Origin of the sequence: Novosphingobium sp. CECT 9465, assembly GCF_920987055.1 — a bacterium.
GTDB lineage: Bacteria > Pseudomonadota > Alphaproteobacteria > Sphingomonadales > Sphingomonadaceae > Novosphingobium.
In genome coordinates, this window is record NZ_CAKLBX010000001.1 from 1,925,586 (window position 1) to 2,386,958 (window position 461,373).

The 461,373-nt window shown below is 61.3% G+C and carries 403 protein-coding genes, 4 tRNA genes and 1 CRISPR repeat array (2 of these 408 running past the window's edge); of the genes, 176 read left to right on the forward strand and 231 right to left on the reverse strand.

The features are described from left to right. From LUA85_RS09375 to LUA85_RS09390, 4 genes are all read right to left on the reverse strand, one after another. On the reverse strand, positions 1–231 hold the beginning of the coding sequence (locus LUA85_RS09375; RefSeq protein ID WP_231469035.1) for a deoxyribodipyrimidine photo-lyase. Its footprint begins 1,131 nt before the window's first position; only the first 231 of its 1,362 coding nucleotides appear in the window; its start codon is at positions 229–231; its stop codon lies off the left edge, out of view. Between the two features lie 76 nt (positions 232–307). Next, a complete protein-coding gene (locus LUA85_RS09380) occupies positions 308–1,300 on the reverse strand; it encodes a metal-dependent hydrolase (RefSeq protein WP_371823717.1) in 993 nt (330 codons plus the stop codon). Between the two features lie 10 nt (positions 1,301–1,310). After that, positions 1,311–2,363, reverse strand: coding sequence for a 2-oxoacid:ferredoxin oxidoreductase subunit beta (locus tag LUA85_RS09385; protein ID WP_231469036.1), 1,053 nt, complete (start codon positions 2,361–2,363; stop codon positions 1,311–1,313). An 11-nt stretch (positions 2,364–2,374) separates the two neighbouring features. After that, positions 2,375–4,273 carry a 2-oxoacid:acceptor oxidoreductase subunit alpha gene (locus tag LUA85_RS09390; protein ID WP_231469037.1) on the reverse strand — a complete coding sequence of 633 codons (1,899 nt, stop codon included), beginning with the start codon at positions 4,271–4,273 and terminating at the stop codon, positions 2,375–2,377. A 204-nt stretch (positions 4,274–4,477) separates the two neighbouring features. On the opposite strand from LUA85_RS09390, the gene LUA85_RS09395 reads away from it, so the two are divergent. Together LUA85_RS09395 and LUA85_RS09400 are read left to right on the forward strand one after the other, a co-directional pair. Further along, on the forward strand, positions 4,478–5,431 hold the full coding sequence (locus LUA85_RS09395; protein ID WP_231469038.1) for an alpha/beta hydrolase: 954 nt from the start codon (positions 4,478–4,480) through the stop codon (positions 5,429–5,431). Further along, entirely contained in the window at positions 5,428–5,913 is a 486-nt protein-coding gene (locus LUA85_RS09400) for an RNA pyrophosphohydrolase (RefSeq protein ID WP_231469039.1), read from the forward strand. The genes LUA85_RS09395 and LUA85_RS09400 overlap by 4 nt, the downstream gene beginning before the upstream one ends. 142 nt (positions 5,914–6,055) lie before the next feature. Here LUA85_RS09400 and LUA85_RS09405 read toward each other — a convergent pair whose 3' ends face one another. The 5 genes from LUA85_RS09405 to LUA85_RS09425 form a co-directional block, all read right to left on the reverse strand. Beyond that, on the reverse strand, positions 6,056–6,562 hold the full coding sequence (locus tag LUA85_RS09405; protein ID WP_231469041.1) for a tetratricopeptide repeat protein: 507 nt from the start codon (positions 6,560–6,562) through the stop codon (positions 6,056–6,058). A gap of 54 nt (positions 6,563–6,616) precedes the next feature. Beyond that, positions 6,617–7,804 (reverse strand): RsmB/NOP family class I SAM-dependent RNA methyltransferase, encoded by a 1,188-nt coding sequence (locus tag LUA85_RS09410; protein ID WP_231469043.1) that lies wholly within the window; start codon positions 7,802–7,804, stop codon positions 6,617–6,619. A 7-nt stretch (positions 7,805–7,811) separates the two neighbouring features. Continuing rightward, on the reverse strand, positions 7,812–9,269 hold the full coding sequence (gene guaB / locus LUA85_RS09415; protein WP_231471820.1) for an IMP dehydrogenase: 1,458 nt from the start codon (positions 9,267–9,269) through the stop codon (positions 7,812–7,814). 68 nt (positions 9,270–9,337) lie between these two features. Next, a complete protein-coding gene (locus tag LUA85_RS09420) occupies positions 9,338–10,867 on the reverse strand; it encodes a M28 family metallopeptidase (protein ID WP_231469045.1) in 1,530 nt (509 codons plus the stop codon). Between the two features lie 117 nt (positions 10,868–10,984). Next, positions 10,985–11,770, reverse strand: a complete 786-nt coding sequence (locus LUA85_RS09425) for a 3-hydroxybutyrate dehydrogenase (RefSeq protein ID WP_231469048.1) — start codon at positions 11,768–11,770, stop codon at positions 10,985–10,987. Positions 11,771–11,864: 94 nt separating this feature from the next. Between LUA85_RS09425 and LUA85_RS09430 the strand changes: the two genes are divergently transcribed. Together LUA85_RS09430 and LUA85_RS09435 are read left to right on the forward strand one after the other, a co-directional pair. Beyond that, positions 11,865–12,728 carry a neutral zinc metallopeptidase gene (locus LUA85_RS09430; protein WP_231469050.1) on the forward strand — a complete coding sequence of 288 codons (864 nt, stop codon included), beginning with the start codon at positions 11,865–11,867 and terminating at the stop codon, positions 12,726–12,728. Positions 12,729–12,958: 230 nt separating this feature from the next. After that, positions 12,959–13,477 carry a hypothetical protein gene (locus LUA85_RS09435; RefSeq protein ID WP_231469052.1) on the forward strand — a complete coding sequence of 173 codons (519 nt, stop codon included), beginning with the start codon at positions 12,959–12,961 and terminating at the stop codon, positions 13,475–13,477. 9 nt (positions 13,478–13,486) lie between these two features. Here LUA85_RS09435 and LUA85_RS09440 read toward each other — a convergent pair whose 3' ends face one another. The 4 genes from LUA85_RS09440 to sdhC form a co-directional block, all read right to left on the reverse strand. Then, positions 13,487–14,164 (reverse strand): hypothetical protein, encoded by a 678-nt coding sequence (locus tag LUA85_RS09440; RefSeq protein ID WP_231469054.1) that lies wholly within the window; start codon positions 14,162–14,164, stop codon positions 13,487–13,489. 124 nt (positions 14,165–14,288) lie between these two features. Then, the gene (gene sdhA, locus LUA85_RS09445) at positions 14,289–16,109 is read right to left on the reverse strand and encodes a succinate dehydrogenase flavoprotein subunit (RefSeq protein ID WP_231469056.1); all 1,821 of its coding nucleotides are present in this window, start codon (positions 16,107–16,109) and stop codon (positions 14,289–14,291) included. Between the two features lie 3 nt (positions 16,110–16,112). Beyond that, complete coding sequence (gene sdhD / locus LUA85_RS09450; RefSeq protein ID WP_231469058.1) at positions 16,113–16,496, reverse strand: succinate dehydrogenase, hydrophobic membrane anchor protein; 384 nt, start codon at positions 16,494–16,496, stop codon at positions 16,113–16,115. 40 nt (positions 16,497–16,536) lie between these two features. Then, on the reverse strand, positions 16,537–16,962 hold the full coding sequence (gene sdhC / locus LUA85_RS09455; RefSeq protein WP_231469060.1) for a succinate dehydrogenase, cytochrome b556 subunit: 426 nt from the start codon (positions 16,960–16,962) through the stop codon (positions 16,537–16,539). A 154-nt stretch (positions 16,963–17,116) separates the two neighbouring features. On the opposite strand from sdhC, the gene bla reads away from it, so the two are divergent. Together bla and LUA85_RS09465 are read left to right on the forward strand one after the other, a co-directional pair. Further along, complete coding sequence (gene bla / locus LUA85_RS09460; protein WP_231469061.1) at positions 17,117–17,998, forward strand: subclass B3 metallo-beta-lactamase; 882 nt, start codon at positions 17,117–17,119, stop codon at positions 17,996–17,998. Beyond that, on the forward strand, positions 17,995–18,897 hold the full coding sequence (locus LUA85_RS09465; protein ID WP_231469063.1) for a 50S ribosomal protein L11 methyltransferase: 903 nt from the start codon (positions 17,995–17,997) through the stop codon (positions 18,895–18,897). Before bla ends, LUA85_RS09465 begins: the two co-directional genes overlap by 4 nt. A 1-nt stretch (position 18,898) precedes the next feature. On the opposite strand, the gene ligA is transcribed toward LUA85_RS09465, so the two are convergent. The 3 genes from ligA to recN all read right to left on the reverse strand — a co-directional run bounded on the left by ligA (position 18,899) and on the right by recN (position 23,237). After that, on the reverse strand, positions 18,899–21,115 hold the full coding sequence (gene ligA, locus LUA85_RS09470) for an NAD-dependent DNA ligase LigA (RefSeq protein WP_231471821.1): 2,217 nt from the start codon (positions 21,113–21,115) through the stop codon (positions 18,899–18,901). A gap of 92 nt (positions 21,116–21,207) precedes the next feature. After that, entirely contained in the window at positions 21,208–21,576 is a 369-nt protein-coding gene (locus tag LUA85_RS09475) for a putative quinol monooxygenase (protein ID WP_231469065.1), read from the reverse strand. Beyond that, positions 21,573–23,237 carry a DNA repair protein RecN gene (gene recN / locus LUA85_RS09480; protein WP_231469067.1) on the reverse strand — a complete coding sequence of 555 codons (1,665 nt, stop codon included), beginning with the start codon at positions 23,235–23,237 and terminating at the stop codon, positions 21,573–21,575. Before recN ends, LUA85_RS09475 begins: the two co-directional genes overlap by 4 nt. Before the next feature lie 145 nt (positions 23,238–23,382). On the opposite strand from recN, the gene LUA85_RS09485 reads away from it, so the two are divergent. Both LUA85_RS09485 and LUA85_RS09490 read left to right on the forward strand, forming a co-directional pair. Then, a complete protein-coding gene (locus LUA85_RS09485) occupies positions 23,383–24,294 on the forward strand; it encodes a UDP-2,3-diacylglucosamine diphosphatase (RefSeq protein WP_371823668.1) in 912 nt (303 codons plus the stop codon). Next, a complete protein-coding gene (locus LUA85_RS09490; RefSeq protein ID WP_231469068.1) occupies positions 24,291–25,355 on the forward strand; it encodes a glycosyltransferase family 1 protein in 1,065 nt (354 codons plus the stop codon). The genes LUA85_RS09485 and LUA85_RS09490 overlap by 4 nt, the downstream gene beginning before the upstream one ends. Positions 25,356–25,414: 59 nt before the next feature. On the opposite strand, the gene LUA85_RS09495 is transcribed toward LUA85_RS09490, so the two are convergent. The 5 genes from LUA85_RS09495 to LUA85_RS09515 form a co-directional block, all read right to left on the reverse strand. Beyond that, positions 25,415–27,577, reverse strand: a complete 2,163-nt coding sequence (locus LUA85_RS09495; protein ID WP_231469070.1) for a catalase — start codon at positions 27,575–27,577, stop codon at positions 25,415–25,417. Between the two features lie 190 nt (positions 27,578–27,767). After that, positions 27,768–28,586: an outer membrane protein assembly factor BamD gene (locus tag LUA85_RS09500; protein WP_256448245.1), complete on the reverse strand. Its 819-nt coding sequence runs from the start codon at positions 28,584–28,586 to the stop codon at positions 27,768–27,770. 88 nt (positions 28,587–28,674) lie between these two features. Then, complete coding sequence (locus tag LUA85_RS09505) at positions 28,675–29,109, reverse strand: Rrf2 family transcriptional regulator (RefSeq protein WP_231469072.1); 435 nt, start codon at positions 29,107–29,109, stop codon at positions 28,675–28,677. Positions 29,110–29,397: 288 nt separating this feature from the next. Further along, the gene (locus tag LUA85_RS09510; RefSeq protein ID WP_231469074.1) at positions 29,398–29,778 is read right to left on the reverse strand and encodes a cytochrome c family protein; all 381 of its coding nucleotides are present in this window, start codon (positions 29,776–29,778) and stop codon (positions 29,398–29,400) included. A gap of 81 nt (positions 29,779–29,859) precedes the next feature. Next, entirely contained in the window at positions 29,860–30,339 is a 480-nt protein-coding gene (locus LUA85_RS09515) for a MarR family winged helix-turn-helix transcriptional regulator (RefSeq protein WP_231469076.1), read from the reverse strand. Positions 30,340–30,540: 201 nt separating this feature from the next. Between LUA85_RS09515 and LUA85_RS09520 the strand changes: the two genes are divergently transcribed. Then, positions 30,541–31,080, forward strand: coding sequence for a DUF3237 domain-containing protein (locus tag LUA85_RS09520; RefSeq protein WP_231469079.1), 540 nt, complete (start codon positions 30,541–30,543; stop codon positions 31,078–31,080). A gap of 7 nt (positions 31,081–31,087) precedes the next feature. Here LUA85_RS09520 and LUA85_RS09525 read toward each other — a convergent pair whose 3' ends face one another. The 4 genes from LUA85_RS09525 to LUA85_RS09540 form a co-directional block, all read right to left on the reverse strand. Next, entirely contained in the window at positions 31,088–32,554 is a 1,467-nt protein-coding gene (locus tag LUA85_RS09525; RefSeq protein WP_231469081.1) for an ATP-binding protein, read from the reverse strand. A 159-nt stretch (positions 32,555–32,713) separates the two neighbouring features. Continuing rightward, entirely contained in the window at positions 32,714–34,273 is a 1,560-nt protein-coding gene (ahpF, locus tag LUA85_RS09530) for an alkyl hydroperoxide reductase subunit F (protein WP_231469083.1), read from the reverse strand. A 171-nt stretch (positions 34,274–34,444) separates the two neighbouring features. Further along, positions 34,445–35,008, reverse strand: a complete 564-nt coding sequence (gene ahpC / locus LUA85_RS09535) for an alkyl hydroperoxide reductase subunit C (RefSeq protein WP_231469085.1) — start codon at positions 35,006–35,008, stop codon at positions 34,445–34,447. A 114-nt stretch (positions 35,009–35,122) separates the two neighbouring features. Then, entirely contained in the window at positions 35,123–35,296 is a 174-nt protein-coding gene (locus LUA85_RS09540) for a hypothetical protein (protein ID WP_231469087.1), read from the reverse strand. Between the two features lie 23 nt (positions 35,297–35,319). Here LUA85_RS09540 and LUA85_RS09545 point away from each other — a divergent pair, with 23 nt between their 5' ends. From LUA85_RS09545 to LUA85_RS09560, 4 genes are all read left to right on the forward strand, one after another. Continuing rightward, positions 35,320–36,462: an HlyD family secretion protein gene (locus LUA85_RS09545; protein WP_231469089.1), complete on the forward strand. Its 1,143-nt coding sequence runs from the start codon at positions 35,320–35,322 to the stop codon at positions 36,460–36,462. Beyond that, on the forward strand, positions 36,459–38,054 hold the full coding sequence (locus LUA85_RS09550; protein WP_231469091.1) for an MDR family MFS transporter: 1,596 nt from the start codon (positions 36,459–36,461) through the stop codon (positions 38,052–38,054). Before LUA85_RS09545 ends, LUA85_RS09550 begins: the two co-directional genes overlap by 4 nt. Next, the gene (locus LUA85_RS09555) at positions 38,054–39,496 is read left to right on the forward strand and encodes an efflux transporter outer membrane subunit (protein WP_231469093.1); all 1,443 of its coding nucleotides are present in this window, start codon (positions 38,054–38,056) and stop codon (positions 39,494–39,496) included. Before LUA85_RS09550 ends, LUA85_RS09555 begins: the two co-directional genes overlap by 1 nt. A 223-nt stretch (positions 39,497–39,719) precedes the next feature. Next, entirely contained in the window at positions 39,720–40,445 is a 726-nt protein-coding gene (locus LUA85_RS09560) for a TetR/AcrR family transcriptional regulator (protein ID WP_231469095.1), read from the forward strand. Here LUA85_RS09560 and LUA85_RS09565 read toward each other — a convergent pair. Then, a complete protein-coding gene (locus LUA85_RS09565) occupies positions 40,373–41,032 on the reverse strand; it encodes a TetR/AcrR family transcriptional regulator (protein WP_231469097.1) in 660 nt (219 codons plus the stop codon). The two genes, LUA85_RS09560 and LUA85_RS09565, sit on opposite strands and share 73 nt — an antisense overlap. Positions 41,033–41,131: 99 nt before the next feature. Here LUA85_RS09565 and LUA85_RS09570 point away from each other — a divergent pair, with 99 nt between their 5' ends. Continuing rightward, a complete protein-coding gene (locus LUA85_RS09570) occupies positions 41,132–41,965 on the forward strand; it encodes a TIGR00266 family protein (RefSeq protein ID WP_231469099.1) in 834 nt (277 codons plus the stop codon). Positions 41,966–42,031: 66 nt separating this feature from the next. Here LUA85_RS09570 and LUA85_RS09575 read toward each other — a convergent pair whose 3' ends face one another. The 9 genes from LUA85_RS09575 to LUA85_RS09615 all read right to left on the reverse strand — a co-directional run bounded on the left by LUA85_RS09575 (position 42,032) and on the right by LUA85_RS09615 (position 50,162). After that, complete coding sequence (locus LUA85_RS09575) at positions 42,032–44,482, reverse strand: TonB-dependent receptor (protein ID WP_231469101.1); 2,451 nt, start codon at positions 44,480–44,482, stop codon at positions 42,032–42,034. A gap of 104 nt (positions 44,483–44,586) precedes the next feature. Beyond that, positions 44,587–44,760: a YezD family protein gene (locus LUA85_RS09580; protein ID WP_231469103.1), complete on the reverse strand. Its 174-nt coding sequence runs from the start codon at positions 44,758–44,760 to the stop codon at positions 44,587–44,589. 422 nt (positions 44,761–45,182) lie between these two features. Continuing rightward, positions 45,183–45,389, reverse strand: coding sequence for a hypothetical protein (locus tag LUA85_RS09585; RefSeq protein WP_231469105.1), 207 nt, complete (start codon positions 45,387–45,389; stop codon positions 45,183–45,185). A gap of 542 nt (positions 45,390–45,931) precedes the next feature. Further along, positions 45,932–46,456 (reverse strand): cytochrome C, encoded by a 525-nt coding sequence (locus tag LUA85_RS09590; RefSeq protein WP_231469107.1) that lies wholly within the window; start codon positions 46,454–46,456, stop codon positions 45,932–45,934. A gap of 11 nt (positions 46,457–46,467) precedes the next feature. Continuing rightward, on the reverse strand, positions 46,468–47,010 hold the full coding sequence (locus tag LUA85_RS09595) for a methylamine dehydrogenase light chain (protein ID WP_231469109.1): 543 nt from the start codon (positions 47,008–47,010) through the stop codon (positions 46,468–46,470). 32 nt (positions 47,011–47,042) lie between these two features. Beyond that, the gene (locus LUA85_RS09600) at positions 47,043–47,645 is read right to left on the reverse strand and encodes a methylamine utilization protein MauD (RefSeq protein ID WP_231469110.1); all 603 of its coding nucleotides are present in this window, start codon (positions 47,643–47,645) and stop codon (positions 47,043–47,045) included. Beyond that, positions 47,642–48,193, reverse strand: a complete 552-nt coding sequence (locus tag LUA85_RS09605; RefSeq protein WP_231469111.1) for a MauE/DoxX family redox-associated membrane protein — start codon at positions 48,191–48,193, stop codon at positions 47,642–47,644. The genes LUA85_RS09600 and LUA85_RS09605 overlap by 4 nt, the downstream gene beginning before the upstream one ends. Then, entirely contained in the window at positions 48,190–49,359 is a 1,170-nt protein-coding gene (locus LUA85_RS09610; RefSeq protein ID WP_231469113.1) for an amine dehydrogenase large subunit, read from the reverse strand. Before LUA85_RS09610 ends, LUA85_RS09605 begins: the two co-directional genes overlap by 4 nt. A gap of 119 nt (positions 49,360–49,478) precedes the next feature. Next, positions 49,479–50,162, reverse strand: coding sequence for a TetR/AcrR family transcriptional regulator (locus LUA85_RS09615; RefSeq protein WP_371823669.1), 684 nt, complete (start codon positions 50,160–50,162; stop codon positions 49,479–49,481). Positions 50,163–50,372: 210 nt separating this feature from the next. Here LUA85_RS09615 and LUA85_RS09620 point away from each other — a divergent pair, with 210 nt between their 5' ends. The 4 genes from LUA85_RS09620 to LUA85_RS09635 are packed head-to-tail and all read left to right on the forward strand — an operon-like array spanning position 50,373 to position 54,595. After that, positions 50,373–50,876 (forward strand): (2Fe-2S)-binding protein, encoded by a 504-nt coding sequence (locus tag LUA85_RS09620; RefSeq protein WP_231469115.1) that lies wholly within the window; start codon positions 50,373–50,375, stop codon positions 50,874–50,876. Then, positions 50,873–53,038: a molybdopterin cofactor-binding domain-containing protein gene (locus tag LUA85_RS09625; RefSeq protein WP_231469117.1), complete on the forward strand. Its 2,166-nt coding sequence runs from the start codon at positions 50,873–50,875 to the stop codon at positions 53,036–53,038. The genes LUA85_RS09620 and LUA85_RS09625 overlap by 4 nt, the downstream gene beginning before the upstream one ends. A gap of 10 nt (positions 53,039–53,048) precedes the next feature. Further along, on the forward strand, positions 53,049–54,026 hold the full coding sequence (locus LUA85_RS09630) for an XdhC family protein (protein ID WP_231469119.1): 978 nt from the start codon (positions 53,049–53,051) through the stop codon (positions 54,024–54,026). Next, positions 54,023–54,595, forward strand: a complete 573-nt coding sequence (locus LUA85_RS09635; RefSeq protein ID WP_231469121.1) for an NTP transferase domain-containing protein — start codon at positions 54,023–54,025, stop codon at positions 54,593–54,595. The genes LUA85_RS09630 and LUA85_RS09635 overlap by 4 nt, the downstream gene beginning before the upstream one ends. A 6-nt stretch (positions 54,596–54,601) precedes the next feature. Here LUA85_RS09635 and LUA85_RS09640 read toward each other — a convergent pair whose 3' ends face one another. Next, on the reverse strand, positions 54,602–55,591 hold the full coding sequence (locus tag LUA85_RS09640) for a sulfotransferase (RefSeq protein WP_231469123.1): 990 nt from the start codon (positions 55,589–55,591) through the stop codon (positions 54,602–54,604). A 246-nt stretch (positions 55,592–55,837) separates the two neighbouring features. Between LUA85_RS09640 and LUA85_RS09645 the strand changes: the two genes are divergently transcribed. The 3 genes from LUA85_RS09645 to fumC are packed head-to-tail and all read left to right on the forward strand — an operon-like array spanning position 55,838 to position 57,839. Beyond that, positions 55,838–56,020: a DUF3008 family protein gene (locus LUA85_RS09645; RefSeq protein WP_231469126.1), complete on the forward strand. Its 183-nt coding sequence runs from the start codon at positions 55,838–55,840 to the stop codon at positions 56,018–56,020. 9 nt (positions 56,021–56,029) lie between these two features. Continuing rightward, positions 56,030–56,440, forward strand: a complete 411-nt coding sequence (locus LUA85_RS09650; protein ID WP_231469127.1) for a low affinity iron permease family protein — start codon at positions 56,030–56,032, stop codon at positions 56,438–56,440. A 22-nt stretch (positions 56,441–56,462) separates the two neighbouring features. Then, on the forward strand, positions 56,463–57,839 hold the full coding sequence (fumC, locus tag LUA85_RS09655) for a class II fumarate hydratase (protein WP_231469129.1): 1,377 nt from the start codon (positions 56,463–56,465) through the stop codon (positions 57,837–57,839). A 7-nt stretch (positions 57,840–57,846) separates the two neighbouring features. Here the strand turns inward: fumC and LUA85_RS09660 are convergent, their stop codons facing one another. Further along, the gene (locus LUA85_RS09660) at positions 57,847–58,302 is read right to left on the reverse strand and encodes an Lrp/AsnC family transcriptional regulator (protein WP_231469131.1); all 456 of its coding nucleotides are present in this window, start codon (positions 58,300–58,302) and stop codon (positions 57,847–57,849) included. A 144-nt stretch (positions 58,303–58,446) separates the two neighbouring features. Here LUA85_RS09660 and ald point away from each other — a divergent pair, with 144 nt between their 5' ends. Next, complete coding sequence (gene ald, locus LUA85_RS09665; protein ID WP_231469133.1) at positions 58,447–59,562, forward strand: alanine dehydrogenase; 1,116 nt, start codon at positions 58,447–58,449, stop codon at positions 59,560–59,562. 7 nt (positions 59,563–59,569) lie between these two features. On the opposite strand, the gene LUA85_RS09670 is transcribed toward ald, so the two are convergent. The 3 genes from LUA85_RS09670 to LUA85_RS09680 all read right to left on the reverse strand — a co-directional run bounded on the left by LUA85_RS09670 (position 59,570) and on the right by LUA85_RS09680 (position 63,602). Further along, complete coding sequence (locus LUA85_RS09670) at positions 59,570–61,183, reverse strand: NAD(P)/FAD-dependent oxidoreductase (protein WP_231469134.1); 1,614 nt, start codon at positions 61,181–61,183, stop codon at positions 59,570–59,572. Positions 61,184–61,319: 136 nt separating this feature from the next. After that, a complete protein-coding gene (locus LUA85_RS09675) occupies positions 61,320–62,171 on the reverse strand; it encodes a p-hydroxycinnamoyl CoA hydratase/lyase (protein WP_231469136.1) in 852 nt (283 codons plus the stop codon). A 30-nt stretch (positions 62,172–62,201) separates the two neighbouring features. Next, positions 62,202–63,602, reverse strand: coding sequence for an aldehyde dehydrogenase (locus tag LUA85_RS09680; protein WP_231469138.1), 1,401 nt, complete (start codon positions 63,600–63,602; stop codon positions 62,202–62,204). Positions 63,603–64,502: 900 nt separating this feature from the next. Here LUA85_RS09680 and LUA85_RS09685 point away from each other — a divergent pair. Continuing rightward, positions 64,503–64,820, forward strand: coding sequence for a UrcA family protein (locus LUA85_RS09685; protein ID WP_231469140.1), 318 nt, complete (start codon positions 64,503–64,505; stop codon positions 64,818–64,820). A 154-nt stretch (positions 64,821–64,974) separates the two neighbouring features. Here LUA85_RS09685 and LUA85_RS09690 read toward each other — a convergent pair whose 3' ends face one another. The 3 genes from LUA85_RS09690 to LUA85_RS09700 all read right to left on the reverse strand — a co-directional run bounded on the left by LUA85_RS09690 (position 64,975) and on the right by LUA85_RS09700 (position 67,943). Then, positions 64,975–65,895, reverse strand: a complete 921-nt coding sequence (locus tag LUA85_RS09690; protein ID WP_231469142.1) for a DNA-binding response regulator — start codon at positions 65,893–65,895, stop codon at positions 64,975–64,977. 1 nt (position 65,896) lies between these two features. Next, positions 65,897–67,558 carry an ATP-binding protein gene (locus LUA85_RS09695; RefSeq protein WP_231469144.1) on the reverse strand — a complete coding sequence of 554 codons (1,662 nt, stop codon included), beginning with the start codon at positions 67,556–67,558 and terminating at the stop codon, positions 65,897–65,899. 181 nt (positions 67,559–67,739) lie between these two features. Further along, positions 67,740–67,943 (reverse strand): hypothetical protein, encoded by a 204-nt coding sequence (locus tag LUA85_RS09700; protein WP_231469146.1) that lies wholly within the window; start codon positions 67,941–67,943, stop codon positions 67,740–67,742. A 262-nt stretch (positions 67,944–68,205) separates the two neighbouring features. Between LUA85_RS09700 and LUA85_RS09705 the strand changes: the two genes are divergently transcribed. The 7 genes from LUA85_RS09705 (at position 68,206) to glgX (ending at position 81,440) form a co-directional block, all read left to right on the forward strand. Then, positions 68,206–70,266: a TonB-dependent siderophore receptor gene (locus LUA85_RS09705; protein ID WP_231469149.1), complete on the forward strand. Its 2,061-nt coding sequence runs from the start codon at positions 68,206–68,208 to the stop codon at positions 70,264–70,266. Between the two features lie 469 nt (positions 70,267–70,735). Further along, entirely contained in the window at positions 70,736–73,147 is a 2,412-nt protein-coding gene (locus LUA85_RS09710) for a glycogen/starch/alpha-glucan phosphorylase (RefSeq protein ID WP_231469151.1), read from the forward strand. Between the two features lie 8 nt (positions 73,148–73,155). Beyond that, positions 73,156–75,321: a 1,4-alpha-glucan branching protein GlgB gene (gene glgB / locus LUA85_RS09715; RefSeq protein ID WP_231469153.1), complete on the forward strand. Its 2,166-nt coding sequence runs from the start codon at positions 73,156–73,158 to the stop codon at positions 75,319–75,321. Positions 75,322–75,338: 17 nt separating this feature from the next. Continuing rightward, the gene (glgC, locus tag LUA85_RS09720; RefSeq protein ID WP_231469155.1) at positions 75,339–76,598 is read left to right on the forward strand and encodes a glucose-1-phosphate adenylyltransferase; all 1,260 of its coding nucleotides are present in this window, start codon (positions 75,339–75,341) and stop codon (positions 76,596–76,598) included. After that, complete coding sequence (gene glgA / locus LUA85_RS09725) at positions 76,595–78,049, forward strand: glycogen synthase GlgA (protein ID WP_231469157.1); 1,455 nt, start codon at positions 76,595–76,597, stop codon at positions 78,047–78,049. The genes glgC and glgA overlap by 4 nt, the downstream gene beginning before the upstream one ends. After that, positions 78,049–79,677, forward strand: a complete 1,629-nt coding sequence (locus LUA85_RS09730) for an alpha-D-glucose phosphate-specific phosphoglucomutase (RefSeq protein ID WP_231469159.1) — start codon at positions 78,049–78,051, stop codon at positions 79,675–79,677. Before glgA ends, LUA85_RS09730 begins: the two co-directional genes overlap by 1 nt. Continuing rightward, positions 79,674–81,440: a glycogen debranching protein GlgX gene (gene glgX / locus LUA85_RS09735; RefSeq protein WP_231469161.1), complete on the forward strand. Its 1,767-nt coding sequence runs from the start codon at positions 79,674–79,676 to the stop codon at positions 81,438–81,440. Before LUA85_RS09730 ends, glgX begins: the two co-directional genes overlap by 4 nt. A 4-nt stretch (positions 81,441–81,444) precedes the next feature. On the opposite strand, the gene LUA85_RS09740 is transcribed toward glgX, so the two are convergent. Then, the gene (locus tag LUA85_RS09740; RefSeq protein WP_231469163.1) at positions 81,445–82,125 is read right to left on the reverse strand and encodes an alpha/beta hydrolase; all 681 of its coding nucleotides are present in this window, start codon (positions 82,123–82,125) and stop codon (positions 81,445–81,447) included. Between the two features lie 135 nt (positions 82,126–82,260). Then, complete coding sequence (locus LUA85_RS09745; protein WP_231469165.1) at positions 82,261–82,914, reverse strand: TetR/AcrR family transcriptional regulator; 654 nt, start codon at positions 82,912–82,914, stop codon at positions 82,261–82,263. Positions 82,915–83,195: 281 nt separating this feature from the next. Between LUA85_RS09745 and LUA85_RS09750 the strand changes: the two genes are divergently transcribed. Then, complete coding sequence (locus LUA85_RS09750) at positions 83,196–83,777, forward strand: murein L,D-transpeptidase catalytic domain family protein (protein WP_231469167.1); 582 nt, start codon at positions 83,196–83,198, stop codon at positions 83,775–83,777. Here the strand turns inward: LUA85_RS09750 and LUA85_RS09755 are convergent, their stop codons facing one another. Beyond that, entirely contained in the window at positions 83,778–84,641 is an 864-nt protein-coding gene (locus LUA85_RS09755) for a LysR family transcriptional regulator (protein WP_231469168.1), read from the reverse strand. Between the two features lie 96 nt (positions 84,642–84,737). Between LUA85_RS09755 and LUA85_RS09760 the strand changes: the two genes are divergently transcribed. The 6 genes from LUA85_RS09760 to LUA85_RS09785 all read left to right on the forward strand — a co-directional run bounded on the left by LUA85_RS09760 (position 84,738) and on the right by LUA85_RS09785 (position 90,837). Further along, complete coding sequence (locus LUA85_RS09760; protein ID WP_305799988.1) at positions 84,738–85,901, forward strand: acyl-CoA dehydrogenase family protein; 1,164 nt, start codon at positions 84,738–84,740, stop codon at positions 85,899–85,901. A gap of 5 nt (positions 85,902–85,906) precedes the next feature. After that, on the forward strand, positions 85,907–86,158 hold the full coding sequence (locus tag LUA85_RS09765) for a hypothetical protein (RefSeq protein ID WP_371823718.1): 252 nt from the start codon (positions 85,907–85,909) through the stop codon (positions 86,156–86,158). Beyond that, a complete protein-coding gene (locus tag LUA85_RS09770; RefSeq protein WP_231469169.1) occupies positions 86,155–87,759 on the forward strand; it encodes a carboxyl transferase domain-containing protein in 1,605 nt (534 codons plus the stop codon). The genes LUA85_RS09765 and LUA85_RS09770 overlap by 4 nt, the downstream gene beginning before the upstream one ends. A gap of 3 nt (positions 87,760–87,762) precedes the next feature. Next, positions 87,763–88,380 (forward strand): hypothetical protein, encoded by a 618-nt coding sequence (locus LUA85_RS09775; RefSeq protein WP_231469171.1) that lies wholly within the window; start codon positions 87,763–87,765, stop codon positions 88,378–88,380. After that, positions 88,377–90,239 (forward strand): acetyl/propionyl/methylcrotonyl-CoA carboxylase subunit alpha, encoded by a 1,863-nt coding sequence (locus LUA85_RS09780; protein ID WP_231469173.1) that lies wholly within the window; start codon positions 88,377–88,379, stop codon positions 90,237–90,239. The genes LUA85_RS09775 and LUA85_RS09780 overlap by 4 nt, the downstream gene beginning before the upstream one ends. 133 nt (positions 90,240–90,372) lie before the next feature. Continuing rightward, complete coding sequence (locus LUA85_RS09785) at positions 90,373–90,837, forward strand: MaoC family dehydratase (protein WP_231469175.1); 465 nt, start codon at positions 90,373–90,375, stop codon at positions 90,835–90,837. On the opposite strand, the gene LUA85_RS09790 is transcribed toward LUA85_RS09785, so the two are convergent. Further along, positions 90,806–91,711 (reverse strand): LysR family transcriptional regulator, encoded by a 906-nt coding sequence (locus LUA85_RS09790; RefSeq protein WP_231469177.1) that lies wholly within the window; start codon positions 91,709–91,711, stop codon positions 90,806–90,808. The genes LUA85_RS09785 and LUA85_RS09790 overlap by 32 nt on opposite strands. A 121-nt stretch (positions 91,712–91,832) precedes the next feature. On the opposite strand from LUA85_RS09790, the gene LUA85_RS09795 reads away from it, so the two are divergent. Genes LUA85_RS09795 through LUA85_RS09810 form a run of 4 tightly spaced genes read left to right on the forward strand, consistent with a single transcriptional unit; the run spans position 91,833 to position 95,992 of the window. Further along, positions 91,833–92,558: a pirin family protein gene (locus LUA85_RS09795; RefSeq protein WP_231469179.1), complete on the forward strand. Its 726-nt coding sequence runs from the start codon at positions 91,833–91,835 to the stop codon at positions 92,556–92,558. Between the two features lie 29 nt (positions 92,559–92,587). After that, positions 92,588–93,154 (forward strand): nitroreductase family protein, encoded by a 567-nt coding sequence (locus LUA85_RS09800; RefSeq protein ID WP_231469181.1) that lies wholly within the window; start codon positions 92,588–92,590, stop codon positions 93,152–93,154. Between the two features lie 43 nt (positions 93,155–93,197). Beyond that, complete coding sequence (locus LUA85_RS09805) at positions 93,198–94,817, forward strand: NAD(P)/FAD-dependent oxidoreductase (RefSeq protein ID WP_231469182.1); 1,620 nt, start codon at positions 93,198–93,200, stop codon at positions 94,815–94,817. Between the two features lie 50 nt (positions 94,818–94,867). Further along, positions 94,868–95,992, forward strand: coding sequence for an NAD(P)/FAD-dependent oxidoreductase (locus tag LUA85_RS09810; RefSeq protein WP_231471827.1), 1,125 nt, complete (start codon positions 94,868–94,870; stop codon positions 95,990–95,992). Here the strand turns inward: LUA85_RS09810 and LUA85_RS09815 are convergent. Further along, on the reverse strand, positions 95,989–96,186 hold the full coding sequence (locus tag LUA85_RS09815; RefSeq protein ID WP_231469184.1) for a hypothetical protein: 198 nt from the start codon (positions 96,184–96,186) through the stop codon (positions 95,989–95,991). The genes LUA85_RS09810 and LUA85_RS09815 overlap by 4 nt on opposite strands. Positions 96,187–96,498: 312 nt before the next feature. Here LUA85_RS09815 and LUA85_RS09820 point away from each other — a divergent pair, with 312 nt between their 5' ends. Both LUA85_RS09820 and LUA85_RS09825 read left to right on the forward strand, forming a co-directional pair. Beyond that, positions 96,499–98,040 carry a HAMP domain-containing sensor histidine kinase gene (locus LUA85_RS09820; protein WP_231469187.1) on the forward strand — a complete coding sequence of 514 codons (1,542 nt, stop codon included), beginning with the start codon at positions 96,499–96,501 and terminating at the stop codon, positions 98,038–98,040. After that, positions 98,037–98,720, forward strand: a complete 684-nt coding sequence (locus tag LUA85_RS09825) for a response regulator transcription factor (RefSeq protein WP_231469189.1) — start codon at positions 98,037–98,039, stop codon at positions 98,718–98,720. The genes LUA85_RS09820 and LUA85_RS09825 overlap by 4 nt, the downstream gene beginning before the upstream one ends. 34 nt (positions 98,721–98,754) lie before the next feature. Here the strand turns inward: LUA85_RS09825 and LUA85_RS09830 are convergent, their stop codons facing one another. From LUA85_RS09830 to LUA85_RS09840, 3 genes are all read right to left on the reverse strand, one after another. Next, positions 98,755–100,128 (reverse strand): PepSY domain-containing protein, encoded by a 1,374-nt coding sequence (locus LUA85_RS09830; protein ID WP_231469191.1) that lies wholly within the window; start codon positions 100,126–100,128, stop codon positions 98,755–98,757. After that, positions 100,125–102,452 carry a TonB-dependent receptor gene (locus LUA85_RS09835; protein ID WP_231469193.1) on the reverse strand — a complete coding sequence of 776 codons (2,328 nt, stop codon included), beginning with the start codon at positions 102,450–102,452 and terminating at the stop codon, positions 100,125–100,127. Before LUA85_RS09835 ends, LUA85_RS09830 begins: the two co-directional genes overlap by 4 nt. An 87-nt stretch (positions 102,453–102,539) precedes the next feature. Next, entirely contained in the window at positions 102,540–102,962 is a 423-nt protein-coding gene (locus LUA85_RS09840) for a DUF2946 family protein (RefSeq protein ID WP_231469195.1), read from the reverse strand. 154 nt (positions 102,963–103,116) lie between these two features. Here LUA85_RS09840 and LUA85_RS09845 point away from each other — a divergent pair. Further along, a tRNA-Met gene (locus LUA85_RS09845) sits at positions 103,117–103,193 on the forward strand. A gap of 117 nt (positions 103,194–103,310) precedes the next feature. On the opposite strand, the gene LUA85_RS09850 is transcribed toward LUA85_RS09845, so the two are convergent. Continuing rightward, complete coding sequence (locus LUA85_RS09850; RefSeq protein ID WP_231469197.1) at positions 103,311–104,171, reverse strand: hypothetical protein; 861 nt, start codon at positions 104,169–104,171, stop codon at positions 103,311–103,313. 56 nt (positions 104,172–104,227) lie between these two features. Between LUA85_RS09850 and LUA85_RS09855 the strand changes: the two genes are divergently transcribed. The 5 genes from LUA85_RS09855 to LUA85_RS09875 all read left to right on the forward strand — a co-directional run bounded on the left by LUA85_RS09855 (position 104,228) and on the right by LUA85_RS09875 (position 110,933). Next, on the forward strand, positions 104,228–105,565 hold the full coding sequence (locus tag LUA85_RS09855; RefSeq protein ID WP_231469198.1) for an SLC13 family permease: 1,338 nt from the start codon (positions 104,228–104,230) through the stop codon (positions 105,563–105,565). A gap of 526 nt (positions 105,566–106,091) precedes the next feature. Continuing rightward, the gene (otsB, locus tag LUA85_RS09860) at positions 106,092–106,775 is read left to right on the forward strand and encodes a trehalose-phosphatase (protein ID WP_371823719.1); all 684 of its coding nucleotides are present in this window, start codon (positions 106,092–106,094) and stop codon (positions 106,773–106,775) included. After that, positions 106,772–108,556 (forward strand): glycoside hydrolase family 15 protein, encoded by a 1,785-nt coding sequence (locus LUA85_RS09865; RefSeq protein WP_231469200.1) that lies wholly within the window; start codon positions 106,772–106,774, stop codon positions 108,554–108,556. The genes otsB and LUA85_RS09865 overlap by 4 nt, the downstream gene beginning before the upstream one ends. Further along, positions 108,553–109,959, forward strand: a complete 1,407-nt coding sequence (locus LUA85_RS09870; RefSeq protein WP_231469202.1) for a trehalose-6-phosphate synthase — start codon at positions 108,553–108,555, stop codon at positions 109,957–109,959. Before LUA85_RS09865 ends, LUA85_RS09870 begins: the two co-directional genes overlap by 4 nt. Before the next feature lie 437 nt (positions 109,960–110,396). Next, positions 110,397–110,933: a MarR family transcriptional regulator gene (locus LUA85_RS09875; RefSeq protein WP_231469204.1), complete on the forward strand. Its 537-nt coding sequence runs from the start codon at positions 110,397–110,399 to the stop codon at positions 110,931–110,933. Positions 110,934–110,998: 65 nt separating this feature from the next. On the opposite strand, the gene eno is transcribed toward LUA85_RS09875, so the two are convergent. Further along, a complete protein-coding gene (gene eno, locus LUA85_RS09880) occupies positions 110,999–112,285 on the reverse strand; it encodes a phosphopyruvate hydratase (RefSeq protein ID WP_231469206.1) in 1,287 nt (428 codons plus the stop codon). A gap of 214 nt (positions 112,286–112,499) precedes the next feature. On the opposite strand from eno, the gene LUA85_RS09885 reads away from it, so the two are divergent. The 5 genes from LUA85_RS09885 (at position 112,500) to LUA85_RS09905 (ending at position 114,539) form a co-directional block, all read left to right on the forward strand. After that, positions 112,500–113,048, forward strand: coding sequence for a hypothetical protein (locus LUA85_RS09885; protein ID WP_231469208.1), 549 nt, complete (start codon positions 112,500–112,502; stop codon positions 113,046–113,048). 31 nt (positions 113,049–113,079) lie between these two features. Then, positions 113,080–113,463 (forward strand): phage holin family protein, encoded by a 384-nt coding sequence (locus LUA85_RS09890; protein WP_231469210.1) that lies wholly within the window; start codon positions 113,080–113,082, stop codon positions 113,461–113,463. After that, positions 113,460–113,744, forward strand: a complete 285-nt coding sequence (locus LUA85_RS09895; RefSeq protein ID WP_231469211.1) for a hypothetical protein — start codon at positions 113,460–113,462, stop codon at positions 113,742–113,744. Before LUA85_RS09890 ends, LUA85_RS09895 begins: the two co-directional genes overlap by 4 nt. 1 nt (position 113,745) lies before the next feature. After that, complete coding sequence (locus LUA85_RS09900) at positions 113,746–114,210, forward strand: hypothetical protein (RefSeq protein WP_231469213.1); 465 nt, start codon at positions 113,746–113,748, stop codon at positions 114,208–114,210. Between the two features lie 107 nt (positions 114,211–114,317). After that, positions 114,318–114,539 carry a DUF4170 domain-containing protein gene (locus LUA85_RS09905; RefSeq protein ID WP_231469215.1) on the forward strand — a complete coding sequence of 74 codons (222 nt, stop codon included), beginning with the start codon at positions 114,318–114,320 and terminating at the stop codon, positions 114,537–114,539. Positions 114,540–114,761: 222 nt separating this feature from the next. On the opposite strand, the gene greA is transcribed toward LUA85_RS09905, so the two are convergent. The 4 genes from greA to carA form a co-directional block, all read right to left on the reverse strand. Next, positions 114,762–115,238, reverse strand: a complete 477-nt coding sequence (gene greA, locus LUA85_RS09910; RefSeq protein WP_231469216.1) for a transcription elongation factor GreA — start codon at positions 115,236–115,238, stop codon at positions 114,762–114,764. A 132-nt stretch (positions 115,239–115,370) separates the two neighbouring features. Then, complete coding sequence (gene carB / locus LUA85_RS09915) at positions 115,371–118,694, reverse strand: carbamoyl-phosphate synthase large subunit (RefSeq protein WP_231469218.1); 3,324 nt, start codon at positions 118,692–118,694, stop codon at positions 115,371–115,373. Next, positions 118,694–119,371 carry a hypothetical protein gene (locus LUA85_RS09920; protein ID WP_231469220.1) on the reverse strand — a complete coding sequence of 226 codons (678 nt, stop codon included), beginning with the start codon at positions 119,369–119,371 and terminating at the stop codon, positions 118,694–118,696. Before LUA85_RS09920 ends, carB begins: the two co-directional genes overlap by 1 nt. Next, a complete protein-coding gene (gene carA, locus LUA85_RS09925) occupies positions 119,368–120,546 on the reverse strand; it encodes a glutamine-hydrolyzing carbamoyl-phosphate synthase small subunit (protein WP_231469222.1) in 1,179 nt (392 codons plus the stop codon). Before carA ends, LUA85_RS09920 begins: the two co-directional genes overlap by 4 nt. Before the next feature lie 162 nt (positions 120,547–120,708). Here carA and LUA85_RS09930 point away from each other — a divergent pair, with 162 nt between their 5' ends. The 9 genes from LUA85_RS09930 (at position 120,709) to LUA85_RS09970 (ending at position 129,025) form a co-directional block, all read left to right on the forward strand. Then, on the forward strand, positions 120,709–121,164 hold the full coding sequence (locus tag LUA85_RS09930; RefSeq protein ID WP_231469224.1) for a GatB/YqeY domain-containing protein: 456 nt from the start codon (positions 120,709–120,711) through the stop codon (positions 121,162–121,164). A gap of 46 nt (positions 121,165–121,210) precedes the next feature. Then, positions 121,211–121,678 (forward strand): endonuclease domain-containing protein, encoded by a 468-nt coding sequence (locus tag LUA85_RS09935; protein WP_231469226.1) that lies wholly within the window; start codon positions 121,211–121,213, stop codon positions 121,676–121,678. A gap of 17 nt (positions 121,679–121,695) precedes the next feature. Then, positions 121,696–123,543, forward strand: coding sequence for a DNA primase (dnaG, locus tag LUA85_RS09940; RefSeq protein ID WP_371823720.1), 1,848 nt, complete (start codon positions 121,696–121,698; stop codon positions 123,541–123,543). A gap of 61 nt (positions 123,544–123,604) precedes the next feature. Continuing rightward, positions 123,605–125,608 (forward strand): RNA polymerase sigma factor RpoD, encoded by a 2,004-nt coding sequence (gene rpoD, locus LUA85_RS09945; RefSeq protein WP_231469230.1) that lies wholly within the window; start codon positions 123,605–123,607, stop codon positions 125,606–125,608. A gap of 204 nt (positions 125,609–125,812) precedes the next feature. Beyond that, the gene (gene rpiB / locus LUA85_RS09950; RefSeq protein WP_231469232.1) at positions 125,813–126,250 is read left to right on the forward strand and encodes a ribose 5-phosphate isomerase B; all 438 of its coding nucleotides are present in this window, start codon (positions 125,813–125,815) and stop codon (positions 126,248–126,250) included. Between the two features lie 14 nt (positions 126,251–126,264). Continuing rightward, on the forward strand, positions 126,265–127,575 hold the full coding sequence (glyA, locus tag LUA85_RS09955; protein WP_231469234.1) for a serine hydroxymethyltransferase: 1,311 nt from the start codon (positions 126,265–126,267) through the stop codon (positions 127,573–127,575). Positions 127,576–127,579: 4 nt separating this feature from the next. After that, positions 127,580–127,786, forward strand: coding sequence for a hypothetical protein (locus LUA85_RS09960; RefSeq protein WP_231469235.1), 207 nt, complete (start codon positions 127,580–127,582; stop codon positions 127,784–127,786). 4 nt (positions 127,787–127,790) lie between these two features. Then, on the forward strand, positions 127,791–128,276 hold the full coding sequence (gene nrdR, locus LUA85_RS09965) for a transcriptional regulator NrdR (RefSeq protein ID WP_231469237.1): 486 nt from the start codon (positions 127,791–127,793) through the stop codon (positions 128,274–128,276). Further along, positions 128,276–129,025 carry an RNA methyltransferase gene (locus LUA85_RS09970; RefSeq protein ID WP_231469240.1) on the forward strand — a complete coding sequence of 250 codons (750 nt, stop codon included), beginning with the start codon at positions 128,276–128,278 and terminating at the stop codon, positions 129,023–129,025. The genes nrdR and LUA85_RS09970 overlap by 1 nt, the downstream gene beginning before the upstream one ends. Before the next feature lie 13 nt (positions 129,026–129,038). Here LUA85_RS09970 and LUA85_RS09975 read toward each other — a convergent pair whose 3' ends face one another. Further along, entirely contained in the window at positions 129,039–129,326 is a 288-nt protein-coding gene (locus LUA85_RS09975; protein WP_231469242.1) for a chorismate mutase, read from the reverse strand. A 207-nt stretch (positions 129,327–129,533) separates the two neighbouring features. Between LUA85_RS09975 and rpsD the strand changes: the two genes are divergently transcribed. Both rpsD and LUA85_RS09985 read left to right on the forward strand, forming a co-directional pair. Further along, positions 129,534–130,145 carry a 30S ribosomal protein S4 gene (gene rpsD / locus LUA85_RS09980; protein ID WP_231469244.1) on the forward strand — a complete coding sequence of 204 codons (612 nt, stop codon included), beginning with the start codon at positions 129,534–129,536 and terminating at the stop codon, positions 130,143–130,145. A 146-nt stretch (positions 130,146–130,291) separates the two neighbouring features. Continuing rightward, positions 130,292–130,489, forward strand: a complete 198-nt coding sequence (locus LUA85_RS09985; RefSeq protein WP_231469245.1) for a hypothetical protein — start codon at positions 130,292–130,294, stop codon at positions 130,487–130,489. On the opposite strand, the gene tgt is transcribed toward LUA85_RS09985, so the two are convergent. Continuing rightward, positions 130,486–131,610 carry a tRNA guanosine(34) transglycosylase Tgt gene (tgt, locus tag LUA85_RS09990; RefSeq protein ID WP_231469247.1) on the reverse strand — a complete coding sequence of 375 codons (1,125 nt, stop codon included), beginning with the start codon at positions 131,608–131,610 and terminating at the stop codon, positions 130,486–130,488. The genes LUA85_RS09985 and tgt overlap by 4 nt on opposite strands. Before the next feature lie 59 nt (positions 131,611–131,669). Between tgt and LUA85_RS09995 the strand changes: the two genes are divergently transcribed. Continuing rightward, positions 131,670–132,440 (forward strand): TSUP family transporter, encoded by a 771-nt coding sequence (locus tag LUA85_RS09995; protein WP_231469249.1) that lies wholly within the window; start codon positions 131,670–131,672, stop codon positions 132,438–132,440. Here the strand turns inward: LUA85_RS09995 and queA are convergent. The 5 genes from queA to LUA85_RS10020 all read right to left on the reverse strand — a co-directional run bounded on the left by queA (position 132,437) and on the right by LUA85_RS10020 (position 135,950). Next, positions 132,437–133,465, reverse strand: a complete 1,029-nt coding sequence (queA, locus tag LUA85_RS10000) for a tRNA preQ1(34) S-adenosylmethionine ribosyltransferase-isomerase QueA (protein WP_231469251.1) — start codon at positions 133,463–133,465, stop codon at positions 132,437–132,439. The two genes, LUA85_RS09995 and queA, sit on opposite strands and share 4 nt — an antisense overlap. Positions 133,466–133,491: 26 nt before the next feature. Beyond that, a complete protein-coding gene (locus LUA85_RS10005) occupies positions 133,492–134,181 on the reverse strand; it encodes a peptidylprolyl isomerase (protein ID WP_231471829.1) in 690 nt (229 codons plus the stop codon). Positions 134,182–134,275: 94 nt separating this feature from the next. Then, positions 134,276–134,788: a pantetheine-phosphate adenylyltransferase gene (gene coaD / locus LUA85_RS10010; protein ID WP_231469253.1), complete on the reverse strand. Its 513-nt coding sequence runs from the start codon at positions 134,786–134,788 to the stop codon at positions 134,276–134,278. Next, entirely contained in the window at positions 134,788–135,687 is a 900-nt protein-coding gene (locus LUA85_RS10015) for a polyprenyl synthetase family protein (protein WP_231469255.1), read from the reverse strand. The genes coaD and LUA85_RS10015 overlap by 1 nt, the downstream gene beginning before the upstream one ends. Positions 135,688–135,698: 11 nt before the next feature. After that, the gene (locus tag LUA85_RS10020; RefSeq protein ID WP_231469257.1) at positions 135,699–135,950 is read right to left on the reverse strand and encodes an exodeoxyribonuclease VII small subunit; all 252 of its coding nucleotides are present in this window, start codon (positions 135,948–135,950) and stop codon (positions 135,699–135,701) included. 73 nt (positions 135,951–136,023) lie between these two features. On the opposite strand from LUA85_RS10020, the gene LUA85_RS10025 reads away from it, so the two are divergent. Continuing rightward, positions 136,024–136,422, forward strand: coding sequence for a DUF2177 family protein (locus LUA85_RS10025; RefSeq protein WP_231469259.1), 399 nt, complete (start codon positions 136,024–136,026; stop codon positions 136,420–136,422). Positions 136,423–136,461: 39 nt separating this feature from the next. Then, positions 136,462–138,621 carry a phosphoribosylformylglycinamidine synthase subunit PurL gene (gene purL, locus LUA85_RS10030; RefSeq protein ID WP_231469261.1) on the forward strand — a complete coding sequence of 720 codons (2,160 nt, stop codon included), beginning with the start codon at positions 136,462–136,464 and terminating at the stop codon, positions 138,619–138,621. A 41-nt stretch (positions 138,622–138,662) separates the two neighbouring features. Here the strand turns inward: purL and LUA85_RS10035 are convergent, their stop codons facing one another. Next, positions 138,663–139,481, reverse strand: coding sequence for a Coq4 family protein (locus tag LUA85_RS10035; protein ID WP_231469263.1), 819 nt, complete (start codon positions 139,479–139,481; stop codon positions 138,663–138,665). A 51-nt stretch (positions 139,482–139,532) separates the two neighbouring features. Continuing rightward, entirely contained in the window at positions 139,533–140,417 is an 885-nt protein-coding gene (gene serB, locus LUA85_RS10040) for a phosphoserine phosphatase SerB (protein ID WP_231469265.1), read from the reverse strand. Between serB and miaA the strand changes: the two genes are divergently transcribed. The 8 genes from miaA to LUA85_RS10080 all read left to right on the forward strand — a co-directional run bounded on the left by miaA (position 140,410) and on the right by LUA85_RS10080 (position 149,315). Beyond that, the gene (gene miaA, locus LUA85_RS10045; protein ID WP_231469267.1) at positions 140,410–141,384 is read left to right on the forward strand and encodes a tRNA (adenosine(37)-N6)-dimethylallyltransferase MiaA; all 975 of its coding nucleotides are present in this window, start codon (positions 140,410–140,412) and stop codon (positions 141,382–141,384) included. The genes serB and miaA overlap by 8 nt on opposite strands. Before the next feature lie 199 nt (positions 141,385–141,583). Further along, complete coding sequence (ilvB, locus tag LUA85_RS10050; protein ID WP_231469269.1) at positions 141,584–143,332, forward strand: biosynthetic-type acetolactate synthase large subunit; 1,749 nt, start codon at positions 141,584–141,586, stop codon at positions 143,330–143,332. A 14-nt stretch (positions 143,333–143,346) separates the two neighbouring features. After that, positions 143,347–143,862: an acetolactate synthase small subunit gene (gene ilvN / locus LUA85_RS10055; protein ID WP_231471830.1), complete on the forward strand. Its 516-nt coding sequence runs from the start codon at positions 143,347–143,349 to the stop codon at positions 143,860–143,862. 190 nt (positions 143,863–144,052) lie between these two features. After that, entirely contained in the window at positions 144,053–145,072 is a 1,020-nt protein-coding gene (ilvC, locus tag LUA85_RS10060) for a ketol-acid reductoisomerase (protein ID WP_231469271.1), read from the forward strand. Between the two features lie 137 nt (positions 145,073–145,209). Beyond that, on the forward strand, positions 145,210–145,542 hold the full coding sequence (locus LUA85_RS10065; protein ID WP_231469273.1) for an I78 family peptidase inhibitor: 333 nt from the start codon (positions 145,210–145,212) through the stop codon (positions 145,540–145,542). Between the two features lie 78 nt (positions 145,543–145,620). Beyond that, positions 145,621–146,280 carry a YceI family protein gene (locus tag LUA85_RS10070; RefSeq protein WP_231469275.1) on the forward strand — a complete coding sequence of 220 codons (660 nt, stop codon included), beginning with the start codon at positions 145,621–145,623 and terminating at the stop codon, positions 146,278–146,280. Between the two features lie 253 nt (positions 146,281–146,533). Beyond that, entirely contained in the window at positions 146,534–148,204 is a 1,671-nt protein-coding gene (gene leuA, locus LUA85_RS10075) for a 2-isopropylmalate synthase (protein WP_231469278.1), read from the forward strand. Positions 148,205–148,334: 130 nt separating this feature from the next. Then, entirely contained in the window at positions 148,335–149,315 is a 981-nt protein-coding gene (locus LUA85_RS10080; RefSeq protein WP_231469279.1) for a nitronate monooxygenase family protein, read from the forward strand. Here the strand turns inward: LUA85_RS10080 and LUA85_RS10085 are convergent. The 5 genes from LUA85_RS10085 to LUA85_RS10105 all read right to left on the reverse strand — a co-directional run bounded on the left by LUA85_RS10085 (position 149,312) and on the right by LUA85_RS10105 (position 152,434). After that, positions 149,312–149,854 (reverse strand): AHH domain-containing protein, encoded by a 543-nt coding sequence (locus LUA85_RS10085; RefSeq protein ID WP_371823670.1) that lies wholly within the window; start codon positions 149,852–149,854, stop codon positions 149,312–149,314. The two genes, LUA85_RS10080 and LUA85_RS10085, sit on opposite strands and share 4 nt — an antisense overlap. Further along, positions 149,845–150,579 (reverse strand): hypothetical protein, encoded by a 735-nt coding sequence (locus LUA85_RS10090; RefSeq protein WP_231469281.1) that lies wholly within the window; start codon positions 150,577–150,579, stop codon positions 149,845–149,847. The genes LUA85_RS10085 and LUA85_RS10090 overlap by 10 nt, the downstream gene beginning before the upstream one ends. 103 nt (positions 150,580–150,682) lie before the next feature. Continuing rightward, positions 150,683–151,162, reverse strand: a complete 480-nt coding sequence (locus LUA85_RS10095) for a flavodoxin family protein (RefSeq protein WP_231469283.1) — start codon at positions 151,160–151,162, stop codon at positions 150,683–150,685. Positions 151,163–151,166: 4 nt separating this feature from the next. Beyond that, on the reverse strand, positions 151,167–152,021 hold the full coding sequence (locus tag LUA85_RS10100) for a hypothetical protein (protein ID WP_231469285.1): 855 nt from the start codon (positions 152,019–152,021) through the stop codon (positions 151,167–151,169). 74 nt (positions 152,022–152,095) lie between these two features. Continuing rightward, the gene (locus LUA85_RS10105; protein WP_231469286.1) at positions 152,096–152,434 is read right to left on the reverse strand and encodes a hypothetical protein; all 339 of its coding nucleotides are present in this window, start codon (positions 152,432–152,434) and stop codon (positions 152,096–152,098) included. A gap of 147 nt (positions 152,435–152,581) precedes the next feature. Here LUA85_RS10105 and recJ point away from each other — a divergent pair, with 147 nt between their 5' ends. The 10 genes from recJ to phoB all read left to right on the forward strand — a co-directional run bounded on the left by recJ (position 152,582) and on the right by phoB (position 162,178). Continuing rightward, positions 152,582–154,357 carry a single-stranded-DNA-specific exonuclease RecJ gene (gene recJ / locus LUA85_RS10110; protein WP_231469288.1) on the forward strand — a complete coding sequence of 592 codons (1,776 nt, stop codon included), beginning with the start codon at positions 152,582–152,584 and terminating at the stop codon, positions 154,355–154,357. Between the two features lie 79 nt (positions 154,358–154,436). Continuing rightward, positions 154,437–154,511, forward strand: a tRNA-Glu gene (locus LUA85_RS10115). A gap of 70 nt (positions 154,512–154,581) precedes the next feature. After that, positions 154,582–154,656: transfer RNA gene (locus LUA85_RS10120), tRNA-Glu, on the forward strand. Between the two features lie 231 nt (positions 154,657–154,887). Then, complete coding sequence (locus LUA85_RS10125) at positions 154,888–156,084, forward strand: cell wall metabolism sensor histidine kinase WalK (RefSeq protein WP_231469291.1); 1,197 nt, start codon at positions 154,888–154,890, stop codon at positions 156,082–156,084. A gap of 74 nt (positions 156,085–156,158) precedes the next feature. Further along, a complete protein-coding gene (locus LUA85_RS10130; RefSeq protein ID WP_231469293.1) occupies positions 156,159–157,199 on the forward strand; it encodes a substrate-binding domain-containing protein in 1,041 nt (346 codons plus the stop codon). A gap of 16 nt (positions 157,200–157,215) precedes the next feature. Next, entirely contained in the window at positions 157,216–158,598 is a 1,383-nt protein-coding gene (gene pstC, locus LUA85_RS10135) for a phosphate ABC transporter permease subunit PstC (protein ID WP_231469295.1), read from the forward strand. Beyond that, on the forward strand, positions 158,591–159,877 hold the full coding sequence (pstA, locus tag LUA85_RS10140; RefSeq protein WP_371823671.1) for a phosphate ABC transporter permease PstA: 1,287 nt from the start codon (positions 158,591–158,593) through the stop codon (positions 159,875–159,877). The genes pstC and pstA overlap by 8 nt, the downstream gene beginning before the upstream one ends. Before the next feature lie 82 nt (positions 159,878–159,959). Beyond that, positions 159,960–160,706: a phosphate ABC transporter ATP-binding protein PstB gene (gene pstB / locus LUA85_RS10145; protein ID WP_231471833.1), complete on the forward strand. Its 747-nt coding sequence runs from the start codon at positions 159,960–159,962 to the stop codon at positions 160,704–160,706. A gap of 23 nt (positions 160,707–160,729) precedes the next feature. Further along, positions 160,730–161,413: a phosphate signaling complex protein PhoU gene (phoU, locus tag LUA85_RS10150; RefSeq protein ID WP_231469297.1), complete on the forward strand. Its 684-nt coding sequence runs from the start codon at positions 160,730–160,732 to the stop codon at positions 161,411–161,413. Positions 161,414–161,488: 75 nt separating this feature from the next. After that, on the forward strand, positions 161,489–162,178 hold the full coding sequence (gene phoB, locus LUA85_RS10155; protein WP_231469299.1) for a phosphate regulon transcriptional regulator PhoB: 690 nt from the start codon (positions 161,489–161,491) through the stop codon (positions 162,176–162,178). Here the strand turns inward: phoB and LUA85_RS10160 are convergent. From LUA85_RS10160 to LUA85_RS10270, 23 genes are all read right to left on the reverse strand, one after another. Then, positions 162,175–163,653: a mannosyltransferase gene (locus LUA85_RS10160; protein WP_231469301.1), complete on the reverse strand. Its 1,479-nt coding sequence runs from the start codon at positions 163,651–163,653 to the stop codon at positions 162,175–162,177. The two genes, phoB and LUA85_RS10160, sit on opposite strands and share 4 nt — an antisense overlap. 13 nt (positions 163,654–163,666) lie before the next feature. Beyond that, positions 163,667–163,939: a DUF1467 family protein gene (locus LUA85_RS10165; protein WP_231469303.1), complete on the reverse strand. Its 273-nt coding sequence runs from the start codon at positions 163,937–163,939 to the stop codon at positions 163,667–163,669. A gap of 5 nt (positions 163,940–163,944) precedes the next feature. Then, a complete protein-coding gene (locus tag LUA85_RS10170) occupies positions 163,945–165,540 on the reverse strand; it encodes a ribonuclease J (protein WP_231469305.1) in 1,596 nt (531 codons plus the stop codon). A 71-nt stretch (positions 165,541–165,611) separates the two neighbouring features. Then, positions 165,612–166,409 (reverse strand): type III pantothenate kinase, encoded by a 798-nt coding sequence (locus LUA85_RS10175; RefSeq protein ID WP_231469307.1) that lies wholly within the window; start codon positions 166,407–166,409, stop codon positions 165,612–165,614. Continuing rightward, positions 166,393–167,124 carry a biotin--[acetyl-CoA-carboxylase] ligase gene (locus tag LUA85_RS10180; protein WP_231469309.1) on the reverse strand — a complete coding sequence of 244 codons (732 nt, stop codon included), beginning with the start codon at positions 167,122–167,124 and terminating at the stop codon, positions 166,393–166,395. The genes LUA85_RS10175 and LUA85_RS10180 overlap by 17 nt, the downstream gene beginning before the upstream one ends. A gap of 6 nt (positions 167,125–167,130) precedes the next feature. After that, a complete protein-coding gene (gene nuoN / locus LUA85_RS10185) occupies positions 167,131–168,594 on the reverse strand; it encodes an NADH-quinone oxidoreductase subunit NuoN (protein WP_231469311.1) in 1,464 nt (487 codons plus the stop codon). After that, entirely contained in the window at positions 168,594–170,129 is a 1,536-nt protein-coding gene (locus LUA85_RS10190) for an NADH-quinone oxidoreductase subunit M (protein WP_231469313.1), read from the reverse strand. Before LUA85_RS10190 ends, nuoN begins: the two co-directional genes overlap by 1 nt. Further along, positions 170,126–172,201: an NADH-quinone oxidoreductase subunit L gene (nuoL, locus tag LUA85_RS10195; protein WP_231469315.1), complete on the reverse strand. Its 2,076-nt coding sequence runs from the start codon at positions 172,199–172,201 to the stop codon at positions 170,126–170,128. Before nuoL ends, LUA85_RS10190 begins: the two co-directional genes overlap by 4 nt. 117 nt (positions 172,202–172,318) lie before the next feature. Further along, entirely contained in the window at positions 172,319–172,624 is a 306-nt protein-coding gene (gene nuoK / locus LUA85_RS10200; protein WP_231469318.1) for an NADH-quinone oxidoreductase subunit NuoK, read from the reverse strand. Then, positions 172,621–173,238, reverse strand: a complete 618-nt coding sequence (locus LUA85_RS10205; RefSeq protein WP_231469320.1) for an NADH-quinone oxidoreductase subunit J — start codon at positions 173,236–173,238, stop codon at positions 172,621–172,623. Before LUA85_RS10205 ends, nuoK begins: the two co-directional genes overlap by 4 nt. Positions 173,239–173,413: 175 nt before the next feature. Further along, positions 173,414–173,899 (reverse strand): NADH-quinone oxidoreductase subunit NuoI, encoded by a 486-nt coding sequence (gene nuoI / locus LUA85_RS10210; RefSeq protein ID WP_231469322.1) that lies wholly within the window; start codon positions 173,897–173,899, stop codon positions 173,414–173,416. Beyond that, a complete protein-coding gene (nuoH, locus tag LUA85_RS10215; protein ID WP_231469325.1) occupies positions 173,896–174,939 on the reverse strand; it encodes an NADH-quinone oxidoreductase subunit NuoH in 1,044 nt (347 codons plus the stop codon). Before nuoH ends, nuoI begins: the two co-directional genes overlap by 4 nt. A gap of 157 nt (positions 174,940–175,096) precedes the next feature. Beyond that, a complete protein-coding gene (gene nuoG, locus LUA85_RS10220) occupies positions 175,097–177,106 on the reverse strand; it encodes an NADH-quinone oxidoreductase subunit NuoG (protein WP_231469327.1) in 2,010 nt (669 codons plus the stop codon). Positions 177,107–177,418: 312 nt separating this feature from the next. Continuing rightward, on the reverse strand, positions 177,419–177,823 hold the full coding sequence (locus LUA85_RS10225) for a clan AA aspartic protease (RefSeq protein WP_231469328.1): 405 nt from the start codon (positions 177,821–177,823) through the stop codon (positions 177,419–177,421). After that, the gene (gene nuoF / locus LUA85_RS10230; protein ID WP_231469331.1) at positions 177,823–179,109 is read right to left on the reverse strand and encodes an NADH-quinone oxidoreductase subunit NuoF; all 1,287 of its coding nucleotides are present in this window, start codon (positions 179,107–179,109) and stop codon (positions 177,823–177,825) included. Before nuoF ends, LUA85_RS10225 begins: the two co-directional genes overlap by 1 nt. A 125-nt stretch (positions 179,110–179,234) precedes the next feature. Beyond that, on the reverse strand, positions 179,235–179,903 hold the full coding sequence (locus tag LUA85_RS10235; RefSeq protein ID WP_231469334.1) for an NAD(P)H-dependent oxidoreductase subunit E: 669 nt from the start codon (positions 179,901–179,903) through the stop codon (positions 179,235–179,237). Next, positions 179,896–180,093, reverse strand: coding sequence for a hypothetical protein (locus LUA85_RS10240; protein ID WP_231469337.1), 198 nt, complete (start codon positions 180,091–180,093; stop codon positions 179,896–179,898). The genes LUA85_RS10235 and LUA85_RS10240 overlap by 8 nt, the downstream gene beginning before the upstream one ends. Beyond that, positions 180,090–180,443, reverse strand: coding sequence for a nuclear transport factor 2 family protein (locus LUA85_RS10245; protein WP_231469340.1), 354 nt, complete (start codon positions 180,441–180,443; stop codon positions 180,090–180,092). Before LUA85_RS10245 ends, LUA85_RS10240 begins: the two co-directional genes overlap by 4 nt. Positions 180,444–180,611: 168 nt before the next feature. After that, positions 180,612–181,823 carry an NADH-quinone oxidoreductase subunit D gene (locus LUA85_RS10250; protein ID WP_231469343.1) on the reverse strand — a complete coding sequence of 404 codons (1,212 nt, stop codon included), beginning with the start codon at positions 181,821–181,823 and terminating at the stop codon, positions 180,612–180,614. Beyond that, positions 181,820–182,650 (reverse strand): NADH-quinone oxidoreductase subunit C, encoded by an 831-nt coding sequence (locus LUA85_RS10255; protein ID WP_231469346.1) that lies wholly within the window; start codon positions 182,648–182,650, stop codon positions 181,820–181,822. Before LUA85_RS10255 ends, LUA85_RS10250 begins: the two co-directional genes overlap by 4 nt. A 112-nt stretch (positions 182,651–182,762) precedes the next feature. Next, entirely contained in the window at positions 182,763–183,320 is a 558-nt protein-coding gene (locus LUA85_RS10260) for an NADH-quinone oxidoreductase subunit B family protein (protein ID WP_231469350.1), read from the reverse strand. Positions 183,321–183,325: 5 nt separating this feature from the next. After that, positions 183,326–183,712 carry an NADH-quinone oxidoreductase subunit A gene (locus LUA85_RS10265; protein WP_231469353.1) on the reverse strand — a complete coding sequence of 129 codons (387 nt, stop codon included), beginning with the start codon at positions 183,710–183,712 and terminating at the stop codon, positions 183,326–183,328. Positions 183,713–184,027: 315 nt separating this feature from the next. Continuing rightward, positions 184,028–184,813, reverse strand: a complete 786-nt coding sequence (locus LUA85_RS10270; RefSeq protein ID WP_231469355.1) for an A24 family peptidase — start codon at positions 184,811–184,813, stop codon at positions 184,028–184,030. Positions 184,814–184,917: 104 nt separating this feature from the next. Here LUA85_RS10270 and LUA85_RS10275 point away from each other — a divergent pair, with 104 nt between their 5' ends. Further along, positions 184,918–186,114 (forward strand): acetyl-CoA C-acyltransferase, encoded by a 1,197-nt coding sequence (locus LUA85_RS10275; protein WP_231469359.1) that lies wholly within the window; start codon positions 184,918–184,920, stop codon positions 186,112–186,114. Between the two features lie 41 nt (positions 186,115–186,155). On the opposite strand, the gene LUA85_RS10280 is transcribed toward LUA85_RS10275, so the two are convergent. Next, positions 186,156–186,647 carry an SH3 domain-containing protein gene (locus LUA85_RS10280; RefSeq protein ID WP_231469362.1) on the reverse strand — a complete coding sequence of 164 codons (492 nt, stop codon included), beginning with the start codon at positions 186,645–186,647 and terminating at the stop codon, positions 186,156–186,158. Between the two features lie 118 nt (positions 186,648–186,765). Between LUA85_RS10280 and LUA85_RS10285 the strand changes: the two genes are divergently transcribed. The 3 genes from LUA85_RS10285 to LUA85_RS10295 all read left to right on the forward strand — a co-directional run bounded on the left by LUA85_RS10285 (position 186,766) and on the right by LUA85_RS10295 (position 190,109). Then, the gene (locus tag LUA85_RS10285) at positions 186,766–187,785 is read left to right on the forward strand and encodes a D-glycerate dehydrogenase (RefSeq protein ID WP_231469364.1); all 1,020 of its coding nucleotides are present in this window, start codon (positions 186,766–186,768) and stop codon (positions 187,783–187,785) included. Between the two features lie 142 nt (positions 187,786–187,927). After that, on the forward strand, positions 187,928–189,241 hold the full coding sequence (locus tag LUA85_RS10290) for an ammonium transporter (protein ID WP_231469367.1): 1,314 nt from the start codon (positions 187,928–187,930) through the stop codon (positions 189,239–189,241). Between the two features lie 145 nt (positions 189,242–189,386). Continuing rightward, entirely contained in the window at positions 189,387–190,109 is a 723-nt protein-coding gene (locus LUA85_RS10295; RefSeq protein ID WP_231469371.1) for a toll/interleukin-1 receptor domain-containing protein, read from the forward strand. A 245-nt stretch (positions 190,110–190,354) separates the two neighbouring features. On the opposite strand, the gene LUA85_RS10300 is transcribed toward LUA85_RS10295, so the two are convergent. The 6 genes from LUA85_RS10300 to LUA85_RS10325 all read right to left on the reverse strand — a co-directional run bounded on the left by LUA85_RS10300 (position 190,355) and on the right by LUA85_RS10325 (position 197,861). Further along, the gene (locus LUA85_RS10300; protein WP_231469374.1) at positions 190,355–191,764 is read right to left on the reverse strand and encodes a nitronate monooxygenase family protein; all 1,410 of its coding nucleotides are present in this window, start codon (positions 191,762–191,764) and stop codon (positions 190,355–190,357) included. A 10-nt stretch (positions 191,765–191,774) separates the two neighbouring features. Continuing rightward, a complete protein-coding gene (locus tag LUA85_RS10305; protein ID WP_231469377.1) occupies positions 191,775–192,533 on the reverse strand; it encodes a class I SAM-dependent methyltransferase in 759 nt (252 codons plus the stop codon). Next, positions 192,530–193,657: a peptide chain release factor 2 gene (prfB, locus tag LUA85_RS10310; protein ID WP_231469379.1), complete on the reverse strand. Its 1,128-nt coding sequence runs from the start codon at positions 193,655–193,657 to the stop codon at positions 192,530–192,532. The genes LUA85_RS10305 and prfB overlap by 4 nt, the downstream gene beginning before the upstream one ends. An 89-nt stretch (positions 193,658–193,746) precedes the next feature. After that, the gene (locus LUA85_RS10315) at positions 193,747–194,289 is read right to left on the reverse strand and encodes a peroxiredoxin (RefSeq protein WP_231471834.1); all 543 of its coding nucleotides are present in this window, start codon (positions 194,287–194,289) and stop codon (positions 193,747–193,749) included. Between the two features lie 60 nt (positions 194,290–194,349). Next, positions 194,350–196,884 (reverse strand): penicillin-binding protein 1A, encoded by a 2,535-nt coding sequence (locus tag LUA85_RS10320; RefSeq protein ID WP_231469381.1) that lies wholly within the window; start codon positions 196,882–196,884, stop codon positions 194,350–194,352. A gap of 53 nt (positions 196,885–196,937) precedes the next feature. Beyond that, positions 196,938–197,861 (reverse strand): N-acetylmuramoyl-L-alanine amidase, encoded by a 924-nt coding sequence (locus tag LUA85_RS10325; protein WP_231469384.1) that lies wholly within the window; start codon positions 197,859–197,861, stop codon positions 196,938–196,940. Between the two features lie 656 nt (positions 197,862–198,517). Here LUA85_RS10325 and LUA85_RS10330 point away from each other — a divergent pair. Beyond that, on the forward strand, positions 198,518–201,328 hold the full coding sequence (locus tag LUA85_RS10330; RefSeq protein WP_231469387.1) for an Rne/Rng family ribonuclease: 2,811 nt from the start codon (positions 198,518–198,520) through the stop codon (positions 201,326–201,328). Positions 201,329–201,775: 447 nt separating this feature from the next. Here LUA85_RS10330 and LUA85_RS10335 read toward each other — a convergent pair whose 3' ends face one another. Then, the gene (locus LUA85_RS10335) at positions 201,776–202,789 is read right to left on the reverse strand and encodes an acyltransferase family protein (protein ID WP_371823721.1); all 1,014 of its coding nucleotides are present in this window, start codon (positions 202,787–202,789) and stop codon (positions 201,776–201,778) included. Between the two features lie 582 nt (positions 202,790–203,371). Between LUA85_RS10335 and LUA85_RS10340 the strand changes: the two genes are divergently transcribed. After that, complete coding sequence (locus LUA85_RS10340) at positions 203,372–204,154, forward strand: succinate dehydrogenase iron-sulfur subunit (protein ID WP_231469392.1); 783 nt, start codon at positions 203,372–203,374, stop codon at positions 204,152–204,154. A gap of 22 nt (positions 204,155–204,176) precedes the next feature. After that, positions 204,177–205,313, forward strand: coding sequence for a cell division protein ZapE (zapE, locus tag LUA85_RS10345; protein ID WP_231469395.1), 1,137 nt, complete (start codon positions 204,177–204,179; stop codon positions 205,311–205,313). A gap of 309 nt (positions 205,314–205,622) precedes the next feature. Here zapE and LUA85_RS10350 read toward each other — a convergent pair whose 3' ends face one another. From LUA85_RS10350 to LUA85_RS10410, 13 genes are all read right to left on the reverse strand, one after another. After that, positions 205,623–207,908 (reverse strand): EAL domain-containing protein, encoded by a 2,286-nt coding sequence (locus tag LUA85_RS10350; RefSeq protein WP_231469398.1) that lies wholly within the window; start codon positions 207,906–207,908, stop codon positions 205,623–205,625. Positions 207,909–207,990: 82 nt separating this feature from the next. Then, entirely contained in the window at positions 207,991–209,880 is a 1,890-nt protein-coding gene (locus LUA85_RS10355; RefSeq protein ID WP_231469401.1) for an XrtA/PEP-CTERM system amidotransferase, read from the reverse strand. Between the two features lie 9 nt (positions 209,881–209,889). Further along, on the reverse strand, positions 209,890–211,377 hold the full coding sequence (gene xrtA, locus LUA85_RS10360; RefSeq protein ID WP_371823722.1) for an exosortase A: 1,488 nt from the start codon (positions 211,375–211,377) through the stop codon (positions 209,890–209,892). A 67-nt stretch (positions 211,378–211,444) separates the two neighbouring features. After that, positions 211,445–212,674, reverse strand: a complete 1,230-nt coding sequence (locus LUA85_RS10365; protein WP_231469405.1) for a TIGR03087 family PEP-CTERM/XrtA system glycosyltransferase — start codon at positions 212,672–212,674, stop codon at positions 211,445–211,447. After that, positions 212,671–213,726 carry a FemAB family XrtA/PEP-CTERM system-associated protein gene (locus LUA85_RS10370; RefSeq protein ID WP_231469407.1) on the reverse strand — a complete coding sequence of 352 codons (1,056 nt, stop codon included), beginning with the start codon at positions 213,724–213,726 and terminating at the stop codon, positions 212,671–212,673. The genes LUA85_RS10365 and LUA85_RS10370 overlap by 4 nt, the downstream gene beginning before the upstream one ends. Then, positions 213,723–214,598, reverse strand: coding sequence for an XrtA system polysaccharide deacetylase (locus LUA85_RS10375; protein ID WP_231469409.1), 876 nt, complete (start codon positions 214,596–214,598; stop codon positions 213,723–213,725). The genes LUA85_RS10370 and LUA85_RS10375 overlap by 4 nt, the downstream gene beginning before the upstream one ends. Positions 214,599–214,624: 26 nt before the next feature. Then, the gene (locus LUA85_RS10380; protein ID WP_231469411.1) at positions 214,625–215,845 is read right to left on the reverse strand and encodes an XrtA/PEP-CTERM system-associated ATPase; all 1,221 of its coding nucleotides are present in this window, start codon (positions 215,843–215,845) and stop codon (positions 214,625–214,627) included. Positions 215,846–215,863: 18 nt separating this feature from the next. Then, positions 215,864–217,576 (reverse strand): preprotein translocase subunit YajC, encoded by a 1,713-nt coding sequence (locus LUA85_RS10385; RefSeq protein ID WP_231469413.1) that lies wholly within the window; start codon positions 217,574–217,576, stop codon positions 215,864–215,866. Then, positions 217,573–218,559, reverse strand: coding sequence for an AAA family ATPase (locus tag LUA85_RS10390; RefSeq protein WP_231469415.1), 987 nt, complete (start codon positions 218,557–218,559; stop codon positions 217,573–217,575). Before LUA85_RS10390 ends, LUA85_RS10385 begins: the two co-directional genes overlap by 4 nt. A gap of 13 nt (positions 218,560–218,572) precedes the next feature. Further along, positions 218,573–220,090: an XrtA system polysaccharide chain length determinant gene (locus LUA85_RS10395; RefSeq protein ID WP_231469417.1), complete on the reverse strand. Its 1,518-nt coding sequence runs from the start codon at positions 220,088–220,090 to the stop codon at positions 218,573–218,575. Positions 220,091–220,115: 25 nt separating this feature from the next. Further along, a complete protein-coding gene (locus LUA85_RS10400) occupies positions 220,116–220,763 on the reverse strand; it encodes an XrtA/PEP-CTERM system exopolysaccharide export protein (protein WP_231469419.1) in 648 nt (215 codons plus the stop codon). 213 nt (positions 220,764–220,976) lie between these two features. Next, entirely contained in the window at positions 220,977–222,203 is a 1,227-nt protein-coding gene (locus LUA85_RS10405; RefSeq protein WP_231469422.1) for a pyridoxal-dependent decarboxylase, exosortase A system-associated, read from the reverse strand. Continuing rightward, on the reverse strand, positions 222,200–223,738 hold the full coding sequence (locus tag LUA85_RS10410; RefSeq protein WP_231469425.1) for an acyl-CoA ligase (AMP-forming), exosortase A system-associated: 1,539 nt from the start codon (positions 223,736–223,738) through the stop codon (positions 222,200–222,202). The genes LUA85_RS10405 and LUA85_RS10410 overlap by 4 nt, the downstream gene beginning before the upstream one ends. A 32-nt stretch (positions 223,739–223,770) precedes the next feature. Between LUA85_RS10410 and LUA85_RS10415 the strand changes: the two genes are divergently transcribed. The 4 genes from LUA85_RS10415 to LUA85_RS10430 are packed head-to-tail and all read left to right on the forward strand — an operon-like array spanning position 223,771 to position 226,543. Continuing rightward, positions 223,771–224,763 carry a GNAT family N-acetyltransferase gene (locus tag LUA85_RS10415; RefSeq protein WP_231469428.1) on the forward strand — a complete coding sequence of 331 codons (993 nt, stop codon included), beginning with the start codon at positions 223,771–223,773 and terminating at the stop codon, positions 224,761–224,763. Between the two features lie 12 nt (positions 224,764–224,775). After that, positions 224,776–225,072 (forward strand): acyl carrier protein, encoded by a 297-nt coding sequence (locus LUA85_RS10420; RefSeq protein ID WP_231469432.1) that lies wholly within the window; start codon positions 224,776–224,778, stop codon positions 225,070–225,072. Then, positions 225,069–225,740, forward strand: a complete 672-nt coding sequence (locus tag LUA85_RS10425; RefSeq protein ID WP_231469435.1) for a hypothetical protein — start codon at positions 225,069–225,071, stop codon at positions 225,738–225,740. Before LUA85_RS10420 ends, LUA85_RS10425 begins: the two co-directional genes overlap by 4 nt. Before the next feature lie 11 nt (positions 225,741–225,751). Then, a complete protein-coding gene (locus LUA85_RS10430) occupies positions 225,752–226,543 on the forward strand; it encodes a hydrolase 1, exosortase A system-associated (RefSeq protein ID WP_371823672.1) in 792 nt (263 codons plus the stop codon). Here the strand turns inward: LUA85_RS10430 and trxB are convergent. Continuing rightward, complete coding sequence (gene trxB / locus LUA85_RS10435; protein ID WP_231469440.1) at positions 226,515–227,483, reverse strand: thioredoxin-disulfide reductase; 969 nt, start codon at positions 227,481–227,483, stop codon at positions 226,515–226,517. The two genes, LUA85_RS10430 and trxB, sit on opposite strands and share 29 nt — an antisense overlap. A 242-nt stretch (positions 227,484–227,725) precedes the next feature. On the opposite strand from trxB, the gene add reads away from it, so the two are divergent. Next, complete coding sequence (gene add, locus LUA85_RS10440; protein ID WP_231469443.1) at positions 227,726–228,802, forward strand: adenosine deaminase; 1,077 nt, start codon at positions 227,726–227,728, stop codon at positions 228,800–228,802. 11 nt (positions 228,803–228,813) lie between these two features. On the opposite strand, the gene LUA85_RS10445 is transcribed toward add, so the two are convergent. From LUA85_RS10445 to LUA85_RS10460, 4 genes are all read right to left on the reverse strand, one after another. Beyond that, the gene (locus LUA85_RS10445; protein ID WP_231469446.1) at positions 228,814–229,203 is read right to left on the reverse strand and encodes a response regulator; all 390 of its coding nucleotides are present in this window, start codon (positions 229,201–229,203) and stop codon (positions 228,814–228,816) included. After that, positions 229,200–230,300, reverse strand: coding sequence for a PAS domain-containing protein (locus LUA85_RS10450; RefSeq protein ID WP_371823673.1), 1,101 nt, complete (start codon positions 230,298–230,300; stop codon positions 229,200–229,202). The genes LUA85_RS10445 and LUA85_RS10450 overlap by 4 nt, the downstream gene beginning before the upstream one ends. Positions 230,301–230,367: 67 nt before the next feature. Beyond that, positions 230,368–230,802, reverse strand: a complete 435-nt coding sequence (locus LUA85_RS10455; protein WP_231469453.1) for a hotdog fold thioesterase — start codon at positions 230,800–230,802, stop codon at positions 230,368–230,370. Continuing rightward, a complete protein-coding gene (locus tag LUA85_RS10460; protein ID WP_231469455.1) occupies positions 230,799–231,998 on the reverse strand; it encodes a M20 family metallopeptidase in 1,200 nt (399 codons plus the stop codon). Before LUA85_RS10460 ends, LUA85_RS10455 begins: the two co-directional genes overlap by 4 nt. Before the next feature lie 236 nt (positions 231,999–232,234). Here LUA85_RS10460 and LUA85_RS10465 point away from each other — a divergent pair, with 236 nt between their 5' ends. After that, positions 232,235–233,263, forward strand: coding sequence for a sensor histidine kinase (locus LUA85_RS10465; RefSeq protein WP_231469458.1), 1,029 nt, complete (start codon positions 232,235–232,237; stop codon positions 233,261–233,263). Positions 233,264–233,279: 16 nt separating this feature from the next. Here the strand turns inward: LUA85_RS10465 and LUA85_RS10470 are convergent, their stop codons facing one another. After that, complete coding sequence (locus LUA85_RS10470) at positions 233,280–234,614, reverse strand: M28 family peptidase (protein WP_231469461.1); 1,335 nt, start codon at positions 234,612–234,614, stop codon at positions 233,280–233,282. A 148-nt stretch (positions 234,615–234,762) separates the two neighbouring features. Here LUA85_RS10470 and ettA point away from each other — a divergent pair, with 148 nt between their 5' ends. Next, a complete protein-coding gene (gene ettA / locus LUA85_RS10475) occupies positions 234,763–236,436 on the forward strand; it encodes an energy-dependent translational throttle protein EttA (protein WP_231469463.1) in 1,674 nt (557 codons plus the stop codon). 25 nt (positions 236,437–236,461) lie between these two features. Here the strand turns inward: ettA and LUA85_RS10480 are convergent, their stop codons facing one another. Then, positions 236,462–236,944: a DUF6265 family protein gene (locus LUA85_RS10480; protein ID WP_231469465.1), complete on the reverse strand. Its 483-nt coding sequence runs from the start codon at positions 236,942–236,944 to the stop codon at positions 236,462–236,464. A 286-nt stretch (positions 236,945–237,230) separates the two neighbouring features. On the opposite strand from LUA85_RS10480, the gene LUA85_RS10485 reads away from it, so the two are divergent. After that, a complete protein-coding gene (locus LUA85_RS10485; protein WP_231469467.1) occupies positions 237,231–238,094 on the forward strand; it encodes an RcnB family protein in 864 nt (287 codons plus the stop codon). Positions 238,095–238,229: 135 nt separating this feature from the next. Here the strand turns inward: LUA85_RS10485 and LUA85_RS10490 are convergent, their stop codons facing one another. After that, the gene (locus LUA85_RS10490; RefSeq protein WP_231469468.1) at positions 238,230–238,604 is read right to left on the reverse strand and encodes a winged helix DNA-binding protein; all 375 of its coding nucleotides are present in this window, start codon (positions 238,602–238,604) and stop codon (positions 238,230–238,232) included. Positions 238,605–238,916: 312 nt separating this feature from the next. Between LUA85_RS10490 and LUA85_RS10495 the strand changes: the two genes are divergently transcribed. Genes LUA85_RS10495 through LUA85_RS10515 form a run of 5 tightly spaced genes read left to right on the forward strand, consistent with a single transcriptional unit; the run spans position 238,917 to position 243,398 of the window. Continuing rightward, a complete protein-coding gene (locus LUA85_RS10495) occupies positions 238,917–239,537 on the forward strand; it encodes a prolyl hydroxylase family protein (protein WP_371823674.1) in 621 nt (206 codons plus the stop codon). Continuing rightward, on the forward strand, positions 239,528–241,390 hold the full coding sequence (locus LUA85_RS10500) for a DUF885 family protein (RefSeq protein WP_231469473.1): 1,863 nt from the start codon (positions 239,528–239,530) through the stop codon (positions 241,388–241,390). Before LUA85_RS10495 ends, LUA85_RS10500 begins: the two co-directional genes overlap by 10 nt. 46 nt (positions 241,391–241,436) lie before the next feature. Then, the gene (locus LUA85_RS10505; protein WP_231469476.1) at positions 241,437–241,844 is read left to right on the forward strand and encodes a DUF350 domain-containing protein; all 408 of its coding nucleotides are present in this window, start codon (positions 241,437–241,439) and stop codon (positions 241,842–241,844) included. 3 nt (positions 241,845–241,847) lie between these two features. After that, the gene (locus LUA85_RS10510) at positions 241,848–242,249 is read left to right on the forward strand and encodes a hypothetical protein (RefSeq protein ID WP_231469479.1); all 402 of its coding nucleotides are present in this window, start codon (positions 241,848–241,850) and stop codon (positions 242,247–242,249) included. A gap of 3 nt (positions 242,250–242,252) precedes the next feature. Beyond that, positions 242,253–243,398: a glutathionylspermidine synthase family protein gene (locus tag LUA85_RS10515; RefSeq protein ID WP_231469482.1), complete on the forward strand. Its 1,146-nt coding sequence runs from the start codon at positions 242,253–242,255 to the stop codon at positions 243,396–243,398. A 6-nt stretch (positions 243,399–243,404) separates the two neighbouring features. Here the strand turns inward: LUA85_RS10515 and LUA85_RS10520 are convergent, their stop codons facing one another. After that, the gene (locus LUA85_RS10520) at positions 243,405–245,009 is read right to left on the reverse strand and encodes a lysine--tRNA ligase (protein ID WP_231469485.1); all 1,605 of its coding nucleotides are present in this window, start codon (positions 245,007–245,009) and stop codon (positions 243,405–243,407) included. 127 nt (positions 245,010–245,136) lie between these two features. After that, positions 245,137–246,030: a flagellin gene (locus tag LUA85_RS10525; protein ID WP_231469487.1), complete on the reverse strand. Its 894-nt coding sequence runs from the start codon at positions 246,028–246,030 to the stop codon at positions 245,137–245,139. Positions 246,031–246,194: 164 nt separating this feature from the next. Here LUA85_RS10525 and LUA85_RS10530 point away from each other — a divergent pair, with 164 nt between their 5' ends. Next, entirely contained in the window at positions 246,195–248,921 is a 2,727-nt protein-coding gene (locus LUA85_RS10530; RefSeq protein WP_371823675.1) for an ATP-dependent DNA helicase, read from the forward strand. Beyond that, on the forward strand, positions 248,918–249,463 hold the full coding sequence (locus tag LUA85_RS10535) for a histidine phosphatase family protein (protein ID WP_231469494.1): 546 nt from the start codon (positions 248,918–248,920) through the stop codon (positions 249,461–249,463). Before LUA85_RS10530 ends, LUA85_RS10535 begins: the two co-directional genes overlap by 4 nt. Here LUA85_RS10535 and LUA85_RS10540 read toward each other — a convergent pair. The 5 genes from LUA85_RS10540 to rpmF all read right to left on the reverse strand — a co-directional run bounded on the left by LUA85_RS10540 (position 249,460) and on the right by rpmF (position 252,628). Beyond that, complete coding sequence (locus LUA85_RS10540) at positions 249,460–249,903, reverse strand: MerR family transcriptional regulator (protein WP_231469496.1); 444 nt, start codon at positions 249,901–249,903, stop codon at positions 249,460–249,462. The two genes, LUA85_RS10535 and LUA85_RS10540, sit on opposite strands and share 4 nt — an antisense overlap. Before the next feature lie 10 nt (positions 249,904–249,913). Then, positions 249,914–250,210 (reverse strand): integration host factor subunit alpha, encoded by a 297-nt coding sequence (locus LUA85_RS10545; protein WP_231469499.1) that lies wholly within the window; start codon positions 250,208–250,210, stop codon positions 249,914–249,916. Between the two features lie 154 nt (positions 250,211–250,364). Then, entirely contained in the window at positions 250,365–251,342 is a 978-nt protein-coding gene (locus tag LUA85_RS10550) for a beta-ketoacyl-ACP synthase III (RefSeq protein WP_231469502.1), read from the reverse strand. Then, the gene (gene plsX / locus LUA85_RS10555; RefSeq protein WP_231469504.1) at positions 251,339–252,421 is read right to left on the reverse strand and encodes a phosphate acyltransferase PlsX; all 1,083 of its coding nucleotides are present in this window, start codon (positions 252,419–252,421) and stop codon (positions 251,339–251,341) included. Before plsX ends, LUA85_RS10550 begins: the two co-directional genes overlap by 4 nt. A 27-nt stretch (positions 252,422–252,448) precedes the next feature. Then, positions 252,449–252,628, reverse strand: coding sequence for a 50S ribosomal protein L32 (gene rpmF / locus LUA85_RS10560; protein ID WP_054106339.1), 180 nt, complete (start codon positions 252,626–252,628; stop codon positions 252,449–252,451). 261 nt (positions 252,629–252,889) lie between these two features. Between rpmF and LUA85_RS10565 the strand changes: the two genes are divergently transcribed. Then, positions 252,890–253,282: an MAPEG family protein gene (locus tag LUA85_RS10565; RefSeq protein WP_231469507.1), complete on the forward strand. Its 393-nt coding sequence runs from the start codon at positions 252,890–252,892 to the stop codon at positions 253,280–253,282. A 42-nt stretch (positions 253,283–253,324) separates the two neighbouring features. Here LUA85_RS10565 and LUA85_RS10570 read toward each other — a convergent pair whose 3' ends face one another. Next, entirely contained in the window at positions 253,325–253,969 is a 645-nt protein-coding gene (locus tag LUA85_RS10570) for an MBL fold metallo-hydrolase (RefSeq protein WP_231471835.1), read from the reverse strand. A 93-nt stretch (positions 253,970–254,062) separates the two neighbouring features. Between LUA85_RS10570 and LUA85_RS10575 the strand changes: the two genes are divergently transcribed. Continuing rightward, positions 254,063–254,509: an acetyltransferase gene (locus LUA85_RS10575; RefSeq protein WP_231469509.1), complete on the forward strand. Its 447-nt coding sequence runs from the start codon at positions 254,063–254,065 to the stop codon at positions 254,507–254,509. Here LUA85_RS10575 and LUA85_RS10580 read toward each other — a convergent pair. After that, positions 254,506–255,198, reverse strand: a complete 693-nt coding sequence (locus LUA85_RS10580; RefSeq protein WP_231469511.1) for a S24 family peptidase — start codon at positions 255,196–255,198, stop codon at positions 254,506–254,508. The two genes, LUA85_RS10575 and LUA85_RS10580, sit on opposite strands and share 4 nt — an antisense overlap. A 123-nt stretch (positions 255,199–255,321) precedes the next feature. Between LUA85_RS10580 and LUA85_RS10585 the strand changes: the two genes are divergently transcribed. Next, positions 255,322–255,510, forward strand: a complete 189-nt coding sequence (locus LUA85_RS10585; RefSeq protein WP_231469513.1) for a hypothetical protein — start codon at positions 255,322–255,324, stop codon at positions 255,508–255,510. Further along, entirely contained in the window at positions 255,500–255,877 is a 378-nt protein-coding gene (locus LUA85_RS10590; protein WP_231469515.1) for a hypothetical protein, read from the forward strand. The genes LUA85_RS10585 and LUA85_RS10590 overlap by 11 nt, the downstream gene beginning before the upstream one ends. Before the next feature lie 62 nt (positions 255,878–255,939). Here LUA85_RS10590 and LUA85_RS10595 read toward each other — a convergent pair whose 3' ends face one another. The 19 genes from LUA85_RS10595 to LUA85_RS10685 all read right to left on the reverse strand — a co-directional run bounded on the left by LUA85_RS10595 (position 255,940) and on the right by LUA85_RS10685 (position 294,142). Further along, the gene (locus LUA85_RS10595; RefSeq protein ID WP_231469517.1) at positions 255,940–260,520 is read right to left on the reverse strand and encodes an LVIVD repeat-containing protein; all 4,581 of its coding nucleotides are present in this window, start codon (positions 260,518–260,520) and stop codon (positions 255,940–255,942) included. Between the two features lie 11 nt (positions 260,521–260,531). Then, positions 260,532–262,406, reverse strand: a complete 1,875-nt coding sequence (locus LUA85_RS10600; protein WP_231471836.1) for a hypothetical protein — start codon at positions 262,404–262,406, stop codon at positions 260,532–260,534. Positions 262,407–262,570: 164 nt separating this feature from the next. Then, positions 262,571–264,559, reverse strand: coding sequence for a heme-binding protein (locus LUA85_RS10605; protein ID WP_231469519.1), 1,989 nt, complete (start codon positions 264,557–264,559; stop codon positions 262,571–262,573). Further along, positions 264,559–265,926, reverse strand: a complete 1,368-nt coding sequence (locus LUA85_RS10610; RefSeq protein WP_231469521.1) for a cytochrome c family protein — start codon at positions 265,924–265,926, stop codon at positions 264,559–264,561. The genes LUA85_RS10605 and LUA85_RS10610 overlap by 1 nt, the downstream gene beginning before the upstream one ends. Before the next feature lie 228 nt (positions 265,927–266,154). Beyond that, positions 266,155–267,588: an aldehyde dehydrogenase family protein gene (locus LUA85_RS10615; RefSeq protein ID WP_231469523.1), complete on the reverse strand. Its 1,434-nt coding sequence runs from the start codon at positions 267,586–267,588 to the stop codon at positions 266,155–266,157. Positions 267,589–267,719: 131 nt separating this feature from the next. Beyond that, positions 267,720–269,381, reverse strand: a complete 1,662-nt coding sequence (locus LUA85_RS10620; protein ID WP_231469525.1) for an acetolactate synthase large subunit — start codon at positions 269,379–269,381, stop codon at positions 267,720–267,722. A 185-nt stretch (positions 269,382–269,566) separates the two neighbouring features. Further along, entirely contained in the window at positions 269,567–269,965 is a 399-nt protein-coding gene (locus tag LUA85_RS10625) for a type II toxin-antitoxin system HicB family antitoxin (protein WP_231469527.1), read from the reverse strand. Beyond that, on the reverse strand, positions 269,962–270,150 hold the full coding sequence (locus LUA85_RS10630; protein ID WP_231469529.1) for a type II toxin-antitoxin system HicA family toxin: 189 nt from the start codon (positions 270,148–270,150) through the stop codon (positions 269,962–269,964). Before LUA85_RS10630 ends, LUA85_RS10625 begins: the two co-directional genes overlap by 4 nt. A 32-nt stretch (positions 270,151–270,182) precedes the next feature. Further along, positions 270,183–271,700: a cysteine--tRNA ligase gene (cysS, locus tag LUA85_RS10635; RefSeq protein WP_231469531.1), complete on the reverse strand. Its 1,518-nt coding sequence runs from the start codon at positions 271,698–271,700 to the stop codon at positions 270,183–270,185. A 54-nt stretch (positions 271,701–271,754) separates the two neighbouring features. After that, entirely contained in the window at positions 271,755–281,270 is a 9,516-nt protein-coding gene (locus LUA85_RS10640; RefSeq protein WP_231469533.1) for a hypothetical protein, read from the reverse strand. Beyond that, positions 281,270–282,979 carry a ShlB/FhaC/HecB family hemolysin secretion/activation protein gene (locus LUA85_RS10645; protein WP_231469535.1) on the reverse strand — a complete coding sequence of 570 codons (1,710 nt, stop codon included), beginning with the start codon at positions 282,977–282,979 and terminating at the stop codon, positions 281,270–281,272. The genes LUA85_RS10640 and LUA85_RS10645 overlap by 1 nt, the downstream gene beginning before the upstream one ends. A 279-nt stretch (positions 282,980–283,258) precedes the next feature. After that, complete coding sequence (locus LUA85_RS10650; protein ID WP_231469537.1) at positions 283,259–284,038, reverse strand: hypothetical protein; 780 nt, start codon at positions 284,036–284,038, stop codon at positions 283,259–283,261. Between the two features lies 1 nt (position 284,039). Continuing rightward, on the reverse strand, positions 284,040–284,822 hold the full coding sequence (locus LUA85_RS10655) for a hypothetical protein (protein WP_231469539.1): 783 nt from the start codon (positions 284,820–284,822) through the stop codon (positions 284,040–284,042). Further along, positions 284,809–286,812 carry an adenylate/guanylate cyclase domain-containing protein gene (locus tag LUA85_RS10660; RefSeq protein WP_231469541.1) on the reverse strand — a complete coding sequence of 668 codons (2,004 nt, stop codon included), beginning with the start codon at positions 286,810–286,812 and terminating at the stop codon, positions 284,809–284,811. Before LUA85_RS10660 ends, LUA85_RS10655 begins: the two co-directional genes overlap by 14 nt. A 45-nt stretch (positions 286,813–286,857) precedes the next feature. Next, positions 286,858–289,977 (reverse strand): CHAT domain-containing protein, encoded by a 3,120-nt coding sequence (locus tag LUA85_RS10665; protein ID WP_231469543.1) that lies wholly within the window; start codon positions 289,975–289,977, stop codon positions 286,858–286,860. Between the two features lie 198 nt (positions 289,978–290,175). After that, on the reverse strand, positions 290,176–290,847 hold the full coding sequence (locus LUA85_RS10670) for a nitroreductase (protein ID WP_371823676.1): 672 nt from the start codon (positions 290,845–290,847) through the stop codon (positions 290,176–290,178). Positions 290,848–290,889: 42 nt separating this feature from the next. Beyond that, complete coding sequence (gene cobT / locus LUA85_RS10675; protein WP_231469545.1) at positions 290,890–292,704, reverse strand: cobaltochelatase subunit CobT; 1,815 nt, start codon at positions 292,702–292,704, stop codon at positions 290,890–290,892. Between the two features lie 30 nt (positions 292,705–292,734). Next, positions 292,735–293,388, reverse strand: coding sequence for a fructose-6-phosphate aldolase (fsa, locus tag LUA85_RS10680; protein WP_231469547.1), 654 nt, complete (start codon positions 293,386–293,388; stop codon positions 292,735–292,737). A 70-nt stretch (positions 293,389–293,458) separates the two neighbouring features. After that, entirely contained in the window at positions 293,459–294,142 is a 684-nt protein-coding gene (locus LUA85_RS10685) for a DUF4197 domain-containing protein (protein ID WP_231469549.1), read from the reverse strand. Positions 294,143–294,212: 70 nt separating this feature from the next. On the opposite strand from LUA85_RS10685, the gene LUA85_RS10690 reads away from it, so the two are divergent. Both LUA85_RS10690 and LUA85_RS10695 read left to right on the forward strand, forming a co-directional pair. Next, positions 294,213–296,378 carry a primosomal protein N' gene (locus LUA85_RS10690; protein WP_231469551.1) on the forward strand — a complete coding sequence of 722 codons (2,166 nt, stop codon included), beginning with the start codon at positions 294,213–294,215 and terminating at the stop codon, positions 296,376–296,378. A gap of 47 nt (positions 296,379–296,425) precedes the next feature. After that, positions 296,426–297,979 carry a cryptochrome/photolyase family protein gene (locus tag LUA85_RS10695; protein WP_231469553.1) on the forward strand — a complete coding sequence of 518 codons (1,554 nt, stop codon included), beginning with the start codon at positions 296,426–296,428 and terminating at the stop codon, positions 297,977–297,979. On the opposite strand, the gene LUA85_RS10700 is transcribed toward LUA85_RS10695, so the two are convergent. Beyond that, on the reverse strand, positions 297,976–298,854 hold the full coding sequence (locus LUA85_RS10700) for a CPBP family intramembrane glutamic endopeptidase (protein WP_231469555.1): 879 nt from the start codon (positions 298,852–298,854) through the stop codon (positions 297,976–297,978). The two genes, LUA85_RS10695 and LUA85_RS10700, sit on opposite strands and share 4 nt — an antisense overlap. Before the next feature lie 3 nt (positions 298,855–298,857). Then, entirely contained in the window at positions 298,858–299,955 is a 1,098-nt protein-coding gene (ada, locus tag LUA85_RS10705; protein ID WP_231469557.1) for a bifunctional DNA-binding transcriptional regulator/O6-methylguanine-DNA methyltransferase Ada, read from the reverse strand. Positions 299,956–300,099: 144 nt separating this feature from the next. Here ada and LUA85_RS10710 point away from each other — a divergent pair, with 144 nt between their 5' ends. The 8 genes from LUA85_RS10710 to LUA85_RS10745 all read left to right on the forward strand — a co-directional run bounded on the left by LUA85_RS10710 (position 300,100) and on the right by LUA85_RS10745 (position 309,538). Further along, the gene (locus tag LUA85_RS10710; RefSeq protein WP_231469559.1) at positions 300,100–301,626 is read left to right on the forward strand and encodes a S1C family serine protease; all 1,527 of its coding nucleotides are present in this window, start codon (positions 300,100–300,102) and stop codon (positions 301,624–301,626) included. Between the two features lie 167 nt (positions 301,627–301,793). Continuing rightward, a complete protein-coding gene (locus LUA85_RS10715) occupies positions 301,794–302,348 on the forward strand; it encodes a F0F1 ATP synthase subunit delta (RefSeq protein ID WP_231471838.1) in 555 nt (184 codons plus the stop codon). Positions 302,349–302,376: 28 nt separating this feature from the next. Continuing rightward, positions 302,377–303,906 (forward strand): F0F1 ATP synthase subunit alpha, encoded by a 1,530-nt coding sequence (gene atpA, locus LUA85_RS10720; RefSeq protein ID WP_231469561.1) that lies wholly within the window; start codon positions 302,377–302,379, stop codon positions 303,904–303,906. Between the two features lie 152 nt (positions 303,907–304,058). After that, positions 304,059–304,931, forward strand: a complete 873-nt coding sequence (locus LUA85_RS10725; protein WP_231469563.1) for a F0F1 ATP synthase subunit gamma — start codon at positions 304,059–304,061, stop codon at positions 304,929–304,931. A gap of 28 nt (positions 304,932–304,959) precedes the next feature. Then, on the forward strand, positions 304,960–306,405 hold the full coding sequence (atpD, locus tag LUA85_RS10730) for a F0F1 ATP synthase subunit beta (protein ID WP_231469565.1): 1,446 nt from the start codon (positions 304,960–304,962) through the stop codon (positions 306,403–306,405). A gap of 110 nt (positions 306,406–306,515) precedes the next feature. Then, on the forward strand, positions 306,516–306,770 hold the full coding sequence (locus LUA85_RS10735) for an ATP synthase F1 subunit epsilon (protein WP_231469567.1): 255 nt from the start codon (positions 306,516–306,518) through the stop codon (positions 306,768–306,770). A gap of 304 nt (positions 306,771–307,074) precedes the next feature. Continuing rightward, a complete protein-coding gene (locus LUA85_RS10740) occupies positions 307,075–308,463 on the forward strand; it encodes an aminomethyl transferase family protein (RefSeq protein WP_231469568.1) in 1,389 nt (462 codons plus the stop codon). Positions 308,464–308,698: 235 nt separating this feature from the next. Beyond that, on the forward strand, positions 308,699–309,538 hold the full coding sequence (locus tag LUA85_RS10745; RefSeq protein WP_231469570.1) for a beta-etherase: 840 nt from the start codon (positions 308,699–308,701) through the stop codon (positions 309,536–309,538). A gap of 31 nt (positions 309,539–309,569) precedes the next feature. On the opposite strand, the gene LUA85_RS10750 is transcribed toward LUA85_RS10745, so the two are convergent. Further along, positions 309,570–310,319, reverse strand: a complete 750-nt coding sequence (locus tag LUA85_RS10750) for an IclR family transcriptional regulator (RefSeq protein WP_231469572.1) — start codon at positions 310,317–310,319, stop codon at positions 309,570–309,572. Continuing rightward, positions 310,316–310,708 carry a nuclear transport factor 2 family protein gene (locus LUA85_RS10755; protein ID WP_231469574.1) on the reverse strand — a complete coding sequence of 131 codons (393 nt, stop codon included), beginning with the start codon at positions 310,706–310,708 and terminating at the stop codon, positions 310,316–310,318. The genes LUA85_RS10750 and LUA85_RS10755 overlap by 4 nt, the downstream gene beginning before the upstream one ends. A gap of 415 nt (positions 310,709–311,123) precedes the next feature. Between LUA85_RS10755 and LUA85_RS10760 the strand changes: the two genes are divergently transcribed. Then, positions 311,124–311,936 carry a DUF6454 family protein gene (locus LUA85_RS10760; protein WP_231469576.1) on the forward strand — a complete coding sequence of 271 codons (813 nt, stop codon included), beginning with the start codon at positions 311,124–311,126 and terminating at the stop codon, positions 311,934–311,936. A gap of 79 nt (positions 311,937–312,015) precedes the next feature. Next, entirely contained in the window at positions 312,016–312,564 is a 549-nt protein-coding gene (locus LUA85_RS10765) for a pseudouridine synthase (RefSeq protein WP_231471839.1), read from the forward strand. A 26-nt stretch (positions 312,565–312,590) separates the two neighbouring features. Here the strand turns inward: LUA85_RS10765 and LUA85_RS10770 are convergent, their stop codons facing one another. Further along, the gene (locus LUA85_RS10770; RefSeq protein WP_231469578.1) at positions 312,591–314,552 is read right to left on the reverse strand and encodes a bifunctional diguanylate cyclase/phosphodiesterase; all 1,962 of its coding nucleotides are present in this window, start codon (positions 314,550–314,552) and stop codon (positions 312,591–312,593) included. An 86-nt stretch (positions 314,553–314,638) separates the two neighbouring features. Next, positions 314,639–315,586: a helix-turn-helix domain-containing protein gene (locus LUA85_RS10775; RefSeq protein ID WP_231469580.1), complete on the reverse strand. Its 948-nt coding sequence runs from the start codon at positions 315,584–315,586 to the stop codon at positions 314,639–314,641. A 70-nt stretch (positions 315,587–315,656) separates the two neighbouring features. Here LUA85_RS10775 and pobA point away from each other — a divergent pair, with 70 nt between their 5' ends. Then, positions 315,657–316,826 (forward strand): 4-hydroxybenzoate 3-monooxygenase, encoded by a 1,170-nt coding sequence (pobA, locus tag LUA85_RS10780; RefSeq protein ID WP_231469582.1) that lies wholly within the window; start codon positions 315,657–315,659, stop codon positions 316,824–316,826. Between the two features lie 116 nt (positions 316,827–316,942). Next, positions 316,943–317,617: a response regulator transcription factor gene (locus LUA85_RS10785; protein ID WP_231469584.1), complete on the forward strand. Its 675-nt coding sequence runs from the start codon at positions 316,943–316,945 to the stop codon at positions 317,615–317,617. Positions 317,618–317,620: 3 nt separating this feature from the next. Here the strand turns inward: LUA85_RS10785 and LUA85_RS10790 are convergent, their stop codons facing one another. The 4 genes from LUA85_RS10790 to LUA85_RS10805 form a co-directional block, all read right to left on the reverse strand. Beyond that, positions 317,621–318,109: an SRPBCC domain-containing protein gene (locus tag LUA85_RS10790; protein WP_231469586.1), complete on the reverse strand. Its 489-nt coding sequence runs from the start codon at positions 318,107–318,109 to the stop codon at positions 317,621–317,623. Then, positions 318,093–318,452: a helix-turn-helix transcriptional regulator gene (locus LUA85_RS10795; protein WP_231469587.1), complete on the reverse strand. Its 360-nt coding sequence runs from the start codon at positions 318,450–318,452 to the stop codon at positions 318,093–318,095. The genes LUA85_RS10790 and LUA85_RS10795 overlap by 17 nt, the downstream gene beginning before the upstream one ends. Positions 318,453–318,579: 127 nt before the next feature. After that, positions 318,580–321,267: a TonB-dependent receptor domain-containing protein gene (locus LUA85_RS10800; protein ID WP_231469590.1), complete on the reverse strand. Its 2,688-nt coding sequence runs from the start codon at positions 321,265–321,267 to the stop codon at positions 318,580–318,582. A gap of 95 nt (positions 321,268–321,362) precedes the next feature. Next, entirely contained in the window at positions 321,363–322,928 is a 1,566-nt protein-coding gene (locus tag LUA85_RS10805) for a hypothetical protein (protein ID WP_231469592.1), read from the reverse strand. Positions 322,929–323,190: 262 nt separating this feature from the next. On the opposite strand from LUA85_RS10805, the gene LUA85_RS10810 reads away from it, so the two are divergent. After that, on the forward strand, positions 323,191–323,565 hold the full coding sequence (locus LUA85_RS10810; RefSeq protein WP_231469594.1) for a hypothetical protein: 375 nt from the start codon (positions 323,191–323,193) through the stop codon (positions 323,563–323,565). A gap of 70 nt (positions 323,566–323,635) precedes the next feature. Here LUA85_RS10810 and LUA85_RS10815 read toward each other — a convergent pair whose 3' ends face one another. Continuing rightward, complete coding sequence (locus LUA85_RS10815; RefSeq protein ID WP_231469595.1) at positions 323,636–323,842, reverse strand: hypothetical protein; 207 nt, start codon at positions 323,840–323,842, stop codon at positions 323,636–323,638. A 254-nt stretch (positions 323,843–324,096) separates the two neighbouring features. On the opposite strand from LUA85_RS10815, the gene LUA85_RS10820 reads away from it, so the two are divergent. Then, entirely contained in the window at positions 324,097–324,429 is a 333-nt protein-coding gene (locus LUA85_RS10820) for a DUF6481 family protein (RefSeq protein WP_231469597.1), read from the forward strand. Positions 324,430–324,515: 86 nt separating this feature from the next. Further along, positions 324,516–325,139, forward strand: coding sequence for a spermidine synthase (locus LUA85_RS10825; protein ID WP_371823677.1), 624 nt, complete (start codon positions 324,516–324,518; stop codon positions 325,137–325,139). Between the two features lie 11 nt (positions 325,140–325,150). On the opposite strand, the gene LUA85_RS10830 is transcribed toward LUA85_RS10825, so the two are convergent. The 6 genes from LUA85_RS10830 to gntA all read right to left on the reverse strand — a co-directional run bounded on the left by LUA85_RS10830 (position 325,151) and on the right by gntA (position 342,123). Beyond that, complete coding sequence (locus LUA85_RS10830; protein ID WP_231471841.1) at positions 325,151–328,222, reverse strand: CHAT domain-containing protein; 3,072 nt, start codon at positions 328,220–328,222, stop codon at positions 325,151–325,153. A gap of 5 nt (positions 328,223–328,227) precedes the next feature. Beyond that, the gene (locus tag LUA85_RS10835) at positions 328,228–338,586 is read right to left on the reverse strand and encodes a hypothetical protein (RefSeq protein WP_231469599.1); all 10,359 of its coding nucleotides are present in this window, start codon (positions 338,584–338,586) and stop codon (positions 328,228–328,230) included. After that, positions 338,586–340,352 carry a ShlB/FhaC/HecB family hemolysin secretion/activation protein gene (locus LUA85_RS10840; RefSeq protein WP_231469601.1) on the reverse strand — a complete coding sequence of 589 codons (1,767 nt, stop codon included), beginning with the start codon at positions 340,350–340,352 and terminating at the stop codon, positions 338,586–338,588. The genes LUA85_RS10835 and LUA85_RS10840 overlap by 1 nt, the downstream gene beginning before the upstream one ends. Before the next feature lie 160 nt (positions 340,353–340,512). Further along, the gene (locus LUA85_RS10845; RefSeq protein ID WP_231469603.1) at positions 340,513–340,764 is read right to left on the reverse strand and encodes a hypothetical protein; all 252 of its coding nucleotides are present in this window, start codon (positions 340,762–340,764) and stop codon (positions 340,513–340,515) included. A 97-nt stretch (positions 340,765–340,861) separates the two neighbouring features. Continuing rightward, positions 340,862–341,440 carry a DUF1989 domain-containing protein gene (locus LUA85_RS10850; protein WP_231469605.1) on the reverse strand — a complete coding sequence of 193 codons (579 nt, stop codon included), beginning with the start codon at positions 341,438–341,440 and terminating at the stop codon, positions 340,862–340,864. 2 nt (positions 341,441–341,442) lie between these two features. After that, a complete protein-coding gene (gntA, locus tag LUA85_RS10855; RefSeq protein ID WP_371823723.1) occupies positions 341,443–342,123 on the reverse strand; it encodes a guanitoxin biosynthesis heme-dependent pre-guanitoxin N-hydroxylase GntA in 681 nt (226 codons plus the stop codon). A gap of 128 nt (positions 342,124–342,251) precedes the next feature. Between gntA and glpK the strand changes: the two genes are divergently transcribed. Next, positions 342,252–343,748 carry a glycerol kinase GlpK gene (gene glpK, locus LUA85_RS10860; RefSeq protein WP_231469607.1) on the forward strand — a complete coding sequence of 499 codons (1,497 nt, stop codon included), beginning with the start codon at positions 342,252–342,254 and terminating at the stop codon, positions 343,746–343,748. Between the two features lie 4 nt (positions 343,749–343,752). Here glpK and LUA85_RS10865 read toward each other — a convergent pair whose 3' ends face one another. The 3 genes from LUA85_RS10865 to LUA85_RS10875 all read right to left on the reverse strand — a co-directional run bounded on the left by LUA85_RS10865 (position 343,753) and on the right by LUA85_RS10875 (position 345,804). Then, on the reverse strand, positions 343,753–344,490 hold the full coding sequence (locus tag LUA85_RS10865; protein WP_231469609.1) for a hypothetical protein: 738 nt from the start codon (positions 344,488–344,490) through the stop codon (positions 343,753–343,755). Next, positions 344,477–345,445, reverse strand: coding sequence for a bile acid:sodium symporter family protein (locus LUA85_RS10870; protein WP_231469611.1), 969 nt, complete (start codon positions 345,443–345,445; stop codon positions 344,477–344,479). The genes LUA85_RS10865 and LUA85_RS10870 overlap by 14 nt, the downstream gene beginning before the upstream one ends. A 122-nt stretch (positions 345,446–345,567) precedes the next feature. Continuing rightward, a complete protein-coding gene (locus tag LUA85_RS10875; RefSeq protein ID WP_231469613.1) occupies positions 345,568–345,804 on the reverse strand; it encodes a hypothetical protein in 237 nt (78 codons plus the stop codon). 14 nt (positions 345,805–345,818) lie between these two features. Here LUA85_RS10875 and LUA85_RS10880 point away from each other — a divergent pair, with 14 nt between their 5' ends. After that, on the forward strand, positions 345,819–346,697 hold the full coding sequence (locus LUA85_RS10880) for a hypothetical protein (protein ID WP_231469615.1): 879 nt from the start codon (positions 345,819–345,821) through the stop codon (positions 346,695–346,697). Positions 346,698–346,774: 77 nt separating this feature from the next. Here the strand turns inward: LUA85_RS10880 and LUA85_RS10885 are convergent, their stop codons facing one another. From LUA85_RS10885 to LUA85_RS10895, 3 genes are read right to left on the reverse strand one after another with little or no spacing between them, the layout of a single operon-like run. After that, complete coding sequence (locus LUA85_RS10885) at positions 346,775–347,671, reverse strand: IS1595 family transposase (RefSeq protein ID WP_231469617.1); 897 nt, start codon at positions 347,669–347,671, stop codon at positions 346,775–346,777. A gap of 57 nt (positions 347,672–347,728) precedes the next feature. Further along, positions 347,729–348,925: an MFS transporter gene (locus LUA85_RS10890; protein WP_231469619.1), complete on the reverse strand. Its 1,197-nt coding sequence runs from the start codon at positions 348,923–348,925 to the stop codon at positions 347,729–347,731. Between the two features lies 1 nt (position 348,926). Further along, positions 348,927–349,583, reverse strand: a complete 657-nt coding sequence (locus LUA85_RS10895; RefSeq protein WP_231469621.1) for a CoA ester lyase — start codon at positions 349,581–349,583, stop codon at positions 348,927–348,929. 18 nt (positions 349,584–349,601) lie between these two features. Here LUA85_RS10895 and LUA85_RS10900 point away from each other — a divergent pair, with 18 nt between their 5' ends. Next, the gene (locus tag LUA85_RS10900; protein WP_231469617.1) at positions 349,602–350,498 is read left to right on the forward strand and encodes an IS1595 family transposase; all 897 of its coding nucleotides are present in this window, start codon (positions 349,602–349,604) and stop codon (positions 350,496–350,498) included. Between the two features lie 77 nt (positions 350,499–350,575). Here LUA85_RS10900 and LUA85_RS10905 read toward each other — a convergent pair whose 3' ends face one another. From LUA85_RS10905 to LUA85_RS10930, 6 genes are all read right to left on the reverse strand, one after another. Continuing rightward, complete coding sequence (locus LUA85_RS10905) at positions 350,576–351,454, reverse strand: hypothetical protein (RefSeq protein ID WP_231469615.1); 879 nt, start codon at positions 351,452–351,454, stop codon at positions 350,576–350,578. An 87-nt stretch (positions 351,455–351,541) separates the two neighbouring features. After that, positions 351,542–353,617: direct repeats of the CRISPR family, unit length 36 nt; unit sequence GTTGCAGCTGGACCGCGATTTCTGAAATGCTATGAC. 72 nt (positions 353,618–353,689) lie between these two features. After that, positions 353,690–354,019 carry a CRISPR-associated endonuclease Cas2 gene (gene cas2, locus LUA85_RS10910; RefSeq protein WP_212742192.1) on the reverse strand — a complete coding sequence of 110 codons (330 nt, stop codon included), beginning with the start codon at positions 354,017–354,019 and terminating at the stop codon, positions 353,690–353,692. After that, positions 354,016–354,948 carry a type II CRISPR-associated endonuclease Cas1 gene (cas1, locus tag LUA85_RS10915; RefSeq protein WP_231469623.1) on the reverse strand — a complete coding sequence of 311 codons (933 nt, stop codon included), beginning with the start codon at positions 354,946–354,948 and terminating at the stop codon, positions 354,016–354,018. Before cas1 ends, cas2 begins: the two co-directional genes overlap by 4 nt. Before the next feature lie 52 nt (positions 354,949–355,000). Then, a complete protein-coding gene (gene cas9 / locus LUA85_RS10920) occupies positions 355,001–358,255 on the reverse strand; it encodes a type II CRISPR RNA-guided endonuclease Cas9 (RefSeq protein ID WP_231469625.1) in 3,255 nt (1,084 codons plus the stop codon). A 510-nt stretch (positions 358,256–358,765) separates the two neighbouring features. Next, on the reverse strand, positions 358,766–360,223 hold the full coding sequence (locus tag LUA85_RS10925; protein WP_231469627.1) for a Ppx/GppA family phosphatase: 1,458 nt from the start codon (positions 360,221–360,223) through the stop codon (positions 358,766–358,768). Next, positions 360,224–362,383 (reverse strand): RNA degradosome polyphosphate kinase, encoded by a 2,160-nt coding sequence (locus LUA85_RS10930; protein ID WP_231469629.1) that lies wholly within the window; start codon positions 362,381–362,383, stop codon positions 360,224–360,226. It abuts the gene before it with no gap. Between the two features lie 176 nt (positions 362,384–362,559). Between LUA85_RS10930 and LUA85_RS10935 the strand changes: the two genes are divergently transcribed. The 3 genes from LUA85_RS10935 to LUA85_RS10945 all read left to right on the forward strand — a co-directional run bounded on the left by LUA85_RS10935 (position 362,560) and on the right by LUA85_RS10945 (position 366,545). Next, on the forward strand, positions 362,560–364,866 hold the full coding sequence (locus LUA85_RS10935) for a TonB-dependent receptor domain-containing protein (protein WP_231469631.1): 2,307 nt from the start codon (positions 362,560–362,562) through the stop codon (positions 364,864–364,866). A 2-nt stretch (positions 364,867–364,868) separates the two neighbouring features. Next, positions 364,869–366,239: an alkaline phosphatase family protein gene (locus LUA85_RS10940; RefSeq protein WP_231469633.1), complete on the forward strand. Its 1,371-nt coding sequence runs from the start codon at positions 364,869–364,871 to the stop codon at positions 366,237–366,239. A gap of 111 nt (positions 366,240–366,350) precedes the next feature. Next, the gene (locus LUA85_RS10945; protein WP_231469635.1) at positions 366,351–366,545 is read left to right on the forward strand and encodes a hypothetical protein; all 195 of its coding nucleotides are present in this window, start codon (positions 366,351–366,353) and stop codon (positions 366,543–366,545) included. 19 nt (positions 366,546–366,564) lie between these two features. Here the strand turns inward: LUA85_RS10945 and LUA85_RS10950 are convergent, their stop codons facing one another. Together LUA85_RS10950 and kdsA are read right to left on the reverse strand one after the other, a co-directional pair. Beyond that, the gene (locus tag LUA85_RS10950) at positions 366,565–367,611 is read right to left on the reverse strand and encodes a phytanoyl-CoA dioxygenase family protein (protein WP_231469637.1); all 1,047 of its coding nucleotides are present in this window, start codon (positions 367,609–367,611) and stop codon (positions 366,565–366,567) included. Positions 367,612–367,643: 32 nt separating this feature from the next. Beyond that, entirely contained in the window at positions 367,644–368,474 is an 831-nt protein-coding gene (kdsA, locus tag LUA85_RS10955; RefSeq protein ID WP_231471843.1) for a 3-deoxy-8-phosphooctulonate synthase, read from the reverse strand. 250 nt (positions 368,475–368,724) lie between these two features. On the opposite strand from kdsA, the gene LUA85_RS10960 reads away from it, so the two are divergent. The 5 genes from LUA85_RS10960 to LUA85_RS10980 all read left to right on the forward strand — a co-directional run bounded on the left by LUA85_RS10960 (position 368,725) and on the right by LUA85_RS10980 (position 373,841). Then, the gene (locus tag LUA85_RS10960; RefSeq protein WP_371823678.1) at positions 368,725–369,660 is read left to right on the forward strand and encodes an SIS domain-containing protein; all 936 of its coding nucleotides are present in this window, start codon (positions 368,725–368,727) and stop codon (positions 369,658–369,660) included. Further along, positions 369,653–370,489, forward strand: coding sequence for a 3-deoxy-manno-octulosonate cytidylyltransferase (locus tag LUA85_RS10965; protein ID WP_231469641.1), 837 nt, complete (start codon positions 369,653–369,655; stop codon positions 370,487–370,489). Before LUA85_RS10960 ends, LUA85_RS10965 begins: the two co-directional genes overlap by 8 nt. A 9-nt stretch (positions 370,490–370,498) precedes the next feature. Beyond that, positions 370,499–371,110 carry a histidine phosphatase family protein gene (locus tag LUA85_RS10970; protein ID WP_231469643.1) on the forward strand — a complete coding sequence of 204 codons (612 nt, stop codon included), beginning with the start codon at positions 370,499–370,501 and terminating at the stop codon, positions 371,108–371,110. 92 nt (positions 371,111–371,202) lie between these two features. Next, a complete protein-coding gene (locus LUA85_RS10975) occupies positions 371,203–372,636 on the forward strand; it encodes a beta-3-deoxy-D-manno-oct-2-ulosonic acid transferase (protein WP_231471844.1) in 1,434 nt (477 codons plus the stop codon). After that, positions 372,633–373,841: a glycosyltransferase family 1 protein gene (locus tag LUA85_RS10980; RefSeq protein ID WP_231469644.1), complete on the forward strand. Its 1,209-nt coding sequence runs from the start codon at positions 372,633–372,635 to the stop codon at positions 373,839–373,841. Before LUA85_RS10975 ends, LUA85_RS10980 begins: the two co-directional genes overlap by 4 nt. A 4-nt stretch (positions 373,842–373,845) precedes the next feature. Here LUA85_RS10980 and LUA85_RS10985 read toward each other — a convergent pair whose 3' ends face one another. After that, the gene (locus tag LUA85_RS10985) at positions 373,846–374,463 is read right to left on the reverse strand and encodes a sterol desaturase family protein (protein WP_231469645.1); all 618 of its coding nucleotides are present in this window, start codon (positions 374,461–374,463) and stop codon (positions 373,846–373,848) included. 210 nt (positions 374,464–374,673) lie between these two features. Between LUA85_RS10985 and LUA85_RS10990 the strand changes: the two genes are divergently transcribed. After that, on the forward strand, positions 374,674–375,441 hold the full coding sequence (locus tag LUA85_RS10990; protein ID WP_231469647.1) for an SDR family oxidoreductase: 768 nt from the start codon (positions 374,674–374,676) through the stop codon (positions 375,439–375,441). On the opposite strand, the gene LUA85_RS10995 is transcribed toward LUA85_RS10990, so the two are convergent. Continuing rightward, entirely contained in the window at positions 375,371–376,876 is a 1,506-nt protein-coding gene (locus LUA85_RS10995) for an LTA synthase family protein (protein WP_231469649.1), read from the reverse strand. The genes LUA85_RS10990 and LUA85_RS10995 overlap by 71 nt on opposite strands. Positions 376,877–377,046: 170 nt before the next feature. Here LUA85_RS10995 and LUA85_RS11000 point away from each other — a divergent pair, with 170 nt between their 5' ends. The 8 genes from LUA85_RS11000 to LUA85_RS11035 all read left to right on the forward strand — a co-directional run bounded on the left by LUA85_RS11000 (position 377,047) and on the right by LUA85_RS11035 (position 386,466). Next, positions 377,047–378,348 (forward strand): capsule biosynthesis protein, encoded by a 1,302-nt coding sequence (locus LUA85_RS11000; protein WP_371823679.1) that lies wholly within the window; start codon positions 377,047–377,049, stop codon positions 378,346–378,348. A 157-nt stretch (positions 378,349–378,505) separates the two neighbouring features. Then, positions 378,506–379,669, forward strand: coding sequence for a Wzz/FepE/Etk N-terminal domain-containing protein (locus LUA85_RS11005; protein ID WP_231469651.1), 1,164 nt, complete (start codon positions 378,506–378,508; stop codon positions 379,667–379,669). A 2-nt stretch (positions 379,670–379,671) separates the two neighbouring features. Beyond that, positions 379,672–380,469 (forward strand): ABC transporter permease, encoded by a 798-nt coding sequence (locus LUA85_RS11010; RefSeq protein ID WP_231471846.1) that lies wholly within the window; start codon positions 379,672–379,674, stop codon positions 380,467–380,469. Then, positions 380,466–381,113: an ABC transporter ATP-binding protein gene (locus tag LUA85_RS11015; RefSeq protein ID WP_231469654.1), complete on the forward strand. Its 648-nt coding sequence runs from the start codon at positions 380,466–380,468 to the stop codon at positions 381,111–381,113. Before LUA85_RS11010 ends, LUA85_RS11015 begins: the two co-directional genes overlap by 4 nt. Before the next feature lie 60 nt (positions 381,114–381,173). Beyond that, positions 381,174–382,820, forward strand: a complete 1,647-nt coding sequence (locus LUA85_RS11020) for a glycosyltransferase family 2 protein (protein ID WP_231469656.1) — start codon at positions 381,174–381,176, stop codon at positions 382,818–382,820. Positions 382,821–382,872: 52 nt separating this feature from the next. Beyond that, positions 382,873–383,646 (forward strand): DUF5672 family protein, encoded by a 774-nt coding sequence (locus LUA85_RS11025; protein ID WP_231469658.1) that lies wholly within the window; start codon positions 382,873–382,875, stop codon positions 383,644–383,646. Between the two features lie 41 nt (positions 383,647–383,687). Beyond that, positions 383,688–384,653: a phytanoyl-CoA dioxygenase family protein gene (locus LUA85_RS11030; protein ID WP_231469660.1), complete on the forward strand. Its 966-nt coding sequence runs from the start codon at positions 383,688–383,690 to the stop codon at positions 384,651–384,653. A gap of 34 nt (positions 384,654–384,687) precedes the next feature. Continuing rightward, positions 384,688–386,466, forward strand: coding sequence for a glycosyltransferase (locus LUA85_RS11035; RefSeq protein ID WP_231469662.1), 1,779 nt, complete (start codon positions 384,688–384,690; stop codon positions 386,464–386,466). 43 nt (positions 386,467–386,509) lie between these two features. Here the strand turns inward: LUA85_RS11035 and LUA85_RS11040 are convergent, their stop codons facing one another. Genes LUA85_RS11040 through LUA85_RS11050 form a run of 3 tightly spaced genes read right to left on the reverse strand, consistent with a single transcriptional unit; the run spans position 386,510 to position 392,699 of the window. After that, positions 386,510–387,082 carry a DapH/DapD/GlmU-related protein gene (locus LUA85_RS11040; protein WP_231469664.1) on the reverse strand — a complete coding sequence of 191 codons (573 nt, stop codon included), beginning with the start codon at positions 387,080–387,082 and terminating at the stop codon, positions 386,510–386,512. Next, positions 387,070–389,223 carry a glycosyltransferase gene (locus LUA85_RS11045; protein WP_231469666.1) on the reverse strand — a complete coding sequence of 718 codons (2,154 nt, stop codon included), beginning with the start codon at positions 389,221–389,223 and terminating at the stop codon, positions 387,070–387,072. Before LUA85_RS11045 ends, LUA85_RS11040 begins: the two co-directional genes overlap by 13 nt. Beyond that, on the reverse strand, positions 389,220–392,699 hold the full coding sequence (locus tag LUA85_RS11050; RefSeq protein ID WP_231469668.1) for a glycosyltransferase: 3,480 nt from the start codon (positions 392,697–392,699) through the stop codon (positions 389,220–389,222). Before LUA85_RS11050 ends, LUA85_RS11045 begins: the two co-directional genes overlap by 4 nt. 145 nt (positions 392,700–392,844) lie before the next feature. Between LUA85_RS11050 and LUA85_RS11055 the strand changes: the two genes are divergently transcribed. From LUA85_RS11055 to LUA85_RS11065, 3 genes are all read left to right on the forward strand, one after another. After that, positions 392,845–393,198: a hypothetical protein gene (locus tag LUA85_RS11055; protein WP_231469670.1), complete on the forward strand. Its 354-nt coding sequence runs from the start codon at positions 392,845–392,847 to the stop codon at positions 393,196–393,198. 75 nt (positions 393,199–393,273) lie between these two features. Then, the gene (locus tag LUA85_RS11060; RefSeq protein WP_231469672.1) at positions 393,274–393,906 is read left to right on the forward strand and encodes a class I SAM-dependent methyltransferase; all 633 of its coding nucleotides are present in this window, start codon (positions 393,274–393,276) and stop codon (positions 393,904–393,906) included. Between the two features lie 144 nt (positions 393,907–394,050). Beyond that, positions 394,051–395,181, forward strand: a complete 1,131-nt coding sequence (locus LUA85_RS11065; protein ID WP_231471847.1) for a polysaccharide biosynthesis/export family protein — start codon at positions 394,051–394,053, stop codon at positions 395,179–395,181. Positions 395,182–395,267: 86 nt separating this feature from the next. Here LUA85_RS11065 and LUA85_RS11070 read toward each other — a convergent pair whose 3' ends face one another. Then, positions 395,268–395,678: a nuclear transport factor 2 family protein gene (locus LUA85_RS11070; RefSeq protein ID WP_231469674.1), complete on the reverse strand. Its 411-nt coding sequence runs from the start codon at positions 395,676–395,678 to the stop codon at positions 395,268–395,270. Between the two features lie 208 nt (positions 395,679–395,886). Here LUA85_RS11070 and LUA85_RS11075 point away from each other — a divergent pair, with 208 nt between their 5' ends. Further along, the gene (locus tag LUA85_RS11075) at positions 395,887–396,633 is read left to right on the forward strand and encodes a glucose 1-dehydrogenase (RefSeq protein ID WP_231469676.1); all 747 of its coding nucleotides are present in this window, start codon (positions 395,887–395,889) and stop codon (positions 396,631–396,633) included. Between the two features lie 134 nt (positions 396,634–396,767). Here the strand turns inward: LUA85_RS11075 and LUA85_RS11080 are convergent, their stop codons facing one another. The 4 genes from LUA85_RS11080 to LUA85_RS11095 all read right to left on the reverse strand — a co-directional run bounded on the left by LUA85_RS11080 (position 396,768) and on the right by LUA85_RS11095 (position 402,880). Further along, entirely contained in the window at positions 396,768–397,454 is a 687-nt protein-coding gene (locus LUA85_RS11080) for a response regulator (protein ID WP_231469677.1), read from the reverse strand. Then, entirely contained in the window at positions 397,451–398,881 is a 1,431-nt protein-coding gene (locus LUA85_RS11085; RefSeq protein ID WP_231469679.1) for a DUF4118 domain-containing protein, read from the reverse strand. Before LUA85_RS11085 ends, LUA85_RS11080 begins: the two co-directional genes overlap by 4 nt. Before the next feature lie 46 nt (positions 398,882–398,927). Then, positions 398,928–400,832, reverse strand: a complete 1,905-nt coding sequence (locus tag LUA85_RS11090) for a potassium transporter Kup (protein WP_231469681.1) — start codon at positions 400,830–400,832, stop codon at positions 398,928–398,930. Positions 400,833–401,516: 684 nt separating this feature from the next. Then, a protein-coding gene (locus tag LUA85_RS11095) for an IS3 family transposase (protein ID WP_371823651.1) occupies positions 401,517–402,880 on the reverse strand; the annotation gives its coding sequence in 2 pieces (ribosomal slippage) (positions 401,517–402,532 and positions 402,532–402,880; 1,365 coding nt in all). Positions 402,881–403,018: 138 nt separating this feature from the next. Between LUA85_RS11095 and LUA85_RS11100 the strand changes: the two genes are divergently transcribed. Further along, positions 403,019–403,785 (forward strand): IS5 family transposase gene (locus LUA85_RS11100; protein ID WP_231466484.1). Its coding sequence is split into 2 segments (ribosomal slippage): positions 403,019–403,331 and positions 403,331–403,785, totalling 768 coding nucleotides; the frame shifts between segments, so codons are not numbered across the junction. Here LUA85_RS11100 and LUA85_RS11105 read toward each other — a convergent pair. The 3 genes from LUA85_RS11105 to LUA85_RS11115 form a co-directional block, all read right to left on the reverse strand. Further along, on the reverse strand, positions 403,744–405,495 hold the full coding sequence (locus tag LUA85_RS11105) for a site-specific DNA-methyltransferase (RefSeq protein WP_231469683.1): 1,752 nt from the start codon (positions 405,493–405,495) through the stop codon (positions 403,744–403,746). The two genes, LUA85_RS11100 and LUA85_RS11105, sit on opposite strands and share 42 nt — an antisense overlap. Before the next feature lie 180 nt (positions 405,496–405,675). Further along, a complete protein-coding gene (locus LUA85_RS11110) occupies positions 405,676–406,257 on the reverse strand; it encodes a recombinase family protein (protein WP_231469685.1) in 582 nt (193 codons plus the stop codon). 130 nt (positions 406,258–406,387) lie between these two features. Beyond that, the gene (locus tag LUA85_RS11115) at positions 406,388–406,927 is read right to left on the reverse strand and encodes a hypothetical protein (RefSeq protein ID WP_231469688.1); all 540 of its coding nucleotides are present in this window, start codon (positions 406,925–406,927) and stop codon (positions 406,388–406,390) included. Between the two features lie 339 nt (positions 406,928–407,266). Between LUA85_RS11115 and LUA85_RS11120 the strand changes: the two genes are divergently transcribed. The 4 genes from LUA85_RS11120 to LUA85_RS11135 all read left to right on the forward strand — a co-directional run bounded on the left by LUA85_RS11120 (position 407,267) and on the right by LUA85_RS11135 (position 410,539). Next, complete coding sequence (locus LUA85_RS11120) at positions 407,267–407,551, forward strand: helix-turn-helix domain-containing protein (protein WP_231469690.1); 285 nt, start codon at positions 407,267–407,269, stop codon at positions 407,549–407,551. Further along, positions 407,551–407,787, forward strand: a complete 237-nt coding sequence (locus LUA85_RS11125) for a hypothetical protein (RefSeq protein WP_231469692.1) — start codon at positions 407,551–407,553, stop codon at positions 407,785–407,787. Before LUA85_RS11120 ends, LUA85_RS11125 begins: the two co-directional genes overlap by 1 nt. Then, on the forward strand, positions 407,784–408,650 hold the full coding sequence (locus tag LUA85_RS11130) for a hypothetical protein (protein WP_231469694.1): 867 nt from the start codon (positions 407,784–407,786) through the stop codon (positions 408,648–408,650). Before LUA85_RS11125 ends, LUA85_RS11130 begins: the two co-directional genes overlap by 4 nt. A 248-nt stretch (positions 408,651–408,898) precedes the next feature. After that, positions 408,899–410,539, forward strand: a complete 1,641-nt coding sequence (locus LUA85_RS11135) for a DUF927 domain-containing protein (protein WP_231469696.1) — start codon at positions 408,899–408,901, stop codon at positions 410,537–410,539. Between the two features lie 68 nt (positions 410,540–410,607). Here LUA85_RS11135 and LUA85_RS11140 read toward each other — a convergent pair whose 3' ends face one another. From LUA85_RS11140 to LUA85_RS11185, 10 genes are all read right to left on the reverse strand, one after another. After that, positions 410,608–411,561 carry a hypothetical protein gene (locus LUA85_RS11140; RefSeq protein WP_231469698.1) on the reverse strand — a complete coding sequence of 318 codons (954 nt, stop codon included), beginning with the start codon at positions 411,559–411,561 and terminating at the stop codon, positions 410,608–410,610. A 5-nt stretch (positions 411,562–411,566) separates the two neighbouring features. Next, positions 411,567–412,682, reverse strand: coding sequence for a DUF3696 domain-containing protein (locus LUA85_RS11145; RefSeq protein WP_231469700.1), 1,116 nt, complete (start codon positions 412,680–412,682; stop codon positions 411,567–411,569). After that, positions 412,675–413,835 (reverse strand): DUF262 domain-containing protein, encoded by a 1,161-nt coding sequence (locus LUA85_RS11150; RefSeq protein ID WP_231471848.1) that lies wholly within the window; start codon positions 413,833–413,835, stop codon positions 412,675–412,677. The genes LUA85_RS11145 and LUA85_RS11150 overlap by 8 nt, the downstream gene beginning before the upstream one ends. A 411-nt stretch (positions 413,836–414,246) precedes the next feature. Continuing rightward, on the reverse strand, positions 414,247–414,858 hold the full coding sequence (locus LUA85_RS11155) for a hypothetical protein (protein ID WP_231469702.1): 612 nt from the start codon (positions 414,856–414,858) through the stop codon (positions 414,247–414,249). 148 nt (positions 414,859–415,006) lie between these two features. After that, positions 415,007–415,420 carry a hypothetical protein gene (locus LUA85_RS11160; protein WP_231469703.1) on the reverse strand — a complete coding sequence of 138 codons (414 nt, stop codon included), beginning with the start codon at positions 415,418–415,420 and terminating at the stop codon, positions 415,007–415,009. A 27-nt stretch (positions 415,421–415,447) separates the two neighbouring features. Beyond that, complete coding sequence (locus tag LUA85_RS11165) at positions 415,448–416,908, reverse strand: hypothetical protein (RefSeq protein WP_231469705.1); 1,461 nt, start codon at positions 416,906–416,908, stop codon at positions 415,448–415,450. An 8-nt stretch (positions 416,909–416,916) separates the two neighbouring features. Further along, entirely contained in the window at positions 416,917–417,267 is a 351-nt protein-coding gene (locus LUA85_RS11170) for a DUF3768 domain-containing protein (RefSeq protein WP_231469707.1), read from the reverse strand. A gap of 144 nt (positions 417,268–417,411) precedes the next feature. Beyond that, positions 417,412–418,050: a hypothetical protein gene (locus LUA85_RS11175; RefSeq protein WP_231469709.1), complete on the reverse strand. Its 639-nt coding sequence runs from the start codon at positions 418,048–418,050 to the stop codon at positions 417,412–417,414. Between the two features lie 366 nt (positions 418,051–418,416). Continuing rightward, complete coding sequence (locus tag LUA85_RS11180) at positions 418,417–419,607, reverse strand: site-specific integrase (protein WP_256448248.1); 1,191 nt, start codon at positions 419,605–419,607, stop codon at positions 418,417–418,419. Positions 419,608–419,790: 183 nt separating this feature from the next. Further along, a tRNA-Ser gene (locus tag LUA85_RS11185) sits at positions 419,791–419,881 on the reverse strand. 130 nt (positions 419,882–420,011) lie between these two features. Here LUA85_RS11185 and LUA85_RS11190 point away from each other — a divergent pair. After that, positions 420,012–421,058, forward strand: a complete 1,047-nt coding sequence (locus tag LUA85_RS11190; protein WP_231469713.1) for a peptidylprolyl isomerase — start codon at positions 420,012–420,014, stop codon at positions 421,056–421,058. After that, positions 421,055–421,375: a DUF1905 domain-containing protein gene (locus LUA85_RS11195; protein ID WP_231469715.1), complete on the forward strand. Its 321-nt coding sequence runs from the start codon at positions 421,055–421,057 to the stop codon at positions 421,373–421,375. The genes LUA85_RS11190 and LUA85_RS11195 overlap by 4 nt, the downstream gene beginning before the upstream one ends. A gap of 3 nt (positions 421,376–421,378) precedes the next feature. On the opposite strand, the gene LUA85_RS11200 is transcribed toward LUA85_RS11195, so the two are convergent. The 4 genes from LUA85_RS11200 to dapA all read right to left on the reverse strand — a co-directional run bounded on the left by LUA85_RS11200 (position 421,379) and on the right by dapA (position 425,934). Next, a complete protein-coding gene (locus tag LUA85_RS11200) occupies positions 421,379–423,823 on the reverse strand; it encodes a response regulator (protein ID WP_231469717.1) in 2,445 nt (814 codons plus the stop codon). Continuing rightward, complete coding sequence (locus LUA85_RS11205) at positions 423,823–424,383, reverse strand: DUF2062 domain-containing protein (protein ID WP_231469719.1); 561 nt, start codon at positions 424,381–424,383, stop codon at positions 423,823–423,825. The genes LUA85_RS11200 and LUA85_RS11205 overlap by 1 nt, the downstream gene beginning before the upstream one ends. Positions 424,384–424,489: 106 nt before the next feature. Next, positions 424,490–424,972, reverse strand: a complete 483-nt coding sequence (gene smpB, locus LUA85_RS11210) for an SsrA-binding protein SmpB (RefSeq protein ID WP_231469721.1) — start codon at positions 424,970–424,972, stop codon at positions 424,490–424,492. Between the two features lie 71 nt (positions 424,973–425,043). Next, complete coding sequence (gene dapA / locus LUA85_RS11215) at positions 425,044–425,934, reverse strand: 4-hydroxy-tetrahydrodipicolinate synthase (RefSeq protein ID WP_231469723.1); 891 nt, start codon at positions 425,932–425,934, stop codon at positions 425,044–425,046. A 100-nt stretch (positions 425,935–426,034) separates the two neighbouring features. On the opposite strand from dapA, the gene LUA85_RS11220 reads away from it, so the two are divergent. The 6 genes from LUA85_RS11220 (at position 426,035) to LUA85_RS11245 (ending at position 430,851) form a co-directional block, all read left to right on the forward strand. Beyond that, a complete protein-coding gene (locus LUA85_RS11220; protein WP_231469725.1) occupies positions 426,035–428,065 on the forward strand; it encodes a lytic transglycosylase domain-containing protein in 2,031 nt (676 codons plus the stop codon). Positions 428,066–428,136: 71 nt separating this feature from the next. Continuing rightward, complete coding sequence (locus LUA85_RS11225) at positions 428,137–429,015, forward strand: DUF1963 domain-containing protein (protein ID WP_231469727.1); 879 nt, start codon at positions 428,137–428,139, stop codon at positions 429,013–429,015. Between the two features lie 46 nt (positions 429,016–429,061). Further along, complete coding sequence (greB, locus tag LUA85_RS11230) at positions 429,062–429,553, forward strand: transcription elongation factor GreB (RefSeq protein WP_231469729.1); 492 nt, start codon at positions 429,062–429,064, stop codon at positions 429,551–429,553. A 10-nt stretch (positions 429,554–429,563) separates the two neighbouring features. Next, complete coding sequence (locus LUA85_RS11235; protein WP_231469730.1) at positions 429,564–430,193, forward strand: histidine phosphatase family protein; 630 nt, start codon at positions 429,564–429,566, stop codon at positions 430,191–430,193. Further along, entirely contained in the window at positions 430,193–430,372 is a 180-nt protein-coding gene (locus tag LUA85_RS11240) for a DUF4169 family protein (protein ID WP_231469732.1), read from the forward strand. The genes LUA85_RS11235 and LUA85_RS11240 overlap by 1 nt, the downstream gene beginning before the upstream one ends. Continuing rightward, complete coding sequence (locus LUA85_RS11245) at positions 430,369–430,851, forward strand: hypothetical protein (protein ID WP_231469734.1); 483 nt, start codon at positions 430,369–430,371, stop codon at positions 430,849–430,851. The genes LUA85_RS11240 and LUA85_RS11245 overlap by 4 nt, the downstream gene beginning before the upstream one ends. Before the next feature lie 323 nt (positions 430,852–431,174). Here the strand turns inward: LUA85_RS11245 and LUA85_RS11250 are convergent, their stop codons facing one another. After that, positions 431,175–431,849: an outer membrane protein gene (locus tag LUA85_RS11250; RefSeq protein ID WP_231469736.1), complete on the reverse strand. Its 675-nt coding sequence runs from the start codon at positions 431,847–431,849 to the stop codon at positions 431,175–431,177. Positions 431,850–432,087: 238 nt separating this feature from the next. On the opposite strand from LUA85_RS11250, the gene rlmN reads away from it, so the two are divergent. Beyond that, positions 432,088–433,398 carry a 23S rRNA (adenine(2503)-C(2))-methyltransferase RlmN gene (gene rlmN / locus LUA85_RS11255; protein WP_231471849.1) on the forward strand — a complete coding sequence of 437 codons (1,311 nt, stop codon included), beginning with the start codon at positions 432,088–432,090 and terminating at the stop codon, positions 433,396–433,398. Between the two features lie 24 nt (positions 433,399–433,422). Here the strand turns inward: rlmN and LUA85_RS11260 are convergent, their stop codons facing one another. Beyond that, entirely contained in the window at positions 433,423–436,107 is a 2,685-nt protein-coding gene (locus LUA85_RS11260) for an EAL domain-containing protein (protein WP_231469738.1), read from the reverse strand. A 113-nt stretch (positions 436,108–436,220) separates the two neighbouring features. On the opposite strand from LUA85_RS11260, the gene LUA85_RS11265 reads away from it, so the two are divergent. Together LUA85_RS11265 and LUA85_RS11270 are read left to right on the forward strand one after the other, a co-directional pair. Further along, positions 436,221–437,018, forward strand: a complete 798-nt coding sequence (locus LUA85_RS11265) for an alpha/beta fold hydrolase (RefSeq protein WP_231469740.1) — start codon at positions 436,221–436,223, stop codon at positions 437,016–437,018. An 89-nt stretch (positions 437,019–437,107) separates the two neighbouring features. Next, positions 437,108–438,412, forward strand: a complete 1,305-nt coding sequence (locus tag LUA85_RS11270; protein WP_231469742.1) for an FAD-dependent oxidoreductase — start codon at positions 437,108–437,110, stop codon at positions 438,410–438,412. 1 nt (position 438,413) lies between these two features. Here the strand turns inward: LUA85_RS11270 and LUA85_RS11275 are convergent, their stop codons facing one another. The 6 genes from LUA85_RS11275 to LUA85_RS11300 all read right to left on the reverse strand — a co-directional run bounded on the left by LUA85_RS11275 (position 438,414) and on the right by LUA85_RS11300 (position 444,391). Beyond that, entirely contained in the window at positions 438,414–439,847 is a 1,434-nt protein-coding gene (locus tag LUA85_RS11275; RefSeq protein WP_231469744.1) for a globin-coupled sensor protein, read from the reverse strand. A gap of 137 nt (positions 439,848–439,984) precedes the next feature. Then, a complete protein-coding gene (dnaN, locus tag LUA85_RS11280) occupies positions 439,985–441,112 on the reverse strand; it encodes a DNA polymerase III subunit beta (RefSeq protein WP_231469746.1) in 1,128 nt (375 codons plus the stop codon). Positions 441,113–441,311: 199 nt separating this feature from the next. Continuing rightward, positions 441,312–442,076, reverse strand: a complete 765-nt coding sequence (gene fabG, locus LUA85_RS11285; RefSeq protein ID WP_231469748.1) for a 3-oxoacyl-[acyl-carrier-protein] reductase — start codon at positions 442,074–442,076, stop codon at positions 441,312–441,314. 59 nt (positions 442,077–442,135) lie between these two features. Then, a complete protein-coding gene (locus tag LUA85_RS11290; protein WP_231469750.1) occupies positions 442,136–442,534 on the reverse strand; it encodes a GxxExxY protein in 399 nt (132 codons plus the stop codon). Positions 442,535–442,576: 42 nt separating this feature from the next. Next, a complete protein-coding gene (gene fabD, locus LUA85_RS11295; RefSeq protein ID WP_231469753.1) occupies positions 442,577–443,512 on the reverse strand; it encodes an ACP S-malonyltransferase in 936 nt (311 codons plus the stop codon). Positions 443,513–443,569: 57 nt separating this feature from the next. After that, positions 443,570–444,391, reverse strand: coding sequence for an LD-carboxypeptidase (locus LUA85_RS11300; protein ID WP_231469754.1), 822 nt, complete (start codon positions 444,389–444,391; stop codon positions 443,570–443,572). Positions 444,392–444,478: 87 nt separating this feature from the next. Here LUA85_RS11300 and LUA85_RS11305 point away from each other — a divergent pair, with 87 nt between their 5' ends. After that, positions 444,479–445,906: a glutamate ligase domain-containing protein gene (locus LUA85_RS11305; RefSeq protein WP_231469756.1), complete on the forward strand. Its 1,428-nt coding sequence runs from the start codon at positions 444,479–444,481 to the stop codon at positions 445,904–445,906. A 61-nt stretch (positions 445,907–445,967) separates the two neighbouring features. Here LUA85_RS11305 and LUA85_RS11310 read toward each other — a convergent pair whose 3' ends face one another. Beyond that, entirely contained in the window at positions 445,968–446,498 is a 531-nt protein-coding gene (locus LUA85_RS11310; RefSeq protein ID WP_231469758.1) for a GNAT family N-acetyltransferase, read from the reverse strand. A 203-nt stretch (positions 446,499–446,701) separates the two neighbouring features. On the opposite strand from LUA85_RS11310, the gene LUA85_RS11315 reads away from it, so the two are divergent. Then, on the forward strand, positions 446,702–447,070 hold the full coding sequence (locus tag LUA85_RS11315; RefSeq protein ID WP_231469760.1) for a PilZ domain-containing protein: 369 nt from the start codon (positions 446,702–446,704) through the stop codon (positions 447,068–447,070). Between the two features lie 12 nt (positions 447,071–447,082). On the opposite strand, the gene LUA85_RS11320 is transcribed toward LUA85_RS11315, so the two are convergent. Continuing rightward, on the reverse strand, positions 447,083–448,024 hold the full coding sequence (locus tag LUA85_RS11320) for a DUF808 domain-containing protein (protein ID WP_231469762.1): 942 nt from the start codon (positions 448,022–448,024) through the stop codon (positions 447,083–447,085). Positions 448,025–448,167: 143 nt separating this feature from the next. On the opposite strand from LUA85_RS11320, the gene LUA85_RS11325 reads away from it, so the two are divergent. From LUA85_RS11325 to LUA85_RS11345, 5 genes are all read left to right on the forward strand, one after another. Continuing rightward, positions 448,168–449,331, forward strand: a complete 1,164-nt coding sequence (locus tag LUA85_RS11325; protein WP_231469764.1) for an acyltransferase family protein — start codon at positions 448,168–448,170, stop codon at positions 449,329–449,331. Between the two features lie 146 nt (positions 449,332–449,477). After that, positions 449,478–449,840, forward strand: a complete 363-nt coding sequence (gene rpsF, locus LUA85_RS11330) for a 30S ribosomal protein S6 (protein WP_231469766.1) — start codon at positions 449,478–449,480, stop codon at positions 449,838–449,840. 4 nt (positions 449,841–449,844) lie between these two features. After that, the gene (rpsR, locus tag LUA85_RS11335) at positions 449,845–450,069 is read left to right on the forward strand and encodes a 30S ribosomal protein S18 (RefSeq protein WP_011445073.1); all 225 of its coding nucleotides are present in this window, start codon (positions 449,845–449,847) and stop codon (positions 450,067–450,069) included. Between the two features lie 13 nt (positions 450,070–450,082). Beyond that, positions 450,083–450,682: a 50S ribosomal protein L9 gene (gene rplI, locus LUA85_RS11340; protein ID WP_231469768.1), complete on the forward strand. Its 600-nt coding sequence runs from the start codon at positions 450,083–450,085 to the stop codon at positions 450,680–450,682. Between the two features lie 104 nt (positions 450,683–450,786). Next, positions 450,787–452,223, forward strand: a complete 1,437-nt coding sequence (locus tag LUA85_RS11345; RefSeq protein WP_231469770.1) for an AMP nucleosidase — start codon at positions 450,787–450,789, stop codon at positions 452,221–452,223. Between the two features lie 117 nt (positions 452,224–452,340). Here LUA85_RS11345 and LUA85_RS11350 read toward each other — a convergent pair whose 3' ends face one another. The 12 genes from LUA85_RS11350 to ffh all read right to left on the reverse strand — a co-directional run. After that, a complete protein-coding gene (locus tag LUA85_RS11350; protein ID WP_231469771.1) occupies positions 452,341–452,814 on the reverse strand; it encodes a YbjN domain-containing protein in 474 nt (157 codons plus the stop codon). Between the two features lie 112 nt (positions 452,815–452,926). Continuing rightward, complete coding sequence (locus LUA85_RS11355; RefSeq protein WP_231469773.1) at positions 452,927–453,679, reverse strand: alpha/beta fold hydrolase; 753 nt, start codon at positions 453,677–453,679, stop codon at positions 452,927–452,929. Positions 453,680–453,687: 8 nt separating this feature from the next. Then, positions 453,688–454,713 carry an aspartate-semialdehyde dehydrogenase gene (locus tag LUA85_RS11360; RefSeq protein ID WP_231469775.1) on the reverse strand — a complete coding sequence of 342 codons (1,026 nt, stop codon included), beginning with the start codon at positions 454,711–454,713 and terminating at the stop codon, positions 453,688–453,690. Positions 454,714–454,943: 230 nt separating this feature from the next. Further along, positions 454,944–457,205 carry a S9 family peptidase gene (locus LUA85_RS11365; RefSeq protein WP_231469777.1) on the reverse strand — a complete coding sequence of 754 codons (2,262 nt, stop codon included), beginning with the start codon at positions 457,203–457,205 and terminating at the stop codon, positions 454,944–454,946. A gap of 172 nt (positions 457,206–457,377) precedes the next feature. Then, positions 457,378–457,755 carry a 50S ribosomal protein L19 gene (rplS, locus tag LUA85_RS11370; protein ID WP_231469780.1) on the reverse strand — a complete coding sequence of 126 codons (378 nt, stop codon included), beginning with the start codon at positions 457,753–457,755 and terminating at the stop codon, positions 457,378–457,380. Further along, entirely contained in the window at positions 457,733–458,599 is an 867-nt protein-coding gene (gene trmD, locus LUA85_RS11375) for a tRNA (guanosine(37)-N1)-methyltransferase TrmD (protein ID WP_231469783.1), read from the reverse strand. The genes rplS and trmD overlap by 23 nt, the downstream gene beginning before the upstream one ends. Then, positions 458,596–458,949 (reverse strand): hypothetical protein, encoded by a 354-nt coding sequence (locus tag LUA85_RS11380; protein WP_231469785.1) that lies wholly within the window; start codon positions 458,947–458,949, stop codon positions 458,596–458,598. The genes trmD and LUA85_RS11380 overlap by 4 nt, the downstream gene beginning before the upstream one ends. Beyond that, complete coding sequence (locus LUA85_RS11385) at positions 458,949–459,326, reverse strand: type II toxin-antitoxin system VapC family toxin (protein WP_231469787.1); 378 nt, start codon at positions 459,324–459,326, stop codon at positions 458,949–458,951. The genes LUA85_RS11380 and LUA85_RS11385 overlap by 1 nt, the downstream gene beginning before the upstream one ends. Then, positions 459,323–459,592, reverse strand: coding sequence for a hypothetical protein (locus LUA85_RS11390; RefSeq protein WP_231469789.1), 270 nt, complete (start codon positions 459,590–459,592; stop codon positions 459,323–459,325). Before LUA85_RS11390 ends, LUA85_RS11385 begins: the two co-directional genes overlap by 4 nt. A 30-nt stretch (positions 459,593–459,622) precedes the next feature. Then, positions 459,623–460,108 (reverse strand): ribosome maturation factor RimM, encoded by a 486-nt coding sequence (gene rimM / locus LUA85_RS11395; protein WP_231469791.1) that lies wholly within the window; start codon positions 460,106–460,108, stop codon positions 459,623–459,625. 117 nt (positions 460,109–460,225) lie between these two features. Beyond that, complete coding sequence (rpsP, locus tag LUA85_RS11400) at positions 460,226–460,639, reverse strand: 30S ribosomal protein S16 (RefSeq protein WP_231469793.1); 414 nt, start codon at positions 460,637–460,639, stop codon at positions 460,226–460,228. A 50-nt stretch (positions 460,640–460,689) separates the two neighbouring features. Then, on the reverse strand, positions 460,690–461,373 hold the final stretch of the coding sequence (ffh, locus tag LUA85_RS11405) for a signal recognition particle protein (protein WP_231469796.1). 807 nt of this gene lie beyond the right edge of the window; 684 of the gene's 1,491 nt are visible here — the last part of the coding sequence; its start codon lies beyond the right edge, outside the window; its stop codon occupies positions 460,690–460,692.

Consider the following 461,373-nt stretch of genomic DNA (forward strand, 5'->3'; position numbering starts at 1 on the left):
GCCACGCCGCAGGATCAGGCGCGAACCCAGCTTGCGCAAGGCCGCGTCAAGACTGGCAAGGCTGTGATGGAGCCACCAGCGCGATGCTGCACCCATGCGGCGGTGCTTTGGCGTATCGTCATCCAGCACGTAGACTGGAATCACCGGGCCATCGGCTGCGGCGCCCAGCAGCGCGGCCTGATCGGCAAGGCGGAGATCGCGACGAAACCAGACGATGACGGGTGCGGACATTGCCTTGTCTTGGCCTCTGCGCGGGCCGCTTTCCACCCTTGCCGACATGCCCCTTGGTACAGGGTGCGGCGGAACGTCAGCGGTTTGCGACGGATTCCGCGCAGTGATTGCGATCAAGTGGAATCAACGCCTTCGCATTGAAACTTTCGCGCATTGCGGGCGCAGCAAAGCGTGCGTCGCCGAATGTGACTTGCGCTGTGCAGCCCTGCCGCGAGACCGATGCAACCGGCATCTGCGACCAGTCGAGAAAGTCTCGGACCTCGGCGTTGGCAACCGCAGCGCGATGGACAACGGGATTGGCCATGTTATCGGGCACCAGGGGCTGCACACCACGCAACATGGCGAGACCGGCCAGTGGATCGTATTGTGCACGGCCGATCATGCCATGTTCGCGCCAGATCACCTCACGCTGCCAGAAGCGGACCGGAGCCGGTGATGCAAAAACACGGTCCGGGTCGGGATACCCCGACGACATGCGCAGTGCATCATCAGCCAGCAGCGAAATCCCGACGTTGAGGAGGATGAAGCCCAGCGCTGCGGCCAGCGCCGCTATCGCGGACCGGCCCATCGCCTGGCGCCGGGCGCTCCAGATACCAAGGCCGAGAAAAGCCAGCAGCCACGGCGATACGATGAACAGGGCGTCGGTGTGATACCAGCGGTCATCGAGCGGAGACATGAGTTGCACCGCATAGACATTCTGAAGATCGAGCAACGGATGCGTCAGCGCGCCGAGGTAGCACAGTGCGACCAGCCAGCCGAAGTGTATCGGAGTTGCGCCTTCGGCAAGGCGACCATTGGCAGCCTGCCAGCGGTCTATCAGCCAGAGCAGCGCCGCCAGTACCGGCGGAAGCAGCAGCACCCCGCCGACCAGCCCGTGCGTGAAGCCCCGGTGCATGGCCAGCGGTGCCCACGGCACCCAGCCGAACAACACATCGATGTCCGGCATGTTGGCCGCCAGCACACAGGCAGCCAATCCCTTGCGGGTGCGGTGCTTGAGGCCGGTTTCGGCCAGCGCCCAGCCGACGAGGCTATGAGTCAGGTTATCCAGACATCGCTCCTCGTCGGTGATTTCTGCCGGATCAGATCGGGTCGGCTGCGGTTCCGCTTACCGTCCACGTCTGGCCCTTGGCGAGCAATTTGGCGAGGTTTGCGTCCTTGCCCTTGCGCGCTTCGGCATCCTGGCCGAGCAACACCGTTTCGTAGGTCGGGCGCGGATCATCGTAGATCACGCCCAACGCCATCGGGAACGGGCCGAACGGCATTTCGACGAGCATGTGCGCAAGCGCGCGGTTCCTGACGTTGTGCACGATGACGCCCGCTGCCTGCCAATCGCCATCCACAACGTCGACGACCTTGAGGCTCAGCGTGTCCATATCGAGCGTGATGCCCTTGATGCCGCCAGACTTGGCCGAGCCAAACAGCATCGGCTCGCCATCGGTAAGCCACAACTGGTTCTGGTCAGCCACGCCCTTGGCGACGAAATCGTCGAAGCGGTCCTTGTTGTAGACGATGCAGTTCTGGAAGATTTCCACGAAGGCCGCGCCCTGGTGTGCATGGGCAGCCTTGAGCACCCCGCCAAGGTTCTTCGACACATCATAGGCACGCGCGATGAAGCGGGCACCTGAACCCAGCGCAAAGGCACAGGGCAGCGCCGGACGATCGACCGAACCGAGCGGCGACGTCGGGCTGTTGGTGCCCTCGCGGCTGGTCGGCGAGAACTGACCCTTGGTCAGGCCGTATATCTCGTTGTTGAACAACAGGATCTGCACGTTCACGTTGCGACGCAGGATGTGCATGGTGTGATTGCCACCGATGGACATGCCATCGCCATCACCGGTCACCAGCCACACGTCGAGATCCGGGTTCGCCAGCTTGATGCCGGTGGCAAAAGCCGGGGCGCGCCCGTGGATCGTGTGAAAGCCGTAGCTCTCGACATAGTAAGGGAAGCGGCTTGAGCAACCGATGCCGCTGACGAACACCGTGTTGGCCGGGTCCGCGCCCAGTTCCGGCAGGGTGCGCTGCACCGCCTTGAGGATCGCGTAGTCACCGCAACCGGGGCACCAGCGCACTTCCTGATCGGTTTCCCAGTCTTTGAGCGTGGTCTGGACGGCGATCTTGGTCATCTCGTTCATGGTCGTAACCTTTATGCGAGCGCAGCTTCGATCGCGGCTTCGATTTCCGCGATGGTGAAGGGCTGGCCGCTGGTCTTGTTGAGCGGCTGGGCGTCGATCAGGAACTGGTCGCGCAGAACGGTCTTGAACTGGCCGGTGTTCATTTCAGGGACGAGCACCTTGTCGTAACTCTTCAGCAAATCGCCGAGGTTCGACGGCATCGGCCAGATGTAGCGGACATGGACGTGGCTGACGTCCAGCCCCTTGCGGCGCGCGCGGCGCACGGCCTGATAGACCGGGCCATAGGTGCTGCCCCAGCCGACGACCACAAGCTTGCCTGAGCTTTCGCCGTGGTTAACTTCCTGCTGCGGGATCGAGTTCGCCACGCCATCAACCTTGGCGCGACGGGCGTCGGTCATCGTCTGGTGGCTGGCGGGCGAATAGTCGATGTTGCCGGTGCCGGGGTTTTTCTCGATGCCGCCGATGCGGTGCATCAGGCCGGGTGTGCCGGGCTTGATCCACGGGCGGGCGCCCTTTTCGTCGCGGGCGAACGGAAGCAGTTCGCCATTCGGGCCATTCTTCTCACCAAGGAATTTGGCCGGGAACGGCGTGAAGCTTGTCGGATCGGGCACCTGCCACGGCTCCGCCGCGTTGGCGATGTAGCCATCGGTCAGAACCATGACCGGGGTCATGTACTGCACCGCGATGCGGCAGGCCTCGATCGCAACTTCAAAGCAGTCCGAAGGGCTGCGCGAAGCGATCACCGGCATCGGCGCATCGCCGTTGCGGCCATAGACGGCCTGATACAGGTCCGACTGTTCGGTCTTGGTCGGCAGCCCCGTGGATGGCCCCCCGCGCTGCGAATTGACGATGACCAGCGGCAATTCGGTCATGATCGCAAGGCCCATCGCCTCACCCTTGAGCGCGATGCCAGGACCGGATGACGACGTCACGCCCAACTGGCCAGCATAGCTTGCGCCGATGGCCGAGGCGATTGCGGCGATCTCGTCTTCCGCCTGGAAGGTGGTGACGCCATATTCCTTGAGCCGGGCAAGGTTGTGCAGGATCGCCGAGGCAGGGGTGATCGGATAGCCACCGAAGAACATCGGCAGATCCGCCAGTTGCGCACCCGCCACAAGGCCAAGGCTGATCGCCTCTGCGCCCGTGACAGTGCGGTACAGTCCCGGCGCGCTTTCAACCGGCGCGATGTGGTATTGCTTGAGCGGCCCTGCGATTTCGGCTGTTTCGCCATAGGCGTGACCAGCATTGAGCGCGGCGATGTTCGCCTCGGCCAGCACCGGGCTTTTCTTGAACTTGGCGTTCAGCCAGTCGATAAGCGGCTGCCGGTCACGGTCGAACATCCACAGCGCAAGACCCAGCGTCCACATGTTCTTGCAGCGCAGCGCTTCCTTGTTGCCAAGACCGAAAGGCTTCACCGCTTCGAGCGTAAGCGCCGAAATATCGAAAGCCAGCAACTGCCACTTTTCAAGGCTGCCATCTTCGAGCGGGCTGACGTCGTACTTGGCCTTTTCAAGGTTGCGCTTGTTGAACTCGCCGGTGTCCGCAATGATCAGGCCACCGACCTTGAGCGCGCCGACATTGGTCTTCAATGCGGCCGGGTTCATCGCGACGAGAACATCGGGCTGGTCGCCCGCAGTGTCGATCTCGGTCGATCCGAAGTTGATCTGGAACGCAGAGACGCCGAACAGGGTTCCTTGCGGCGCACGGATTTCGGCCGGAAAGTCCGGGAACGTTGCCAGATCGTTGCCTGCGAGCGCGGTTGACAAGGTGAACTGGCCACCAGTGAGCTGCATGCCATCGCCTGAGTCCCCGGCGAAGCGCACGACCACGGCTTCCGGGCCGGTGGCATCAAGGGTTTCGTTGTCCTTGCCGCCCGTCAGCGCATCCGGTCCATCAACAAGTGTAGCCATATCATCCTCTGCATTGCGCCGGGGATTTCACCCGTTGCTGAAACGCGCCTATGCCTGTGCCGCTCCGTTCGCAAAGAAGAAAATCTGCGCACGATGAAAAATCCTCGTGCTCTCTTGATTCCGAACGACCATGGCCGTCAAGTTGCAACATCAGGATTGCAGCGATGCTTATACCGATTTCCGCCAGGCGGTTGAGGACAATTCATGACCGATCAAAAGACTCATCAAGTGCGGCCGGATGTGCAGGCCTTTCTGGCATTCCTGAAAGCGGCAGGCACCCCACCCATGAGCCAGGTCGGTCTGGAGGCGGCGCGCGCCGGTTTCATGACAATGACTCGATTAGCCGAAGCAGACCCGCGCCCATTGGGCGTAATCCGGGATCTGACCTGTCCTGGCCCTGCTGGCGAGATCGGATTGCGCCTTTATGATCTGCGAGAAACGCGCGAGTCCGGCCCTGCCGTGGTGTTCTTCCACGGCGGCGGCTTCGTCGTCGGTGATCTCGATAGCCACCACAGTATTTGTACCGAGATCGCAGCGGAACTGGACCTGCCGGTCATCGCTGTCGATTATCGACTGGCCCCGGAGCATCCGTTTCCCGCCGCACCTGATGATGGCGAGGCCGCTGCGCGCTGGATCGCCGGCAATTCCGCGGTGCTCGGCCGCGATATAAACGGCCTGATCCCCATGGGCGATTCGGCAGGCGGCAACCTTGCCATCGTCATCACCCAGGCGCTGACCGAAACACCTGCCGCGGTGCCGGTGGTGATGCAGGTGCCGATCTACCCCCTGACCGACGACAAGCCCGACCACCAATCCTTCCTGGAATTCTCGGAGGGTTTCATGCTCGACAAGGATGCGATGCAATGGTTTGCGCAGGCTTACCGCGCCATCCCGCGGGACATTCGGGCCTTTCCGCTTTATGGTGACCACTCCGCCACGCCGCCAACGGTGCTAGTGACGGCGGGCCTTGATCCGATTCGCGACAGCGGACGGGTCTATGGCGCGGAACTCATCCGTGCGGGAGCCGAGGTCATCTTCCTGGAAATGAAAGGAACGATCCATGGCTTTGCACAAGTGCGCAAGGCGCTCTCAAGCGCCCAGGCAGACATGCACTCCATCTTTGCGGCCATCAGGCTGCTGCTGGAAAGGTTGAAATGAACGATCAACACGCCGCCCTCCCCTATCGCCCCTGCGTCGGGGTAATGCTGGTCAACGACGCGGGCCGGGTTTTCGTGGGCAAGCGCATCGACAACAAGGAGGGCGATGCCTGGCAGATGCCGCAGGGGGGGATTGACGAAGGCGAGGAGCTGCATCCCGCCGCCTTGCGCGAACTGGAAGAAGAAACCGGGGTTTCGGCCCATCTCGTCACGATCATCGCCGAAAGCCAGGAAGAGCATTTCTATGATCTGCCCGACGAACTGGTCGGCAGGTTGTGGGGTGGGAAATATCGCGGACAACGCCAGAAGTGGCTGCTGCTGCGCTTTGCGGGCGAGGATTCCGACATTCGCATCGACGCGCACGAACATCCCGAATTCAATGAATGGCGCTGGGTCGAACCGGAACTCCTGCCCGACCTGATCGTGCCATTCAAGAAGCGCGTCTATCGACAGGTCGTCGAGGAATTTCGCGGACTGATCTGAATCCGAGCGCACGAAATCATGTCTGCGAGGCGGAAGGCTGAAGCAATCCAGAGCCGTTGCGCGCATCGCTCTGGATTGCCGCGTCAGCTTCGCCTCCTCGCAATAACGAAAATGCGGGCGAGAAAGCGATGGTTACAGGCGGTCAGTTGCTCTCGATTTTCGGTTCGGGCTTCACCGCTTCTGCCGAAATGACGCGCGGTGCGGGACCACGGGATATAGCTGCGGCAAGATCGGCCGTTTCGGTGCAGCCCTTGCCGCACAACCCTTCAAGCCGCGACAGATTTCGGCGTGCCTTTTCCAGCGCGCCTTTTTCGACCATGGCGCCGCCCTCGCCCGAAATGGCGACGACGTTGTTCGGATCGCGTTCAAGCGCTTCGCGGTAGTAATGAATTGCCTTGCCCTGCAAGCCATCGCGACGGGCCGCGTCGGCAAGACCGATCAGCGGCGCCGGGTTGGCGGGATCGATCGCCAGCGCGGCCTCGAAACTGTCGGTAGCGGCGCTGACATCACCTTTGACAAGCGAGGCGCGGCCTTCCCTGACGAGCGCTTCGGCACGCGGGTTTTCAGGAGCGGAACTTTTCGCCGCGCCCATGCTGCCGGTAATGCCAACGACGAGAGAAAGGGCAACAGCAACGGGGGCGTAACGCATCAAGAACTCCTTGAGCCGGCGACTACCGCTGAATGAACCCGCCTGCATGAGTGTTCAATTAACACGGCGCACGATTGTTGCGAAGAAAAACCCGTCGGTGCCATCACGAAAGGGCGTGAGCCGCCAGCCTTGGCCATGGGCTTGCCCGGCTGGCAGGTCTGGCAAGGCAACCTCCCAACCCGGATTTTCGGACAGGAACCTGCCGATCCGATCCGCCCCTTCGGCGTCCAGCAGCGAACAGACCACATAAGTCAATCGCCCGCCGGGCCGCACCAGTGCGGCACCGATATCGAGCACGTTGGCCTGCATCGCGTGATAGCGGGCCAGCGCCCTGGCATCTAGCCGCCAGCGCGCCTCCGGGTTGCGCCGCCAGGTGCCGGTGCCGGAACACGGTGCATCGATCATCACCGCGTCGGCCTTCCCCGTCCAGTGACCTAGCATCTCAGCTTCGCGGCCGGGATTGAGCAATTGGATTTCGACCAGCACCCCGGCACGAGCCGCCCGGTCTGGCAGCCGCGAGAGGCGCGCGCGATCGATGTCACAGGCGACCAGCTTCCCGGTGTTGCGCATCGCCGCGCCCAGTGACAGCGTCTTGCCGCCCGCGCCCGCGCACAGATCGATCACGGCCTCCTCCGGCTGAACGGTCAGCGCCATGCTGGCGATCTGGCTGCCGCTGTCCTGAATTTCGAACAGTCCTTCGGCAAATTCCGGCCAGCTTTCTGCGGCTGCACCCGAAGGCAGGCGCAAGGCATTCGGAGCTGCCGTCAGTTCTGCCCCAATCGGCAAACATGTGCGCAATTTATCACGCGATGTTTTCAGCGTGTTGGCGCGCAGGTCCAGCGGTGCACGACCGAGCAACGCAGCCTGCTCATCGTCATTGAGGCCCGATGCAAGCAGCTGATCGACCAGCCACGGCGGCGCGGCGCCACCGGCCGCCACCGGCTCTCCGGGCTGGATCGATGCCGGTCCGTAGTTCGATCCATCGAACAGCGCCGACAAAGCGGCGTCATCGCGGACAAGGCGCAACATCGCCGCGCGTCCGCTTGATGGCACATCACCGCAAGCGCGGATTGCATTCCACGCCAGATCGCGGATCGCGCGGCGGTCCTTTGAACCAACGAAACGCCGCGCCCGGAACCACTCCGCCGCGATCCGGTCTGCCGATGCGCCCTGCCCGCGCGCGGCGGCAATCACCGCATCGAGAATGTCGATCGCCGCCTGAACGCGCGCCGAGGGCGTCACCTGAAGCTCAACCGACCTTGTAGTTTGGTGCTTCGCGCGTGATCGTCACATCGTGGACGTGGCTTTCGCGCAGGCCCGCGTTTGTGATGCGAACGAACTTGGCGCGCTTGCGCAAATCGTCGATCGTGGCGCTGCCGGTATAGCCCATGGCGGCCTTGATCCCGCCAACCAGCTGGTGAACCACGTCCTTTGCCGGGCCTTTGAACGGAACCTGGCCTTCGATGCCTTCGGGCACCAGCTTCATCTGGTCCTTGATGTCCTGCTGGAAATAGCGGTCCGCGCTGCCGCGCGCCATTGCGCCGACCGAACCCATGCCGCGATAGGATTTGTAGGCACGGCCCTGATAGAGGAACGTCTCACCCGGCGCTTCTTCGGTGCCTGCCAGCATCGATCCGATCATCACCGTGCTGGCACCTGCGGCCAGCGCCTTGGCGGCATCGCCCGAAGTGCGCAGACCGCCATCGGCAATCACCGGGACGCCGGATTTTTCGGCTTCTTCGGCGCATTCCATCACGGCGGTCAACTGCGGCACACCGACGCCTGCAACGATACGCGTGGTGCAGATAGACCCCGGCCCGATGCCAACCTTGATGCCATCGGCGCCAGCGTCGATAAGCGATCGCGTCGCCTCGCCAGTCGCAACATTGCCGGCAATCACCTGCACCGAATTCGACAGCTTCTTGGCCGCTTCGACGGCGCGCGCAACATCGCGGTTGTGGCCGTGCGCCGTATCGATAATTACCACGTCGCATTCGGCGTCGATCAGCGCGCGGGTGCGTTCAAGACCCTTTTCGCCAACAGTCGTGGCGGCGGCCACGCGCAGACGACCCGATCCGTCCTTGGTCGCATTGGGAAAGGTGACCGCCTTTTCGATATCCTTGACCGTGATCAGGCCGATGCACTTGAACGCATCGTCCACCACCAGCAGTTTCTCGATCCGGCGCTGGTGAAGCAGACGCCTTGCATCGTCGCCGCTCGTGCCAAGCGGCACCGTGGCAAGGTTCTCATGCGTCATCAGTTCGCGCACGGGCTGGGCGGGATTGTCGGCAAAGCGCACGTCGCGGTTGGTCAGGATGCCGACCAGCTTGCCCGAATGCTCGACCACCGGAATCCCGCTGATCTTGTTGGCGCGCATGATCGCATTGGCTTCGCCCAGCGTGGCATCGGGGGAAATCGTGATCGGGTTGACGACCATGCCGCTTTCGAAGCGCTTGACCGCGCGGACGGCGGCGCACTGCTCCTCGATCGAAAGGTTGCGGTGAAGGACGCCGATCCCCCCAAGCTGCGCCATGACGATGGCCATGTCCGCCTCTGTCACCGTGTCCATCGCCGATGACAGGATCGGGATGTTCAGGCCGATGGTTTTCGTCAGCCGGGTACGCGTATCGGCCTGCGACGGCACCAGATCCGACTCGGCGGGACGCAGCAGCACGTCGTCGAAGGTGAGGCCGAGAGGGATATCCATGATACGTGCCACTTCCAGTGTCCGGGGAGATTCGTGGCGGCCCATGTAAACAGGAAGCGGCAGTTCGGCTAGGGGGTTTGGCGACGACCTGAATCGCGGGCAGGATAGCGCCGTGCATCGGCAAAGGCGCGGACGAGTTCCACCTGCAAGGTGACGTCATCGGCCATGCCGGAATAGTCGATTGCAGCGCCCGCCTGGTCGCCGGGCCGGTGATAGGTATCCTCCATGAAGCGTTCGATCCGCTCCATGTCTCCATAACTGCTGCTTACCATCACGGCGGGCACATCATGCTGCATCAACACCCAGCTGTCCTGCCGTTTGATATAAGCATTGGCCCCATCCCCCGGCGCCAGCTTGCGCTTCATTCGCCGCACCACATCGCCGATCAGCGGATCGAGCGGGGTCATCCCCTTGCCCACGATGCCCACCGGCCTTCCGGCAGGCACCAGCCCGGTGCTGTCGACATTGAAAGCCGCGACGATACGGTCGAGCGGTATGGGCGGGTTCTCGGCAAAGGCCATCGCGCCAAGCAGCCCCAGTTCCTCACCGGTCGTCGCGACGACATAGACGTCACGCTCCATCGGGCGGCCTTTTGCGAGAAGACGCGCAGCTTCGGTAACCACGGCAAGGCCCGACGCATTGTCGATCGCGCCATTGCAGATGATGTCTTCGGCGGGCGCTTCGGCGCATTGCCCGAAGTGGTCCCAATGGGCCATCAACAGCACCGCCCCGGCGGCAGGGTTGCGGCCAGGAATGCGCCCGATCAGGTTGTGCGTCCTGATCCGGGTTTCGCGGCTGGACGCCTCGAACGTGGCGTTCACACCCAGAAGATAGGGCGCGAACAGCGGCGCGGCGGCATCGGCGCGCAATCTGGCGACTTTCGCGTGGGGGGTGCCCGCCAGCATCAGTTCGGCCGTGACGGGAGACAGGAACGCCTCGATCTCGTTGCCGATGCGCTCGCCCGAAACGGCGTAGCCAGCGCGATTGCGCCGGGCGATCACATCTTCCAGCCCGCGCTCGCCATCAAGCACGGTGACGACGGCCAGTGCGCCTGCATCCAGCAACCGCCCAGCCCGGTCGCCCGCTTTCTGCGGATCGGCCCCAACCGGCATGCTGTCGAGCATCACCGCGACGCGCCCTGCCATTTCCGCACGCGGCATTCCTGGTGAGGCCGCGTGTCCGACGAACAGGAGCGGCGCGTCCTGCACCAGAGTACGCAGCCCTGACGTGACCACAAAAACGCTCTGATCTGGCAGTACCACCCTCTTGCGCCCGCGCGTGAAGCTCGCCCGCGACATGACCGGTTCACGCTCGACCAGATCGACGGGCGCAAACCACCCGCTGCCAGGAATGTTTGTGCCCGCCTCCATGCCGATGTCGAACCACTGCCGCGCCAGATAACGCAGCGTCAGGGTTTCGCCCTCGGTTCCCGGTTCGCGGCCCTGAAACTCATCGCTGGCGAGCGTTTCGACATGGGCCTTGAGCGCGAGTTCAAGCGTGGAAAGCTTTTTCGAAGCCGGTGCCGCGGCTGCAAGCAGGAGCGCGCCAAGAAGCAGCGCACCAACCCCTGCATTCCGCCAGCCCCCTGCACGCTTCATCGCTGCCCTCAAACGCCTCGTCGCAATCCCTTGCTCTCAAAACCCGGAGCGACGCGCAAGTTCCCAATTGAGCCTGTATCGATGAACAGAAGTTTACAGAACCGGCGTCGATGGCACTTATTCGGCGACCCAGCCCCCGTCCATGTTGTAATTCGCGCCGGTGATGTTGCGCGCTTCATGGCGACAAAGGAATAGGGCAAGCGCAGCCAGATCTTCGGCTTGAACGAATTGCTTGGTGGGCTGGCGCACCAGCATCACATCGTTGATCACCTGATCGCGGGTCATTCCGCGGGCCTTCATGGTGTCGGGGATCTGGTTTTCCACCAGCGGCGTCCAGACATATCCGGGGCTGACACAGTTGGCGGTGATGCCGTGAGTCGCCAGTTCCAGCGCAAGCGTCTTGGCCAGGCCTGCAAGGCCGTGCTTGGCCGAAACATAGGCCGCTTTGAACGGCGAGGCGGTGAGCGAGTGGGCCGAGGCAGTGAAGATGATCCGCCCCCAGCTTTTCGCCTTCATCCCCGGAATGGCCAGGCGGCAGGCGTCGAACGCGGACGTCAGGTTGAGCGCGATGATCGCATCCCACTTTTCAACCGGAAATTCCTCCACCGGCGCAACGTGCTGCATTCCGGCATTGGCAATCAGGATATCCACCGCGCCGAATTCGTCCAGCGCGGCCGCCATCATCGCTTCGGTCCCTTCGCGTCGGGTTAGATCGGCAGGGACGTGGATAGCCCGCCCACCGCTGGTCGCAGCCAGTTCCGAACACATCTGCGCAATTTCCGCCGGATCGCCAAAGCCGTTCAGCACCACATCGGCACCTTCTGCTGCCAGCGCCCGCGCATAGGCGAGGCCGATGCCGGAGGTGGAACCAGTGATCAGCGCGCACTTGCCCTTCAGGAACATTCGATTACTCCGGGGATTCAGGATGGGTTGATTGCACTGGCATCGCGGGACGCACCGCGCTTGTCCAGTCGCAAGTGAAAAAAGGGGTGAAGCGATGCGGCTCGATGATTTCGACAATTCCATCAACGTCGAAGATCAGCGTGGCGGAGGCGGTGGTCGCTTTCCGCTGGGGGGTGGCGGAAAGCTCGGCTGCGGGTCGATCGTGATCGCGCTGATTGCCGCAGTCGTGTTCGGAGTCGATCCTTCCCAGATGCTTGGCACCTTGCAGCAAGTACAGACGCAAGGCCCGGCCCAGCAGGAGCAAGCGGGCGGCACGTCCCTGGCAGAAAGCTGCTCTGCCAACGAATTCAGCCGCGAAAGCTGCAACGCGCTGTCCTCACTCAACAAGACCTGGGGACCGCTGTTTCAACAGGCCAACATTCCGTTCGAAACGCCAAAGCTGGTGTTTTATGCCCAGAACGGCAATTCGGGCTGCGGCGCTGCGCAAAGCGCCATGGGACCGTTCTATTGCCCGGCGGACAATGGCATCTACATCGATACCGATTTCTACAAGCAGATGGACCAGCAGATGGGTGCGGGTGGGGATTTTGCGCGAGTCTATGTGATGGCGCACGAATATGGCCATCACATCCAGAATGTCCTGGGAACCTCAACCCAGGTGCGCCAGCTCCAGCAGCGCAGCCCAAGCGAGGCGAACCGGCTCTCGGTGGCGCTGGAACTTCAGGCGGATTGCTACGCCGGGGTGTGGGCGGGCCGCAATCGCGAACGGATCGAGGCAGGCGACATTGAGGAAGGCATGCGCGCCGCGCACCAGATTGGTGACGATACCCTGATGAAAGCCGCAGGCCGTCGCCCGGTCGAAGACGCCTTCACCCACGGCAGTGCGGCGCAGCGCATGCAATGGCTGCGCACGGGGCTTGAGACCGCTGATGAAGACCAGTGCGATACATTCAAGTAACTTTCGTGAAATATCTCCGGAACCGAACATGTTTCTGATGCTTATCTCGTCAAAAGGGGGCATCCATGCATTTAGCCAAGACTCTTCGGTTCGCGCTTTTGTCTTGCGCCTGCTTCATCGCCACACCTGCGATTGCGCAGACGGCGGTGTCGCAGGGTTCGGTTTCGGCAGGCGATGTGGCAACCACACCGCTCAGCGATCTGAATATCAAGAAAGACGAAATCCCGGCGGTGCTCGTCACCGCCAGGGAAAAGCCATACAATCTCGCCGGAATGACACGTTGCGCGGCGATCGGAACCGAAATCGCACAGCTTGATGGCGTGTTGGGCGATGACATCGATATCGCGCGGGATGATGGGAAATCCACCATCAGCATGGGGAGCGTAGGCCAGTCTTTGGTGCGTTCATTGATACCGTTCGGTGGCGTGATCCGCGAATTGAGCGGTGCCGGAGCGCAGGAACGCAAATGGAACGAGGCAATTTATGCCGGTTCGGTCCGCCGGGCGTTTCTCAAAGGCATCGGTCAGCAGCGCGGATGCAAGTATCCTGCCCGCAGCGCCAGTGCCAGCGATGCTTCCGCAGTTTGGGCCAAACGTGATGCCGCGGAAGCTGCTGAGAAGAACGACAAGTCCGACGATGACAAAGCAAAGGATATGAAGGCTAAGGACGCAAAGCCAAAGGCTTCGAAGGATGGCAAAGGCAAGTCGGTCAAATTTGAATCCCGGCCTGTTGTCCAGTCAGTGAAGTGAATTTGCGGCTCAACTGGCGCGTTTGAGCCGTGCCAGTTCCGCATCAAGCTCCTTCAATACCTGTTGGCGCGTTGATTCAGGCAATCCCTTGTCCCGCGCAATCTCGGCACGAGCATTGGCTATGCCCTCGGCAGCCTGCGCCCTGGCCTGCTTGCCAATTTCCCCTGGCGTACCGCACATTCGCACACGGACGCGGGTCAGTTTGCCGTCGGCTTCCGATGACGTATCGACGTTGGAAACGATTTCCTTGCCATCGCAGCGATCCGCTTCTTCCGTGACCACATCGGTGACCTGCTCGCCCCTGTCGTCCACCACGATCACACGCTGCTTCATCACGCGGTGCCCGCCATCGGCCACTGGAGGCACGGGCGGCAAAGGCGGGATGCGTTCTTCAGCCGAAGCGATGCGTTGCTCCACTTCCAGATCGGAAAGCGCCTTGTCGGTCTGGAACACGAATGTCTTGCCATCGCGCGTGATGGTGCGGACATATTCGCGTCCATTGGCATCACCATGCTTTTCGACGATGACGATCTGCTTGCCCACGGCAGGCGGTGCCGGAGGTGTGGGAGGTGCTGGCGGAACCGGCGGAACCGGCGCCTGCGCGGCTCCATAGGCGACTGTTCCGGCAGTCACGGCCAGAACGGCACCAGCCAGCAGCGCAAATTTCGAACGCACGATATTGCTCATCGAACCAAACTCCCCGCCGGGACAACGCACGGCCTCAAATGCATTGCGCCGGGATACATGATCCCGGCGCAAGCTGTTCTGGGGTTCGACTAACCGCTGGCCAGAATGGACCAGCGACGTGGTATCAGTAAACGCGCTTCTTCGGCTTGATGTACTCGACATCATCGGTCAGCGTATATTCGTGGACCGGACGGTAGTCGATCTTGACCTCGCCGCCCTTGCCGCCCCAGCCGTTGAACCAGGCTGCGGTGTGCTTCATCCATTCGGCATCGTTGCGATCGGGGAAATCTTCGTGCGCGTGGGCGCCACGGCTTTCCTTGCGGTTGTATGCCGAATGCATCGTCACCGACGCCTGGCTTATAAGGTTATCGAGTTCGAGTGTTTCGACCAGATCGGAATTCCAGATCAGCGAACGGTCGGACACGTTGATGTCCTGCATGCGTTCATAGGTCGCTGCCAGCTTGACCTTGCCTTCTGCCATCAGTTCATCGGTGCGGAACACCGCTGCATGGGCCGACATCGTGCGCTGCATTTCGATGCGCACTTCTGCCGTGGGCGAGCCGCCCTTGGCATGGCGGAAGTGATCAAGGCGACCGAGCGACATATCCGCGCTGTCCTTGGGCAGCGCGTTGTGCGACGTGCCCGGCTTGATCAGTTCCTTGAGGCGCAGGCCGGTCGCGCGGCCGAAAACGACGAGATCGATCAGCGAGTTCGAGCCGAGGCGGTTGGCACCATGAACCGAAACACACGCCGCTTCACCCACAGCGAACAGGCCCGGAATGATCGTTTCAGGATTGCCGTCCGCGCCGATGGTCACGACTTCGCCGTGATAATTGCAGGGAATGCCGCCCATGTTGTAATGCACGGTCGGAACCACCGGCAGCGGCTGGCGGGTCAGGTCCACACCGGCAAAGATCTTGCCGCTTTCGGTGATGCCCGGCAGGCGTTCGGCAAGAACCTTCTGGTCGATATGATCAAGATGCAGGAAGATGTGGTCCTTGTGGGGACCGACGCCGCGACCTTCGCGGATTTCGAGAGCCATCGACCGCGAAACAACGTCACGCGAGGCCAGATCCTTGGCCGATGGAGCATAGCGCTCCATGAAGCGCTCACCCTCGGAGTTGGTCAGGTAACCGCCCTCGCCGCGCGCGCCTTCGGTGATCAGTACGCCCGCGCCGTAGATCCCTGTCGGATGGAACTGCACGAACTCCATGTCCTGCAGCGGCAGGCCAGCGCGCAGCACCATGCCGCCGCCATCGCCGGTGCACGTGTGGGCCGACGTTGCGGTGAAGTACGAACGCCCATAGCCGCCGGTTGCCAGCACGACCGCGTGGCTGCGGAAGCGGTGGATCGAACCATCGTCCATGCACAGAGCGATCACGCCCCGGCACTGGCCGTTCTCCATGATCAGATCGATCGCGAAGTATTCGATGAAGAAGTCCGCGTCGTACTTCAGGCTCTGCTGATAGAGCGCATGAAGCATCGCGTGGCCGGTACGGTCAGCCGCAGCGCAAGTGCGCTGGACCGGGGGACCTTCGCCCATGTTCTGCATGTGGCCACCGAACGGGCGCTGGTAGATCGTGCCTTCGGCGTTGCGGCTGAAGGGAACCCCTGCGTGTTCCAGTTCGTAAACCGCTGCCGGGGCTTCACGCACCATGTATTCGATCGCATCCTGATCGCCCAGCCAGTCAGACCCCTTGACGGTGTCGTACATGTGCCAGGTCCAGTGATCCGGGCTGTTGTTGCCAAGGCTGGCTGCGATGCCGCCCTGCGCGGCCACCGTGTGCGAGCGGGTTGGGAAAACCTTGGTGATGCAGGCAGTGCGCAGGCCGGCCTGGGCAGAACCCATGGTAGCGCGCAGGCCCGATCCGCCCGCACCGACCACGACCGTGTCATAAGTGTGATCGATGATCTTGTAGGCAGGCTGAGTAGATGTGGAAGCCATGACTTACGCGCCCCCCAGCGCAATGCGCAAAACCGATAGAATGCCGAATGCGGCAGCCGCGAACGGCACGATGTTGACCAGAAGCCAGGCAGCGATCTTTCCGCCTTCTTCGTGTACGTAATCTTCAAGCATCACCTGAACACCCATGCGGGCGTGAGTGAAAGTGTTGATCATGATCAGGATCAGCGCGATCGACGGCAGTGGCCGGGCGACCCAGCCACGCACTGTGGCATAGCCATAGTCGGGCAGCAGCGCGAGGCTGACGATCAGGAACGTGATCAGGACAAGGTTGCCCACCGCCGTCAGGCGCGAGGTAAGCCAGTGATGCGTGCCGTGATGGCTGGAGCCGAGGCCCCGCACGCGGCCGATTGAGGTGCCGTTACCCATTAGGAGATGCCTCTCTTGATATACCAGTTCCCGCCGGCGCTCAGCGCAGCAGCAGGAAGGCCCAGAACAGGACGGTGGCGCTGATCGAGAAGACCAGCGTGATGACCGACCAGCGCGCATTGGCTTCGAGTTCGTACCCGGCCCCGACATCAAGTATCAGGTGGCGGATGCCCGAAGCGGCATGCTGGAAGAATGCCCAGGTCAACCCGACCAGAACGACCTTGCCGAGGAATGCGGTTGCCGCCTGAAGTCCGCCGCCCTCACCCGTCCAGGTGTAGTCGAGGAAAGACTGATAGCTTTCTGCACCGCTTGCCAGTGCACCGATCCACCACAGCAAAAGGCCCAGCCCTGCGAAGGCCAGACCATTGCCGGTGACGCGGTGCAGGATCGAGACCAGCATGGCCGGACCCCAGCGCCAGATCTGGAGATGCGGCGAAATCGGCCGTGCTTTGCGCGCCTGCGCCATGAACAAACCCCCTTGAAGTCAGCGTGGATCGCGAAACAGGCCGCGATCGGGATGCGATTCGTATTAGTCGAAATGACCCGTCGCGCAAGCGTATGCGGGATGTAAAAAAGGACAGCCCGTTGCGCGTACCCGCACGGCCTCCTAGACAGCGCTCATGATCATTCGTCCACTGTTGATTTTCGCTGCTGCTGTTACGGGCGCTTCATCCGCCCTTGCCGCACCCGCTGCTGCCGACCCCGTTGCCGGTCAGCGCTTCATCGAACAGTGCAAGGGCAAGGAGACTTTCGATGATCCCGCCCCGCCTGTACGGATATTCGGCAACGTGTGGTATGTCGGCACCTGCAACGTCACCGTCCTGTTGCTGACATCGCCCAAGGGGCATGTGCTGGTCGATGCCGCAACAGATGCAGCAGTTCCGGGCATCCTTGCGAACATCCGCGCTGCGGGCTTCGATCCCGAAGATGTGCGCTGGATCGTTTCGAGCCATGAGCACTTCGATCATGTCGGCGGACTGGCGGCGCTCAAGAAGGCGACCGGCGCCACGGTGATTGCGCGTGACGTGGCGGCACCGATCCTGCGCAGCGGAACGGTCCGTGCCAGCGACCCCCAGTTCGAGGAAATCCACGGCTTTGCCCCGGTAAAGCCTGACCGTGTGATGAAGGCGGGAGATATCCTGCGCGCCGGTTCGCTGCGCCTGACCATGCTGGCAACGCCGGGCCATACCGAAGGATCGACCAGCTGGGCATGGACGAGTTGCGAAGGCGCCGAGTGCGCCAGGTTCACCTATCTCGACAGCATCTCCGCACTCCCGTTGGGCACATACCGCTTTTCCGATCATCCAGAGCGCGTAGCGATGTTCCGCCGGACATTCGACATGATCGACGCGATGGACTGCGGCGTGGTGCTGACCCCGCACCCGTCAGTCAGCGCGATGGCCGAGCGCATGGCGGGGACCGAGCCGCTACAGGAAGCCGAGGACTGCCGCGTGATCGTGAAATCCGCGCGCGCCCGGCTGGATACGGCACTGCTGCCATGAGCTGGAAAGTGACGGCATTCGCCCCGCGCGACGTGGTTCAGGCAGCGCTTGTGGCGCATGAGGATGCCTGGGACTGGGATCACGATATCGTCATCGCCGGAAGCGAAATTGCCGAGGACAAGCCGGACGAATGGCAGCTTGAAGCGTGGATGGACCACAAGCCGTCCCGTCAGGACAAGGCAGCAATAGCCGCGCTGTTTGCCCATGGCGCACCGAATCTGGCGATCGAGCAACTGCCCGACGAGGACTGGGTGACGCTGAGCCAGCAGGGTGTCGAGCCGATCCGCGAAGGCGTCTTTTATGTTCACACTCCCGAATATCCGGCGCTGGAGGCAAGCGGCGTACGCGATTTCGTGATTCCCGCAAGCCAGGCCTTTGGCACCGGACAGCATGCGACGACCGCCGGTTGCCTGGCGATGCTGAGCCACATGAAAGCCAGCGGCGTGGTCGTGCGCAATCTGGCCGATATCGGCACGGGCACCGGCCTGCTGGCTTTTGCAGGCTTGCACTTGTGGCCCCGCACCCGCGCCATCGCCAGTGATATCGACCGTGTGTGCGGGCCGGTGGTAGCCGAAAACGCCGACAGCAACGGCGTGGCACTGGGCGATGGTCCCGGCCGGTTGGCCATGGTGATCGCCGCCGGGATGGACCATCCGCTTCTGGAGACAGCCGGTCCTTATGACCTGCTGATCGCCAATATCCTTGCCGGCCCGCTGGTGGAACTTGCGCCACATTTTGCCGAGGCGGTGGAGCCGGGCGGCAGCGTGCTGCTGGCAGGACTGCTCGAAACGCAGGAGACGACCGTGCGCGCGGCCTATCGCCGTGCAGGGTTCAGGTTAGCCGCGCGGATGGTACGCGGAGACTGGTCGATCCTGTGGCTGCGGCGTCGGCGGGACTGACTTACCCTGCGTTCCTGACGATTTCGGCCCAAGCGGCCTCGTCGATCACTTCGATACCGAGGGCTGCGGCCTGTTTTAGCTTGCTGCCCGCGCCCGGCCCGGCGACCACCAGCCCGGTCTTGGCCGAGACGGAACCCGCCGCCCGCGCACCAAGAGCTTCGGCCTGCGCCTTGGCTTCATCGCGGCTCATCGTTTCGAGCTTGCCGGTGAATACGACGATCTTTCCGGCGACGGCGCTGGCCCGTGTTTCAACGATGTAGGGCGGCGGCGAGACTTCGCAGAGCAGGTCTTCCCATACAGCCACATTGTGGGGTTCGTGGAAGAAATCGGCGAGCGCTTCGACGACGACCGGGCCGACGCCGTCGATGGAGAGCAGTTCGGCGTGTGCATCCTCCCCGCTCCGGGGAGGAGGAGCATCCGCAGGATGGTTGAGGGGGCCGGTGTATGGGTTCGAGTTATCGGGTGTCGCGCGCGAGGGTGAGTCCCCTCCACCGGCTGATGCCGGTCCCCCTCCCCGTACCGGGGAGGACTCGTGGTGCGCTGCCTCCGCCACTTCGCGCAGCGCGGGCAGTGTGACAAAACGCTTCATCAGATCGCGCGCCGTCACTGCCCCCACATGGCGGATGCCGAGGCCGAACAGCAGGCGCGCCGCGTCCGGCTCGCGCTTGGCTTCGATGGCTGCCAACAGGTTGTCCACAGACTTGTCCTTCCAGCCTTCGCGCCCCACTATGTCGGAACGGCGCTTGCGCAGGCGGAAGATGTCGGCAGGGCTTTCAAGCCAGCCCAGCTGGTAGAATTCGACAATGGTCTTTTCGCCCAGCCCTTCGATGTCGAGGGCAGCGCGGCTGACGAAGTGCTTGAGGCGTTCGACGCGTTGCGCAGGGCAGATCAGGCCCGCGGTGCAGCGCACATCGACTTCCCCCTCCTCCGCCACCGCTTCGGACTGGCATTCCGGGCAATGGTCGGGGAAATGATAGGGTTCGCGCGGTTCGTCGCGCGTGAGGTTTTCGACAATCTGCGGGATCACGTCGCCCGCGCGCTGGATCACGATGCGATCGCCGATGCGGACGCCGAGACGGCCGATCTCGTCGCGGTTGTGAAGCGTGACGTTGGTCACGGTGACGCCGCCGACCAGCACAGGCTTCAGCCGACCGACCGGGGTCAGCTTGCCGGTGCGGCCCACCTGTATGTCGATGGCTTCCAGCGTGGTTTCGGCGCGTTCGGCGGGAAACTTGTGCGCCATGCCCCAGCGCGGCGCCTTGGCGACGAAACCGAGACGTTCCTGCCAGTCGAGCCGATCGACTTTGTAGACCACGCCATCGATATCATAGAGCAAGTCTGCCCGTTGCTGACCGATGCTGCGATAATGCGCCAGCAGGTTTTCGGTCGAAGTGCAGCGCACCAGTAACGGAGAAACCGGCACACCCCAGCGCGCGATCTTCTGCATCATTTCGAACTGGGTCGTGGCAGGCACTTCGCTGGCCGCACCCCAGCCATGCGCAAGGAAGCGCAAGGGGCGACTGGCGGTGACGGTCGCGTCCTTCTGGCGCAGCGATCCGGCGGCGGCATTGCGCGGGTTGGCGAATATCTTGTCGCCTTTTGATTCTTGTGCGGCGTTAAGCGCGAGGAAGTCGGCCTTGGCCATGTAGACCTCGCCGCGAATTTCGAAGACTTCGGGGGGGGTTGACGTTGGGCCACCACCCCCAACCCCCTCCTCTAAAGAGGAGGGGGTTGGGGGGTGGTGCTCGCGCGATTCCAGAACCTGCGGAATATCGGCGATATGCGCGACATTGGCGGTGACATCTTCACCCACCTGCCCATCGCCGCGCGTGGCGGCGCGCACCAGCCTGCCGTTCTCATAGCGCAGTGAACACGACAGCCCGTCGATCTTGTCCTCGGCGGTCATCGCCACTTCGGCGTCATCGGGCAGCGCGAGGAAGCGGCGAACGCGCGCGACGAATTCGGCGACTTCTTCATCCGTGAACGAATTGTCGAGGCTCATCATGCGAACCTCGTGCGCCACCTTGCGCAAGGGCGAGGCCGCGACGTCATGGCCGACCAGCCCGCTGGGGCTGTCGGGCCGGACCAAGTGCGGGAATACGGCTTCGAGTTCCGCATTGCGGCGCACCAGCGCATCGTATTCCGCGTCCGATACTTCGGGCGAATCCTCGGCATGGTAAAGCCGGTTATGCTTGGCGATCTGCTTCGCAAGCCGCATCAACTCATTGGCGGCTTCGGCTTCGCTCGTTGCGGGCGTGGCGTTCAACTCCCCCTCCTCTTCAGAGGAGGGGGTTGGGGGGTGGTGTCTGTTCAACGCTCAACCTCTGCCCGCGCCCCAAACCCTGCGATGATCGGGCGAGCCTTGCGGATGGCGTCCTGCACCTGGGGCAAGCCCAAGCTGGCCTTGTGCGAGGCTTCGTCTTTCCAGACTTCGGTGATCCAGATCGCGTTTTCGTCGCCCTTGTCGCGCCAGATTTCGTAGGACAGGTTGCCCGGCATATTGCCGCTGCCTTCGGAGAGGTAGCCGATCAGTTCATTGCGCTTGCCGGGGGCCGCAAGCATCTGGCCGATGATCGCGTAGACATCCTCAGGGTCGATTTCATCCATGGCGTTGCCCTTTGTGGCGAACAGGAGCGTGGCGGCGGCGCTGCCAACGAAAATGCGGCGGTTCACTATCATGCCTGTTCCAGCAGGCGATCCGCCTGGGCGCGCGCTTCGGCGGTAACTTCGGCACCCGACAGCATCCGGGCGATCTCTTCCTTGCGCGCGGGCGCATCGAGCAGGCCGACCGAGGTGCGCGTGACCGTGCCTTGGGAGGACTTGGCGATCATGTAGTGCCGATCCCCCCGCGCAGCGACTTGCGGACTGTGCGTGACGGCAAGGAGCTGCCCGGCGGATGCAAGCCGCGCGAGGCGTTCGCCAATGGCGCTGGCGACCGCGCCGCCAACACCGCGATCGATCTCGTCGAAAATGATCGTGGCGGCCCCGCCCTCTTCCGCCAGCGCGACTTTCAGCGCGAGGATGAAGCGCGAGAGTTCGCCGCCCGAAGCGATCTTGCCCAGAGGCGCGAAATCGGCGCCGGGGTTGGTCGAAATGAGAAATTCGACCGCGTCCAGTCCGCCTGCGCCCCAGCGATCGTCGGGCAGGCGCAGAACGGCAGTGTGGAACTTGGCCGAGTCCAGCTTCAACGGGGCGAGTTCGGCGGCAACCGCCTTGTCCAGACGGCGCGCGGCTTCGGCGCGGACCACTGAAAGCGTTTCGGCCTTGGCCTGATAATCGAGCGCGGCTTCGCGGGCGGAGCGTTCCAGCGCGCCGATCTGCGCCTCGCCGCCTTCGATGGCGTCCAGAGCGCTGCGCATCTCGACCATCCGGGCGGGGAGTTCGTCCACGGTGCAATTGTGCTTGCGGGCGGCGGCGCGCAGTTCGAACAGGCGGGTTTCGATGCGGTCAAGCATGGCCGGATCGTGCGCCAGCACTTCGGCGGCACGGGCAAGCTTGTCCTCGGCTTCGCCCGCTTCGATCACGGCACGGTCGAGCGATTCCAGCGCTTCGGCCAGCATGGGATGTTCCGATGCGATCCGGTCAAGGCGGCGGGCGGCGCTGCGCAAGCCTGCCAGCGCCGAGTCCGAACCGTCCCACAGGCGTTGCAGTTCAACCAGATCGCCCGAAAGGCGTTCGCCCTTCTGCATATCGGCGCGCTGGCCTGCCAGTTCGTCTTCCTCACCCGGTTCGGGAGCAAGAGCGGTGAGTTCGGCAAGGTGCGCCAGGAGCAGATCCTGTTCCTCTGCCGCCTTGTTCACCGCCGCGCGCGCCTGTGCCAGCGCGTCTTCGGCGCGGCGCCATTTGTGCCACGCCTGTTCGACGGCAGCAACATCGCCCCCGGCATAGCGATCGAGCAAGGCGCGGTGGCCGCGCGCGTTGACGAGGCCACGATCATCGTGCTGGCCGTGAAGCTCGACAAGGTTGCGGGCAATATCGCGCAGCAGGGCGACGCCGACCGGCTGATCGTTGATGAAGGCCTTCGATCCGCCATCGGCCTTGAGGCGGCGCTTGATTATCAAGGGTTCGCCCGGTTCCAGATCGACTTCCGCGTCGGACAGCGAGCTGCGGATCGGGTCTGGCAGGCGGGTGAATTCGAACGTGGCGGTGACACTGGCCTGATCCTCGCCACTGCGGACCAGACCGCTATCCGCGCGATCGCCCAGCACGAGGCCCAGCGCGTCGAGCAGGATCGACTTGCCGGCACCGGTTTCGCCGGTCAACACGCCCAGCCCGCCGCTGAACGACAGGTCCAGCGCTTCGATGAGCACCACATTGCGGATCGACAGGCCGGTGAGCATTGTTCGATTCTCTAGCGGCTTGTTGCCGGTTCGTCACCTGCGCATGTCGCGTTCGTTCCTGTCTTGTTTCATATGCGTGACACCCTGCCACACGCCCGCAATGCGACTCCGTCATAATTGGCGCATCTGAAGAAAGGTGCGCTTCATGGTTACTCGCGCGAAATGGAACGGATCGGCTCCGTTCAAGTCCTCCTCGGAGTTGTTTTCATCCATTCCGGCCTGGCTCGACATGCCGGAGCCGCGCGGTTTCCGACCAAAGCGCAAGCTGCGGACGGTGTTCATTTCCGACATTCACCTGGGTACGCGGGGATGCAACGCCACGCTGCTGCTCGATTTCCTCGCCTCGATCGAATGCGACACGCTTTATCTTGTGGGCGACATCGTTGACGGATGGCGGCTGCGCAAGGGCTGGTACTGGCCGGATTCGCATAACGAGGTGGTACGCCGCATCCTGAAAATGGCGCATCGCGGTACGCGCGTGGTGCTGATCGCGGGCAACCATGACGAGATGCTGCGGCCCTACGCGGGCATGGAATTCGGCGGGGTCGAACTCGCACTGGAAGCCATTCACGAAACCGCAGACGGTCGTCGCCTGCTGGTGACTCATGGTGACGGGTTCGACGGTGTGGTGCTCTATGCCCGCTGGCTCGCGTTCCTGGGCGACAAGGCCTATTCGCTGCTGCTGCGCGCCAATGGCTGGTTCAACGTGATACGCCGGCAATTGAAGATGCCGTACTGGTCGCTGTCTGCCTACCTGAAAAAGCGGGTGAAGAACGCGGTCGAATTCGTGTGCGATTTCGAGGAGGCCGTGGCCCATGCCGCGCGCGACATGGGCGTGGACGGAGTGGTCTGCGGCCACATCCACTGCGCGGAAATCCGCCAGATTGGCGATGTGACCTATTACAACGACGGTGACTGGGTGGAAAGCTGCACCGCGCTGGTCGAAGAACGCGACGGATCGATGGCGATCATCGACTGGGCCGAAGAAACGCGGCGCGCCGCTGCCGTCAAGGCCGTGCTCGCCCCCATTCCCGCGCTTGAGGAAGAACCCGCATGAGGATCGCGATCTGCACCGACGCCTGGCATCCGCAAGTCAACGGCGTGGTCCGCACACTGGCGGCCACGGTCGAGCGACTGGGCGCGCGCGGGCACGAGGTTGAACTGATCACGCCCAGCCAGTTCCGCACCATGCCGCTGCCAGGCTATAGCGAGATCCGGCTGGCGATGGCGCCGCGTTTCGGCACGCGCCGCACTCTGGCGGACTTTGCCCCCGACGTGGTGCATATCGCCACCGAAGGCCCGATCGGGTGGAGCGCGCGCAGTTGGTGCAAGGCCAATGGTGTACCCTTCACCAGCGCGTTTCATACCCGGTTCCCGGAATACGCGGCGGCACGTACGGGCTTGAAGCCCGACCGGTTCTGGCCGCTGATGCGCCGGTTCCACGCGCCAAGCCGCGCGGTGCTGGTATCAACGCCAACGCTGGCGGGGGAACTTGCACGACAGGGGATCGGGCAGACCCGTTTGTGGACGCGCGGGATTGACCGCGAACTGTTCCGCCCTGGCCATGAGCCGTTGCCGGAACTGGCAGGCGTTGCAGGTCCGGTTTTGCTGAGCGTCGGACGCGTTGCCATAGAGAAGAACCTGACCGCGTTTCTGGATGCCGAGATCGAGGGAACCAAGGTGGTCGTCGGCGATGGGCCAGACCTTGCGCGGCTGACCGCGCGTTACCCGCATGTGCGCTTTCTGGGTGCGCTGCATGGTCAGGCGCTGGCGCGGGCCTATTGTTCGGCCGATGTGTTCGTGTTCCCCAGCCGCACCGATACCTTCGGGCTGGTGATGATCGAGGCGCTGGCTTGCGGGGTGCCAGTGGCGGCGTTTCCGGTGCCGGGGCCGCTCGATGTGATCGGTGCGAACGGTTACGGGCCAGGAAGCGACCTGCCGATGAAGATCGGCGCTCTTGACGAAGACCTCGCCCGTGCCATCCAAAAGGCGCTTCGCTGCGACAAACTGGGTGCAGCGGTGCACGGAGCATCATTCAATTGGGATCGGGCAACCGATCAGTTCATCGAAGCGGTGAGCGAAGTGGCGCGGCCAATGCGTGAATTGCAGAGCGCCTGAGGCGGCAGCCTGATACTGAAATGCCCGGCAAGCGCCTGTGGCCTGCCGGGCATTCCTGTTTAAGCCAGATCGCGGACCTTGGGTTCTCGCGCCCAGTGACGGATCGGACCTACGTTGAGCAACTGATCGTTGGGAACGACGCCTTCGTCCGGCTCCACCCCGGCCTTGTCCAGGATAACCTTGGTGCCGGGGCAATGGGCGATCGTCTTGCAATGACCATAGGCGTCCATGAACCACTGAACCGCCGCACCTTGCATGGCAAGCTTGGCCGCAGCATCGGGCATCAGCACCGAGGCCACGGCATCGAACAGCACCGAGGGAGAACCATCGAGCTTGCCGTCAGCCTTGAGCGTACCACCCTTCACCGGAATGCCGCCGACCTTCGGTGCGACCAGAAATACGCTGCCGCCTTCGGCCTCGACGCCCTTTTTCAGCTTGTCGATCATCGCCTTGTCCGAACCTTCGGCAAAGAGGATGCCGACCTTGCGACCTTCGAAGGTCTTGAGCGCCTGCTTCTGAATCGAAAGCGCATCCGACACGGGCATTTCGACCGGCTCGCGCGCTACAGGCGCAGCTTTGGGCAAATCCATGGCCAAGCCTTCCGCAACCCGCGCGGCGAGGTCTTCATCGATATTGCGAAGGCGCGAGAGAATGCGGGTACGGACATGTTCCATCACGCATTTGGACAATTCAAACACCAGCGCTGACGCTATGTGCGCCTGCTCGCTCGGCGTTTGCGAGCGATAGAACAATGTCGCCTGGCTATAGTGATCGGCAAAGAGTTCCGCGCGAACGCGAACCTTCTCCGTCGGATCGTTGCGTTCGGCATTCTCGACGAAACTGGTGAAGCCGACATCGGGTGCTGCGCGCGGACCTGCATCTTCGCCCGCTTCGTCAAGGCTGTTGGGTTCGTAGTTTGCGCGACCCTTCGGCACGAGTGTTTGCATCAGGCCATCGCGCTGCATGTTATGGAACGGGCACTTGGGCGCGTTGATCGGGATCTGGTGAAAGTTCGTCGTGCCCAGACGCGATTTCTGCGTATCGAGATAGGAGAACAGACGACCTTGCAGCAATGGGTCGTTGCTGAAATCGATGCCCGGAATGACATTGCTGGGCAGGAACGCCGCTTGTTCGGTTTCGGCGAAGAAGTTGTCGACATTGCGGTTGAGCGTCATCCTACCGACGATCTCGACCGGGATTTCCTCTTCGGGAATCAGTTTTGTGGCGTCCAGCACATCGAAGGGCTGCTTGGCTGCCCATGCCTCGTCGAACACCTGTATGCCAAGGTCCCATGCCGGAAAATTGCCACTGTCGATGGATTCGAACAGGTCGCGGCGATGGAAATCAGGATCGGCGCCAGCGATCTTGACCGCCTCGTCCCACACCAGCGATTCAAGGCCGAGTACGGGCTTCCAGTGAAATTTGACGAACTTGCCCTCACCCGCTTCGTTGACGAAACGGAAGGTGTGGACGCCGAACCCTTCGATATTGCGAAGCGTACGCGGAATCGCACGGTCCGACATGGCCCACATGATCATGTGCATCGATTCCGGCATCAGGCCGATGAAGTCCCAAAACGTATCGTGGGCGCTGGCCGCCTGTGGATAGCCGCGATCGGCCTCCATCTTCACCGAATGGACAAGATCGGGAAACTTCATCGCATCCTGAATGAAGAACACGGGGATGTTGTTGCCGACAAGGTCCCAGTTTCCAGCATCGGTATAAAACTTGACTGCAAAACCGCGCACGTCACGCGGGGTATCGATCGACCCCGCGCCGCCAGCCACGGTGGAGAAACGCACGAACACTGGACACGTCGCGCCCGCTTCCTGCAGGATCGCCGCCTTGGTGAGTTCGGGAACAGCCTTGGTGCATTCGAACACGCCATGGGCGCCCGATCCGCGCGCGTGAACGATGCGTTCGGGAATGCGTTCATGATCGAAATGAAAGATCTTTTCGCGCAGGACGAAGTCTTCGAGCAGCGTCGGTCCGCGCGCACCGGCTTTCAGGCTGTTCTGGTTGTCGGCGATGCGGTGCCCGAAGTTGTCGGTCAGCACGGCCTGCGGATTTGCCGCGTCAGGCTTTGTATCCTGATGGGCTTCACCGCCAGCCCCTTCTCCGATATGATAGTCGAAAGCGCCCTCGCCCGGCTGATGATCGTGCAGGGCATTGTCCAAAGCGGGCGATGATGCGGCGGCTGGGGGCTGCTTGGGGGGTTTCATGTCTATCTCCGGTAGGCCCGGCGCAAATGCGCCATCCGTGGGGTCGCCCATCAACGGCATGAAGCAGCGGCGGTTCCGCAAAGGCAGACGAATGGGCGCAGACGAATGAACGACGGGGTGGGAGGAGCGACGCAATGAAGGGCGCCTCCTCGCGGAAGCGCCCTTCATGCAATCTGCGAGGCCGAAGGCCCTAGCTGGCCTGCGTGCCCGGCGCGTGCTTGTTCATCAGTTCGAATGACCGTTCATACCACTTGCTGCCGGGATAGTTCGCACCAAGCACGGCGGCAACCTTCTGCGCTTCGACCGGAAGGCCAAGCGAGAGGTAGCTTTCGACCAGGCGGTACAGGGCTTCAGGAGCATGGCTGGTGGTCTGGAACTTGTCGGCCACAGTGCGGAAGCGCATCGTTCCGGCAAGCCATTTGCCGCTGCGCTGGTACATGCGGCCGATTTCCATTTCCTTGCCCGCAAGGTGATCGTTGATCAGATCGATCTTCAGGCGAGCATCGGCGGCGTAATCGGTATTCGGGTAACGGCGGACCAGTTCGTTCATCGCGGTCAACGCCTGCTGCGTGATCTTCTGGTCACGCGTAACGTCGCTGATCTGCTCGTAATAGCACAACGCGATCAGATAATAGGCGTAAGGCGCATCCTTGTTGCCCGGATGAATCGAGAGGAAACGCTGCGCCGACTGCACCGATTTAGAATAATCGCGCGCGGCGTAATAGCTGAACGCGCTCATCAACTGGGCGCGGCGCGCCCATGGCGAATAAGGGTGCTGGCGCTCGACTTCATCGAACAGGGCGGCTGCCTGCTTTGAATCGCCACGATCAAGGCGATCCTTCGCTGCAACATAGAGCGTATCGACATCGCGCGCGACGTAGGCGACGTCCTTCTTGCCCTTCCCCCCCGCGCAGCCAGCGGTCAGCCCCATGGCGAGGCAGGTGGCTGCAAGGACGGCGAAACGCAGCGGGCGGCGCAAGCCGTCATGCGGGAGGGCGGGAAGCATCATGCCGACCCTATAGCCAGCCGGTTCCTGAACGCCAAGTGAAGTTGAGGCCACGGGCAAAGCTTTCGTGGAGTTCTGCGCAAAAGAGTCATCAGGCGTCGGCAAAGGGTGCTTCGACAGCGATCGGGTCAGCCAGCGTGATCCGATCAAGTATCGCCGCGGTTTCATCGCGCAGGAGCAGCATCAAGCCGCGCAAACGGCATTCCGCTTCGGGCAGGCAATTGGTGCAATGTTCGTGCGCATTGCGGCTGGCACAGGGCACCAGCGCGAGGCTGCCGCGCGTCAGACGAATGATATCGCCATACCGGATATCGAGCGGAGGCAGTGCCAGTTCATAGCCGCCATCGCGGCCACGATGCGATATGACGATGCCTTCGCGCGCCATTTCAGAAAGGATCACGGTCAGGAACTTGCGCGGGATATTCTGCGCTTCGGCAATCGCGTCAAGCCGCACCGGCCCCTGGCCCCAAGTGCCTGCCAGATGCTGAAGTGCCCGAATGGTATAACGCGTCTTCTGCGAAAGCATGGCAGAGAAATGAACGCTTGAGCGCGAATGTCAACGCCAATGGTAGAATTAACCTGTCCCGTCTGGCGGAGAGACCAATACCGTTTGCAAATACAAGCCCTGGCTTCGTCGTTGCCAGCCTCCCGCAGCAAGGTGAAGCAATCCAGAGCGACGTGTAATGACACTGGATTGCTTCGTCGGCTTCGCCTCCTCGCAATGACGAAGGGATGTTTGCGAAGGGTATAATCGCCAAAGGAAAAGGCCCCGCATCTTGCGATACGGGGCCTTTCGATGCGACAGGGCGTGGGTTCAGCGCGCGGACTTTTGCAGGAAGGCGATCAGATCGGCGCGGTCCTGTGCATTGGCCATCGGCGGGAACGCCATGCGATTGCCTGGGATATTCTTTGCAGGAGCGGCAAGGTAAGCATCCAGCGTGGCGGCGTTCCACACTACGGCCTTGTTCTTCATCGCTGGCGAATAATTGAAATTGGGCATCGTACCGGACGTGCGGCCGATGACACCCTTCAGCGACGGGCCAAGCCGGGTGGCCCCGGTATTGAGATCGTGACAGGCCGCACAACGGGCAAAAATCGTCTTCCCGCGGGCGGGATCGCCAGCAGGCTGGGCCATCGCGCCGCTAACCCCTGCCAGGGCAACAGTTGCAGATACGATCAGGGCGATACGCTTCATGGCGTGGTTTCCTTCGAACATTTTCCGGGCATTAGGGCGTACTGGCTTTCCGCACCCTGAATGTCGTGCCGCCTGACGGAATCAGTCCTTGGCCGGTGCCAGCAGGTAAAGCTTCATCACGATGCGGAACAACTCCGACTTCTCTCGCGCGGTCAGGCAGGCCGTCAATTCGCGTTCGTGACCGATGATGGTTTCACGCGAGATGGCAAGAACTTCACGGCCGGACTCCGTCAGCCACAGGCCTCCTGCACGGCGATCGAGCTTGGAGGGTTCGTTTATCACGAAGCCGTTCTTCATCAACTGGCGGACGAACTGGTGGACTGTGGGCCGCTCTATCTGGAAAAATCTGGAAAGATCGGTCTGCTTTACGCCGGGATTGGCATTGACCAGCCACAGGATGGCAACCTGCTTCGGCGTGACATTGAGCGGAACGAGACGCTTTTCCAGACGTGTGACGAACAGGGTGTTGACCGTTCCGATGTGCAACCCAAGGACCGAATCGAGTCCATCCAGATCCAGTTCGGGAACAACGGATTGACGGGTAATCTCAGCCGAGGCCACACATGGTCCTTCCAACGCTAGCCAAGCGCGTACCGCGGGTAAAACCCGTGACCGCAACAAACCAAGGAAAACGAATCCTGTTTCATTAGTAAAGCGAACGATTAACTGCAAAGCGTTTGTGATCGTGGCAAAGCCGAAAGTGGCGAAGCACACGGAGTTTCCGGGTAACAGGCATTTCGGGCGACATTTCGGGAGGGCGACATGAACTTGAGAAATCTGGCGGTGTTTATCGCGGCGCTTTGCTGGCAATCCAGCTTCGGCCATGCCGCTGACGGACCTGCCGCACCCGCGCCGGTACTTGTCTATGCCTTTTCGGTAAAAGCCACGCTGGACCCTGTGGTGGAGCAGGGCGAAGTGGATAGCGGGCGGCGGCGCTTCATTCCGATTACCGGCGGTACGGTGACCGGCCCCGCCCTTACCGGCGCAGTGCTGCCGGGTGGCGGCGACTGGCAGGTTATCCTGCCCGGCGGACTGACGAGTATCGAGGCGCGCTATTTCCTGAAGGCCACCGACGGGACGGTGATTGAAGTGACCAACCCCGGTGTCCGAACCGCAGCGCCCGAAGTGATCGAGAAACTGGCAAAGGGCGAGGCCGTCGATCCGTCAGCCTACTATTTCCGCACGACGCCGCGCTTTGTCGTGAAAGACGGCCCCCACGCCTGGCTACGGCGCAAGGCTTTCGTGGCGCGCGGGATTCGCAAGCCTGACAGCGTGGTGATCGACTTCTATACGGTGGAGTGATGCGGCCTCAGGCCTCGACCGGCGCAGTGGTCATGCCAAGCGCGGGGATGCCGACTGAACGCCTGCCACCGTAATCGGTGCGAACGACGATCAGGTTGCTCTTTTCGAGGTGCTCCAGAAGGCGGCGGATGCGGCCTGACGAGCGCGTACCATAGATCGTGGCAAGCGCTTCGTCGTCAGGGCATGGCGCACCCTCCATTGCCGCGCGGGCCAGCGCGAGGAACGGTGCGAGCAGATCGTCGGGTACTTCACGCGCGATGCCGAGCAGGTCCTGCCACCGCGCCTCGCCATCATCCGCGATCCCCGCCACGGCCATGGCAAAGCGACGGCGAAAGGCGTTGAGGTCCATGCCGGGCAGAATGCGCAACATTCTGCAACGCACGGTGAAGTCCTGATAAAGCTGGGCTGCGGGCTGAAACGTGCAATCTGGCTCCAGCGCCATTTCAGCAAGCACGGCGGCGATGCTGGCCGCCGTTTCCTCTGCTGCAAACAGACTGGGTTCAACCGGCGGATCGACCTTTTCGCCCGCCGGCACGAATTCCGCAATCTGTCCCAGCAATTCGTCGCTCTCGACCGGAACGATTTCAGGTTCGGGCCTGCGCGGCATCGGCTCCATTGCCAGCGGTTCGGACAGCAGCAGCGATTCCATTTCGGCGCCGCCCGCATTGGGCAGCGGCATCAGGCCGTGAATGACGTTGCGGGCGCTCGTCTGCACATCAGCGATACGCACGCCAACCGGACGGCGCGCAATGGCCGGGCCAAGCCCCAGAAAATGGCCGCGTTCAAGATCGCGGATCTGCTCGGCCTGTTTGCGCTCCATGCCCAGAAGATCAGCCGCGCGCGCCATGTCGATATCGAGGAACGTACGCCCCATCAGGAAATTCGAGGCTTCTGCCGCCACGTTCTTGGCCAGCTTGGCAAGACGCTGCGTGGCGATGACCCCTGCCAACCCGCGCTTGCGCCCGCGACACATCAGGTTGGTCATGGCTGAAAGGCTGAGGCGGCGCACTTCATCGGAAACATCGCCCGCCGCGGCAGGGGCGAACATCTGTGCCTCGTCAACGACCACCAGCGCGGGATACCATTCATCGCGCGGGGCATCGAACAGGGTATTGAGGAAGACGGCCGCACAACGCATCTGCGCTTCGAGTTCCAGCCCATCGAGCGTGAGGATCACCGACGCGCGATGCTTGCGAATGCGCGCGGCAAGCCTGGCGATTTCGGAAGCGTCATAGGCCGATCCATCGACCACGACATGACCGAAGGCATCGGCAAGCGTGACGAAATCCCCCTCTGGATCGATCACCACTTGCTGAACGATGCTGGCGCTCTGTTCCAGCAGCCGACGCAACAGGTGCGATTTGCCCGACCCGCTATTGCCCTGGACGAGCAGCCGCGTGGCAAGAAGTTCCTCGACGTCGATCCTGACAGGGGCGCCGGACCGGTCGGCACCGATGACGATGGTTGCGCTCACTTGCGCGTCTCTGGCCGAATACCGCAGAATCGGCAAGGCGGGCATGCGCGATTTCCCCGGTCTTTTAAGACCGCCAAGGGCAAACGGCGACGTGGCTGTTGAATGCCACGCCGCCGTCCTGCGACCCGAAAGGCTGCGGGGGACAGCCGCTTCGGAAACTCAACCCAAACGGATCAGGAAATCAAACGCAGAAAGCGCCGCTTTCGATCCTTCGCCCATCGCGATGATGATCTGCTTGTATGGCACCGTCGTCGCATCGCCCGCGCCAAACACGCCCGGCAGGCTGGTGGCGCCGCGCGCATCGACCTCTATTTCACCGCGCGGCGAAAGGTCGATCGCGCCCTTCAGCCATTCGGTATTCGGCACGAGACCGATCTGCACGAAGATGCCTTCCAGTTCGACGGTGTGCAGGACTTCGCTTTCGCGGTCCTTGTAGACAAGCCCGGTGACCTTGGCGCCATCGCCAAGAACCTCGGTGGTCATCGCCGACGTGATGATCGTGACATTCGGCAGCGAACGCAGCTTCGTCTGGAGCACCGCATCGGCCCGCAACTGGCTGCCGAATTCGATCAGCGTGACATGCGCCACGATCCCGGCAAGGTCGATTGCAGCTTCAACGCCCGAATTGCCGCCGCCAATCACTGCCGTACGCTTGCCCTTGAACAGCGGGCCATCGCAGTGCGGGCAGTAGGCCACGCCCTTGTTGCGGTATTCGTCCTCGCCCGGCACACCCATCTGCCGCCAGCGCGCGCCAGTGGACAGGATCAGCGTCTTCGCCTTCAGACTTGCGCCATTCTCCAGGCGGATTTCGTGCAGGCCATCGGCGCCTGCCGGAACCAGCCCGGTCGCCTTCTGCAGGTTCATCACGTCGACTTCGTATTCCCTGACGTGATTTTCCAGTTGCGCCGCCAGCTTGGGTCCTTCGGTGTGCTGCACGGAAATGAAGTTCTCGATACCCATCGTGTCAAGCACCTGACCGCCAAAGCGCTCGGCCACCACCCCGGTACGGATGCCCTTGCGCGCAGCATAGATAGCCGCAGCAGCCCCGGCAGGACCACCGCCGACCACGAGCACGTCGAATGGCTTCTTGGCAGCGATCTTCTCCGCAGCGCGCGCCGATGCGTTGGTATCGAGCTTGGCGACGATCTGCGCGAGGTCCATGCGGCCGGAGCCGAAGGGCTGACCGTTCAAGAAAACCGTGGGCACGGCCATGATCTGGCGGCGCTCGACCTCGTCCTTGAACAGCGCGCCATCGATGGCGACATGGCTGACGTCGGGATTCAGCGCGGCCATGATGTTCAGCGCCTGAACCACGTCGGGACAGTTCTGGCAGGTGAGCGAGAAGAATGTTTCGAAGTGCAGCGGCCCTTCAAGTCCGCGCACCTGTTCGAGCAGGTCGGCTTCTTCCTTGGGCGGGTGACCACCGACATGGAGCAGTGCCAGCACCAGCGAGGTAAACTCGTGCCCCATGGGCAGGCCTGCAAAGACGGCTTGCGCCCTGCCCTCGTTAGCGCGGATCGCGAAGCTGGGCGCCCGCTCGTCCGTACCGTCAAAGCGCGCGGAAACCTTGTCGGACTGAGCCGCGACTTCTTCAATCAGCGCGCGCATTTCTGCCGATTTCGGGCTGTCATCAAGCGTTGCCACCAGCTCGACCGGACGGCGCAGATTGCCGAGATAGGCCTTGAGCTGGGCGGTGGCATTGGCGTCGAGAACGGGCATGGTACAAACCTTTCAGGCAGAGGACCCTGCGCGTCACCGTCTGGTCGGCGCGCGGGGATCGGAAATCAGGGTGATCGGGTGGCGTGGAACCGGCGGGCCGCCCATCAGCGGCACGGCCCGTCCGGGGTGTTGGACGGGCTGGCCCCACGCGGCCACCCCGTCCTGGGGAAATCAGATCTTGCCGACGAGGTCGAACGAAGGAGCTAGCGTTTCGCCACCTTCTTCCCACTTGGCCGGGCAGACCTGGCCGGGGTTCTCGCGCCAGTACTTGGCAGCCTTGATCTTGCGCAGCAGTTCCGCAGCGTTGCGGCCCACGCCCTCAGGCGTGATTTCGACAAGCTGGATCGTGCCGTCGGGATCGGTCACGAAGGTGCCACGGTCAGCAAGGCCGACGCCTTCGCGCAGGATGCCGAAGTTGTTGGAGATCGTGTGGTTCTGGTCGCCGAGCATGTAATAGTTGATCTTGCCGACAGCCGGCGAGCTGTCATGCCAGGCCTTGTGGCTGAAGTGCGTGTCGGTCGACACCGAGTACACTTCAACGCCGAGGCTCTGAAGTTCGCCATAGATGTTGGCGAGGTCTTCGAGTTCGGTCGGGCAAACGAACGTGAAATCGGCGGGGTAGAAGAAGAACACGCCCCACTTGCCGACAACGTCAGCATCGCTGACATCGACGAAAGTGCCCTGATGGTAGGCAGTGGCCTGGAATGGCTTAAGCTTGGTTCCGACGATCGACATAGACTCAAATCCTTCTGATTGGTCGGTTGGGAAACTCGTTGCGATTGCCGAGGTAGTGCATCACCCCCGGTTTTTCCAACGAGCAATTCCGCCCTCTTTGATTGATTGCCTCGATCAATAAACAGATTTTGCATCGCGTTTTGATGTGATCAGATCGCCCGGCGGGATGCATTTTCGGGCAGTTTCGCTGGCAAATGCAATTTTCACAGCGGGTTTCGCACTTTCTGCACTTGTCGAATCATTCAAGACAAACCAAGTGGCGAATTGCAATGGAACGATTTCGTTCAATTTAAGTCGCGACTGGATCCCTCATGGCTGCCTCCTCAGAAACCCTTTCTTCCTCCGACGCCCCTCGCGAGACCAATGGCGAACGCAAGAAGGTTGTCGGCCGTATCGCATTGGGCGCCCTGCTGCTTGGCGCCGCCTATGGCGCATGGGCATTGTACGGCTACCAGACCGAAGGCCGGTACATGCAGGAAACCAATGACGCCTACGTGAAAGCCGATGGCGTGACGGTCAGTTCGAAACTCGCAGGCTATGTCCGTGAAGTTGCGGTGGCCGATAACCAGCAGATCGCAGCAGGCGCATTGCTGCTGCAGATCGATCCGACCGATTTTTCCACACGGCTTGCTCAGGCCAGCGCGCAGGTTGACGTCGCGCGGGCCACCGAAGCCGCCACGCTGGCCGCGATTGACGAGGCGCGATCCGCCGTGGCGCAGGCCCGCGCCTCGCTTCAGGCAAGCCAGCGCGATCTGGCCTATCTGAATGGTGAAGTGGCGCGCTTCCGGCCGCTGGTGGCAAGCGGCGCGGAACCCCGCCAGATGCTCGACCAGTTGATCGCCAATCGCGACAAGGCCGCCGCTGACGTCAATGCCAAGCAGGCTATGGTCGAAGCCGCGAGCGACCGGGTGGTGAGCGCCCGTGCGCAAGCCGGCCAGTCTGCCGCGCAGATCAAGGCTGCACAGACCCAGCGCGATGCCGCCAACAATGACCTTGGCACGACCCGCATCATTGCGCCCGCCGCGGGCCGTGTCGGCAATTCGACCGTGCGTGTCGGCCAGTTCGTGCAGCCAGGCCAGCGCCTGATGACGATTGTTCCGACCCAGGCGCTTTATGTAGAGGCCAATTTCAAGGAAACCCAGATCGGACTGATGCGTCCGGGCCAGCCCGTGACTATCAGTGTCGATGCCCTGCCCGACGTGGATTTTCACGGCACGGTCGAAAGCATCACGCCGGGCACCGGCGCGAACTTTTCTCTGATCCCGCCCCAGAATGCCACCGGCAACTTCACCAAGATCGTCCAGCGTGTACCCGTACGCATCCGTCTCAACGCAGGGCCTGAATCGCGCAAGGTGCTCGTTCCCGGCCTTTCGCTGACGGTCGAAGTGGATACGCGGTCGGCCAAGTCTGCGGTCGATGCCATCCGCAAGGAACAGGAACAGGTGACGAAGTGAGCGCCGCCATCACTATCGATGACGGCGACCGAGAGACGATTCCTCCACCCGCCGTCCCGCAAAAGGCCGACCTGACGGCTTGGCTGGGGGTTGCCGCCGGAGCGATCGGTTCGCTCATGGCGACGCTCGACATCTCCATCGTGAATTCATCGCTGCCAACAATTCAGGGCGAGATCGGCGCGTCTGCCAGCGAAGGCACCTGGATCGCGACGTCATACCTTGTCGCCGAAATCATCATCATCCCTTTGACCGGCTGGCTTGAGCGCGTTTTCGGGCTGCGCCGCTTTCTCCTGATGGCGGCGATACTGTTTACGGCGTTTTCGATCGCCTGCGGTCTTTCGACATCGCTGACGATGATGATCCTGGGGCGCGTTGGCCAAGGCTTTACCGGCGGCGCCATGATCCCCACCGCTTTGACAATCATCGCCATGCGCCTCCCGCCATCGCAGCAACCCATCGGTACGGCGCTGTTCGGGGCGACAGTCATCATGGGACCGGTCATGGGACCGCTCATCGGTGGCTGGCTGACGGAAAACTTCAGCTGGCACTATGCCTTCTTCGTCAATGTGCCTATCGGGATTCTGCTGGTCATCCTGCTGCTCGTCGGCATTCCGAAGGGCAAGATGAAGCTCGATGAACTGGTCAACGCCGATTGGCTTGGCGTGGTGGGCATGGTGCTGGGGCTTGGTGCGCTTACCGTCGTGCTGGAAGAAGGCCACCGCGAACAGTGGTTCGAATCGACAGTCATCTGGCAGTTGACCGGCGTCAGCCTCCTGGGCTTCATCATGATCGGCGTCGGGCAGGTTTATGCAAAGCGCCCGGTCGTCAAGCTTGCCTTGTTGCGCAACCGCGCCTTTGCGGCGGTCTTCGGGCTTTCGCTCATCCTCGGCGGGGTGATGTTCGGGACAGCCTATGTGATCCCGCAGTTTTTGGCGAGCGTTGCCGATTACAACGCGATGCAGGCAGGCAGGATCGTATTCCTTTCCGGCGTGCCCGCCTTGATGATGATGCCGTTCTTCCCCCTCCTGGTGTCGCGTGTCGATCTGCGCCTGATCGTGGGCACCGGCATGGTGTTTCTGGCGCTTTCATGCTATCTTGACGTAACGCTGACTGCTCAATCGCGCGGGGGCGACTTTGTCGTTACCCAATTGCTGCGCGGCCTTGGCCAGGTTTTCTGCATGATGTTCCTCAATCAGGCAGCAATCAGTTCCGTCGCCCCCGAAGACGCGGGCGATGGTGCGGGTCTGTTCAATGCCGGGCGCAACCTTGGCGGTTCAATCGGGCTGGCATTGCTTGCGACATTGCAGGATGAGCGATGGGAGTTCCATCGCTGGACGATCCACAGCACCTTGTTTTCCAACGACATCAGAATGCAGGACTGGTTGGGCCAACAAGTGATGACCTATGGCGGAGGGCCGGACGGACTGGCCGCGACGATACGTTCGCTTGACGCAATGGTCATGCGCGATGCGCTCGTGATGGCTTTCAACGATGATTTCATGGCTCTGACGATCGTGATCCTGATCGTGTCTCCGCTGGTCCTGTTTCTGCGCCCGCTTCCCAAGGGCTATCATGCGAAGGCTGCGCACTGATGACTACAAATCGCCCAATCCGATCCGCTGCCGCTGCGGCGCTGCTGGCCACGCTGCTATCGGCCTGTACCACGGTCGGTCCCGACTATACCGGAGCGCCGGTGGTTGCCCCGGCTGCCGCCGAACGGGCGGGCTTCGTCCGCGCGCCCGATGCCCTGACCGAGGCGCCGGCCGTGCGCTGGTGGGAAAGCCTGGGCGATCCGGTGTTGAACCAGCTGGTGGCCGATGGTCTGGCGGGTTCACCTTCCCTGGCTGCTGCAAACGCCCGCGTGGCACAATCACGCGCATCGTTGGCGGCCAGCAAGACTGCTGTCCTGCCATCGATCAACACATCGTTTGCAGCACCATACATCAATGTGCCCGGCAACCTCGTTGGCGATGGTGGCGGGCGTGATGAAATCAATGCGTACAACCTAGGCTTCGACTCAGCCTGGGAAATCGACCTGTTCGGCGGCACCCGGCGCAAGATCGAAGCTGCGGGCGCACGAGCGGAAGCCGAAGCGGCCACCGCCGCGGATGCGCGGGTCACTTTGTCTGCGGAAATTGCGCGTGCCTACGTCGGGCTTCGGGCACGCCAGTCGATACAGGCCATGCAACAACGGCAGCTTGAAATCGATCGTGCATTGACCGGACTTGCGCGCAATCGCTTTGCAGCAGGCAGTGCGCCGGCACAGCCGGTCAACACGGCCGAGGCACAAACTTTTGCGACCGAAGCGGATCTGGTCAGGACCGGCGCGGAAATTGCGATACTGATGGATCAGATCGCGGTGCTGACCGGCAAGGAGCCGGGATCGCTCGATGCCTTGCTCACGGCGCCAGCACCGGTCCCGCTGCCGCCTGCACAGGTTGCAGTGGGCAATCCTGCACTGATGCTGCGCAGCCGCCCTGATGTTCGCGCAGCAGAGCGCCAGCTGGCCGCTGCCAATGCGGACATCGGTGTGCAGGTTGCGGCAAAGTTCCCCAAGATCAGCTTCCTGGGCATACTCGGCCTTGGTGGCCAGAATATCGGCGACGTGATCGATCCCGGCAACATCGTCGGCATTGCGCTGCCCCAGATCCGGTGGTCGCTGTTCGACGGCGGTCGGGCAGAACGACAGGTGGAAGTGGCGAGGAGCGCGGCAGCGGAAGCTGAAGCCCGCTATCGGCAGTCCGTGCTTGGCGCGCTGCAGGACGCCGAAGGATCGCTGGCGCGGTTCGGCGCGCATCGGTTGGCGTTCGCGCGCACGCTGGATGCGGAACAACGCGCGAAGGCAACTGTCCGATTGCAGGACCAGCGCCTTTCAGCAGGGACCGTCAGCCAGACCGACGTACTGAACGCCGAACGGCAGGCACTCCAGCTTTCGATGGCTGCGGCCAGCGCACGGGCCGAAGTGACGACTGCATTCGTTGCCGTGGAAAAGGCTCTGGGGTTGGGATGGCAGGCCGACGAGGCTGAAAAATGAGCCAGATTCGTCCATTTTATACTATATTGACTCCGCATGTGACTGAGGCAATCTATTCCCATGAAACGCCACAAAGGCGAGGAAGTGGGAAAGATGCGCTGGATTTCAGATGCAAGCCGCCGGTTCTGGCAGGCTTATTGCCAAGGTCTCGAAATGTCATGCCCGGTGCAGCGCCTCGATCAATGGCAGGCCTGCGCCCGCGACGGCAGGCAGGATTCTGCACGTGATATCGCACGAGCCATCGGAGCAACCCAGCGCACAGTGCACTGATATCGACGAAGGTTCGGGCGACTTCAGGCCGACTGCTCGGCGCGGACGTCCTTCACTGGAAGAAGCCCAGCGCCTGCCAGCCCGCATACTCGAAGCGGGATGGGAAGTTCTTGCCGAACAGGGGTTCGAAAAATTCACATTCGACCGGATCGCGCGCCATGCCCGGATCGGGAAGGTAACGATCTACAATCGGTTTCCCGGCAAGCCTGAATTCCTTGCGGCACTGCTGAAATACAAGGTCGAGCAGCGCCGGATGTCGATCATTGCAATCGGCGATACGCTCCCCTTGGTCGAGCGCTTCTGCCAGCGTGCAGCAGCAGTCGTCAAAACCCTGCTTTCCCCCGACGGTGTTTTGATGGAACGTCTGGTGGACTGGTGCGACCAGGAATTCAGCAACGATGATTTCAATTATCGCCTCGCTATGTATCAGGACGCACTCGTGCATATTCAGAACGATCTGCATCGGGCAGTTTCGGAAGAAGGTATCGTGATCCGCGATCCCGGTCTGGCGGCGCGGTTCTGGGTGGAAGGGCTGCTGGGCCATGTCCGCTTTGTCGGCAGTCTCAGTCCTTACGATCGTGACGAGACAGAGCGCTGGGCGCGCAATTATTCCGAATTCTTCTTTGCCGCATTGTGTGGCTGGGGTGCATCCATCCGCAGCGCATCGGCCGCAAACTGACGAAAGCGCACCAGCCGCTCCTCTTCCGTATCGTCGCCATAAATTGCACGTGCGCCGGTTTGATGATCGGGCAGTCCGCGTGGCGGAATATCCAGCGCTGCGGCGGTGACAAAGCGAATGCGCCAGGCAAGTTCGGTGGGATCAGCATCAGGCAGGCACACCTCGAACGCGGCCTGCACTTGGGCTACACCATCGGCAAATACGGCCCATATCCGCGCGTTCATATCCTTTCCAGAACGCGAAAACACTTCATCCAGCACCACGATTGCGCGAAACACCGGATTCATTGCGGCTTTCGCCCATAATGGCTTGACCAGCGCATCGACCGCGCCGGCAAAATCGCCGGATCGCAGGGTTCCGAGCAGCGCCATGCGCGCGTCGGCCAGTTGTGTCGCATTGCGCAGGGCGAGTTCGCCGAGCAGGCCATCCGTATCGCCGAAATGATATCGTACCAGCGCCGAATTGACGCCGGCTTCTTCGGCGATCCTGCGCACAGTGAGCATGCGGACGCCTTCGCGCACTACCAGCCGTTCGGCACCGGCAAGCAGTCGGTCGGGGGTGGTAAGGGTATCGTGCAAGGTTGCCATGACGAGCGTCATACCAGTGTCGACGAAAGGTGGGTATCCCTCTCGCATCGCCGCGCACAACGCCTATGTTGGGCGCATTACTTCAAGGAGACCTTTTCCATGTCCAGCAGCCCGTGGGCGCATCACCGCAGCGCCAGCATTGCCGACGATATCGATTTCGAGATCAAGGGGCAGGAACTGCAGTTCCTGGAAATTGAACTGGATCCGGGCGAAAGCGCGGTGGCAGAGGCCGGAGCGCTGGTGTGGAAGGACGCCTCGATCGGCATGACCACCGTGTTCGGCGATGGAAGCGGCGATAATGGCGGCGGTTTCATGGGCAAGCTGCTGGGCGCAGGCAAGCGGCTGGTCACGGGGGAAAGCCTGTTCACCACGGTCTTCACCCATAACGGAAGTGGCAAGGCGCGCGTCGCATTTGCCTCCCCCACGCCCGGTGCGATCCTGCCGATCAAGCTGACCGATGTGGGCGGTACGCTGATCTGCCAGAAGGACAGCTTCCTTGCTGCCGCCAAGGGCGTTTCCATCGGTGTTGCGTTTCAGCGCCGCGTGATGACCGGGCTGTTCGGCGGCGAAGGCTTCATCATGCAGAAGCTTGATGGCGATGGCTGGGTGTTCGTACAGATGGGCGGCACCGTGGTTGAACGGGAACTGCGCGCGGGCGAGGAATTGCACGTGGATACAGGCTGCCTTGCCGCCTACACGTCTTCGGTGGACTTCGATCTGGTGACGGCGGGCGGTGTGCGCTCAGTGCTGTTTGGCGGCGAAGGTCTGTTCTTCGCGCGGCTGCGCGGACCGGGCAAGGTCTGGATACAGTCCCTGCCCTTCTCTCGTCTTGCCGGACGCATGCTGGCTGCGGCCGGATCGCGTGGCGGCCAGAACCGTGGCGAAGGCTCGGTGCTGGGCGGACTGGGTGACTTCATCGGCGGAAACAACTGACAAAAAAGGGGCCGGTGGTGTGCACCACCGGCCCTTGAGGACCGCATGCGCTGCGGGGTGGAGCGATCAGAAGGCCTTGCGCAGGGTGAAACCCCATGTGCGGGGATCGCCGGGCAAGCCTGCAATCAGGCCGGTGTTGCCCGGACCGACGAAAAGCTGCTCGAAGTAGTTTTCGTCAAACGCATTGCGGACCCAGCCATAGATGTCGAAGCCATCGTCTGTGCGGAAGCCGACCCGGACGTTGGACAACGAATAGCCATCCACCCAAGTATAGACAGAAGGTGACGGATTGGACGAGAAGTTCGAGCGGTAGCTGCCATCGTAACCGAGGTAGACATGCCCTTCCTGCGCGAACAATTCGACCGGCGCGTTGGCTTCAAGGCCCCATGACACCGACCATTCGGACACGCCGGGCAGCCGCTGGCCGGAGATGTCGCAATTGGCAGGGCTGAGCGCGCCCGGTGTTCCGGCAGCACCCGGAACCTGCGATCCGCTGGCGACGGTGCCGCCCGAAAGTTCGGGCGGGCAAGGCGCATCGGTGAACTTGCGATACGTGGCATCGGTATAGGCACCGTTGACATAGGCATTGAAGCGTTCCGAGGGGCGGATCGAGAAATCGGCTTCGACGCCCTGCGATCGCACCGCGCCGGCATTGGCGAGATAACCGCGCAGCACACCGAACTGGCCATTGTTGACGTTGGCCTGATAGTCCTTGATGTCCGTTCGAAAGATCGAGAGGTTGAGAATCGCGCCAAGATCGCGAAACTCGGTCTTGATACCCGCTTCGTAATGACGGACGGATTCCGGCTTGACCGTGGCAGAGGCCAGGATGGGGTTGTTGGCGGCGTCGGTAGGTACGCCGTTCTGATTGATGCCGCCCGATTTGAAGGTCTTGGCATATGTCGCGTAGAGCAAAACGCGCTCGGCCACCTTGTAGCTGGCGGTGAAATCGTAGCTGAAGTTCCAGTCGCTGAACTTTGGCGCGATTTCCTGCGGCGTGAAAATGCCCAGTTGCGCTGTCTTGGTGGCGCTGTTCGGGGTGCTAAGCAGGATTTCGGTGCCAGCAGCATTAAATACGCGGCGCTGGTAGAACCCGTCCTTCTTGTCATAGTTGACACGCAGGCCGGGTTGCAAGGTCAGCTCAGGCGTGATCTTCCAGCTGGCCTGCCCGTAAACGGCAACGCTCGTATTCTTGAGATACTGCGTATTGAGCGCAGTCAGTCCGTCAAGCACGTTGGAATTGTACAGCGCGTTGCTGGGCGCAAGGTTCCATCTGGTCGAGGCGCTGCCATGCGCTTCGGTGCCTTGCGTGTCGATGCGCTGGTAGAAGCCGAACGCACCCAGCACGAAATCAAAACGGTCGCCACTGTAATTGTAGCGCAATTCCTGCGTGTACTGATCCTGCTGCGAAGGATTCTGCGATTTGCTGACAATCGGCAATCCGGTGAAATCACGGTCATTCTGCGGCTGCCAGTCCCAGAAGCGCCATGCCGTGACCGATGTCAGTGTGCCCGGCCCGACATCCCACTTCACCTTGATCGAAGCGCCACCGATCTTGTTTCCGGCCTGCAACGGCGAATCCAGATCTGTCACGCGGTCGAACGGATTGGTGCTGGGCACGGCATAGCCCTGCGCTGCTGAAAGCGCGGCAAACTGCCTGTTCAGCGCGCGCTGGGTGGTGGCTGTGCGGACATAAACCGAACCGCAGCACACCGCGTCCTGCTCGCTGTAATCGCCGGCCAACGTGATGCTCAGCGCCTCGCTCGGCTTGAACAGCAATTGCCCGCGCAACCCAAGGTTGTCCTGGCTCTGTATCCACTGGTTGGTCGTCGCATTGTAGATCGTGCCGCGACGGCTGGTCGACGAGACGGCAAGGCGCGCGGCCAGAGTATCGGAGATCGGGCCTGAAACAGCGGCCTTGGCCTGCACGAAATTGAGGTTGCCGACGCTCACTTCGGCCTTGCCTTCAAAATCGAAGGTCGGCTGGTTGGTGGTGATATTGATCGCGCCGGCGGTGGTGTTCTTGCCATAGAGTGTGCCCTGCGGACCGCGCAGGACTTCGATCTGCTTCACGTCGAGGAAATCGAACGTGGCCGAGGCGACGCGGGCATTGTAGACATCGTCGATATAGATGCCGACGCCCTGTTCGATCCCGTCGTTGGTCAGGCCAAACGGCACACCAAGGCCGCGAATGTTGACGGCGGTGTTGCGCGGGTTCGAGGAATAGAATTGCAGCGTCGGCGTAAGCTGCTGCAGGCGCCCGACATTGAAACTGCCGGTGCTGTCGATGTGTTCGCCACCGACGACCGAAATGGCCAGTGGTACGTCCTGCGCGGTTTCCGCGCGGCGCCGGGCAGTGACGACGATCGTGCCGCTATCGCTGGCGCCGGTGCCGACAGACGTGGTTTGCGGATCGGCTGGCGCCGTTTCGTTTGCAGGTGTCTCGGCAGCGGAGACGCTTTGCGAGAACAGGGCGAGAGGCGCAGCCCCCGCCGCGAGAAGGACACGGAAGTTCATCGTAGGACCTCATGGGTTTTCCCGAACGATGCCTCCGGTGGTCCGGTCAGCGGTGCGGTTGTTTTTGTGTTGGAGTTGGAGCGTTGAAGTGTGGACGGGTTCGATCAGTTCGGCTTGAGCCGTCGCTTCTCGGTCACGTCGATCTGGACAACCCGCCCTTCATGGACGGTGAGCGAAACATTGCCGTAGCGCAGACCCGTCAGGGCCTCACGCACACTGGCGATGCTCTCTTCAAGATGATTCTCGCTATCTCCGCGAGCGTTCGAAGATTCGGTCATTGCAGCAACGGGTCCTGTGGAGCGGAATGGCGTGTGCAGTCCGGGGACGACGAATCATCCCCGTTGCTGGATAGACCATATACTCAACTGCAATGATAGACATTAAATTTTTTGTTTTGCCCTGACAAGTTGTACCCACCTGATCACCCCAGTCGGCACACTTGCATGAGCGATGTTACGGATTTCCGCGAAGCTTATCGAGCGAACTACACGGGATGTTGGCGGATGTAGGCTGGTCGGCGGAGGTTTGTCGCGAAACGCCGCCTATTCCGTTCGAGAGATACGTCCGATGCCCGTGAGGTACAATTCCATGCGAACGGTTGTGCGTTTCCGTTTTCCGCAACGCAGGCATTCAGGTGACGGGCAAAGCCGTAAGCGATCCCTTAATCGTCTTGCCATTCCCGCATCGATGGTCCGCTTGATCAGGAAGAAGCGACCAATCGCAACCTTGGCTGCAACCGGGTGGCCCATTCGTCAGCCTCGCCGGCCGTATCGATCCCGGTCTTCAGACAATCCACAGCCATGGCCAGATGGAGCGCTGCCATGGCATGCCCATGATCATCGAGGTCCTGAAGTGCTTCGGTCAAGGTGTCGTAAACTTGATCGAGCGTTCTTGCTGATGCTTGCATGACGACGGCCTCATTTTGGGGGTCCGGGTTGGACAATCTAGCCGCCGGTGGCAGCCGGTTGCGTTAGCGATGCGTTTGTTCGTAACGACAGCCATCCCAACCCAAAGCAGAATTTGCACCGCTTAAGATCAATCCTGAGCGCTGCCCTGCGTGTGCATTAAGCATTTTCAGGCAAAATACTTACAGACCTGATAGTTAGATGCCGCGCCTGTGCCGCATTGCAACATGGCGCGTTTTCCCCAGCAGTACGAAAACTGGTTTCATTTCGGTTAGACACCCGCGATCCCCGAAGATCGCCAATTTGTCCCGATTAGCGAGCCGCATTCGCAATCATCAGCAAAAACGTTACGATTCGGTCACAAAATGTGAATTACGTCACCGGTGCAGGCTTGCCGAGGCATCTTTTGGCCACCGCAGGACGCGGAATGATTGGCGCGTTAATGTTCCAATCCCGAACAGTATTTCATGCCGTTGGGTGCGATGCGAAAGATTACCCGACATGAAATCCCCGGTTACCCTCCCGCTCGTCCATGAAAGGAGCGTCAGCGAGGCTGGTAGAAGTCCCGGAAGGTCGCCGGCGCGCCGCATTCACGGATCGCCGTTTCGACGTGGCGCTTGCGTTCCGTGACAAGCGACGCGGAGGTCAGCGCGAACTTTCGTTCATGGGCCACTTCGCTGGCGGTAAATGGCCGGGTCCCCGGCAGCACGCTTTGGCCGCCGATGCCGAATATCATGAAATTGAGCATATCCGCCAGTTGCTGGTTATCGCTCAACCGGCTCTTGGCGATGTTGGGAAGGCGCAGCAGATAGGCGCGCGTTGCAGGTGTGCACATCATGTAGCCCACGCGCCCGCGCAGTTCAGGAAGCTTCGCCGGGGCGGAAATGCCCTGCACCCCATGGCAACCGGCGCAATGTTCGACGTAATCGGCGCGCGCCAGTTCCGGGTCGGAAATCGCCGCAAGACCGTTCGCGACGGTGGTGGCGCGCGGATCGTCCCTGGCCGCCAGTCCCGGCCCGATCAATGCCGCACACGCCGCGGCAAATGCTGCAAGGCCGATCCGGCGCACGCCCCTTTCCCTTATGCCGCGCCGATCATGATCGCGGTGGAGCAATGGTATTCCATGCTGCTTGTCCCGAAGCACCAGATCACGTTGTTGTTGAGCTGCGGCAGATAGACCTGCGTTTCGCGGTCGGTGTTGTCGCATCCGCATTGACCGCAAGCAGGCTTTCCGCAGCAATCGCGATACGCGATCATATAGGCCTTGCCGTCATCGGGATTGATGCACGACCCGACCCACGAAACCGGCGAGGGTTCTGCCCCGGCGGGGCATGTGTGGATGCCGCCGCCGCAGCAGGTGCATAATGCGCCATCGATCGCGCAATAACGCCAGTAATCGCACTTCGTATCGTCCTTGGTCTGGGCGTTGCGCGCAAACGCCGTCTTGGCCTCAGGCGTACGGTCGGGCTTGGCGGCCTCGGCGCGGCTCACTGGCAGAACAGGAAAGACCGGTGCGGCAACCAGTGCGATGCCAATGCGCGAGATGATGCTCCGGCGCGATGTGCGGCCCGCGAACCGGCGCAGCAGCTTTTCGCCAATCGCGTCGGGATTGAAAGTCTTCATGCAAATGCCCCCTATTCACGATTTTCCGGCGCTCAGGCGGCCTGTACCTTGAGCTGCGAAATGTAGTCCTGCACCGTTGCGATGCCCATTTCATGGGCGATCACCAGGCTTTCGAGATGTTCACGGCTGTTGACGAGCCCCTTCGAAAGGATCGTTCCTTCGCTATCGAGCAAAACCGCATAAGGCAGCTTGCCCACTTCATAAGCCTGGCCAACTTCCGGGCCATTGATGAAACGATAGGCTTCCAGCCCGTGCTGCGCGATCATTGTGCGCTGCACTGACGCATCGTCATCGCCGACGAATGTCAGTTCAAGACGTTCGTCATGGGCGAACGAGCGCGCGGCGGGGATAAGGCCCTTGCACAACGGGCATGTGGCAGAGACGAACATCAGCAGGCGCAGCGGCACGGTTTTGGACGGGCCGCCCACGATCACGTCCTTGCCTTCCAGGGTGTGTGCCGGAACCGCGGGTGCCTTGTCCCCAACCGCCGGCCCCCCGCTGGTGGTTAGCGCGCCGGCAGGTGCTACGCGCATGTGGAGCACACCCACCTGCCGTGCGAGCGCGAGCAGCATCACCACAAGCCCAAGAATGACCAGCCATGAGATCACCTGACTGACGATAAGAGCGGTGATCATCGGGAATTCCTTTCCATGGCGGCGAGCGGACCAGTGGCCAGCGCCGCAAGCGCGTTTACGAGGTGCGTGAGGAGATAGAGTGCTACCCCTCCGGCCAGCGCGATGAGCCATCCGGCAGAAGCGAAAGCGGGCATCGCCGCCAGCGCGGGAACGAGCAGCACGGCAAGCGCAACGTTGCGCAGCACGAGCGTCCGGCTCAATGGCTGGCGCAGTTCGGAGCGCCCGCAACCGCAATCGATATGCGCCCGGCCGCGTCCGATGTTGATCGCCATGGCGGCAGCGAATGCGAGCAGTAGCGCTATGGCCGGAACGGCAGCGCTGCGAAATCCGGCGAGAAGGCCTGATCCGACAGCCAGTTCCACGAAAGGCAGGGCCATCGCAACCGGACCGACCATTCTGTCAGGCAACAGCCGGTAATTGGCAACGACACCGGGAAACATGCGACGGCTGCGCAGCTTGGCTGCGCCTGCCGTCAGGAATACCAGTCCCACACCGATTGCCGCCGCCCCGCCGCCGATGGCAAGCGCCGATGCGCCGAGCGTGCTCACATCGGCTCCACGACGGTGATGTGGCCGCCGCCGGCGTTTTCGATGGTGTGCTTGATCTCGCCGGTCTTCGCATCGATCATCCGGCCATTGTTCATGCGATCGGTGACCATGATCATCGCGGCATCGTCCTGCGTGATTTCGATATTGTTCACAGGATCCTTCAGCGGGATGCGCCTGGTAACCTTCTTCGTTGCCAGATCGACCGCCCAGATTTCTTCGGCGCCTTCCTTGTGCGTCCAGTATTCCCCCTTGTGCATCAGCACATAAAGCGTCGAACTGGGACGGTGGAGCGCCATGACCTGCGATCCGCCGGGGAACCACGCGATGTCGAGCGGTGCGGTATCGGCAGCGCGCAATCCGGCCGCCTGCTGAATCGAAAACGGTTCGCTGACAGTGGGTTTCGCACCGATCACAGCAACCCGGATCAGCCCGGCATAGCTGAGCAACACAGCCTGCTTCTTTTTGCGATCATACGTGAAATTCGCAAAGATCGGGTCGGCGGCAGCATCGAAGAAGGGTTCGGTCCGGGTGATGTCCTGCGTCCCACCCTTTACCGTAACGGTAGCCAGCGTTCCATCGGCGCAGAGCGACGAAAAGCCGACTCCGGGATTAGGAATGATGTTCGCGCAGCCGGGCAGTTCGATAGCGCGGACGAACTTGCGCTTGACCAGATCGATCACATTGACCGACGAAGCCGGATCGAAATTGTAGTCGTAAGCGGTTTTACCGTCATCGGTGACGACGAAATTGGTCTTCAGCCCGCCTATGATCAGGCGACCGGGCGTGGGAATTTCCGTCAGCAGCTTGAGCGTTCTGGCATCATAGACCGCAACCAGATCCTGCCGGGTTCCGCGATTGCCCTTGGTCCAGATCGTTTCGGCAACGTAATAGGCCTTGCCTGCCGGATCGATCGCCATATCGGAATCGCGCCCCGTGGCGACCATCCCGACCATCTTGCCGGTGGCGGAATCGAAGATGCTCGATCCTGCCGATCCCCAGCCCCCTCGCACAAAGAACCAGCCGGTGTTTGGCGGCTCCATCGTATTGACCGTGGCCTCCTCAGCCTCTGGCACCACCGTTTCCGCGTGTGCCGGAACGGCGAGCGATCCTGCGACCACGCCTGCGAAAAGCAATCCCGCCAACCTGCTGCTAACCAGCGTCATCATGGCCCCCTAGCTTGAATGTCCGAAGTTTTGACGTACGTCCAGATTCGGTCAAGTTCCTTTTCGCAATTGCGAACACTAAAAGCGTCAAGAGATCGCCGCCCAAACAACCCGCCCCGGACTCAAGGGCAATCGGCAAGCCCGGCAATCTCTCGCGACGTGATCGTTCTTGCAAGATGAACCAGCGAATGGGCGGCAATCGCGGTAAATGCCCCCAACTGGTGCGACCACGGCTTTTCGTAGCCGCAAAACGGTGTCGCGCCTTCCATCGATGCGCTGATGAATAGCGCGACAAGGCGCACTTCCTGCTCGCTCAAGGCCGGGTTGAGTTCAGCGACATATTCCGCGATGGTATCGTGTACGCTTTGATAGAACACCCGCACCCGGTCGGCTACGAACTCGTTGTGGTTCGCCAGCGCCCAGAGTTCAGTGAACAGCCGCGTCGTGCGCTTTCCGCCGATGTCATCAAGGCACAGCACGATGATCAGGCGCAGCCTTTCGGCGGCATCGAGACCGGGTTGTCTGACGGTGCGTTCAAGCACTTTCTTGTAACTGTTGATAATCTCGTCCAGCAGGGTCTGGATCAGCAGTTCCTTTTTCGGGAAATGATAGCTGACATTGCCGACTTTCATTCCGCATTCAGACGCAATGCGGCGGATGGTGAAAGCCCCTGCCCCTTCGTCGATCAGGACGCGCAAGGCAGCCTTGATGATCGCGTCGACCGTTTCGGCGCCGCGCACGTAAGTTCCCGGTCGCGGAGCGGAGGGCAGTTCGGTATCACGATGATCGAGGCGGGCAGTAGCCATTACTTGCGCATAACACCAGAATTTGGCCCGCGCCAACCGCAATGACTATCGGTTGGCTGATAAGGGCAACTAAGGTTTCACAAGCCATTCAACAAGGTGCTTGACCCGGCACGTCGCACTCTCCAGTTTCGCCAACGGCCAGTGCCGGTACTGCCCATGCGGCAGCCCGCTGCACCGGCGATCTTCCGGGCATACCAGGGATATTCGTTGATGAGCGTTACTTTGACCGTAAACGGCACCAAACGCGTGGTCGATGCCGAAGCGGACAAGCCGCTGCTGTGGGTTCTGCGCGAAGACCTTGACATGCCGGGCACCAAATTCGGTTGCGGCGCGGGGCTATGCGGGGCCTGCACGGTCCATCTCGATGGGGATGCCGTGCGATCGTGCCAGACGCCGATTGCCGATGCGGCGGGCAAGGCGATCACCACGATCGAAGGGGTGGCCACCAATGCTGTCGGCAAACGCGTGACCGAAGCATGGCAGGCGCTTGACGTGCCGCAGTGCGGATATTGCCAGGCCGGACAGATCATGTCGGCCACAGCATTGCTCAAGCAGAATCCAAAGCCGACGGCGGACGATATCGACGGTTGGATGAGCGGCAACATCTGTCGCTGTGCCACATACTTGCGTATCCGCGCGGCGATCAGGCAGGCGGCAGGCCTGCCCCCGGAGATGGCAAACTCAGGCGCTTCGGATGGGGAGAAACCGGCATGACCAAGGCTCCCGCGCTCGACCGCCGCTCGTTCATGGTCGCCTCGCTTGCTGGTGGCGCGGTGCTGACGCTGGACGCCACGATAGTCATCGCGGCCGGTCCAACCGCCCCCGCATCGTCCAACACGCTCAACGCATTCGTGCGGATCAATCCCGACAATACAGTGACCATCGGGGCGAAGAACCCGGAAATCGGCCAGGGCGTGAAGGTAATGCTGCCGATGCTCATTGCCGAGGAACTCGATCTGGCATGGGAGCAGGTCAGGATCGAGCAGACCGACGCGAATGAGAAAATCTATGGTGTGCAGTCAGCGGGGGGCAGCACTTCCACGCCGCGCAACTGGCTGCCCATGCGGCAAGCAGGGGCGGCGGCGCGCGCCATGCTGGTGGCTGCTGCGGCAAAGACGTGGGGCGTCGATGCAGCAACCCTTTCCACCGCACGGGGCGCTGTATTGCACAAGGCCAGCGGAAAAAGCCTGACGTATGCTTCGCTCGCCAAAGGCGCAGCGGAACAAACGCCGCCCGACCTGGCAAAAGTGCCGCTCAAGGATGCTTCGGCATTCACGATCATCGGAAAATCCAAGCCCGGTGTGGACGTGCCCGGTATCGTCAAGGGCGCGCCCTTGTTCGGCATCGATACGCGCCTGCCGGGCATGGTTCACGCAGCCGTGGTCAAATGTCCGGCGCATGGCGGAACCATCGCATCGATCGACGATGCTGCGGTGAAGGCCATTCCCGGCGTGATCGCGGTGATCCCGGTCAACAGCGGCTATGTGGCAGACGGCAAGACCGACACGGTGCTGATCGTGGCGGACAGCTGGTGGAAAGCCAGCAAGGCGCGCGAAAAGCTGGTGGTCAAGTGGGACGATGTTGCGGTCAGCGGCTTTTCGAGTGTCGGATATGAAAGGGACGCCGCAGCACTTGTGGGCGCGGTGCCGCAGATCAGCCTGTTCAAGGCGGGCGATGCCGATGGTGCGCTGGCCAGTTCATCCAGGGTCGTGAAGGCGGATTATGAATACCCGTTCCTTGCCCACGCCACGCTTGAACCACAGAATTGCACGGCCCTGTTCAAGGACGGCAAGCTGGAGATCTGGGCGCCGAGCCAGGCACCGGCAGGAGGCCGCGCGGAAACGGCGCGGCTATGCGGGTTGACGCCGGATGACCTGACGATCCACCTGACGCGGATCGGCGGCGGGTTTGGCAGGCGGTTGCTGAACGATTACATGGTCATTGCCGGGCAGGTGGCAAAAGCACTGCCCGGCAAGCCGGTAAAAGTGCTCTATGATCGCACCGATGATTTTCGCCATGATTTCTACCGCCCCGCAGGCTGGCATCGATTCAGTGCCGGAATTGATGAGACCGGGGCGATCGTTGCGTTCAAGGATCACTTCGTAAGCTTCGGCAAGGACGGCAAGGGACTGCGCGCAGCGGAAATGCAGGCTACGGAATTCCCCGGCCCGGTCGTGCCCAACGTCGATCTTGGCGTCAGCTACATGGCGACCAACCTTGCCACCGGCTGGCTGCGCGCGCCGACTTCCAATGCGATGGCGTTCGTGTTCCAGAGCTTTCTTGACGAAGTGGCCGAAGCCGCAGGGCTGGACCTGCCCGAACTGATGCGCCGCACACTGGGTGCCCCGCGCGAAATTCCGGGCGGTCGCGTGGCGCTCAACACTGGCCGCGCCCGTGGCGTAATCGATGCCGTGTGCAAGGCGGCGGGCTGGACAGGTCGCCAGAAGGGGCGCGGCTTCGGCTTCTATTTTTCTCACCTGGGCTATTTCGCCGAAGTGGTCGATGTAACCCTTTCCGAAGGCACGGTGAGGGTGGACAAGGTGTGGGTGGCAGGCGATGTCGGATCGCACATCATCAACCCCCTGAACGCCATGAATCAGGTGCAGGGATCGGTGATCGAAGGCCTGGGCCAAGCCATGCTCGGCCAGAAGATCGTGCAGGAAAACGGTAAGGTCACTGCCGAGAACTTTGGCGATTTCGCCCTGATGCGGATCGATGGGGTGCCGGGTGAGATTGCGGTGGAGTTCGTCAAGACCGAATTCCCGCCCACCGGACTCGGCGAGCCGGCACTGCCCCCGGTAATCCCGGCCCTCGCCAACGCGATCTATTCGGTCACCGGAAAACGGCATCGCCGCCTTCCGCTGGAGCTGATATAGCGCAGTTCCAATGATAGCGACCACGCCCCTCGACATCCTGCGCTTCATCGTGGATCGCCATGCCGAAGCCATCGATACGGTACTTGTCACGCTGATCGGCATTGAAGGCGCTTCGTCCCGCGCCATTGGCGCACAGATGGCGGTTGCGGCCGACGGGCGCAGGATCGGATCATTTTCCGGCGGCTGCGTGGAAGATGCCGTGGCTGCCGAAGCGCTTGAAGCGCTCGACGACGGCTGGGGCCGCGTGGTGCGCTATGGTATCGGTTCTGCCTATATCGACATCCGCCTGCCCTGTGGCGGCGGCATCGACCTGCTGTTCACGCCGCGTCCCGATGCGGCAACCATGATCTCGGCGCTTGGGCAACTGGATCAGCGGCGCGCTACAGGCCTTGCCCTGGGCTGCGACAGCGTTGCACTCCTGCCTGACGCTGTGTCCCGTTCCTGGGACGGAAACAGTCTCCATCATGCCTATCAGCCCGCGTTGCGCATCGTCGCGCTGGGACAGGGCGAGGACCTCACCGCATTTGCCCGCCTTGGCGCGGCATTCGGCGCGCAAGTGCAGGCCCTGACGCCGGACCTTCCAACGCGGGACCTGCTGGGTGACGAGGGCATCGAGGCTACGTTTCTGCCCACACGCAACACCCTGCCCATCGCCCATGGCGATCCCTGGACCGCCATCGTGTTCCTGTTCCATGGGCGCGACTGGGAGGAATTCCTGCTTCCGCAAGCCCTTGCCCTGCGATCGTTCTACATCGGCGCGATAGGGAGCCGAAAGACACATGCCGCGCGGCGGGCGATGCTTTCCCATTCGGGCGTATCCATGGAACAGATCGAGACGCTCCGCGGCCATATCGGGCTGATTCCGGCAACGCGGGACCCGGCGACTTTGGCAGTTTCGATCCTGGGCGAGATTGTTGCGGATTATAATGCTCTGGCGCTCTGGTCGCACTGGATGGGGCAGCCGCTCGAAACGACGGCGTCCGCGTGACAGCCCTTGTCCTGCTGGCGGCAGGGCGCGGGGCGCGGTTCGGCGGGGACAAGCTGGGCGCGTTGCTGGCGGGTGTGCCGCTGGCGCACCACGCCGCCGAGCGGCTGGCCGCCCTGCCCTTTACACGACGCCTGGCTATTTGTTCGCCCTCCACGCCCTTTTTGAAGGGATTCGAGCGCGTGATGCTCGATCCACCGGGCGGGCCGCTATCGCGCTCGATTGCCATCGGCATCGCTGCACTTGGCGATCAAACCGCCGCAATGATCGCGCTGGCCGACATGCCGCTTGTTCCACTCGCCCACTTCACGGCGCTTATCGATACGTTCGATGGCAATGTGATCGCATCGAGGGTTGGTGACATCGGGATGCCCCCCGCCGTATTTGGTGCCAGCCACTTTCCCGCGATGCGCTGTCTGACCGGCGATCGCGGCGCAGGCGCGCTGCTGCGCAATGCCCGGTCAATCGCACTCGATCCGGCGTTGGCGCTCGATGTCGATACCGTCGATGATCTTGCCCAGGCAGAGAGCTTTCTGGCTTCAGGCTTCGGGATCGGCCAGCAGACCCGCTGACACGGTTCAATCCAGCGGAATGCCATTCGCCAGAAAGAATTCCATGACATCTGCCAGCGCGGTTTCGTGGGCATGCCACCGGCCAATCGATCGCGGGCGAGATGGCTGTCGCGCCCCGGATACCACCTTCGTTTCGCGGTCGCATATATCATGGCAGGCAGGGTCCCACGGCAATCCGCAATGGGCCAGCATACGCCGGGTCTGCACTTCCTGATCGATAACGAGATGTTCAAAGCTGATCTCATGGATCCGGCCCGGAAAACGCTGCCGCCAGAAGGCCATCAACCGCTGAAACATCAGCACGTAACGCGCCGCATCAAGCAGATCGTGCGACCAGGGATAATCCGTCGATCCGGCGGCGAAAGGCGTACGAAAATTGCTCCACACGCTGTCCATCGCGCCGCGTCGCAAGCAGACGATGCTGGCGTTGGGCAGCGCTTCGACGATCCAGCCAATGTAAAGGAAATTGGCGGCAAACCTGTCAACCGGCCGCAGGCCTTGCGCCTTCGATTGCTGTCGCATGTGGGTGATGTACAATTCGCCCAAGGCCTGGGCTGAACGCCCTGCAAGACCGGCGATAGTCTGAGTATCCAGTACCGGACGGGCCATGTCGCCCGTTATCTGACGGACCGCTGCGGGCATCGCCGGAAGATCGCCAGCCGACCATAACTGGCTGTGTGCGGAAAGGAGGCGATGAACGAGGGAAATCCCCGTGCGCGGCAGCCCGACCACGAACACCGGAGCCTCGGTAATTGTGCTGTCCGGCAGCAGCGGCAAGTCGCGGGCGAAGGTTCGCCTCAGCGCCTCGAACAATGCTTCGTCAGCCTTGCCGTCGTAAGGAAAACGAGCGCGACAGAGTGCATTGGCCCGGACAAACTGCGCAAAAGCCTCGGCATGGTCGCCTGAATCCTCCAGAGCGGTGGCGGCAGAGAACGCGGCTTCGGTGCCTTCGGCCGGAGAGCGCTCTATGGCCGGTGACAATGCTGTACCGCTCATCGCAGATCGCGTTGCAAGAGCAATGCCGTGGCAGAAAGTTTGCAATGCGCCAGTCTTGGCTGCACGTTGGTTCACCCTGAAAACGCAAAGGCGCGTTTCTTATTGTTGATGCCGCAAATGTAGCGCGACCTTGCTGCATCGTGCCTACGCCAAATGACGCATCCCCAGATGTCGATGCCAATCCCGGAGCGCATGGAACGGAACGCCCCGCGCCCGGCGGTGTTGTGTGCACGAAGGAGATCGACCATGCCCGCAAAGTCCGCAGCCCAGCAGAAAGCCGCCGGTGCCGCTCTGTCAGCGAAAAGGGGCGATACAGCCATGTCCGATCTGGCGGAGCCATCCAGGAAAATGGCGCAATCGATGACCGAAACGGAATTGGAGGAACTGGCCTCTACCAAACGCAAAAAGCTTCCTGAGCACAAGAACTAGGCGCACACTGTGGAACAGGTTTTCACAATGATCGCCAACCGTGTGTCGGCGATGGCAGGGCGTCCTGCGACTTTCATAATCGCCATGGCTATTGTCATAGGCTGGGGCATCAGCGGGCCTGTTTTCCAGTGGAGCGATACCTGGCAACTGGTGATCAACACCGGCACAACCATTGTAACCTTCCTGATGGTCTTCCTGATCCAGAACAGTCAGAACCGCGATGCTGCGGCCATGCAGGCCAAACTGGATGAACTTCTGCGCGCGGTGGACAAGGCCCGTGAAGGGTTTGTCGGGATCGAACACCTGACTGACGAGCAGATCGAAAAGTTGCGCAGCGCACTGGAACAGGAAGTCAGCGGGATGAAAAACAAGCAGGCAACAGCCGATGACACCGTCGAAAACCTGCTAAAGCGCACCTGACGGGCTTGCGGAAGAAACGGTGATGCAGAGAATCGAAACAGACAGCCTCGGCGAAGTCCGTGTGCCTGGCGATGCCTACTGGGGTGCGCAAACCCAGCGCAGCATTGAAAATTTCCCGTTCGGCGCGACGGAAACGATGCCGGTCGGCATCATCCGCGCGCTGGCGCTGATCAAGCAGGCCGCCGCCCGCGTCAATCGCCGCCACGGGCTGGACACGCAATTGGCGGACGCCATCGAGCAGGCGGCAGCCGAAGTGGTGGAGAGCAAGCTGGACAGCCAGTTTCCGCTGGTGATCTGGCAAACCGGTAGCGGTACGCAGTCCAACATGAACGCGAACGAGGTTATCGCCGGCCGCGCCAACGAAATCCTGACCGGAACGCGCGGCGGCAAGGTGCCGGTTCATCCCAACGATCACGTCAATCAAGGGCAGTCGTCAAACGACACCTTCCCCACGGCGCTGCATATTGCGGCAGTGGAAGCGCTGAACCGCGACCTCTTGCCCGCACTGGGGCGCCTGCGTGGGGCCTTGAGCGGTGCGGCGCTCGCGTGGAGCGGCATAATCAAGATCGGGCGTACTCATCTGCAGGATGCAACGCCGCTGACGCTGGGACAGGAATTTTCCGCCTATGCCCAGCAATTGACGGACACCACCGACCGGTTGAGGCAGGCGGAGGTCCACCTGTTGCGGCTGGCGCAAGGCGGCACGGCAGTTGGCACCGGGCTGAATGCGCCGGAAGGCTTTGCCAATGACGTCGCTGCCGAACTGGCCGCGCTGACGGGGCGTCCCTATATTACAGCGCCGAACAAGTTCGAGGCGCTGGCATCCAACGATGCGCTTGTCCAGTTCTCGGCCACGCTGGCAACGCTGGCGGTGACGCTGACCAAGATTGCGAACGACATCCGCCTGCTCAGTTCGGGTCCACGATCCGGTCTGGGCGAACTGGAACTGCCCGCCAATGAACCGGGCAGTTCTATCATGCCCGGCAAGGTCAACCCGACGCAGGCCGAAATGCTCACGATGGTCGGCGCGCAAGTGATCGGCAATCATCAGGCAGTCACCATCGGCGGCATGCAGGGGCATCTGCAACTCAACGTGTTCAAGCCCATGATCGGGGCTGCCGTGTTGCGTTCGGTCCATCTGCTTTCGGTGGGCATGATGAGTTTTGCCACACGCTGCGTCGAAGGCATCGAACCCGACCGCCGCCGTATTGCCGATCTGCTCGAACGATCGCTGATGCTGGTAACCGCGCTTGCCCCCCACATCGGCTATGATGCTGCGGCGAAAATCGCCAAACAGGCGCACGAACAGGATTTGTCCTTGCGGGAGGCGGCGCTTGCTTCGGGGCTGGTGGACGAGGCCATGTTCGACCGGATCGTGCGCCCGCAGGATATGGTATGAGGCGGCGCTACCGGACCGGATAACCGCGCATCTGCTTGATCCGTCGCAGCGAGAAACTGGACCGCATCGAGGAAACACCGGGAAGCCGGGCGAGGCAATCGCGGTGGATGGCATCGAAATGCGCAAGATCGGCTGCGGCCACGCGCAAAATGTAGTCCGCGCTGCCCGACATCAGATGACATTCGAGAATATCGTCAAGGTCAGCGACAACCTGCTCGAAGCGGTCCATTGCTTCCCTGCTGTGACTGTTGAGTGTTATCTCGACGAACACCTCTATCGTGAGGCCCAGTTTGCGGGGATCGAGGCGCGCGCCGTACCCTGCTATGATCCCCACTTGCTCCAGCGCCTTGATCCGCCGATGACACGCTGAAGGCGACAACGCGACCTTTTCGGCAAGCTCGGCAATTGAAAGAGCCGAATCGGCCTGCAACGCTTCCAGTACAGCGGTATCTGCACGATCCATGAAATATTTTCCCGAATAATTCGCCTATTCCGAATAATATCACCACGCCAACGAACTGCCTAGCCAACAATAGGCAATTTCTGCCGGGAACGATGGGATATGCTGGCGTTAACATGCTAACCCGCCAATCCGAGGAACAGTACCATGCGCGTAGGCACCGTCCGTGAGATCAAGAACCACGAATATCGCGTCGGGCTGACCCCGGAGAGCGCGCGCGAACTCGTCGCCCATGGCCACGAGGTATGGGTTGAAGCCGGTGCGGGCAACGGCATCGGTGCCAGCGATGGAGATTATGAAACGGCAGGTGCCACAATCCAGCCCGACGCACGAAGCGTGTTTGATGGCTGCGAAATGATCGTGAAAGTCAAGGAGCCGCAGGCGGGGGAGCGCGCGATGCTGCGCAAGGGCCAGATCCTTTACACCTACCTGCATCTCGCGCCTGACCCGGAGCAGACTGCTGACCTTGTGAAGTCGGGCGTGACCGCCATTGCGTATGAAACCGTAACCGGCGCGGGCAACGCCCTCCCCCTGCTCAAGCCAATGAGCCAGGTGGCAGGGCGAATGGCAATCCAGGCCGGTGCAACCGCGCTTGAGAAAGCGCACGGCGGCCGCGGCGTGCTGCTGGGCGGCGTTGCGGGCGTGTTGCCGGGCAAGGTCGTGGTCATCGGTGGGGGCGTGGTCGGCATCAATGCTGCACAGATGGCGGTCGGCCTCGGTGCGGACGTGACCATCCTCGATCGCGATCCTGACGTGCTCGAACGGCTCGACAATCACTTCGAGGGGCGCGCCCGCACCCTCTATTCCGGCAAGGCCGCGCTTGCCGCGCTGGTCGCCGATGCAGACCTGGTGATCGGGGCGGTATTGATCCCCGGCGCCGCAGCACCGAAGCTGGTAACGCGCGACATGCTGAAGACAATGAAACCCGGCGCCGTGCTGGTAGACGTTGCCATCGATCAGGGCGGGTGCTTCGAAACCAGCCACGCCACCACGCATGCCGATCCCACTTATATCGTCGATGGCGTGGTGCATTATTGCGTGGCCAACATGCCCGGCGCGGTCGCGCGGACCAGCACATATGCGCTGAACAACGTCACGCTGCCCCACGCCCTGCGCATCGCCGACATGGGCTGGAAGGAGGCGTTGCGTACAGACAGCAATCTTGCAGCGGGCCTTAACGTGCACGAAGGCAAGCTGACCTACGCCGCTGTCGCGCGCGAACTGGGTTACGCTTATACACCAGTGGCGGACGTGCTCGGCTGAGAGCAATTCAATTGCGGTGCAGCAATTTCCACATCACGGATCGGTCGCGGATGATTTCGGCCGCGGCGTTGTGTCCCGGCGCTCCTGTCACGCCGCCGCCGGGATGCGTACCCGATCCGCACATGTACAGGCCGCTGATGGGCGAGCGGTAATCGCCGTGGCCCAGCACCGGACGCGCTGCCCACAATTGATCAACACCCATGGCCCCATGGAAGATGTCACCCCCGATCAATCCGAACTTGCGCTCAAGGTCGAGCGGGGAATGTATCTGCCGGGCAATCACGCTGTTTTTGAAATTGGGCGCATGGGCGGTGACCGTATCGATGATCAGGTCGGCCACCTCCTCGCGCGCATCGTCCCATGATCTGCCGTCGGGCAATTGCGGCGCAAATTGCTGGCAGAACAGGCTGGCGACATGGTACCCCGGAGGCGCAAGGCTGTCATCCACCGTGGATGGAATCTTGATCTCCACGATCGGCTGCTTCGACCACCCATGCTGCTGTGCATCGCTGAATGCCTGATCCATGTAGTCCATGCCCGGCGCGATGATGATGCCGGCGGTGTGATGCTCGGCCAGGGCCTTGCCGGGCAGAACCGTGAAATCCGGCAGTTCGGACAGCGCCACATTCATGCGGAACGTGCCCGATCCGGTCTTGTAGCCCTTGATCCGGCGGTTGAAGTCATCGTCAAGATCGCTGGAATCGACCAGTTGCCGGTAGAGCAGCGCGGGGCCGACATTGGCGGCAACGATCGGCGCGTAAAGTTCTTCGCCGCCTTCCAGCTTCACGCCTTCGGCCTTGCTGTTGTTCACCAGCACTCTGGCCACCGGCGCTTCCAGCGTGATTTCAACGCCCGCATCCTCGCACGCCCGCGCCATGGCCTGCGTGATCGCACCCATGCCGCCCACGGCATGGCCCCATGCACCCAGCTTGCCGTTCACTTCACCGAACACATGATGCAGCAAAACGTACGCGCTGCCGGGGGTGGATACGCCCGCATAATTGCCGACCACCGCATCGAAGGCAAAAGCGGATTTGACATGATCGTCCTCGAACCAGCCATTGAGGAAATCGCGGGCGGACTTCGTGAAGATGTCCAGCAGATCGCGCTGTGTCGAAATATCCATGCGCGATAGCGGCCAACCCTGCTGCGCGGCGGCGAACAGCGAGCGCAAGCCGCCACCGGCGTTCGGCGGGCACTGCAACGCGATATCGCGCAACACGTTCGCGACCTTTTCAAGCGCCGCATCATATTTCGGGTATGTCCCGGCATCGGCTCTGGAGAACCGCGCGAACTCGGCCTCGGTGCGGCCCGGCCCACCACCAAGCTTCAGATAGGTATCTGGAAACGGGAAGAAGTTGCTGATCGTCCGCTCGATCACGCGATAGCCGTAGTCATGCAGCTTCATGTCCGCGATAACCTTGGGACGTAGCAGGCTGACGGTGTAGCTCGCGGTCGAATTGCGGAAACCGGGGTGGAATTCCTCGGTCACCGCCGCCCCGCCGACAACATGGCGGCGTTCCAGCACACGCACTTTCATCCCAGCCTTTGCAAGGTAGAAAGCGCAAGTCAGGCCGTTGTGTCCCCCACCGATGATCAATGCATCGTAACGGTTGGTCATGCAACTCGGCTCCTTTGCCCAAAGGGTGGCCGCATGTCCCCGGACTGGCAACTGCCTTTATCGCGCAGCCCCCAAGCAAAAGCCCCGGCCACTTGCGCGACCGGGGCTTTTCAACATGAGCAAAGTTGTTGTAAAATCAGCGCTTTACTTTGGTTGCATCGAAGGTTCCAAGCCCAGGCTTGAAGCTCTTTTCGTCAAGGAACTGGCGCGTTGCTTCCTTGCGCGCTTCAACGCCTCCGAAGCTGTGCAGCGCTTCCTGGGTGCGGATAAGGTAATCCTCGGCATTGTCGTAAGTCATTTCGGCAACGCGGCGAACCGCCCACTTCGTCGCGCGCAACGCGTGGCCGTCCTTCTTGCACAGCGCCTGCGCGATTTCGAGCACACGCGCCTTGAGCTTGTCGGCGGGGACCGCTTCGGTCACCAAACCTTGCTGCTCGGCCTGCTTGCCGCTGAGATTTTCGCCCATCATCGCATGGTAGACCGCCTTGCGCAGCGGCATCAGGTCTGCCGCCACCTTGGAAGCGCCACCGCCGGGCAGAATGCCCCAGTTGATCTCGGAAAGTCCGAACTGGGCATCTTCGGCCGCGACAGCAATGTCGCAAGCGAACAAAGGACCATAGCCGCCGCCAAAGCACCAACCGTTGATCATCGCGATGGTCGGCTTTTCGTACCAGCGCAGGCGTTCCCACCACGAATAGGCTTCGCGCTGCGCCTTGCGGATCGCCCACTGGCCTTCGGCCTCGGTTTCGCGGAAATACTCCCGAAGGTCCATGCCCGCTGACCATGCATCGCCTTCACCCGTCAGCACCAGAACCTTCACGTCTTCGCGAAATTCAAGGTCGGTGATGACCTTGCCCATCTGGCGGTTGAGCTTGGGACTCATGCAATTGCGCTTTTCCGGGCGGTTGAACTTAACCCAGGCGATGCCGTCTTCCACGACGAAGGCAACGGTATCTTCTTCCGCGCGCTCGATTTTCTGTTCAGTCATGGTGTGTCCTCTCGGAATGATCTTGCAGGTTCAGATCGGGAAATGGCCGGGCTGGGTTTCGATCGTGATCCAGCGCAGTTCGGTGAAACTGTCGATGCCCGCCTTGCCTCCAAAGCGGCCGTAGCCCGAAGCGCCGACGCCGCCGAAGGGCATCTGCGCCTCGTCATGCACGGTCGGGCCGTTGACGTGGCAAATGCCCGAATGGATCTGGCGGGCCACGCGCAAGCCGCGCGCGGTGTCACGCGTGAACACGGCGGCGGAAAGGCCATATTCGGTGTCGTTGGCCAGTTCGATGGCATGGGCCTCGTCGCGCGCGTGGATGATGCCCACAACCGGACCGAAGCTTTCATCGCGAAACAGCTTCATTTCCTGCGTCACGCCATCGACGACATGAGCAGGCATCAACACGTTGTGAGTCGTTTCCCCGCAAGTGAGCAACTGCGCACCATGGGCCACGGCGTCGTCGATCAGCGCAAGGCAATGCGCGACGGTCTTCGCATCGACTACCGCGCCGAGCGGCGTCTTGCCCTCGCGCGGGTCGCCCACCGCCATGGTCGAGACCTTGGCCTTGAACCGCGATGCAAACTCGTCGGCAATGGCGTCGACCACGATGATCCGTTCGGTCGACATGCAAATCTGGCCCTGGTTCATGAATGCCCCGAACGCTGCCGCCTTGACCGCTTCGTCCAGATCGGCGTCATCGAGCACGATCAGCGGGGCCTTGCCCCCCAGTTCGAGCAGGCACGGCTTGAGGTGTTGCGCAGCGCGGGTGGCGATGATCCTGCCGACCGCCGTTGAACCGGTGAAGTTGATGCGCCTGACCTCCTTCGCATCGATCAGCGCACCAACCACCTCCGGCGCATCGGCGGGCGCGTTGGTAACAACATTGACGACTCCATCGGGGAAACCGGCATCGGCAAAAGCTTCAATGATCAGCGCGTGTGTGCGCGGACACTGTTCGGAAGCCTTGAGGATCACGGCATTCCCGCAAGCCAGCGGAACGGCGATGGCGCGGACGCCAAGGATGATCGGTGCATTCCACGGCGCAATGCCGAGAATGACGCCCACGGGTTCGCGCAGCGCCATGGCGACGCATCCCGGCTTGTCGGATGGAATGACTTCTCCGGCAATCTGGGTGGTGAGCGCTGCGGCTTCACGAACCATCGATGCGGCCAGCCCCAGGTTGAACAGCGCCCAGCCCCTGGTCGCGCCAATTTCGCCCATCATCGCCTCGACGAAAGCTTCGGCGCGCGCTTCAAGTGCGCTGGCAGCTTTCATCAGGACAGCGCGGCGGGCATTCGGCCCCATCGCAGCCCAGGCGGGAAAGGCTGCCGCGGCACGGGCGGCAATCGCTGGAATATCGATCGCCGTCATCGCCTCAGCCTGCGAGGCCACTTCGCCGGTCATCGGGTTAATGCGTTCAAACAGCATGACGTCTCTCCCTTTATGTTATGTTTTATAGCAATCTGTCATCTGCGGCGCAACCGCATAATCCGTTTGGCAAGATGCCCAAGGCAATCATGCAAGACCTGCATTCGCAAGCGCGAGCGTTCCTACTTCTGCGTCCAGGCTATACCATTGAATAAATGCACGGAAATCGGCCAGTTCCGGCCCATGCGCTTCATTGGAGCACGAACAGTGCCAATCAAAGTTGCAAATCTCGCAACTGAAATCCCGCTATTCGCACTTGCACGATAAGGCCTCCACAGCCATTTGAAACAGGCCTTTCAGGCATCCTCTCCCAAACTTTCAAGGGCCGCCCGGCAACGGTGCGGCCCATTTTTTTGCCTGGGTGGCAACGAACAGTCGAAGCGGCGGATGGCGGGCGAAGGTCTACCGGCCCAATGCTCTGCCAACGCAATCGATACTGGTGTGCAAACCGAATCGCTCGGCCCGCCCGCCAGCACGGCTGGGACGACATTTCCGCGCCGTTTCGATCATCGATGGCAAACAATCACCGCAAAAAAAACGCTTTTTTCTCTCGTCGCAGGTACTTTGGTGCCGCCCGATTGCTGCAACGCGTTGGCAGGGCTGACGATCACCCGGTGCGCGACGGTGTGCACACGTTGGACGTAACAACAGCAGTTTGCTGCATCAGCGCCAAGGTCCAAAAGTGCTCCAAGGGTGGGATTCGTGCTGCATGGCACAATCAGGAATGGCGGAATTCCAACGATTTCGGCCCCGCCCGCCCCTTGTGCCGGATGGCACTACGGCATATTTTCAATCACGGTCGGGTAGAGACGGGAATACCCGCTCGATCGGCTCAATCCGGGACACAGCAGCGAAAACGTGCGCGTTCCGCAAAAGAATAGCAGTTGCAGGAGAATTGCCATGAAAACACTACTCGTCGCATCAGCGGCGATCGGCTTGCTGTCAGCGCCACAACTGGCAAATGCCGGCGAACGCCCGCAAACGGTTCAAATATCCGTGTCGTCAGATGGTCTGGACCTTGCCAACCCCGCAGACATGCGCCGCCTGCGCGTTCGCATTTCCGAAGCCGCAGCGGAAGCTTGCGACCCATCGGACCGCTTCATCGTAACGCCGCTGCCAGACTATTCGTGCCGCCGGGCAGCCGCCGCAAGCGTCGAACCGGCCGTTCAGCAGATGGCGGAAGCTGCCCGGCGCAGCACCACCAACCGGAGCCGCTGAAACATCCCGCGCGGCGTGGTACGGGCGACCCTGGACCGTCACGCGACATGCGGGAATGCGCAACGCCGGATGTGGAGTATCCCCCTCTTCGCATCCGGCGTTGTCGGCATTCAGCCAACGTTTGCGCCAACAGCGGCACCAACAGCGGCAGGCCTCAGCCGCCGAGCACCTTGATTGCCATCGCAGCAGCGGCGGCGCGGGTTTCGACGCCCAGCTTCTCGTAAATTCTCTCAAGGTGCTTCTGCACCGTGCGAGGGCTGATCAGCAGGACTTCCGAAATCATCCCGTTGGATTTGCCGTAGCTGATCCACAAGAGGACTTCCGCTTCGCGATCTGTCAGCGAAAGGCGTTGCTGGAGCTTCGTAACATCGGCCTTCGGGTTCAGTTCGTTCAGCCGGATGAGGATTTCGTTTTCGCGGTATTGTGCGATGATCACAAGCTCCAGCGTGTTCTCGCCCTGATCCACCTTGGCCGATGCGCCCTGCGTTGAGCTTCGCCCCAGCAGTCGCTCCAACGGGCCGCGCAGCGCCATCGGCAAAGTGCCACCCTCACGGCTCCATTCAGGACTGACACGGCTTATCGCCTGTTCGGCAAGCGGTGTACACCACAACAGCAATCCGCGATTGTCGGTGGCCATCATCAGCCGCCCGGTGGCGTCCAGCCCGGCAGCGCCGGCATGCATGGCGCGGGCGTGGCCAATGTGGACGCGAACGCGCGCCAGCAGTTCGTGGACATTGACCGGCTTGCGCAGGTAATCGACCCCACCCACTTCGAAACCTTCGATCACGTGTTCGCTCTCGGTCAGGCCGGTCATGAACATCACGGGCACATGCGCCAGATCGGGACGGGCCTTTATCCGGGCGGTGGTTTCAAAACCATCGAAGCCGGGCATCACCGCATCCATCAGGATCAGATCAGGCACGACATGTTGCAGCAGATCGAGCGCTGCGTTCCCGGAAATCGCGACAAGCACGGTAATGCCTGCGCCCTCCAGCGTATCGGTCAGAAACCGCAGCGAATCCGGTTCATCGTCCACAACGAGCACCGTATCGCGCCTTGCGCTGCCGCCACTCATTTCACAATTCCTCCACCGTCCGCCCAAGCGCGGCGAGATCGAACCTGTCGAGGCAATCATATAGCTTGGCAACAAGCGGGGCCGCTTCGGGCGCTGCCCGCTCAAGTTCGCGAATCTCGCCCTCCAATGCGCGAACATGACCGATCCGCACAAGCGATTTCAGCTTTTCGGTATGTACCCGTGCCGTGTCTGACAGAACAATTCGCTGTCGTTGCCGCGGCGGTGCCGCGCCCGCAGGCAAGCCCGCAGGCCATGTCCATTCCAACGCCAGAAGGCTGCCCAGCGCATCGATCAGTACAGACAGGTCAATCGGCTTAAGCAGGAAGCGATCGTGGTCAGCCACCCGGCCATCGACACCATGCCGCTCATCCGCGTTCGCCGAGAGCATCACGATTGCCACGTGGCGGCCATGCACGGCGCGCATGTGTGCGGCGGTTTCCCAACCGGACATGCCCGGCATGCTGACGTCGAGGATCACCGCATCGAACCGTCCCCGTTCGGCGATGGCCAGTGCGGTATGCCCGTCGCTGGCTTGTGAAATGTCGAAACCGAGTTCGTCCAGCGTTATGCGCAGCAGCGCCAGGTGATCGGGGTTGTCATCGACCAGCAACACCGTTCGGCGGTTCCCGACATAGCCTGTCGGCCTGATCGATCCGGCATCGCGCTCGACGAAACCGGAAACTTGGGGCATCAACAGGCGCAGACGAAAACAGGCCCCCTGTTCCTCTGCATTGTCCAGTTGCAGGTCACCCCCCAGCATCTGCACGATGGCGCGGGATATCGCCAGCCCCAGCCCCGCACCCGAATTGCCGCCATTAGCCTCACCGCCACTGCGTTCGAAAGGCGCGAACACCTGTTCACGCAGCGCCTCTGATATTCCCGGCCCGGTATCGCGCACTTCGAAAGTGGCAGTCTGTCCAGCCCATCGAAAGGCGAGCACGACTTCCCCTTCGTTCGTGAATTTGACCGCGTTGGAGACCAGGTTGATCAGGACCTGCCTGACGCGGCGCACGTCCATACGCACGAATTCTGGAAAACGGTCAGGCAGTTCGCAGCGGAACGCGAGACCCTTTTGCTCGGCCATCGGCCGGAACATGTCGGCGATCTGCTCTACCATGGGAACCAGCCGCGCGACGACGTTATCGATACGCACCACGCCCTGCTCCACCGATGCGATGTCCAGCAGGCCTTCGACAAGGTTGGTCAGATGTTCGGCGCTGCGTCGAATCACACGTGCGGCATCCTTGGGATCAACCGATGTCTCGCGCTCGATCAACTGTGCGTAACCGTAGATTGCATTGAGCGGGGAACGGATTTCGTGACTTACATTGGCCAGATAGCGGCTCTTCGCGGCGCTTGCCGATTGCGCTGCCTCAAGGTCATCCATCAACCGCAGGTTGATCGGCGGTTCGGCGGGCTTCCTGAGCAGGCCGATGGCGCCAGTCGCCATGACAAGACACACTCCGACCACCGCCGCCAGATGAATGCTCAGATGAACGGCCAGGCTTTCACCCGTCATCATCGCCGCCAGCACGATGGCTGCAACGGTGGCCGATCCAATCACATACAGCGCATAGCCTGCTGCTCTGCGGCTGATACCCGCTACGAAGCGGTCAATCCGTCGGCGTGAAAAAACTGCATGGGTGCGGTGGCCAATGCTCATGCGTTGACCCGATTATCCCGGTTGACCAGCCCTGACCGGTCATTAGCGCTTGTGCCCATCTTACCGACCCCGCGCGCCCATTGTTTTTATGTAGCGCATACGGATTGTGCACCGCAAACGGGCACAACTCAACCCCTATCAAAGTAGGGGGTCAGCGTTGGCAGGCAGGGGCGAACCCGTTTCAGATAACCTGATCACGCTGCAGGCGTTGCAACAGCCGCACCGCAACCGAATGCCGGATCGCCTTTCCCTCGCGCAGCTTCACCCATGTATTCAGCCCGATCCCGAAATGAGTCTGGATAACCTCTGGCTTCTGGCTCTTCAGGACCGATGCCATCTTGTGGACCACAGTGGGCTCAACCTGCGTAAGACGTTGCACAGTCATATTCCCTCACAATGTCGGTTTCTGCCGACACCATATTTTGCAGCGCAGCACATGGGATACGCCATTTGCCCCATTTCATTCCCGGACAGATGTCATATTTTGGCCAGCCGCGCTTCCGGTTCGGATTGCAGGCTCTGGCCACGCGCGATGAGCCGCGCCATGCCCGACTGCGTTTTCCCGTCGTTTTTCCCGCTGGCAAATCTCGCCCGCCTGATTACTGACGCCGTTCACTGCCCGGTGGCGGCTTGATGGAACCAGAAAAATGCGGCGAATCGCCTCAATCGCAACGCGTACCCTCCTCCTTCCGTCGCTTGCTTTTCCAACGGCGCTGGTTGCGCAGGAACAGGAACGGTCGGAAATCGTGGTGATCGGCGCGGGGCTGGAAACCGCGCCTGCATCGCAGGCCTACAATGTCCAGCAGATCGATCGTGAACGCCTGCTTGAAACCGGATCGGGTCGGCTTGAAGATGCCTTGTCTTCGGCCGCAGGTTTCCAGCAATTCCGCCGATCCGATAGCCGTTCCTCCAATCCTTCGGCGCAAGGCGCCACCTTGCGGGCGCTCGGAGGCAATGCAACCAGCCGCACCCTGGTCCTGCTTGATGGCATCCCGATGGCCGATCCCTTTTTTGGTTATATCCCGTTCAGCGCCATCGCGCCGGAACGCCTTGGTTCGGCACGGATCACGCGCGGCGGCGGGGCTGGCGCATTTGGCGCAGGCGCAGTTGCCGGAACCGTCGAACTCGAAAGCGGCAACGCCGATCAGCTCGGACTGGTTCAGGCGGGCCTGATCGCCAACGACCGGGGTGAGACCGAACTATCCGGTTCGCTTGCACCCAAGGTCGGTGATGGCTTTGCGGTCGTCACGGCCCGGTGGGACCGGGGCAAAGGCTTCTGGACCACGCCGGCAAGCCAGCGCGTTCCGGCCAGCACCCGTGCCCGGTTCGATGCCTGGTCGACAGGGCTGCGCGCGGTCGCGCCAATCGCGGCGGACATCGAATTGCAGATGCGCGGATTGCTGTTCGCGGATCGCCGCACCCTGCGTTTTTCCGGTGCTGACACTTCGTCGTCCGGGCAGGATGCATCGCTGCGGCTTGTTGGCCGGGGCAATTGGGCTTTCGACGTGCTGGGCTATGTGCAGGCTCGCGATTTCTCGAATATCGTGATCAGCTCGACAAGCTTCCGCAAAACGCTCGATCAGCGCGCGACACCATCGACCGGCGTTGGCGGAAAGGCCGAATTGCGCCCGCCGGTGGGCGATAACATGGTCCTTCGGCTTGGCGCGGACGTGCGCCGCAGCGATGGCGACATGGCCGAGGATGCCTATTCCGCAGCGACCGGCCTTGTCACCGCCCGCCGTCGTGCCGGGGGCAGCACCAGTGATCTGGGATTGTTCGCCGAAAACGACTGGCAGCTTGGCCCGGTCATTCTGACCGCAGGCGCGCGGGCAGACCGATGGACAATCCGCGAAGGCTACTTCGTCGAAACCACGGCGGGAGGTACGCCGACCACCGATCTTGCCTTTGCCGACCGGAGCGGATGGCAAGGCAGCTTCCGCGGCGGCGCAGTCATAACCGCCAGCAGCGCGCTATCCTTGCGTGGATCGGCCTATACCGGGCTGCGGTTGCCGACGCTCAACGAACTCTACCGCTCGTTCAACGTGGTTGCACCGCGCAGCGGCGGCGGCGTGACGATCACCACGACGCAGCGCAATGCGGACTTGCGCATCGAGGAACTCGAAGGCTTCGAAGCCGGCATTGATCTCGCACCGGCGCCGGGCGTATCTTTCAGCGCCACCGCTTTTGACAATCGCATCAGGCATGCCATCGCCAATGTCACGCTGGGCGCGAGCGGCAACACGATCACCCGGCAGCGCCAGAACGTGGACGCCGTTCATGCGCGCGGCATCGAACTGGCTGCACGGCTGCGCGCAGGCCAGTTTTCATTCGATGGATCGCTCGCCCATACCGACGCCGAAATGGAAGCCTCCGGTGTATCATCTTCGCTTGACGGCAAGCGCCCCGCGCAAACGCCACGCTGGGCCGGAACGGCGACGGTATCGTTTAGGCCTGCGCCGCGTTGGTCACTGGGCGCAACCGTGCGGCACGTCGGCGCACAGTTCGAGGATGATCTCGAAACCGACCGGCTACCCCCTGCCACGACAATCGATGCATTCGCCCAGTTGCCGCTTCATCCGGCAATCAGCCTTGTACTGCGCGGCGAGAACCTTGGTGGCGAGACGATCGTGACCCGGTTACAGGACGGATCGATGGACATAGGTACGCCGCGCACGTTCTGGGCCGGCATACGCCTGGAAATCCGCTGATCTGCCGACGATGTCCCATCAGGCCTGCTGAAACGCATATATCGCAGTACCTTGCGCCTTAGGCTGAATCACGCAGACGTATTCGCCCCGACATTTTGGGCGCCTGCCCGTAAAGCTGCGACAATCAGGCACGATGGCGCGGGGCAGCAATGATGCAACGACATAGACGGCAGCAGTGGCAGATCGCGCCAGGCCCCTGCATGCATGCCCCTGCACTGCGGTTGCAGCATTATTGTTTCATCGCACACATTCGATGCTTGCCGTTGGCGCGGGCACTGTCATACCAAATGTCTTGGGAGTACGATGAAACGTCGCCAGGCATCGCAGGAAACGGCCATCGGCCAGGTCCGGGCAAATGCGAGCAGGCGGCACTGAAAGGCCGGTGCAATGGGTTCCGGCGCGCACGTGGCTTGATCGCAATTGGTCCGGCACACGCCCGCGCCGGGAGCAACAGGGTGGGACGTGTGCCATGAGCCTCGAAATCAATTCCAAAGCGGCGGAAATCGACGCGCAGATCATTGATGTGCTGCGTCATCGCGTGGGCAAGGATGAACGCGCAGCCAAACCACATGACTGGTACACGGCAACGGTGCTCACCCTGCGCGACGCGATCATCGACCGCTGGATGGAATCCACCCGCAAGACTTATGCCGAGGGCGGCAAGCGGGTCTATTACCTCAGCCTCGAATTCCTGATTGGCCGCCTGCTGCGCGATGCCCTGTCGAACATGGGCCTGACGCGTGACATGGAAAAGGCCTTGCGCGAACACGGGCTTGATCTGTCGGCGCTTGAAGACATCGAACCTGATGCAGCGTTGGGGAACGGCGGCCTTGGGCGTCTTGCGGCCTGCTTCATGGAAAGCCTCGCCAGTCTCGACATCCCGGCCTACGGCTATGGCATCCGTTATGTGAACGGCATGTTCCGCCAGCGTATCGACGATGGTTGGCAGGTCGAACTGCCCGAAACATGGCTGAGCCATGGCAACCCATGGGAATTCGACCGCCGCGAAAGCGCCTATATCATCGGGTTCGGTGGCGAAGTGGTGGACATCGGCGATGGCGTGGAATGGCGCCCTGCCGAAAAGGTCGAAGCCAGCGCAGTCGATACGCCCGTCGTCGGGTGGCGCGGCAAGCGCGTCAACACGCTCCGCCTGTGGACCGCGCACGCATTCGATCCGCTGAAGCTCGACGCCTTCAACGCGGGCGATCACCTTGGCGCACTTGCCGAACAGATGCGCGCAGACAGCCTCGTGCGCGTACTCTATCCGGCAGACTCCACGCCTGCCGGGCAGGAACTGCGGCTGCGGCAGGAGTATTTCTTCACCTCCGCCTCGATCCAGGACATCGTTCGCCGCCACGTCCAGTATCATGGCGACATCCGCACTTTGCCCGACAAGGCTGCGATCCAGCTTAACGACACCCATCCCGCCGTGGCCGTGGCAGAGCTGATGCGGCTTATGGTGGATGTCTACGGGCTGGAATTCAGCGAAGCGTGGGAAGTGACCAAGGCGACGGTCGGCTACACCAATCACACCCTGCTGCCTGAAGCGCTCGAATCCTGGCCGCTGCCGCTGTTCGAACGCCTGCTCCCGCGCCACATGCAGATCGTCTATGCGATCAACAGCCGTGTCCTGCGTGAAGCGCGACGTGCAGGACTGGACGACAATGCGATCGCCGCGATCAGCCTGATCGACGAAGGGGGTGAACGCCGGGTCCGCATGGCGAACCTCGCGTTCACCGGCGCGCACAGCGTCAACGGCGTGGCCGCGCTCCACACCGATTTGATGAAGTCCACCGTGTTTTCGGATCTGCACAAGCTGTACCCGACGCGGATCAACAACAAGACCAACGGCGTCACTCCGCGCCGCTGGCTGCAACAGTGCAATCCCGGCCTTACCTCGGTGCTCAAGGATGCGATCGGCGATGGGTTCCTGGATGACACCGCAAAGCTGGCCGATCTCAACGCGCTGGCAAACGATGCATCGCTGGGTGAACGCATTGCCGAGGTCAAGCGGTCGAACAAGCTGGCGCTCGCCAAGCATCTCAAGGGCTTGACCGGCATCCGGCTCGATCCCGATGCCCTGTTCGACGTCCAGATCAAGCGCATCCACGAATACAAGCGCCAGTTGCTCAACCTGATCGAGACGGTCGCGCTTTACGACCAGATCCGCAGCCACCCGGAACGCGACTGGGTGCCGCGCGTCAAGATTTTCGGCGGCAAGGCGGCTTCAAGCTATCACAACGCCAAGCTGATCATCAAACTGGCCAACGATATCGTCCGCCGCGTCAATTCCGATCCCTCGGTCGGCGGGTTGCTAAAGGTCGTGTTCGTGCCCAATTACAACGTCAGCCTGGCCGAGCGGATCATTCCGGCGGCCGACCTGTCCGAGCAGATTTCGACCGCAGGCATGGAAGCGTCGGGCACCGGCAACATGAAGTTTGCGCTCAACGGCGCGCTCACCATCGGCACGCTCGATGGCGCAAACGTCGAGATCAAGGACCATGTAGGCGACGATCACATCGAAATTTTCGGCCTTACCGCCGATGAGGTGGAGGAGCAGCGCGCCAATGGCTACAACCCGCGCGCCGTGATCGAAAAATCGCGCGAACTGCAACAAGCCCTTGCCGCCATCGCCACCGGCGTATTTTCGCCCGACGATCCCGATCGTTACAAGGGCCTGATGGGTGGCATCTACGATCACGACTGGTTCATGGTCGCCGCCGATTTCGACAGCTATCATTCGGCGCAGCGCAAGATCGACAAGCGCTGGGAAGATCAGGCGGGCTGGCGCGCGTCGGCAATTCGCAACATCGCCAATGTAGGCTGGTTCTCGTCCGATCGCACCATCGGCGAATATGCCCGCGATATCTGGGGGGTCTGAAGGACAGGATGAAACCATCGGCGAGCGCCATCGAATCCCTTCTGGACGGAACGCACGCCGATCCTTTTTCCTTGCTTGGTATTCATGAAGGCCCCGACGGCGCGTTTGCGCGCGCCGTCCTGCCCGGAGCGGACACGGCTATCGCCTGGTCGCTGGCGGGCGAGAAGCTGGGCGAACTGGTCCGCGTAGACGGACGCGGACTGTTCGAGGGAAAAGTCAAAGGACCGCGCCAGCCCGTCCGCTATGCCTGCAAAAATGGGGGCAACGAATGGCTGGTGACCGATGCCTTCAGCTTCGGCCCTGTGCTCGGCCCGATGGACGATTTCCTGATTGCCGAGGGCACACACCTCCGGCTCTTCGACAAGATGGGCGCGCACCTGATCGAACATGAAGGCGCGTCCGGGGTTCACTTCGCAGTCTGGGCGCCCAATGCGCGTATCGTCAGCGTTGTCGGCGATTTCAACGATTGGGACCACCGCCGCCATCCGATGCGCCGCCGCGCCGATATCGGCGTGTGGGAAGTTTTCGTGCCCGGCACCGGAGAACACCGCACCTACAAATACCGCATTATCGGGGCGGATGGCACTCTGCTGCCGCTGAAAGCCGACCCTTACGCTCAAGCAGCGGAATTTCGCCCCAGCACCGCTTCCATCACCGCCCATCCGGTCAAAATGGACTGGGGCGATGAAGGCCATCGCGCCCATTGGGCCAGTGTCGATGCCCGCCGCCAGCCCATGTCGATCTACGAAGTCCACCCCGGATCGTGGCAAAAGCCGCATGAGGACGGCTTCTATTCGTGGGACGAACTGGCCGACCGCCTGATCCCCTACGTTACCGAGATGGGCTTTACGCACATCGAATTCCTGCCCGTATCCGAACACCCCTATGATCCAAGCTGGGGTTACCAGACGACGGGGCTTTACGCCCCCAGCGCCCGCTTCGGCCCGCCTGAGGGCTTTGCCCGGTTCGTCGATGGCGCGCATCGCGCAGGCGTTTCCGTGCTGATCGACTGGGTGCCCGCGCATTTTCCCACAGATGAACACGGTCTCGTTCATTTCGATGGCACCGCACTGTACGAACACGAAGATCCGCGCCTTGGGTTCCATCCTGATTGGAACACGCTGATCTATAACTTTGGACGCAACGAGGTCGTCAGTTTCCTCGTCAACAACGCGCTGTTCTGGGCAGAGCGCTATCATGTCGATGGTCTTCGCGTCGATGCCGTCGCCTCGATGCTTTACCGCGATTATTCGCGAAAAGCGGGCGAATGGATCGCCAATGACGAAGGCGGCCGCGAAAACTGGGAAGCGGTCGCCTTTCTCCAGAAGATGAACCGCGCTGTCTATGCCAGCCACCCCGGCTTCCTCACCATTGCCGAGGAATCCACGTCATGGCCCGGCGTCAGCAAGCCCGCGTTTGATGAAGCCCCGCGCGAACACCTTGGCTTCGGCTTCAAGTGGAACATGGGCTTCATGCACGATACGCTGCAATACATGGTGCGCGAGCCGGTGCATCGCCAGTATCACCACAATGAAATCACCTTCGGCCTGACCTACGCGTTTTCGGAAAACTTCGTCCTGCCCATCAGCCATGACGAAGTCGTCCACGGCAAGGGCAGCCTGCTGACGAAGATGAGCGGCGATGATTGGCAGAAGTTCGCCAACTTGCGCGCCTATTACGGGTTGATGTGGGGCTATCCCGGCAAGAAGCTGCTGTTCATGGGCCAGGAATTTGCACAGCGCCGCGAATGGAGCGAGGCCCGTTCGCTCGACTGGGATCTGCTTCAGGCTCCGGCGCATGAAGGCATCCGCCGATGGGTTCGCGATCTCAACCGTATTTACGCATCCCGCCCTGCCCTGCACGCCCGCGATTGCGAACCCGAAGGGTTCGAATGGCTGGTCGTGGACGATGCGCAGGCTTCCGTCTTTGCATGGCTGCGCAAGGCTCCGGGTGCAAAGCCCGTCGCGGTGATCTGCAACATGACTCCGCAGGTCCATGATCACTATCGCCTGCCCCTGCCGCATGATGGCGCATGGCGCGAAGTGCTCAACAGCGATGCACAGGACTACGGCGGCAGCGGGATCGGCAATCTGGGACAAGTGGTCGCACGCGATGGCGCCGCCTTCGTCGTCCTGCCGCCGCTGGCCACGTTAATGCTTGAATTCGAAGAATAAGGGACGGAGAACAGGGGATGCGCGATTCTTACTCACAGCCGCTCGCGCGCGATGCGATGGCCTATGTCCTTGCGGGCGGGCGCGGCAGCCGGTTGAAGGAACTGACCGACAACCGCGCCAAGCCGGCAGTCTATTTCGGCGGCAAATCGCGCATCATCGATTTTGCCCTGTCGAACGCCCTCAATTCCGGCATTCGCCGCATCGGCGTTGCCACGCAATACAAAGCGCATTCGCTGATCCGCCACATGCAGCGCGCGTGGAACTTCATGCGCCCCGAACGCAATGAAAGTTTCGATATCCTGCCAGCCTCGCAGCGCGTCTCGGAAAACCAGTGGTACGAAGGCACCGCCGACGCTGTCTATCAGAACATCGACATCATCGCGGCCTATGCGCCAAAATACATGGTGATCCTGGCAGGCGATCACATCTACAAGATGGACTACGAGCTGATGCTGCGCCAGCACGTGGACAGTGGCGCGCACGTGACCGTCGGCTGCCTTGTGGTGCCCCGCACCGAGGCAACCGGCTTCGGTGTCATGGCGGTCGATACGCAGGACACGATTACCGCCTTCGTCGAAAAGCCCGCCGACCCGCCCGGCATTCCCGGCAATGAAGGCATGGCGCTGGCATCGATGGGCATCTATGTGTTCGATACCGCGTTCCTGTTCGATATCCTGCGCAAGGATGCCGAAGACCCCAATTCCAGCCGCGATTTCGGCAACGACATCATCCCCTATATCGTCCAGAACGGAAAGGCGGTGGCTCACCGCTTTACCGCTTCGTGCATCCGCGCTGCCGAGGAAATCGAGGAATACTGGCGCGATGTCGGCACGCTTGATGCCTATTTCGACGCCAACCTCGACCTGACCGACATCGTCCCCAAGCTTGACATGTACGATCGCGAATGGCCGATCTGGACGGACCAGATCATCGCGGCACCGGCCAAGTTCGTGCACGATGAAGACGGGCGGCGCGGCATGGCCATATCGTCGCTGATCAGCCAGGATTGCATCGTTTCGGGGGCCATCGCGCGGCGCAGCCTGCTGTTCACCGGCGTAAAAATGGGTTCGTTCTCTTCGTGTGAAGAAGCCGTGATCCTGCCCTATTGCAACATCGGTCGAAACGCGCGGCTCAGCCGGGTGATTCTCGATTCCGGTGTGCGTATTCCCGAAGGCCTTGTCGTCGGCGAGGACCCGGAGCTTGACGCCCAGCGCTTCCAGCGCACCGAAAGCGGGGTATGCCTGATCACGAAACGGATGATCGACCAGCTCGCATGACGATCAAGGTCCTGTCCGTCGCGTCCGAAGTAGTGCCGCTGGTCAAGACCGGCGGCCTTGCCGATGTGGCGGGCGCACTGCCTGCGGCAGTGGCGCCGCACGATGTGGAGATGACGACCTTCCTGCCCGGTTACCCTGCGGTGATCAAAGCGCTCGCCCGCCCCCGCGCGCTCCACACCTGGGATTCGCTGCTTGGCGAAAAGGCGCGGTTGTTGGGTGGCAAGATCGACGGGCACCCGCTTCTGGTGCTTGACGCCCCCGCCTATTTCCAGCGCGACGGTGGCCCCTATTCCGATAGCGAAGGTCGCGATTGGGATGATAACTGGCGACGCTTCGCCGCCTTCGGGCGCGCGGCGGCCGATATTGCGGGCGGCGCGGTCAAGAGCCGCAAGTTCGATCTGGTCCACGCGCACGATTGGCAGGCGGCCATGGCGCTGGCCTACCTCCGCTTTGCCTCGCCAGATGGTGCGCGGCCCGTGCCTTCCGTCATGACCATCCACAACATGGCATTCCAGGGCTTCTGCGGGGCTGACAAATTCGCCGCACTTGGCCTGCCGCCCCACGCGTGGTCGCTCGACGGCGTCGAATACCACGGAGGCGTCGGCTTCCTCAAAGCCGGTCTCGAAGCGGCCAGCGCCATCACCACGGTCAGCCCAACTTACGCGCGCGAAATCCGCACCCCGGAATTCGGCATGGGCCTCGAAGGCCTGATCGTGAGCCGGGGTGAACGCGTATCCGGCATCGTCAACGGCATCGACACAGGCCAGTGGAACCCGGAAAGGGACTCGGCCCTGCCTGCGCACTTCAGCCTGAAAAGCCTCCCAAAACGCCAGGCCAACAAGCGCGCGCTGGAAAGCGAATTCGGCCTCGAACCGGGCGACGGGCCGCTGTTCGTGGTGATCTCGCGGCTGACCTGGCAGAAGGGCATCGACGTCCTTCTCGAATGTATCGATCACCTTGTCGGATTGGGTGGGCGTCTCGCCCTGCTCGGATCAGGCGACAAGGCGATGGAGAACGCCTTTCACGCCGCCGCCATGCGCCACCCCGGCAGGATCGGTGTACGCATCGGCTATGACGAGGCGCTTTCGCATCGCATGCAGGGCGGCGGGGACGCGATCCTTGTGCCGAGCCGGTTCGAACCTTGCGGTCTCACCCAGCTATACGGCCTCGCCTACGGCTGCGTGCCTGTCGTCGCGCGCACCGGCGGCCTTGCCGATACGGTGATCGATGCAAACCTTGCCGCCGTGATGGGCGGCGTTGCTACCGGCGTACAATTCAACCGTGTCACATATCCGTCGCTCGTCGATGCGATCAGCCGGACGTTTACGCTCTATTGGCAACAGGACATCTGGCGTGGCATCCAGCGCGCTGGAATGAAGACAGATTTTTCGTGGGGTCGCTCAGGCAAAGCCTATGCCGATCTCTATGCCAGACTTATTGCGGAGGTATGATGACCCGGACTGTTCAGACGACGCCCTATTCCGGCCAGAAGCCGGGCACATCGGGATTGCGCAAGAAGGTCAAGGTCTTCCAGCAAGCCAACTACGCCGAAAACTTCGTCCAGTCGGTATTCGATGTAGTGGAACGACCTGCCGGATCAACGCTCGTTCTGGGCGGCGACGGGCGTTATCACAACCGCACGGTGATCCAGCAGACGATCCGCATCGCTGCCGCAAACGGCTATGGCAAAGTGCTGGTGGGGCAAGGCGGCATTCTGTCAACGCCCGCCGCCAGCCATGTGATCCGCAAATATGGCGCGTCGGGCGGACTGATCCTTTCGGCCAGCCACAATCCCGGCGGGCCGGATGAAGATTTCGGCATAAAATACAACATCGCCAACGGCGGCCCCGCACCCGAAAGCGTGACCGACGCAATTTACGCGCGCACCCAGACGATCGACCGCTGGCTGACCGTGGACGCGCCGGATGTCGATCTCGACACGATCGGCTCCAGCACGGTCGCAGGCATGGTGGTCGAGGTGATAGACTGCGTTGCCGACTATGCCGAACTGATGGAAACCTTGTTCGATTTCAATGCGATCCGTGCCAATGTTCAGGCGGGTTTCAGCATGTCGTTCGATGCGATGAGCGCGGTCACCGGCCCTTATGCCACCGAAATCCTCGAAGGCCGCCTCGGCTTTCCCAAAGGCACCGTGCGCAATGGCGAGCCGTTGGAGGACTTCGGCGGCCATCACCCGGACCCCAACATGGTCCACGCGCACGAACTGTTCGATACGATGTTCAGCGCCCAAGCCCCCGATTTCGGTGCCGCTTCCGATGGTGACGGCGACCGCAACCTGATCGTGGGCAAACACCGCTTTGTCACCCCCTCCGACAGCCTTGCCATGCTTGCCGCAAACGCAAATCTCGCACCCGGCTATGCTAAAGGCCTGAAAGGCATAGCCCGGTCCATGCCAACCAGTGCGGCGGCCGATCGCGTGGCCGAAGCGCTGGGCCTGCCCTGCTTCGAGACGCCGACCGGCTGGAAATTCTTCGGCAACCTGCTCGACGCCGGGATGGCAACCATCTGCGGCGAAGAAAGCGCTGGCACGGGCAGCGACCACGTGCGCGAGAAGGACGGGCTTTGGGCGGTTCTGCTCTGGCTCAATATCCTTGCGGTCCGCAAGATCAGCGTCGACACTCTTGCGCGGGAGCACTGGGCGAAGTTCGGTCGCAATTACTACGCCCGCCACGATTATGAGGCACTGCCCACTGACAAGGCCGATACGTTGATGGCGGAACTCAATGAAAGTCTCGCAAGTTTGCCGGGCAAGGCATTCGGATCATTGACAGTTTCCACAGCAGACAATTTTTCGTATCTTGATCCGGTAGCTGGTTCAACCAGCAGAAACCAAGGCGTCCGCGTACTGTTCGAAGGCGGTTCGCGTGTCGTGTTCCGGTTGTCCGGCACCGGCACAGAGGGCGCAACCTTGCGCGTCTATCTTGAACGGTACGAACCGGTCGGCGGCGATCTTGACCGCGAAACCCCTGAAATGCTGGCCGATCTCATTGTTGCGGCGGATGCCATCGCCGGCATCGTTCGCCACACCGGCCGCACTGCGCCCGATGTGGTGACATGACGCCCGGCGTCGTGGTGGCGGACGGGAAGACCCGCTTTACCGTCCGTTCCCCGCGTGCCGAAGCGCTGACCCTGTGCCTGTTTGAAAATGATGGAGAACAACAGGTTGTGATGGCCCGTTGGGGCGATTTCTGGACAGTCGAACTGCCTGCCGACCTCACGGGCAGCCGTTATGGCTATCGCGCGTCGGGTGAATGGAACCCTGCGTCGGGGTTGTGGTTCGATTTCGAGAAGCTGCTGGTCGATCCCCACGCGATGGAGCTTGATGGATCATTCAGATTCGATCAGAGCTTATCGACATATGGTGTTGATACAGCGTCGAATATTCCGAAAGGAATCGTGGCAAATCCTGAACCGCTCGCAAAGGAAACACCGCGCTTTCAGCAAGGGGGGCTGATATATGAGGTCAGCGTGCGCGGCCTCACCATGCTGCACCCCGATGTGCCTGATGCCCTGCGCGGCACCGTAGCGGCCTTGGCTCACCCTGCGATCGTCAATCATCTCAAGCGCCTGAATGTCTCCGCCATCGAACTGATGCCGATTGTCGCGTGGATCGACGAACGCCACCTCCCCCCGCTCGGCCTCAACAATGCGTGGGGGTACAATCCTGTCGCGCCGATGGCGCTTGATCCGCGGTTGTGCCCCGGCGGCGTTGCGGAACTACGCAAGACCGTGGCAGCACTCCATGCAGCAGGCATCGGTGTAATACTCGACATCGTATTGAATCATACCGGCGAATCCGATGTTCTCGGCCCGGTTTTGTGCCTGCGCGGGCTGGATGACGCGACATATGCCAAGGCGCCCGACGGTTCACTGATCAACGACACAGGATGCGGCAATACGCTGGACTTCGCCAATCCGGCGGTGCGCGCTCTGGCGCTCGACACGCTCCGCCATTTCGTAAAGCATTGTGGAATCGATGGTTTTCGTTTCGATCTGGCCACGATCCTGGCGCGCAGTCCCGGATTTTTCGCTGATGCTCCAATCTTTGCCGAGATCGCAGCCGATCCATGGCTGAGTGATCGTGTGCTGATTGCCGAGCCTTGGGACATTGGTCCTGGCGGATATCAGTTGGGAGCTTTTCCTTCCAACTGGCTGGAATGGAACGATAGATTTCGTGACGATGTGCGGCGGTTCTGGCGCGGAGACGCCGGTGTGGGCGTGATGGCGACACGGATCGCCGGTTCGGCCGATGTGTTCGGCAAACGGTCGCGGTCGGTGAATTTTCTGGCCGCCCATGACGGGTTCACACTGGCCGACGGCCTTGCTTATGAACATCGCCACAACTGGGCCAATGGTGAGGAAAATCGCGACGGGCATGGCGAAAATTTCAGTTGGAACAATGGTGTGGAAGGTGAAACCCGGAACCCGGACGTTCTGGCCGCGCGCACTGCCTATGCCCGCGCCATGCTGGGCACGCTGTTTGTTTCCACGGGCACGATCCTGTTGACTGCCGGTGATGAATTCGGGCGAAGCCAGCGCGGCAACAACAATGCCTATGCACAGGACAACGCGATTACATGGGTTGATTGGGAAACCCGCGACCGCGCGCTGGAGGACTACACGTGTCAGCTATCAACCTGGCGCAATGAGAGAATATCGCATTTCGTCGAATTTCCGGAAAACGGGCATTGGCAGAGGCTGGATGGGGATTGCATGGCGGTTGAAGACTGGCAAAGCCCGGAAACCGCTGGATTGCGATGGTCCAACGATGACTATGCGTTCGTGATCGACCGGACCAGCCCTTTCGCCGGTCCGGCCTGATCCATCACGCGCCGATCCGGCGCAATGCTCGGTCGGGCTGGAAATGTCCCGCCGAAGCGGCCGACCAGCCTTCGCGCGGCGAAAGTGGCTGCGGCAGCAACTGGTTTAGCAGGAGTTGCCCGAACGCCCACTCGCCAAGATCGGATTCGGCATTGATATGCCCGACGTCTCCCGCATCGGCAAAGCGACTCCCCCATGCGCGGGCCAGTTGCCGCGCCTGTCCGAAACCCATGTAGGGATCGTTGCGGCTGGCGACGACAAAGCTGGGAAAAGGAAATTCGCCGTGGGGAAACGGGGCGAACCGCGTCAGGCGGCGGTCGATCGGACGCACTTCGACGTCGGGCGGCGCCACGAGCAGCGCGCCAATGACCTTGCCGCCATTTTCGGGGCGCGACGGCTGTTCGAACTCCGCCCACCATGCCACCGCAAGGCAGCCAAGGCTGTGCGCCACAAGCACGACCGGACGATCAGCGCGCTGAATCGCAAGGTTGATCTTGTTGACCCACGTGTTGCGGTGAGGATCGTCCCACAGGCCAAGATCGACGCGGTGGCAGTTCGGCAGGCTGTCTTCCCACAGCGTCTGCCAGTGGCCGGGGCCACTGCTGTTGAGGCCGGGCACGGTGAGTATGAGCGGGCCCTTCTCCGCACCGGAAATGCGTTCCCGGGGCAAGCGATCGTGAGCCATGTTGCTATCTCCATAGTTGGAAAGCCGGTCGACTCGGATTACGTCCCGACAGACCATGAAGATAACTCAACTTTATAAGTAGACAATTTCTTGGCGACAAAATGCGCGGATTCTGCGGCTGTCAGAAATCAACCATCAAAGAGGCGGTAACGGCGCCGTGGCAAAGCGCTCAGCAACAAGAGCAGAGCATCCCAAGCCCTTGAGCACCGCAGCTGCAACCTGGGCTGGGTAATCGTCGGGTGTGTCTTGCCGCAACTGGGTGAACAACGCTGAAAGCGTGGTGCCCATCAGGATATCGCGGCCGATGAGGTGGCTGGAGACGGAAAATTCACCGTCGTCGATGCCTTCCTCGACCGTGCGCATCGACTGCGCGAAAGTTTCAGCCCCGAACACAACTCCGCCAGCGGAAAGGTTGACGATCGACCACGCCCAGCGCGGGTCTGTACGCCCGCGCTCGATATAATAGCGGATGGCGGATGCGGCGCGCTGCGCGGCGTTCGGCATGGTATTGATCGAAGCGATAACGGCCATCAGGAAATCGTGACTGACTTCCCATGTCAGTGCCTCGCGCAAGTCTTCCATGCCGGCAAAATGATTGTAAAACGTCTTACGGGTTATTCCCGCACCCTCGCAAACCTCTTCCACCCGGCAGTAAAGCCCGTTTTCACGACCGTAGATTTCAAACATGACCGCCAGAATCCGGGCGCGAGTGCGTGCGCGACGTTGTCTACCGATCTCGGCACGGCGTTCGCCGTCCACATTTCGTTTGCGCGGTGTTTCCGTGGGCATTCTTCCGGCCTATCGAGACGGTCGCCGGGCGTCCAGAACCGCATTGGCCGATTTTGACTCATGGTGAAACTTGCCCAGGATTGCGCGATTGCAACCGCCGCCATTCGAAAGGTTCGACAGGTGGCGGGTTATGCACAGTTCGTCGCAAGGGCGGAGCGTCGGCCTTGCGCATGCCGACCACCACTCACATTTTAAGCATGAACGAAATATAATCAGGGTTTCGCGTAATGGTTCCTGACCGGCGCCAATTTTTAGGTGCCCTTGCTGCAACTTTCGGAAGCATGGCGGTTTCGGGCCAGCCCGCGCTGGCGGTGACGCCGCCTGTGGACATCGAACCGACGCCTTTCGCAATGCCGACGCTTCCCTTGATGGTGCGGCGCGCAGTGGCTGCGCTCGATGCACATGGCGGGCATATCCGGCATCGCGATCTGGTGGGCTTCGTCGATTTCGCGCAAGCATCGCGCGAGGCGCGGTTCCACCTGATCGACATTGAGGGCGGCAAGGTCATCTCTTCGCATCTGGTATCCCACGGCAGCGGATCGGATCCTGCGAACAGCGGTTGGGTGCAGAGATTTTCCAACCAGATGGGTTCAAATGCCTCAAGTCCCGGCGCTTTCCTGACCGGGGCTGGCTATAGCGGTAAGCATGGGCGTTCACGTCGGCTGATCGGACTTGAAGACCGCAACAGCGCTGCGATGGAGCGGGGAATCGTGATCCATGCCGCGGCCTATGTCGATCCTGACATGGCCAGGACGCAGGGGCGGATCGGCCGGAGCCAGGGTTGTTTTGCCTTTTCGAACAGTGATATTGGCGGCATTCTTGAGCGATTGGGCGAAGGCCGGCTGCTGTTCGCCGCGAAGTAATCACACCTCGCCCAGCCCTGCACATGCAGCGATCAGGGGGTGGTCGGGGCCAACAAGATCGGGCCTTTCGCGCGCGGCGATCACCCCCAGTGTCCGTCGGAAATCATAATCGACCAACGGTACGGCAACGATCCCGGTGCGCGCCAGTGATTGCGGTGCCGTGGTTACGCCCATGCCCGCGGCGACCATCTCCATGCAACGATCATCGTTCGACGAACGCAGGAAGAATGACGGTCGGACGCCACGCTGGGTGAACCAGCGGCTGGTCTCGCCCAGAATCTCGCACGAACGCCGCGCGATCATGGTTTCGGCCGCCACATCACGCACGTCGACCATGACCGCACCCGCAAAGGCATGACGTTCGGGCAGGAACAGACGGTATTGCTCTTCCAGCAGCATCAGCGATGGACGGCTTGCGTCTTCGGGCCGCAGGAGGGTCAGCGCCGCGTCGACCTGCCCTTCCCCCAACTTGCGTCGCAGTTCGGCGTCACTGCCTTCTACCAGTACGAGCGGTTGCGGCCCTTTCCAACGACGAACCACGCCAGAAAGCATGGCCGTGGCAATCGATGGGATGATGCCGATGCGCAGGGGAACCAGCGGCGCTGTCACGCCGGCAAGGACCAATTCAGCGGCGCGAAATTCGCGTTCGATTGCGCGGGCATGCGTCACCAGGCGCGCGCCCGCCTCAGTCAGCCGCACCTGCCGCTTGTCTCGCAGGAAAAGACGCGCTCCGGCCAGGCGTTCAAGCTCGGCAATTGCAGCGGAAAGGGTTGGTTGGGCCACGCCTATACGCTCGGCTGCACGCGTGAAGTTTCCCGTTTCGACAAGCGCGAGAAATTGCCGGAGGTGGACACGTTTCATCATAGGTAAAATCTATCGCAGAGTGTGCGATAAATCAATTTTGTGCGCTGATTTGGAAATGATAGAATTCACTCCGACAAGAGTTGAGAGGATGCTCCGATGCGCGCCACGCCCGATTTCGACTTCGGCCTGACCGAAAGCGCCATGATGATCCGCGAGGCGGCGGGCCGCTTTGCCGATGAGCAGATCGCACCGCTGGCCGCCGAAATTGACCGCAACGACCGTTTTCCGCGCGAATTGTGGGAGCCGATGGGCGCACTGGGCCTGCACGGGATTACCGTGGAAGAGGAATTCGGCGGGCTTGGGCTGGGTTACCTCGATCATGTGATTGCAGTGGAGGAAGTCAGCCGTGCGAGCGGATCGGTCGGCTTGTCTTACGGGGCGCATTCCAACTTGTGCGTCAACCAGATCCGCCGATGGGGCAATGCCGAACAGAAGGCAAAGTACTTGCCCAAGCTGATCTCCGGCGAGCATGTGGGATCGCTGGCGATGTCTGAAGCGGGCGCTGGATCGGACGTGGTTTCGATGAAGCTGCGGGCCGAGCCGGTGGTCGGCGGGTTCCGGCTGAACGGCACCAAGTTCTGGATCACCAATGGCACTTATGCCGATACGCTGGTGGTCTATGCCCGCACCGTGGCCGATGCAGGCAGCAAGGGCATCACCGCGTTCCTGATCGAAAAGAACATGGCGGGTTTTTCCATCGGCCAGAAGATCGACAAGATGGGGCTTCGCGGGTCTCCTACCTGCGAACTGGTGTTCGACGATTGCCTTGTCCCAGATGAGAACGTGATGGGACCGTTGAACGGCGGCGTCGGTGTGCTGATGAGCGGGCTGGATTACGAGCGCGTCGTGCTGGCAGGCATGCAGATCGGGATCATGCAGGCCTGTCTCGACACGGTCATCCCCTATGTTCGCGAGCGCAGGCAGTTCGGCAAGCCGATCGGCGCGTTTCAGCTGATGCAGGCCAAGATTGCCGACATGTACGTGAGCCTGCAAGCAGCGCGGGCCTATGTCTATGCGGTGGCCAAAGCATGCGATGCCGGGCAGACTACGCGGTTCGACGCGGCAGGCGCGATCCTGCTGGCAAGCGAGAATGCCTTTCGCGTTTCGGGCGAAGCGGTGCAGGCGCTGGGTGGTGCCGGTTACACGAAGGACTGGCCCGTGGAACGCTATCTGCGTGATGCCAAGCTGCTGGATATCGGTGCGGGAACGAACGAGATACGCCGCATGTTGATCGGGCGCGAACTGATCGGGGCAAGCTGATGGATATGATGTTGACGGTGCTGCAATGGTACGGTGCCATTGCGGGTGTGGTGGCCGCGGCGATGGTATCGCTCGACCTTGGCCGCAGGGCGACCGGATGGGCGTTCGTGATCTTCGTCAGTTCATCTATTGCACTGATCGCATGGGGATTTCTCAACAAGGATTCCGCCGGGATCGGGGCGCAGAACATTGTTCTGCTGCTGATCAACTGCATCGGCGTTTACCGCTACCTTATCCGCAAGAAGGCACCGCAATGAGCGCGCCGGTTCTGACGAGCAGTCTCGACCCGTCCAGCCCGGAGGCGCAGGCGCGGGCGAAGCACAATCGGGCTTTGGCGCAGGAATTGCGGGCGCGGGTGGCGCAGGCGACGCTCGGTGGCGATGCGCGCAGCCGGGAACGCCATGTGGCGCGGGGCAAGCTGCTGCCGCGTGATCGGGTGGAGCGGCTGCTTGATCCGGGATCGCCGTTTCTGGAAGTGGGCCAGCTTGCCGCGAACGGCATGTATGACGATGAAGTGCCGGGCGCGGGGATCATCGCGGGGATCGGCCGCGTTTCGGGCAGGCAGTGCATGATCTTTGCCAACGATGCGACGGTCAAGGGCGGCACATACTTCCCGATGACTGTGAAGAAGCACTTGCGTGCGCAGGAAATCGCTCAGGAAAATCGCCTGCCCTGCATCTATCTGGTGGACAGCGGCGGGGCCAACCTGCCCAATCAGGCCGAAGTGTTCCCGGACCGCGATCACTTCGGGCGGTTCTTCTACAATCAGGCGAACATGAGTGCCCTTGGCATTCCGCAGATTGCCAGCGTGATGGGATCGTGCACCGCCGGTGGTGCTTATGTGCCCGCGATGTCAGACGAATCCGTGATCGTGAAGGACCAGGGCACGATCTTTCTGGCCGGGCCGCCGCTGGTAAAGGCTGCAACGGGCGAGGAAATTACCGCCGAGGCGCTGGGCGGGGGCGATCTGCATGCGCGCAAGAGCGGCGTGGTGGATCATCTGGCCGACAATGACGAACATGCGCTGACCATCGTGCGGGATATTGTGAGTCATCTTGGCACCCCCGCGAAGGCGGGGGCGCACGGTCTAACAGCAGTGCGGGAACCGCTTTATCCAGCGGACGATCTCTACTCCATCATCCCCGATGACGTGCGCGCGCCTTACGATGTGCGCGAGGTGATTGCGCGGATCGTGGACGGGAGCGAGTTTCACGAGTTCAAGGCGCTCTATGGCACCACGCTGGTCTGCGGCTTTGCGCATATCTGGGGCAAGCCGGTGGCGATTCTGGCCAACACTGGCGTACTGTTTTCCGAAGGCGCGCAGAAGGGGGCACACTTCATTGAACTGGCCTGCCAGCGTCGAATCCCGCTGCTGTTCCTGCAGAACATTTCAGGCTTCATGGTTGGTGGCAAGTATGAAGCCGAAGGCATTGCCAAACATGGCGCAAAGCTGGTGACGGCGGTGGCGACGGCGCAAGTACCCAGGATCACCGTGCTGATCGGTGGCAGCTTCGGCGCGGGCAATTATGGCATGTGCGGGCGCGCCTATTCCCCGCGCTTCCTGTTCACCTGGCCCAATGCGAGGATCAGCGTGATGGGCGGGGAGCAGGCAGCGAGTGTGCTGGCGACGGTGCATCGTGATGCCGACAAGTGGACGCCGGAGGAGGCCGAGGCGTTCAAGGCTCCCGTCCGGCAGAAGTATGAGGACGAGGGCAATCCCTATTACGCCACGGCGCGGCTGTGGGATGATGGGGTGATTGATCCGGTGCAGACGCGCGATGTGCTGGGGTTGGCGCTGGAGGTTTGCCTTGAAGCGCCGATTGCGGAGGCGCCCCGGTTTGGGGTGTTTCGGATGTGAGCAATGGCTAAAGTATCAGTTTCAACTCTTGAGAAGTGGGGGCGAGAACGTCTGTCCAAGTCGTTCTTTCTACGAGACTTCCTTTTCTCTGACATCGCAGCTGCACACGGCTTCTGCAACTTTCCTGATGACTTGGATCTGGCAATAAAAGCCGGCAAAGCACTTTGTGAGAACCTGCTTGAGCCGTTGCAAGACAGTTTCGGTCGCATCGCAATCCGGTCGGCTTACCGATCAGCGGAAGTGAATGGCTTCGGCAACGAGAAGGGGCTTGGCTGCGCATCGAATGAGGCGAATGCTGCTGGTCACATCTGGGATAGTCTGGACAACAATGGTCATGTGGGGGCAACCGCCTGCATTGTCGTCCCATCATTTTGGGATCGCTTTCAACAGCCAGCCGACTGGAAGCGCCTTGCGTGGTGGATTCACGATCATCTGCCTTACAGCGAAATGGAATTCTTCAAAAGCTATTGGGCGTTCAATCTGACTTGGAATGAAGTTCCGGTTCGACGCATCACATCCTGGATGGAAAGCCCACGATTGCTGACCAAGCCCGGAATGGAAAACAACACTTCGAACCACGAGCTGAACTGGAAAGGTCTAGTGGAGGCCTGCCGAAAATGATCGAATCCCTCCTCATCGCCAATCGTGGAGAGATCGCCTGCCGCGTGATCCGCACGGCGCGGGCCATGGGTATCCGCACCGTTGCGGTTTATTCCGACACTGATCGCAATGCGCTGCATGTGCGCTCTGCCGATAAGGCCGTGCATATTGGCCCCTCGCCTGCGCGGGAGAGTTATCTTTGCGGCGGCAGGATCATTGCGGCGGCGCTCGCCACGGGCGCTGAGGCGATCCATCCGGGGTATGGGTTTCTTTCGGAGAACGCCGAATTTGCGCAGGCCGTGATCGATGCGGGGCTGGTGTGGGTGGGGCCGAAGCCTGCCTCGATCACCGCGATGGGTCTGAAGGATGCGGCCAAGGCGCGGATGATTGCGGCGGGTGTGCCGGTGACGCCGGGCTATCTGGGCGAGGATCAATCGCCGGAGCGCTTGCAGGCGGAGGCCGATGCGATTGGCTATCCGGTGCTGATCAAGGCCGTGGCAGGTGGCGGCGGCAAGGGTATGCGGCGGGTGGAAAGCTCTGCCGATTTTGCGGAAAGCTTGGCGTCATGCCGTCGTGAGGCGGCGTCCTCGTTCGGCGAGACCCGTGTGCTGATCGAGAAGTACATCCTCTCGCCCCGGCACATCGAGGTGCAGGTGTTCGGCGATGCCTACGGCAACGTCGTCCACCTGTTCGAGCGCGACTGTTCGCTGCAGCGGCGGCACCAGAAGGTGATCGAGGAGGCCCCTGCCCCCGGCATGGACGCGGCCACGCGCGAGGCGGTGTGCAGCGCGGCGGTGCGCGCGGCCAAGGCGGTGGACTATGAGGGCGCAGGCACCATCGAATTCATCGCGGATGGCTCGGAAGGCCTGCGCGCCGACCGGATCTGGTTCATGGAAATGAATACCCGCCTGCAGGTGGAGCATCCGGTGACGGAGCAGATCACCGGGGTCGATCTGGTGGAATGGCAATTGCGCGTGGCATCGGGCGAGGCATTGCCGAAGCGGCAGGATGAACTGAGCATCAACGGCTGGGCGATGGAAGCGCGGCTTTATGCGGAGGACCCGGCGAAGGGATTTTTGCCGAGTGTGGGGCGGCTGGAATTGCTGAATTTCGGTTATGAGCCGGATTGGCTGCGCATCGAAACCGGGGTTAGGCAAGGCGACGAGATTTCAACTTTCTATGACCCGATGATCGCTAAACTCGTCACACACGGTCAAACACGAAATGAAGCGAGAGAGCGTCTTCGCGCGGCATTAGACGAACTGGGCGTTTGGCCAGTCAAGACCAACGCGGCGTTCCTTTACAAACTCGCAGACTTTGCCAATTTTGCTTTCGGTCAGGTCGATACTGGTGTGATTGAACGGAATGTGGACGAACTCTGTTCGCCGCCTACTCCCCCTAGAGACACTCTTTCTTGGTGGGCTGAAGCGATCACGCCAAGCTTGCCTGACAAGGAACTGCGCGGCTTCCGTCTCAACGCTCCTCCGAAACAGAGAGGGTGGTTTTTGCATGACAATGAGCCAGTGGAAATTCCACTGCCATTTCCATCCATCGATCGGATAAAGCACCATGATGGCAGTGTGTTCGTCACTAGCGAAGGCAGAACGTCCTGCCTGTCGAAATGGCGCGTTGATGGTTTCGGTCTCCTCTCCGCATCGGACGGCGCCATCCTCTCGCCCATGCCGGGCAAGGTCATTTCCGTCGATGTTGCGGCGGGGCAGTCTGTGGCCAAGGGGCAGAAGTTGCTGGTGCTTGAGGCGATGAAGATGGAGCATGCCTTGATCGCGCCGTTCGATGGTGTGGTGGCCGAGTTGAATGCGGTTGCGGGCGCGCAGGTGCAGGTTGAAGCGCTGTTGGTGCGCATCACCAAGGCGGATTGATCCTCCCCGTTCCGGGGAGGGGGACCATGCAACGCATGGTGGAAGGGGCGCTCCCCAAGCGGTTCGTGGGTGGGGATAGCCCCCTCCACCACCGCTGCGCGGCGGTCCCCCTCCCCTTGCAGGAGAGGATTTTATGGCAGGGCGTTTCTTCGATCAGTGGCAGGTGGGCGATACCATCGCGCATGAGATCCGGCGAACGGTGACCGAGACCGACAACCTGCTGTTTTCGGTCATGACGCACAATCCGCAGCCGCTGCATATCGATGTCGAAGCGGCCAAGGCGAGCGAGTTCGGGCAGATTCTGGTCAACGGCACTTTCACGTTTGCGCTGATGGTGGGGCTTTCGGTGGGGGACACCACGCTGGGGACGCTGGTGGCGAACCTTGGCTATGACAAGCTGGTGATGCCCGCGCCCGTGTTCATCGGCGATACCATGCGCGCGACGAGCGAGGTGGTGGAACTGCGCGCCAGCAGATCGCGGCCCGATGCGGGGATCGTGACGTTCCGGCACGAACTGATCAACCAGCGTGGCGAAGTGGTGTGCCGGTGTTTGCGATCGGCGTTGGTCAGGAAGGGCACTGCTGCAACCGCGCCTTGAACGCATCGAGCAGCCATTGGCGCGCCGGGCCGGTGGGGCAATCGCGCCGCCACAGCGCGTTGAAGGTGTAGGCCATGCCCGGCGCTTCGGGCAGGGAGAGGCGGACAAGGCGGCCCGCGGCGATATCGGCCTGAACCGCATGTTCGGGCATGCTGCCCCAGCCGATGCCTTCACGCATCAGGGCATGGCGCGCGCCGAGATCACCCAAACGCCAGGTGTTGGCGGAGAACACCGAGAAATCCTTGCCTTCGGTGAGGCGGGAGCGGTCTGTCAGGACAAGCTGGCGGTGCTTGCGCACTTCGCCGGGCGGGACAGTTTCCATCAGCGCGAGCGGGTGGCCGGGCGCGGCAACGGGGATCATGCGAACTTCGCCGATGACAATACGTTCGAGTTCCGAAACGGCCACAAGCTCCGGCCCGCCGATGCCGAGATCGGCCGCGCGATCGACCACCAGCGCGGCGATGGCGCCCAGCGCCTCGACATGGAGGCGCAGAAGGACAGTGGGAAACGCATGCTGAAATTCGCGCAGGATTTCGGCCATCAGGCTGGTCGGGAACATGACATCGACCGCGAGACCGAGTTCGGCTTCGAGACCCTGATTGAAGTTGAGTACGCCCGCCATCAGGGCATCGACATCATCGGCCACGGCGCGAGCCTGCGCCAGCATTGCCTTGCCGGCATCAGTGAGGACGGGCTTGCGCGAACCTTCGCGTTCGAACAGGGCAACGCCCAACTGCGCTTCGAGCGTGGTGATACCGTAACTGACAACCGAAATGGCGCGACCAAGCTTGCGGGCGGCCGCGTTGAAGCTGCCTTCATCGACCACGGCGAGGAACAGCCTCAACTGGTCGAGAGTTGGTTGGCCGACGTCCACTTACTCACCTTTCAACTTATTCGAACATTGCGGTGGATTTTATCGGGATATTCCGATTGAAGCGCAATGCCTATCTGGGGTGCAACAGGGCGTCGAAAGCGCCCGGATTGGAGAAATCGCCATGACCCAGACTGTTGCTGCAAAAGCCCACATCGAACTGCGCCCCTTTGCCTCCCTTGGTGCGGCCAATCACGGCTGGCTGGACGCGCATCACCACTTCTCGTTTGCGGAATATCGCGATCCGGCGCGCGACAACTGGGGCGCGCTGCGGGTGTGGAACGATGACCGGATCGCGGCGAACACCGGCTTTCCCCCGCATGGCCATCGCGACATGGAAATCGTGACTTATGTGACCAAGGGCGCGATCAGCCACAAGGACAGCCTGGGCAATATGGGTCGCACCGAAGCGGGCGACGTTCAGGTGATGTCTGCGGGCACCGGCATCCAGCATTCGGAATACAATCTGGAGAACGAGGAAACCCGCCTGTTCCAGATCTGGATCGTGCCGGACAGGCGTGGCCATGCGCCAAGCTGGGGTGCGCGCCCCTTCCCCAAGGACAGCCGGGAGGGCCAGTTCGTACCGCTTGCTTCCGGGATTGCAGGCGACACAGACGTGCTGGCGATCAACGCCAATGCCCGCGTACTCGGCGCAACCATCAAGGCCGGCGAAACGATCCGCTATGCGTTGTCCACAGATCGCCACGCCTATCTGGTTCCGGCAAAAGGCCGGGTGCGGATTGGCGATGTGGAAGCCAAGGCTCGCGATGGCGTGGCGATGACCGGGCTGACCGAGATCGTCGTGACGGCACTTGAGGATTCCGAACTTGTCCTTGTCGACGCTGCCTGACAAACCCGTTTCATCCCAAGGAGTATCCCATGACCCGTACCGCTTCTCCCGAAGTCCTGCCGCTGATCGTAGCCCGCTGGAGCCCACGCGCATTCGATGGTTCGGCCGTGCCGCAGCATGACCTCGATATCATCTTCGAGGCGGCAGGCCTTGCCGCCAGCGCATCCAACTATCAGCCTTGGCGCTTTGCCTATGCCCATCACGGCGATGCCAACTTCGATACGTTCGTTTCCGCGCTGATCCCCTTCAACCAGGCCTGGGCCAAGGAAGCTGCGGTGCTGGTATATGCCGTGTCGGACGAATCCATGCGGGGTTCCCCCAATCACAGCCACAGCTTCGATACCGGCGCTGCCTGGGCAAATGCCGCCTTGCAGGCCCTGTCGATGGGATATCACACCCATGGCATGACCGGCGTGGAATTTGACAAGGCCGCCGAAATCCTGAACCTGCCCGAAGGCTTCCGCGTGGAAATGGCATTCGTTATCGGGCGCAAGGGCGATCCGGCGCAGTTGTCCGATGCCTTGCGCGAACGCGAAGCACCAAGCGGACGCAAGCCGGTGAGCGAGATCGCCTTTGCGGGACCGTTCAAGGCATAAGTGACAAGTGGCGCCGCCCGCGCGTTTTCGCTAGGGCGGCGCCATGCTTCGCATCAATGAACTGAAACTGCCGCTGAATCACGCCACCGAAGACCTTTCGGCGGCAATCTGTGCGCGTCTGGACATCGAGCCTGCGGCGCTTCAGCGCTTCCAGATATTCCGGCGCGGCAACGATGCGCGCAAGAAGCACGCCATCCTGCTGACCTACGTGGTCGATTGCGTGGTGGCGAACGAGGCCGAAGTGCTGGCGCGGTTTGCCGATGACCGGAACGTGCGGGCGACGCCCGATACGTCTTACAAATTCCCGGTGATGGCACCCGAAGGCTGGAGCGGCGAGCGCCCGGTGGTGATCGGCGCGGGACCATGCGGACTGCTGGCAGCGCTCATCCTGGCGCAGATGGGCCTGAAGCCGATCATCATCGAGCGCGGCAAGGCGGTGCGCGAGCGGACCAAGGACACCTGGGGGCTGTGGCGCAAATCGGTGTTGCAACCGGAATCGAACGTGCAGTTTGGCGAAGGCGGGGCGGGCACGTTTTCCGATGGCAAGCTGTATAGCCGGATCAAGGACCCGCGCCATCTGGGGCGCAAGGTGCTGGTCGAGTTCGTGAAAGCGGGCGCGCCTGATGACATCCTGACAGAGGCCCATCCCCATATCGGCACGTTCCGGCTGGTGACGATGGTGATGTCGATCCGCGAGACGATCGAAAAACTGGGCGGGGAATATCGCTTCAGCACACGGGTAGAGGATTTCGAGATCGAGACGTCCGTCGATGGTACGCGGCGGATGGCAGGGCTGCACTTGTCGGACGGCACGTTTCTGCCCGCGCGGCATGTCATCATGGCGGTTGGCCATTCGGCGCGCGATACGTTCCAGATGCTGTTTGATCGCGGTGTGCATATCGAGGCCAAGCCCTTTGCCATCGGTGTGCGCATCGAACATCCGCAGGGCTGGATCGACACGGCCCGTTATGGGCCAAGCGCGGGCAACAGGATTCTGGGACCGGCGGCCTATTCGATCGCGCACAAGTGCAAGAACGGGCGGACGGTCTATTCGTTCTGCATGTGCCCCGGCGGGCGCGTGGTGGCGGCCACGAGCGAGGAAGGCCGGGTGGTGACCAACGGCATGAGCCAGTATTCGCGCGCGGAGTTCAACGCCAATTCAGGGCTGGTCGTCGATATCGACCCTGCCCGCGATTATCCCGGCGGGCCGATGGCGGGCATGGCGTTCCAGCGGCACTGGGAAAGTCTGGCGTTTGCGGCGGGTGGCAGCAATTACAACGCGCCGGGCCAGAAACTGGGCGATTTTCTGGCAGACCGGCCCTCGACCGAATTTGGCGCGGTGACGCCGAGCTATCAGCCGGGCGTTCACCTGACCGAGTTGAAAAAGTGCCTGCCCGATTATGTAATCGAGTGCCTGCGCGAGGCCTTGCCCGTTTTCGGACGGATGGTGCCGGGGTACGATCATCCCGATGTGGTGATGACCGGGGTGGAAACGCGCACCTCTTCGCCGGTGAAGATCAGGCGCGGGGCTGATTGCCAGAGCCTCAACACGGCAGGGCTTTATCCTGCTGGCGAAGGTGCGGGCTATGCGGGCGGAATCCTGTCGGCGGCGGTGGACGGGATCAAGGTGGCCGAGGCGCTGGCTGTGCAGTTGCTCAAGTGAGCGGATCGAAATTCGACGCCATCGTGCTGGGCGCGGGCGCAGCGGGGCTGATGGCCGCGCTGACGGCGGGGCAGCGCGGGCGGCGGGTGCTGCTGGTGGATCATGCCGACGAGCCGGGCAAGAAAATCCTGATTTCCGGCGGCGGGCGGTGCAACTTCACGAACATGCATACGGCGGCTGACCGCTACATCTCGGAGAACGCGCACTTCGCACGGTCCGCGCTGGCGCGGTACACGCCTGCGGAGTTCATCGCGCTGGTGGGGCGGCACGGCATTGCATGGCACGAAAAGACGCTGGGGCAATTGTTCTGCGATGGATCGGCGCGCGCGATAGTCGACATGCTGATGTGGGAGTGCCGCGAAGGCGGGGTGACCTTTGCATTCGGAAAGCCGGTTTCGGCGGTGGACCTGACCGATGGGGTGTACCGGGTGACGGTGGACGGCGTGGAGCATCGCACACCCTCGCTTGTGCTGGCGACCGGGGGCTTGTCGATCCCGAAGATGGGTGCGACCGGGTTTTCGCTGGATCTGGCGCGCAAGTTCGGTCTGCCGGTGGTGCAGACGCGCCCTGCCCTTGTGCCGTTCACGCTTGGCGAAGACGAGGCGCTGTTCCGTTCGCTTTCGGGGGTTTCCGCAGACGTGATCGCGCGGGCGGGCAAAGTGGCGTTTCGCGAAGCGGCGCTTTTTACCCATCGCGGGCTTTCAGGCCCCGCAATGTTGCAGGTTTCATCGTACTGGCAGCACCGCACCGCCATTCAGGTGGATTTTCTGCCCGATGCGGCTGACGGCTGGCTGCTGGAGGAAAAGCGTTTGCGGCCCAAGGCCACCTTGCGCTCAACGCTGGCGCGACGCTTGCCCGAACGGCTGGCCGAGGCGCTGAGCGAACGGTTGGCGCTGGACGGCGAATTGGGCAATGCCCGTGACGCCGGGTTGCGCATGGCGCAAGAGCGGCTGGCGCGCTGGGCGTTCGAACCGAACGGGACCGAAGGCTATGCCAAGGCCGAAGTGATGGCGGGTGGGATTTCCACGCGGGCGCTTTCGCAAAAGACAATGGAAGCGGCCAAAGTGCCAGGACTTTTCGCGATTGGTGAGGCGGTGGACGTAACCGGGTGGCTGGGCGGCTACAACTTCCAGTGGGCCTGGGCGAGCGGACGCGCGGCCGGCGAAGCGCTCTAGAGCAGATCGAGGTAGGCGACAACATCGTTGTCGGTGGCAATGAACAAGCCTGCCTGCACCTCTTCTGGCTGCGCGGCGGCCATTTGCAGCGCCTGCCACAGCGGGCCATAGCACAGCGTTTCCGCCGATCCGCCATCCGGGCCGTCGCCCAGATAATACAGCCGGACGGAGGAATCTTCGTGAGTAGTGCGCATGGCTGCGTATTGGCAGTTCCAGACGCGCTTGTCATCCGGCACAGGCCGGACGCGCGCCATCGCCGCATTTCAGTTTTTCAACCTCTGGTTTAGGCAATTTTAATGCGATGTGTTTGCCTTGGCAGGGAACATCGCAGCAGAAAACATGCCTTCCATTGAAATTTATGCGTTATCGGGGCTAGGTTCAGGCAGGGGGAACATTACGAAAATGCCAGCTTCGCGTCACGGCCCGACCGTTGCCACAGGTGCACCGGTAACAATCTGCTACCTGGGTCTCTTGCCGGTTCGCCTCCGTTCCATGGCGGCGGCGCGATGACTGCACTTCGCATCAAGTTGTGGCTGGCGCTGGGCTTCATCCTGCTGATCGTGGCCGTTCCGGGCATTATCGCGGGCCATGCCTTCAAGGTGGCAAACGCTCAATATGCCCGTGCAGAAGCATCGGGCCAGACCCTGAGTTCCTATCAGCGCCTCGCCGTGTTGGGCTATTCGCTTCAACAGGAACGGCTGGCCGATCCCGCCGGGTTCGCGCAGGACATAGACAGAAACATCGACGGTGTGCGAGCGCATGTGGCCAATGTGGAACGCTATCTCGATGCAGAAATCCGCCTCATCGGCGAAGCATCGTTGCAGCGTTCAAAGCGTGCCGAAAGCATTGTCGGCGAAATGCGCCAGCGCGAACAACTGAAGACAGTAGGCGCAAGCCTGGAAAAGGTGTTGCGGGGAACGCCGGACACGGCGTGGGAAGACCTCGTTTTCGCGGCAATGAAAGCGGAAGAGCTGGAAACACGCTCGTTCCGGCGAGCGTCGATGGAAAGTTTCGAGAGCGTGACCGACACGCTGGCCATGACGCTGGCGATTGCCGGCGTGGTGGGCCTGCTTGGCGTATTGTGGGGCCAGCGCCAGGTCATCAGGCCTCTGGGCAACCTGTGGGTGGGCACACGGGCCATGGCCGAAGGCCGCTACAGCGAGCGGGTGCCGGTTGTCGGCACGACCGAATTTCAGACCATCGCCGAAAGTTTCAACACCATGGCGGCCCGCGTTGAAGAAGCATCGCGGACAATGCAGCAAACCAACGAGGAACTGGAACGCGCGGTTTCACGGCGAACAACCGAACTGGCAGCGACCAACCGTTCACTGGAACGCGCGAACCGGTTGCGCCAGCAGTTCCTTGCCGATGCGAGCCACGAATTGCGTACACCACTGTCCATCATGCGCAGCGAGGCCGAGATTACACTGCGCAAGCAGGATTCGGACACGGATGACTTGCGGGCCGGACTGGACCGCGTGGTCCGCCTTTCGGCATTGATGACCGAAATGATCGACGACATGCTGCACGTAGCGCGGGCCGAAGAGCCGATGCTTCAGACCACGATTGCGCCGCTGGACGTGGTTGCCGCAGTGCGCTGTTCGATTGACGATTTCCAGCGGGTGATCGAAGCCGACGAGGGCACGATCGCCATTGTGGAAGCGCCCGAAGCGCTGATGATCGAAGGAGACCGGCAAAGGTTGCAACAGGTCATAAGGATCGTGGTGGACAATGCGGTGTGCTATTCGACATTGGCCCCTCATGTTGAAATATCGATCCACGATGATGAAGGCACTGCGCTGGTGATCATTGCCGACAAGGGTGATGGCATTGCGCCTGAAGACATTCCGCACCTTTTCCAGCGGTTCCGCAGAGGGAGCCGACGCGTTGGCAAGGGCCAGGGATTGGGCCTTTCGATCGCGCGTTCGATCACCGAGGCGCTTGGCGGAACGATCCGGCTGGAAAGCAAGCTGCATGAAGGCACCACGGTATCGATCCGTCTCCCGCTGGTCGCCGGGATAGGACGGGTTGAGGAGACCCTGCCATGAAACTGCTGATTATCGAGGACGAGGTCGAACTGGCCGGCGCGCTGCATCGCGGCCTGACGCAGGAACAATGCAAGGTCACGCTGGCGACGGACGGCGCAACCGGCCTTGAACTGGCGACATCGCTGGCGTTCGATTTCATCCTGCTGGACGTCAACCTGCCAGACATGAGCGGATTCGAGGTTTGCGCAAAGCTGCGTGAGGCCGGACTGACCACGCCGATCATCATGGTGACGGCGCGCGATGAAGTGGCCGACCGCATCCGTGGCCTGAAAGGCGGCGCGGACGATTACCTGCCCAAGCCGTTCGCGTTCGAGGAATTGCTGGCGCGGATGGACGCGGTACGACGGCGGATCGATCGCCCGGCGGGCAGTTCGCTCCAGCCCGATGGCAGCATGTCCGTGGGCGACCTGCATTTCGATCCGCGCACGATGACGCTGAGTCGAGGCGGTGTGCCGGTGCAATTGACGGTCAAGGAAATGGGCGTGCTGCGCCTGCTGATGGAATCACCGGGCAAGGTGATTTCCCGAACCGAAATCCTGCATTCGGTATGGGGTATCGATGATGATCCGCTGACCAATATCGTCGAAGTGTACCTCAGCCGCCTGCGTCGCAAGCTGCACGCGCTGGGGCCACCGGTGGTCGAGAATTTGCGCGGCTTCGGCTATCGCCTCATCGCGTGACAGGGCGCGCGACATATCGCGCGCCCGTTCTGCATCACATTCCAAGCCACTTGCGCAATCCTGGCAAGCGCTGGATAACCAGCCCTTCAAACACCAGAACGGCGACCAGCGACAGCGCGAGCAGCGGCAGGACCGCCGCGAGCAGGACCAGCACGACCCATACGCCCTTCCCCGCTTCACCCGATCGCATGACCGGCGGAGCGCCCAGCTTTTCCTGAGGCTTGCGCCGCCGCCACATGACGAAGCCGGTCACGCTCATCCCCACCAGCATCACCGCGGTAAGCACCCCGATCAGTTGGTTCGCCAGCCCGAACAGTTGGCCTTCGTGCCAGGCGACGCCATAACCGACGACCTGGTCTATCGGATGCTTGTCCGCGAAGGTCTCACGAGATGTTTCGCGGGCCGTGCGCGCATCGTAGGTGATGGTAACGCGCAAGGGACGGTTCTGCGCATCGGAACGGACGGTCCACGCGGGCACGGCCTTCTTGCCGAACCGTCCCGGAGCGCCCGGAGGTGTTACGACCACCGGGAACGCGAGGTCCTCGCCCTTTGCCTTTGCTACGACCTCGCTCAGGAAAACGCCTGCCGGGCCGTGGCCAGCATGAGCGGCGCTATCATGCCCGGCATGCCCCCCGGCATCCGCCATCGCGGCATGATCGTGTTCGGCATGTTCGTCTTCGACCGGCGCCTTGCCGCCGATCGTCCAGTCCTGCGCTCCCTTTTGCCAGCCCATCTCTGCACGGACGGCCTTGAACGCACTGCCCCAGACATCTGCCCAGGGCAGGCCGCTGACCAGCAGGACCAGCGCGAGGCCGGAAACCCAGAAGCCCGTTACCGCGTGGGCATCGCGCCATGCCGCGCGCGAGCCAAGATGGAGGCGCGGCCAGAGCACACCTGCTGCCGCCCTGCCCCTTGGCCACCACAGATAAAGGCCGCTGAGGATCATCACGATGGCCCAGCTCGCCGCAAGTTCGACGATCCAGCTGCCGCGCGGGCCGAGCAGCAACTGGCCGTGAATATCGTGAACCACCTGCATGATCCGCCATTCGGGATCGAGCACACCAACGACATCGCCCTGCGGCGATACAAAGACATCGCGCATGCCCTTGCCTTCGGGCAGGCCGACATGAATCATCGCAGCATCGCCTTCGGTGCGCGGCAGGCGATAGGAATGGAAGCTGGCACCGGGGAATTTCCCCAGTGCCGCTTCGACTTGCGCATCAGGCGATACCCCGCCGGTAATGGGCAGAGCGGCAAACGACCGCTCCTCCCATGCCTCTACCTGCGGCTTGAACAGGTAGATCGCACCAGTGATCGATAGGATCACGATCATCGGCATCACGAACAGCGCGGCATAGAAGTGCCAGCGCCAGATCGTGCGATAGCGGGCGGCCCGATTGGCGGTCACAGCTTCCACCCGGCTTCTACCAGGAACGTGCGCTGCGGATAGGGATGGAACACCCAGGCGCGATCGTTGGTGATGTTATCGACGCCGGCAGAGACGCGGAATTGATCGGTCACGTTCCAGTTCACCTTTGCATCCAGTGCAAACAGTTCGGAGGTAAAGCCGAAAGTATCGCCGCGTTGCAACCCGAACAGATCGGTGTTAGGGCGGCTGGCATAACGCATACCGATCGATGCTTGCACGGTTTGGGTCAGCGCATAGCGCAGGTTGCCGTTGATCCGCCAACGCGGGATGCGCGGGAACTGTACGCCTTCAGCCAGCGTGTTCGACGGATTGCTCAGCGTTTTTGAATCGATCCATGCCCCATTGAGATCGATGTCCATGCCCTCGACCGGCCAATCGCGGGTTTCGGCGATCAGTTCGAAGCCGTACTGGCGCGTGAGGTCTATGTTCTTGAAATTGCTGGTGGTGATGCCGTTCTGGTTGAAACCGGTGAACGAGAAGATGGTGTTGCGTACGCGCTGGTAGAACGCCGACCCGGTCAGCTTCAGCCAGCCGAAATCGTGCCCGATCAGGAAATTGGCGTCCTTGCTCTTTTCCGGCTTCAAGTTCGGATCGAAGCTGTTGACGTTGAACGTACCATCGCCGTTGAGGCTGCCCTGGAACAGTTCACCCACGGTGGGATAGCGCGTCGCCATGGCAAGGCTGAGTTGGAGCGATGTATTGTCCGCCAACCGGTACTCGAACGACAGGCTGGGATCGACCGAGTCATCGGTGCGCGCAGCATAGCGGTTGGATACCTGCTGGCCGACCAGCGCGCCGGTGCCCAGCCGCGTGAGGCCACCGTCGTAGGCCCGCCAGTTGTCATAGCGTACGCCTGCGGTGACTGTCAGCGCATCAAGGAACATGCGACCTTCGGCCCATGCCGAAAGCTGCCGGGTCTTGCCGAATGTCTGCGTGGTGAAGGCCTTGCCCGTCACGCTGGTCCAGTTGGCCAGCGTATAGCGCGTCTGGTCGGTGCGATAGGCATTGGCGGTGAAGCCAATAGCCAGTTCGCGCCTGTCGGTCTTGTTTTCGATCGTCAGATCGCCAGTCCACCAGCCGGTTGGCCCCTGCTCCGCCAGCGTGCCCGCACCATTGTTCTGCCCGGTGACATAGCCGTTGGAGGTGAACCCATCGGAACGCAGCACCTGATAGGTTGAGACGGCGAGACGGGCGGTAGTGTTTTCGGCAAGCGGGGCCGCGAGTTTCAGTCCGGTGAGGAATTCATCGCGCAGCGTCCTGGAGAAGTTCGCGCCCGATGCGGTGTAACTTTGCGCGCCGATCCGCACCCGGCCTTCGCAAACCACATTGCCCGCCGCATCGCGAAGATAGCAATCGGGCGCGGTCTGGCTGTCTTCATTGTGCCAGAATGCGAACAGGAACTGGCCGGTAAGGTCGCCATTGTCATAGCCAACCTTGAGCTTGGCCTGCTGCTGCGTGATCTTCGCGGGCGACTGTGCGGCGAAATAGGGGTTTGAGGCATTGCCCGGAGCGCCCGGAATGCCGGTGCCCGCAGCCGTAGCGCGGACGTGTTCGGGATCGACCACCGCGCCGGTAACTTCGGTGCCGCCAGTGCCGGTGACCGGAGTTAATCCGAGGAAGGTCATCGGGTGGCCGGTGTTGCGGAAGAATCGCCCGGTCAGCCGGACCGACCACGGGCCGTCCTTCTGCTTCAACCCGATACCCGCCTCTGCCGAACCGCCCCAATAATCGTTCTGCGTGGAGAACTGGTCATAGGGCTGAACCATGCCCTGCACCGTGGCGAAACCTTCGGTTTCCTTGGGATCGCGCGTGGTAATGTTGATGATGCCACCCATCGAATTGCCGACATAGCGCGAACTGTACGGGCCATAGACGATATCGAACTGCTCGACTTCACCGGGGCCGACAATGCCCCACTTCGGCGCGAAACCGAAGCTGTTGCCAAGGAAGTTCGATACCGCAAAACCATCGACCATGACCAGCGTACGCGCGCTTTGCGTGGAATGGGTGCCGCGAAAGCCGGGAACGCCGTTGCTGTCACCGGAGTAGCGTTTGCGCACGAAGAAGTTGGGCGCATACTTCATCAGGTCTTCGGTGTTGAACGCGTTGATCGCGGCGAACTGCTCCTGCCCCAGGCTGACAGCAAGCCCACGCGGTTCGATCTCGATCGGGGCTTCGCGCTGCCCTACGACAAGGATCGAGGCGGGTGCACCGCTGTCAGTGGCAGGCGCGTCTGTTTCTTCGGCAAAAGCAGGCGCGGCAAAAGTGAGCGCTGTGGCCAGCGCAAAAAACGAGGTCTTCATGGAATAGCGTATCCGGTATTGTCGCCGCGCGCGCAGGCGCTGGCGATTTCTTTCAGCTGTGGCTCATGGCAAGCCGGTGTTCGGCTGTCAGATAAGGACCGGAGGCGCGCGCAATGGCGGCCGGATGCGCCGCGCCGACGTGACGCGAGGGGCAACAAGCGGCAGGAATCCCTGCAGGAGAATGAAAGCGAGCGCAGCGACGAGAAGCGCAGGATCGACCCCCGATGCGCCAACCATCGAAAGCGCCGAGAACGGACACGCTTCACCCGATTTGCCCGCTGCCGACTGGCCCCCTGCCGACTTTCCGGGAATCACGATCTGCTTCGCAACCACATGACCGCTGCTGGCATCGGCGCAGATCGCGATAGTCAGGACATGATCGCGTGTTTCGATCATGAAGCCGGCGGGCACGAGCGCCTTCATGGCGAGCGCCATCGCGATCACCGCAAAGGTGATTCGGTGCCGGATCAGCAGGAAGTGCCGCATTGCCCCCATGACGGCCGGCCGCATAGCCGTTTGAGACTAGCTTGTCACCGCCCGATATTGCCCCGCCACGTACGATGCCCGATCATGCAAAAATTCCCTGCTTACCCGGTTGACCCCACCGGCAGGCGCGGTTAGGAGCGCGCCCTGTCTTGCAGAGATTAACCCATCTGCACAGTGTGGCGGAGTAGCTCAGCTGGTTAGAGCAGCGGAATCATAATCCGCGTGTCGGGGGTTCGAGTCCCTCCTCCGCTACCACGACCGTTTCCAGCACGGTCCGCACCCTTCAACAAAAGCCTGCTGAAGTCCTGAATGCCTCCTTGGCGTCTGCCATATCGCATTCGATGTGCGATTGGCTGGTTGTTGCCAGTGCGTTCATGCATCCCATTCGGCGAGACTTTCGCCGCTCAGCGCATCTTCGAGCACGACCTTGCTGAATTCTACCGAAGCAGCACAAGTTGGCGGATGCGAGGGTTGGCTGACGACACAGTGGATTGGCTGACCGTCGGCAAATCCCGAAATCCGTCCGACCAGCTTCACCCTAAAGCTGTGTGGCGGGATTCCGCCATCAGCCGACAATCTTTCGGTGTGGGTGTATGGACGGTTGCCACGTCTCAGCGTGCGCGGTGAATCGGGCGAGAAAAATTGTACGAGAGCGAAGCGCGCTCCCGGATTGGTGTCCATCGCACTGCCTGCGGGCGTTGTGGCGGCCAAGTTCGACTGCTCTGCCTGCTTCGGACAATCTTCGGACCGCGTCCACGGACGTTCCATCCAGAAGCCTTCGGCAGCATCATGGGATGTTGCAGCGGCCAGTGCATCAAACAGCGGATCGGCAGTCCATACCTGCCGTGCAAAGCTGATGCGCAGCACGTTTGACCCGGCTTCCAGCTTCCAGTTGCCCCATCTGCCGAGATTTGCCCCTGGGCATGCAAATGGCAGCCGCAATTCAAAGGTACGGTTGACAAGCTCAAGGTTTGACTCAGGCAAGGGTTTGCCTGCGGCAACTTCGTCGGCGGCGGCCGCAGCCGCGGCAATCAGGTCGGCCCGGTCCAGCGCCGATAACGGAGTGACAGCCCCCATCGGTTCTGGCGGAGCTGCCGGTGCGATGGGCGAAGCGCTCCCTTCGGGCGGAACTTGCTCACGCTGTTCCTTGCATCCCGCCAGAAGCAGAAGCACTGCCAGGGCGCCAACGCATTGTTGATGCAAGGTGCCGCGCAATCCATGTGCCTGTTTCATACAGAAAACCTAGCACCGATTGTCGAGGGCGTCATCCACCTGTAAGCCTTTGAAGAATGACGTTTGAACAGATCATAACCCTGGCAGTGCTCATCGGTGTGGTGGGGGCGCTGATTGCCGACCGGCTGCGCGCCGATGTGGTCGCCTTGAGCGGTGCCGCGATCCTGCTCGTAACGGGTGCCGTCAGGCCAAGCGAAGTGCAAGGGGCGTTCGCAAGCCCTGCGATCCTCACCCTGGCCTCACTGTTCGTGATTGCTCATGCGCTCGAACTGTCGGGCCTGCTCGACAAAGCCATCGATCAGGCAGTGCTGCTCTGTCGTCGCACCGGCGCCGCAGGATTGTGGGGCATCATCGCCATGTCCGGCCTGGGATCGGCGTTTCTCAACAACACGCCCATCGTGGTCGTGGCCGCTCCGGTTGTACGCGACGTTGCCAAATCCATTGGCCTCGATCCACGACGATTCCTGATGCCGCTGTCCTATGTCGCGGTTCTCGGCGGATCGTGCACACTCATCGGCAGTTCGACAAACCTCCTGGTAGACGACATGGCCCGCTCATCCGGGCAGGCGCCGTTCGGCATATTCGAGATCACACCCGTAGGCCTTGCCATGGCAATTGCAGGTGGCATCTATCTCATGCTTTTCACCGGCCGCCTTGTCGCAAGCGGCGCAGGAGCCAGTGGATCGCGAAGCGACGATACCGTGGATGCGCCCGATGTGGCGCGCCGTCCTGTAAGCCACGTTGATCTGACCGGGGACTCGCTCGAAGATACACGGGTCTTTGCCCAGGTTCATCCGTTCCGTCCGGCCATGGCCGTGATCTCGATCGCCGTATTCATCACCGTCATTGCGGTTGCGGCGATAGACCTAGTGCCGATCGCCGCGGCGGCCTTCGCCGGTGCGGTGCTGTTGATCGTGTTGCGGGTGATCTCGCCCGATCAGGCTTATGGCGGGCTGAGACCCGAAATACTGCTGCTGATCGCAGGGATGGTGGTGATCGGCATCGCGATGGAACAGACCGGGCTTGCCGCCGAAGCGACACAGTGGATGATCTCCTCCGTCAACGGAGTGGGACCGCTGTCCGCGATGATCATGCTATACGGGGCCACGCTGCTGCTCACCGAGCTTCTGTCGAATGCAACGGTGGCTGTGCTGCTGACGCCTGTGGCCGTGGCACTGGCAGAAAGTCTTGGGGTCAGCCCCCGCCCCTTCCTGGTAACAATCATGATGGCTGCCAGTGCTGCTTTCGCAACGCCATTCGGCTATCAGACCAACGTGCTGGTCTATCAAATGGGCGGATATCGTTACACCGACTTTGTCAAGCTGGGGCTGCCGCTCAACCTTCTGACGTGGGCCGTCGCGGTGCTGACCATCCACCAGTTGTTCCCCTTCTGAACGTGCGGCTTGCCGCGTCCCGGAAATGGTGATTACCGCCTGACAAAGTTATGGCCGGCGTCTTTTTTACCGCGGTCATCCAACGACGCTGCTGGATAGCATGTCAGGGAGTTGATGCAGCGTTCGCCCTTAACGTATGGCGATTATATCGTTTGCAAACATTCCTTCGTCGTTGCGAGGAGGCGAAGCCGACGAAGCAATCCAGTGTCATTACACGTCGCTCTGGATTGCTTCACCTCGCTGCGCGAGGCTCGCAACGACGAGGTCAGAGTTTGCATTTGCAAACGATATAATCGCCTGACGTATCGCTACCGTCTTTGCGCGGACATTCGCTGATCGAAGCGCATTGGCCAAAACGGCCCACCTTTTGACGATGGCGGGAACCAAACACGCGGCACCAAGGTTCCCGAAAGGTCCGGGCGCGACATTATGCGCAGAAATAGCTCGCAGGAGACGAAAGATCGGGAATTCTGAAACCCTTTTACCCTCTCCTCCCCCGACGCTGCTCGATAACGCCACGCTCTTTCTGGATCTTGACGGCACCCTGTTCGATCTCGTCGATCGGCCCGACGATGTGTCTGCCGATTCTGATATGCAATCGCTGCTGACACAGCTTGCAAACCGTCTTGATGGCCGAATGGCGGTGGTCAGCGGTCGTTCTCTTGAACAGATCGATGGAATACTGGGTGTTTCGGCAAAAAACCTTGCAATTTCAGGTAGCCATGGCTGCGAACACCGCTGGCAGGGTGTAACCGTAACGCCCGACAGGCCAAGTGCGCTTGATGACGTAGCCACGCGATTCCACGCTTTCGCACACAACCGTTCCGGCGTTCTGGTTGAGGAAAAGAGCCTTGGCGTTGCGCTGCATTATCGCTTGTTTCCACAAGCCGAGACGGCCGCGGTGGCGCTGGCAAGGCAACTGGCCGGACAACGTGGCCTGTACTTGCAGCACGGCAAGATGATGGTGGAACTGCGCGTCGGCATTGGCGACAAGGGCAGCGCGATCCGCGCGATGATGTCCCGCGCGCCCATGGCAAACACGATCCCGGTTTTCGCGGGCGACGATCTGACGGATGAGCCCGGTTTCGAGGCCGTGGATGCCCTTGGCGGTCATGCCATCCTCGTTGGAGACCCTCGTCCCACTGCCGCACACTTCGGCCTGCCATCGCCAGGCGGGCTTCGCCAATGGCTTTGGAGCACTTTGCAATGACAGTTTCGCTCGACTTGTGGCCGATCGGCAATTGTCAGGTCTCGGCGCTCATCGATACTGCCGGGCAACTGGTGTGGGGCTGTGTGCCGCGGGTCGATGGTGACCCGTTCTTTTCGGCATTGCTGGGGGGAGACGATCCTGCCGGCGGCTTTTGGGCGATCGATATCGAAGATGGTGTCGAAACGACACAGGCCTATCTGCGCAACACGCCGATCCTGGTGACACGTCATCGCGATGCTGCGGGAGGCGAGATCGAGATCGTCGACTTCTGCCCCTATTTCAGACGCAATGGCCGCACGTATCGCCCCATGGCGTTCGCGCGGATCGTACGCCCGATTGCCGGATCGCCGCGCATCCGGGTGCGATTGCGACCGACCTGCGGCTGGGGCAGCACATGCACCATAAGCGCAGGCGGATCCAACCACATCCGTTACCTGTCAGGCACGATGACGATGCGGTTGACCACATCCGCGCCGGTCGGGCTGGTCGCCGAAGAACGAGTGTTTCGCGTCGAACAGGCGCACCACTTCTTTCTTGGACCGGACGAAAGCTTTGCCGGGGACCTTGCCGAAACGCTTGACCAGATGCTCGACGCAACGACCGCCGAATGGCGCGAATGGGTGCGCGGGCTGGCCACCCCGGTCGAATGGCAGGACGTGGTGATCCGCTCGGCGATCACGCTCAAACTGTGCCAGCATGAGGAAACCGGCGCGATCGTGGCGGCACTGACCACCTCTATCCCCGAACACGCCGGTTCGCAGCGCAACTGGGACTACCGCTACTGCTGGATCCGCGATGCCTATTACACCGTGCAGGCGCTGAACCGACTGGGTGCGCTCGATGTGCTCGAAGGCTATCTCGGCTATTTGCGCAACATTGTCGACGATGCCCGCGGCGGGCATATCCAGCCACTTTACGGCGTTCTTGGCGAAGCAACGCTGGATGAGCGGATTGCCGAAAACCTGCCCGGCTATCGCGGCATGGGGCCTGTGCGGGTGGGCAATGCCGCCTATTCCCAGGTCCAGCACGACGCCTACGGCCAGATCGTGCTGTCAAACACCCAAGGGTTCCTTGACCAGCGCCTGCTGCGCATGTCGGGCCTTGCCGATTTCGAAGCGCTGGAAAAGGTCGGTGAACGGGCGTGGGCGCTGTTCGACAAGCCCGACGCCGGACTATGGGAACTGCGTACGCGCCAGTCGGTCCACACCTATTCGGCAGCAATGTGCTGGGCCGCTTGCGACCGGCTGGGCAACGCCGCACAGGCGCTTGGCCTGGACGAGCGTGCAGCCTTCTGGGGCGAGCGCGCCGCCGCGATCCGAACGCGTATCGAAGAGGAGGCATGGCGCCCGGAAACCCAGCGCATGTCGGCTACCTTCTCCGGCGACGATCTCGATGCCAGCGTCATCCAGTTGCTCGACTTGCGCTTCCTTGCGCCCGATGATCCGCGCTTCATCTCGTCGCTGGAGGCAATCGAAAGTGGCTTGCGCCGCGGATCGCACATGCTGCGCTATGCCACCGAGGACGACTTCGGTCTGCCGGAAACCGCGTTCAACGTGTGCACCTTCTGGTTGATCGAAGCCCTGCACCTTACCGGCCGCAGTGCAGAAGCCCGGACGCTTTACGAAGAAATGCTGAGCCGACGCACACAGGCAGGCCTGCTGTCCGAAGACATCGACCCCCTGAGCGGCGAACTCTGGGGCAATTATCCGCAAACCTACTCACTTGTCGGCCTGATCAATTGTGCCGGTCTGCTGAGCAAGCCCTGGAACAGCGTACGATGAGCAGGCTCATAGTCATATCCAACCGCGTAAGTACGGGCGGCGGCGCGCAGGGAGGCCTCGCTGTCGCGCTTTCGGCCGCGCTGCGCGAACATGGCGGCATATGGTTCGGATGGTCGGGCAACGAGACCAGCGAATTTACCGGACACATCAACCTTGAGCGCATCGATGGCGTCACCACCGCCACAGTTGACCTTGAGGAACAGGACATCGATGAATACTACAACGGCTACGCCAACCTCACACTGTGGCCGCTGTTCCATTATCGTATCGATCTTGCCGAATACGAACGCAGCTTTGCCGATGGTTACCAGCGCGCGAACGAACGATTTGCCGATACCGTGCTTCCGCTGATCGAATCCGACGATCTTGTCTGGGTGCAGGATTACCACATGTTTCCGCTGGGCAGGGAACTGCGCAAGCGCGGTCTACAGAACCGCATCGGCTTTTTCCTGCATATCCCGTGGCCGCCGCGTCGGCTTCTGGCAACCCTGCCAGAGGCGCGAGCGCTGACCGAGGGCCTGCTTGCCTATGACCTGATCGGCTTTCATACCGATGAGTGGCTGCAATCGTTCTGCGATTACGTGACCCATGAACTGGGCGGAACGATCGACGACGATGGCCTACTTGCAGTTGGAGGGCGCCGTGTGCGGCTGATCGCATGCCCGGCCGGCATAGATGCCAAGGAATTCGCAGCCCTGGCCGCCAGTGACAAAGCCAGGGAAACCTACGAACGCGTAAGGCACAGCGCGGTCGGCCGCACGATGATCGTCGGGGTGGACCGGCTTGACTATTCCAAGGGGCTGGAGGAGCGCTTTCTGGGCTATGAAAGGTTCCTGACCGAGCATCCCGAAGAGCGCAAGGAAGTCACGCTTCTCCAGATTGCGCCGCCATCGCGCGGCACGGTCGACAGCTACCAGCGCATTCGCAGCGCGCTCGAAGGGCTGGCCGGACGGATCAACGGCGCTCATGCCGGTCTCGACTGGGTGCCGATCCGTTATGTCAACCAGGGCTACACGCGCGACATGCTCGCCGGGGTTTATCGGGCGAGCAAGGTCGGTCTGGTGACTCCGTTGCGCGATGGCATGAACCTTGTCGCCAAGGAATATGTGGCCGCGCAGGATCCCGAAGATCCCGGCGTCCTGATACTTTCGCGTTTTGCCGGTGCGGCCGAACAGATGACCGAAGCGCTGCTGGTCAATCCCCACAGCGCCGAGGAGATTTCCGACGCGCTCGTCCGCGCAATCACGATGCCGCGCGACGAACGTATCCGGCGCTGGCGCGCGCTCATGCAGGGCGTTGAAGAGAACGACGTGATGTGGTGGTCGAAGCGATTTACAGATACGTTGCAGGAATGCGATGTTCGCAAATGTACCCTGAACGATGCGATGCATGGTTATTCCTGATCATCGCGGTTCCTTCTGACATGGGGAATGCCTTTCATATCCCAACGCAGCTGATCGCGCGCCACATCGACCCCTGCCAGCAAAGCTTTTGGCGGCAAAGCGCTTTATCTCGAAGCCTAGGTCGCGCTGGCGCGATCTTGAAGTGCGGTTGTTCGATCCAGCGCCTGTGCCTGAAGGTGTCCTCGCCCGAACTGGAACAGGCCGCAGCACTCGCCAGAACTGAGACAATCCCGTCCAGTTTGGCAGTTTTCGCTATCCGAAGAAGGCGGCCTTTCAATATAATATTGATTTATAATAATATTTATTGAGCCGTCCACCTGGATAGGGGCATCTACTTAGCAATTAACCGAATAGTTAAGCACCGTAGGTTGGCAGATGAACACTTGCAGAACGCCGGAGGGGAACGGCGTTTGTAAAGCTAACGGGGGTGCCGACGGATGAGCAAGGATCAGCTAAAGGCCAAAGCACGCAGATTGATCGCCGCTGCAAACGAACTGCTTGCGATCGCCCATGAACTTGAACTTGGCATCGGCGATGATCGCGCGCCGGACGAATTGACGGTTCCGCACAACGCAAAGGACAGCCCGGCGTGGGCGGAAGTGGCCCGCTCGGTCTATCGGGAACGCAGGCATCGTTCCGACGTGTTCGGCGATCCCACCTTGTTCGGAGAGCCTGCGTGGGACATTCTGCTCGACCTGTTCATCGCCGCGAAGGAACGCAAGCGTCTGCCGGTGACCAGCGCCTGCATCGGCGCGGCCGTACCTGCCACGACTGCGCTGCGCTGGTTGACCGTGCTGGAAGAAAAGGGCCTGATCCTGCGCGAAAATGACACCGCTGACGCGCGTCGCGTATTTGTGCGGCTTTCGGCGGACGGTTATGAAAAGATGGTGGCCTATTTCACCCATGTCGCCAGCGACATGCGTCAGGACGAGCGGATCGAAGCGCCCGCGTTGCGCATGGCTTCGGGTGCCTGACGCGCTGCTGAATCAGAAAGGGCGGCCACTCTTCACCGCCCTCCTCCCATCCAGTCCGAAATGCGTCAGAAGCTGAGGCGACCGAAGGCCGCCTTGCCGGCATAACGCGCCGAATTGCCCAGTTCTTCTTCGATGCGGATGAGCTGGTTGTACTTTGCAAGCCGGTCAGATCGTGCGAGCGATCCGGTCTTGATCTGGCCGCAGTTGGTGGCAACCGCCAGGTCGGCGATGGTCGCATCCTCGGTTTCGCCGGAGCGGTGCGACATCACGGCCGTATAGCCGTTGCGCTGCGCGATGCTGACCGCTTCCAGCGTTTCCGTCAGGGTGCCAATCTGGTTGACCTTGACCAGAAGGGAGTTGGCCAGCCCCTTGCCGATACCCATTTCAAGGCGCTTGGGATTCGTGACGAACAGATCGTCGCCGACCAGCTGTACGCGCTTGCCAACCTTGGCGGTCAGTGCGGCCCAGCCTTCGAAATCGTCCTCACCCATGCCGTCCTCAATGGAGATGATCGGATAAGCGTCGCACAGTGCGGCAAGGTAATCGGCCATGGCATCAGGCGAGAGCGAGAGGCCTTCGCCGCTGATTTCGTACTTGCCGCCCTTGAAGAATTCGGTGGCGGCGCAATCGAGCGCCAGCATCATGTCCACGCCCGGCTTGAACCCTGCCTTTTCGATCGAGGCCATCACGAAATCGAGTGCATCGCGCGTGCTGGCAAGATTGGGCGCAAACCCGCCTTCATCGCCAACGGCAGTGGCGAGGCCCTTTTCATGCAGGCCCTTCTTGAGCGTGTGGAAAACTTCTGCGCCCCAGCGCACGGCCTCTGCCAAGGTCGGCGCGCCGACTGGCATGATCATGAATTCCTGGAAGTCGATCGGGTTGTCGGCATGTTCGCCACCGTTGATGATGTTCATCATCGGCACCGGCAGAACGTGGGCGGAAACGCCACCGACATAGCTGTAAAGCGGCAGGCCACGCGCATCGGCTGCGGCCTTGGCGATCGCAAGGCTGGTGCCAAGGATGGCGTTTGCGCCAAGACGGCTCTTGTTCTCGGTGCCGTCAAGCTCGATCATCGCAAGATCGATGTCGCGCTGGTCTTCGGCGTCCATTCCGACAATGGCTTCGGCAATGTCGGAATTGACTGCGGTTACCGCCTTGGTCACACCCTTGCCAAGATATCGGGCCTTGTCGCCATCGCGCAGTTCGACCGCCTCATGCGCGCCCGTCGATGCGCCCGATGGTACGGCGGCACGGCCGAAGCTTCCGTCTTCCAGCAAGATGTCGACTTCGACGGTGGGATTTCCACGACTGTCTAGGATTTCACGTGCATGGATGTCGATGATCGCGGTCATGGTCTGCTCCCTGCGGGGCGGCGGGGGTTCCCGGCGCCAAGGTTTGCCCGCGCTCCTATCGGCTGGAACCCCGGCAGGCAAGCCGCGTTGATGCACGAATTGGACGAACCGCAACCATACCCCTTGCCTTTGTGGTAAAGGGTCTAGCAAGATGGCGCGAACTGCCCATATCGTGTTGGCAACAGCCGCGCGACATGCCGAAGGGAACTCTACAATGGCCAACAAGACTTTGACCCCCGCAGACGCAACCGACATTACCGCTGCTGCCGCAGTATCCGACACAGACGACGTGAGCGCCAAGGGCCGCTTCACCAAGGCGATCGAAGAAGCCAAGGCCGGTGCCGAAGCCCTGAAGGGCGAAGCGATTGACAAGGGCGCGGCCTACAAGGCGAAAGTCAGCGACACGGCGACCGACTGGATGGGCGAGGCGAAGTCCTACGCTGGCCAGGCGAAGGAAAAGGGTGCCGCCCTTGCAGTTGAAGGCAAGGCGAAGGCCAGCGACGCGCTGAGTACGCTGGGCAAGACCATTTCCGACAATGCCGCGACGATCGACGAAAAGCTCGGCGTGCAATATGGCGACTATGCCCGGACCGCAGCACGTTCGATCCAGGAAACAGCGGCGAAGCTCGAAGCCAAGGATCTGGGCGAACTCGGCGATGATGTGAAGCAATTTGTCCAGAAAAGCCCCGGCGTTGCCATTGGCATTGCAGCCGTGGCGGGATTTGCGATTGCAAAGTTGCTTTCGGGTGGATCGGACGACTGAACCGGCCGAACGCAGCAGCGATTGCAGTGTGATGGCTGACATCGACGACCCCACCTTGGTCGCGGAAGAACCGAAACCTTCCTCGATCGGTGACGCGATTGGCGCGTTGATCGAGGACGGGCAGACGCTGGTCGAGGCGGAAATTGCCTATCGCAAAGCTCAGGCGGCTTTTGGCCTGGGTGAGGCAAAGGCAATTGCCGTGCTTCTCATCCTGGGACTGGCTTTCGGGTTCTTCACCCTGCTAGCAATTGTCGTTGGTCTTTTGCTGGCGCTGGCCTTTTACGTCGGGGTCTGGGGCGCACTTGCGTTGGTTGGCGGAGGATTGCTCATTCTGGCCGGGCTTTGCCTGCTGCTTGCCTTGCGCAGGCTGAGCCGGGCAAAGGCAGGCCTGCTTGGCACGGAGAAGGCAGCATGAGCGAAGCGCTGACCATCGCCACCGCACGGGCATTGCGCGACGAGGCGCTGGCGATTTTCCGAGCCGACCTGCAACTTGCCAAAACTGAATCTTCGCCCGCGCGGATCAAGGAACGCGCGGTGGATGAAGCCGTTGAGATGATCGATACCGTTCGCGACGTTGCGATCGAAAACAAGGCCGTAGTCGGCGCGATTCTGGCGATGTTGACCGGGTGGCTCTTCCGTGGCCAATTGATCGACCTTGGCACCCGGATGCGTGATACGGTCCGACCCGGAGATTGAAATGAAGAACAAGTCCCCCGCCGAAAAGCCGGAATTGCGCGACAAGGTAACCGCGGCAAAAGCGCGCCTTGATGAACGCACGGCCAATGCGCGTCCGGTTGATTCGGTGAAGTCCCTGATCGCTGATCATCCGGTGGCCTCTCTTGCTGCGGGCATCCTGCTGGGCGCCCTGATTGCAAAGGCCCTTCCCTCCTCCGGCCGGTGGCGCAAGGGTGCGGCGGGTCTCGCCACCGTCGCAGGGCAGTTTGCCGCAGACTATGCGTCCAAAGCTGCGAACGCCGGTCGCGAAGGGCTACACAAAGTTGAGGAAGCGGGCAGCACGGTTGGTGACAAAATCGCGGAAGGCAGCAGCGATGCAAGGCGCAAAGCGGTCGATCTGGCCGAAGTGGCTCGTTCTGCCGCCATCGAAGCCAGTGAGATCGCCGTTCGCAAGGTCACCGAACTTGCCTCGCGATTGAAGCATTGATCAGAAACGCTCGTTGACCGGAGCGAAATACGCCTTTGGTCGACTTGCGCTGACGCCGACTTTTTGTCAGGGGCAGGCAGTCAATCCTCCCCAATGGAAAGTCGCCAATGCAAAAGCTGCACCTCGTGATGGGCGGGCGGGTCAAAGATCCGCAGGGCCTGGAATTCGTCGATCTCAAGGCAATCGATATCGTGGGCGTTTTCCCCGATTATGCGACGGCTGAAGATGCCTGGCGCAGCGCGGCGCAGCGCACGGTCGATGATGCCGAAATGCGCTATGTGATTGTCCACATGCACAAATTGCTTGAGCCTGACTTGCCTGTCGCGTGAGCTTGAAAATGAAAAGGCCCCGGATCGCTCCGGGGCCTTTTCATTTGGCGATTATGGCGTTTGCAAACATCCCTTCCTCGTTGCGAGGAGGCGAAGCCGACGAAGCAATCCAGAGTTGCTCTGGATTGCTTCGTCTCGCTGCGCAACCCTCGCAACGACGAAGCCAGAGCTTGCATTTGGAAACGGTATAGTCGCCTTTTCCGTTGCTGCCTCAAACAGAAATCAGATGAACTCGATCTTCTGCACGAGGTAGAACTTGTCACCCGACGGCACGGTCACTTCGATTTCTTCGTCCACCTTTCGCCCGATCAGCGCCTTGCCCAAGGGTGAGTTGTAGCTGATCATGCCATTCTTGGCGTCAGCTTCATAAGGTCCGACGATCTGGTATTTTACCGGCTTGTCATCTTCGTCGAGCAAGGTCACCGTGGCGCCGAAGATGATCTTGTCGCCCGAAAGGGTCGTCGGATCAATGATCTGCGCGCGGCTTACGCGGTCTTCCAGATCGCCGATTGCGGCTTCGACCTGCCCCTGGCGTTCCTTGGCCGCGTGATATTCCGCGTTTTCGGAAAGATCACCATGGGCGCGGGCTTCTTCGATGGCATCAACGATCAGGGGGCGCTCTTCACGCAGCGCTTTCAGCTCTGCGGTCAGGCGTTCATAGCCCGCAGCAAGCATCGGCAGCTTTTCCACACTCGCCATCCGTCAGTCTCTTTCCTGTCCTGCGCCCTGCCTGCCACGCCGGCATTCAGGGAAAACCTACCCCCGCCGACCGACGCCGCATGCGCCAGGCCGGATCTTCCGTGTAGTGATGCCGGGGAGCTTTCACTTCATTCAGCTATAATAGTCCTGCAATGATCGCACTTCAAGTTCGGCAGAGCGCAAGGCTTCGATTGCCTCGACCACTGCGACCGAAGCAGCCGCCGTCGTGAACGAAGGAACCCGCGCGGCCAGCGCCGAAGCGCGGATCGATTGCGAATCCTTGTGGCTCTGCCAGCCTTCGGTCGTGTTGAAGATCAGCGCGATATCGCCATCGATGATCCGGTCCACGATGTGCGGGCGCCCTTCGGCAACCTTGTTCACCCGCTCGACGATCACGCCCGCATCGGCAAGATAACGCGCGGTGCCGCCGGTGGCCACGATCCTGAAGCCCAGTTCGGTAAGCTTGGCGACCGCTGGCAGGACCATCGCCTTGTCCGAATCCTTGACCGAGACGAACACCGTGCCGCCCTGCGGCAGCTTTACCCCTGCCCCCAGTTGGGACTTGGCAAAGGCCACTGCAAAGGTGCTGTCGATGCCCATCACTTCGCCGGTCGATTTCATCTCTGGCGAAAGCACCGGATCGATGCCGGGGAAGCGCGCGAACGGGAACACGGCTTCCTTGACCGCCATGTAATCGATCTCGCGCTTTATCGGCGGCAGATTGGCCAGCTTTTCGCCCGCCATGATCCGCGCGGCAAACTTGGCAATCGGCTGACCGATAGCCTTGGCTACAAACGGCACCGTCCGGCTGGCGCGCGGGTTCACTTCGATCAGGTAAACCTCGCCATCCTTGATCGCGAATTGAATGTTCATCAGCCCGCGCACGTTGAGGCCCCGCGCCAGCAGGATAGCCTGACGTTCCATTTCCGCGATGATGTCCGCAGGCAGACTGTAAGGCGGCAGAGTGCAGGCGCTGTCGCCCGAATGGATGCCCGCCTCTTCGATATGTTGCATCACGCCTGCGACGGTCACGTCATCACCATCAGCCAGGGCATCGACATCGCATTCGATGGCATCGCGCAGATACTGGTCGATCAGCACCGGGCTGTCGCCCGAAACCTGCACGGCAGTAGCTATATAGTCGTCAAGCTGCGCCTGGCTGTCGACGATCTCCATCGCGCGCCCGCCCAGAACGTAGCTGGGGCGGATCAGCACGGGGTATCCGATGCGCGCGGCAACGGCCACGGCTTCGTCACGGCTGCGCGCCATGCCGTTCATCGGCTGCTTGAGGCCGAGCTTGTTGACCAGCGCGGCGAAGCGTTCACGGTCTTCGGCAAGGTCGATGGAGTCAGGCGAGGTGCCAAGGATCGGAATGCCCGCATCCTGCAGCGCTTGCGCCAGCTTCAGCGGTGTTTGACCGCCGAACTGCACGATCACGCCGACCAGTTCGCCGTTCGACTGTTCCAGTTCCAGGATTTCGAGCACGTCTTCGGCAGTCAGCGGCTCGAAATAGAGGCGATCGGACGTGTCGTAGTCCGTCGAGACGGTTTCGGGGTTGCAGTTGACCATGATGGTCTCGAACCCCGCTTCGTCCAGCGCATAACAGGCGTGGCAGCAGCAGTAATCGAACTCGATGCCCTGCCCGATGCGGTTCGGACCGCCGCCCAGGATCACGATCTTCTTCCGGTCAGTCGGCGCGGATTCGTTCTCCGGTTCGCCGAACAGGCCGCTCTCATAAGTCGAGTACATATAGGGCGTCACCGCCTCGAACTCGGCCGCGCAGCTATCGATGCGCTTGAACACCGGGCGCACGCCCAGCTTGTGGCGCAGCGCGCGGACTTCTTCCTCGCTGGTGGCCCCGGCCATGGCGTTCAGCACATCGTGCAGCAGGCCGGAGCGCTTGGCCTGGGTCTCCCCCAGTCCGCCCGCAACACCGACCGAGCGCACAGCCAGCGTGGCAAGGCGCTTGTCGGAAAAGCCCATCGCCTTCAACCGGCGCAGGCCAGCGGCATCGTTGGGCAGGCCATCGCGCTGGATCGCGGTTTCTTCCGCGATGATCTCGCAGATATGGCGCAGGAACCACGGTTCGTACTTCGTCACCGCGTGAACTTCATCGACGGTGAAGCCTTCGCGGAAGGCCTGCGCAATCGCCAGGATGCGCTCCGGCGTGGCCTTGCTTAGCGCTGCTTTGATCTGATCCCGGCTCGCACCTTCCAGTTCGACCACGCGGTTGAAGCCGTCAAGCCCGGTCTCCAGCCCACGCAGGGCCTTCTGCATGGATTCCTTGAAGTTGCGGCCAATCGCCATCACTTCGCCGACAGACTTCATCGCCGTGCCAAGGTTGCTCTCCGCGCCCTTGAACTTTTCAAAAGCGAAGCGCGGGATCTTGGTCACGACATAATCGATGGTCGGTTCGAACGCGGCAGGCGTTGCCCCGGTGATGTCGTTCATGATCTCGTCGAGCGTGTAGCCAACCGCCAGCTTGGCTGCGACCTTGGCAATCGGGAAGCCGGTGGCCTTCGATGCCAGCGCGGATGAGCGCGACACGCGCGGGTTCATCTCGATCACGATCAGGCGGCCGTCGGCGGGGTTGACCGCGAACTGCACGTTCGATCCGCCGGTCTCAACGCCGATCTCGCGCAGCACCGCGATGCTGGCGTTGCGCATGATCTGGTATTCCTTGTCGGTCAGCGTCAGCGCCGGAGCGACGGTGATGGAATCCCCGGTATGGACGCCCATCGGATCGACGTTCTCGATCGAGCAGATGATGATGCAGTTGTCGTTCTTATCGCGGACAACCTCCATCTCGTACTCTTTCCAGCCGAGCAGCGATTCCTCGATCAGGACTTCGGTGGTCGGGCTGGCTTCGAGGCCGCCCTTCACGATCTTGACGAATTCGTCCTTGTTATAGGCAATGCCGCCGCCGGTACCGCCCATGGTGAAGCTGGGGCGGATGATCGAAGGAAGGCCCGTGCGCTCCAGAATGACAAGCGCTTCCTCGACCGAATGCGCCACGCCCGAACGCGCCGATTCCAGCCCGATCTTGTCCATCGCCTCGCGGAAGCGCTGGCGATCTTCGGCCTTGTCGATCGCATCGGCATCGGCACCGATCATCTGCACGCCGTACTTTTCCAGCGTGCCATCATTGAACAGCGCAAGCGCGGTGTTCAGCGCGGTCTGCCCGCCCATCGTCGGCAACAGCGCGTCCGGGCGCTCCTTCTCGATGATCCGGGCGACAATCTCAGGCGTGATCGGCTCGACATAAGTCGCGTGCGCCATGTCCGGGTCGGTCATGATCGTCGCGGGGTTCGAGTTCACCAGGATGATGCGATAGCCCTCTTCCTTGAGAGCCTTCACCGCCTGCGTGCCCGAATAATCGAACTCGCAAGCCTGGCCGATGATGATCGGCCCGGCGCCGATGATCAGGATCGAGGAGATGTCAGTGCGTTTGGGCATTATTGAATCCCGAGAAATGTCTTTAAAGCTTCCAATGCAGCACGAACCGCTGCTCGCAAATTCTCTTCACTTGTCTCTTTCAAAGCAGCTTTTAGCGGCTCAAAAATTAAAGAGCGAAGTGCGCTACGCAACGCAGTCCCACCTCGTCGGAGAAGTTCTAGGCCAAGATCTATGTGGACTCGAAGCCAAGACCGTTCTTCAGCCGCCAAAGAGTTAGATGCTCTGATTGTTTCGGAGGCGCTTTCAACGGTCGCCAGAATTTCTTGATATCCTGGAAGATTGTCACCAATCGAAACGAAGCGATCTGAAGCAGGAACTGCGTTCTGAGTGGACTGATCGTTGTCATTTTCGTCAAAATCTGAACTGAGAAATGCTTCAAAATCTGTGTCTACAAAGTGTCGAATCTGAGATTGATTTGTAAGATACATTTCCTCAATTACCGCATACCCCGCTGCAGTAATTTGATACACGGAGTCACCATCTTCATCGGTGTAGACCGACAAATAATCACTCTCTGCCGACGAGTTTAGAGCCATCAATATGCGTTGTCTGCCGATTTTCTTGGCAAAAAAATCGACAACTCCGCCGTCCCACATTGCAGCACGATCAGTTTGGGCAATCTGAAAATATTTTGCTAAAACCAACGTATTGATTTTGCTTTGCCGAATATAGGTCATACGCCACCCGCCAACATCCCCACGAACTTCTCGAACAGGTAGAAACTGTCCTGCGGCCCCGGCGATGCCTCAGGGTGATACTGCACCCCGAACGCGCGCTTGCCCTTCACCGCGATGCCGCAGTTCGAGCCGTCGAACAGCGAGACGTGGGTTTCCTCCACGCTGTCTGGCAGCGCCGTGTTGTCCACCGCAAAGCCGTGGTTCATCGAGGTGATCTCGACCACGCCGTCTACCATCCGCTTGACCGGGTGGTTCGCGCCGCGATGGCCCTGGTGCATCTTGGTGGTGCGCGCGCCAGCAGCGAGACCAAGCATCTGGTGGCCGAGGCAAATGCCGAACACCGGCAGGTCCATCTCCAGCAGCTTCTGGATCACCGGCACCGCATAAGCGCCGGTCGCTGCCGGATCGCCCGGACCGTTCGACAGGAACACGCCATCGGGCTTCAGTTCGAGGATCGTCTCCAGCGAGGTCTGCGCGGGGACCACTGTCACCGCCGCGCCTGCTTTTACGAGGTTGCGGAAGATGTTGTCCTTCGCGCCGAAGTCCATCGCCACCACATGCGGGCGCGCATCGCGGGGTGAGCGACCGAAGCCCCTGCCCAGATGCCAGACCGAGCCTTCCCACGCTTCCTGCCCGTCACGCGTGACCACGCGGGCGAGGTCCATACCTTCAAGGCCCGGCCATTCACGCGCGCGTTCGATCAGCGCGGGGATGTCGAACTGCCCCTTGGGGTCGTGCGCGATTACTGCGTTGGGTGCGCCGCTCATGCGGATGCGGCGGGTCAGGGCGCGGGTATCGAGGCCTGCAATGCCGATCTTACCCTGCTTTTCCATCCACTTCTGGAAGGTGCCTGCGCTGCGGAAGTTAGCGGGATCGGTCACGTCCTCACGCACCACGCAGCCGACCGCCCCCGGAACGTCATGGCTTTCCATGTCTTCATCGTTGGTGCCGACATTGCCGATGTGCGGGAACGTGAAGGTCACCACCTGGCCTGCGTAGGACGGGTCGGTCATCACTTCCTGATAGCCGGTGATCGCGGTGTTGAAGCACACTTCGCCCACGGCCGAGCCGGTGGCTCCGAAACCACGCCCCCATGCCACAGACCCATCCGCAAGCACTAGGACTCCCGTTGCGCCGTCTGGTTTAGGCGCATGCGAAAGTGCGGGGTCGGCCATGATATGGGGCGCTCCGTTGGCAGGGTTTATGACGATGTTGCTAAGGGGCGGCTGCTAGACCTCTGTCCCCCATGCGTCAACCTAGCGATTTCCGAAACTTTGGCCTACATGAGGCCTTTCCCGCATTTGCGGGCGGATAAACCTCACAGGAATTACGTCATCATGATCCGCGACACCATCAAGGCCGCGCAGATTTCTGCCATGAAATCGGGCGACAAGCCCCGCCTCGCCGCCGTCCGCCTGATCCTCGCCAAGCTGAAGGACAAGGACATCGAACTGCGAACGGCCGCCGCGCTGCCCGACGATGACGTGCTGGTAACGGACGTGCTGCAGAAAATGGCCAAGCAGCGCCGCGAATCGATCACGATGTATGAAGCGGGCGGTCGTCAGGAACTGGCCGATGTGGAACAGGCTGAACTGGCCGTGATCGAGGAATTCCTGCCCCAGCAGATGAGCGAAGACGATACCCGTGCTGCAATTGCCGCCCTGATCGCCGATCTGGGCGCGGCGGGCATGAAGGACATGGGGCGCGTGGTGGCGGCGCTGAAGGCGAAGCACGGCACACAACTGGACATGAGCAAGGCGAGCGGTCTGGTGAAGGCGGCGCTGGCGGGGTAAACGCCAAAAACTCCCCTCCCGCCTGCGGGAGGGGTTGGGGGAGGGCATGTTGGACAACACTGGCGAGTTTGATCGCGCTTGGTCCCGCGAGAACGACAAAGGCTACAGCCGCCCCACGGCTCGCTCCCGCGAACTGCGCCAGAATGCCACCGAGGCGGAACGCAAGCTCTGGCCTTACATTAGCGCACGCAAACTGAACGGCGTTCGCTTCAACCGGCAATTCCCTGTCGGTCAGTTCATTTGCGATTTCGTCTCACGCGAAATGCGCCTCGTTATCGAACTTGACGGCGGACAGCACGCGACCGCAACAGAATATGATACAAGGCGCACCCGCTTCCTGGAATCGCAGGGCTACCGCGTGCTGCGGTTCTGGAACAATGAAGTGATGAAAAATATTGAGGGCGTTTTGAGGGTTATTCGGGATACGTTGGATAACATGCCCTCCCCCCGCCCCTCCCGCAGGCGGGAGGGGCGTTTGTGGTCCCGTGCGCTTCGCGACGGGGAGGTTAAGTGAGCCTGACCCCGCAATGGATGGACGAACTGCGCACGCGGATCTCGCTTTCGGGCGTGATCGGGCGGAGCATTCGCGTGACCAAGGCGGGGCGGGAGTTCAAGGCGTGTTGCCCGTTCCATAACGAGAAGACGCCCAGCTTCACGATCAACGATGAAAAGGGCTTCTACCACTGCTTCGGCTGCGGGGCGCATGGCGATGTGATCCGCTGGATGACCGACCATCAGGGCCTGCCGTTCATGGAAGCGGTGAAGGAACTGGCCTTGCAGGCGGGGATGGACGTGCCCGCCCCCGATCCCCGCGCCGCCAAGGTGGCCGAGCAGCAGAAATCGCTGCATGATGTGATGGCGGCGGCGCAGGACTTCTTCGTCCGCTCTCTGGCCGATGAGCGCGGCGAGCAAGCCCGTCGCTACCTGGCCTCGCGCGGGTTCCCGCCGGGCGTGGTCCGCGAATTCGGCTTCGGGTTCGCGCCGGACAGCCGCACTGCGCTGAAAGAGGCGCTGTCCGCCTTCCCCGATGCCATGCTGATCGAAGCGGGGTTGCGCATAGTGGTTGAGGGAAAGGAGCCTTACGACAGGTTTCGCGGGCGGCTGATGCTGCCGATCCTTGATCCGCGTGGTCGGGTGATCGCATTCGGCGGTCGCATCCTGAGCGCCGAAAAGACCGATGCGCCCAAGTACCTGAACTCGCCCGACACGCCGCTGTTCGACAAGGGCCGCACGGTTTATAACCTCCACCGCGCCGCGCCCGCCTCTCGCGCAAACGGGCGCGTGGTCGTGGTAGAAGGCTATATGGATGTGGTTGCGCTGGCGGCGGCGGGCATTGGCGAAGCGGTCGCCCCGCTCGGCACCGCGCTTACCGAACACCAGATCGAACGGTTGTGGCGGCTGGTGGAAACGCCGACGCTCTGTTTCGACGGCGATGCAGCGGGCCAGCGCGCGGCGATGCGCGCCATTACCCGCGCCCTGCCCATGCTGCGCCCCGGTCACTCGCTGCGCATCGCGACCCTGCCCAAGGGCATGGATCCCGACGATGTTCTGAAACGCGACGGCCCGCCCGCCATGGAAGCACTGCTGAATGAGGCGCGCAGCCTTGTCGATGTGCTGTGGCAGGTGGAGCGCGACGCCCTGCCCCTCGCCACGCCAGAGGACAAGGCCGGCCTGAAGGCGCGGCTGCTTGCCCATTGCGAAACGATCCAGCACCCGGATATCAAATCGCTCTATCGCCGTGAATTGACCGAGCGATTCGGCGAACTCGCCTTTGCCCGCAAGGAGCGCGCGCCATTCCAGCCGCGCACGGGGGGGCAGTCCCGCGGCAATCAGGGCAAAGGACCGTGGAAGCCCGCTCCGCCGCCGCTGGGAGCCGATGACAAGGCGCGGATGCTGAAGGTCGGCAATGGGCCAAGCACCATCCTGCTCAGTGCGGTCCTGGCCGGACTGGTCCGTCACCCCGGCCAGATTTCGCGCCATGTCGAATCGCTCGCCCGGCTTCAGCCGGAAGATAGCAGGACGGCGGCGCTGCTCGATGCGCTTCTGGCGATGGCCGATGATGCGCAAACGCTTGAATCCGCCAGCCTCGAACCCATATTGATCGAACGTGGGCTTCGGCCCCCGTCGGCACAGGACTACGCCGGGATGCGATTCGGCTTTTCGGCTGGCGAAAGCGGGCAGGCATCGGACGAACTGGCCGAAGCCGTATCGCTGCTGGTGGAATTGCCGGCCGTCGAAGAAGCGCTTGCAGCAGCAACGCAAGCCCACGAAACGGCGTTTTCCGACGATAGTTTTGCCGAACAGCAACGATTGTTGCAGCGAAGGCTGGCATTGCTTGCCCGTTTGGGGCAGATGGGCCGTGCTCGCGCTGCGTTATAATTATAGTCACACGCACTTCGGGTCAGTCAGGCCCGGCTCTAGATGGTGGTACCGGGGTTAAATGGCTTCAAACGACAAGACCGACGGCGACGCTCCGCTGATTGATCTCAACGATGCTTCGGTGAAAAAGCTGATCGCCCGCGCCAAGCGGCGCGGCATCATCACCTATGACGAATTGAACGAGGCCCTGCCTCAGGACCAGATGTCTTCCGAACAGATCGAGGACATCATGGCCGCGATTTCGGAAATGGGCGTCAACATCGTCGAAACCGATGAAGACAATACCGATCCCGAAGACAAGGAACCCGACGATCAGGATGAGCCTGAAACCGGGATGGACGACCGCCCGGTCGTCGAAAAGCGCAAGGAAACCATCGAGCGTACCGACGATCCGGTGCGGATGTACTTGCGCGAAATGGGCGCGGTCGAGCTTTTGAGCCGCGAGGGCGAAATCGCCATCGCCAAGCGCATCGAAGCCGGGCGCGACACCATGATCATGGGCCTGTGCGAAAGCCCGATCACCTTCCACGCGATCATCCAGTGGTCAGACGCGCTCAATGCCGGTGAAATGCAACTGCGCGAGATTCTCGATCTCGACGCGATGCTTTCGAAGGAACCCGCGCCCGAAGCCCTGTCCGAAGACGGTGAGGAAACCGGCGAGCCGGAAATCAGCGAGGCTACCGCCGGTCCTACCTTCAAGGAAGAAGAGGACGTCGAGGAAGAAGTCGCGGCCGATGACGAGGACGACGAGTTGCGCGAACGCCGCGCCCGTCCTGCCGAAGAAGAGGAAGAGGACAACACCCTCAGCCTCGCGCAGATGGAAGCGCAGCTGAAACCGGCCGCGCTTGAACGCTTTGCCGAAATCACCGCGCTGTTTCGTGCCTTTGAAAAGATTCAGGGCGAACGGCTTGACGCGCTTGGCCTCGGCAACGATTTTCCGGGCACACGCGAAACGCAGTACCAGAAGCTGCGCGAAGACCTGACCGCGCAAGTGGAATCGGTTCAGTTCCACGCGTCGAAGATCGAATACCTGGTCGACAATCTCTATGCCTTCAATCGTCGCCTGACCACGCTGGGCGGCCAGATGCTGCGCCTGGCTGAACGTCACAAGGTGCCGCGCAAGGACTTTCTCGACATGTATGTCGGGCGCGAGCTTGACGATGGCTGGCTGCAAAGCCTTGCCACGCGCGACAAGAAGTGGGCAGCCTTTGCCACCAACGAGGCCGAACCGGTTGAGCGCATTCGTGCCGAGATTGCTGATATTGCGGCTGCCACCGGCATGTCACTCGGTGAATTCCGCCGTATCGTCAACATGGTCCAGAAGGGTGAGCGCGAGGCGCGCATCGCCAAGAAGGAAATGGTCGAAGCGAACCTGCGTCTGGTGATATCGATCGCCAAGAAGTACACCAACCGTGGCCTGCAATTCCTTGATCTTATTCAGGAAGGCAACATCGGGTTGATGAAGGCGGTCGACAAGTTCGAGTACCGCCGAGGTTACAAGTTCAGCACTTATGCCACATGGTGGATCAGGCAGGCCATCACGCGGTCCATCGCGGATCAGGCGCGCACGATCCGCATTCCGGTGCACATGATCGAGACGATCAACAAGCTGGTCCGCACCAGCCGCCAGTTCCTGCACGAGCAGGGCCGCGAACCGACGCCGGAAGAAATGGCCGAGCGCCTGTCGATGCCGCTCGAAAAAGTGCGCAAGGTGATGAAAATCGCCAAGGAGCCAATCTCTCTCGAAACGCCGATTGGCGACGAGGAAGATTCGCACCTGGGCGATTTCATCGAGGACAAGAACGCGATCATCCCGGTGGATGCGGCAATTCAGGCGAACCTCAAGGAAACGGTCACCCGCGTCCTTGCCAGCCTGACGCCACGCGAAGAACGTGTGCTGCGCATGCGCTTCGGCATCGGCATGAACACCGATCATACGCTCGAAGAAGTCGGCCAGCAGTTCTCGGTTACCCGCGAACGCATCCGCCAGATCGAAGCCAAGGCGCTGCGCAAGCTCAAGCACCCAAGCCGCAGCCGCAAGATGCGCTCGTTCCTGGATCAGTAAGCACAGCACCGAAGCATATTCGAAAGGGCGGTGGAACGCGTTTCCGCCGCCCTTTTCCATGGCTCACGCAAAACAGACCGTCACACCTGTTACCATGCGCCCGATCGGGCACTGTCGCAGCGGCGATTTGCGGTGGCGTGTTGGGCTGTGACAGCTTATGGGGCCGCCAACGATTCCCGATAAACCGCTATCGAAACGGAACTCATGCGCATTGCCATCGCCTCGGATCATGCCGCCGTCGAACTCAAGGCGGCGCTGCGCGAATATTTGATCGAGCAGGGCCACGAGGTTGCCGACCTTGGTCCCGAAACTGCTGATCGGGTCGATTACCCGGACTACGGTTACAAACTCGCGTCAGTCGTCGCCGATGGCACGGCTGAATTCGGCGTGGCTTTGTGCGGATCGGGCATCGGCATTTCCATCGCCGTGAACCGCGATCCGGCCTGCCGTTGCGCACTGGTGTCCGAACCGCTTTCCGCCGCGCTTGCCCGCGAACACAACGATGCCAACGTGATCGCGATGGGCGCGCGGCTGACGGGCGAGGACATGGCCAAGGCCTGCCTCAATGCTTTCCTTTCGACTGACTTTGGCGGTGGTCGCCATGCCGGTCGCGTTGCAAAACTTTCCAATCCCGCATTATGAAGGAGCCACATACGATGACCACTGCAACCGCAGCGCCGGAAATCCGTAAGGCCGGCTTCTTTACCGAACACCTCGAAAGCGCCGACGCCGAAGTCTTCGCCGCGATCCGTGGCGAATTGCACCGCCAGCAGACCAAGATCGAACTGATCGCCAGCGAGAACATCACCAGCCTTGCCGTGCTGGAGGCGACCGGATCGGTCTTCACCAACAAGTACGCAGAGGGCTATCCGGGCAAGCGCTATTACGGCGGCTGCGAATATGCCGACGTGGTGGAAACGCTCGCTATCGAGCGGGCGAAAAAGCTGTTCGGCTGCGATTTCGCCAATGTGCAGCCCAATTCGGGCAGCCAGATGAATCAGGCCGTGTTCCTCGCCCTGCTGCAACCGGGCGACAGCTTCATGGGTCTCGACCTCAATTCGGGCGGGCACCTGACCCACGGCAGCCCCGTGAACATGAGCGGGAAGTGGTTCAAGCCGATCCCCTATGGCGTTCGCGAAGACGATCACCTGATCGACATGGACGAAGTTGCGCGCCTTGCCCGCGAAAACAAGCCCAAGCTGATCATCGCGGGCGGCACCGCCTATTCGCGAATCTGGGACTTCCAGCGCTTCCGCGAAATTGCCGATGAAGTGGGCGCGTGGTTGCTGGTCGATATGTCGCACTTTTCCGGCCTCGTTGCCGGTGGCGCACATCCTTCGCCGTTCCCGCATGCCCATGTGGTCACCACCACCACGCACAAGAGCTTGCGCGGCCCCCGTTCGGGCGTGATCCTCACCAACGATGAAGCGCTGGCAAAGAAGTTCAACATGGCGGTATTCCCCGGCATGCAGGGCGGCCCGCTGGTCCATGTGATTGCCGCCAAAGCCGTTGCTTTCGGCGAAGCGCTCCGCCCTGAATTCAAGGCTTATGCCGCACAGATCGTCGCCAACGCCCGCGCGCTGGCCGAAGCTGTCAAGGATGCCGGGCTTTCGGTCGTATCGGGCGGCACCGAAAATCATCTGATGCTGGTCGACCTTTCGGCCAAGGATGTGACCGGCAAGGCTGCCGAGAAGGGCCTCGACCGGGCCTGGCTGACCTGCAACAAGAACGGCGTTCCGTTCGACAAGCGCTCGCCCTTCGTAACATCGGGCATTCGCCTCGGTACGCCAGCGGGCACGACGCGCGGTTTCCGTGAGGAGGAATTCCGCGCCATCGGCAAGCTGATCGGCGAAGTGGTCGATGGCCTTGCGCGCAATGGCGAAGAAGGCGATGGTCAGGTGGAACAGCGAGTGCGCGACCGCGTTGCGGACCTGTGTGCCCGTTTCCCCATCTACCCGGAGCTTTGAAGCCATGAACGACCGTGACGATCTTGCCACCCGTGCGAAAGATGAAATTTCCGGCATGGCCAAGCAGGGCCTTGCCCATCCTTCGACCAAACCGGTGTTGACCGGCATGGCAATCGGCGCGGTCGCTGGCGCAGTTCTCCCGGTCGTTTCCTTGCCGCTGGGCCTGGCGGTCGGGGCGGGTATCGCCTTCTGGAAACGGATCAACCGATAAACTGATGCGATGCCCGTTCTGTGCCCATGACAACAGCCAGGTAAAGGACAGCCGGCCGAGCGAGGATAACACCTCGATCCGCAGGCGTCGGCAGTGCGAAGGCTGCGGCGCGCGTTTCACCACGTTCGAACGCGTACAGCTACGCGAGGTTCTCGTGGTGAAGAGCGGCCCGAACAATGACGGGCGGCGCGAACCTTTCGACCGTTCGAAGATCGAACAATCCGTTGCGCTTGCCTGTCGCAAGCGTCCGGTAGCGCAGGAGCGGCTCGATCAGCTGGTATCGGGCATCCAGCGTCAGATCGAAACGATGGGCGATGCCGAAGTGCCATCCAAGGCCATCGGTGAAATGGTCATGGAAGGCCTGCGCCAGCTCGATAGCGTCGCCTACATCCGCTTCGCCAGCGTCTATCGCGATTTCACCGAAGCGCGCGATTTCGAGGAATTTGCCAGCAGCGTTCAGGAAATGAGCGGGCTTGGGGCGGCGGACTAGTGAGCATCCCGGAAAACCGCCAGCCGGTGATCGTGCTGGTGCGCCCGCAACTGGGCGAGAACATCGGCAAGGCTGCCCGCGCCATGCTCAACTTCGGCCTGATCGAACTGCGGCTGGTAACGCCGCGCGATGGCTGGCCCAATCCATCGGCAGGCCCGGCAGCGGCCGGCGCGGACATCGTGCTGGAAAAGGCACAAGTGTTCGAATCCCTGGCAGAAGCCGTGGCAGACTGCGCGCACGTCTATGCCACCACGGTGCGCAAACGGGGCGTGACCAAGCCGGTACTCACGCCTGAGCTGGCCGCAAAGGACACGATCACCGCTCCCGGCCGCAGCGCCTTCGTGTTCGGACCGGAGCGTTCGGGTCTTGAAACCGAAGATGTCGCGCTGGCTCGTGCGATTGTCACAGTGCCGATCAACCCGGAATTCGGATCACTCAACCTTGCGCAGGCAGTCATCCTGTGCGCCTACGAGTGGTCGAAGCATGCCGATCTGGTGCAACCGACGGTCGAGGAGATCCTCCCCCCTGCCCCGCAGGAAGACTTTGAGGGCATGTTCGAGCAGTTGTGCGGAATGCTGGAGCCACGCGGCTACTTCGAGCCTGAAAGCCGTGCTGCCCATAACCGGCGGACGTTGCGTTCGGTGCTGACCAAGGCGGGCTGGAACCATCTTGAAGTGCGCACCCTGCGCGGCGTGTTGAGCGTACTGCGGCGCAGGCCTGGGTCAAAGCCGGGCGATCCGCGCGATTGATCGATTCGGCCGCCTATTTTCGCGAGGCCTGATCCCGTACCGCAATGGACGCATCCGAAAGCCGGTCCCAGAAATCGGACACGAGACTTACCGGTACGCCAAGCTCGAACGCCTTGCGCCGAATCACCGCCATCGCCTGACGCCGCTCGTCATCATCGTCCCAAGCCCCTTCGCCTATGGCCCGCACGAGAGCAAAGCGTTGAGAAAGCAGGAAGAGTATTTGCCGGTCGATGGACGTGACATCGCCCGCGGCCATTTCGGGCAACGCAGTGAATTCCGGCTGGGGCGACCTGTCGAGCATCAGGGATGACTGCACTCTCTTTTCGGAGTGCTGTCTATGGCAGGTGCCCTTGACATCTCGTTAAATCTCTGTTCTTGGCCGCCCTTCGCAATTGGCCTCGCACTCCCGGTGAAGCGGTGGCCGCATTCTGCAAATGGCAGAATGGTGCGGTTCCGGGACTAGAAACTTCGGCACGTTGCCGAAGCATTGCAAATTGAAGGATAGCGCATGTCCAAGCGCAAGGCATCCAAGTACAAGATCGACCGTCGCCTCGGCGAGAATATCTGGGGTCGTCCCAAATCATCGGTAAACCGTCGTTCGTACGGTCCCGGCCAGCACGGCCAGCGCCGCAAGAGCAAGGTTTCCGACTTCGGCATCCAGCTGCGCGCCAAGCAGAAGCTCAAGGGCTACTATGGCGACGTGACCGAAAAGCAGTTCAAGCGCACCTATCAGGAAGCGTCGAAGATGAAGGGCGATACCGGTCAGAACCTGATCGGCCTGCTCGAACAGCGCCTCGACATGGTCGTGTACCGCGCCAAGTTCGCGCCTACCGTATTTTCGGCTCGCCAGGTGGTTTCGCACGGACACATCTACGTCAATGGCGTGAAGTGCAACATCGCTTCGCGTCGCGTTCGCCCCGGCGACGTGATCAGCCTTGGCAAGAAGGCCAAGGAAATGGCCCTCATCGCCGAAGCGCAGACCCTGCCGGAACGCGACGTTCCCGATTACGTCTCGACCGAAGCTGACAAGGCCACCTTCACCCGCGTTCCCACGCTGGACGAAGTGCCTTATCCGGTGAAGATGGAACCGAATCTGGTCGTCGAGTTCTACTCGCGCTAAGATTTCCGGTCCTTCGAAAGACACGAGGAGGCGGGGCGAAAGCTCCGCCTTTTTCGCGTTTGCAGCAGCTGCGTTAGTTTTTGTTTTTGCAGCGTAAATGAGGGGATTTTTCGGGAACCGCGATGCGCCCGAACCATTGCACAGGCATGTCGCACTATCGCTTTGTCACCCCGCACCGCGCCGGAAAATGGTATCCCGATCTTCTAACCGCACAGCGTCAGGCTTTCGCCATCGGCGCCGGCTTTCTCGATCAGCGAACGGGCATGTTCTACCCCTACAAAGGCACCAGCCTCGAAGTCGGCCAGCCGGGCTTCGGAGATGATCCGCAGGGAATGGCAGCCTAACGCGCGAAGTAATCACGCCGGAAATCGGCAGCAAACGCTGCAAGCCGCGCTTCGGCTATTGCGGTACGCATCCCCGCCATCAACTGCTGATAGAACCACAGATTGTGCTCGGTCAGCAGCATCGCGCCGAGCATTTCACCGGACTTTATAAGGTGATGCAGATAGGCGCGGCTGTACTTCGTACACGTGGGGCATGGGCAGCTTTCATCAAGTGGCCCTGTATCCTCGGCATGGCGCGCGTTGCGCATGTTCAGCGGACCGTTCCAGGTGAAGGCCTGTCCATTGCGGCCAGAGCGTGTTGGCAGCACACAATCGAACATATCGACGCCGCGCTCCACCGCCCCGACCAGATCATCGGGCTTGCCCACGCCCATCAGGTAGCGCGGACGGTCGGCGGGCAGCTGGCCGGGCGCAAAGTCCAGCGTGGCGAACATCGCCTCCTGACCTTCGCCCACGGCAAGCCCGCCAATAGCATAGCCATCAAAGCCAACGTCGATCAGTGCCTCAGCGCTGGCCTTGCGCAAACCCTCGTCCAGCGCGCCCTGCTGGATACCGAACAAGGCTGAGCTTTCGGCATGTTCGCCGCCTGCATCAAAAGCATCGCGACTGCGCCGCGCCCAGCGCATCGACATTTCCATCGATTTTGCGATGACATCGCGCGGTTGGTCGGCGCGGGGGCATTCGTCGAAGCACATCACGATGTCGGAATCCAGCAGCCGCTGGATTTCCATGGACCGCTCAGGACTGAGCATGTGGCGTGAACCATCCAGATGGCTGGCAAACGTCACGCCCTCTTCGGTGATCTTGCGCAAGTCCGACAGGCTCATCACCTGATAGCCGCCGCTGTCGGTCAGGATCGGGCGATCCCAGCCCATGAACTTGTGCAAGCCGCCCAGCCGGGCAACGCGCTCTGCCCCCGGACGCAGCATCAGGTGATAGGTGTTGCCAAGAATGATGTCGGCCCCTGCCGCGCGAACGTCCTCGACCTTCATCGCCTTCACGGTCGCGGCCGTACCCACCGGCATGAAGGCGGGTGTGCGGATCTCGCCGCGCTTCATGCGGATCGTGCCAGTGCGGGCCTTGCCATCGGTGGCGTGGATATCAAAGGCAAAACGGGTCATGGGCGAATGCTCGGCAAAAAGAGATTGCGGCCCTTAGGCCTATTCGCCAAGGCGCGCAAATGCTTGACCCGATACAACTGGACCTGTGGCTATATCCCGCGTTGACGCTGGTTGCGGTACTTTCGGGATTCATTGATGCCGTCGCTGGCGGTGGCGGTCTGGTCACCATGCCCATCCTTCTGTCGACCAGCCTGCCCCCGCACATGGTGCTGGGCACCAACAAGGTCCAGTCGATGTGCGGCACATCGATATCGACATGGCGCTATCACAAGGCAGGGTTGTTCAGCTTTCGACAAAACGCACCGCTTGCCGCTGCCGTCTTCGCGGGCGCTCTGCTTGGCACACTGGCGATCCAGCGGCTCAGCGCCGATGTGCTCAAGCTGGTCGTGCCCGCACTGCTGATCAGTGTGGCGCTTTATACGCTGCTTTCGCGCGGCATGAACGATGATGACCGCAAGGCCGTGATCAGTGAGCGGACATACATGCCGCTTGCCGGGAGCATCGGGTTCTATGACGGCTTTTTCGGTCCGGGCACGGGCCAGTTCTTTGCCACGACACTTGTCGGGCTTCGCGGTCTGGGTCTTACGCGGGCTACCGGGCTGACGAAATTCCTGAACCTCACCAGCAATTTGGCAAGCCTGATCGTATTTGCCATCGGTGGGCAGGCGTTGTGGATTCTGGGGCTGTGCATGGGCGCCGGCGCCATGACCGGCGCCTGGATCGGCTCGCACTTTGCCACCAGATTCGGCGCGCGGATGATCCGGCCCTTGCTGGTGGTGGTCAGCATCGGTTTGACCGGGCGCCTCGTGTGGGGCTGGTTCTCCGCCTAAGGCAGAAGCAGGCTGGAATCGCCGTAGGAATAAAAGCGATAGCCCTCCGCAATCGCGTGAGCGTAGGCTGCCTGCATGCGTTCCAGCCCCATCAGCGCGCTGACCAGCATGAACAGTGTCGACTTGGGCAAGTGGAAGTTGGTCATCAGCCCATCGATGGCGCGAAAACGGTAACCGGGCGTGATGAAGATGGCGGTATCGCCTTCGAACGGGCGGATTAGCCTGTCATCCCCGGTCGCGCTTTCGAGAAGCCGCAGCGACGTGGTGCCTACCGCGATGACCCGGTTGCCGCGGGCGCGGACAGTATTGAGCCGATCCGCTGTCGCTGGGTCAATCGTGCCCCATTCGGAATGCATTGCGTGGTCGTCGGTATCGTCAGCCTTGACTGGAAGGAACGTGCCCGCACCCACATGCAGGGTAAGCGTCTCGGTCTTTACCCCCCGCACTGCCAGTGCTTCCAGCAATTCCGGCGTGAAATGCAGTGCGGCGGTAGGCGCAGCTACCGCCCCGTCCTTTGCGGCGAACATCGTCTGATAATCGCTCCGGTCCTGCTCGTCGGTCGGGCGCTTGCCCGCGATGTAGGGCGGCAATGGCATTCGCCCTGCCCGCTCCAGCAGGACTTCAACCGGTTCGTCTCCGGGAAAGAACAAGGTCCAGCTGCCATCGGGATGGCGCGCTTCGGCCATCGCCGAAACCCCTGCCCCGAACTCGATCAAATCGCCATCTCGCAACCGCTTGGCGTTGCGCACGAAGGCCTGCCAGCGCCGCAAATCCACGCGCTTGTGCAGCGTTGCGCCAATGCGCGCATCGCCACGCCGCCCTTCGAGCTGTGCCGGGATGACGCGCGTGTCGTTGAATACCAGCACGTCACCGGGGTTCAACAGTGCGGGCAGATCGCGCACGTTCAGATCACGGAACGGCCCTTCTCCGGCCACACCCAGCAGTCGCGCAGAATCGCGCGGACGTGCTGGCCGCAAGGCAATGTTCTCAGGTGGCAGATCGAAATCGAACAGGTCAACGCGCATGGCCGCGCCCTAACCGCAAACGGCGATCAGTTCGACCGCGAATTACTCAGCATATCCGCGGTGATGGCAGGCGCCGCAGACGGGCCAGTCATCGCTGGCGCAGGCTTGTTGTCCGCAGCGATGGATGCCTGCACGACCTTGGTCGGGTTCGCGGGCGGTTCGCCGCGCACGATCGCGTCGACATTGTCCATGCCCGCAATGACGCGACCGAAGTTGGTATATTTGTGATCAAGCGCGAATCGCGGATAGAACACGATGAAGAACTGGCTGTTCGCCGAGTTCGGCTCGTTCGTGCGCGCCATCGAAACCGATCCGCGCACGTGCGGAATGGCATTGAACTCCGCCGTCAGATCAGGAAGCGTCGAACCGTTTTGTCCGGTGCCGGTCGGATCGCCGGTTTGCGCCATGAAGCCGTCGATCACGCGGTGAAAGATCACCCCGTTGTAAAAACCCTGCCGTGCCAGTGTCTTGATCCGCTCGACATGATTTGGCGCCCATTCCGGCATCAGACGGATCACAACACGGCCGCCGTTCGAAAGGTCAAGCAGCAGAATGTTTTCACGATCAACGCTCTGGTCGGCGTTCACCGCATAAGTCAAAGGCTTGGTTTCTGCGGCCGGTGCGGCAGTCTTGTCTCCGTCCTTGTCTTGCGCCAGCACAGGCGATGCAATCAGGGCAGCGCCAAGCGCGAGACCGGTAATAAAGCGCGAAACCATGAGACAGTCGAACTCCAGATAATCCGTAGCGCGGATAGTCGTGTCGCGCTGTCGCTGCAATGAACGAATGCGCAAAGGGCGGCGTTCGCGCTTTTCAGTAATCGCCCAGGCGGCCGATCCTGTCGACACGCGCGATCACTTCCTGGCAAATCGTCGGTGTCACGAATCCTGAAATGTCGCCGCCGAACAGGGCGATCTCCTTGACCAGCTTGGATGCAATCGGTTGCAGGCCGACGTCGGCCATCAGGAACACCGTCTCTATTTCGGCATCGAGCTGCTGGTTCATGCCGGCCATCTGGTATTCATATTCGAAATCGGCAACGGCGCGCAGACCTCGCACGATCATGCTGGCGCCCTGTGCGCGCGCAAACTTCATCAGCAAGGCATTGAAACCAACCACCTCGACATTGTCGATGCCCTGATCCGCCACTTCCCGTCGTACGCTTTCCATGCGCTCGTCCGGCGTAAACATCGGATTCTTGGATGGATTCGTCGTCACCCCGATGATCAGCCGATCAACCAGCTTGGCCCCGCGCCGGATAATGTCGAGATGCCCTAGCGTGATCGGGTCGAATGTGCCGGGATAAACGCCGATACGTTCAGCCATCAGTGGTTCCTCTCCACGATGAAGCGCGCAAGTTCGCGCAGCAGGTCCGCTTCGGGACCATAACTTTGCAGCAGGTCTACCGCCTGCTCCACAAGGCGCCGGGCCTGTTCGCGCGCCCGATCCGGGCCGAGCAGCGACAGGAACGTCTGTTTGCCCTGCGCGTCATCCTTGCGCAGCGCCTTGCCGGCAGCGGCCTCGTCGCCTTCAAGGTCGAGCAGATCATCGGCGATCTGGAAAGCGAGGCCAATATCGCGGGCATAGCCGCGCAGATGGGTCCGGCCCTCGATCGGGACATGGCCGAGAATCGCTCCCATCTCGACCGATGCTCCCAGCAGCGCTCCGGTCTTGAGTTGCTGCAACCGGGTCACCGTGGGCAGATCGAAGCTGTTGGTTTCGGCCACGATGTCCATCATCTGGCCACCGCACATCCCGTTCATCCCGCTTGCCGTCGCCAGCGTACGGATCAGTTCGATCCGCACGAAGGGATCGCCACTCGTCGCCGGATCGGACAGCACTTCGAACGCGAAATCGTGCAAGGCGTCACCGGCCAGCACGGCTGCGGCATCATCGAATGCCACGTGAACCGTCGGCTTGCCGTGACGCAGGCCATCGTCGTCCATGCAGGGCAGATCGTCATGGATCAGCGAATAGACGTGGATCGCCTCGATCGCCGTGCCGACACGCACCGCCGCCTCGCGCGATACACCGAACATCGCCGCCGTCGCGGTCACCAGCAACGGACGAATGCGTTTGCCCCCGCCAATGGTGGCATAACGCATCGCTTCGACCAGCCGATCACGCGGGTCGCCCGGCAGCGGCAACAACAGATCGAAGCTGTGGTCGATGTCGTCGGCAATCGCCTTCAGCGCAGGCTTCAGCAAACCGTTTGCCTGTGACATGACCGCCCCGATCAACCCGCTGTTTCGTCAAACGGACGCAGGCCCTGAGGCTTGCCGTCGCGGTCAGCGACAATCGCCTCGATCCGCGATTGCGCCGCATCGAGCCGCGTCTGGCAATGCGCGCGCAAGGCATCGCCACGCGCATAAAGCTCGATCGATTCGTCAAGCGGGGCCTCGCCGCTTTCCAGCCGCCTGACGACGGCTTCCAGTTCCTTGAGTGCTTCTTCGAAGCTGAGGTTCGCGTTTTCCGGTGCCATTCCCATTGGGGCAGCATTGACCGGGCAAAAGGGGCGGGTCAAGCTTCGATCCTAAGTTGTCCCGGAGGGAACGAAGGCCATGCAATACCTGATCGCCTATGTTGCAGCCGCCGTCGTGTTCGGCGCGCTCGATGCCGTCTGGCTCGGCTGGGCAGGGTCGAAGCTTTATCGGCCCGCGTTGGGAGACCTGCTCGCCCCCACATTCCGCATCGCGCCCGCACTGGTATTCTATGTCCTCTACCTGTTCGGCATGCTCTGGTTCGCGGTTCGGCCCGGACTTTCGCACGGCCTTGGCGCCGCGGCGCTCAACGGCGCGATTCTGGGCGCGATGTGTTACATGACCTACGATCTCACAAGCCAGGCCGTGCTGGCGCGCTGGCCGGTTCATGTCACCATTGTCGATGTCATCTGGGGCACTTTTGCCACCGCCGTCGCTGCCACTGCCGCAACCTGGGCAGCGCTCAAGTTTGCAGGTTAAGACTAGCCACTTTCGCGCGCGCTCGCTAAGGCGCGCGCCATGTCCGAGATCACCGCAGAAGTCGTCGCCGCCCATGGGCTGTCCGAGGAAGAGTACGAACGCGTACTGAACGCGCTTGGGCGCGAGCCGAACCTTGTCGAACTCGGCATCTTCTCGGTCATGTGGTCGGAACACTGCTCCTACAAGTCGAGCCGCATCCACCTCAAGAAGCTGCCGACTTCGGCTCCCTGGGTTATCTGCGGTCCCGGCGAGAATGCGGGCGTGATCGATATCGGTGATGGGCAGGCTGCCATCTTCAAGATGGAAAGCCACAACCACCCGTCTTACATCGAACCCTATCAGGGCGCTGCCACCGGCGTTGGCGGCATTCTGCGCGATGTGTTCACCATGGGCGCGCGCCCTGTGGCGAACATGAATGCGCTGCGTTTCGGTCGTCCCGATCACCCCAAGATGAAGCATCTTGTACAGGGCGTTGTCGCGGGCATCGGCGGTTACGGCAACTGCGTCGGCGTACCGACCGTCGGCGGCGAAACGAACTTCCACCCGGCCTATGACGGCAACATCCTTGTCAATGCGATGACCGTGGGCGTGGCCGAACAGGACAAGATCTTCTATTCCGCCGCCACCGGCCTTGGTAACCCCATCGTCTATGTCGGCTCCAAGACCGGGCGTGACGGTATCCACGGCGCCACGATGGCGAGCGCCGATTTCGGCGAGGATTCCGAAGCCAAGCGCCCCACCGTGCAGGTCGGCGATCCGTTCACCGAGAAGCTGCTGATCGAAGCCTGTCTTGAACTGATGGCGACTGACGCCATCGTGGCGATTCAAGACATGGGCGCGGCAGGTCTGACCTCCTCGTCGGTTGAAATGGCGACCAATGGCAAGGCCGGCATCATCCTGAACATGGACATGGTGCCCTGCCGCGAAGAGGGCATGACACCTTACGAAATGATGCTCTCGGAAAGCCAGGAGCGCATGCTCATGGTGCTCAAGCCCGGCAAGGAACCGATGGCCGAAGCAATCTTCAGGAAATGGGAACTGGACTTTGCCGTGATCGGCGAAGTGACCGACACCGGCCACATGGTGCTCACCTTCAAGGGCGAAACCGTGTGCGACATTCCGCTCGGCCCGCTGGCCGAAGACGCACCGCTTTATGATCGGCCCGCCCTCAGCCTTGCCGACTACAAGGCATGGGCCAACGTCGCGCCACTCGGCTCGGTCCCTGAAAGCGCTGATCTTGGCGCGGACCTCGTCAAACTGATCGGTTGCCCCGACCTCGCCAATCGTCGCTGGATTTTCGAACAGTACGATTCACAGGTCGGCGCGGACACGTTGCAGAAGTCTGGTGGAGACGCCGCGGTCGTGCGCCTCCACGGTACGCAAAAGGCGCTGGCGATCAGCACAGACTGCACTCCCCGCTATTGCTATGCCGACCCATACGAAGGCGGCAAGCAGGCTGTGGCCGAAACCTACCGCAATATCTGCGCGGTTGGGGCGCGACCGTTGGCAATCACCAACTGCCTGAACTTCGCCAATCCGCAGCGACCCGAAATCATGGCGCAGATCGTCCAGGCGCTCGATGGCATGGGCGATGCCTGCCGCGCGCTCGATTACCCCATCGTTTCCGGGAACGTGTCGCTCTACAACGAATCGAAGGCCACCGGCGGCGGCTCGGCCATCCTGCCCACGCCCGCCATCGGCGGCGTCGGCCTGATGCTCGATCATCGGGTAATGACGACCATCGCGTTCAAGAACGATGGCGATGCGATCTGGCTGGTTGGCCCCGAAGGCACCCACCTCGGCCAATCACTCTATTTGCGCGAAATCGCAGGCCGCGAAGCTGGCGATGCGCCCAAGGTCGATCTCGCAACTGAACGCAAGAATGGCGAGCTGGTCCGCGAATGGATCGCGGCCGGCAAGCTGACTTCCGTGCACGACATCTCGGACGGTGGCCTGCTGGTGGCACTGGCGGAAATGGCGCTGGCAAGCGGCAAGGGTTGCGCACTCGACGCGGCACTCGATACCGCCAAGGCGTTCGGTGAAGACCAGTCGCGCTATATCGTGACCACTGCACCCAACGAAATGCTGGAGGGCGCAACCCGCATCGGCACGGTGGGCGGAACGCAAGTCGCGGGCGTCGAACTCGCCACCTTGCGCGAAGCCAACGAGGCCTTCTTCCGCGACTGGATGGAAGCTTAGGACAGCACCCTTTCCGGGATGGTCTCAGATTGGGTTGCTTCTCAGGCGGCGTTTTTCAGGCTCTTGCCGAGCAAATCATAAGGATCGACGCCGATCCGCGCCCATGTTGCATGCGCTTCATGATAGTAAACGGCTGGGGTGATGTTCAGCCGCCGCCGCACATCCTCTAGCGGCAATGGCAGCAGCGCGGTGATCGACTCCTCGCACAACCGGGGGCAAGCCTTGCCCAGCCGCTGCCCTTCCCGCACCGCTTTTAACACGGGGGCGTCGCTGCGCACTTGCCTGCGGATGTTCAGCCCCGCCATATAGCCGATAAACAGATGGGCTGGTGATGGCTGCTGACTGTACGTGAATGCCAATACGCAAGCCTCGCCCAAGGCATCGCGACCATAACCGGTCAGCACATGCAGCATGTCGTGCACATCGCGCATCCGATTCAGATACCAGCGGAACTGGTCGTCGAACTGCTCGCGCGTGACGGCAAACTTGTCGAACTCATCGACCAACCCCTGCGCCGTCAGCTCTTCGCGTTCCATGAAATCGCAATAGGCATGCGCCAGCGATCCGGCAGGCATGCGCCGCAAAGCCGCATGATCGTCGAGAATGGCCGGGAGATGCGGCTCCATGGCGCGGACTGCCTGTCCGTTGGGAGAAGACAGGAAGCGGACGGCGGAATGGCGTAGCCCCCGCCAGGGCAGCGCTTCGAAAATATGGAAAACTTCCTCGGTGTTTTCCTTATCCTGCATCAGGTTCTGGAAATGATGCCACGCCTTCCACAACCGCAGTCGCGGCCTTGGTCTGCGCTCGTCATACAACGGCAAATCAGCGGGTGACGCGCCGAGCACGGGATTCACGGCCATATCTCCAGAACGATCTGCAAGGACAATATCAACATCGTTGTAAATTCCGGGTCAATCCAGCACCCAGTCCTCGCGCCGTACACCTAGCAGCGAAAGTATCGATGTCAGGTCGCCCCGGTCGATCCAGCCATCGGCGGCAGCCCGCGCCTTGGGCTTCGCGCGATAGGCAATGCCGAAGCTGGCCGCCTCGATCATCGGAATGTCGTTTGCACCGTCACCCGTGGCAAGGCTCAGCCCGCCCTTGCCAAGGCGGGCTGCTTCTTCCAGCAGAACCTGCTTCTTTACTGAACTGTCGACGATCCCGCCGACCAGTCCGCCGGTCAACACGCCTTCATGCAGGCCGAGGCGGTTGCCCACCACACGCTCAAAGCCGAGCAGGTCCGCGACCGGATCGGCGAAGGAATGGAAACCGCCGGTTACCAGAACGGTGTAGCAGCCCCGCGCTTTCAGAGTCGAAACAAGCGTGCGCGCGCCCGCCATCGGGCGGATACGTTCATCCAGGCACTGCCGGATTGCAGCTTCGGGCAGGTCCTTCAACAGGGCGACACGCTCGCGCAGCGCCGATTCGAAATCGAGTTCGCCCTGCATGGCGCGTTCGGTAATCGCGGCTATGCGATCCTTCAGCCCTGCAAAGTCAGCCAGTTCATCAATGCATTCCTGCCCGATCATCGTCGAATCCATGTCGGACACGAACAGATGCGGCACATCGATCAGCCCAGCAGACAGCAGCAGATCGCTTTCCGGGAAACACTGGTCGAGTATCTGGCGAATGCCTGCTGCATCGCCATCGACCACTTCGAGTTCCAGCACATCGTCGCAGGTATCGAGCATGCCCGCGCCCGCCACTTCCCAATCGCGCGCCTCGATCATTTCCATGGCGAGCGCAAGATTGTCACCAAGCGTCTCCGGGTCTGCTATCAACCGCGCGATGATCACCGAGAATTCCTTTGAAGACGAAAACGTGGAACGGGCGGCCGGTCGGCCAAGGCTCGCGCTAATCGCAGGGCCGACCGCCAGCGGCAAGAGCGATCTGGCGGTAAAACTTGCCCTGCGGGCAATGGCGCGCGGGCAGGAAGCGGTGATCGTCAACGCCGACAGCGCGCAAGTCTATGCCGATCTGCGCCTATTGAGCGCGCGCCCGTCTGAAGCGGAAATGCAAGGTGTGCCTCACCTGCTGTTCGGCGCATGGGACGGTGCGCAGGCCTGCTCCGCCGCCGATTGGGCCAAAGCCGCAAGGATCGAGATCACGGCCGCCCACGCGCGCGGTGCACTGCCGATCCTTGTCGGCGGCACCGGCCTTTATATACGCACCCTGCTGGACGGCATCGCGCCCGTGCCCGACATCGACCCGGATGTGCGGACGCAAGTGCGGGCAATGCCGCTGGATATTGCCTATGCGCAATTGCAGGCTGAAGACCCCGCGCGTGCCGCGCTGCTTGCCCCTGCGGACGCCCAGCGCATCACCCGCGCGCTCGAAGTCGTGCGATCGACCGGCCGGCCCCTCGCTCACTGGCAGCGGCAATTGCACGGCGGAATTGCGAACACCGTGGACCTTGCGCCCCTGATTCTCCTGCCGGATCGCCAATGGCTCTACGATCGGTGCGACTTGCGCTTCGCATTGATGTGGCAAGGTGGCGCAATAGAGGAAGTGGAGGCGTTGCTCGCGCGCAACCTGCCCGATGACCTGCCGGTCATGCGCGCCATCGGCGTGCCGGAAATTCGGGCATTCCTGCAGGGCGCCATGGCACCCGATGAAGCGATTACCGCGGGTCAGCAGGCCACGCGGCGCTATGCCAAACGGCAGTACACCTGGTCGAGGAACCAGAATCCGGGCGATTGGCCACGCGTGACGTACGAAAATTCCATTGACATCGATCATGCAGCAAGTTTATTGCGCATATAGCCGCTTGACATGGCATTTTGTGTCAAGTAGCAGGTCGTCAATTGTCCTTGCCGTGCCATGCATGATGAGGATGCCCAAGTGGGGAGAGACGGCCCGGCGCAGCAAACCTGCACCGGGCCGATAATTTTTTGTTTTTCACAATCGCAGTCGCGGCTATCGGCCCATCGGCCGGACGTGGCAGGCAGAAGGATTGAGTGACGTGACAAGCGAGCGCAGCGGCGCCGAAATTCTGGTCGAAAGCCTGGTCGCAAAGGGCGTCGAATTCGTATTCGGCTACCCCGGCGGTGCGGTGCTGCCGATTTATGACGCGCTGTTCGGCGAAGAGCGCATTCGCCATATTCTGGTGCGCCATGAAGCTGGTGCAGCCCATGCCGCCGAAGGCTATGCCCGCGCCACCGGCAAGCCCGGCGTCGTGCTCGTCACGTCCGGCCCCGGCGCCACCAATGCGGTTACCGGCATTGCCGATGCCTTCATGGATTCGATTCCGATGGTCGTGATCACCGGCCAGGTTCCCACCGGCCTGATCGGGTCCGATGCGTTTCAGGAAGCCGATACCGTTGGCATCACGCGCCACTGCACCAAGCACAACTATCTGGTCAAAGATCCCTCGCAACTTGCCGCGACAATTGACGAGGCGTTTCGCATTGCCACCGAAGGCCGCCCCGGCCCGGTCGTGATCGATATTCCGAAAGATGTGCAGATCGCACTGGCATCGTGGAGCAGCGCCGCCCCGCAGCAGCGCAACCGCTACAATCCGCAGACCGAAGGTGGTGAGAAGGAAATTGCGCAGGCGATCGAAATAATCGCCAATGCCAAGGCTCCGGTATTCTACACCGGGGGCGGCGTGATCAATGCGGGGCCTCAGGCCGCGCGCCTGTTGCAGGAACTCCAGTCACTGACCGGCGCGCCCGTCACCTCCACCCTGATGGGTCTTGGCGCATTCCCGGCGGATCATCCGGCGTGGCTCGGCATGCTGGGCATGCACGGCACCTATGAAGCCAATCTGACGATGAATCAGGCCGATCTGGTCGTGTGCATCGGCGCGCGTTTTGATGATCGCGTAACCGGGCGGCTCGATGCCTTTTCGCCGCACAGCAAGAAAATCCACATCGACATCGACCGCGCATCTATCAACAAGACGGTGCGGGTCGACCTGCCTGTCGTCGGCGATTGCGGCAAGGTTCTGGCGCAACTGATCGACGCCTGGCACACGCGCGGCTACAAGGCGCAGGACCTGACCGCCTGGAACGCGCGCATCGATGGCTGGCGTGACCGCAAGAGCCTTTCCTATCCGCGCAAGGCCAAGGCGATCATGCCGCAATACGCGGTCGAGCGCCTGTACGAACTGACGCGGCACCGCGAGCCGATCATCTCGACCGAAGTGGGCCAGCATCAGATGTGGGCGGCACAATACTTCCACTTCATGAAGCCGAACAAGTGGCTCACATCGGGCGGACTTGGCACGATGGGTTACGGCCTGCCCGCCGCCATCGGCGCACAGGCGGGTTTCCCCGACGCGTTGGTGATCGATATTGCTGGCGATGCCTCGATCCAGATGAACATCCAGGAACTGGGCACCGCCACGCAGTATCGCCTGCCGGTCAAGGTGTTCGTGCTCAACAACGAATGGATGGGCATGGTCCGCCAGTGGCAGGAACTGACCTACGAAAGCCGCTACTCGAACTCGTACTCGGACAGTCTGCCCGATTTCGTGAAGCTTGCCGAAGCTTATGGCTGGAAGGGCATTCGCATCACGGACGAGAGCGAACTTGATGCCGGCATCCAGGCGATGATGGATCACGATGGCCCGGTCTTCGTCGATTGTCTTGTCGCCAAGGAAGCCAATTGCTTCCCGATGATCCCGTCAGGCGCCGCGCATACCGAAATGATCCTCTATGGTGACGAGGTTGCCGGCACGATGGACGACGAAGCCAAGGCGCTGGTGTGAGGAACCTCGACATGATGCACATTCACGAAGAGGCGCAGGAGCGCCACGTCCTCACCATCACGGTCGATAACGAAGCGGGCATCCTCGCCAAGATCGCAGGGCTGTTCACCGCGCGCGGCTACAATATCGACAGTTTGACCGTGGCGGACATTACCGACGGGCACGATCTCAGCCGTATCACGATCGTCACGCACGGTCCGCCGCCGGTGATCGATCAGATCCGGGCGCAACTGGAGCGGTTGGTGCCGGTCCACAAGGTGACCGATCTCACCGAAATCGGGCCATTCGTCGAACGCGAACTGGCGCTGATCAAGGTTTCGGGCAAGGGCGAGAACCGCGTCGAGGCGCTGCGTCTGGCCGATGTGTTCCGTGCCAAGGTGGTAGACACCACAACGGCGAGTTTCATTTTCGAACTGACCGGCACACCCGAAAAGATCGACAGCTTCGTATCGCTGATGAAGGAACTGGGGCTGGTCGAAGTCGGCCGCACCGGGATTGTCGGCATGGTTCGCGGTGCGACTGCGGCGTAAATTTCACGAAAAACACTCTAACCAACACGCAACCGTAGCCATCCCCCACTCGTCACCCTGAACTTGTTTCAGGGGCCATCATGCCCCAATCACCGCCTTCTCCGGCGAACACAGAACACGCGGCACGATGGATGCTGAAACAAGTTCAGCATGACGATCAGGAACAAAGGCACGAACAGAGGGAAGAACAATGAAGGTTTATTACGACGCCGATTGTGATCTCAACCTGATCACCGACAAGAAGATCGCCATCCTCGGCTATGGTTCGCAGGGCCACGCCCATGCGCAGAACCTGCGCGATTCCGGCGTCAAGGATGTCGCCATCGCGCTGCGTCCGGGCTCGGCCAGCGCCAAGAAGGCCGAAGCTGCGGGCTTCAAGGTCCTCGCCAACGCCGATGCCGCCGCATGGGCAGATGTGCTCATGATCCTCGCGCCCGACGAACATCAGGCCGCGATCTATGCCGACGATCTTCACGCCAATCTGAAGCCCGGCGCAGCCATTGCCTTCGCGCACGGTCTCAACATCCACTTCGGCCTGATCGAACCGCGCGCTGACATCGACGTCATCATGATCGCGCCAAAAGGCCCCGGCCACACCGTGCGCAGCGAATATCAGCGCGGCGGCGGTGTGCCCTGCCTTATCGCGGTCCATCAGGACGTGACCGGCAACGCACACGATATCGGCCTTGCCTATGCTTCGGGCGTTGGCGGTGGCCGCAGCGGCATCATCGAAACCAACTTCCGCGAAGAATGCGAAACCGATCTGTTCGGCGAACAGGCCGTGCTGTGCGGCGGCGCGACCGCACTGGTCCAGGCCGGTTTCGAAACCCTGGTCGAAGCCGGTTACGCACCGGAAATGGCCTATTTCGAATGCCTTCACGAACTGAAGCTGATCGTTGACCTGATGTATGAAGGCGGCATCGCCAACATGCGTTATTCGATCTCGAACACCGCCGAATATGGCGATATCACGATCGGACCGCGCATCATCACCGACGAAACCAAGAAGGAAATGAAGCGCGTTCTGGACGACATCCAGTCGGGCCGTTTCGTCAAGGCTTTCGTGCTCGACAACCGCGCCGGTCAGCCGGAACTCAAGGCAGCGCGTGGCCTTGCCAAGCGTCACCCGATCGAGGAAACCGGCGCAAAGCTGCGCGCGATGATGCCATGGATCGGCGCAAACAAGCTGGTAGACCAGACCAAGAACTGAGCGGAAACAGGTAGCTTGCAGGCGCAGGCTACCTTTTCCGACAAACGGCCGCGCGTGATCGACGAAAGCGGTGGACGGAATTGCTGCCGATGATACTTCTCCATTTTGGAGATAATCGGCGGGAGAGGGTCCACATCGTGTTCAGATCGTCGATCAGCGCGGCCTCGTTGTGCCTGTCTTGCGTTCCTGCGGTTTCCGCAAGTGCCGCCGCCGACATGGCGCAGCGACCCGTCGCGCCAGCGCCGTCCACCGCAGCCAAACACATCGACCTTTGCGGGATGCGTGCCGCTCTCAATTTCGTCGGATCCATCGCCACGGCACCGGTGCGCAAAAACGTCAGCGAAGCCGCCGGTCACGAACGGATTCGCTGGATCAGGCCCGGCGCAGCGGTAACTCAGGATTTCGCGCCGAACCGGCTGAACGTGATCCTTGACGATGCCGACCGGATCAGGACCATGCGCTGCGGTTGACGGTACAATCGGCTGCTTGTGCCAACCGCCGCACTGGGGCATTCCATTGCCACCCTTATGGAATCTGGAGATCCCCCGATGCAGTTCCTCCCCAAGATGCCGCGCGCCCTGAAGGTTGCGCTTCCCCTCGCCCTCGCCGCTGCCGCGGCGCCCATGGTTGCCCAGATGCCGGAAGTTCCGGGCAAGGCTGACAAGACGCGCGTCGTTGCCGGTACTTATACCGCAGACGCCAGCCACTCGCTGGTAGCGTGGACGGTCAACCACTTCGGGTTCAACGATTATTTCGGCTTGTTCGGCGACGTGACCGGCACACTTTCGATCGATCCTGCCAATCCCGCCGCGTCGAAGGTCTCGGTCAAGATTCCGGTTTCGAAGGTAATTACCGCCAGCCCCGGCCTTACCGCCCATCTGCTGAAACCCGGCGCTGAGGGCAAGCCTGCCGACTTCTTCGGGGCCACCCCGGCCGATGCGACGTTCGTTTCGACCAGCGTCGTGCCCGGTGCGGATGGCACGTCCGCCACGATCAACGGCGATCTGACGCTTAACGGCGTAACCAAGCCCGTTGCCGTTGCAGCCACCTTTGCCGGTGCCGGAACCAATCCTTTCAGCAAGGCCGCAACGCTTGGTTTCCACGGCACGGCCATGATCAAGCGTTCGGATTTCAATGTGAAGATGGGCCTTCCCTTCGTTGCAGACGAAGTGAAGCTGAACATCACGGTGGCGTTCGAAAAGAAGTAACACCCTCCACGGCTGAGGATAGCGCCCGGAGCCACCAGTGGCTTCGGGCTTTCCTTTGCCCGGAAATGTGCATTCAATCTGGACAATCGCGCAACGATTCACCATAGGCATGTGCCATGACCGCTCGACTGGACCTTACCCTGCGACTTATCCGCCCTTGGGCGTGAGCTGACGTGTCGCCTTGCGGCGCGCGGCGGCGCCCAGGGGAAGCGAGAACCAGTTCCAGTCAATTTTCCAGTCGAGTAGAATTACCATGACCATGCTGAAAAACCCTTCGGTCAAGTATCGCGCGTTTCCGCAGATAAACCTGCCCGACCGTCAGTGGCCTTCACGCGTGATCGAAAAGGCCCCACGCTGGCTGTCGACGGACATGCGCGATGGCAACCAGTCGCTGATCGATCCGATGGATGCCGAAAAGAAGGCCCGCTTCTTCGATCTTCTGGTGAAAATCGGCCTCAAGGAAATCGAGGTTGGTTTCCCCAGCGCTGGCGCCACGGAATATGACTTTATCCGCAGCCTGGTCGATGAAGGCCGCATCCCTGACGACGTATTCGTTCAGGTGCTGACGCAATCGCGCGAAGACCTGATCCGCACCAGCTTCGAAAGCCTGGCAGGCGCAAAACAGGCCATCGTCCACGTCTACAATGCGGTATCCCCGCTGTGGCGACAGGTCGTGTTCGGCATGGACAAGGCAGACGTTAAAAAGATCGCCAGCGATGGCGCCAAGGTCCTGCGCGATCAGGCCGCCCGCTTCCCGCAGACCGACTGGCATTTCGAATATAGCCCGGAAACCTTTTCCACCGCGGAAGTCGATTTCAGCATCGAATGCTGCGAAGCGGTGATGGACGTGCTGCAACCCACGGTCGATCATCCGATCATCCTCAACCTGCCCGCCACGGTCGAGGCATCGACGCCGAACATCTATGCAGATCAGATCGAATACTTCTGCCGCAACCTGCCGAATCGCGACCGCGCAATCATTTCGCTGCACACGCACAACGACCGGGGCACTGGCGTTGCAGCGGCGGAACTGGGCCTGATGGCTGGCGCGGATCGCGTGGAAGGCTGCCTGTTCGGCAATGGTGAGCGTACCGGGAACTGCTGCCTCGTCACGGTCGGGCTGAACCTCTACACGCAGGGGATCGACCCGGAGCTGGACTTCTCGAACATCGACGAAGTGATCCAGACGGTTGAATACTGCAACCAGTTGCCTGTCCATCCGCGCCACCCCTATGGCGGCGAGCTGGTGTTTACCGCCTTTTCCGGCAGCCATCAGGACGCGATCAAGAAGGGCTTTGCTGCGCAGGAACAGCGCAACGACGATCTGTGGTCGGTGCCCTATCTGCCGATCGACCCCGCCGATCTTGGCCGCAGCTACGAAGCGGTGATCCGCGTCAATTCGCAGTCCGGCAAAGGCGGCTTTGCCTGGGTGCTGGAGCAGGACCAGGGCCTCAAGCTGCCAAAGAAGATGCAGGCCCACTTCTCACGCCATGTCCAGGCACTGGCCGACGAACTGGGCCGCGAACTGCACGCGGCTGACATCTGGGGCGTGTTCCGCAAGGCCTACCGGCTCGACGCGCCGCAGCATTTCCAACTGGTCGACTACGAAGAAGGACGCGGTTCCGATGGCACCCGCATCTTTGCCGGCAAGATCGAGGTCGATGGCAAGGTCCAGTCCGTTTCCGGTCGTGGTAACGGCCTGATCTCGTCAGTCGTCGCCACCGTTCGCGATGGCTTTGGCGTGAACATCGATATCACCGACTACTCGGAACACGCCATGGGATCGGGCAGCAACGCCCGCGCCGCGGCCTATGTCGAATGCGTTCTTCCCGATGGCCGCACGATCTGGGGTGTCGGCATTGACGAGGACGTGGCCACCGCCAGCGTCCGCGCGGTGCTGAGTGCAGCAAACGCAGCATTGTAATCAGTGGCGACGGGCGGCAGGTGCTGCCCGTCTCCGCCCAAATGGCAGGTGTCCCTTGCCTTTGACATGCGCGTAGCCGAGGCTTACACCTTAACCGTACAATTAATAAACTGTGCGAGGATCAAGCCGCATGCCGTTGCCCCCGCTTTTCGCGAACTTGCGACTGCCTGTGATTGCATCGCCGATGTTCATCATATCGTGCCCGGAACTGGTCATCGCCCAATGCAAAGCGGGGATCGTCGGCAGCTTTCCAGCGCTCAATGCCCGCCCCGCCAGCCAGCTCGACGAATGGCTTCATCAGATAACCGAAGAGCTGGCCGCGTACACCCGCAGCAACCCGGCTCGCCCCGCCGCGCCCTTCGCGGTCAACCAGATCGTCCACAAGACCAACAATCGTCTCGATGAAGACATGGCGATGTGCGAAAAGTGGCGAGTGCCGTTGCTCATCACATCGCTTGGCGCACGTGAAGACGTTTACCAGGCGGCTCATGGCTGGAACGGCATCGTCCTGCATGATGTGACCAATGATCGTTTTGCCCGCAAGGCGATCGAGAAAGGCGCTGACGGCCTTGTTCCCGTTGCGGCGGGTGCTGGCGGCCACGCCGGCGCGCAATCACCATTCGCGCTGATGCAGGAAATCCGGCAGTGGTTTGGTGGCCTTGTCGCACTTTCAGGGGCGATCGCCCATGGTCGTTCGATCCTGGCTGCACAGGCGCTGGGGGCTGATTTCGCCTATATCGGGTCGGCATGGATTGCGACGGACGAAGCGCGGGCCGAACAGGCCTACAAGCAGGCCATTGTCGATTCCCGCGCGGACGACATCATTTATTCCAACCTGTTTACCGGCATCCACGGCAACTATCTGCGCGCCTCGATCCTCAGGGCAGGTCTCGACCCCGACAATCTACCGGTCAGCGATCCTGCCAAGATGAATTTCGGGTCTGGTGGCAATAGCGCGGTCAAGGCATGGAAGGATATCTGGGGGTCGGGACAGGGCATCGGCACCATCACTGCGGTGGAGTCCGTAGCCGATCGCGTTTCGCGCTTTGAGCGGGAATATCGCGATGCCGCTGCGGAATTGTGCGCCAATACCGCGGCTTTCCTGCGTTAGGCCGCTTTGGGCGTCCAACTGGTCGCTGACCACAAAAGGTCCGCCATTTCATCAAGGTGGCCGAAGTCCAGCGCCGGATCGTGCGCGTTGAGCGGCTTGCGTGACCAGGAACGCGGATCGAGCAGTTTCCGCCGCAAGGCGCGCTGCAAAAGATCGAAGCGCATCAAGGCCTCGAAATCGGCTTGCGGCGAACCTGCGGACCGCTCGCTTGTCCAACGGGCCTCGATCTGGCCTGCTCGTTCCATGACCAGCTCGTTATAGCTGCGATGTGGACCGCGATGCAGCGGCAGGCCGATCCGCAATGCTGTCACTTCAGATGCCGGCAACAGCAATCCATTCCTGCGAAAATCGTGAAATCCAAGACGGTCGAGTCCGAGGCGGGCAATCATTCGCCCAAGTGCTTGCGATCCCAGCACTTGCCGAGGGATCAGGTGATGCCGCTGCAAACCCGGCGCGTAGCCCGGTTGGCCCGCCACATTGACGCTGCCAAACGGCAACGCCCTTCTTCCTTCACAAGTCGGTTTGCGATTCAGGCACACCTTGCAACGATACTTGTGTTGGTCTGCGCCTCAAGAAAGACTGCTCCCGTTCCGGCAAGAACTACCTCTGTGTCTTCCACCACCGGCCCATGTGCGACCAGCCAGTCGACGAGCCGGACCGCCACACGCGCAAGGTGATCCGGGCCTTTCAGGGTATCGCCAACCAGCGAAAACTCCTGCCCGATCAAAAACTTGAGACCTTCGGAGCCGATTCCCCCGCGGGGCATTCGGTGCAGCGATGCCAAAGCCATGGCGGGAAATGGCCCACCTTCCAGCCAGGGTTTCACCGCCCGATTAAATAGTTCCGGTGCGACGGCATTTCGTGCAGGAATCCAGCAAATGGCGCGGGGCCGTCCGATTTTCGACAGCGACATGGCAAGTGCGGCGCCCACGCGAATCACCGGAAGCAACCGCTGCGCACCGGCAAGATGGGGTCCAGGGCAAATCCGCAGCGATGCCAGATCGTCACCCGGCTGCATGCCCACAGCATGCGCGATCGCTGGCGGGTCAAGCGCGGCGCCACCGGAAAGGCCGCGCAGATCGAACGTCAGGCCATCACGCACGACTTCGGCCCAGCCTTCGCCTGCTGCCGGGACGTGACTCACCGTAAATTCACCGTAGCCCTCTGCCGCACCCATCAACTCGTCGATACCGGGGACCGATCCAGTATCGTAGAGCAGAGCGGCGAGTGGCGCGCAGTCAGGAGACTGATCACTTGCTTCCACGTAAACCCCGCTTCAATTTTGTCCGAATTGGCACAATCGCCCCCTTGCCGTCGAGTCCGCCAGACACACGGGGAAGCTCAAACCGTTCTATAGAGCGAGAAGCCTAGAAAACTCCTAGGCCAATACCTCCAGAAAGGGCCTGTCCCATATCGCAACAGGATTGCAACGTTTCAGCAGGGACGCATTTGGGAGACAGGATTGCGTCGGGCGTTTGTGCGCCATTGCGCACGATCAGTGGCTCGGCCACGCGGCGAAGGCGCCAGCCGGTGGCGATCCGATCGATTTGGCTCTGCGCGCCCGTTCCATCCGTTCCGGCTGCGATGATCGTGGCATAGGGGCGACCTTCGATCCGACCCAGCACCGGATAATAGGTTCGGTCGAAAAATTCCTTCATGGCACCGGTCATCGTGCCCAGGTTTTCCGGGCAGCAGAACAGATAGCCACGCGCATCCAGCAGGTCTGCCACCGCAGCCTCCCCGGCACCCAGCAGACGGCATGGCCCTTCAGCCAGTCCGCCCTTGAAGGCAGCCTGTGCCATGGCCTGTGCCGTCCCTGTGCGACTGTGCCAGACGATCAACAGCATCGCATCAGCAACCGTCTCCTGCACCCGGAACGCCCAAGGCACCGCCGATGGCGCCGCCAAGCAACCCGCCGAAACCCTTCTTCTTTGGCTTGCACTGTGGCGTCTGTGCGGCTTCCGGCTGCGCTGCGCCAAATCCTTCAACCCCCACAAGGAAGCCGGTCGTGGACCGATGCCGGATCCGCGCCGTCCATTCCAGCGCCCACTTCGCCTTGGGATCAGCAGGTTTGGGCGGATAAGCGAACGATTCCTCAGGGCCATAGGCGTGCAACGTGCCGAACATGAAATCGGGCGCGGCCGCCTTCACTTCTGCCGGGACGGTGCATGTGGTGGTTTGCGGTGCCATGACTGTCTTCGCGGCAACCAGGCGAGCCACCGTGGCGGGAGCAAGCCAGTCCGAAAGGCCGCCGCCGAACTCACGCGTTGCGCTGGATGACCACCACACGATGTCTGTCATCTCCTGCCCCTTGGGTGCCTGCTTGCCCCCGATCACCATGGCATAATAGCCGGTGGCATCGGGCACGGCATTCCACCGCACAAGCGTTGCCCCATTCTGCTGCACGGCGTTGGTAGCATTGAGCGGTGCCATGAAATCCTTTGACAATGTGAATGCCATGTCCGGCGAATAATTGCCCGCAACCCGGTGCGCCCCGATCAACGAGGTGTCAGGCCGCGCAGACTTGCCGTCGTCCGAAGGCCAGTGGCCATAGGTCTTGCTTGACGAAGGCGAGACCCAGCGATCCATCGGAACCGCGCTGCTGAACAATCCCGGAGGCACCTGACCTGCCGCCAGCTTGCTGAAGTCAATCACGACGGGCTGGCCCTTGGGCGCGTGTTCGCCGCACCCCCAGAAGATCAGCATGCGACCTTTGGGACGTTGAAAATCCGTTGTGCCCGGCTCTGAGGCAGGCTTGCCCGGTGTATTGACCGGAGTCTTCAAGGCGACCGATTTGCCCAGTTTGGCCCCCGTCGGCATGAAGTGATCGGCCTTAGGGCTGGCGCCGACTGCGCGCGGGTCGATCCCAGATCCAGCCACAGCGCGTGCTGCGCCTTGGGCGCGCCGCCGAACGCCATCGACATCGCCGCCGCCATACCGCCCTGGCCTCCGCCAGCCCCCTGTCCGCCAGTCATGCCGCCGCCGAAACCCGACATCGTCTCGGCCCGCATTTCATAGCGGGCGACCGGCCCCGTGGTCTGCTGGGCCAGGATGCCTGCCGCCCCTGCCCCTGCCAGCACCACGCCGAACGCCGCCCATTTTCCCTTGCTGATACGCATTGCTCCATCCTCCTTGCGAAGTTCGGTCACGACTGACCGCTGGCAAATTCGATGCGACCATATGCCGGGATGACAAGTCATTGATCGTGCGCAACCGCACTCCTGCTTGCTCTTTCCGGCGTTCGCCACATGGTATAGCGCAAGCAGATGATTCCAGTCACTTCCATAACACGATCTCTTTCCGGCCAGGCCTGGCGCTGGCGCGGCGGAAACATGGACATGGGCGGCGCGCACAGTGCGCCCGGCGACGATCTTGTCACGCAATTGCTCCTCTCACGTGGTGTGGCGCGCGATGATCTGGAGCGTCACCGTCGCCCCACCCTGCGCGATTTCCTGCCTGATCCCTCGATTTTCCGCGATATGGACAGCGCCGCGCGTCGTTTGTCCGACGCGATCCTGGCGAACGAACAGATCACCATTTACGGTGATTATGACGTGGATGGAGCGACCAGTGCTGCCTTGCTGATCCTGCTCCTGCGCGATCTTGGCGTTGCCGCCCGCCCCTATATTCCCGACCGCCTGCTGGAAGGCTACGGCCCATCGGGCGAAGCGCTGGTCCGTCTGGCGCGCGAAGGGTCGAGCCTGATCGTGACGGTCGATTGTGGGGCAATGGCGCACGAGGCTTTGGCCGCCGCCCATGCGGTCGGCGTAGACGTTATCGTCGTAGATCACCACAAGTGCTCGTCAGAGCTTCCGGTTACTGCCGCGCTGGTCAACCCCAACCGACTGGACGAATGCGACGAGGCGGCATCGCACGGCCATCTGGCCGCAGTTGGCGTGGCGTTCCTGCTCGCCATCGCCACGGTGCGCGAATTGCGCACCCGTGGCCATTTTGAAAAGCGCAAGGCCCCCGATCTGATGCGCCTGCTCGATCTGGTCGCACTCGGCACCGTTGCCGATGTGGCGCAGCTCAAGGGCCTCAATCGCGCGCTGGTCAGCCAAGGTCTCAAGATCATGGCGCGGCGCGAGAATGTCGGCCTTGCCGCGCTGATCGACGCCAGCCGTCTCAATCGCGCGCCCACCTGCAGCGATCTCGGCTTCGCGCTCGGCCCGCGTATCAATGCAGGCGGACGTGTGGGCGAGGCGACGCTCGGCGTGCGCCTGCTGACCACGCAGGACCCCGACGAGGCGCGCTCCATCGCTGCGCAGCTTTCCCTGCTGAACGAGGAACGGCGCGGGATCGAGCAGGAAGTGCAGGAAGCCGCAGAGGCGCAAGTTGCCGCACAGCACAACCGCGCAGTGCTTGTACTGGCCGGACACGGGTGGCACCCCGGCGTGATCGGCATCGTCGCCGGACGGATCAAGGAAAAGACCGGCAAGCCTGCCCTGGTGATCGCGCTCGATGCTGACGAGGCGGGCAATGGCAAGGGATCGGGCCGTTCCATCGCCGGTGTCGATCTTGGATCGGCGATCATGGCAGCTCGCTCAGCCGGATTGCTGATCGCCGGCGGCGGCCATGCCATGGCCTGCGGCCTCACCATGGATCCGGCGCGGCTGTCCGAACTGGGCGACTGGCTGGATGACAGGCTGGCTCGTGACATATCCGGCGCGCGCGCATCGCAGTCGCTCCTGCTCGATCTTTCCCTCAGCCCCGGCGGACTGACGCCGGACCTGGTCGAGACACTGGAAACAGCAGGTCCCTTTGGCGTGGGCTGGCCCGGTCCTCGCGTGGCAGTGGGTCCGGTCAGACTGGTCAAATCCGATCTTGTCGGCACCGATCATGTCCGCATGGTGGCAAGCGGCGCCGACGGACGTTCGTTCAAGGCAATCGCCTTTCGGGCCGCACAGACCGAACTGGGGCAGGCCCTTCTGCACGGTTCGCGCGGGCGCCACTTCTGGCTGGCGGGCCGCGCGAAGATCGACGATTGGGCAAGCAGGCCTGCCGCAGAACTGCATGTCGAGGACGCTGCCTTTGCGGACTGAACTTTTTCGTAACATGCTGCTTGACGCCCCGCCATCCTCCCCTTAGAGGCGCGGACCTGCCCAGCGGCGCAAGCCCACTGGCCCCTTCGTCTAGCGGTTAGGACGCGGCCCTTTCACGGCTGAAACACGGGTTCGATTCCCGTAGGGGTCACCATCTTCTTCCGGGCAATCCCGGACGGAAATGCCCGGATGGTGACAGCACGCATAGCAAGGCCTGTACAGTCGGCCCCTTCGTCTAGCGGTTAGGACGCGGCCCTCTCACGGCTGAAGCACGGGTTCGATTCCCGTAGGGGTCACCAGCCAGCCATCTGATTTTGCAGGGCCTGTGCTGAACGATAAGCAAAAGCGTCCCGCGAAGGTCCAACAGGCCGCATTTCTTCACACATTATACTGGCAACCAATGCTGCAAAATTTGACGGCGATGCACTGCGCTTGCGCAGGGTTGGCGTGGTCGACTATCCGGGCGTTCCAAAGCTGGCCGAACCGGTTGGCGATTCGCAGATTGCGGGCAGACCAAACGGCGTGATTCGATGACTGGCTTGTCGTTGCCCCTCCCCAGCATATTCGTGGCCCTGTGCACCGCTATCGTGATGTACCTTGGCGGCGCAGGGTTCTGGATGTCCGTTTCGGTCCTGGTGGTTTGGCTTGCCACGCTGTGGCTGGCACGGCCGGAACCGACGGTCGACACGATAACCCGCGACGATGGCAGTGTATCGCGCCAGACCATGATCGAACTGGTCGAACCTTTCGGATTGCCGGTACTGATGCTTGACGGCCAGCGCATTGCTGCCGCCAATGCCGCAGCGCGCGAAGAGCTGGGCACGCATCTGGTCGGTCAGGACGCGCGCGTCGCGCTGCGCCATCCCGAAGCGATCCGCCTGCTCGAAAAGCCCGCAGGCCGTGCGCTTGTGCGCGGTTTGACCGGCGCGCGCAGCATCTGGCAGGTCAGCCGCGTACCGATCGACGAACGCTTTTCTCTGATCGAAATGGTCAACCGCACGGCCGAGGCCGACATCAGCCGCGCGCACACCGATTTCGTGGCCAATGCCAGCCACGAACTGCGTACGCCGCTGGCGTCGATCATCGGCTATATCGAGACGCTCGCCGATCCCGATGCCAAGGTTGACGAAGTGACCGCTGCCAAGTTTCACGCCACGGTCCTGCGCGAAAGTCGTCGGCTGCAAAGCCTGGTCGAAGACCTGATGTCGCTCTCGCGCATTGAGGCCGAAAAACACGAACTTCCGCGCGACCGCATCGATCTTGGCCAGCTGGTCGGCAGCATCGGCAGCGAAGTGGCCATGACAGCAGGCGAAGGGCGGCTGGAGATCGACACGACCGAAGCCATCGTCGGCGGGGATCGTCAGCAGCTTGACCAACTTGTGCGGAACCTGATCGACAATGCCTTCAAGTACGGCGATCCGGTTGCCCCGGTAAAAGTCCGCATCACCGTCGGCGCCGGCGAAGCCCAGCTCACGGTTACGGATCAGGGCGAGGGTATCCACCCCGATCACCTGCCTTATCTGACACGTCGCTTCTATCGCACCGATCCCGGCCGCAGCCGCACGGCAGGGGGCACGGGACTGGGCCTCGCCATCGTCAAGCACATCGTCGAACGGCACCGCGGCAAGCTGGATATCTCCAGCACCATGGGCGTTGGCACGACGGTTTCGGTCCGTATCCCGCTGGCCGCGCCGATTGCGGCTACTCCCGCTTTTCCTGCCGCCTGATCGCTGTCATAAAGCTGTCATGCAACCGTCGCATTGGCCGCCATGCCAATAGGGATAGGGTCCATACCATGTCGATGATTCGTACAATTGCGCTTTCCGCCGCCGCGCTTGGCGCACTTTCGCTCGCAGGCTGCGGTTCGCAGGATGGCGGTACGCGCGATCAGGTTCGCGCGGTTGGCTCATCAACGGTCTATCCTTTTGCCAAGGCTGTGGCTGAATCGCTCGCCAAGTCCGACCCGTCGCTCAAGTCGCCGATCATCGAATCGACCGGCACCGGCGCTGGCATGAAACTGTTCTGCGCCGGTGTCGGCGCGCAGACACCAGACATTGCCAACGCATCGCGCCGCATGAAGATGTCCGAATTTGAAGATTGCCAGAAGAACGGCGTCAAGGACATCGTCGAAATCCAGGTAGGCCTTGATGGCGTCGCCTTTGCCGAAGCCCAGGGCGGCCCCGGTATCGCACTGACCCCGGAAGACGTTTACAAGGCGCTGGCCCGCAATCCTTATGGCAAGCCGCAGACCGCCAAGACCTGGAAGGACGTAAATCCGGCGCTCCCCGCCCTGCCGATCCTCGTCTATGGCCCCCCTTCGACTTCGGGCACCCGCGATGCGCTCAAGGAACTGATCCTCGTCAAGGGTTGTGACGAGAACGCGGAAATGAAGGCGCTGAAAGACAGCGACAAGGATGCCCACGAAAAGACCTGCGGCGAAGTTCGCGATGACGGCGCCTATGTCGATGCGGGCGAGAACGACAACCTGATCGTCCAGAAGATCGAAGCCAATCCCAAGGCCATCGGCATCTTCGGCTTTTCGTACCTTGAAGAAAATGCAGGCCGAATCAAGGGCCTGACGATGAAGGGGATTACGCCGACTTACGCCACCATATCCGACTTCAGCTATCCCGGCGCCCGCCCGCTCTATATCTACGTCAAGAAAGCCCATTTGAAGGCAATTCCCGGACTTCAGGGATTTGTCACGGAATGGTCAAAGCTTTGGGGCAAGGATGGCGCGCTTGCGAAGCTCGGCATGGTCGTCGCACCCGACGATGTGCTTGCCGCCAGCGCCAAGACTGTTAACGACCTTCCGGTTCTTGACGGTTCGCAGTTGAAATAAGGGAATACCGGGGGTCATGTCGTCAGCCATTCTGTTATTGCTAGCCTTCGGGCTGGGCCTGCTCGGCTGGCTGGCGGCACGGTCGCGGGCATGGGCTTTCCGGCGTGCCGCGCCGGAGGTCCGCCTCCACTCCCTGCCCGGTTTCCATGGCTGGTACGTTGCCCTGTGGATTGCGGTGCCCACCCTGCTGTTCGCCGGGCTGTGGAATGTGATCGGCCCGATGCTGATCACGTCGCACGTTCTGGCAGATCCCGCAGCCTCGACGCTGCCTGCCTTCGGGTTTGAGCGCGAAACGCTGCTCGCTGAAGCCCGCGCCGTTGCCGAAGGGCGCGCGTTCGGCGTGTTCAACCAGGAAGCGGAGGCGCTGATCGCCCCCTACCGGACCGCGATCTCGCTCTATGGCTCGATCGGCCTGGCGGTCAGCATTCTGATCGCCTTTGCCGGCGGTGCATTTGCCTTCATGCGCCTGAAGCCCGATTTTACGGCGCGCACCCGCGTCGAACGCTCGGTCATGTCGCTGTTGCTGATTGCGTCGCTGGTTGCGGTACTGACCACCATCGGCATCATCGCCAGCCTCGTGTTCGAAACCGTGCGCTTCTTTGGCATGGTCTCTCCCCTCGATTTCCTGTTCGGCACCCATTGGTCGCCCGATCCGATGAGCAGCGGCGCGCCGGACGGTGGCGATTACGGCGCGATCCCGCTGTTCTGGGGTACGATTTATATTGGCGCGATCATCGCGATGCTGGTAGCCATTCCGCTTGGCCTGATGAGCGCGATCTTCCTGACGCAGTATGCCAGCGGCGGTGTGCGCAAGGTTATCAAGCCGCTTCTCGAAATTCTCGCGGGCGTCCCCACCGTGGTCTACGGCTACTTTGCGGCGCTGACCGTGGCTCCGATGGTACGCGATGCGGCACAGGCCATCGGCATATCCAGCGCGTCGACCGAAAGCGCGGTTGCCGCAGGGCTGGTCATGGGCGTGATGATCATCCCGTTCGTGTCATCCATGGCAGACGACAGCATAGCCGCGGTTCCGCAGGCCATGCGCGACGGCAGCCTTGCCATGGGCGCAACCACTGCCGAAACGATCACCAAGGTCCTCGTTCCCGCCGCTTTGCCGGGCATCGTCGCGGGTGTGATGCTGGCGATCAGCCGCGCCATTGGCGAAACCATGATCGTTGTCATGGCCGCTGGCGCATCGGCCAATCTTACCGCCAACCCGTTCGAAAGCATGACCACGGTCACCTTCCAGATCGTCGCCATGCTTACCGGCGAAGGCAGCTTCGATCACCCCGCCACGCTGTCGGCGTTCGCGCTGGGGATGGTGCTGTTCCTTGTCACGCTGGCCCTTAACTTCATCGCGCTGCGCGTGGTGAAACGCTACCGCGAAGCATATGACTGAGGCCCCCGCGATGAGCACCACTCCCGCAGCCGATGCATCGACCGTGCAGGCGCGTCGCCACGCCATGATGGAGCGCGGCCTGGCGCGCCGCCGCGCCGCAGACAGGCGCTTCCGCTGGATCGGCTTTTCTGCCGTCGCATTTTCCGCGCTGATGCTGCTGTTCCTGCTGGTGAACATGAGTTCAGCAGGCTTCGCCGGTTTCCAGCGCAGCGAATTGCGGATCGAGATCCCGATGGCGGGCGCGATGCAGATCGATGCCGAACGCCTGACCCAGCCCGATCCGCTTGGCGGACTTGAACTGGCGGGGCTGCCCAAGGTGGTCGAAGGCGCGGCCAAGGCTGCACTCGGTCCCGATGCCGACGATCTGCTCGCCCAGGGCGCCTGGCGTGAAGTTGCCGAACATCTGATCGAGGAACCCTCACGGCTGAGCGGCACGATCTCGGTATCGTTGCCCGCAAGCGATGATCTTGCCAAGGCTCAGCGCGGCGAAGGCGATCCGGCCTTGCAGGAGGTTGCCCGAAAACTGGTGAGCGAAGGAAAGCTCGTCCGCGCTTTCGACAAGGGCTTCCTCAGCCGTTCGGATGCAACCAGCCCGCAGTCGGTCGGCATCTGGGGGGCGCTCAAAGGCTCGATGCTGACGATGTTCGTCACGCTGATCCTGGCCTTTCCTGTCGGTGTGCTTTCGGCACTGTACCTCGAAGAATACGCGCCCAAGAACCGCTGGACCGAATGGATCGAAATTTCGATCAACAATCTGGCGGCTGTTCCTTCGATCATCTTCGGCCTGCTGGGACTGGCGGTTTTCCTTGCGATGTTCCCTAACCTGCGCTCGGCCCCGCTGATCGGAGGCATGACGCTGGCCTTGATGACAATGCCGGTCATCGTGATTTCGGGCCGCAACGCGATCAAGGCGGTGCCACCCTCGATCCGGGATGCTGCGCTCGCCATCGGTGCAAGCAAGGTTCAGGTCGTGTTCCATCATGTGCTGCCGCTGGCCCTGCCCGGCATCCTGACCGGCACGATCATCGGCATGGCCCGCGCGCTGGGCGAAACCGCGCCGCTGCTGATGATCGGCATGCGTGCGTTCGTGGCCACCGCCCCGTCCGACTTCACATCGCCGTCAAGCGTGTTGCCGGTCCAGATTTTCCTGTGGTCCGACGAGATCGACCGCGGCTTTGTCGAGCGCACCAGCGCAGCAATTGTCGTCCTTCTCGTCTTCCTGCTTCTTATGAACGGCCTTGCGATCTACTTGCGCAACCGCTTCGAAAAACGGTGGTAAAATGAACGCTGAACCGATCCAGACTGTGGTTCACACCGAAGTAAAGGCCGACACTGCGCCATACTTCGACGCGCCGCTCAAGATGAACGCAAAGAACGTCTCGGTGTTCTATGGCGACAAGCGCGCGATCGACGATGTCTCCATCGAGATTCCGCAGCGCTATGTCACCGCGTTCATCGGCCCGTCGGGCTGTGGCAAATCAACCTTCCTGCGCTCGCTCAACCGCATGAACGACACCATTGCCAATGCGCGTGTCGAAGGCGAAATCCTGCTTGATGGCGATGATATCTACCGTTCCGGCATGGACGTGGTGCAATTGCGCGCGCGGGTGGGCATGGTCTTCCAGAAGCCCAATCCGTTCCCCAAGTCGATCTACGAAAACATCGCCTATGGGCCGCGCATTCACGGCATCACCGGATCGAAGGCCGAGCTTGACGAGATCGTCGAGCAATCGCTGCGCCGCGCCGGATTGTGGGACGAAGTCAAGGATCGCCTGCATGACAGCGGTACCGCACTTTCGGGCGGACAGCAGCAGCGCCTGTGCATCGCGCGCGCCATTGCAGTCGATCCCGAAGTGATCCTGATGGACGAGCCGTGCTCGGCGCTCGACCCCATCGCCACCGCCCGTATCGAGGAACTGATCGACGAGTTGCGCGGACGCTACGCCATCGTCATCGTCACGCATTCGATGCAGCAGGCCGCCCGCGTATCGCAGCGCACGGCATTCTTCCATCTTGGCAAGGTCGTCGAATACGGCAAGACTTCCGATATCTTCACCAATCCGCGTGAAGAACGGACCAAGGATTACATCACCGGGCGCTACGGCTGAGCGGCAGGGGCAAGGATCGAAACGTGGCTGAACATACCGTCAAGGCATTCGACGACGACATCACCCGGCTGCGCGGCCTTGTTGCGGAAATGGGCGGCCTGGCCGAGCTTTCCGTGTCCGAGGCCATGGACGCGCTGATCCGGGCCGATCACGACATGGCCGCGGGCGTTATCGCCCGCGACAAGCGCATCGATCAGCTGGAAGCCGAAGTCGACAAGCTGGCCATCCGGGTGCTCGCCCTGCGCGCACCCATGGCCGACGATCTGCGCGAAGTCGTCGCGGCGCTCAAGATCGCCGGGGTGATCGAGCGGATCGGCGATTACGCCAAGAACATCGCCAAGCGCGTGGGTATCATCGAAGGCCGCCGCCGGTTCGAGCCGCTGACGCTCATCCCGGCGATGAACGATCTCGCCGCCGAAATGGTCCACGATGTGCTCACTGCCTTCGCGGCACGCGATCCCGTGGTCGCAACCGAGATCGTCCAGCGCGATTCCAAGGTCGATGCCTTCTACGATTCGATCTTCCGCAATCTGATATCGTTCATGGTCGAAGACCCCGCCACGATCAGCACAGCTGCCCAGCTCCTGTTCGTTGCGCGCAATATCGAACGCATCGGAGATCATGCCACCAACATCGCGGAAATGGTGTACTACGCAGCGACGGGCGAGAAATTGCCCGAACGCGAAGAGGTCATTCCCCCGGCCTGAGGCGCTTATTTGAACGCCGTCATATCGCGGTAACAATAGTCGTGCTTCAGCAAACTGACTGTCATGGAGGTTTGCGTGCCTGCTCCGAAACTGCTGCTGGTTGAAGACGATACGGCGCTTGCCGAACTGGTCGAATACCGCTTTCGCGGTGAGGGCTACGACGTTCGCACCACCGACGATGGCGACGAAGCCCTGCTGCTCGCCGCCGAAGACGCGCCTGACCTTGTCCTGCTGGATTGGATGATCGGCGGGACCAGCGGCATCGAAGTGTGCCGCCGCCTGCGCCGCAACAAGGAAACGGCGCACGTCCCGATCATCATGCTCACCGCCAGGTCGGATGAAGACGATCGCATTCGCGGGCTGGAAATCGGCGCGGACGATTATGTCACCAAGCCGTTCTCGCCGCGCGAACTGATCGCCCGTGTCGGCGCAGTGCTGCGCCGTGTGCGCCCTGCCCTTGCCGGGGAAACGATCACCGTGGGTGACCTGTCGCTCGATCCCACTGCGCACCGTGTGATGCGGCGTGGCACACCGATGAAGGTTGGCCCTACCGAATTTCGCCTGCTCCGCCACTTCATGGAACACCCCGGCCGCGTATTCTCGCGCGGGCAACTGCTCGATGCGGTGTGGGGCAGCGGCAGCGATATCGAACTGCGCACCGTGGATGTCCACATCCGCCGCTTGCGCCAGGCTGTCGCCATTCCCGGTGCAGCAGACCCGGTACGCACCGTTCGTTCGGCCGGATATGCGCTCGAAGGCGTCTAACGGTCCATGCGTTTTAGCGCGACATTGTAGTCCAGCAGGCCCGGCTTTTCGGTGCATGGTCCCGGCCGCGCAAGCACGCAATACTGCTGTTCGAACAACGGGGTCGTGGGCGACATGCACCCGACAAAGCGGTAATTCTGCGGCAATTCGCCAATATGCTCAATCGGTGCGATCGCCACATTGAAGCGGCCCTGCGCAACCTTGGCGGCTGCTTGGGTATTGATCAGCAACGCAGGGACATCGCGGTTCAAAACCGCGCGCGAAATGAACGGAACGTCGCGTATCCGGTAAGTCGCCACCCCGCATAGCCCACGCTGGTTCCGCACGGTCTGCATCGCGCGCAATGGTGCCTTGCCTACATTCCAATTGATGCGGAACGGCTCGGTGGCGCCAACCTGTAGTGATGCACCGAGCCAGAGCGCCAGCACCCCCGCCAGCATCGTGTTCGACAAAGCCTTGCCGCCCCGCTTTGCCCACCAGCTTGCCAGATCGACCGAGCCGATTGCCGCGATCAGCACCAGTAACGATACCGCCAGAAGGATGAAGCGGTATTCCTTGTGGCCGACGGCCGAATGCACCGCGATCACCGCCAGCGCGGTCAACAGCAGCATGGGATAGCGTCTTGCCCCCAGCACCAGCACCGGTGCCAGGGCGGCGGCGACATATTGCCACTGCCACGCCAGCACCCGCAGATACCAGTCCGGCGGCTCCAGACCGAAAGCGTGACTTCGGTTGTCCACGATGTTCGCCAGCACATTGCGCATGATCCACAGCAGCGGCGCCTGCCCCATCGCTGCGTTGGCCAGAACATCGCACAGCACCGCCAGCGACGCGCCACCCAACAACGCAGGCCAGGCCTTGCGAAAATCGGCCCGTCCTGCCCAAAGAAACGGGATGGCTACTGCCGGCCCCAGTGGAAAGCGCGCAATAACACCCAGCCCCAGCAGAAAGCCCGCAGCCCAGGCCTGCCGGATATTGCCCGTATCGCGAAAGCGATAGAGCAGCGCCAGCCCCGGCAGGATCGCCAGAACCGAAAACGTATCGCTTGAAGTGCGCGAGGCGAAGTAGGCAAAATCGATCCAGACCGCTGCCACGAACCCCGCCGCGATGGCATGGCCCCGGCTAATCCGCCGCCCCAGCGCCCACCCCGCCCAGACGGTGCCCAGTGAGACGAACGCCATCATCAGGCGCGGCAGGACAAGGTGCAGCTCGCCCAACGGATCTATGGTGTAGCCCAGCCAGACCGGGGGCAGCATGAACAAGGGAATCAGCCAGCTGCGTATGCCAAGCCGAATGTCCCACGTCCTGATCCAGTCACCGGTCACCACGCCATAGGCCGGTTCGATATATTGCCAGACCTCGTCCGCGTGGTGATAGACGGTCAGCCACGCAATGGGCACCCGAACTGCCAGCGCCAGCGCCATCAGCGCCAGAAGGGCCGGATCGAACCCTTTGCGGCAGATCGTTTCGCGCACCCCCCGCGCGCCGTCAGTGACCGATGTAGGTCGTCAGATCAAGGTCCGCCACCGTGATCCATTCGTTGAAATAGTTGGCGTAGAAAAAGCCGAACATCAGTGCAGACAGGATCGTGGCGCGGATCACGATCTTGCGCGCCGAAAAGTTGGCAGGCGCGCTTTCCGCCTGCCCCTCGACTTTTTCGGTGCCGGTCTCATCGTTTGTCCGTACGCCGAAAGGCAGCACCAGAAACCCGGCCATGACCCAGAACAGGCCATAGATCGCGATGATCGAGGTCCACTTCATCCCGCTCAGCCTTCCCGCAACAGGACCTGGACAACCGGCTTCTTGCCAGACCAGCGCTGGCCCGTCCGCCGCACGGCAAGCCGCACCGCTTCTGCCACCGCCAGACGATCACGCTTGCGGTCGCCGCGCAGTTTGCGCACCGCTTCGGCTGCCTCGACCTTGGCGTCGGCAACGAAGGCTTCCATGTCCTCGTCCAGCGGAATGCCGATCGAACCGATGTCCACGTCCGACACCAGTTGCCCGTCTGACCGCACCGCCAGCGCAACACTGATCAACCCGCCCTGCGAAAGCTTGCGGCGCGCAATGATCGCCTCGCCATCGGCGGGTGCGATGATATCACCATCAAGGATAAGACGCCCCGCCCGTTCTTCGGACAGCTTCTTCGGGCCGTTGGGCGCAAGCCTTATCAGATCGCCATTCTTCTGGAGGATCGCCTTCGGAATGCCTTCGTCCAGCCCCAGTTGCGCCTGTTCGGCCATGTGGCGAATCTCGCCATGGACCGGAAGCAGGATTTCAGGCCGAATCCAGTCATAGAGCGCGATCAGTTCAGGCCGTCCGGGATGGCCGGAAACATGAATCATCGACTGGCGATCCGTCACGATGCGGATGCCCTTGTCCACCAGCGAATTCTGGATGCGGCCAATCGCCAGTTCGTTGCCGGGAATCTGGCGGCTGGAAAACAGCACGACATCGCCCCGTTCAAGCCTGACGGGATGCTGCTCGCCCGCGATCCGCGCCAGCGCGGCGCGCGGCTCACCCTGCCCGCCTGTTGCCAGCACCAACAGTTCACCGCGCGGCACGTCCATCGCATCGTCTGGATGCACGAGGTCCGGGAAGTTCTTGAGATAGCCGCAGGATTTCGCCACGCGAATGATCCGGTCAAGCGAGCGGCCAGCGACACACAGCCGCCGCCCGGTAGCTTCGGCAACTTCGCCCAGCGTCTGCAAGCGCGCCACGTTCGACGCGAAAGTGGTCACCACCACGCGCCGCCCCTTCTGCGCAGCCACCACGTCCATCAACCCGTCGCGCACTTCGCCTTCGGAACCGGACGCCTTGGGATTGAACACGTTGGTTGAATCGCACACCAGCGCAAGGATGCCCTCGTCGCCGATGGCCGTCAGTTCCTGCTGAGTCGCGGGTGTGCCGATGCGCGGCTCGTCGTCCAGCTTCCAGTCGCCGGTATGGAATATCTTGCCGTGCGGCGTATCGATCAGCAACGCATTGCCTTCGGCGATCGAGTGCGCCAGCGGCACGTAACGGATGCCGAACGGTCCCAGTTCGAACCGGTCGAGATGATCGATGACGTTAAGTTCGACCTCTTTCTCGATCCCTGCCTCAAGCAGCTTTTCGTGGACCAGCCTGGCCGTGAAGGGCGTCGCGTAAAGCGGTACGCCAAGGTCCTGCGCAAAGTAGGGCACGGCGCCGATATGATCTTCATGCGCGTGAGTGAGCACCACGCCGATCAGGTCGTCGAGCCGATCTTCGATGAATTCCAGATCGGCAAACACGAGATCGACGCCGGGATAATGCGGATCGGCAAAGGTCATGCCGAGATCGACCATCAACCATTTGCCGTCACAGCAATAGAGATTGACGTTCATCCCGATTTCGCCCGACCCGCCAAGGGCGATAAACAAAAGTTCCCCAGAATTATTCTTTAAAACTTGTGATTTCACTTGGATTTGCCTTGTGTGAGCGCGACCCGCTCTGCCAGAATGGCAAGGCCATCCAGCGTCAGGTCGGTATCGACGTGGTCGAAAATATCAGTGTGATCGCCAAACAGCACGGCCAAGCCCCCGGTAGCCACAACTTTGGCGGGGCGGCCGATTTCGGCGCGCATACGGGCGATCAGGCCTTCCATCATCGCCACATAGCCCCAGAACACGCCGATGTGCATCTGGTCTTCGGTGTTGCGGCCAATCACGCTTTTGCTTCGCGTAGGCGCTTCGATAGCTATCCGCGGCAGTTTGGCGGCCGCATTGACCAGTGCATCGAGCGAAAGGTTGATACCCGGCGCGATGATGCCGCCCTTGTACGCCCCATTGAAATCGACGACATCGAAGGTGGTCGCCGTGCCGAAATCGACGACGATAAGGTCACCAGGATAGCGCGCATGGGCCGCAATCGCATTGACCGCACGGTCCGCGCCAAGCGAACGCGGTTCGTCCACATCGGCTTCGAATCCCCATTCCACGGGTGGCTGCCCGGCAACGAGTGGATCAAGGCCGAAGTACTTCTGGGATAGCACCGTCAGGTTGTGCAGGGCGCGCGGCACCACTGTCGAAATCAGAATCTGATCGATGGCGGCGCGATCTATGCCTTCAAGCTGCATCAGTTGCAGCAACCATACCGCATATTCGTCTGCCGTCCGGCGCGGATCGGTTGCCACGCGCCAGCGTGCCTTGATCGCACGGCCCTGGAACAGCGCAAACACGATATTGGTATTGCCGACGTCAACCGCCAGAAGCATGGGAACCCACCATTTCTATGTCGCCCGCGTGGATGGCACGGACCGCACCGTCCGCCAAGCGCAGAAGGGCAACGCCATTGTCATCGATGCCTGCAAAGGCACCGATGATCTCGCCATGGTCGCGATCCTTTACCGATACAAGCGTTCCTGAGGGCAAGGCACGCGCGAGCCACTGCGCGCGCAGCACCGGCCATTCGCCCAGATGCCAGCGGATCAGCGCATCGGCAAACCGTTCGGCCAGAACGGCGGCGAATAGATCGCGCGAAACCGGATACCCCAGGCCTGCCAGCGATACGGTTTGCCGCCCCGGCACATCGGGGGCTTGCGCCAGATTAACGCCAATCCCCACGACCACGGCGTCACCATGCCGCTCAAGCAGGATGCCCGCCAGTTTGGCATCGCCTGAAAGCAGGTCGTTCGGCCACTTGAGCACGATCCCGTTTATGCCCGGCGCAACACAAGCCACGGCGTCATGGACTGCCAGCCCCGCTACCAATGCCAGGGTCTGTGGCAAGGGATCGGAAGCGCGCAGGCCCACCATCGTCGATCCCATGAAATTGCCGAAGCCGTCCGACCAAGTGCGTCCGGCACGGCCACGTCCGGCGCTTTGCCGATCGGCTACCAGCCAGTGTCCTTCGGCAACAGCCTCGCCCCGCCCAAGCCGCGCCAAGAGCGCACCATTGGTCGAAGGGATTTCGTCGATGGTTTCGATCAAGTCAGGTCAGTACGCATAGAACAGAGAAGCCGCCGCCGTATCGGCCAGCGATCCGAGACAATTGGTCAGCAGATAGCCCAGCGGCGAAATGACCAGCACCGACAGCGTCAACAGCACGGTATGTGAAAGCTCGCCCGCGCCCTTCACCTTGTCCACCGCTTCGTCGAAGTACATGATCTTGACGACTTTGAGATAATAGAACGCGCCAATCACCGACGCCGCGATGCCGATGGCCGCAAGCGCGATGAGATCGGCCTGAACAGCCGCCTGGAACACCACGAACTTGCCCCAGAACCCGAACAGCGGCGGGATGCCGGCAAGGCTGAACATGACCGACGCCATCGACAGCGCGAGCCACGGGCGCGTTTTGGACAAGCCTGCCAGGTCGGAGATCGCCTCGACCGCATCGCCGTTTTCATCGCGCAGAAGCAGAACCGCCACGAAGCCTGCCACGGACATGGCAACGTAGATCGCCAGATAGACGAGCATCGCCGAAGCACCCGCCTGCGTCGCCGTAGCCAGACCGATCAGGATGAAACCGACGTTGTTGATCGAGGAATAGGCCATCAGGCGCTTGATGTTGTTCTGGCCGATGGCGCCCAGCGCGCCGATCACGATCGACAGCAGCGATGCGAAAATCACGACCTGCTGCCAGGCAAAGACCTGCGCGCCGAATGCTTCGAGGCTGACTCGCATCAGCAGGCCGAGTGCCGCAACTTTGGGTGCAGTGGCAAAGAAGGTGGTCACCGGGGTCGGCGCACCTTCGTAAACGTCAGGCGTCCACATATGGAACGGCGCGGCGCTGATCTTGAAGGCAAGCCCTGCGAGAACGAAGATCACCCCGAACAGCGCGCCTGTTGCCATCTGACCGGCGAGCGCCTCATGGATCGCGGCGAAGCTGGTCGTTCCGGTAAAGCCGTAAAGCAGGCTCATGCCGAACAACAGTATGCCCGAAGCCAGCGACCCCAGGACAAAGTACTTGAGACCCGATTCTGCCGAACGATCGTCCACCCGCAGGAATGCAGCCATCACATAGGCGGCAAGGCTGTTCAATTCGAGGCCGATGTAAAGCGTCAGCAGATCGCCTGCCGAAACCATCATGCCCATGCCAAGGGCCGCGAACATCACCAGCAGCGGGAATTCCGCGCGCATTGCCTTGAAGCGGTCGAAGAACGACGGCGCGACCATCAGCGTGACGCCAGAACCGGCATAGATCAGCAGTTTGCAAAACGCCGCAAAGGCATCTGCGCGATACTGCCCGCCGAATGCTTCGGTGTCCGGCCCCATTGCCCCGCCCCACAAGGCTGGTGCGACAATGATCGCGCAGGCGGTAAGAGCGGCAACCGCGGCCACCGAAATGGCGCGCGAAGCCTTGTCACCGCACCATGCCGCAACAAGCAGCAGGATCAATCCCGCAACCGACAGCAGCGTTTCGGGGGCGACAAGCGCGAGCGAACGGGCGAAATCCATCAGTGCGCCCCCCCATGGGCGGAATGTTCTTCGGCAGCAGGCTTTCCAGTGCCAGCCTTCAGATCGGCATCGCCATGCGGCTTGGCCTGCGAAAGGCGGGCGTCAAGCGCCGCGATATCGGCGCGCATCGGCGCCAGGAAGCTTTCAGGATAGACGCCCATCCACAGCACGACCGCAGCCAGCGGCACCATCATCGCCCACTCGCGCTTGTCGAGATCGAGCATTGCCGCGGCATCGGCGTTCTTCTGCTCGCCATAGGCCACGCGCCAGTAGAGGTAGAGCATGTAGGCAGCGCCAAGGATGATCCCGGTGGTGCAGACCAGCGCGACCCAGCTGGACATTTCATAAATCCCCAGCAGCGACAGGAATTCGCCGACAAAGCCGCTCGTCCCCGGAAGACCGATCGAGGCCATCGTGAACAGCAGCAGGAACATGGCATAGCGCGGCATGTTGATCGAAAGGCCACCGTAACGGGCAATCTCGCGCGTGTGCAGCCGATCGTAGATCACGCCAACGCACAGGAACAATGCGCCCGCCACAAGGCCGTGGCTGAGCATCACGATCATCGAGCCTTCAAGACCCTGCACGTTGAACGCAAACAGCCCGACCGTGACAATCGCCATGTGCGCGACCGAGGAATAGGCGATCAGCTTCTTCATGTCGGTCTGCACCAGCGCGATCAGCGAGGTGATGACCACCGCCGCCATCGACAGACCGAAGATCAGCGGCGCAAACTGCGCCGAGGCTTCGGGGAACATCGGCAGCGAGAAGCGGATGAAGCCATAGCCGCCCATCTTGAGCAACACGCCCGCGAGGATCACCGAACCGCCAGTAGGCGCCTGAACGTGTGCGTCGGGCAGCCAGGTGTGCACCGGCCACATCGGCATCTTCACCGCAAAGCTGGCGAAGAACGCGAGCCAGAGCCACGTCTGCGCATGGGCCGGGAAATTGTAGGCCATCAGCGTCGGGATATCGGTCGTGCCCGCCTCGTTCACCATCCAGAACATCGCGATCAGCATCAGCACCGAGCCGAGCAGCGTGTAGAGGAAGAACTTGTAGCTGGCGTAGATGCGATCCGCCCCGCCCCAGACGCCGATGATCAGGTACATCGGGATCAGACCGGCTTCGAACATGATGTAGAACAGGAACAGGTCCTGCGCCGCAAACACGCCGATCATCAGCGTTTCCATGATGAGGAACGCGGCGTAATATTCACCCTGGCGCTTGTCGATCGACAGCCAGCTTGCACCGATGCACACCGGCATCAGGAAGACGGTGAGCGCGATCAGCATCAGCGCGATGCCATCGATGCCCAGCTTCCATGAAAAGCCGGCGAACAGCGCGGCGCTTTCGGTGAACTGCCACTGCGCGCCGCCGATGTCGTAATTGGCCCAGAGGATCACACCGAGAACGAAATCGATCAGCGTCGCGATCAGTGCAACGCTGCGCGCCTGCTCACGCGGCACGACAAGGCATGCAACCGCTGCCACCAGCGGCACCAGCAGCATCAGCGAAAGGATTGGGAAGCCGTTCATTGTGCGATCACCCAGCTGATCGCGCCGACAAGTCCGACGAGCATGACCAGCGCATAGCTATAGAGATATCCCGACTGGAGCTTTGCGGCGGCGCGGCTGCCCTGCACCACGACCCATGCGGCACCATTGGGACCGAACCTGTCGATCACGCCCTGATCCAGCACCTTCCAGAACACGCGGCCAAGCCACATGGCGGGTACGATGAACACGAAGCGATAAAGCTCGTCGAAATACCACTTGTTGAGCAGGAACTTGTAGAGGAACCCGAACTGATCGACGAAGGCCGCAGGGAACTTGGTGTTCCTGATATAGGCATACCAGGCAATCAGCAGGCCGGTGGCCATCACCGCGAACGGCGCCCACTTCACCCATGTCGGCACATCATGCATCGCATGGATGGTGTGTTCGGCAAAGACCAGCGAACCCTTCCAGAAGTGGCCCGTGCCTTCGCTGACGAAGGAATGGTGGAACACGAAACCGGCGAGCACCGCGCCCAGCGACAGGATGCCCAGCGGCACCAGCATGTTGAGCGGGCTTTCATGCGGGTGATAGCCCGCCGTGCCGTCGCTGTGTTCATCATGGTGTGCGTGTGCGTGTGCGTGTGCGTGTGCGTGTGCGTGTGCGTGGTCATCGTGACCATGGGCATGATCGTCATGACCATGAGCATCGTGAACCGCGTGCTGGATATGCTCGGACTGATCCCAGCGCGGCTTGCCGAAGAACGTCAGGAAGATCAGCCGCCACGAATAGAAGCTGGTCAGAAGCGCCGCAAAGATGCCGAGGAAGAAGGCAAAATAGCCCAGTTCCGTACCCTTGGCATAGGCCGCTTCAAGGATCGCGTCCTTCGAATAGAACCCGGCAAAACCGAACACATCGACAATGCCCACCCCGGTAATCGCCAGCGTTCCCATCATCATCGCCCAATAGGTGAGCGGGATCTGCTTACGAAGACCGCCGTAGTAGCGCATGTCCTGTTCGTGATGCATCGCATGGATCACGCTGCCCGCGCCAAGGAACAGCAACGCCTTGAAGAAGGCATGCGTGAACAGGTGGAACATCGAAGCGCCATAAGCGCCGACGCCCGCCGCGAAGAACATGTAGCCCAATTGCGAACAGGTTGAATAGGCGATCACGCGCTTGATGTCGGTCTGCGTCGTGCCGACAGTGGCGGCAAAGATGCAGGTCATCGCGCCGACGAACGTCACCATGGCAAGCGCCGTCGGGCTGACTTCGAACATCGGCGACAGACGGCACACCATGAACACGCCAGCGGTCACCATCGTAGCAGCATGGATGAGCGCCGAAACCGGGGTCGGGCCTTCCATGGCATCAGGCAACCAGGTGTGCAGGCCAAGCTGTGCGGATTTGCCCATCGCACCGATGAACAGCAGGATGCACAGCACGGTCATCGTATCGAACCGTCCACCAAGGAATCCAATGGTCGATCCGGCCATGCCGGGCGCGGCTGCAAGGATTTCCGGGATCGACACGGTGCCGAACACCAGGAACGTCCCGAAAATGCCCATCATGAAGCCAAGGTCGCCCACGCGGTTGACCACGAAGGCCTTCATCGCAGCGGCGTTCGCGCTTGGCTTGCGGAACCAGAAACCGATCAGCAAGTACGAGGCAAGGCCCACGCCTTCCCATCCGAAGAACATCTGCACGAGGTTGTCGGCGGTCACCAGCATCAGCATCGCGAAGGTGAACAGCGAAAGGTAGGCAAAGAAGCGCGGCTGATCCGGCTCCTCGCTCATGTACCCCCATGAGTACAGGTGCACGAGGGCCGAAACGCTGGTGATCACCACCAGCATGACGGCCGTCAGCGTATCAACCCGAAGCGCCCAGGCGAAATCGAGATCGCCCGACTTCACCCAGCTCAACACCGGCGTCACGCTCGCCTCGGCATGACCGCCAAGGAAGCCGATAAAGATCGGCCAGGACAGCGCACATGATATGAACAGCGCGCCCGTCGTGATGACCTTGGCCGGAACCGCACCCAGCTGCTTGTTGCCAAGCCCTGCGACAATCGCTGCCAGCAGCGGCAGGAAAACTATGATCAGGATGGGGTTCACTGCCCGTGCCCCTCGTCATTGCGAGCGCAGCGAAGCAATCCAGTGCCCCGCGAACCGCTCTGGATTGCCACGCGACCTTCGATCGCTCGCAATGACGAAATCTTGCTAGACACCGGTTTACCCCTTCATCCGGTTGACATCGTCAACGGCAATCGTGCCGCGACCACGGAAGTAGATGACGAGGATCGCAAGCCCGATGGCCGCTTCGCCCGCCGCCACGGTCAGCACGAACATCGCGAAGACCTGCCCCACAAGGTCGTTCAGAAACGCGCTGAACGCCACGAAATTGATGTTCACCGACAGCAGGATCAATTCGATCGCCATGAGGATGATGATCACGTTCTTGCGGTTCAGGAAAATGCCCAGCACACCCAGCACGAACAGGATCGAACTGACGACGAGATAGTGTTCGATGCCGATCACAGCACAACTCCCTTGCCCGTTTCAGGCTGCATGTTGATCGTTGCGTCCTGTGGACGGCGCGCGTTCTGCTTCGACACGTTCTGTCCGCGCGTACCGCCGCGTTCACGGTGCGTCAGCACGATCGCGCCGATCATCGCCACCAGCAGGACGATGCCCGCCGCTTCGAACAGGAACAGATAACGGCTGTAAAGCAGTGCACCGATGGCCTGGATGTTCGACATGTCCGCCGCTTGCGCCGCCGTACCGCTGGCTGTGCCAAGCTGTACCCCGCCCGCGCCATGCACCACAAGACCGACGAACAGTTCGACAAACAGCACCACCGCCAGCGCAAGGCCGAGCGGGAAGTTCTTGACAAACCCTGCCCGAAGTTCGGCAAAATCGATGTCGAGCATCATCACCACGAACAGGAACAGCACCGCCACCGCGCCAACATAGACGATGACCAGCAACATCGCGATGAACTCCGCCCCCGCCAGAACCATCAGCCCGGCAGCGTTGAAGAACGCGAGGATCAGCCAGAGCACCGAATGCACGGGATTGCGCGCAAGGATCGTCACCGCACCGCTGAAGATGCAGAGCGTGGCGAAGAGATAGAAGGCAAACACCTGGATCATGTCAGCATCCTCCCCGGCACGGGGAGGTGGCGCGCGCAAAGCGCGTGACGGAGGGGTCTCTCCGCTGGGCGCAACCTTGCATCAGGACGGGAGTCCCCTCCACCACCCTGCGGGCGGTCCCCCTCCCCGTTCCGGGGAGGATAAATCCGGTTGAAAGCATCATCAGCGCGGCCCCCTAGCGATACGGCGCATCGGCTTCAAGGTTCGCGGCAATCGCACGCTCCCACTTGTCCCCGTTCGCGAGCAGCTTTGCCTTGTCGTAAAGCAGCTCCTCGCGCGTTTCGGTCGCGTATTCGAAGTTCGGTCCCTCGACGATCGCATCGACCGGGCAGGCTTCCTGGCAGAAGCCGCAGAAGATGCACTTGGTCATGTCGATGTCATAGCGCGTGGTGCGGCGGCTGCCGTCCTCACGCGGCTCGGCCTCGATCGTGATCGCCTGCGCCGGACAAACCGCCTCGCACAGCTTGCACGCGATGCAGCGTTCCTCGCCGTTGGGATAACGGCGCAGCACATGCTCACCACGGAAGCGCGGGGAAAGCGGGTTCTTCTCGAACGGATAGTTGATCGTCGCCTTGGTCTTGAAGAAATACTTCAAGGTCAGCCAATGTGCCTTCAGGAATTCCCAAAGCGTGAAGCTCTTGATGATTTGGGCGACGCTCATGCGAAGTGTCCGGTAGCCATAAGGTAGCCGCTGACGAGAACCACGAACAGCAGCGAGACGGGCAGGAAGATCTTCCAACCCAGGCGCATCAGCTGGTCATAGCGATAGCGCGGGACTGTCGCCTTCACCCAGCTGAAGATGAAGAAGAAAAACAGGATCTTGAGCAGCAACCAAACGAAGCCCGGCACCAGATATAGTACCGGAATGTCGAGCGGCGGCAGGTATCCGCCCCAGAACAGCACGGCGTTCAGCGCGCACATCAGCAGCACGTTGGCATATTCGCCCAGCCAGTAGAGCGCGAAGGACATCGAAGAATATTCGGTCTGATACCCGGCAACCAGCTCCGATTCCGCCTCGGTCAGGTCGAACGGCGCGCGCGCGGTTTCGGCCATGCCTGAAATCAGGAACATCACCCACATCGGGAACAGCAGCGGGTTCGCAACGAAACCGTTGATGATCCACACGTGGCTCTGCTGCGCCTTGACGATATCGTTGAGGTTGAACGTGCCCGCCCACAGTACCACGCAGATCAGGATGAACCCGATCGAGACTTCATACGAAATCATCTGCGCCGAAGCGCGCATCGCCGAGAAGAACGGGTACTTCGAGTTGGACGACCAGCCCGCGATGACCACGCCGTAAACGCCCAGCGACGAGATCGCGAGAACATAGAGCAGGCCGACATTGATATCGGCCAGAATAGCGCCCGAATTGAACGGGATTACAGCCCACGCCAGCAGCGCGACGGTGAAGGTCAGGATCGGCGCCAGAACGAACAGGCCCTTGTTCGCCGCCGAAGGAATGATGGTTTCCTGAAGGAACACCTTCAGACCATCGGCAAAAGACTGCAACACACCGAAGGGGCCAACCACGTTGGGACCGCGACGCAAGGCCATCGCCGCCCAGATCTTGCGGTCGGCATAGATGACCATCGCCACGCCGAGCATCAGCGGAAGCGCGATCAGCAGAATACCGCAGACGATGGAGATGCCAAAGGCCCACGCGTACGAAAGGCCAAGACCCATGAAGAACTCGGTCATGCTGCAAATCCTCCCCGTACCGGGGAGGTGGCAGGCGCGAAGCGGCTGACGGAGGGGGCTATCCACATTGCGCCAGCTTGAGCGGCGGGGAGAGTCCCCTCCACCACCCTGCGGGCGGTCCCCCTCCCCGTGCCGGGGAGGATATTGGCTTGCATAATCATTCCGCAGCCTCCGCGAAGCTTTCACCGTGGAGCAGTTCTGCCGAGCAGCGTTGCAGCGTCGGGCTGGACCGCGCGATGGCGTTGGTCAGGTAGCGATCCTTGATCGGATACCCCGCGATCACGCCTTCGGCCTTTGCTCCAGAGGGAGCCGCCGGAAGCGCGCCGTAATCGGCCAAGCCTTCCACGCCCAGCGCCGGAACTTCGGCAATCATCGCCGCGCGAAGCTGCTCGAAGCTGTCGAACCCGACCGAAACGCCAAGCGCATCGGCCATCGCGCGCAGGATCGTCCAGTCCTCGCGGGCATCGCCGGGCGCGAATACGGCCTTTTCGGCATACTGCACGCGGCCTTCGGTGTTGACGTAAGTGCCGTCCTTCTCGCTGAACGCGGCGGCGGGCAGGATCACATCGGCAGCGTGCGCCGCCTTGTCACCATGATGACCGATGTGGACGATCATGCTGTCAGCAAACTTGGTGAAGTCCACCTCGTCAGCACCCAGCGAAATGACCATCTTCGGCTTCGCGGCAACCAGATCGGCGATGCCGCCCTTCTGCGCATAGCCGAGCATCAGCCCGCCCATGCGGCTCGCCGCCATGTGAATCACGTTGAAGCCGTTCCAGCCCTCATGAACGAGATTGAACTTCTCAGCGAAGGCCAGACCAACTTCCAGCCCGCCCTTGGCAAGCCCTGCACCGCCGACGATGATCGCAGGCCGTTCCGCCTTGCCGAACGCCTCGGTCACCGCCTCAGGCAGGTTCGACATCACACCAGCATCATCGCCGATGAAAGTCGCTGCGTAAGTAGGGTCCCACTGCGGGCCGACGATGAACACTTTCGCGCCCTTCTTCACCGCCTTGCGCAGGCGGGTGTTGAGCAGAGGCGCTTCATCGCGCACCATCGAGCCGACGATCAGGATCGCGTCTGCATCCTCAATCCCTGCCAGCGTCGAATTGAAGTTCACCGCAGCAAGGTTGGAAGCGTCATAAGACATGCCGGTCTGGCGACCTTCGAGCAGCGTCGAACCCAGCGCTCCAGCCAGCTTCTTCGCGGCAAACATCGTCTCGCAATCGACCAGATCGCCCGCGACAACCGCAACCGACGCACCGGGATTGATCTTCGCGACAGCCGCGAATGCCTCGGCCCAGGTCACCGCCACCAGCTTGCCATCACGGCGCAGCCACGGTTTGTCCAGGCGGCGGCGGGTCAAGCCATCGACCATGTAACGCGCACGGTCAGACAGCCATTCCTCGTTCACGTCATCGTTCACACGCGGCAGAGCGCGCAGCACTTCGCGACCCCGGCTGTCCAGCCGGATGTTCGATCCGATGGCGTCCGAAACGTCGATCGACAGCGTCTTCTTCAGTTCCCACGGCCGCGCTTCGAACGCATAAGGGCGAGAAGTCAGCGCGCCGACCGGGCAAAGATCGATCACATTGGCCGACAATTCGTGCGCCGCAGCCTTTTCCAGATAAGTGGAAATCTGCATCGTCTCGCCGCGATAGAACGCGCCGATCTCGTCAACCCCCGCCACTTCCTCGCTGAACCGCACGCAGCGGGTGCAGTGGATGCAGCGCGTCATCGTCGTCTTGATCAGCGGGCCCATGTACTTCTCGGTCACCGCGCGCTTGTGCTCGTGATAACGCGAGGCACCGCGCCCATAGGCGACCGACTGGTCCTGCAGATCGCACTCGCCGCCCTGATCGCAGATCGGGCAATCGAGCGGGTGGTTGATCAGGAGAAACTCCATCACCCCCTCGCGCGCCTTCTTGACCATCTCGGAATCCGTTCGGATCTCCTGCCCCTCGGTGGCAGGCAGCGCACAGCTTGCCTGAGGCTTCGGCGGCCCCGGCTTCACCTCGACCAGACACATCCGGCAATTGCCCGCAATGCTCAGCCGCTCATGATAGCAGAACCGCGGAATTTCCTTACCGGCCAGCTCGCAAGCCTGCAGGACAGTAGCGCCTGCCGGGACTTCGAGCTCTACGCCATCGACTTTGACTTTAGGCATTGTCATCTAGCCCATTAGTTGTGTGCTTTGCTTGATGCACGTTTGTAGCCTGCCCAGCCGAGAAGTGCTTCGAGATCAGCCTGAGAGCGGTAGGGGGACCGATTGCGGCCAATGCAAGCACCGCCAATCGCCCGTAAAACTCGGGTGCACTAAGTAGCGCTCCGCCGAACACCCACCACGCAAGAGCAAACAAAAACGGGACGCTCAGGATATAGCCAATCCAAGCCAAGGTAATAGAAAATCGCACTGCGGTTGCAACTGCTGCATTCAGCGAACGCGGAACGTCGGATCGGTCTGATCCTAGCATAGCTATCACTCCCCCCGCACATGGCGCACACCCATGGCCATCGCACCAGGAATGTTCGGATTTTCAGGATTGGGGATCAGCACCTGCCTACGCGGATCGATCAGCAGGTCCATCGATTCCATCGGGATTGCTCCCAGCAGCACCGTGTCACCCATGACCATCGCGCCCGTATAGGCTTTGCGGCCAAACACTTCGACGAGGATCGGACCAACGTAATCAACGACCTGCTTGTTGCCGTCCGCCGTCGTCACTTCACGCTGCTCCAGCACTTGAAGCTTGAGCTGATTGACGACGTGCTTGGGGATGCACAGATCGATAGCGCCGGAATCGACGAGCGCCTTGGCGTCCACTTCCTCAAGCTCTGGCCTTGCCGCATTGGCAATCCTGATGCGCTGATAGACGAGGCCCATTATTCCGCCGCCTCCCGCACGTTCTCGGCAATCCGGCGCTCAATCTCCGGGCGGAAGTGCTTGATCAGGCCCTGGATCGGCCACGCAGCCGCGTCACCCAAAGCGCAGATCGTGTGGCCTTCGACTTGCTTGGTCACGTTGTGGAGCATGTCGATTTCGCTGACGTCGGCATCGCCCCGCGCCAAGCGTTCCATCACTCGCCACATCCAGCCGGTGCCTTCGCGGCACGGTGTGCACTGGCCGCAGCTTTCATGTTTGTAGAAGTACGACAGGCGGGCAATCGCGCGGACGATGTCGGTGGACTTGTCCATGACGATCACCGCAGCGGTGCCGAGACCCGATCCGACCGCCTTGAGGCCGTCGAAGTCCATCGGCGCGTCCCAGATTTCGGACGCGGGCACCAGCGGCACCGACGATCCGCCGGGGATCACCGCCAGCAGGTTGTCACGCCCGCCGCGAATGCCGCCGCAGTGCTTTTCGATCAGTTCGCTGAACGGGATGCTCATCTCTTCTTCGACCACGCAGGGGCGGTTCACGTGCCCAGAGATCTGGAAGAGCTTGGTGCCCTTGTTGTTGTCGCGCCCGAACGAGGAGAACCACGAAGCGCCGCGACGCAGGATCGTCGGCGCAACCGCGATGCTTTCGACGTTGTTGACCGTGGTCGGGCAACCATAGAGACCCGCGCCGGCCGGGAACGGCGGCTTGAGGCGGGGCTGGCCCTTCTTGCCTTCGAGGCTTTCGATCATCGCGGTTTCTTCGCCGCAGATGTAAGCGCCCGCGCCGCGATGGACGAAGACGTCGAAATCGTAGCCCGAACCGCAGGCGTTCTTGCCGATCAGGCCAGCGTCATAAGCCTCCTGCACGGCGGCAAACAGCGTCTCGGCCTCGCGGATATATTCGCCGCGAATGTAGATGTAGGCCGCGCGCGCGCGCATCGCATAGCCCGCCACCAGCGCGCCCTCGATCAGCTTGTGCGGATCGTGGCGGATGATTTCGCGGTCCTTGCACGAACCCGGCTCGGATTCGTCGGCGTTGATGACCAGAAAGCTGGGACGGCCGTCCTTGCTTTCCTTGGGCATGAACGACCACTTCATGCCGGTGGGGAAGCCTGCACCGCCACGCCCGCGCAGGCCAGACGCCTTGATTTCCTCGATGATCGCGTCCTGCCCGCGCTCCATCAGGGCCTTGGTGTTGTCCCAATCGCCACGCGCTTGCGCAGCCTTCAGGTTCCACGGCTGGAAGCCGTAGACGTTGGTGAAGATGCGGTCCTTGTCAGCGAGACTCACAGGGCACCTCTAAATGCAAAAGTCCGCTCATCCTGAGCCTGTCGAAGGACGCGCGCCAAGACCTGCCGTTGCGCGCGTGCTTCGACAGGCTCAGCATGAGCGGGTGTGGGAAAGCGGTTCATGGCTTACCACTCCCCCCGATAATCATGGTTGGCATCGACCATCGCGGTCAGGTTGCTCAAGGCCCCCGCCGGTTCCACTGTATGACGCCCCGGCAACTGTGTGCCCGTCTTCGGCTGCTTGCCCGCCGCCAGCTCGTCAAGGATGCGCTCCATGTCGGCGGCGGTCAGGTCTTCGTAGTTGTCATCGTTGATCTGGACCATCGGAGCCGATGCGCAATTGCCCATGCATTCGACCTCGGTCAGCGTGAACAGACCGTCCGCCGTGGTGTGGCCCTTCTTCAGGCCCTTGCCCTTGCAGGCGGCCAGAATGTCGTCAGACCCGCGCAGCATGCACGGCGTGGTTCCGCAGACCTGCACGTGAAAGCGGCCGATCGGCGCGATGTTGTACATCGTATAGAACGTCGCCACCTCGACCACGCGGATCACCGGCATGTCGAGGTACTTGGCGATGTATTCCATCACCGGGATCGGCAGCCAGCCTTGCGTGTTCAACTCCGCGCCGACCTGACGCTGCGCCAGATCGAGCAACGGCATTACGGCAGAGCGCTGCCGCCCCGCCGGATAGCGTCCGACAATGACCTTGGCCTGTTCGGCATTTTCAGCCGTCCAAGCAAAGCTGCCCCAGCGCGCGCGCAATTCCGGGCTGTCGGGTTCGATATGACGATCAGCCATTGGGCTGTCTCCGCTTGATCCAGAGGTCCTGCACGAACAGGAACAGTTCGAAGCCACCGATGGCCGTAACGAGGTTGGGCAGCATTTCGCTGACTGCGACGCCCGCATAAACACTGGCGAAATAGCCCGCTGCGAGCACGACACCCGTCAGCATCGCCCAGACCCGCATGAGATCGAAAGTGGACTTCACCGGATAAACTCCACGCGGGCGCACTTGTCACCCTCGAAAGAATAGACGGCGATCACGTCGAACGGCTCCACCAGCGCCGAACCATCGGTCGCAGGGCCGCGGGTTACGTGTTCGCGCATCAAAACATAGTTGCCGATGGCCTGTGCCTCGACGACCTCGGCATGGTTCTGCGGCCAGCGCGCAAACGCGGCGGCAAGCCCGGAGCGTGTGCCCTCCTTGCCTGCGCGCACCACATCGCCGCGATAGTTCGCCTCGCAGGCGTCGTCGGTCATGCACGAGACGTAGGCGTCCACGTCCTGCGCGTTGTAGGCGGCGATCATCGCCTTGGCGGTGGCGAGGTTAGTTGCCATTGCCGGTCTCCCGAGTGGACCACAGGAATGCATCAACTGCAGCGGTAAGAGCGGCAGCCCCGAAGAGATAAAAACCCCAAGGGTAGCCTAGAAGATGGGCAAAAAAGCCCGGTAATCCGAAGACGACCAAAGCAGCTTTATTCCACCTAGATGGCTTATATCCCCAGCTCACCGGTCACACTCCCCGAACACCACGTCGATCGCGCCGATGATCGCGGTCACGTCGGGCAGCATGTGGCCGACGCTCATGAAGTCCATCGCCTGAAGGTGCGAGAACGCGGTCGGGCGGATCTTGCAGCGGTAGGGCTTGTTGCTGCCGTCCGACACCAGATAGACGCCGAATTCGCCCTTGGGGCTTTCGGTGGCGACATAGACTTCGCCCGCCGGAACGTGGAAGCCTTCGGTGTAGAGCTTGAAGTGATGGATCAACGCTTCCATCGACTGCTTCATCTCGGCGCGCTTGGGCGGCACGACCTTGCGGTCGGTGCTGGCAACCGGGCCTTCGGGCATCTGTGCGATGCACTGCTGGATGATGCGGGCCGATTGGCGCACTTCTTCGACGCGGACCATGAAGCGATCGTAGCAATCGCCATTGGTGCCCACCGGAACGGCGAAGTCCATGCGGTCGTACACATCGTAAGGCTGGCTCTTGCGCAGATCCCACGCGATGCCCGACCCGCGGATCATCGGGCCGGAAAAGCCCCAGCGCACGGCGTCTTCCTTTGACACCACGCCGATATCGACATTGCGCTGCTTGAAGATGCGGTTGTCGACGACAAGGCTCATCGCGTCGTTGAACAGCGGGTGCAGCCGCGTGTCGATCCAGTCGGCGATGTCGGTCAGCAGCTTGAGCGGCACGTCCTGATGCACGCCGCCGGGGCGGAACCAGGCCGCATGCATGCGCGCGCCCGATGCGCGTTCGAAGAAGTTGAGGCAATCCTCGCGGATTTCGAACATCCACAAGTTCGGCGTCATCGCGCCGACGTCCATCACATGCGATCCAAGGTTGAGCATGTGATTGCAGATGCGCGTCAGTTCGGCGAACAACACGCGCAGGTACTGGGCGCGCAGCGGCACTTCGATGTTCAGCAGCTTTTCAACCGCCAGCACATAGGAATGCTCCATCGCGAGCGGCGAACAGTAGTCCAGCCGGTCGAAATAGGGCAGCGCCTGAAGATAGGTCTTGTGCTCGATCAGCTTCTCGGTGCCACGATGCAGCAGGCCAACGTGCGGATCGACGCGCTCGATGATCTCGCCATCAAGCTCCATGACCATGCGCAACACGCCGTGCGCCGCCGGGTGCTGCGGGCCGAAGTTGATCGTGTAGTTGGTGATGACATCATCGCCCGTGGTCGGCGACTGTTCAAGCGAGAGGCTCATGCGCCGTCTCCATCGGTTTTCTTGTCGCGCGGTGCGCGCGCCGGGCGATCCTCGGTCGGTGCAGGTGCCGCAGGCGCGTCCTTGGCGGAATCGCTGGGGGCAACGGCCTTGGCAGCCTCCGCATTGGCCTTCTCGCCAGCGCCGGTATCGGCCTTGGTTTCCGTCGTCTTGGGCGTGGCAACCGGAGCGGGCGCGGGCGTGGCGGGCGGCGTAACTGCCTTCTCGTCGCCCGGCAGCACATAGTCTGCGCCCTCCCACGGACTCATGAAATCGAACTGCCGCAAGTCCTGCGCAAGCTGCACCGGCTCATAAACCACGCGCTTGTCCTCTTCGGAATAGCGCAGTTCGACATAGCCGGTCAGCGGGAAGTCCTTGCGGAACGGATGGCCCTGAAAGCCATAATCGGTAAGGATGCGGCGCAGATCAGGATTGCCTGCAAACAACACGCCGAACATGTCGTAGACTTCGCGTTCATACCAGCCGGCGTTGGGCCAGAGCGTCGTCACCGTCGGCACCGGCGTCGCTTCGTCGGTCGAAACCTTGACCACGATGCGGTGGTTCTTCGTCAGCGAGAGCAGGCAATAACACACTTCGAAACGCTTGACCCGCTGCGGATAATCGACGCCCGCAATGTCCATCAACTGCTGGTATTCGTGATTGTCGCGAAGCAGGCGCAGCGCGTCTTCGGCGCGGTCGCTCACCACTTCGATCACGATCTCGCCGTGTTCCTCTTTGGAAGCAACGACGAAATCGCCGAGTGCGGCGACGAGCGCGTCATGCACACCCTCGTTCGAGGTCCAGCGCGGGGCGGGGTGGAGAACGGTCATACGCTATACCCCAAGTCGCGTGCGGGCTTCGACAGGCTCAGCCTGAGCGGAGTCTGGTTTGCCACAATACGAAAGGTCCGCTCATCCTGAGCTTGTCGAAGGATCATGGCGATCACCGCTCAAGCGTACCAGCGCGGCGGATCTTCCGCTGCAACTGCATCACGCCATAAAGCAGCGCTTCGGCGGTCGGCGGACAACCGGGGACATAGATATCCACGGGCACGATCCGGTCACACCCACGCACAACCGAATAGCTGTAGTGATAATAGCCGCCGCCGTTCGCACACGACCCCATCGAGATCACGTACTTCGGGTCGGACATCTGGTCATAGACCTTGCGCAGCGCAGGCGCCATCTTGTTGCACAGCGTACCCGCCACGATCATCACGTCCGACTGGCGCGGGGAAGCGCGCGGGGCAACCCCGAAGCGCTCCATATCGTAACGCGGCATGTTCACGTGGATCATCTCGACCGCGCAGCAGGCCAGCCCGAAGGTCATCCACCACAGCGAGCCGGTGCGCGCCCACTGGAACAGCTCCTCGGTCGACGTGACAAGGAAGCCCTTGTCGCTGACTTCAGCGTTGAGACTGTCGAAAAACGACTGGTCGGGCGCGGCAACCGCGCCTTGATTTGCCGTGACGCCCAAGTTGAGAGGCGAAGAAGTGGCCATGTTGCTCATTCCCAGTCCAACGCGCCCTTCTTCCAGGCGTAAATGAAGCCGATCACCAATTCAGCCAGAAACACCATCATCGTGATCCAACCTGCCCAACCCGTTTCACCCAGGCTGACCGCCCAGGGAAACAGAAACGCCGCTTCCAGATCGAAGATGATGAACAGGATTGCGACGAGATAGAACCTTACGTCGAACTGGCTGCGCGGGTCTTCGAACGCGGGAAAGCCGCATTCGTACTCGCTGTTCTTTTCGGCGTTCGGATTGTGTGTCCCGGTCAGACGGGCAACACCCATCGGCAGGAACACGAATGCCGCCGAAAGCGCGAGCGCGATCCCCAGGAAAATGAGGATCGGCAGGTATTGCGCCAAATAGCTGGATTGATCGACCAAGGGGCTGACTCGCCTTGCTAACAGGTTTCGCAGCGCACTAGTCCCGCCGCCGCTTCCGCGCAAGTGGGGTGCACTGCACTATAGGGGGTTTCCACCCACCTTTTCCAGCCCAATCGGAAATCTACCCCGGTCTCTTGCCATTTGCTGATCGTATGCAGTGCCTACCACATGGATAGCGCTGGCGTTTGGGCGATTGTCCTTGCGCAGGACGGCCTCAGCCCGGCAACACGCTCAACGGGAATTCCTGACCGGCTGACCGGCTGACCGGCAGAGCAAGGTCGGCCCCTGCATCATGCACACTGCCCGAAACCGGGGTTATCCCAGCCCTTGCAGCAGGAATAACGGCCATGCCACCACTGCAAGGCAGGTGCCAAGCGGCAGGGCCGTATCGGCGGTGACAGTTCGCCTGGCGGCCAGCATGACGACGGCCACCACAATCCCGACAATGCTAGCCCCCAGCATGACTTCCACCACCCCCAACGGACCGAGCCACAGGCCTATGGCGCCCAACAGGGGCGGATCGCCCGATCCCATGCCCTCGCGCCCGCGCGCCTTAAGATAGAACCGTGCCGTTGCCCACAGCAGCACGAAGCCCAATGCGCCGCCGCTCAGCGATGTCAGCACGGGGTCGAGGCTCCCCTCGCCCAGCGTCCGCGCAATAACCACGGCGGCACCACTCAGCGCCAGCCATCCCAACAGTGGGCGCGGCAACCACAAATGGCGCAGATCAAGCAAGCCGAGCAGCAGCAACTGCCACCCCAGTATCATCGCTGCCAGCACCAGCCCCTCTCGCGCGAAGATCACCGCACCGATGCCCACTGCGGCGCCACCAAGTTCGCAAGCCAGCTGCCAGCCGCCGATTGCCGCACCACATGTCCGGCATTTGCCGCGCTGGGCCAGCCACGAAAACACAGGCAGGAGTTCGGTGACGGTCAAGGCCTTGCCGCAACCATCGCAGGCAGATCTGCCCCGTATCACGGATCGCCCTTCAGGCAGGCGGACCAGCACAGCGCCCAGGAAGCTGCCGATCACTGCGCCCAGCACAGCCGCCCCGGCGACAAGAATTCCCCATGGCGCGGCCACGATCACATCCTGGTTCATGCAGCCCCTCCGGCCGGTGCAATTGATTTCGCTGCACTGCAATACTACATTGGTAGCAACAATCCGGTGCATCCAAGCACGCTTTCAGCAGGGTCCGTCAAGCCATGGCAAAATTCTCACCCGCCGATCCGATCGTCATCCTGTCCTATGCGCGTACGCCGATGGGTTCGATGCAGGGCGCGCTGGCCGATGTTGCTGCCACCGATCTGGGAGCCACCGCGGTCAAGGCTGCGGTCGAACGTGCCGGCATTTCGCCTGAAAGCATCGAACGCATCTATATGGGTTGCGTACTCCCCGCAGGGCTTGGCCAGGCCCCTGCCCGCCAGGCGGCGATCAAGGCGGGCCTGCCCAAATCGGTTCAGGCCACCACGGTCAACAAGGTTTGCGGATCGGGCATGCAGACGATCATCATGGGCGCCGAAGCTCTCGCTTCCGGCAGCGTCGACATGATCGTTGCAGGCGGCATGGAAAGCATGACCAATGCCCCCTACCTGCTGAAGAAGCATCGCTCTGGCGCGCGCATCGGCCATGACACCGCCTACGATCACATGTTTCTCGATGGTCTCGAAGATGCCTACGAAGCGGGCCGTGCGATGGGCACGTTCGCGCAGGATACCGCCAACGCCTATCAACTGACGCGCGAGCAGCAGGACGCTTACACGATCGAATCGCTGCGCCGCGCGCAGACTGCTGTGAGCGACGGCAGCTTCAGCGATGAAATCGCCCCCGTTACGGTCAAGGGCCGCGGCGGCGACACCGTGGTCGATACCGACGGAGCACCGGGCAAGGGCCGACCCGACAAGATTCCTTCGCTGAAACCCGCCTTCGCAAAGGACGGCACGATCACGGCTGCTACTTCGTCTTCAATCTCCGACGGTGCCGCTGCCGTTACCCTTACCCGCAAGAGCGTCGCCGATGCGGCAGGCCTTGTGCCCGTTGCAACGATCGTCGCGCTTTCAGCCCATGCGCAGGAACCGAAGGATTTCACCACCGCGCCGGTCGGCGCGATCAACAAGGTGCTGGACAAGGCCGGCTGGACGATTGCCGATGTCGACCTGTTCGAAGTGAATGAAGCCTTCGCCTGCGTGGCGATGTTCGCGATGCACGATCTTGGCATTCCGCATGAGAAGATCAACATAAATGGCGGCGCCACCGCGCTCGGTCATCCTATCGGTGCTTCAGGTACGCGCATCGTCACCACGCTGATCGCAGCGCTCAGGAAGCACGGGCTCAAGAAAGGCGTCGCCAGCCTGTGCATCGGCGGCGGCGAGGCCACCGCGCTGGCGATCGAACTGGTTTGATTGCAACCGCTTCCCGGCCCGCAAGGCCGGGAAATTGCCGATCAGGGCTTTTGTGCGCCCCATACGCTTGCGGCGCGTATGAAGCCCTTGCGGCCATCCACATCGAAGGCACACCACTGCGCCTCGCATTCGCCAAGCTTGCCGATCACGCCGGGTTCAACCCGCCACAGAATGCGTCCGGTGCCGTCCTTGTTCGATCGAATCCCGGTAATGCTGCCGGTCACGATTCCCGATCGTTCGCGGTTGAGGAACTGCTGTAATATCCAGCCGCGCGACCCATCCTTGTCCTCGACCAGCCGCCAGCCGCCCATCACGCGCAACACTTTGAGCGGAACGCCCTTGCGCACGTATGTCCAGCTGATGCGATAGTCCCGGCCCGGTCCCACCCGCATGTTGGCTTTCGCCTTGCTCGTGGAAACCCAGTAAGGTCCTGTATCTGCCTGGGCCACCGCAGGCGGAGCAATCCCGATCAGCAGCGCCGCCATGACTGCAACAGGGAATGCGGAATTTCGAAAAGCCTGATGTGCTGCCATGTCCGTGCCGTTACAAAATTGGGGGCCAAGAGCAACACTTTTGCCCCACGATGTCCACCATGACAAATCATCCCGCGGCTTGACCGCCTCCCGCCGCTGCGCCTAGCCTTGGCACACGATGACCAGTCCCGCAGAATATCGCCCGGCGCGCCGTGTCGAAGGCAAGCCCAGCGTGATCGTCACGCGCCGCCTGCTACCGGAAACCGAATCCCGGATGCGCGAACTGTTCGACGCCACGCTCAATGCCGACGACCATGTAATGTCGCGCGACGAACTGGTCGCTGCAATGCAGACGGCAGACGTGATCGTGCCGACAGTGACTGACAGGATCGATGCGGAGATGATCGCACTGGCGGGGCCGCAACTGGGCCTGATCGCCAATTTTGGCGCGGGCACCGATCATATCGCGCTGTCCGCCGCCCGCGCGCGCAAGATCATCGTCACCAACACCCCCGGTGTGTTTACCGACGATACGGCCGACATGACCATCGCCCTGATCATCTCGGTCGCGCGCCGCCTCAATTATGGCGGACGGACCTTGCGCGCGGACAAATGGGAAGGCTGGGCGCCATCCACCATGCTCGGCCACCGCCTTTCGGGAAAGACCCTCGGCATTATCGGCATGGGCCGCATCGGACAGGCCGTCGCCTGGCGCGCCCGCGCGTTCGGCCTGAACGTGGTCTATCACACCCGTCATCGCTTGCCGCAGGCGCAGGAAACCATGTTCGGTGCGCGCTTCGAACCGGACCTTGACCGCCTTGTCGCCGAAGCCGACATCCTTACCCTGCACTGCCCGGCCAGCCCGGAAACGCAGCATATCATCGATGCCCGCCGCATCGCCCTGATGAAACCCGACGCCTATCTGGTGAATACCGCGCGCGGCAATCTGGTGGAAGAGGAAGCGCTGATCGCAGCGCTGGTCGAAGGCCGGATCGGCGGCGCAGGTCTTGATGTGTTCGAACACGAACCGCAGGTCGATCCGCGCCTGATCGCACATCACAATGTTGCCATCCTGCCGCGCATGGGCAGCGCTACGTTCGAAGGCCGCATGGCATCGGGTGACAAGGTGATCGCCAACATCCGCTTCTGGGCCGATGGTCACCGCCCCCCCGATCAGGTGCTTGAAGGGCTTGTCTGAATGTACCGCGCCTGAAATTTCGTCCCCCATTCGCACAACAATCGGTCGCAACAGCGCTTGTGCGCAGATGCAATATTGCCCTAGAGCCGCCGCTGAGAGGATCTGACGCGGGCATGCCCTGCGTGAGAGGGGAGACTTGTTCATGCGAAAGATGATCGCGGTCGCAACTGCAGCCGCAGTGATGCTCATGCCGATGCTGGCTCACGGCCAGACAGAAGCGATCAGTGTCGAAGATGTTGCCGATAGTGGCGACACCGCATGGATTCTCGTTTCCTCCGCTTTCGTGCTGATGATGGCCATGCCCGGCCTCACCCTGTTCTATGGCGGCCTCGTGCGCGCCAAGGGTTTCCTTGCCGTGCTGGTGCAGGTCGGCGCGATTGCTGCGGTAGCCTCGATCCTGTGGATCATGGTCGGTTATACGCTCGCTTTCGGTGACGTCAGCGGCGGATGGCTGGGCAGCGGCAATGCGTGGATGCTGCTCAACCTCGGCAACGTCCGCGCCGATACCGCGATCCCCGAAAGCGCCTTTGCGCTTTACCAGATGTGCTTCGCGCTGATCACGCCCGCGCTGATGGTCGGCGCGTGGGTGGATCGCGCCCGCTTCGGCTGGGTCGTCGGCTTCTGCGCGCTGTGGGGCCTGATCGTCTATGCGCCGTCCGCACACTGGATCTGGGGCGGCGGCTGGCTTTCGTCGAAGGTCGGCACGCTCGATTTTGCTGGCGGCATCGTCGTTCACACCACGGCGGGCATTTCCGCGCTGGTCGTGGCCTTGCTGCTGGGCAAGCGCGCAGGCTTCCCCAAGACGCTGATGCTGCCGCACAGCCCTTCGCTCACCATGGCAGGCGCAGCGCTGCTGTGGGTCGGCTGGTTCGGCTTCAACGGCGGCTCGGCGCTCGCGGCCAACGATGATGCGGCCTCGGCCATCATCAACACCCATGTCGCCGCATGCGTCGCCGCGCTGGTCTGGCTGGTGATCGAAAAGATTTCGGTCGGAAAGCCCACCTCGGTCGGCTTCGCCACCGGCGCCATCGCGGGCCTTGCCACGGTGACGCCCGCCGCCGGATTCATCGCGCCGGGCGCGGCCATGCTTCTGGGCGCTCTTGCCGCACTGGTCTGCTACCCGATGATCCAGTTGGTCAAGCAGCGCCTGCACATCGACGATTCCCTCGACGTGTTCGCCGTCCACGGCGTTGGCGGAATGATCGGCTCGATCCTGCTCGCGGTATTCATCTCGCCCTCGTTCGGCGGCACCGGCTATGCCGAAGGCATGGACATGCCGCGCCAGCTGGTCGCCCAGTTCGCAGGCGTCGGCATCGTCGCCCTATGGAGCGCCTTTGCCACCGTCGTCTGCGCCCTGATGGTCTCGATGGTCATCCCGATGCGCGTGACCGAGGACGAGGAACGCGAAGGCCTCGACATCACCAGCCACGGCGAACGCGCCTGGGAAATGGACTGATTGTGGCGCTGGGAGGGGTTTGGACCTCTCCCGGCGTTCAAGCGGCGGCATTCTGACACTGCGTGTCCAAATTGAACTCTCGGATTGAGCCAGTTGCGGACAATTACCGCACTGCTACACTTCGAGCATGAGACCTTCAGATAGAATGAAGCTGCTAGAAGCGCTTGGTAGTGAACTTCAAAGGCAGTTTACTTTCGACGAACTCGACCTCTATTTGAGCGCGGCGAGGTTACTCGAAATCGCTCCGGGTGACCGCACCAATTGCTATGGAAGCAAGCGGGTCTACGCGAAGAACCGCCTTGCCTCAGTGAGCGATGCAGAACTTCTGCGTCTCGCGGACGATCTTGATTTGGGTGGCTTGGGAGCCGTCGAGCGAGCAAGCATTGCAACCGAATCTCTGCCGCCGCGTAATTGGAAGGACACACCTAAATTCAAACTGTTCATTTCTCATATCTCGAAGCACAAGAATGTAGCAACCCGCCTGAGAGACGCTTTGAAACCTTTAGGCGTGGCAGGATTCGTTGCCCACGAAGACATTCACCCTACCGCCCGGTGGCAAGCCGAGATTGAGCGCGGGCTAGCGACTATGGATGCGTTGATCGCGATCTTGACTCCGGGCTTTCGCGATAGCGTGTGGACCAATCAGGAGATCGGCTTCGCCTTGGGACGTGGAGTTAAAATCATTTCTCTCCGTATGGGGGAAGACCCACCTGGCTTCATCTCGACGGAACAAGCAATTCCGCAACAACAGCGAATGGCTGTGGATATTGCTCCCATTATCGTCGGGCTTTTGTCCGACGATGAAAGAACGACAATGCGAATGGTTGAAGCGCAGAGAATGAACAGTTCTAGCGGCGAGACACCCTAAATTTGAACTCTTAGATGTCTTCGTCCTTCGACTTTTTGCCAACTTAAAAATGCCCTCAAAGCCCCAAACTCCCTCGTCATTCCCGCACAGGCGGGAATCCAGCGACAGGCAAGGTCGTCGCTCTGCGACGGCATTTTTGGTTGGTCTGGATTCCCGCCTGTGCGGGAATGACGAAGGGTAGTTAACCACAAAAAGGACGGCCCAGGCCCCCCGGAACCGCCCCTCGCCAACCCCAAAAACCCCACTCAATCCCCGGTCAAAATCCGGTCCACCAACTGCTTCACCGTTGGCGTGAAGTTGTTCGAATAGAACGGGTCCTGCTTGAACCGATAGGCCGCGTGGCCCGCGAACATCAGGTTCTTGTCGATGTCGCCACCATGCGCGATGTCCTGCAGCGTCTTCTGGATGCAGAAGCTGCGCGGGTCGGCCAGACGGCCGGTGGTGTAATCGTCATGGTCCTTCCATGACGAGAAGCCGCAGTGCGAAAGGCAGCCCATGCAGTCCTTCTGGTCCTGCTGGATTTCCGTGCGCTCATCCGGCGTCACGAAAACGACCGTATCGTCCGGGGTGCGCAATGCATTGGTGTATCCGGCACCGAACCACCCGCGCGCCCGGTCGAGGTCCTTGGGCGTCACCCAGAAGTTCTTGCCCTTAACGCCCACGTCGAGTTGCACGGTGTGCTCGCCCGCCTCGACCTTCGAATAGGGAATCTGCCGCTCTGACCGCGATTCCAGCAGCCGCAGGAACGGGTTGCGCACAGCGGAGGAATAGAAGCCCGTGGGCGAAAACTTGTGCAGCAGCACATCGCCCGGCTCCAGCGTGCGCAGATGGTCTTTCCACCCCTGCGGAATCGGGCTTTCCTCGGTCAGCAGCGGGCGTGTGCCGAACTGGAAGGCAATCGAACCCAGTTCCGGGTTATCGATCCAGTTGTCCCATTCGCGCAGGAACCACACACCGCCTGCCATCACGATCGGCACATCGTCCGAAATGCCTTCAGCGCGCATCACATCGCGCAGCGCTTTCACGCGCGGATAGGGGTCTTCCGGCTTGCGCGGGTCTTCGGCGTTGGACAGGCCGTTGTGCCCGCCCGCAAGCCAAGGATCTTCATAAACCACCGCGCCCAGCAGTTCCGGCACCTTGTGATAGGCACGCTTCCACAGCGCACGGAACGCACGGCCTGACGAGACGATCGGCAGATAATGCACGTTGAACCGCGCCGCGATTTCCGAAAGCTTGTAGGGCATGCCGGCACCGCAGGTCACGCCGGTCACCTTCCCGCGCGTCTGGTCCAGCACCGCTTCCAGGATCGGCTGTGCGCCGCCCATTTCCCACAGCACGTTGATGTTGATCGCACCATTGCCGCCTGAAATCTCGTGCGCGCGCTTCACTTGTTCGACGGCCCCGTCGATAGCGTACCGGATCAGTTGTTCGTGCCGTTCGCGGCGAGTCAGCGCATCATAAACCTGTGGAACAATCTTGCCTTCGGCGTCGTAGCTGTCGGCATTGACGGCACTCACAGTGCCGATCCCGCCAGCCGCGGCCCACGCGCCCGAACTCATATGGTTCGTCGCGGCCACACCCTTGCCACCCTCAACCAGCGGCCAGACTTCACGGCCACCATAGAGAATCGGCTTCAACCCCTTGAACGCAGACATTAATTCCCTTTCAGCGCCCCTGCGCGCTCACACTCTTCGCCGGTGCCAATCGGCAAGGCCTGATACCGTTCGGCTCTGGTCGAACCGGCGCAACAACGAACTGGGCATAGTACCCTGCCAATTCGGGCTTACGGTGAAATTGATCCAAGCGAAAGCCCACCGCTTCCATCTCGCAAAACAACAGCGCAGGCGCGATTCCGTGCCGCGCGGTTGGCTTGTCGGCATCCACAACAACCACCTTACCGCCCGCTTTCAACGATGGCCACAGCCGCCACAGGAACGCATAGGGCTCGGCAACCTCGTGGTACATGTGCACCAGAAAAACGCGGTCGAAGCTGCGTTCCGGCAAACGCGGATCGTCCTCGGCGCCGGGCTTGATCGATACGTTATCAAGCCGGTCATGTTCCACGCGCAGCGCCAGCCGACGCAGTGCATCGCCATCGATATCCTGTGCCAGAACACGGCCTTTCGCGCCCACGCGATCGGCCAGCCGCACCGTGTAATAGCCCTCGCCCGCGCCGATATCGGCCACGCTCATGCCCGGCCCTATCCCGGCCAGATCCATGACGGTGCTGGCTTCGTTGCGGTTGTCACGCTCGGCTTCATTCGAAAACTGGGTGCTGACCACGGTTGCGACCGGCCGGTCAGCGCGGGGGAACCCGCGCGCGCTTTCGGGCCGGTCATCCTTCGCGGCAGGCTTGCACGCCGCCACGGCAAGGGTTGCCAGCAGCGCCAGCGCGATGGAAGGAAGGGCCGCAGCCCTGCTCAATCGTCATCCTCCACCGCCACCTTCTCGCCCGTCACCCGCTGCGAAAGCGCTGCCGCCATGAACGGATCGAGCGCGCCGTCGAGCACTTCTCCCGGATTGGTCGAGATTACGCCGGTGCGCAGGTCCTTGATCTGCTGATACGGCTGCAACACATAGGAGCGGATCTGGTGGCCCCAGCCGATTTCGGTCTTGGCCTGATATTCGCCACTTGCCGCCGCTTCGCGCTTGGCCAGTTCCGCCTCATAGATACGCGCTTTCAGCATGCCCATCGCCGTTGCACGGTTCTTGTGCTGGCTGCGGTCGTTCTGGCTGGCAACGACAATCCCGGTCGGCATGTGCGTGATGCGTACCGCCGAATCGGTCGTGTTCACGTGCTGCCCGCCCGCACCTGAAGCGCGGTACGTGTCGATCTTCAGGTCCGACGGATTGATCTCGACCTCGATATTGTCATCGATTTCGGGATAGACCCAGACCGAGCTGAACGAGGTGTGCCGCCGTGCAGAGCTGTCATAAGGGCTGATCCGCACCAGACGGTGCACACCGCTTTCGGTCTTGGCATAGCCATAGGCGTTCTCGCCCTTGATCAGCAGCGTCGCGCTCTTGATCCCGGCTGCTTCGCCCGCGTGATAATCGACCAGTTCCACCTTGTAACCATGGCGTTCGCCCCAGCGCGTGTACATCCGCTGGAGCATTTCGGCCCAGTCCTGGCTTTCGGTGCCGCCAGCGCCTGCGTGAACTTCAAGGAACGCGTTGTTGGCGTCGGCCTCGCCCGCCAGGAGTGCTTGCACCTTGTCGTTGTCGGCCCTTGCCGCCAGCGCGGCCAGCGTTGCCAGACCCTCGTTAACTGTCGCCTCGTCGTCCTCCATCTCACCAAGTTCGATGAATTCGATGGCATCAGCCATTTCCTGACCGATCTCGTTGACGGTGCCGATGGACGCTTCCAGCCGCCGACGCTCGCGCATCACTTCTTCGGCCTTTTTCGGATCATCCCACAGCTTCGGGTCTTCAACGCGCGCATTGAGTTCGTCGAGACGGCGCACCGCGCGGTCCCAGTCGAGAAACTTGCGCACGAGAGCGAGGGCTTTCTCGATGCGATCGATGTGGGCCTGCCCTTCGGCACGCATGGGTACAACTCCGGTCAAACGCAAAACGAACTGCGCCGCTTAGCGAAGCGGGCAGGCATGTAAAGCCCAAGCGTGAAATGCGTTTCCGATCAGCCGCGCGTCTTGATCCTGCGCACGGCCTCCAGCGTCATCTTCACATGATCGCGATAGTCCATGTCGGAATGGACCATTGCCACCCTGCCGTTGGGTGCAATCACATAGCTGGTCCGCTTGGTCAGCCCGGTCGATTTGCCATCGCGCTTCAGATCGACATCGTAGGCCTTGATCACCGCCGGGCTTGCTGCGGCCACCGCAAACTTGTCGCGGCAGGCCTCGGTCGAAAACTTCTGCAGCGTGGCAATGTCATCGTTCGACATGCCGACCACGCTGGCGCCCGCCGCCTTGAACTGGTCGCTTGCCTCGGCAAAGGCGTGGGCTTCCAGCGTACAGCCTTGCGTGAACGCCTTGGGGTAAAAATAAAGCACGACCGGCCCCTTCTTCAGCGCCTGCTTGAGCGAGAAGGAAAACGGCTTGCCAGCCAGCGCGCCCTTGGCCGCAAAATCAGGCGCGCGCGCGCCGTTCGGCAATTCAGCATGTGCCTGGGTTGAAGCCAGAAGGGCGAAAGCTGCACCGGCAGCAGCAATGTTGCGCATGTTCATGAATGCAAAGGTATCAGACGATGGCCCCACCGACCAATGCCTTTCCGGGCAGGATCAGTAAATCCCGCCCTGTTCCTCGACAAAGCTCTGTTCGACCGGCGCCTCTTCCTCGGCGCTGTCGGCGAAGCCGCGCGCCGCCCGCGCCTTGCGCAAGGCTTCAAGCACCGCTTCCTTCGCGCTCACTTCACCCTCGCGCGCGGTACGCCTGGGTTCGGTATCCGGTTTGAACGCCTCCCAGATGATCGAGGCCTTGGCCACATCGTTTTCCGGCGTCCCGGCGAATACGCGCTTGCCCGATACGCGGTCGATCTTGACCATGCGCACACCTTCGGGAACGCGAAACGGAATGTCTTTCCACCGTGCGCGCGTTTCCTGCACCAGTTGCTTGAACACCGGCGCGGCGATCCGCCCGCCCTGCGCATAGCCGCCAAGGCTGCGGGGCTGATCGTACCCCACGTAAACGCCCGCGATGATGTCGGGCGAACCACCGACGAACCACACGTTGGTCGGCCCCGATGTCGTTCCGGTCTTGCCGAACAATGGCAGGCCCAGATCGCGCAGCGTCACCGCTGTACCGCGCACCACCACGCCTTCCAGCATATGCACCACCTGATAAGCGGTGCGCGGGTCGATCACCTGCTTGCCAGACGGGGTGAAGCGCGGCATCGGCTTGCCGTCCCACTGCGCCATGCTGCAACCTTCGCAACGCCGGTTGTCTGCGCGCCACACGACTTTGCCGTTGCGGTCCTGCACGTAATCGATCAGCGTCGGCTCATGCTGTCGGCCCTGATTGGCAAGAGCGGCATAGGCATTGACCATTTTCAGTACGGTCGTATCGCCAGCGCCCAGCGCCATCGACAGGTACGGCTCGTAATCGCCCACGCCCGCCGCCTTGATCGTGCGGACCACCTTGTCCATGCCCACATCGTTGGCCACGCGCACCGTCATCAGGTTGCGTGATTGCTCAAGCCCCCAACGCATCGTGTGGCTGCCCGATCCACCCTCGTTTCCGAAGTTGCGGAAGCACTTCTCGCCCAGCGCAGCGCCCTGATAAACGCAGAACGTGCCGTCCACGACCATCGAGGCCGGCGTCATGCCGTTGTCGAGCGCAGTCGCATAGACGAAAGGCTTGATGGTCGAACCGGGCTGGCGATTGGCCTGCGTGGCGCGGTTGAACGATCCGAGCCGCGCGTCGAATCCGCCCTGCATCGCCAGCACACGTCCACTCTGCGGGTCTTCAACCACCATGCCGCCAGAAACTTCCGGGATTGTGCGTACCGCAAAAGTGCTCGAATTGACCGGCGCAACTGCGGTGATGTCGCCCGGCTTCATGTTTTCGGGCACGCCGATCAGGTCGGCGGTCTTGCCGTCCGAAAAACCGATTTCACCGCTGGTGCCCTTGCGCGAAAGCACAACGCCCACGCGCCAGTTCTGGTAATTCACCGAGATGTTGCTGGTGATCAGCTGTGTCTGCCAATTGCCATCGTCCAGATCGATCCGCGCAATCGGCCCATGCCACGCCCTTCCGCCTCCGTATCGCAACAACGCTGCGCGCAGCGAATTCTGCGCTGCGGTCTGCAATTGCGTGTCGAGCGAGGTGCGCACCCACAGCCCACCAGCGTAGACGCTGTTCGGCCCGTCTTCGGCCTTTTCGCCGAACTTGCCAATCAACTGGCGCCGCACTTCCTCAAGGAAGTATCCGGCATCCGCCGTATAACTTTCGCTTCGGCGCGGCTTCAGACCCAGCGGCATCGCGCCTGCGGCAGAAGCCTGCGCCTGCGTTGCCCAGCCGTTCCTGACCATCTGGTCGAGCACGTAATTGCGGCGCGCAATCGCCATGCTTTCGTGCTTGGCCCGGCCATAGCGTTCCGGCGCCTTTGGCAGGATTGCCAAAAACGCCGTCTCATGCAGCGCAAGATCGCCGACATCCTTGTCGAAGTAGGCGCGCGCTGCTGCCTGCACACCAAAGCTTTGCCGCCCCAGCGGAATTTCGTTGAGATAAAGCTCCAGAATCTGCTGCTTGGTCAGGACGCCCTCGATCCTTCGTGCGAGGATCATTTCCTTGAGCTTGCGCGTGATCGAATATTCGTCACCGATCAGGATGTTCTTGGCCACCTGCTGCGTGATCGTCGATCCGCCCCGCGCGCGTTCACCCGATCCGAACTTGGTGGCATAATCCACGACCGCCCCGGCAAAGCCCAGGTAATCGATGCCGCCATGATCCCAGAACGTCTTGTCCTCCGCCGCCAGAAACGCATTGATCATCGGCTGAGGGAAATCGACATAGCGCAGTTGCACACGACGTTCGCGGGCATAGCTGGAAACGATCTCGCCATCGTTGCCGCGCACCATCGTGGGCAGCGGCGGCTGATACGTGAGCAGCTTGTCCGCCGAAGGCAAAGTGCGCGCGACCGTCAGCCACAGCACGAACCAGCCGAGCAGGAACGCGCCCAGCAGATAGTTCGCGGTGCGGAACCCGCGGCTCTGGTGCCACTTTGCGCGGTGCCATTGCAAAAGGCCGCGCCAGCGGGCCAGAAGCCCGCCACGCAGCGTTGCAAACCGGGATTGCTCAGGTGTTTCATCCGCCATCGTGAAGCGCCTCTAGCATGCCCGCGCCTTCCCTTGCCAGAGGGCAAGCGCCTTTACTCTTGCGCCGCATCGGCTTGCACGGTGGCAGGTGGACCAGCAAACAGCGGCGGCGCCAGCCGCTCCGCCAGGAAAATTTCAATTGCCCGCGCAACGGTTCCGGCAAACCCCTTGCGCCATGCCTTGTCGCGCATGTCGCGCGCATCGTCGGGATTGCTGATATATCCTGCCTCGATCAGCGCCGATGGCAGATCGAGCGATTTGAGCACGATGAACGCCGCCTCGCGCTGCGGCTGCTTGTGAAACGCGATCTGCTGTTCACCCTCGCGCACCACCAGCTCGCCAAAGCGCTGCGAACGACCACGCATTTCGCGCCGGGCAAGATCGATCAGGATCGAAGAGACCACCTCGCCTTTGCCCGCCAGCACCACGCCGTTCACGCTGTCGGCACGATTTTCCCGCGCCGCCAGTGCCTCAGCCACCGAATCGGATGCCTTGTCCGACAGTGTATAGACGGTTGCCCCGCGCGCCGCGTCGGATTGCGCGGCATCGGCGTGGACCGATATGAACAGGTCTGCGCCCAGCCGCCGCGCAATATCCGCGCGCTCTTCCAGCACCAGGAATCTGTCGGTATCGCGGGTCAGCGCCACGCGCACACGCCCTTGCGCCAACAGGGCATCGCGCACCGAACGGGCGAGCAGCAGCGTCAGATCCTTCTCGCGTTCACCGCCCTGTCCACTCGCGCCGGGATCGTGGCCGCCATGCCCGGCATCGATCACCACCAGCGGACGGCTGGCATCGGGCGGCCCTTCGACCGGCGGCAAACCGATCCGGCTTTCGGCGCCCGGCATTGCCAGTCGCACCACGTAATGCGGCTCTGCCGATGCCAGTCCGGCAGAGAGCAAGGCCCATAGCGCGGCCGCCGCCACGAACGGCGCTGCAGCAACTGCAACTAGTGTACCCCGATCTTCCATCCGCATAATGCTATGCCCTGACGCCTTGGCCGCGGTCCAGTGCGAAATGCCGATCATAGTTAACGGTTGGGTAAGGCCGTCCATGCAACATGGGCTGTCCGCGTTCCGACGCGCGATGCCCGTCGCTGGTGCCCGCCATTGTTTTAATTGCCGCTTTGCAATTGGGGTGCTAGCAATGTTTTACCGGGGCAAGCCAGCAACGGTGCGAACCCTGCCAAGCCGCCAGAAAGCGCTGATTTGCGCCATGGCTGGCCGGGGAAAAGCATAGCTGGCAATGATCCCGTTACCGTGGGGATGAAGATGCGTTCGCGCCCATTCCTCACGTCACAAGGTTGATGCCGTGATGATGAGCTGCGTTTCGTTCCTGCCTGCCAGCCCCGAAGGGGCGGTATCGGCGTGGACGGTCTGCGGCACGCGCACTTCGCCGCGAGTTGTCTTCACAGCAGACGCAAACCAACCGCCGCCGGGCGGCGAGCGACAGGGCAGCACAGGCGCAAAGCCTTGTGTCCCGATGCTCCGATCCGGCAAACCCGCATTCGCGCGCCAGCATGATACAGTCACCGTCTCCGCACGGTCCCTGTCGCAAGGCGCGCGCTTATCCCACAAGATCCGCGCCAGACACGCAGGGGTAACCCGGCGGCGGCGCGGCTGGAGAATTTGTAATGACAACGCGCATGCTTATCGATGCGCGCCACCAGGAAGAAACCCGGGTGGCGGTGCTGAAGGGCAACCGGATTGAGGAGTTCGACTTCGAATCTGCTGATCACAAGCAGATCAAGGGCAATATCTATCTGGCCAAGGTTACACGGGTAGAACCTTCGCTTCAGGCGGCTTTCGTCGATTTCGGCGGCAACCGTCACGGGTTTCTGGCGTTCAGCGAAATCCATCCCGATTATTATCAGATCCCCAAGGAGGACCGCGAGGCTCTTCTGGCGGAAGAAGCCGCCCACGCCGAGGAAGAGGCCGCCCTGCGCGCCGCCGAAGATGGCGAGGACGACGAGGACGATTACGGTGACAACGAAGGTTACGATTCCGATGAAGGCGTGACCGAGGTCGACACTTCGGAAAAGGATCAGGTCGCCACGATCGAAGGTGGCGTCGTCGAAAACGGTTTCGACCATGAAGCCGAAGAAGGCGACGAAAACACTTCTGACCGCAGCAACGACGGCGAAGGCGAAGGCGACGAGGACGGCAACGACAGCGGCAACCGTAGCCGCCAGCGTGGCCGTGGCCGCCGTCAGGGCGGACGTTCGCAGGGCAAGGAAGCCGACGAACTGCGCGCCAAGCGCATGGCCCTTCGCCGCCGTTACAAGATCCAGGACGTGATCCAGCGCCGCCAGGTGCTGCTCGTCCAGGTTGTCAAGGAAGAGCGCGGGAACAAGGGCGCGGCCCTCACCACTTATCTCAGCCTGGCAGGCCGTTATTGCGTGCTCATGCCGAATTCCAGCCATGGCGGCGGCATCAGCCGCAAGATCAGCTCGGCTTCGGATCGCAAGCGCCTCAAGTCGATCATCACCGAGATGGAATTGCCGCGTTCGATGTCGTGCATCGTGCGCACTGCCGGTCTCCAGCGCACCAAGCCTGAAATCAAGCGCGACTTCGATTACCTTGCCCGCCTGTGGGACGAGATTCGCGAACGCACGATCCATTCGGTCGCGCCGGCGCTGATCCATTCGGACTCCGATCTGATCAAGCGCGCCATCCGCGACATCTACAACCGCGAAATCGAAGAAGTCGTGGTCGAGGGCGAATACGGCTATCGCGCAGCCAAGGACTTCATGAAGCTGCTGATGCCCAGCCACGCCAAGCGGGTGCGCCAGTATGCCGATCCGGTGCCGCTGTTCCAGCGCTATGGCGCCGAAGACCAGTTGACCGCAATGTACGATCCGGTCGTGCAGTTGAAGTCGGGCGGTTACCTCGTGATCAACCCGACCGAGGCGCTCGTTTCGATCGACATCAACTCAGGCCGTTCCACCAAGGAACACGGGATCGAGGCGACCGCGCTTTCCACCAACATGGAAGCCGCGCGCGAGATTGCCCGCCAGTTGCGCCTGCGCGACATGGCCGGCCTTGTCGTGATCGACTTCATCGACATGGAATACGGATCTAACATCCGCAAGGTCGAAAAGGCGATGAAGGACGCGCTGCGCAACGATCGCGCGCGCATCCAGGTGGGGCGCATTTCCGGCTTCGGTCTTATGGAAATGAGCCGCCAGCGCCTGCGCACCGGCGTTCTGGAAGCCACCACCCGTGGCTGCCCGCACTGCGATGGCTCAGGCCTCGTCCGCACCGCATCGTCCGCCGGTCTTTCCGCCCTGCGCATGATCGAGGACGAAGCCGCCAAGGGCAAGGGCAATGTCGTCACGCTTTATGCCTCGCAGGAAGCGGCGATCTACGTCCTCAACGCCAAGCGCACCGATCTTGCCGAGATCGAGGAGCGTTATGGCGTGACCGTCGAAGTCATTCCCGAAGGAGAGAATGAAGGCGCCAAGATGCGCGTCGCCTCGCGCGGGCCGCGCCCGGAATTCGTGCCCCGGTTCGAACCGATCCTTGAGCCGGAGGAAGACGATATCGTCGAGGACGATTACGAAGACGTCGAGGAAGAACCGGAAGAGCGCGAGGAACGCCCTGCCCGCGCGCCCCGCCCTGAAAGCGAGGACTCCGCGGATCGTGACGGTCGTCGCAAGCGCCGCAAGCGCCGCCGTGGCCGCAGCCGCGATCGCCGCGATGACGATGGCACCCAGGCCGAAGGCACGGACGCCGAAGATGCCGATGACGAGGGCGAAGCTGAATCCACCGCTGAAACCGTCGAAAGTGGCGAAGCGGAACAGGACGCCGAAACCGAAGCCGAGCGTGGCCAGCGCAAGCGTCGCCGTCGCGGTCGTCGCCGTCGTGGCGGACGTGATGGCGCTGAAGGTCAGGGCACCGAAGGCGAGTTCGAACAGGGCGAAGGCGAGGACGGCACGACTGCCGAAACCGCCGAAGCTCAGGCCGAACCTGCGCCTGTGGTTGAAGCTGAAATCGCGGAAACCGAAGCCGCTCCCGCACCCGTGGCGGAAGAAGCTCCGGCAAAGCCAAAGCGCACCCGCCGCAAGAAGGCCGATGTCGCCGCTGAAGTAGCGCCAGATGCAGAAGCGGTAGCGGAAGAAGCACCTGCTACCATCCCGGAAGCCGAACCCGTGGCAGAAGCCGAATCCGGGGCGGAAGCGGCACCGGCAAAGCCCAAGCGCGCCCCTCGCAAGAAGAAGGCAGAGGCCGCACCCGAAGCCGAACCGGTCGCCGAAACGGCGGCAGACGAAGCACCGGCCAAACCGAAGCGCGCGCCCCGCAAGAAGAAGGTCGAGGCTGTCGCGTCCGATGCGGCGCCTGCCGAAACGGTTACGGCCGAAGCCCCGGTTGCCGAAGTCGTCGAAGAAAGCGCCCCTGCCGCTGCGCCACGCCGTGGCTGGTGGCAGCGCACTTTCGGCGAATGATCGCCGCCTGAACCGCTAACCGAAAGGCCCTCGCCGGATGTCCGGCGGGGGCCTTTTCTTTCGCGATTATGTCGCCGCTTGCAAAACGGCGATAGCACACTCCCCGCTCAACTTACGGCTCGACAAGTCTCGCTCACCTCCCCTGAAGGAAGGGCTGAGGTGGGATTACCACCCCAGTAATTGCAAAAAATATTCGCCTGTCTTTGGGGACTATACCTTTTGCAAACATCACGTCGTCCTTGCGAGAAGGCAAAGCCGACTGAGCAATCCAGAATCGGCGCCCATCGCACCGGATTGCGTCACGCCGTTTCGCGGCACTCCCGTGAAGAACTTGGCCCATAATGTATCCCTCCATTCCCCCATGGAGAATGCACCATCGAACATCGGGACCAACACCTGAACCGCTGTTTACAAACTACAAAATCGCCAAGACAATACCACTCTCAATCAGCTGCTGACCGTTTTCACGGTGCGTTTATGCAGTGCCCGGCCCGGTTCGGCTATCCAGCGGCTGATCTGCCGCCCCGCGCGCATTCCAGGGCGTTCGATCAAAAAGTGCGTTGCAGCAGTGACCAGGAGGACGAGAGCCATGGCTGGCACAATTGCCCAAACAATCGTGGTCAACGCCAACTGCGAAATTAAGGTCTCCGCATCAGTGAACAAGACGTCCAGCAAGATACCGTGCAGCAGATAAATGCCGAACGAGCATTCTCCCAAGACGAGCGCACCACGTCCGCGCAACAAACCGCCCAGACTGTTTCCACACGCCACCGACACAAAGAAAAAGGCAAAAAACGGCAATGACGCTGTGTAGGGCACCGGCGTGATCACAGTGCCGAGCAATAGCGATGCAGGTGCCAGCGCCATCATCGCCGGCGTTGTCATTGCAACCCGCCAAGAGAGCCTCGACTGAAGCTCGTGCGTCAGCATCCCGACGGCAAAAAGGGGAAAGTATTTTGGCTCGACCATCACAAAATGACCGAAAATTTCTGACCAGCTCACAGCCAGACTTATGACCAGCAAGGACACGGGCACAATCCACGTAGGAAGTTGCCGCGCTCGCACCACATCCATGAGTCCTGCGCAAACAGGAAGAAGAAAGAGGTAGAAAACCCATTCATAGCGCAGTGACCACAGCACGTAGGAATTTATTCTGCCGCTGTCGGGATAGCCCAGTACATTAGATTCGCTCCACCCGCTGATCCAATGAACTGCCGCGTTGCCGTACTTAAGAATAGTGAATAACCCCGACACAGTCGGTTCGGTCCGTAAGATAATTATTGCCGTCACCAGAAGGAAAGAGGCTGCTGTCAGTGGAATAATACGAAACACTCGCGAGATGTACACTGTCACCCACGAGGTCGCCCTCAGACCGGCCAGAACCCGCGGATAAAACACCAGCCCCGTTATCATAAAGAATAACCCAACACTGCCAGCTCCCAACTGGTTCAGAAAATGGATCGAAGGTTCAGACCACGCCCCCCCCCCCCCTAGTCACTTGCAGCCAGATGAAAAAGTGATGCACCATCACTGCCAAAGCAAGATAGCCGCGCAAACCGTCAACACACCCGATCCGACGATCTTCGGGCGGGACAGGAAAGCGCGCCCTAGCGAATAGACTTGCAAGATACGTCGTGACGACGACTGCCGCGACGGCAGCAAACATTAGAACTGTGAGGAACTGCGTCATGCTGCACTCCGGCCTATCGATCTGATCGTCCTGCTGTGCTGCGAGCGATCCACACCCCGCCAAAACCCATTTTGCCTTTCAAGCTCGGCACTCCGAGAGTTGGTGATAATCCACTACAACGCTTTCCAATGATTCCAACACCCTTTCGCGTGGCAAATCCTCACGTAGCCTATTCCGGTTGGCTGTCCGTCCGGTGGATCCAGTCAATGCCGATCAACAACGCCGCGCTGCAACTCCATTAAAGCACCATGCCCCCCACCAATGTACAGCCTGCGCCCCCTTGCCCCGCGCGCTGCAATTGCTAAGGACGACTCAGAACAGCCGCAAAAGCACGCGCAACACAGGATATGACGATGGCGACCTTCTCGCTTCCGAAGAACTCCAAGATCACCGGCAAGGCTCGCCATCACGCCGCGGCCACGCAAGGCAAGGTCCGCAAGTTCAAGGTCTATCGTTACGATCCCGACAGCGGCGAAAATCCCCGGTACGACACGTTCGAAATCGATCTCGAACAGTGCGGCCCGATGGTGCTCGATGCGCTGATCAAGATGAAGGGCGAACAGGACCCCACCCTCACGTTCCGCCGCTCCTGCCGTGAAGGCATCTGCGGATCGTGCGCGATGAACATGAACGGCCGCAACGGCCTTGCCTGCACCACCGCGATCGAGGATCTTTCGGGCGAAGTGCGCATCACACCGCTGCCGCATATGGAAGTAATCAAGGACCTCGTCCCCGATTTCACCCATTTCTACGCGCAGTATTCATCGATCCGCCCCTGGCTGCAAACCGTTTCGCCGACGCCTTCGGGTAAGGAGCGCCTGCAATCGCCCGAACAGCGCGAAAAGCTCGATGGGCTTTACGAATGCATTCTCTGCGCCTGCTGCAGCACCTCGTGCCCCAGCTACTGGTGGAATTCCGACAAGTTCCTTGGCCCTGCCATCCTGCTTCAGGCCTACCGCTGGCTGGCCGACAGCCGCGATGAAATGACGGGTGAGCGCCTTGACGAGCTGGAAGATCCCTTCCGCCTCTATCGCTGCCACACCATCATGAACTGCGCGAATGTCTGCCCCAAGGGTCTCTCGCCCGCGCGCGCCATCGCCGAGATCAAGAAGATGCAAGCCGAACGGCTGGTCTGATCTGCATCAAGCCCGCCCGTCGATGACCAGCGTTCTGCAACGCTACCGCGAACTGGTCGCGGGCGGCGAACTCAGGCCCGATGCGGAACAGGCGACCGCTGCTGCAAGGCTTGACGCCTTGCAGCAGGAACTGGAAAGACCACCGGTCTCCGCAGGCTTTCTGGGCAAGCTGCTCGGTCGCAAAGCGTCAATCCCGCAGCCGCGCGGCCTCTACATGTGGGGCGGCGTCGGACGCGGCAAATCGATGCTGATGGATCTGTTTCACGACAATCTGGCCATCGCGGCCAAGCGCCGGGCACATTTCCACGAATTCATGCTCGACGTTCACGCCCGCCTGCGCGAGGAACGCAAGAAGGAAAGCGGCGATCCGATACTCCCCGTCGCCTCCGCCATCGCTGCGGAAACCAGGGTTTTGTGCTTTGACGAAATGGTCGTCAACAACAGCGCCGACGCTATGATCATGAGCCGCCTGTTCACCGCGTTGCTGGTGGAAGGCGGCGTCACCATCGTTACCACATCGAACCGCGCGCCGTCTGATCTGTACAAGAACGGCCTGAACCGGGAGCATTTCCTCCCGTTCATTGCACTGGTCGAAAGCAGGCTCGACGTGGTGACGCTCAACGGGCCAACGGACTACCGTCTCCAGCGCATGCAGGGCGTCGGCACGTGGCACACCCCCGTCGGTCCCGCCTCAACCGAAGCGGTGCGCGAAGCGTTCTTCCGGCTCACCGATTACCCGCCCGAAGACAGCGAACACGTGCCAAGCACTGCACTGGACCTGGGCGGTGGCCGCATGCTGCATGTCCCGAAAAGCCTCAAGGGCGTTGGCGTTTTCAGTTTCAAGCGACTGTGCGGCGAAGCACGCGGCGCGGCCGACTATCTTGCCATTGCCCGCCATTTCCACACGGTGATCGTCGTGGCGATTCCGCGTCTCGGCGCGGACATGCGCAATGAAACGGCACGCTTCATCACCCTGATCGATGCGCTTTACGAACACAAGGTGAAGCTGATCGCCACCGCCGATGCGGAACCTGCGGAACTTTACGACTGGAGCGGCAAGGGCGACGATGAAGGCCGCTTCATGTTTGACCGAACGGTAAGCCGCCTGATGGAAATGCAAAGCCAGGATTATCTGGCACTGGGCCACGGCGAAGACTGAATCACCGCCGTTGGTTAACGGCCACTTTAGGGTTAACGACCCTTTTGCCCCGGTAACCCGGCAAAATCCTGTTAAATCCGAATCGGCAGTCGCGCCCTTACGGCGCAAAAACACGAAAGCGCCGCCGATCAGGTGATCGGGCAGCGCTTCGGTTCAATAGCACTGGTTTTCTAGGAAAAACCGTCCGTTTAAATCAACGGAAGAGCCAGTCCCAAACGCTCCAGGCCAGGTTAAGAGCTGCAAACATCAATGCCTCCATCCACGGGTTGACGTGGATTGGTTAACACCGAGTTAAATGGTTAACAACCCTTAAATCTTTCCAGAATGAACCTGTCCCGTTTTGAGAATGGTTTGACGAAAATCGTTAAAGGCCATTGGCCGTCCCAGATGATAGCCCTGCCCTATATCGCAGCCCAATTGCACTAGCTTTCGCCAGGTTGCTTCGTTCTCGATGCCTTCGGCAACGACAGCCTGACCGAGTGCATGAGCAAGATCGATCGTGCTCTGAACGATCGTCAGTTCGCGTTCATGCGTGAGGATTCTCGAAATAAATCGTCGATCGAGCTTCAATTCATCGCTCGGCAGATCCGCCAGGTAGGCGAGGCTGGCCTCCCCCGTCCCGAAATCATCGATGGACAGCCGAAAACCCAACCCGCGCAATTGCGTCAGGTTGTGCACTGCGGCCGGGCGGTTCCTTACACTGGACGTTTCGGTGATCTCGATCGTCAATTGCGCTGGGTCGATGGCACGCCGGGCAACGATTTCTGCAAGGCTGGGAACCAACCCTGGCTTGTCCACCATTTGCGCCGAAAGATTGACGCTCATCTGCAATCGCTGCCCCATCGCGTTCAGCGCGAGTGCTGCCGTGATCGCCTCTTCCATCGTCCAATAGGTGAGGGCATCGATCCGCCCCGCCCGTTCGGCCTGCAAGATGAACGCATCGGGCGGGATTGGCCCGCGCGTCGGATGATTCCAGCGGATCAGCGCTTCGGCGCCACAAGGCAGGCCGGTACGCATGTCCCACTGGCTCTGATATGCCAGCCAGATCTCGCCGTTGCGCAACCCCTCGTCGATCCGGGCGTGCAACGAAAGTTCCCAGCTGGCTTCGGCAAGGCGGTCGGCTTCGAAAAGCTCGATGGCACGACCGCTGCTCAGGGCATCGTTGGCACTGGCCAAAGCCGAATTGACGCGGGTCAGGGCATCCAGCCCTTCGTTGCGATCAAGGCCGAAATGAATATTTGTATCGAATGTAAATGGGCCGATCTCAAGCGGTGCGGAGAAAAGTGCGCGCAGTCCCTCAAGGTGATCGAGTTGCATGTCGAGCGGACGGGCTTCCTCGGTCCACGCGAAATGGCCGCCCTCACCATTGTAGACGGTCGTGGTCCCCGATCCGACACTGAGACGGCGCGCGATCTGGCGCGCGCACTCACCGTGCAATTCCTTGGGCAGCGTCGCCAGAATCTCCTCGTAGCGCGCGATGACGGCAACGATCACATCCTGTCCAACCGTCAACGGTGAAGCGCTGAGCGCAAGCAGATTCGGCAACCCGGAAGCGCTGGTCAGCTGAACGCGGCGGATGCGATATTGCCACATCCGGGCAAAGCCATAAATCATCACGGCCAGCAGGCCGGCACTGATTTCGACCGATATGCCCAGAGGCTGGGTGAATGTCGGGATCAGGATAACCGAAAGCAGAGCCGACCCGTGGTAGACGACCTTCATGCGCTTGCGCACAGCACGCCTACCGCTTTTTAAGAGCAACCACGCGAAGATGAGCAGCGGCAGCGCGCCCAGTGACAGCGAGAGGTTCTTCGACAGCGCCGAAGCGCCCGCCACGTCAAGATCGATCGGATGCCGCCGCCCGCTACCATAAAAGCCGATGGGGGGAACCGTTCCTTCGAACGTCACAATAACCGTTCGGCCAGTCAGCAGTCCGGGGGTAAAATTCCCCGATGTCAGTGCGCTGGCGCGAATTCTGGGAATGCTGGCCGGGTCGAGCAGAAAATCGGGTCGAAAGGTTGCTTGCAGTCCCGAATCGACATTGGCCAGCGCGGCGGCAAACGTCGGGTAGCTCTTTCCACCAACATCCACGGAATAAGGCGAGGAAATCGCGTAATCGAAGAAGTTGCTGTTCCACGATGAAACCACGACAGGAGCAGCCCCGGAAATCGCGGCATCCGGGATCTGCAGGTCCTTGCTCTCGACCTTGTCCGCGGAAGCGACGAATTTCTCATTCCGAACGACAAATGCCGCATCGGGAGCGAGTTCGCGCACTGCCTGGACGAGTTGCCTGTCGCCTGCGCTGTCCTGGCCGAAATTGACGGGAGCGTCGATAAATACACGATAAGGCATTTGACGGCGGACGGCTTCGAGCACTCCCGCCAGATTGTGCGTCGAAGTCGCCGACGCGTCACGTTTGCTGTCGCTGCCGTCGATGGCTACGATAATGAAAGACTGCGAAGCTTCATGCTTGCCAATCTTGGATCGCGCATTGCGAAATGTATGATCGACGGGTGCAAGCCAATCGCCCGCAAGCGTAAGCAATGCTGGGATGAGCAGCGCGAGATACAGCGGTGTGCGCAGTTTCTTCAGCATGGACCATCGGCGGTTGTTTCTACGCCTGATTAGTCCGCAATGGTGAAGATCGTCTTACCGGGGCAAAGTGATTAACGGTCGATCAACCAAGGTGATCGAGCGATTTCCGCAACATCAACAACTGCCAGATGAGCCGACTGTGATCCGCCGTGCCCGCAATATGCGCCTCGGCCAAGGCTTCTATCCGCGCAGAATCGAACCAGCCTGTTCGCGCCAGCGAGCCTCCAGAGGCCAGGCCGCGTGCCGCTTGGGCAAGTGGCCCCCGCAGCCATTGCGCAATCGGCGTCACGAATCCCATTTTTTGCCTGAACAGCACGTCATCGGGCAGGTAACGACGCATCGTTTGCTTCACGAGCCATTTTCCGGTCGTGCCGCGCACCCGCATTTTTTCCGGCAGCCTGGCCCCGAATTCGATCAGGCGGTGATCAAGCAAAGGTTCACGCGCTTCAAGGCTCACCGCCATGCTGGTGCGATCGACCTTCGTCAGGATATCGCCCGGCAGGTAGAACTTGAGATCGGCGTATTGCGCGCGATCGAGACCGCTTCGTCCCGGAGCGTTGCGCATCAATTCGACAAACGGCTGCTCTGCGCGATATTCGCCTCGCAGACGGCGGAAATCCGGGCTGTAGAGCGTATCGCGCAATTCCGGTGCGGTGACCGCCAGAGCGCGGGCATAGCCGTCCTCTCCATTGGCGGCGAGGCTCAGGAAGGTCGTCTTGGCGCGCAAAGGTCGCGGTGCCCAATCGGCCTTGGGCCACACAGCTCCCAGCGCGCCGAAAACCGGCATACGCAACGCGCCGGGCAGAAACGCGCGCACTTGCTCTTCGCGGTGGTGGAACGTCTGGCGGCGATACCCGGCGAAAGCCTCGTCCGCGCCATCGCCAGACAAGGCGACAGTGACGTGTTCGCGGGCAAGTTCGCAAACGCGGAATGTAGGCAACGCCGATGCGTCGGCGAACGGCTCGTCGAACATGCCTCCAAGCCTGTCCACCAGCGAAAAGTCGTCAGGAGAAACCTTGCGTTTCCAATGCTGTGTATGAAACTGCTGTGCAATCCTGTCAGCATAGGCAGTTTCATCGAATGCGGCGACATCGAAGCCGATCGAGCAGGTCTTCACCGGCGAAGCGCTCGCCTCCGCCATCAGTGCGACAACGCTGGAACTGTCCACCCCGCCCGAAAGGAACGCCCCCAGCGGCACGTCGGCCAGCATGCGCGACGTCACTGCATCACGCATATGGTACAGCAGATGTGCGCCAAGATCATCGGCATTGCCCTTTGCCCGGTCGGCAAAGGACACGTCCCACCACTGTACCGGGACGGGCGCAGGCGCATCATGGCGGAGCAACTGGTAGTGCCCTGCGGCAAGCTTCTCGACCCCTTTGAGGATCGAGCGGTGATCGGGGACATAGCCCCATGCAAGGTAGTCTTCGACGGCCAGTGGATCGATTTCACGCCGAAAGGCAGGATGCGCCAGCAAAGCCTTGAGTTCGGAACCAAATATGATCGAACCATCGGTCAGTCGGGCGGTGAACAGCGGCTTCACGCCCAGGCGGTCGCGCGCCAGCAGCAAAGTGCGCTCTCGCAGATCGTAGAGGGCGAAGGCGAACATGCCGTGCAGGCGCGTCAGGCAATCCGCGCCCCAGTGACGCCAGGCCTGAAGGATGACTTCGGTATCGCCATCGGTACGAAACTTCGCGCCCAGTGCCTGAAGTTCGGTACGCAATGCCTTGAAATTGTAGATTTCCCCATTGAAGACGATAACCGCATCCTGCTCAACCGATGCCATCGGCTGCGGCGATCCGGCAAGGTCGATGATCGACAGGCGGCGGTGCCCCAAACCCACGCCGGGCGCTGTCCAGACGCCCTCACCATCGGGTCCGCGATGGGCGATGGCATCGCACATCATGCGGATGCGATCGGGATCGACCGGCTTGAGACCCTCGGTATGGAAAATTCCGGCTATTCCGCACATGGACCTGCCCTAGCGTCCTGATGCCATACGGTCCATCCACGCATCGACCGGGCCGGTGGCGGCAAGGAACGCGCGGAGGGATTCTTCGGCCGAAGCGCGGCCCGGTACACCGTCTTCGGCGGACAGGATCAGCGTGGCAGTGGTATGCTTCCGCAAAAGCAGCCGATCAACAATATTCTTCAGTTTCAAACGTGTATTGCTGCCTGTCAGGAGGGAGTCTGAACGATAGAATGTTTCAGCCAAGCGATGCACCGGCCCCGCGGTCTGCAAGCGGTCAGCATGGCCCCCAGCCAGCGGCGGCGGTGATTTTTCCCACGCCCACCCACTGTCCAGTGGCAAGGCGCCCTGCCCGAAACCACCTGCTTCGCGGCCTTCTCCCTGCATTGCATAAAGCGCGAACGAGACGTCCACGACGTGTCCCGATGCGTCCTGATAGCGCCCCAGCAGCACATGATCAGCGCCGCTGTGCAGGGGCTGCCAGGCGGTCAAAGGCGTATAGTCCACCTGTTGCCATCCGGTGACGGGGACAAGGACGATCTGCGAGGGTACGCTTGCTTCGAGCCTGTTTGCCCATGCGCCCCATCCGGTAAACGTCAGCGCGAGGACGACCATGACGGCAAGCGCCCCGCCCTGTCCAATGCCGAACCGTGCGACGCGGGTGAACAGCGCGTTGGCATTGATCGCATCGGCATCGATCATGCGATCTTCGATGGCGCGATCGAAGAAGCGCCAGGCGATGGCCATGACCAGCGCCATGACCACGGCGAAGAATATCCAGCCGTAGAAAATGTGATCGAAGCCTGCCGCAAATTCGATTCCGCGATGTTCGGCGATAAAGATCGTGCCCCATGCGCGGATGCCATTGGCGATGATCGGCATGGCGATGCTGAGCGCCATGAACGCGATCCGGCGTGGCCAGGCGCGGAAGCAGACATTGGCGACAAGCGCACCGTAGGCGATCATCGCGATCAGGAATTTTACGCCCGAACACGCCTCGGCCACTTCGAAATAGCCTGCGGGGGTGGTGATGAACACGCCTTCGATGTGGGCGGGGACGCCCGACCAATCTAGCAGGATCATGGTAATCGCCGCGGTGATGGTCTGGAGCGTGGGGATCAGTTCGTCACCTGCGGGCACAAGGAACAGCATGTAGGCAAGCGGAAACAGCAACGCGGCCGACGCCTTTGGCCCCAGCAGGGTCAGGATGCTGGCCTGCATCATCAGCACCACGCCAAGCTGGGTGGCAAGCGAGAGGCCGGCAAAGTGGCCGAGGAGCCAGAAGAAGCCTGCGCCGCCAAACAGTACGAGGCCGGGCCACCACCCTTGCGGGGCAGTGCGCAGGACTTCGCGACCTCTTTGCGCGATCAGCCAGCCGAGGATGAACGGAATCAGTAGGATGTGGTTGTAAGTCGAACTATCCCACCATTGCAGCGCCATCGCCCGCCAATCTGCAAGGAACAGCCCGATGTTGCCGATCCATGCGAGCGCGAGCAGCATGACCGGGCGTTGCCACGCCGGGGGCAATGTGGCCCACGCGCGGGCAAGCGGGGCGTTGAGGGTGGCCTCAGGCAGCGGCACTGGCCTGCCCTTTGTCGTCAAGGCCCAGCAATCCGCCAAGCGGCGCCAGGACGTGGTCCCAACCACATTCGCGGATCACGAAAGCGCGGGCCGAATGGCCGATAGCGGCGGCCCGGACCGGATCGTGCAGCAGGGCCAGCGTCTGGCGGGCAAGTGCCTCAGCACCGTTGGCGACGACAATTTCGAAGCCATCGCGCGCAGGGATGCCGGTGGCGGCTGCGGGCGTGGCGAGGACCGGGCGGGCCATCGCCATGGCTTCGAGCACCTTGTTCTGGACACCGCGCGCAATGGTAAGCGGGGCAGCGACGAGATCTGCCCCGGCGATCCACGGGCGCACATCGAGAACAGCCCCGGTGACACGGGTGCCATTCTGATCATTGAGCGCACGAACCGATGGTGTGGGCGCGCGACCGACGATATTGAAGCGGGCGCTGGCAAATACGCTGCGAATGGCGGGCATGACCCGTTGCGCGAACATTTCAACAGCGGCGACGTTGGGCGGATAGTCCATCTGGCCGGTGAAGGTAATCTGCGGCCCCTCACCTGCCATTTCAGGCGCGCATGGCATGTCGGCGGGATCGAAAAATTCGGTGTCGATGCCGTTGCACAGCGATTGGAGCGTCGGCTCCAAACCCGGCGAGAGCCTTGAGCGGAGCAGTTCGGTTTCTTCGGGCGTCACCAGCAGGCTGGTGCTGGCGCGGCGCGCGGTGAGGCTTTCGTAGCAACTGAGCAGGCGGGCTTCACGCTTGTAAAGAAAGTTGGCGGGGAAGCGCGCCTGCGCGGCGTAGGCTTCGAACTTGGCCGAATCGACATCGACGAAATCCATCACCACGCGCCCTGCGAAAGACGCGGGCACGTATTGCGCCATCTGGCCGGAAAAGACGTAAATGGCCGATATCGGGCGTTCGGCAAGGGTGCGGCTGACGAATTGGTGCAGCGCCTTGTCGGCAAAGGCGGTAAGGCTGACGGGCCTTCCCGTTAGTAGCGCATCAATGCCTGCGACCGGCAACTGTCGCGCGCGGCGGACAAGGCAATGGCTGTGCGAGGCGGCTGCAAGGTCCGGCTCGTAAGCCAGATCGGCTTCATCATCGGCAAAGCAGGCAACATGGACCGGGGCCAAGGCGGCGATGTGGCGCAGGATGTGGCACGAGCGGATCTTGTCGCCACGATCCGGGGGAAAGGGAATGCGATGAGCAAGGAACAGGACCTCGCTCACGCAAGACCCTGCGCGATCAGGGGGCCGATGCGGTTGGCGACCGAAAGCGGCAGTTTCTGCCAGGCGGCAATCTTCGCCTTGTAGCGCGGGCTGAGCGGGTTGACGTCACGCGGGGGGGCGCCATCCGCCGTCCAGTTGGCGTAGGACAGCGGCTGGGGCACAAAGCCCCAGTTGCGCTTGAAGTGATAGGCACCGGTCCCGGTTTTCGAACGTCCGAAATCAAAGCGGTCGCAACCGCGCGCGCGCGCGTGATTCATCAGCGCATAATACATCACATCGTTGGCGCGCATGGTGCGGGCCGCGAACACGCCGCCGCCCCAATAGGGCATGACCGCGCCGCGATGATAGACGCTGAGCACCGAGGCGAGCGGGGTGCCTTCGTGCAGGACAGTGAGGATATCGGCATCGTCGCCGAAGCCATCCATCACCGCATCGAACAGCGCCTTGGGGAACACCGGCGTACCCAGATTGCGCACGGATTCTGCATAGACCGCATAGTGCATCGCGCGCGTATCGGCATCGCTGCCAACACGCACTTTCATATCGTGGCCGAGGCCGCGACGCACTTCGGCGCGCTGTTTGCGCGGAATGGCGAGAAGTTGGGCATCGTCATCGGGGCTGAGCGGATTGACGAAGCCTGCGTGGCTCTCCTGCTTGATATGCCAGCCTGTGCCCGACGGCAGCGGACCGCCGCGCAGTTCAAGGCTGGGGCAATTAAGGCGCACGGCCAGTTCCTGCGCCGCTGCGAACAGGGCGGGATCGGGTTCACCCACCACGCCCCCACCCACGGCAAAGCCGGTCGAGACAAGCGCGCGACCAAATAGCGGGCTGTGCGCTTCGTGCAGGGGCAGGACGCTGCGGATCGCGCCATCCTGTTCGGAAAGAAGAATGTGCGTGGCGTGGCCGGTGGAGCGTTCAACCGCGTCAAGCCATTCGAAGCGGTGAAACGCCGTGGTATCGGGATGATCGGCCAGAAAACGCGCGATTGCCGGGCGATCACCGGGATCGGCAAGGCGCACAGCAATGCGCGAAGGTACGAACGGGGCGTTCATGCCGCGATCCTTGCAGGCGTACGCGTCGCCTCGATGGCGGCGACATCATCCATCCGACCCCAGCGAAACTCGTGGACGAGGCGCGACAGCTTTGCCGCCATGACATCAAGATTGGTGTAGTGGCGCAGACGCGACTTGAGCGGAGCGGTTGCGAAACGTGGCTGGTCCGGGTCGATTTCCCACGGGTGAAAGTAGAACACGGCGGGGCGCTGGTCGCGCAAGTTGACCTGGCGGATCGCCCAGCGCGAGACCGAATAGGGAAGCAGGCGGAAGAACCCGCCGCCGCCTGCCGCCATGCGTCGCCCGGCGACTTCGGCTGTCGTCACCGGAATTTCGATGAAATCGGCGCCTGCAACCGGGCGGAAGGCAAAGCGTGGTGCTTCCCGCCAGCCATAGTGATCGTGGACCACGGGCGCGACTGACGATGAATAGGCATAGCCCTGTTCCGCCAGCACTTCATGCGCCCATGGTGTCCGCGCATCTATCGAGAAACTGGGCGCGCGGTAGCCGGTGACCTGCTGGCCGGTGGTATCTTCAAGCACCTTGCGCGCAAGGGCAATGTCTTCCGCAAAGGCTTCACGGCCCAGCGTGAAGACGCGAGCGTGATCCCAGCCGTGGCTGGCTATTTCGTGGCCTGCATCGGCAATACGACGCATCATTGCCGGATAACGCTGCGCCACCCAGCCGAGCGTGAAGAACGTGCCCTTGACCTTGGCCGCATCGAACAGATCGAGGATATGCGCGCAATTGCGCTCTACCCGGCAATCGAGGCTGTCCCAGTCCTTGCGGTCGATCACGGTTTCGAACGCGCCGACCTGGAACCAGTCCTCCACATCGACGGAAAGCCCGTTGAGTACGGACGGCGCGGTCATCGTGATCAATCCCCTTTGGCCGCGCTTCAGGCAGCGGCGCGCTGATAATCTTCGGCTTCGATCCATTCGATCAGCATGGTCAAGGTGTGGCGGATTGCCTGCTCCTGTTCGACCGTGCGGGTTTCAAGCGATGCGATGCGGCGTTCGGCTTCTGCCAGCGCGGCGATGCGGCGGTTGGCCTCTTCAAGCTGCGCGAGGATTTCGGGGTCCGCAACAGGTTCTGCCGCAGCGGGACGCATGTCGGCCAGTTCGATGATCGCCTGCTGAAGTTCGGCGATCTGTTCATCGCGCTGGGCCAGCGCGGCGCGCCAGGCGGCATCGTCAAGAGTCGGCGCGGCGACAGGTTGGGCCACGACTGCCTGAGCCGACGGCAGTTCCACCACCGGGGCTTCACTGGCGGGAACCGGCGTGACCGCAGCCGGGGCGTTGAGGCCGCCATCACCGGCAAGGTCGGTCAGCACCGCCTGAAGCATGGCGGCATCGATGTGCTGGCGCTGTTCGACCGCGCCCATCAGCAAGAGGCGATTGACGATCTGGTTGACCCGGCGCGGCACACCGCCGGTGGCCTTCGCCAGATCGGCATAGACGCGCTGGTCGAACGCCGGATTGCCCGTCCACCCTACGCAGGCGAGACGGTGTTCGATGTAGGCGCCGATTTCCGAAGGCTCCATCGCATCGAGGTGATGCGAGGCGATCACCCGCTGGCGCAGCTGTTCGAGTTCGGGCGAGGTTTGCAGCAGCGTGCGGAATTCGGGCTGGCCGAGCAGCAGGATCTGCAACAGCGGATGCGCACCAAGCTGGAAGTTCGACAGCATGCGCAGCTCTTCGAGCGCGGAAACCGACAGGTTCTGCGATTCGTCCACCACCAGCAGGCAGCGGCGGCCTTCGCGCGCTTCGTGGTGAAGGAAGGCTTCGATCTGGGCGAGCGCAGTGGCCTTGTCATGCCCGGCCACTTCCAGCCCGAAGGCGCGCGCCGAAACGTGGATCAGCTCTTCGCCATCAAGCGCGGATGTGACGATCTGGGCCGCCGTCAGCCGCTGGCGATCGACCGAAGCCATCAGGTGCGCCGCCAGCGTGGACTTGCCCGCGCCGACTTCGCCGGTGATGACGATGAAACCTTCGCCCTGCGCCAGACCATAGCCCAGATAGGACAACGCCTTGCGATGTGTTCCGCTTTCAAAATAGAAGCGCGGGTCGGGGGTCAGCTGGAACGGGCGGCCGGTGAGGCCATAGAATTCATCGTACATCGAGACCGTCTCCGGGCATCAGAAGGAATAGCGCAGGCCGACAAGGCCCGATGCAATTACTTCATCTTCAATCACTTTACGGTTAACAGCATCCAAACCGACCGCTGCGGTTGCTACGAGCCGGTCGGTGAGGTTGCGGAAGTAGGCAGCATTGGCGCCCACCGTGTTCACATCGCCAAGACTGGACGCGCCGCTCTGGAACCAGGCGGCGTAGGCCGAAACACCGAAGCTGGAGCGCCGGTCGATCGGGCCGTTCAGCCCGGCATCGACGTAGAAGCTTTCATCGACCACGCCATTGGCCGCGCCGAGCACCGAATCCTGCCGCGCGATGAACTTGCGGCGGATGTAGCCCGCGCCGATGCCTGCCTGCATGCGTCCGATGCGGCGCGCATATGTGGCGTTGACGCCGCGCGCGCGGAACACCGACGAGGAAACCGACGACAGCGCGTTGTTGACGCAGCCGCCGCTTTCCGAACCGATCGCGCAACCGCTGATCTGGCCGTTGAACGGATCGCGGTTGACCTGGAAATCGGTGGGCAGATCGCGCAGCGCGCGGCTGACCTGCCCGCCAAAACCGGAGACGTTGTCATAGACCGAAACGCTCAGCGAACTGCGCTCGTTCGGGTTGTACGAGAAGCTGCCGTAGTAGGTCGTGCTATCATAGCGGCGACCGACGAAGGCCGAGAGCGCGGTGCGGCGGCTGGGGCGCCACATCACGCCTGCGTCCCATGTCAGCCCATCGGTTTCATACGCAAGCTTGCGGGCCTGCGACTTGTCGGTGACGTAGCGTCCATCCGCGCCGATCACCGGATCGCCATTGGCATCGCGCACCGCATCGCGGGCAGATACGGACACATCCTCGTATCCGACCGCACCGACGAGCGCGAGGTCCATGGTGACAGGATAGGTAACCTGTACGCCCGCGCGCATGTCGCGTACACGCTGATCGAGGTTGGAGATATCTTCCTGATAGAACGCGCCGGTGGCAGTAATGCCCACCGGAAGGACCGTGCCGGGGGCAATACCGGCAGAAACCTGCGCGGACTGGGCAATGGAATCATCGAAAATGTCGGTAAAGGTCTGGCTTGGCGCGATCTGGATCGCGTCCTTCTGCTGTACCTTGGTGTAGCCGAGCATGTAGGAACCGGCGAGCGCCACATCGCCGACGTGGGTGGACAGTGCAGGGCCTGCATAAAGCGAATAGACCTGGCTGACCGCATCGCCATTGGCGAGCGGGTTCAGCGAGGATGCGCCATTGCGTTCAACGCGGGTGCGCGCGGCAAGACCGCCTGCCTCGACCGAAAGCGTGCGCGGGATCAGGTCGTGCTTGACGCGGGCAAGGCCGGACACGGTATCGCCATCGGCCACGCGGTCGCTTTGGGCGATGCGGCGTTCATAGCGGACCGAAACCGCGCCTTGTGTGCGGCGACCGTTGAGCGCCACGTCCACGCCTGCAGCAATCGTGCTGTACGTCAGCACATCGTCGCCGGGGGTGATCTCATAAAGAATGTTCTGCGTGGCTTCGATGTAGGGGCGGATCGTGGTGCGCGCGCCCCCGCCTGCACCGCGCAGCGAAACGCCGCCACGGCTGCCAGACTTTTCAGAGCCGGACTTTTCAGGCGATGCGCCTTCGCCATCGACCGATTCGTAGGACATCGATTGCGCATGGAGCGACGGCGCCCACAAGGCGGCGAGCGCCACGCTTGCGGCGAGGAGTACCGGACGGGTCATTCCTTGTATCCGTAATAAGTGCCGAAGCGGCGGCCCGTGGTGGAAAAACGGGTGCCGTTGAGCAGGAGCTTGATGTCGTCACAGGCGGCCAGCAGGTGCACCGCATCGCGCAGGGCAGCCTCGCCGGTCACGTCTGCGCGCACGATCATCACGGTCTGGCCGACATGGTGGGCAAGGACCGAGGCAGGCGATGCGGCGAGCGCGGGCGGCGAATCGAAGATGACGATGCGATTGGGGGCGTGGGCCGTGAGCCGGGCCAGCACTTCGCCGGTGCGCGACGAGGCGAGGTATTCGGTGTCCGATCCGGTCGCGTTGCCGGCGGGCAGGACATAAAGGCCTGCGATGTCGGTGCCGATGATGCAGTCTTCCACCGCCAGCGACGGATCGGCCAGCGCGTCCATCAGGCCGGGACCACCGGGCAGGCCCAGCGTGGACAGGACCGAGGGCTTGGCGAAATCGGCATCGACGAGCAGGACTTCGTTGTCCTTTTCGGCAGCGATGGAGAGCGCAAGGTTGACCGCGCAGAAGGTCTTGCCTTCACCCGGATGGGCCGAGCAGACAAGGATGCGTTCGCCGTGAGCCGCGCCCTTGCCTTCGCGCGATTCCGCCGCCGTGCGCAGCAACTGGCGCTTTACGATGCGAAATTCTTCAAGCAGGCCGGTGACCGCGCTTTCGGGTTCGATCAGACACTGTTCGCGCAAATGCGCGCGGTCGATCGCGTGACAGGTGCCGGTGAACGGTTGTGGAGCGGGTTGCGGCGCAGGCGCGGTGACGGACCGCGCTGAGACAGGCTGAACCGCGACAGGCTGAATGGCGTCCGGCGCAGCAGGCGGAGCGGCCTTCACGACCGGCGGCTTGACCGTTTCGGGCGGCAGATCCGCGATGGGCGGGCGCGTCATCGTGCGGAAATCGAACGTGCCCGATGCCCGTTCGATCAGTGAGGGACCGGAAGGCGGCAGCGGGATTCTGGTCTGGTCGGTCATCGTCCGTTCTCTCTCATTCCACCATGCCGCGCTTCAGCATTTCGATGCCGAGCAGGACGAACAGGACCACGAACAGGCCGGCAAAGCCGCCTGCGAACAATTTGAGGTTGCGCGCGCGACTGGCGCGGGTGGTGCGGGTGATCGCTTCGGAGATCGAGCCGATCACGGGCAGGCCGGTGGCGCGTTCAAGCTGGCCGGTAGTGGAATAGGCCGACTTCAACTGGCCGAGCGCGAAGGCACCGCCACAGCCTGCGCCGATCCCGACGATCAGGACGAGCATGAGCAGGATCGGGCGATCCGGTGCAGCCGGGCCGGTGGGCATGGTTGGCGGATCGATCACTTCGAACTTCACCGCATCGCGTTCGGTTTCCACCTGCCCGCGCAGGCGCAGGGATTCGCGGTCGCGCAGCAGCTTGTCGTACTGTTCCTTGAGCACATCGTAATCGCGGCCAATGCGCGAGGCTTCGGCGGCGATGGCCGGTTCGCCATACTGCTGCGCGGAAAGACGGGCGATCTCTGCCTGAAGCGAAGCCTTGCGCGATTGCAGCGCGACAAGGCTGGCTTCGCGATCCGCCTTGATCGAGATCAGCGAACTGTAGGCCGGGTTGGGCGTTCCGCCGCCCGGACCTTCGGCATTGGCCGAACGCTGCAGATTGGCGACTTGCGCCCTTGCCGCGATAACATCAGGGTGACTGTCGGTCAGGCCACGCGCGCGCATCGAACCGAGATCGGACAAGGCCTGGGCCAGGGCACCCTTGGCTCCACCTTGCACACCGGGGATGGCGATGGTCTGCGGTGTGCCCGAAAGCTGGCCATTGATCGATGCCAGCGCGCTTTGCGCGGCAAGCAGGTTCGAATCGATATCGCGCATTTCGCCGCGCGCGGCCTCGATCTTGGTGGTGATCGATCCGCTGCCGGGGATCATGTCCGCGTTCCTGGCTTCGAATTCGGTACGTTTCAGTTCGGCAGCTTCGAGCGCTTTCTTGCGTTCGGAAAGCTGCTGGTCGAGGAACGCCAGGGTGTCGGTCATCTCGCCGCGACCGCCCGCAAGGTTTTCCTCGCGGAAGATGTCGATCATCTTCTGGACGACATCCTGCGCCAGTTTGGCATTCTCGCCATCATTACGCCCGCCACCGCCGGCCACGCCGGTGATCTCGAACAGGTTGTCCTGCTGGCTGACGACGGTGACGTTCTTGCCGAGGCCCGCAACGGCGGCCTGCATCTGCTTGTCGTTGGTCACTTCATCACCCAGACGGGTGGCGCGGATGACCTTTTCGAGGTTCACCGAGCTGGTCAGCGTCTGGCGCACACGTTCGATATCGCGTTTGCGATCGCCACCGATGCCGATCTGATCGGCCAGCACATCGTCGATCTGGACAAAGATGCGCGCCTTGGATTCATAGCTGTTGGGCACCATCGCCACCACCAGCCAGCCGAGCATGCACACGCCCCAGGCGATGGCCAGCGCCACCCAGCGGCGGTGCCAGATGCCGTGGAGCGCGATCCGCACTTCTTCATAGATGTTGGTCATGGCCGCGCTGTCCCCCGCCCGCCGCTCAGAACGTGCTTTCGGGGATGATGATCACATCGCCGGGCATGAGCAGGACATTGGCCTTGGTATCGCCCTTGCGCAGCAGATCGCCGATGCGCACGTCGTATTCCTTCTGGTTGCCGGTCTGCTTGTCGAACCGCACCAGCCGCGCCTTGTTGCCCGCCGCATATTCCGACAGACCGCCGACCGCGATCATCGCATCGAGCAGGGTCATGTTGGCGCGAAACGGGATCGAGGCGGGCTTTTCGGTCGCGCCGACGATGCGGACCTGCTGGCTGAACGTGCCGGCAAACTTGTTGACGATGACCGAGACGATCGGCTCCTGAATGTACTGCGACAACTGGAGCTTGATGTCTTCGGACAGCATCGAGGGCGTCTTGCCCACGGCGGGCATGTCTGTAATCAGCGGCGTGGTGATGCGCCCGTCGGGGCGGACCTGTACCGAAGCGCCGAGTTCGGGATTGCGCCACACGAAGATGGTCAGTTCATCGAGCGGCCCGATCACGTATTCCTCGCCCGGACCTTCCTGCAAGGCAACGAACGAGGCGGGTGGCAATTGCTGCCCTGCGCCCACGCCACCGCATCCCGACAAGGCAAGGCTCAAAATGGCCGTGCTGGCGAGCATACGGGTAACGCGCGAATTCAACGGCATGGCCTGTCCTTGTCTTCTGCGGGTTGTGGCGCATCGCCGCAAGCGGGGCGGATGGACACAAGGACCGCAATTCATCACCGGCTATCGCCAAAAAGGGTGAAGATTGCGTTAGCCTTGATTGCAGAACAGGTGGCCGCCAAGCGGGTATTCCGCCCTGTCCCGTAACGGGACTGGCGTCATGGCGTTGGTTAACGCATCAGTGCCATCACTTTGTCAGACAAGGATTTCCCGCGCAGGCCCCTGCCCCAGGAACATGGCGGGACTGGCGCTGGCACCATAGGCTCCGGCACAGAAAATGGCGACGAGATCACCCACCGCGGCACGCGGGAAGCCGCCCTTGTCGGCCAAGCGATCCAGCGGGGTGCACAGGCAACCGACGATGCTGGCCTCCTCTTCCACCGCTGCACCGAAGCGGGTGGCGATGGCGCTGGGATAATTGCGACGGACGACCGTGCCGAAATTGCCGCTGGCGGCCAATTGATGATGCAAACCGCCATCGGTGACAAGGTAGGTCTCGCCGTGGCTTTCCTTGCGGTCCACGATCTGCGCCAGATAAATTCCTGCTTCGCCAACAAGATAGCGGCCAAGTTCGATCACGAACCGGGTGTCTTTCAGCACGTCGGGCAGATCGGCAAAGCGGTCTGCCAGTGCTGCACCGACCTTGGCGATATCAACCGGCTCATCACCGGGGAAATAGGGGATGCCGATGCCGCCGCCCAGATTGCACTTGGGCAGGGCTGCGCCGGATGCTTCGGCAAGACGGGCGGCGAGCGCGAGGGTTTGCGCCTGCGTTTCGACGATGGCGTCCGCCGATAATGCCTGACTTCCGGCAAAGATGTGAAAGCCGCGCCAGTCCGCACCTTCGGCAATCAGGTGGCGAGCCAGCGCCGGGACACGGGCTTCGTCGATACCGAAAGGCTTGGCACCGCCCCCCATCTTCATGCCCGATCCCTTGAGATCGAAATCGGGATTCACGCGGATGGCCAGCTTCGGCCTGACGCCAAGACGGCTGGCGATGGCAAGCGCGCGGGCAGCTTCGCCTTCCGATTCGAGGTTGAGCGTGACGCCAGCAACGATTGCGGCTTCCAGTTCGACGTCACGCTTGCCCGGCCCGGCAAAGCTGACGCGGGCGGGATCAATCCCGACGGATCGCAGAATGGCAAGTTCACCGCCCGATGCGATATCGAAGCCATCGACAAGGCCTGCCATATGTTCAAGCAGCGGACCGAACGGGTTGGCCTTGACCGCGTAATGGATCGCCAGCCGCTTTGGCATCGCGGTGCGCAAGGCGACGACGCGTTGCGTCAGCAGATCGCGCGAATAGACGAACAGCGGGGTGCCGCCTGCCTGCGCGACCAGCGTAGAGGCTTTATGCCCGGAAACCGCTAGTTCGCCGTCAATGGCGGCATAGCCTGAAGGGATCGGCCCAAGTGGCTTCATGGCGTCGGCTCCTGCGAAAGTTGTGCCGAAAGTTCTGCGGCCAGCGCCACCCGGTCGAGTTTGCCGTTGGGGCCGACAGGCATCACGTCTCGCCAATGGACATGGCGCGGGACCATGAAATTGGGGAGCGCGCGGGTGAGCGCGGGGATCAGGTCATCGGGCAGTGCGCCGGGTGTTGCCCGCGCAACAAGGTGGATGGCCGCGCCCAGTTGCGGGTCGGGCAGGCCCAGCGCCACGGCTTCGGCGACAAGACCCGTGGCAATCGCGGCTTCCTCGACTTCCTGCGGGCTGACGCGGTTGCCGCTGGTCTTTATCATCGCATCGCGGCGTCCCACGAAATGGAGCAGCCCTTGCGCATCGCGGCGCACCCGGTCGCCCGACCATACCGCCATCCCGCCAAGTTTCGCGAAAGCGGGCGCGGGCTTGAAGCGTTCCGCCGTCCGGGATTCGTCCTGCCAATAGCCCTGCGCGACCAGCGGGCCGGTGTGAACGAGTTCGCCTTCCTCATCGGGCGCGGCTTCCTGGCCTGCATCGTTGACCACGAGGATCTCGGCGAAAGGGATAGCCGTGCCAATGGATGTCGGATGCGCGTCCACCAGCGCGGGATCGAGGAAGGTCGAACGAAAGGCTTCGGTAAGGCCGTACATCGCGTAGAGATCGGCTTGAGGGAATTTGGTGCGCAGCGCGCGGACCAGCGAGGATGTAAGTGCGCCGCCGCTATTGGTCAGGCGCTTGAGATGGGTGGCAATTTCCAGCGGCCAATCGAGTTCGGCCAGTTGCAGCCACAGCGGCGGGACCGCGGCGATAGTGGTAACAGCGTGGCGATCGACGGCCTTCATCACATCGCGGGGCGTGAGATAATCCAGCGGGACGACCGCGCCGCCTGCATACCATGTGGAAAGCAACTGGTTCTGGCCATAATCGAATGCCAGTGGAAGGACTGCGAGAACGCGGTCTTCGGGGGTGAGCTTGAGGTAATGGGCCACGCTGACCGCGCCGAGCCAGAGGTTGGCCTGGCTAAGCATCACGCCTTTGGGTCGCCCGGTGGAACCGCTGGTGTAGAGAATCGCGGCAAGGCTGTCGGGCGCTGCATTGGAGGGCGGCAGGTCTTTGCCCAGCGCTTCGGCCTCGCCCCATGCGGCGGGTTCGTCGAACGCGGGGCATGCGATGTCCGCCGGTTCCAGCGTATCGAGGCGGCCCTTGTTGGCGATGAGCAGCGATGCGCCGCTATCGGCAAGGATATGCGCCACTTGCGCGCGTTTCAGCAGCGGATTGACCGGGACATGGACCAGCCCTGCCCGCACCGCCGCCAGTGGCATCAGGCAGGAAAGCTCGGTCTTGGGCAGCCATGTGGCGATCCGCGCGCCCGATCCCGGCACTTGCGATTTCAGCCAGCCCGCCAGCAGTCCTACACGCGCGTTTAACGCTTCGTGGCTAAGCGTGGCATGCTTGAGCACCAGCGCGAGGGCCTGCCGTTCTCCGCGAAGGGCAAGATGATCGAGCGGAAATACGGTGGGATCGGGATCGGCGGGCACGCGGGCATCTCAGGGTAAAGGACTATCTGGAATTGGACGTCTATCACGCCAGTCTTAAGGAAGCGCAAGCGGACCCGCGCATTGCGGCGGTGGCAAGCGGTTCTCCGTTCGAGCGCCTGGACTGGCTGGCGCTGCTGGCAGCAGAATGCCTTGACCCCCGGAATGCGCGGGTGAGCGTGGGCGTTGATCGTGATAGGGTCGCTGTTCTGCCCTGGCTTGAAGAACGCGGGCAGATCGAGCCGCTGGCCAACTGGTACAACTTTTTTGTTCGTGCTTCAGGCGATAGCAGTCTCCTTTCAGAGATCACGCGAGCTTTGCCGCAGGGGCGCGCGACGTTTGCACCGATGCCTGAAGCAGATGCCGGGGCGCTGGGTGATGCGATGCGCAAAGCGGGATGGGTTGTGCTGACCGACCCTTGCGATACGAATCATGTGCTTGAGGTCAAGGGTCGCAGCTACGCCGAATATTGGGCAGGGCGTCCCGGTGCCTTGCGCGAAACGGTGCGGCGCAAGGGCAGGAAGGGCGAAGTTTCACTGCGCATCGCCACCGCATTTTCCCAAGCCGATTGGGATGCTTACGAGGCGATCTACAGATTGAGCTGGAAGCCCGGCGAAGGCAGCCCGGATTTCCTGCGCAAATGGGCGCAGATGGACGGCGCTGCCGGGCGGTTGCGGCTGGGGATTGCCGAAATCGATGCGCAACCGGTGGCGGCGCAATTCTGGACCGTGGAAGGCGGCACCGCGTTCATTCACAAGCTGGCGCACGACGAGCGGTTCCGCAAGCAATCGCCCGGAACGCTGCTGACTGCCGCGATGTTTGCGCATGTCATCGATGTGGACGGCGTTGATCTGGTGGACTTCGGAACGGGCGACGATCCCTACAAGCGTGACTGGATGGAAACGGTGCGGACGCGCTGGCGGCTGCGCGCGTGGCGGCGTGGCGCGGTACGGCACTGGCCGTCGCTGGCGCGCGCCATGGGCCGCCAGATGTTCCACCCCCTTGTTTCTGCGAACCGCGATGGTTAAGGGCGCAATGAAATGTCCGTTTCACTACTCAGGGCGAAGATGACCGACACCGACAGCACCCTGCGCGCGATCCTTCAGGACGTGCTTGGCCTTTCGGCAGAGCGCGTGGCCGCGTTCGAAGCCGCGACCGGCCTGTTCGGCGATCTGCCCGAACTGGATTCCATGGCCGTCGCGGGCTTGCTGACCGAAATCGAGGACCGGCTCGACATCGTGATCGAGGATGACGAGGTCGATGGCGAGCTGCTGGAAAGCTATGGTAACCTGTTGACGTTTCTCGAAGGCAAGGTCGCGCAGAGACAACCGGGGTGATCGCGGCATGGCCCTGCCCCGGCCCATCGGGCCAGAGCAAGGAATATGCGCTGGCGTTTGACCGGGCGAGGCCGCGCCGTGTCCTGATCGTCCCTGCCCTGTTCGATGAAGCCAACCGCATGCGGAAAATGCTTGTCGACATGATGCGGCTGCTCGATGCCGAGGGTATCGACACATTTCTTCCCGATCTGCCGGGCTGCAACGAAAGCCCGCAAAGCTTCACTGCGCAGAGCCTGCACGGCTGGCGCGTGGCCATGCAACACGCGGTGCGCCATTTCCGCGCGAGCGACGTCCTCGCCGTGCGCGGTGGCGCGCTGGTCTTTCCGGGCACCTTGCCGGGATGGGTACTGGAACCTGCCAAGGGACCGACAATCCTGCGCCAGATGCTGCGCGCCCGAACCATCGCCGCGCGCGAGGCCGGACGGCAGGAGGACAGCGCGGCGCTGCTGGAACAGGGCCGATCCGAAGGGCTTGAGCTTGCGGGCTATCGCTGCGGAGCCTCTCTGATCGCGGGATTGCAGGATGCCCTGCCGCAGATCGAGGGACAGCGGATCATCGCGCAAACGGAGCTTGGCGGCGGTGGCCTATGGCTGCGCGCCGAGCCAACGGCAGCGCCGGACCAATCCGGGACGCTCGCGCGGATCATCATGACAGATATGGCCGAATGACACGGCGGCATGTGACCTTTTGGTCTGAGGGCGCAACCCTGGTCGGCACACTCGACATTGGGCAGACCAGCGGATCGACTGGGTTGCTGCTGGTTTCAGGCGGCAATGAACTGCGCAGCGGTGCATGGGGCGGACAGGCGCAACTGGCCGCGCGGCTGGCGGACAAGGGCTTTCCCGTGTTCCGCTATGATCGGCGCGGGGTGGGCGATAGCGAAGGCGACAATCCGACATTCCGCCATTCGGGACCGGACATTGCCGCAGCGCTGGCGGCGTTTCGTTCGGCGGCACCGCACGTGGCGCGCGTCGTGGCATTCGGGAATTGCGATGCGGCGGCGGCCCTGATGCTGTTTGCGCACGGACTGCCGATTGATGGACTGGTGCTGGCCAATCCGTGGACGATCGATGGCGAGGAAGCCCCCCAAGCCATACCTGCGGCCGCCATTCGCAGCCGCTATCTGGCGAAGCTTTCCAATCCGCGTGAGGTCTGGCGGTTGCTGACCGGCGGGGTCAATCTGGCCAAGCTTGCCAAGGGCCTGCGCGGCGCGGCTTCAACGCAGAGCGTCCCCACGGGGCTGGTTTGGGAAATGCAGGCAGGCCTCGCCGCGTTCGGACGCCCGACAACCATCGTTCTGGCAAGTGGTGATCGCACGGCGCAGATGTTCGAGGCAGCGTGGGACAGAACAGACCCGCGCATCGCGCGTATCGACAGCGCATCCCACAGCTTTTCGGATGACGCGGCGCGCGAATGGCTGTTCGCGCGCCTGGTGTCAGCGCTTACGCAGGAACCGCCTGCAGCGCCTTGAAATCGAGATCGGCGAGGAAGCGTTCCGCATCGAGCGCGGCCATGCAGCCGGTGCCGGCAGCCGTCACGGCCTGCCGATAGGTGTGATCCATCACGTCGCCACAGGCAAACACGCCGGGGATCGCCGTCTTGGGTGTGCCCGGCTGGACGACGATATAGCCGCTGCTATCGAGTTCCAGCTTGCCTTTGAACAGTTCCGTGGCGGGCGCATGGCCGATGGCGACGAACGCCCCATCGGTTTCGACAACCGATTCCGTCCCGGTGACGGTATCGACCACCTTGACGCCGGTCAGGCCTTTGCCTTCGACGCCCACGAAGCTGTCAACCTTCTGGTTCCACAGCACCTTGACGTTGGGGTGCGCGAACAGGCGGTCTTGCAGGATCTTTTCGGCGCGCAGGCTGTCGCGACGATGGATCAGCGTAACATCGGGCGAATGATTGGTGAGATAGAGCGCTTCTTCGACCGCAGTATTGCCGCCGCCGATGACCACGACCTTCTTGCCACGATAGAAGAACCCGTCGCAGGTGGCACAAGCCGATACGCCCTTGCCCGAAAACTCCTGTTCGCCGGGCGCGCCAAGCCATTTCGCCTGTGCGCCGGTGGCGATGACCAGCACGTCGCCTTCATAAATGTCGCCGCTATCCCCGATCGCGCGGAAGGGCGAGCCATCGAGGCTGACGTCGAGGATCGTGTCCCACATCATGCGGGTGCCGACGTGTTCGGCCTGAGCCTGCATTTCCTGCATCAGCCAGGGGCCTTGAATCACATCACGGAAACCGGGGTAGTTTTCAACATCGGTGGTGATCGTCAACTGCCCGCCGGGCTGAAGCCCCTGCACCACGATCGGCTGCATCCCTGCGCGCGCGCCATAGATCGCCGCGGAAAGGCCTGCGGGGCCGGAACCGATAATGAGCATGCGGGTCTTGTGCGTTGTCGCCATGAGAATTCCTCCAATGGTCTGGCGAGATAAGCCGCAGGCGGTGCAAAAGCGAGTCCGGGCTGCCCGGTTTTTCCGCAAATACCGGACAGATTTTCTTGGGACCACCCTGCGCGCATTTTGCCAACAGGGCGTTGCGCAAAAGGCTTTTGACACCCCGCCCTGTCCCGACCGACACAGACATGCCAGCCGGAAAAACGGGGACAATGATGGATCGCAGACAATTTTTGACGAGCCTTGCCTGCATGACGGGCGCCCTGGCAACCCCCCGATACGCCGGTGCCGCGGCCCCGATCAGCGACCCGGCGCTTGGCCGGTTCATCGCCGGGATGCCGAAATCGGAATACCATGTGCATCTGGAAGGCACGCTGGAGGCGGAGATGAAGTTTGCGCTGGCAAAGCGCAACGGCATGGCCCTGCCCTTTGCCGATGTGGCCGCGATGAAGGCGAGCTACGTCTACCATGATCTGCCAAGTTTCCTTGCGATCTATTATGACGGCATGAAAGTGTTGCAGACCGAGGCGGATTTCCGCGATCTTGCCTATGCCTATCTTGCCAGGGCGGCATCGCAGAACGTGATCTATGCCGAGATGTTCTTCGATCCGCAGGAGCATTTGAAGCGCGGTGTGCCGATAGCGGCAGTGATCGGCGGGATCACCCGCGCCCGCGCAGAGGCGCAGGCGGCATTGGGCATCCGATCCCAACTGATCCTGTGCTTCGTGCGCGATCTTTCAGCCGAAAGCGCGATGGCAGCCCTGGATGCAGCCTTGCCGTTCAAGGCCGATCTGGTCGGCGTAGGGCTGGATTCGGACGAGGCGGGCAATCCGCCTGAAAAATTCCGCGAGCATTTTGCCAAGGCGCGGGCACATGGCCTGAAGGTGACCGCGCATTGCGACATCGACCAGCCCGATACCCTGCGCAACATCCGCACGGTGTTGACCGATTTGAACGTGGACCGGATCGATCATGGCGGCAACATCGTCCAATCGCCCGAACTGGTGGCGATAGCACGCGAACGCGGCATCACTTTCACGGTGTGCCCGACGTTTTCCGGCACTTTGCGCAAAAGAGAAACAGTGCCGGTAGACGTGGTTCGCGCGATGCTGGACGCCGGGCTTAAAGTGACCATTTCATCCGACGATCCGGCCTATATGGGCAGCGAATACATTGATGACGTGCTGATCCGCGCGGTGGAGCGCAGCAAGCTGACGCGCGAGGAACTGGTGTTGATGGCGCGCTATGGCTTTGAAGCGGCGTGGCTGCCGCAAGCGGACAAGGATGTGATGATCGCCCGGCTGGAGGCTTATGTCAAAGCAGGCTGACGCGTAGACTTTCAGTCCGGGTGACGTTCCAGCGGTGCAAGCGCCTTGGCCACGACGACCGCGGCCGGGGTCGGTTTGGGCACCAGCGTACCACCAAGGTCACGGACCGCTTCGTCCATGCGATCAAGATCGCCGGTGTGGAGCACGTAAGGTACGCCCCGTGCCGCCAGTTTGCGCGCGACCTGTTCACAGGTCTGCCCTTTCCCCAGCGAGACATCGAGGATGGCGGCCGAGATCGCGTTGGTTTGCAGGATAGCCAGGGCTTCCACCAGATCGAGCGCGGTCAGCGGTTTGCAGCCGGCATCCTCGACGGCAAATTCGAGATCGAGCAGGATCAACGGCTCATCATCGAGTACCAGGATGCGGTGGGGTTCTTGCGCGCAAGCGTTGTGAAGCGTCACTCGGCAAAATCCCTCAAAGGTATGTTGAGACGGGCGCGAAGTCCTTCGGAATGCCATTCGCGGACGATGCCACCACGGGCCATTTCCAGCATCCGTTCGACGATGCCGCCACCGGCAACCGGCGCGGAAGCGCGCGGGGACGCTCCCTGTTCGAGCCAGTCGATGCGAATGGCGGGCATGTCCGGTTCGCCGCTTTTGCGCCAGCCAACGGTAACGGTGCCTTCTTGCGTACCGAGCGCCCCGTTCCGTATGGCATCCACGGCGAGTTCGTGAAGTGACAGACCAAGCACCGAAACCGATGCGAAATCCGAACGGAGGCCATTGCCTTGAAAAATGATCCGCGTTCCATCGGGATCATAAGGCGCCAGGACCGCGCGGATCGCTTGCCCGACTTCGACCGTGCCGCGGCGGGAATCATCAAGGGTGGTTTCATAAGCGCGCCCAAGCGCCTGAATGCGCTCGTTTATCTCGCGGGCCTCAGCTTCGATTCCCCGCGCCCGCCCGGTGAAATTGACTATACCGCCAATCACCGCAAACATGTTTTTCATGCGATGTGACAGTTCGCGGGCCAGATCGCGCGCATTGGATTCGTCGGCACGGGCGGCGCGGACATCGGACACGTCCCACTGGCTGCCGAACAGATAGACCAGTTTTCCGGTCGCATCATAGACCGGGCCAAGATGAAGCGCATTCCAGAAGGCCGTGCCGTCCTTGCGGTAGTTCAACAATTCGACCACGATCACATCTTCGCGGGCGATTGCGTCCTTTACCCGGTCGAGTGCCGCGCGGTCTGTATCAGGCCCTTGCAGGAAACGGCAGTTGCGCCCCACGATCTCGTGTTCTTCGTAACCCGTCAGGTTGCGGAAGGCACGGTTGGCGAAGACGATAGGCACATCAGGCTGATGTGGATCGCACAGGCATATGGCCATGCGCGTCTGCGCCATCGCCTGTTCGAAAAGCACGCCGGATGCCCCTTCAAAAGTATCTTCAGGGTGCTTTTCGCGAAAATGGGCAACCGACGATTCAAACGCGGTGTGCGCCATGTCGGTATGCCCCCGATAAGGGTTCTTTGGGGGAGGATTATCGTTCATATTCATGGGACCTGAAGCCCCCAATGCAGTTTAGCCGGCTTGGTTCCGCCAAATCGGATTAAAATGCCATAAACTAGCGCTGCTCCGAAGGAATGACTGCGAGCGTCAGGCGCGAGATGCACACCAGTTTGCCCGCCTCGTCTTCAATTCGGATCGACCAGACGTGCGTGGTGCGACCCAGCGCTTCGGGACGCGCTGTGGCATAGACCCAGCCATCGCGCACCGGACGCAAGTGGTTGGCATTGATTTCAAGCCCCACGGTCGCAAACCTGGCCGGATCGACGACCATCATGCCACCCACCGAACCCACTGTTTCGGCAAGCGCCATCGATGCGCCGCCATGAAGACGGCCGAACGGTTGGTGTGTGCGATGATCGACCGGCATCCGCGCGCAGATCCAGTCTTCGCCGCAATCGACGAATTCCATGCCGAGATGGGCCGGCATCGTCGTTGCGCCAATACTGGCCAGACGCTCCGGCGACGGCATTTCATCGTTCCACCAGATCATGAGAACCCTTCTGCGAGAAACCGTTCCGCGCACCCTGCCAGAACCGCCGTGCCGAGCGGCAGGACACTTTCATCGACCATCATCTTCGTGGAATGGATCGAGCAACACGAACGCCAGTCGACGCCCTGATGCGCAACGCCGAGGAAGAACATCGCGCCCGGCACCTTTTCGAGCACGTAGGAAAAGTCTTCCGCCCCCATGATCGGATGATCGAGACGTTGAAACAGGCCATGCCCGATCAGGTCATGAACGACCGTTTCGCCAAGATCGACCGCGCGCCCATCGCAGACCGTGACCGGGAAACCCGGCGTTATGGTCAATTCTGCTGTCATGGCGTGAGCGGCGGCGATATGGGTGGCGACTTGTGCCAAGGCTTCACGCAAACGGGTGCGGTTGCCCGGCGAAAGTGTGCGCAAGGTGCCCTTCAAGGTGGCAAAATCGGCGATGACGTTGTGCGCCGTACCGCCTTCGATCCGGGCGACCGTGGCCACGACCGGGTCCGATACGGGAAACCGGCGGGTGACCATTGCCTGTATCGCCATCACGATCTCGCAAGCGACAGGAACCGGGTCCAGCGCATCATGCGGCATGGAAGCGTGGCCGCCCTTGCCCCGCACGACGATCTCGAACTGGTCGGCCGACGCCATCAAGGTGCCTGCGCGGCCGGCCACCTGCCCATGCGGACTGTTGGGCATCACATGGAGCGCGAAGGCGGCATCGGGCAGCGGATCGATCAGGCCATCATCGAGCATGAACCGCGCGCCGTGGTAGCCTTCCTCGCCGGGCTGGAACATGAACTGGACTTCGCCTGCCAGCATGTCGGCACGGGCACACAGGAGTTCGGCGGCGCCTGCCAGCATGGCGGTGTGCGTATCGTGTCCGCAGGCGTGCATTGCGCCGGGGACGGTCGAGGCAAACGGCAGGCCGGTGTCCTCGGTCATCGGCAGGGCGTCCATGTCTCCCCGCAGAAGCACACGCCGACCTGGGCCTGACCTGCCTTTGAGCGTGGCGACCAGCCCGGTGGTCGATGGACCTTCGCGCCATTCCAGCGGAAGATGAGCGAGCGCCAGCCGCACCTTGTCACGCGTTCGCGGGGTACGCAGGCCGAGTTCCGGTTCGGCGTGAATGGCGCGGCGCAGGGCGATGATTGCATCGGAATACCCGCGCGCCTGTTCAAGCAGTTCGTTATGCAGCATCGGCGCCTCCGGGAAGCATCTGGTTGAAATCGGATGGATCAGGCTGGCACGTCTTGCCAGCAGTGTCGAGCCTGCGGACTCGACGAGGACTCCGCCGTGGCACGGCTGGCGTGGATACAAGAGAACGGCTCCGAAGCCCCGGATTTACTGGGGTTCCGGGAACAATTTCATCGATTATGCGGCCTTATTCTTGAAGATGTTGCACCTGATACGAAATTTGTGCATGGTTAAGCGGCATGACCTTGCTGCCGCGCGCAATTTTCCAGCCGATCCGCGGCAATGTGTCACGTTATGGCGCAGCCTTTCTGTTCGCAGGACTGGGCGCTGGTGTGCGTTTTCTGGTGGATGGTGTGCTCCCGCCGGGCTTCCCGTTCGTGACATTTTTCCCGGCGGTGATCATCTGCACGTTTCTGGCAGGGCGCGGGCCGGGCGTCGTGTGCGCGGTGCTGAGCGGCCTGGCTTCCTGGTACTGGTTCATCCCGCCTTTTCACAGCTTTGGCATGAATGCCTCGGTCGTGGCGGCGATGCTGTTCTACGTGCTGGTGGTGGCGGTTGACGTTGCCCTGATCGATGGACTGTTGCAGCGCCAGCAGCGGCTGGTCGAAAGCCAGCGCCAGCTTGCCGAAATGGCCGAGCACCAGACGCTGCTGTTCAAGGAACTGCAACACCGGGTGGCCAATAACCTTGCCTCGATCGCATCGATGCTGCGGCTTCAGCGCCGCCGGATCGAGCGCGATCCTGCATCGGCGCTGGCGGTAGTGGATAGCGCCGACGCACGGATCGAACTGATGGGACGGGTCCACCGCCAACTCTACGATCCCGCGGCCCGGCAACTTGCCCTGCCCCAGCAGATCGATCACGTCGTACGGCAAGCGCAGGCGGTGGCCGGGGCAGGCCACATCACCATCACGGTGGACGCGATCGACGCGCGGATCACCGTGGACCGGATGATGACGCTGATGCTGCTGATAAGCGAAGTGCTGACCAACAGCATCAAACATGCATTCATCGACGGACGGTCAGGCGAAGTCCGATTGACGCTGGACCGGACCGAAACCGGCCAATTGCGCTTGACGATCAGGGATAACGGCATCGGCTTTCAGGATCAGCTGCCGGAAGCGGCATCCCGGCGGCGTGGTCTTGGCACAACGATCATTCGCGGGTTCGCCGCACAATTGCACGGTACGCTGAAGGTGGATGGCAGCAATGGCATGACCACGATGGTCGAATTTCCCGAAGACGCGCCCGCGCCGCTCCTGCCCTGAGATCACGCGCCGTGATTCACGGGGCCGCTGCGATCGGTCCTGCCTCGTTCGCCACGATTTTCAGCACTTCGGTCCACGCGGCCACATTTTGCGCCAGGTCCGCCGGATCGACCTTGTCCAGCGTATCATCGGGCGTGTGGTGCAGATCGAAATAATGCGTGCCGTCCTGGTCGAGATCGACCACGGCGAGTTTCTGCTTTTCGATCATCGGTTCCACATCGGTGCCGCCATTGGCCTTGCCCGAACCGCGCACGATGCCCATTGGCGAAAGCGCCGTGGCAATGCGGTCTGCCAGCGGCTTGTTGGCATCGCCGATGGTAAAGTTCACGCGCCATACCTGGCCAGCGCCGAAATCGCTTTCCATCGCCAGCGCGTGGGGTTCGGCATGCTTGGCCGCATAAGCCTTGCCACCAAAGCCTCCCAGTTCTTCAGACCCTGCCCAGAGCACCCGGATCGTGCGCAAGGCCTTGCCGCTGGCTTGTGCATTCAATGCCGCAGCCGTGATGATCGCGCAGCCCGCCGCATCGTCAATCGCGCCAGTGCCAAGATCCCAGCTGTCGAGATGGCAGCCGACGAGGATCAGCGGCAGCGATGGATCACGGCCCGGCAAATCGGCAACGACATTGCCCGAAGGAAGACCTTCGGTGGTCTTGCCCGTGAGCGTCAGGTTCAACCGGATCGGTTTGCCGCTACGCGCGATGCGCGCGATCAGATCGGCATCGGGGTTGGACACCGCGCCCGCCGGGATCGGCTTTGCACCGTCGGCAAAGGTCGTGCCGCCGGTATGCGGGTTGCGATGGCTGTCGGTCCCGATGGAGCGGATCACCACGCCGATTGCGCCCTTGCCTGATGCGATGGCGGGACCTGCGCGGCGCACCTGTCCGTAAGGCCCGTAGCCACTGCCATCCTGCGCACGCTTCATCGCATGGTCGATGAAGGCGATCTTGCCGATCAACGATCCGGCAGGAGCGGCCTTCAACGCATCGAGTGTGGCGAAATAGACGACTTCGCCCTCGATGCCCTTTTCCGGCGTGGTGCCGCTGTAGCCCAGCGCAGTCACCGCCAGCTTGAACGGGAACGGCGCGGTCAGGCTCGCCTCATCCCGGCCCCGCACATAGCCGCGAATGGCAAACGGCTCGACGGTTACATTGCTGAATCCCAGCGCCTTGAGCCGCGCCTCTGCCCAGACCCGTGCCCGCGCTTCGGCTTCGCTGCCCGGCATGCGCGGGCCGACCTCGCTGGTGAGACCTGCGAGGATGCTCCACGCTACATCGCCTTCGGGCGCCTGCGCATGGGCGGCGTGGGCGGCGATCAGGGCGGAGAGCGCGACGGCGCGGAGGGTGTTTCGCATGGCGCCATGCCTAACTTTCCGTCTGGCCGCTGCCAAGCCCGGACTGGCATGGCCCAACACCCTTGTTCGCCAACCGCCGCTTGCCCAGCCCCACGCGCTCGGATAGAGGCGGCGCAACCGTTTCACGCCATTCCATCAAGGACCCGTCATGGCTGCCCAATATGCCTACGTCATGAAGAACATGACGAAGACCTTCCCCGGCGCACAGAAGCCTGTGCTCAGCGACATCAGCCTGCAGTTCTACCAGGGTGCCAAGATCGGCATCGTCGGGCCGAACGGCGCGGGTAAATCGACGCTGATCAAGATCATGGCGGGGATCGACAAGGATTACACCGGCGAGGCATGGCCGGGTGAGAACATCACGGTCGGCTATCTTGAACAGGAACCGCAGCTCGACGAGAGCAAGACCGTGCTCGAAAACGTCAAGGACGGTGCGCGCGGGATTGCCGACATGGTCGATCGGTTCAACCAGATCGGCATGGAAATGGGCGAGGAAGACGCCGATTTCGACGCGCTTGGCGCCGAGATGAGCGAGTTGCAGGACAAGATCGACGCCGTCGATGGCTGGACGCTCGACAACCAGCTCGAAATCGCGATGGAAGCGCTGCGCTGCCCGCCGGGCGATTGGCCTGTGACCAGCCTTTCGGGCGGTGAAAAGCGCCGTATCGCGCTCACCCGCCTGCTGATCCAGAAGCCGTCGATCCTGCTGCTCGACGAACCGACGAACCACCTTGACGCAGAATCCGTCGAATGGCTGGAAAATCACCTCAAGGAATATGCCGGCGCGGTGCTGATGATCACCCACGACCGCTACTTCCTTGACAACGTGGTGGGCTGGATCCTCGAACTCGATCGTGGAAAATACTTCCCTTACGAGGGCAATTACTCGACCTATCTGGAAAAGAAGGCCAAGCGCCTGGAACAGGAAGACCGCGAGGAAAGCGGCAAGAAGAAGGCGCTTACCCGCGAACTCGAATGGATCAGGCAGACGCCAGCCGCGCGCCAGACCAAGAGCAAGGCGCGTATCCGCAAGTTCGAGGAACTGCAGAACGCACAGGACAACCGCCCCATCGGCAAGGCGCAGATCGTCATCCAGGTGCCCGAACGCCTTGGCGGCAAGGTCATCGATGTGAAGAACATCTCGAAGGCTTATGGCGACAAGCTGCTGTTCGAAGACCTTTCGTTCATGCTGCCGCCGGGCGGCATCGTGGGCATCATCGGGCCGAACGGCGCGGGTAAATCAACCCTGTTCAAGATCCTGACCGGCAAGGAACAGCCAGACAGCGGCACCGTGGAAATCGGCAGCACCGTTCACCTTGGCTACGTCGACCAGAGCCGCGACGATCTCAATCCCAAGAACAACGTCTGGCAGGAAATCTCCGACGGTCTGGACTACATGACCGTAAACAAGCAGGAGATGAGCACGCGGGCCTATGTCGGCGCGTTCAACTTCAAGGGCGCGGATCAGCAGAAAAACGTCGGCAAGCTTTCAGGCGGTGAACGCAACCGCGTTCACATGGCCAAGATGCTGAAGCTGGGCGGCAACGTCCTCCTGCTCGACGAACCGACCAACGACCTTGACGTGGAAACGCTGAGCGCGCTGGAAGACGCCATCGAAAACTTCGCGGGTTGCGCGGTGGTCATCTCGCACGACCGCTTCTTCCTTGACCGTCTGGCCACGCACATTCTGGCCTTCGAAGGCAACAGTCACGTCGAATGGTTCGAAGGCAACTTTGCGGCTTACGAAGAAGACAAACGCCGCCGTCTGGGCGATGCGGCGGATCGTCCAACCGCGCTGGCGTACAAAAAGCTGACGCGCTGATCTTCAAGCAGATGCGGTGTTCCGCTTACCGCCCCTTGCGGCGGAAGCGGAACACCAGCGTTTCTTCCTTGGCGCCTTCAGTGACCTTGACCATGGCGGTCATCGCGTCCGGGCCGGTCCGTTCATAGACCAGGCCGGAGAAATCCCAGCGATCCTTGCCCGTCGCAGTCAAAGGGAACGCGGTGACCTTGTCCTTTTCCTCCCACCCGGTCAGGTCGGCATTGAAGTGCTTGAGCCGATAGGCCAGCGAGCCGCCCTCCTCGACGATGGTGATGATTTCATAGAACATCACCGAGCCATCCTTGTTCAATTGGCGGAAGTGTCCGACCATTTGCCCGCCTGCCGCCGGTGCATAGGCTTCGAGCGCGGGCGCACCTTCGATCCCTTCGCCTTCCCACGATCCGGCAAGCCAGCCGAGATCGGCCAGGGAAGCCACGGGACCATCCATCGCATTGGCGGACATGGGCGAGCAAAGGCAAAGCGCCAGTATTGTCAGGATCTTTCGCACCAGACGTTCTCCATGCGGCAGCACTGCTGAGTGAGTGAGGATTGATCGTACAGCGCGCTGCGATCCGATCAATGGAAAGCGATAGTGTGGCAGCGCTGCCGTTCATCATAAAACGACCCAACATGAACAGAAAGCCACCAAGGCGGTTCAGGGATGGGACAGTGCGAATCGGTTATCAAGTTGTTAACAGGCCGAAACAGGTGTTGCGGCTGGTACAATCGGGAAAGGGTCGGCCATGATGTCCGGCAGTTCGATATTTGGAAAGGGCGTGCTGGGCGCGCTCGCCATGGCGCTTGTGACAACGGCCATTCCGGCAACCGCGTTCGCGCAGCAGGAACGGCGCGAGGAACGCAGCGGGCGTTCCTGGGGTGGTGGTGAAGGTCGCGCGCGGGGCACAGCCCAGGCGCAAGTGCGCCCACAGCAGGCCCCGGCACAACAGGCGCAGGCTCCAAGGGCGCAGTCGCAGCAGCAGCGGCCGGTCTGGAATGGATCGGCACCGACCCGCGTGGATCGCTCAGGCCCGGCGCAGGCACCTCGCGCCACCACACAGCAGCGTGGTTGGGACGGTACGCGGTGGAACCCGACGAACCCCGCCCGCCAGCCGGATCGCAATGGCGGCCGTGACTGGAACCGTGACCGTGATGGTGACAGGAACAGGGGTGACCGCAACTGGAACGAAAACCGTGACCGTTCGCAATCGTGGAACGGGCGCAACCCCGGCTACACCGACCGCGACCGCAACCGCGACTATCGCCGCGACAATGATCGCAATGGCTGGAGCAACCGCGACAACTGGAACAACCGCAACGGCTGGAACAACGACCGCCGTGACAATGACCGCCGCTGGAGCAACAACTGGCGTAACGACCGGCGTTACGACTGGAACAGCTATCGCAGTTCCAACCGTTACCACTATCGCATGCCGCGCTATTATGCGCCCTATCGCGGTTACAATTACAGCCGCCTCTCGATCGGGATTTTCCTGAACTCAGGCTTTTATGGCAACAACTACTGGATCAATGATCCATGGTCTTACCGTTTGCCACCGGCCTATGGCGGCTATCGTTGGATCAGGTACTACAACGATGTCCTGCTGGTTGATACATACACGGGCGAAGTAGCCGATGTGATCTACAACTTTTTCTGGTGATGCATGACACGCGGTGATTGACCGTACGCTGGATATGACCGCGAACCGGAGAAAGACAAGGCCCCGCCACGATGTGCGCGGGGCCTTCACTGCCATCCGTGTTCTGCAATTGCGGCACCTGTGGTCTCGGAGAGATTACCCTTTCGTCGAGCAGATTGGCGAGATTGCAGCCAACACGGCTTGCATCATGATTCGGCCCTGTTCGGTCAGCCGGACATAGCGGCGACGCGCGTCAGCAGTATCAGCCGTGCGATAGACAAGACCTTCGTCTTCGAGGCGAGCGATCCATCGCAGGATCGTCGTCGATGGCACACCGGAATCCAGACAAACGCTGGATACCTGAAGGTCGGTCTGTCGTTGCTGTGCAATATAGAGATCGAGCAGGATATCCCAGCCCGGTTCGCCGAACAAACCCCTGCGACCGGATGCTGCGTCCCTTTTTCTGCGAAGCTCATAAAGAGAAGCTGCCAATCGCAGGCGCTCTTGCTCCGGGTTGACGAAGGCGTCCAACTAATACTCCCTCAACACTTCGACCCGATTGCTTGCCTGACACCTGAGTCAGACTGCTTGAGCATTTGAACGACGCCCCACACGTCAAATGCCAAACACTACAATCCGATCCTCAGACCCTGGTTAATTTTTCATTCCGCCGATGGTTAACCCAAACTTGACTGAATTGCTTGCGCAAATGGCATCATGCATCCGCTTCGGATCATTCGGCGTCTCTTGCGCAGTCCTCAACGATGAAGCATGTTCAATTCGATCATGATCAAGTTTCAACGTAATTCCGCTTCTTCAATTGAACAGCAGGCGTTAAGGAAAGTGGGCGATGCTGTTCGCAAGCGCCTGTCTGGTGACCCTGGCGTTTACCAGATACCTGTCGATGGCATCGAGATATTCGGAGTGGCCGACTTCTTTACCGCTGCCGAGTGTGCGCGGCTGATCGAGAAGGTGGACAGCGTAGCCCGGCCCTCACCAACCTACAAGGGGACCGACGCTTCGGGCCGGACCAGCTATTCGGGCGATGTCGATCCTTTCGATCCGTTCGTGCTGATGCTTCAGCGCCGGATCGATGATCTGATGGGGATCGACCCGGCCTTTGGTGAGACGATCCAGGGACAGCGCTATGCGCCTGGGCAGGAATTTCGCGGACATTTCGACCACTTCCTGCCATCGCAACCGTTCTGGGATTCGGAACAAAAGCGTGGTGGCCAGCGTAGCTGGACTGCCATGGCCTATCTCAATGCCGTTGAGGAAGGCGGGCATACCGATTTTACGCGCATCGACCTTTCCATTCCGCCGCAGCCCGGTGCCCTGCTGATCTGGAACAACATGAAGCCTGACGGGACACCCAATCCAAATGCCATGCACGCCGGAATGCCGGTAGTGCGCGGCACCAAGTACGTGCTGACCAAGTGGTATCGGGCGCGTCCATGGCAATGATGCGGACCTGGCGGATCGGGGCCGCGCTGCTGGTATTGGCGACAGGATTTCCCGCACGTTCGCCTGCGCAGGACGCCAGTGCAATTGTCCGCATAGATGCTGCTCCGGCAACGCCGGTCCGGCTTTCCGCCAATGCCATGCTGGACCGCCTCTTTGCCGAAGATGTGCGCGAGGCCATGGCGCTCGATCCACTGGGCGCACTTGAGCAGGGGCAGCGCGTTTCGGTGCAACAGTTCGCATTGCTGTTCACCCCCGAACTTGCCCGCAAACGCCACGAAAGCAACGCCCGCACCCTGGCGGCGCTGGCGCAAATCGATCCCGAACAGCTCGACCCCAGCCGCCGCATATCGCACGCGGTGTTCGAGGAGACGAAGCGCAACGAACAGGCGCTGATGGCGCCCGATGTTCAGGCGTTGACTGCGGTCCAGCCGTTCAACCATTTCGGCGGCTTCCACATCGCCTATCCTGAACTTTCTGCAGGGGGGAGCGGCAGCACACTGAATTCGGTGGCGGATTACGATCTGCTGATCGCCCGGCATCGCGCCCTTCGGCAGGTATTCGGACAGGCAATCGCACGGTTTCGCGAAGGCATGGCAAGCGGCATTACCGAACCGCGCCTGACCGTGGACAACATGATCGTGCAGATCGACGGACTGCTGGCACAAAGGATCGACCGATCCCCGTTCATGGCCCCTGCCCGCCAGTTTCCGCAGGACTTTACCCCGGCCGACCGCGCCCGCATCGGGCGGGAACTGACAGAGGTGACGCGCCGGGACATCTATCCGGCCTATCGTGCGCTGCGCCGGTTTCTGGTTGAGGAATATCGCCCGGTCACGCGCGAGCAACCGGGGCTTTCAGCCGTGGCGGGTGGTGACAGGCTTTATCGCCTGCTGGCGCGCCATCACACCACGCTCGATCTTGATCCGGCCGTGGTGCACCAGACAGGGCTGACGGAAGTGGTCCGCATTCAGACCCAGATGGACGGAGTGAAACAGCAACTGGGGTTTGCCGGCCCATTGCGCGCCTTCTTCGACCGCATTCGCAGCGATCCGCGGTTTCATCCACGCAGCGAACATGAACTGGCCGAAGGCTTCCGGTCGGTGGGGCGCAAGGTGGATGCGCTGGCGCCGCAATACTTCCTCCATTTGCCCAAGGCGCCGCTGCATATCCAGTCGTACCCGGCCTATCGCGCCAAGTTCGAGGCGGGGGGCAGCTATGCGCAAGGATCTGCCGACGGGACGCAGCCGGGCGTGTTCTTCTTCAACGCCTATGACCTGAAAAGCCGCTTCCTGACCGGCGTGGCGACACTGTATCTGCACGAAGGCGCGCCGGGGCATCACTTCCAGATCAGCCTTGCGCAGGAAAACACCGCCCTGCCCGATTTCCAACGGTTTGGCGGCAACACCGCCTATATCGAAGGCTGGGCGCTTTATGCCGAAACGCTGGGGTACGAGATGGGCTTTTACGCCGATCCGATGCAGCACTGGGGCACACTGGACGATGAGATGCTTCGCGCAATGCGGCTGGTGGTGGATACCGGCCTGCACACCAAAGGCTGGAGCCGCGAACAGGCGGTCGATTACATGCTGGCCAATTCGGGCATGGGGCGGAGCGATGCCGAAGCCGAAGTGGACCGCTATATCGCCAATCCGGGGCAGGCGCTGGCCTACAAGATCGGCGCGCTGACCATACAGCGGTTGCGCAAGGAAGCGGAAAGTGCACTGGGCAGCCGGTTCGACATCCGCCTGTTCCACGATCAGGTGCTGGGCAGTGGCGCCTTGCCGATGGCGGTACTGGAAGCCAAGGTCCGGCGCTGGATTGCGGCAGGCGGGCGCGCTGGGTACTTGCGCTGATCGGGCAAGCCTGCTGTTATCGCGCGGCCTATTGCTGGGGGACAGGATGCTTGGCTATTTCATCGCGGCATTGCCACATTTCCTTGCCTATTTTGCATCGGCCATGGCGCTGGCTGCGGCATTCCTGTTTCTCTATTCGCGTTTCACCCCGCATCGCGAATTCGAACTGATCCGTCAGGGCAATTCGGCAGCGGCAATCCAGTTGACGGGCACCTTCATCGGCTTTGCCATTCCGGTGGCAGTGGTGATCGGCCATTCGGCGAGCATCCCCGACATGCTGCTGTGGGGCGCAGTGGCGGCGGTCGTCCAACTTGGCGTGTTCGTGATCATTTCCCGGCTGCTGTTCAGGGCGATTTCGGACAAGATCACCGAAGGCTGCGCGGCATCGGGGCAATTCGTGGGCGGCATCGGCATCGGCGTGGGCATTCTGCAAGCCGCCTGCATGGTGCCCTGAGCGATGAACAAGCACCTTGCCCTGACTACGGCGATGGCGGCGACGCTGGCCGGTCTTTCGGGCTGTTCATCACGCAACGACTGGGACGATGACGTGGTGGTGGACCGCGATACGCGCGTCTGCGTTGACCAGAACGGCTATCGCGTGGAAGACGGCCGCTGCGGCCAGAGCGGATACTACGGCGGTGGGTCGCACTTGTGGTATTACGTGAACCGGGGCAATCGTGTGCCCTATTACGGGGATCGGGTGAACGATCCGCGGCTGGGCTTCAAGGGCAGCTATTTCGCCACCAAGGGCGCGCAATATGCCAGCGCTCCCGCGAAATCGAACCTTGTGCGATCCACCCCGGTATCGCGCGGCGGGTTCGGTTCGAAGGGCGGCTTCTTTGGCGGTGGCAAGTCCTGATCGATGCAAAGGCTGACGCTTGCCCCGCGCCATGATTGGCAGGCGGCGGTAGAGGAACTGGGGCTGCTGTGGCACAGCGATGACGATGGTCCCTACTGGGATGAGTCCGCGTGCTACCAGTTCAGCCTTGCCCAGATCGAAACGATCGAAGCCGCCACCGAAGCGCTGCATCAGCTTTACCGTGAGGCAGGCGAACGCATTTCGCGCGACGAACGCATGCTGGCCGCCTGCGGCATACCTGCGGAATATCACGGTGCTGTCCGCGAAGGCTGGCGCGGCAATACCCCCGCGCTCGATTTTGGCAGGTTCGATCTGGCGTGGGACGGCACGGGCGACCCGAAGCTGCTCGAATACAACTGCGATACGCCCACATCGCTGCTGGAAACAGCGATCATCCAGTGGAACTGGAAGGAAGCGGTGTTTCCCCACGCCGACCAGTTCAACAGCTTGCACGAACGCCTGATCGAGCGCTGGCAATTGATCGCCCACGCCCTGCCCGGACGGCGGGTATGGTTCACGCATGTGGGTGACACGGTGCACGAAGACACCATGACCACCACCTACTTGCGCGATCTGGCGCAGCAGGCGGGCCTTGAAACGCGGGGACTGCTGATCGACCAGATCGGCATCGATGGCGACGGTCGCATCGTCGATCAGGACGATTACCTGATTACCGCCTTGTTCAAGCTCTACCCTTGGGAATGGCTGGCGGCCGAAGAGTTCGGAACGCAAATCCTGCCGCACATGAAGGACACAGTGTGGCTGGAGCCGTTGTGGAAGATGATGTGGAGCAACAAGGCTGTCCTGGCTGTGCTGTGGGAGATGTTTCCCGGCCATCCCAACCTGCTGCCCGCCGCGTTCGACGCCAGAGCGGTCGGCGAAGACTACGTGTCAAAGCCGGTGCTGGCGCGTGAAGGCGCCAACATCGAGGTCGTGTCTGCCGGGCAGGTTCTGGCCAGCACCGGTGGCGGGTATGATCGCGGCAAGTTGGTTTACCAGCAACGCTATCCCTTGCGCGATTTCGGAAAGGGCTATCCGGTGCTGGGAAGCTGGATTGTGGGCGGCGAGGCAGCGGGCCTCGGCATCCGCGAAGATGGCCTTATCACCAGCAACCGGGCGCGCTTCGTGCCCCATATCATCGTGGATTGACTGCCGTCAGTCGAGCGCTTCGGCGATCAGCTTGCGCGTGTTGGCCACACCATAGAGTGCGATGAAGCTGCCCATGCGCGGGCCTTGGGCCGATCCCAGCAGCGTTTCGTACAGGCACTTGAACCAGTCACGCAGGGTTTCGAAGCCGTAGTGCGGGTCCTTCCCGATTTCGTAGACGATGTTCTGCAATTCTTCGGCGGTGGCATCGTCGGACGTTGCCGCCAGTTCCTCGTCCAGCGCAGCAAGCGCCAGAGCTTCACCCGCTTCGGGCTTGCGCCGGATCAGCGTGGGCGCAATGAAATCGCGGTTATAGGCCAGCGCGCGCGTGACCAGACCGTCAAGCGCCGGATGGGCCGCAGGGTCTGCGTTTTCAACATAGTTGCCAAGATAGGACCACACCTGATCGCGGCTGGCCCCCGCGCCCAGCACGCCGACAAGGTTCAGCAGCAGGCCATAAGTCACCGGCAGGCTTTCACCGTCGCCGCCCTGATAGCCATTGGCGCGCAACAGGTGCCACACCGGGTTGCCGAGTTGTTGTTCCACCGGCTGCGTCGGCAGCTTTTCGCGGAACTGCCAGTATTCATCGACCGCGCGCGGGATGATGCCGACGTGGAGCGACTTGGCGCTTTTGGGATCGCGGAACAGGTAGAAGCTCAGCGATTCCTCGCTGCCGTATTCCAGCCACTGTTCGATCGTCAGGCCGTTGCCCTTGGACTTGGAGATCTTCTCGCCCTTCTCATCAAGGAAAAGTTCGTAGATCAATCCTTCGGGGCGACGACCGCCGAGCACTTGCGCGATACGGCCCGATTGCGTGACGCTGTCGGTCAAGTCCTTGCCGCACATTTCATAATCGACGCCCAGCGCGACCCAGCGCATGGCCCAATCGACTTTCCATTGGAGCTTGGACCAGCCGCCCAGCACGGTGTGCTCGATCACATCGCCATTGCTGTCGGTGAAGCGAACGATCCCGGCGTCTGCATCGACCACCTCGACCGGCACTTGCAGCACTTGGCCCGTTGTCGGCGAAACCGGCAGGACCGGGGAGTACGTCTTGCGGCGTTCCTCGCGCAATGTCGGCAGCATGATGTCCATGATCGCCTGCCAGTTGCGCAGGACATTCTTCAGGGCATCGTCGAACCCGCCCGCATTGTAGCGGTCAGCCGCCGAGACGAATTCGTAATCGAAGCCGAACTGATCCAGAAACGCGCGCAGCATGGCGTTGTTGTGATGCGCAAAGCTTTCGTGCGTTTCGAACGGATCGGGGATGCGGCTGAGCGGATGGCCGAGGTTGGCTTCGAGCACCGCCTTGTTCTCGATATTGTCGGGAACCTTGCGCAAACCATCCATGTCATCGGAAAACGCGACCAGCCGCGTGGGGTGGCCACCTGTCAGCGTTTCATAGGCGCGGCGGACCAGCGTGGTGCGCAGCACTTCCTGGAACGTGCCGATGTGCGGCAGGCCCGACGGGCCATATCCCGTTTCGAACAGCACGGGCACGAGATTGCCGGACGCATCGCGTTTGCCGCCCGGAAACCGCTTGGCGATCTTGCGGGCTTCCTCGAACGGCCATGCCTTCGAAGTCTGGGCTGCTGTGTGGATTGCGTCTGTCATGATGCCCGCCCTTTTGCGCGGGGGCGCGGCTTTCGCAAGCAAAAGCTGGTGCTGGGGCGCAACGCCGAAAGGCCGGAACCGCGCGTATGCGATCCCGGCCGTCCGTGGAGTGCTTCTGAAGGGAGGCTTACTTCAGAAGCGAAAGTACATTCTGCTGGGCCTGATTGGCCTGCGCGATCATCGCGGTCGATGCCTGCGAAAGGATCTGCGCCTTGGCCATCGCGGTCGTTTCTGCCGAATAATCGGTATCGACGATGCGCGACCGGGCATCAGACAGGTTGGTGACATTGTCGTTGAGGTTGTTCACCACCGATTCGAGGCGGTTCTGGCCTGCACCGAGGCCGGCGCGGGTAGCGCTGACGGCGGCGAGTGCGGCATCGACGTTGTCGATCGTGTCACTGGCATTGGTTGCGCCGCTGCCGTCTCCGGCCACGGTATCGTTCACCTTGAGCGACTGCGTACCGCCAGCGGTGTAGGCGACGGCGCCGGTGCCGAACAGCACATCGCCATCGAAGGCCTTGCTGGAAAGCGTCACCGTATCATTGGTTTCGCCGCCGGTCTGGATGATGAATTCGAGATCGTCGGCCGCGACCGGCGCGGTGGCCACGGCAAACAGTTCATTGCCGTTGAACTTGGTCTTGGTCAGGACTTCGCTGACCTGGCTGGTCAGGTTCTCGACTTCGGACTGCATCGCGTTGCGATCCGATTCCTGATAGGTGCCCGATTTGGCCTGAACCGCCAGTTCGCGAATACGCTGGAGCATCGCGGTCACTTCATTCAGCGCGCCATCGGCGGTCTGGGCAAGGCTGATGCCGTCGTTGGCATTGCGTACGCCCTGATTCATGCCCTTGATCTGCGCGGTCATGGTCGTGGTGATCGCAAGGCCCGCCGCATCGTCCTTCGCGCTGTTGATGCGCTTGCCGGTCGAAAGGCGTTCCATGGCCATGCCAAGCATCTTGGCGGCCGAATTCGAAGCATTGGTAGCGCGGATGGCGCTGATATTGGTATTGATGACTGCCATGTCCCATTCTCCACTATGGGGCGAAGCCGGGTTGCGCTCCGCGATTGGTCCCGCAGAGAAGGACGACAGGCGCGCGGACGTTTTAAGGGCCTTGGTGAATCGCGTGGCAATATCTTGCCGTGGCCGGTTGACGCTTGCCCCGTGTTCCATTCCTGTTCTAACGCATGCCGGTGACGGACACGCCCGCCCTTTCGCTTCCGGCGATTCACGCCAGCCATGGCGGGTGCTGGCTGCGCGATGGCTTTGCCACGCGCGGTGTGGGCAAGGGCGATGCCATCGTGGCGGCAGCAGACACGCCGCTGCTGATGCTGAACGCGCCGCTGGTGGCCAGTCGGCTGGGCTATCCCGATCTTTCCGGGCTGGACCTGCTCGAACTCTATGCGTTCATCCACCCTGCCCGCTTCGTGGTGCCAACGCCCAAGGGGCTTGCCCACGCATTGGGGCTGGATGAGCCACGCGGGGATGACGCGGTGCCGCTGTTGCTGCAACAGGCCGCAGCAGCTTTGCTTGCGGTGTGCGAGCGCGACGACTGGGCAGAACGCGAGGGTGCGTGGACGGCGTTGCAATCGCTGGTGCGGATGCGCTGGCCCTGGGCGACGCTGCTGACCCCGCGCATCCGGCGACCCGAAAAGGCCGAGCGCTGGCTGTTCGCGCGATTGCCGGAATGGGAGGAGACCGCCGACCGCGCCCAACCCGCGCAAGTGGTGCTGGGCGCAGAAGCCATCGCCGCGCGTCTGGCCGAACTGACCGGCAAGGATGCCGAAATGCGCCCGGCGCAACGCGAATATGCGCGCGAAGCCGGGCAGGCGTTCGCGCCGCGCACAACCCAGCGCCAGCCTCATATGATACTGGCGCAGGCGGGCACCGGCACCGGCAAGACCTTCGGTTACCTTGCCCCCGCCTCGCTATGGGCTGAACAATCGGGCGGAACGGTGTGGGTCTCGACTTACACCAAGGCCCTGCAACGCCAATTGCGCCGCGAAAGCCGCCGGGCGTTTCCGGCGGAGAGGAATGGCAAGCCGCCGGTGGTAGTGCGCAAGGGACGCGAAAATTACCTGTGCCTGCTCAATCTGGAAGATGCGTTGCAGGGCGGCTTCGGCGGGCGGGCGGCAATCCTGGCGCAACTGGTGGCGCGCTGGGCCGCCTATTCGCAGGACGGAGACATGATCGGCGGCGATCTGCCGGGCTGGCTGGGTACGCTGTTCCGCAAGCGCGGGATCGCGGCCCTGACCGACCAGCGCGGCGAATGCGTCTATGCCGGATGCCCGCACTATCGCAAATGCTTCATCGAACGGGCAGCTCGCGCATCGGCCGATGCCGAACTGGTGATTGCCAATCATGCGCTGGTCATGGTCAACGCCGCGCGGGGCCGCGATACCGCACAGCGCCCGACGCGGATCGTGTTTGACGAAGGCCATCATGTGTTCGAAGCGGCGGATTCCACGTTCGCCGCCGCCCTGACCGGGGCAGAAACCATCGAACTGCGCCGCTGGGTGATCGGCCCGGAAGGCAAATCGCGCGGGCGCCGGCGCGGGCTTGCCGCGCGCCTTGCCGATGTTGCCAGCTATGACGAGGAGGGCGCGCGCGCGATCACGCAGGCGCGCGAAGCTGTCGAAGCCCTGCCCGGCGATGGCTGGCTGGCGCGGATCGTGGAAAGCACTCCGTCCGGCCCGCTGGAGGACCTTCTGTCAGCCGCTCGCGCGCTGACTTATGCGCGTGACGAAAGTGGCGGGCAGGACGCAGGTTACGGGCTTGAAACCGAAATCGCGCAATTGGACGGTCCATTCATCGAAGTGGCTGGCCGTTCGCAGGAAGCGCTTGAGGCCTTGCGCAAGCCGCTGGTCCGGCTTGGCTTGCGGCTGGAAGCGCTGATCGAGGATGGGCCGGACTGGCTGGACGGCCCTGCCCGTGCGCGGATCGAAGGCGCGCGCGGGGCGATAGGCTGGCGCACAGACCTGCTGGCCGGGTGGATCGCGCTGCTGGCACGGCTGGGTGGTCCCGGCGATCCCGATTTTGTCGACTGGATCGCGGTCGAACGCTCTGACGGGCGCGAATGGGATGTGGGACTGCACCGCCATTACCTCGATCCGATGAAGCCTTTTGCCAATACCGTGCTGGCGCCCGCGCACGGCGTGATGATGACATCGGCCACGTTGCGCGACGGCGAGGACTGGGACAGCGCCATCGTCCGCAGCGGCGCTCCGCATATCGAGGTAGCCCCGCGCCTGTTCGCGGCGGAAAGCCCGTTCGATTATGCGGCGCAGGCCGAAGTCCTGATCGTGACCGACGTGGCGAAAGGAGATATTCCCGCGCTGGCAGCGGCATACGGGCGGCTGATCGAGGCATCGGGCGGCGGGGCGCTGGGCCTGTTCACGGCAATCCGGCGTTTGCGCGCGGTCTATGGCCGGATTGCCGATCGGCTTGCGCGCGGCGGACTGCCGCTGTTCGCCCAGCATGTCGATCCGATCGATACCGGTACGCTGGTGGATATTTTCCGCGACGATCCGCGCGCCTCGCTGCTCGGCACCGATGCCCTGCGCGATGGCGTGGATGTGCCGGGCGATTCGCTGCGGTTGGTCATCATGGAGCAAGTGCCCTGGCCCAAGCCTTCGATCCTCCATCGCGCGCGGCGGTTCGCGGGCGGCGGGCAGGCGCATGATGACCGGATCATTCGCGCCCGGCTGGCGCAGGCGTTCGGGCGGCTGATCCGTTCGGTGGGCGACAAAGGCCATTTCGTGGTGCTTTCGTCCGCATTTCCTTCACGCCTCCTGACGGCATTCCCGCCGGGCACCCCGATCCGTCGGGTTACGCTCGATGTGGCTTTACAAAGCGTGATGGGCAGTGTTTCTGAGACGGCAGCCGCGCATGACCGACCAGAGGGAATTTCGTGAAGACACTCGCCCTGTTCCGCCATGCCAAGTCGGACTGGAGCGATGCGCGTGCGCGGGATTTCGACCGTCCGCTGAACGAACGCGGCCAGCGCGGTGCCCGCGCGATGGGAGGCTGGATCAAAGCCACCGGGCGGCAGTTCGACCGCATGATAGCATCGCCAGCCGTACGCGCCGCCGAAACCGTGGAAGAAGCGAGCAAGGCCTGGGGCTGCACGTTCAAGGTCGAATGGGACCGCCGGATTTACCTCGCCAGTTCGGCAACGCTGATCGACGTGCTGAAGGAACTTGAAGGCGAGCCTGACAGCGTACTCATGGTGGGGCATAACCCCGGCCTTGAAGACCTGATCTTCGACCTTGTGCCGGATGACGGTTCATCGCCGTTGCGCGATGTTGTCGAACAGAAATTCCCGACCGCGACCTTTGCCGTCATCGAACTGGATGCCAGCCGATGGGCAGATGTAACAGAAGGCTGTGGCCGGTTGGTCGAACTCAAGCGACCGCGCGACCTCGATCCCGCGCTTGGCCCTCAATTGATAGACTAACCGGGCTGATCGCCCAGAGCAGTTGCCAGACGATCGCGGATCGCCTGAATCTGCGCAGCGAGCCAAAGATCACTGCCTTCGCCACCGGCTGCAATCGCTGATGCAGGGTAGGGCGCTGGCGCAGGACCGAGCACTGGCGCAGGACCGGGTTTGGTCCCGCGCAGGGCCTGCCGGGCGCCTTTGATCGTATAGCCTTCGCGATTGAGCAGCCGATCGATTTCACCGATCAGCGCGACATCTTCAGGCCGGTAATAGCGCCGCCCGCCCGCCCGCGTAAGCGGGCGCAGCGTCGGGAACTGTTCTTCCCAGTACCGCAGGACATGCTGGCGAATGCCCAAGGCGCTTGCCACTTCGCCAATCGTGCGAAATGCGGCAGGATCCTTGCCATCGCCGTTGCTGGAAATGCCCGAAGATTCACCGGGAAGACTGGGATCGTTCATGCCGGGAAACTCAGCCCTGGCCGATGCGGTCCTTCAGCATCTGACTGGCGCGGAAGCTCAGGACGCGGCGCGGGGTGATAGGCACCTCGATACCGGTCTTGGGATTGCGCCCGACCCGCTCCGCCTTGTCGCGCAGCAGAAAAGTGCCGAAGCCCGAAATCTTGACGTTCTCGCCGTCAGCGAGCGCGCCACACATGTGCTGCAGAATGGATTCTACCATCACCAGCGAATCCGCCCGCGACAGCCCCACCCGGCGATTGATGCTTTCCGCGAGATCCGCCCGCGTAAGTGTGCCAATGGAACGCATCCCCCTCGTTCTCCCAAACCGTCCTGACCAAAGAAGGCGGCAGAATAACGCCGTTTCTCAGGAACGCAATGCAATGGCTTGGGGATAAACGATAAGGCCCAAAACGAAACGCAGAATGCGATCACGCCCGCACGGGAACAGACCCCCGCGAGGATCAGACCCGCGCGAGGCAGGCCCCCCAGGTAAAGCCGCCGCCCATCGCCTCGAACATCACAAGGTCGCCCGGCTTGATCCGGCCATCCTGCACAGCCGTATCATAGGCCAGAGGCACGGATGCCGCGCTGGTATTGGCATGGCGATCGACCGTGACGATCACCTTTTCCGATGGCAGGCCCAGCTTGCGCGCCGTGGCATCGAGAATGCGCAGATTTGCCTGATGCGGCACCACCCAGTCGATATCGCCCGATGCCTGGCCCGATGCTTCGAGCACTTCGGTCAGCACATTGGCAAGGTTGGTGACGGCGTGGCGGAACACTTCGCGCCCGCGCATGCGCAGCTTGCCGACAGTGCCGGTGGTGGATGGACCGCCATCGACATAGAGCAGTTCATTGTGTGCGCCATCGGCGTGGAGCCGCGTTGCGATGATGCCCGGCGCGGACGGATCGCTATCGTCAACGTCCTGCGCTTCGAGCACGATGGCCCCTGCCCCATCACCGAACAGGACGCAGGTTGTGCGGTCTTCCCAATCGAGAATGCGGCTGAAGGTTTCGGCCCCGATCACCAGCGCACACTTGGCCATGCCGGTGCGGATCATCGAATCGGCGGTAGCCATGGCATAGAGAAAGCCGGAACAGACCGCCGCTACATCGAACGCGATCCCGCCATTGCAACCAAGGTTGTGCTGAACGATGGTGGCGGTTGCGGGGAACGTCTGGTCAGGGGTTGCGGTCGCCAGAACGATCAGGTCGACGCGCGATGCGTCAACCCCGGCTGCGGCCAGCGCCTTGCGGGCGGCCTCGGTTGCCAGCGTCGCTGTGGTTTCCCCCTCGCCCGCTATGTGGCGATTGCGGATGCCGGTCCGCTCGACGATCCATTCGTCGGTGGTATCGACCATCGTCGCCATTTCGGCATTCGATACGGCACGTTTCGGCAGGGCGGAGCCGCTTCCCTTCAGAACGCTGCGCAAGGTCATGCCGCGTTCTCGCCATTCATGGCGGCCGATTTGCCACGCCCGTTTGAACGAATGGCCTCGGCGCCCAGGCGGGCAAGATCGGCCTGGATCCGTTCTGTCAGGTTTTCCTCCAGCAGACGCGCCGTGACCGCAACCGCGTTCGCCACGCCAACTGCCGAAGCGCTGCCATGGCTCTTCACGACGATGCCGTTAAGTCCCAGAAAAACCGCGCCGTTGTGATTGTTCGGGTCAAGGTGATGCTTGAGCAATTCGGTGGCCGGACGCGAGATCAGGAAACCGAACTTGGAGCGCAGCGAGGAGGAAAAGCTGCGACGAAGGAGATCGGCCACAAAACGGGCCGCGCCTTCCATGGATTTCAACGCGATGTTGCCCGAAAACCCATCGGTGACAACCACATCGAAATCGCCGCGCGACAGCTTGTCAGCCTCGGTGAAGCCGTCAAATGACATCGCAAGATCGTCAGCCAGCGCCTTGAGCTGGTTCGCGGCATCGCGCAGGGTATCGGTGCCCTTGGATTCTTCGGTGCCGATGTTCAGCAGGCGCACACGCGGCGCCTGAAGATTGCTGACGATACGGGCATAGGCCGCGCCCATGATCGCAAATTGAACGAGGTTGCGGGCATCGCAATCGGTGTTGGCGCCAAGATCGAGCATGACGAGATCGTTATCGCCAAGAGTCGGCAGCAGACCCGACAATGCAGGCCGGTCAATCCCCGGCATCGTTCGCAGCGCCAGCTTGGCCATGGCCATGAGCGCACCGGTATTGCCCGCGCTGACAGCAGCGCCGGCATGACCCTGCTTCACCGCATTGATGGCCATGCCCATCGATGTGGTCTTGGCGCGTCGCAGGGCCTGCGTGGGCTTTTCTTCACCGCTGACGGTATCGGGGGCGTGGAGGATCTCCGACGCCCCGCGAAGGTTCGGGTGATTTTCGAGCGCTTGCTTGATGCGCGCTTCATCCCCGACCAGCAGGAACTTGAAACGATCATGGCGACGGCGGGCAAGAGCCGCGCCTTCCACCATAACGCGCACACCCTCATCACCGCCCATCGCATCGACGGCGATACGCGGCAGGCTCATATTCCCGAATCCCCCCCGTTGATGGGCTTAAAGCCCGACAGCGATGACTTCGCGACCGTTGTAGTGACCGCAAGCGTTGCACAGGTTGTGCGGACGCTTGAGTTCACCGCAGTTCGAGCATTCGTGGAATGCATCGACGCTGAGCGCGTCATGGCTGCGGCGCATGCCCCGGCGTGAGGGCGAAGTCTTTCTTTTGGGGACGGCCATTTCGGCACCTGTTCCTGAAATTGCTTACGTTTGATGCGGGCGCGATAGGGAATACCGATCCATCGCACAAGCCCAATCCCGACCACGATAGCCGGACGCTGGACCCGCACGCAGCGACGAGCGCAGCAGGAACGGGATTCGCCGAAACACGGGCGAAGGCGCGCCTATACGGAATTTCTGGTGCTTTGCAAGCTTGCGCGCGCTAGGCTGGTGCAAGATCGTCAGGGACTGGCGAATTTCATCGGGGGAGCATTTGAAGGCATGACCATTTTACCGATCACGCTGTGCGCAGCCGCAGCCGCAGCCGCAATCAACATATGGCTTTCAATCCGCATCGGCATGATCCGAAGCAGCCGTAAAATCAGCATCGGTGATGGCGGCGACATGACCCTGATCGCGCGGATGCGCGCGCAGGCCAATTTTATCGAAAACACCCCAATCGTGCTGGTGCTGGTTGCGACGATCGAACTGGCCCGCAGCGGCAACCCGTTCCTGCTCGGCACGGCGGCCATCTACTTGCTGGGCCGCGTCGCCCATGGCATCGGGATGGACGGGGGGCCGCTGGGCTTCCTGCGCGGCCTCGGCACACTCACGACCATGGCGGCACAACTGGGCCTTGGCGTTTGGGCGGTGTCGATCGCGCTCGATATGTAACGCCCTTGGCGCGGACCTGCCGACGGCTATCCCTGCGCGCACTTATTGCTTGAGCGCGAAATCGCTGACGAAAGAGTTGGTCTGGCGTTCGCGGCCAAAGGTGCTGTGAGGCCCATGGCCGGGGACGAACATGGTATCGTCCCCCAAGGGCCAGAGCTTCTGCGTGATCGAATCGAGCAGGTCCTGATGATTGCCCATCGGAAAATCGGTGCGCCCGATCGATCCCTGGAACAGGACATCGCCGACAATTGCAAAGCGGGACGGCGCGTGATGAAACACCACGTGGCCCGGTGTATGGCCGGGACAGTGGACCACATCGAGTTCAAGTTCACCGATGGTTACCTTGTCGCCGTCTGACAGCCAGCGGTCCGGCTCGAACACTTCGCCGGTAATGCCCCAGCGGCGGCCATCATCGTCGAGCCGCGAAATCCAGAAGCGGTCGGCCTCATGCGGGCCTTCGATCGGCACACCCAGATCCTTCGCCAGAATTCCGGTGACGCCGCAGTGATCGACATGACCGTGCGTGACGAGCAGTTTCTCGACCGTCACCCCGGACCGCTCGACCGCCAGCTTCAGCTTTTCGATGTCACCGCCGGCATCGATGAAGGCGCCTTTCATCGTTCTGGTGCACCACACCAGCGTACAGTTCTGTTCAAGCGGGGTCACGGGAATGATCGCCACTTTCATGGGTGGCTGGGCTTCGTGCTGGTTCATGGCCATGAAATTGGCCTCAACCCTGGCCAATTGCAATGCCGTTGGCGGGCGAATAGTTTGCATGCCATGATTTCCCTGCGCCTTTCCCGGCCGGACGATGCAGCGCGCACCCTTGCCGTCTGGGCCGCTGCCGTCGATGCCACGCACCCGTTCCTGACGCCCGCCGATCGCGTTGCCATCGGTGATGAAGTGGCCGCCTTCCTGCCCCATGTTCCCCTGCTGCTGGCCGTTGATGAAAATGACTGCGCAATCGCGTTCATGCTTGTAGCGGACGGAATGCTGGAAGCCCTGTTCGTTGATCCTGCACACCATGGCACCGGCATCGGCAAAGCCCTGGTTTCGCGCGCCCTGGCAGACAATCCCGGAATGTCCATCGATGTGAACGCACAAAACGGCGGCGCTGTGCAGTTCTATCGGCGGCTGGGCTTTGTCGAGACCGGGCGTTCAGACCGCGACGGACAAGGGCGAGCTTATCCGTTGGTCCACATGCGCCACGCGGGCTGCAATTCCTAAAGTCGCCCGCCTTTCCAGACGACCCGGCCGATGATCTCGACGTCCTGCGCAGGCCGCTCCATGCGCGGATAGGCAGCGTTATCGGAAATAATGCGCAACGCCCCGCCCGCTCCCGATTCGAGCCGTTTGACCAGCAGGACATCGTCCAGCCGGATCACGTGAATCCCGGCGCGCAAGGGCCGCGGAGTGCGGTCGACAAGGATTTCGTCCCCATCGCGCAGGGTCGGCTCCATCGAATCACCCTCGACCTCGATGACCGAGAGCATCACAGGTTCAAGCCCCTGCGCCTTCAGCCAACGATTGGAAAAACGCAGACGGCCGGAGGGAATTTCCTCTGATGTGTGTGCGCCCGGCCCTGCCGAAGCGCCCAACGGCAGGCGCGGAACATCTGCCCATTCGGCCAGTGCCGCCCGCTGTCCAACGGGTGCCACAACACCGCCACCCTGCCCGATCGCCGCCACCGCGCCGCGCGCCCCAGCGCCCAGTTCCTGTTCAGGAACGCCGAAGAACTGGGCCAGAGTCCGCCGGTCATTCTCCTCAAGCTTACGGGGGCTGCCCTTGCGCACGAACTGCTGGAGATAAGTCGTGTTCCGACCGATCAGCCCGGACAGCGCGGCAAGGCTGACGCCCCGCGCCGCCGCCAGCGCGACAAGACGCGAACGCGCTCCGGCATCGTTTTCGGCTTCCATCGGACCTTACTCCACTTTCGAAGGACTTTTCCTAGCCATGTAGGATTTGAACGTCAACATAGGATTTATCCTATTTCGAGTCGCTTCTCATTTTTGCTTATGTCCGGGAGGGTCAAACCGAAGATGCTCATCCGTAAGATCGAAAAATTCATCGAGAACACGGGGATGCCCGTGACCAAGTTCGGCCGCCTTGCCGCGCATGATCCCCGGCTGGTCGGTGATCTGCGCAACGGCCGCGAGCCGCGTTCTGCGATGGTACAGCGCGTGGAACATTTCATGAACACTTTTGGAGCAAATGTCCATGCTGCTTGATCTGCGCGCTTTTGAGACAAAAGCTGAAGCCACCACGATGCCGCCACCACGACGCCTTTCAGTGGCAGAGCGGCTTCTGCGTGAACTGCGCGAAATTGCCGGACCGCTGGCGCAAGTGATTGCCCATCGCGAAACGCCATGGGCAAGCATCACGTTCACCGGCACCCGTCACACCATGGTCCTGCGCTTTGCAGGCAGCGATGCGGTGAGCGACGGCGAACGCTTTGTCCTGATGCTGCCGGACCATGAGTTCCGCCTGCGCAGCAAGTTGGTGGCCGATGCAAGCATTGCGCGGGTGGACCATGAACTGCTGCCCGCGCCACTGATGGAAGTGGAATGTGAACTGCTGCTGCTTGATCAGGACTGATCCGGTGAGGAATGCCGGGCGCCTGCGTGGGCGCCCGGTCTCCTCTCCAACTGGCAGATAGCTTAGCGGTCCATCCGGGACAGCAGCGGAGCCGCCTTCGCGCCGACCCACAGGCTCATGTCCACCGCATTCGACACACGGAACACATCACCCTTGGCGTTGAGGAACAGTTCCTCCATCTCGCTGCGATTGAACGGACGCGAGCCGAGGCGACCGAACACCGCCATCTGTCCCCCGGTCTCGTCCACACCACGATCACGGTCCAGCCCCTTCGACAGGGCAATGGCCGGGGTTGGCGTACGCGCCCATGCGATCAGTTCGGGCTTGGGTTCGGGCGAGAAGCCATAGAAATTGGGCTGGCTGGAGGGCGAGGTCAATTGCAGCACCTTCATCCCGTTCCGGCCATCGGCGACATAGGCAAACAGCGAGGCGTTGGTTGACGCGACGATCACGTCCTCAGCATCGTTGAGCTGCCCGCCGGCTGTGTAGCTGGCGTAGATCGAGGGCCGCACAGGCGCGGTGATGTCAACAATCACCAGGCCTTGCGACTTGGCCGCAACATAGGCGTAAGTACGCGCAAGATAGACCCGCCGTGCATCGGTGAGCGGCACCACGGCGCCCGCAACTGCCTTGGGCTGGGCCAGATTGGTCACGTCCATCAGTTCAAGACCGTTCGCCGTCGTTACCCAAAGATAGCGGAATTGCACGGCGGTTGCGCGGGGATCCCGCAAGGGCACGACCGAGGTGATGCGCGGCGCAAGGCAGGTCTCGCCACCCTTGGCATTGCTCACTTCGCAAGGCTTGTCCGGGCTCCATGGCTTGGTCAGGTGAACCGTGACCAGCGCCTTGTCCGTAACGACATAGGCGTAGTCACCGGCCAATGTGATATGCCTTGCGCCCGTCAGCACACCATCGGGATTGAACGTCATCGCACGGGTGAAGAAATTGTTGCGGAATTCGCCATCGGCCAGGGTATCGACATTGACCGCGATCAGGCCTTCGACCGCATCGGTGACGAAGGCATAGCTGTAGATCGGCGAGAACGGCTGCTCCTGATTGACCGCCCGCAGTTCTGGCGAATTGCGCGTGGGTGCAATGGCCTGATTGGTGGGCAAGGCCATGCAGGTGGCATTTGCGGTCTTCACATGAGTATCGTGGCCCAGCGCCGAGAACGGCGCGGTGACGATACGCTCGGAGAAGCCCTTGTTCCCGATCGCCGCGATATCATAGGCGCGGAAACCGCCCTTGCCTTCGGCCACGAACATGTATTCGCCGCGCATCTGGAGGCAGCGGACTGCATCCTTGGTGCCTTCCACCACGTTGGCAAACTGTTCCTGCCCGGTGGTTTCGCCCGAAAGCTTGCTATCCATGATCTTGCCGCGCGTCCAGTTCTTCAGTTCGCGGTCGTTGGTCTCGACGTGCTGCTTCCAGTAATCGGGATAGGCATAGCGATGGAGATACGATCCGATGACAGCTTGCGGCTCGTCCCATTCGGTCACGCGCACGGCTTCAAAGCCGCCATCAAGACCGAACCAGGCGTTGAGACCCACGAAGTTCACGTAATTGGTGCCCAGCAGCAGCAATTGCGCCATCGTGGCGTTATTGTCTTCATCCTGGCTGATGTGACAATCGGTGCACTGCTTGGTCTCGTTCTTGCGGACGGTGTGCGGGAAGTGCGGCGCGAAGGCTTGCGATGAATAGCCGATCGACGAAATCGGAGGCTGCTGCACATAGATGCGTTCGCGGTTGATGTTCGTGGATGACAGGATCAGTGCCGAGGTCGAGCGGATCGGCGCGGTGATCGCCTTGCCCGACACCGGATTGCCCGCCGCATCGAACTGCACCGGATCACTGCCCGACGACTTGTTGCGCTGATGCTTGCCCAGCTGGAACATGTCATCGCGCGCAACCTGCGGGTTATACGTCGCGTAATTGCGGGTGTAGTCTTCCTCGTACTTTTGCGTAGCCGTTTTCCAGTTTGCCTCGATTGGCAAATGGCAGCCTGCGCACGATGTCGTCCACGAAAGATGGCAGGTGAAGCAGGCCATGTCGTCGTCACGATGAGCGCGCGCTTCCTTGGCAACGCCGGTGCCGAACTTGTAGGCGCCGTCATCAGAGGCAGACTTCGCCATCAGCTTCGCGCGCGCGGCCTTGGGATTGAAGATCGGCTTGCCAGCGGCATCCATCTGCCCCTGATAGCGCGCATCAACCGAATCCTTCACCAGGCTGACTTGCCACGACAGGTTGGGATCGATGATCGAGCGCTGGACCAGAACGCGACGACCGTCAGGCTGGTTGAACCATTCGAAGCGGCGCTGTCCATCGGCGTTGCGCAGCAGCGAAAGGTTGTTGCCCTTTTCTGGCGCGGCGAGATTGGAGGTCAGCAGCGTCGGGTACGCATCGGGCGTACCGTGGCAATCCTTGCAGCCGATCTCGACCGCGTTGGCGACTTCGCCATAGATCATGCCATTGCCGTGGCTGTCCTGCGAGAAGTGGCAATCGGCGCATTGCATGCCGATCTGCGCATGGATGTCCATCATGTGGACCGCCTTGCCCGGATTGTCCGGCCCGGCTTCCACGAACTTGGCTTCGCCTGCCTTGCGGAACTTTTCCGGGTCAGCCGGATCGATGATGTGCGCCTTGTCGGTGCCATAGGACGACATGTCGCCTTCGTCATCGAGCAGGTTACCGCGGCGATCGCGCTTCAGGATCGCGCGGAAATTCCAGCCGTGGCCGTGATAATCGGCGAACTGGGTGTCCTTCAACTGCGGGTTGAGATCATAGACGTTACGCAGGAATTCGACGTCGCGCCACAACCCGCGCGTGGATGCGCCTTCGGGGTTGCGGTCCAGCACTTCGCGCTGTTCGTCGATGTTTGGCTGGAACTGCTTCTTGAAATACTTCGAATAGTCCTCGTCGGTCATGCCCGCAGGGCGCGGCGCACGGTTTTCCGGCCCCGGCCACATCGAATCCGCATCGGATTCGTAATCCCACATGGTGTAGCCAAGGTAGGTGTTCAGGAAGATATTGGGCTGATGCATGTGGCAGTTCATGCACTGCGCGGTCGGGATCGCGCGGGTAAAGGCATGCACCAGCGGATGGCCCCTCTCGCGGTCCTGCATGGCGACGGGACCGGTTCCGGCATGTTCGTCGCCATGGACGCCTGCCTTCCTGGCGTGGCCCTTTTCATCAAGACCAGCCGCAGCATGGGCCGATGCCTGATCCATCTTTTCATGGTCCATCGTGCCATGCGGGGCGACACCCTTTGCCGGGGCATAGACCAGTTGCTGGGCCGAAGAGATTGCGCGCGCGCAATCGCCTTCCATATCGGCAGATTGTTCAGGAACAGACTTGTCGCCGGTAACGTATGCGCCCTTCCCGCGGAGCACAGTGCCACGCACCTTGTCGTGATGCTCTTCCTTTTCAGCGTCGTAGCTGCCGTATGCCCCCTTGCGGTGCTGGCCTTCGCGCAAGCCGTTGATCGTGGGATCGGCGGTGACCGTCTGCCCATCACGCCCGCACTTGCCATAGTTCAGGCTGTGGCGCGGTTCGCGGTCGTTGGCATAGATTACGTGGCAAGCAGCGCAGCCCGATGAGCGATAATCGCCCGGCTGGTCATTGGTGCCCATCTGGAACAGGAATGGATCGTTAAGGCGCGTCTTGTGGATGTTCAGCACCGGAATGGCCACGCGCAAGCCAGTGGCGGGGCCACGGTTCGACTGCTTGAGATCGGGGCGACCCGGTTCGTCAAGCCGCTGGATCAGGCCGGTCGAGTTGGGCAGGCCGATTTCGGGGAACTGCGGATTGATGGTGCGGCCACCATCCTCGAACACCCGGAACACGTCGCCCGGCGGGATCGTGTGCCACCGCGGCAAGGGATACATGACCGGCAGCGCGCCGCGGGCCTTTTCCTTTGGTGTGACCGTACCCCACATCGGCTTGCCGTCCGGCCCGATTTCCTTCGAGCCGGATTTGAGCAGCGCCGGTTCGCCGGTACGGGTAAAGCTTTCGCCAAAAAGGTAATTCTTGAACGGTACGATGCCGTTGTTATAGGCCGCCCCGCCCCACAGCATCGCGCCCGTGCTCATCAGCGAGCGTTCGGACGCCTCGATGATCGACATGTGGCAAGCGCCGCACGAATCGCGCGCGACGCGGTAGTCCGACGGGTTGACGAAGCGGACGAATTCCGGGCTTTCCTTGGCGAGCAGTGCATAGGAGCGCTTCGGATTGGCCGAAGCTGGCCAGCCCCAAGCGGCGGGATACCTGGGCAGGACGTGCGCGTCCTTCAGTGCGCCCATATACTCCATCGAATTGCTGTTCCACGAACGGTCCGCGACGACTTTGGTATTGCCGCCATGACAATCGACGCACGACAGCACCACGGCGGGGCTGGCATGCATCGTGCGGTGATCGCTCTTGGTGTGGCAACTGACGCAGCCGACGTTCTGCTTGTCGACGAAAGCCCATTGTTCTTCAGCCGTTTCGCCCGGTTGGCCGCGCGGCGCGGCAGGGGCGCGGCTGTGCGCCACCTTCTGTGCCGCTTCTTCGCCCGAAGCGTAAAGCGCGCTTGGCACCAGCAGCACGGTGAGTGCAGCGATCAGCCATGCCAAGGGAAGTTTGCGAGTGCGGCGCGGTTTGGTCATGGGATGATTCATCAGAAGGCCAGGGTCGCGTTGGCGAGGACGGAATAGAAGCGGCTTGCCTTGCCCTGCTGGGCGAACAGGTCATCGAACCCGCCGCCCGGCTCAAGCACCGCGCCCGAAAGGCGGAACACGAGATTCTGCGAGGCATTGGGACGCCAGATGGCAGAGACCGACGCATCGAAGCCAATATCGCGCGGTATCGAGCCTTCGTTGCGCAGAACCTGAAGGACTTTGGTGTTTTCAAACCAAAGGTGATTGAGATTGGTCGAAACCCGCAAGGTAGGCGTCAAATCGAAATCGGTGCCAAGCCCCACCAGCATCGTGCCGGGATTGGTGAAATTCGACTGGCCTTGCTCCTTGGACGAACGCAGCGAATTGAGGATGCCGTTGCGGCCGTTGACCGAAATTGCGCGACCACCGCCCGCAAACGGGATCGTCTGGCGGATCCAGTAGCTGGTATCGGCGCCTGCAAACTGCGGATTCTCGAAGATCGCATCGAAGCCGCCTTCGATCCTGTCGTAAGGATCACTGTCGCCGCTGGCCCAAAGGCCGGACAGGCGGATACGCGTCCAATCGATGTCGTAACTGACTTCGGCGGCAGCCATGAAAGCCCTGATTTCTGCCGCGCGGCTGGTGAGGAAATTGTTGCGGTCCTCACCCAGTGCGGCATAGAACTGCCCTGTCAGGTTGATCCGACCGATCCGGCCATCGGCAGCGTAGCCGAGATAGACCACATCGTATTCGCGCCCGCGCAAATCGCCCAGCAATGCCGGACGAACCGGAAAGCCGTTGGTGTCGACGGTAACTTCATTGCGCTCGCGGTTCATGTTGTATGTGACCGAAACCTGGCTGGTCAGGCCGACCACCGGGAAATCCTGGCGATAGAGGTTTGCCATGAACACCCAGTCGTTGCGCGGTGCGCGGCTGACATCGTTGAGGCCGGAATTGGTTTCCTTTTCAAGCCGCCAGAATGCAGCAAGATTGAACTGGAAGCGGTTGTTGTCCCGATTGCCGAACAGGCGCACGCCCAGTTGGTTGTCGTTGAACAGGAAACCGCGAAAGTCAGACTGCATCGGCTGGATACCGGCGCGCATGCTGATGAAATCGTAGCGTTTGTTATCAAAACGACCAATGTGGTAGTCGATGAAGGCTTCCTGTAAGCCGATGAAGGCATCGGTGCGGCGCGTCCCCTTGGACGGTTCGACGAACAGAATACGGCGTTCCGGCACCTGAACGTGGTTCAGGTTTGCCGCCACCGCGATCCGGTATTCCACCACTGGCGGCTTGTATGCGGTCATGCCCTTGAGCAGCGAAATGCCCGCAATGAAGGTCTGCGACAAAACAAGGCTGTGGCTGCGCCCGAACGTATCGATGGCGTTCGGGTTGGTCGTCGTCTGGTTGCCCACGGGGATCGGGAAACTGCGCGGCTCGACCACGGTATCGGACACGGCGCTGGCGATCAGGAACCAGTCATCACCCTTCAGAAAACCGGGGCGCTTGCCCCTGGCCAGCGGAAGATCGCCCTTGATCAGGTTATGATGGAATGGATCGAGCTTGGAATGGCAGACATATTCGAGCCTGGGAAACAAAGTGTAAAGCGAACGATCCTTCTTGCCCGTGGCCGCGTCCCTTTGCGGGCAGAGCGAAGACATGATGCGCCAGCGATCGGGCAGGCCGACTTCGAGTCCAAGATCGCCGATCGGGCCATCGCCATCATATTTATCATAGAAGGCTTCGGGTGGCGGGGCGTTTACCGCGCCCGGATTGTCCTGTTCGACGCGTTCGGGAAGCTGTTTGTTGAAGCCCGGACGGCGACGACCATCGATCAGGGCCTGGTCAGCCTCGGTTTCGCCACCGGGCAAGGCCGGGGTCTCTGCCTGGGGCATCTGCGAAGCACTGTCCGACTGAGCCGAAGCGGCTTCCGGTGCAGCCATCGTACCCGGCGTGGCCGCCTGTACGGCCGCAAGGACGTGGAACGGCAAGGCCATGGGCGGTGCCGCCGGTGTGGCGAGACCTAGCGCGGGCGCGATTAGGGCGATGACCTGCTGCATCACTTGCCCTCGCAAGCGTTCTGTTCGGAGGTATCGAGGAACGGCGCGAACGGGCAGTTCACATAGCGCAGCCTGACCCCCGATCCGACCGGAACCACGATGGTATCGGCACGGATCGCCTTGGGCGCATTGCCGATTCCGCCCGCTTTCACCCCGCCATTATGCGCACCAAGGAAGGCGATCATGTCATCCTGATCGATCCCGTCACCTGAAATACCGATAGCGCCGACAAGCTGGTTCCCGCGGTAGATCGGCACCGAGCCGGGGAAAATCTGGATACCGTTGGCCAGACGCTTCTTGCCGGTGGGCGTATCGGGCACGGCGGTGCAGGTCTGCACCACATCGCGCGCGTTCAGCCGGTTTTCGACGAAGACCGCGTGCTGAAGGAGATTGGCCTTGACCAGCGCGATCTGCAGGCCGGTCGCGAATGGACTGAAATCGGTGATTGGGCGCGACAGCGGACCATTGGGACGACCAACTTCGCCATCGGGGAAGAACGGCCGGGAAAGATTGCCGCCGGCCCGATCGGCAAAGGCGATCTTGCCGGTCAACGCGGTCTGATCCCCCAGGAAATCGCGTGTCCGCTGCACGAATGCCGGCACTTCGGCGTCAGTGTTCTCGTTCAACTGCTGCGCAGCAACGCTGCTGGAGAAGAACGCGGCAGTACGCGCCTTCTGCAGCGAAACGTCGATGCCAAAGATTGGCGCGTCAGGCCCGCGAACAAGGCCGAGCACTTCGCCGAAGGTATCGACCACGGAAATCGAAACCTGCGCGCGGCTGTCCAGTGGACGGCGAATCTGCGCGCGGGCGCGGGTCATGATCGTGAACGCCTCTTCCAGCACGGCGCGCACTTCGGCGGCCGTGAGCGGCTGGCTGACCACGCCCGCATCGGTAGCCGCCTTGATCGGATAGCGCGGAGTGCCCGACCCGTTGGTCAGCACATAAGCGTCGGCCAGCGAAAACTCCGAAGACGTGGCGCGGCGTATCCCGCTTTTTTCCGTGCCATACGGCGTGCCGGGGATAACCGCTGTGCCATCGTAATAGCCGCGCACAGGAACCAGTGCGCCGACCACGTTGTTGATAGCGGCAAAGCTGGTTTCCAGCGGATGCAGGCCCTCGATACGCGCATCGGCAAAGCGGAGTGTCGTTCCGTCAACGGTTATGCGATCGGCGCGAATGTCGGCGGCGGGGGCAAACCCCTGAATCCCGGCAAGCGCCATGAATTCTTCGGGATCGCCGTCGACATTGCTTACGTCGGGATCGTAGCCATAATCACCATCGGCCATCACGCCGATGCCGCCGACGACCACGCCATTCTTGTAAAGCGGCAGACCGCCAGGATCAGCGGCGAGACCGAGCGGCGCGCGTTTCGGACCGATGAAGGCTGCCGAGCCTGCGTTACCGGTGAGAAACCGCGCCGAGAGATCGGAACAGGGCAGTGAACTGAACTGCACCCCGAACAACGGCCCTGCTTCAAGGCCCGGCGCATTGGGTGCTGGCGGAAAATGTTCCTGCACAATCATGCTGGCAGTGCGGGTGGAAAAGGCATTGCCGCTGGACGAAAGGTAGGCCGCAGTCACCGCTTTGGAGATTGCGCCCATCGTCGCCTCGACATCGAGACCTTGCGCATCCACTTCACGTGGGGAAATCTCGCCCGTCGCGGTGCGCTGACTCGTGATCATGCGGGTGACCGCACCGTTCATGCGGAACACGGCGAGGACATTGCCGACCCGGTCCACCACGGCGATGATCGCGGGGTAATTGAGCGCCCTTGCCTCACCCACGGCCTGCGCGATGATCTGCTGCACTTCGGCAGTGGTCAGCGCTTCCTGCGCCGGATCGGCAAAGAAGCGCGCACTGGCCGTTGGTGTCGGCGTTGGTGTGAACGTGCCGCCAGAGCCAGAATCACCGCCGCCGCATCCGGCAAGGGTGAGCGAGAGCGACGCCACCATCGCCGTCGTCTGGCGCAGGAACAGCCCGGACTGCATCAGCGCAGGCTCCGTATCGAACGCACCGCACTGCCCAGCGCCCGCCGGAACGCGAGCGGCTGGAAGCCATTGGGATCGCGCACCGCGGCGTAGGCCTGATTGATCTGGATGCGCAGGGCACCGGCCGAAGCGGTCGAGACCATGCCCTGATTGACCAGCCCGTTCAGCAGGGTATCAACGGCCATGACCGATTGAACCGCGCCTTCATAATCGGTGAAGCGTTCGCCAATTGCTTCGCTGGCAATCGAGTCCATGATCGCGAAAGTCTGTTCGCGGGTGAAAGCTGCCGACGAGAACCGGGCAGAAAGCTGATCTGCCGATTGGCGTAGCTCCTGTGCGGCGGCAACGGTTTCCGCGCGATTTGCGCCCATGGCACGATGGAACGCCTTGCTCTTGGCATCGAAGTTCACCGCGGCATCTGGCGCAACGGCGCGCGCTGCTGCGAGCAGCATGATCATGTTCTCATCATTATACGGAGGCGCACCAAGCTGGATCGGACGACCCGGATTGGGGATGGCGGTTACCTTGCCCTCTTCCCCGTCATAGATGCGGCGATGGCAGGAATGGCAATCGTAGAAGGTAAATTCGGGAAAAATGCCGTTCATTGCGCGCGCGGGCTGGCTGAACAGTTCAAGGCTGCGCTTGACGGCTTCGGCTTGCCCCACCGCCCACATCCGCATCGAGTTGGACTTGCCACCCTTGCGCTGGACATAGTCGGCGTCTTCATCGTGATGCTGCTGAAGCGTGGTGAACAGATCGAGTTCGAACGAGATGCGCGGATGGCCGGCCGCCATGATGCGGTGCGCGATGAACTGGCCCTTGGCGTCGCCAGAGAAGTGGCAGTCGAGGCAGACCTGCGCCTTCACCTGCGGCCGGGTGAGATCGGTCATCCCTTGCGCGACATTGCGCGAATGGCTGGCACCGACCGCGTAATGAGTCGAGAGCCACGCGCCCGATGCGCCGTGGCAAGCTTCGCAATCGACGCCATCTGAGGCACGTGCGGCACCGGGCGACGAATGGCAGCCTGCGCATTCGCGCTGCACACCTGCCGAATCAAGGCCCATGCGCCGGACGATGGCCTGCCCGCGCGGCTCCTGAATCACTTTCCAGGCACGACTATGCGCGCCCGAAGGCGACGAATCTTCCTGCCAGCGCATGACTTCGTCCTGGCGGACGACCGCGCCATCGGCAGCGCTGCGGCCATGGCAGGTCGATCCTGCACATGATGCAACGCCCTGATGACCACGCAGGGTTGCCCCTGCGCTTTGCGCCTGAACCGCAGCCGGAGAAACAAGCGACGAGGCGCCCAGTGCGGCCCCGGCCATAGCCAGACACGCAACCAGTGCCATCGCGCCTGAACGCGGCATAGCCCGACACACTGCGATCAGTCGCCGGAAAGACAAGAAATTGTCGAGCATTGCCCCTCGTCCCCACTGGTCCACCCGCAGCCCGGCTTTTGCCTGGTGCTGCGCGCTTGCCAGAAGTGCTGCAATGCGACCCCGATGAATACAGACTAGGCTACAGTGGCCCTGCGGTTCAAGTGGCTATTCATGTTTCCGGCAGATTTCCGAAGAAAACCGATCAGCCTGCCCGCATTATTGCCGACGAATGACAAGATTGCGAATTTCCGACATGTCTTCCATCGCAAATCGTATACCTTCACGGCCCAGCCCCGAATCCTTGACCCCGCCATAAGGCATGTTGTCGACGCGATAGCTCGACACGTCATTGACCACGATTCCGCCAACATCGAGCCGGTCCCATGCGTCCATGACCTTGTGCAGGTCTGATGTGAACAAGCCCGCCTGAAGCCCGAACTTGCTGTCGTTCACCTCGTCAAGCGCGGCGTTCCAATCGGTGAACTGCGACAGGATCACCACCGGGCCAAACGCCTCCTCGGTATAGACGTCCATTTCGCGCGAGCAGCCTTCGAGAAGCGTTGCTTCGAGCATGTTGCCCGCGCACCCGCCACCTGCCAGCAAGGTTGCGCCGCCAGCAACCGCAGCATCGATCCAAGATTTCAGGCGCTGCGCTTCCTTGGCCGAGATCATCGGCCCGATGAAAGTATCGCGATTCTTCGGGTCACCCGATTTCAGCGCCTTGACCTTCGCCGCCAGCATATCCCGGAACCGGTCGTAGATGTCGGCGTGAATGATCACGCGCTGCACGTGAATGCACGACTGGCCCGATTGATAATAGCCGCCGAACACGATCCGGGCGAGCGCATGTTCCAGATCGGCGTCCTTGTCGACCACCACGGCAGCATTGCCACCGAGTTCGAGCACGACCTTCTTCTTGCCAGCCTTGGCCTTCAGGTCCCAGCCCACGCCGGGCGATCCGGTGAAAGACAGCAGCTTCAGCCGCTCGTCCGTGGTGAACAGGTCCGCCCCGGCGCGCGCGGCCGGCAGGATCGAAAACGCGCCTTCGGGCAGAACGTCGCATTCTGCCAGCACTTCGCCCATGATGATTGCGCCAAGCGGCGTCATTGAGGCCGGCTTCATCACGAACGGACAGCCCATGGCGATGGCAGGCGCAATCTTGTGCGCGGCCAGATTCAGCGGGAAGTTGAACGGCGAAATGAAGCTGCATGGGCCGATCGGCACACGCTTCCACATGCCCATGTAGCCCTTGGCGCGCGGGCTGATATCGAGCGGCTGGATCTCGCCGTAATTGCGCGTGGATTCCTCGGCGGCAATACGGAAGGTGTCGATCAGGCGCCCGACTTCGCCTTCCGAATCGGCAATCGGCTTTCCAGCCTCGACGCAGAGCGCATAGGCCAGTTCATCCTTGCGCTCGGCAAAGCGCTTCACGCAGTGATCGAGCACGTCGCGCTTTTCATAGCTGGCCAGCCGCGCCATCGGCTCCGTCGCGCGGACCGCCCCGGCAATCGCCGCGTCGATCACATCGGGCGTCGCGAGCGCGGTGCGGAACGCGACCTCGCCGGTGAACTTGTCCGTCACCTCAAGATCGGCGTTGGGCTGCACCGCCTTGTTGTTGAGATAGAGCGGATAGACGTCTTTGAGCTTCATCGTTCGACCTCTGTTGGAGCGTCCTGCCCCAGGTTCGTCATTGCGAGCGGAGCGCAGCAATCCAGTGCGGATGCGCGCGGCCACTCTGGATTGCTTCGTCGCTACGCTCCTCGCAATGACGAAGTTTGCAATTACAGCGCCTTCGACAGATCCTTGATGTCCTTGTTCAGAATCTGGTCGTTCTCCGAATAGTCCACCGGGCAATCGATCAGGTGAACACCCGGCGTCGAATTGCAGTGGGCGAGCAGTTCCTTGAGGTGCGCAGCACTTTCCACGCGGTAGCCACTGGCGCCATAAGCCTCGGCGTATTTGACGAAATCGGGGTTGCCATACGTCAGCCCGAAATCCTCGAACCCCATGTTCGCCTGCTTCCAGCGAATCATGCCATAGGAATTGTCGTTGAGGATCAGCACCGTGAGGTTCAAACCCAAACGGACGGCAGTTTCCATCTCCTGGCTGTTCATCATGAACCCGCCATCGCCGCAGATCGCCATCACCTTGCGTTCAGGATAAAGCATAGCGCTCATCATCGCGGACGGCAGCCCTGCGCCCATTGTGGCCAGCGCATTGTCGAGCAGCACGGTGTTCGGCTGGTAAGCCGCATAGCCGCGCGCGAACCAGATCTTGTAGACGCCGTTATCAAGGCAGATGATCGCATCTTCGGGCAAGGCATCGCGGATCGCCTGCACCAGATGCGGCGGGAAGATCGGGAAGCGCGTGTCTGCGGCCAGCGGCGCGGTGTGCGCCACTTCGGCGGCGCGATAGGCCAGCATATGATCGAAATTCCACGTCGGATTGGGCGTGATCGCTTCCTTCATCTGCCAGATCGCGTTGGCGATATCGCCGATCACCTCGATACTGGGGAAGTATACCGGATCGACTTCGGCGGTCTTGGTCGAAACGTGAATCACCGGGGTTCCGCCTTCACGCATGAAGAACGGCGGCTTTTCGATCACATCGTGCCCGACGTTGACGATCAGGTCGGCATCTTCGACGGCACGATGAACGAAATCGCCTGCCGAAAGCGCCGCACAGCCGAGGAACTTGGGGTGCCGTTCATCGATCACGCCCTTGCCGAGCTGGGTCGTCAGGAACGGAATCCCGGTCTTCTCGACGAATTCGGCCAGCATCTTGCCGGTCAGTTTGCGGTTTGCGCCCGCGCCGATGACCAGCACCGGGGCTTTGGCGTTCTGCAGTGCATGCACCGCCTGCATCACCGACTTGGCATCGGCATTGGGGCGGCGGACAAGGCTGCGCTTGAGCGGCGTCGAATCAGTGTGCTCGTCGGCAATGTCTTCCGGCAGTTCGATATGCGTTGCGCCGGGCTTTTCCTCTTCGGCAAGGCGATAGGCCTCACGCACACGGCTGGGGATGTTGTCCGATGATTGCATCTGGTGCGTGAACTTGGTGATCGGCGCCATCATCGAGACGACATCGAGAATCTGGAAGCGGCCCTGCTTGGATTTCTTGATCGGCTTCTGGCCGGTGATCATCAGGATCGGCATGCCGCCCAGCGTGGCATAGGCCGCCGCGGTGACGAAGTTGGTCGCGCCCGGTCCCAGCGTTGCGATGCATACGCCGGTTTTGCCCGTGTGGCGGCCATATGTTGCGGCCATAAAGCCCGCGCCCTGTTCATGGCGGGTGAGGATCAGCTTGATCTTGGTGGAACGGGACAGCGAATCGAGGAAATCGAGGTTTTCTTCGCCCGGAACGCCGAAGATATATTCGCAGCCCTCTTCCTCAAGGCATTCGATGAACAGGTCTGATGCTTTCTTGCCAATACCGTCGGCCATTGTCGCGTCGCTCCATCTGCCAAGAGAACCGCAAAGCTGCGGCGTCTCTCTCCCCAATGTGGATGCGACCCTCAGGACGTTTCACCGATGCCAGCCGTTATCGACCCCGCACCTGCCCCTTGGAACAAGGACTAGCAAGGCAGGCGGACAGAGTCACGCTGTGCCTGCAATTCCAGAAATCGTTTTCAAAGGTGGCGGTGTTCGATTTCTTTGCGCGCAGCATCGGCCAGAAAAGCACTGCGCGTGAGATTGCGTTCAGACGCAGCGCGATCAATCGCCTCAAGCATCCCGCGATCAAGCGAGATGTTCGCCCGAACCTGCCGCCCGGTGCGGCGAATGTGCGGCACGGCAACCAGAAATGCACCCTCGGCAAGGTCGGCAGCGGCGGCTTGACGAATGTCCTCAAGGCTACTGGGCGCGATGGTTTGATCTGCGTCCTCGAACCAGAGCTCCAGCGCTTCGCAAGCGTTTGGCACCAGCTGCTCAACCTCATCCGACGCGGAAAAGCAGCCGGGAAGATCGGGAAAGTGGACGCCAAATGCGCTGTCTGCCTGCTTGTGAACGACTGCGTAAAAATATGTCATAGCCAACCTGCCATCATTGCGATGCTGCGCGCAGTGCCAAGCGGCATGTCCTTTTTCGGATGAGGGACGATCACGGTTACACCATCACGGCGGAACTTGTGATGCGATCCTTTGACCGATATCTCGACAAAGCCTTCGGCGAGCAACCGTTTGACAATCTTGCGGCTATCGCGCTCCATGTGCATTTATATACACACAAATGCGCGAAGTAACAAGGTCAACCAAGCTTCCATTCCCAGCCAAGCGGATCGCCGTCCATTGCCTCGACGCCGTGGGCAGCAAGTTCATCGCGTAGCGCGTCAGAGCGAGCGAAGTCTTTGGCGGCGCGGGCTTCCTTGCGGGCGAGGAGCGCGGCTTCGATTTCGGCTTCGTCGAGTTCGACGCCTTTTGGACGGATGCGCAAATCTGCACGATCCAGTTTCAAAAGATCCAAGCCGAGGACCTGATCCATTGTAGCGATAAGGTGCCAACGCTTCTTATGGCTTATCATTTTATCGCCAAGGACTTCCTCAATAAGAGGTAGGCATTTTGGTGTATTGAGATCGTCAGAGATGGCCTCCAAGAACTCAGTAAGAACACCGGTCTCGTCAGCCACCTCCCACTCTTCAGTTGGGATCGGAAGGTATGCACGTGTGGAATCAACCGGTTGGCCAGCCGACTCAAACTCCTTCGAAAGTTGAACCGCCACAGCCTTGTACATCCGCTTCAACCGCGTCAGCGCCGCGCCCAGCCCTTCCCAGCTGAACTCCAGTTCGCTGCGGTAGTGCGCCTGCAGGCACATCATGCGGTAGGCGAGCGGGTGGTAGCCCTTGTCGATCAGCAGTTGCAGGCGCAGGAATTCGCCCGACGATTTGCTCATCTTGCCAGACCGCTCGACCAGAAAGTTGTTGTGCATCCAGATCTTCGCGCCCGAATTGGCGGGAAGGTCAAGGCCGTTGGTGCAGCAGAACGCCTGATTCTGCGCGATCTCGTTAGGGTGGTGAATCTCGCGGTGATCGATGCCGCCGGTGTGAATGTCGAACGGGAAGCCCAGCACTTGTCCCGACATGACCGAGCATTCGAGATGCCAGCCCGGTGCACCCCGTCCCCACGGCGAATCCCATTCCATCTGGCGCTTTTCGCCCGCAGGCGTCTTGCGCCAGATCGCGAAGTCCGCCGCATTGCGCTTGCCCTTGACCGCCTCGATCCGGCCCTCACCGTCATCAGTCTGCGCCCGCGCCAATCGGCCATAATCGGCCACCGTCGAAACATCGAAATACAGCCCGCTATCCAGTTCATAGCAGTGCTGCGGCGCGATCTTTTCGGCAAACTGGATCATCTGCGGGACGTATTCGGTCGCCACGGTCCACTGCGCGGGCTGGCGGATGTTCAGCGCGCGAATGTCAGCCCAGTAGGCCTGCTTGTAGTGTTCGGCGATGTCCCAGATCGAACGCGATTCAGCGCGCGCCATCTTCTCCATCTTGTCTTCGCCCGCATCGGCATCGTCGGTGAGGTGACCGACATCGGTGATGTTGATGACATGCGTCAGCTTGTAGCCCTTGAACGACAGCGTCCGCCCCAGCACATCGGCAAACACATAAGCGCGCATGTTGCCGATGTGCGGGTAGTTGTAGACGGTCGGCCCGCAGGAATAGACACGCGCTTCACCTGCATGGACCGGCTGGAACGGCTCCAACTGGCGGGTTAGGCTGTTGAACAGCTTCAGCGGGGCGGCATTGGTGGACGCATCGGACATGCCCTGCCCTTGCCCCGCACCCGCCCGTCCGGTCAAGCCTTCAGCAGTCCCGGCTCACTCATCCTCTTCATCGTCACCCAGCAGATCGTCATTGCCGGTGCCGGTCACCGGCTCATCGATCAGCGGTTCGAACCCGGCGGGCGCGATCTGGTTTATCTGGATCAGCGTGCTGCGGGTGAAACTGTCGGCCACTTGCAGCGCGGTATCTTCAGGATTGTCGTCCAGCACTTCGGCGATCACATCGCGGACGATGACCTGATCGAACACCGGCGGCTCCTCCACCGGCTCGACCCCGCAGGACGCGACATTTGCGATCACGCAGCCGTTGACCGACGACAGCGGGGTGAACTCCTCCTCAAGGTCGATAAGATCGATGGCATCGATGCCGGTTGCCCCATCGACCGTGCCGTTGATCACGATGTCGAGCGTGCCGCCATCGCGGCTGTCTATCGACAGGCTGCCCGCAACAAAGCCACGCCGCTCGGCAAAGCCGGTGCCGACCGCGGTGTTCTGGACATAGACTTCGCGGTCCGATTGCAGGTCGATCACTTCGGCTTCGATCAGCGTACGATCAGCCGTGACACCGTCATTCGCTGACAGGCGCTCGGTGATCGCAGCCGTGTCGGTCAAGGCAGAGATGTCCTCCAGCGCATCGCGCGTGACCATGGCGATGCCGCTGCCCGATATGCGAAGCGTACCCCCGCGCGCCTGCCCTTCGGTGAGCCGGATAGACCCTGTGGTGGCATCAAGGAACACGCCGTCCGATCCATCGACCGAGAGCGTGTTGCCCGCCGCATTGGCAAGCGAGACTGCGCCAAGGAAAGAGACCAGCCCGCTGGACTGAAGCGAAAGCCGCCCCGTCTGGCCAATCTGGCCTGCTGTGGTTCCCGATTGCGCCGTGGCCGCAAGATCACCCACCAGCATTGCGCTGCCGCCGCCGATGGACAGGTTGCCGCGTGACTGGATACGGGCAAATTCGGCCTGACCCAGAGCGTATACGCTGGTTTGCGACGCAATGGCATCGCCCAGCCGGGTGACGCTTTGCCCAGCGTTCGACAGGACAATGTCATCGGTGTGCGAGGATTCGCCGAGTTGCCCCGTGCTGGCGATGGCTATGTCTGCCGATGACAGAGCCATGGTCTTTCCGGTGGCGAGCCCATTGAGGCGGATGGTGCCGCCTGCGTTGGCGACAAAGGCGTTGGCCGCATCGGCAGTCGTATCGATCTGGATATCGCGCAAGGCATCGATCACAATATCGCCCTGCCCGATCACCCCCGGAACGACATTGGCCTGGGGGCGCACGGCATCGCTGAACACATCGGCGTAGCCTGCCGAAAGACGCCGGATCGAAACATCTGCTCCGGTGGAGCGCAGCGCGATATCGCCCCGCGCATTGATCGTGTCACCGTTGATGGTGCCTGCTGCGGTAACATCGACATTGCCGTTGGTCGCGTCGATCAGGCGGATGCGCAAGGCGCCGGGCGAGGTCAGGCTGACCGCATCGGCCTGTGCCGTCACCTCGCCAGTGGCCGTGATCGAGGCAAGGTTGATCGCACCATTGGACGAAAGATCGAAATCAGCGCCGGAGATCGAGGCCAGCGAAAGGTCATCGTTGGTGTTGATCGAGACGTCGCCTTTGGCCGTGATGGCATTGCCGGTCATCGAACGGTTGTTCGTCGCGAAGCCTGCACCAGCCTTGATCGTGTCAAAGGCCAGCGAACCCGCATCGATCCCGACGGAACCCGTGGCATCCAGTTGTGCGACGGTCAGCGCGCCGGTCGTTCCGATATTGATCTCACCGCTTCTGCCCGATCCGCCGCGCGCGCGGATGTTGCCGCCCGCGATGCTGGCACCGCGCAGGAAGATGTCGCCGCCATCGAGCGTGGCATAGCGCAGTTGCCCGCCGACATTGAAGCGCACCAGACCCGGTGCATTCACCGTGCCGCCGATAACGCTGCCATCGGCCACGACATCGGCGTTGCCGCCGGCGCGGATCGAATCGAACGTGAACGAACCGGCATCGACCAGCACGCTGCCTCCAGCCACCGTTTCGGCAATGTCGATTGCGCCGCCGCTATAACTGATCGCTCCTCCGGCGCGTACGCTGCCAAGATCCAGCGTTGCCCCCGAAAGTTCTGCCGATGTCCCCGCGACCACCGTCCCGCCGGAGACAGCGCCGCCTGCGACCCGCGCAAGGCCAGCCGAGTTGACGCTTTCAAAAGTCACGTCGCCGCCGGTCGTCGACCGGATCGAAACCATGCTGCCGGTGATGGTTTGCCCCAGCACGTCAGCCCCGGTGATGTTCACACCAGTCCCGGAAAGCGCATCGAAAGTGATGTCGCCTGCGGTGATGGTCAACGCCTGCCCTGCCGTGGCGGTGCCCAGCGTGGCCGGTCCGCCGATGGTCAACGCAATGTTGCCCACTGCCGAAAGCGACGGCGCGGTGAGGCTGGCAGCAGCGATGGCCAATGACGACCCGGCACTTGCCGAGATCAGGGAAAGCGGGCCGGTTCCCACGATATCAAGCGTCGTCCCGGCATCAACCGTGCCGCCGGTGATCGTGCCGCCCGCAAGGCTGATCGCCCCCGCAGCCGAAATGGCATCGAACGTCAACAGCGCCGGATCGATGAAGACCGAACCACTGTGCGATTCTACCGTGCCGAGCGCGGCGGTGTTCACCACTGTCAGTGTAAGGTTGCCGAGCGAGCGAAGGAACCCAACCGTCAGATCATCGGCTGTAACGTCCAATGTACCAACTGCTTCGGCTGCAAATCCGGTAACCGTCGAGCCATTGAGCGAGAGATCGCCCAAAACAGTCAGCGCGCCAAAATCGATAGTTTCGGCTGAAAGCGAGAGATCGTCCACATCGGCCAGGAAAGTTGAACCCAGCGCGATAGTCCCAACGGCATCGAGGGCGCCGCTGTTGCCACCCAGTTTGAGCGTACCGACCATGATGTCACCACCGGCATTGATCCGCGCATTGGTTGCCGCGCTGCCAGTGCCAAGGCTGAGCGCATCCACGCGCAGCGATCCGGGGGTGGTGAACGAAGCTTCCGGTGCACCGCCAATGGCGGCGGCGGTGGTCAATTGCCGGGCAGCCGTGATCGAGCCGGCATCGATATCGCCGCCAAAGGTCAGGCCGACATCGTCCGTGAAACTTTCGACATGGCCGGTCCCGGTCAATGATCCTGCGCCCGAAAGCGCGACGCTGCCGCCGTTGACTGTCGAACCGCCAAGCAGCGCGATATCGCCTTGCGTGGATGCGATGGTCGCATTGGCGGTGCCGGAAACGAAAACCTGCGATTCAAGATCACCGGCGGTGATGTCACCCAGCGCGCGAATGCGGACGGTCGAACCCGATATCGCACCGGCGAGACGGACATCGCGGGGACTGGCGCTGCCCTGCCCGATGGCAACATTACCATCCATGAAGATTTCACCGATGCAGATCGCGCCGTCGAGACAATCGGGATCGAGACGACCTCCGTCGTCGCGGCGTTCATCGCCAAGAGCGATCAGCGAAGTGACGTCTGCCTGCAAGCCGTTGCCGAAGAATGTCGCCTGCCTTGCGTCGATTGCGGCGCCCGACAGGGTAATCGTGCCATTGTTGGAATCGACGCTTGTTCCGCCGCCGAAAGACAGTGCCGCGATGTCACTGGGTTCAAGCGTGTGGTTCACGGCAAGCCCACCGGCGCGGAAGCGCATGCCCCCTGGGTTGGCTGGCTGGCTGGCATTCGCCGCAATCAGATTATTCCCGTCCACGACGATATCGTTGCCGCTGGCGAAATCCATCGCGGTTGCCGATTCGATGACATTGCCTTCCGTCACGAAGATGCCACCGCCGCTGGCGAAGCTGGCCGTGCCATCGGCACGAATTTCGCCACCGCCTTCAACTTCGCCCAGGGTGAGCGTGGCCGGGTAATAGAATGTCTGCCCATCGACGACTGCGCCCGCAGCGATCGCGATGTTGTTGCCGTAAGCGTTGCGCACGGTCACATCGTTGCCGCCGCGCACCAGCACGTTGCCGTTGGAGAAATAGCCGCTGCGCGAATCGCCGGTAATATCGTTCCCGGCATAGACATCGACACTGCCCAGACCAGCGGCGTTGGCGGGGCCATAGAGGTTGAAGTTGAAGTTGGCGTCCACCCTGAGGCTGCCGCTGGCGTGGACAGGCGCGCAGGTGGCATCGGGGCAATTCACGCTGGCGATATCGATGGAGCCGAAGCTGCCGAGGTCGATGTCAGTGGCATTGAACTGGCCACCGTCAAAACCGGTGATGAAGATGCCGCTATCGCTGCGCAAAACGGCCGTGCCACCCACCGTGAGGCCCGCGGAACCGAACATATCGACGGTGATGATGCCGGAAGCCTCAAGCGTCAGTGCCCCATCGATGGTGATCGGCGAAAGAAATGCATCAATCACGATGCCGGGTTGCGCGCCGCCTGTTCCCGTTGCGTTGCCGGTGAAGCTGGCAAAGCGCATGGTATCGCCCGCCGGGTGACTGAAGTTCCGCAGGATGATGGAGCCTGCATCGTTGGCGAACAGGAAATCCCCATTGCCGGTGATGTAGTTCGTAGCGCTGGTTACATCGACATCCGTGCTGCCTGCGACAAGGTTGCCGATGTTGCCATCAAGATCATCGAACGAGGCGAAGGTGACGGTGCCACCCGCAGCATTGTCTACCGTGGCGGAACCGCCCTGCCCCGATCCACCGGGGCCGAAGCCCCCTGAGGAAAAGGCGAAATTGAAATAGGTAGTGCCGATCGCGTCGATTTCCAGTGCGCCAGCGACGAGTTCGCCGCCGTCTGCACTGAAGGAAACCACGCCGCCGCGACCGCCGAGGCTGCGTCCGGCGTTGCCGCCGTTGCCGCCGATCGCATCGGGATCGCTGGTATTGACCCCGCTGCCATCCCCGCCGATGCCTGCCAGACCGCTATCGCCATTGGCGAAAATGAGGGTTGTGTCCGTCGGTGCAAGGTTGACCGTTCCGGTCGAATTGGCGGCAATCGAAATCGATCCACCAAGTCCCGTGCCGCTGTTACCGCCCGTACCTCCGTTTCCGCCATTGCCATTGGCATTGAAGATGGCGGAAACGCCTGTGCCGCCGTCACCACCGAAGGCATTGGCGTTCAGTTCCGCACCACCACCAGGTTCGGCCACATCGAGCCGCCCGCTGTATTCGGCGAGAAGCTGGATCGACCCCCCGGTGGCCGCGCCACCTGCGCCACCCGAAGCACCAAGGCCGGTGACAAGATCGTTGCCCGCCCCACTTGCCGCGTTGCCGCCATAGCCGTTAGCATTGGCCAGAAGGCTGCCGATGCTGAGCGTTGCCTGCGGGCCAGAGGTGATCAGGCTGATCGTGCCGCCGGTGCCACTGCCGCCTGATGCGCCGGCCGATGCCTTCAAGGGCGAATCAACGTCTGCATCCGACAGATCACCACCTGCACCGCCCACACCGCTGGCGTCGAACGCCGCAATCCCGAAGGCCAGTGCGCCGCCATCTTCGGCGCGGCCCGCGATAGAACCGCCCGTGCCCGAACCGCCAGCCCCGCCTTGCCCCGTGGAGGTCCAGCCGTTGGCGGAGGCATTGCCACCCAGCCCGCCATCGCCGCCCAGACCTTCAACCGCCAGGTTGCGCGAATCGACAAAAGCGGAAACGTCCAGCTGACCAAAATTGGCAGCGATGAAGGAAACGCTGCCGCCCGTGCCTGAACCGCCTGCACCGCCGCTGCCCGCGCCATCGACCAGATCGGACCCGTTGCCACCATCGCCGCCCGAACCGCCGCGCCCCCACGCCGCAATGGCATTGCCGCTGAGTGTCAGATTGGCTTCGAACCCGTCGGAAAGGATTTCAATGCTGCCGCCCTGCGCATTGCCGCCCGCGCCGCCATGCTGATCGAGTGTGGAATTGCCGCCATTGCCAGCGCTGCCCACTGCCGAAAGTGCAGGCGTGTTCAGCGTGACGAACCCGCCAATCGCATTCACGATGGCACTGCCGCCCGTGCCGTTGCCCCCTGCGCCGCCGGTCTGCCCGGCTTCACCCGCCCGGCCGATACCGTCAGCGTTGAGGCTTATCAGGCGCAAATCATCGGACGACGTGAGATCCGAAAAGTCGGTGCCGATCGCGAACGTGGCCGTGCCGCCTGTGCCGCTGCCACCCGATCCGGCCAGAACCGCGCTTTCACCACCGCCATAGGCCTGGTTGCCTGAAAAGCCGCCAAGCCCGGTTGCAACGATCGCGACGGACGCAGCATCCAGATCGCCGGAAAGATAGCTGACGCCAGCCGAACCGCCAATTCCGGCTCCGCCGGAACCGGAATTGGCAAGATAGGGGCTGAAGGTGGAATCAGAGTAGGTTTCACCGCCTGCTCCACCTTCGCCGATGGCCTGGACCAATACCGACAGGTTTGTGACGTTGGGATCGGCCGCATCCTGCAAGCCGCCACCGTCGATTGTCAGCAGCGCCGTGCCGCCCTGCCCGATGCCGCCCGCGCCAGCTGTTCCGTCCGCATAATAGACACCGCCGCCGTTGCCGTAATAGCGGGTATAGCCATAGCCGTAATCGATGGACTGATTGCCATTGGCCGAAATGGTCACCTCGTCGCTGACCAGCAGCCCGCCGGTCAGGGTGGCCGACGCATTGCCGCCGGTGCCGTTGCCGCCATTGCCTGCGCCAACGCCGGTATAGTCATCGTGATCGGCGCCGTCGCCACCGAGACCCGCTGCCGAAATTTCGAGCGAATTGGCCGTTACGATACCACCGCTCACCACCAGCGATGCGGTTCCGCCCGTACCGTTGCCGCCGTTGCCCGGATCGAACCCGGCAAAGTTGGCGCCGTTGCCGCCTTCGCCATTGGCCATGATCTGCAGGTCGTTGACGGTGAACAATCCGTTTTCGACGGTGAATGATGCCGTGCCGCCAAAGCCGTCCGCGCCATCGCCGCTACCTGTGCCGAGCGCAAGCGAGCTGAATGCCAGAAGCCCCCCTTCACCGGAATTTGCGGTGCCCATGGCATCCATCTGGAAACTGCCAACCTCGAAGCTGGAGGTACTGCCAGTCTGGCGGAAGCTGGTTGTTCCCCCGCGCCCCGCGCCAGAGGCTCCGCCATCGCCATTGCTGTAACCCGCCGTGCCGATGGAGCGCTGATCGAAATTGCTGGCGGCAAAGGTGCTGGCATCAAGCACAAAGCTGACATCGCCGCCGATGCCGTCGCCACCATCAACGCCATCGTCCCCATTGGCGCCATAGCCATAAGAGTACAGCCCGACAGAGTAGAGCGCATCCAGCGTTGCCCCGTTGCGCAGCGCCAGAGCAATATCGCCGCCAGTGGCGTCCGATCCATCATTCGCGGCAGAAGCCGTGGTGTAGGCCTGGAAACTGCCGAGCGACAGCGAACTGCCGTCAATCGTGATCGCAATGGTTCCGCTGGTCTGCTCGCCGATCTCACCGTAGGCATAAGCGTTGAGAGCAAGGTAGCCCTGCCCCAGATCGAGCGCCGCGCCGTTGACGAGCGACAATCCCACCGTGTTGGGCGTGGCAAGCGCGCCGTAGGCATTTGATGAAATGCCAAGATAACCATATAAACCATCGGTGATCGTCACATCGGCATTATCGAGCGAAAGCGCGACATCGCCGAGGGCGACGCCACCGCCTTCCGATGCACTTGCTGAGTTGCTGAGGCCGAGCGACGAAATCAGGAACGTATCGACACTGTTGGCGAACGATGCCTCTACCCAGCCCGCGCTTGCCTGCTGCGGGGCAAGATCGCTACCGAAACTCGCATTGGCTGAAGAGTCCAGTGTCATGCGGTCGGCAAAATGCAGACCGCCATCGACTGCGAAAGTAACATCGCCGGCAATCGAGGACGCTCCGGCAAGCGGGATCTGCGACTGGGAAAAATAGGCGGCGGACGCAACGGATGTCAATTGCACACTTGCGAGCGAAACCTGCCGCGCCGGTGAATTGGGATTGTCTTGCAGTGCCGCGAATCCGACGTTGCCCGCCTGCGCGGTTCCCACCGACAATTGGCCGATACCGCCGGTTGCCTCGGACATAAGGACTGTGTCGCCATCGACGAAAAAGTCCGCATCGCGCACGACGATGCTGACATTGCCCGAACGGACGTCATCGCCCACCGATCCCGCTTCAAGGACATCGCCGTTGTTCGGGTCGCGCTTTACCAGGCCGATTGCCGTGGAAACCGCGTTCAGGTCACCCGTGACCGCAAGACTGGCTCCGCTTGCAAGATCGACGGAAATGTCCCCGCTTGCCGTTGTGGAGGTGGAGCGAAGGTCCAAGGTTCGGCCCACCGTCAGGGCACGGCCCGTACCGATATCGACATTCAGATCGCCAGCCGCCCAGAGATAGGCATTGCCCGCGAACGCTACGTCAGCCGTCGTGGCGTCCACCGCGATCGTGCCGCTGGCGTAACCGCTGATGTCGTTGGTGGCGGTCAGGCCTTCGATCGACAGCGAGGCATTCGCGCCCACCGGCGTATCGGTCGGCACCGATTGACCGGCGACATTGTACCCTGCCGAAAGGATGATCGAACCATCGATATCGAACTGGGCATTGGTGGCTGCCGCATAGCCGAGCGAGCCGGAAACCACGGCGGTCATCGCCTGGTTCTTCGGCACGGCAACCAGATAGATGCGGTGGTTCGGATCGGAGAAGTTCGCAGCCGGGCCGGTGGTCGTACCAGTGTGCGAAACGCCGGTGGAATCGTCGCTTCCGCTATCGACGACGATGTCGAACAGGCCGTTGTTGATCGTGATCGTCGCAGCTTCTGCGCCGACATAGGCCACCGAACCATCGACCCGGACCGTGCCGCCTTGCGACACGCGCGGGGCGACCATGGCGACATAACTGCCACTGGCAGAATTGGCGTTGATCTGCGCGCCGCCCGCAATCGTCACCGACGATGCGGGATCGGGCGCCGCGCCGAAACGGATCTCGCCATTATCGCCGAACAGCCGCGAAACCGTGTCCGTAGCGGGGTCTACCGTGATCGGCGAAGACGTCAGCACAAGGCTGCCGACATCGAACACACCGGTCGAACCGACGACCCAGCCGCCGGGGTTGTAGAACCAGACCTTGCCATTGCTTTCGGATTCGACCCGGCCGGCAATCGACAGCGGGCCACCGAATTGCGACGATGTGACCCGGTTGAGGACGGTATAATCCTCGCCGCCGCCATCGAACCGCAACGTATTGCCTTCGGGCAGGAACACGCCGGTCGAACTCGTCGCGTTCCAATCGAGCAGGGCTTCCGAAGCGATGACCACCACGGTATCGGTCTTCGTGCCGGAATCGCGCAGCACGGTCTCTATGCCGAACTGGATATCGGGCGTGCCAACCACGCCCTGGGCGCGAACGGGTGCAGGCGTGGCCATGAAAGCCAGCACCGCAGCGCCCGTCGAGATACCCGCCATGAGCCCGGCCAGCGCCGATGTGCGACGCCGCTTCGGCGCGCGAACGCCCGCGCGTTCCGGCATCCGCAACCACGCCTGCGTGGCGATGACGTGACCGTTGTTCAACACCGCTTGCCTGCGCACGATCGCCTCCGCCATCACAGCCTCCACGGAAGGAGCTGGGCCGAAAGATTAAGCATGAAACGCGCCTTGCCCTTGACGTTGAGGCCCAGCGGATCGTGCAGTGGCACCGCCACGCCTGCATCCACGCGCACCGTATCCAGCAACGAAACGCGCATGCCGCCGCCAAGCGAAACAACCTTCTGCGGGTTCAGCCCCCGATAGGCTACATCATGATTCCACACCCATGCAGCATCGACGAAGGCATAGGGTTGTGCGGCGTTGCTGCCCGCCACCTTGGGAATCAGCGAACCGACGCGCACTTCGCCGCGCGCACCCACGCCGCTGTCACTGATGATCGAACCTGGATCATAGCCGCGCCCGATGGTGTAGTTGCCGCCGGAGAATTCTTCATAGGAAAGCAGCTTGTCGGGCGAATACTGCGCGCGCGGTTGCAGACTGAACGTCAGCCGCCTGATCGGACGATATTCGAACACGCCGCTGGCGCGCACGACAAAGCCCTTGGCCGTGCCCTCGATCCGGCTGGGCGTGACGGCGCCCGCGCCGATGCAGGTGACGGCAAGCGTCCCGCGACAGCCGCGAGTTGCATCGAACACGCCGATGCCCTGGCGCACCTCGACCGTCGTCCCCCAGGCCCAATTGGGTTCGAACGGGGTGAACCCGTCGCGCCCGGTCAGGCTGGCCTTTGAAACCCCGTTCGTTTCGACGCGCGCATAGAGCACCCGCAGACGATCGCGATTGAGCGGAATGTTGCCGAAATCGAGGTTCTGGTTCGCAATCTGGCCACCAGCCGAAACCGAAAGGTTGTAAGCCTGCGAACGCAGCACCGGATACGTGCCCTCGATCGAGGCCGAAAGCGTTCGCGACCGGAAATCCGATGCGGCGCCGGTAATTGTAGGATCGGTCCAACCATAAGTGAAATCGCCGTGGAGCACGAAGCCTTCCCCGCCGATCCGCATGTCATGGCCGATCTGGAGCACTTTCTGCTCATCGAAATCGGCGCTGGCAAACAGGCTGGCGGTGGTGGCATCACCCATGCCGGTCAACCCGTTCAACTGGACGCGCGCCAGTCCGTTGTAGCGTCCGACGCTGTATGATCCGTAATTCTGCAGGCCAAGTTCGGCAAAGACAGGCACACGCCGCACGGTGACTTCGCCGATCACCTCGCCGGGCGACCCTTCGAGCGGGCGCAAGGCCAGTCGCACATCGAGACCGGGCACGTCCTTGGCCAGCAACAGATAGCGCTCGGCAGTATGCGTATTGAACACCGGCTCAAGCGTCAGCTTGTTGAGGTACTTGAGAAGTATCCCTTCCGATGCGCCCGGATCACCCTTGACCTGTACGCGCTTGAGATGAGCGAGCAGCACATCAAGCCGCACATTGCCGCCTTCGATCTTCTGCGGCGGCACCTGCACCGCGGCGAGATAGCCGGCCTGGCGCAATGCGGTGGCCGCACGGTCACGAATTTCGCAGATGACCGAAACGGGCTGATCGGTGCCTACATAGCCCGCATAGCTTTGCGACAGGTTGAAACCGGGCAGAACCTGCATACCGGTAAACGTCACCGACGACAGCTTGAGCCTGATCCCGGCAAAGTCAGGCGCAGCCAGCGGGCAAGGCGCGCGCTCCACCTCGGATGCGTCAACGCTGACCGGGCCACTCTGGTTAAGGGTGGCCTCGGCCACCCCGCGCTCGATTTCCTCGCGCGTCGGGGCCTGAATGCCCACCGGCGGAACCGCCTGGGCAAAAGCCGTCCCGGCCCAGCCAAGGCCGGAACATGCCAGCAAACAGGCCAGCGTAAACCGAATGCGTCGCGCTGACCTTATCAGCCCCGGAGCACATGCAGGGTAACGCGCTCTGCCAGAGAGCGACACAGGTTCGCGATAGGCCATTCGACTCTACTCTCCATCAGGCGCGACCCGTGATGTCATTTATCCTTCGGCTTATTACTGCCTAAACCTCCAAATCAAAGCTTTTCGGTCAAGCCAGACTTTCACCTTCCCGTATCAGGGTGAAACAACCGGCGGTTCTTCTGCCAGTGATTCCGCCAGCCAATCGAACTGTGCCTTGCAGCCATTGTCCAGCAACAACGTGCCCAGCGCCTCTGCATCGGCAGGGACGGCCTCCGGCTCGATCATCACGATCTGGAATTCGGCCACAGTGTCAGGCGTCGCTTCATCATAGATGCGATAAGTCCGGCCTTCCTGCGGCGCCAGCATTGTCTTGGGCCACGCAATGCCGACCGTCTTGGGCGGCCACTGCATTCGCACCATTTCCCCGCCGGTCGCCTCGGTCAGCCACGTGAAGCTGCGCCGCGAATTAGCGGTACGCCACAGATAGAGATCGCTGCCGCGAGGAACGCAGACCGTGCCCCCTTGCTCGGTGTCGGCCAGCCAGATGCTTACGGGCAGGATATTTTCGCCAGACGTATCGCCAATGCCACGCACAGCCCCTGCCCGCACGGATGCTGGATTGCTCAACGAACGGGCCAGCAAGGCCGCGGCTCCGCGATCGCGGTTGACCGCGCCGTTCAGCGAAAAGGTGCCCGCTCCGCGCAAAATCCGCGTACCTGCCTTGTCGAGCACCGTCACCACGTCGCCCGCCTTGAGCGTTACCGCGGCATTAGCCGGAAGGCGCTTGCCCTTGGGATAGTTCACCGCCGATGGGCCAGTTGACCGCACGACGACCGCTTGCGCCAGCACTTGTGCCGAAGCCCCGATGCCAAGCGTCAATGCCGCGATCATCGCGATCGTTCGCTGGGCTTTCCCGCCTGTTGAAACCGCCATTTCAGCCTCCCGCCTGCGTGGCCGCAGCCAGATTTGCCAGGAGATCGAGTTGGGCTGTGCAGCCCTTGCCCGCCATTGCCGCCGCTACTTCGATTTCATCGCTCGGCACTGCGGTCAGCAACATGGTGCGTATCTTGACCGGCGCCCCGACCGCGTTGCTGAAAGTGTAAGTCTGCCCGTCTACTACCGGCACACTCGCCGACGGCCAGACCTTCAGCGCACTGCCCGCGCGCCAGGTCACATCGGCGCTGCTGCCGTCCTGCGAAAGCAGCTTGCCGGTGCCTTCATCGGTGCGGGCGGGCCGCCACATGACCAGCGTGGCGGGATCGGCTACGCAGTAGGTGCCGCCCTTGCTCACGTCGATATGCCAGACGTTCTCCGGCCCTGTGGGCGCGGCGGGAACCGGCGCAGACAAGGCGCCGCGCACTGCTCCGGTCCGCGTACGTGCGGCGCCACCGCGCGCCATCATCGCTGCCAGTGCCGTGCCGCCCGAAGCGTCGCGATTGACCGCGCCGTTCAGCGTGAACGTGCCCGGCCCTGAAAGCACCCGCGTACCCGATTTGTCGAGCACGGTAACGAGATCTCCCGCCCGCAGCGTGACGGCCGAATTTGCCGCCAGCTTCTTGCCCTGGGGATAGGTCGCCGCGGAAGGTCCGGTCGATCGCACGACCACCGATTGCGCGCAGGCAGCGCCCGCCAGCATCAGCCCGGCCATGGCCGCAGCACCTGCCAGAACAGCCTTTGCGGCCCCTCCGCGCGTGAATGGTGCATCAACCCAGAACATAACTTTCTCCCTTGTGCGTATGCCGCAGTCTCTCGATCAAATTCATCATTGCATCGTCTTCATGCGCCGATTCGAGGATCGTGTCTGTGAGAGCCTGCACACGTTCCACCTCACCCGCTGAATGCGCGCTGACGGCATCTCTTGCCAGATTGCGCTTCTCTGCGGCCATGTCTGGAACCGGCTCAAATATATCAACAGGGGTTTTGCGCCCCCGCAGCGTGACCGAACCCATAGGCCGGAACCAGTCAAGGCCCGACCGTTCCGCCGCCTCCCGGCTGACCAGAACTTTCGTATCGAGCGGCTTGTTCGCCCCTTCAAGGCGCGCCGCGGTGTTCATGGCATCGCCGAGCGCGGTGTACTGGATGCGACCCTCGCCGCCGAAATTGCCCACCACAGCATCGCCATAATGCAGCCCCACGCGCGTCCGTCCGATTTTCGGTACGCCTTCGGGCACAGCCTTGCGAAACTCCTCGCCCGCCAGATACATCGCATAGGCGGCCTTCACCGCCCGCTCACCATCGTCGGGATAGGCAATCGGCGCGCCCCAGAAGGCCACCACCGCATCGCCCACGAACTTGTCGAGCGTACCGCCGTATTGCAGCACCACCGCGCTCAACCGATCGAGGTAATCGTTGAGCAACCGTGCGATGACTTCCGGCTCGACCGCATGCGTCAGCTTGGTAAAGCCTTCCAGATCGCTGAACAGGCAGAATATTTCGCGCTTTTCACCATGAAGCGAAAGGCGTTCCGGGTTGCGCATGATTTCAGCGGCAACAGAGCGTGGCAGATACTTGCCCAGCGCGCCTTGCGCAAATTCGCGCTGTGCCGCGTTGATCGCGCGCAAGCTGGAACTCAGCGCGGTGTAAGCGATCAGCCAGCCGACCAGCCAGCCGGTTGCGGGCAGGCCCAGCGTGTCGAATCCCGCGCGCTCGACCACGAATGGCACTGCAAGGAAAAAGCCGAATTGCGCGATCACCGCCAGCGCCAGCACCCATGTGCGCGTCTGGACCAGCGCTGTCAGCGCACCCAGTCCTACAGCCAGCAAGGCCGCCAGCACATTAACCCACATGGCGGGCGGCGCCTTCCAGGCCTTGTCCAGCAATTGCGCCAGCATCGAGGCGTGAACCTCGACGCCGATCATGCGCGTTTCGCCAGTCACCGGATTACCGGTGCGCGTGAACGGCGTATCGAACTGGTCGAAGTCTGAAAAATCGCCGCCAATCAGCACATAGCGCCCCTTGACCGCCTCTGCGACCAGCGGAGCGGTTTCCGGGTCGGCCAGCAGGTCGATCGGAATCTTGTCGAAAACCGGACGGTCGCTGGCGGTGGGGATGCGGTAACGGATCGGGCCTGTGTACTTCGCAAAACGAGGATCGGCGTCCGGCCCGCCATTGGTCAACGCCAGCGACAGCAAAGGCGGCAGGCCCGCATGCTGCCGCGGCCAGCGGCGCGCCACATTGTCCGCATCGGTTTCAAGCAGGATCGATGCAGGTTTTACCAGATCGGTCTGCGCAGATGCCATGAAGGCGCGCAAGTCCTGTTCCTGCTCGTAAGTTATCGCATTGGGATTGGTTCGGTTGTCCGCAAAGGCCAGGAAAACCGGCGTTCGCATGGCCTTGAGCGATGCCCGCAGGGTATCATCGTCATCTTGCGGGCTATCGAACAACACGTCGATGCCAATACCCTTGGCGCCCAGCTGGTCGATCTGCACCAGCGCTTTTGCAAGAATCGTGCGGTCAACCGGTGAAATCTGCCCGGTCGCGCGATTGGTGTCGGCGGTGTAGACCACCATCGTGATCCGCTTGTCGGTATCGGTCGGTGGTGCGAAGCTGGCGGCGCGGATATCGTAGAGCGCGGCCTCGGCATCGTGCAGCAGAGGCAAGCGCCAGGAATTGAACGCAAAATACAGCGCCAGCGCCACAAGAATGGCGGCGATTCCCATCCTCTGCCAGCCAAGCTGCTTCATGCCGCGCCGTGCGGCCAGGCCCATTTCGCGCGGACTGTTTCTGGTATTTGCGCCCGATTGAGGCATTCTTCAGTTCCCCTTCGCGATGCGCGCAGGCTGCGCCATCGCCATACGGGCCGTGCGCGAAACCAGCGGCCTTGCGCTGTCGCCGATGACTGCAAACCCAGCCCAGTAGTAAGGGTGCGAGGTATCGACGTCAGCCATGAGCACCTGTTGTGCCTTGAGCAGGGCTTCACCGGAAGACGTTCCGGCAGGTGCTTCGAAAAGACCGTTGATCAGGCGCGCGGTTGCATTGAAATCATCCGGTGCGGGCCAATGGCTGGCCAGCACCGACCGGCTGCCCGCCCCGATGAACGCGCGCACCAATCCTTCGAGCGCCGAGCCGCCGCCACTGACGATACCCGCCGCGCGCGTTGCCGATATGTCTGCCTGCCCGGCCGTATCGCAGGCCGACAGGATAACCATGTCCGCATCGAGCTTCAGGTCAAAAATCTCTGAGAAGCTCAGCAAGCCGTCAGAACCGGTCGGCCCGAACGAGGTGACCAGCGCGGGCCTTGCCGGACAGGTCGGTTGCGGTGGCGTGACCAGACCGTGCGTCGCAAAATGCAGGATGCGGAAATTATCGAGGTCTGGGCGGGACTTGATTGCCGTATCCGAGAAAGCTTGTCCGACCATGAGGTCAGCGCCCTGCGATCCCAGCAGGGTCCGGGCGTTTATCAGTTCGGCTTCGGATATGGGGCGGTTCCACGTCGCCAGCGGCCAGCTGCAATCGGCCATCGCCGCACCGTCCGCCCCGCGAACCTGGGATCCGCGAAGGACACTTGCGGATGACACGGCGGTATTGCGCCCCATACCCAGATAAGCCTCGTTCGCCTTCGATCCCGGCTGCTTGCGCGCATCCATGAACGAACGCGCCGAAACTGCCGTGGACACCAGCTTGTCACGCGCGAGCCAGTTCATCCCGCGCAGATCGAACGGATCGCCGCTTGGACGGGCTGCCTGCTCGACATAAGCCTCTGCCGATTTGGCATCGGCAACCAGTACGTTGACCGGCAAGGACAGCATCGCACCGTCCGGTTCGAAGATCAGGTGACGGGCGGTGGCAACATCCTGTGCAACCGGTGCAAACAGCGCAGTATACAGCGCATGGGCCTCGTTTGCGGCAAAGGCGCTCGTCACATATTGCCTGCCATCGAAGCGCGAGATCGAATTGCGGATGGTCTGGACCGACTTCTCAAGTTCGCGTGCAGAAATCTGCGCACGATAGCCGATGGCACGATCCTTGTTGGCAAAATAGACGAACACGTCTGGTCCGAGCACCGCCATCTTGACATAGGCCTCGCCCGGCATGAGGCCTTCACGCAATTCTTTTTCTGAAATTACCCTCTGAGAAACAACACAATAGCGTGAGAAGTTCGCAAGCTGTATGATGGTTGCCTGTTCCTGCGCTTCCAGATCCTGAATGCGCTTGGCAGCTTCGGCGATCTCGTCCGTGCGGGCAGAGGCATCGTCCAGCCGCTGGAGCGCCGCATAAGTCATGCGTGTCCTTTCGATGCCGCGAGACAGGCTGTTCGATTGCCGAAAAAGCCTTGCTGCATCGTCACTTCCACCCGAAAGTTCGCGTGAAAGCACAGCCTGTGTTTCGGCAACGCCCGGCCGTACCAGAACCTGGCTGGCGATGAAGAATGCATCGCTGGCTGCCGGATCGGCCTGCGCCTGACCTGCCAGCATGTCGAACCACGGCGCCATCTGCTTCGAAAGGCCGGAAAGACCGTTCTCGCGCTCCACCGAACGCGCAACGACTTCGCGATAGATCGGTGCGGCCTGATCGGCCTTGCCGTGGCGCGTCAAAAACGCGGCCAATCGCGCTTGCGCCGCGGCCATGCTGCGCGTCTCCGGATATTGTACGCCAACAATCTCGACGGCCGAGCGCAGCAGGCTTTCCGCATCGGCGGTCCGGCCTTCTTCTTCGGCCAGCGCGGCGAGTTCCGACAAAAGTTGCGCGCGCATCCGCACGATGGACACGACCCGTCCGTTGCGAACCGCCAGCGCCTGCGCTTGTGCCTGCTCCAGCGCCGTGCGCGCATCGGCACGGTTTCCTGTCAGCCGCCACGCCGTACCTTTCAATTGCAGGGTCTGGGCATCAAGAATCGTGGCGCGCTCGTCATCGGTCAGGCGCAAGTCGTCTACCAGACCCATCGCATTGGCGGTCATGTCCGATGCATTGATGCGCCGCGCCACAGACGGGGTGAGTTCCATCGTATCACGCAGGGTTTGCGCGCCCAGCGATGCGGTTTGCCGCAAGGCTTCGCCCAGCCGCACCAGCGCCGCTTCATACTTCCCCTGATTGAGCAGATGGACCGCTTCATAATTGCGCCGCAGCCGCTCTACCACACCACTTCCTGCCGACATTGCAGCAGCTTGCGCAAACAACCTGTCAGCATCTGCGAACTGGCCCAGGTTGGACCGCTGGAGCGCGGCATTGACCAGAAACTCCACCCGGTCGATCGGCACATCCCCGGTTGATGCCTGGCGCTGGTCGAGCGTTTCGAAAAAGGCAGCGGCCTCGGCATAGTCGCCAGAACTGTTGCGGCGGTAACCTTCGGCCAAGGCGGTCGAGGGATCGAGAGTCAGCGCCTGGATACGCGCATAGGATTCGGTGTCATTGACCGAGGTCGTCGCAACCTCGATAGGTTCATCGATGACGCGATCAGCGAACACCGAGCGCAGCGCAAGGTCCAGCGCGCCATGATAGGCGGAAAAACCTTCGACAACATAGACGGTTTTTCCGCGGGTTATGCTGACCACTTCATAAGCGAGATCAGGATCGATCCAGCGGCAGTCCTGGCGCATCCGCCCGGCCACAGATGCCGTCATCGCACTTGCGCAATTGGCACTGGCCTTGCGCCGGTCCGCAAGGCGGGCGAGCACATCGTCCTGTCCCTGCCTGAGCGCGAAGACATGGCCCACGGGCAGCGCCGAATCGCGGCAGACGATGGCCCACGTCCGGTCCATCGGACTGCGATTTGCCGCGTCCACCGTGCGCGATTGCATCTGGCACAGCGCCTTGCTGCCCCCCGAACCGAGCGGAAAACTGTCCTTCAACAACAGTGATCCATCCTGTGCCGAAGCCGACGTACCACACAAGGCCAGGCTTGCGACGCCAGCCGCCAGTGCTGCCCAGTTCATTGCCCTATGGTATCGCATTGCGCGCTCTCCCAGCCGGGGCCGCTGCCCCTGACCTTGCCACGAATAACCTGCGATGCCCGAAGAGTCTTATGCTGTTGCGCACAGCATAGGCGCATTGCCCCGCTGCTGCCAATGCCGATACACCCGGCAAAGCGGTGGTGATTGTATCAATTCGACGCCGGTCGCCTTCGATCCCGATCAGAAACCGAGAAAGCGGACATTCCCCTCGACCGGTTCGCGGGCGCGTTCGAACCCGTTTACCACCGCGGTCGCATCGCGATAGCCAATCGCTATGCCGCAGAAAAAGATATGCGTTTCATCCGAAACCCCGATCGCTTCCTTGATCAATCGCGCGTGGAAGGACAGGAACTCCTGCGGGCAGCTGTCGAGACCTTCCTCACGCAAGAGCAGCATGATCGTCTGCAACCACATGCCCGTATCGGACCATTGCGGCGGCCCCATCCGCCTGTCGAAATAGCACATCAGGACCGCAGGCGCACCGAACGACAACACATTGTTGCGTATGAAATCTGCGCGAGCGGCGGCATCAGCGCGACCGATGCCCATCGCCTGATACATCGCAGCGCCCACTTGCTTCAGGCGCGCCTTGCATTCCGGGATCGCTTCAGGTGCGCTGAAGCTGTATTCCTGCGGGTCCTGGAACGGGGCCTCCAGCATCTTGCGCTGCAAGTCCGCCAGCGGTGCTCCGGCCACGATGGTCGCTTCCCATGGCTGAAAATTGCACCCCGAAGGCGCCCAGCGCGCCTTGTCCATCACTCTGCGCAACAGCTCCAGCGGCACCGCGTCGGGCCTGAACGCCCGGATCGAACGACGGGACAGGACGGCTTCGCTGACGGACATCTCGCTCATGCCGGTTCGACTGCCCGGTTAGGGCCTGACGGTCAAGCCGCGCTATTCGTCCTCGAACAGGTCGGCCAGTTGCTCGATGATCGTGCCGCCAAGCTGTTCGGCGTCCATGATCGTGACGGCGCGGCGGTAGTACCGCGTCACGTCATGGCCAATGCCGATGGCTACGAGCTGGACCGGCGATTGCTTCTCGATCCAGTCGATCACCTTGCGCAAATGCTGTTCAAGGTAACCCGCATTGTTGACCGAAAGTGTCGAATCATCCACCGGCGCGCCATCGGAGATGACCATGAGGATACGGCGGTCTTCAGGCCTCGCCAGAACCCGGCTGTGCGCCCACAGCAGCGCCTCTCCGTCGATGTTTTCCTTGAGCAGGCCCTCGCGCATCATCAGGCCGAGGTTTCTGCGCGCGCGCCGCCACGGCTCATCAGCCTTCTTGTAAACAATGTGGCGCAAGTCATTGAGGCGGCCGGGTTGTGCAGGTTTTCCGCCCGATAGCCAAGCCTCGCGGCTTTGCCCGCCCTTCCACGCGCGAGTGGTGAACCCCAGAACTTCCGTCTTCACGCCGCAACGCTCCAGCGTACGCGCCAGGATGTCCGCGCTGATCGCCGCGATGGAAATGGGCCGCCCGCGCATTGAGCCGGAATTGTCGATCAGCAGCGTGACGATCGTGTCCTTGAACTCGACATCGCGCTCGATCTTGTATGACAGCGAATGGCCCGGCGAAATCACGACGCGCGCCAATCGGGCAGCGTCGAGCAGCCCCTCTTCCTGATCGAAATCCCACGAACGGTTCTGCTGCGCCATCAGTCGGCGCTGAAGCCGGTTGGCCAGACGGGTGACGACGCCCTGCAAGCCCTTCAACTGCATGTCGAGATAGGCGCGCAGCCGGGTCAGTTCCTCTTCGTCGCACAGTTCGGTCGCCGAGATCACTTCATCGAACTGGGTGGTATAGGCGTTATAATCGAAGTTTTCGGGCAGATCGGTCCATGGCCGATTGGGGCGCGTTGGCAGCATGCCTTCCTCGCCCTCATCCGACATATCGGCATCGGCAGCATCGTCGTTCTGCTCGATATCCTGCTCGGAGTCCGAATCCTCGTCACCCTGGCTGGTGTCGCCCGCAACCTCGGACGGTTCCTGATTCTGGTCGTCTGACGAATCCGGTTCTTCCTCGCCGTCGTCCTCCTGATCCTCGCCTTCGTCTTCCTCGTTCTCCTCGTCCTGCTCGCTGGCGGACTGTGTCAGTTCGAGATGCTGGAGCATGTCCAGCGCCAGTTGTTGAAATGCGCGCTGGTTATCGAGCGACTGCGCCAGTCCCGCAAAATCGTCGCTGGCCTTGCTTTCGATCCAGCTGCGCACCATCGCCATGCCGACGTCCGTGCTGGCGGGCGCGGCCTGTCCGGTAAGCTTTTCGCGCAGGAGCAGCGCAAGCGCCGATGGCAGGGGTACTTCTTCGGGCCGGGTGGCGCGCGCGATCGGGTCCGAGGCCATGCGCATGGCCAGCGCTGCATCAAGGTTGCCGCGCATACCGGCAAAGTCCTGCGATCCGAGCGCTTCGTAACGCACCTGTTCCACGGCATCGTAGCAGGCCCGCGCCAGAGCTTCGGTCGGTGCGTTGCGGCCATGCAGCGCGGCATTGTGATGCCTGAGGCGCAAGGCCATCGAATCGGCTGATCCGCGCGCCTGCGCCACCTGTTCAGGCTGCAGTGTGCGGCCCGGCATGGGCACACGCATCGAATTGCCCGACTGCACCGCCGCGTCTGCCGTCCACGCCACCTCAACCTCCGGATCGAGCGAGATCGCGCGGGCGGTGCCGGTCAGCACCGAACGGAAACGGTCGAGAGGGGTTTCGTCAGCCAAAACGGATGCACTCGTATCAAAAAGTTCGGATCAGACGATGTTCTGGCCGGTCTTGGCCCAGTCGGCAAGAAAGCCTTCGATGCCCTTGTCGGTAAGGACATGCTTGAACAGGCCCTTGATGACCGCAGGCGGCGCGGTGATCACGTCTGCACCGATCTTTGCGCTTTCCAGCACATGCATGCCGTGGCGGATCGAGGCGACAAGGATCTGGGTTTCGAAGGCGTAGTTGTCATAGATCAGGCGGATGTCGCGGATCAGGTCCATGCCATCGAAACCGTTGTCGTCATGGCGGCCCACGAAGGGCGAGATGAAGGTCGCGCCAGCCTTCGCCGCCAGCAGCGCCTGATTGGCCGAGAAGCACAGCGTGACATTGACCTGGGTGCCTTCGCCGGTCAGCGCCTTGCAGGTTTTCAGGCCATCGATGGTCAGTGGCACCTTGATGCACACGTTGTCGGCGATCTTGCGCAGCACTTCGGCCTCGCGCATCATCGTGGCGTGATCGAGCGCGACGACTTCAGCCGAAACCGGGCCATCGACCAGACCGCAGATTTCACGCGTCACTTCGATGAAGTCCTTGCCCGCCTTGGCGATCAGGGTCGGGTTGGTGGTCACGCCATCAAGCAGGCCGGTGGCGGCAAGGTCTGCGATTTCGGCGGTATCGGCGGTGTCGACGAAGAACTTCATGGGGGCAGGCCTTCCAGACGGGAGAATGATTCCCCCGCCTATAGGCAAGGCGACCGCGTCTGTCAGTCCGCTACTTGATGCCGAACGCGCCCATCAGGACAGGGTCGTTGGTTGAGCGCGGGTCGGCACGGATCGCCGCTTCCTCGCGACCGATGGCGCGGAAGATCGCGTTGTCCGCCTCAAACGCAAGCGAATTGGCGATCCCGCCCACGTCAACGCCGGTCAGCGCGGCGAGCACTTCCCCGACCAGCGGTTCGCGGCTGACGCGGAGGGCATCGCCAAATTCGGGCACCATGATCGCGATCAGGCTCGTGCCCATTTCCTGATGCAGGAAATTGGTCGCCGCCATCGGATCGCTGCCCCGCAGCAGCGCCAACGCATTGCGGATGCCGATGGTGCGGACGGCATCGGTCACCGCAGGGGCCGCGCGTTCCGCCGCGTCATAGGCCATGTCGTTGAACGCGCGTTGGAGACGTTCGCGGAAGATCGGGCCGGTCAATATTCGCTGCATGATCCCGCCGCGATTGCCGATCACTTCGGGCAAGGCGAGGCGCGCCACCGAATCGTCCCAGAATCCGCCCGGTTGCAGCAGGCGGGCAAAGGCGCGGTCGGTCGATACGTACAGCAACCTGCGCACGGCGTCTTCCAGCGTGAACGCCGGGAACGTGGCGCAGCCCGCCAGCGAGAGCACGGCAAGCGATGTCATGCCACCAAGAACGGCCCGGCGATTCGGCGATACCTGAAGCTGCGACATGGCTTTCTCCTCAATTCCTTTTGCGGCAGGCTTTGCCCGTCGCATCCCGGCCCCATATAGGCGGTTCAACATGAACCGTGTCCGATGCCTTGTCTTCAACGCCGCGCTGGGTCCGCTCGACTATCGTGTGCCCGAAGGCATGGACGTGGAACCCGGCAGCGTCGTGATCGCGCCACTGGGGCCACGGCAGATCATCGGCGTGGTCTGGGAAGCGGAACGGCTCCCCGCAACCGAAGTTCCCGCGAACAAGCTGCGCCCGCTGCTTTCCGTGCTGCCAGTGCCGCCCCTCCCCGCCCCGTTGCGTCGCCTGATCGAATGGACGGCGGACTACTACCTCGCTCCCCTGGCCTCGGTCGCGCGGATGGCGCTGTCCAGCACCGGCGCGCTGCGCGGGGGCAGCACGATCACCGAATATCGCCTGACCGGGAACGAGCCCGGCCGCCTGACACCGCAGCGCGCCAAGGCCATCGAAGCGCTCGACGGACAACAGGCGACGATCCGCGAGCTGGCCGAGATTGCAGGCGTTTCGGATGCGGTGCTGCGCGGCATGGTCAATGCGGGGCTGCTTGAGGCTGTGCTGGTCGATTCGGACCGGCCCTATCCGCCCGCCGATCCATCGCATGCGGCGCCTGATCTGTCCGAAGACCAGATGGGCGTTGCGGCACGGTTCGTCGCCTCGGTCCACGCGCACGAGTTTCAGCCCTACCTGCTCGATGGCGTGACCGGATCGGGCAAGACCGAGACCTATTTCGAAGGAATCGCCGCCGCGATCGAGGGCCGGCGGCAAGTTCTCGTCCTGCTGCCTGAAATCGCGCTGACCGAGACGTTCCTGAAGCGCTTCGAGGCGCGGTTCGGGGTTTCGCCCGTAACGTGGCATTCGGCGCTGAAATCGTCCGAACGACGCCGTGCCTGGCGCGCGGTGGCGATGGGCACGGCGCAAGTGATCGTCGGCGCGCGCTCCGCCCTGTTCCTGCCGTTCGCGAACCTTGGCCTGATCGTGGTCGATGAAGCGCATGAGGTTTCGTTCAAGCAGGACGACGGTGTGCGCTACAACGCCCGTGACGTGGCGGTGATGCGCGCCCGCTTCGAAAGTGTGCCGGTGATCCTTGCCAGTGCCACGCCCGCGCTGGAGAGCCTCCAGATGGCCGAGAGCGGGCGTTATGAACGCGTGATCCTGCCCAGCCGCTTCGGTGGCGCGACGATGCCCGACATTCAGGTGGTGGACTTGCGCATCGATCAGCCCGAACGCGGCCACTGGATTGCCCCGCCACTGGTCAAGGCGCTGAAGGACCGGCTGGAAAAGGGCGAGCAATCACTGCTGTTCCTCAACCGGCGCGGCTATGCCCCGCTGACGCTGTGCCGCACTTGCGGCTATCGGTTCCAATGCCCCAATTGTTCGGCGTGGCTGGTTGAACATCGCCTGTCGCGCCGCCTTGCCTGCCACCACTGCGGGCATGAAGTGCCGACGCCGGAAGCCTGCCCTGAATGCCATGAGCCTGACTGCCTTGTCGCCTGCGGGCCGGGCGTTGAACGCATCGCCGATGAAGTGGCGGAAATCCTGCCCGAAGCGCGCGTTGCGCTGGTCACGTCAGATACGCTGACCAGCCCGGCCAAGGCCGCCGAGTTCGTGGAAATGGCCAGCGCCAAGGCCATCGACGTGATCGTCGGCACGCAGCTTGTCATCAAAGGCTACCACTTTCCCGAACTGACGCTTGTGGGCGTGATCGATGCCGACATGGGGCTGGAAGGCGGCGATCTGCGCGCGGCGGAGCGCACTTACCAGCAGGTTGCACAAGTTGCCGGACGCGCCGGGCGCGGTGAAAAGCCCGGAGAAGTCCTGATCCAGACCCGCCACCCCGAAGCCCCGGTGATAGAGGCGCTGGCAAGCGGGGACCGCGACGCCTTCTACGCTGCCGAAACCGAGGCGCGCCGCGATGCCGGTGCCCCGCCGTTCGGACGCTGGGCCGCCATCATCGTTTCCAGCGAGGACGAAGCCGAAGCGCGCGATGCGGCGCGCGGCATCGGCGGCAGCGCACCCGATCTGGCCGATGTGATGATCCTCGGCCCCGCCCCGGCCCCGCTATCGCTGCTGCGCGGTCGCTATCGCTACCGCCTGCTGGTCAACGCCCGACGCTCCAGCGAAATCCAGCGCGTGATCCGCGAATGGCTGGCCCCGCTGCGCTTCCCGCCCGGTGTACGCGTGGCGGTGGATATCGACCCTTACAGCTTCGTGTGAACGAACAGGCAGGTTGAACCAATTGCGCGCTCGGCCATTGCAGCGCCATGCCCGGTCCCGTCCTCGTCCCGATCCTCGGCGATCAGCTTACACCTGACATCTCCAGCCTTGCCGACCGCAAGCCAAGCGACACCGTGATACTCATGATGGAAGTGGCCGAAGAGACGACTTATGTCCGCCACCACAAGGCCAAGATCGCGCTTATCCTTTCAGCCATGCGCCACTTTGCCGAAGAACTGCGCGCGGCGGGTTGGGCGGTCGATTACGTCAGGCTGGATGACGCCGAAAACACCGGCAGTTTCACCGGCGAGGTCGCCCGCGCCGTTGCACGTCATGGCGCGCGCGGCATACAGGCCACCGAACCCGGCGAGTGGCGGGTTCGCGAGGCGATGGAGCAGTGGCGAACCGAAATGCCGGTGCGGGTTCGCATCCTCCCCGATACGCGCTTCATCTGCCCGCTGACGGATTTCTATGAATGGGCGGCAGGGCGCAAGGAACTGCGCATGGAGTGGTTCTATCGCGATATGCGGCGCAAGACCGGTTTGTTGATGGAGGGGGACAAACCTGTCGGCGGCAAATGGAATTACGATGCGGCCAATCGGGGTGGGCCAGAAAGGGGGCTTGCTTCACCGCAAGTCCCGCCGTTCAAGCTCGACGCCATCACGCGGGAAGTGTTCGCGCTGGTCGAGCAACGATTCGCCGGGCACTTCGGCTCGCTGGAAAAGTTCGGATGGCCTGTGACCCGACAAGACGCCGAAACCGCGCGCGACGTGTTCCTCAAAGAACGCCTGCCTCTGTTCGGCAAGTATCAGGATGCGATGGTGGCGGGGGAGGATTTTCTGTTCCATGCCGCGCTATCGCCTGCCATCAATATCGGCCTGCTCGATCCGCTCGACTTGTGCCGCCGTGCCGAAACCGAATGGCGCGAAGGCCGGGCGCCGCTTGAGGCGGTGGAAGGCTTCATCCGGCAGATCATCGGCTGGCGCGAATATATCCGGGGCATGTACTGGCTGGAAATGCCGGGTCTCGCGGATGCCAACGGCTTGAACGCCGAGCGCGCCCTGCCCGATTTATACTGGACTGGCGAAACGCCGATGCGCTGCCTGTCGGACTGCGTTCGCACGACGCGCGACAACGCTTATGCCCACCATATTCAGCGCCTGATGGTGCTGGGAAACTTCGCGCTGCTTGCGGGGCTGCGTCCGCAGGACGTCGCCGACTGGTTTCTGGTGGTCTATGCCGACGCTTTCGAATGGGTGGAACGGCCCAATGTGGCGGGCATGGTGCTGCATGCCGACAAGGGCAGATTGGCATCGAAGCCTTATGCCGCGAGTGGTGCCTATATCGATCGGATGAGCGACTATTGTGGCGGGTGCACCTACAACGTGAAGGCCAAGACCGGCCCCGATGCCTGCCCGTTCAACGCGCTTTACTGGCACTTCCTTGACCGTAACGAAAAGGCACTTTCAGGCTATCATCGTCTTGCTCAGCCCTATGCTACATGGCGACGGCTGAGTGCGGACAAGCGCGCCACCTATCTGGAAAGCGCTGAAACATTCCTGAAAACGCTCACACCCGCGAAACCTGGTTGGGCGCGTTAGCGCTGCCCCCACATCGGCGGCCTGATCCCGCCCTGCCGGACCACGCGGACCAGCAGCAGCAATCCTGCTGCGGTGGCAACCAGCATGGCGATCACGCTCGCTTCCAGCCCGAAGGCACCGCCGGTCAGCCACTCCGGCCCGTTGCGCGCGGTGATGAACAGGCCTTCGGGGGCCTCGCCTCCCGAAACCGGGACACTGAACACCCAGCCTTGGGTGAAATTCCACGCGGCGTGAATGCCGATGGGTATCCACAGCCGCCGCTTCCACAGATAGGCCGCACCAAGCAGGATGCCCGCCTCCATCGCAATGGCAAAGGCGGCAAACAGGCTCGATCCCGGATTGGTCAGATGCGCAAGGCCGAACAGCAGCGATGTGATCGCCAGCGCCGCCCAAGTGCCCAGCATCGCTTCGATATGGCGCAGCAGGATGCCGCGAAACAGGGTTTCCTCTATCGTGCCAGAGGTTACGGCCATCGCCAGCATGGCCCAGAGCGCACCCATACCGTTGAAGCGTTCTATGGAGATGCCCCCCATCAGCGCGACGATCCCGGTCATGGCGGTGAACAGGCCTGCGCCGATCAAAAGACCCAGCGGCAATTCACGCAAAAGTGTGGCAAACGGCAATTCATCATTGGCCCGCCGCTCGATCCACCGGCGGCAAGCCAGATAGAGCGCGATTGCCAATAGGGCGACAGTCAACCCGCCGAGAAAATAGCCCGGCGTTCCCCTCGTCACCACCTTCTGCAAAGCAACGGACGCCAGCGAAGCCCCGGTTGCCACCACCAGCACTTCGATGACCAGCAGCGTCAACGGAAAGGCAATGATCCGCCGCACGATGCCGGGTCGGGTGCCCGGTATGGTCTGCGGCTCGTCCATTCGTCATTCCCCGGCTGTTTCGCGTTCCTTGTCGAGCAATCGCTGCTTGATCTCAAGCCCGTAAGCATAACCGCCAAGCGATCCGTCCGAACGGATCACCCGGTGGCAGGGGATCAGCACCGCCACGTTGTTTGCCCCATTGGCCGATCCGGCGGCGCGCACCGCGCCGGGCTTGCCCACTTCAGCCGCGATCTGGGCGTAAGACCGCGTCTCGCCGGGCGGAATGCGTCGCAATGCCTGCCACACCGCTTCCTGAAACGCGGTGCCCCTCACATCGATCGGGATATGCGAATGGTCGCCCGGTGTCTCGACCGCCACCACAACATCAGCCAGCAAGGCCTCGAACGCCTCACCTCCCTGCACCAGTACCGCATGGGGAAAGCGCATTTGCAGCGCGGTCTCATCCTCATTGAAGGAAAGGCGGCACACGCCCACTTCGGTTGCCGCAACAAGCATCGGCCCCAGCGAGGTCGGCATGACCGCCCAATGGATCGTCACGCCACGCCCGCCATCACGCCATGCCGAAGCCGTCATGCCAAGCCGCCCTTTCGCTGCTGAATAAAATCGCGAAGGCCCGGAAAAGCCCGCATCATAGATTGCATCGGTCACCCGCTCAGCCCCGGCCAGCGCCTGGCCCAGACGTTCCTGCCGCAAGGCGCGCGCATAGGCTGCGGGCGACAACCCGATATGTGCCACGAAAATGCGCTGAAAATGCGATGGCGAATAGCCGCTTCGGGCAGCAAGTTCTGCCAGAGCGGTCGTCTCACCCGCCTTGATCGCGGCAATCGCATCAAGCACGGCGCGTTCATCGCGCGCCACATCATCGGGCAGGCAACGCAGGCAGGGGCGCAAGCCCGCAGCGCGCGCCGCCGCGCCATCGGCAAAGAAACGGACGTTCTCACGCCGGGGGTGCCGCGCCGCGCACGATGGACGACAATAGATGCCGGTGCTCAACACGCCGGTGACAAAGCGCCCGTCACAGGCGCGGTCACGCGCCAGTACGGCGGTCCACGCTTCATCATCGGGAATCACGCAACTGTTCTCCGGGGCAAGGCTGGAAGCGATAGCCCCAATTTCCGCTTCCGCAAATGACCGGCGCATCTCGAAATTCCTTCACAATCCTTCAGTCCGACCACCGCTTTCTCGCACGACATGGTGCATCACGGCGTCCCGCACCTTGCGATCAAATCGAAACGGCGCAAGAAGCGGCGCATGCGTGTCGCCAAACTGATAACTGCCTGCCTGTTGCTCCTTTTCTCCGGCCTGCTCGCGCAGCTTGCCCATGCCGATCCGGCGGATATCTCCGCTGCCAGCCGCTCGGTCGTGCGCGTCGTCATCATCGAAAGCGATGGCGACCGCGCCAACCTGATTACCCATGGCACCGGCTTTGCGGTGACGCCCAACCTGATCGTCACCAATGCCCATGTGGTCGAACAACTGCGCGATGACGATACGCTGATTGCGGGCGTCGTGCCCGCCGAGGGTCGCAACGGCTATCCGGCGCGGCTTGTTGCCTATTCTCCCGGCAATGACCTTGCGCTGCTGCGCATCGAAGGCGGCGGCACTCTTACCCCGATCACGCTATTTCCCGGCGCGCCTGACGATGGCGCAGAAGTCTATGCCGTGGGCTATCCCGGCAACGTCGATCTGGCGCAGGGGCTGTCGATGGGAGACCTCGTCACGCCGCAGGCCGCGGTCAAGACGCGCGGCTATCTCTCAGGTGGGCGATCCTCGCGCTCGTTCGACACCCTGCTGCACACCGCGCCGCTGGGCGCGGGGAATTCGGGCGGGCCACTGCTCGACGCCTGCGGGCGTGTGCTGGGCGTCAATTCGTTCGGCACGGTAAGCGACAACGGAACCGATTCGGCGTTCTACTTCGCGATTTCGATGCGCGAACTCTCGGCGTTCCTGCGCCGCGCGAATGTGGATGCCCGCAACAGCGGGCTGCCGTGCCGATCCATCGCAGACCTCGACCGTGCCGAAGCCGCGCGCGCGGCAGGCGATCAGGCGCGCCAGGCCGCCGCCGCCGAAGCGCAGGCGCAATCACGCCAGCGCGCTGCCGACAAGGCGCGTCGCGACGCCGAAATGGCGGTTCTTTCGGAACGCGACAACGGCCTTGCCCTTGCCGCGCTGCTGCTGGTCGGCGCGCTGGGCGCGGGCGGGTGGGCCATGGTCCAGGCCTCGAAGCGGCGCGGCCGGTTCCAGCGCAAGCACGTGATCGGGGCCGCTGCGCTGCTGCTGGCCGCCGTAATCACATGGTTCCTGCGTCCATCGCTCGATTCCATCGATCGGCGCGCACGTGAATTGCAGGAGCAGCCCGCGCCCGCTTCCAGCGAAAGCACCGCTCCGACCGAGCAGACCGCTGACGCAGGCGCCATGATCTGTGTGCTCGATCCGCAGCGCAGCCGCGTGACCGTGTCCGACATTACCGACGTGACGCTCGACTGGACGCAGGATGGCTGCGTCAACGGCAAATCGCAATATGGACTGGCGCAGGACGGTTGGTCGCGCGTCCTCGTGCCCGGCGAGGAAGAGGCGATTTCGCTGAACACCTTTGATCCCGCCACGCGAACGTACACGGTCGAGCGATTTCTTGTCGGTCTGGACGTGATGACGAAGGCCCGCGCCGAGCGCGCCAGACTCGGTGCCCCGGCGTGCGGGGCAGGCGAAGAGGCAGCGCGAAAGTTCGGCGAAAACCAGCAGGCAATCAAGGCGCTGCTCCCGCCGGAGCCGAATGAGCGCATGCGTTACAACTGCCAGACAGCACCCTGACATGCGCTTGCAGCAAAATTGCTCTCATACCTATGCACATCTGCGTACGTCGCATCTTGTCATAAGCGCCCGACGTTGCTAGGCGCGCCCCGTCTACAGGCCACCGGGTGTTCATCGCCCGGCAATGGTCTGCATCGGCTTATCCTTGGATGAAGGAACTTCGGCGCGTGGAGATTTCCGGCGGCATTACAGCCAGCTTGTCAGGGCGTTACGCTTCGGCGTTGTTCGATCTGGCGAATGAACAGGGCTTCATTGCCGCTGTGGAAGGCGATCTGGAAAAGGTCGGCGCTGCCTTGAGCGAATCGGCCGACCTCACCGCCCTTATCCACAACCCGCAAGTCAGCCGCGAAGCTGCTGCATCTGCGGTGGGTGGCGTGGCGGGTCTGCTCGGCCTTTCGGACCTGACGAAGAATTTTCTCGGCGTTCTCGCAGGCAACCGTCGTTTGTCGGCGTTGCCCGATGTGATCCGCGCCTTTGCACAGATCGCTGCCGCGCATCGCGGCGAAGCAACCGCCGAAGTGACCAGCGCTCACCCGCTCGACGATGCCCAGCTCGCTGCCCTTGCTGAAAAGCTCAAGGTCCGCGAAGGCAAGGACATCAAGCTCAAGACCAACGTCGATCCCGATATTCTCGGTGGCCTTGTCGTGAAAATCGGCAGCCAGATGATCGACAGTTCGATCCGCACCCGTCTCAATTCCCTCGCCATGGCGATGAAGGCTTGAAGCCTCAAGGCTCTGTGAAAGGCTGAAAATGGAAATCCGCGCCGCTGAAATCTCGAAGGTCATCAAGGACCAGATCGCCAGCTTCGGCACCGAAGCCCAGGTCTCGGAAGTCGGTTCCGTGCTCTCGGTGGGTGACGGTATCGCCCGCATCCACGGCCTTGACCAGGTACAGGCCGGCGAGATGGTCGAATTCTCGAATGGCGTCAAAGGCATGGCCCTCAACCTCGAAGCCGATAACGTCGGCGTCGTGATCTTCGGCTCGGACGCCGAAATCAAGGAAGGCGATGTCGTCAAGCGCACCGGCACCATCGTCGACGTTCCCGTCGGCAAGGGCCTGCTCGGTCGCGTGGTTGACGGTCTCGGCAACCCAATCGATGGCAAAGGCCCGATCGAGTACACCGAGCGCAAGCGCGTTGAAGTCAAGGCGCCGGGCATCATCCCGCGCCAGTCGGTTTCGGAACCCGTCCAGACCGGCCTCAAGGCGATTGACGCCCTCGTCCCCGTTGGCCGCGGCCAGCGCGAACTGATCATCGGTGACCGTCAGACCGGCAAGACCGCCGTCGCGATCGATACCTTCATCAACCAGAAGGGCCCGAACGCGGGCGATGACGAGAGCAAGAAGCTTTACTGCATCTATGTCGCCATCGGCCAGAAGCGTTCGACCGTCGCCCAGATCGTGCGCCAGCTCGAAGAGAACGGCGCGATGGAATATTCCATCGTCGTGGCCGCAACCGCTTCGGAACCGGCTCCGCTGCAGTACCTCGCGCCTTACACCGGCGTGACCATGGGCGAATTCTTCCGCGACAACGGCATGCATGCTGTCATCGTGTACGACGATCTTTCCAAGCAGGCTGTGGCCTATCGCCAGATGTCCTTGCTGCTGCGTCGTCCTCCGGGCCGCGAAGCGTATCCCGGCGACGTGTTCTATCTCCACAGCCGCCTGCTTGAGCGCGCTGCAAAGATGAACGATTCGCTGGGTGGCGGTTCGCTGACGGCTCTGCCGATCATCGAAACCCAGGCGGGTGACGTTTCGGCCTACATCCCGACCAACGTGATTTCGATCACCGACGGCCAGATCTTCCTTGAAACGGGCCTGTTCTACCAGGGCATCCGTCCGGCCATCAACGTCGGCCTCTCGGTCTCGCGCGTCGGTTCGGCCGCACAGACCAAGGCGATGAAGAAGGTTGCCGGGTCGATCAAGCTGGAGCTGGCGCAGTACCGCGAAATGGCGGCCTTCGCGCAGTTCGGTTCGGACCTCGATGCTTCGACCCAGAAGCTGCTCAACCGTGGTTCGCGCCTGACCGAGCTGCTCAAGCAGCCCCAGTTCTCGCCGCTCGGTTTCGAAGAGCAGACCGTGGTGATCTTCGCTGGCACCAACGGCTACCTGGACAGCATCCCGGTGAACCGCGTTGGCGAATACGAAGCCGAACTGCTCAGCTACCTGCGTACGCAGAAGGCTGATCTGCTGGCCGAGATCCGCACGACCAAGGACCTGGGCAATGATACCAAGGCCAAGGTCGTCGAAGCGCTCACCGCCTTCGGCAAGCAGTTCGCTTAAGCTAAACGTCGAAGTTCGGCCGCAAAGTCGGACTTCGACAACACCAAGTCCACCTTCGTCATCCCCGCGCAGGCGGGGATCCAGATCGACAGACGAACCGCCGAACTGGTTTCCCGCCTACGTGGGAATGACGAAAGAGGAAGGAAACGAGAGTGGCTTCACTCAAGGAACTCAAGGGCCGCATCAACTCGGTCAAGTCGACCCAGAAGATCACCAAGGCCAAGCAGATGGTTGCGGCGGCAAAGCTGCGCAAGGCGCAGGCTGCGGCTGAAGCCGCGCGCCCCTATGCCAGCCGTCTGGCCGAAGTGATGGGCAGCCTTGCCACCAAGGTTGCAGGGCAGGACAACGGCCCTCTGCTGATGCGCGGCACCGGCGCTGACCAGCGCCACCTCCTCGTCGTGGTCAACACCGACAAGGGCCTCTGCGGCGGCTTGAACTCGAACATCGTCAAGGAAGCCAAGCTTCAGGCGCGCGCGCTTGAAGCTGCGGGAAAGACCGTGACGTTCTATCTGGTCGGCAAGAAGGGCCGCGCGCCGCTGAAGCGCGATTACCCCAATGCCATCGCCAAGAACTTCGACACCAGTCTCGTGCGTACGCCCGGCTTCGATGAAGCCAGCGCCATCGCGCACGAACTGATCGCGCTGTTCGAAGCCGGCAAGTTCGACGTCGCGCACCTGATCGCGCCGAAGTTCAAGTCGGCTCTGGCGCAGGACCCGGTCACCGAACAGCTGATCCCGGTCCCCGCGCCTGCCGCCACGACCGAATCCGGTTCGGTTGTGGAATACGAGCCGAGCGAAGAGGAAATCCTCGAAGAACTGCTGCCGCGCTATGTCACGACGCAGGTCTTCGGTGCGCTGCTCGAACGCGAAGCCTCCGAACAGGGCGCGTCGATGACCGCGATGGACAACGCCACGCGCAACGCAGGCGACCTGATCCAGAAGCTGACGATCCAGTACAACCGCAGCCGTCAGGCCGCGATCACCACCGAACTCATCGAAATCATCGCTGGCGCTGAAGCGCTTTGACGACGGCTTAGAAGGCAAGGAAACAACCATGGCCACCGTGCTCACCTCTACCGGCAAGATCAGCCAGGTCATCGGCGCCGTCGTCGACGTGACCTTCGACGGCGAACTGCCATCGATCCTCTCGGCGCTCGAAACCGACAACAACGGCAACCGCCTCGTTCTCGAAGTTGCGCAGCACCTCGGTGAAAACACCGTCCGCACCATCGCGATGGACTCGACCGACGGTCTGACCCGTGGCCAATCAGTACGCGATACCGGCGCGCAGATCTCGGTGCCAGTTGGCCCGATGACGCTGGGCCGCATCATGAACGTGATCGGTGAACCGATTGACGAACGTGGCCCGGTTGGCGCTGCCAAGACCGCCCCGATCCACGCCAAGGCCCCGGAATTCATCGACCAGTCGACCGAAGCCGCGATCCTCGTGACCGGCATCAAGGTCATCGACCTCCTCGCCCCTTATGCACGCGGCGGCAAGATCGGCCTGTTCGGCGGCGCAGGCGTTGGCAAGACGGTTCTCATTCAGGAACTGATCAACAACATCGCCAAGGGCCACGGCGGCGTTTCGGTCTTTGCAGGCGTGGGTGAACGCACCCGCGAAGGCAACGACCTTTACCACGAATTCCTCGACGCCGGCGTTATCGCCAAGGACGCCGATGGTAACCCGACGCCAGACGGTTCGAAGGTTGCGCTGGTGTTCGGCCAGATGAACGAGCCTCCGGGCGCCCGCGCTCGCGTTGCTCTGTCGGGTCTGACCATGGCAGAATACTTCCGCGACGAAGAAGGCCAGGACGTGCTGTTCTTCGTGGACAACATCTTCCGCTTTACCCAGGCAGGTTCGGAAGTGTCGGCTCTGCTCGGCCGTATTCCTTCGGCCGTGGGCTACCAGCCGACGCTCGCCACCGACATGGGCCAGCTGCAGGAACGCATCACCTCGACCACCAAGGGTTCGATCACCTCGGTTCAGGCGATTTACGTTCCCGCCGACGACCTTACCGACCCTGCGCCAGCCGCTTCGTTCGCCCACCTGGACGCAACGACCACGCTGAACCGCGCGATTTCGGAACTCGGCATCTATCCGGCGGTCGATCCGCTCGACTCGACCTCGCGCGTCCTGACGCCCGCCGTAGTCGGTGAAGAGCACTACCAGACCGCCCGCCGCGTTCAGGAAACGCTGCAGAAGTACAAGTCGCTGCAGGACATCATCGCGATCCTGGGCATGGACGAGCTTTCGGAAGAAGATAAGCTCACCGTCGCTCGCGCCCGCAAGATCCAGCGCTTCCTCAGCCAGCCGTTCCACGTGGCTGAAGTGTTCACCGGCATCAGCGGCAAGTTCGTGCAGGTCGAAGACACCGTGAAGTCGTTCAAGGCAGTCGTCGACGGCGAATACGATCACCTTCCCGAAGCCGCGTTCTACATGGTCGGCGGCATCGACGAAGCGGTCGAAAAGGCCAAGAAGCTGGCTGCCGACGCCTGATTTGACTTAAGCCCCTCTCGCTTGCGGGAGGGGTTTGGGGTGGGCCTTGCGCTTCACCCCCGGCCCACCCCCGGCCCCTCCCGCAAGCGGGAGGGGAGAAGAGGTTCAAGATGCTGCACTTCGAACTCGTCACCCCGGCCCGCCTCGTCCGTTCGGAAGAGGTCCACATGGTCGTCGTTCCCGGCACCGACGGTGAATTCGGCGTGCTGGAAGGCCATGCGCCGTTCATGTCCACGGTCAAGGACGGCTCGATCAAGGTCTACAAGTCAGCAGGCGCAACGCCCGAAGAGATCAAGGTCCAGGGCGGCTTTGCCGAAGTCGGCGTGAATGGTCTGACGGTTCTGGCAGAACACGTCGAAGGCTGATTGGCCTCACCTGCGACACTGAAAGGGCTGGCCTGCGAGGGCCGGCCCTTTTCGTTTGTCCATAACCAAGCCTCGTCATTCCCGCGCAGGCGGGAATTCAGTTGAATACAAAAGCCGTCGCATAGCGACGACACCTTTATTCGCTGGATTCCCGCCTGCGCGGGAATGACGAGGGTGAGGCAGAATTTATCGTATGCACAACATACATTTTTTCGCCAGCTTCATCATTCCGAACTTTTCAAGCACGCGAACATAATGCATAACCTCTCCACAACCGTGAAATCTCATCGGGAGAGCAAGAACCATGTCCCAAACCCTCGAACAGGTCATCCAGAACGCCGGTGATCTCGTCCACTTCGTCCGCAACCAGCAAGTCGGGCCGAACGTCTATCCTGGCGTGCCGTCCGAATTTTCCAACTGGCGTGCCGAACAGTGGGCTTGGGGTCACACAGCGGTGCTTTACAACCAGTCGTACCACATGGTCGATCTGGCGGTGAAAGGCCCGGACGCCTTTGCGATGCTCGAACATCTTGGCATCAACTCGTTCAAGAACTTCCAGCCCGACCGTGCCAAGCAGTTCGTGCCCGTCACTCCCGATGGCTACGTGATCGGCGACGTGATCCTGTTCTACCTCGACGAGAACCACTTCAACCTCGTCGGCCGTGCGCCCACGATCGAATGGGTGGAATTCCACGCTGCCAGCGGCAACTGGAACGTCACCGTAGAACGCGACGAACGCTGGGCAATGCGCACCGACGGCAAGCGCAACTCGTATCGCTTCCAGGTCCAAGGCCCGAACGCGATGAAGATCATCGAAAAGGCCATCGGCCAGACACCGCCCGACCTCAAGTTCTTCCACATGACCCGCCTGACCATCGGCGGCAGGGAAGTGCGCGCGCTGCGTCATGGCATGGCAGGTCAACCGGGCTTTGAACTGATGGGCCCATGGGAAGACTACGGCGCCGTTCACTCAGCGCTGGTGGAAGCGGGCAAAGCGTTCGGCATGGCCTTGGTCGGTGGCCGCGCCTACTCGTCTAACACGCTGGAATCGGGCTGGATCCCCTCGCCCTTTCCGGCGATCTATACCGGCGAAGCGCTCGCGCCCTATCGCGCGTGGCTGTCCGCCAATTCCTATGAGGCCAAGTGCTCGGTCGGCGGCAGCTATGTGCCCGAAACCATCGAGGGCTATTACACCACGCCGTGGGATCTCGGCTACGGCCCGTTCGTGAAGTTCGACCATGACTTCATCGGCCGCGCCGCGCTTGAAAAGATGGCGGCAGAGGGCAAACACCGTACCAAGGTGACGCTCGCGCTCGACAACGAAGACGTGATGCGCGTCCAGTCCTCGGCACTCAGCACGGGCGACCGGGCCAAGTTCATGGAATACCCCAGCGCCGTTTACTCGATGCACCCGTTCGATCAGGTTCTGGCCGACGGCAAGCTGGTCGGCCTCTCGACCTGGATCGGCTACACCGCCAACGAAGGCAAGTTCCTCACCCTCGCGATGATGGAACCCGGCTTCGAAACCCCCGGCACCGAAGTCACCCTGCTGTGGGGCGAGCCGAACGGCGGCACCACCAAGCCCACCGTCGAACCGCACGTCCAGACCGAGATCAAGGCCGTTGTATCGGCAGTGCCTTATGTCGCCGCCGCTCGCGACAATTACGCCGAAGGCTGGCGCACGAAGAAGTAACGCGTCAGGACGCTGTCAACGCGCGGCCTTCGACAAGCTCAGGCTGAGCGGGTGTGGTGAGGGTGCCATCCCACCCCGTTCAACCTGAGCTCAACCGGAGCAGACGCCACCACACCCCCACCCGCTCATCCTGAGCCTGTCGAAGGATGCCGCGCAACCTCTGCCCCAACGCAAATTTAGTTTGTATTACTAACAATATCTGGCACACTGCATTCAACAAAAAGACGAGGATGCCATGGCCCGGAACAACACCGTAACCTTCTATGATCTCGCGCTTAGTACGGGCGCTACGATCAGCCCGTTCGTCTGGGCAACCAAGTACGCCCTGAAGCACAAGGGCTTCGATCTCGACGTTGTCCCCGGCGGCTTCACCGACATTCTCGAACGCACCGGCGGCAAGACTGAACGGCTGCCCGCGATCGTCGACGACGGCGAATTCATTCTCGATAGCTGGGGCATCGTCGAATACCTCGACGAAAAATACCCTGATCGCCCCGCGTTGATCCCGCACGAAAGCGTTGCCGCCACAGTCAAAGCGCTGGACCACTGGTTCTGGAATGTCGCTGTCGGCCCGTGGATGTTCTGCTTCTGCCAGGATTACCGCGATTTGTCGCTGCCTCAGGACCACGAATACGTCACCCACAGCCGCGAAAAGATGCTCGGCCGCAAGCTCGAAGAGGTTCAGGCCGGACGCGAAGACCGCCTGCCCGCGATCTCCGCCGCGCTCGAACCCCTGCGCGCCGCGCTCGCCCAGCATCAGTGGTTCGGCGGATCGGCTCCGAACTATGCCGATTACCGCATCATGGGTGGCATCCTGTTCACCGCCTCGGTGTGCAAGACCCCGGTCCTCGCCAACGACGATCCCTTGCGCGGCTGGATCGAGCGCTGCCTCGACCTGTTCGGCGGCCTTGGCCGTCACCCCGGCCTGTTTCCGCTGTTCGGGCTGGAACAGCGCGAAGGCGATCCCGACCTGTTCAACCGCGCGGCGGGCCAGGGCGGCATCTACAAGCGCAACACCGGCCCCGATTCGACCCGTGCCGAAACGCAGCGCATCACCGAAGGCATGAACGCCTGATCCGAACCGGCGGCGGCGCGATCCGCCGCCGCTATTCGCCTTGCAGTGCGACAACTGTGCGCAATAGCAGCGCGTGAGTCCGTGCTTCAAGAGCGGCGTCGAACCGTACGGTCGGCACCGCCACACTGATCGCGCCGACGCAGACTCCGCCGATAACCACCGGCGCGGCTATCCCGCAGATTCCCGGCGTCGCTTCTTCGCGCGCGATGCTCAGCCCATCGCGCCGGATACGTTCGATGTCTGAACGCAGATCGGCCTCGTCCACGCGTGTCGTCGGCGTCAGCCGCTCACGCGGTGCTTGCGCAAAATACGCCGCCAGTTCGTCGTCCGCCATGGCCGCCAGCAAGACCTTGCCCGCCGCCAGGGCATGCAGAGGGCGGCGCGTCCCCGGATCGACCGCGTAGCGCAGCGCCTGATCGCTGGCCTCGGTCACCAGCGCTTCCACTTGCCAGTCACGCCGGATCATGAAGGACGACGTCTCGTTCAATTCGGACTTGAGCGCTCGCACCAGCGGGGTGACCCTGTCTTCCAATGTCAGCGACGATTGCGGCGCGCGCAGACGTTCAAGCCCTGGCCCAGGAAGATAACGCCGCCCTTCGCGCAAAAGATAGCCACGCTCGGCCAATGTAGCGAGAAGGTAGGACAGGCTGCTGACGGGAATTGCCAGCGCTGCTGCAATCTCTTGCGCCACCGCGCCTTTGCGGTGTGCAACGACATATTCGATCACATCAAGCGTCCGCATGGCGGACTTGACCGGGTTGGCAGCGGCGGGTGCGTTCATCGGAACAGCAGGCTACCGCGCCGTTCGGCAAAGCGCCAGCCATGGAGTGTAAGGCAGAAGCGATCGTGGAACGAGCCGACCAGCGGTACGCCCTCCCCCGTGAACAGCACCATGGCGCTGGTCCCGCGCGCCGTGGCCGGGCCTTCAACGTCGATCACCACGTTTGAACAGATGTGGCGCGTGGTGCGTGGCGGGCGCGCGTGGAACGCGGCAAGGATGGCATCGCGCCCGATGATCGGGGCATCTGGCGCGGTCGGGCGGACCATGACGCCGCCTTCCACGTAAAGCGCTGCCAGTTCGTCCCACCGCGCCTCATCATTGAGGTTGGCATAGAGTGCGATCAGCCTTGTGCAATCGTGCTCGGCGGCGCGGCGATCGTCGTCATTCACAGGCGGGCACCGGCCATTTCAGCGCTTCGGCTCTGCACGTACAGCTTGCGCCCTGAGCCGATGGCAGCAATCGGCCCGATGTGACACGTGATCGGTTGGGGATGGCTGGCCATAGCTGAACGTCATCCAATTCATACTCATGAAAAATTCATAACACCTGATGGCGCAGAAACAAACCGAAACCGGAATGAAATCTGATCGACAGGCCCGACATGAGCTGGCCCGCTTTCATCGATTACCAGCCTGAAAACCCTGATAATAATGAATTCGATCAAAGCAGGTTTGTTACAGTACTGTTAAAAATTTTCAGATTTTGAATGCAGTCAAACGCAGGCTTTTCTACTTATGCAATAGTTTTGACGCATGTAATTGTCATGGAGGCCCTGTCAATGAGGCCTACCAAAGCACAAGTCATATGATCCGCAAGGCAATGCTTGCCGGTTTGACTACGGTTTTCCTTGTTGTTTCGAGCCTGTCAGTCGCTGCCGTTCCAAATCCGTTTTCGGGTACAATCGAAAATGCGCAGCTTCTGGGTTCGCTACAACTCGACGGTGAATTGTTTCACGTTCAGGGCCTTGAAATCAAGGAAGACACCATCTGGGTGACGTCAGTCGATAACGACAATCACCGGGGTTATATTCACGAATTTGACCGGCTGACCGGCAAGCTGCGCCGTCGCTTGGAACTCACCGATGGCGCGCGCTACCATCCGGGCGGCATTTCGTTTTCTCAAGGATCGATCTGGGTTCCGGTGGCAGAGATGAGGCCGGACAGCACGGCTGTACTTGTCGAAATCGACGCGGCCAGCCTGAAGGTGCGACGCAAGATTCACGTCGCCGATCACCTGGGCTGCGTGGCGGCCATGGCGGGGAAGCTTGTGGCGGGGAACTGGGACAGCAAGCTGTTCTATGTGTTCGACCTTGCCAGCGACACGCCTGAACGAATCGTGCCCAACCCCACACAGACGCATTATCAGGACATGAAATTCGTCGACGGTCATCTGGTCGCGGGTGGAAACCTCACCTGGCTCAGCGGCGCGGTCGACTGGATCGAATGGCCATCGATGAAGCTCAAGCGCACGTTGCAGGCTGGAGCCGTGGGTCCGGTCAGGCCGTTTGGCCGGGGCGGGCCTTACACTGGGGAAGGCATGGCCATCGATGGCCGCGATCTGTTTGTCGTGCCGGAAGATGGCCCCAGCCGGATGTTCCACTTCAAACTGACGAGTTAGGCTTGCCTCTTGTGACCGCGTGGTGTGGAAGCGTTGGCTGCGGTACGTCCGTCCGGGCGGCCAAGCATCGGGCCTGAAGATGACGCTTATCCTGTTCAACAAGCCCTATGGCGTATTGTGCCAGTTCACCGACGAGCGTGAGGGACCCCCGCGGCCGACGCTGGCCGATTTCATCAAGGTTCCCGCCGTCTATGCGGCCGGGCGGCTGGATACCGATAGCGAGGGCCTGTTGCTGCTGACCGACGACGGCAGGCTCCAGGCGCGAATTGCCGATCCCCGGTTCAAGACGCCCAAGACCTATCTGGTGCAGGTGGAAGGCGAACCCGATGAAACGGCGCTCGATAGCTTGCGGCGCGGCGTAAAGTTGAAGGACGGCATGACCCTGCCCGCCGAAGCGGAACGCATCGATGATCCCGCCCTGTGGCCCCGCGATCCCCCGGTGCGTTTTCGCAAGACGGTTGCCGACTGCTGGATCAAACTGACGATCCGCGAAGGGCGCAACCGGCAGGTCCGGCGAATGACCGCTGCGGTGGGTCACCCCACATTACGTCTGGTCCGCTGGCGCATCGGCGAATGGTCTTTGGACGGACTCACGCAAGGCGAATGGCGTGAAGCTTCGCCGGACTGAGGATCGCCGACACAAGGGGGCGCAAGTCAGGCGGATTGGCGAAATCTATCGTGCACCGCCTGATTTTCGTAGACCCGGCGAAACTCGGCAATCGGCATGGGGCGCCCGAACAGAAACCCCTGCAATTTGTGGCATCCGGCAGCACGCAGGATATTCGCCTGCTGTTCCGTTTCGACGCCTTCGGCAATCACGCGCATGTCCAGTCCCGACGCAAGATAGATCGTGCCAGTAACAAGCAGCGACGCCTTGCTTCCGGGCCGCAACCCGGCCAGCAAAGACTTGTCTATCTTGATGTGGCTGAAGCCGTATGACTGAAGGTAGTGGATGCTGGTGAAGCCCGTGCCGAAATCATCGAGGGCAATGGACATGCCCATGCTCTTGAACCGTTCCATAACGCGGATCGCGCGCTCTGGCTGGGCCAGCAGATAGCCTTCGGTGATTTCCAGTTGCAGCCTTTGGGGATCGAACTGCGTCTGCTCCAGCACATGCGCAACCTGCCGCTCGAAACCCGGATCACGGAACTGCACCGGGGAAACATTGACACTGACCTTCAGCGGGCCAAGCGGCTTCAAATCGCGACACGCCCGTTCGAGCACGAACAGGCCGAGCGGATGGATCTGCCCGGTGCCTTCGGCAATTTCGATAAACTCCTGGGGATCGAGAGAACCGGTCGGCCGCCGCGGCCAGCGGACCAGGGCTTCTGCCGAAACGATGGCTCCGGTTTGTGCATTCACAACGGGCTGGTAGAACACTTCGAACTCTTCGCGCGTCAGGCCCACGCCGATCTCATGCTCGATAGCCAGCCGACGCTTGCGCCCTTCGTCGAACGCCGCATCGTAGACGGCGATCTCTCCCTTCTTGCGCATCTTGACGTGATACATCGCGATGTCTGCGCGGCGCAGGAGTTCGTTGGCGCCAACTGGTCCTTCGGCGTTGCTGGCGATACCTATGCTTGCCCCCACTTGCAGGACGTGGCGGTTCACCAGTACCGGCAGGCCGATTTCCTCACCGATGCGTTCGGCAAGCGCGCGGGCGCGGGCCGTTGCCCAGGGCGCTTCGATCAGGATTGCGAATTCATCCCCGCCAACCCTGGCCAGCAGGGCCTGTTCGGGGCATAATCCGGCCAGCCGCGCGCTGAGGCTGGAAATCAGGGTGTCACCAACGTGATGCCCATGGCTGTCGTTGATGTCCTTGAACCCGTCGAGGTCGATGAACACAATCGCCAGCGTATCGACCCGGTCGACCACACGTTCTTCAAGGCGTTGAAGGCGCGCCAGCAGTTCGCGGCGATTGGGCAAGCCGCTGAGCGCATCGGTGAGTGCGATCCGGCGATTTTCCTCGCTCAGCTTTTCGGTTTCTGCCTGTCGGTTGCGCAGATCGCGCTGGGAACGGATGAGATTGGAAAAATCGATGTTGAAGCGGTGCGTCACCACCATCATGCCAATGCCAACGAAAATGAGGACGATAGCCGCCACGCGCATACGTCCGTGATCGGCAAAGAGAAAATAGAGCACGAATGCCATTGTGCTGACCGTGGCAACACGCATTGCCGCGGCCCGCAAGGTCATCAGGCAGAAGACGGTGCTGACCTGAGTCAAGGCCAGAAAGAACGTGAGGTGACCACGGGCATAGGCATCACCGAGATCGTAAATCCAGAAGCTCCATAGTTCGAATGTGAGCGTCATCACCACGGATAGACTACAGGTTCGCGCGATCTGTCTGGCGATTTCCTGGTCGGACAAATCCTTGCCGCCGTCCTGCCGCCACCACCAGAATGCGCGTACCAGGGCGGCCGTACACATGAACAGCGGTGCCATCAACGTCTTGAGCAATTGATCCGGCCGGAAGTAATCGGCCATGACTGCCAACGCGTTGAACACCAGGATAATGTACAGCAGCGGCAACTGTCTGGAAAACGACCGAAACTGAGCACGTGCCAGATCGGGATCGCTGGTATCGAGCCGGAATAGAGCGGCGACGCTGCGCAAAGGTCGATCCTCCTTCCCTGCCGATCATGTGTTCGTTGCAATATCCCACCATGGGCAGCGGGATTGAAGATGGGGTTTGGAATGCCTTACGCAGTCGCCCTAGGTTGCGGGATAAAGCGCTGCGTTCCCGGCAGGTTAAATCCGGCCTGGGCCTGCCTTTCCGCGCCAGGCCTGCGCCCCGTCACGCGCTGGTAGAAGCGCGAAAAATATGAGGGATCGTCAAAGCCAAGTTCGGCGGAGACCTGGGTTACCGTGGCATTGGTGTAGCGCAGCATGCGATGCGCTTCGAGCGCGAGACGGCGATGGATCAGGTCGAGCGGCGAACAGCCGAGACGCACGGCAATAAGTCGCGAGAGCGTACGGCGGGTCACTCCCAGCGCCTGCGCATAGAAATCGAGGCTGCGATGCTGCCGGTAATGCAGTTCGACCAGCTGACGGAAGCGGTCGAGGCGGCGATCCGCTGCTGTGGCGGAATCGGCAGGCAGCGCTTCGCTGGCCAAAGTGCGGATCAAAGCTTCTGCCAGCGCAAGAAACAGCGGATCATGTTGTTCCCAGCGTTGCTGCAGGCCAAGCATTTCACACGCAAGCCAGAATGCCCGAACCCGCGATTGCGCGGCGAGCGGCGCAAGGCCGCCGCGTGAAAGCGCGGTAAGCAGGGGATCGGATGAATCTGTAGCGCGTGTGGAAAAGTCTGTTGACAAGGTGAGGACAAAACCGCGCGTACCCTGGCGAAAGCGAAAACCGTGGACCGCGGCAGCGGGAACGATCACCCGTCCCGGCGCTTCCAGATCGGCCGACACGCCATCGAGGGTCACCTCGGCATGCCCCTCCTCAATCAGCAGAACCTGCACGAAATGATCGTGGCGATGCACCCCGATTTCCCAATCGTGAAGTGCACTGCGTTCGGCAATCGTCTCGATGTGGGCGAAACCACCCGGTATCGGGGAGGCCCCTTCGCCATAGAGCGCGTAAGTGGGAATCCGGGAAAGCATGTCCTGAAAGTACCAGTCGTATGTCCTGTCGCTGCATTCCACCTTCGGATGCCTTGTGTCAATTTCACGCGATGTTGCGGCGCCGGAAAGGCGCACACGCGGGAGATGCAGGATGAAGACACAGGTTGCCATCATTGGCGCTGGCCCGGCAGGTTTGCTGCTGGGGCATCTCCTCAAGGCCGCGAAGATCGATTGCGTCGTGATCGAACGCCAAAAGCCCAATTATATCCTGGGCCGTATCCGCGCGGGTGTGCTGGAACGGATCACCGTGGACCTGATGGCCCGGCTGGGGCTGGACGCGCGCCTTCGCGCCGAAGGTCTGGTCGAGGAAGGTTTCAATCTGGCCGACGGCGAACGCCTGATCCGCATCGACGTGGCAAATCTCACCGGCAAGACCGTACTCATTTACGGACAGACCGAAATCACCAGGGACCTTATGGATGCGGCCCCCGAACGCGGGTTGACCGTAATCTACGGTGTGAACGACGTGGCGCTGTTCGACATAGAAGGCGATGCGCCATACGTGACCTATTCGCTCGACGGCGCGCAGCAGCGCATCGACGCGCGCTTTTTGATAGGGTGCGACGGATTCCATGGACCTTCGCGCAAGGCGATTCCTGACGGCGTGGCGCGCGAATACGAGCGGGTCTATCCGTTCGGCTGGCTGGGCATCCTGGCCGATGTGCCGCCCTGCCATCATGAACTGATCTACGCCAATCACGATCGTGGCTTTGCGCTGGCATCCATGCGCAGCCACGCGCGCAGCAGATATTACGTGGACGTCGCGCTCAGCGAAAAGGTCGAAGACTGGAGCGACGAACGCATCTGGGACGAGCTGGCGGTACGGCTGGGACCCGAAGCGGCAGCGAACATGACGCGAGGGCCGTCGATCGAAAAGTCCATCGCGCCACTGCGGTCCTACGTATTCGAACCGATGCGCCACGGCAGCCTTCTGTTATGCGGAGACGCTGCACATATCGTGCCACCGACCGGCGCCAAGGGGCTGAACCTGGCCGCCAGTGACGTGCATTATGCCGCCGAAGCCCTGACCGCCTTCTTCCAGCGGAATGACAACGATGCGGTGGCCGGTTACGCTGCGAGGGCGCTGGCAAGGGTGTGGAAATCCGAGCGCTTCTCATGGACGCTGACCAAGCTGATGCACCGCTTTCCCGAAGACGGCCCGTTCGAACGCGCCATGCAGGTGGCGGAACTGGATTACATTTCCGGCAGCGTGGCGGCGCAAACCAGCATCGCCGAAAATTACGTTGGCCTGCCTGTATAACGCAGCATGCCCTCCTCCGCCCGCCCGTGGACACGGTAGGTGGATAAGGCTGTAATATCGTCATGTGCCCGTCACATAGGCGCGACAGAAAGCCTCTGTAGTCAGGGGCGTTTTACATGCGGCATATCGACATATTGTTGACGGAGGAATTGTCCGGCGGGCGCGAGGCGTTCATGCATTCGGACTTGCGCGTGGTGTTCCACCGCTGGAAACCCGATGCGCCCCTGCCGCTGATGGAGGGCCAGCCATGGGCATTCATCGACTGGGTCCTGCCCGCCATGTCGGGGCTAGAACTGTGCCGCCGGTTTCGCGCCGTGGACGGGCTTGGCCAGAGCGCGCACATCACGATGATCCTTGAAGATGACGATGCCGAAGCCAAACGGCGGGCGTTGCGCGCGGGCGCAGACGATTACATCATGGGTCCGATTGATCGGCCCGCCCTCCTTGACCGCGTTTTGTCGGTGCAATTGCCCGAACACGACGCGCCTGCCCGTACGCTGAAACTGGGCGACCTGACGCTGGATCTTGCGGCATTGCAGGCGCGGTGGCGTGAAAAGGCGCTGATCCTGATGCCCAACGAGCTGCGCCTGTTGCGCTACCTGATGGAACAGCCCGGCCACGTCTTTTCGCGCCAGCAATTGATCTCTGCACTGGGCAAGCACGACCAGCCGATTGACGAACGCACGGTGGATGCCTGGGTCAGCCGCCTGCGCCGCGCCCTGCGCGATGTGGGCGCGGGTTCGCCGCTGCGCACGGTACGCTCGCTGGGGTATGTGCTGGACCGGCCCTGAGTTTCACGCCCGATCGGCAAGGAATTCATCGAGTTGCGCCAGCGTCTCGGTCATGCCTTCACATGCGCCCGAAGCCAGTTCATCCTCGAAAGCCTGCACAGTGGGAAACAGATTGGCGATCGTGACAACGGTGCGCCCACCGGATTCCGTGAAGGTTACCGTAGTGACCGGCCCTTCCCCGTTTTCCTCATTGGTCCAGACCATGCGCTTGCCCGGCACGACTTCCAGATACCTGCCGAAAAAGGCCATGGGCAGGTCCGATGCAGGGTGCCCGATCTCAAGGCGGTAGCTGCCCCCCGTCCGCACGTCCATTTCGCACGATACGATGGTCATGCCGAAGGATTTGGGCGTCCACCACTGCCGGAACAGTTCGGGCTGTGACCATGCTTCGAATACGATGGCCGCAGGTGCATCGAAACCGCGCGTGATCACGAGTTCGCGATCCGAAGCGTGGCTGATGGATGTGGCGTTCTTGTCAGCGTCGGGGTTCATCGATCTTTTCCTTGCGCTTGAGTTCCTTGATCACCGAGTCCAGCGCATCGAAGCGCGCGTCCCACAACTGACGGTAACAGTCCAACCAGGCTGCTTCCTCATCGAGCCGATGCCGTCCAAGGCGGCATTTGCGAACGCGACCGACCTTTTCCGTAGTGATGAGACCGGCCTGCTCCAGCACGTTGACATGCTTCTTCATGCCCGTCAGCGTCATGTGGAATTTGTCGGCCAGGTCCGTGATGGATGCGTCGCGATTGCCGAGATACTGCACGATGCCCCGGCGCGTTGCATCCGACAGCGCAGCAAAGGAAGCATCAAGGCGTTCGGATGAATACTGAACCATATAGTTCAGTGTTTGGCATGAAGCGGGCCATGGCGCAACGGGAAATCTCTGACGGTCATCCGCATGGACAAAAAAGAGGCGGCCCGGTGAAAGGCCGCCTCCAGAGGGGTGGTTCGTCTGGGAAAAATCAGAACTTGAGCGAGGCTGACAGCGAGATGGTGCGACCCACGTCGAAGGTGTTCACCTCCACGCGCTTGTCGCCCAACTGTTGGTATTCGATGTTCTTCCGGCCAGTCAGGTTGCGAGCTTCGAACTTGAGTTCAAGCTCGTTCTTGAACAACTGGAAGCCCTGCCGGGCAACGAAATCGATCCGCAGGCCGGGGTCCTGGAAGACGTCTGGCTGGCCTGTGTTCAGCAAGCCGCGGCTGAATACGCGTTTGCTGGCATAGCTGAACAGCAAGGTCTGCTGCGACAGACCGTCAGTGTCTTCGAGGCCGAACTGCACGTTGGCGATGTGTTCGGACTGGCCGGTAAGCGGCGCGCCATCGCGGAAAAAGTCAAGCGCGCGAGTGCCCGCACCCAGGAAGAACGAGGACGTATCGCCTTCCTTCACGATCAATTTGGACTTTGTGTACGTATAGTTGACGTTCAGCGCGATGCGCCGCGCCTCCCACATGCCGCCCCAATTGCTTAGATCGAAGTACTTCTGCAGTTCCAGTTCGGCACCATAAAGGTCTGCCTTGGGGGCATTGGCAAAACTGGTGATGAAGTTGTCCGATTCCACGGTCACCAGCGATTCGATCGGCTTCTTCAGGCGCTTGTAGAAGCCTGACACCGAAAGTCGCTGATCGCGTGCAAAATACCATTCGAAGCGCGTTTCGGCGTTGGTCAGCGTACTGTCTTCAAGATTGGGATTGCCGCGATAGAGGCGGTTGGATTCCGGGTCGAAGTAGAATTGATAGATCAGTTCGCGGAACTGCGGGCGCGCGATGGTCTTCGATGCGTTGAAGCGCATCTGCATGTCATCGCGCATCTGCCAGGTCAGTGTCGCTGCGGGCAGCCAATAGCCATTATTGATGCGCGTTCCGCCACCGACAACCGGAGCATCATTGAACACCTGCGTCGGCAGGACCGCCATCTTGCCATTTTCGTAGCGAACACCTGCATCAAGCTGCAGATCGTCGGTCAACTGCGCATCGATCTTGGCAAAAGCAGCGTGATTGCGCAACGTCGCCAGGAATGCCGGAAAGCCTTCATTGGTATCGATCAACTGCACGTTGAACGCTTCGATCACCGCGTGGCTGAGCAGATAATCCGGGCGGAAGGTGTTGACGCCATCGGGCAGGTCTACCGCGCGGAACTGAAAATCCCGGCGCGAACTGGTACGGCGGAAATCGGCATAGGCATAGCCGACCGTGGCCGTCACGCTGGGGATGACCTTGTAGGAAACGTCGATCCCGCCCGACCACAGGTCTTCGTTCAGATCCGAAAAGCTGAGCGTGGCGCGGCCTGCGTTGCCATCGAGATTGTTGACGAACAAATCGCCCAGCGGATCGGAATCGACGTTGGTGCGAACATATTCAAAGCCGAGTTCATAAGGCGCCTCGCGTTGCGAATTGGCAAAGCCGCCGCGCAGATCGACCGATACGCCATCAAGCGGCTTGAGTTCGGCAACCAGTTGCGTGTCGATCAGCTGGCGTTCGTACCATGCTGTTTCCTGCTGCTGGACATCGACCGTGGTCTGGTTGCGCTGGCCCAGACTGATGCGCGTATGCTTCAGCGTGTCGCGAATGTACAGGTTGGTCCAGCGGATCTTGTTACGACCGAATTCCAGACCGACGCCAAGCATACCGTTGACGACCACACGGTTGTCGGTGGTCACGCGGCGGAAATCGGATTGCAACTGCGCCAGATCCGAATCAACCGAAGTCTGGCTGAGAACGTCGCGCGTGATCCACTTGTTGCTGTAGCCCGCCGTAGCGATCACGCCGAGCGTTGTTTCACCCAGCTCGAAGGACTTGCCTGCCGACAGCGCAAGGTTGGTGTTGGCCGGCATGTTGGGAATACGCTGAGTCAGGCCGTTGCGGGTATTGACGATGCCCTTGGCGAGTTCGACGTTATCGATCGTACCGCCGCTGAGGCGTTCGCCGCTGGCGAAGAACGCCTGCAAGCCGCTGGTCAGATCGCGCTGGCCATTGTCGAACCCGGTCCAGTCCGTGCTCGAACCGTAATAGGTATAGCCCAGCTGATCGGTAGTTTCACTATCGTAGCTTACACCGCCGCCAACGCTGATGAAAGGTTCGTTTGGCGTCGACTTCGTGGTGAGGTTGATGACACCGCCGCCGAATTCACCGGGGTAGTTCACCGAATAGGACTTCTGCACCAGCGACGAGGCGATGATGCTGGAGGGGAACAGATCAAGCGGAACCACGCGCTTGAGCGGTTCGGGGCTTGGCAGCGGAGAGCCGTTCAGCAGGGCGAGCGAATAACGATCACCCAGACCGCGCACATAGACATAACCATTGCCGACGACGCTGAGACCGGTGACACGACCGAGCGCACCGGCAATATTGCCTTCACCCGTACGCGCGATTTCAGCACTGCCGAGGATCGAAACGACTTGCGGCGCGGCGCGCTGGATATTGCGGTCGCGCTGACCTGTGACGACAATTTCGCCGCCCGGAATGGAGATTTCAGGTGCTTCTTCCTGCGGCTGCGCGGCATCGGCAGCTTGATCGGCGGTATCGCCAGCCGGTGGCGCATCGGGCGCGGGTGCCGGATCAGCCGCCGGGGCCGCATCCTGCGCATGAGCAAGAGCTGGCGCAAACAGCGCGGTGGTAAGCAGCAGCGAGGTTGCGAGCCGCAGCATGGTCATGTTCCTTGTCCCCCCTGGGGAAATGTATTTTCGTTTATCGCGAGAAAGGGGGCAGCCGATCTCGGCCACCCCCCTGTCTCGCGAAAGGCGGCCGATCAGGTGATGGGCAGCAGTGTGCACGACGTGCTGGTAGCGCCGAAGTTGGCGGCACCGCTGTTGCAGGTCCAGCCGGCATACCAGGTGTCGGTGCTGTCCTTGACCGCGCCGATATAGGTCGTGGCGGTGAAGAACGATGACAGCGTGGTAAGGTCGAACCCGGCGATACCGTTTTCGTTCGCACCGTTGACATAGCCGGTCAGGGTCGAGGTAAGACCGGCGTTGTTGCCGTTCGCACCCGAACCGAAGAACCCGGCAACCTGCGCAGCGGTATAAGCGCCCGTGCCGACGAAACGATCATCGCCAGTGCCTGAGCAGGTCATCGCGACAGCACGCGCGGTGAGCGTTGCCGAATTGGCGCCGCCCGAACCGTTCATGCGGATGCACTGGTTGGCCGGTGTATTGACGATGCCGTTTGCCAGCGTGATGTCCGAGTTGCCACGGAAGAACAGCGCGGCCTGGCCATTCGATTCGTTGTTGCTGCTGGTCGCCGTCTGGATCGCGGTGAAGTTTGCGATGATCGACTTCTGACGCGGCGTGTTGCTTTCGTTGCCGTTGCTGTCGAGTTCCATCAGCGCATCACCCTGACCCGCCCGCTGGAGCAGCAACACATACTGGAGGTTGGCCTGAACGCCGGTGTCCATGTCGAGGCTGTCATCGTCGGCGCCAACCGCGACGTAGTGCTTCATGTTGACGGTGCCGCCGAAGAATTCAGCGCCATCGTCCGAGCTGTTATACGACTGGATGTAATCAAGCTGCGTACCCGAACCGACGCCTTCCAGCGTCAGGGCCTGAAGTTCGCTGCCCGCACCAAGCACGAAGCCCGAATAGCGGATCTGCACGTACTTCATCGTGCCGCTGTTATCAGCGCTGTTCGCACCACCGAAGCGGGCCGGATCCGACGAACCTTCGGTTTCGCGCTCGCAGGTGCTGGCAGTGCCGCCCGAAGCAACCGCAGTGCCGGGAACAGTACAATCGGTGATCGGCGCGCGGCCCATCAGCACGACGCCGCCCCACTGGCCCTGCGACGTTTCACCGTTGAGACCAAGGACGTTGTCGCGGCTGGTGAAGATGATTGGTGCGGTGGCGGTGCCAGTCGCATTGATGCGGTTGCCGCGGTTCACAGCGAGCCACGAGGTGCCCGTGTTTCCGAAAAGGATGACACCCGGTTCGATGGTCAGCGTAACGCCGGTGCTGGTGCTGTTGAACCCGGCATCAGTACCAACATCCACACGGCCATTCATTGAATAAAGAAGGCCTGCGATCTTCGGAAGAGTGGTCGAAGCAGTAATACGCGAAGGCAGCGTACAAACGCGCCATGATCCTTGCGATGAAGTGACCGTGCCGGCATCCGTCAATCCCGTCGGATCCGCGATCGTCGGGCAGCCTGCGGCGGCCGTGACGGTGGGTGCCGCAGTGGCGGTAGGCGTCGGCGTAGGCGCTGGCGTAGGCTGATTGATAACAACATTGCCGCCAGTGCCGGGCGAGGCAATGTCGGTCGGGCCGCAGCCGGCGAGCGCGATGGCGCTGCAGCCAACCAGGAACAGGCCGTGGAAATTCTTCACGTGGTATCCCCCATGGATAGCGGCAGAAGCGATTCCTGCCGTCGCGAGGGGTGATCTAGGAGCCTAAAGTGACAGCCTGTTTGCGGTTTCGTGACAGACATATTTCACATGGCATGACTTCAAATTGACAAATTTGACAACATCGACGGAAAGCTGCGGGAATGATGATTGCAGTTTTGTGACAATGTTTCATTTTCATTGCACTTGGACGAGAATCGCATAGCTTCTGTTTCAGACAACGAGATCGAAACGGAGAGCCGCCATGAGCACCACCCTGTTCCTCGCCGCCGCGCTGATGGCGCAAGCCCCTGTCACCCTGACAGTTCCCGCACCGTCAGTCCCTGCAACAGATGTCGGCTATCATGAACTGGTGGCAGGCAGGCCCGAAGCGGCCATCGCCCGGATCGAGCGTAATGGCTTGGCCCGTGCAGGCGATCCGCTGGCGCTGATCAACCTTGGCACCGCCTACAAGATGCTGGGCCGCAAGGACGAAGCCGCGCGCCTCTATCGCGCCGCTGCCAGCAGCGACGATCGCTTCGACGTGGAACTGGCCGACGGCCGCTGGATCGATTCACGCCGCGCCGCCAACATCGCCATCGCGCGCATCGGCAGCGACGAGATGCTTGCGCTGAAATAACGGCCCTGCGGGTCGCACCTGACTGACCGGGCGCCATGCAAGGCGCCCGGCATGTCACTTCTATTCGCGTTCAGTCCCTGGACTTTACCGTTACCCACACATCGACGGGCGTCACCACCTTGCCCGGTGCCGGCTTGCCGATATCGATGCGTTCAGCCGTGACGAGTTCGCCCGTTTCCAGATTGAAGCTCGCCCATGGCTTCGGCATGCGCCCGAAGGTCATTTTCTGGATTGGCCGTCCGGTGACGGTATTCATGATCGTTGCTGTAATGCCCATGCATCGCCGCTAGTCGCCAGACGGCAGGTGAGTCCATCCGAGCGCTGGGGATAAGTGGGCCGTCAGCAAATTGCCCGCAGCACGTATCCTTCTGGCAATTGCTGGCATTGTCGTGCTAGGGGCCGCCCTGCAACCTTGGCAATGACGAAAGCGGGCGCCCCTGGCCCCATTCCAGTCCTTCAAGATCTTGCGCAACCGGGGTGTTTCGCACCGCCGGCACGACATTCAGATTAAAGGTCTTCGAGTACGGATTGATGGCAGGATACAAGGAACCAGGTTTTAACGACAGGATCGCGGCAGCCGCAGCGGCACGCGCCAAGGCGCTCGCCAAATTGCAGGCCAAGCCCGTCCTCGACCCCGCCGCACAGGCAGAACTGATCGCCAGGGCGGCTGAGCGCGAAGCGGCACAAGCCGCAAAGCGTGCTGCGGTGCAGGCCGAACGCGAAGCAAAACGCGCGGCCGAACTCGCCCGCAAGCAGGAACTGGCAGAAGCCGCGCAAGCCGCGATCAAGCCGGAAATGACCGAGGCCGAGCGCAAGGCGGCCCGCGATGCGCGCTATGCCGCGCGCAAGGCCCGCAAGAAGTAGTACGGGACATAGAGCTTTCAGACCCGCTGCCCGGGCACGATTGGATCGGCACGGCGCATATTCCCAACGGTGTTGAAATACGCCTGATGCAGCGCGGTGATGAATTCACCATCCTGCTTGAACACACCGAGTTGATGGGCACCCGCGCCAGCGGTTCGGAAGAAGCGCTGGCAACGATGACGCACGAGCGTCTGGGCGCGCGCGATGGTGCCGAATGGCTGATCGGCGGCTATGGCATGGGCTTCACCCTGCGCGCGGCGCTGGGGTGCGTGGCCGACGATGCCTGCGTGACGATCGTCGAAATCGTACCGGAAATCATCGAGTGGGCGCGCGGGCCGATGCATTCGCTGACCGATGGATGTCTCGACGATCCACGCGTGATGCTGGTCAACGGCGATGTTGCCGTGCTGATCGATTCGGCGCGCGAGGCATATGATGCGATCCTGCTCGATGTGGACAACGGTCCCGATGGGCTGACACGCGAAGTCAACGACGAGCTTTACCATCGCGACGGGTTGCAGGCCGCGATGGCCGCCCTGCGCCACGGCGGGATTCTGGCAATCTGGTCAGCCGAACACGACGACGCCTTTGCCAAGCGGGTGCGCGATGCCGGATTCGACGTGGACGAAGTGGTCGTCCGCGAAGTGGGCACGGGCGCCAAAGGGGATCAGGGCGGGCGTCACATTATCTGGTTTGCCCAGAAACCCTGATCCGGCCGGTTTTATCGCGTTGCCGTCGGGCTTGCCATGGGCTTGGTTCCCGCCACCAGCGGTTTGGAACCATCACCCAGCACGATGAACGCCGCCCAGTAGAACGGATGCGACGTGTTGGGATCGTCCATCAGCTTTTCCTGCGCGGATGAAAGCGCGTCAGACAGTTCCTGACCCGGCGCGGATTCGATGACCCCGCCAATCAGCCGCTTGGTCGCATCGAAATCATCAGGCACCGGCCAGTGGCTGGCGATGACCGAGCGCGCGCCTGCGCCAACGAATGCACGGACAAGGCCGTCGAGCGCATAATTGCCCCCGGTGGTGACGCCCGCCTCGCGGCTGGCGGCGACTGTGGCCATGCCTGCTGTATCGCAGGCCGAAAGAATCACGAGGTCGGCATTCAGCCGCAGGTCGAAGATTTCCCGGAAACTGAGCAGGCCATCGGAACCCATATCGCCAAAGCTGGTGACCAGCGCGGGGCGTGCCGGGCAATCGGCGCGCGGCGCGGTGACCAGGCCGTGCGTGGCGAAGTGCAACACGCGATACTGGTCAAGATCGGTGGCGGCCAGAAGCGCGCTATCATTGAACGCTGCCTCGGTCAGCACCGCGCTGCCGCCGACGCTCAGCTTGCGCTGGGCATAGATCAGTTCATCGGCGGAGATCGGGTTCTGCCATGTGGCGAGCGGCCAGTCGCATTCGTCGGCCACCGCCGTCAGCGGGCGCGCGGTCGGCTTGGCATTGCGTCCAAGGCCCAGATAATTGCGCGGTGCCGTGGATGCGGCCAGCTTCCGCAGATCGAGGAACCCCCGCGAACTGACCGCGATCGAAACTTCGCGCCCCCTGCCCAGCCATTCGACCCCGGTGAAATCGAACGGATCGCCATCGGGGCTTTCCATGCGCTTGTCGTATTCGGCAATGCCCTTGTCGCCAGTGACCAGCACCGTCGGCGGAAGTTGCAGCATACCGCCATCGGGTTCGAAGATCAGGTGTTTGACTTGTGGCAACTGGCCCTCGACCGGACCGAACAAGGTGCCAAAAAGCGCGCGGGATTTGACGAGATCGAACGGGTAATTGGTCTGTTGCCCGTTCACGACCTTCACGATCGTATCGCGGATGTCCTGAACCGATCTTGCAAGCGTGTCGGGCGTCAGCCCGGTATCGAAAAGCTGCGCCGATGTGGGCGTTGCGAACAGACTGTAAACGTGATCGCCAACGATCATCAGCTTGTAATAGGCCTCGCCCTGCTTGAGCGCACCCTGCAATTCGGGAAGATCGACGCTTTTTGGCGCAAGCACGTTGTAGCGCGGATAGGCGGCCAGCTTGCTGACCAGGCCGGTCTGGTCGCGTTGCAGGGAAGCCAGATTTTCCTGCGCCGCTTTCAGCGCAGCCGTTTCCTGCGCGGTGGGTTGGGCAACAGTGCCAAGCGCGGTCAACGTAGCCTCGATCCGCGCGATTTCGCGGCTGCGGGCGACTGACAGGCGGAACAGCGCGGCGGCTTCGTCATTGCCTTCAGACAATTGGCGGGCCAGCACGGCCTGAGTCTGTGCAACGCCTGGGCGCTGCAGGATTTGTGATGCTGCAAACACCGCCTGTGAAGCGGCACCATCGCCCTGCTTTGCCAGCAAGCCGAAATATGGCCCAAGCAATTCACGCAATGTTGCACCTGCATCGGGGACCTGTTGGCTGTCCTCGACTACCTTTGCGTAAAGCGCCAATGCACCCGGCTCATCGCCGGACCGCCCCAGCCATCCGGCCTTGCGCGCTTGTGCCGAAAGCAACGCAGGCGATTGCGGAAACGCAGCGGCGATGATGCGGATTGCACGATCGAATGCCGCCCCGGCATCGGACTTGCGCCCCTGCGCCTCAGCCAGCAAGGCGAGTTCGATCTGGATTTCCGAACGCAGCCAGCCCGCCGATGCGATCCGCCCCCCGCGCACCGCATCAATCCGCGCTCCTGCCGTCTGGAAGCCTGCAACGGCAAGATCGAACTTGCCTTGCAGGCGGGCCGCCGTGGCGCGCAGGGCATCGGCCTGTGCATCGAGAATTTCGGCGCGTTCGGTATCCGACAGACCAGGATCGGCTGCACCAAGACGCCGCAATGCCGCGTTCTCACGGTTCAGCTCTTCGGCCAGAGGCATGTTGATCAGGCCTGCCGACAAGCTGGCACGATCAAACGATGCGCTGACAGCAGTCACGTCCGCTGCCAGTTCCTTGAGCGCGGCCACCGGACGGCGCTGGTTGAGCCGATTGATCGCCTTGTAATTGCGGATCAGGCGCTGGGTCACCCCGTCGCTGCTGTATGCCGCGGCGCTTGCCTGCGAGAACAGCCGATCGGCGGCGCTGAAATTGCCAAGATTGGATTGCTGCAATCCCTGATTGGCAAGTGCTTCGCCCAGCCCGACACCGCCCGACGAACGGTCGCGGATGGCCAGCGTTTCGAAAAATTCCGCGGATTCGGCAAATCGCCCGCCGTTGTTGCGCAAGTATCCTTCGTCGCGCGCGCCAAGCCGGTCGAGTTGTCCTGCCTGCACACGGGCAAAGGCGGCCGGATCGCTGACTTCAGTTGTGGCAACGCGAATTTCACCGGGCACGGACTTGTCGCGGACGGCGCTGGCAAGCGCAAGTCGCAAGGCCGGATCGTACCCTGCCAAGCCTTCAACAAAATATGTTTTGTTTCCGTTCTTTACCGCATATCTCTTGTAATCGACACCGGCCTTGTGATCGCGGCAGTTGACCGCATCGGCCCGACCGAAATCGGGAATCACCACGGCACCCAGCGCGCCACAATCAAGCGCCACTCCGGCCAGGCCCGACGGTTCCTGCCCCAGCGCGACATCGCGGCGCACGGCGATCATCGTCCCGATGGCGCCCGCAGCATCGCGGCAGCTCAGCCGATAGCCGCGGTCGAAAATCCCGCCCAGCCGCGCGTCGAGCGGTGCATTCTGCGCAGTGCAGGTAACCCCGCCGGTGCCGATGCGGAATGAGTTGCGCACCGACAGCGGCTGTTCCGGTTTCTCGGCAGCATGAACCGGGGTACCGATGATCGAAAGTGCAATCGCCAGGGCGTTGATGGAGGTCTTCATGGTGCTCACAGGCCTTCCCCTTCTGCACTGCCTTCATCGACAACGGAGCCGATCAGCGACGGATTGCCGCTGCCCGCGACAGGCTGTTCAATCAGCGTTTGCGGTTCGAGCGGCGAACTGTCGATAATCTGCGGCGGTGGCGCGATAGGACTGGTGGCAGCATCACCCTCGCTCGCCGTTCGTTCCTGTGTCTGCGATTCACTGGTCTCTTCGGCGGATTCGTTACCGCCGGGTTCGGGTGCAGTGGGCGGTTCTTCAGTGAACTGCGGCGTATTGCCCAGCGGATCGTTCGTTACGACCTGTATCTGGCTGGCGATCGCGGCCACCGGGTCCATCTCCATTACGGTGATGCAGGTGCTGGCATTGATCGCGCAACCGTTGACCGAGCTGTCCGCCGTGAAGACCGTCAGGCTTTCAGCGTTGTTTACAACCAGATCGCGAGCATCGATTCCGCCCACGATGCCGGTCGGTGTCTGCCATTTGCCGTTGACGATCACCGAAAGGCTGGCGGGCGCAGCATTGGCGGGAGTAGTCACGTCCGTCAGCGCGAAATCCGCGAAGAAGCCGGCCGGATCGAGGGCCGTCCCGGTGTTCTGGATATATAGCGTACCGGTCGGGGACAGATCGAGACCGAGGGCGCGCAACACACCGTCTGGACGCTGCACGATGGCTGCCCGGTTGAGATCGGCGAGATGGCCATCGTAGAACGGATTGGCAGCAAGCCGATCGAGGATCGTGCCGCTGGCGACGTGGATATTGGTGGCCGCGATTTCCACGACACCCCCCAGCGCGGTCCCGCTCTGGGTCAGCGACAGGGATCCGGTCGCAGCATCGAGTTCGAAACGCCCGGTGGCGAATTCGATGACGTTGCCTTGGGCAAAACCTGTACCCGTAACATTGCCGACAATGCGGATGGCCCCGCCCGGCGTCTGCGTTTCGCGGTTGCCGGTGCCGAACACGATCCGTCCGGTCTGGCCCGCAGCATTGCTCTGGCCGATGTCTCCGCCAGCTGTCAGCGCAAGATTGCCGATCAGCATGTCCACCGGATTGGCCGCGATGTCGATAGCGCCGATCGCCAGCTGACCACCAGACACCAGTGCAATCTCCGCCGCGGAAAGCGCATATCCCGATCCGCTGAGACCGTCGCCGATCAGCGCAGGTGACGAACCGATGGAGATCAGGCTGATGCTGCCCGTCGGCGTCGTCCTGATGCCCGATACAACCGGCGCGCCGGTCGGCCCTCCCGAAACCGAGCCGTTATCGATGATGCGGATGTCGGCAGACGAAATGATCAGCGAGGGCGAACCCCAGCGCTGCGCGACCGTAACCAGTCCGCCGGATTCAACCTCTGCCGATCCGAACGCAGCGATGTTGCTGCCGGTCATTCCGCCCTGGCTGAACGAAACGAAGCGTCCTGCAACGACCTGCCCCACGACGTTTACCGTCCCGGCGAGACGTATCGGTGTTGCAGCAAACAGCGCCGTGTAATCGGTCGATGTGGACAGCAACTGGCCTGGCGCGGCCATGGCCGCACTGGCGATCAGAACACGACCGGTGGCGTTGGTTACCGTAACCGCTCCCGTTTGCGACTGGCCCAGAACGAGACCCGCAAGCAAGCCGGCCGTTCTGACACTTCCTCCCGACAGAAGGGCGATATCGCGCGCATTGATATTGCCGCCGATGGTCAGCGATTGCGCCGCGCTTGCCAGCACATCGGTGCGTGCGGTGATCGCGCCCGTGTTCACCGTGCCACCGAACGAGGCGAGCTTTACTCCTTGAGCGTTAGACCGGAGCGTTCCTGTCGAAATGGTCCCACCCGCAGCAATCTGGACCAGGCCTGCCGCTTGCACGGAACCGACATCGATCGAGCCTTGTCCCGCGACAAGTCCACCGTTCGCGGCCGCGGCGCCCGCAATCAAGCGCACTGCTCCGCCAGAAGCGGTGACGCTGCCGATACCCAGTGCGCCGGACGAGGAAATCGCGACAAGCCCGTTCGTCGCGGCGGCCGACTGGACAGTTGTCTGGCTGCCACCGGTAATCGTGACAGCGTCATCAGCAGTGACCACGCCGGTAGAGATCGTCTGCGTTCCCGTGGCGCTGACCGAACCGGCACTGGCGGCAAGATTGCCTGTTGTAACGGTCTGCCCCGATATCGAAACGCCACCGACGCCCTGCACGGTGCCGACATCTACCAGCGGTGCCGAGATTGTGGCAGTTCCGGCTTGCGACACGAGATTCCCCGCCGCTATCGAAATTGCGCTGCGCAAGCTGAGGGCATTGGTGGCCGTCAAATCCGTCGCAGCCAGCGCTCCGCCCGCATCGATCGACAAACGACCAGAGGCAACCGCTGACGGCGCAACCGTAATGGCGCCGCTGGTGAAGGTGGATTGCGTGGCGGCAGTGAAGGCTCGTGCCGAAACCGGTCCGCCGATCGCGATAGCGCCAGTTGCAGGCGCGACTGTCGTTGCCGCGAAAACCGGCTCCTTGTTGAACCCCGTGGCAGTCTGGCCCAGTGCCGCCATTGCAGCGTTGGCGATCATCACGCGGTTGGAAGCGGCGATGCCCCCTGTTGCGACGCTCCCTGCGCTCAACAGCAGAATGTCGTAAGCCGTCGCCTGCCCGATGGTGATGGCGCTGCCGCTCACGATACCAAGATCGGATGCTGCAAAGATGGTTCCGGTGCGAACACTGCCATCCGCACGGATGCCGACGGAATGAAGATCACCGTTGCTGCCGGTCGGCGTGCCGGTTCCTGCGGCAAGGTTGCCGGCCAGGACATTGCCCCGCGTGTCGAACGTGATCGACGTGGCCGCCGTCAGATTGCCGGGCGCAATATTGCCAAGTGCGGCAAGATCTATGGAATCGCCGGACAACACCGTGCCGAGCGAAAGCGTATCGCCTGCGGTCACATCAACGAAGCTGCCCGCCGCAAGTGCACCGGTCGAGATCGCTTGTTCGCCAACGATGCTGATCGACCCGTTGGTGGCGGCAAGGTTGCCGGTGGCAATTGCGCCCTGTGCGGCCAGTTCGATATCGTCGCCCGCAGATACCGCATCGATGGCAAGCGTATCTCCTGCGGTGACGAAGACGAGGCTTGCCGCATTGACGGCTCCTGTCGAAATCGCCTGCGTACCGCTGATTCCAATCGAGCCTGCTGTGGCGCTAAGATTACCCGTGGCAATGGCGCCCTGTGCGGCCAGTTCGACGCCTGACCCTCCAGATACATTTCCGATCGAAAAAGTGTCGCCCGCCGAAACATAGACCACGCTTGCTGCGGTCATCGAACCGGCGGATACCGCCTGCGCGCCGTCGATGACGATCGTGCTGGTGGCAGAAGCAAGATCACCCGTTGCGATATCGCCAAGCGCCCTGAGATCGAGAGAAGCACCTGCTGATGCCGTGCCAATCGTGAGCGTATCGCCAGCGATCACATCGACGAAGCCTGGAGTTGTCAGCGAACCCGTGAGGACCGATTGCCCACCATCGATGCGCAGCGGGCCGGACGTGGTGGAAAGGTTCCCCGTTGCGATAGTGCCCAAAGCGGAAAGAGTGATCGCCCCACCTGCAGACACTGCATCGATCGACAGTGCGCCACCGGCCGAAACGAAGGCGGACGATACTGTCGAAAGAGTGCCGGTCGTGACGAATTGTGCGCCGCTGATGTTGACGACTTCGGAGGTCAAATCGCTGGTGACGATGCCGCCGTCTGCAATGAGAACGATTGCAGACCCTGAAGAAATCGCGTCGGTCGTGAGTGAAACACCCGCCCTGATATCCACGAAGTCGGTCGCAACCGATGTACCAGTCGAGACAGACTGTGCGCTCTCAATAATGATCGTGCCTGCAGAAGTGGCAAGATTGCCCGTTGCGATGGCGCCCAGCGCGGCAAGATTGATCGCGCCACCGGCAGACACCGCGCCAGTCGCGAGCGCCGCCCCTGCTGTGATATCCACCACTTCGGTCGCCGTCAGTGTACCTGTCGAGACAGACTGTGTGCTGTCTATCAAGATCGCGCCTGCGGTTGCTTGAAGATTGCCCGTGCCAATCGTGTCGCCGGAAATTATGATGTCGGCTGCGGCCTGAACCGTGCCAATCTGGACAAGCGGAGCTACCAGGGTAGCGGCGCCGCTTTGCGACACGAGATCACCTGTCGCGATTGACGCCGCGCTGCGCAAGTCGAGCGCATTGGCGGCGGTCAGGTCCGTGGTGACGAGCGCGCCACCTGCGTCGATCGACAAGCGACCGGAGCCTGTTGACGATGGGACCACTGTAATCGCGCCGCTGGTGAAGGTCGATTGCGCGGCAGCGGTGAACGCCGTGGATGTAACCGGCCCGCCGATGGCGATTGCGCCTGCTACAGGGGCAACCGGCGTCGCGGCGAAAACGATCTCCTTGTCATATCCTGTGGCCGTCTGGCCCAAAGCGGACATTGCTGCATTGGCGATCAGGATACGGTTCACGGCGTTCAATCCGCCGGTACTGACGCCGGTCCCGCCGAGCAATTGCATGTCGTAAGCCGTCGCCTGCCCGGTGGTGATCGAACCAGCGGCGGCGATGCCGAAGTCTGATGCGGCAAACACCGTTCCCGTGGCGACGTTTCCGCCTGCCCTGATGGCAATCGCATTGAGAATGCCGTTTGCTCCGGTCGGCGTGCCGATCCCGGCTGCCAGGTTGCCGGTTGCGACACTGCCCGGCGTATCGACCGTAATCGAAGTTACCGCCGTCATATTGCCGGCGGCGATTGCCCCAAGCGCGGAAAGATCGATGGAATCGCCGGACGTAACATCGTCAAGCGACAGTGCTCCGCCCGCCGTCACGTCGATCAGACCAAGCGCGGTCAGCGCACCGAAATCGATGTTGCCCAGCGCCGATAGCGTCAGTGATCCTTGCGCCTGCAAGTTCGCGTGGGCGACAAGATCGAGACCGGATGACAGTGTGATGGACGTAATTCCGGCAAGCGTACCAAGCGCTGCCGGGATAACCGGATCAAGTATCCAGTTTCCGCCGCTGATACCGATCTGGTCGGCGGTCAATGTCGACTGGTCGAGCGTGAGCGAAACGGCTTGTGTCGAATCGAACTGCAACCCGCCGGAGATCGTTGCGGTTGCGCCAGTCAACGCTATGGCATCCGGGGTTGCACCCGGCCCCTGGGCACTGGCGAGCGAAGTGAACGTGATGTTTGCAACATCGATCGCGCTGTTGATCGCCCGGAACTTGATTGCGCCGCCCAGGTTCGTCGACGAACCATTGACGGCCCCTGCTCCGCCCGTGGCTGTGGAGACGAAGAACAGGTCGGTCGCATTCAGCGCGCCTGGCTGCGAAGGCAGTTCGAACCGGCTGGTTACAAGCGTACCTGCGCCTGCCAGCAAAGACGGGTCGGCATTGCCGATGGCAGCATCGCCGCCGTTTCCGGTGGCAAAGCCAAATCCGCCGGCACCGCCTGCTGCACTTGCCTCGAAACTGCTGGCGCCGACGATGGTGACGGGCGAACCGCGCACCAGAAGACTGACACCGCCGCCGATGGCATCACCACCATTCCCGCCGACTGCCCCCGCAATCGCACTGCTACCGGCACCGCCCGCACCGCCCGTGGCATTGGCCGATGCACCGATGGCCGTGTAACTTGCCGAACCCACATTGAGCGTTCCGGTATCAATACCGCTGATCGAACCGATCTGGACAAACCCGGCAAATGCACTGCCGCCGTCGCCGCCCGCAGCGCCATTACCAGCGCCGCCTTCGCCGCCGACCGCATTGGCATTTGCAACGACAACACCGCCGACAAGGAAACCGTTGCCCGCGCTGCCAGCTACGACGACCGAGCCGCCTTCGGCCAATCCACCATTGCCACCAATGGTTCCGGGGGCATCCGGCTGGCCACCGACACCACCCGACCCCGACCCATCGACGATGGCCTGCGCGAATGTGATCGAGCTTGGACCCTCAATGGCATTATCGGCGATCATGTCGATTACGCCGCCGTAGCCTGCGCCACCGGTCCCGCCGGAAACCCCAAATCCGCCCTGCCCGCGTGCGCCGAGCAATACCGTGCCAAGCGAGAGAGCACCCTGCCGGGCATAAATCCGCGCCCGCCCGCCAACGCCGTCACCCGCGACCCATGCATCGCCGCCCACACCATCCGCCGTGACGAAGGTAAGCCCGCTGATCGTGATTTGGCTGTCATTGCCAAGGAATGTGGGTACACCGGCGGTGACCGTTGCCAGACCGCCCGTTCCGGTGCCGCCTGCGCCAGATGCAAAGTTCTGGTTGCCTGCGCCGCCGAAGCCATTGGCAATGACATAGACATCGCCCTGAAGCGCCATGACCGCGCCTTCGCCCGCGACGCGGCTGGTGCCGCCCGTACCCGCACCGCCCAAAGCCGAACCGCCGAGGCCGTCACCGCCAGTGCCTTCAGTAGTGGCCGATACCGTGCTTGCTACGGTAACCGAGCCGGTGCCCGCGCCAACAAGGCGCGCACTGCCCCCCAGCGCGGCCCCTGCAACGCCGGTCGAGATGGCATTCCCGCCGGTCGCGCTTCCCACCAGCGCAAGCACCCCTGCATCGAACGCAAGTCCGCTGTCGCCACGCACCAGCACCGTGCCGCCGGTGCCACTGCCCGCAGCCCCGCCCTGCCCGTCGCCGCCATCGGCGCGCGCATCTGCGCGAAGTTGCCCGGCAACGCTCAGGACATTCCCCGCCGTCGCGCCATTGGAGCCAAGGAAGATCGAACCGCCGGTGGCCGTGCCACCCGTTGCGAGACAGCCAATATCGCAGGCGCCCGCGTTGCCCCCAATGGCTTGCGCGGCGGAAAACAAGGATTCGCTGACGAGCAGTCGGCTACCGCCGCGATCCAGCGTTGCCGAGATCGTTCCACCCGTGCCGAAGCCACCATTGCCGCCCGTACCCTGTGACGTGCCGGGTGCTCCATCGCCGCCACTCCGCCCCGTTCCGGTGACTTCGAGCGTAATATTTGCGAAGTCGAGCGCCCCCGTTCCCGTGCCGGTGCCGCGCGCACTGTCCAGCGTGATCGAACCGCCTTGCGCGGAACCGCCATTGCCACCGTTGCCACCCGGCGATCCCAGCGTTGGCGACGAGAAACCATCACCGCCAATGCCGCCCAGCGCCGTGGCGCTTACCTCAAGCAAACTGCCCGATATCGTTCCGCCATCCCCGGCGGCATTGACGAAAATCGTCCCGCCGACGGCGTTGCCGCCATCGCTGCCGGCAAAGGCGCCATTGGGCGGGCTGCTGCTGGCCGCGCCATAGCCTTCGCCGCCGACACCATTGGCGCGCAACGAATATGTGTCGGCTGTAATGATGCTGTCGCCGCGTGAATCGCCGTTTGCGGCAAGGGTGATCGTGCCACCGGTTCCGACGCCGCCGTCCGCAGAAACACGACCGCGGCCGCCCTCGCCATCGGCGAGCAGCAGAACCGCATTCGCAACGGTCAGCGATCCGGCGTTCACGGAAACATTGGCACTGCCGCCGCTGCCCGACGCCGCCGACGGAGCAACGCTGACACCCCCACTGCCGGAGGCTTCCAGCGTCAGACCTGCGAGCAGACTGGCCGAACTGTTCGAGAGCGCAAAAGTGCTGACGCCACCGACGCCGATGCCGCCATTGCCCGCGTTCAGGGTATTTCCACCTGCGCCCAGAGCGCCGAGGTAAACTCCCCCCGTCGTATCCAAAGTACTGTCAGCCAAGGATACGAAAGCAATTCCGCCGAAACCGGCCCCGCTGACTGCCGCGCCGTTACCACCGATTCCGGTGGCATCGAAGGTCAGACCAGCGCCAAAACTTGCCTGCGCGCCGACCAGTTCAAGCGAGGCCGTGCCACCCGAACCGGCAGCCCCTTGCGCCAGTGCGCCGCCGCTGCCGGGGCCGCCATTGGCAATTGCAAGAATATCCGCATTGCCTGCCACCGCCAGCGATCCGCCGCCCGTTCCAAAGATGGAGGCGGTTCCAGCAACCGCCGTCCCGGCGATCGCATCGCCGCTGGCATTGCTGCCGCTGGCATTGGCCGTGATAAGCAGACCGGAACCAAGATCGATACTGCCGCCGGACGCCAGTGTGATTTGCGCAACGCCGCCGAGACTGGAAAATCCCGTCGATGCCCCGCCATAGGCACCGCCAGTACCGTTGGCAGTCAGCGTGGTGCCCTGCGTGATATTGATGGTGCCACCGGTTGCAGCATCGAGGCCCGCTTCACCGCCGATGCCAGCGGTCGTTCCGGCATCGCCGAAGCCGCCGGCCCCATTGGTACTGACGGTGAGTGCATCGTTGAACTGCAATATGGTGCCATCGCGCGCGCTGACGAAAACCGTTCCTCCGGTGCCGCTTGCCGATGATCCGCCTGCCGAATTTGCTCCGCCGCCGTAACCTTCGGCAGCAAGGCTGGTTTGCCCTGCGAATGTTGCACCGCCCGCGCCTGCGCCGGAGGTGGACACATCGATCGTGCCGCCGCGCCCGCTGCCAGCCCCGGCCTGTCCGGTTCCGCCTGTGCCATTAGCCGACACAGAGACAAAGTGCGTGACGAGCGTACCACCGTCCGCCGCTACGAAATTCACGGCACCGCCAGTGCCGCTTGCGGCGCTTCCAACAGACGTGTTGCCGCCGATACCATCGACGTTCGCAACGGTAATGCCGCTGATACCGACGCTATTCGATCCGGCCGCCCTTATGGTGACCGTACCTCCGGCACCGCTGCCGCTGGATGTCGTGCAGGTCGAGCAGCCGCTTCCCGGCGCCCCAAGGCCAGCCGCGACCAAACCGACGCTCTGGAGGATCTGGACCGAGGACCCTGACGAGCCGGTTGCGAGCACACTTGCGTTGCCGCCAATGCCACTGCCGCCCTCCGTACCGGGCGTTTCGACTTGCCCGCCAAAGCCTGTTGAATCGAGAATGGCATTACCGGAAACCAGAATCTGGCCGCCGTTGCTTGCCTCTATCCGCGTCTCACCGCCAATGCCCGTTCCGCTTGCGGTGCCCGCCACGGTCGCCGAAGCGCCACGGCCGACCGAACTGAGAAACACATCGCCGCCGACTGTAACGGTTCCGCCATCTGCAACAAGTGCGGCAGCACGGCCGATGGCCGGGATGGCCGGGTCTGTCCCCGTCACATCGCCCACAATCGTCACATCGCCCACAATCGTTACATCGCCCGCCACCGTCAACGCGCCAGTTGCATTGGCGAACAGGCTCGAACCCGTCCCGGAGGCGTTCAAGAGCACGTTCGAGGCGAAATCGAGACCCGTTGCCGACGTCGAACCGAGATTTACACCACCATTGGCGGTGGCCACGAAGTTCGAGGTGATGTTCGCATCGCCGCCCGTGATCGAAACCTGGCCGGTTCCTCCGCCAGCCGATGGCGCGATGGCCGCGCTGCCAGCGACCACATCGTGGCCAGCCGAAAGCACTACGGCGTTACCCACCACATCGGCGGCGCCTGCAATATCAAATCCGAGCGTACTGCCGCTGCCGATGGCCATGGTGATCGCATCGTTCTTGGCGACGGCGACCATGTAGACGCGGTGGAAGAAGGTTGGCGCAGCAACAGGGCCGGTGATCGTACCGTTGTTGGCGGCGACGACACCCGTGGCACTGGTGCCTGAATCCACCTGAATATCGAACAGGCCGTTGGGGGAAAACGTGATCGTGGCAGCGTCTGCGGCGACGAGTGCAGCCGAACCGTTGACGTTGATCGTGCCTTCGTTGACGACGCTGGGGGCAACCAGCGCAACATAAGCACTATCGACCGAAGTGGTGATCTGCGCGCCGGGAAGAATGCGGATCTGCGCGCCCGGCACGGTGGCGGGCTGGAAGACATAGGAACCGCTGGAATCGAAATTGCCGGCAGCATCGTAACCAAGGTCCGAAGCCGTCAGCGCCAGGCTGCCCACATCGAAAACCGCGTTCGAACCGAGCAGGATACCGCCGGGGCTGTAGAAGAATACGCGACCGCCCGCGACCGGTGGCCCGGAAATCTGCAATTGCGAAATGACCGTGCCGTTGAACTGGATAGGCCGGGTCGAACCTACCGGGACGATCCGGTTGAGGACGGCAAAGTCCGCCCCCGAACCGGAATTTCCGGTAAATGTCGCAGTCGTGCCCGCAGTCTGGAAATTGATCGGTCCGCCAGTGGCGGCCTGATCGGTTGGGGTCCAGTTGATGACGGCGGAATTGCTGGAAACAAACACATCCGTCGTGTTCGTGCCATTGATTACGCTGACAGAACCGAAAGTGGAATCCACCGTGCCCTGAAATGATTGCGCCTGCGCAACGGGCGCCTTGGCGATCATGGCTGTGGCAAGGGCAATGCCCGATGCGGAAACGAGCTTGCGGGTAAGCGACGGGATCGGGCGCATCAGAAATTCCTCCACGGCAGGAGACGCGTGGTCAGGGTCAACAGAAAGCGGGGTTCGCCCCTGCGTGTCTGGAGACCTGCTTTTTCAAGCGGGATGGCGAGCGTCGCCTCAAGCCGGAAACGAGCCCCGATTTCGCTGCGCAGACCGCCGCCGACCGACGTCAGCCGCTGCGATCCGGGGATGCCCTTGTTCCACACCCATGCTGCGTCTGCATAGACGAAAGGCTGCATCCGCACGTCGCTGCCCTGTGACAAGGCCACCCTTGGCCCGCGCAATTCGGCGGTGCCCCCGATGGCGTTATCGCCGATCAGTTCGCCCGGATCGAAGCCGCGCCCGACGGTATAATTGCCAGCCGAAAATTCCTCGAAACTGAACAGGGGCTTGAATGCATATTGCGCGCGCGGTGCCAGCAGAAACGAGACTTCGCCCAGCGCGCGCTCATATTCCCCCTGCCAGCGCAGTACCGTGGCCGTGGGCGATCCATCAAACCGGCTGGTCGGAACGACGGCGGCGCAGGCAGGTCCCGTGCAACCACGCGTGGCATCGAAGATCGACAGACCCTGCCGCAGTTCCAGTGAACTGGCATAGCGCCACGCCGGGCGGGCGCGGCTGACGTCCACACCATCCATGTCGATCCGCGCCCAGGCAACGCGGACCTTGTCCCGCGTCAGTGGACCGATCAGGTCGACGTCCTGATTGACGAAGTCGAGACCGCCCGCCAGCCACACATTGCGCGCCTGCGCCCGTTGCAAAGGATAACGGGCATAAAGGCTGGCGAACAACGTGTGCGCATCGATGTTGATGCCCGCCGGAAGCCCCGCTACGTCGGGCTTGGTCCAGGCATACGTCAATTGCCCGCCAATGATCAGGCCATTGCGGCCTGGCCGGAATTCATGCGACCCTTGCGCGATGTGCTGCTCGCTGAAATCGGAAGTGGCATAGTACGATACGGTCGTGACATCGCCCAGCCCGGTCAGGCCGTAAGCCTGCGCACGCAACTGCCCACCGAACCGTCCGGTCGCTTCGGACGAGAGGTTCTGAACGGTGAGGTCCACCGCATAAGCCTCACGCAGGACACTGACTTCACCGATGAGATCGCCCGGCCCGGTTCCGGCGGGACGCAAGGTCAACTGCACGTTGTAACCGGGCAGGTCACGGGCGAGCAGCAGATAGCGCTCGGCCCGGTTCGTGTTGAACACCTCGTCCTCGGTCAACGCACCAAGGTATTGTTCCAGCTTGCGTTCGGCCCCTTGCGTTTCGCCACGCGCGCGGACTGCGGTGATGCGCGCATAGATGACCTCCATCCGCACTTCGCCATTTTCGATCTTCTGGGTCGGCACTTGCACGGCTGTAAGATAGCCCCGGTTGCGCAGGATGGTGCCCGCTGCATCGCGGATTTCGCACAGTACCGAAATCGGCTGCGCGGTTCCGGCATAGGGCTGCCATGTTCCGGCAAGATCGTCGGCGCCGGTTTCCTTCAGTCCGCCAAACACGACCTTGGTGATATTAACCTTGATGTCGGCATATTGCGGATCGGCCAGCGGGCAAGGCGAACGCTCAATCCCGCCTTCGACAGTCAGACGCGAATCGGCAGGTACGGACGGGCGAGTGACGCCACGAATGTCGTCACGAGTGGGTACAGTGCCGCCCGGTGAAGGATTGACGGCCTGCGCCCCGACTTGCTGCCCGGTAAAGGCAAGCAAAGCCATGGCGATGCGCGTACCCCCACGCTGCAACGCATCTATGCCGATAACCCCGAAATTCATGCTGCCGTCCCCGCCGGAAAATACCTGACGCGGCCCGTTGTTATTATCGTTACGTTACCGTTAGACGCCCCGGAGCGCTTGTGCAAACGCTGCGAAAGACTGTTTGGAAAAAGATTTTATTGCAACACGTTGCAAAGTTTCGCCCGCGGCAGTCAGGAGATCAGGTATCATTGTCTGCGTGGCGCGAAAGCAATCGCTCCAGCCTGAGCACCTGCTCTTGATGCAACGCCTTTATTTCGCTCATGATTTCCCGCAATTCAGGACTATCGAGCGCCAGCAGCATATCCGCAATCGAAAGCTGGCCCAAACCGACAGGCACGTCTGAATCAGGGAGTGTAAATGCGCTTCGCAAGATTTCCGCAATCTCGCGAAGTCGATCGTGCCCTGACAAGTTTCGCGTCGGATCGTGCATCGCCAGTATTATACCGCAACTGCGAGAGAAAATCACCCATTTCGGGCGGTCCTCCGATGGTCGTCAGGCAGTGTGCATGTGTTAAGAACGTCGCACCTCATTCGATGGCGTAGTGGATCGGTTTGAAGCTTCCGCCGTTGGATGCGCTGGCCGAACACGCGGTCAACCCGATAACCAGATCACACCTGGCCTTGAGCCTGATGTAATCGCCCGCGCGACTGACTGGAGGCAGAACTTCGATCTTGCCGGTCTTGCCATCGACGGGCACGTTCATGAAAATGTTGAATGCCACGGGGATTGCGTCGGGTTCCACACCGTAAGGAGCAAGCGCCGCCGCAAGATTGCCGAAGCATCCGCGGTGCACCGGTTCTGTCGGATAGAAGTGACGAAATGTCGCTTCGCTACAAGGCGTCAGCAGGAAATCGTGCCGCCCCACGGTATCCTCGATGATATCCAGCATGGGATTTGATCGATTGGACCACAGAACGTTGCCGGTGGTCAGGCGGATCGTCTCTTCATAATCAAAGGTGCGCCCGGCAGAGATCACCTCGCGTACGTCCTGAGCCGAAAAGGCAAGCATATCGCTTACCTGCACACCGCGCGGATCGATCACGCGCAGAACCTGCCCTTTGGCCAACCGGAACGCGGTGCCGCTGCGCGGGGAGATCTCGTTCACGATCACGCCGCAGCGCCACGCTTGTCGCTGAACGGGCAACGCCAGTCATCTTCCACCAGACGGCCACTGTATTGGGCTGCCTCGCTGGCCTCGCCATGCCGGGCCAGCATCGGGTTTATGTCGCCCGCCAGCGCCTTGTCGCGATCGAGGATGCGGTCGCGCATCTTTTCATAGCGCCCTTCTTCGCGCAGCCGCACAAATTGATCGTGAAGGTTGAACACCAGCGTCGGGCGGGAAAAGCGCCGTGCCGGGCGCGACGCTGCCGGGTGCAGACCGACGACGAAAAAGGCTTCGCCGCCAAAGCTCAGGGAGAAATGAGGATCGGATGGATCGGCGCTCACGCGATGGTCATAAGGCTGGCCAAGCCACGCGTCCTTGTCGGCAAAAGACTGAATGCGCTGCCACATCAGGTCTTCGAAACGTGCTTCGTCAAGATCGTCCGGCCCATCGAACGATACTGCAAGGCTGCGGAAGCCGCCGGGATCTGCGCGATATTCGGCAGCCCAGTCCATCAACGCCTGATGGATGATCAGGTCGTCCCAACTGCTCGCAAGACTGTGACAGGCAAGAACCTTCAGCGTCCCGCGCGCCATGGCAGACTTCGCACCCACACAGGGAAACGCCGGATCGGCAATCGTTTCGAACAGCGCACCTTCTGCGCAGGCTTGCGCCCCCTCGGCCATCATCATAAAACTTCCTCAGATTGGTCCCGTCGAACGTTCGGGTGGTTCGCTTGTTCCGAAACCTGTGCTGACCGAGCACGCGCGCTGGCGGAACTGGCGGCCCTTTTCGCAATGAGAGGAAAGCGCCCGTGCCGCGATATATTCTGGCGATCGATCAAGGCACGACCTCTACCCGCGCCATCGTTTTTGACAGCACCGCCACGCCCCTCGCCACCGCCCAGGCCGAATTTGCGCAGCACTATCCGCAATCCGGCTGGGTCGAACACGATCCCGAAGATATCTGGCGCGATGTGCTGGCCACTGCGACAGATGCCATTGCCGCAAGTGGTGTAAGCGCAACTGCGATTGCCGGCATAGGCATTGCCAACCAGCGTGAAACCACCGTGGTCTGGGATAGATCCACCGGCATTCCGATCTACAACGCCATCGTCTGGCAGGACCGGCGAACGGCTGATGTGTGTGCCATGCTCAATGCTCAGGGTCACGAGAGGCAGGTACGATCGAAAACAGGCCTGCTCATCGATCCCTACTTTTGCGCTACGAAAATTTCCTGGATTCTCGACCATGTAAACGGCGCCCGCGCGCGCGCGGAAAACGGCGAGCTGGCTTTCGGCACCATCGACAGTTTCCTGCTGTGGCGGCTGACCGGCGGAGCGGTTCACGCCACCGATGTGACCAACGCCTCCCGCTCCCTGCTTTACGATATCCATGCCCAGCGTTGGGACGACGAATTGTGCCGCCTGTTCCGCGTACCTGCCGCCATGCTGCCGCAGGTACACGACAACAGCCATGTTTATGGCATGACGGCAGATGGTTTGTTCGATGTGCCCATACCCGTGGCTGGTCTTGTCGGGGATCAGCAGGCCGCGCTGTTCGGACAGGCCTGCTTTGATCCCGGCATGGCCAAATCGACATACGGCACCGGCTGCTTCATGCTGCTCAACACCGGCGGACGTGCGCTTGAATCAGATCATCGGCTGCTGACGACCCCGGCCTATCGGCTGAACGGCAAGATGACTTATGCGCTGGAAGGATCGATCTTCATCGCAGGCGCCGCGATCAAATGGTTGCGCGATGGCATCGGCGTGATCACGCATGCCAGCGACACTCATGACATGGCGACCCGCATTGCCGACAATCACGGCGTGTACATGGTCCCCGCTCATGTCGGCCTTGGCGCACCCCATTGGGACCCGGATGCCCGCGGCGCGATCTTCGGACTGACGCTTGGCACCACGCAGGCCCACCTTGCCCGTGCCGCGCTGGAGGCGGTCGGATTTCAGACTCTCGATCTGGCAAACGCCATGATCGCCGACGGCAGTGCGCCGCCGGATACGATCCGCGTCGATGGCGGGATGGCCGCCAACGACTGGCTGTGCCAGTTCCTCGCCGACATGCTCCTGACGCCGGTCGAGCGGCCGGTCCATCTTGAAACAACAGCGCTTGGAGCGGCGTTCCATGCAGGACTGGCGACGGGCGTCTGGGCCGATCTGGATGCGCTGTCGCGAACCTGGACAGCGCGCGACCGGTTTGAACCGGCAATGCCTGGCGATCAGCGCGCCAAGCTGATCGCGGGCTGGCAGGATGCCTTGTCACGAACCCTTACCCGATCGCGCAGTGTTTAGGGCGCTAAAGGAAGTTGTTTGGCCAGATCATGGTCCGCCACATGTGTGCTGTTTCCGAACCATCGAAGCCCAGTCCCTCTGCGGGCTGCCGGAAATGGCGACCGATAAGGTCTTCAAACAGTTCAGGCTGCACCGGTGGCAGATCGTCAAAAAAGTAGATATCGTACTTCGTGACCTCTCTGGCCAGACCGTACCATTTGTGCTGCCGGGCAAACTCGGCATCTGCGCGTATGTAATCGGGCGGAATGTAATCTTCGCCGAAGAACCGGTCGTAGCTTTCAGGATAGCTGTACCCGGCCGCTTCATCTGGGAAATAGCGCAGGCACTGGTGATATCGCACCGCAAATGCCACTTCCTCGGATACATAGGGCGCTATCATCTGCGCACCCCAGTAGCCATGGTCCGCGCGGATCAGGCAACCGTTCGACAGATCATGAAGCAGTACGGCAAGAACGATTTTTTCGTCCAGGCCGTGAGCCAGCGCGCGTTCCGCACTGGTCAGGAGATGCCGTACAGTAATATCGTTGAAACGGCAGCGGAAGAAATCGAGCAGCTGCGGCTTTTCCGGCATTGCTGGCAGAGCAGGATTATCGCCCATCATGAAGACCGTCTTCGGATTGAGCCGACGCAGCATTTCCGGTTCAGGATCTTCCATGCCAATGCCGATCCGCCCGACCGGTGCAGTCAGGATCATGCGTTCGCGACCAGATTGCGGGTACTTGCGTGATTCAGGCATTTTCATCATCTCTCATGGCAAATTTTCGCGCAATTGCAGAACACATCATCAATTGAAGCTGGTGGAAGATCATGATCGGAAGGAGGATCAACCCCGCGTCGGGACCGGAAAACATAACTCGCGCCATGGGCACACCCTGCACAAGCGACTTTTTCGTTCCACAGAAAATCACCGCAATACGATCGCCGATCGGGAAGCCGCAGACCCTTGCCGCGAGCGCGGTAAGCGCAAGGGCAAGGCCCAGCAAGACGCAAGACATCGCGACGACGGCAAGCAGGCCCGTTGGAGGAAGGCGCTGCCATATCCCTTCCAGGACGGCCGATGAGAATGCAGAGAATACGGCGAGCAGGATCGTGAGCCGATCCGTCAGCTCGATGTACTTCTTGTGCCGCTCCACCCAATCCTTCAGCAGCGGCCGGGACATGTGGCCAATGATGAACGGCACCAGGATCTGCATGGCAATCTTGCCGAAGTTGTCCTGCGACGTTGCGGTAACAGAACTGCCGACGATCAATCCGAACAGAAGGGGTGTTAGAAACACGCCCAGCACCTGGGAAACAGAAGCAGACGCGACAGCGGAAGCGACGTTGCCCCGCGCAATCGACGTCAGCGCGATGGACGACTGAACCGTCGAGGGCAGGACCGCGAGAAAGAAGAACCCGGTCCAGAGTGCGGGATCAAGCAGTGTGGGAACAACCTTGTGCAGTCCCAGGATCATGATCGGAAACGCAACGAATGTCGATGCAAGGATCACAGCGTGAAGGCGCCAATGAATCAGGGCATCAAGGATTGCCCGGCGGGGCAGCTTGCAGCCAACGAAGAAGAACAGAACCACCACGGCAGCGCCCGCGAAAGTGGAAACCACCTTTGCGGCAACGCCGCTGGCTGGAAAAAAGGTCGCCGCCAACAGCGTGGCCACAAGTGCGAGGATGAACGTATCTGGTAGAAGCTTCTTGAGCATTTTGCCCTCCTACCGGATATTCATACACCCGGCCGGAGGGCATTTCTGATTTTAAAGGACCAACAATTGCGGAAAGATTGGTCAGATTTTACGATCCAGGCAATTTTCAGGTCATCTTGTGCTCACCGCGCCATCAGCCGGTTGAACAAGGTGACGCCTTTGTCGGCAGCACTGGGCAACATTGGCCGATCAGGTGCCATATCGATGATCCGCTGTTGCGCCTCGATCATCACCTTGTCCTCCTGGAACGCTGTTCTTGTCACTGCTACTGGTGCATAGATGACTCCCTGAAAGGGTTTGGCGATTATCCCCTTCGCATACGTGAATCGGTGGTTCAGGGTGTGGTAACGTAAATCCACTAGCGGGGGATGCTATGAAATACGATGGATTCGGCGAATCTCGCCTCCAAGTAAACTTCGATGTGGATAGGCCCGTCGAACTGGTCCAACTCACGCTAGCGCTTCAAGCAATGGCGCGTGACTATCGGCGTTACGCGAACGAATCCATCCGTGAGAGTGGTGGTAAGGTGTCGGATGATGACATCAAACTTTACGTCACCAAGGTTGAAACAGGCAGCATAATCGCGGAATTGGGCAGCGCCGCCGAGGTTATGGGTGCGTTCCTCCCGCTAATTGCGGTCGATCCCTTGTTCACGGGTTATGTGCAGTTCTTCGGGCAAACGGTATCTTATTTTGCCTCATTGGCCCGCCGCGCAGACTTGAAGCCTGCGGATATTACCACAACAAAAGCGGCTGCGCAGGCTGTGGCCGATATTATGGCCGTGCCAGCATCCATGCCAGGGTCTAAGTTCAAGCTTTCAGCCAAGGTTGCTGCACGCAATGCTGATGGTTCGGAATTTGCCGCGCAAATCACTCTCACAAGCGAGGAGGCGGCAGAGGCCCAGCGCGGCGCGCTGATCGCCCAGAAAGTGCTAGATTATCGTGGTGGTGCCGACCATGAAAACGTCCTGCTTTATTTTCAGCAAACCAGCACTGACAAAGCAAAATCGGATGGCCGAACCGCAGATAGAGCAATCGTAAACTCAGTGTCGCCAAAGGCGCTGCCTGTTCATTTCGCCTCACAGTTGGATGCAGCGAGGGTGAATGACATGAAATCAGACCCGCACCAAAATCCATTCAAGGCGGCGTTCCGTGTGGACGTGAACGTAGAAACTGATCGGAACCAAGTTCCTCGATTTTATCGAGTGGTCCACATTCACGAGGTCATTCCTGATGACAGCGAAGAACCTTAAACAAGCCCGCGATAGCGGCAATCTCGACCAGTTCGCCAAGGATCACGAAGCGGACGCCCCCGGCGATGCCGATGCCTTCAATCGCGCTCTGGCTTCAATGGCCCGAACGTCGAAAGAAGTTCCGGCAACATCAAAGAAGGCGTTTCCCGGCGATTGAAGCGGTATTCCGCTTCCTTGGCATACTTCCAAAGGTGCTTGCCGCTCACGTGAACGTGAGTGCCGTTGATCGAACGCTTCAACTGTGCCCAGAAGCCTTCAAGAGCGTTCACCGTGGCACCGCTGGTTGTGCAGACATACTGCCCCGCGTTGTGATTGACCTTGATGTGGCGATAGCCGGACTGGTCAATGTCCTTGTAGCCGCCAAATTCATCGGTGTTCAGTGTGGTTCCCGGCATGACGGTATCGAGGATAACCGCGCGCATGGCCTGCTTTGTCCGGCGCTGCACAACGCGGGTAACGATCTCACCGCCACGTTCCATTACACCGACGACGGCGGTCTTGTTGCCCTTGTAGCCTGAACCCTTGCCCGACACGCTACCGCCGATCAGCGTTTCATCGACTTCCACATGCTCACCGGGACCGCCAAGCAGGTTGTCGCCGTCAACGTCGGCCATGTGTTCGCGGATCAAGCATGCCATGCGCCAAGCGGTCTTGTAGGTAACGCCAAGCTGACGCTGCAATTCCTTGGCTGCAACGCCGTTGCGCGTCGTGGTGAACAGGTAAATGGCATAGAACCACAGTTGCAGCGGGGTGCGTGTCTGTTCGAACGGGGTGCCCACGGTGGGGTGCAGATGGTGACCGCACCACTGGCAGGAATAAGCGCGCTCTGCCTTGATGCGAAACCACTTGGAAGGGCGTTCGCATGACGGGCAAGCATAGCCTTGGCCGAACCGCACTTCGAACAGATGCGTGAGGCAAGCCTCATCGTCTGGGAACTGCTTGAAGAACTGCAGGATGGTCTGGGGCTTGCTCATGCCCTAGTGTATGCCAGTTTGTTCTACGTATGTAAAGGGGATAATCGCCAAAGGGTTTCAGGGGTCCATTGAAGAAGCCTGCTTGATCGAAGGCGCCAATGCCCACGCGCAACCGGCGCACACGATCATCGGCACGGAAAGTGCGGCAACGATCGTGGCGGACGGAAACCCGCCAGCGATCAGCGCGACGACGGCACTTGGGCCGAGAAGCGAGCCGGCGCGACCCATTCCGCTGGACCACCCCAGGCCGGCTGCGCGCAATTCAACGGGATACAGCCCGGCAGCAATCGCCCCCAGCGCCATCTGGCTGCCAATGGCCCCCGCACCGACCAGAAAAAGCAGCGCAAACCATTCCAGCTTCGTCGCAGGGTTTGCGCCGATTGCCAGCAACGCGATGGCAGCAACGAGCAGGCCGGCTGTCAGACCGGCTGCGGCGTGTCCCTTATCGGCCAGCCAGGCCAAAGTCAGCCCGCCCGCCAGGCTCCCCGCGGCCATGACTCCGGCCGCTCTTTGGGCATCGGCGCGGGGCCAGCCTGCCTTGTCAAGCAACGCAGGCAACCAACTGATCAGGCAGTAGGTGGCAAAGAGGCTGCCGAAAAAGATGATCCAGACAAGGACGGTGCGCTTTCGCAGATGCTTCTGAAAAAGCCCCACGACAGGCAAGCGGACAGGCCGTGACGCGCTTTGTCGACCCTGCTGCGGTCGTGGCTCCGACCATCCAGGAAAAAAAGCCGCCGTCAGCACAATTGGCAAGCCCGCGCCAAGAAGGAATATTCCCTGCCAACCCGCCCATGCTTCAACAAGCGGAGCGAGCATCCCTGACGCAAAGGAGCCAATCGCCGCGCATGACGCAACAATCGTCACGATCAGGTTGCGCCGATCGGGATCGCATGCCTCGGCTGCCAAAGTTATGGCCAAAGGCATCAGGGCACCCATGCCGAGGCCGGTTATGAACCGCAATCCGGCGACCTGCGATGGTGCAGCGGCCAAGGCCAACGATGCACCGCTGGCCGCGATGAGGAACAGCGAAGCGACAATGAGCCTGATCCTGCCCAAACGATCCGCAAGTGGCGCGAGGCCGATTGCACCGGTGGCCATGCCGGCAAGCGAAAACGTCATGGCGCCTGCGAAAGCCGATGGGGCAACGCCCATGCTTTCGGCCATGCCCGGCACAGCAAGGCCCAATGCCTGAATGTCGTAGCCGTCAACAAATGTTGCAAAGGAGGCCAGAGCGATACGGGTCGGTCTGTTCATGTCACAGCGGTGCTTCGGCTCTGGCAATAGTGGCCATGGCTGGTGCGATGACCACCGGATCGAGAAATTCCCCTTCCGCCATGCCTGCCCCTTCACCGACCGACTTCAGTTCGTCCATCTTGGCAAGGATCGAGCGGGCGCGGTTCAGTTCGGCATCCGTTGGCCTGTAGGCTTCGTGGACAACGCGCACCTGCTCACTGGCAAGGACGAGCTTGCCGTCAAATCCCATCATCGCCCCCCAGCGTGCATCCTGCGCCAACGTGGCGTGGTCGTTGATCACCGGCCAGGGCGCATCCAGCGCCCATAGTCCGTGGGTCCGTGCTGCGAGAATGATGCGCGCGCGGTGGAAATGGAACAGGTCGCCGGGATAAAGCGAACGATCCATGATGTAGGCCGCAATGTGGATGCCCAGCGATCCCGAAATATCCCCGATGGCGAACCCAAGCGCTTCGATGTTCGGCGAACATGACGCCAACTTGTCGATGTAGGTCAGTGCTTGCGCGGACTCTATGCCCACAACGTAACCTATGCTGTGCAGGCTGGCACCTTTCTGGCGCAGTTCTGCGATCCGCTCGTCGACCCAGAGGATGTCTTCGACCGTATCGGGCTTCGAAAGGAAAAGGGTATGGCGATTATCCCCTTTACATACGTAGAACAAACTGGCATACACTAGGGCATGAGCAAGCCCCAGACCATCCTGCAGTTCTTCAAGCAGTTCCCAGACGATGAGGCTTGCCTCACGCATCTGTTCGAAGTGCGGTTCGGCCAAGGCTATGCTTGCCCGTCATGCGAACGCCCTTCCAAGTGGTTTCGCATCAAGGCAGAGCGCGCTTATTCCTGCCAGTGGTGCGGTCACCATCTGCACCCCACCGTGGGCACCCCGTTCGAACAGACACGCACCCCGCTGCAACTGTGGTTCTATGCCATTTACCTGTTCACCACGACGCGCAACGGCGTTGCAGCCAAGGAATTGCAGCGTCAGCTTGGCGTTACCTACAAGACCGCTTGGCGCATGGCATGCTTGATCCGCGAACACATGGCCGACGTTGACGGCGACAACCTGCTTGGCGGTCCCGGTGAGCATGTGGAAGTCGATGAAACGCTGATCGGCGGTAGCGTGTCGGGCAAGGGTTCAGGCTACAAGGGCAACAAGACCGCCGTCGTCGGTGTAATGGAACGTGGCGGTGAGATCGTTACCCGCGTTGTGCAGCGCCGGACAAAGCAGGCCATGCGCGCGGTTATCCTCGATACCGTCATGCCGGGAACCACACTGAACACCGATGAATTTGGCGGCTACAAGGACATTGACCAGTCCGGCTATCGCCACATCAAGGTCAATCACAACGCGGGGCAGTATGTCTGCACAACCAGCGGTGCCACGGTGAACGCTCTTGAAGGCTTCTGGGCACAGTTGAAGCGTTCGATCAACGGCACTCACGTTCACGTGAGCGGCAAGCACCTTTGGAAGTATGCCAAGGAAGCGGAATACCGCTTCAATCGCCGGGAAACGCCTTCTTTGATGTTGCCGGAACTTCTTTCGACGTTCGGGCCATTGAAGCCAGAGCGCGATTGAAGGCATCGGCATCGCCGGGGGCGTCCGCTTCGTGATCCTTGGCGAACTGGTCGAGATTGCCGCTATCGCGGGCTTGTTTAAGGTTCTTCGCTGTCATCAGGAATGACCTCGTGAATGTGGACCACTCGATAAAATCGAGGAACTTGGTTCCGATCAGTTTCTACGTTCACGTCCACACGGAACGCCGCCTTGAATGGATTTTGGTGCGGGTCTGATTTCATGTCATTCACCCTCGCTGCATCCAACTGTGAGGCGAAATGAACAGGCAGCGCCTTTGGCGACACTGAGTTTACGATTGCTCTATCTGCGGTTCGGCCATCCGATTTTGCTTTGTCAGTGCTGGTTTGCTGAAAATAAAGCAGGACGTTTTCATGGTCGGCACCACCACGATAATCTAGCACTTTCTGGGCGATCAGCGCGCCGCGCTGGGCCTCTGCCGCCTCCTCGCTTGTGAGAGTGATTTGCGCGGCAAATTCCGAACCATCAGCATTGCGTGCAGCAACCTTGGCTGAAAGCTTGAACTTAGACCCTGGCATGGATGCTGGCACGGCCATAATATCGGCCACAGCCTGCGCAGCCGCTTTTGTTGTGGTAATATCCGCAGGCTTCAAGTCTGCGCGGCGGGCCAATGAGGCAAAATAAGATACCGTTTGCCCGAAGAACTGCACATAACCCGTGAACAAGGGATCGACCGCAATTAGCGGGAGGAACGCACCCATAACCTCGGCGGCGCTGCCCAATTCCGCGATTATGCTGCCTGTTTCAACCTTGGTGACGTAAAGTTTGATGTCATCATCCGACACCTTACCACCACTCTCACGGATGGATTCGTTCGCGTAACGCCGATAGTCACGCGCCATTGCTTGAAGCGCTAGCGTGAGTTGGACCAGTTCGACGGGCCTATCCACATCGAAGTTTACTTGGAGGCGAGATTCGCCGAATCCATCGTATTTCATAGCATCCCCCGCTAGTGGATTTACGTTACCACACCCTGAACCACCGATTCACGTATGCGAAGGGGATAATCGCCTAATCGAAGTGCCGTTGCAGCTGGACCGCGATTTCTGAAATGCTATGACCATAGGCGCGCTCGACTCCGGTGAAAATAAGTTGCAGCTGGACCGCGATTTCTGAAATGCTATGACCGATGCGGCTGGCGCCACCAACGTATGGAAGTTGCAGCTGGACCGCGATTTCTGAAATGCTATGACGTGGATTCGACACACCACGGCAGCGCGGGGTTGCAGCTGGACCGCGATTTCTGAAATGCTATGACTATGCTTAGCACTGACAAGATAAAGGAACCGTTGCAGCTGGACCGCGATTTCTGAAATGCTATGACGATGACTTGGCGATGAAGATAGCTCTTAGGTTGCAGCTGGACCGCGATTTCTGAAATGCTATGACGCTGGAATACGCGGCCCGCGAACTGGTCAAGTTGCAGCTGGACCGCGATTTCTGAAATGCTATGACATCTTCACGCCAATATCGCCGCTAATGATGGTTGCAACTGGACCGCGATTTCTGAAATGCTATGACGGACTCGAAATGGACATCTTCCTCCAGCGAGTTGCAGCTGGACCGCGATTTCTGAAATGCTATGACACGCCGCGCATAACCTCGAAGAGGCCGCGCGTTGCAGCTGGACCGCGATTTCTGAAATGCTATGACGCCCATGTCTCAAGCAACGCGCAAGAGTTTGTTGCAGCTGGACCGCGATTTCTGAAATGCTATGACATAGTCGATGCCGCCTTTTGCCGTATAGTAGTTGCAGCTGGACCGCGATTTCTGAAATGCTATGACTCACCGCTTGGTCGAACAGCATTTCGCCAAGTTGCAGCTGGACCGCGATTTCTGAAATGCTATGACGTGTGGCGTTTGCCGCCTGCAATGCCCAATGTTGCAGCTGGACCGCGATTTCTGAAATGCTATGACCGCGCGCATTCCTTTGCTGAATAAGCTGTAGTTGCAGCTGGACCGCGATTTCTGAAATGCTATGACCTATTCTCCTGTTGGAGCCTAGGCAAACAAGTTGCAGCTGGACCGCGATTTCTGAAATGCTATGACTTCCAGTTCGTCGATGAGCGGAAGCAGTGGGTTGCAGCTGGACCGCGATTTCTGAAATGCTATGACCGAGTTGCGGCCCAAATTGGGGTTTGCCATGTTGCAGCTGGACCGCGATTTCTGAAATGCTATGACTTAGGGGGGAAGTCATGCGGCCCGATCACGGTTGCAGCTGGACCGCGATTTCTGAAATGCTATGACCCGACCGGCATTTCGCCAGCAAGTCCGTCGGTTGCAGCTGGACCGCGATTTCTGAAATGCTATGACGGTTCGCAGCGTGTATTGACCCGTCAGCGTTGCAGCTGGACCGCGATTTCTGAAATGCTATGACCAAGGCATTTTCCACAAAGATGCGGTCGATGTTGCAGCTGGACCGCGATTTCTGAAATGCTATGACCGGGTCCAGATTTTATAAAGGCCGCATTCTGTTGCAGCTGGACCGCGATTTCTGAAATGCTATGACTGTAGGATAGCGCCTTAAGCACGTTCCACAGTTGCAGCTGGACCGCGATTTCTGAAATGCTATGACGCAAGTCTCGCACCGCACAGGCTTTACATCGTTGCAGCTGGACCGCGATTTCTGAAATGCTATGACCATCGACCTGAAAAGACACCCGCGCGTTTGGTTGCAGCTGGACCGCGATTTCTGAAATGCTATGACGTTCGCGCGCGGTTGCGGCGTCACACTCAGTTGCAGCTGGACCGCGATTTCTGAAATGCTATGACTGGCATTGGCTTCGGCCTGCCTGTCTATCGGTTGCAGCTGGACCGCGATTTCTGAAATGCTATGACCAACGCGGCTCATTCAGGCCACTCCCACAGTTGCAGCTGGACCGCGATTTCTGAAATGCTATGACCGCACCGCGCAGACGAGCCATACCCGCGGTGTTGCAGCTGGACCGCGATTTCTGAAATGCTATGACTGGTTATTCAAATCGCCGTATTGCTTTAGCGTTGCAGCTGGACCGCGATTTCTGAAATGCTATGACGTGGGGACGCCGGTGGAAGCATATTTGCGCGTTGCAGCTGGACCGCGATTTCTGAAATGCTATGACAGATGAGTGCCTAACCAGTTGAATTGAGACTGGAAAAAGCTCCATCTGTCATCGCAAAAACGCGGCGGGTGGTTAGAACATGGCCAGCTGATCCGGATTTTTTCGTTGCCGCTGGCGGCTCTGACTCGAAAACCGGATGATGTTTTCATACTGCTTGTCGGTAAAATTGAGCACATGAATCTCCCCGCGTTCGGGGAGATGCGCCTCGATTCGCCGAAGGTAAGTCTCGTAGTGCTCTTTGCCATTACAAAATCGAGCATAGATCGAAAACTGGCTCATTTCAAAACCTTCATCGAGCAAAAACTCGCGAAATTTGGTCGCTTCCCGCGCATGTTCCTTCGTGTCCACGGGCAGGTCAAACATAACGAATATCCACATCAGCCGGTATCCACTCAGGTTCATGCTTCAATCCCCAGGGGATGTCCAAGCGACGCCCAGTCAAGGGCATCAGGCGGATCGAACAGGGCGAGTGCCGATTTGCGTTCTTCGAAACTCCTGGCAAGCGATTGAGCGAGGCGTTGGGTCGCCACAGACACAGGGGAAATAGCCCCACCCAGACGCAAATCATGCCCAATCAGCCGGGCCAGCCGTTTTTTTGCTTCGGAAGTGACGGATTCGATACCTTCGTCGATCATCCGCCGGACCAGCCCGTCAACCAGAGGGCGAAACGGTTCCACAAGATCGTCAGCAAGCGCGAAGCCGTTGAGGCGATTGTGATGGTGCAGGCCGATTGCAGGGTGCAGCCCGGCTCCGATGATCGACCGTGCAACGCATGATCGCATGACGGTGTAGCCATAATTCAGCAGGGCGTTGGCGCCGTCAGCGTTTTGATCGCGACGAAATTCTTTACCCATCAGCGCGGGCCAGTACTTGCGCGCGGCCTGAGCTTCAAGATTGTCCGGATCGCCGGAGCGGACGCGCCGGGCCATAAGCATTAGCGCATTGGCTTCCGCTCTGCCTTGCACCGCCAACAGCGACGCTTGCATCGTGATCTTTCCCACGATGATTTTTTGCCAGAGCTGCTTGAACATGGGGCGCGGGGCTTCCCATTGCGCTCGCATCCGGGCTGCCTGTGCGTGGTGACCGTCAATGGGAGAAATGATGGCCACCGGAGAATGGTTGGCCGCACACATCACCATAATCGCGCCGCGTTCGGCGAGCGCGACAACCAAACTTGTCGTCCAGGTTACGCCATGGGCATGAACGATGATGGCTTGAATATCGTCGAGCGCCACCCGCCCCTGTTCCTGACGATCAAGGCTGACAACCAGAAATCCGCGATACGCGGACAGGTGCAAATCATCTGTGGCAATATCAACAATACGATCCATGCTGCGCCAACCTTTCGGTAATGAAGGCTGGCACAACATGGATAACCAATGGTTAACGTGGTCCGGGATCAAAGATACGGCCAAGTTCGTCGATACGAATCTGCCGCGCTTTTGCCTTCTGCAAGCCGCCAGCAGAAGAATAGAAGTATTTAAAAGGATCAATATCGGGCGAAGTCGCGTCTCGCGCTTTCAGCGGCCCTGCTTCCTGATGTTCTGCCAATGTAATCTGTCCACCACCGGAAAATTTCACTACCCGCATAATCTTGCGCGGCTGGCCTTGCGGCTCAACCGCAACCAGATCGTTCTGGCGCAGACTTAAAACACGCTTGGCTGCCGGATGGGGGCGCTGTTCGGGCTGGCCGGTCTGGTGCGCGTCAAACATGGATACGATGCCAGAGTGCGATTTGCCGTCCCTGTCCTTCCAGCTTGATACCCACTTTCCATCGGGCATCCGCCACACGTCAAACCGGGCATTGGCATCGCCTTTGTAAGCTTTGAAAGCCTTGCCGGAAGCGTCACGGATCGGGATGACTTTCAAGGCCTCCCGCACTCTCACATGACGTATGCCTTTGAACACAGGGTCCGCTTTCGCAAAATTGCGTAGCGCCGCCTCAAAATCCTTGCCGGACCGGCCCTCGGTTGCCTCCCACAGTGCCCGTTGCAAGGCAGCATCCGGTATGCGGATGGGATCGGTAATGTCTGCCGGTTTGAGGCTGAGCAGAGGAACACGGTGAACAACAATCGGCAAACCACTGTCGCTGGTCAGGCCTGTAAGCCCATAGGCAGTGTCGTTGTGCAACCGCGCGGCGGTGGCATTCTTGCCCTTCGCGGGAACGCCCTTGCGACCATGATCGGCCTTGTGACTGATGACTACACGAGCCAGAGAATCACGCAGATCTTCGCGGAATGTGTCCCAAGGCTTGGGAAGGTCAACGAACAGCTTGTCAAGATTTTGATCCTCTGCGCGGCCTGCCGCCTTGGCGATTTGCGAAAGCATGCCGCGATCTGTTGCTGCCACGACCGCCGCGTCGATTGCATGATGCCGATGGTCCAGCCGGTTCTTCGGTGCGCCGCTGTGCGGGTTTTCGACATAATTGTGGTCGGGCAGAAGTTCGTTCAGCCCCCACAGCCGCCGCAGCATCGCGGTCATACGACCGGGGATCACATAAACGCCCTTTACGCCTTCGCCAGGCAGGCGATCAGAGGGACGCTCTGGATAGAGGCTGGACAGATAAGTCCGTGCCATCCGCGACAGATATTGCGTGTCGGTCAATTGGCGGGCGATGAAGCCACCCTCTTGATCAAAGCGCTCCATCGCGTCAGGCGCAAAGCGCCATTGCTTCGATTTGTGGAGCCGCGACACCTGCTCGGCGATGATCGTCCAGCGTTCGGTATGTCCCCAGGCTTCCCAGGGCGTTTTGTTGCCCTTTTCCCGGTTGCAACTGCGGTGCGCGATAACCTTGTTGGCGGCGCTATCGTCGAAGGAACGAGAATAGGGGATGATGTGTTCAATCTCGGTTTCTTCCGTGAACAGGGCCAGTTGCCCGATGTGACGTCCGCAGAACGGGCAGCATCTGTCGAGCGGATTGTTTGGATTGAGATCTTCCCACAGTTTCAGGAGCGCCCGGTTGGAACCGCTATCGCGCTGTTCGCTTTCCAGCAGTTTCTTTGACCGAGCTTCCGCCGCGCGCGTATTCGCGCCGATGCGCTTGTTGTGTTCGGCCTTGTCCTTTTCACTAAGCTTCAGTTCGCGCGCCAGTTCGACGACAATCTCATCCGGGCGGCCATGCACCTTGATGATGGCATTGAGCAGACGGCGGAGCTGGCCCAGGCCAATATGCACGGTGGGATTGGTGATCTTGCCCCAGCGCGCTTCATCACTGTCCTGCGGATCAAGCGAGCCGGGCGGAATCTCGCGCGAGAGGATTTCACCGTAATAGGGCAGCTGGTCCAGTATCTCGCCCGTCCGGAAATCGCTGTGCGACTGGCCAAGCGCAGCCTCCACAGCCTTGTCGTAAGTCACCACATCCTTCTTGAGTTCGGCGAGAATCTTTCGGCTCGCCGTTTCCCCCAGCCGCCCATGACCTTCTGGCAAGCGCACACGCCCGATGGCTTCGGCCTGTTCCGCAGTAACGCCGTGCGTGGCCATCAACCAATCGTGCAGGCGAACAGGGTCTTCCTCTTCGGCCACCGCTTCGATGATTGACCACTGCACCCCCGGATCGAAATGCGCCCAGCGATCACCGAAGCAGTTTTTGTGACTGAAAGAGGCAAAGATTTCATCGCCGACAAGACCAGTGCGGTTTTCGCTCGCCTTGTTGAAGCTTTCGCCATCGGCCAGCTTCAACATCTGCCCGCCAGCCATCTTGGAGAACAAAAGCGTTTTCTGGACTTTTAACGCCCTTATGATCTTGTCGCGCTGATCGAGCGTCAGCTTGCGCGATGGTGCGCCCGCTTTGGTGATTTCAAGCTGATTGACCTCTTCATACAGCCGCCGTTCCTGAAATAGCGGATGCGCCTTGGGCAGGCGCTCTTCTTCGTTGAAAAAGGTGCAGCCGCCTACTTTTGGTACTTTCAATGGGCGCTGAAAAAAGATGATGCGCCGAAGCCGGTCGCGGACGGAATCGGTCAGCAGCGCGGGACGATGCGCCGCCTGCGCGGTCCAGATTGCATCGAACTCCGCTTCCAGATGGCGGCGTTCGGGGTAAAAGTCATAGCCATCCCCTTCTGCACGCATCCGCACACGTTTGGCGGGGATCGCATTTTGGTCGGTCGCGGTATTGGCATGTTTGAACAGGAACTCGCCGAAAGTGCGTGCGCCTGCTTCATGCATCGCCAGATCGAGCGCCTTTGCACCGCCCGCGATTTTGCCACCTTCCTTGTCATCCCCCGCTTTGCGTTCGGCCTTGCGGTTCGATTTGAACCCGCGACGCTGGTTCAGATGGAACAACGCGCGGCCCAGCAGATGCGGACTCAATGCTTCATCCAGCGCTGCTGAGCGCAGAGCATAGGGATCACATCCGACCAGTGCCTTGGCGTCCTGAGAATCGGCGGGCATCAGGCCGGTATCGATCAGAGCTTCCAGGAGAGCCGACCGACGCCGAACATAGCGATCACGCCTCCGCCGCATCGCCCGTGCATCGCGCCGGTCAACCGCGAGCGAAGCCCCTGACTTGGGATCGCGCCCATCGGAGAAGATGCGAACACCGATGTCGCGGATGCCGACTGGCTTTCCTTGCCCATCAAGATTGAAAAGGCACCAGCCGATGCTGTTGGTGCCGATGTCCAAGCCCAATCGAGTCGCCACTTGTCACATCCTTTCTAATATAGCTTACAGGACAGTTACTGGCGTTTAGGTCTAGTTAACTGTGAAACTTGTGCCCGCTTCGACAAAGGACGTGACTAACATGAGCATCTGACCATCACAACCTGGCGAACATCAAAAAGCAGGTATGATTTGCAATATGAGTCAGTGAGATCATGTTCGCCCCTATTGGGAACGTGGCCATTGACAGGAGGCCAAGGTTTTTGCACACTGGTGCCTCAGAAATCGCAGGTCTGGTTGTTAACAAGCAACTTGATTGCACCAAATAAGGTGGGGGCTACGGCCCCCATTTTTTATGCATGAAGCTTTCCTGGTGACCGCTAAGGCTCATCGCAGTTCGCCCAAATTCGACCCATAGAATTATGGCGTAAACTACGGCAATCATTAATTTTGTATTTTTGTGTGTTAAATCAATGGCGATTACGTCCGTCCGTCTCCGCCATCACAGGTATGCAAATCGATTGGCTGTGGTTTGGCTGTTGTCGACCCGTCTTAGCTGATTTGCAGCCCCATGTGCTGTGCGAGTTCCTTGAGATCGCGCAGGGCGGCGTCTCCGATCAGTGCTGGCTCAACGCTTTCCAGCGACAGTTTGCCAGCCTCCATGCGCAGCGCAGTGTGTTCGATCAGGGGTACGCAGCCGGCAGTCAGGCGGCGGCACAATCGCGCGGCGAGGCCTAGCGTCTGCGCTTCTCCCAGGTCCACGTTCGGGGCCAGCACTGCAAGATCGTCAGTGCTGCCGCCGCGCGAAACGCTGCTTTGCAAGGCTGCGGCAAGGATTGCGCGGCCCGATGTTTCCACGCCGATCCAGCGCTTGCGCAAGGCCCATGCGCGGGGCGTTTCGCGACGCAGGTTCGGCTCCACCCTTCCGGCGGCAAGGCACAACAGCACGGCGGCCTGCCCCAGTGGCGTACGGGCCATCGGTGCCACATCCTGCATCCAGCGCACCGCAGCATCACCCTCGGCAGCGGTAATGCCCAGTTGCGTGACGAAATCGCCAACGCCCGATACCAGGGGGTGCAATTTCTGCTCCGACGCCGAAAGTGCGCTGAACAGTACCCCTTCGCGCAGGCCCCATGAAGAAAACACGATGCGCGCCGGGGACAGTTGCCGCAACAGGATTGCAACGAGCGCCGCCGTATCGGGAATGCTGGCAAGGCGATTGGTGGATACGCCGTCGATCGGCTTGATCGCCTGCCCCCTGCGCGAAAGTAGCCGCGCCAGATCAAGCGCCTTGGCCGCATCCAGCGTGAAGCCGTGCGTGTCTTCCACTGGCCAGTTCATGCGGACCATCACCGCGCGGGCAAAGGCGCGCATCGATCCGCCGACAAGGTATAGCGTAACGCCCGGCTCTGCCGCCCAATCGGCCTTGGCCAGCATCGCGCCGACCTTGCGCGCAAAGGTACGGTCACCGCCCGCCCGCAAGGCAGGCAGGCGCAGGGACCCCAGCGGCATGCTGACGCCATGGCTGGTGCCGCCATCGGCCACATCGACCAGTTCGAGACTGCCGCCGCCCAGATCACCAACGATACCGCGCGCATCGGGAAAGGCGCCGATCACGCCGGTAGCGCTCGTTTCGGCTTCCTCGACGCCCGAAAGCAGGCGCGGAGCGAAGCCGAGCGCGCGGACGCGTTCGAGGAACTGCTGACCGTTCGAGGCATCGCGCACCGCTGCAGTTGCGACCACATCGACCGAGCCGATCCCGCCAAGGTCGATGATCGCCTTGTAGCGGGCGAGCGCCGCCAGCACATTGGCCGTGGCCTTGCCTGAAAGCTTGCCGACTTCGGCCACGCCCTTGCCCAGCTTGGCAGTGACTTTCTCGTTAAGCAGGACGACAGGTGCGCGGGGCGGACCGCCATACACGACCAGCCGGACCGTGTTCGATCCGATATCGATCACGGCGCGGGACTTGTTCCACGCGTAAGTCGGGTTGTGTTTCAGCGTCTCGATCACTCAGCCACGGTGGGCCACGCCGCGCCGCAGCGCAAGCTTGGGCACTTTTCTTCCACTGGAAAGCGCCGCGCCGCGACCGGACAACGATGGGTTGGTCATGAAATAGCGATGCAGGTTGAATGGCTGCTCCCCCTTTTCGAAGCGGGTATATTCGCCATCGCTGTGCAGCGCCCAACTCTGTTCGGTATCGAGCAGGTTGGCGAGCATCACCTGATCGAGGATCTGGTCATGCACGGTGGGATTGCGCACGGGCACGAGCACTTCGACCCGGCGGCCCATGTTGCGGCTCATCCCGTCGGCCGAGGAGATGAACACCCGCGCCCGCTTGTTGGGCATGCGCGCGCCATTTCCGAAAGCCCATATGCGGCTGTGTTCGAGGAATCTCCCGATAATCGATTTCACCTCGATCGTCTCGGACAGGCCCGGCACACCGGGTTTGAGGCAGCATATCCCGCGCACCACCAGCCGCACTTCCACGCCGGCCTGGCTGGCAAGATAGAGCCGGTCGATCAGGTCAGGATCGGTCAACTGGTTGAGCTTGGCCCATATCGTTGCGGGACGGCCCTTGCCCGCCAGGGCAATCTCGCGATCGATGCATTCATACAACTTCTCGCGCAGGTTGATCGGCGAAATCGCCAGCAATTCCGTATGCTTCGGCTCGACATAACCGGTGACGAAATTGAACAACTGCCCGGCATCGCGCCCCATGCGCGGATCGGCGGTGAAGAACGACAGGTCGGTATAGATGCGCGCGGTGACCGGGTGGTAATTGCCGGTGCCGAAGTGGCAATAGGTGCGATAGCCACCGGCCTCGCGCCGCACGACGAGGCTGACCTTGGCGTGAGTTTTCCAGTCCACGAAGCCGTAGATCACCTGGACGCCTGCGCGCTCAAGCTGCGCAGCCCACATCAGGTTCTGCTCTTCGTCGAACCGCGCCTTCAACTCGACCACGGCAGTAACGGACTTGCCCGCTTCTGCCGCCGCGATCAGCGCGGCGATAACCGCAGATTGCTTGCCCGCGCGATAAAGCGTCTGCTTGATGGCAACCACGTCCGGGTCTGCGGCCGCCTGCCGCAGGAAATCGATCACCACCTCGAAACTTTCGTAGGGATGGTGAATCACCAGATCCTTTTCGCGGATAGCCGAGAAGCAATCGCCGTCATGCTCCAGCACCCGCTCTGGATAGCGCGGATTGTAGGGATCGAACTTCATGTCTTGCCGGTCTTCATCGACCACAGTGGCAAGACCGTTGATGGCAAGCAGGCCCCTGCTCTTGATGACCAGCGCATGGTCCAGCCGCAATTGGTCGCGCAGCAGCCGCTCCGCATCGGGATCAAAGTTATCCTGCAATTGCAGCATGATGACTTTTCCGCGCCGCCGCCGCTGGATGGCAGTGCGATAATAGCGCACGAGGTCTTCGGCATCTTCCTCGATCTCGATATCGCTATCGCGCAACACGCGGAAGGTGCCATGGCCAAGGATGCGGAAGCCCGGAAAAAGCAGTGTGGCATGGCGCCGCACCAGTTCCTCTATCCCGATCCATGATGCCTTTTCACCGGGCAGACGCACGAACCGTGGCAGCGCCGGCGGGATCAGGATCATCTCGCTCACCGCCGCGCCATCGGCCACGCGGTGCATCTGGAACAGGATGCCGGTGCCCTGATTGGCGATGAACGGGAACGGGTGCGCCGGATCAATCGCCTGTGGCGTAAGGATCGGCACGACATGCTCTTCGAAGTAATCGCGCAACCAGTCGGCCTCTGTCCGTGTGAACGGATCGTTGTCGATCAGTCGAATCCCTGCGGCGGAAAGGTCCTGCGCCAATCCAGCCAGCACGTCCTGCTGTGCATCGATCAGGTCCTTGACCGTATCGAGCAGCCCGCCGAGTTGCTGCTGCGGGGTCATCCCGTCAATCGACAGTTCGTCGATCTGGCGGCGCACCTGTCCGGCAATTCCGGCCACGCGCACCATCATGAATTCGTCAAGATTACTGCCGCTGATGGACAGGAACCGCAGCCGTTCAAGCAGCGGATAATCGGGATTGACCGCTTCGGCCAATACGCGACGATTGAACGCAAGCCAGCTCAGTTCGCGGTTGAAAAACCGTTCCTGCACTGGCGGCAAGCCGCTGGTTTCCGCGCGCTGATAATCTGCCGACATGTTTCCGTCCATTGGGCAAACCCCGTTACACTCGTGTGACAGACGTGTCGCGGATGATTGCTGTCAATTTTTCGTCACATTCTGTCGCCGATCTGTCGCTGAACTGGCACGATGCTGCAACAGCGAAAGCCTAGCGGGGCAAGCGCCACATCAACTGGCCAATGAGGGATCACACCATGCGTATCGTCGCCGTGCTGCTTGCCAGCACCTCGCTTATCGCCGCACCAGCCGTTGCCGCACCAGCCGTCGTCGATCAGGGCACTGCCCCTGCTGCCGAAACCGCGCTGCCCGCAGAAGGCGGCGATTCGGAAATCGTCGTGCTCGGCCAGGGCCAGACCCGGCAGGTGCAGGAGCTTTCCACCCGCGAACTGACCATCCTCGCTTCGGGCACCAGCCCGTTGAAGGCCGTGGAAAAGCTGCCCTCGGTCAATTTCCAGTCGGCAGACGCTTTTGGCAATTACGAATGGTCCACCCGCATCACCATCCGCGGCTTCAACCAGAACCAGCTCGGCTTCACGCTCGACGGCATTCCGCTGGGCGACATGACCTATGGCAACCATAATGGCCTGCACATCAGCCGCGCGATCACATCCGAAAACATCGGCATTACCCGCGTCAGCCAGGGTTCGGGCACGATCAACACGCAGTCGACCAACAACCTTGGCGGCACGCTCGAATTCTTCTCGCTCGATCCCAAGGATGCGCTCGGCGTCACCGCCAGCGGATCGTACGGATCGGCCAACACGTACCGTGGCTTTGCCCGGATCGGGATCGGCACAGAAGATGGCGCGCGCGCCTATACTTCGGTCCAGTATCAGGATGGCGACAAGTGGAAGGGCGACGGCAAGCAGCGCACCTTGATGGTCAACGCCAAGGGCGTGGTGCCATTGGGCGACGCTGAACTGGATGGCTATATCAGCTATTCCGACCGCGCCGAACAGGACTACCAGGACTTCACCCTCGGCATGATCAACCGCCTGGGTTATGACTGGGACAACTTCGGCCCTGAAAACTATGCGCTGGCGGTGCAGGTTGCCGACATCGGTGCAAATCGTGGCGAAACCACCACACCGCTCAACCCGGCTGCCGGCACGACCTATCCTTCGCCGATTCAGACCGCCGACGATGCCTATTATGACGCATCGGGCCTCCGCAAGGACACGCTGGGCGCGATTGGCCTGACCGTGCCGTTTGCCGATACCGCCGTGTTCAGGATCAAGGGCTACTACCACGAGAACGACGGTCAGGGCACTTGGGGAACCCCATACCTCAACAGCCCTTCAGGCGTGCCGATGTCGCTGCGCACCACCGAATACGACCTGAAGCGCAAGGGTGCGTTCGCCTCGATCTCGAACACTTACGGCATGCACAACCTGACCGTGGGTGGCTGGTACGAAAAGAACGACTTCATCCAGTCGCGCAAGTTCTATGGCTATGAAAGCCGCACCAATCCGGGCCGCGATCACCTGAAGTTCCAAAGCAATCCTTTCGCCACGCAATGGTCGATCGCGTTCGAAACCGACACGATCCAGTACTACGTCACCGACGATATCGATCTGGGCGATCTGAAGGTGAACATCGGCTGGAAGGGCTTCTCGGTCGATACCAATGCCTTCGCGCTGGTCAACACCAACAACCGGGCCACCGGCGATCTCAAGACCGAAGACTGGTTCCAGCCGCATGTCGGCCTGAACTACAAGCTGGGCGGCGGGATCGAAGCCTTTGCGGGCTTCACGCAGGTTACCCGCGCTTTCCAGGCATCGACCACCAGCGGTCCGTTCTCGTCCACGCAGGACGGGTTCAATGCGATCAAGGACACGATCAAACCCGAAAGCTCGGACACTTATGAAGCGGGCCTGCGTTACAACACTGGCGTGATCAACGCGACGCTGGCTGGCTATTACGTCGATTTCCGCGATCGTCTGCTGGTGATCCCGACGTCGGTCGGCATCGTCGGTTCGGCCAATGCGCTGCAGAACGTCGGTTCGGTCCGTGCGCTCGGCATCGAAGCGGCGGTGGACGTGCGGCTGCCGATGGGCTTCGGAGCATTCGCCTCCTACAGCTACAACGACACGACCTATCGCGACGACGTGACCTTCACCACGGGCGGCGTCACCACCGTTATCCCGACCGCCGGCAAGACCGTCACCGACGCGCCCAAGCACTTGCTGCGCGGCGAACTTTCGTATGACAGCGCAGGCGCGTTCGGGCGGATCGGCGTGAACTACATGTCGAAGCGCTACTTCACTTACACCAACGACATGTCGGTTCCGGGCCGCGCGATCGTTGATGCCACCATCGGTTACCGCCTCGACATCGGCCAGCGCCAGCCGATCGAACTGCAAGTCAATGCGGTCAACCTGTTCGACAAGCGCTACGTATCGACCATCGGCTCGAACGGCTTCGGCTTCAGCGGCGATAACCAGACGCTGCTTCCCGCCGCACCGCGCCAGGTGTTCGTGACCCTGAAGGCGGGCTTCTGACGATGAGCGGCCTTTCCACCGCAAAGGCCATGGTAACGGGCGTCGCGCTGCTTTGCAGTGCGGCGCCCGTCGCCGTTCTGGCCCAAAGCACCACATCCAGCCCGGTCCTGCTTATCTCGATCGACGGCCTTCGCCCCGGCGACGTGCTTGAGGCCGAAAAACGCGGCCTGAAAATCCCCAACCTGCGCCGTTTCCTGAAAGAAGGCGCTTATGCCACGGGCGTGACCGGCAACCTGCCGACGGTTACCTACCCCAGCCACACGACGCTGATTACCGGCGTGGCCCCTGCCCGCCACGGCATCGTTTCGAACAACACGTTCGATCCCAAACAGATCAACTACGGCGGTTGGTACTGGTTTGCCGAGGATATCAAGGCGCAAACCCTGTGGGACGCCGCACACCAGGCGGGCCTGTCTACCGGCAACGTGCACTGGCCGGTCAGCGTCGGCGTGAAATCGCTTACGTACAACCTGCCGCAGATATGGCGTTCGGGCCACAGCGATGATCGCAAGATGATCAAGGCCCTGTCCACGGACGGCCTCTATGATGCGCTGGAGCATGATTGCGGCGCCTATGCCGATGGCATCGATGAAGGCATCGACGGCGATGAAACCCGCGCGAAGTTCGCCGCGCGCCTGATCGAAACGAAAAGGCCCGACTTCGTGACGGTCTATCTTGCCGCACTCGACCATGAAGAACATCTGTTCGGCCCCGGTTCGGCGCAAGCCAATGCCGTGCTCGAACGGCTCGATGCAGTAGTGGGCAAGCTTACATCTGCCGAAATGGCCGCCCACCCGGATGCTGCGATAGCGGTTGTCAGCGATCACGGGTTCGTCGCGACCGACACCGAAATCAACCTGTTCCGTCCGTTCATCGACGCCGGGCTGATTACGCTGAATGCCGATGGCAAGGTAGCGTCATGGGAAGCCATGCCCTGGCCATCGGGTGGTTCCATTGCCATCGCGCTGGCCCGTCCTGACGATGCGGCGCTGACCGCCAAAGTGGCAGCCTTGCTGGACCAGCTCGCATCCAATCCTGAAGCGCGCATTGCCCACATCGCTGCCCGCGCAGAAATCGCGAAGATGGGTGGAAACCCGCAGGCAGCGTTTTTCGTCGATCTGAAGCCCGGTGCGCTTTCAGGGGGCTTTGCCGCCGGTGCACCTCTGGCACGGCCGTCCCGCTACAAGGGCATGCACGGCTATTTCCCCACCATGCCCGAAATGCGCTCGACCTTCCTGATGATGGGCAAGGGCGTGGCAAAGGGCCGCAATCTGGGCGAGATCGACATGCGCGCGATCGCACCGACGCTCGCCCTTCAACTCGGCTCCAACCTGCCCGATGCACAAGTGGCAGCGCTGCCGATAAAGCCTTGAGGCAGCCGACAGCACCGCTCGTTCATGCAGTTCGGGCGAGCGGTGTTGCGGTTGTTTGACCAACCTGCAAATCCATTGGCGAATCGCCTGCAGCCGGTGCACCGCATTCTTATGAAACGGGGCCTCTATCGCACGATTGACAGCTTTCTGGGCGAATGCGCCAAGGTCCATGAAAGCGCAGGCGATGCGTTTCCGTTTCTTCTCCCGGAAATCTACGATGCGCTGGGATTTTCCCCCGCTTACAACGAGTTGCCGTTCCGCGATGGCGGCGCCGATAATTCGGGCAGAAAGTTCGTCCGGGTCTGATCGCTGTAACCGGATGACGTCAGTCGTCTGCCGGGCGGCGTAAACCCACCGGTTTCCACGGTTGGCCCAGTCGCCGCTCAAAACGGTCGCGCAAAGTCCACACCCAGTTGACCCGACGCTCGGCGATACCGGGCATGCTCAACAGGTCACCGCCCAGCCATGGCAGGAACGGATTGCGCCGCGCATAAGACCAGATTTCCACGCGCTCTCCCGGTTTGACAGACGCCCCGCGCGCATGGAACCCGACGGTATCGGCAACAACGAGCGTATTGGCGGCGACGGCCAGACCTTTCGCTGCGGGGAGTCCCATCGCATCCAGGTCTGCATCATTGACGCGTGGCGAACCCCGCGCCGATAGCCGGTCTATCGCGCGCGGGTCGGACAGGCTGCGGCGCCGCTCCCATTGCAGCCGCGCAGGCGTGAAGCGGTGCGAACCGCGCACAAAACAGAACGGGCCTTCGTCTTCAGCCACAGGATTGAGGAACAGCCAGGATTTCAACGACGAATGGAAGCTGTCGGCGTGAAGGGTCTCCTGCGGATCGGCATCGACCGTGCCGATATGGCTGACGATGGTCTGGATATAGTGGAGCGGCACCGTCCTGAAGCTGGCGACATAGTGCAGCAGCGCGACGATATCCGGGCGGGCGAGCAAGGCGCGCAAGGCGGGAATCCGCGCAAGCATGGCAGGGTCCACCGCGAGCCTGCGCGTGATCGCATCCCCTTGCGTCATCTCGCGCGCATGGCCTTCGTATGAAAGGATCGCCTGACGCAATGCCGGAAAGTCTGACGGCGGCACGACATCGGGGATCACCACGAAGCCATCACGCTCGAATGCGGCGATCCAATCAGGCCGCACGTGCCGCGCCAGGCGTCGCCTGCGCCATCGGCACAAGACATCGGCCAGCCGAACCCGCGCGAGGTGAAGCCCGCGTCCGTTCAACCGACGCGATCCGATCAGCGGATTGTCGAGGAAACTCTTGTATCCGGTGAAAAGCTGCAACACCCAGACGGGCGTCAACAGTGCCCGCCCGACGGTTCTGGCCAAAGGGGTTGGAAACAAACCCATTTCTAACGCACAGTTCGCATTACTTGCTTGGACTAGGCAGCCTTTACCAGCGCGTCAATTGCCTGCAATCGCGCCAGAAGCGACTCGAAGTCTTCCAGCGGCAGCGCGTTGGGACCGTCCGAATAGGCGTTATCAGGATCGGGGTGCGTTTCCATGAACACCCCTGCAACGCCAGCCGCCACAGCCGCACGGGCCAGCAAGGGCACGAATTCGCGCTGCCCGCCCGACCGTTCGCCAAGCCCGCCCGGTTGCTGCACAGAATGCGTGGCGTCGAACACCACGGGGCACCCGGTTCGCGCCATGATCGCAAGACCGCGCATGTCGGACACGAGCGTGTTGTATCCAAACGATACGCCCCGCTCGCACAGCATGAAGGAATCTGGTTCCACACCTGCCGCAATCGCGGCATTGCGCGCCTTGGCCACGACCTGGGTCATGTCTCCCGGTGCCATGAACTGGCCCTTCTTGATGTTGACGGGCCTGCCCGAAGCGGCAACCGCACCGATGAAATCGGTTTGCCTCGCCAGGAACGCGGGCGTCTGCAAAACGTCCACCACATCGGCCACGGCCTTGACCTGCCCCGGTTCGTGAACGTCGGTAAGCACCGGCAATCCGGTTTCCCGGCGGACCTTTTCGAGGATTCGCAAGCCCTCATCCATGCCAGGCCCGCGAAACGACTTGTCCGAACTGCGGTTCGCCTTGTCGAATGAACTCTTGAAAACCAGCAGGATTCCCAGTCTGTCCGCTACCCCTGCAAGATGCTCTGCAATGGAAAGCGTGTGCCGTTCATCTTCTATTACACAAGGCCCTGCAATTGCGAACAAAGGAGAGGCCGCATCGATTTTGCATCCACAAAGGAGCATTCCGTTCAATCCATTCCAGTTCAAATGTTATAGCGCCGACCGAACCGTCCCTCTAGGGCCGTTTTGTCATCTCGATGGTTTCTTGGCGCAGAAATAGGACGCTGGCAACGAATTGACCGTATGCGAGTTCAAGCAGCGAAGCAGCCGATATCCGGCAAGAGCTTCATGTCGGCGGTAAAAAAATATGATCAGGGTGAAAATGCATCAAAGGTCCTCCGCACCGCAATTTACGGCATCGGCCCTGAAAACGGTGGAAACGGAAATTCAGGCTCTCGAACAGCTGAGGGGCGTTCTGGAAGAATCGGGTTTTCGCCACGCGCTTGACCTCGCGATAGAAGCCATGGCCCGCACCGAAGGACGCGTTATCGTGAGCGGCATGGGCAAGAGCGGCCATATCGGTCGCAAGATTGCCGCCACATTGCGGTCCACCGGCACACCTGCACTGTTTCTTCATCCGGGCGAGGCAAGCCACGGCGACCTTGGCCTGATTACGGAACAGGACGTGGTGTTTGCCATCACCTGGTCGGGTGAGACCAGCGAACTCAATGATATCTTCCATTATTGCAATCGCTTCGGCGTCACCCTGATCGTCGCCACGGCATGGCCTGACAGCACCGCAGCAAAAGCCGCCAATATATGCCTTGAACTGCCGCTGGTGCGCGAGGCCTGTCCGAACGATCTTGCGCCGACATCGTCGACCACGCTCCAGCTGGTGCTGGGCGATGTGCTTGCAGTCGCCCTGATTGAAGCGCGCGGATTCACCTCTTCTGATTTCCGGGTGTTCCATCCCGGCGGGAAACTGGGGGCGCAATTGCTGACAGTTGACCAGATCATGGGCACTGACAGCGCCATTCCCAAAGTGCGCCGCGAAGCCACACTAAGCGGTGCAACGATCGAGATGAGCCGCAAGCGTTACGGCGCAACGGCCGTTGTCGATGATGGCGACAGGCTGGTGGGCGTGTTCACCGATGGCGATCTGCGCCGCTGCATCGCCGTCCACGATCTGCAGGATCGTATCGGGCTGCACATGTCGCCGAACCCGGTCACCGTTCCGCCGGGCACTTTATGCGCCGATGCCTTGCGCATCATGAACGAGAATGCCGTTTCAGTGATTTTCGTCGAAGACAACAGCCGCCTGGTCGGCGTTGTCCATATGCACGATATCGTCAGGACCGGGATTGTCTGAAGCTTTGGAGGCAGAGACTTTCAGCCCCGACCTGATCGTCGTTCCCGCCCGCTTCGGATCGTCGCGATTGCCGGGGAAACCCCTGCTGTCCATCGCCGGGCATACGCTGCTGGAGCGCGTTGTGGCGATTGCCCGTGCTGCCGCCGCACAGGCAACCAACTGCGATGTCGTGGTTGCTACCGATGACACGCGAATTGCCAATCACGCCGCTGAACTCGGTATCGAAGTCGCGATGACCTCGCCCGATCTCGATTCGGGTACTGTTCGCGCCTATGCTGCTGCCTGCCAGCGCGGCGCCTTGCCCGCGCGGGTGGTCAATCTTCAGGGCGATGCACCGTTCATTCCGGCGGAAATCGTGGCCGATCTGATGCGCACCTTGCGCAAAGGCGGGGCCGATGTGGCAACGCCTGTGTTCCGGCTCGACTGGCCGCGGCTCGACCGCTTGCGCGAACACAAGCGCACTGCGCCGTTCAGCGGCACGACCTGCGTTCGCACCGCCAATGGTCATGCGTTATGGTTTTCCAAATCAATCCTGCCTGCACTTCGCGATGAGGCAAGGCTGCGCGCTGAACCGCTCTCGCCGGTATGGCAGCATCTGGGGCTTTACGGATACACCATGCCCGCGCTGGCATGGTTCGCTTCGGCTCCGCCAGGTGCTTACGAAGTGCTCGAAGGCCTTGAACAACTGCGCTTTCTTGAGCATGGCTGGACGATCGACACAGTCGAAGTCGAAGTGCCCGCGCATCTGCTTTCCGGTATCGATACACCGGAAGACCTTGCCAAGGCCGAAGAAGCGATTACCCGGTTCGGCGATCCCTATCCGGCGTAAAAAGCTTCGATGTTCGTCATAGTCCGCCACGGCAACACGTTCGCCGCCGGGGAAACCCCGCGCCGGATCGGTGCACGCACCAACCTGCCGCTGACCGAAGCAGGCGTGGCGCAGGCACGGGCGCTGGGCTTGCATTTTTCGGCGCTTGGCTGGCAGTTTGAAAAAGCGTTTGTCTCGCCGCTCTTGCGCACATGCCAGACGGCAGAGGCCATTCTCGCAGCGCAAACCGACCCTGCAACGCCGGAACATGCCGACTTTCTGCGCGAGGTCGATCACGGACCCGATGAAGACCAAACGGAAGATGCCGTCATCGCGCGCGTCGGCCCGGAAGCGATTGCCGCATGGGATGCACACGCGGTGCCACCGCCGGGCTGGTCGGTAAATGCGGACCAGCGTATCGCCGCCTGGAAGCGCCTGTTCTCCGCCCGCCCCGCCTGTGAAGACCCCATTTTGCTGGTTACCAGCAACGGCGCTGCACGGTTTGCCCTGCTGGCTGACGCGGCGTTGCAGCACTGCCTCGCCAGCCTGCCTTCGCTGAAACTGCCGACCGGGAGCTATGGCGTGATCCGCAGATCGGCCGATGGCACACTGGACATTGCGGTCTGGGGGCAGCGCCCGTGACCAAGCTCTGCCTGCTACGCGCGCCTCCGTTTCACGCCCGGACCGTCAGGTTGTCCACCCCTGCACCTGCCACCGAAACGATTGGCGAAGACATGCTGGAGCGGATCAGCCAGGCCCGCGTTGGCGGCGCTTTCTGGGCTGAAGCCGCACCGCCGGCTATCCCGGCGAGCGTGGTCGATCGACGCTCAGCCACCGCCTTGGTCGATCCCTGGTCGGCGCTGGAAGGCGCTGGCAAACTCGTCGCCCATGGCGATGATGAATGGGTTGCGATTGCGCGCTGCTGCACAGTGCCGGTTGACGTGCTGTCCACAGGCCGCTTTGGCGCCCCCGGCGATGACGCGGCCACGCTTGATCGCAAAGCCGTCGAGGCGCTTGCCGCCGCGCATTACACCAACCCTTTCACCGGCCAACCAGCGACCATTGCCGATACAATTGCGCTGCTGGCTGAATGGCGTCGCCTGATCGAAGCCAATCGCCAGATCGTGGCTGCCAGCGGCATGGCCTGGTGGAAACGGCACGAAATACGCCGTTTCCTGTGGGTTCCCGGCCGCAAGCTGCCTATCGTGGCAGGCGCTTCGCGCGCGCTGAAGATCGCGCGGAAATCAGGCGGCGCGGTGGCCATCTGGCCATCGCGCGTGTCGCCAGCCCTGCTTGAATCAGCCGCGGCGCAAGGCACGGGACTGATCCGGGTAGAGGACGGTTTCGTGCGTTCGGTCGGCCTTGGCAGCAATCTTGTCCCGCCCTCTTCCATCGTGGTGGACCAGCGCGGCATTCATTTCGATCCGTCGTCGCCCAGTGATCTTGAACATATTCTGGCGACAACCGAATTTACCCCGGCGCTGGTCGACCGGGCTATGGCCTTGCGGCAGACCATCGTTGCGGCGGGCATCAGCAAGTACGCCGCAGGGGCAGCAGCGCCGGCGCCGCCGCGCTCAGCGGGCCGCCGCGTCGTGCTGGTGCCGGCGCAAGTCGAGGACGACATGTCGGTGATTGCAGGCGGCGGGGGGCTGCGCTCAAACCTCGAACTGCTGCGCCGCGTCCGCGCGCTCGAACCGGACGCCGAAATCTGGTTCCGCCCCCACCCTGATGTCGATGCCGGGCACCGCAAGGGCGCCGTGCCTGATGAAGATGTGCTGGTGGTAGCTGACCGCATCGTGCGCGGCGGCGGCATGGCGCCGCTGCTCGATGTGGTCGATGCGGTACATGTCCTGACCTCGCTAACCGGGTTCGAAGCCCTGATGCGCCGGCTGGAGGTGACCTGCCATGGTACACCGTTCTACGCCGGGTGGGGCCTTACCCGCGATCTCGGCACCGTGCCGGACCGTCGCGGGCGAGCGCTCACGCTTGACCAGCTGGTGGCCGGGGTCCTGATCCTTTATCCGCGATACCTCGATCCGGTCAGCGGGTTGCCCTGCCCGCCCGAAGTTCTGATCGGCCGCATGGCGCAGGCCCGTGCGCCCAACCGCCTCGGCTGGATCGCGCCCTTGCGCCACTGGCAGGGACGGCTCATGGCAAGGCTGCGATGAGCGAAGTCATTCTCGACATTTCCCGCCTGATTTCGCGGGTGCGCTATGCCACCCCATCGGGCGTGGACCGGGTGGAGATGGCTTACGCGCGCGGCCTCCATCGCCTGTATGGCGATGCGCTGTCCTTCGCGGCCGTTCATCCAACAGGCCTGTACGGACGGATCGCCAGAGCCAATGCGCTGGCCTATCTCGACGAACTTGAGCGACGCTGGGCGAGCGAGCATGATGGGCCACCGCAGCGCTCGATCGCTTCGATCCTGCCATGGATGGCCCGGCTACTGCCGCGCCGCCCGCCGACGGCGTCCAAGGGGAAACAGCGTTCAATATACGTGCAGGTATCGCCTCATCACCTGACCAACAGGCGCAAGGTGAAATGCATCCTTGCACGGGAACAGGCACGGTTCGTGTGCATGGTGCATGACCTGATCCCCATCGAGTTTCCAGAGTATGCCCGGCCAAGCGGCGCGGCGCGGCATCACCGCCGGATGGAAACGCTGGCGGCCCATGCCGACGCCGTGATTGTCAATTCGGCAGCCACCGGCCGTTCGTTCCAGCCTTGGATCGACCGTAGCGGACGGGAAATAGCGGTGCACATCGCGCTGCTCGGCACGGAACCGCTGGCAGCTTCGGCCCACACCCCCATCGCGGATGATAGACCCTATTTCGTCTGCCTCGGCACGATCGAGCCTCGCAAGAATCACCTGCTCCTGCTCAACCTGTGGCGGCACCTGGCCGATGTCCTGCCCGCCAGCGACGTGCCCCGCCTTGTCATCGTCGGCAAGCGGGGATGGGAAAATGAGCAGGTCCTCGACATGCTCGACCGCTGCCTCGCGCTGCGGCATCATGTGGAGGAAGTGAACGGTTGCCCGGATAGCCACCTCGCAGCATTGCTACGCGGCGCGCGCGGGTTGCTGATGCCGTCCTTTGCCGAAGGATTCGGCATGCCGGTAGCCGAAGCGCTATCTGCCGGGGTGCCGGTGATCTGCAGCGACATTCCCGCCCATCGCGAAGTCGGCGGGACGACACCGCACTATGCCGACCCGCTCGACGGGCCGCGCTGGAAGGAACTGGTACTGGATTTCGCGAATTGCGGGCCGGTCTGGGCCGCGCAACATCAGCGGTTGCCGCAGTGGCATGCGCCCACCTGGGGCGAGCATATGCACATCGCCGCGCAGGCTATTGAAGCGTTACGGCAGGAAAACTGATCGGTTAGTCGCGCGGCTTCAATGATCGAATGCCGGTGCCGAAAACGCTATCCCAGAACAACGCGGTAATCGCGTAATTGCCTTCGTGGCGGGCGTGATGATGGCGCATGTGATGGCGCTTGAGCATATATGCCAGCCGCCCCTTCATCGGCCACTGGTGGCAGGCATAATGCGTGAAATCGTAGGCCACGTAGCCCGTGATCCAGCCCAGAAACATCCAGGTTCCGGCAGGACCAAGCAGCAGGACCCCAAGCGCCCAGACCGAACCGGCTATCGGGATGCTGACAATCGGAGGCATCAGGTTGCGCAGGCGATCGTTCGGGTCCGCATGGTGATTGCCATGCATCAGGAACACGAACTTTTCGAACAGCGGTATGCGCGCGTTCCAGTGGAACAGATAGCGATGCATCGCATATTCGAACAGCGTCCAGAACACGAGGCCTGCGGCAAACAAACCGAGCGCGGGAACCACCCCGGTCGTGCCCCACCCCACCCACGCGATGCACGGCAGCGCCGCGCCCCATATCGCTGCGAATCCAGCGGGGGAAATCACGGTAAGTTGTTCAAGCCGTTCGTTACGGAACAACCGGATCTGCTGCGAGTGCGACTTGGGGCTGGGCATTGGGTGAATTCTGGACAGGACATGCGCTTGACTGTCAAGGATTAAACAATCCGGCACGACGGGTGAAGCCATCAGCGCGACCACTGGTGCATCGCGACCACAATGCTTGCCCGGCTCGGTATTGCCGCAACCGCCGCTTCCCCTGCCCCGCTGCCCAAGCTAGTCTCCTGCGGCATGCCGAACAATTCAATCCGTTATGGAACTATATCAATGTCTTCGCATGTGCTCATCATCGGTGCGTCGGGCGAATTGGGCGCAGCGCTGGCCCGGCACTACGCCGAATCGGGTGCGGCCCTTTCGCTGTGGGGGCGCAACACGGCGCGCCTCCAAGCCATTGCCCAGGCATGCCGGACAGCCGGTGCTGCAAGTATTCAAACCCGCTCGCTCGATTTGACCGAGGTGGAAGCCGCCGTTGCCGCACTTTCGCAGGAAGACGATGCCGCGCCGTTCACGCTGGCTGTCATCGTATCGGGCCTTGGTGATATCCGGGCGGAAGGACACCTGTTCGAAGACCCGGCGCTCGTTGCAAACCTTGGCATGGTCAACTTCGTCGCACCGGCCGCGCTTGCTGCAACGCTGGGATCACGCATGGCCGCACGCAAAGGCGGTGCGATCGTGCTGATCGGATCAGCGGCCGCGTTTCACGCCCTGCCCTTCGCCGCCGCCTATGCCGGATCGAAGGCGGGCCTTGCGCGCTTTACCGATGCCCTGCGCATCGCCATGCGTCCCCACGGTGTCAGCGTGACGCTGGTTTCGCCCGGCTTTATCGATACTGCTGCGGCGCGCGCGGTGCCCGGTCCGAAACCGCTTATCCTCTCTCCTGCTCAAGCGGCCCGAAAGATCGCGAAGGCTGCGGCGCAGGGCAAGGCGCACCTTGTCATGCCCTGGCCATTCAAGCTGCTGCGCATCATCGATCGTGCCCTGCCCCGGCCGTTGCGTGACAAACTTCTGCGCGCGCTTGCGCCTCCGGGTCGGTGATTGCGCCCAGCAAGGCATGATGCAATTGCGCGGGCGTGAGGTCCACTCGTGTTCCTTCGCCGCGAACGATCCGTCCTTCAGCGTCAAAACGCAGGATCACATAAGGTGTGTGCCGCGCTTTGCCCGGCATCGACGCGCCGGGAATGCTTGGCCGATGATCGCCAAAGAACGCCAGCGTGGCCGGGCGCTTCAGCCTTGCCAATTCATCGCACAAGCCCGTCAGCATCGCGTCGCTGTTCCGCACCAGTCGCATATAGCCTTCGGTCAGGCTCCCCGCATTTGCGCGACCCTCCCAGGGTCCGTGATTCTCGATCGTAACGGCATAAATCAGCGTGGGATCCTCTGCCATTCGTGAAAGTGAGACAATTTCGGCTGTCATCGCGGCATCGGTTACATAGCGCCCTTCATCCGGTGCCGGCGGCGCAAAGCGATCTTCGCCCACCAATTCAGCGAAACCCGCTGCCAGCATGATTTCTTCGCGATTGTAAAAGCGCATATCGTGGGGATGCAGGAACAGGCTGCGCCATCCCGCCGCCGCCAGTCGTGAAGGCAGGGCATAGCCTGCCTCCCCCAGCGCCGTCAGGAAAGGGTCGAATCGCCGAAAACCAAGGTCTTCCTCGCTCCGCCCGAACAGGACGCCATATTCGGTGCGCATGGTATAGGCGCCGAAACCGCTGACCAGCAGATCGCCCCACTGCCACGCCTGCGCGCGGGCCGCTTTCAACCCCGGCAGTTCCAAAGCCGGATCGCCGAACAGTTCCAACGGATCGGCAAACGATTCGCACTGAATTACCACCGCCAGTTCACCGTCACGCGGCCTTGACTGCATCGGCGCGCAAGCCGCCGGATCGCGCGTTTCACGCCAGCGCGCATGATGCAGGGCAAGTGTGGCCAGCAAACCGTGCCGCTGGACGTCAGCCTCAACATCCGGCGTACAGGCAAGACGCGACCAGGGCGAACGGAGCACCGCGCGCCGGATCAACCATGGCCCGGCCAGCGCCAGTGCCAGCCCGGCCAGATGCGCGGTCAGCGAAGGTACGAACACGTACCACAGCAATGCCGGAACCAATGGCAAGGCCAGCACCAGCGCGGTCTTTTGCCCCGCCTTCAGGGCCGACAGATAAAATTGCGGATGGCGGAACACCGCCCCCACCAGCGCAAGGTCTGTAAATACCAGTGGTTCGCCCAGCACCGCCCGCTTGGCGTTCGAAACCATGGTGAAAAGCGCGACAGCGGCAAGCGCTATCAGCGCCGCTGCGGGCACATCGCCGCTGATTGTCAGGAACAGCCCGAAGACCGCCAGAACAATCAGGCAATGCAGCGCCATTCCTGCCCGGCTGCGCAGCAATCCAGCAGCAGCGCGCGGGCGCACGAAGGCATCCAGGATCAGCGACCCTGCCAGCAATGCCAGAATTGTCAGAATGTTGGCCGTCACAACCCTCTAGACCACAGGCCGCACAGGGTTGGCGGACACGACGGCAGGCGAATACCAATTACAGGTGCGGCTGTCACCGCCGAACCTTGCCCATGTGGATGCAATTGCCCGGTGGAAAGCAGTACGTGATGCATCGACCGGAAGCCTTCTTGGGATTAGGGCAAACGGATATGTCGTACCCGATGCAATCGTCGACCCTCCCGATTCCTGTTTCGGAAGATGTCCAGGCTCCGGCGGCCAGCCTTCCGCCACGGCGTGAAAAACGCAGCGTACTCCTTCTTCAGGGCCTGATGGGACCGCTGTTCCGGCGGTTGGGGCAAGGGCTGATCGAAGCCGGGCACCGCGTCCACAAGATCAACTTCAACGGCGGGGACCGGTTCTTCTGGCGGCTTCCCGGCGGCATCGATTATCGCGGAACGCTGGCCGACTGGCCGCAGGCGCTTAAAGGCATCGTTGCAGACAAGCAGATCACCGATGTCGTGCTGTTTGGCGATTGCCGCGATCACCACATGATCGCCACGCAAGTGTGCCGGGAGTTGCGCATCCCGGTCCATGTCTTCGAAGAAGGCTATATCCGGCCTGACTGGGTTACCTTCGAACGCGATGGCGTGAACGGCCACTCGACCCTGCCGCGCGATCCGCAATGGTATCGCGATACTGCCGCCGCGCTGCCCCCTGTGCCCGAACACCGGCAAGTCCCTTCATCGTTCCGCCGACGTGCGATCGAAGGGCTGGCATACAATGTGGCCGACGTGCTGACACGCTGGCACTATTCCAACTGGAACAACCACCGCCCCTGGCACCCGCTGGTCGAAGGCATGGGCTGGATGCGCAAGCTGCGTCGCCGCAAGGAACGCGATGCCGAAGCTGCTGCGCTGATCGCTCGGCTGGAAACATCGCCCACGCCGTACTTTCTGTTTCCGCTGCAACTCGATTCCGACGCGCAAATCCGGCTCCATTCGCCTTTCGCAGGCATTGCCGAAGCGCTGAAAGTCGTCATCGCATCGTTTGCCGCCCATGCTCCGGCAAACACGCGCCTTGTGGTGAAGGAACACCCGCTGGATAACGGTGTACGCGACTGGCAACAGATTACAGCGGATATGGCCGCGCGGTTCGGCATCGCCGACCGGGTCGACTACCTGCCAAGTGGAGACATCGTGCCGGTCGCGCGCCGATCACAGGGCATGGTCACGATCAACAGCACCAGCGGTACACTGGGTCTGTCGATGGGCATCCCGGCTGTAGTGCTGGGAACTGCGGTCTACGACATCGAGGGGATCACCTGCCAGAAAGGCATCGATGCATTCTGGACCGCGCCCGATGCACCCGACGAGACCACCTTCAAGGCATTTCGCCGCGTATTGATCGACAGATGCTTGATCCCCGGCGGATTTTTCTCGGAAAAGGCTCTCGCGGTTGTCGTCAGACACGCAATAGCAAGATTCGAAGGGCGGTTGTTGCCGCCCGAATGAACACCCTTTTCCCCATGAGAACCTTGGCGAAATGCATCGGCCAGACACGAAGCCGCAGATCACATGGCGACGTGCGTATCTTGCGTCCCGACACAACATGTCCTAGCGCAAAAGCCTCTACGATTTCTGTTTTTCAAGGCCCTGCGAAGATTTTCCTATGACAATTGAACACTCTTTGCCGGCCGAAACACCGCCCGTCTCAAGGTTTTCACCGCTCCTTGCGTGGATCAGAAAACGGCGCTGGTTTTTGATTGTCGTCATCGCCCCAACTTTGCTGGCAGCGATCTATTACGGGTTCATCGCATCCGACGTGTACATTTCGGAGTCCCGCTTTGTCATAAAGAGTCCGGGACAGAAGCGCGCTCAATCATCGACGCTGGCCAGCTTGATCCAGACCACCGGCCTTTCGGGCGGTCAGGAGCAAACCAATGAAATCCTTGGCTACGTCCATTCGCGTGATGCACTCAAGAGCCTCGTTCGGGACATTGATTTCAAATCAAGGTACACTGCTGACGGCGTCGATTTTGCCTCGCGCTTTCCCAAGCCTTTTCAGGATAACACCTTCGAAGATTTGTACGATTACTACGGCAATATCGTCGATGCCCGGCTTGAAAGTGACACCGGCCTTGCAGTGATCAAGGTCAAGGCGTTCAAACCGGAAGACGCCTATGCAATCAATCGGCGGCTGCTTGATCTGAGCGAAGGCTTGGTCAATCGCCTGAACGAACGCGCCCAGACCCGCGGTGTTGCCGAAGCACAAAAGCAGGTGGAACTGGCGACCGCCAGAGCACTGAACGCCCGCGTGGCGTTATCCCGTTTCCGCAATTCCCAAGAGGTTATCGATCCCGGCAAGCAGGCCGTCGGAGTGTTGGAAATCGCGAACAATCTCGTTGCACAACGAGCGGCGCTGTTGGCCCAGCTTGATCAGATGCAACGCGTGACCCCGAACAACCCTTCAATCCCGGCGTTGCAGAACCGAATTAGCGCCATTTCGGTACAAATCGCTTCGCAGGACAGCCGGGTGGTTGGAAGCAGCGACGGCATCGCCTCCAAATTGGGCGGATACGAAAACCTGGTTGTCGAACAGGAATTTGCCACGGAAAGCCTCAACGTGGCCCAGGCCGCCCTTGTCCAGGCCCGCGCCGAAGCGCAACAACAGCAATTCTATCTTGAACGCGTGGTTGATCCCAACCTGCCCGATACGCCACTGCTTCCTCACAGGTTCCTCAGCCTGCTCGCCGTAGCGGCCGGTGCGCTATGCCTTTACTTCATCGGGTGGATGCTGGTCGTGGGTATTCTAGAACACGCACCGGACGAGTAGACATGCCTCAACTGAACCTTCGGAACCTCAAGGCAGGCTGGCGTCGGCAAACGCAGGTCATCCACGCCCTGATGATCCGTGAACTCAACACACGGTACGGTCGGGAAAACATCGGCTTCCTGTGGATCATGGCGGAACCGCTTCTCTTCGCGGGACTGGTGGCGCTGATCTGGCGCCTGTGGCGTGGCCCGGAGGAACACGGCATCAGCATTGTCGCGTTCGTCGTCAGCGGTTATATTCCCATTACGCTGTTCCGCCATGGCGTGATGCGCTCCGCCAGCATCTTCACGGCAAACAGCAGCTTGATGTACCATCGGCAAATCAAGATTCTCGACTTCGTTCTGGTGCGCTTCATCATCGAATTCATCGGCGGCATGATGGCGTATCTCTTTATCGGCACCCTGTTGATCGCAGTCGGCGAATTTCCGGTCCCGGCCAATCCCGGTCTGCTGATTGCCGGATGGGTGCTGTATGCGCTGTTCTCGTTCTCCTTGTGCCTCATCATCGCCCCGATCTCGGAAATGTCCGAGGTGGTCGAAAAACTGATTCCGGTGACGACCTATGTGATGATCCCCGTATCGGGCCTGTTCACGCTTGCCGCGTGGCTTGCTCCGGGGCCGCGTGAGTATCTTCTGATGTCGCCGTTCGTGAACGGCATGGAGATGATGCGCAAGGGCATCTGGGGCGATGATATCACAGCATATTACAATATCTGGAACCCCATCATCTGTTCGGCAGTAGCAGCGATCATTGGCTTGATACTGATCCGCCGGATCCGCAGGACCCTGACCGTCGAATGATTGCCTGCGAAAACCTCTGCAAGACCTACAAGCACGGTGCGGGTCGCAAGCTTGTGCTCGACAATGTCAATTTCTCCATGAATCCGGGAGACCGCCTCGCCCTGCTCGGACGCAATGGGGCTGGCAAGACCACGCTGATAAAGCTGATCGGCGGCGTCGAAATGCCGACATCGGGCAAGGTGGTGCGGAAAATGTCACTGTCCTGGCCGCTCGGCTTTGCCGGTGGATTCCAAGGCAGCCTGACAGGTTATGATAACGCCCGCTTCATCGCCCGCATCTATGACCGCAATTACGACGATCTGCGCGATTACGTTGAAGAATTCACCGAGCTTGGCAAACAGCTCAAGATGCCGGTCAAAACATATTCGTCAGGAATGCGTGCGCGACTGGCGTTTGCGTTGTCCCTGGCCATCGAATTTGATTGCTACCTGATCGATGAAATCATTCTGGTCGGCGATCAGAACTTTCAGCGCAAGTGCCATTATGAATTGTTTGAGAAGCGTGGCGACCGCTCGATGATATTGGCATCACACAGTAACGATTTCGTGAAGAATTATTGCAACCGTGCATTGGTTATTAATGGTGGTCGAGCGATGGCATACGATGACGTCGCAGAAGCCATCGGTATATATGACAGTCTTTAATGCTGTATCATCCAGCCTCTCCACATTTCAGGCCGCCGTGGTGATGCCAACCCGGAATAAGTGACAAGCACAACTTTGACCGACGCTTGCGAAAAGACCGGCAGACTGGCCGAACGGTGCGCGCGCAAGGCTCTGGGCGTTTGGTTGGGCATACGTGTACATTGCGATGCGCTGTTCGCCCATCCGCGGGCTTATCTGGTCGCCCTGTGGTGGCGCATCTGCCGCAAGCGCGTTCGCGCGCGCGCGCAACTGGCACCGTTGCTGGGGCATTCTGCCAGCGCTTACCGGCTCTGGTTGCTGCGTAACGGCGCAGTTTCAGCGCAGCCAGTCACGGCTTCGCCAATCGTCGTGCTGGTCGACATGACCACGGGGCAGCACTTGCCCGGCCATCTGGAACTAACGCTGCGCTCCATTGCCGAACAAGGCCTGAGCGCGCATTTGATAGGGGCTGACGAAGACACGTCGCTCGCATCGAAAATCCCTTTGATCGATTGGCAAAGTGATCCGTGGCTGATGCCCATTGCCCCAGGTGACCGGTTGCAAGCGGGAGCGGCAGACGCCTATGGCAAGGCAATCCACGATGGGCGCAGGTTGATCTATGCCGATGACGACCTGCTGGACCAGCAGGGAAAGCGCACCGCCCCGCATTTCAAGCCAGCCTGGAATTCCGAACTTTTCGCGCATTTCGATTTCCTGACCGGTGCGTGCATCATCCGGGCGACTCAGGCGGATCTTGCTGCCTGTTCCGGCCCGGATTGGGCTGCCCGGCTGACCGCGCACGTAGCGGGCACACCGCCGCCCCCGGCCCACCTGCCCATTATCCTCCATCACCGGCGAACGCGCCCCGCACCAAGCATTCCTGCAACGCCTGCACACGTCGACCAGGAATTGCCGCCGGTCACCGTAATCATCCCGACCCGCAATCGCGCCGATCTTCTCAAAACCTGTCTGGCTGGAATCGACCGCACCGACTATCCGGCGCTCGACATAATCATCGTGGACAACGATAGCGACGAGCCGGAATCGCTCGCTTATCTGGATGCCCTGCCTGCACGGATCAAGGTACTGCGTCACCCCGGCCCGTTCAACTTTTCGGCCATGAACAACCGCGCCGCGCAGCTTGGCCAAGGGCGGTTGCTGTGCCTGCTGAACAACGACATCGAAGTGACCGAGCCGAAATGGCTCATGACCATGGCTGCACAGGCCATGCGTGATGAAGTCGGCGCCGTCGGCGCTCATCTGCTCTACCCCGATGGAAGAACCCAGCATGCCGGAGTGGTGACCGGAATTGGTGGAGGGGCGGCTCATGCACACCGCCTGCTCCGGCCAGACGAGCAGGGTTATTTCCAGCGCCACGTCCTTCCCCAGTTCGTCTCGGCAGTGACGGCCGCATGCCTTGTCGTCAGGCGCGACAGATTTATGGCTGTGGGCGGACTCGACGAGGCAAACTTCGCGGTAGCGTTTAACGACGTCGACCTTTGCCTGCGTTTGAACCAGCGCGGATGGCAATCTTTCTATGAACCGCGAGCGCGGCTGATCCACCATGAATCGGTTTCACGCGGGTTGGATCGCGATCCTGTGGGCGCCCGCCGCCTTGCCCGTGAACTGGCCGCTCTCAAGGCGAACTGGAGCACTGACATGATGCCGGACCCGTTTCATCACCCAAATCTCAGCCGTTTCAGTGAACGCTTTGTCGTGCGATTGTAGAGCCAGTGTCTTGACCCCGCCCCCATCCGATCCCGGTGACACACCACTGCACATGCCAGATGTGACTTTGTGTGCGGTAAGTTGCGTCAACATCGAAGCCACTTTCAAGGCGATGGAAGCATCGATGCGGAATATCCGTTTCGGCGCATGCAAGCTGCTGACGGATGTGCCGGTCGTGTCGAGCAATCCTGCCATAGAGATCGTATCGATTGCACCTCTGCGTTCTTCCCAGGATTATTCGGCATTCGTGCTTCAGCAGCTACCGGATCATGTTTCCACCAGTCATTGCCTTATAGTGCAATGGGATGGCCATGTGCTGGATGCGCGCCGCTGGCGGCCTGAATTCCTGGAATACGATTACATTGGCGCGCCATGGCCGCAATTCGGCGATGGTCATGACGTGGGCAATGGCGGATTTTCATTGCGAAGCCGTCGTTTGATGGAAGCCTGCCGCGCGCCCGGTTTCCATACCATGCATCCTGAGGATGTCGCCATCTGCCGACGAAACCGAAGCTGGCTCGAAGCGCGCGGCATGCGATTTGCAGGATCGGATCTTGCCGGACGATTTGCAACCGAGCGCAGTGGGAACCTGAACCTCAGTTTTGGTTATCACGGCGTTTTCAACATGCCCAAGGCAGTCGGACAAGCAGATTTCTGGAAAATCTATCTGTCTCTTGACGATCGCAAGACGGTCTATCACGATTTCGCAATCATCGTCCGGGATATTTTGCCAGCCAGAGGCGGTGTCCCGCGAGCAGCATTGATGGCCGCCCACATGGCCTGGGATTTCGCGGCTCGGCTTTCCGCTCGCATCCTGCTGCGCTAGAGCAGTCCCTGATCGGCTTTAACCCACAAGGCATTTGTCCCGTGAACAACCCCCTCCCCGGCGTACCCTTGATCGAGTCTCCCCTGTTTCCATCGCTTGCCCCGTCGTTGGGTTTGACTGCCGAGGAATGGCGCATCGCGACCGACCTGCACCGCGATGGCTTTGCCGTACTCGATTTCCCGGACGATCAGATCGGTGCGCGGATCGAACGGATCAGGCGCAATCTTGCGCCACGGTTCGGCGTGGACCTGGACAATCCAGAAGCAGACAAGACAACTGGCGAACGTCGTATTCAGGACGCATGGAAATTCGATGATGATGTCCGCGCGATCGCTGCCAACGATGGTATCCTGGACTTGCTGGGAAAATTGTATGGGCGCAGATCGTTTCCGTTCCAGACGCTGAATTTTCCGGTCGGAACACAGCAGGACGCTCACGCGGATACTGCACATTTTTCCAGCATCCCTGAACGTTTCATGTGCGGGGTCTGGCTGGCGATGGAAGATATATCGGCACAGGCAGGCCCTCTTTTCTATTTGGCGGGATCGCATCGCTGGCCGATCGTGAACAATACGATGGTGGGAAGGCGCGGTTTCGGCAACGCGCTGAATTCGGCACAAGATCCTTACGGCCCGGCCTGGGCAGCACTTCAAAACGCCCATGGTGCAGAAGCCGGAACCTTTCTTGCAAGGAAGGGGCAGGCACTGATCTGGTGTGCCAATCTTCTCCACGGAGGAAGTCTCCAGACAGATCCGCGCCTTACGCGCTGGTCACAGGTAACGCATTACTACTTCGATGATTGCATCTATTATACGCCAGCATTTTCGGACGAACCGCTTGGCAGGCTGGATTTGCGCAACCTCATCGCGATCAATGACGAGCGCGCCCGGCCGAATATGTATCTTGGAGAACCGGTTGAACGGCACGCCCCTGTGTCTAACACTGGGCATGCCGAAAAACCACGCGGAGGGATAGCACGCTGGCTGGCCAAGCGCCTGTCGCGATGATCGCCAAAGCTCCTGCGACCAAGTCCTTCGCCCCATGAACAATACAATTCGGCAGTGGTTTCAACTGGCCTTGCGCCGCCCGGTCCGGGCGGCGATGATTGCGTTCTGGCATGTTGCGGGAAAGCGGGTGCGCGCGCGAGGGCAATTGGCCGATGCCATCCTTCGATTGCCCTTCCGATACGACGAATGGGTAAATGACTGTGCCGCCGATGATGCTGCAACAATCGGTGCCTTGCCATCCATCGTTGATCATCGCAGCCCAATCACCGTTCATCTGCATATCGGAGCCTTCGCCACCGATCAATTCCGGTCAGCAATCGGCTCCGTGCTCAACCAGACGTGGCCGCATTGGCGGATGATCATCACAACCACAGCGCAGAGCGTGGAAAGCGCCGGTAACGGTTTTTCACACGACCCTCGTGTGCGGACAGTATCCGGCTACTCCAGCCAAAGCGCTGCGCTTGCTGCGGCGCTCGATCAGGCAGACACGGCCTATATCGTCCCGCTGGATGGGGATTGCCGACTGCCGCCGCATGCTCTGCTGGCTTTCGCTGCCGCAATCGGTGAGCAATCAGAACAAGACCCGCCCGTTCTGTACGGCGATCAGGATGAATTTTCCGCCGCAGGACGGCGATTCAACCCCTGGTTCAAGCCCGGCTGGGATCGTGATATGTTCCTTGCCCAGGACTATCTGTCTGCGGCGTGTGCCATTCCGGTCATGGCTGCGCGGCAGGCGATGCCGAAGATTATGACGTCAGATGAGGGAAGCAGCCCGGTCTATGCCCTGCTTTTGCAGATGGTCGCATCGCCAAGCCAACCTGTCTCGCATCTCAACCGGGTCACGATATCGACCCCTGTCGGCTACTGGCAGCGAAAGTGCCCGGAACGGCTGGCTACATTGCAGCGACACCTGACCGCGACATCTGATGCAAAAGTGCTGGAGGGTTCATTCGGAACCGCCATTGTGCAATGGCAACTGCCGGTCAGGGAGCCGCTCGTCAGTATCGTCATCCCCACGCGCGACCGTCTGGACCTGCTTCAACCCTGCGTGGAAGGTGTGCTCAATCAGACCTCTTACCGGAACTTCGAGATTATAATCGCGGATAACGGCAGCATCGAGCCTGATACACTGGCCTTTCTCGACCGTGTCAGCGCAGATCCGCGCGTCAGGGTCGTGTCGTGGCCGTTCCCCTACAATTATTCTGCCATCAACAATTTTGCGGTCAGAGAAGCGACCGGAGAGTTTCTCTGCCTGCTCAACAACGACATCGAGATCATCGACAGCACCTGGCTGACCGAACTGATGCGTCATGCCTGCCGGGACGGCGTCGGCGCGGTCGGCGCGCGATTGCTGTACCCTGACAGGTCAATACAGCATGCAGGTGTGGTGGTGGGTATGGGCAATGCGGCCGGCCATGCCCACCGTGGTCTGCCACACGGGGAGGCAGGATATTTTGCCCATGCTTTGATCGCGCGTGAAGCGACCGCGGTGACGGCTGCATGCCTCGTCGTTTCGCGCCACTTGTTCGACGCCGTGGGAGGGCTGGACGAAACCGATCTGCGTATCGCCTACAATGATGTCGACTTCTGCCTGAAATTGCGGGCAGCAGGTGCGCGAAATATCTATGCGCCCGAAGCCGTGCTGATCCACCATGAAAGTAAATCACGTGGCCTCGACATGGCGACCGAACATCTCGACCGGTACATGAAGGAGCTTGCCGTGTTGCAGAAACGCTGGGACACAACGCTATTCATGGACATGACGCATCATCGCGTACTGGACCGGTCGAGCGAAATCTACAGAACCCCGTAACGCCGGACAATCATTTCACGTCGTACCGACGATGTCAGGCGGATCATTGAATATCGGTATCAAAGAATGGGAAATACCGCGTCTTGTAGCGCAGATCCCGCGTCCGTTCCCCGACGACTTGCGCGGGATTGCCGCTGACGATGGCATATGGCGGAACGTCACGACTGACGACTGCCCCGGCCGCGACGACGGCACCCTGGCCAATCGTGACCCCTGGCAGAATGATGGCCCTCGCCCCGATCCAGGCATCGTCCATTATCGCAACCGGCCTTTGCTGGGCATGAAAGTAGGGCGAATTGACGATGTGCGTCAGCGTGTGGATCAACGTGTAATGGGACACGTTGACATTGTTTCCGATATACAGCGGTCCCCGTCCATCAAGATAGCAAAACCGGTTTATCGCGGTGTTATTGCCGATCCTGATATCGTTGCCGGTCACGAAACAAGACATCGCAACACTCGAATCCTTCCCCAGACCAATACCGATCACCTTGCGCAAATAGGCATGGCGCATCCAGTACGGGGTGAACTTGAAGAACACGTTGTTCAGGAGAAAGAACAGCAGCGCGTCCCACCACCTAGCCAGATAGGTGCCCTGACCAATTATTTTCGGCATCGCAGCACTTCTCGGCAGAGTGCGACGTAACGGTCGGTAACTTGGGAAAAATCATAGCTGGCCATGATCTTGTCATGGCCACGCTTGCCGCGCTCTTTCCATTGGTCACGATTGTCCGCAAATCGGGTCATTGCGTGGGCAAGGTAAGGAGCCGTCTGGAACTTTCGCTGCTCGTAACCGATGCGATCAAGAACATGAGAATCAAGATTGGTCACCGCACCATATTCGTTCGGTACAAGAATGCCGATGTCTTCATCTTCGATGACTTCGGGTGCGCCTCCGGTTCGGCTGAGAATCATCGGTTTTCCGTAATACATCGCCTCGTTCATCGCTATGCTCCAGCCCTCGATCAATGACGGCAGCAGGAATGCATCGGCAGCCTTGTGCAATGGGGCAACGTCGTCGAAATAACCCGGCATCAGCATATGATCCGACAGCCCCCACTCTTCGATATCTGCACGCAAGCGATCAATGTGGGGGGGATAAATCACATTGCCAACACACAGTATCTTGATGTCGTTCCGCTTGCGCAGAATAAGGCGCATCGCCTCAGCCATCAGATAATGCGCTTTATGCAGGTTGTATGATGCAACATTGAGGAACAGATAATCGTTACCGTTTACACCGAACTGCGCCCGATCGGCAGGTTGCTGATCGCGCCGCGTCCGGTGTTCGTCGACGATAAGGCCATTGGGGATCGTTTCGATCTTTTGCCGATCAATCCCATATTTTTGAACTACATAGTCTGTCGCCAGTCCCGAAACGGAAATGTATCGGTCAACGAATTTGTCGGCGATAAGAAAATCCTCAAGCGCCTTGTCGCGAAGCATGGCGTAGACGTTGTGAATGAATGTGATGTTCGGGACATTCATGTCTCTGAATACCGGGTATCCGACGTTCGAGAAATGCGACATCGCGATATCGATATTGCGGTCCCGGATTATCGATTTATAGAAACTTTCCCGATCTTCCTTTGGCAGTGCAATGACTTCTATACCATTCTTGCGTGCGATCGCACCAAGATGGCCCACATCGCCACATGAAATGATGGTAGGTTCGACATTGCAGCGACGGAAATCCACCGCGCAATCCAGCACGACCTTTTCAAGCCCGCCGCGATCGAAATTAGAAAGCTCGACGGCAACCCGGATGGGCTGCATTGGCACGGCAGGCACTGCTGCGGGCCGTTCGCGCCGCGCAGTTTCAGGCTGCGTAGCGTTGCGCTCACGGTTGCCCGAAATCCCCGCGTAGAATTCGCCGCGCTGCTCAAACGGGCGGCGAAACGGAACCAGCGAGGCAACCAGCGATGCCAGGCCCTTGCGCTCAATCATGTCCCGAAGGACACGCTGTTCCATGCCTTGAATATTCGTTGACGCCAGACCCAGTGTTTCCCTGTCGAGCGCGGTCACGATGACTGCGGCGATTTCGAGATGTACTTTTTCGAGCGTCTCCTTGATCGTGTTGGTCGGATGCACCCGATACGAAATATGGGTTCCGCCCCGCGCATCGTACAGCAACCTGCCATAGCGCGCGGCAGCCATCAGGAAATCCAGATCATGGCAATACCGCAAGTTGGAAAACCCGCCGGCCTGTTCCCACAGCCTGCGCGTGAACACGAAGTTCGACGTCGTCACACCGAAGTTCTCATTGAGCAGCGCGAGCGGAAGATTACCGCACTGACGATAGAACGCCGCCGCTCTTGCCAGCCAATCGGTCGTCTCGTTGCGCTCGACGAAGGCGCCATCCGTATCGATGATCTCCACTCGCCCAAAAATGAGGTCGATGTCTGGATTTGCCCGAAACAGCCTGGCGCAACGCTCAAGCTTGTACGGCTTGAGCAGGTCATCCGAGTTAAGCACCGCGACGTGAGAGCCGCGGGACAGCGAAATCGCCTTGTTGATCGCGTTGTGCGCACCCTGATTGTCCTGCCTGACGACGATGGCGTCAGGGAAATCGGCGAGCAACTGCCGCGCAAGTGAAAGGCCGTTGTCGGTCGAACCGTCATCCACAAGCACGATATCGATTGGCTGCACGGTCTGCGCAAACACGCTCTGCAATGCGCTTTCGATGTACGGTTCGTGATTGTACAGCGGAATTACGACCGAGAATGTAGCTTCGGGCGACACTGCCTGCTCGCTCACTTGGCTTCCATCCGTGGTAAAATCCCGGCAACGATCTCGATACCTTTCTCGATGGAATAAGCCGCGTTTACGGCTTCAAAACCGCGCTTGGATGTTTGCGCCCACAATTCTGGATCGTCTGCCAGGGCCATGATCCTGCTGGCAAATTCGTCTGGCGAACGCGCCGCTATAACACCGTGGCCATCGGGAATTCCCATGCCTTCGAATGCGATCTCGCTCGCCACGCAGGGTACTGCGTTAAGCAGGCTGCTGACGACCTTGCCTTTTGCACCCGCACCGAAACGTAGCGGCGCGACTGTCGCCAGTACACGGTCGAGATGGGGTTCGAGTTCGGGGACGTAGCCTACCCATTCGACGTTGGGGTCTTTCCGTTCAGCCAGTTCGGGCGGCAGGTGCGAACCGATGACATGGAAAATCATGTCTGGGCGAGCCTTGTGCAGGAGCGGCCAGACCTCGTCTAGGAAAGTTTCAACGGCATCGATATTGGGTGCGTGCTGAAAACCACCTATGAACGCAATACCAGATCGCGCTTCGAATCCGGGCAATATGCGCTTCGGGATATCCCGGATAAGCGGCACAACTCTCACATCCGCGCCCGGCGCTTCCCTTTCGAGAATGGCCTTCTCGGAATGCGAAACGACAATCGTGACATCTGCGGCATCGACCGTTGCAAGTTCGTCGGTCCGCATCTGCGCTGCCGATTCGAGCGCCTTTTCGTCCTGCGTCAGGCGCGCGTGGCGCTCTTCCCTGACATGATGCAGGTCGACTGTATTGAATATTACCTGCGCATCAGGGCAGAACATCCGCGCCCGTTCGATCCAGCTCCCGCCAAAATTGTAACGCGATAGGAAAAACGCACTGATCCGCTCTGCATTGAGGAACACGAACTCTTCGATATTCACATACCTTTCCGAGGTTATGCACTCGGCCCCGGCGTCATCGACCGGCTTGCGCTTTGCGGCATCGGCAGAAAAATCCAGCAGCGCAGCAAATGCCACGTCATAGCCTAGTGCCCTGAATATCCGCACGAAATTGACCTGGTCGAGAGAACCTGAGTCTTGATCGGGCCGCGGACAAAAGGCATCGATCATCACCACGAGCGGCCGCATGGCAGCTGCATTCACGATCTGCGAGTTGGCGTTTGCCGCAATCGGCATGGCAGGCGCTTCGGAGATTCCGCCTTGTATCGATGCCTCGGTCCGATGCCCGGACAACGGCTGCCGGTTCACCTGTGGCTGATGCGGCGTGGGCCGCGCAGGGCGCCCTTCTTCGCGGCCATAGGCCAGGTAATGAATCAGGGGGTTGAAACCACCGCGCACCACATCAAGATTCGAAGTCCGGTAGAAATGGGAATCGAACAATGCATGGGGCTGGCAATCCGGGTGGCGCAAGTAATGGATCAGCGGGTTGAGGCCCGCTGCCTTGACGTCGGGATAGCGGTCAAGATAGCCACGCGTGTCAAACATTTCACAGGGGTTATAGCCCTTTGCCACGCCGAACCGCAGGTAATGTTCAAGGCACGATTGTTCGAACCTTGCTGCTTCGGGATAGCTGGCAACGTAAAAGTCATAATCCATCAAAGGACTGGGCGACCGGCCATCGCGCTGGCCATGCTGCAGATAGTGGATGAACGGATCAAGGCCGACTTCGCCCACATCGGGATTTCTGGCGTAGTAATGATTACGGTCGATAAGCGGGAAGTCAGCAACACATGAAGTTGCCCCTTCAAGGTAGGCGATGACGCGCTCCTCGCGCCCTTCGGAGGACATTCCGAGCTGATGGTCGGGAAACTTCGCAAGGAATTGCAGGATCAAATCGGTATTTGCGGCCACCTGGCGATCATGCCTGCTGGCAGCCCGCAATTTAAGGACCGCAGGACCAACACGTCGCGATTGCACACTTTTCACGATAGTCCCCAGCCGTCCGGCAGCCTGCAGCTTTGCCGCACGTTCCAGGGCCACTTCCTCTTGCGCAACTGCCAGATTCAGTCTTGTGTCATGTACCAGCGCATTCTGCCGGTCCAGTTCAGCCTCCAACGCAGCTGTCGCATGGGACAGGCGTTCCTCTACCTCACGCATGCCGTTCAACTCGTGGCGAAGTGCGTCGTGCTGCGTCCTTTGCTGCGCCAACTCTTCAGTGAGTTTGCGCAAATTCTCCCGCCCCGCATCGACTTCGGCGACAAGCGCTTGCTTGTCCGCGTTCAGTTCCGATGTCAGCGTCGAAAGCCTGACGACCTGCTCGATGACTTCCGCCGACTGCGCGGTAACGTCCGCCGACTGGCGTACAGCCTGCTGCCTGAGTTCTTCCAGTTCCGCAGCAAGGCGCTGATTTTCAGCGTGGGCCAGCCGGGCATCAATCCGGGCTTCCAGAAACTCCGCAGATCGCTGCGCGGCCTGCTCGCGCGCGGAAGCAAGTTCGGCACTCAACCGTTCGTTCTCGATTCGGACAACTTGGGCGTCCATACGCGCCCCGGCCGCTTCATTCGCCTTTTCGGTGACATGAAGCACGAAATCCTTTTCGATAACCATCAACTCCTCGTGCATCGCATCGTTTGAAGCGGTGAGCGTTTGAACGACCTGAGCAAGGTCGGCGCAGCGATGCCGTTCTGCATCCAATGCGGCCCGCAGATTGTCAAGTTCGTGATTATCCTTTGAAATTTCATCCAAATTGGAAGTTAACGTGGCTGCGTCGCGCTGTGCTGCAACACCAGGCAGAATGTCGTTGGCGATCCGGCATGCCAGCTTGTCCAGCCGTTCGGTTCGCTGACGAGAAGACCGCATGACAGCGATGTAGGGATCGAGCGCGTGGGCTGCATCCCCTCCCCCTGACCTGGAAAGTTCGTACTTCAGGACATTGAGCAAGCCTTCTGGCCGAATGAATGTTGGCGCACGGCAAAGTAGCGGCCACATCGACGGCAGTATTATCTGTGGCGCGATTTCCCTTTGATAATGCTCCACTGCTTCGGTCAGCGTCTGGTGAAAGGCGCAAGGTATCCCCACAGATGCAGAGAAATCGGCCCATTTGAAAGGGCAATCCACCTCATCACTGGCCAGATAGCCGAACGGTACACTGTAGGCGGCAGCGACGATCGCTCCGTGCATTGCACCGGCGAGGACGAATTTTGCTGAGGCAAGTGCATCGATGATCCGCAAGAGATCATCATTGCTGTGTGCTGCGATTAATGGCCGCAGCACCTCGTCGCACCCAGTCAGGGCGAGCAGTTCGATATCGGACCTGCTATCCGAGAAATGCGGCATGCACACCGATTTTCCCACAAACCGGGCACTGCTTTCCGGCGTGTAGAGCGCCGACAGGAAAAGGGCCGGATCGCCGATCGGTATGTCCGTACCCAGATTGAGGTCCGATGCGGTCAGCGGCCCGCGCACACCCAGAAAAACGCTGGCCTGCGCGTTATCGGGTGCAAGCGATCCTGCGGCTCTCGCTCCACACCCCCAGAACACCGACTGGCTTTCCATTTGATCCGAATATGGCGGAAGCAGTCTGTTGTCGGTTTCAGCGTCGCACAACGGAGCGCCGTCGAAAATCATGCTGCCTATTACCCACGGCGCCGGATAGTAAGGCGTGAATTTGAACAGCAGCCTATCATAAATCAGCTCGGCGATGGCATCTCCGAAATTCCAGATATTTGACGAAAACTTCCAGAAACGCGAGCTTTCGGCCACCTTGCCCATGACAACATTACCCTGTTTGTCGCCGTGTGGCCCTGCCAACGTTCAGCGAAAAATCTCAGGCTCCGGCATAGGCTTTGGAGGTTCTGTTCAGCAAGGCGGCGCCTACGGTTTCTCTGGAAAATTCTTCGATCAACGCAAATCGCCGATGTCCTTCGGTATGATCAAGCCATGTCTTCGTAGCCGTAACCTGAAGATTGATCAAAAGGGTGAGAAGGAATTTTTTGTTATAAATCAATACTGTACATCTTATCCAGGCGAGCGTTGGCAAACTCTGGAACTTTAGGCTCCTGTTTCGAGTTTCAAGGCAAGGGACGATTAGGCCGAGCATCGGCAGGTTCCGCAATGGAGGTTTCGTCCCATGCAGCCCACAATTGCCGAAGCGCGGTCAATTCTCAAGAACGACTGGGCTGTCTCTCATTACTATGAACTGGCTGAAGATCAGACCTCTATTTTCTGGAGCCATGACTATCCGTTTCTGACAATGTTCGAGCAACTCGATCTCGCCAATTGCCTGGAATTGGCATGCGGCCATGGGCGGCATACCGCCCAAGTGATTGCGCCGAAACGGAGATTTACCCTGATTGATATCAATCAGTCCAACATTGATTTTTGCGCAGACCGTTTTGCCGGACTTCCAAATGTATCGGTCATGAAGAATGACGGTTCGACGCTTCCCGTGCAAAGCGACAGCTTCACATCGCTGTTCTGTTATGATGCCATGGTTCATTTCGAGCTTCAGGACATTATTGTGTATATGGACGAGATTTTCCGGGTGCTTATGGCGGGCGGCAAAGCACTGTTGCACTTCTCGAATTACCAGGGTGCCCCCGGCGGCCTTTATCACGACAATCCACACTGGCGAAATTTCAATTCGGTAAATATCTTCCATCATCTCGCAGTACGAAGCGGATTTCGCATAGTTGACACGCGCCGTGTACATTGGGGTGGGGTATTCGAACTTGATGCCGTGATGCTTCTCGAAAAGCCCTGAGAGGCCATTCGAAAATTCTGACGTTATCGGATCAGAAATCGGAAGAGAAAGCGAACGCGCTGGCTCACGGCTATTGTCCGCGCGTGAAAGATGGTGCTACCGGGGCGTGCTCTTCCCGAAGGAAAGTATTGAGTTCATTCCGTGATGCAGGTTAAAAAATTAGCGCCCCTGTTCCTGCTTGCAGGTGTTGCCGGTTGCGCTTCGTTGCCGACAAGCGGGCCGACCGGAAAGCAGATCGGAAAGTCGCTGCAGATCGATCAGGCCAACCTTCCGATCCAGGTCGTTGAAGTGGCGAGCATTGCTGATATTCCGCCCGGCATCACCCCATCGCTGACCGCTCCCCTGCCAGCTCTTGCACCGCCACCGACCGATATGGTCGGCCCTGGCGACGTGCTCGAAGTAAGCATCTACGAAGCAGGCGTCACGTTGTTCTCTGGTGGTGGTGCCGGCGCTGCGGCGGGGCAAGTCAACCAGGTTGGCGTTCAGGTTCAAAAGTTGCCGCCGAGCCGCGTCGACGATAATGGTGATATCTCAATACCTTACGCAGGCAAGCTGCGGGTAATTGGTAGGACGGTGGGCGAAGTCGAAGCCCAGATTCAGCGTGCTTTGCGCGGCTTGTCACAAGACCCCAAGGTCCTCGTAACGCTGACGCAATCGATCACCAACTCGGTGATCGTAAGCGGCGAGGTCAACAAACCGGGTCGCCTGGTCTTGCAGACGAACCGCGAAACCTTGTCCGATGTGGTTGCCCTGGCAGGCGGTTACCGCGGCAACGCAAGGGATCTGACATTGCGGGTGGTCCGCCAGAACCGCAACGTGGACATACGCTTCAACGATCTGGTCGACAATCCGATGCTGGATGTTCCCGCTTATCCGGGCGACCGCTTCATGCTGATCAACAGCCCGCAGTCGTTCTCGGTTCTCGGCGCGCCCGGCCGGGTGGAACAGATCGGTTTCGCGCGCTCGACGGTATCGCTGGCCGAGGCAATGGCATCTGCGGGCGGCGTCAGTCCGGGAGCCGGCGATCCGGCGGCGATCTTCCTGTTCCGCTATGCAAGGAACGATCAGGGCGCCGAAGTGCCCGTTGTGTATCACGTCAACATGATGCGCGCGGGATCATACCTGCTGACACAGCGCTTCCTCATGCGCGACAGGGATGTGCTCTACTTTGGCAATGCGTCCGCAAACCAGCCGGGCAAGCTGCTGAATCTGATCAGTCAGCTGTTCACCCCGCTTGTTACCGTCACGGCCGCAGTCCAGACCTTGCAGAACTAGGGCTGTTTGGTGCGGGGATTTGCCGGCGTTGGGCAACGGGCGGATCGCGTGGATGACCCGCGCGATCACGTGCCTGCAACCAGCCCCTAAGCACCGAAGAAGATATCTTTGGCGTGCTGCGTGTCCATGTATTCGCGAACTTCGAATATCTTGTTGCCCTGTACGGTCACCAGAAAGTGATACTGCGGCAGGTAAGTCCGGCCATCGGCCAGTTCGGCAAATCCCGTCGCCTCGACCGCCACTTTGTCGCCCTCGGCAATCATGGAAACAGGCGTGATCGTCAAGCCGCCCGATTTGTACATTGCCTTGGCGCTTTCCACCAATGGCCCGAAGCTCGCCTTGTCATAGCGGCCGGACATGCCTTCCAACCTGCCTGAAACCCACCAACTGCCATCATCCGCTATCGCATCCAGTAGTGTCGGCACGTCGCCGCTGGAGAAAAGTTCAAAAAACCGCGCCACTATTGTCTTGTTCTCATCGGACACCGATCGAGTCATCGTCCTGCCTCCCTCGCCTGCGCAGGCCCGGCCACAATCTTGCCCGAACCGCTGCCGCACATTTATACTCGTCTGTGCTAGCCTGATGACGCCCCCTTTGTAAACGTTAGTGTTGACTGCGGCACAATCTTTCAACAATAACGTTGATCGCAGGCAATGATCGATGGCCGGGAATGCTCCACGGCCCGCAAAAGCCGGAGATGCTGAAATGGGTAAACTTGATGGCCGCACCGCGATTGTAACCGGCGCATCACGTGGCATGGGAACGTCGCATGCCCGGCGCTTCATTGCCGAAGGCGCGAAAGTGGTCCTGACCGATCTGCGATCTGACACCGGCGACGCATTGGCGCGCGAGCTTGGTCCCAACGCAAAGTTCATCGAACATGACGTGACCAGCGCCGCAGACTGGGCGCGGGTCGTCACGGCTGCAGAAGATTTCTTCGGCCCGATCAACGTTCTGGTAAACAACGCGGGCATTCTGGGGGTGATGGCAAAAACTGCGGACGTGACCGAAGCCGATTATCACAAAGTTTGCGAAGTGAACCAGCATTCGGTCTATCTTGGCATGCATGCCGTCATTCCTTCGATGCTCAAGGGCGGGCGCGGCTCGATCGTCAACATTTCCTCGATTGCGGGGCTGGTCGCCAACTACGGCTTTCCCAGCCTTGCCTATGTTGCCAGCAAATTCGCCGTGCGCGGCATGACGAAGGCTGCCGCTGTGGAATATGGTCCCAGCAACATCCGCGTGAACTCGGTCCATCCCGGTTTTATCATGACCCCGATGATGATCGAGGCGACTGACGAAGGCGGCGGCGATGCGCTGCTGCAAATCCCGTTGCGGCGCATTGCCGAACCTGAGGAAGTATCAAACCTCGTGCTGTTTCTGGCGTGTGATGAATCGAGCTACATAACCGGCGCAGAACATGTGATCGACGCCGGGATGACAGCGCAATAGCTTGCCGGGAGAGCGCCTTTTGCAAACCCGGCGCTCCACACTCGAACGCCAAGCCTGAGGATGACGAAACCCTGGAGCCGGAAACGATTCTTCGGGTAATCCATAGGCGCGCGCAACCGGGATTGGCCAGTGCCTCAGCCAGCCAGGCGATATCCGATACCTGGCTCATTCCTGATATGCACGGGCCGTCCCGGTATATCCTCCAGCTTCAGCCGCAAATTGCGTGCCGCAACACGCAGGTATTCCAGATCGCTTTCATGGCCCTTACCCCAGATGGTCCGCAAGAGCTGCGCGTGGGTGACCACCCGCCCCCGGTGCTGGGCAAGCAGGGCGAGCAAGGCAAACTCCTTTGGAGTCAGGTGGATTTCAGCGCCACCCTTGCGGACGACATGCGCCGCCACGTCAATCTCGATTTCACCAACGGCGATCGGGCCGGACTCCCGGTCGACCGGCGTCTGCCGCCTCAACGCCGCGCGCAACCGCGCAAGCAGTTCGTCGCTATCAAAAGGCTTCATCACAAAATCATCAGCGCCAAGGTCAAGCGCAGCAATCTTGTCTGCGGTAGCATCGCGTGCCGAGACGACCAGTATGGCCATGCCACCTTTCCGCGCGAGGATGTCGACTAGTTCCAGCCCATCGCGATCCGGCAAGCCAAGATCGACAAAGGCTGCAGCAGGTTGGCGCGTTTGCGCAATATGCAGCGCTGCCTTCGCGTTTTCGGCCTCAATGACAGCATAGCCCGAACGAGTGAGCGCGGCGCAGAGGAGGCGGCGAATATGCAGTTCGTCATCAACAACAAGAATCGTTGCCGGAGGCATCATGCGGTTTGACTTGCCTGGCTGATCCAAAGCGCCTGCGGAAACCTCAATGACATCACTGCTCCTTGCGTTCCGTCGGTTCGGTTTGATGCAACAAATTTTATGCCAAGCGCCGCCGCAAACCCTGACACCACTGCAAGACCAAGGCCGCTGCCGGGCACCCGCTCGGCCACATCGCGCTTCGGGAGACCGGCCGCGCTTTCGGACAGACCGCGCCCCTCGTCCGTGATGACGAGCATTGTACTGCCTTCTGTCACTTTTCCTTCGATCAGAATGCGTGTGCCCGGTTTGCTGAACTTGACGGCATTGTCGAGAAGATTAAGCAGCATGTGATGCAGCATCCGCGCGTCGGAACGCACAAGCGGCAGGTCCGTTGCCAGTCCCACATCGAGCCGATGCGACGCCAGCCTGCTTGCAAGCGCGGACATCACGGCATCGACCGCATCGGTCAGATCGATGGCCTCCCGCGCATCGGGCAAAGCATCCGAACGCAGACGGGCAAGATCAAGAATGTTGCTGACGAGTTGTTCCAGTCGCGCCGCTTCGGCGCGACTGGCTTCGACAATCCCTTGCTTATCCAATGGCAAAGCGGCCAACCCGGCGATCACGCCTGTCAACGGCGTCCTGAGATCATGACCAATAGATGCCAAAACGGCCTCGCGCATCGCTTCATGCTGAAGCCGCGCGTCAACATTGACACGGTGCAGCGCAACACCTGTTCGAATCAGCATCTGCCTCACCAGTTCCAGGCTGTCATTCGGGACCGGCACAGTGCCCGTCCCGCGCCAAAGCTGCGCCACCATCGGAACGGTGCTTTCCTGGATTGGTATGTACAGCGCGTCCGCCCCAGCCATCACATCCGTTCCGCGCCCCGCTTCGACTTTGTGCGCAAGCGCCCAACGGGCCGCTGCTGCATCCAGTGGTGACAAGGCTTCGTCGTTATCAGGATCGACAAAGCATAACTCTGCCCCGGTCCATGCCCCTATCCGATCTTCGGCGATTGAGCGCACCGCCGGTTCAGTGCCACAAGCCGCCAGATCCTGCGTGAAGGTAGCAAGACGCAAGCTCATTTGCGCCAATGCCCCTGCCTGCATCGCCTGCACTTTCAATCGGGCAGAAAGCTGGCTGACCAGTGCCGCCGTCAGCGCGAGCGCCAGAAGCGTGACCAGGTTGTCTACATCGGCAACGTGCAGCGTGTATGCGGGCGGAACGAAGAAGAAATTGAAGCCAAGCGTGGCAAACAGTGCCGTTGCCAGCCCACCTGCCAGACCACGCTTTCCCGCGACAAATATGACCGGAGCGAGAAAAACGAAGGCGAGGTTCGCCAACGATAGCCAAGGTTGGGCAAGCGTAGCGGCACCGACCGCCAATCCCGCGCTCAGGATGCTCTCGAAAATCAGACGCAGGGCGGAGGTCTTGGAATCGGACATTGACGCTATTTTCGCACTCTGTTCGCCGCGCGTCGAGCAAGGACGGTCAAATCTCTACCCTTGTGCCCAGTTCCACCACGCGGCCCGGCGGAATCTGGAAAAACTCCGTCGGATCAGATGCATTGCGTTGCAGTATGATGAAAATGATGTCCTGCCAGAACGGCAAACCCACCTCATGGCTGGGCGAGAGCATATGACGCCCGATAAAGAAGGATGCTCCTGCCTTATCCTGACGGATGACGCCATTGCCGAACAGCGCCGCGGGCACATCGGGTGTTTCCATATAACCGAAGCGCAATGTCGCCCATTCGAAATTGTCGTCAATCCGCACAACCGATAGTCGGTCCTCCTCCGCGATGCGTGGGCTTGTCGCATTTTTGACCGTGACGATGACGTTCTGCGCATGAAGCACCTTGTTGTGCTTGATGTTGTGAAGCAGCGCTACCGGCGCGACGTCCGGGTCTGCCGTCAGGAATACGGCCGTGCCGGGAATGCGCGTTGGCAGACGAGCCGATAGTGCCTGGGCAAGATCAGCCATCCGCACATGATCGCGCTGTGCCTCTGCGGCCAAATAGGCCCGCCCCTTCAGCCAGATATGAACGACAAGGCCGATCATCGCCGCAATGGCCAGCGGCACCCAGCCCCCTTCGATCACTCGCAGAAAGTTTGCACCGAAGAAAAAGACATCAAGCAGCAGGAAAGGCGCGATGAACAGCGCCGCCAGCAGGGGCTTCCATCCCCACAGCTTCCACAGCACGATGAAGGCCAGGCACGTCGTCACCACCATCGTTCCGGTCACAGCGATGCCATATGCCGCCGCCATCGACGATGAGGTGCGAAACTGGACGATGAGCATGGCCACCCCGGCCAGCAACATCCAGTTTATGACCGGAATATAGATTTGCCCCGCATGATCTTCGCTTGTCTGCTTGATCATCATGCGCGGAAACAGGCCAAGCGCGATTCCTTGCTGAGTCAGGGAATAAGCCCCGGTGATAACCGCCTGACTGGCGATGATCGTGGCCATTGTCGCCAGAATGACCATCCCAAGCCGCAGATCCTCCGGCGTCATCAAAAAGAACCAGTCCGCGTTTTGAAAGGTCGTGCCCGCTGCCTGTGCGGCATTCAGCTGCACAAGCGCATAGGCGGCCTGTCCAAGGTAATTGAGTGCCAGCGAGGGCATCACGATCGAAAACCAGCCGATGCGGATCGGCAGACGCCCGAAATGGCCCATGTCTGCGGTCAACGCTTCCGCACCGGTTACCGTCAGAAACACCGCACCCAGCACGAAGAGTCCTGCCACACCGTGCTCGATCAGGAATGAGACCGCATACCAGGGATTGAGCGCCAGAAGCACTTCGGGTGCTGCGAGGAAATTGAGAAGACCGACCCCGCCGATCGCCAGGAACCAGACGATGCATACCGGCCCGAACAACTTTGAGACACTCGCCGTTCCACGAGACTGGATCGCGAAAAGGGCAACCAGGATCACCATCGACACGGCGATGATCCGTCCCTCTGTCATCATTGCGCCAAGACCCGGAACCGTTTTGATGCCTTCCACCGCAGACAGTACGGAAAGGGCAGGCGTGATGATGGCATCGCCGTAAAACAATGCTGCGCCAGTCGCTCCCAGCACGGTCACGCTCTTCCAGCCACTTGTCGCACGCCGCGCCAGCGCCATCAACGAAAGCACGCCGCCTTCGCCATTATTGTCCATCCGCGTCAGGAACAGGACATATTTGATCGTCACCACCAAGATCAGCGCCCACAATGCCAGGCTCAGAACACCCAGAATTTCAGAGCGGACAATGCCGCCCCCCGCCGACTGGGCCAGCGCCTCCCTGAAAGCGTAAAGCGGGCTGGTGCCGATATCGCCGTAAACAACGCCGATTGCGCCAAGGGTGAGGATTGCGGTCTGGCGCGGACTGGCGGCGGAATGGGCTGACAAGGCAATGCTCCGAAACAAGATGTGTTTGGAACATCACCACAAGGGCACGTTATGCTTCCATGCGGATTGGGGGCGGCAGGAATAAAGATTTCATAAGGAAGGCGATAATTCGAAAGATGGTTTTCGATCCAGAACAGCGAGCTCGCTTTTTACGTCCCGAAACGGCCTGAGCCGCGCCCCATCGCGGCCACAAATCCTGCTTTGCCTGTCTCCAGCATCATCCGATTGTTCCGCATCGGTGCTGACATGAGGGAAAGGTTTGGGCAAATCTCTGACCGGGAAAAGCACTTGGCGGAGCGGGTGGAATGCAAAGTAGATTGAAATATAAGTAAAATATCAAATATTTAGCGTGTTGCCATAGTTTCATTCATAATATGTTTTTGTTTGGTCTGGCATGAACGTCTGCGAACACTAACGAACGGGAAGGTTATACCCTTAGGGCTTCATGTACCGCCTGAGCGGCAGTCTCGGCAAACCGGGGCTTAAGCTTTCCGCCCTTAGACAAGGCCCAAATGGTAAAGCCCTTAGGTCCAACCTTCTGAATCTGGTCGTTCCACTTTCCAGCGGAGACAAGCCGGACGAGCAACTTTCGTTTGCCGTCTCCATCCTCTGTCCGTCGTCAGAACATTCGGCACAACTCGCGGCGTAAATTAGCGGAGTGCGGACCTCGTCTGGGGGTTGATGTTAGGCGGCGAGCTTGCGGTGTTGCAAGCGCCGATGTTCGATGGTCTGTCGCTTGATCCTTTCGCGCTGTTTGATGATGGCTGGAGCCCTGCCGAAGTAGGCATCGGCGGGCGTCACGTTGTTCAGGCTCTCGTGGTAACGCTGGTGGTTGTAGTACTCGACGAAGGCCTCGATTTGGGCTTCGAGGTCGCCGGGCAAAAAGTAGTTTTCCAGCAGGATGCGGTTTTTCAGGGTTTGGTGCCAGCGCTCGATCTTGCCCTGGGTTTGCGGGTGCATCGGGGCACCGCGCACGTGGCTCATCTTCCGGGCCTCAATGTATTCAGCCAATTCGCCGGCGATGTAGCTGGGGCCATTATCCGACAACAGCCTGGGCTTGTGCAGCACCGTGGCGCTGTCGCAGCCCGATGCGCCAAGGGCCAGGTCGAGCGTGTCGGTCACATCCTCGGCGCGCATGTTGGTGCACAGTTTCCAGGCGATAATGTAGCGCGAGAAGTCGTCGAGCACGGTCGACAGGTACATCCAGCCCCACCCGATGATCTTGAAGTAGGTAAAATCAGTCTGCCACATCTCGTTTACCCGCGTGGTCTTGGTGTGGAACTGATCGGCGGCCTTGATCACGACATAGGCCGGGCTGGTGATCAGATCGTGGGCCTTCAACAGACGGTAAACCGTGGCTTCCGACACGAAGTAGCGCCTCTCATCGGTAAAACGCACCGCCAGTTCCCGGGGGCTTAGCTCGGACTGCCCCAGCGCCAGCTCGATGATCTGATCATGGATGTCAGGCGGGATCCGGTTCCACACCCGGCTCGGTGTCGATGGCCGATCCTCCAGCGCCTCCGGGCCGCCTTCGAGGAACCGGTCGTACCAGCGGTAGAAGGTCCGACGGGCAATGCCGAGCTCGTCCAACGTGTGCTTGGCTGGTAGGTGCGATTGCTCGACGATCCGGATGATCTCGAGCTTCTCCGATGCTGGATACCTCATTCGTCGTCGCCCCCATCCGCGATCATACTTTTTTTGAGCAGACGGTTTTCGAGCGTCAGGTCGGCAACGCATTCCTTCAGGGCACGGGCTTCGCGGCGCAGGTCCTGCACCTCGCCGGTGGTTGCGGCACGGGCAGTGTCGCCAGCCAGGCGACGCTTGCCCGCTTCCATGAACTCCTTCGACCAGGTGTAATACAGGCTTTGGGCGATGCCTTCCTTGCGGCACAGCTCGGCAATGCTGTCCTCGCCGCGCAGGCCATCCAGCACGATCCTGATCTTGTCTTCGGCCGAGAAGTGCCGACGGGTCTGCCGCCGGATGTCCTTCACCACCCGCTCGGCAGGGGCCTTCATCGGCGATTTTTTTAAGGAGTGTTGGGGCTTCATCTTCGTTCCTTCGTCACTACGACGAAGCCCCAACACTCCTTAAATCACAACCTCAAATCTGTGCCATTGGTGCTGACGGGGAACAGGTTCATCGTAACACGCCTTTCCTTGTTGAGCGAAAGCTGATTCAGGGACTGGATGAGCCGATATGACCTGACCGATTTCGAGTGGCGTGTGATCGAACCAATGTTGCCCAACAAGCCTAGAGGCGTGCCACGTGTCGATGACCGGCGTGTGCTGAATGGCATCTTCTGGGTGCTGCGGTCAGGGGCGCCGTGGCGAGACTTGCCGGAACGCTATGGCCCGCGCACAACCTGCTACAATCGCTTCGTGCGATGGCGAAAAGCCGGTGTGTGGGATCGAATGATGGACGCCATCACCGCCGCCCATGATGGCGATATCCAGATGATCGACAGCACTTCCATCCGGGCGCACCAACAGGCTGCGACGGCAAAAAGGGGGATCGAGATCATTGTCTCGGTCGCTCCCGAGGCGGGCTCACCACCAAAATCCACGCGGTCGTCGATGGGCAAGGCCTCCCGATCCGGCTCAGCCTGACTGCCGGGCAAAGCCACGACGGGCAAGCGGCTGACGATCTACTCAATCACGTTGGCGCCGGAACAATCGTGCTGGCAGACAAGGCGTATGACGCCGATCGTATCCGAGCGTCTCTCCGCGAAAAGGGATCGTTTGCCAACATTCCGCCCAAGGCAAACCGGAAGTCGAAACCGTACTTCAGCACATGGCTGTACCGCGAGCGGAACCTGATCGAACGCTATTTCTCCAAATTGAAGCACTTCCGCAGAGTAGCTACCCGCTACGACAAGTTGGCCGAAAACTTTCTGGCCATGGTCCAACTCGCCTCAATGCGCCTGTGGCTGCGCGTTTATGAGTCTACGGCCTAGAAAATATCCCTCCCCACGACTGTTGCGCGCAAAGAGATGGGCGGCGGAGTCAGCTGGCATACGGCTTAAGTGAGCCCCAGCTCGTTCTGTTTGATCCCAATGGCTAGTGATCAGTAGATCCAGCATCTCCTCTCGTTGAAGCGAGAGTACAGCCGTCGCATCCACCTTAGACGTTAGCTTTGAAAAGCGGAAGCCGCCAGCAAGTGGCTCAGCAAGAACTACGGTTGCTCCCTGCTTGTTAACACGTTCCCCGCCTATCGCACGACGAAGTCTTTCGCAGGTCAACGTCCGAGCGTAGCTGTCACCTCGCTCTGGGCGACCTTGCTCAATAAGCACAAACCGCCGATTGGCCCCAGCCTCGTTATTAAGTTCCAGCACGGCATGACCGGTGGTTCCAGAGCCGGCGAATGGATCAAGAACGATCCCACCAGGAGGACACCAAATCTGCATAATCTTCTTTATGAGCTTCATCGGCTTGACGGTCTCAAAGCCATGCGCGCGTCCGACGATGGCGCTTAACTCGTTAACTCCGCTTTGGCTGTGACCGGACTGTTCATGCTCCCATGACATTGCCCCTAAGATGTCAGGAGAATCAAATTCCTCGTCCCCCCAATAGGTCATCGGGACGACGCCCTTTTTTACGTCCTTAAGATACACTTTTTCACGAAACGCACCCAAGCCACCATCGCGCCAATAGCCCACGGGCCAATTTCCGGCATCTAGTATCGCCTGCGCAGCGGACTTTGCCTTTTCAAGGGAGCCCTTAATGACCAAGCTCGGTGCACGTCCATCCTTAAGGTCTTTGCTGACGTAAGTGCACCCCCATGCCTCTAGCATCTTCTTGAGGCGCTTCCGCTCAATAGCCCAGCAGCGACCTTCAGAAGGCCACATGATTTCGCCAGTGAATGGCGATTGCACACCGTATACCTGCCCCCAGTGGGTGTCAGCACCACGACCTGTAAGGTCTCCAGGCGCCCACGGCTCATCGTCACCGTCGATGTAGCCGTAGCGGGCGTTCATCGCCTCGCTGCGTGGGAGCAAGGCAGTCTTTGCCCGATCGATGGATTTTGCGTAGACCAAGACATACTCTGTCGATGTGGAAACGTGCGTCCGCTTCCCAACATTGTTCTTTGGAGAGTAGGTCTTCTGCCAGTTGATGATCGCTATACGATTACCTTCACCGAACATGTCATCCAGCACCATCCCGAGCCTAAACAACTCCCGATGATCAATGCATATTGCAAGCACCCCGTTCGGCTTGAGCATCTCACGCATCATCCATAGCCGGGGCACCATAAATCGGAGCCATTTGCTATGACGCGAACCGTCATCAGCAGGAACAAGCTTTCCCAAATCTGTGTCATTCGGATCGACGTCCCACCTATCGTTATACCTGAAGTCATTGCCGGTATTATAGGGTGGATCAGTCAGAACAAGGTCAACCTGCCCTCTGTACTTATAGAGAGAAACCATAGATTGCAGATTATCACCTTCAATAAGCAAGTTGTTGGCCTGATCTACTTCAGACCCGAAGCTTAGCTTTGGCTCAATCTTCTGACAGCGAGGACGCACACGCCGGACGATCTGCCAAGGTGGTGTCTGGCCGCCGTAGTGCAGGCGCAGAGCCCCTCTCTCATCAGCATCACGCTCCATAAGAATACGAAGGAGGTCTTCGCGGGACAAATCGTCATACAAGGGTTCAGGAGTCATGCTTCATGCCTACCAGCGCTCGCAACTTCGGACAAGAACATAAAGAGAACAAACCTCGTACAAATGGAAAAAATCCTTGATTCGAGCCCAGAAAAAGAGTCCGCTGGGTATGTCGTTCAAGGTTACAAACGGCAAGGAGTCTGATGGATCGTCGCCGGGGGTTGCCATTTTTCACATTGGTCACATTGCAATCGCCATGGTGGCTCGCTGAATCGCTGAGCGGCTGACGCCAAACTCCTTGGATAACACACCCAACGATGTCCCCTCTTGTCGACGCTTTCGTACCGTCTCCATTTGCTCAGGCGTTAAGCTTGCTGGTCTGCCTAACTTCTTGCCTTGGGCCTTGGCTCGCGACAAACCTGCTTGCGTTCGCTCGATGAGTAAGTCGCGTTCAAATTCGGCTACGGCTGCAATCACTGCCATCGTCATCTTTCCGGCTGGGCTGGTGAGGTCCACACCGCCGAGCGCTAGGCAATGTACCCGCACTGACAATTCCGCGAGTTGCTCGACCGTGGCGCGGACATCCATCGCATTGCGCCCTAGTCGATCGAGCTTAGTGACGACCAGCACATCGCCTGACTCGAGACGGTCCACCAACCTGCGGAAGCCCTCACGCTCCATCGCTGCCGTCGAACCAGAAACTGTTTCGGCGATCACCCGCCTAGGTTCGAGATGAAAGCCAGCCGACTGAATTTCGAGAATCTGATTTTCGTGGGTTTGGTCAGTCGTGCTGACGCGGCAATAAGCAAATACTCGTGACATGACACACCTGTATCGAAAACGTGTGTCGAAATTTAGCATGTATTTAAATTATGACAAGGCTATTTTTCGATACAGTGGGTGTGGATGTATCGAAATCGCTCGTTTTCAATGCAACTTTACGAATGATAATCTATTCTTTAGTAAACCACGGCTCATGCATTTTATTATCTTTTGCTTTTGCTGACACAGCAATTTTGCCACCCGATTGATAAATGAACCCGACAAGCAACTCAGGTTTAATGCGATGGCGAAATCCATATAGCATTTGCGCAGCCATTTGAGAGCGTTTTCGATTATCAGCAAGGTATCCGACACGTCCTTGTAACAAAAATAAAACAACTAGAAATAAATTTGTCTTTAAGCCTATTTCATAATATGGATAGTAATATTTGGCAAACGCCCTCATCATTCTATTGAATTTGCCCTTATCGGACTTAGATCTCATTTTTTTCGCTATGAAGCTGTAAATCTTCAACATCAATTGGTTTTCTGGACGATCGTAAGGAGTGGCGCCAGCTCCCGCTCTTTCGAGCGAATCATCTGCGTACTTCTCATCAAACTCGGATATGAATTTCAGCCACGCATCACATTCCTCTTCGCAGCCCCTGACTTTAGGCCACTTTTCGCTGTTTTTAGTCCATTGAGATAAATCGTCTCCGCTGATCGGCATGGTTAGAACCTCGCAAAATTTTCACGGCTTTGGATATCGCTCGCTGCCGATTCGACTCGACACAAACTCGCGACCGTCCGGAGTCAATAACACAATATATGGCATCGTGATTTCAGTAGAGGTCTTGTCAAACGACCCGCGACCATCGCAGATGCGTCAAACGGGCGATCTGCGCCGATGACGGTCCTTCAAAGGCAGTGCCCCACGATTTCGAGATAGACTGGGCTCGTTCGCGGAGTTGCGCCGTCGAACATAAACCCGGCCTACCTTCCGCAGATGCGATCTGCGGAAGGTCGAACCAAGAAATCGCGCATATGCGCACATAATTCGGAGTTCGCCATGATTCTGGAGATGCCTAAGTCTCGCCCGCGCTTTGAGCAGGCAATATGCCCACAGAAAGGTTCAAATGACCCCCTGCTTCTGACAGTCGAAGATACCATGGCCAAGCTCAGTCTTGGCCGCACCACGGTTTTTGCACTGCTGGCGGCGGGCGATAAGCCAAACCCGGGCCAACATCTTAAGCGCGTGCGGATCGGTCGTGCGACGCGGGTGACAAGAGCAAGTGTTTTGGCACTTGCAGGCTTGCAAATGCGCCCCGCTGCCATCGAACCGGGGGATATGTGATGTGCCTGGGCCCATGTGGAGATTGGCACGATTACCAGAGCCAGATCGACGCTCGGCCGGAACTGCGCGGGAACCCGCCGGCGGTCACCATCGCCGAACTTTGCCGCCTGTACGACCTTGAGTGGGACACAGTCCTTGGAGCCATCGAGCGCGAAGAAGTCGATGTCGTCATGAAAGAAGGTTACACCCATGTCACGCTGGAGAGCGCGCAAGTGCGCTTCGGTCCCGCGTCATGACCCGCGGCTACGACCCGCAGAAGAAGGGCATGGGGCCGGGGCAGCGCAAGCGGAACTCGCGCCATGAGCCGTGGAAACTCGAGTCTGATGAGGTCGCCAAGAAGTGGGAACTGGTATCTATCCGGCGCCTGCTCATGGCCATCCAGTCCAACGGCGACCCCGGCTTTAAGAGTCAGGCGCGGAACGTGCTTGGCAGGCTTGAGGCGGCATTGGAAGGCGACCCCGAAGCCGTAACGCTGGCATCTAGAATGGTCATGCGGAAAGTCCGGAAGCCCTGGGTCCAGCATGCCGGGAAGTTGGTTCGGGCAAGCAAGGGCCACACGATTTCGTTTGGCGCCCTGCTACCCCGACACCTTGAACTGACAGAGGAAGAGTTTGAAGCTTTCGATGCCGAAGCGGAGAAGAAGGCGTTCAAGAGCTTTCTGAACCGTCGAGGGATTGCCAAGCATAAGGGGTGGCTGATCGCTGTCCTGCATGGCGAATACGACAGCTTCCGCAAGCTGTGGCGCGTCCACTGGCACATCCTCGCGTGTCACGAAATGATCAAGGTGATCGACGGGCTCCGGACCGAGCCCGACTTCAAGAAGAGCAAACGTGAACGGCCGAGGGTACGACGTAGCCGTGAGCCTTTGGTGAACATCCCCAGAATAGTCAGCTACCTGCTTCAGGCGTGGTGGCCAAACCGCCCTTCGGGCAAGTTCGGCGATGCGCCTAAGGAAGGTAGAACTGACCACCGGATGGGGATCGTGGGGCTTCCTCATGCACGGTGGTTGATCTGGATGGACGGGCGGAAGCTCTCCGATCTTGTGATGCTGGTGGGGCTGCGACGGACGACCTCTGGTTTCAAGATGACCCAGCTGTGAGCGTATTCGAACTTCCGTTCGAATTGCTCAGGATGTGGGCTCTGGGGTATCTGTAGATGCGCTGGGAGGTCGGTTTGAGGGAGTGTGGTGAACAACACAGCCTTCCTCTTCAGCCACCTCCGCCCGATTAAATTTGATGGCAGCGGCAGCCGACCTCACCGGTGAAAATGGTGAAAATCGGCACACCTCACCCAACCCATAAATCGATCGAAAATCACCGGTTTCACCGGTCAACAAGGACATGTGCCATGTCAACGAATTCCAAGTCGAATGCGAAATCGCAGAGAATAACTATGCCGTCGGGCCGGAAGGCTACAGTTCGCGGCGTCACCTCGATCGACGGCACCAATTACGTCTATGTCAAATACGGGAAGGCCGAGGCCTATGTGCAGCACGGCATGTTCGTCGGAGAAAAGGCAGAGGCGCGGGCACACCTCAAGAAGCAGGGTGTCCTCGTGATCAACGATCGCGACTGGGCGACCTTCATCGACGCTGTCGACCGGATCAAAGCGTTTGGTTGCAAGGCCCTGGTCGAGCAGACTGGGTGGACCGACCCCTATTTCGCGCTACGCGACGGGACAGTCTTCGGGCCGCCAGACGTGCCGAAAGGCATCGCAATCTTCCCGAAGGTGGCGGCGTCGAACTGTGTGAAAGGCGATCTAGATGAATGGCGCGACCTGATCGCAGTACCCATTGCGGGTCAGCACTTGCTGATGGTTGCCGTCCTTGCGGCTCTCGCTTCGCCGATGGTGGCGATTGCCAGTGAGAAGCAGAACTTTGGGTTGGAGCTCAGTGGTCCCCCCGAAATGGGCAAGACGACGTGGCTGAACCTGTTCGCGTCGACCGCGTTCAGGCCCGTCGGCATCCCGACGTTCCACTCAACGCGGACAGGCCAAGAAGACATGTTTGGCGAATTCCGTGACATGCCGTTCCCGGTCGACGAAACCAATCTCGCCGACCCCAGCGACAAGCAGTTCGTCAAAGACTTCGCCTTCCGTATGGCGAACGGCGTGCCAAAGGTGACCCGGAACCAACCGGACCGCGCGCAATATCGCTTTGTCTTTGGCACCACCGCCAATGAACCGATCCGCGAGGCGCTGGGCAAGCTGAACGGGGACACTTCAGGTGCAGCGCTACAGCGCCTCCTGCCGTTGCGCATCGATGGCAGTCGAGCCGAGGGAGTCTTTTCCTTCGTGCCGGAGCGCTTTGCCAACCCCGGCGAGTTTGCCACCCACCTCACCGACGCCATAGAGTCGCAATATGGCACGCCGATGCGCCGATTCTTGCAAGAACTCGTGATTGCGCGGGCGGGCAACCCAGACAAACTAGTTGCCAGGATCCGGCGGAAGATGAGCGATTTCGAGGATCGCGTCGGCGTTTCAGGCACTGCGCGCGGCAAGACCCGAGCGACGTCGGCATTTGGCCTGCTCTACGCAGCTGGATGTTTCGCCAAGGCGAAAGGGATTCTGCCGGAGTCCTGGGATTGCCTAGCTGCTTGCCTTGCCGCTTACCGCAATTATCAGGCCTGCTTGCCTGATCGGACGCCGCTTGCCACCCGGCTCCTAACCATTGCGCAGCGTACCGAAACACTGGATATTCGAGATGGAGCGATACCGGTGCTGTCCAATGCGCAGCGTGATCACCACGGCGCGTTCATCAAGATGGGAAAAGGTGGGCGCGTTGAGCTTTTGCTGACCGACGGCGTCCAGCGCCAGTTTTTTCCCGATTGGAAGCCGCTCAAGCAAACCGTCGACTTCAAGGCCTTGAACCTGTCGGCCAAGGATCACGACGGCCAGCAGCGGCAGGTTCGCCAAGGCAAGACGAAGGAGCGCTTCATCTGTTTCATTTTACCGCCGGACATCGTGGCACAGCTATCGGCCAAGGCTTAGTCGGCGCGGCAAGGCGCTGTTTGCGAAGCGAGTTTCGTCGTTTCTGCGAGCTGTTTGATTCGCGAAAGTCAGCCGATTCCCAGCTTCCGTCCAACATGCCCGACGAGGCCATGTTTATTAGGCTCTGTTATGAGCAGAAAGTGGATGCGACCCTCCGTGGGAGCCAGATCGCAATGGTCACAGAACGTTCGCTCGACGTCGTTGGCGTCGTTAAACTTTACATATCTCTTGCGGCTCGTGCTTTCGGGGCGAACGTTGAATGGGTACACGGGATGGGGCACGGTGCCCGACCCCCAGTCCGCAATCGCCTGGTTCATTCCCGAAAGTTTGATCCAGAGTTGCTCCAGCATCGGGTCCCCCGGCAAAATTTCCTCAATCTGCTGCCGGGTTCGCGGAATGAAAGTAAGTGACGGAAAGAGCTCGGCCCGGTGAGCCCAGATGTCAGCACCGTTGGCGAAGGGCGGACGAAGATCCGCTCGAATGCTCATATCATGAAAGTCCAAATCCGACGGTACAGACGCGTTCCGAGCTTCCACCTCGTATTCTACAGTGTCGCCATTTTCCGCCAGCTCGAGCAGATCGAGCGAGATCATCCTTGATTGCCAAGCCTCGTGCGAAGGTAAGCTTAGACCCAATCCTTTCAAGCGGTGTACGAGACCTAACGCGTTCGCCATTGCGCCTCCCCAAGTCGCCGTTCCCGCGGAAATTCTGTATTCAAACGCGTTCGGATCGACCTCTGGAGCGTCCTCCAATACCTGATGGAATGGTGCGCGGTTGTTAAGCGCCTTGAGATACTGGCTTTCCTCGGCGAACTCGCCCGTGTTCCGCAGCGCGGCGATGCTAAAGTCGCCTCCGAGCGAGAATCCATTTAGAGGTTCTTCGCAGTTCAGGATGGCTTGATCGTCGATCGCTTTCGCGGCCCGGGCGGTGCGCACCAGTCCGACTAGGAACTCGATGGCCTGCTCGCGATGGACGGCGCCTGTGGGCGTGGAAAGCCCATTAAGGAAGAGTTGGAGCGGCATCGGGCTTAGTCGAGCAACTTGTCCAAGCTCTTCTCCCACTGATCGAAAAAGCCTTTAGGCCAATACGAGAGCCGGCCTTCTTCCGTCAGCGTGGGCGTCTGGTAATCACTTGGTTGTCCAGGCTCTCGTGTGAAAAAATGTAACTTGGCCTGGTTGGGCGCGAGGAGACCGTCTTTAACAGCGAGCCGGATCCCGTTAAGCACGTGATCACTATGGCTTTCGATGATAACCTGGACGCCATTGGCGGCCGCAAGAGCCAATAATCTGCCCATAGAAACCTGGCCGCGCGGATGCAGTTGTGCCTCTGGATTTTCAACGACGAGCATCGTCCCCGGCTCCGCCGCCAAGCAAGCGGTTATAACCGGAAGGGCGTGCGTTAGGCCGAAGCCAACATTGGTCGGCCGGAGCGGATCCCCATGGGCCGCACCCTCGCCCTTGTAGGTAAAAACCAGCCGGACCAGATCGGTCATCGGAACCGGCTGGGCGCCCACGCGCACGCCCGGGCTGAATTCCTGCATCCACGCATTAACTTGCGCAATAAGGCTAAAGGCCTTTTCCTCGTGCGGAGATCGTACGATCTCGGCGGTTGTGATCTGCTCCCCGAATTCAAGCAGGAAGTGTGCGGTATATTCGCCCCGCGCTCCCAAAAAGCGCTTCTGGCGGACCGCGTCCTGCGACTTCGGGAACGTGACAGAGGGAGTAATGCGATCCGCCCGTAGGAATTGGAAGCCGCGATCAAATAGGTCGAGAAGCGGAAGTTCCATTCGCTCTGGCTTGGACGTGCAGGAAAGGACGTCAGCCTCTAGGTCTGCAGGAGCCAACCAGCGATAAACGTGATCTTCGCCTTGTCGGGATTCGCCGAGCGAGAGCGCAATCTCAGCTTTCGCGAATGCTTGATAAAGAGCATCCCGCCCAGTGCCGATTTCAACTAGCTCGCCGTTCAGAGCCAGATCCCCTTCAAGCAGAAATCTTCCGTCAAACGACTGACGCAACACCCCAATAGCCTGTAGGACTGTGCTCTTTCCGCTACCGTTCAGGCCAGAGAGAAGGGTCAAATTGCCTAGGCGAAGTTCAATATCCTCGAACGCCTTGAAGTTTTCGAGACCGATAAAATCAAGCATTGAGAAGAACCTTTTCGATCATCTCTTGGATCGCGGAAAATCGCCGATTGACTTTGCGGATATCACCGGTGCCTTGGGAGATCGCATTTTCGAACGAACGATCGTGACAGAGCTCGATGAAAGCCATCCGAACGGCCTCTCCCGAACTAACCAGCTTGTTTAGATGGTCTTGGGAAAGTCTGGCGAGATTGACAGACAAGGCTTCGAACACGGCCTTGTTAATTGGCAATCGGCCTGCATCCATGGCGTACCGCTTCCGGAACGCATCCCTCCCGAAGATCGCCGACGCTGCCCGAAGCGCGCTTTCGAAATGAAGCTGCGCCGCGGCGAGACTTTCGTTACTTGTGATGTTTATGGCTTTCATAGCGCTGGTGAGGAATCCATCCATGTCAGGCTGCCGGTACGACACTAGACCGAGAAGATAAAACGCCAGAAAGCGGAGTACGAGTTCACGGTCGTCCATCCGAATCGGTTGCACGCTACCGTCGGTCGCCTCCACGAAAGTTGGCAGGCTTGCCCAAGTTTCCAGTAGCTCTCTTGCTTTGCCCGGCGTGATCGCGTGCCGGAGCTCTTGCGCGGATAGCGCTATGCCCCCGGTGTTAATTCTGGCGAAGATGTTGAATTTAACTTCTGGGGGCGTTCCCTTGCGGATGAGATGGATGATGAGTTCCGCCTCTCGAAGGCGCATCTGAAGGCGCGGACTCAGACCATCAAAGGCTTTCCCTTCATAGTCGTGGAGATACTCGAGCCCAGAGAGTACGAGTGGCCGTTCGTCAATCACCTGCGGTTTGATGAATCGAGCGATTGTCGATAACCGCTGAATGCCGTCCACGATCTCCCAGCGTTCATCATCATCCTCAGCGGCGTAGAGTACAGGCAGCGGTATGCGGAGCAGCAGGGATTCGATAAGCCGACTCTGTCGACGCTGGTCCCATACCCCCCATCGCCGCTGAAAATCGGGCTGCAGATTTATCATCCCGTTGCCAGTGCGTGAAAGCAGCAGGTCCACCGTCATTGGACGTGTTACGACGTCGATGTTGTCCGGATCAAAAGGCTCGGCAATCCTTTCGCCTTCTTGGGGCGGCTCTTCCTGTTCGAGACCGGTGGTGTGACCCAGCGCATCCACTTGCTCGACAATCTTAGCCTCTTCCATGTCCACTCACCGACCTCCGGCTGCACCGTAGCGGGACGAAACGAATAGCGAAAGAAAAAGCGCCTCGACGCCGCTGACCCTTTCGAACGGAAGGCGATTTGGCAACGAGTACCGATTTGAGCCCAGTGCTGTTTGAAAATGGGTGAGCTGCTGGTTCCACCCTCGCGCACGGCCCCGTGGAACGCGCGAACGAACGACGGCTATCAGGATCAATATATCTATATCCCAACGGCTCAAATCAGGGCGCTTCCGGACCGTCCGCTTCGGGGCGGGCGATCGGCAGCTTCTGTTAGGAAGAGACGTTCATTGTGGGTGATGCGAACGACCGATTAGGGGTCGGATCTTGACAGGCAGATTTGGCGCAAGCAAGTAGAGAGTGGTTTTTGTTCGCGAGATGAACCAATGGCCACCTCACTCCCTCGTCAACGCCCGCACCAAGGTTTCGCACAATCGCCGGGCATCCGGCCCCGCGCGATGTGGCGGCAGCGAACTCGCAAGCGCTGCATTATAGAGGTCACATATTTCCACGTCGGTGCGCACCATCGTACCGATATCGCCAAGCCTGAATGCGGGCGCTATGCCAGCAGCAATGGCAAGCGTGCCAAGCCAGTGAGCGTCATAGTGTCCGCCGTCGCACCACACGATCTGGTTTGGTTGCACGAACGCATTCAGCTTCGCCATCGCCTCGACGGCAGAAAGGCCATGCCGCAGGTCCCAGCGCCGAATGCCATGAACGCGCTCGGCATCTGGGTCCCACTGGTCATCAAGCGTCCATTGCGGGTCAGGCGCGATCAGGGTCGACCATGTCTCGATGGTTCCTTCGACGCCACGCGCAATCGCGATGCCAACTTCGATCGGGAAGCTTTCCAATGTCAGCGCGGACGCTTCAAAGTCGATGAAAAAGAGCGGAAAAGAGAGCTGAGGGCGGCCGCCATTCTCTGTTTGGAACGAACCGGCTGAGTGGTCAGTAGCGGTATCCATTCGTGGTGACTCTCTCGCGAGGCCGCGGTCAATAATGAACACAGACGCGCCATGCCTGCGCGTGCGAAACAGATATCGTGCGTCTACATCGGGCAAAAAGGCTGTCCCAGTCGGAAGAAGCCATCAGCTTGGTACCTCTCGGGACAGCAATTTCATAAATTCGTCTGCAACGGTGTATCGAGTGAATTGTTCAAATCTTTGTTTGGCTGCGGTCCTCGGTGATACATGATTCGTTCGGATTATGACCTTCTGGGATAATTGTCTGATCATAGGACATGGCATAAGCTCCCGCTTTGTATTTTCGCGGCTTTGCAAGGCAGATCAACAGTCCGGTCTTGGCGTCATAATCGTGACCGTGCGCGTCCTGGCGAGTGACGAGCCGATTTGCAACCGACGGGGCTGGAGACGGTACAACCGGCGCAGCAGATGGAGTGCTCTGAGGAGATGTCGGCGAGGAAGATGAAACAGACGCGGGTTGCGGTTCTTGCTTGGGAAGAGCTTCGATAGCCTGCTTGATTTGCTTCTTAATGAAACTGCCGACCCCCGCTTGGGCTTGAGTTGCCACGACGGCCGCGACAGTGGCGATGATGAACGACTTGCGCATGATTGTTCTCTATATCGTATTATGTGATTATTTATCGCCACGCGGGAAATAGCAACCAAGTTGTCCTGAAGTAACTCCATTGCGAGTCGGATAGCCCCATGTCCCGCCATGCTGACGACAAGGTTCTGCATATTTCCGAGTTTTTTCTTGGTCCGCAGCTTTCATTTGATCAACAGGCATGCCTTGAGCTCGCAAGTATTCCTCAGCCTGCTTGTTCGCAGCAGCTTGCTGTTGAGCCATCGCCTCAATGATATTTTTGGGGCCGCCGTCTGCTTGTTGCCTCTGTCGCCGCCGTGCCTCGGCTTGCTCAAAGGTCTGACCGTTGACAACCCACGCGCGGTTGAAGGCGTTGTTTCCGTCCTTTTGTTGTTCTTCAGTAGGCCAATTGTGGACGTCAGCGTACATCTCCGACCCATCGTCGTTGCCCCATACTTTGTAGGGCATTCCGCGAATTTGCATTGGGATATGCTTCCCGTCGAAGCCGTTGGCTATGTAAGTCACATCTGCAGAACAGATGACGCTTTGGAAGGGTATCGAAGAGACCAGTTTGAAATTACCGATCGTCCAAGCCGTAGCGGGAAGCCAAGTCGGCGTCTCCCTTGCTGTCAAGCCAGTCGCATGAACCTGACTCGTCGTTTCAGCCCAATGTATGATCCCTGCTGCCGCAATGGACACACCAATTTTGGGGCAAAACTTCTCAGGTTCCCAAGTGGCATTTTCTGTTCCTTTGGGGCGACCAGCCACTGCAGCGACAGCAGCGGCCATGGCTGGATCGTGCTCTGCCTTCTCCTCCACCATGGACCGGTAGGAGCGATCATCGAGAAACACGCGCTCCCAAATGGCCGCGATCGATGTCCGTTCGTCGAACCCCGTCAGGGGAAGTGTAACTGGTTCGATACTTCCAGTGGAACGGGAATATCGAAATTCCACATCGCGCAGTTCCACTCGGTGGGCGGGCACGGTGGAGGTAACGCTCGCGAAGGTGACACGGCAGACAATGACCGAGCCCGTTGAACTCACCACAGAGCCGTGGCTAACCGAGCCGGCCTTGACAGCCTGCTCCACGAACGTCTGCCGGTAGCGCTCACCCCAATCGCGGGTCAATTGTGATGCAGCATCCGTAAAATTGCCTCGATCACAGAAATCACTATCGACGGCGCTAGACTGAGCAGCAGCCGGATTAGTAAAGATTAACGCAAAAAATGTGGTGCAGGTAATCAATGCGACGTTGTGGCGCATACGTGCCTCCCTTCGTAACGGAGGCACCGGGCAAAGCCGGGTGTTCAGAACCCTGAGCAGACCCAAGGCGTCGCCGCCTTTAGGCGAGCCTTGGACATGCGCGACGACCACCCGGCCGAGGAATCTCGACCGGCGTCTGCTGTTTGAGGTTCTGACGCCTCCCCAACGGGACGGACCGTTGGTGACGCTTCTATGCGGGTTGTGTTTGTCCTGAGCAAGGCGTGACTCTGGAAAAGTGAAATTGATCATGGGCTATCCTACCAATCTGAAGCGAGCATCACGGTGAGCACTCGGCGCGTGACATTGGGGTTGGCAGGATCGTGCGAACCGTATGTGAGGCTCTTGTCGTAATAATCGATCTTCCAGATCAGATCGTATCCCCACAACGTCAGGTCGCCGAAATCTCGTTCACCGTGCGGGTCGTTGTCGGCATCGAAGCCGCCGTAGTTGGCCAAGGCCGCAGCCAACACCGTCGCGTCAAAACCGGTGACGCGCCTGAGGTTCTGGGTACTCATCACACTTCCACCGGTGCCGGTCTTGCGAAGGTGATCGTTGAGCCGAGCAATCGCCTCGGCTCTTGGCACGTCGATACATTTGGGTTTGGGCATGGCAGGGATCCTGTTTGCCGTTCGCAGCCGCCATCGCGACGCGAAGAGATCGCATCGAGTTAGCTTGCGAATGTTTGGGGAACTGCTTCGCGCAGCCACGTCTTCAACTGTGAAGGCAGGACAGCTGCGCGAAGCGTTTGTGTGCTACTTGCGCTTGGCGGCTTCGCGAACCTGTTCGAGCAGCTTGTCCAGAAGCGGCCTTGCCGCCATGGCTTGCGCCATCGCCTTGCCGAAAGGTGCGACGACTGCCGTCAAATCGTTTTGCTCGAAACCCTGCGCCAGTTTTTCGGCAGGGATTTGGAACGGCAGATACATCGCGAAGCTCTCGTCCTCACGAGCAAACCCTTGCTTCAACAGCGCGGCAACCGCCTTGTCATCGCGGACAATGGCTTCCGCATGGTCCTGAAGCCCTTTGCGAAATACCACTTCGATGCACAGGAATGACGGTCCGGTTTTGGTGGCGGCTGCAATCCAGGTATGTTCGTTCTCGTCTTCGTCGTGCGAGATTTCCGAAAGCTGCAGCCACATATCGCCGGTGCCAACACCTCGGGTCATTTTCCATTCGGGGCATACGACCTGCGGCATCCACTCGTTCTCGACGAGAATCCAAGGTGGTGTGACGACCTTCTCGATCGCCAGAAGCGCCTCGGCCATCATCCGTTCGCTAAGGTGACCAGCCGCATGAAAGAAATCGGCTTCCACCACGCCAATGTTGCGCACCACTCGGGCAGCCCATTCTGGATTCAATTGTTCGGAAACCTTGGTGCGTTGTTCGTGATCCATTGCAACAATCCTTCTGCAGGTATGGAGGCCCACAAAGGGAACCTCGTCCGGCACGACGCCGGTCTTGCAGCGGGTTGCGCACGACGTGGGGTTAAAGCTTTCCCCAAGCTATCGACGCGAACAATCACCCGGTCAGGGTCGTCCTGACCATTCCCTTTGCGTAACTCATTTTGGGATTGCGCCAGCCGAAAATCGAACCTGCTTTTGCCAGTCGGCGAAGCAGCAACTCGTATTCGTGACGCTTGGCAAATATACTGGATTCGGCCGAAAATGTCAAAAATGGCCATTTTACTGGCGTTTGAACGGATATAGCCAATTCAGTATTTTACGTAAAATTTCGCCCGCACAGCACTGATTCACGGGGCACTAATTGATGCCAAATCGGCGACCGCAATATGTCGCCCAAGCGGTCATAAGTTCGCGCCGTTTTTCCAGCGCTCGTCCGCGCCGATAGGCCCGCTCGACCGAAGATGCGACGGTATGCGCCAGGGCCATTTCGACTTCCTCACGGCCAAACTGGGTCTTTTCGCCTGCCCAGTCGCGGAAGGTTGAGCGAAATCCATGCACGGTGATGTCGGCGTGTTTCATGCGCTTGAGCAATTGAGATAGCGCCATGTCGGAAAGCGAACCACCGCGCGGAGCGGGAAAAACAAAGTCCGTCGGCTTCAGGCCGTCCTCGTTCACGGATTCGAGGATTGCAACAGCGGCGTCGCTCAGCGGCACCTCATGTTCCACTTGCGCTTTCATGCGGTCGGCTGGGACAGTCCAAAGTTTATCCTCAAGATTGACTTCGCCCCACGTCATGCCCCGTACTTCGCCGGAGCGAGCAGCTGTCAGGATTGCAAACTCCAAGGCACGCGCTGCAATGGCAGGTCGTTTACTCAGGTTCTCCATGAACGTCGCGACCTGCGCGAACGGCAAAGCGGGATGATGCTTGACCGAAGTCTTGCTCCGCTTGGGCAGCAGCAAGTCGAGATGACCGCGCCCACGCGCTGGGTTCTCACCAGATCGCAGCCCTTTGACCTTAGCTGCATCCAGAACGCGCTCGATCCGACCGCGAAGGCGTGAGGCCGTCTCCGCTTTGCTCAGCCAGATGGGTTGAAGAACGGCGAGAATCTCCTCGGTCGTGACCTGATCGATGGGCGTCTCGAACAGCGGCTTGGCGTAGGTCTTCAGCGTGTTGCGCCACTGCTGACGATGCTTGGGATTCTTGAAGCCCTCCTCGATGCCATCGACCAACTCCATGGCAAAGGTGCCAAAGGTGACCGGAGGCTTCTCCGCAATCTTGGCTTTGGCCCGCTCGACCCGAGGGTCAATCTCATCAATCAGCATGATGCGTATTTCCGCAGCGCGTTCTCGAGCCTTTGCCAACGTCACATCAAGTGCATTGCCGAGGCCGAGTTCGATTCTTTTGCCGCGAAGAGTGCCGATGAAGATCCATGATCGACCCGATTCACGAACACGCAGGTAGAGACCGCCACCGTCCGAGTAGACGTTGGGCTTGGTGAGCGTGGCCACCTGCCTAGCTGAAAGTTTGTTACGCGCGCGTGAGGGCATGATTTTCGCACACTAGCGCCACAAGTCGGCCACGGAAAGCCATAATTCCAGCCATAACTTTGGAGCTGGCTTGAGGCGATTTCCGACGAACTTTAGCGAACGCAATATCTGCATAAAGCTAGGGAAACCCTAGCTTTCTTGGCGTTCACCTTGGTTCGTGAAAGTCTGCTGAAATGCAGTATCTGGCGGAGCGGGTGGGATTCGAACCCACGATGAGCTTTTGACCCATACACACTTTCCAGGCGTGCGCCTTCGACCACTCGGCCACCGCTCCGCATGAGCCTGTTCCTTTCGTGACGGACACGAAAACTGGAATCAGGAAAACATCACATCCGCACTGGAAGGGTGCCCCTAGCGGCACATGATCGCTTTCGCAAGGCGTCGGTTCCTGCAATGATGAACTTATGTCGCTGCTCGCTCTGCTCGCCGCTCTTGCGGCTTCGCCCGAACCTGTTGCTCCGCCCGCCAAGGCGCTTTCTCCGACTGAGATCGTGGCTGCGGCACCCGCTGCGGATTGGATGGCGATTGCGCCTTCGGACCTGCTGGTGATGGACCTTGCGCCCGATGCTGCAGGGCGACCGCGCCGCGTGGTGATCCAGTTGCTGCCCGCGCCGTTTTCCCAGGGGTGGGTCGGCAACATCCGCAAGCTGGCCGCCGCGCACTGGTGGGACGGCACGTCGATCAACCGCGCGCAGGACAATTACGTGGTGCAGTGGGGCGATCCCGATGGTGAGGACAAGGCGAAGGCCAAGCGGCTACCTCGAAATCTGTCTGTCATCGCACAGTCCGAATATGTAATCCCATATTCCGCTGGATTGTTTGCCAAGCGGTGGGATCAACAAATTAGAGACGCAAAATATCAATTCGTGCCGGTGCCTCCTCCACCCCCAAATTGGAATGGTTTCAGTGATCCATATTCCAAGGCGTTCAGTTTTGTCGGCGGCTTCTCTGTCGGTATGACGTTGGCGACCGTTAACGAGATGACTACCGACAGCCTGACTGGTCGTAGATTTCCTGCGATGTTCAGCGTTCCTACATCGGTCTGGCCCGTCCACTGCTACGGCACCGTCGGCGTGGGCCGCAACGAACCGCCTGACACCGGCACTGGCGCGGAACTCTACACCGTCATCGGCCACGCCCCGCGCCAGCTTGATCGCAACATCGCGATCGTCGGCCGGGTGATCGAGGGGATGGAGCACCTCTCCACCCTGCCGCGCGGCACCGGCAATCTGGGCTTTTACAAGACCGCGCCCGAACGCACGCCGATCCGCTCCATTCGCAACGGCACCGATGTGCCCGATCTGCCCGTGTTCGAATATCTCGGCACCGAGAGCCAGAGCTTCGCCCGCTATGCCGATGCCCGCGCCAATCGCCGCGATGCGTTCTATATCCAGCCCGCAGGCGGTGTGGACATCTGCAACGTGCCGGTTCCCATCCGCCGCCGCAAATGAGCGACACCAGCTATGATCTGACGGCTACGCTCTGGCGCTGGTCGGGCGGTGCCAATGCGACCGACTGGTTCTTCGTCACCATTGATGGCGAAGCGGACGAGGCGCTTTCTGCCACCGCGCTGATGCACCGGCTGGAGACAGGCCGCCGTTCGGGCTGGGGCTCGGTGAAAGTAAGCGTGACGGTGGGCGATACGGCGTGGCGCACTTCGGCGTTTCCCAGCAAGGCCGAAGGGTGGATGGTGCCGGTCAAGGCTGCTGTGCGCAAGGCCGAAGGGCTGGTTGAGGGCGAGCCGTTCACGCTCACGCTGGCGTTCTGAAAATCAGCCGCCGCGCAGGACTTTCTCCACCGCCTCGGCGATCTGCTGCACCGAGAAGGGCTTGGCGAGGAAGTGCATGTTGGGAATGTCGATCTCGCGCCGCAGATGCTCTTCGGCATAGCCTGACATGAACAGGAACGGCAGGTCGGGCTTCAGGGCGCGGATCTCGCGGGCCATGGCCGGGCCATCCATCGATGGCATGACCACGTCCGAAACGACAAGATCGAACTGCCCGCCGCGTCCGATGGCTTCAAGGCCCTCTTCGCCGTCGGCGGCGGTTGTCACTTCATAGCCCTGCCGCGCCAGCGCGCGTTCGGCGACGGCGCGGACGGTGTCCTCGTCCTCGACCAGCAGGATGCGCCCGCCCCCGCTCCACTCGCGCCGCGCCTCGGCCTTCGGACGCGCGGCGGCGGCCGCCGCTGCGGTCTCGGCAGCATCGGGGACGTGGACCGGCAGGTAGATGCTGAAGCGGGTGAACTTGCCCACTTCGCTTTCGGCAAAGATGAATCCGCCCGATTGCTTGACGATGCCGTAAACGGTCGAAAGACCGAGGCCGGTGCCCTTACCTTTCTCCTTTGTGGTGAAAAACGGTTCGAAGATTTTACCGATCTGGCCTGGCTTGATCCCATGGCCGTTATCCTCGACCACCAGCGCGGTGTAATCGCCGATGGGCAGAATTTCGCTTTTCATCGCGCGGACATCGGATGCCGTCACGCGCCGGGTCATCAGCTTGAGCACACCGCCGCCCTTGGCGCCGGAGACCTGCAACTTGTCGGTGATCGCATCGCGCGCATTGACTGCCAGATTGAGCAGGACCTGTTCAAGCTGCGTCGGATCGGCGCGAACGAAGCCGAGGTCGCGGTCATGCGTCACTTCCAGCACGATCTTTTCGCCGATCAGCCGTTTCAGCAGGGCCGAGACTTCGGCAACCACATCGGGCAGTTGCAGCACTTGCGGGCGCAACGTCTGCTGGCGCGAGAAGGCGAGCAACTGACGGGTCAGCGAGGCCGCGCGATTGGAGTTCGCCTTGACCTGCTGGATATCGTCGTAATCGCTGTCACCCGGCGTGTGGCGCATCAGCATAAGGTCGCAATAGCCGATGATCGCGGTCAGCACGTTGTTGAAATCGTGCGCCACGCCGCCGGCAAGCTGGCCCACTGCCTGCATCTTGGTGGCCTGCGCGATTTCCCGCTTAAGCCGGGTTTCTTCGGATGAATCCTTGAGGCTGAGCAGCACCGCCCCCTCGCCCAGCCCGCGCACCCCGGCAAGGCTCAGCGAAACCGGTTCTTCGGGCGCGGCGCGCAGGCGCACGGCCACGTCACCGGCCATCGGTGTGCCTTGCGCGTAACGGCGAACGGCATCGGCCAGCGCGCCCTTGTCTTCCTTGATCACCAGATCCGAAGGATAGGGCGGCGGAATCGTGTCTTCATGGCCTGCTGCGCGCAGGAACGCCGCATTGGCAAACAGGATGCGCCCATCGCGGTCCGTCATCGCAAGGCCCAGCGGCAGGCGCGAAAGCAGCGCCTCGATCTGTGGCAGGCCCGCCCGCACCTCGCCCACACCGCCCTGGTTGTCGATCAGCAGAAACAGCGATGCGGTGCGCGCCGGATCGATATTCGCGATGCCATCAGGGTCGGCGATGGGCAGGTGCACCAGCCGGACCGGCGCGCCTTTACGCGCTTCGCGGGTGTAGAAGATGCGCTCGGCCTCGTCGCTGGCAAGAAACGAGACGAAATCGGCCCCGGTCAGGTCGGTGGCGGCATCTCCGGTCGCCCGCTGGGCAAACAGGGCGTTGGCGGCAACGATCAGGCCTTCGGGCGTAACCACTGCCGTCTGGATGCCTTCGCGCGCAAGGGCGCGGCCCAGTTTTCCCGCCACGTGCCCCGCCATTTCGGTCACGAGATTGTGCGTGGCAACGGGGTGGAAGCGCCAGACGAGAAAATCCTCGCCGCGCCCTGCCCGGCTGATTTCGGCTCGCCACAAGGCTGCATCTGCAACAACAGCGTCGACACTGGCCACTCCATCGCGCCAGGCGGCGCGCATCGCGCCCTCCAGCGCCTCTACCGATGGTTTGTCGATCGGCAGGCGCGGCGGCGCGGCGGAAACGCCGAACCACTGGCTCATCAGGGCGTTGGCGCAGACGAGACGGCCTGCACGGTCGGTTATGGCGATCCCGGCGTCAGTCCGCTCGATCGCGGCATTCGTGACCGACCAGTCAGGTGTCGCAAATTCGGCGGCCTTGTCGGCCATTGCCGGACGCGCGATCAGCCGCAACGCTGCGGCGATCACACCTGCGCCTGCAACAAAACCGCCCGCGATCAGGGCCTGCCCGGAAACGCCCCACAACAGCCCGGCACTTGCCGCAACCGCACCGCCCAGCACCAGCCAGTCGCGCAAGGGTGCGCGTGAGGCGGCTTTCCCTTCGCTGTCGGCGGCCACGCTTGCCATCAGTCGGGGAAATCCCGCGCTGCGGCGCGCAGCTTGCGCACCTTGCGCTTGTGCGCCGTCCACCAGCGCCAGCCGATGGCCGAGAGCATATAGCCCAGAAGCGCGGCGACGATGGAAATCAGGAACAGCCCGATGACCAGCGATGGTGCGGCGTCAGACCCCAGCCACGCCAGCCAGTCACCGATGCTGGCGCCCCGCGTCACCATTTCGCTCACCGTCGAGAAATCGGCATGGAAACCAAAGCTGTTGCCCACCGCAATGGCGCCGGGCAGGAACACGAACAGCGTTGTAGGCGGGATCGACACGAAGGTCATAAGCACCGCCAGCGGGATATTGCCGCGGCACGGCACGCACATCAGCGCAGCCCCCACGATCTGGATGCCGGGGATCAGCGCAAATATGCCGATGAACAGCCCGGCAGCCACACCACGCGGCACGGAACGCCGGGTAAACCGCCAAAGTTCGTGACGCGCGGCCAACGGACGGGCAAAGCGGTTATGCTCCATCTGCTCTCGCGTTGGCATGTTGGCCCGCGCCCAATTGACGACTTTTTCGAACATCGGCCTGTGCTGTTACCCGTATCCCGTTCGCCCCGCCACGGGCCGATTGACCGCCATTAGATCAGACCGCCTTACCGCGCGGTGAAGCGGATCACCTTTCGAGCGCTTAGCCGTTATCCTTCATGATCCGGGCCTTGTCGCGCTTCCAGTCGCGCTCCTTCATGGTGCTGCGCTTGTCCGCGTTGTTCTTGCCCTTGGCCAGCGCCAGTTCCACTTTCGCTCGGCCGCGGCTGTTGAAATAGATCGACAGCGGGACCAGCGTCATGCCCTTGCGTTCCACCGCGCCGTGAAACTTGGCGATCTGGCGTTCCTTCAGCAGCAACTTGCGAGGGCGTTTGGGCACATGATTGTTGCGGTTGCCGTGGCTGAATTCGGGCACGTTGGAATTGACCAGCCACACCTCGCCATTCTTCACCTCGGCATAGGATTCGGCAATCGAGCCTTCGCCAAAACGCAGCGATTTCACCTCGGTCCCGGTCAGGCAGATCCCCGCCTCATACCTGTCCTCGATGAAATACTCGAACCGCGCGCGCCGGTTTTCGGCAACGACTTTGGTTTTCTCGAACTCTGGGTTTACGGGACGTGCCATGATGCTTGCCCATGTAGGCGCTGGCCCGGCAAAGCGGAAGTGGGGCTTCACACTTTGTCGGGCGGATAACGTCAGGCGACTTCCAGCAATCCGGCATGCTCCAGCGCCGCATCCACGGCGGCCCGCGCTTCGGCGTTGCAGGCCACCATCGGCAGGCGCAATTCGTCGCTGATATCGGGGAATATCCGGCTGAGCGCATACTTCACCGGCCCCGGCGAGGCGTCCTCGAACATGGCGTAATGCAGCGGATAGAGCTTGTCGTTCAGCTCGCGCGCCAGTTCCAGATCGTTGGCGGCGCAAGCGGCCTGAAATTCGGCGCAAAGCTTGGGGGCGACATTGGCCGTCACCGAAATGCAGCCGACCGCGCCCGCCGCATTGGCCGGAAGCGCCAGTTCATCATCACCCGAAAGCTGGCAGAAATGCTTGCCGATGCCCATGCGATGATCGGTCACGCGCGAAAGATCGCCACTGGCGTCCTTGATGCCGATGATCTTGTCCGAGAAGCGCTTGGCCAGTTCGCACACGGTTTCCGGCTTGATGTCCGTCACCGTGCGGCCCGGCACGTTGTAAAGCACGATCGGCAGGTCATTGTGCTCGGCAAGGTAGCTGAAGTGGGCGATGATACCCGCCTGGCTGGGGCGATTGTAGTAAGGCGCTACGCACAGCGCGGCCTGCGCGCCGCACTTCCGGGCGAAATTCATGTGCAGCAACGCGTTCATCGTATCGTTGCTGCCGCAGCCCGCGATCACGGGAACCCGGCCCGCGACCTGCTCCACGCAGACCTCGATCACGCGGTGATGCTCGGCGTTGGAAAGCGTCGAAGCCTCACCCGTGGTGCCGCAAGGGACCAGCGCGGACGATCCGTTCTCGATCTGCCAATCCACCAGACGGCGAAATGCTTTCTCGTCAAACGCTCCATCGCGAAAAGGAGTCACAAGGGCCGGAATGGAGCCGGAAAACATGGACAATACCCCTCAATTTACCCCATGATGCAGTTCGGTTCATCGTGAGCCGAACCCGCACGGGGTCTGTTCAGCGCCTGATAAGGAGCCGCTCCATAGTATGTCCGGCATGGACGTGAAAGCCTTGATCTTGCGTTGGGGGATTGCAGGGTTCCTGCTCCAGACGCTCGCCGCCTCCAGCGCAGTGCATGCCAATGATGCGCCCGTAGCTGCCGATAGCAGCGGCGGCGCGGATTGGGATCGTGCGCGCGCCAACCTCGTCTCCAGCCAAAGCGGGCCGATGATGGGCGCGGTTGAACGCTGGAAACTGCTCACCTCGTCCAATCGCTTCGGCTTTTCGGACTATTCCACTTTCGTGCTGACATATCCTGGCTTCCCGGATGAGGAAAAGCTGAGCCGCTACGCCGAACTGGCGCTTGAACGCGCACCGGCGGACGCGGGCCGGGTTGCCGCCTATTTCGACCGCAAGCCTCCGCTGACCAACGCAGGCCGCGCGCAATATGCGCTGGCGCTGATGGCGCTGGGCCGGCCCGAAGCGCGCGAAGCTGCGCGCGCGGCCTGGCGCGGCGGCGCGATGAGCGATGCTGCCGAATCTGCGATTCTTTCGTCATGGGGCACCAGCCTGACGCTGGACGATCACGATGCGCGAATGGACGCGCTGCTGTGGGCAGGCGCGCCGGAACAGGCCGCGCGGCAACTCGTGTGGGTCAGCCCCGCGCGCAAGGCCATCGATGGCGCGCGGCTTGCCGCGATGCAGGGCGGCGATCCGTTTGGCGCGGCAGTGGGCATTTCCGGGCAGAAGCTCAACAGCGATCCGGGCTTTGTATTCCAGCGTGTGCGGCAATTGCGCAAATCAGGACAGGGCGCAGCCGCCCGGTCGCTGCTCGCCAACCGTCCGCTGCTGGCGCGCATGCCGCTTGATCGGGAAAAGTGGGTCGAGGAACTGCTGATCAATGCGCGCGCCGCCGTCAATGCAGGCGATGCGCGCAGCGCGATGCGGATTGCCGCCGGGATCGACGATGCTTTCGCTTCGGGGGAGGATGTCAGCCAGTCGTCATACGAGCTGCGCGACGATTACACATCGTTGATGTGGCTGGGCGGAACGCAAGGCTGGTTCAACACCGGCGATTATGCAGGCGCGGCCCCGCTGTTCTGGCGCTATGGCGCAGCCGCGCGCACGCCGGGCACCCGTTCCAAAGGGTTCTACTGGGCGGGCAAGGCCGCCGCCAGAGCGGGCAATCAGGCTGAGGCACGGCGCTATTTCGAAATGGCAGCGCAATATGCCGATCAGTTCTATGGTCTGCTCGCGCTGGAGCGGCTGGGCCGCCCGGTGCCCACATTCTCCACCGATTCCACCGCGCAAGTCTCGCCCGACGAACGCAGCCGGTTCTATGCGCAACCGCTGACGCTGGCGGTGCGCGAAGTGGCGCGCGGGGCCGATTGGCGCACTACGATCCGCTTTTTCAAGGAAGTGGCCGAACAGCAGCAGAGCGAAGGCCAGCACATGATGGTGGCGCAACTCGCGCGTGACCTCGGCCGCCGCGATCTCGGAGTGATCGTGGGGCAGGCCGCCGCCGCGCGCGGTTTCCTCGATTTTCAGCACATAGCTTTCCCGCTGATCCCGGTCCCGCCGGGCCATGAAAGCAAGTGGACCGCAATTCACGCGATCAGCCGCCAGGAAAGCCAGTTCGCGCAAAACGCGATGAGCCACGCGGGCGCGCGCGGGCTGATGCAACTGATGCCCGCCACCGCCAACGAACAGGCAGGCAAGCTTGGCATGTCGTACAGCACATCGGCGCTGATCGACGACGCCAGCTACAACATCATGCTCGGCTCCGGTTACTTCCAGCGCATGCTCGATTATTACGGCGGCTCTTGGCCGCTGGCCGTCGCCGCCTATAACGCCGGCCCCGGAAACGTGAACAAGTTCCTGCGCGCCAACGGCGATCCCCGGAATGGCGGCGTGGACTGGGTGGAGTGGATCGAAAAGATCCCGCTCTCCGAAACGCGCAACTATGTGCAGCGCGTGCTGGAAAACGCGGTGGTCTATGAAGCGATGAACCCGCAGTTTGCGACGTATCGCGGGGCGAACCCGATGAGCTACTTTATTGGGAAGCGGGAGCCGGGGTGAGGCGGCGTTTCTTTTAATTATCAACTCTGGCGACTTCGATACTTAATTGGCTGACCTTGAGGAGCGGCAGGTTGGATTGGTTTGACGAAAAACTGAAAGCTCTTGAAAATGAGCGCAATTTCAAGCTGCGTGTTTTTCGTAGGATAATCGATGAAAAGGGAAATCCGATTCCTCGCAATCCCGCAAAGTTGAAAGCAGAAAAGGCGAAATTCCTAAAGTCGAAAAAATTGGCATTAATCGGCCGACCGAGTGAACAAAAAAAGAGATCCTACTCCGGCGGATTGCCGCTTCTGCCTTCTGAGATTGCTTGGCCGATGGTGGACGAAACACCTTTCGTGTTTGTTTGCCAGATTGATCTATCTGAAATTTCGATTGAGGATAAATTCAAGTGGATGCCAGACAAGGGAACAATTTTCTTCTTCGTCGCGCCGAGCACCTGCGACGAAACGGCTCCTGAACTTTTTCGTGTCATTCATTCCTTCGACAGCACTGATCACCAACATCCGCTTCCAGTCGGGGGTGCCCCTCCCTATCCTCGCTTCGATTTCACATTCGAAAGCGATTTTACATATGATCTGGAATTCAGTGCATCTGCACTGCAACATGATGATCAAGTTGAATTCGATAATTGGGCTTACGAAGTCAACGCTGCAATAAAATCGCATACAAAGTGGCAACTCGACGGATGGCCGTGCGACCTTCAGTCCAACAAAGATATGCCGCGAATTTGCGAAATGCGCTACCGGAACCTTACCGACGATGATCGTGGCGTACTAAAAAGCCAGAATTTTAGCAATTCCCTTGCGGATTGGGTATTTATCGGCCGAGTACATCGGACTGGATTAGACTCACCTTGGGCACACTATCATTGTGGCTATTTCTGGGTGAGAAAGAGTGACGCTAAGCGTGGTGATTTTTCAAAAGTGATGTTTTTTACGCAGTCAGATTAGTGCGCACAGCTTCTATCGCCCCCTATCTTTGCATTAAAGCCACCCCATGAAGCCTGACGGTCACCCCATTACCCCCGCCGGATTTGCCGCCTTGCGCGCCCGCTACGATCATCTGCTGGGCACCGAACGCCCGGCCATTGTCGAGATCGTCAGTTGGGCCGCTGGGAATGGCGACCGGTCGGAGAACGGCGATTATCTCTATGGGCGCAAGCGGATGCGGGAGATTGATCGGGAGCTGGCGTTCCTGGCGCGGCGGATGAAGGCGACGCGGGTGGTCGATCCGGCGCGGATGGAGGATCGCACGCGGGTGCTGTTTGGCGCGACCGTGGAGATTGCCGACGAGGACGACGCCCGGCGCGTGCTGACCATCGTGGGGGATGACGAGCAGGATGCTACCAACAACCGGATCGGCTGGAGCGCGCCGATTGCCAAGGCGCTACGCGGGGCGCGGGTGGGGGATTTGCGGATCGTGCGGCTGCCTTCGGGGGAGAAGGAATGGGAGATCATGAGCATTTCCTATCCAGACGCCACAGGCTAAAGCGTTACCCATGAAACAGGGTCGCTTTTACATCATGCGCCACGGCGAGACGGTTTATAACGCCACACGCCGCATTCAGGCCAACAACATCCACACCCCGTTGACGCGGCAGGGCTTTGAACAGGCGGTGGCGATGGGCTGCGCGTTACGGGCCGAACTGGGTGAGAGTCCGCAAGTGACGCTGCACATTTCCGATACGGGCCGCGCGTTGCAAACCGCCGCGCTGATCGCCGAGGAACTGGGGATCGACTGGTTCGCCGGACGGCGCACGATGGACCTCAAAGAGATCGATATGGGATCGTGGTACGGGCGGTCGTACAGGGAAGTGGAAAGTGAAGTCGGCCCGGTCCTGATCGAGGACCACCTCCTGCGCCCCGCCCCCGATGGCGAGGACTATCCCATGATCGTCGCACGCCTGAACCGCTGGCTGGATGAACTTGGTGATCCCGGAGGCGATCATATCGTGGTGATGCACGGCATTTCCAGCCGGGTGCTGCGCGGGATGATGGGCGGCTATCCGGTTCATCCCGTTCACCGCGCGCCGATTGCGCCATCCCTGGTGCAAGGGTCAATCACGCTGGTCGAACACGGGGCTGAGCGCACGATATTCGGTTCCGAACACGGGATAGAGCACGCCTGATGGCGGAAATCGTCAACCTCCGGTCCGTCCGCAAGGCCAAAGCCAGAACTGCACAGGAAAACGAGGCACAAGCCAACCGCGCAAAGTTCGGGCGCACCAAGGCCGAAAAAGCGCGCGACAAGATCGAGGCTGCGCGTGCCACGCGGAAGATTGACGGCGCGCTGCGGGAAAAGCCATGAGGAAACTGCTGGCGTTCGCCGCGCTGACCCTGGCAGGAACCGCTGTCGCGCGCGACAGCCTCGGCATATTCGGTATATGGGGGGCATTCCACGATCCCGCCGTGCCGCGCTGCTATGCCATTGCCACGGCCCAGAAAATCGCGGGGCGCAAGCAGGAATTCCAACCCTATTTCACCGTTGGACACTGGCCCGCGCGCGGCATTCGTGGCGCGGTGCATGTCCGGCTGGCGCGGCGATTGGCAGCGGGTTCCAAAGTGATCGTATCGTTCCCCGAAGCCAATTTCGCGTTGCAGACCGGGCAAGCCGATGCCTGGCCGACCGACCAGACCGCCAACGCCGGGATTATCGCGCAGATGCGCAGCGCCCGGTCGATGGTGGTAATCGCGCGCGGCGCCGATGGGCGGACGTTCCGTGACAGCTATCCGCTCAAAGGTGCGGCTTCGGCCATGGATGCGGCGGCGCTGGGTTGCGCGCGTTAATACCAACTTGCAGTGATCCTGACCCATGAGGACGTTTTTTGGCGGTTCTCGGCAAGGAGCGTCCGAAGGGGTGATGTGGTTCATCATTCCGAGGGCGCGACGCTGTCCGAGGACCGCCAAAAATCGCCCGCAGGGTTGTGCTACCCCGCCCGCTGGACAGCGTCGCAGCCTTGCAACGATGAACCACATCGCCGCTTCGGCTGCTCCTCGCCAGCGAGCGGGGTAGCACAATCCTCATGGGTCAGGATCACTGCAGGTTGGTATCAGACGAAAAAGGGCGGACCTTTCGGCCCGCCCTTCCTTTGCTTGCGCGTTCTGACGGATCAGAAGCGGACGCCGACGCCCGCCATCACCGAGTGACGATCGGTATCGATGCTGAAGCGGCTTGAATCCGGGGTATCGCCGTTGAAATCAAATTCGGCTTCGCCAAGGTTGGTGTACTTGTATTCGACCTTCACGAAGGCGTTCGAACCGACCTTCTGTTCAACGCCAGCACCTGCGCGCCAGCCATCGGTGTCAAGGCGCTGACGCAGATTGGTCGTGCCATCGGTGCCCTGCAGGTTGAAGCGGGCGTTGCTGTAGCCGCCCTTCACGTAAAGCAGGGTCTCAGGCGACATGGCATAACCAAGGCGACCACCGAAGTAGTACTGGCGCCCGGCATCAACGCGACCGAGATTGAACACGGTCGGCTCGTCGTTGTTGTAATCGCGCGATGCGCTGCTGTCGGTGATTTCGGCTTCGGCGCCGACGATCATGTTGGTGCCAAGCGGGATGTCATAGCCGACAGCGCCGCCGTATTCGACGCCGTCGATCGACTGCTTGATGTCGCGGTCGGTGTCGATGTCTTCGCTGCTGCCCGAACGGATGTGGTCATAGCCGACCAGCGCTTCGGCGTGGAAACCGCTGAACGCTTCTGCCGGGGTGGCATCCTGTGCGAAGGCGGGAGCCGAGGCGGCAAGGGCGGTGCCAGCGGCGAGAATTGCGCAGATCTTCTTCATGGTAAACTCCATTCAACCAATTCCTGCCGGGCCATTTGCATTGCGTTGCGGCACGACAGTCCTCACCCAAATGGCCGAAGCACGATCCGGTTTCCTGAACCTGAGACAACAAGAAGGTGTTGTAAATCAGTCACATTTTTGCGACGAACCGAGTGTAGATTGCGTCAATGTACGGGAACCTCCGCCGCATTGCGGTATTCGCGCGCCTGTGTTTGCGCGAATGGGCGCAAATCCCTATATGCGCGCGATGGATTCCCACATCGACACCATTCGCCAGCCCGCGGCACACATGCCCATTCCGGGGCACATCGATCCCGTTCCCGTTCCGCGCGAGGTTACGCCGCGCGACGATGGCCGGATCGACCTGATCGGCCTTCCCCGCAAGCAGATCGCCGATATCTTTGCCGAGGCCGGGCTGGATGCCAAGGCGGCAAAGCTGCGCGCCAAGCAGGTCTATCACTGGATCTACCACCGCGGCGTGATCGATTTCGATGCGATGACCGATATCGCCAAGACCATGCGCCCGTGGCTGGCCGAACGCTTCGTGATCGGCCGCCCGGAAATCGTCGAGGCACAGGTCTCCACCGATGGCACCCGCAAGTGGCTGCTGCGCACGGCGGACAAGCATGACTTCGAGATGGTGTTCATCCCCGATGCGGATCGCGGAACCCTGTGCGTGTCCAGCCAGGTTGGCTGCACACTCAATTGCCGGTTCTGCCATACCGGCACGATGCGGCTGGTGCGCAACCTGACCCCGGGCGAGATCGTCGGGCAGGTCATGCTGGCGCGCGATTCGCTGGGAGAATGGCCGAAAGGTGGCAATGACACCCGCGTTCCCACGATGGCGGGCCTGGATTTTGATGACGAGGACGAGGACGAAGGCGAATATACCGCCGACGGGCGCCTGCTCACCAACATCGTGATGATGGGCATGGGCGAGCCGCTGTATAACTTCGACAACGTGCGCAATGCGCTGAAGCTCGTGATGGATGGCGATGGGCTGGCGCTGTCGAAGCGCCGGATCACGCTCTCCACCAGCGGCGTCGTGCCGATGATGGCGCGCGCAGGAGCAGAAATCGGCGTAAACCTCGCCGTCTCGCTCCATGCCGTCACCAAGGAAGTGCGTGATGAGATCGTGCCGATCAATCGCAAATACGGCATCGAGGAACTGTTGCAGGCCTGCGCCGATTACCCCGGCGCATCCAACGCGCGGCGCATCACGTTCGAATATGTGATGCTGAAGGACAAGAACGACAGCGATGACGATGCGCGCGAACTGATCCGCCTGATCAAGCAGTACGATCTGCCAGCCAAGGTCAACCTGATCCCGTTCAACCCGTGGGATGGCGCTGCCTACGAATGTTCAACCCCGGAACGGATAAAGCGCTTTGCCGAGATCGTGTTTGCGGCGGGCATTTCCGCTCCGGTCCGCACCCCGCGCGGACGCGATATCGACGCTGCCTGCGGCCAGTTGAAGACCGCCGCGGAAAAGAAGAGCCGCGCCGAACTGGACCGGCTGGCCGAAGAAAAGCAGGCCGCGCTGGGCTGAACCCTTGCGCGGCTGATCTTTGCTTCAGCCGACCTTGCGCGGAACGATCATGTCGTAGTCCGTGCCGGGTACGCTCGTCGGGCGGGCCGCCACAGCGGCGATCCGTCCCGCATCGTCCAGCCTCAGCGGCTGCGAGAATTCGACGCCCATGCGATCATCCCCCGACCATCGGCAGGTTGCAGTCACCGCATGATTTTCGCCAAGTTCGACGCGGAAGATCGTTCCGGGCGGGACATTCCACAAGCCTTCCAGCAAGGCGCCGGTCTGGCTGATGTTGCGAATCATTGCGGTGTAGCTGTGGCCGCCATGTTCGACCGTGATCTTGCGCAACATCGATTGGCGCGCCGCGCGGGCCGAACGCGGACCTTGCGCAATCGCCATCAGGCCGGTGGAAAGGCGGGCGGCTGCATTTGCGGCTGAAAGCGGACGTTCGTAGATGTAGCCCTGCACATGGCTACAGCCGAGCATGCGGACGAGATCGAGTTCGTCCAGCGTCTCGACGCCTTCCGCCGTTGTCTCCATGCCGAGCGCTTCGGCCAGGCTGACGATCGAGGCAATGATCGCGCCATTGCGACTGCCGGGCTGGGTTGCCCCGCGTACGAACGACTGGTCGATCTTGATCTTGTCGAACGGCGCTGTCTTCAGGTAGCCAAGCGAGGAATAGCCGGTCCCGAAATCATCGAGCGCCAGGCGGACTCCAATGGATTTCAAAGCCTTGAACATCTGGTCGGTGCCCTCGTCATCGTTGAGGAACACGCTTTCGGTGATTTCGAGTTCAAGCCGTTCCGCCGCGACTTGCGAACTGGCAAGGGCATTTGTCACGACCAGTGGTAGCGACGGATTGGCGAACTGCAATGGCGAAACATTGACCGCCACGCGCACATTTCCGGGCCATCTGGCCAGATCCTGGCAAGCCGTGCGCAGCGCCCATTCCCCGATCTGGGCAATCAGGCCAGTGTCTTCTGCCACCGGGATGAAGCGCGAGGGGCTGATCCAGCCCTGTTCGGGATGATTCCAGCGCAGCAGCGCCTCGAACCCTGTGATCTTCTCGGTCGCGGTCTGCACAACCGGCTGGTAATAGAGTTCCAGCCCGCCGGACGTAACCGCATCGCGCAGGTCTTCCTCCATCTTGCGGCGTTCTTCGGCATCGCTGTGAAGATCGGCGGCATAGAAGTGGTGCCGTCCGCGCCCGCCATCCTTTGCGGCATAAAGCGCAAGGTCGGCGTTGCGGATCAGGGCTTCGCTGGTCACGCCATCATCGGGCGCTATGGCAATGCCGATGGACGCGCCGATCATCACCCGGCTGCCATCGATCGAATAGGGCTGTGACAGGCTTTCGATCACGCGCGCGGCAAGGTGGCCCAGTTGTTCACGCTCGATCTTTCCGGGCAGGATCACCTGGAATTCATCGCCGCCCAGCCTGCCGACGCGGCCCATCTTTCCGACCACGCGTTCCAGCCGCTGCGCCACGTGCTTGAGCAGCGCGTCGCCCGCCGGATGGCCGAGCGTGTCGTTGACCTGTTTGAATCGATCGAGATCGAGCAGGAACACCGAACAGGCGCGATGATGGACCTGCGGCGCCAGCAGGATCTTCTCCAGCGTCTGCGACATGCGGAAGCGGTTCGAAAGCCCTGTCAGCGAATCGAAATGTGCAAGCCGCGACGCGTGCTCCTGCGAGCGGCGCTTTTCCGTAAGATCGGTGCCCGATCCACGAAAGCCGGTAAAGTTGTTGAACGTATCATACGTCGGCCGTCCGGTGATCGACCACCAGCGCTCTTCATCGGTGGCAGCAGCGCGCACCGCCAGTTCGCTGAAACCGGACCGGGCAGACAAATGGAACGCAAGTGTCCGTTCGCCCTCGCCCGATTGTTCGGCCAGGTTGAACAATTCGGAAAAGGGCCGCCCTACCAGGTCTTCCACGCGGCGGCCGATCACTTCGGCGACGCGATTGGAAAGGTACGTCAACTGGCCACGGCGATCGGTTTCCCAGAACCAGCCCTGCCCGGTTTCTTCATAGTCCGAGAGAATTTCCTGCGCGCGTGTCTGCGCCCGCTGATCGCTCTCGGCCTTTTCCCGGACGACCATATCGATCCGGCGCTGGCGCAGATAGGCGGCGAATGCGATGCACAGGCCTATTGCCAGCGCGGCATAGCCTCCGATGTGCGTGGCGACGCAGGTCACGCCCGACCAGATCGAAACTTGTGCTGCCAGAACGCCGACAAGCCGTCCCGACTGGACGACCGTGGCCAGCAGCGACATCGTGGCAACCACCGCGATGCAATGGAACCACGCCACACCCGAAACAGCACCGAACAGTCCGATCGCTGAGCCGAACAGGAACATGGGGAAAGCCACGACCAGCCCCATCAGCGCCATGCGCTGACCTGTTTCGAGATTCCGGTCCCGCTCGACCTTCATCGCGAACGTCGAGAAATGAACCGCAAGCGCAGCAATTGCGATGATCGCCGAAGGCAGCAGCGGCGGTAGCGAAAGATCGACCATGGCAAGAAACAGCGGGGCAAGCGCCATCGGGATTGCCAGCTTCGGCCATTCCGGGGAAATGAGCAGGTTTGCCGGATCGCCGCCGAACAGGAAACTTGCACCTGCATCGGCAACTGCGGGCGCGGAAATGCGATCGCGCCTGCGCGTACGCGAAAAATCGCCGGAAACCCCGGCCTTGGGCATTACTGGATCAAACTCAACCGCCATGGGCAAGTCTTTGCACCCGCGCGCTTTTATAAAGGGTTAAGTCCTGCACCAAAACAGGTGCTTTTGCCGCGCTTGCGAAGGTGGTAGGCACTCGCCAGGAATGCGGGGTATCGGTGAGTAATACAGCACAACAATCGTTGATCGGCGTCGCGGGGCGACGACTGAACGTGGCGCGTTGGAATGTCGGCGCGGATGCACATCGGCCGTTGATCATGCTTAACGGCATCGGCCTCAATCTCGAACTGCTCGGCCCGCTTGCCCGCGCCTTGCCGGAGCGCGAGGTGATCTGCTTCGACATGCCGGGCATCGGTGCCTCGCCCGATCCGATCGTGCCCTATACCATTTCGTGCATGGCGCTGACCACGGCGGCACTGCTGGACAGATTGGCAATCGAACAGGCCGATGTTCTGGGAATCAGCTGGGGCGGCGCGCTGGCCCAGCAATTCGCATTCCAGCATCGCGCCCGCACCCGAAAACTGGTGCTGGCTGCAACCACGGCAGGAGCCACAATGGTTCCGGGCAACACCTCCGTGCTTGCCCATATGCTCGACCCGCGGGAATATACGGTTGCCCGGACGCTGCGCCGCAATCTTGCATCGGTCTATAACGGCGGGGGCAACGCCCGCGTATCGCTCAATGCGGTGAAAGCCCCGTCTCCGCTGGGTTTTTCATACCAGTTGGCCGCATTTACCACCTGGACCAGCCTGCCGTTCCTTCCGCTCCTGTCGATGCCCGTCCTGATCATGGCTGACGAGCAGGATCAACTGGTCCCACCTGCCAATGCCCATCTGCTGCACAACGCGATTCCCGATAGCAAGCTTGAGATGTTTCATGGCGGCGGACACTTGTTCATGCTGTCACAGCGCGAGCGTTTCATAACGAAAATGCGCGCTTTCCTGGACGAAGATTGACGCCCTGCCAAAAGACCGACAATTTCGCCGCTTTCCTTTTGATGTGCATGCGATAGCTTCATGGTCGGGAAACAAGCCATGGAGAGGCTATGCGGCATATCGCGATCATCGGTTCGGGTCCGGCCGGATATTACACCGCCGAAGCCGCGCAGAAGCTATGGGGCGATGACGTCCGCGTCGATATTTTCGACATGCTTCCCGTGCCTTATGGACTGATACGCACCGGCGTCGCTCCCGATCACCAATCCATAAAAGGCGTGTCGCGGCGCTATGAACAGACTGCCCTTTCCGAAAACGTCCGCTTTGTCGGCAATGTAAAGGTCGGGCAGGACATTGCAGTTGCGGAACTGCAAGGCTTCTATGACGCGGTCGTCCTTGCTACCGGCGCGCCGCGCGACCGCCAGCTCGGCATTCCGGGCGATCATCTCGGCAATGTCCATGGCAGCGCCGCATTTGTCGGGTGGTATAACGGCCATCCCGAATTTGCCGCGCTCGACCCGGATCTTTCCGGGCATACGGCGGTGGTTATCGGCATGGGCAATGTCGCGCTCGATGTGGCGCGGATTCTATCGAAAACCCGCGAGGAATTTGCCGGGAGCGACATTGTCGGCCACGCGCTCGAACGGCTGATGGCATCGCATATCCGCCGCATCGTGATCCTTGGGCGGCGCGGCCCTCACCAGATCATGATGACGCCCAAGGAACTGGGCGAGTTGGGCCACCTGACACGCGCGGCGCCAAGGGTCGATCCCGGTGACCTGCCCGATATTGCCGATGATGCCCTGCTCGAACCCGGCATCCGCAAGTCGGTCACCCACTTGCGCGCATTTGCCGCGATCCCGGACAGCCAACGGGCGGACCTGCCGCTCGAAGTGGAGTTCGATTTCTTCGCGGCACCGCGGGCTGTGCTGGGCGAAGGCAAGGTCGAGGCGCTGGAAGTGGAGCGTACCCGGATCGAGGCAGGTCGTGCTGTCGGCACCGGCCAGTTCTACGAGATTCCCGCCAGCATGATCGTATCCTGCATCGGCTATCAGACCACGCCTATTCCCGGTGTACCTTTCGATGAACGCGCCGGACGTTTCGCCAATGATGAAGGCCGCATCCTGCCGGGGCTGTACTGCGTTGGATGGGCGCGGCGCGGGCCTTCGGGCACGATCGGCACAAATCGTCCCGATGGTTTCGCGATCATCGAGATGATTGCCGGGGATATCGGCAGTGGCACGGGCAAAAAGGGGCGGGCCGGATTTGATGCCCTGGCGCAAGCCCGCCAGCTCGATATCGTCACCTTCCGCGACTGGAAAAAGATCGAGGAAGCCGAGGCTGCACGTGCCCGCGACGGTGCCCCGCGCGAGAAATTCGTCGATATCGCGGAAATGATCAGGGCGCGGGACTAATTCAGGCCGCCTGTCGATAGCTCGCGTCGGCATGAGTCTCGACGCGGAATTTCGAGACGAGGGTCGAAAGGCGACTGGATTCGTTGGCAAGGCTGCGCGCGGCAGCGGTCGCTTGCTCGACCATGGCTGCATTCTGCTGAGTCATCGTGTCCATCTCGCGCACGGTTTCGCGAACCTGTCCGATGCTGGCGGCCTGTTCGCTCGCCATGCGCGCGATACTGCTGGCCAGATCGGCCACGTGCCCGACCTGATCCACGATCAGCGCAAATGTCTCGCCGGTCTGGCCGACAAGGTTGACGCCGCGCTCGACCTGATGGGAACTGGCGGTAATCAGCACCTTGATATCCCGCGCCGCATCGGCGGTTCGTTGTGCCAGAGCGCGAACTTCAGTGGCAACGACGGCAAATCCACGGCCTGCCTCCCCTGCCCGCGCCGCTTCGACCCCGGCATTGAGTGCCAGCAGATTTGTCTGGAAAGCGATGCCATCGATGACCGAGATGATCTTGCCGATCTCCTGGGCCGAACCGTGAATATCCTTCATCGCACTGACCGCTTCACCGACCACCGATCCGCCCTTCAACGCTTCGCCATGCGCCTGATGAACCGAATCGTGCATATGTGCCGCATCATCGGCCGAATTGCGGACGGTCGAAGCCAGGGTTGTCATGGCGGCCGAGGCCTCCTCCAGGCTGGCGGCCGGCTGTTCGGTCCTGCGCGCCAGATCGTCCGACGCCTGCCGGATTTCCTTTGCCCCCACACCGACAGAAGTCGATGTGTCGGCAACAGCGGACAAGGCGTTGGACACCTGTCTTCGCATGCCATCGAGATGCCTTTGCAATTCGGCAAAGGCGGCAGGCAGTTCGGGTACGCTTGCGGCGAAATCGCCGTCGGCCATGGCCTGCAAGCTTGCGCTGACCTCATCGACCACGGCAATGCGGGCGGCTTCCGCTGCCTTGAAATAGGCCGAGAGCGCGATTTCCATATCAAGCAAGGCCATTTTGATCAGCGATCCCACCGCGCGGGACTTGCGCTTGCTGCCACCCAAGCCGCCAATGCCTGAAAACATTCCCGCAATGACCTGTTCGAGCACCATGGCATAGGCCCCGATATACCAGCCAGGCTCCAGTCCGATCCGCGCGTGGACATTGCCGATCACCTCGGCACTTTCGAAATACCTGCTGTCCGCACGCCCACGGAACATTGCCGCCCAATGCTCGATCTGCTTGTCGCGGGCGTGATTCATGGCGTGGCGCGAGCCAAAGAACCGGGCGGTTTCCGGCGTGGCGGAAATCTGGTCATAAAGCTTGTCGAGCGCGGGGGGCGCATGCTTTTCCAGGGCACGGGCAATGCCGGGGAACCGATCGAAATCCTCACTGCCGATATTGAAGAACGTCAACTTCTTCGAAATCTGCCGTTCGCTATCCGTATTCTGCATGTGCGGTGCTCCTCAAGCATGAGACACTCGCACCCGAACTTCAACATGGCTCTAAAGCCACGCTCGAACGGCTACTAAACCCTGGAGAAGCACGTCGTTAACATTTTGCCCATGCCCCCCATTCAGGGACGGGCCTGTTACACCCGCATCGGCATCAAAACGTAGAGCGCCGCCGATTTGTCGTCCTTGCGGATCAGGGTCGGTGCGCCGGCATCGGCAAGGTGCAGTTCGACAATGTCACCGTCGATCTGGCTGAGGATATCCTTGAGATAATTGGCATTGAAGCCGATCTCGAACCCTTGCGCAGAATAATCGGCAGCGATTTCTTCCGCCGCCGTGCCGTTATCCGGGCTGGTCACCGACAGCGTGACGCGATCCTGATCGAGCGCCATCTTGACCGCACGGGTCTTTTCAGTGGCAATCGTGGCCACGCGATCGACGCCTTCGAAAAACGCGCGCGGATCAAGCCGCAGCAGCTTGTCGTTGCCGGTGGGGATCACCCGGCTGTAATCGGGGAATGTACCGTCGATCAGCTTGCTGGTCAGCACGACAGCGTTTTCGCCGCCCAGCGTGAAGCGCACCTTGCTGGCGGAAAGATCGATCAGAACCGCCGAATCCAGCACTTCTTCCAGCAGCTTGCGCAATTCGCCCACGCATTTGCGCGGTACGATCACGTCAGGCATGCCCTCAGCGCCTTCGGGGCGGGAAATCGTGAAGCGCGCCAGGCGGTGGCCATCGGTGGCCGCCGCTTTCAACACCGGCTGCGGATCGTCCGAAACGTGCAGGAAAATACCGTTGAGGTAATAGCGCGTTTCTTCGGTGGAGATCGCAAAGCGGGTACGATCGATCAGTTCGGCGAGTGTGCGCGCCGGAACCTCGAAGCTGTGCGGCAGGTCGCCTTCTACGATGACGGGAAAATCGTCGCGCGGCAGGGTGGGCAACTGGAACCGGCTGCGCCCGGCCTTGACGATCATGCGGTTGTCCGCCGTCTCGATGCTGACCTGGCTGCCATCGGGCAGCTTGCGGGCGATGTCGAACAGCAGGTGCGCCGAAACCGTTATTGCACCTGCCGTTTCAACCGAAACGGCAGCCATCGATTCAATGATCTGAAGATCAAGGTCGGTCGCCATCAGACGTACGCGATTGTCGGGCGATGCTTCGATCAGCACATTCGACAGGATCGGAATGGTATTGCGGCGTTCAACCACCGACTGGACGTGGGACAAGCAGCGCAGCAGCGTCGCGCGTTCAATCGTCGCCTTCATTTCGTCTCGATCCCCCCAGGAGCGGGCAATGACGCCCTTCCCCGTGCGTTGACTGGGCCGGGGAATCGCGTCCCCGGCGTACGGTTCGGACCATCTGTCTTAACGCGAGGGCGGAACGCGGCAAGCGCCAGTCCCGCCCTTATGGCCTAAGCTGGGGATAAAACTGCGCCAATCCGGGGGTTAGAGCCAGATATCTCCATCACGAGATCATCGCCATGCCGCCGTTGACGTGCAACGTCTGCCCGGTGACGTAGCCCGCCTCCTTCGAGGCGAGATAGGCAACCGCCGCGCCGATGTCCGAACCTTCACCCATCCGGCCCATCGGGATGCGCGCGTTGAGCAGGTCCTTCTGGGCATCGGGCAGAACGTCGGTCATGGCTGTGCGGATAAAGCCGGGTGCCACGCAGTTGACGGTCACGTTGCGGCTGGCCAGTTCCTGCCCCAGTGACTTTGACATGCCGACAAGGCCCGCCTTGGCCGCAGCATAGTTGATCTGGCCCGGATTGCCGGTTGCGCCCACCACGCTGGTGATGCTCACGATGCGCCCGAACCGTGCCTTCATCATCGGCTTGGTAGCGGCACGCATCAGGCGGAAGGCGGCTTCAAGGTTGACGCGGATCACGGCGTCCCATTCCTCGTCCTTCATCCGCATCGCCAGATTGTCGCGCGTGATCCCGGCATTGTTCACCAGGATATCGAGTTTGCCCAGCGTATCGAGCGCGGCGGGAACGAGATGCTCGACCTGTCCGGTGTTCGAAAGGTCGCAGGTGATCTCGACATGGTCCTGATTGTAGGTGTCGTTCAGTTCCTCGCGAAAGGCGCGCAACTTGGCCGGGTTCGTCCCCGAAAGCGCCAGCCGCGCGCCCTGCTTCGCCAAGGAATGGCAGATCGCCGAACCGATGCCTCCGGCGGCACCCGTAACGAGCGCGGTCATCCCGCTAAGATCGAAAAGACGGTTTTCCATAGTGACTCCGGCAGTTTGGTTCACACAAAGGCGCAAAGAAAGGGAAGGCGCGAAGAAAGTTATTGAGGGCGGTATTCGTTGACCATGCGGCGGATCCCTTCTTTCATCGTTTCACCGGAGAAATTCAGGAGCAACCCTAAAGGCTGCCGTAGCAATCTCAGGTAAGTCAGCAACTGCTTGGCATGGGCTTTACTGCCCTGATCAACCGCCTTTATTTCGAGGACAAGGCTACCCTCGACCAGAATATCCACCTTGAACGCCGCGTCAAAGAGGTGACCGTCAAAGGTAACCGGCACGACAACCTGCCGTTCTACACGCAAGCCACGCCGCTCAAGCCTTCCGGCCAGAATGGTTTCATAAACACTCTCGAACAAGCCAGGGCCAAGTTCGCGATGAATCGCGATTGACTCATCAATCACGATTTTGGCGAAATGTTCAATTCGCTCGCGCGGATGCACCTTGGCGCCTTTCTTCTCTTTGCGCCTTTGCGCGAACCCGGTTCACAACCCTGCCAGGAAAGCCTCGATATCGGCCATTCCGATCACGCTGGTGACCTGAACGTCGCCGGCTGAGCGCGTGATCATCGGGCCGAGGACCTTGCCGCCCAGTTCGACGAACTGTTCCACGCCCGCAGCCTTCATCGCGATGGCGCTTTCGCGCCAGCGGACACGGCCGGTGACCTGTTCGACGAGCAGGCGCTTCACTTCGGCAGGGTCGGTGACGACCGAGGCGGTCACGTTGGCGAACAGCGCCACCCGCAGTGGGCCGGGCGCGGTTTTCTCGAAAGCCTCGGCCATGGCATCGGCAGCAGGCTGCATCAGCGGGCAGTGGAACGGCGCGGAAACGGGCAGCAGCACACCGCGCTTTATCCCATGATCCTTGACCATCGCCACCGCGCGCTCGATCGCCGCCTTGTGACCGGAGAGCACGACCTGCGTCGGATCGTTGTCGTTGGCGACAGTGCAGACTTCGCCCTCTGCCGCAACTTCGGCCAGGGCGGTCGCCTTTTCGATATCGGCACCCAGCAGCGCGCACATGGCCCCGATGCCCACCGGCACGGCAGCCTGCATCGATTGCCCGCGCAGCTTCAGCAGGCGCGCGGTATCGGCAAGGCTGAACGCGCCCGCCGCACACAGGGCAGTATATTCGCCAAGGCTGTGACCCGCCACGAAATCGGCCTTGTCCGCCAGTGCAATGCCGCCTTCCTGTTCGAGCACGCGCAGCACGGCGATGGCATTGGCCATGATCGCGGGCTGGGCGTTTTCGGTCAGGGTCAGGGCATCGTCCGGCCCATCGCGCATGATCTGGAACAGCTTCTGGCCCAGCGCGTCGTCCACTTCCTCGAACACCTCGCGCGCAACCGCGCTGGCTTCGGCGAGTTCAACCCCCATGCCGATCTTCTGGCTGCCCTGCCCCGGAAAAACGAACGCTCGCATCAGACCCTCCACTCATGGTCCACCAATTTGGCGGTGGCCCTATGCCGCGCCTGTCAGTCAGGCAAGACCGAACGGCACGATCTTGTTGTCAATATCATGGCCGATGTCCGCCCTTCCCAGAAAGGCGATGCCCGTCCGCGCGCACCAGTGGCGCGCCATGTCCTCAACTTCGCAGCCGAAAGGCCGGTCGTTCTGCGGCACATCGCTGACCCGCCCAAGTCGCAATCCGGCGATGCCAAGCGGGGCAAGGCAACTGGTCACGCTGAACAGCAGGCGATCCACGGCGTAGTGATACTCCGCGACTTCCTCTACCATGACCACATGGCCGGAAAGGTCGGGCAACAGCGGCGTTCCGCACAGCATAGCCAGCGTCATCAGGTTGAACGCCACAGCCGGTGTGCGCCCGTCCAGCGATGGTTCCAGCCCGTCACCCCCGCCCGCCAGCCACGCCAGCGTCCGGCCCACGGCTGCCTCTCCTCCGGCGCGGCGGATATCGGTCGGCATCGGCGCATGGACCTGCCGTCCCACGCGGGCACGATAGAGCAGCGCCAGCAATGTGCCGCCATCGGAATAGCCGAGGTACTGCTTGCCATGCGCCACCGGCCCCAGCAGCGGCAGCGCATCCATCGCAATGCGGTTCGCCCCATAACCGCCGCGCACGAACCACACCGCATCGAATGCCGGATCGTTGGCGCATTCCAGAAACGCGGAAAGCCGCTGGGCGTCCGTCCCGGCGAAATGGCCTGCGCTGGCAAAGCATTGATCGTGGAACACCAGGTCCAGCGCGGGAAACTGCGCCTGCGCGAGTGCGGAAACGCGCGCCGCATCGTCCCGGCTGAACGGGGTGGATGGCGCGCAGATGGCGATACGTCTGGTCACGCGCCATCTCTAGACCCGTTCGCCTGTCTGGTGAAAGCCGCAATCGGGTGGTTGTCACCGGCGGCGCGGGCGAATACCGCATGGCGCATGACCAGCCCCGCCGACCTGTCGCCCGAAAGTCTGTCCGCCCGCGAATGGTTCTTCTGCGGAATCGGCGGGTCGGGCATGTTGCCGCTCGCACTGATCCTGCACGGCATGGGCGCGCGGGTTTCCGGATCGGACCGCAGCCGCGATCAGGGCCGCACACCCGAAAAGTTCGCATGGCTCGAAAGCCTCGGCTTCACCCTGTTCGTGCAGGATGGCTCTGGCATCACGTCCCCGGATCAGGTGCTGGTCGCCTCCGCAGCGGTGGAAGACACCGTGCCCGAAGTCGTCCGCGCCCATGAACTCGGCTGCGCACGGATGAGCCGGGCCGAATTGCTCTCCGCCCTGTTCAATGCCGCGCCCCGGTCCATCGCGGTGGGCGGCACCAGCGGCAAATCGACCGTCACCGGCATGATCGGCTGGATCCTGACGCAGGCCGGACGCGATCCCACGATCATGAACGGCGCGGTGATGAAGAACTTCGTCGCACCCGACGCGCCTTTCGCATCGGCACGAGTGGGTTCAGGCGGCACCTTCGTTTCCGAAGTGGATGAGAGCGACGGTTCGATTGCGCTTTACCGGCCCACCGTGGCCGTGCTCAACAACGTCAGCCTCGATCACAAGAGCCTTGAGGAACTGCGCGATCTGTTTGGCGATTTTCTTGGCCGCGCCGCCACGGCGGTCATCAATGCCGACGATGACGAGAGCATGGCGCTGATTGACCGCGCCGCCAATGCCATCACTTTCGGCCTCGCTGAAGAAGCCATGATCGGCGTGACCGAAGGCTCCATCAGCGAAGGCGCTACCACGATCGCTGCCGAACTCGTCGACCGGCGCGATGGCACCGCCCACGCCTTGCGCCTGCAAGTGCCGGGCCACCACAATCTCGCCAATGCGCTTGCCGCCGTGGCCGCCGCCAGCGCCGCGGGCCTGCCTGTCGCAGATGCCGTGCGCCACATTGCGAGCTTTGCCGGGCTTGCCCGCCGGTTCGACATCGTGGGCACCAGCGCCAGCGGCGTGACCGTGATCGACGATTTCGGCCACAACCCTGAAAAGATTGCGGCAACGCTTGCCACCCTGCGCGCGCATCCGGGCCGGATCATCGCGTTCTTCCAGCCGCACGGCTATGGCCCGTTGCGCCAGATGGGCGCGGGACTGGCCGAAGTCATGGCCGAAGGTCTTGGCACGAATGACCTGACGATCCTGTGCGACCCGGTCTATTTCGGCGGCACGGTCGATCGCTCGGTCGGTTCGGAACGCATCGTTCGCCTGATCGGCATTCACGGGGGCAAGGCGGAACATATCCCCGCCCGTACCGATTGCGCAGACCGGATCGTGGCGCTCGCCCGGCCCGGTGACCGCGTGGTGATCATGGGCGCGCGCGACGATACGCTGTCCTTGTTTGCGCGCGGGATTCTGGATCGGCTTTAGGGGCCGAATCGTTCACGCGTCCGGCCCCGTCTCGCATTGCGGCCAGAAGGCTTGTCACCAATCAGTCGAAGCGCTTTTCCAGCATCACAAGGTGCGGATCGCCATCCAGCCCGTGGGCAACGAAGCCCTTCTCGCGTTCGAGTTCGATGGCGGCGTGATTGTCGCGATCCTCTATGGAAATCACGCGCTTCAGGCCGCGCTTGCGCGCTTCTTCGGCCAGCATGTCAAGCAGGGTCCAGGCTACGCCGCGCCCGCGAAAATCGCTGCGCACCGAAACCGCGATTTCGCCGGCGTCCATTTTCGCATCGCATGCCAGCATGGCCGAAGCGACCAGTTCGCCGCTCGCCTGCTCAAACGCGAGGAAGCTCTCGGTGCGCCAGTGATCGACATGCGTCAACGGCACAAGCTGATCGTGCCCCACATGGTTGCTGGCCGCCAGAAAGCGGAACCGGCGATCTTCGGAGCTGACGTTGTCGAAGAAGGACGCCAGCAGGGCCTCGTCCTCCGCAAACGCCGCGCGGATGATCAGCACCACGCCGTCACGCGTCGCCATTTCGATCGTCGGTGCCAGTTCGGCCATCGTTGCAGTCATTGCGCGTCTCCTCAGGATCATCCGACCTTCGACGCGGCTGTTAGCAGGCGGGACGAGGGCCGTGTTGATCCAGCGCAATCCCATGGAAACAGAGCGTTGCGAAGTTCGCGCAGGTACTTGCAAAATTCGGATCGCGCCCCTGAAAAGCGGTCACCGCCAGCCGTCCTAAGGGGTGTAGTTAACGTAGAGGCGGAGAGATCATCATGTGGCTGGACACCGAAAGCGAGCGTTTCAACGCTTATCGCCGCGCACCGCGCGTGGGAATTGAGCTTCCGGTGCGCTGCAAGCACGGGGCCGAACGGTCAACGGTTATCCTTAAGGATCTTAATCCTTACGGTGCCCGGATCGAAGGTCTTGTGAAACTGCGGATCGATGAACCGCTGCACCTGATGCTGCCTGGGCTTCAGCCGAAGATGGCGTTTGTGGTGTGGTCACGCGATCGGGTCAGCGGGCTGGAATTCGAACAGCCATTGCATGACGACATATTCCAGAGCCTCGTCAGCGATTTTGCCATCAGGCACTATCGCGAAGGTCACCCGCCGAAATCGCCGCCGGTGCGTCACGCGGCCTGACGCAAATTGCGGTCAGTGCTTGCCACGCGCCTTGGCGATCAGGTGGACGACACCTGCCACGATGGCGCCCAGCACCAGCCCGACCAGTGCCGAGAGCACGGCATACGTCAGCCAGCCGAGTATGCCGCCCAGCGGTCCGGTTGCCACTTCCACGGCATGCTGCATGTCATGCGCCAGTCCGGCCGGGCCGTGGACGCCCAGTTCGTCCAGCCCGTGCAGGATGATCCCGCCGCCGACCCACAGCATCGCAGCGGTGCCCACCGTCGCCAGCAGCGCCAGCAGCACCGGCATCGCGCGCAGCAGGAAGTGCCCGATCTTGCGCGCCAGCGCCGATGATTTTTCGGACAGATGCAGCCCGATGTCGTCCATCTTCACGATCAGCCCGACCGCGCCATAGACCGCGACCGTGATCGCGATGCCGACCAGCGCCAGAATGATCCCTTGATTCAGCAAACTCTCAGTTGCCACCGACGAAAGCGTGATCGCCATGATCTCTGCTGAAAGGATCAAGTCCGTCCGCACCGCGCCTGAAACACGCGCGTTTTCGAACGCGGTCACATCGGCAGGAGCATCTTCCAGCGTTTCACCGATTTTCTCGGCACCCAGCTTTTCCAGCAGCTTTTCCGCGCCTTCGAAGCAGAGGAACAAGCCGCCCGCCATCAGCAGCGGCGTGATAGCCGACGGGAGCAGCGCGCTCAGCGCAAGGGCGGCGGGCAACAGGATGATCAGCTTGTTGAACAGGCTGCCCTTGGCAATCCGCATGATTACCGGCAATTCCCGGTCCGGCGTAAAATCGGTAACATACGAAGGCGTCACCGCCGCATCGTCGATCACCACGCCTGCGGCCTTCGATCCGGCCTTTGCCGCCGCCGCGCTTACATCGTCCAGCGACGAGGCAGCAGCGCGGGCAATCACGGAAATATCGTCGAGCAGGGCGACCAGGCCGGTTGGCATGAGAGGGGCGTGTCCTTGTTGGCGGGATTTGTCGGAGCAGACGTGCAGTAACACCGGAGCAAGCGCAAGGGTCCCGATGGCGTGAAATCGGGCAGAAACGAAGGTCTCGCCCAGCCCGCGATTAGTCGCTAAGGGCGACCGCCATGGCTCCGCCCGTCACCAGCGCCGCAAAGCGCCTGCATCACCTCGACGCCGCCCGTGCGCTACTGCTGCTGCTGGGCCTGCCATTCCATGTGGCGACCAAGGCGATCTTCGAGAGCGAACCGGCGGCCATCGCCTTCCAGACTTCGCCCGTCATCGGCGCCTATGCCTCGATAACGCACATCTTCCGCATGTTCGCCTTCTTCATGCTGGCAGGATATTTCGCCGGCATGATACGCGAGCGCAAGGGCGCTCACGCATGGGTCAGGGACCGTGCGCGCAGGCTTGGCCTGCCGCTGCTGGCCAGCCTTGCCACACTCGGCCTTGTCCAGTTCCAGTTGCAGGCCATGGCCCTGCACAAGCCTTCGCCGACATTTCTCGGCCTGCCGATCGCGCTTGACCATCTGTGGTTCCTGATCGTGCTGCTGGGCTTCTGCCTCTGCTATGCGGCAATCCCGTTTGCCCGCATTGCACCGGGCGAGCGCATCGGGCGCGCCCTGCTGCTCTCAGGGACCGGCGGAATCTGGCTGATGCTGGCGCTGTCTGTCTGGGGCGCGGTCCGTATCGCCTGCGAAATGCTGGTCCCACCCATCCCGAATGCCCCCATAGAAACACTGCTTTGGCAGCAATTCGTGTTCCACGCCGCCGCGTTCGTGCTTGGCATCCTGGCATGGCATGCCCGCGTCGGAGAGCAGGTGTTCGCCCTGCGCAACCGCGCGATCCTGCCGGCCATCGCCGTGCTGCTGGCGATCTACATCCCGCTCGATCCGCTGATCCGCCCCGCGCTGGGCAAGGAAATCTATCCCGATCTGGCGGGCACACTGATCCTGCGCACCATCGAACTCCCGCTCGCCTATCTTATGGCCCTCGCGCTGTTCCGCCTGCTGGCGGCAACCGTGGTTCATGCCAGCGCGGCAATTACGTTCTTCGTCGATGGCGCGCTGGCGATTTACCTGTTCCATCTGGTCTGGGCCATGCTGATCCTGCCTCACGCCCGCGCCCTGCCCCTGCCGCCCGAAGTGCAGTGGATCGCGGGCACGGCGGCAGTGCTTGTGCTGTCCATCGCCAGTTACCTCATTGTCCGCACCAGCAATCTTGCGTCGGTCCTGTTCTGCGGCGCGCCTGCCAAGACGGCATCGCCCGCCAATCCCGTCACGACAACCTGAACCGTGCATCGCGCTTGCATTCGCCCGCGGAATCGCTAAGGGCCACCGCTTCACCGGAAATCCGGCGAAACCCAAGAAAGCCGGAGGGGCCTCGCAATACCGCGAACAAGCCAGCGATCGGTTAGTATAGATAAGGACGCAAAAGCATGCCGCTTTACGAGCATGTGTTTCTGGCGCGCCAGGATCTGAGCCAGGCTCAGGTCGATGTGCTTGCCGCCACCGCCACCGAAATCATCGAAGCCAACAATGGCAAGGTCGTGAAGACCGAAACCTGGGGCCTTCGTTCGCTGGCATACAAGATCCAGAAGAATCGCAAGGCGCACTTCGTGCTGCTGAACATCGAATCTTCGGGCGCCGCCATCACCGAGCTGGAACGCCAGACCTCGATCAACGAAGACGTGATCCGTTTCATGACCGTCCGTGTCGACGAGCATGAAGGCGGCCCGTCCGTGATGATGCGCAAGAACGACCGCGAGCGCACCCGCCGCCGCGAACGCGAAGGGGAATAAGACAATGGCTCGTCCGTTTTTCCGCCGCCGCAAGAGCTGCCCGTTTTCCGGCAAGAACGCTCCGAAGATCGACTACAAGGACGTGCGCCTGCTTCAGGGCTTCATGTCCGAACGTGGCAAGATCGTCCCCAGCCGCATCACCGCCGTTTCGGCGAAGAAGCAGCGTGAGCTGAGCCAGGCGATCAAGCGCGCCCGGCACATCGGCCTCCTGCCCTACATCGTCAAGTAAGGAGCGCCAACCCATGCAGATCATCCTGCTCGAGCGCATCGAGAAGCTGGGCGCCATCGGCGACGAAGTGACCGTCAAGGACGGTTATGCCCGCAACTTCCTGCTGCCCAACAAGAAGGCGCTGCGCGCCAACGATGCCAACCGCAAGATTTTCGAATCGAACCGCGCGCGCATCGAAGCCGACAACGCCGCACGTCGTGATGAAGCCAAGGCTGAGTCGGGCAACGTCGAAGGCAAGGAAGTCGTGCTCATCCGCGCGTCGTCCAACGCTGGCCAGCTTTACGGTTCGGTTTCGGTCCGTGACATCTCGGACGCGCTGGTTGAACAGGGCGCCAAGGTGACCAAGGCCATGATCGTGCTGGAACGCCCGATCAAGACCATCGGCGTCTATGACGTCAAGGTCGCGCTTCACCCCGAAGTATCGGTCAACGTCAAGGTCAATGTCGCCCGCTCGCCCGACGAAGCCGCCCTGCAAACTGCGGGCGTCAACGTCATCGACGCGATGTTCGACAATGAAGTCGGCGGTTTCACCGAAGCCTACAACCCGAACGCCGAACCGGGCGAAATCCCGGCCGACCTTCTGGACGAAGACACCGAGGAAACGGAAGCCTGAGGCTTCCTGCCACTTCGGCAAACAGAACAGGGGGCGTCCTTCGGGGCGCCCCTTTTTCGTGAGCCTTCTTTGCACTGCAAAAAAGGCGCGCTACACACCTTGCGATGGCTACAACAGAAACAATCCTCGCCGAACTCACCCGCCTTTACGACAGCGCCGTTGCCCAGTTGCGCGACGATATCGCCGCCTATGCCAACACCGGCACACCGCCCGCGATCAACAAGCGCCACGATGGCACTTATTGCTACCCTGAACTGCGCATCCGGCTTGACGATGATCCCCACAACGAATCTACCGGCCGCGCCTTCGGTCGCCTGACCCAGCGGGGCGATTACGCCTGCAGCGTCACCCGGCCTGCACTGTTTGCCGATTACCTTTACGAACAGATCGAACTCATCCGCACGTCGTACAACGTGCGGATCGAAGTGGGCCGCTCGCGCCAGGAAATCCCGTTCCCCTATGTGCTCGATGGGGCTTATGGTGCGCGCATCAATCAGGTCAGCCCGCAGGAACTGGCGCAGCACTTTCCCGCCACCGAACTGGCCCATATAGGCGACGAGATTGCCGATGGCGAATACAACGTCGGCGACGGTCCTTTTCCGCTTTCGCTGTTCGACGGGTTGCGCACCGATTTCAGCCTCGCCCGCCTGGCGCATTATACCGGCACCCGAACGGAAGATTTCCAGCGCTACATCCTGTTCACCAATTACCATCGCTACGTCGATGAATTCGTCGACTGGGCGGGTCAGCAGATCGATGGTGAACGCTACATCGCGCTTACCGGCGCAGGTGGCCTCAGCCTCGATGCGGCGACGGACAATGCCCGTGCCCGCCTTTCGGACACGGCATGGCGACGGCACCAGATGCCGGCCTATCACCTCGTCGCACCCGACAATTCCGGGATAACGCTGGTCAATATCGGCGTCGGCCCGTCCAACGCCAAGACCATATGCGATCACCTCGCCGTGCTACGGCCAGAGGCATGGCTGATGATCGGCCATTGCGGCGGCCTGCGCCCCACCCAGAAGATCGGCGATTACGTGCTCGCCCATGCCTACTTGCGCGACGATCGCGTGCTCGATCCGGTCCTGCCGCCCGAAATCCCCATCCCCGCCATCGCCGAAGTCCAGGTCGCCCTGCAAAAGGCCGCCGAGATGGTCAGCGGTGCGGGCGGGATCGATCTTAAAAAGCGCATGCGCACCGGCACCATCGTCACCACCGACGATCGCAACTGGGAACTGCGTTACACGCATTCCGCGCGCCGTCTGTCGCTCAGCCGCGCGGTCGGCATTGATATGGAAAGCGCCACCATCGCTGCCCAGGGTTATCGCTTTCGCGTTCCCTACGGCACGTTGCTGTGTGTTTCGGACAAGCCGCTGCACGGCGAAATCAAGCTGCCGGGCCAGGCCAATCGTTTCTACGAAGAAGCCATCGCCGCGCACCTTGCCATCGGCACCACCGCCTGCGAACTGCTCAGACAGGAAGGCGGACGCCTCCACAGTCGCAAGCTGCGCGCCTTCAACGAACCGCCGTTCCGGTAAATGCCATCAAAAAGGGCAATCCATCGCGGCTAGCCCCGCTTCGGATTGCCCAGTCCAATTACGCAGCGTCGTTCGTATCTACGTCTGGCCCGCCGGTAGCAGGTCATCTCCAGAACACTATTTGAAGACCTCGGTTCCCAGCGTGTCCATCGCGCTGCGGAACATGTCGACCGAATTGGAAAACACTTCCAGATCGATGCCCTTCCCGGTCACCACATCCCACGTCATCATCACCGACTGGTCCTTGTCGAGCGAGACCGAGGCAAAGCGTGTGTTGCGGTTGAAGCGCACGGCATCTTCAGCGGTAAACTTCTTTTCTGGCGTGAAATTGGCCACGAACTGCAACGACTGGCAGCCATCGTGCGTCTTTTCGTTGCATTCGTAGAACAGCAACGCTGCCTGCCAGCCGCCGATGTCGGTGTTGATCAACGGATCGCCATTGGCGTCCTTCGCCAGTTCGGCGGTATAGCCGAGATTCTTCAGCGCCTGGGCCACGCCATCGGGTTTGATTGCCGAAACGGTATTGGCCCCTGCGGCGGAGGGGGCCATCATGGAGGCTACGATTGCGGCAACCAGCCAGCGAACTTTCATGTCATCCAGATCCCCGTACAAGGCTCTTTGCGGCCTTTGTCGTTATTGACGGGAAGCTGACACGAACTCCGCCTTCCTGCAAGAGGGCGCGCTCGCCTTTATTTGAAGTGCGTCAGGAAAGGAAGGCTACCAGTTCACGCCCCAGATCGGGTTTGGTCACGCAGCTCATGTGCGTACCGGGGATCAGCGCGAGGCGCGCATCGGGCAGTGCCTCGGCCAGCTTTTCCGCCGATCCATTGTCGTCGTCCTGATCACCGCACAGCACCATCGTCGGCATGGTTATGTCGCCAAGTGCCGCCTCATCGGTATCAGCCATCGTGCCCAGCAACAGTCGCGCGGCTACCCTGTCCACTCCCATCGTCTTGAGGAACTGCTGCGCAAGATAGGCCGGATCGTCCCGCGTGATCGTGCCGAAACGGTCGATCACGTCCACGAAGAAGTCCTGCCGTTTTGCCCATCCGGCAAGGCCTTCAAGGCCCATCCCGCTCAGCACCAGCCGACGCGGGGCCATCCCGCCGATGACCGCGCGGGCCGCCGTGCGCGCGCCCAGCGAAAAGCCGACCAGATCGAAAACGGTCAACCGCAGATGCGCCACCAGCGCCTCGGCATCGCGCACCAGCACATCCTGAGGATAGGCTGCCGGATCATGCGGCGCGGCGCTCTGCCCGTGCACCCGCAAATCCGGCATAAGGCATTCAAAGCCAGCCGCCGCCAGTTGCGCCGCCGTGCCGAACTTGATCCAGTTCACCTCGGCTGAAGAAAACAGCCCATGCAGAAGCACCACCGGCCTTCCCCTGCCCATGCGGTGCAGCGCGAGTTGCGCGCCGCCGAAGCCGGGAAAGAATTCGGTGGTCACTTCCATCATGTCGGCGATCAACCCTTCTTGAGGTGGCGACGGCCCAGCAGTTCGGCGATCTGCACCGCGTTCAGCGCCGCACCCTTGCGCAGGTTGTCCGAAACGCACCACAGCGAAAGGCCGCTGTCCACGGTCGGGTCTTCGCGCACGCGTGAGACAAATGTGGCGTAATCGCCAACGCATTCGACCGGGGTCACGTATCCACCGTCTTCGCGCTTGTCGATCAGCATGATGCCGGGCGCTTCACGCAGGATGTTCTGTGCATCCTCGGCGCTCAGTTCTTCCTCGAACTCGATGTTGATCGCTTCGGAATGGCCGACGAACACCGGTACACGAACGCAAGTGGCGGTCAGCTTGATCTTGGGGTCGAGGATCTTCTTGGTCTCGGCCACCATCTTCCACTCTTCCTTGGTGGAACCATCGTCCAGGAAGACATCGATGTGCGGGATCACGTTGAACGCGATCTGCTTGGTGAACTTCCTGGCTTCCAGTGCATCGCCGACGAATACCGCGCGGCTCTGCTCGAACAGCTCGTCCATGCCTTCCTTGCCCGCGCCGGAAACCGACTGGTACGTGGCCACGACCACGCGCTTGATTTTCGCGGCATCGTGCAAGGGCTTGAGCGCCACTACCATCTGCGCGGTGGAGCAGTTGGGGTTCGCGATGATGTTCTTCTTGGTGTAGCCATCGATCGCGTCAGGATTTACTTCGGGCACGATCAGCGGCACGTCGGGGTCCATGCGATAGAGCGACGAATTGTCGATCACCACGCAGCCTGCGGCTGCCGCGCGCGGCGCATGGATCGCGGTGGGGCCTGATCCTGCGGCGAAAAGTGCGATGTCCCATCCGGTGAAATCGAAGTTCTCGATGTTCTGGACCTTCAGCTTCTTGCCGGTCTCGCCAAAGTCGATCACCGATCCTTGCGAGCGCGACGATGCCACCGCCGCGATTTCGTCGCAGGGAAACTCGCGCTCGGCGAGGATGTTGAGCATCTCGCGGCCCACGTTCCCCGTCGCGCCGACAACTACAACCCGGTAACCCATTTCCATTCCCTTCCAGCGGCCCGCATGCTCTTGCGTCCGAGCCGTTCCCTAGCGGCTGGTGCCGACCAGCCAAGTTAAAAACGCTTTTGTGCCGTGCACTTCAGCTTGCCCCACCACAACTCTCGTCATTGCAAGGCGGCAAAACCGACGACGCAACCCAGAGCGCCACGCACAAACTCTGGATTGCCGCGCGCCCTCCGGTCGCTCGCAATGACGATGGGTAGCGCGAGTTACTTCCCGCTGCCTGCACCATTGCGGTCAAGGAAGCGGAAAATCGTCTCGTAGAGATGTTTGCTCACTTTCGGCCCGCTGATGCGGTGCGTGTAGCCGGGATAGAGCATCATCTCGAACGGCACCGCCTCACCCTGCAGCTTGGCGATGATGGCGCTGGCGTTTTCGAAAACCACGTTGTCATCGGCCATGCCGTGGATGATCAGCAACGGATCGCTGATCTTGCCGGTATCGGCCAGCGCATTCGATTTTTCATAGACTTCCGGCAGCTTGTTCGGATCACCGAGATAGCGCTCGGTATACGTCGTGTCGTACATCTGCCACTTCGTCACCGGCGCCACGGCAATGCCTGCCGCATAGACCCCCGGATTGGCCTGAAGCATCTTGATCGACATGTATCCGCCATAGGACCAGCCGAACGTGCTGATCTTGTCGGCATCCACGAACGGCTGCTTCTTCAGCCACATCGCGCCAGCCAGCTGGTCCTCTACCTCGACCGAACCCATCGCATGATGCAGCGCCGAGGCGAACTTCACGCCCCGGTTTTCCGATCCCCGGTTGTCGATCGCGAAATAGATATAGCCCTTGTCGACAATGGCCTGCGCCAGTGCGCCCTGAAAACCCCTGGTGACCACCTGTGACGATGGCCCACCGTAATGATAGGTGAACACTGGATAGGTCTTTCCGGCCTCCAGCGGTGGCGTAATCATCATGTAATGCAGCGGTGTGCCATCCGCGGCCGGGATCGTGCCGAACTGCGCCGGACGATGGCTGGCAAGGTACGGTGCATAGGGATGCGCACCTGCGACCTTGTTCTCCTCGATCCACGCCAGCCGCTTGCCGCTGGTATCGGCGATGAACGATTGTGCCGGCTGTGAATCAGATGATCGCGAAATCGTCAGCGTCTGCCCGCTCTTGTCCATGCTGGCACCATTGACCCAGCCCATTTCGGTCAGGCGCGTGATCTTTGCCGGAGCGTTCAAGTCCATCGCATAGACCTGTTGCGCGAGCACATCGTCCTTGTTGCCGGTAAAATAGAGCTTGCCGCCCTTTTCATCCACGCCAACCACGCCGGTCACGGTCCAATCGCCCCTGGTCAGTTGCGACCACTTGCCCGCCTTGTAGCGATACAGATGGCCGAACCCGTCGCGCTGCGACCACCACACCAGGCTGCCGTCCCTGAGGAAGCGATAGCTGTCCGAAAGGTCGATCCAGTGCTTTGCCGCCGCCCTTTCGGAAAACAACACGCTCGCCTTGCCGGTCAGCGGATCGACCTTGAGCATGTCGAGCACGGTCTGCTCGCGGTTCATCCGCTGCACAAACAGCGCCTTGCCGTCAGGCGCCCAGTCCACCCGCGCCAGGTAGATGTCCTTATCAGTTCCGAGATCCACCTGGACCTTGCCCGAACCGTCCGGCGCCATCACCCACAGCGAAACTTCGGCATTGGGCGTGCCCGCCGCCGGATAGCGCTGGTCATATGTCTTGGTGCCTTCCGCACCGATCGCTGCGCGGGTGACCACGCCGACCATGCTCTCGTCGAACCGTTCCACCGCGATACGGGCTTCATCGGGCGACCACCAGAAGCCGTTGAAGCGCGCCATTTCTTCCTGCGCCACGAACTCGGCCTCGCCCCAATGGACGTCAGCGTTCGCTTCTTCGGGCGTGATCGCGACCGGCGCGCCGCCTGCAACTTTTCCCGTCCACAACCGGCGGTCTCGCACGAAGGCGATGTGCTCGCCCTTCGGTCCCAGCCTGGGGTTCAGTTCGCCGCCCTTGGTGCCTTCGATCTTGCGTACCGAACCATCAAGGCCAGCCAGCAGCAGGTCGCCATCGACCGGCACCAGCACCGATTTTCCATCGGCGGCCCATTCATAAGTCACGATGCCCTTCAGGTCGCCGATGCGCTGGCGCTCACGCTGCATCTTCTCGGCCTCGGACAATTCCCGGCCCGATGACAGCTTGAGCGAATCCACCAGCATCTTCCACTCGGACGTCTCGCGGTCGAAGCCCCACAGGTCATAGCGCTCGCGGTCATCGGCACGATTGCGCAGCAGTGTCAGATAGCGACCATCGGGCGAAAGCTTCACGGCGCGCGGCGCCGGGCCGTTGAGGCTTGGGCTGGCAAAGACGCGCTCAAACGTCAGGTCTTGGGCGGCAGCAGGTGTTGTAGCGGTCATGTTTTGACCCTGTTGTGCATGGGCGAGCGGAGCAAACGCGAAGGACGACAGGGCGCAAGCGGCCAGCAGACGGAAATGACGCATGGGAGTTCGGTATCCTCTGGCCCCGTTTTTATACCGGGGGCAAATTGACGATGCGCCTTGGTGGCCCGAATTGGTTGCGTTTGAAAGCAGAAAAGGCGCCCTGGCCGGTGAGCCAGGACGCCTTTTGAACACTTTATCAGTGTCGTGGCACTGGGCTATTCGCCCGCCCTGCTCAGTCCGCGCTGACCTTTGTGACCTTGCGCTCGGCAATACGTGCCGATTTGCCGGTCCGGCCGCGAAGATAGTACAGCTTCGCACGACGAACGACACCACGGCGAACCACGGTAATCGAATCGATGTTGGGCGAATAGAGCGGGAACACGCGTTCCACGCCTTCGCCGAACGAGATCTTGCGAACGGTGAAGTTCGAGCCAAGACCACGGTTCGAACGCGCGATGCACACGCCTTCGTAGTTCTGGACGCGGGTGCGCTCGCCTTCGACAACGCGCACACCGATGCGGACGGTATCGCCCGCACGGAACGATGGAATTTCCTTCTTCGCCTTGTATTCGGCGATGGCTTCAGCTTCAAGCTGCTGAATCAGGTTCATTTTTCAAATCCTGCACTTCACGTTGCGCACCAGAGGCAGATTGGACCCGAGCGCCGATGTGACGCTCCCAAAGATCCGGCCTGCGTAGCCGTGTATCGTCTTCCGAACGGCGTTTCCGCCACTCCGCGATTTTCGCATGATCCCCCGATCGCAACACTTCAGGGATCACTCGCCCTTCCCACTCAGCGGGCCGGGTGTAATGAGGGTACTCAAGAAGACCGTTCTCAAACGACTCCTCATGCCCACTCAAGGCGGCGCCCATTACGCCGGGAAGCAGCCGAATGCAAGCGTCCAGCAACATCAGCGCCGCACATTCCCCGCCCGAAAGCACGATATCGCCGACGGAGACTTCCTCGACATCGCGGCCTTCGAAGATGCGCTCGTCAAACCCTTCAAACCGGCCACACAACAGGATCACCCCCGGCCCCGCCGCCAGCTCCCGCACGCGCTCCTGCGTCAGCGGCTTGCCGCGCGGGGTAAGCGCAATGACGGGCCGTTGCCCTGAAAGCCCCTCCCCTTCAGGGGAGGGGTGGGGGTGGGGGCCATCCCCAAGCGCCACACCAGATGGAGAACCCCCACCCCCAGCCCCTCCCCTGAAGGGGAGGATGGCACCGCGCGCAAAATCCACAGCCTTGGCCAGCACATCCACCCGCAAGACCATCCCCGCCCCGCCGCCAGCAGGCGTATCGTCCACCGTCCGGTGCTTGTCAGCCGCAAAGTCGCGGATCTGCACCGCATCCATCGACCACGTCCCCTCAGCCAGCGCCCGCCCCGCAAGGCTGACACCCAAAGGGCCGGGAAACATCTCAGGGTAGAGCGTGAGGACTGTGGCAGCGAAGGTCATGGCTCCAGCCAATGACCCGCTTCGATCACTTTCGCAATGTGTCCGAGTTCAAGCCGCTCGTATGGGCTGGGATTGTTAAAGCTCCCCCGTATTGGCCACGTGAAAAGCTGCCAGACAAATTGAAATGGGAAAAGCAGCGACAAACCTTCGTCAAGCAATGCAAAACGCTGCCAAGGCCATTGCCACACCCATTCACCAAACTCACCTGCCAGCGCCTCTGCTAAATCCTCCACATCACCGCCAGAAATGCCAACGTCCTGATCAATTGCCGATGAAGTAGTAAGCCGATCCCGCCGCGTGCCACTTTGCGCAGCAACAATGTCCATCACACGGTCCAGTGTCGCAGACATCAAACCGTCCAGTTCTCGACCATCAACCCCGGCACATCCGCAAAGTCGGCCTCGTTGTTCGTCACCACCGTCGCCCCGATGCTAAGCGCATGCGCGGCAAGCAGCCTATGTAATTTCCCACGTTTGAAAGGGAGCCTGGCATACTCACGCGCGGCAGCCTCCCCAAATTCCAGCACAGGAATCGCCTTCAAGAAGGCGGCGATCACTTCTGGCGGCGGGGGCTTCTGCAGTTGTGTTCCAGCAGAGATCTCAGAAAAGCTTATCGCGGAAATACCAATTTCTCCGACCTCGCATTCTCCGATCCGGCGGTTCACAGGTGAGGCCGCAACCCTCATTGCATTGATCGAACTGTCGGCATCGATCAGGTATTTGATCACAGCAAACCAGCCGCCTTGCGAGCAGCAATCACACGCGGCCTTTCTTCAAAATCTTCACGTGGGGCCAGTCGAATGCCCGGTGCCTTGCCCGCAAAACCGCTCACATCGATCTTGCGCTTCGCCGCTGGCTTGGCGCGAAACACCAGATCGCCATCAACCCACTCGACGCCCCACTCACGATCAGGCTCAACGCCCAGCGCCGCCGGAACGCGGATGGCGACCGAATTTCCAGATTTGAAGCTCTTGGCTGTGTATTCCTTGCCCATCGCGGCCTCCGTATATACAGCCTGTATATACTACTCCACGTAAAGCGCTTCAATCACAATCCTCAGCCCATCCCACTCCGGCACGGCATCAACCTTCATGGGCACCATGAAGCGCTTGCCATCGGGTTTGCGGATTTCGAGGACGTCGCCTGCACCGAAATTGTCGATGGCGATACATTCGCCCAGCGCTTCGCCCGTGGTGGAGACAACCGGCAGGCCGAGCAGGTCGGCGTGGTAATATTCACCCTCGCCCAAAGGCGGCAGGGTTGAACGCGGCACAGTCAGCGCCGTTCCGCGCAGTTTTTCCGCTGCGGTGCGGTCCGTGATTTCGGCAAAGCGGACGATGGCGCCGCCTTTGCTGTCATCGCGAAGCGACGTCACCGTCAGCCTGGAATCGCAGAAGGCGCGGTAGCGCTTGAGCGCGGCCACGCCTTCTCCGAACAGCTTGAGGCGGACTTCGCCCGTCACTCCATGTGCGCCGGTTATGGCGGCGAGCGTGACGGGCTTGTCGCGCATGGCAAGCCCCTCCCCTTCAGGGGAGGGGTTGGGGTGGGGGGCTGCGGCTGAGCGCTGCGCCTTTCGGCCAGCCCCCACCCCCGGCCCCTCCCCTGAAGGGGAGGGGAGATCAGCCACTTAGGCTTCCGTCTGCTCTTCGGCAGCGGCTTCTTCAGCCGGTGCAGCAGCGGCGGCAGCCGCAGCTTCAGCGGCTTCGGCAGCCTTCTTGGCCTTGTCTTCGGCCCGTTCCTTGGCCTTCTTGCCGGGTTCGCCCGCATTCGGGTTGTTGGTAGCCTTGCGCTCCTTGATGCCGGCCTTGTCGAGCATGCGGGCAACGCGGTCGGTCGGCTGTGCGCCAACGCCGAGCCAGTAACGTACGCGGTCTTCGACCAGACGGACGCGGTTTTCATCGTCCTTGGCGAGCAGCGGGTTGTAGGTGCCGACCTGCTCCAGATAAGCGCCATCGCGCGGAGCGCGGCTGTTGGAGACGACGACCTTGTAGTACGGGCGCTTCTTCGAGCCACCACGCGAAAGACGAAGAGAAACAGACATTAAATCAACCTTTCAGCGAAATTCTAAACTTTACGAAACTTGCAAAAAAATCAGCGCTTCTTGAGCAGATCACCCAGGTTGCCGGGAAGCCCCCCGGAACCGAGGCCAGGCAATCCGCCACCGCCCATGCCGCCGCCGCCCATTCCACCAAGCCCACCCGGACCCATTTGCTGGTCCAGGCCCGGCATAGCGGCACCAAGGCCACCCTTGCCGAACAGTGCGCCAAGCCCCTTGAGGCCGCCCATCTTCTTGATCTGCTTCATGGCCTTGGCCATTTCCTGATGCATCTTCAGAAGCTTGTTGACGTCCTGCACTTGCGTACCGGAACCCTTGGCGACACGGATCTTGCGCTTGGCGTTGAGCAGTTCGGGCTTCTCGCGCTCCTTCACGGTCATCGAACCGATGATCGCGTCCATGCGCAGCAGCACGCGGTCATCCATGCCGGATTGCGCCATCGCCGCCTTGGCCTTCTTCATGCCGGGCATCATGCCCGCCAGCGCGCCAAGGCCGCCCATGTTCTGCATCTGCCGCAATTGGGTACGCAGGTCGTTCATGTCGAACTGCCCCTTCGACATGCGCGCGGCAAGCTTCTCGGCGTCCTCGACCTGGATCGTCGCCGCCGCCTTCTCGACGATGGAGACGATGTCGCCCATGCCGAGGATGCGGCCCGCCACGCGTTCAGGATGGAATGGCTCGATCGCGTCAAGCTTTTCGCCAGTACCTGCAAACTTGAT

What these genes read in the sequence shown, in the direction of transcription:
- sdhC (WP_231469060.1), bottom strand. Translation starts at nt 16,962, where the DNA reads ATGGCGCAGGCGCGCAAAGCACGGCCGATTTCGCCGCATCTCCAGATC.
- LUA85_RS11260 (WP_231469738.1), bottom strand. Translation starts at nt 436,107, where the DNA reads ATGGCGGTTGAGTTTGATCCAGTAATGCCCAAGGCCGGGGTTTCCGGC.
- LUA85_RS11325 (WP_231469764.1), top strand. Translation starts at nt 448,168, where the DNA reads ATGGCTCCGCCCGTCACCAGCGCCGCAAAGCGCCTGCATCACCTCGAC.
- LUA85_RS10020 (WP_231469257.1), bottom strand. Translation starts at nt 135,950, where the DNA reads ATGGGAATGGCACCGGAAAACGCGAACCTCAGCTTCGAAGAAGCACTC.
- LUA85_RS09640 (WP_231469123.1), bottom strand. Translation starts at nt 55,591, where the DNA reads ATGAGCGGTACAGCATTGTCACCGGCCATAGAGCGCTCTCCGGCCGAA.
- cysS (WP_231469531.1), bottom strand. Translation starts at nt 271,700, where the DNA reads ATGTCCGATGCGTCCACCAATGCCGCCCCGCTGAAGCTGTTCAACAGC.
- LUA85_RS11310 (WP_231469758.1), bottom strand. Translation starts at nt 446,498, where the DNA reads ATGACTGCAACGATGGCCGAACTGGCACCGACGATCGAAATGGCGACG.
- LUA85_RS10690 (WP_231469551.1), top strand. Translation starts at nt 294,213, where the DNA reads ATGAACCGTGTCCGATGCCTTGTCTTCAACGCCGCGCTGGGTCCGCTC.
- LUA85_RS09395 (WP_231469038.1), top strand. Translation starts at nt 4,478, where the DNA reads ATGACCGATCAAAAGACTCATCAAGTGCGGCCGGATGTGCAGGCCTTT.
- LUA85_RS09600 (WP_231469110.1), bottom strand. Translation starts at nt 47,645, where the DNA reads ATGATCACCGCTCTTATCGTCAGTCAGGTGATCTCATGGCTGGTCATT.
- LUA85_RS11380 (WP_231469785.1), bottom strand. Translation starts at nt 458,949, where the DNA reads ATGTCTGCGACACTGGACCGTGTGATGGACATTGTTGCTGCGCAAAGT.
- ettA (WP_231469463.1), top strand. Translation starts at nt 234,763, where the DNA reads ATGGCTGCCCAATATGCCTACGTCATGAAGAACATGACGAAGACCTTC.
- LUA85_RS10885 (WP_231469617.1), bottom strand. Translation starts at nt 347,671, where the DNA reads ATGAGCAAGCCCCAGACCATCCTGCAGTTCTTCAAGCAGTTCCCAGAC.
- sdhD (WP_231469058.1), bottom strand. Translation starts at nt 16,496, where the DNA reads ATGGGTAACGGCACCTCAATCGGCCGCGTGCGGGGCCTCGGCTCCAGC.
- LUA85_RS09935 (WP_231469226.1), top strand. Translation starts at nt 121,211, where the DNA reads ATGTTGGACAACACTGGCGAGTTTGATCGCGCTTGGTCCCGCGAGAAC.
- LUA85_RS11190 (WP_231469713.1), top strand. Translation starts at nt 420,012, where the DNA reads ATGTCGCTGCTCGCTCTGCTCGCCGCTCTTGCGGCTTCGCCCGAACCT.
- nuoH (WP_231469325.1), bottom strand. Translation starts at nt 174,939, where the DNA reads ATGACCGAGTTCTTCATGGGTCTTGGCCTTTCGTACGCGTGGGCCTTT.
- LUA85_RS10590 (WP_231469515.1), top strand. Translation starts at nt 255,500, where the DNA reads ATGCTGCTTGATCTGCGCGCTTTTGAGACAAAAGCTGAAGCCACCACG.
- LUA85_RS10460 (WP_231469455.1), bottom strand. Translation starts at nt 231,998, where the DNA reads ATGCTGCATAACGAACTGCTTGAACAGGCGCGCGGGTATTCCGATGCA.
- LUA85_RS11010 (WP_231471846.1), top strand. Translation starts at nt 379,672, where the DNA reads ATGCCTCAACTGAACCTTCGGAACCTCAAGGCAGGCTGGCGTCGGCAA.
- LUA85_RS10930 (WP_231469629.1), bottom strand. Translation starts at nt 362,383, where the DNA reads ATGTCGGCAGATTATCAGCGCGCGGAAACCAGCGGCTTGCCGCCAGTG.
- LUA85_RS09865 (WP_231469200.1), top strand. Translation starts at nt 106,772, where the DNA reads ATGACAGTTTCGCTCGACTTGTGGCCGATCGGCAATTGTCAGGTCTCG.
- LUA85_RS10355 (WP_231469401.1), bottom strand. Translation starts at nt 209,880, where the DNA reads ATGTGCGGAATAGCCGGAATTTTCCATACCGAGGGTCTCAAGCCGGTC.
- LUA85_RS11235 (WP_231469730.1), top strand. Translation starts at nt 429,564, where the DNA reads ATGAAACAGGGTCGCTTTTACATCATGCGCCACGGCGAGACGGTTTAT.
- LUA85_RS09630 (WP_231469119.1), top strand. Translation starts at nt 53,049, where the DNA reads ATGATAGCGACCACGCCCCTCGACATCCTGCGCTTCATCGTGGATCGC.
- LUA85_RS09430 (WP_231469050.1), top strand. Translation starts at nt 11,865, where the DNA reads ATGCGGCTCGATGATTTCGACAATTCCATCAACGTCGAAGATCAGCGT.
- LUA85_RS10815 (WP_231469595.1), bottom strand. Translation starts at nt 323,842, where the DNA reads ATGGGCATTACAGCAACGATCATGAATACCGTCACCGGACGGCCAATC.
- LUA85_RS10660 (WP_231469541.1), bottom strand. Translation starts at nt 286,812, where the DNA reads ATGGGCCTGGCCGCACGGCGCGGCATGAAGCAGCTTGGCTGGCAGAGG.
- LUA85_RS10405 (WP_231469422.1), bottom strand. Translation starts at nt 222,203, where the DNA reads ATGAAGCCACTTGGGCCGATCCCTTCAGGCTATGCCGCCATTGACGGC.
- LUA85_RS11040 (WP_231469664.1), bottom strand. Translation starts at nt 387,082, where the DNA reads ATGCCGAAAATAATTGGTCAGGGCACCTATCTGGCTAGGTGGTGGGAC.
- LUA85_RS10295 (WP_231469371.1), top strand. Translation starts at nt 189,387, where the DNA reads ATGAAGCTGCTAGAAGCGCTTGGTAGTGAACTTCAAAGGCAGTTTACT.
- LUA85_RS11050 (WP_231469668.1), bottom strand. Translation starts at nt 392,699, where the DNA reads ATGGAAAGCCAGTCGGTGTTCTGGGGGTGTGGAGCGAGAGCCGCAGGA.
- LUA85_RS11125 (WP_231469692.1), top strand. Translation starts at nt 407,551, where the DNA reads ATGTGCCTGGGCCCATGTGGAGATTGGCACGATTACCAGAGCCAGATC.
- LUA85_RS10540 (WP_231469496.1), bottom strand. Translation starts at nt 249,903, where the DNA reads ATGAACGATCCCAGTCTTCCCGGTGAATCTTCGGGCATTTCCAGCAAC.
- LUA85_RS10585 (WP_231469513.1), top strand. Translation starts at nt 255,322, where the DNA reads ATGCTCATCCGTAAGATCGAAAAATTCATCGAGAACACGGGGATGCCC.
- LUA85_RS10385 (WP_231469413.1), bottom strand. Translation starts at nt 217,576, where the DNA reads ATGACCCGTCCGGTACTCCTCGCCGCAAGCGTGGCGCTCGCCGCCTTG.
- LUA85_RS10400 (WP_231469419.1), bottom strand. Translation starts at nt 220,763, where the DNA reads ATGCCGTTGAATTCGCGCGTTACCCGTATGCTCGCCAGCACGGCCATT.
- LUA85_RS10380 (WP_231469411.1), bottom strand. Translation starts at nt 215,845, where the DNA reads ATGTACGATGAATTCTATGGCCTCACCGGCCGCCCGTTCCAGCTGACC.
- LUA85_RS11145 (WP_231469700.1), bottom strand. Translation starts at nt 412,682, where the DNA reads ATGCTTGATTTTATCGGTCTCGAAAACTTCAAGGCGTTCGAGGATATT.
- nuoG (WP_231469327.1), bottom strand. Translation starts at nt 177,106, where the DNA reads ATGCCTAAAGTCAAAGTCGATGGCGTAGAGCTCGAAGTCCCGGCAGGC.
- LUA85_RS09545 (WP_231469089.1), top strand. Translation starts at nt 35,320, where the DNA reads ATGGCTGCCTCCTCAGAAACCCTTTCTTCCTCCGACGCCCCTCGCGAG.
- LUA85_RS09610 (WP_231469113.1), bottom strand. Translation starts at nt 49,359, where the DNA reads ATGATGACGCTGGTTAGCAGCAGGTTGGCGGGATTGCTTTTCGCAGGC.
- carA (WP_231469222.1), bottom strand. Translation starts at nt 120,546, where the DNA reads ATGGCCGACCCCGCACTTTCGCATGCGCCTAAACCAGACGGCGCAACG.
- LUA85_RS10420 (WP_231469432.1), top strand. Translation starts at nt 224,776, where the DNA reads ATGTCCGTTTCACTACTCAGGGCGAAGATGACCGACACCGACAGCACC.
- LUA85_RS10900 (WP_231469617.1), top strand. Translation starts at nt 349,602, where the DNA reads ATGAGCAAGCCCCAGACCATCCTGCAGTTCTTCAAGCAGTTCCCAGAC.
- LUA85_RS10390 (WP_231469415.1), bottom strand. Translation starts at nt 218,559, where the DNA reads ATGACCGACCAGACCAGAATCCCGCTGCCGCCTTCCGGTCCCTCACTG.
- LUA85_RS10100 (WP_231469285.1), bottom strand. Translation starts at nt 152,021, where the DNA reads ATGCTGATCTTCTGGGGGTGCGGCGAACACGCGCCCAAGGGCCAGCCC.
- rpsD (WP_231469244.1), top strand. Translation starts at nt 129,534, where the DNA reads ATGTCCAAGCGCAAGGCATCCAAGTACAAGATCGACCGTCGCCTCGGC.
- LUA85_RS11205 (WP_231469719.1), bottom strand. Translation starts at nt 424,383, where the DNA reads ATGTTCGAAAAAGTCGTCAATTGGGCGCGGGCCAACATGCCAACGCGA.
- greB (WP_231469729.1), top strand. Translation starts at nt 429,062, where the DNA reads ATGAAGCCTGACGGTCACCCCATTACCCCCGCCGGATTTGCCGCCTTG.
- LUA85_RS09780 (WP_231469173.1), top strand. Translation starts at nt 88,377, where the DNA reads ATGATCGAATCCCTCCTCATCGCCAATCGTGGAGAGATCGCCTGCCGC.
- LUA85_RS09425 (WP_231469048.1), bottom strand. Translation starts at nt 11,770, where the DNA reads ATGTTCCTGAAGGGCAAGTGCGCGCTGATCACTGGTTCCACCTCCGGC.
- LUA85_RS10765 (WP_231471839.1), top strand. Translation starts at nt 312,016, where the DNA reads ATGACGCTTATCCTGTTCAACAAGCCCTATGGCGTATTGTGCCAGTTC.
- LUA85_RS09485 (WP_371823668.1), top strand. Translation starts at nt 23,383, where the DNA reads ATGGTTACTCGCGCGAAATGGAACGGATCGGCTCCGTTCAAGTCCTCC.
- LUA85_RS11240 (WP_231469732.1), top strand. Translation starts at nt 430,193, where the DNA reads ATGGCGGAAATCGTCAACCTCCGGTCCGTCCGCAAGGCCAAAGCCAGA.
- LUA85_RS10250 (WP_231469343.1), bottom strand. Translation starts at nt 181,823, where the DNA reads ATGAGCCTCTCGCTTGAACAGTCGCCGACCACGGGCGATGATGTCATC.
- LUA85_RS09405 (WP_231469041.1), bottom strand. Translation starts at nt 6,562, where the DNA reads ATGCGTTACGCCCCCGTTGCTGTTGCCCTTTCTCTCGTCGTTGGCATT.
- LUA85_RS10825 (WP_371823677.1), top strand. Translation starts at nt 324,516, where the DNA reads ATGCAGCGCGGTGATGAATTCACCATCCTGCTTGAACACACCGAGTTG.
- coaD (WP_231469253.1), bottom strand. Translation starts at nt 134,788, where the DNA reads ATGGCTGAACGTATCGGCGTTTATCCCGGCACATTCGACCCGATCACG.
- LUA85_RS10550 (WP_231469502.1), bottom strand. Translation starts at nt 251,342, where the DNA reads ATGACCTTGCGCAGCGTTCTGAAGGGAAGCGGCTCCGCCCTGCCGAAA.
- LUA85_RS10830 (WP_231471841.1), bottom strand. Translation starts at nt 328,222, where the DNA reads ATGAAGACCTCCATCAACGCCCTGGCGATTGCACTTTCGATCATCGGT.
- LUA85_RS10015 (WP_231469255.1), bottom strand. Translation starts at nt 135,687, where the DNA reads ATGTCACAGGCAAACGGTTTGCTGAAGCCTGCGCTGAAGGCGATTGCC.
- glgA (WP_231469157.1), top strand. Translation starts at nt 76,595, where the DNA reads ATGACGATCAAGGTCCTGTCCGTCGCGTCCGAAGTAGTGCCGCTGGTC.
- LUA85_RS10650 (WP_231469537.1), bottom strand. Translation starts at nt 284,038, where the DNA reads ATGGCGGTTTCAACAGGCGGGAAAGCCCAGCGAACGATCGCGATGATC.
- LUA85_RS10620 (WP_231469525.1), bottom strand. Translation starts at nt 269,381, where the DNA reads ATGGCCGACGGTATTGGCAAGAAAGCATCAGACCTGTTCATCGAATGC.
- fabD (WP_231469753.1), bottom strand. Translation starts at nt 443,512, where the DNA reads ATGCGAGCGTTCGTTTTTCCGGGGCAGGGCAGCCAGAAGATCGGCATG.
- LUA85_RS11070 (WP_231469674.1), bottom strand. Translation starts at nt 395,678, where the DNA reads ATGACTCGATCGGTGTCCGATGAGAACAAGACAATAGTGGCGCGGTTT.
- LUA85_RS10370 (WP_231469407.1), bottom strand. Translation starts at nt 213,726, where the DNA reads ATGAACGCCCCGTTCGTACCTTCGCGCATTGCTGTGCGCCTTGCCGAT.
- LUA85_RS10255 (WP_231469346.1), bottom strand. Translation starts at nt 182,650, where the DNA reads ATGACCGTTCTCCACCCCGCCCCGCGCTGGACCTCGAACGAGGGTGTG.
- LUA85_RS10640 (WP_231469533.1), bottom strand. Translation starts at nt 281,270, where the DNA reads ATGGCGGAGGCGATCGTGCGCAGGCAAGCGGTGTTGAACAACGGTCAC.
- LUA85_RS09420 (WP_231469045.1), bottom strand. Translation starts at nt 10,867, where the DNA reads ATGAAGCGTGCAGGGGGCTGGCGGAATGCAGGGGTTGGTGCGCTGCTT.
- LUA85_RS10130 (WP_231469293.1), top strand. Translation starts at nt 156,159, where the DNA reads ATGATTCGTACAATTGCGCTTTCCGCCGCCGCGCTTGGCGCACTTTCG.
- ahpF (WP_231469083.1), bottom strand. Translation starts at nt 34,273, where the DNA reads ATGCCCGTTCTCGACGCCAATGCCACCGCCCAGCTCAAGGCCTATCTC.
- LUA85_RS09850 (WP_231469197.1), bottom strand. Translation starts at nt 104,171, where the DNA reads ATGAAACAGGCACATGGATTGCGCGGCACCTTGCATCAACAATGCGTT.
- LUA85_RS09390 (WP_231469037.1), bottom strand. Translation starts at nt 4,273, where the DNA reads ATGGCTACACTTGTTGATGGACCGGATGCGCTGACGGGCGGCAAGGAC.
- LUA85_RS10545 (WP_231469499.1), bottom strand. Translation starts at nt 250,210, where the DNA reads ATGCGTTCCATTGGCACACTTACGCGGGCGGATCTCGCGGAAAGCATC.
- LUA85_RS11085 (WP_231469679.1), bottom strand. Translation starts at nt 398,881, where the DNA reads ATGTCCGATTCCAAGACCTCCGCCCTGCGTCTGATTTTCGAGAGCATC.
- zapE (WP_231469395.1), top strand. Translation starts at nt 204,177, where the DNA reads ATGACCAGCGTTCTGCAACGCTACCGCGAACTGGTCGCGGGCGGCGAA.
- LUA85_RS10605 (WP_231469519.1), bottom strand. Translation starts at nt 264,559, where the DNA reads ATGCAGTCCGGGCTGTTCCTGCGCCAGACGACGGCGATGGTGGCGTCG.
- LUA85_RS11120 (WP_231469690.1), top strand. Translation starts at nt 407,267, where the DNA reads ATGATTCTGGAGATGCCTAAGTCTCGCCCGCGCTTTGAGCAGGCAATA.
- pstB (WP_231471833.1), top strand. Translation starts at nt 159,960, where the DNA reads ATGAACGCAAAGAACGTCTCGGTGTTCTATGGCGACAAGCGCGCGATC.
- LUA85_RS09800 (WP_231469181.1), top strand. Translation starts at nt 92,588, where the DNA reads ATGACCCGTACCGCTTCTCCCGAAGTCCTGCCGCTGATCGTAGCCCGC.
- LUA85_RS09510 (WP_231469074.1), bottom strand. Translation starts at nt 29,778, where the DNA reads ATGAAGCGTATCGCCCTGATCGTATCTGCAACTGTTGCCCTGGCAGGG.
- LUA85_RS11360 (WP_231469775.1), bottom strand. Translation starts at nt 454,713, where the DNA reads ATGGGTTACCGGGTTGTAGTTGTCGGCGCGACGGGGAACGTGGGCCGC.
- LUA85_RS10785 (WP_231469584.1), top strand. Translation starts at nt 316,943, where the DNA reads ATGCGGCATATCGACATATTGTTGACGGAGGAATTGTCCGGCGGGCGC.
- fsa (WP_231469547.1), bottom strand. Translation starts at nt 293,388, where the DNA reads ATGAAGTTCTTCGTCGACACCGCCGATACCGCCGAAATCGCAGACCTT.
- rpmF (WP_054106339.1), bottom strand. Translation starts at nt 252,628, where the DNA reads ATGGCCGTCCCCAAAAGAAAGACTTCGCCCTCACGCCGGGGCATGCGC.
- LUA85_RS09750 (WP_231469167.1), top strand. Translation starts at nt 83,196, where the DNA reads ATGGCGGTTTCGGGCCAGCCCGCGCTGGCGGTGACGCCGCCTGTGGAC.
- nrdR (WP_231469237.1), top strand. Translation starts at nt 127,791, where the DNA reads ATGCGATGCCCGTTCTGTGCCCATGACAACAGCCAGGTAAAGGACAGC.
- LUA85_RS10565 (WP_231469507.1), top strand. Translation starts at nt 252,890, where the DNA reads ATGACCATTTTACCGATCACGCTGTGCGCAGCCGCAGCCGCAGCCGCA.
- ligA (WP_231471821.1), bottom strand. Translation starts at nt 21,115, where the DNA reads ATGCGGCTTGCGAAGCAGATCGCCAAGCATAACCGGCTTTACCATGCC.
- LUA85_RS11175 (WP_231469709.1), bottom strand. Translation starts at nt 418,050, where the DNA reads ATGGATCACGAACAACGCACCAAGGTTTCCGAACAATTGAATCCAGAA.
- miaA (WP_231469267.1), top strand. Translation starts at nt 140,410, where the DNA reads ATGATCACCGAGAATTCCTTTGAAGACGAAAACGTGGAACGGGCGGCC.
- LUA85_RS09820 (WP_231469187.1), top strand. Translation starts at nt 96,499, where the DNA reads ATGACTGCACTTCGCATCAAGTTGTGGCTGGCGCTGGGCTTCATCCTG.
- LUA85_RS09885 (WP_231469208.1), top strand. Translation starts at nt 112,500, where the DNA reads ATGGCCAACAAGACTTTGACCCCCGCAGACGCAACCGACATTACCGCT.
- LUA85_RS10325 (WP_231469384.1), bottom strand. Translation starts at nt 197,861, where the DNA reads ATGCGGATGGAAGATCGGGGTACACTAGTTGCAGTTGCTGCAGCGCCG.
- LUA85_RS11075 (WP_231469676.1), top strand. Translation starts at nt 395,887, where the DNA reads ATGGGTAAACTTGATGGCCGCACCGCGATTGTAACCGGCGCATCACGT.
- greA (WP_231469216.1), bottom strand. Translation starts at nt 115,238, where the DNA reads ATGGCGAGTGTGGAAAAGCTGCCGATGCTTGCTGCGGGCTATGAACGC.
- LUA85_RS11170 (WP_231469707.1), bottom strand. Translation starts at nt 417,267, where the DNA reads ATGCCCAAACCCAAATGTATCGACGTGCCAAGAGCCGAGGCGATTGCT.
- carB (WP_231469218.1), bottom strand. Translation starts at nt 118,694, where the DNA reads ATGCCCAAACGCACTGACATCTCCTCGATCCTGATCATCGGCGCCGGG.
- LUA85_RS11005 (WP_231469651.1), top strand. Translation starts at nt 378,506, where the DNA reads ATGACAATTGAACACTCTTTGCCGGCCGAAACACCGCCCGTCTCAAGG.
- LUA85_RS09620 (WP_231469115.1), top strand. Translation starts at nt 50,373, where the DNA reads ATGAGCGTTACTTTGACCGTAAACGGCACCAAACGCGTGGTCGATGCC.
- LUA85_RS10515 (WP_231469482.1), top strand. Translation starts at nt 242,253, where the DNA reads ATGCAAAGGCTGACGCTTGCCCCGCGCCATGATTGGCAGGCGGCGGTA.
- LUA85_RS10810 (WP_231469594.1), top strand. Translation starts at nt 323,191, where the DNA reads ATGAGCACCACCCTGTTCCTCGCCGCCGCGCTGATGGCGCAAGCCCCT.
- LUA85_RS09900 (WP_231469213.1), top strand. Translation starts at nt 113,746, where the DNA reads ATGAAGAACAAGTCCCCCGCCGAAAAGCCGGAATTGCGCGACAAGGTA.
- LUA85_RS10245 (WP_231469340.1), bottom strand. Translation starts at nt 180,443, where the DNA reads ATGGCAACTAACCTCGCCACCGCCAAGGCGATGATCGCCGCCTACAAC.
- rplS (WP_231469780.1), bottom strand. Translation starts at nt 457,755, where the DNA reads ATGAACCTGATTCAGCAGCTTGAAGCTGAAGCCATCGCCGAATACAAG.
- smpB (WP_231469721.1), bottom strand. Translation starts at nt 424,972, where the DNA reads ATGGCACGTCCCGTAAACCCAGAGTTCGAGAAAACCAAAGTCGTTGCC.
- LUA85_RS09400 (WP_231469039.1), top strand. Translation starts at nt 5,428, where the DNA reads ATGAACGATCAACACGCCGCCCTCCCCTATCGCCCCTGCGTCGGGGTA.
- LUA85_RS11150 (WP_231471848.1), bottom strand. Translation starts at nt 413,835, where the DNA reads ATGGAAGAGGCTAAGATTGTCGAGCAAGTGGATGCGCTGGGTCACACC.
- rpsP (WP_231469793.1), bottom strand. Translation starts at nt 460,639, where the DNA reads ATGTCTGTTTCTCTTCGTCTTTCGCGTGGTGGCTCGAAGAAGCGCCCG.
- LUA85_RS10760 (WP_231469576.1), top strand. Translation starts at nt 311,124, where the DNA reads ATGATCCGCAAGGCAATGCTTGCCGGTTTGACTACGGTTTTCCTTGTT.
- LUA85_RS11250 (WP_231469736.1), bottom strand. Translation starts at nt 431,849, where the DNA reads ATGAAGAAGATCTGCGCAATTCTCGCCGCTGGCACCGCCCTTGCCGCC.
- LUA85_RS10320 (WP_231469381.1), bottom strand. Translation starts at nt 196,884, where the DNA reads ATGGCGGATGAAACACCTGAGCAATCCCGGTTTGCAACGCTGCGTGGC.
- LUA85_RS09785 (WP_231469175.1), top strand. Translation starts at nt 90,373, where the DNA reads ATGGCAGGGCGTTTCTTCGATCAGTGGCAGGTGGGCGATACCATCGCG.
- LUA85_RS11390 (WP_231469789.1), bottom strand. Translation starts at nt 459,592, where the DNA reads ATGGGCAAGGAATACACAGCCAAGAGCTTCAAATCTGGAAATTCGGTC.
- LUA85_RS10595 (WP_231469517.1), bottom strand. Translation starts at nt 260,520, where the DNA reads ATGACCAAACCGCGCCGCACTCGCAAACTTCCCTTGGCATGGCTGATC.
- LUA85_RS11140 (WP_231469698.1), bottom strand. Translation starts at nt 411,561, where the DNA reads ATGCCGCTCCAACTCTTCCTTAATGGGCTTTCCACGCCCACAGGCGCC.
- LUA85_RS11060 (WP_231469672.1), top strand. Translation starts at nt 393,274, where the DNA reads ATGCAGCCCACAATTGCCGAAGCGCGGTCAATTCTCAAGAACGACTGG.
- LUA85_RS11025 (WP_231469658.1), top strand. Translation starts at nt 382,873, where the DNA reads ATGCCAGATGTGACTTTGTGTGCGGTAAGTTGCGTCAACATCGAAGCC.
- LUA85_RS09505 (WP_231469072.1), bottom strand. Translation starts at nt 29,109, where the DNA reads ATGCTTTCGCAGAAGACGCGTTATACCATTCGGGCACTTCAGCATCTG.
- tgt (WP_231469247.1), bottom strand. Translation starts at nt 131,610, where the DNA reads ATGACCCGTTTTGCCTTTGATATCCACGCCACCGATGGCAAGGCCCGC.
- LUA85_RS09760 (WP_305799988.1), top strand. Translation starts at nt 84,738, where the DNA reads ATGCGCGCCACGCCCGATTTCGACTTCGGCCTGACCGAAAGCGCCATG.
- LUA85_RS09895 (WP_231469211.1), top strand. Translation starts at nt 113,460, where the DNA reads ATGAGCGAAGCGCTGACCATCGCCACCGCACGGGCATTGCGCGACGAG.
- eno (WP_231469206.1), bottom strand. Translation starts at nt 112,285, where the DNA reads ATGACCGCGATCATCGACATCCATGCACGTGAAATCCTAGACAGTCGT.
- LUA85_RS10615 (WP_231469523.1), bottom strand. Translation starts at nt 267,588, where the DNA reads ATGAAGCTCAAAGACGTCTATCCGCTCTATCTCAACAACAAGGCGGTG.
- LUA85_RS09385 (WP_231469036.1), bottom strand. Translation starts at nt 2,363, where the DNA reads ATGAACGAGATGACCAAGATCGCCGTCCAGACCACGCTCAAAGACTGG.
- LUA85_RS10190 (WP_231469313.1), bottom strand. Translation starts at nt 170,129, where the DNA reads ATGAACGGCTTCCCAATCCTTTCGCTGATGCTGCTGGTGCCGCTGGTG.
- rpiB (WP_231469232.1), top strand. Translation starts at nt 125,813, where the DNA reads ATGCGCATTGCCATCGCCTCGGATCATGCCGCCGTCGAACTCAAGGCG.
- LUA85_RS09875 (WP_231469204.1), top strand. Translation starts at nt 110,397, where the DNA reads ATGAGCAAGGATCAGCTAAAGGCCAAAGCACGCAGATTGATCGCCGCT.
- LUA85_RS10700 (WP_231469555.1), bottom strand. Translation starts at nt 298,854, where the DNA reads ATGGACGAGCCGCAGACCATACCGGGCACCCGACCCGGCATCGTGCGG.
- LUA85_RS09840 (WP_231469195.1), bottom strand. Translation starts at nt 102,962, where the DNA reads ATGCGGCCGGCCGTCATGGGGGCAATGCGGCACTTCCTGCTGATCCGG.
- LUA85_RS10510 (WP_231469479.1), top strand. Translation starts at nt 241,848, where the DNA reads ATGAACAAGCACCTTGCCCTGACTACGGCGATGGCGGCGACGCTGGCC.
- atpA (WP_231469561.1), top strand. Translation starts at nt 302,377, where the DNA reads ATGGAAATCCGCGCCGCTGAAATCTCGAAGGTCATCAAGGACCAGATC.
- leuA (WP_231469278.1), top strand. Translation starts at nt 146,534, where the DNA reads ATGACCATGCTGAAAAACCCTTCGGTCAAGTATCGCGCGTTTCCGCAG.
- LUA85_RS11245 (WP_231469734.1), top strand. Translation starts at nt 430,369, where the DNA reads ATGAGGAAACTGCTGGCGTTCGCCGCGCTGACCCTGGCAGGAACCGCT.
- dapA (WP_231469723.1), bottom strand. Translation starts at nt 425,934, where the DNA reads ATGTTTTCCGGCTCCATTCCGGCCCTTGTGACTCCTTTTCGCGATGGA.
- LUA85_RS09710 (WP_231469151.1), top strand. Translation starts at nt 70,736, where the DNA reads ATGAGCCTCGAAATCAATTCCAAAGCGGCGGAAATCGACGCGCAGATC.
- LUA85_RS09730 (WP_231469159.1), top strand. Translation starts at nt 78,049, where the DNA reads ATGACCCGGACTGTTCAGACGACGCCCTATTCCGGCCAGAAGCCGGGC.
- dnaN (WP_231469746.1), bottom strand. Translation starts at nt 441,112, where the DNA reads ATGAAGGCGACGATTGAACGCGCGACGCTGCTGCGCTGCTTGTCCCAC.
- LUA85_RS10790 (WP_231469586.1), bottom strand. Translation starts at nt 318,109, where the DNA reads ATGAACCCCGACGCTGACAAGAACGCCACATCCATCAGCCACGCTTCG.
- LUA85_RS10940 (WP_231469633.1), top strand. Translation starts at nt 364,869, where the DNA reads ATGAGCGGCCTTTCCACCGCAAAGGCCATGGTAACGGGCGTCGCGCTG.
- rplI (WP_231469768.1), top strand. Translation starts at nt 450,083, where the DNA reads ATGCAGATCATCCTGCTCGAGCGCATCGAGAAGCTGGGCGCCATCGGC.
- LUA85_RS10865 (WP_231469609.1), bottom strand. Translation starts at nt 344,490, where the DNA reads ATGAAAATGCCTGAATCACGCAAGTACCCGCAATCTGGTCGCGAACGC.
- LUA85_RS09835 (WP_231469193.1), bottom strand. Translation starts at nt 102,452, where the DNA reads ATGAAGACCTCGTTTTTTGCGCTGGCCACAGCGCTCACTTTTGCCGCG.
- LUA85_RS09975 (WP_231469242.1), bottom strand. Translation starts at nt 129,326, where the DNA reads ATGCTCGACAGGTCGCCCCAGCCGGAATTCACTGCGTTGCCCGAAATG.
- LUA85_RS10630 (WP_231469529.1), bottom strand. Translation starts at nt 270,150, where the DNA reads ATGCACATGGAGCGCGATAGCCGCAAGATTGTCAAACGGTTGCTCGCC.
- LUA85_RS10450 (WP_371823673.1), bottom strand. Translation starts at nt 230,300, where the DNA reads ATGAATATGAACGATAATCCTCCCCCAAAGAACCCTTATCGGGGGCAT.
- LUA85_RS10525 (WP_231469487.1), bottom strand. Translation starts at nt 246,030, where the DNA reads ATGGCAGTCATCAATACCAATATCAGCGCCATCCGCGCTACCAATGCT.
- LUA85_RS09575 (WP_231469101.1), bottom strand. Translation starts at nt 44,482, where the DNA reads ATGAACTTCCGTGTCCTTCTCGCGGCGGGGGCTGCGCCTCTCGCCCTG.
- LUA85_RS09690 (WP_231469142.1), bottom strand. Translation starts at nt 65,895, where the DNA reads ATGAGTGGCGGCAGCGCAAGGCGCGATACGGTGCTCGTTGTGGACGAT.
- nuoI (WP_231469322.1), bottom strand. Translation starts at nt 173,899, where the DNA reads ATGAGCGTCGCCCAAATCATCAAGAGCTTCACGCTTTGGGAATTCCTG.
- LUA85_RS09520 (WP_231469079.1), top strand. Translation starts at nt 30,541, where the DNA reads ATGAACTTGAGAAATCTGGCGGTGTTTATCGCGGCGCTTTGCTGGCAA.
- LUA85_RS11320 (WP_231469762.1), bottom strand. Translation starts at nt 448,024, where the DNA reads ATGCCAACCGGCCTGGTCGCCCTGCTCGACGATATTTCCGTGATTGCC.
- guaB (WP_231471820.1), bottom strand. Translation starts at nt 9,269, where the DNA reads ATGGATATCCCTCTCGGCCTCACCTTCGACGACGTGCTGCTGCGTCCC.
- pstC (WP_231469295.1), top strand. Translation starts at nt 157,216, where the DNA reads ATGTCGTCAGCCATTCTGTTATTGCTAGCCTTCGGGCTGGGCCTGCTC.
- LUA85_RS10205 (WP_231469320.1), bottom strand. Translation starts at nt 173,238, where the DNA reads ATGATCCAGGTGTTTGCCTTCTATCTCTTCGCCACGCTCTGCATCTTC.
- LUA85_RS10845 (WP_231469603.1), bottom strand. Translation starts at nt 340,764, where the DNA reads ATGCACGATCCGACGCGAAACTTGTCAGGGCACGATCGACTTCGCGAG.
- queA (WP_231469251.1), bottom strand. Translation starts at nt 133,465, where the DNA reads ATGCGCGTTGACCTGTTCGATTTCGATCTGCCACCTGAGAACATTGCC.
- LUA85_RS11035 (WP_231469662.1), top strand. Translation starts at nt 384,688, where the DNA reads ATGAACAATACAATTCGGCAGTGGTTTCAACTGGCCTTGCGCCGCCCG.
- LUA85_RS11130 (WP_231469694.1), top strand. Translation starts at nt 407,784, where the DNA reads ATGACCCGCGGCTACGACCCGCAGAAGAAGGGCATGGGGCCGGGGCAG.
- LUA85_RS09745 (WP_231469165.1), bottom strand. Translation starts at nt 82,914, where the DNA reads ATGCCCACGGAAACACCGCGCAAACGAAATGTGGACGGCGAACGCCGT.
- LUA85_RS10165 (WP_231469303.1), bottom strand. Translation starts at nt 163,939, where the DNA reads ATGAAGTGGACCTCGATCATCGCGATCTATGGCCTGTTCTGGGTCATG.
- LUA85_RS11055 (WP_231469670.1), top strand. Translation starts at nt 392,845, where the DNA reads ATGGCATCTCCGAAATTCCAGATATTTGACGAAAACTTCCAGAAACGC.
- kdsA (WP_231471843.1), bottom strand. Translation starts at nt 368,474, where the DNA reads ATGCTCCTTTGTGGATGCAAAATCGATGCGGCCTCTCCTTTGTTCGCA.
- bla (WP_231469061.1), top strand. Translation starts at nt 17,117, where the DNA reads ATGATCATTCGTCCACTGTTGATTTTCGCTGCTGCTGTTACGGGCGCT.
- prfB (WP_231469379.1), bottom strand. Translation starts at nt 193,657, where the DNA reads ATGCGTGCCGAAGGGCAGGCCCACATCGATCGCATCGAGAAAGCCCTC.
- LUA85_RS10890 (WP_231469619.1), bottom strand. Translation starts at nt 348,925, where the DNA reads ATGAACAGACCGACCCGTATCGCTCTGGCCTCCTTTGCAACATTTGTT.
- LUA85_RS10170 (WP_231469305.1), bottom strand. Translation starts at nt 165,540, where the DNA reads ATGAACGTCAATCTCTATTGCTGTGACGGCAAATGGTTGATGGTCGAT.
- LUA85_RS09985 (WP_231469245.1), top strand. Translation starts at nt 130,292, where the DNA reads ATGTCGCACTATCGCTTTGTCACCCCGCACCGCGCCGGAAAATGGTAT.
- LUA85_RS09755 (WP_231469168.1), bottom strand. Translation starts at nt 84,641, where the DNA reads ATGATGAAACGTGTCCACCTCCGGCAATTTCTCGCGCTTGTCGAAACG.
- LUA85_RS10340 (WP_231469392.1), top strand. Translation starts at nt 203,372, where the DNA reads ATGGCGACCTTCTCGCTTCCGAAGAACTCCAAGATCACCGGCAAGGCT.
- LUA85_RS10175 (WP_231469307.1), bottom strand. Translation starts at nt 166,409, where the DNA reads ATGCTTCTGGCGGTTGACGTCGGCAATACCAATATCGTGTTTGCGCTG.
- LUA85_RS10575 (WP_231469509.1), top strand. Translation starts at nt 254,063, where the DNA reads ATGATTTCCCTGCGCCTTTCCCGGCCGGACGATGCAGCGCGCACCCTT.
- LUA85_RS10025 (WP_231469259.1), top strand. Translation starts at nt 136,024, where the DNA reads ATGCAATACCTGATCGCCTATGTTGCAGCCGCCGTCGTGTTCGGCGCG.
- LUA85_RS09580 (WP_231469103.1), bottom strand. Translation starts at nt 44,760, where the DNA reads ATGACCGAATCTTCGAACGCTCGCGGAGATAGCGAGAATCATCTTGAA.
- LUA85_RS11275 (WP_231469744.1), bottom strand. Translation starts at nt 439,847, where the DNA reads ATGCAGAATACGGATAGCGAACGGCAGATTTCGAAGAAGTTGACGTTC.
- LUA85_RS11355 (WP_231469773.1), bottom strand. Translation starts at nt 453,679, where the DNA reads ATGATGGAAGTGACCACCGAATTCTTTCCCGGCTTCGGCGGCGCGCAA.
- LUA85_RS10750 (WP_231469572.1), bottom strand. Translation starts at nt 310,319, where the DNA reads ATGAACGCACCCGCCGCTGCCAACCCGGTCAAGTCCGCCATGCGGACG.
- ada (WP_231469557.1), bottom strand. Translation starts at nt 299,955, where the DNA reads ATGCGCCGGTCATTTGCGGAAGCGGAAATTGGGGCTATCGCTTCCAGC.
- LUA85_RS11110 (WP_231469685.1), bottom strand. Translation starts at nt 406,257, where the DNA reads ATGTCACGAGTATTTGCTTATTGCCGCGTCAGCACGACTGACCAAACC.
- LUA85_RS11065 (WP_231471847.1), top strand. Translation starts at nt 394,051, where the DNA reads ATGCAGGTTAAAAAATTAGCGCCCCTGTTCCTGCTTGCAGGTGTTGCC.
- ilvC (WP_231469271.1), top strand. Translation starts at nt 144,053, where the DNA reads ATGAAGGTTTATTACGACGCCGATTGTGATCTCAACCTGATCACCGAC.
- LUA85_RS10695 (WP_231469553.1), top strand. Translation starts at nt 296,426, where the DNA reads ATGCCCGGTCCCGTCCTCGTCCCGATCCTCGGCGATCAGCTTACACCT.
- LUA85_RS09740 (WP_231469163.1), bottom strand. Translation starts at nt 82,125, where the DNA reads ATGGCTCACGATCGCTTGCCCCGGGAACGCATTTCCGGTGCGGAGAAG.
- LUA85_RS09795 (WP_231469179.1), top strand. Translation starts at nt 91,833, where the DNA reads ATGACCCAGACTGTTGCTGCAAAAGCCCACATCGAACTGCGCCCCTTT.
- LUA85_RS09440 (WP_231469054.1), bottom strand. Translation starts at nt 14,164, where the DNA reads ATGAGCAATATCGTGCGTTCGAAATTTGCGCTGCTGGCTGGTGCCGTT.
- LUA85_RS09670 (WP_231469134.1), bottom strand. Translation starts at nt 61,183, where the DNA reads ATGACCAACCGTTACGATGCATTGATCATCGGTGGGGGACACAACGGC.
- recJ (WP_231469288.1), top strand. Translation starts at nt 152,582, where the DNA reads ATGATTCCAGTCACTTCCATAACACGATCTCTTTCCGGCCAGGCCTGG.
- glgX (WP_231469161.1), top strand. Translation starts at nt 79,674, where the DNA reads ATGACGCCCGGCGTCGTGGTGGCGGACGGGAAGACCCGCTTTACCGTC.
- LUA85_RS10990 (WP_231469647.1), top strand. Translation starts at nt 374,674, where the DNA reads ATGTCTTCGCATGTGCTCATCATCGGTGCGTCGGGCGAATTGGGCGCA.
- pstA (WP_371823671.1), top strand. Translation starts at nt 158,591, where the DNA reads ATGACTGAGGCCCCCGCGATGAGCACCACTCCCGCAGCCGATGCATCG.
- LUA85_RS10275 (WP_231469359.1), top strand. Translation starts at nt 184,918, where the DNA reads ATGGCAAAATTCTCACCCGCCGATCCGATCGTCATCCTGTCCTATGCG.
- ahpC (WP_231469085.1), bottom strand. Translation starts at nt 35,008, where the DNA reads ATGTCGATCGTCGGAACCAAGCTTAAGCCATTCCAGGCCACTGCCTAC.
- nuoN (WP_231469311.1), bottom strand. Translation starts at nt 168,594, where the DNA reads ATGGATTTCGCCCGTTCGCTCGCGCTTGTCGCCCCCGAAACGCTGCTG.
- LUA85_RS10835 (WP_231469599.1), bottom strand. Translation starts at nt 338,586, where the DNA reads ATGCGCCCGATCCCGTCGCTTACCCGCAAGCTCGTTTCCGCATCGGGC.
- LUA85_RS10840 (WP_231469601.1), bottom strand. Translation starts at nt 340,352, where the DNA reads ATGAATTTCGGGGTTATCGGCATAGATGCGTTGCAGCGTGGGGGTACG.
- LUA85_RS10395 (WP_231469417.1), bottom strand. Translation starts at nt 220,090, where the DNA reads ATGACCAACATCTATGAAGAAGTGCGGATCGCGCTCCACGGCATCTGG.
- LUA85_RS09805 (WP_231469182.1), top strand. Translation starts at nt 93,198, where the DNA reads ATGCTTCGCATCAATGAACTGAAACTGCCGCTGAATCACGCCACCGAA.
- LUA85_RS10315 (WP_231471834.1), bottom strand. Translation starts at nt 194,289, where the DNA reads ATGCGCAACATTGCTGCTGCCGGTGCAGCTTTCGCCCTTCTGGCTTCA.
- LUA85_RS11315 (WP_231469760.1), top strand. Translation starts at nt 446,702, where the DNA reads ATGTGGCTGGACACCGAAAGCGAGCGTTTCAACGCTTATCGCCGCGCA.
- LUA85_RS10530 (WP_371823675.1), top strand. Translation starts at nt 246,195, where the DNA reads ATGCCGGTGACGGACACGCCCGCCCTTTCGCTTCCGGCGATTCACGCC.
- recN (WP_231469067.1), bottom strand. Translation starts at nt 23,237, where the DNA reads ATGCTCACCGGCCTGTCGATCCGCAATGTGGTGCTCATCGAAGCGCTG.
- LUA85_RS09890 (WP_231469210.1), top strand. Translation starts at nt 113,080, where the DNA reads ATGGCTGACATCGACGACCCCACCTTGGTCGCGGAAGAACCGAAACCT.
- LUA85_RS10685 (WP_231469549.1), bottom strand. Translation starts at nt 294,142, where the DNA reads ATGTCGCAGCTTCAGGTATCGCCGAATCGCCGGGCCGTTCTTGGTGGC.
- gntA (WP_371823723.1), bottom strand. Translation starts at nt 342,123, where the DNA reads ATGGCCGAGGGGGCGCAAGCCTGCGCAGAAGGTGCGCTGTTCGAAACG.
- LUA85_RS11365 (WP_231469777.1), bottom strand. Translation starts at nt 457,205, where the DNA reads ATGCGTCATTTCCGTCTGCTGGCCGCTTGCGCCCTGTCGTCCTTCGCG.
- LUA85_RS10870 (WP_231469611.1), bottom strand. Translation starts at nt 345,445, where the DNA reads ATGCTCAAGAAGCTTCTACCAGATACGTTCATCCTCGCACTTGTGGCC.
- LUA85_RS10985 (WP_231469645.1), bottom strand. Translation starts at nt 374,463, where the DNA reads ATGCCCAGCCCCAAGTCGCACTCGCAGCAGATCCGGTTGTTCCGTAAC.
- LUA85_RS10740 (WP_231469568.1), top strand. Translation starts at nt 307,075, where the DNA reads ATGTCCCAAACCCTCGAACAGGTCATCCAGAACGCCGGTGATCTCGTC.
- LUA85_RS10975 (WP_231471844.1), top strand. Translation starts at nt 371,203, where the DNA reads ATGCTGGAGCGGATCAGCCAGGCCCGCGTTGGCGGCGCTTTCTGGGCT.
- LUA85_RS10260 (WP_231469350.1), bottom strand. Translation starts at nt 183,320, where the DNA reads ATGGCCACTTCTTCGCCTCTCAACTTGGGCGTCACGGCAAATCAAGGC.
- LUA85_RS10745 (WP_231469570.1), top strand. Translation starts at nt 308,699, where the DNA reads ATGGCCCGGAACAACACCGTAACCTTCTATGATCTCGCGCTTAGTACG.
- LUA85_RS09870 (WP_231469202.1), top strand. Translation starts at nt 108,553, where the DNA reads ATGAGCAGGCTCATAGTCATATCCAACCGCGTAAGTACGGGCGGCGGC.
- LUA85_RS10600 (WP_231471836.1), bottom strand. Translation starts at nt 262,406, where the DNA reads ATGCCCCAGGCAGAGACCCCGGCCTTGCCCGGTGGCGAAACCGAGGCT.
- purL (WP_231469261.1), top strand. Translation starts at nt 136,462, where the DNA reads ATGTCCGAGATCACCGCAGAAGTCGTCGCCGCCCATGGGCTGTCCGAG.
- LUA85_RS09595 (WP_231469109.1), bottom strand. Translation starts at nt 47,010, where the DNA reads ATGAAGACTTTCAATCCCGACGCGATTGGCGAAAAGCTGCTGCGCCGG.
- LUA85_RS09565 (WP_231469097.1), bottom strand. Translation starts at nt 41,032, where the DNA reads ATGGCAACCTTGCACGATACCCTTACCACCCCCGACCGACTGCTTGCC.
- LUA85_RS11000 (WP_371823679.1), top strand. Translation starts at nt 377,047, where the DNA reads ATGTCGTACCCGATGCAATCGTCGACCCTCCCGATTCCTGTTTCGGAA.
- LUA85_RS10610 (WP_231469521.1), bottom strand. Translation starts at nt 265,926, where the DNA reads ATGCCGCGTTCAGGCGCGATGGCACTGGTTGCGTGTCTGGCTATGGCC.
- rimM (WP_231469791.1), bottom strand. Translation starts at nt 460,108, where the DNA reads ATGCGCGACAAGCCCGTCACGCTCGCCGCCATAACCGGCGCACATGGA.
- LUA85_RS09775 (WP_231469171.1), top strand. Translation starts at nt 87,763, where the DNA reads ATGGCTAAAGTATCAGTTTCAACTCTTGAGAAGTGGGGGCGAGAACGT.
- LUA85_RS09680 (WP_231469138.1), bottom strand. Translation starts at nt 63,602, where the DNA reads ATGCTGTTTGAACGCATTAACCCGATGACCGGCGAAGTGGCCTCGCAG.
- LUA85_RS09495 (WP_231469070.1), bottom strand. Translation starts at nt 27,577, where the DNA reads ATGAAACCCCCCAAGCAGCCCCCAGCCGCCGCATCATCGCCCGCTTTG.
- add (WP_231469443.1), top strand. Translation starts at nt 227,726, where the DNA reads ATGACGGGCGCCCTGGCAACCCCCCGATACGCCGGTGCCGCGGCCCCG.
- LUA85_RS09825 (WP_231469189.1), top strand. Translation starts at nt 98,037, where the DNA reads ATGAAACTGCTGATTATCGAGGACGAGGTCGAACTGGCCGGCGCGCTG.
- LUA85_RS10270 (WP_231469355.1), bottom strand. Translation starts at nt 184,813, where the DNA reads ATGAACCAGGATGTGATCGTGGCCGCGCCATGGGGAATTCTTGTCGCC.
- LUA85_RS11345 (WP_231469770.1), top strand. Translation starts at nt 450,787, where the DNA reads ATGGCTACAACAGAAACAATCCTCGCCGAACTCACCCGCCTTTACGAC.
- LUA85_RS10235 (WP_231469334.1), bottom strand. Translation starts at nt 179,903, where the DNA reads ATGGCTGATCGTCATATCGAACCCGACAGCCCGGAATTGCGCGCGCGC.
- LUA85_RS09810 (WP_231471827.1), top strand. Translation starts at nt 94,868, where the DNA reads ATGGCCGCGCTGACGGCGGGGCAGCGCGGGCGGCGGGTGCTGCTGGTG.
- pobA (WP_231469582.1), top strand. Translation starts at nt 315,657, where the DNA reads ATGAAGACACAGGTTGCCATCATTGGCGCTGGCCCGGCAGGTTTGCTG.
- LUA85_RS09705 (WP_231469149.1), top strand. Translation starts at nt 68,206, where the DNA reads ATGCGGCGAATCGCCTCAATCGCAACGCGTACCCTCCTCCTTCCGTCG.
- rpsF (WP_231469766.1), top strand. Translation starts at nt 449,478, where the DNA reads ATGCCGCTTTACGAGCATGTGTTTCTGGCGCGCCAGGATCTGAGCCAG.
- LUA85_RS10290 (WP_231469367.1), top strand. Translation starts at nt 187,928, where the DNA reads ATGCGAAAGATGATCGCGGTCGCAACTGCAGCCGCAGTGATGCTCATG.
- LUA85_RS10225 (WP_231469328.1), bottom strand. Translation starts at nt 177,823, where the DNA reads ATGGGCCTCGTCTATCAGCGCATCAGGATTGCCAATGCGGCAAGGCCA.
- LUA85_RS10735 (WP_231469567.1), top strand. Translation starts at nt 306,516, where the DNA reads ATGCTGCACTTCGAACTCGTCACCCCGGCCCGCCTCGTCCGTTCGGAA.
- LUA85_RS10465 (WP_231469458.1), top strand. Translation starts at nt 232,235, where the DNA reads ATGACCTTGCTGCCGCGCGCAATTTTCCAGCCGATCCGCGGCAATGTG.
- LUA85_RS09995 (WP_231469249.1), top strand. Translation starts at nt 131,670, where the DNA reads ATGCTTGACCCGATACAACTGGACCTGTGGCTATATCCCGCGTTGACG.
- fumC (WP_231469129.1), top strand. Translation starts at nt 56,463, where the DNA reads ATGCAGAGAATCGAAACAGACAGCCTCGGCGAAGTCCGTGTGCCTGGC.
- LUA85_RS11160 (WP_231469703.1), bottom strand. Translation starts at nt 415,420, where the DNA reads ATGCGCAAGTCGTTCATCATCGCCACTGTCGCGGCCGTCGTGGCAACT.
- LUA85_RS10330 (WP_231469387.1), top strand. Translation starts at nt 198,518, where the DNA reads ATGACAACGCGCATGCTTATCGATGCGCGCCACCAGGAAGAAACCCGG.
- LUA85_RS10455 (WP_231469453.1), bottom strand. Translation starts at nt 230,802, where the DNA reads ATGATCTGGTGGAACGATGAAATGCCGTCGCCGGAGCGTCTGGCCAGT.
- LUA85_RS10470 (WP_231469461.1), bottom strand. Translation starts at nt 234,614, where the DNA reads ATGCGAAACACCCTCCGCGCCGTCGCGCTCTCCGCCCTGATCGCCGCC.
- LUA85_RS10035 (WP_231469263.1), bottom strand. Translation starts at nt 139,481, where the DNA reads ATGGCCGTGAATCCCGTGCTCGGCGCGTCACCCGCTGATTTGCCGTTG.
- LUA85_RS09695 (WP_231469144.1), bottom strand. Translation starts at nt 67,558, where the DNA reads ATGAGCATTGGCCACCGCACCCATGCAGTTTTTTCACGCCGACGGATT.
- xrtA (WP_371823722.1), bottom strand. Translation starts at nt 211,377, where the DNA reads ATGCTGCTCGCGCTCGCATGGATCGGCAACATCGGGCTGTTCCTTGCA.
- LUA85_RS09555 (WP_231469093.1), top strand. Translation starts at nt 38,054, where the DNA reads ATGACTACAAATCGCCCAATCCGATCCGCTGCCGCTGCGGCGCTGCTG.
- LUA85_RS11180 (WP_256448248.1), bottom strand. Translation starts at nt 419,607, where the DNA reads ATGCCCTCACGCGCGCGTAACAAACTTTCAGCTAGGCAGGTGGCCACG.
- rpsR (WP_011445073.1), top strand. Translation starts at nt 449,845, where the DNA reads ATGGCTCGTCCGTTTTTCCGCCGCCGCAAGAGCTGCCCGTTTTCCGGC.
- LUA85_RS09615 (WP_371823669.1), bottom strand. Translation starts at nt 50,162, where the DNA reads ATGGCTACTGCCCGCCTCGATCATCGTGATACCGAACTGCCCTCCGCT.
- LUA85_RS10655 (WP_231469539.1), bottom strand. Translation starts at nt 284,822, where the DNA reads ATGTTCTGGGTTGATGCACCATTCACGCGCGGAGGGGCCGCAAAGGCT.
- LUA85_RS10375 (WP_231469409.1), bottom strand. Translation starts at nt 214,598, where the DNA reads ATGACCGCGCCGTCCGTACTCAACGGGCTTTCCGTCGATGTGGAGGAC.
- LUA85_RS09675 (WP_231469136.1), bottom strand. Translation starts at nt 62,171, where the DNA reads ATGACTGAACAGAAAATCGAGCGCGCGGAAGAAGATACCGTTGCCTTC.
- LUA85_RS10520 (WP_231469485.1), bottom strand. Translation starts at nt 245,009, where the DNA reads ATGACAGACGCAATCCACACAGCAGCCCAGACTTCGAAGGCATGGCCG.
- LUA85_RS10105 (WP_231469286.1), bottom strand. Translation starts at nt 152,434, where the DNA reads ATGCGTATCAGCAAGGGAAAATGGGCGGCGTTCGGCGTGGTGCTGGCA.
- LUA85_RS10125 (WP_231469291.1), top strand. Translation starts at nt 154,888, where the DNA reads ATGACTGGCTTGTCGTTGCCCCTCCCCAGCATATTCGTGGCCCTGTGC.
- LUA85_RS10905 (WP_231469615.1), bottom strand. Translation starts at nt 351,454, where the DNA reads ATGAAATACGATGGATTCGGCGAATCTCGCCTCCAAGTAAACTTCGAT.
- glgB (WP_231469153.1), top strand. Translation starts at nt 73,156, where the DNA reads ATGAAACCATCGGCGAGCGCCATCGAATCCCTTCTGGACGGAACGCAC.
- LUA85_RS09585 (WP_231469105.1), bottom strand. Translation starts at nt 45,389, where the DNA reads ATGCAAGCATCAGCAAGAACGCTCGATCAAGTTTACGACACCTTGACC.
- LUA85_RS09960 (WP_231469235.1), top strand. Translation starts at nt 127,580, where the DNA reads ATGAACGACCGTGACGATCTTGCCACCCGTGCGAAAGATGAAATTTCC.
- LUA85_RS10880 (WP_231469615.1), top strand. Translation starts at nt 345,819, where the DNA reads ATGAAATACGATGGATTCGGCGAATCTCGCCTCCAAGTAAACTTCGAT.
- LUA85_RS11305 (WP_231469756.1), top strand. Translation starts at nt 444,479, where the DNA reads ATGACCAGCCCCGCCGACCTGTCGCCCGAAAGTCTGTCCGCCCGCGAA.
- LUA85_RS09905 (WP_231469215.1), top strand. Translation starts at nt 114,318, where the DNA reads ATGCAAAAGCTGCACCTCGTGATGGGCGGGCGGGTCAAAGATCCGCAG.
- LUA85_RS10580 (WP_231469511.1), bottom strand. Translation starts at nt 255,198, where the DNA reads ATGGAAGCCGAAAACGATGCCGGAGCGCGTTCGCGTCTTGTCGCGCTG.
- LUA85_RS10285 (WP_231469364.1), top strand. Translation starts at nt 186,766, where the DNA reads ATGACCAGTCCCGCAGAATATCGCCCGGCGCGCCGTGTCGAAGGCAAG.
- glgC (WP_231469155.1), top strand. Translation starts at nt 75,339, where the DNA reads ATGCGCGATTCTTACTCACAGCCGCTCGCGCGCGATGCGATGGCCTAT.
- LUA85_RS09770 (WP_231469169.1), top strand. Translation starts at nt 86,155, where the DNA reads ATGAGCGCGCCGGTTCTGACGAGCAGTCTCGACCCGTCCAGCCCGGAG.
- LUA85_RS10485 (WP_231469467.1), top strand. Translation starts at nt 237,231, where the DNA reads ATGGCGCTTGTGACAACGGCCATTCCGGCAACCGCGTTCGCGCAGCAG.
- trmD (WP_231469783.1), bottom strand. Translation starts at nt 458,599, where the DNA reads ATGACCTTCGCTGCCACAGTCCTCACGCTCTACCCTGAGATGTTTCCC.
- LUA85_RS09920 (WP_231469220.1), bottom strand. Translation starts at nt 119,371, where the DNA reads ATGACCTATATTCGGCAAAGCAAAATCAATACGTTGGTTTTAGCAAAA.
- LUA85_RS11165 (WP_231469705.1), bottom strand. Translation starts at nt 416,908, where the DNA reads ATGATCAATTTCACTTTTCCAGAGTCACGCCTTGCTCAGGACAAACAC.
- LUA85_RS10795 (WP_231469587.1), bottom strand. Translation starts at nt 318,452, where the DNA reads ATGGTTCAGTATTCATCCGAACGCCTTGATGCTTCCTTTGCTGCGCTG.
- LUA85_RS10980 (WP_231469644.1), top strand. Translation starts at nt 372,633, where the DNA reads ATGAGCGAAGTCATTCTCGACATTTCCCGCCTGATTTCGCGGGTGCGC.
- LUA85_RS09685 (WP_231469140.1), top strand. Translation starts at nt 64,503, where the DNA reads ATGAAAACACTACTCGTCGCATCAGCGGCGATCGGCTTGCTGTCAGCG.
- LUA85_RS11220 (WP_231469725.1), top strand. Translation starts at nt 426,035, where the DNA reads ATGTCCGGCATGGACGTGAAAGCCTTGATCTTGCGTTGGGGGATTGCA.
- LUA85_RS10070 (WP_231469275.1), top strand. Translation starts at nt 145,621, where the DNA reads ATGCAGTTCCTCCCCAAGATGCCGCGCGCCCTGAAGGTTGCGCTTCCC.
- LUA85_RS11200 (WP_231469717.1), bottom strand. Translation starts at nt 423,823, where the DNA reads ATGGCAAGCGTGGCCGCCGACAGCGAAGGGAAAGCCGCCTCACGCGCA.
- cas1 (WP_231469623.1), bottom strand. Translation starts at nt 354,948, where the DNA reads ATGGATCGTATTGTTGATATTGCCACAGATGATTTGCACCTGTCCGCG.
- LUA85_RS10820 (WP_231469597.1), top strand. Translation starts at nt 324,097, where the DNA reads ATGGCAGGATACAAGGAACCAGGTTTTAACGACAGGATCGCGGCAGCC.
- glyA (WP_231469234.1), top strand. Translation starts at nt 126,265, where the DNA reads ATGACCACTGCAACCGCAGCGCCGGAAATCCGTAAGGCCGGCTTCTTT.
- LUA85_RS10935 (WP_231469631.1), top strand. Translation starts at nt 362,560, where the DNA reads ATGCGTATCGTCGCCGTGCTGCTTGCCAGCACCTCGCTTATCGCCGCA.
- LUA85_RS09625 (WP_231469117.1), top strand. Translation starts at nt 50,873, where the DNA reads ATGACCAAGGCTCCCGCGCTCGACCGCCGCTCGTTCATGGTCGCCTCG.
- LUA85_RS10095 (WP_231469283.1), bottom strand. Translation starts at nt 151,162, where the DNA reads ATGCTGTTGATCGTCTGGCACAGTCGCACAGGGACGGCACAGGCCATG.
- ilvN (WP_231471830.1), top strand. Translation starts at nt 143,347, where the DNA reads ATGCACATTCACGAAGAGGCGCAGGAGCGCCACGTCCTCACCATCACG.
- LUA85_RS09500 (WP_256448245.1), bottom strand. Translation starts at nt 28,586, where the DNA reads ATGATGCTTCCCGCCCTCCCGCATGACGGCTTGCGCCGCCCGCTGCGT.
- atpD (WP_231469565.1), top strand. Translation starts at nt 304,960, where the DNA reads ATGGCCACCGTGCTCACCTCTACCGGCAAGATCAGCCAGGTCATCGGC.
- trxB (WP_231469440.1), bottom strand. Translation starts at nt 227,483, where the DNA reads ATGGCGACAACGCACAAGACCCGCATGCTCATTATCGGTTCCGGCCCC.
- LUA85_RS10950 (WP_231469637.1), bottom strand. Translation starts at nt 367,611, where the DNA reads ATGGGTTTGTTTCCAACCCCTTTGGCCAGAACCGTCGGGCGGGCACTG.
- LUA85_RS09765 (WP_371823718.1), top strand. Translation starts at nt 85,907, where the DNA reads ATGATGTTGACGGTGCTGCAATGGTACGGTGCCATTGCGGGTGTGGTG.
- LUA85_RS11015 (WP_231469654.1), top strand. Translation starts at nt 380,466, where the DNA reads ATGATTGCCTGCGAAAACCTCTGCAAGACCTACAAGCACGGTGCGGGT.
- LUA85_RS10300 (WP_231469374.1), bottom strand. Translation starts at nt 191,764, where the DNA reads ATGTCTGCGTTCAAGGGGTTGAAGCCGATTCTCTATGGTGGCCGTGAA.
- fabG (WP_231469748.1), bottom strand. Translation starts at nt 442,076, where the DNA reads ATGGAAAACCGTCTTTTCGATCTTAGCGGGATGACCGCGCTCGTTACG.
- LUA85_RS09490 (WP_231469068.1), top strand. Translation starts at nt 24,291, where the DNA reads ATGAGGATCGCGATCTGCACCGACGCCTGGCATCCGCAAGTCAACGGC.
- cas2 (WP_212742192.1), bottom strand. Translation starts at nt 354,019, where the DNA reads ATGAACCTGAGTGGATACCGGCTGATGTGGATATTCGTTATGTTTGAC.
- dnaG (WP_371823720.1), top strand. Translation starts at nt 121,696, where the DNA reads ATGGACGAACTGCGCACGCGGATCTCGCTTTCGGGCGTGATCGGGCGG.
- LUA85_RS11350 (WP_231469771.1), bottom strand. Translation starts at nt 452,814, where the DNA reads ATGAAAGTTCGCTGGCTGGTTGCCGCAATCGTAGCCTCCATGATGGCC.
- LUA85_RS09645 (WP_231469126.1), top strand. Translation starts at nt 55,838, where the DNA reads ATGCCCGCAAAGTCCGCAGCCCAGCAGAAAGCCGCCGGTGCCGCTCTG.
- LUA85_RS10800 (WP_231469590.1), bottom strand. Translation starts at nt 321,267, where the DNA reads ATGACCATGCTGCGGCTCGCAACCTCGCTGCTGCTTACCACCGCGCTG.
- rlmN (WP_231471849.1), top strand. Translation starts at nt 432,088, where the DNA reads ATGCGCGCGATGGATTCCCACATCGACACCATTCGCCAGCCCGCGGCA.
- LUA85_RS09660 (WP_231469131.1), bottom strand. Translation starts at nt 58,302, where the DNA reads ATGGATCGTGCAGATACCGCTGTACTGGAAGCGTTGCAGGCCGATTCG.
- LUA85_RS10500 (WP_231469473.1), top strand. Translation starts at nt 239,528, where the DNA reads ATGGCAATGATGCGGACCTGGCGGATCGGGGCCGCGCTGCTGGTATTG.
- LUA85_RS11080 (WP_231469677.1), bottom strand. Translation starts at nt 397,454, where the DNA reads ATGATGCCTCCGGCAACGATTCTTGTTGTTGATGACGAACTGCATATT.
- LUA85_RS09700 (WP_231469146.1), bottom strand. Translation starts at nt 67,943, where the DNA reads ATGACTGTGCAACGTCTTACGCAGGTTGAGCCCACTGTGGTCCACAAG.
- plsX (WP_231469504.1), bottom strand. Translation starts at nt 252,421, where the DNA reads ATGAGCCTGCCGCGTATCGCCGTCGATGCGATGGGCGGTGATGAGGGT.
- LUA85_RS11115 (WP_231469688.1), bottom strand. Translation starts at nt 406,927, where the DNA reads ATGCCGATCAGCGGAGACGATTTATCTCAATGGACTAAAAACAGCGAA.
- LUA85_RS10350 (WP_231469398.1), bottom strand. Translation starts at nt 207,908, where the DNA reads ATGCTGAAGAAACTGCGCACACCGCTGTATCTCGCGCTGCTCATCCCA.
- LUA85_RS10665 (WP_231469543.1), bottom strand. Translation starts at nt 289,977, where the DNA reads ATGAACTGGGCAGCACTGGCGGCTGGCGTCGCAAGCCTGGCCTTGTGT.
- LUA85_RS10945 (WP_231469635.1), top strand. Translation starts at nt 366,351, where the DNA reads ATGAAACGGGGCCTCTATCGCACGATTGACAGCTTTCTGGGCGAATGC.
- sdhA (WP_231469056.1), bottom strand. Translation starts at nt 16,109, where the DNA reads ATGGCTTCCACATCTACTCAGCCTGCCTACAAGATCATCGATCACACT.
- ald (WP_231469133.1), top strand. Translation starts at nt 58,447, where the DNA reads ATGCGCGTAGGCACCGTCCGTGAGATCAAGAACCACGAATATCGCGTC.
- LUA85_RS10505 (WP_231469476.1), top strand. Translation starts at nt 241,437, where the DNA reads ATGCTTGGCTATTTCATCGCGGCATTGCCACATTTCCTTGCCTATTTT.
- LUA85_RS09570 (WP_231469099.1), top strand. Translation starts at nt 41,132, where the DNA reads ATGTCCAGCAGCCCGTGGGCGCATCACCGCAGCGCCAGCATTGCCGAC.
- LUA85_RS11195 (WP_231469715.1), top strand. Translation starts at nt 421,055, where the DNA reads ATGAGCGACACCAGCTATGATCTGACGGCTACGCTCTGGCGCTGGTCG.
- LUA85_RS09815 (WP_231469184.1), bottom strand. Translation starts at nt 96,186, where the DNA reads ATGCGCACTACTCACGAAGATTCCTCCGTCCGGCTGTATTATCTGGGC.
- LUA85_RS10080 (WP_231469279.1), top strand. Translation starts at nt 148,335, where the DNA reads ATGCCGTTGCCCCCGCTTTTCGCGAACTTGCGACTGCCTGTGATTGCA.
- LUA85_RS09855 (WP_231469198.1), top strand. Translation starts at nt 104,228, where the DNA reads ATGACGTTTGAACAGATCATAACCCTGGCAGTGCTCATCGGTGTGGTG.
- LUA85_RS10005 (WP_231471829.1), bottom strand. Translation starts at nt 134,181, where the DNA reads ATGGTTTCGCGCTTTATTACCGGTCTCGCGCTTGGCGCTGCCCTGATT.
- LUA85_RS10970 (WP_231469643.1), top strand. Translation starts at nt 370,499, where the DNA reads ATGTTCGTCATAGTCCGCCACGGCAACACGTTCGCCGCCGGGGAAACC.
- LUA85_RS11105 (WP_231469683.1), bottom strand. Translation starts at nt 405,495, where the DNA reads ATGACTCCTGAACCCTTGTATGACGATTTGTCCCGCGAAGACCTCCTT.
- LUA85_RS11135 (WP_231469696.1), top strand. Translation starts at nt 408,899, where the DNA reads ATGTCAACGAATTCCAAGTCGAATGCGAAATCGCAGAGAATAACTATG.
- rpoD (WP_231469230.1), top strand. Translation starts at nt 123,605, where the DNA reads ATGGCTTCAAACGACAAGACCGACGGCGACGCTCCGCTGATTGATCTC.
- LUA85_RS10280 (WP_231469362.1), bottom strand. Translation starts at nt 186,647, where the DNA reads ATGGCAGCACATCAGGCTTTTCGAAATTCCGCATTCCCTGTTGCAGTC.
- LUA85_RS09475 (WP_231469065.1), bottom strand. Translation starts at nt 21,576, where the DNA reads ATGATAGTGAACCGCCGCATTTTCGTTGGCAGCGCCGCCGCCACGCTC.
- LUA85_RS09930 (WP_231469224.1), top strand. Translation starts at nt 120,709, where the DNA reads ATGATCCGCGACACCATCAAGGCCGCGCAGATTTCTGCCATGAAATCG.
- LUA85_RS10570 (WP_231471835.1), bottom strand. Translation starts at nt 253,969, where the DNA reads ATGAAAGTGGCGATCATTCCCGTGACCCCGCTTGAACAGAACTGTACG.
- LUA85_RS10625 (WP_231469527.1), bottom strand. Translation starts at nt 269,965, where the DNA reads ATGACATATTTTTACGCAGTCGTTCACAAGCAGGCAGACAGCGCATTT.
- LUA85_RS10670 (WP_371823676.1), bottom strand. Translation starts at nt 290,847, where the DNA reads ATGAGCGAGATGTCCGTCAGCGAAGCCGTCCTGTCCCGTCGTTCGATC.
- LUA85_RS09465 (WP_231469063.1), top strand. Translation starts at nt 17,995, where the DNA reads ATGAGCTGGAAAGTGACGGCATTCGCCCCGCGCGACGTGGTTCAGGCA.
- LUA85_RS11270 (WP_231469742.1), top strand. Translation starts at nt 437,108, where the DNA reads ATGCGGCATATCGCGATCATCGGTTCGGGTCCGGCCGGATATTACACC.